At 52.4% G+C, this 461,373-nt stretch carries 423 protein-coding genes, 3 pseudogenes and 1 other annotated feature (1 of these 427 running past the window's edge); of the genes and pseudogenes, 257 read left to right on the forward strand and 169 right to left on the reverse strand.

Translation table 11 applies throughout. The annotated features are described in order from the left end of the window. Nucleotides 1–86: 86 nt before the first annotated feature. The 4 genes from JOE25_RS00585 to ssuD (JOE25_RS00600) form a co-directional block, all read right to left on the reverse strand. Entirely contained in the window at nucleotides 87–1,733 is a 1,647-nt protein-coding gene (locus tag JOE25_RS00585) for a methyl-accepting chemotaxis protein (RefSeq protein ID WP_209632283.1), read from the reverse strand. A 352-nt stretch (nucleotides 1,734–2,085) separates the two neighbouring features. Further along, nucleotides 2,086–3,486 (reverse strand): FAD/NAD(P)-binding protein, encoded by a 1,401-nt coding sequence (locus tag JOE25_RS00590; protein WP_209632284.1) that lies wholly within the window; start codon nucleotides 3,484–3,486, stop codon nucleotides 2,086–2,088. Beyond that, entirely contained in the window at nucleotides 3,479–4,570 is a 1,092-nt protein-coding gene (sfnG, locus tag JOE25_RS00595) for a dimethylsulfone monooxygenase SfnG (RefSeq protein ID WP_209632285.1), read from the reverse strand. The genes JOE25_RS00590 and sfnG overlap by 8 nt, the downstream gene beginning before the upstream one ends. 16 nt (nucleotides 4,571–4,586) lie before the next feature. Further along, nucleotides 4,587–5,747, reverse strand: a complete 1,161-nt coding sequence (gene ssuD, locus JOE25_RS00600; RefSeq protein ID WP_209632286.1) for an FMNH2-dependent alkanesulfonate monooxygenase — start codon at nucleotides 5,745–5,747, stop codon at nucleotides 4,587–4,589. Nucleotides 5,748–6,020: 273 nt separating this feature from the next. Here ssuD (JOE25_RS00600) and JOE25_RS00605 point away from each other — a divergent pair, with 273 nt between their 5' ends. Both JOE25_RS00605 and JOE25_RS00610 read left to right on the forward strand, forming a co-directional pair. Then, nucleotides 6,021–7,907, forward strand: coding sequence for a sigma-54-dependent Fis family transcriptional regulator (locus tag JOE25_RS00605; protein ID WP_209632287.1), 1,887 nt, complete (start codon nucleotides 6,021–6,023; stop codon nucleotides 7,905–7,907). Between the two features lie 239 nt (nucleotides 7,908–8,146). Next, on the forward strand, nucleotides 8,147–10,714 hold the full coding sequence (locus JOE25_RS00610) for a putative mucin/carbohydrate-binding domain-containing protein (protein WP_209632288.1): 2,568 nt from the start codon (nucleotides 8,147–8,149) through the stop codon (nucleotides 10,712–10,714). A 41-nt stretch (nucleotides 10,715–10,755) separates the two neighbouring features. Here the strand turns inward: JOE25_RS00610 and JOE25_RS00615 are convergent, their stop codons facing one another. After that, nucleotides 10,756–10,953 carry a hypothetical protein gene (locus JOE25_RS00615; protein WP_209632289.1) on the reverse strand — a complete coding sequence of 66 codons (198 nt, stop codon included), beginning with the start codon at nucleotides 10,951–10,953 and terminating at the stop codon, nucleotides 10,756–10,758. A gap of 334 nt (nucleotides 10,954–11,287) precedes the next feature. Between JOE25_RS00615 and atzF the strand changes: the two genes are divergently transcribed. The 8 genes from atzF to urtE all read left to right on the forward strand — a co-directional run bounded on the left by atzF (nucleotide 11,288) and on the right by urtE (nucleotide 23,220). Beyond that, nucleotides 11,288–13,156, forward strand: a complete 1,869-nt coding sequence (gene atzF, locus JOE25_RS00620; protein WP_209632290.1) for an allophanate hydrolase — start codon at nucleotides 11,288–11,290, stop codon at nucleotides 13,154–13,156. Nucleotides 13,157–13,243: 87 nt separating this feature from the next. Continuing rightward, on the forward strand, nucleotides 13,244–16,867 hold the full coding sequence (gene uca / locus JOE25_RS00625; protein WP_209632291.1) for an urea carboxylase: 3,624 nt from the start codon (nucleotides 13,244–13,246) through the stop codon (nucleotides 16,865–16,867). A gap of 53 nt (nucleotides 16,868–16,920) precedes the next feature. Further along, nucleotides 16,921–17,616 carry a GntR family transcriptional regulator gene (locus tag JOE25_RS00630; protein WP_209632292.1) on the forward strand — a complete coding sequence of 232 codons (696 nt, stop codon included), beginning with the start codon at nucleotides 16,921–16,923 and terminating at the stop codon, nucleotides 17,614–17,616. Nucleotides 17,617–17,721: 105 nt separating this feature from the next. Beyond that, nucleotides 17,722–18,990, forward strand: coding sequence for an urea ABC transporter substrate-binding protein (gene urtA, locus JOE25_RS00635; RefSeq protein ID WP_209632293.1), 1,269 nt, complete (start codon nucleotides 17,722–17,724; stop codon nucleotides 18,988–18,990). A 63-nt stretch (nucleotides 18,991–19,053) separates the two neighbouring features. Further along, nucleotides 19,054–20,634, forward strand: a complete 1,581-nt coding sequence (gene urtB, locus JOE25_RS00640) for an urea ABC transporter permease subunit UrtB (protein ID WP_209632294.1) — start codon at nucleotides 19,054–19,056, stop codon at nucleotides 20,632–20,634. Then, complete coding sequence (urtC, locus tag JOE25_RS00645) at nucleotides 20,634–21,710, forward strand: urea ABC transporter permease subunit UrtC (RefSeq protein WP_209632295.1); 1,077 nt, start codon at nucleotides 20,634–20,636, stop codon at nucleotides 21,708–21,710. Before urtB ends, urtC begins: the two co-directional genes overlap by 1 nt. Next, nucleotides 21,707–22,513, forward strand: a complete 807-nt coding sequence (gene urtD, locus JOE25_RS00650) for an urea ABC transporter ATP-binding protein UrtD (RefSeq protein WP_209632296.1) — start codon at nucleotides 21,707–21,709, stop codon at nucleotides 22,511–22,513. The genes urtC and urtD overlap by 4 nt, the downstream gene beginning before the upstream one ends. An 8-nt stretch (nucleotides 22,514–22,521) precedes the next feature. Then, nucleotides 22,522–23,220 carry an urea ABC transporter ATP-binding subunit UrtE gene (gene urtE, locus JOE25_RS00655; RefSeq protein ID WP_209632297.1) on the forward strand — a complete coding sequence of 233 codons (699 nt, stop codon included), beginning with the start codon at nucleotides 22,522–22,524 and terminating at the stop codon, nucleotides 23,218–23,220. Nucleotides 23,221–23,489: 269 nt separating this feature from the next. Here urtE and JOE25_RS00660 read toward each other — a convergent pair whose 3' ends face one another. Then, complete coding sequence (locus JOE25_RS00660) at nucleotides 23,490–23,753, reverse strand: type II toxin-antitoxin system ParD family antitoxin (RefSeq protein ID WP_209632298.1); 264 nt, start codon at nucleotides 23,751–23,753, stop codon at nucleotides 23,490–23,492. Between the two features lie 131 nt (nucleotides 23,754–23,884). On the opposite strand from JOE25_RS00660, the gene JOE25_RS00665 reads away from it, so the two are divergent. Both JOE25_RS00665 and acpA read left to right on the forward strand, forming a co-directional pair. Further along, entirely contained in the window at nucleotides 23,885–24,397 is a 513-nt protein-coding gene (locus JOE25_RS00665; RefSeq protein WP_209632299.1) for a DUF2165 family protein, read from the forward strand. 158 nt (nucleotides 24,398–24,555) lie between these two features. Continuing rightward, nucleotides 24,556–26,268 (forward strand): acid phosphatase, encoded by a 1,713-nt coding sequence (gene acpA, locus JOE25_RS00670; RefSeq protein WP_209632300.1) that lies wholly within the window; start codon nucleotides 24,556–24,558, stop codon nucleotides 26,266–26,268. 3 nt (nucleotides 26,269–26,271) lie between these two features. On the opposite strand, the gene JOE25_RS00675 is transcribed toward acpA, so the two are convergent. Together JOE25_RS00675 and JOE25_RS00680 are read right to left on the reverse strand one after the other, a co-directional pair. After that, on the reverse strand, nucleotides 26,272–26,784 hold the full coding sequence (locus tag JOE25_RS00675) for a GNAT family N-acetyltransferase (protein ID WP_209632301.1): 513 nt from the start codon (nucleotides 26,782–26,784) through the stop codon (nucleotides 26,272–26,274). Between the two features lie 216 nt (nucleotides 26,785–27,000). After that, entirely contained in the window at nucleotides 27,001–28,218 is a 1,218-nt protein-coding gene (locus JOE25_RS00680) for an FAD-dependent oxidoreductase (protein WP_209632302.1), read from the reverse strand. Between the two features lie 230 nt (nucleotides 28,219–28,448). On the opposite strand from JOE25_RS00680, the gene JOE25_RS00685 reads away from it, so the two are divergent. Further along, nucleotides 28,449–29,318 carry a LysR substrate-binding domain-containing protein gene (locus JOE25_RS00685; RefSeq protein WP_209634125.1) on the forward strand — a complete coding sequence of 290 codons (870 nt, stop codon included), beginning with the start codon at nucleotides 28,449–28,451 and terminating at the stop codon, nucleotides 29,316–29,318. Here JOE25_RS00685 and sseA read toward each other — a convergent pair. From sseA to JOE25_RS00705, 4 genes are all read right to left on the reverse strand, one after another. Further along, complete coding sequence (gene sseA, locus JOE25_RS00690; protein ID WP_209632303.1) at nucleotides 29,315–30,160, reverse strand: 3-mercaptopyruvate sulfurtransferase; 846 nt, start codon at nucleotides 30,158–30,160, stop codon at nucleotides 29,315–29,317. The two genes, JOE25_RS00685 and sseA, sit on opposite strands and share 4 nt — an antisense overlap. Before the next feature lie 145 nt (nucleotides 30,161–30,305). Continuing rightward, nucleotides 30,306–32,528, reverse strand: coding sequence for a virulence factor SrfC family protein (locus JOE25_RS00695; RefSeq protein ID WP_209632304.1), 2,223 nt, complete (start codon nucleotides 32,526–32,528; stop codon nucleotides 30,306–30,308). Next, entirely contained in the window at nucleotides 32,525–35,470 is a 2,946-nt protein-coding gene (locus JOE25_RS00700; protein WP_209634128.1) for a virulence factor SrfB, read from the reverse strand. Before JOE25_RS00700 ends, JOE25_RS00695 begins: the two co-directional genes overlap by 4 nt. After that, a complete protein-coding gene (locus tag JOE25_RS00705) occupies nucleotides 35,470–36,690 on the reverse strand; it encodes an SrfA family protein (protein ID WP_209632305.1) in 1,221 nt (406 codons plus the stop codon). The genes JOE25_RS00700 and JOE25_RS00705 overlap by 1 nt, the downstream gene beginning before the upstream one ends. Nucleotides 36,691–36,954: 264 nt before the next feature. On the opposite strand from JOE25_RS00705, the gene JOE25_RS00710 reads away from it, so the two are divergent. Beyond that, nucleotides 36,955–37,383, forward strand: coding sequence for an NUDIX hydrolase (locus JOE25_RS00710; RefSeq protein ID WP_209632306.1), 429 nt, complete (start codon nucleotides 36,955–36,957; stop codon nucleotides 37,381–37,383). Here JOE25_RS00710 and JOE25_RS00715 read toward each other — a convergent pair. From JOE25_RS00715 to JOE25_RS00725, 3 genes are all read right to left on the reverse strand, one after another. After that, the gene (locus JOE25_RS00715) at nucleotides 37,380–37,880 is read right to left on the reverse strand and encodes a DUF523 domain-containing protein (RefSeq protein WP_209632307.1); all 501 of its coding nucleotides are present in this window, start codon (nucleotides 37,878–37,880) and stop codon (nucleotides 37,380–37,382) included. The genes JOE25_RS00710 and JOE25_RS00715 overlap by 4 nt on opposite strands. A gap of 162 nt (nucleotides 37,881–38,042) precedes the next feature. Next, the gene (locus JOE25_RS00720; protein ID WP_209632308.1) at nucleotides 38,043–39,068 is read right to left on the reverse strand and encodes an AraC family transcriptional regulator; all 1,026 of its coding nucleotides are present in this window, start codon (nucleotides 39,066–39,068) and stop codon (nucleotides 38,043–38,045) included. 80 nt (nucleotides 39,069–39,148) lie between these two features. Then, nucleotides 39,149–40,603 carry a PLP-dependent aminotransferase family protein gene (locus tag JOE25_RS00725; RefSeq protein ID WP_209632309.1) on the reverse strand — a complete coding sequence of 485 codons (1,455 nt, stop codon included), beginning with the start codon at nucleotides 40,601–40,603 and terminating at the stop codon, nucleotides 39,149–39,151. A 174-nt stretch (nucleotides 40,604–40,777) separates the two neighbouring features. Between JOE25_RS00725 and JOE25_RS00730 the strand changes: the two genes are divergently transcribed. The 3 genes from JOE25_RS00730 to JOE25_RS00740 all read left to right on the forward strand — a co-directional run bounded on the left by JOE25_RS00730 (nucleotide 40,778) and on the right by JOE25_RS00740 (nucleotide 42,945). Beyond that, nucleotides 40,778–40,966 (forward strand): DUF1127 domain-containing protein, encoded by a 189-nt coding sequence (locus JOE25_RS00730; protein ID WP_209632310.1) that lies wholly within the window; start codon nucleotides 40,778–40,780, stop codon nucleotides 40,964–40,966. Beyond that, nucleotides 40,967–41,590, forward strand: a complete 624-nt coding sequence (locus JOE25_RS00735) for a glutathione S-transferase (RefSeq protein ID WP_209632311.1) — start codon at nucleotides 40,967–40,969, stop codon at nucleotides 41,588–41,590. 224 nt (nucleotides 41,591–41,814) lie between these two features. After that, nucleotides 41,815–42,945, forward strand: coding sequence for a Gfo/Idh/MocA family oxidoreductase (locus tag JOE25_RS00740; RefSeq protein ID WP_209632312.1), 1,131 nt, complete (start codon nucleotides 41,815–41,817; stop codon nucleotides 42,943–42,945). A gap of 104 nt (nucleotides 42,946–43,049) precedes the next feature. On the opposite strand, the gene JOE25_RS00745 is transcribed toward JOE25_RS00740, so the two are convergent. The 3 genes from JOE25_RS00745 to JOE25_RS00755 are packed head-to-tail and all read right to left on the reverse strand — an operon-like array spanning nucleotide 43,050 to nucleotide 46,177. Then, nucleotides 43,050–44,921: an amidohydrolase gene (locus JOE25_RS00745; protein WP_209632313.1), complete on the reverse strand. Its 1,872-nt coding sequence runs from the start codon at nucleotides 44,919–44,921 to the stop codon at nucleotides 43,050–43,052. Between the two features lie 21 nt (nucleotides 44,922–44,942). After that, nucleotides 44,943–45,488, reverse strand: a complete 546-nt coding sequence (locus tag JOE25_RS00750; protein WP_209632314.1) for an antibiotic biosynthesis monooxygenase — start codon at nucleotides 45,486–45,488, stop codon at nucleotides 44,943–44,945. A 44-nt stretch (nucleotides 45,489–45,532) separates the two neighbouring features. Beyond that, nucleotides 45,533–46,177 (reverse strand): hydrolase, encoded by a 645-nt coding sequence (locus JOE25_RS00755; RefSeq protein ID WP_037422649.1) that lies wholly within the window; start codon nucleotides 46,175–46,177, stop codon nucleotides 45,533–45,535. A 141-nt stretch (nucleotides 46,178–46,318) separates the two neighbouring features. Here JOE25_RS00755 and JOE25_RS00760 point away from each other — a divergent pair, with 141 nt between their 5' ends. Together JOE25_RS00760 and JOE25_RS00765 are read left to right on the forward strand one after the other, a co-directional pair. Continuing rightward, nucleotides 46,319–47,227 (forward strand): LysR family transcriptional regulator, encoded by a 909-nt coding sequence (locus JOE25_RS00760; protein ID WP_209632315.1) that lies wholly within the window; start codon nucleotides 46,319–46,321, stop codon nucleotides 47,225–47,227. A gap of 38 nt (nucleotides 47,228–47,265) precedes the next feature. Further along, nucleotides 47,266–47,646: a cell envelope integrity TolA C-terminal domain-containing protein gene (locus tag JOE25_RS00765; RefSeq protein WP_209632316.1), complete on the forward strand. Its 381-nt coding sequence runs from the start codon at nucleotides 47,266–47,268 to the stop codon at nucleotides 47,644–47,646. Nucleotides 47,647–47,679: 33 nt separating this feature from the next. On the opposite strand, the gene nudI is transcribed toward JOE25_RS00765, so the two are convergent. Beyond that, entirely contained in the window at nucleotides 47,680–48,105 is a 426-nt protein-coding gene (nudI, locus tag JOE25_RS00770; protein WP_209632317.1) for a nucleoside triphosphatase NudI, read from the reverse strand. A gap of 210 nt (nucleotides 48,106–48,315) precedes the next feature. Between nudI and JOE25_RS00775 the strand changes: the two genes are divergently transcribed. From JOE25_RS00775 to JOE25_RS00800, 6 genes are read left to right on the forward strand one after another with little or no spacing between them, the layout of a single operon-like run. Beyond that, nucleotides 48,316–49,383, forward strand: coding sequence for a fatty acid desaturase (locus JOE25_RS00775; RefSeq protein ID WP_209632318.1), 1,068 nt, complete (start codon nucleotides 48,316–48,318; stop codon nucleotides 49,381–49,383). A 29-nt stretch (nucleotides 49,384–49,412) separates the two neighbouring features. Continuing rightward, entirely contained in the window at nucleotides 49,413–50,345 is a 933-nt protein-coding gene (locus JOE25_RS00780; protein ID WP_209632319.1) for an ABC transporter substrate-binding protein, read from the forward strand. A 47-nt stretch (nucleotides 50,346–50,392) separates the two neighbouring features. Continuing rightward, a complete protein-coding gene (locus JOE25_RS00785) occupies nucleotides 50,393–51,553 on the forward strand; it encodes an ABC transporter permease (protein WP_209632320.1) in 1,161 nt (386 codons plus the stop codon). After that, complete coding sequence (locus JOE25_RS00790) at nucleotides 51,550–52,485, forward strand: ABC transporter ATP-binding protein (protein ID WP_209632321.1); 936 nt, start codon at nucleotides 51,550–51,552, stop codon at nucleotides 52,483–52,485. Before JOE25_RS00785 ends, JOE25_RS00790 begins: the two co-directional genes overlap by 4 nt. Further along, a complete protein-coding gene (locus JOE25_RS00795) occupies nucleotides 52,482–53,258 on the forward strand; it encodes an ABC transporter permease (RefSeq protein WP_245209668.1) in 777 nt (258 codons plus the stop codon). The genes JOE25_RS00790 and JOE25_RS00795 overlap by 4 nt, the downstream gene beginning before the upstream one ends. A gap of 11 nt (nucleotides 53,259–53,269) precedes the next feature. Next, entirely contained in the window at nucleotides 53,270–54,049 is a 780-nt protein-coding gene (locus JOE25_RS00800; RefSeq protein WP_245209726.1) for a PhnD/SsuA/transferrin family substrate-binding protein, read from the forward strand. Between the two features lie 10 nt (nucleotides 54,050–54,059). Here the strand turns inward: JOE25_RS00800 and JOE25_RS00805 are convergent, their stop codons facing one another. The 5 genes from JOE25_RS00805 to JOE25_RS00825 all read right to left on the reverse strand — a co-directional run bounded on the left by JOE25_RS00805 (nucleotide 54,060) and on the right by JOE25_RS00825 (nucleotide 57,063). Further along, nucleotides 54,060–54,437, reverse strand: coding sequence for a transcriptional regulator (locus tag JOE25_RS00805; RefSeq protein ID WP_209632322.1), 378 nt, complete (start codon nucleotides 54,435–54,437; stop codon nucleotides 54,060–54,062). Nucleotides 54,438–54,439: 2 nt separating this feature from the next. After that, entirely contained in the window at nucleotides 54,440–54,805 is a 366-nt protein-coding gene (locus tag JOE25_RS00810; RefSeq protein ID WP_209632323.1) for a DUF6516 family protein, read from the reverse strand. Nucleotides 54,806–55,042: 237 nt separating this feature from the next. After that, nucleotides 55,043–55,216, reverse strand: a complete 174-nt coding sequence (locus tag JOE25_RS00815) for a hypothetical protein (RefSeq protein WP_209632324.1) — start codon at nucleotides 55,214–55,216, stop codon at nucleotides 55,043–55,045. Nucleotides 55,217–55,318: 102 nt separating this feature from the next. Beyond that, a complete protein-coding gene (gene yedA / locus JOE25_RS00820; RefSeq protein WP_209632325.1) occupies nucleotides 55,319–56,242 on the reverse strand; it encodes a drug/metabolite exporter YedA in 924 nt (307 codons plus the stop codon). Nucleotides 56,243–56,409: 167 nt separating this feature from the next. Continuing rightward, nucleotides 56,410–57,063, reverse strand: a complete 654-nt coding sequence (locus JOE25_RS00825) for a metalloregulator ArsR/SmtB family transcription factor (RefSeq protein WP_209632326.1) — start codon at nucleotides 57,061–57,063, stop codon at nucleotides 56,410–56,412. Between the two features lie 104 nt (nucleotides 57,064–57,167). Here JOE25_RS00825 and JOE25_RS00830 point away from each other — a divergent pair, with 104 nt between their 5' ends. The 3 genes from JOE25_RS00830 to JOE25_RS00840 all read left to right on the forward strand — a co-directional run bounded on the left by JOE25_RS00830 (nucleotide 57,168) and on the right by JOE25_RS00840 (nucleotide 59,857). Then, the gene (locus JOE25_RS00830) at nucleotides 57,168–58,646 is read left to right on the forward strand and encodes an MFS transporter (RefSeq protein WP_314586700.1); all 1,479 of its coding nucleotides are present in this window, start codon (nucleotides 57,168–57,170) and stop codon (nucleotides 58,644–58,646) included. A gap of 120 nt (nucleotides 58,647–58,766) precedes the next feature. Further along, nucleotides 58,767–59,336: an XRE family transcriptional regulator gene (locus JOE25_RS00835; protein WP_209632327.1), complete on the forward strand. Its 570-nt coding sequence runs from the start codon at nucleotides 58,767–58,769 to the stop codon at nucleotides 59,334–59,336. A gap of 2 nt (nucleotides 59,337–59,338) precedes the next feature. Further along, nucleotides 59,339–59,857 (forward strand): GNAT family N-acetyltransferase, encoded by a 519-nt coding sequence (locus tag JOE25_RS00840; RefSeq protein WP_209632328.1) that lies wholly within the window; start codon nucleotides 59,339–59,341, stop codon nucleotides 59,855–59,857. Between the two features lie 68 nt (nucleotides 59,858–59,925). Here the strand turns inward: JOE25_RS00840 and JOE25_RS00845 are convergent, their stop codons facing one another. The 3 genes from JOE25_RS00845 to ompC (JOE25_RS00855) all read right to left on the reverse strand — a co-directional run bounded on the left by JOE25_RS00845 (nucleotide 59,926) and on the right by ompC (JOE25_RS00855) (nucleotide 63,059). After that, nucleotides 59,926–60,756: a 5'-nucleotidase, lipoprotein e(P4) family gene (locus JOE25_RS00845; RefSeq protein WP_209632329.1), complete on the reverse strand. Its 831-nt coding sequence runs from the start codon at nucleotides 60,754–60,756 to the stop codon at nucleotides 59,926–59,928. 21 nt (nucleotides 60,757–60,777) lie between these two features. Continuing rightward, complete coding sequence (locus tag JOE25_RS00850; protein WP_209632330.1) at nucleotides 60,778–61,629, reverse strand: GNAT family N-acetyltransferase; 852 nt, start codon at nucleotides 61,627–61,629, stop codon at nucleotides 60,778–60,780. 332 nt (nucleotides 61,630–61,961) lie between these two features. Then, complete coding sequence (gene ompC / locus JOE25_RS00855) at nucleotides 61,962–63,059, reverse strand: porin OmpC (protein ID WP_209632331.1); 1,098 nt, start codon at nucleotides 63,057–63,059, stop codon at nucleotides 61,962–61,964. 241 nt (nucleotides 63,060–63,300) lie between these two features. Between ompC (JOE25_RS00855) and JOE25_RS00860 the strand changes: the two genes are divergently transcribed. The 4 genes and pseudogenes from JOE25_RS00860 to dinG form a co-directional block, all read left to right on the forward strand. Next, entirely contained in the window at nucleotides 63,301–63,951 is a 651-nt protein-coding gene (locus JOE25_RS00860; RefSeq protein ID WP_209632332.1) for a glutathione S-transferase family protein, read from the forward strand. Between the two features lie 135 nt (nucleotides 63,952–64,086). Next, complete coding sequence (locus JOE25_RS00865; RefSeq protein ID WP_209632333.1) at nucleotides 64,087–64,419, forward strand: carboxymuconolactone decarboxylase family protein; 333 nt, start codon at nucleotides 64,087–64,089, stop codon at nucleotides 64,417–64,419. Then, the gene (locus tag JOE25_RS00870) at nucleotides 64,409–64,795 is read left to right on the forward strand and encodes a tautomerase family protein (RefSeq protein WP_209632334.1); all 387 of its coding nucleotides are present in this window, start codon (nucleotides 64,409–64,411) and stop codon (nucleotides 64,793–64,795) included. Before JOE25_RS00865 ends, JOE25_RS00870 begins: the two co-directional genes overlap by 11 nt. A gap of 62 nt (nucleotides 64,796–64,857) precedes the next feature. Beyond that, nucleotides 64,858–66,957 (forward strand): annotated as a pseudogene (gene dinG, locus JOE25_RS00875) (ATP-dependent DNA helicase DinG); the annotation flags it as partial. Nucleotides 66,958–67,056: 99 nt separating this feature from the next. Here the strand turns inward: dinG and JOE25_RS00880 are convergent. Then, nucleotides 67,057–67,491: an Lrp/AsnC family transcriptional regulator gene (locus JOE25_RS00880; RefSeq protein WP_209632336.1), complete on the reverse strand. Its 435-nt coding sequence runs from the start codon at nucleotides 67,489–67,491 to the stop codon at nucleotides 67,057–67,059. 135 nt (nucleotides 67,492–67,626) lie between these two features. On the opposite strand from JOE25_RS00880, the gene JOE25_RS00885 reads away from it, so the two are divergent. Continuing rightward, nucleotides 67,627–68,541: a DMT family transporter gene (locus JOE25_RS00885; RefSeq protein ID WP_209632337.1), complete on the forward strand. Its 915-nt coding sequence runs from the start codon at nucleotides 67,627–67,629 to the stop codon at nucleotides 68,539–68,541. Here JOE25_RS00885 and JOE25_RS00890 read toward each other — a convergent pair. After that, on the reverse strand, nucleotides 68,500–69,852 hold the full coding sequence (locus JOE25_RS00890; RefSeq protein ID WP_209632338.1) for a DHA2 family efflux MFS transporter permease subunit: 1,353 nt from the start codon (nucleotides 69,850–69,852) through the stop codon (nucleotides 68,500–68,502). The genes JOE25_RS00885 and JOE25_RS00890 overlap by 42 nt on opposite strands. A gap of 113 nt (nucleotides 69,853–69,965) precedes the next feature. Here JOE25_RS00890 and JOE25_RS00895 point away from each other — a divergent pair, with 113 nt between their 5' ends. Both JOE25_RS00895 and JOE25_RS00900 read left to right on the forward strand, forming a co-directional pair. After that, nucleotides 69,966–70,880: a LysR family transcriptional regulator gene (locus tag JOE25_RS00895; protein WP_209632339.1), complete on the forward strand. Its 915-nt coding sequence runs from the start codon at nucleotides 69,966–69,968 to the stop codon at nucleotides 70,878–70,880. Between the two features lie 56 nt (nucleotides 70,881–70,936). Next, nucleotides 70,937–71,566, forward strand: a complete 630-nt coding sequence (locus JOE25_RS00900) for a LysE family translocator (RefSeq protein WP_209632340.1) — start codon at nucleotides 70,937–70,939, stop codon at nucleotides 71,564–71,566. A gap of 2 nt (nucleotides 71,567–71,568) precedes the next feature. Here the strand turns inward: JOE25_RS00900 and JOE25_RS00905 are convergent, their stop codons facing one another. After that, nucleotides 71,569–72,405 carry a helix-turn-helix transcriptional regulator gene (locus JOE25_RS00905; protein WP_209632341.1) on the reverse strand — a complete coding sequence of 279 codons (837 nt, stop codon included), beginning with the start codon at nucleotides 72,403–72,405 and terminating at the stop codon, nucleotides 71,569–71,571. A gap of 100 nt (nucleotides 72,406–72,505) precedes the next feature. On the opposite strand from JOE25_RS00905, the gene JOE25_RS00910 reads away from it, so the two are divergent. The 4 genes from JOE25_RS00910 (at nucleotide 72,506) to JOE25_RS00925 (ending at nucleotide 77,529) form a co-directional block, all read left to right on the forward strand. Then, the gene (locus tag JOE25_RS00910; RefSeq protein ID WP_209632342.1) at nucleotides 72,506–73,927 is read left to right on the forward strand and encodes an MFS transporter; all 1,422 of its coding nucleotides are present in this window, start codon (nucleotides 72,506–72,508) and stop codon (nucleotides 73,925–73,927) included. 63 nt (nucleotides 73,928–73,990) lie between these two features. After that, nucleotides 73,991–74,623 (forward strand): FMN-binding negative transcriptional regulator, encoded by a 633-nt coding sequence (locus JOE25_RS00915; RefSeq protein WP_209632343.1) that lies wholly within the window; start codon nucleotides 73,991–73,993, stop codon nucleotides 74,621–74,623. A gap of 38 nt (nucleotides 74,624–74,661) precedes the next feature. Then, entirely contained in the window at nucleotides 74,662–75,621 is a 960-nt protein-coding gene (gene ybiB / locus JOE25_RS00920; RefSeq protein ID WP_209632344.1) for a DNA-binding protein YbiB, read from the forward strand. A 51-nt stretch (nucleotides 75,622–75,672) separates the two neighbouring features. Beyond that, complete coding sequence (locus tag JOE25_RS00925; RefSeq protein WP_209632345.1) at nucleotides 75,673–77,529, forward strand: M3 family metallopeptidase; 1,857 nt, start codon at nucleotides 75,673–75,675, stop codon at nucleotides 77,527–77,529. A 63-nt stretch (nucleotides 77,530–77,592) separates the two neighbouring features. Here JOE25_RS00925 and JOE25_RS00930 read toward each other — a convergent pair whose 3' ends face one another. Continuing rightward, nucleotides 77,593–77,853 carry a YdgH/BhsA/McbA-like domain containing protein gene (locus JOE25_RS00930; RefSeq protein ID WP_209632346.1) on the reverse strand — a complete coding sequence of 87 codons (261 nt, stop codon included), beginning with the start codon at nucleotides 77,851–77,853 and terminating at the stop codon, nucleotides 77,593–77,595. A 165-nt stretch (nucleotides 77,854–78,018) separates the two neighbouring features. Then, a complete protein-coding gene (locus JOE25_RS00935; RefSeq protein WP_209632347.1) occupies nucleotides 78,019–78,657 on the reverse strand; it encodes a flavin reductase family protein in 639 nt (212 codons plus the stop codon). 119 nt (nucleotides 78,658–78,776) lie between these two features. On the opposite strand from JOE25_RS00935, the gene rlmF reads away from it, so the two are divergent. The 5 genes from rlmF (at nucleotide 78,777) to JOE25_RS00960 (ending at nucleotide 83,750) form a co-directional block, all read left to right on the forward strand. Then, on the forward strand, nucleotides 78,777–79,742 hold the full coding sequence (rlmF, locus tag JOE25_RS00940) for a 23S rRNA (adenine(1618)-N(6))-methyltransferase RlmF (RefSeq protein ID WP_209632348.1): 966 nt from the start codon (nucleotides 78,777–78,779) through the stop codon (nucleotides 79,740–79,742). Nucleotides 79,743–80,046: 304 nt separating this feature from the next. Further along, on the forward strand, nucleotides 80,047–81,351 hold the full coding sequence (locus tag JOE25_RS00945) for a PAS domain-containing methyl-accepting chemotaxis protein (protein ID WP_209632349.1): 1,305 nt from the start codon (nucleotides 80,047–80,049) through the stop codon (nucleotides 81,349–81,351). A gap of 190 nt (nucleotides 81,352–81,541) precedes the next feature. After that, nucleotides 81,542–82,105, forward strand: a complete 564-nt coding sequence (locus JOE25_RS00950; protein WP_209632350.1) for a TetR/AcrR family transcriptional regulator — start codon at nucleotides 81,542–81,544, stop codon at nucleotides 82,103–82,105. A gap of 11 nt (nucleotides 82,106–82,116) precedes the next feature. Continuing rightward, nucleotides 82,117–82,746 carry a GNAT family N-acetyltransferase gene (locus tag JOE25_RS00955; protein ID WP_209632351.1) on the forward strand — a complete coding sequence of 210 codons (630 nt, stop codon included), beginning with the start codon at nucleotides 82,117–82,119 and terminating at the stop codon, nucleotides 82,744–82,746. Next, nucleotides 82,743–83,750: an alpha/beta fold hydrolase gene (locus JOE25_RS00960; RefSeq protein ID WP_209632352.1), complete on the forward strand. Its 1,008-nt coding sequence runs from the start codon at nucleotides 82,743–82,745 to the stop codon at nucleotides 83,748–83,750. The genes JOE25_RS00955 and JOE25_RS00960 overlap by 4 nt, the downstream gene beginning before the upstream one ends. Nucleotides 83,751–83,756: 6 nt before the next feature. Here the strand turns inward: JOE25_RS00960 and ybiO are convergent, their stop codons facing one another. The 6 genes from ybiO to dps form a co-directional block, all read right to left on the reverse strand. Further along, nucleotides 83,757–85,976, reverse strand: a complete 2,220-nt coding sequence (gene ybiO, locus JOE25_RS00965) for a mechanosensitive channel protein (protein ID WP_209632353.1) — start codon at nucleotides 85,974–85,976, stop codon at nucleotides 83,757–83,759. Nucleotides 85,977–86,130: 154 nt separating this feature from the next. Beyond that, on the reverse strand, nucleotides 86,131–86,853 hold the full coding sequence (gene glnQ, locus JOE25_RS00970; protein ID WP_209632354.1) for a glutamine ABC transporter ATP-binding protein GlnQ: 723 nt from the start codon (nucleotides 86,851–86,853) through the stop codon (nucleotides 86,131–86,133). Then, complete coding sequence (gene glnP / locus JOE25_RS00975) at nucleotides 86,850–87,509, reverse strand: glutamine ABC transporter permease GlnP (RefSeq protein WP_037425367.1); 660 nt, start codon at nucleotides 87,507–87,509, stop codon at nucleotides 86,850–86,852. Before glnP ends, glnQ begins: the two co-directional genes overlap by 4 nt. A 105-nt stretch (nucleotides 87,510–87,614) precedes the next feature. Next, entirely contained in the window at nucleotides 87,615–88,358 is a 744-nt protein-coding gene (gene glnH, locus JOE25_RS00980; RefSeq protein WP_209632355.1) for a glutamine ABC transporter substrate-binding protein GlnH, read from the reverse strand. A gap of 349 nt (nucleotides 88,359–88,707) precedes the next feature. Further along, nucleotides 88,708–88,974, reverse strand: a complete 267-nt coding sequence (locus tag JOE25_RS00985) for a DksA/TraR family C4-type zinc finger protein (protein ID WP_209632356.1) — start codon at nucleotides 88,972–88,974, stop codon at nucleotides 88,708–88,710. Between the two features lie 162 nt (nucleotides 88,975–89,136). After that, the gene (gene dps, locus JOE25_RS00990) at nucleotides 89,137–89,640 is read right to left on the reverse strand and encodes a DNA starvation/stationary phase protection protein Dps (protein WP_209632357.1); all 504 of its coding nucleotides are present in this window, start codon (nucleotides 89,638–89,640) and stop codon (nucleotides 89,137–89,139) included. Between the two features lie 394 nt (nucleotides 89,641–90,034). On the opposite strand from dps, the gene JOE25_RS00995 reads away from it, so the two are divergent. Continuing rightward, nucleotides 90,035–90,571 (forward strand): shikimate kinase, encoded by a 537-nt coding sequence (locus tag JOE25_RS00995; protein ID WP_209632358.1) that lies wholly within the window; start codon nucleotides 90,035–90,037, stop codon nucleotides 90,569–90,571. 81 nt (nucleotides 90,572–90,652) lie between these two features. Here JOE25_RS00995 and JOE25_RS01000 read toward each other — a convergent pair whose 3' ends face one another. Further along, the gene (locus tag JOE25_RS01000; RefSeq protein ID WP_209632359.1) at nucleotides 90,653–91,120 is read right to left on the reverse strand and encodes a YhcH/YjgK/YiaL family protein; all 468 of its coding nucleotides are present in this window, start codon (nucleotides 91,118–91,120) and stop codon (nucleotides 90,653–90,655) included. A gap of 146 nt (nucleotides 91,121–91,266) precedes the next feature. Further along, nucleotides 91,267–92,154, reverse strand: coding sequence for a threonine/homoserine exporter RhtA (rhtA, locus tag JOE25_RS01005; RefSeq protein WP_209632360.1), 888 nt, complete (start codon nucleotides 92,152–92,154; stop codon nucleotides 91,267–91,269). Nucleotides 92,155–92,552: 398 nt separating this feature from the next. Here rhtA and ompX point away from each other — a divergent pair, with 398 nt between their 5' ends. After that, entirely contained in the window at nucleotides 92,553–93,071 is a 519-nt protein-coding gene (gene ompX / locus JOE25_RS01010) for an outer membrane protein OmpX (protein ID WP_209632361.1), read from the forward strand. 101 nt (nucleotides 93,072–93,172) lie between these two features. On the opposite strand, the gene JOE25_RS01015 is transcribed toward ompX, so the two are convergent. Continuing rightward, nucleotides 93,173–94,156 carry a nitrilase family protein gene (locus JOE25_RS01015; RefSeq protein ID WP_209632362.1) on the reverse strand — a complete coding sequence of 328 codons (984 nt, stop codon included), beginning with the start codon at nucleotides 94,154–94,156 and terminating at the stop codon, nucleotides 93,173–93,175. Between the two features lie 94 nt (nucleotides 94,157–94,250). Between JOE25_RS01015 and JOE25_RS01020 the strand changes: the two genes are divergently transcribed. Beyond that, nucleotides 94,251–95,126, forward strand: a complete 876-nt coding sequence (locus JOE25_RS01020) for a LysR family transcriptional regulator (protein ID WP_209632363.1) — start codon at nucleotides 94,251–94,253, stop codon at nucleotides 95,124–95,126. Between the two features lie 9 nt (nucleotides 95,127–95,135). Here the strand turns inward: JOE25_RS01020 and JOE25_RS01025 are convergent, their stop codons facing one another. The 6 genes from JOE25_RS01025 to ltnD all read right to left on the reverse strand — a co-directional run bounded on the left by JOE25_RS01025 (nucleotide 95,136) and on the right by ltnD (nucleotide 100,780). Next, nucleotides 95,136–95,666, reverse strand: a complete 531-nt coding sequence (locus JOE25_RS01025) for a GNAT family N-acetyltransferase (protein ID WP_209632364.1) — start codon at nucleotides 95,664–95,666, stop codon at nucleotides 95,136–95,138. A 51-nt stretch (nucleotides 95,667–95,717) separates the two neighbouring features. After that, nucleotides 95,718–97,088 (reverse strand): GntP family transporter, encoded by a 1,371-nt coding sequence (locus JOE25_RS01030; RefSeq protein ID WP_209632365.1) that lies wholly within the window; start codon nucleotides 97,086–97,088, stop codon nucleotides 95,718–95,720. 106 nt (nucleotides 97,089–97,194) lie between these two features. Further along, a complete protein-coding gene (locus JOE25_RS01035; protein ID WP_209632366.1) occupies nucleotides 97,195–97,971 on the reverse strand; it encodes an HPr family phosphocarrier protein in 777 nt (258 codons plus the stop codon). 3 nt (nucleotides 97,972–97,974) lie between these two features. Continuing rightward, nucleotides 97,975–98,607, reverse strand: a complete 633-nt coding sequence (locus JOE25_RS01040; protein WP_209632367.1) for an aldolase — start codon at nucleotides 98,605–98,607, stop codon at nucleotides 97,975–97,977. Then, complete coding sequence (gene otnK, locus JOE25_RS01045; RefSeq protein ID WP_245209671.1) at nucleotides 98,604–99,866, reverse strand: 3-oxo-tetronate kinase; 1,263 nt, start codon at nucleotides 99,864–99,866, stop codon at nucleotides 98,604–98,606. Before otnK ends, JOE25_RS01040 begins: the two co-directional genes overlap by 4 nt. Then, nucleotides 99,866–100,780: an L-threonate dehydrogenase gene (gene ltnD / locus JOE25_RS01050; protein WP_209632368.1), complete on the reverse strand. Its 915-nt coding sequence runs from the start codon at nucleotides 100,778–100,780 to the stop codon at nucleotides 99,866–99,868. The genes otnK and ltnD overlap by 1 nt, the downstream gene beginning before the upstream one ends. 280 nt (nucleotides 100,781–101,060) lie before the next feature. On the opposite strand from ltnD, the gene ygbI reads away from it, so the two are divergent. Then, on the forward strand, nucleotides 101,061–101,825 hold the full coding sequence (ygbI, locus tag JOE25_RS01055; RefSeq protein WP_209632369.1) for a DNA-binding transcriptional repressor YgbI: 765 nt from the start codon (nucleotides 101,061–101,063) through the stop codon (nucleotides 101,823–101,825). A 26-nt stretch (nucleotides 101,826–101,851) separates the two neighbouring features. Here the strand turns inward: ygbI and JOE25_RS01060 are convergent, their stop codons facing one another. The 4 genes from JOE25_RS01060 to JOE25_RS01075 form a co-directional block, all read right to left on the reverse strand. Next, nucleotides 101,852–102,052, reverse strand: a complete 201-nt coding sequence (locus tag JOE25_RS01060) for a hypothetical protein (protein WP_209632370.1) — start codon at nucleotides 102,050–102,052, stop codon at nucleotides 101,852–101,854. A 262-nt stretch (nucleotides 102,053–102,314) separates the two neighbouring features. Next, nucleotides 102,315–103,082 (reverse strand): molybdopterin-dependent oxidoreductase, encoded by a 768-nt coding sequence (locus JOE25_RS01065; protein ID WP_209632371.1) that lies wholly within the window; start codon nucleotides 103,080–103,082, stop codon nucleotides 102,315–102,317. Further along, the gene (locus JOE25_RS01070) at nucleotides 103,075–103,680 is read right to left on the reverse strand and encodes a cytochrome b/b6 domain-containing protein (RefSeq protein WP_209632372.1); all 606 of its coding nucleotides are present in this window, start codon (nucleotides 103,678–103,680) and stop codon (nucleotides 103,075–103,077) included. Before JOE25_RS01070 ends, JOE25_RS01065 begins: the two co-directional genes overlap by 8 nt. 58 nt (nucleotides 103,681–103,738) lie before the next feature. Continuing rightward, the gene (locus JOE25_RS01075) at nucleotides 103,739–104,365 is read right to left on the reverse strand and encodes a hypothetical protein (RefSeq protein WP_209632373.1); all 627 of its coding nucleotides are present in this window, start codon (nucleotides 104,363–104,365) and stop codon (nucleotides 103,739–103,741) included. A 140-nt stretch (nucleotides 104,366–104,505) separates the two neighbouring features. On the opposite strand from JOE25_RS01075, the gene JOE25_RS01080 reads away from it, so the two are divergent. The 9 genes from JOE25_RS01080 (at nucleotide 104,506) to JOE25_RS01120 (ending at nucleotide 115,517) form a co-directional block, all read left to right on the forward strand. Further along, a complete protein-coding gene (locus JOE25_RS01080; protein WP_209632374.1) occupies nucleotides 104,506–105,177 on the forward strand; it encodes a heavy metal response regulator transcription factor in 672 nt (223 codons plus the stop codon). Further along, complete coding sequence (locus JOE25_RS01085) at nucleotides 105,174–106,598, forward strand: heavy metal sensor histidine kinase (RefSeq protein ID WP_209632375.1); 1,425 nt, start codon at nucleotides 105,174–105,176, stop codon at nucleotides 106,596–106,598. The genes JOE25_RS01080 and JOE25_RS01085 overlap by 4 nt, the downstream gene beginning before the upstream one ends. Nucleotides 106,599–107,145: 547 nt before the next feature. Next, nucleotides 107,146–107,985 carry a winged helix-turn-helix domain-containing protein gene (locus JOE25_RS01090; protein WP_209632376.1) on the forward strand — a complete coding sequence of 280 codons (840 nt, stop codon included), beginning with the start codon at nucleotides 107,146–107,148 and terminating at the stop codon, nucleotides 107,983–107,985. Nucleotides 107,986–108,189: 204 nt separating this feature from the next. Next, entirely contained in the window at nucleotides 108,190–108,819 is a 630-nt protein-coding gene (locus JOE25_RS01095) for a LuxR C-terminal-related transcriptional regulator (RefSeq protein ID WP_209632377.1), read from the forward strand. A gap of 461 nt (nucleotides 108,820–109,280) precedes the next feature. Further along, complete coding sequence (locus JOE25_RS01100; protein ID WP_209632378.1) at nucleotides 109,281–109,868, forward strand: common pilus major fimbrillin subunit EcpA; 588 nt, start codon at nucleotides 109,281–109,283, stop codon at nucleotides 109,866–109,868. An 80-nt stretch (nucleotides 109,869–109,948) separates the two neighbouring features. After that, nucleotides 109,949–110,617 carry a hypothetical protein gene (locus JOE25_RS01105; RefSeq protein WP_209634136.1) on the forward strand — a complete coding sequence of 223 codons (669 nt, stop codon included), beginning with the start codon at nucleotides 109,949–109,951 and terminating at the stop codon, nucleotides 110,615–110,617. Between the two features lie 80 nt (nucleotides 110,618–110,697). After that, nucleotides 110,698–113,220, forward strand: coding sequence for a fimbrial biogenesis outer membrane usher protein (locus JOE25_RS01110; RefSeq protein ID WP_209634139.1), 2,523 nt, complete (start codon nucleotides 110,698–110,700; stop codon nucleotides 113,218–113,220). After that, nucleotides 113,210–114,844, forward strand: coding sequence for a hypothetical protein (locus tag JOE25_RS01115; RefSeq protein WP_209632379.1), 1,635 nt, complete (start codon nucleotides 113,210–113,212; stop codon nucleotides 114,842–114,844). Before JOE25_RS01110 ends, JOE25_RS01115 begins: the two co-directional genes overlap by 11 nt. Nucleotides 114,845–114,854: 10 nt before the next feature. Beyond that, complete coding sequence (locus tag JOE25_RS01120) at nucleotides 114,855–115,517, forward strand: fimbria/pilus periplasmic chaperone (protein WP_209632380.1); 663 nt, start codon at nucleotides 114,855–114,857, stop codon at nucleotides 115,515–115,517. A gap of 10 nt (nucleotides 115,518–115,527) precedes the next feature. Here JOE25_RS01120 and JOE25_RS01125 read toward each other — a convergent pair whose 3' ends face one another. Both JOE25_RS01125 and JOE25_RS01130 read right to left on the reverse strand, forming a co-directional pair. Continuing rightward, nucleotides 115,528–116,994, reverse strand: coding sequence for a HAMP domain-containing sensor histidine kinase (locus JOE25_RS01125; RefSeq protein ID WP_209632381.1), 1,467 nt, complete (start codon nucleotides 116,992–116,994; stop codon nucleotides 115,528–115,530). A 3-nt stretch (nucleotides 116,995–116,997) separates the two neighbouring features. Further along, nucleotides 116,998–117,711 (reverse strand): response regulator transcription factor, encoded by a 714-nt coding sequence (locus JOE25_RS01130; protein ID WP_209632382.1) that lies wholly within the window; start codon nucleotides 117,709–117,711, stop codon nucleotides 116,998–117,000. Between the two features lie 150 nt (nucleotides 117,712–117,861). Here JOE25_RS01130 and JOE25_RS01135 point away from each other — a divergent pair, with 150 nt between their 5' ends. The 4 genes from JOE25_RS01135 to JOE25_RS01150 all read left to right on the forward strand — a co-directional run bounded on the left by JOE25_RS01135 (nucleotide 117,862) and on the right by JOE25_RS01150 (nucleotide 120,178). Next, nucleotides 117,862–118,473 (forward strand): cytochrome b/b6 domain-containing protein, encoded by a 612-nt coding sequence (locus JOE25_RS01135; RefSeq protein ID WP_209632383.1) that lies wholly within the window; start codon nucleotides 117,862–117,864, stop codon nucleotides 118,471–118,473. Nucleotides 118,474–118,483: 10 nt separating this feature from the next. Continuing rightward, complete coding sequence (locus JOE25_RS01140; RefSeq protein ID WP_209632384.1) at nucleotides 118,484–119,272, forward strand: molybdopterin-dependent oxidoreductase; 789 nt, start codon at nucleotides 118,484–118,486, stop codon at nucleotides 119,270–119,272. Between the two features lie 61 nt (nucleotides 119,273–119,333). Next, nucleotides 119,334–119,639, forward strand: a complete 306-nt coding sequence (locus tag JOE25_RS01145) for a pentapeptide MXKDX repeat protein (RefSeq protein WP_209632385.1) — start codon at nucleotides 119,334–119,336, stop codon at nucleotides 119,637–119,639. A gap of 68 nt (nucleotides 119,640–119,707) precedes the next feature. Beyond that, nucleotides 119,708–120,178, forward strand: a complete 471-nt coding sequence (locus tag JOE25_RS01150) for a DUF417 family protein (RefSeq protein ID WP_209632386.1) — start codon at nucleotides 119,708–119,710, stop codon at nucleotides 120,176–120,178. A gap of 48 nt (nucleotides 120,179–120,226) precedes the next feature. Here JOE25_RS01150 and JOE25_RS01155 read toward each other — a convergent pair whose 3' ends face one another. Continuing rightward, entirely contained in the window at nucleotides 120,227–122,266 is a 2,040-nt protein-coding gene (locus tag JOE25_RS01155) for a choline transporter (protein ID WP_209632387.1), read from the reverse strand. 414 nt (nucleotides 122,267–122,680) lie between these two features. On the opposite strand from JOE25_RS01155, the gene betI reads away from it, so the two are divergent. The 3 genes from betI to betA all read left to right on the forward strand — a co-directional run bounded on the left by betI (nucleotide 122,681) and on the right by betA (nucleotide 126,636). After that, nucleotides 122,681–123,277 (forward strand): transcriptional regulator BetI, encoded by a 597-nt coding sequence (gene betI / locus JOE25_RS01160; protein ID WP_209632388.1) that lies wholly within the window; start codon nucleotides 122,681–122,683, stop codon nucleotides 123,275–123,277. Between the two features lie 20 nt (nucleotides 123,278–123,297). Next, nucleotides 123,298–124,770 carry a betaine-aldehyde dehydrogenase gene (gene betB, locus JOE25_RS01165; RefSeq protein ID WP_209632389.1) on the forward strand — a complete coding sequence of 491 codons (1,473 nt, stop codon included), beginning with the start codon at nucleotides 123,298–123,300 and terminating at the stop codon, nucleotides 124,768–124,770. A 198-nt stretch (nucleotides 124,771–124,968) separates the two neighbouring features. Then, nucleotides 124,969–126,636, forward strand: a complete 1,668-nt coding sequence (betA, locus tag JOE25_RS01170; RefSeq protein WP_209632390.1) for a choline dehydrogenase — start codon at nucleotides 124,969–124,971, stop codon at nucleotides 126,634–126,636. Between the two features lie 140 nt (nucleotides 126,637–126,776). Here the strand turns inward: betA and JOE25_RS01175 are convergent, their stop codons facing one another. The 3 genes from JOE25_RS01175 to JOE25_RS01185 form a co-directional block, all read right to left on the reverse strand. Next, nucleotides 126,777–128,399 carry an FMN-binding glutamate synthase family protein gene (locus tag JOE25_RS01175; protein ID WP_209632391.1) on the reverse strand — a complete coding sequence of 541 codons (1,623 nt, stop codon included), beginning with the start codon at nucleotides 128,397–128,399 and terminating at the stop codon, nucleotides 126,777–126,779. Between the two features lie 170 nt (nucleotides 128,400–128,569). Next, nucleotides 128,570–129,160: a LuxR family transcriptional regulator gene (locus JOE25_RS01180; protein ID WP_209632392.1), complete on the reverse strand. Its 591-nt coding sequence runs from the start codon at nucleotides 129,158–129,160 to the stop codon at nucleotides 128,570–128,572. A gap of 22 nt (nucleotides 129,161–129,182) precedes the next feature. Continuing rightward, nucleotides 129,183–129,899 (reverse strand): EAL domain-containing protein, encoded by a 717-nt coding sequence (locus tag JOE25_RS01185; protein ID WP_209632393.1) that lies wholly within the window; start codon nucleotides 129,897–129,899, stop codon nucleotides 129,183–129,185. A gap of 516 nt (nucleotides 129,900–130,415) precedes the next feature. On the opposite strand from JOE25_RS01185, the gene JOE25_RS01190 reads away from it, so the two are divergent. The 4 genes from JOE25_RS01190 to JOE25_RS01205 are packed head-to-tail and all read left to right on the forward strand — an operon-like array spanning nucleotide 130,416 to nucleotide 135,380. After that, nucleotides 130,416–130,955, forward strand: coding sequence for a fimbrial protein (locus tag JOE25_RS01190; RefSeq protein ID WP_209632394.1), 540 nt, complete (start codon nucleotides 130,416–130,418; stop codon nucleotides 130,953–130,955). A gap of 49 nt (nucleotides 130,956–131,004) precedes the next feature. Continuing rightward, a complete protein-coding gene (locus tag JOE25_RS01195; RefSeq protein ID WP_209632395.1) occupies nucleotides 131,005–131,691 on the forward strand; it encodes a molecular chaperone in 687 nt (228 codons plus the stop codon). Between the two features lie 12 nt (nucleotides 131,692–131,703). Then, nucleotides 131,704–134,298 carry a fimbria/pilus outer membrane usher protein gene (locus JOE25_RS01200; RefSeq protein WP_209632396.1) on the forward strand — a complete coding sequence of 865 codons (2,595 nt, stop codon included), beginning with the start codon at nucleotides 131,704–131,706 and terminating at the stop codon, nucleotides 134,296–134,298. Nucleotides 134,299–134,306: 8 nt separating this feature from the next. Beyond that, complete coding sequence (locus JOE25_RS01205; protein ID WP_209632397.1) at nucleotides 134,307–135,380, forward strand: fimbrial protein; 1,074 nt, start codon at nucleotides 134,307–134,309, stop codon at nucleotides 135,378–135,380. A gap of 83 nt (nucleotides 135,381–135,463) precedes the next feature. Here JOE25_RS01205 and JOE25_RS01210 read toward each other — a convergent pair whose 3' ends face one another. The 3 genes from JOE25_RS01210 to JOE25_RS01220 form a co-directional block, all read right to left on the reverse strand. Beyond that, on the reverse strand, nucleotides 135,464–135,919 hold the full coding sequence (locus JOE25_RS01210) for a helix-turn-helix domain-containing protein (protein ID WP_209632398.1): 456 nt from the start codon (nucleotides 135,917–135,919) through the stop codon (nucleotides 135,464–135,466). Nucleotides 135,920–136,120: 201 nt separating this feature from the next. After that, nucleotides 136,121–137,698 (reverse strand): malate dehydrogenase (quinone), encoded by a 1,578-nt coding sequence (mqo, locus tag JOE25_RS01215; RefSeq protein WP_209632399.1) that lies wholly within the window; start codon nucleotides 137,696–137,698, stop codon nucleotides 136,121–136,123. A 468-nt stretch (nucleotides 137,699–138,166) separates the two neighbouring features. After that, nucleotides 138,167–139,006 (reverse strand): NAD(P)H-binding protein, encoded by an 840-nt coding sequence (locus JOE25_RS01220; RefSeq protein ID WP_209632400.1) that lies wholly within the window; start codon nucleotides 139,004–139,006, stop codon nucleotides 138,167–138,169. Between the two features lie 97 nt (nucleotides 139,007–139,103). Here JOE25_RS01220 and JOE25_RS01225 point away from each other — a divergent pair, with 97 nt between their 5' ends. Beyond that, nucleotides 139,104–139,727, forward strand: coding sequence for a TetR/AcrR family transcriptional regulator (locus JOE25_RS01225; RefSeq protein ID WP_209634140.1), 624 nt, complete (start codon nucleotides 139,104–139,106; stop codon nucleotides 139,725–139,727). Here the strand turns inward: JOE25_RS01225 and JOE25_RS01230 are convergent. From JOE25_RS01230 to JOE25_RS01245, 4 genes are all read right to left on the reverse strand, one after another. Beyond that, nucleotides 139,724–140,290, reverse strand: coding sequence for a GNAT family protein (locus tag JOE25_RS01230; protein WP_265557161.1), 567 nt, complete (start codon nucleotides 140,288–140,290; stop codon nucleotides 139,724–139,726). The two genes, JOE25_RS01225 and JOE25_RS01230, sit on opposite strands and share 4 nt — an antisense overlap. Before the next feature lie 383 nt (nucleotides 140,291–140,673). Further along, a complete protein-coding gene (gene phoA, locus JOE25_RS01235) occupies nucleotides 140,674–142,101 on the reverse strand; it encodes an alkaline phosphatase (RefSeq protein WP_209632402.1) in 1,428 nt (475 codons plus the stop codon). A 135-nt stretch (nucleotides 142,102–142,236) separates the two neighbouring features. Beyond that, a complete protein-coding gene (locus JOE25_RS01240) occupies nucleotides 142,237–142,944 on the reverse strand; it encodes a glutathione S-transferase N-terminal domain-containing protein (RefSeq protein WP_209632403.1) in 708 nt (235 codons plus the stop codon). Between the two features lie 63 nt (nucleotides 142,945–143,007). Further along, a complete protein-coding gene (locus tag JOE25_RS01245) occupies nucleotides 143,008–143,691 on the reverse strand; it encodes a metalloregulator ArsR/SmtB family transcription factor (RefSeq protein ID WP_209632404.1) in 684 nt (227 codons plus the stop codon). Between the two features lie 122 nt (nucleotides 143,692–143,813). On the opposite strand from JOE25_RS01245, the gene JOE25_RS01250 reads away from it, so the two are divergent. Next, complete coding sequence (locus JOE25_RS01250; RefSeq protein ID WP_209632405.1) at nucleotides 143,814–144,161, forward strand: antibiotic biosynthesis monooxygenase; 348 nt, start codon at nucleotides 143,814–143,816, stop codon at nucleotides 144,159–144,161. A gap of 31 nt (nucleotides 144,162–144,192) precedes the next feature. On the opposite strand, the gene JOE25_RS01255 is transcribed toward JOE25_RS01250, so the two are convergent. Continuing rightward, the gene (locus tag JOE25_RS01255; protein WP_209632406.1) at nucleotides 144,193–144,927 is read right to left on the reverse strand and encodes an isochorismatase family protein; all 735 of its coding nucleotides are present in this window, start codon (nucleotides 144,925–144,927) and stop codon (nucleotides 144,193–144,195) included. 131 nt (nucleotides 144,928–145,058) lie between these two features. On the opposite strand from JOE25_RS01255, the gene JOE25_RS01260 reads away from it, so the two are divergent. Together JOE25_RS01260 and JOE25_RS01265 are read left to right on the forward strand one after the other, a co-directional pair. Further along, complete coding sequence (locus JOE25_RS01260; protein WP_209632407.1) at nucleotides 145,059–145,946, forward strand: LysR family transcriptional regulator; 888 nt, start codon at nucleotides 145,059–145,061, stop codon at nucleotides 145,944–145,946. Between the two features lie 199 nt (nucleotides 145,947–146,145). Beyond that, nucleotides 146,146–146,646 carry an ATP-binding protein gene (locus JOE25_RS01265; RefSeq protein ID WP_209632408.1) on the forward strand — a complete coding sequence of 167 codons (501 nt, stop codon included), beginning with the start codon at nucleotides 146,146–146,148 and terminating at the stop codon, nucleotides 146,644–146,646. 49 nt (nucleotides 146,647–146,695) lie between these two features. On the opposite strand, the gene JOE25_RS01270 is transcribed toward JOE25_RS01265, so the two are convergent. The 4 genes from JOE25_RS01270 to JOE25_RS01285 form a co-directional block, all read right to left on the reverse strand. After that, nucleotides 146,696–147,202 carry an N-acetyltransferase gene (locus JOE25_RS01270; protein ID WP_209632409.1) on the reverse strand — a complete coding sequence of 169 codons (507 nt, stop codon included), beginning with the start codon at nucleotides 147,200–147,202 and terminating at the stop codon, nucleotides 146,696–146,698. Nucleotides 147,203–147,260: 58 nt separating this feature from the next. Beyond that, on the reverse strand, nucleotides 147,261–147,518 hold the full coding sequence (locus tag JOE25_RS01275) for a YjhX family toxin (protein ID WP_209632410.1): 258 nt from the start codon (nucleotides 147,516–147,518) through the stop codon (nucleotides 147,261–147,263). A 230-nt stretch (nucleotides 147,519–147,748) separates the two neighbouring features. Then, nucleotides 147,749–148,219, reverse strand: coding sequence for a cyanase (cynS, locus tag JOE25_RS01280; RefSeq protein ID WP_209632411.1), 471 nt, complete (start codon nucleotides 148,217–148,219; stop codon nucleotides 147,749–147,751). 23 nt (nucleotides 148,220–148,242) lie between these two features. Continuing rightward, nucleotides 148,243–148,896 (reverse strand): carbonic anhydrase, encoded by a 654-nt coding sequence (locus JOE25_RS01285; protein ID WP_209632412.1) that lies wholly within the window; start codon nucleotides 148,894–148,896, stop codon nucleotides 148,243–148,245. Between the two features lie 114 nt (nucleotides 148,897–149,010). Here JOE25_RS01285 and cynR point away from each other — a divergent pair, with 114 nt between their 5' ends. Continuing rightward, nucleotides 149,011–149,892 (forward strand): transcriptional regulator CynR, encoded by an 882-nt coding sequence (cynR, locus tag JOE25_RS01290; protein WP_209632413.1) that lies wholly within the window; start codon nucleotides 149,011–149,013, stop codon nucleotides 149,890–149,892. Nucleotides 149,893–149,930: 38 nt separating this feature from the next. On the opposite strand, the gene JOE25_RS01295 is transcribed toward cynR, so the two are convergent. Next, the gene (locus JOE25_RS01295) at nucleotides 149,931–150,848 is read right to left on the reverse strand and encodes a LysR family transcriptional regulator (protein ID WP_209632414.1); all 918 of its coding nucleotides are present in this window, start codon (nucleotides 150,846–150,848) and stop codon (nucleotides 149,931–149,933) included. Nucleotides 150,849–150,937: 89 nt separating this feature from the next. Between JOE25_RS01295 and JOE25_RS01300 the strand changes: the two genes are divergently transcribed. Both JOE25_RS01300 and JOE25_RS01305 read left to right on the forward strand, forming a co-directional pair. Further along, a complete protein-coding gene (locus tag JOE25_RS01300; protein WP_209632415.1) occupies nucleotides 150,938–151,747 on the forward strand; it encodes an isocitrate lyase/phosphoenolpyruvate mutase family protein in 810 nt (269 codons plus the stop codon). Between the two features lie 395 nt (nucleotides 151,748–152,142). Next, nucleotides 152,143–152,904, forward strand: a complete 762-nt coding sequence (locus JOE25_RS01305) for a hypothetical protein (protein WP_209632416.1) — start codon at nucleotides 152,143–152,145, stop codon at nucleotides 152,902–152,904. A gap of 109 nt (nucleotides 152,905–153,013) precedes the next feature. Here JOE25_RS01305 and JOE25_RS01310 read toward each other — a convergent pair whose 3' ends face one another. After that, nucleotides 153,014–154,321 carry an MFS transporter gene (locus JOE25_RS01310; protein ID WP_209632417.1) on the reverse strand — a complete coding sequence of 436 codons (1,308 nt, stop codon included), beginning with the start codon at nucleotides 154,319–154,321 and terminating at the stop codon, nucleotides 153,014–153,016. Nucleotides 154,322–155,071: 750 nt separating this feature from the next. Here JOE25_RS01310 and JOE25_RS01315 point away from each other — a divergent pair. Further along, on the forward strand, nucleotides 155,072–155,764 hold the full coding sequence (locus JOE25_RS01315) for a hypothetical protein (protein WP_209632418.1): 693 nt from the start codon (nucleotides 155,072–155,074) through the stop codon (nucleotides 155,762–155,764). A 239-nt stretch (nucleotides 155,765–156,003) separates the two neighbouring features. Then, nucleotides 156,004–156,483: a type VI secretion system tube protein TssD gene (gene tssD / locus JOE25_RS01320; protein WP_209632419.1), complete on the forward strand. Its 480-nt coding sequence runs from the start codon at nucleotides 156,004–156,006 to the stop codon at nucleotides 156,481–156,483. Between the two features lie 500 nt (nucleotides 156,484–156,983). On the opposite strand, the gene JOE25_RS01325 is transcribed toward tssD, so the two are convergent. Continuing rightward, nucleotides 156,984–157,913 (reverse strand): lysozyme inhibitor LprI family protein, encoded by a 930-nt coding sequence (locus JOE25_RS01325; RefSeq protein WP_209632420.1) that lies wholly within the window; start codon nucleotides 157,911–157,913, stop codon nucleotides 156,984–156,986. 460 nt (nucleotides 157,914–158,373) lie between these two features. On the opposite strand from JOE25_RS01325, the gene JOE25_RS01330 reads away from it, so the two are divergent. Then, a complete protein-coding gene (locus tag JOE25_RS01330) occupies nucleotides 158,374–159,966 on the forward strand; it encodes an ABC-F family ATPase (RefSeq protein WP_209632421.1) in 1,593 nt (530 codons plus the stop codon). A 71-nt stretch (nucleotides 159,967–160,037) separates the two neighbouring features. On the opposite strand, the gene moeB is transcribed toward JOE25_RS01330, so the two are convergent. Both moeB and moeA read right to left on the reverse strand, forming a co-directional pair. Next, the gene (moeB, locus tag JOE25_RS01335) at nucleotides 160,038–160,793 is read right to left on the reverse strand and encodes a molybdopterin-synthase adenylyltransferase MoeB (RefSeq protein ID WP_209632422.1); all 756 of its coding nucleotides are present in this window, start codon (nucleotides 160,791–160,793) and stop codon (nucleotides 160,038–160,040) included. A gap of 2 nt (nucleotides 160,794–160,795) precedes the next feature. Continuing rightward, nucleotides 160,796–162,034, reverse strand: a complete 1,239-nt coding sequence (gene moeA / locus JOE25_RS01340; RefSeq protein ID WP_209632423.1) for a molybdopterin molybdotransferase MoeA — start codon at nucleotides 162,032–162,034, stop codon at nucleotides 160,796–160,798. 217 nt (nucleotides 162,035–162,251) lie between these two features. On the opposite strand from moeA, the gene JOE25_RS01345 reads away from it, so the two are divergent. From JOE25_RS01345 to JOE25_RS01380, 8 genes are all read left to right on the forward strand, one after another. Beyond that, nucleotides 162,252–162,788, forward strand: a complete 537-nt coding sequence (locus JOE25_RS01345) for a DUF924 family protein (RefSeq protein WP_209632424.1) — start codon at nucleotides 162,252–162,254, stop codon at nucleotides 162,786–162,788. A gap of 346 nt (nucleotides 162,789–163,134) precedes the next feature. Next, nucleotides 163,135–164,091, forward strand: a complete 957-nt coding sequence (locus tag JOE25_RS01350; protein WP_209632425.1) for an isoaspartyl peptidase/L-asparaginase — start codon at nucleotides 163,135–163,137, stop codon at nucleotides 164,089–164,091. Nucleotides 164,092–164,110: 19 nt separating this feature from the next. After that, nucleotides 164,111–165,988, forward strand: a complete 1,878-nt coding sequence (locus tag JOE25_RS01355) for a dipeptide ABC transporter ATP-binding protein (protein ID WP_209632426.1) — start codon at nucleotides 164,111–164,113, stop codon at nucleotides 165,986–165,988. A 23-nt stretch (nucleotides 165,989–166,011) separates the two neighbouring features. Beyond that, on the forward strand, nucleotides 166,012–167,550 hold the full coding sequence (gene gsiB / locus JOE25_RS01360; protein ID WP_209632427.1) for a glutathione ABC transporter substrate-binding protein GsiB: 1,539 nt from the start codon (nucleotides 166,012–166,014) through the stop codon (nucleotides 167,548–167,550). A 50-nt stretch (nucleotides 167,551–167,600) separates the two neighbouring features. Continuing rightward, complete coding sequence (gene gsiC / locus JOE25_RS01365) at nucleotides 167,601–168,521, forward strand: glutathione ABC transporter permease GsiC (RefSeq protein ID WP_209632428.1); 921 nt, start codon at nucleotides 167,601–167,603, stop codon at nucleotides 168,519–168,521. 9 nt (nucleotides 168,522–168,530) lie between these two features. Beyond that, on the forward strand, nucleotides 168,531–169,439 hold the full coding sequence (gene gsiD / locus JOE25_RS01370; protein WP_209632429.1) for a glutathione ABC transporter permease GsiD: 909 nt from the start codon (nucleotides 168,531–168,533) through the stop codon (nucleotides 169,437–169,439). A 107-nt stretch (nucleotides 169,440–169,546) separates the two neighbouring features. Beyond that, nucleotides 169,547–169,789, forward strand: coding sequence for a type II toxin-antitoxin system CcdA family antitoxin (locus JOE25_RS01375; RefSeq protein ID WP_209632430.1), 243 nt, complete (start codon nucleotides 169,547–169,549; stop codon nucleotides 169,787–169,789). A 100-nt stretch (nucleotides 169,790–169,889) separates the two neighbouring features. After that, on the forward strand, nucleotides 169,890–170,099 hold the full coding sequence (locus tag JOE25_RS01380; protein ID WP_314586822.1) for a CcdB family protein: 210 nt from the start codon (nucleotides 169,890–169,892) through the stop codon (nucleotides 170,097–170,099). A gap of 201 nt (nucleotides 170,100–170,300) precedes the next feature. Here the strand turns inward: JOE25_RS01380 and fghA are convergent, their stop codons facing one another. Genes fghA through JOE25_RS01395 form a run of 3 tightly spaced genes read right to left on the reverse strand, consistent with a single transcriptional unit; the run spans nucleotide 170,301 to nucleotide 173,231 of the window. Continuing rightward, entirely contained in the window at nucleotides 170,301–171,143 is an 843-nt protein-coding gene (fghA, locus tag JOE25_RS01385; protein WP_209632431.1) for an S-formylglutathione hydrolase, read from the reverse strand. Between the two features lie 14 nt (nucleotides 171,144–171,157). After that, entirely contained in the window at nucleotides 171,158–172,285 is a 1,128-nt protein-coding gene (locus JOE25_RS01390; RefSeq protein ID WP_012005990.1) for an S-(hydroxymethyl)glutathione dehydrogenase/class III alcohol dehydrogenase, read from the reverse strand. Between the two features lie 28 nt (nucleotides 172,286–172,313). Beyond that, nucleotides 172,314–173,231: a LysR family transcriptional regulator gene (locus JOE25_RS01395; protein WP_209632432.1), complete on the reverse strand. Its 918-nt coding sequence runs from the start codon at nucleotides 173,229–173,231 to the stop codon at nucleotides 172,314–172,316. 107 nt (nucleotides 173,232–173,338) lie between these two features. Here JOE25_RS01395 and JOE25_RS01400 point away from each other — a divergent pair, with 107 nt between their 5' ends. The 7 genes from JOE25_RS01400 to mglC all read left to right on the forward strand — a co-directional run bounded on the left by JOE25_RS01400 (nucleotide 173,339) and on the right by mglC (nucleotide 181,719). Next, nucleotides 173,339–174,496: a YbfB/YjiJ family MFS transporter gene (locus JOE25_RS01400; protein WP_209632433.1), complete on the forward strand. Its 1,158-nt coding sequence runs from the start codon at nucleotides 173,339–173,341 to the stop codon at nucleotides 174,494–174,496. 247 nt (nucleotides 174,497–174,743) lie between these two features. Further along, complete coding sequence (gene folE / locus JOE25_RS01405; RefSeq protein ID WP_004942347.1) at nucleotides 174,744–175,409, forward strand: GTP cyclohydrolase I FolE; 666 nt, start codon at nucleotides 174,744–174,746, stop codon at nucleotides 175,407–175,409. 71 nt (nucleotides 175,410–175,480) lie between these two features. After that, on the forward strand, nucleotides 175,481–176,662 hold the full coding sequence (gene yeiB / locus JOE25_RS01410; protein ID WP_280921259.1) for a DUF418 domain-containing protein YeiB: 1,182 nt from the start codon (nucleotides 175,481–175,483) through the stop codon (nucleotides 176,660–176,662). Nucleotides 176,663–176,791: 129 nt separating this feature from the next. Beyond that, a complete protein-coding gene (galS, locus tag JOE25_RS01415) occupies nucleotides 176,792–177,829 on the forward strand; it encodes an HTH-type transcriptional regulator GalS (RefSeq protein ID WP_209632434.1) in 1,038 nt (345 codons plus the stop codon). Between the two features lie 254 nt (nucleotides 177,830–178,083). Beyond that, entirely contained in the window at nucleotides 178,084–179,076 is a 993-nt protein-coding gene (mglB, locus tag JOE25_RS01420) for a galactose/glucose ABC transporter substrate-binding protein MglB (RefSeq protein WP_037420206.1), read from the forward strand. A gap of 112 nt (nucleotides 179,077–179,188) precedes the next feature. Beyond that, nucleotides 179,189–180,697, forward strand: a complete 1,509-nt coding sequence (mglA, locus tag JOE25_RS01425) for a galactose/methyl galactoside ABC transporter ATP-binding protein MglA (RefSeq protein WP_209632435.1) — start codon at nucleotides 179,189–179,191, stop codon at nucleotides 180,695–180,697. A gap of 11 nt (nucleotides 180,698–180,708) precedes the next feature. Next, on the forward strand, nucleotides 180,709–181,719 hold the full coding sequence (gene mglC, locus JOE25_RS01430; RefSeq protein ID WP_012005998.1) for a galactose/methyl galactoside ABC transporter permease MglC: 1,011 nt from the start codon (nucleotides 180,709–180,711) through the stop codon (nucleotides 181,717–181,719). 67 nt (nucleotides 181,720–181,786) lie between these two features. Here the strand turns inward: mglC and sanA are convergent, their stop codons facing one another. The 8 genes from sanA to metG form a co-directional block, all read right to left on the reverse strand. Continuing rightward, on the reverse strand, nucleotides 181,787–182,524 hold the full coding sequence (sanA, locus tag JOE25_RS01435) for an outer membrane permeability protein SanA (protein WP_209632436.1): 738 nt from the start codon (nucleotides 182,522–182,524) through the stop codon (nucleotides 181,787–181,789). 171 nt (nucleotides 182,525–182,695) lie between these two features. After that, on the reverse strand, nucleotides 182,696–184,393 hold the full coding sequence (locus tag JOE25_RS01440) for an NAD-dependent malic enzyme (RefSeq protein ID WP_209632437.1): 1,698 nt from the start codon (nucleotides 184,391–184,393) through the stop codon (nucleotides 182,696–182,698). Nucleotides 184,394–184,615: 222 nt separating this feature from the next. Continuing rightward, nucleotides 184,616–185,500 carry a cytidine deaminase gene (cdd, locus tag JOE25_RS01445; RefSeq protein WP_209632438.1) on the reverse strand — a complete coding sequence of 295 codons (885 nt, stop codon included), beginning with the start codon at nucleotides 185,498–185,500 and terminating at the stop codon, nucleotides 184,616–184,618. 137 nt (nucleotides 185,501–185,637) lie between these two features. Then, nucleotides 185,638–186,333, reverse strand: a complete 696-nt coding sequence (locus tag JOE25_RS01450) for a CidB/LrgB family autolysis modulator (protein ID WP_209632439.1) — start codon at nucleotides 186,331–186,333, stop codon at nucleotides 185,638–185,640. Further along, complete coding sequence (locus JOE25_RS01455) at nucleotides 186,330–186,737, reverse strand: CidA/LrgA family protein (RefSeq protein ID WP_209632440.1); 408 nt, start codon at nucleotides 186,735–186,737, stop codon at nucleotides 186,330–186,332. The genes JOE25_RS01450 and JOE25_RS01455 overlap by 4 nt, the downstream gene beginning before the upstream one ends. A 132-nt stretch (nucleotides 186,738–186,869) precedes the next feature. Beyond that, nucleotides 186,870–188,096 carry an MFS transporter gene (locus JOE25_RS01460; protein ID WP_209632441.1) on the reverse strand — a complete coding sequence of 409 codons (1,227 nt, stop codon included), beginning with the start codon at nucleotides 188,094–188,096 and terminating at the stop codon, nucleotides 186,870–186,872. A gap of 130 nt (nucleotides 188,097–188,226) precedes the next feature. Further along, nucleotides 188,227–189,297, reverse strand: coding sequence for a sugar ABC transporter substrate-binding protein (locus tag JOE25_RS01465; RefSeq protein ID WP_209632442.1), 1,071 nt, complete (start codon nucleotides 189,295–189,297; stop codon nucleotides 188,227–188,229). 229 nt (nucleotides 189,298–189,526) lie between these two features. Continuing rightward, on the reverse strand, nucleotides 189,527–191,554 hold the full coding sequence (metG, locus tag JOE25_RS01470) for a methionine--tRNA ligase (RefSeq protein WP_209632443.1): 2,028 nt from the start codon (nucleotides 191,552–191,554) through the stop codon (nucleotides 189,527–189,529). 160 nt (nucleotides 191,555–191,714) lie between these two features. Here metG and apbC point away from each other — a divergent pair, with 160 nt between their 5' ends. Next, on the forward strand, nucleotides 191,715–192,827 hold the full coding sequence (gene apbC / locus JOE25_RS01475) for an iron-sulfur cluster carrier protein ApbC (RefSeq protein ID WP_209632444.1): 1,113 nt from the start codon (nucleotides 191,715–191,717) through the stop codon (nucleotides 192,825–192,827). Between the two features lie 50 nt (nucleotides 192,828–192,877). Here the strand turns inward: apbC and JOE25_RS01480 are convergent, their stop codons facing one another. After that, on the reverse strand, nucleotides 192,878–193,507 hold the full coding sequence (locus tag JOE25_RS01480) for a phosphatase PAP2 family protein (RefSeq protein ID WP_209632445.1): 630 nt from the start codon (nucleotides 193,505–193,507) through the stop codon (nucleotides 192,878–192,880). 245 nt (nucleotides 193,508–193,752) lie between these two features. Here JOE25_RS01480 and udk point away from each other — a divergent pair, with 245 nt between their 5' ends. The 4 genes from udk to dcuC all read left to right on the forward strand — a co-directional run bounded on the left by udk (nucleotide 193,753) and on the right by dcuC (nucleotide 198,532). Further along, a complete protein-coding gene (gene udk / locus JOE25_RS01485) occupies nucleotides 193,753–194,394 on the forward strand; it encodes a uridine kinase (RefSeq protein ID WP_004942376.1) in 642 nt (213 codons plus the stop codon). Nucleotides 194,395–194,520: 126 nt separating this feature from the next. Next, a complete protein-coding gene (gene dcd, locus JOE25_RS01490) occupies nucleotides 194,521–195,102 on the forward strand; it encodes a dCTP deaminase (RefSeq protein ID WP_012006010.1) in 582 nt (193 codons plus the stop codon). A gap of 44 nt (nucleotides 195,103–195,146) precedes the next feature. Beyond that, entirely contained in the window at nucleotides 195,147–196,985 is a 1,839-nt protein-coding gene (gene asmA, locus JOE25_RS01495) for an outer membrane assembly protein AsmA (RefSeq protein ID WP_209632446.1), read from the forward strand. Nucleotides 196,986–197,173: 188 nt separating this feature from the next. Beyond that, complete coding sequence (gene dcuC, locus JOE25_RS01500) at nucleotides 197,174–198,532, forward strand: anaerobic C4-dicarboxylate transporter DcuC (protein ID WP_209632447.1); 1,359 nt, start codon at nucleotides 197,174–197,176, stop codon at nucleotides 198,530–198,532. Between the two features lie 29 nt (nucleotides 198,533–198,561). Here dcuC and JOE25_RS01505 read toward each other — a convergent pair whose 3' ends face one another. After that, a complete protein-coding gene (locus JOE25_RS01505) occupies nucleotides 198,562–200,148 on the reverse strand; it encodes a TerC family protein (protein ID WP_209632448.1) in 1,587 nt (528 codons plus the stop codon). Nucleotides 200,149–200,830: 682 nt separating this feature from the next. Here JOE25_RS01505 and galU (JOE25_RS01510) point away from each other — a divergent pair. The 9 genes from galU (JOE25_RS01510) to JOE25_RS01550 all read left to right on the forward strand — a co-directional run bounded on the left by galU (JOE25_RS01510) (nucleotide 200,831) and on the right by JOE25_RS01550 (nucleotide 211,967). Further along, nucleotides 200,831–201,730, forward strand: coding sequence for a UTP--glucose-1-phosphate uridylyltransferase GalU (gene galU, locus JOE25_RS01510; RefSeq protein ID WP_209632449.1), 900 nt, complete (start codon nucleotides 200,831–200,833; stop codon nucleotides 201,728–201,730). 45 nt (nucleotides 201,731–201,775) lie between these two features. Further along, the gene (locus tag JOE25_RS01515; protein WP_209632450.1) at nucleotides 201,776–202,669 is read left to right on the forward strand and encodes a sugar phosphate nucleotidyltransferase; all 894 of its coding nucleotides are present in this window, start codon (nucleotides 201,776–201,778) and stop codon (nucleotides 202,667–202,669) included. Between the two features lie 294 nt (nucleotides 202,670–202,963). Next, nucleotides 202,964–204,100, forward strand: coding sequence for a polysaccharide export protein (locus tag JOE25_RS01520; protein ID WP_209632451.1), 1,137 nt, complete (start codon nucleotides 202,964–202,966; stop codon nucleotides 204,098–204,100). 3 nt (nucleotides 204,101–204,103) lie between these two features. Then, nucleotides 204,104–204,538: a protein tyrosine phosphatase gene (locus JOE25_RS01525; RefSeq protein WP_209632452.1), complete on the forward strand. Its 435-nt coding sequence runs from the start codon at nucleotides 204,104–204,106 to the stop codon at nucleotides 204,536–204,538. A gap of 16 nt (nucleotides 204,539–204,554) precedes the next feature. Beyond that, entirely contained in the window at nucleotides 204,555–206,744 is a 2,190-nt protein-coding gene (gene wzc, locus JOE25_RS01530; RefSeq protein ID WP_209632453.1) for a tyrosine-protein kinase Wzc, read from the forward strand. Between the two features lie 159 nt (nucleotides 206,745–206,903). Further along, a complete protein-coding gene (gene wbaP / locus JOE25_RS01535) occupies nucleotides 206,904–208,337 on the forward strand; it encodes an undecaprenyl-phosphate galactose phosphotransferase WbaP (protein WP_209632454.1) in 1,434 nt (477 codons plus the stop codon). Between the two features lie 120 nt (nucleotides 208,338–208,457). After that, nucleotides 208,458–209,660 carry an EpsG family protein gene (locus JOE25_RS01540; protein ID WP_209632455.1) on the forward strand — a complete coding sequence of 401 codons (1,203 nt, stop codon included), beginning with the start codon at nucleotides 208,458–208,460 and terminating at the stop codon, nucleotides 209,658–209,660. Nucleotides 209,661–209,721: 61 nt separating this feature from the next. Next, nucleotides 209,722–210,936, forward strand: a complete 1,215-nt coding sequence (locus JOE25_RS01545; protein WP_209632456.1) for a glycosyltransferase family 4 protein — start codon at nucleotides 209,722–209,724, stop codon at nucleotides 210,934–210,936. A gap of 38 nt (nucleotides 210,937–210,974) precedes the next feature. After that, on the forward strand, nucleotides 210,975–211,967 hold the full coding sequence (locus JOE25_RS01550; protein ID WP_209632457.1) for a glycosyltransferase family 1 protein: 993 nt from the start codon (nucleotides 210,975–210,977) through the stop codon (nucleotides 211,965–211,967). Between the two features lie 75 nt (nucleotides 211,968–212,042). Here the strand turns inward: JOE25_RS01550 and JOE25_RS01555 are convergent, their stop codons facing one another. Continuing rightward, nucleotides 212,043–213,227 carry a cellulase family glycosylhydrolase gene (locus JOE25_RS01555; protein ID WP_209632458.1) on the reverse strand — a complete coding sequence of 395 codons (1,185 nt, stop codon included), beginning with the start codon at nucleotides 213,225–213,227 and terminating at the stop codon, nucleotides 212,043–212,045. A 325-nt stretch (nucleotides 213,228–213,552) separates the two neighbouring features. Between JOE25_RS01555 and JOE25_RS01560 the strand changes: the two genes are divergently transcribed. From JOE25_RS01560 to gndA, 20 genes are all read left to right on the forward strand, one after another. After that, nucleotides 213,553–214,638 (forward strand): glycosyltransferase family 1 protein, encoded by a 1,086-nt coding sequence (locus JOE25_RS01560; RefSeq protein ID WP_209632459.1) that lies wholly within the window; start codon nucleotides 213,553–213,555, stop codon nucleotides 214,636–214,638. Nucleotides 214,639–214,688: 50 nt separating this feature from the next. Beyond that, nucleotides 214,689–215,843, forward strand: a complete 1,155-nt coding sequence (locus JOE25_RS01565; protein WP_209632460.1) for a glycosyltransferase family 4 protein — start codon at nucleotides 214,689–214,691, stop codon at nucleotides 215,841–215,843. Nucleotides 215,844–215,876: 33 nt separating this feature from the next. Further along, on the forward strand, nucleotides 215,877–216,710 hold the full coding sequence (locus tag JOE25_RS01570) for a glycosyltransferase (protein WP_209632461.1): 834 nt from the start codon (nucleotides 215,877–215,879) through the stop codon (nucleotides 216,708–216,710). A gap of 66 nt (nucleotides 216,711–216,776) precedes the next feature. Beyond that, entirely contained in the window at nucleotides 216,777–218,216 is a 1,440-nt protein-coding gene (locus tag JOE25_RS01575) for an MOP flippase family protein (RefSeq protein WP_209632462.1), read from the forward strand. Nucleotides 218,217–218,674: 458 nt separating this feature from the next. After that, the gene (locus tag JOE25_RS01580; protein WP_209632463.1) at nucleotides 218,675–221,665 is read left to right on the forward strand and encodes a DUF4214 domain-containing protein; all 2,991 of its coding nucleotides are present in this window, start codon (nucleotides 218,675–218,677) and stop codon (nucleotides 221,663–221,665) included. A 388-nt stretch (nucleotides 221,666–222,053) separates the two neighbouring features. Then, nucleotides 222,054–223,820 (forward strand): type I secretion system permease/ATPase, encoded by a 1,767-nt coding sequence (locus JOE25_RS01585; RefSeq protein ID WP_209632464.1) that lies wholly within the window; start codon nucleotides 222,054–222,056, stop codon nucleotides 223,818–223,820. Between the two features lie 53 nt (nucleotides 223,821–223,873). Beyond that, nucleotides 223,874–225,205 carry an HlyD family type I secretion periplasmic adaptor subunit gene (locus tag JOE25_RS01590; protein WP_209632465.1) on the forward strand — a complete coding sequence of 444 codons (1,332 nt, stop codon included), beginning with the start codon at nucleotides 223,874–223,876 and terminating at the stop codon, nucleotides 225,203–225,205. A 2-nt stretch (nucleotides 225,206–225,207) separates the two neighbouring features. Then, nucleotides 225,208–226,584, forward strand: a complete 1,377-nt coding sequence (locus tag JOE25_RS01595) for a TolC family outer membrane protein (RefSeq protein ID WP_209632466.1) — start codon at nucleotides 225,208–225,210, stop codon at nucleotides 226,582–226,584. Nucleotides 226,585–226,890: 306 nt separating this feature from the next. Further along, entirely contained in the window at nucleotides 226,891–228,315 is a 1,425-nt protein-coding gene (locus JOE25_RS01600) for a mannose-1-phosphate guanylyltransferase/mannose-6-phosphate isomerase (protein ID WP_209632467.1), read from the forward strand. Between the two features lie 15 nt (nucleotides 228,316–228,330). Beyond that, entirely contained in the window at nucleotides 228,331–229,698 is a 1,368-nt protein-coding gene (cpsG, locus tag JOE25_RS01605) for a phosphomannomutase CpsG (protein WP_209632468.1), read from the forward strand. Between the two features lie 274 nt (nucleotides 229,699–229,972). Then, nucleotides 229,973–230,995, forward strand: a complete 1,023-nt coding sequence (gene galE, locus JOE25_RS01610) for a UDP-glucose 4-epimerase GalE (RefSeq protein ID WP_209632469.1) — start codon at nucleotides 229,973–229,975, stop codon at nucleotides 230,993–230,995. A gap of 485 nt (nucleotides 230,996–231,480) precedes the next feature. Beyond that, complete coding sequence (gene galU, locus JOE25_RS01615; RefSeq protein WP_209632470.1) at nucleotides 231,481–232,368, forward strand: UTP--glucose-1-phosphate uridylyltransferase GalU; 888 nt, start codon at nucleotides 231,481–231,483, stop codon at nucleotides 232,366–232,368. Nucleotides 232,369–232,707: 339 nt separating this feature from the next. Then, nucleotides 232,708–233,475 (forward strand): ABC transporter permease, encoded by a 768-nt coding sequence (locus tag JOE25_RS01620; RefSeq protein ID WP_209632471.1) that lies wholly within the window; start codon nucleotides 232,708–232,710, stop codon nucleotides 233,473–233,475. Beyond that, on the forward strand, nucleotides 233,475–234,215 hold the full coding sequence (locus JOE25_RS01625) for an ABC transporter ATP-binding protein (RefSeq protein WP_209632472.1): 741 nt from the start codon (nucleotides 233,475–233,477) through the stop codon (nucleotides 234,213–234,215). The genes JOE25_RS01620 and JOE25_RS01625 overlap by 1 nt, the downstream gene beginning before the upstream one ends. Before the next feature lie 31 nt (nucleotides 234,216–234,246). Further along, nucleotides 234,247–236,142: a DUF4422 domain-containing protein gene (locus tag JOE25_RS01630; protein ID WP_209632473.1), complete on the forward strand. Its 1,896-nt coding sequence runs from the start codon at nucleotides 234,247–234,249 to the stop codon at nucleotides 236,140–236,142. A 7-nt stretch (nucleotides 236,143–236,149) separates the two neighbouring features. Next, a complete protein-coding gene (gene glf / locus JOE25_RS01635; protein ID WP_209634144.1) occupies nucleotides 236,150–237,304 on the forward strand; it encodes a UDP-galactopyranose mutase in 1,155 nt (384 codons plus the stop codon). Then, entirely contained in the window at nucleotides 237,301–238,197 is an 897-nt protein-coding gene (locus tag JOE25_RS01640; RefSeq protein ID WP_209632474.1) for a glycosyltransferase, read from the forward strand. The genes glf and JOE25_RS01640 overlap by 4 nt, the downstream gene beginning before the upstream one ends. Nucleotides 238,198–238,211: 14 nt before the next feature. Beyond that, nucleotides 238,212–239,357 carry a glycosyltransferase family 4 protein gene (locus tag JOE25_RS01645; protein ID WP_209632475.1) on the forward strand — a complete coding sequence of 382 codons (1,146 nt, stop codon included), beginning with the start codon at nucleotides 238,212–238,214 and terminating at the stop codon, nucleotides 239,355–239,357. 13 nt (nucleotides 239,358–239,370) lie between these two features. After that, a complete protein-coding gene (locus tag JOE25_RS01650; RefSeq protein WP_209632476.1) occupies nucleotides 239,371–240,561 on the forward strand; it encodes a polysaccharide pyruvyl transferase family protein in 1,191 nt (396 codons plus the stop codon). Nucleotides 240,562–240,698: 137 nt separating this feature from the next. Further along, nucleotides 240,699–242,105 carry an NADP-dependent phosphogluconate dehydrogenase gene (gene gndA / locus JOE25_RS01655; RefSeq protein ID WP_209632477.1) on the forward strand — a complete coding sequence of 469 codons (1,407 nt, stop codon included), beginning with the start codon at nucleotides 240,699–240,701 and terminating at the stop codon, nucleotides 242,103–242,105. 74 nt (nucleotides 242,106–242,179) lie between these two features. On the opposite strand, the gene JOE25_RS01660 is transcribed toward gndA, so the two are convergent. Next, nucleotides 242,180–242,986, reverse strand: a complete 807-nt coding sequence (locus tag JOE25_RS01660; protein ID WP_209632478.1) for a polysaccharide pyruvyl transferase family protein — start codon at nucleotides 242,984–242,986, stop codon at nucleotides 242,180–242,182. A 169-nt stretch (nucleotides 242,987–243,155) separates the two neighbouring features. Between JOE25_RS01660 and JOE25_RS01665 the strand changes: the two genes are divergently transcribed. Then, the gene (locus JOE25_RS01665; RefSeq protein ID WP_209632479.1) at nucleotides 243,156–245,369 is read left to right on the forward strand and encodes a glycosyltransferase; all 2,214 of its coding nucleotides are present in this window, start codon (nucleotides 243,156–243,158) and stop codon (nucleotides 245,367–245,369) included. 83 nt (nucleotides 245,370–245,452) lie between these two features. On the opposite strand, the gene JOE25_RS01670 is transcribed toward JOE25_RS01665, so the two are convergent. The 10 genes from JOE25_RS01670 to hisL form a co-directional block, all read right to left on the reverse strand. Further along, nucleotides 245,453–246,094 carry a hypothetical protein gene (locus JOE25_RS01670; RefSeq protein ID WP_209632480.1) on the reverse strand — a complete coding sequence of 214 codons (642 nt, stop codon included), beginning with the start codon at nucleotides 246,092–246,094 and terminating at the stop codon, nucleotides 245,453–245,455. Nucleotides 246,095–246,251: 157 nt separating this feature from the next. Continuing rightward, nucleotides 246,252–246,866 carry a bifunctional phosphoribosyl-AMP cyclohydrolase/phosphoribosyl-ATP diphosphatase HisIE gene (gene hisIE, locus JOE25_RS01675; protein WP_209632481.1) on the reverse strand — a complete coding sequence of 205 codons (615 nt, stop codon included), beginning with the start codon at nucleotides 246,864–246,866 and terminating at the stop codon, nucleotides 246,252–246,254. After that, nucleotides 246,860–247,636 carry an imidazole glycerol phosphate synthase subunit HisF gene (gene hisF / locus JOE25_RS01680; RefSeq protein ID WP_209632482.1) on the reverse strand — a complete coding sequence of 259 codons (777 nt, stop codon included), beginning with the start codon at nucleotides 247,634–247,636 and terminating at the stop codon, nucleotides 246,860–246,862. Before hisF ends, hisIE begins: the two co-directional genes overlap by 7 nt. Further along, a complete protein-coding gene (gene hisA, locus JOE25_RS01685; RefSeq protein ID WP_209632483.1) occupies nucleotides 247,618–248,355 on the reverse strand; it encodes a 1-(5-phosphoribosyl)-5-[(5-phosphoribosylamino)methylideneamino]imidazole-4-carboxamide isomerase in 738 nt (245 codons plus the stop codon). The genes hisF and hisA overlap by 19 nt, the downstream gene beginning before the upstream one ends. Nucleotides 248,356–248,360: 5 nt before the next feature. Beyond that, nucleotides 248,361–248,951, reverse strand: a complete 591-nt coding sequence (gene hisH / locus JOE25_RS01690; RefSeq protein ID WP_209632484.1) for an imidazole glycerol phosphate synthase subunit HisH — start codon at nucleotides 248,949–248,951, stop codon at nucleotides 248,361–248,363. Beyond that, nucleotides 248,951–250,018 carry a bifunctional histidinol-phosphatase/imidazoleglycerol-phosphate dehydratase HisB gene (hisB, locus tag JOE25_RS01695; protein ID WP_209632485.1) on the reverse strand — a complete coding sequence of 356 codons (1,068 nt, stop codon included), beginning with the start codon at nucleotides 250,016–250,018 and terminating at the stop codon, nucleotides 248,951–248,953. The genes hisH and hisB overlap by 1 nt, the downstream gene beginning before the upstream one ends. After that, the gene (gene hisC, locus JOE25_RS01700) at nucleotides 250,015–251,103 is read right to left on the reverse strand and encodes a histidinol-phosphate transaminase (RefSeq protein WP_209632486.1); all 1,089 of its coding nucleotides are present in this window, start codon (nucleotides 251,101–251,103) and stop codon (nucleotides 250,015–250,017) included. The genes hisB and hisC overlap by 4 nt, the downstream gene beginning before the upstream one ends. Next, nucleotides 251,100–252,407, reverse strand: coding sequence for a histidinol dehydrogenase (hisD, locus tag JOE25_RS01705; protein ID WP_209632487.1), 1,308 nt, complete (start codon nucleotides 252,405–252,407; stop codon nucleotides 251,100–251,102). Before hisD ends, hisC begins: the two co-directional genes overlap by 4 nt. Before the next feature lie 4 nt (nucleotides 252,408–252,411). Further along, nucleotides 252,412–253,311, reverse strand: coding sequence for an ATP phosphoribosyltransferase (gene hisG / locus JOE25_RS01710; RefSeq protein WP_012006049.1), 900 nt, complete (start codon nucleotides 253,309–253,311; stop codon nucleotides 252,412–252,414). 70 nt (nucleotides 253,312–253,381) lie between these two features. Further along, nucleotides 253,382–253,508 (reverse strand) — a sequence feature (His leader region). Next, nucleotides 253,484–253,531: a his operon leader peptide gene (gene hisL / locus JOE25_RS01715; protein ID WP_101495319.1), complete on the reverse strand. Its 48-nt coding sequence runs from the start codon at nucleotides 253,529–253,531 to the stop codon at nucleotides 253,484–253,486. It overlaps the preceding feature by 25 nt. 229 nt (nucleotides 253,532–253,760) lie before the next feature. Here hisL and JOE25_RS01720 point away from each other — a divergent pair, with 229 nt between their 5' ends. The 4 genes from JOE25_RS01720 to JOE25_RS01735 all read left to right on the forward strand — a co-directional run bounded on the left by JOE25_RS01720 (nucleotide 253,761) and on the right by JOE25_RS01735 (nucleotide 258,232). After that, nucleotides 253,761–254,585 (forward strand): SDR family oxidoreductase, encoded by an 825-nt coding sequence (locus tag JOE25_RS01720; RefSeq protein ID WP_209632488.1) that lies wholly within the window; start codon nucleotides 253,761–253,763, stop codon nucleotides 254,583–254,585. Between the two features lie 276 nt (nucleotides 254,586–254,861). Continuing rightward, the gene (locus tag JOE25_RS01725; RefSeq protein ID WP_209632489.1) at nucleotides 254,862–255,551 is read left to right on the forward strand and encodes an ABC transporter ATP-binding protein; all 690 of its coding nucleotides are present in this window, start codon (nucleotides 254,862–254,864) and stop codon (nucleotides 255,549–255,551) included. A gap of 19 nt (nucleotides 255,552–255,570) precedes the next feature. Next, complete coding sequence (locus JOE25_RS01730; RefSeq protein ID WP_209632490.1) at nucleotides 255,571–256,560, forward strand: ABC transporter substrate-binding protein; 990 nt, start codon at nucleotides 255,571–255,573, stop codon at nucleotides 256,558–256,560. Nucleotides 256,561–256,579: 19 nt separating this feature from the next. Beyond that, entirely contained in the window at nucleotides 256,580–258,232 is a 1,653-nt protein-coding gene (locus JOE25_RS01735) for an iron ABC transporter permease (RefSeq protein ID WP_245209736.1), read from the forward strand. A 67-nt stretch (nucleotides 258,233–258,299) separates the two neighbouring features. Here JOE25_RS01735 and corA read toward each other — a convergent pair whose 3' ends face one another. After that, entirely contained in the window at nucleotides 258,300–259,280 is a 981-nt protein-coding gene (gene corA / locus JOE25_RS01740) for a magnesium/cobalt transporter CorA (RefSeq protein WP_209632492.1), read from the reverse strand. 11 nt (nucleotides 259,281–259,291) lie between these two features. Then, nucleotides 259,292–259,711 carry a GNAT family N-acetyltransferase gene (locus JOE25_RS01745; RefSeq protein WP_209632493.1) on the reverse strand — a complete coding sequence of 140 codons (420 nt, stop codon included), beginning with the start codon at nucleotides 259,709–259,711 and terminating at the stop codon, nucleotides 259,292–259,294. A 131-nt stretch (nucleotides 259,712–259,842) separates the two neighbouring features. Here JOE25_RS01745 and JOE25_RS01750 point away from each other — a divergent pair, with 131 nt between their 5' ends. After that, a complete protein-coding gene (locus JOE25_RS01750; RefSeq protein WP_209632494.1) occupies nucleotides 259,843–260,940 on the forward strand; it encodes a PQQ-dependent sugar dehydrogenase in 1,098 nt (365 codons plus the stop codon). Nucleotides 260,941–260,980: 40 nt separating this feature from the next. On the opposite strand, the gene JOE25_RS01755 is transcribed toward JOE25_RS01750, so the two are convergent. Both JOE25_RS01755 and JOE25_RS01760 read right to left on the reverse strand, forming a co-directional pair. Then, nucleotides 260,981–261,601: a glutathione S-transferase gene (locus JOE25_RS01755; RefSeq protein WP_209632495.1), complete on the reverse strand. Its 621-nt coding sequence runs from the start codon at nucleotides 261,599–261,601 to the stop codon at nucleotides 260,981–260,983. A gap of 106 nt (nucleotides 261,602–261,707) precedes the next feature. After that, nucleotides 261,708–262,364, reverse strand: a complete 657-nt coding sequence (locus JOE25_RS01760; protein ID WP_209632496.1) for an HAD family hydrolase — start codon at nucleotides 262,362–262,364, stop codon at nucleotides 261,708–261,710. A 293-nt stretch (nucleotides 262,365–262,657) separates the two neighbouring features. Here JOE25_RS01760 and JOE25_RS01765 point away from each other — a divergent pair, with 293 nt between their 5' ends. Continuing rightward, nucleotides 262,658–263,680, forward strand: coding sequence for an isopenicillin N synthase family oxygenase (locus JOE25_RS01765; protein ID WP_209632497.1), 1,023 nt, complete (start codon nucleotides 262,658–262,660; stop codon nucleotides 263,678–263,680). Between the two features lie 85 nt (nucleotides 263,681–263,765). On the opposite strand, the gene JOE25_RS01770 is transcribed toward JOE25_RS01765, so the two are convergent. Together JOE25_RS01770 and JOE25_RS01775 are read right to left on the reverse strand one after the other, a co-directional pair. Continuing rightward, nucleotides 263,766–264,911, reverse strand: a complete 1,146-nt coding sequence (locus tag JOE25_RS01770) for a PLP-dependent aspartate aminotransferase family protein (RefSeq protein WP_209632498.1) — start codon at nucleotides 264,909–264,911, stop codon at nucleotides 263,766–263,768. 13 nt (nucleotides 264,912–264,924) lie between these two features. Next, complete coding sequence (locus tag JOE25_RS01775; protein ID WP_209632499.1) at nucleotides 264,925–266,292, reverse strand: cystathionine beta-synthase; 1,368 nt, start codon at nucleotides 266,290–266,292, stop codon at nucleotides 264,925–264,927. A 463-nt stretch (nucleotides 266,293–266,755) separates the two neighbouring features. Here JOE25_RS01775 and JOE25_RS01780 point away from each other — a divergent pair, with 463 nt between their 5' ends. Beyond that, nucleotides 266,756–267,961, forward strand: coding sequence for a serine hydrolase (locus JOE25_RS01780; protein ID WP_209632500.1), 1,206 nt, complete (start codon nucleotides 266,756–266,758; stop codon nucleotides 267,959–267,961). 42 nt (nucleotides 267,962–268,003) lie between these two features. Here the strand turns inward: JOE25_RS01780 and JOE25_RS01785 are convergent, their stop codons facing one another. The 4 genes from JOE25_RS01785 to deoC all read right to left on the reverse strand — a co-directional run bounded on the left by JOE25_RS01785 (nucleotide 268,004) and on the right by deoC (nucleotide 273,460). Then, nucleotides 268,004–269,371, reverse strand: a complete 1,368-nt coding sequence (locus JOE25_RS01785) for an L-serine ammonia-lyase (protein ID WP_209632501.1) — start codon at nucleotides 269,369–269,371, stop codon at nucleotides 268,004–268,006. Between the two features lie 90 nt (nucleotides 269,372–269,461). Further along, entirely contained in the window at nucleotides 269,462–270,757 is a 1,296-nt protein-coding gene (locus tag JOE25_RS01790) for an HAAAP family serine/threonine permease (protein WP_209632502.1), read from the reverse strand. A gap of 969 nt (nucleotides 270,758–271,726) precedes the next feature. Beyond that, nucleotides 271,727–272,491 carry a DNA-binding transcriptional repressor DeoR gene (gene deoR / locus JOE25_RS01795; RefSeq protein WP_209632503.1) on the reverse strand — a complete coding sequence of 255 codons (765 nt, stop codon included), beginning with the start codon at nucleotides 272,489–272,491 and terminating at the stop codon, nucleotides 271,727–271,729. A gap of 288 nt (nucleotides 272,492–272,779) precedes the next feature. Beyond that, nucleotides 272,780–273,460, reverse strand: coding sequence for a deoxyribose-phosphate aldolase (gene deoC / locus JOE25_RS01800; protein ID WP_209632504.1), 681 nt, complete (start codon nucleotides 273,458–273,460; stop codon nucleotides 272,780–272,782). Nucleotides 273,461–273,683: 223 nt separating this feature from the next. On the opposite strand from deoC, the gene JOE25_RS01805 reads away from it, so the two are divergent. Beyond that, a complete protein-coding gene (locus tag JOE25_RS01805) occupies nucleotides 273,684–274,517 on the forward strand; it encodes a hypothetical protein (RefSeq protein WP_209634147.1) in 834 nt (277 codons plus the stop codon). 40 nt (nucleotides 274,518–274,557) lie between these two features. Here the strand turns inward: JOE25_RS01805 and ybjG are convergent, their stop codons facing one another. Both ybjG and JOE25_RS01815 read right to left on the reverse strand, forming a co-directional pair. Next, entirely contained in the window at nucleotides 274,558–275,163 is a 606-nt protein-coding gene (gene ybjG, locus JOE25_RS01810; RefSeq protein ID WP_209632505.1) for an undecaprenyl-diphosphate phosphatase, read from the reverse strand. 5 nt (nucleotides 275,164–275,168) lie between these two features. Further along, a complete protein-coding gene (locus tag JOE25_RS01815; protein WP_209632506.1) occupies nucleotides 275,169–275,903 on the reverse strand; it encodes a phosphatase PAP2 family protein in 735 nt (244 codons plus the stop codon). Between the two features lie 156 nt (nucleotides 275,904–276,059). Between JOE25_RS01815 and JOE25_RS01820 the strand changes: the two genes are divergently transcribed. From JOE25_RS01820 to JOE25_RS01830, 3 genes are all read left to right on the forward strand, one after another. Then, nucleotides 276,060–276,908 (forward strand): 5'-methylthioadenosine/S-adenosylhomocysteine nucleosidase, encoded by an 849-nt coding sequence (locus tag JOE25_RS01820; protein ID WP_209632507.1) that lies wholly within the window; start codon nucleotides 276,060–276,062, stop codon nucleotides 276,906–276,908. 140 nt (nucleotides 276,909–277,048) lie between these two features. Further along, nucleotides 277,049–277,561, forward strand: coding sequence for a serine protease inhibitor ecotin (gene eco, locus JOE25_RS01825; RefSeq protein WP_209632508.1), 513 nt, complete (start codon nucleotides 277,049–277,051; stop codon nucleotides 277,559–277,561). Between the two features lie 262 nt (nucleotides 277,562–277,823). After that, nucleotides 277,824–278,792 carry a pyridoxal-phosphate dependent enzyme gene (locus JOE25_RS01830; protein ID WP_209632509.1) on the forward strand — a complete coding sequence of 323 codons (969 nt, stop codon included), beginning with the start codon at nucleotides 277,824–277,826 and terminating at the stop codon, nucleotides 278,790–278,792. A 228-nt stretch (nucleotides 278,793–279,020) separates the two neighbouring features. On the opposite strand, the gene JOE25_RS01835 is transcribed toward JOE25_RS01830, so the two are convergent. Continuing rightward, a complete protein-coding gene (locus JOE25_RS01835; RefSeq protein WP_209632510.1) occupies nucleotides 279,021–280,709 on the reverse strand; it encodes an aspartate:alanine antiporter in 1,689 nt (562 codons plus the stop codon). 314 nt (nucleotides 280,710–281,023) lie between these two features. Here JOE25_RS01835 and JOE25_RS01840 point away from each other — a divergent pair, with 314 nt between their 5' ends. Beyond that, on the forward strand, nucleotides 281,024–281,413 hold the full coding sequence (locus JOE25_RS01840) for an inner membrane protein YbjM (RefSeq protein ID WP_209632511.1): 390 nt from the start codon (nucleotides 281,024–281,026) through the stop codon (nucleotides 281,411–281,413). A gap of 42 nt (nucleotides 281,414–281,455) precedes the next feature. Here JOE25_RS01840 and JOE25_RS01845 read toward each other — a convergent pair whose 3' ends face one another. Further along, a complete protein-coding gene (locus JOE25_RS01845; protein WP_012006074.1) occupies nucleotides 281,456–281,719 on the reverse strand; it encodes a GrxA family glutaredoxin in 264 nt (87 codons plus the stop codon). A gap of 241 nt (nucleotides 281,720–281,960) precedes the next feature. Between JOE25_RS01845 and JOE25_RS01850 the strand changes: the two genes are divergently transcribed. From JOE25_RS01850 to rlmC, 9 genes are all read left to right on the forward strand, one after another. Continuing rightward, a complete protein-coding gene (locus JOE25_RS01850) occupies nucleotides 281,961–282,275 on the forward strand; it encodes a YbjC family protein (RefSeq protein WP_209632512.1) in 315 nt (104 codons plus the stop codon). 57 nt (nucleotides 282,276–282,332) lie between these two features. Continuing rightward, nucleotides 282,333–283,235, forward strand: coding sequence for a 30S ribosomal protein S6--L-glutamate ligase (gene rimK, locus JOE25_RS01855; RefSeq protein WP_209632513.1), 903 nt, complete (start codon nucleotides 282,333–282,335; stop codon nucleotides 283,233–283,235). A gap of 160 nt (nucleotides 283,236–283,395) precedes the next feature. Further along, nucleotides 283,396–283,875: a YbjN domain-containing protein gene (locus JOE25_RS01860; RefSeq protein ID WP_209632514.1), complete on the forward strand. Its 480-nt coding sequence runs from the start codon at nucleotides 283,396–283,398 to the stop codon at nucleotides 283,873–283,875. A gap of 407 nt (nucleotides 283,876–284,282) precedes the next feature. Further along, nucleotides 284,283–285,392, forward strand: coding sequence for a spermidine/putrescine ABC transporter substrate-binding protein PotF (potF, locus tag JOE25_RS01865; RefSeq protein ID WP_209632515.1), 1,110 nt, complete (start codon nucleotides 284,283–284,285; stop codon nucleotides 285,390–285,392). Nucleotides 285,393–285,530: 138 nt separating this feature from the next. Continuing rightward, nucleotides 285,531–286,664, forward strand: a complete 1,134-nt coding sequence (potG, locus tag JOE25_RS01870; protein ID WP_209632516.1) for a putrescine ABC transporter ATP-binding subunit PotG — start codon at nucleotides 285,531–285,533, stop codon at nucleotides 286,662–286,664. 19 nt (nucleotides 286,665–286,683) lie between these two features. Continuing rightward, complete coding sequence (potH, locus tag JOE25_RS01875; RefSeq protein WP_209632517.1) at nucleotides 286,684–287,649, forward strand: putrescine ABC transporter permease PotH; 966 nt, start codon at nucleotides 286,684–286,686, stop codon at nucleotides 287,647–287,649. Further along, on the forward strand, nucleotides 287,646–288,491 hold the full coding sequence (gene potI / locus JOE25_RS01880) for a putrescine ABC transporter permease PotI (protein WP_209632518.1): 846 nt from the start codon (nucleotides 287,646–287,648) through the stop codon (nucleotides 288,489–288,491). Before potH ends, potI begins: the two co-directional genes overlap by 4 nt. A gap of 153 nt (nucleotides 288,492–288,644) precedes the next feature. Continuing rightward, nucleotides 288,645–289,124 carry a YbjO family protein gene (locus tag JOE25_RS01885; RefSeq protein ID WP_209632519.1) on the forward strand — a complete coding sequence of 160 codons (480 nt, stop codon included), beginning with the start codon at nucleotides 288,645–288,647 and terminating at the stop codon, nucleotides 289,122–289,124. A 127-nt stretch (nucleotides 289,125–289,251) separates the two neighbouring features. Then, nucleotides 289,252–290,379 carry a 23S rRNA (uracil(747)-C(5))-methyltransferase RlmC gene (gene rlmC, locus JOE25_RS01890; RefSeq protein WP_209632520.1) on the forward strand — a complete coding sequence of 376 codons (1,128 nt, stop codon included), beginning with the start codon at nucleotides 289,252–289,254 and terminating at the stop codon, nucleotides 290,377–290,379. Nucleotides 290,380–290,426: 47 nt separating this feature from the next. On the opposite strand, the gene artJ (JOE25_RS01895) is transcribed toward rlmC, so the two are convergent. The 6 genes from artJ (JOE25_RS01895) to JOE25_RS01920 all read right to left on the reverse strand — a co-directional run bounded on the left by artJ (JOE25_RS01895) (nucleotide 290,427) and on the right by JOE25_RS01920 (nucleotide 295,067). After that, a complete protein-coding gene (gene artJ / locus JOE25_RS01895) occupies nucleotides 290,427–291,161 on the reverse strand; it encodes an arginine ABC transporter substrate-binding protein (RefSeq protein WP_209632521.1) in 735 nt (244 codons plus the stop codon). A gap of 209 nt (nucleotides 291,162–291,370) precedes the next feature. Then, entirely contained in the window at nucleotides 291,371–292,039 is a 669-nt protein-coding gene (gene artM, locus JOE25_RS01900; RefSeq protein WP_209632522.1) for an arginine ABC transporter permease ArtM, read from the reverse strand. Beyond that, on the reverse strand, nucleotides 292,039–292,755 hold the full coding sequence (artQ, locus tag JOE25_RS01905) for an arginine ABC transporter permease ArtQ (RefSeq protein ID WP_209632523.1): 717 nt from the start codon (nucleotides 292,753–292,755) through the stop codon (nucleotides 292,039–292,041). Before artQ ends, artM begins: the two co-directional genes overlap by 1 nt. A 9-nt stretch (nucleotides 292,756–292,764) precedes the next feature. Beyond that, a complete protein-coding gene (gene artJ / locus JOE25_RS01910; RefSeq protein WP_209632524.1) occupies nucleotides 292,765–293,496 on the reverse strand; it encodes an arginine ABC transporter substrate-binding protein in 732 nt (243 codons plus the stop codon). A gap of 33 nt (nucleotides 293,497–293,529) precedes the next feature. Further along, entirely contained in the window at nucleotides 293,530–294,258 is a 729-nt protein-coding gene (gene artP / locus JOE25_RS01915; protein WP_209632525.1) for an arginine ABC transporter ATP-binding protein ArtP, read from the reverse strand. 260 nt (nucleotides 294,259–294,518) lie between these two features. Then, entirely contained in the window at nucleotides 294,519–295,067 is a 549-nt protein-coding gene (locus JOE25_RS01920) for a lipoprotein (RefSeq protein WP_209632526.1), read from the reverse strand. 161 nt (nucleotides 295,068–295,228) lie between these two features. Between JOE25_RS01920 and JOE25_RS01925 the strand changes: the two genes are divergently transcribed. Beyond that, nucleotides 295,229–295,552: a heavy metal-binding domain-containing protein gene (locus tag JOE25_RS01925; protein ID WP_209632527.1), complete on the forward strand. Its 324-nt coding sequence runs from the start codon at nucleotides 295,229–295,231 to the stop codon at nucleotides 295,550–295,552. A gap of 43 nt (nucleotides 295,553–295,595) precedes the next feature. On the opposite strand, the gene JOE25_RS01930 is transcribed toward JOE25_RS01925, so the two are convergent. After that, nucleotides 295,596–297,131: a DUF3300 domain-containing protein gene (locus JOE25_RS01930; RefSeq protein WP_209632528.1), complete on the reverse strand. Its 1,536-nt coding sequence runs from the start codon at nucleotides 297,129–297,131 to the stop codon at nucleotides 295,596–295,598. 180 nt (nucleotides 297,132–297,311) lie between these two features. Between JOE25_RS01930 and JOE25_RS01935 the strand changes: the two genes are divergently transcribed. Continuing rightward, complete coding sequence (locus tag JOE25_RS01935) at nucleotides 297,312–298,148, forward strand: N-acetylmuramoyl-L-alanine amidase (protein WP_209632529.1); 837 nt, start codon at nucleotides 297,312–297,314, stop codon at nucleotides 298,146–298,148. Here the strand turns inward: JOE25_RS01935 and JOE25_RS01940 are convergent, their stop codons facing one another. Both JOE25_RS01940 and JOE25_RS01945 read right to left on the reverse strand, forming a co-directional pair. Then, the gene (locus JOE25_RS01940) at nucleotides 298,149–299,159 is read right to left on the reverse strand and encodes an NAD(P)-dependent oxidoreductase (protein WP_209632530.1); all 1,011 of its coding nucleotides are present in this window, start codon (nucleotides 299,157–299,159) and stop codon (nucleotides 298,149–298,151) included. It lies immediately after the preceding gene. 153 nt (nucleotides 299,160–299,312) lie between these two features. Beyond that, complete coding sequence (locus tag JOE25_RS01945) at nucleotides 299,313–300,743, reverse strand: DUF2867 domain-containing protein (RefSeq protein WP_209632531.1); 1,431 nt, start codon at nucleotides 300,741–300,743, stop codon at nucleotides 299,313–299,315. 145 nt (nucleotides 300,744–300,888) lie between these two features. Between JOE25_RS01945 and JOE25_RS01950 the strand changes: the two genes are divergently transcribed. Beyond that, complete coding sequence (locus tag JOE25_RS01950; protein ID WP_209634149.1) at nucleotides 300,889–301,236, forward strand: DUF1294 domain-containing protein; 348 nt, start codon at nucleotides 300,889–300,891, stop codon at nucleotides 301,234–301,236. 34 nt (nucleotides 301,237–301,270) lie between these two features. Here JOE25_RS01950 and ltaE read toward each other — a convergent pair whose 3' ends face one another. The 5 genes from ltaE to JOE25_RS01975 form a co-directional block, all read right to left on the reverse strand. Further along, the gene (gene ltaE / locus JOE25_RS01955; RefSeq protein WP_209632532.1) at nucleotides 301,271–302,287 is read right to left on the reverse strand and encodes a low-specificity L-threonine aldolase; all 1,017 of its coding nucleotides are present in this window, start codon (nucleotides 302,285–302,287) and stop codon (nucleotides 301,271–301,273) included. A 116-nt stretch (nucleotides 302,288–302,403) separates the two neighbouring features. Then, a complete protein-coding gene (gene poxB, locus JOE25_RS01960; protein ID WP_209632533.1) occupies nucleotides 302,404–304,125 on the reverse strand; it encodes a ubiquinone-dependent pyruvate dehydrogenase in 1,722 nt (573 codons plus the stop codon). A gap of 178 nt (nucleotides 304,126–304,303) precedes the next feature. After that, entirely contained in the window at nucleotides 304,304–305,308 is a 1,005-nt protein-coding gene (gene hcr / locus JOE25_RS01965) for an NADH oxidoreductase (RefSeq protein ID WP_209632534.1), read from the reverse strand. 50 nt (nucleotides 305,309–305,358) lie between these two features. Continuing rightward, a complete protein-coding gene (gene hcp, locus JOE25_RS01970) occupies nucleotides 305,359–307,008 on the reverse strand; it encodes a hydroxylamine reductase (protein ID WP_209632535.1) in 1,650 nt (549 codons plus the stop codon). Between the two features lie 172 nt (nucleotides 307,009–307,180). After that, a complete protein-coding gene (locus JOE25_RS01975; RefSeq protein WP_209632536.1) occupies nucleotides 307,181–308,077 on the reverse strand; it encodes a lysine exporter LysO family protein in 897 nt (298 codons plus the stop codon). A 191-nt stretch (nucleotides 308,078–308,268) separates the two neighbouring features. Between JOE25_RS01975 and JOE25_RS01980 the strand changes: the two genes are divergently transcribed. Next, the gene (locus JOE25_RS01980) at nucleotides 308,269–309,933 is read left to right on the forward strand and encodes an ATP-dependent endonuclease (protein ID WP_209632537.1); all 1,665 of its coding nucleotides are present in this window, start codon (nucleotides 308,269–308,271) and stop codon (nucleotides 309,931–309,933) included. Here JOE25_RS01980 and JOE25_RS01985 read toward each other — a convergent pair. Then, nucleotides 309,930–310,898: a VirK/YbjX family protein gene (locus JOE25_RS01985; protein ID WP_209632538.1), complete on the reverse strand. Its 969-nt coding sequence runs from the start codon at nucleotides 310,896–310,898 to the stop codon at nucleotides 309,930–309,932. The two genes, JOE25_RS01980 and JOE25_RS01985, sit on opposite strands and share 4 nt — an antisense overlap. Nucleotides 310,899–311,089: 191 nt before the next feature. On the opposite strand from JOE25_RS01985, the gene macA reads away from it, so the two are divergent. Beyond that, on the forward strand, nucleotides 311,090–312,205 hold the full coding sequence (gene macA, locus JOE25_RS01990) for a macrolide transporter subunit MacA (RefSeq protein ID WP_209632539.1): 1,116 nt from the start codon (nucleotides 311,090–311,092) through the stop codon (nucleotides 312,203–312,205). Then, the gene (gene macB, locus JOE25_RS01995) at nucleotides 312,205–314,151 is read left to right on the forward strand and encodes a macrolide ABC transporter ATP-binding protein/permease MacB (protein WP_209632540.1); all 1,947 of its coding nucleotides are present in this window, start codon (nucleotides 312,205–312,207) and stop codon (nucleotides 314,149–314,151) included. The genes macA and macB overlap by 1 nt, the downstream gene beginning before the upstream one ends. A 77-nt stretch (nucleotides 314,152–314,228) precedes the next feature. On the opposite strand, the gene cspD is transcribed toward macB, so the two are convergent. After that, the gene (gene cspD / locus JOE25_RS02000) at nucleotides 314,229–314,450 is read right to left on the reverse strand and encodes a cold shock-like protein CspD (protein WP_004942590.1); all 222 of its coding nucleotides are present in this window, start codon (nucleotides 314,448–314,450) and stop codon (nucleotides 314,229–314,231) included. 359 nt (nucleotides 314,451–314,809) lie between these two features. On the opposite strand from cspD, the gene clpS reads away from it, so the two are divergent. Beyond that, complete coding sequence (gene clpS / locus JOE25_RS02005) at nucleotides 314,810–315,130, forward strand: ATP-dependent Clp protease adapter ClpS (RefSeq protein ID WP_004928347.1); 321 nt, start codon at nucleotides 314,810–314,812, stop codon at nucleotides 315,128–315,130. 27 nt (nucleotides 315,131–315,157) lie between these two features. Beyond that, nucleotides 315,158–317,437: an ATP-dependent Clp protease ATP-binding subunit ClpA gene (gene clpA, locus JOE25_RS02010; RefSeq protein WP_209632541.1), complete on the forward strand. Its 2,280-nt coding sequence runs from the start codon at nucleotides 315,158–315,160 to the stop codon at nucleotides 317,435–317,437. Between the two features lie 204 nt (nucleotides 317,438–317,641). Here clpA and infA read toward each other — a convergent pair whose 3' ends face one another. From infA to trxB, 7 genes are all read right to left on the reverse strand, one after another. Then, nucleotides 317,642–317,860, reverse strand: a complete 219-nt coding sequence (gene infA / locus JOE25_RS02015; protein ID WP_002211347.1) for a translation initiation factor IF-1 — start codon at nucleotides 317,858–317,860, stop codon at nucleotides 317,642–317,644. Nucleotides 317,861–317,966: 106 nt separating this feature from the next. Next, on the reverse strand, nucleotides 317,967–318,692 hold the full coding sequence (gene aat, locus JOE25_RS02020; protein ID WP_209632542.1) for a leucyl/phenylalanyl-tRNA--protein transferase: 726 nt from the start codon (nucleotides 318,690–318,692) through the stop codon (nucleotides 317,967–317,969). A gap of 30 nt (nucleotides 318,693–318,722) precedes the next feature. Then, nucleotides 318,723–320,459 carry a cysteine/glutathione ABC transporter ATP-binding protein/permease CydC gene (cydC, locus tag JOE25_RS02025; RefSeq protein WP_209632543.1) on the reverse strand — a complete coding sequence of 579 codons (1,737 nt, stop codon included), beginning with the start codon at nucleotides 320,457–320,459 and terminating at the stop codon, nucleotides 318,723–318,725. A 2-nt stretch (nucleotides 320,460–320,461) separates the two neighbouring features. Further along, on the reverse strand, nucleotides 320,462–322,228 hold the full coding sequence (cydD, locus tag JOE25_RS02030; protein ID WP_209632544.1) for a cysteine/glutathione ABC transporter permease/ATP-binding protein CydD: 1,767 nt from the start codon (nucleotides 322,226–322,228) through the stop codon (nucleotides 320,462–320,464). Nucleotides 322,229–322,404: 176 nt separating this feature from the next. Continuing rightward, a complete protein-coding gene (gstA, locus tag JOE25_RS02035; RefSeq protein WP_209632545.1) occupies nucleotides 322,405–323,022 on the reverse strand; it encodes a glutathione transferase GstA in 618 nt (205 codons plus the stop codon). Between the two features lie 98 nt (nucleotides 323,023–323,120). Beyond that, nucleotides 323,121–324,008, reverse strand: a complete 888-nt coding sequence (locus JOE25_RS02040; RefSeq protein WP_209632546.1) for a LysR family transcriptional regulator — start codon at nucleotides 324,006–324,008, stop codon at nucleotides 323,121–323,123. Nucleotides 324,009–324,086: 78 nt separating this feature from the next. Continuing rightward, the gene (trxB, locus tag JOE25_RS02045) at nucleotides 324,087–325,058 is read right to left on the reverse strand and encodes a thioredoxin-disulfide reductase (RefSeq protein ID WP_209632547.1); all 972 of its coding nucleotides are present in this window, start codon (nucleotides 325,056–325,058) and stop codon (nucleotides 324,087–324,089) included. Nucleotides 325,059–325,730: 672 nt separating this feature from the next. On the opposite strand from trxB, the gene lrp reads away from it, so the two are divergent. The 6 genes and pseudogenes from lrp to JOE25_RS02075 form a co-directional block, all read left to right on the forward strand. Next, a complete protein-coding gene (lrp, locus tag JOE25_RS02050) occupies nucleotides 325,731–326,225 on the forward strand; it encodes a leucine-responsive transcriptional regulator Lrp (RefSeq protein WP_004928318.1) in 495 nt (164 codons plus the stop codon). Between the two features lie 120 nt (nucleotides 326,226–326,345). Then, nucleotides 326,346–329,933 carry a DNA translocase FtsK 4TM domain-containing protein gene (locus JOE25_RS02055; RefSeq protein WP_209632548.1) on the forward strand — a complete coding sequence of 1,196 codons (3,588 nt, stop codon included), beginning with the start codon at nucleotides 326,346–326,348 and terminating at the stop codon, nucleotides 329,931–329,933. A gap of 197 nt (nucleotides 329,934–330,130) precedes the next feature. After that, the gene (gene lolA, locus JOE25_RS02060) at nucleotides 330,131–330,742 is read left to right on the forward strand and encodes an outer membrane lipoprotein chaperone LolA (protein ID WP_209632549.1); all 612 of its coding nucleotides are present in this window, start codon (nucleotides 330,131–330,133) and stop codon (nucleotides 330,740–330,742) included. 7 nt (nucleotides 330,743–330,749) lie between these two features. Further along, entirely contained in the window at nucleotides 330,750–332,093 is a 1,344-nt protein-coding gene (locus tag JOE25_RS02065; RefSeq protein WP_209632550.1) for a replication-associated recombination protein A, read from the forward strand. A 109-nt stretch (nucleotides 332,094–332,202) separates the two neighbouring features. Then, the gene (gene serS / locus JOE25_RS02070) at nucleotides 332,203–333,495 is read left to right on the forward strand and encodes a serine--tRNA ligase (protein WP_209632551.1); all 1,293 of its coding nucleotides are present in this window, start codon (nucleotides 332,203–332,205) and stop codon (nucleotides 333,493–333,495) included. 296 nt (nucleotides 333,496–333,791) lie between these two features. After that, nucleotides 333,792–335,852 (forward strand): annotated as a pseudogene (locus JOE25_RS02075) (DMSO/selenate family reductase complex A subunit); the annotation flags it as partial. A gap of 248 nt (nucleotides 335,853–336,100) precedes the next feature. Here JOE25_RS02075 and JOE25_RS02080 read toward each other — a convergent pair. Further along, a complete protein-coding gene (locus tag JOE25_RS02080; RefSeq protein WP_174575192.1) occupies nucleotides 336,101–336,649 on the reverse strand; it encodes a hypothetical protein in 549 nt (182 codons plus the stop codon). A gap of 180 nt (nucleotides 336,650–336,829) precedes the next feature. Between JOE25_RS02080 and JOE25_RS02085 the strand changes: the two genes are divergently transcribed. The 50 genes and pseudogenes from JOE25_RS02085 to dmsD all read left to right on the forward strand — a co-directional run bounded on the left by JOE25_RS02085 (nucleotide 336,830) and on the right by dmsD (nucleotide 373,814). Beyond that, nucleotides 336,830–337,075, forward strand: coding sequence for a helix-turn-helix domain-containing protein (locus JOE25_RS02085; RefSeq protein ID WP_174575234.1), 246 nt, complete (start codon nucleotides 336,830–336,832; stop codon nucleotides 337,073–337,075). After that, the gene (locus JOE25_RS02090; RefSeq protein ID WP_245209676.1) at nucleotides 337,030–339,117 is read left to right on the forward strand and encodes a Mu transposase C-terminal domain-containing protein; all 2,088 of its coding nucleotides are present in this window, start codon (nucleotides 337,030–337,032) and stop codon (nucleotides 339,115–339,117) included. Before JOE25_RS02085 ends, JOE25_RS02090 begins: the two co-directional genes overlap by 46 nt. A 40-nt stretch (nucleotides 339,118–339,157) precedes the next feature. Further along, the gene (locus JOE25_RS02095; RefSeq protein WP_174575193.1) at nucleotides 339,158–340,051 is read left to right on the forward strand and encodes an AAA family ATPase; all 894 of its coding nucleotides are present in this window, start codon (nucleotides 339,158–339,160) and stop codon (nucleotides 340,049–340,051) included. A 9-nt stretch (nucleotides 340,052–340,060) separates the two neighbouring features. After that, a complete protein-coding gene (locus JOE25_RS02100) occupies nucleotides 340,061–340,318 on the forward strand; it encodes a hypothetical protein (protein WP_174575194.1) in 258 nt (85 codons plus the stop codon). 179 nt (nucleotides 340,319–340,497) lie between these two features. Continuing rightward, a complete protein-coding gene (locus JOE25_RS02105; protein WP_174575195.1) occupies nucleotides 340,498–341,136 on the forward strand; it encodes a DUF3164 family protein in 639 nt (212 codons plus the stop codon). A gap of 1 nt (nucleotide 341,137) precedes the next feature. Next, complete coding sequence (locus tag JOE25_RS26510; protein ID WP_245209677.1) at nucleotides 341,138–341,335, forward strand: hypothetical protein; 198 nt, start codon at nucleotides 341,138–341,140, stop codon at nucleotides 341,333–341,335. A gap of 194 nt (nucleotides 341,336–341,529) precedes the next feature. Next, nucleotides 341,530–342,051, forward strand: coding sequence for a hypothetical protein (locus JOE25_RS02110; protein ID WP_174575196.1), 522 nt, complete (start codon nucleotides 341,530–341,532; stop codon nucleotides 342,049–342,051). Then, entirely contained in the window at nucleotides 342,041–342,550 is a 510-nt protein-coding gene (locus tag JOE25_RS02115) for an ANR family transcriptional regulator (RefSeq protein ID WP_174575197.1), read from the forward strand. Before JOE25_RS02110 ends, JOE25_RS02115 begins: the two co-directional genes overlap by 11 nt. Continuing rightward, a complete protein-coding gene (locus JOE25_RS26710; RefSeq protein WP_174575198.1) occupies nucleotides 342,547–342,981 on the forward strand; it encodes a hypothetical protein in 435 nt (144 codons plus the stop codon). Before JOE25_RS02115 ends, JOE25_RS26710 begins: the two co-directional genes overlap by 4 nt. Further along, nucleotides 342,982–343,206 carry a hypothetical protein gene (locus JOE25_RS02125; RefSeq protein ID WP_174575199.1) on the forward strand — a complete coding sequence of 75 codons (225 nt, stop codon included), beginning with the start codon at nucleotides 342,982–342,984 and terminating at the stop codon, nucleotides 343,204–343,206. Continuing rightward, nucleotides 343,203–343,547: a hypothetical protein gene (locus JOE25_RS02130; RefSeq protein ID WP_174575200.1), complete on the forward strand. Its 345-nt coding sequence runs from the start codon at nucleotides 343,203–343,205 to the stop codon at nucleotides 343,545–343,547. Before JOE25_RS02125 ends, JOE25_RS02130 begins: the two co-directional genes overlap by 4 nt. After that, the gene (locus JOE25_RS02135; protein ID WP_174575201.1) at nucleotides 343,544–343,837 is read left to right on the forward strand and encodes a hypothetical protein; all 294 of its coding nucleotides are present in this window, start codon (nucleotides 343,544–343,546) and stop codon (nucleotides 343,835–343,837) included. Before JOE25_RS02130 ends, JOE25_RS02135 begins: the two co-directional genes overlap by 4 nt. 71 nt (nucleotides 343,838–343,908) lie before the next feature. Further along, a complete protein-coding gene (locus JOE25_RS02140) occupies nucleotides 343,909–344,334 on the forward strand; it encodes a regulatory protein GemA (protein ID WP_174575202.1) in 426 nt (141 codons plus the stop codon). A gap of 2 nt (nucleotides 344,335–344,336) precedes the next feature. Next, nucleotides 344,337–344,771 carry a Mor transcription activator family protein gene (locus JOE25_RS02145; protein ID WP_174575203.1) on the forward strand — a complete coding sequence of 145 codons (435 nt, stop codon included), beginning with the start codon at nucleotides 344,337–344,339 and terminating at the stop codon, nucleotides 344,769–344,771. Nucleotides 344,772–344,782: 11 nt separating this feature from the next. Beyond that, on the forward strand, nucleotides 344,783–345,310 hold the full coding sequence (locus JOE25_RS02150) for a hypothetical protein (RefSeq protein WP_174575204.1): 528 nt from the start codon (nucleotides 344,783–344,785) through the stop codon (nucleotides 345,308–345,310). A gap of 85 nt (nucleotides 345,311–345,395) precedes the next feature. Then, nucleotides 345,396–346,034 (forward strand): glycoside hydrolase family 19 protein, encoded by a 639-nt coding sequence (locus JOE25_RS02155; protein WP_209632552.1) that lies wholly within the window; start codon nucleotides 345,396–345,398, stop codon nucleotides 346,032–346,034. 32 nt (nucleotides 346,035–346,066) lie between these two features. Continuing rightward, nucleotides 346,067–346,291, forward strand: coding sequence for a hypothetical protein (locus tag JOE25_RS02160; RefSeq protein ID WP_314587028.1), 225 nt, complete (start codon nucleotides 346,067–346,069; stop codon nucleotides 346,289–346,291). Then, a complete protein-coding gene (locus JOE25_RS02165) occupies nucleotides 346,281–346,880 on the forward strand; it encodes a hypothetical protein (protein WP_174575206.1) in 600 nt (199 codons plus the stop codon). Before JOE25_RS02160 ends, JOE25_RS02165 begins: the two co-directional genes overlap by 11 nt. Beyond that, nucleotides 346,877–347,134 (forward strand): hypothetical protein, encoded by a 258-nt coding sequence (locus tag JOE25_RS02170; RefSeq protein WP_174575207.1) that lies wholly within the window; start codon nucleotides 346,877–346,879, stop codon nucleotides 347,132–347,134. Before JOE25_RS02165 ends, JOE25_RS02170 begins: the two co-directional genes overlap by 4 nt. Then, entirely contained in the window at nucleotides 347,127–347,351 is a 225-nt protein-coding gene (locus tag JOE25_RS02175) for a hypothetical protein (protein WP_174575208.1), read from the forward strand. Before JOE25_RS02170 ends, JOE25_RS02175 begins: the two co-directional genes overlap by 8 nt. 2 nt (nucleotides 347,352–347,353) lie before the next feature. Then, nucleotides 347,354–347,854 (forward strand): DUF1804 family protein, encoded by a 501-nt coding sequence (locus JOE25_RS02180; protein ID WP_174575209.1) that lies wholly within the window; start codon nucleotides 347,354–347,356, stop codon nucleotides 347,852–347,854. Then, nucleotides 347,847–348,062 (forward strand): hypothetical protein, encoded by a 216-nt coding sequence (locus tag JOE25_RS02185; protein WP_174575210.1) that lies wholly within the window; start codon nucleotides 347,847–347,849, stop codon nucleotides 348,060–348,062. The genes JOE25_RS02180 and JOE25_RS02185 overlap by 8 nt, the downstream gene beginning before the upstream one ends. 24 nt (nucleotides 348,063–348,086) lie before the next feature. Next, nucleotides 348,087–349,733, forward strand: a complete 1,647-nt coding sequence (terL, locus tag JOE25_RS02190) for a phage terminase large subunit (protein WP_174575211.1) — start codon at nucleotides 348,087–348,089, stop codon at nucleotides 349,731–349,733. Continuing rightward, on the forward strand, nucleotides 349,733–351,313 hold the full coding sequence (locus JOE25_RS02195) for a DUF935 domain-containing protein (RefSeq protein ID WP_174575212.1): 1,581 nt from the start codon (nucleotides 349,733–349,735) through the stop codon (nucleotides 351,311–351,313). Before terL ends, JOE25_RS02195 begins: the two co-directional genes overlap by 1 nt. After that, complete coding sequence (locus JOE25_RS02200) at nucleotides 351,300–352,562, forward strand: phage minor head protein (RefSeq protein WP_174575213.1); 1,263 nt, start codon at nucleotides 351,300–351,302, stop codon at nucleotides 352,560–352,562. Before JOE25_RS02195 ends, JOE25_RS02200 begins: the two co-directional genes overlap by 14 nt. After that, nucleotides 352,562–353,113 carry a phage virion morphogenesis protein gene (locus tag JOE25_RS02205; protein WP_174575214.1) on the forward strand — a complete coding sequence of 184 codons (552 nt, stop codon included), beginning with the start codon at nucleotides 352,562–352,564 and terminating at the stop codon, nucleotides 353,111–353,113. Before JOE25_RS02200 ends, JOE25_RS02205 begins: the two co-directional genes overlap by 1 nt. 223 nt (nucleotides 353,114–353,336) lie before the next feature. After that, a complete protein-coding gene (locus JOE25_RS02210; RefSeq protein ID WP_174575237.1) occupies nucleotides 353,337–354,473 on the forward strand; it encodes a phage protease in 1,137 nt (378 codons plus the stop codon). Next, on the forward strand, nucleotides 354,470–354,865 hold the full coding sequence (locus JOE25_RS02215) for a hypothetical protein (RefSeq protein ID WP_174575215.1): 396 nt from the start codon (nucleotides 354,470–354,472) through the stop codon (nucleotides 354,863–354,865). The genes JOE25_RS02210 and JOE25_RS02215 overlap by 4 nt, the downstream gene beginning before the upstream one ends. Before the next feature lie 12 nt (nucleotides 354,866–354,877). Continuing rightward, nucleotides 354,878–355,786 carry a Mu-like prophage major head subunit gpT family protein gene (locus tag JOE25_RS02220; RefSeq protein ID WP_174575216.1) on the forward strand — a complete coding sequence of 303 codons (909 nt, stop codon included), beginning with the start codon at nucleotides 354,878–354,880 and terminating at the stop codon, nucleotides 355,784–355,786. After that, the gene (locus JOE25_RS02225; protein ID WP_174575217.1) at nucleotides 355,786–356,184 is read left to right on the forward strand and encodes an HI1506-related protein; all 399 of its coding nucleotides are present in this window, start codon (nucleotides 355,786–355,788) and stop codon (nucleotides 356,182–356,184) included. Before JOE25_RS02220 ends, JOE25_RS02225 begins: the two co-directional genes overlap by 1 nt. A gap of 9 nt (nucleotides 356,185–356,193) precedes the next feature. After that, nucleotides 356,194–356,622 carry a DUF1320 domain-containing protein gene (locus JOE25_RS02230; RefSeq protein ID WP_060423562.1) on the forward strand — a complete coding sequence of 143 codons (429 nt, stop codon included), beginning with the start codon at nucleotides 356,194–356,196 and terminating at the stop codon, nucleotides 356,620–356,622. Beyond that, a complete protein-coding gene (locus JOE25_RS02235; protein WP_174575218.1) occupies nucleotides 356,619–357,263 on the forward strand; it encodes a DUF1834 family protein in 645 nt (214 codons plus the stop codon). The genes JOE25_RS02230 and JOE25_RS02235 overlap by 4 nt, the downstream gene beginning before the upstream one ends. Beyond that, on the forward strand, nucleotides 357,256–357,483 hold the full coding sequence (locus JOE25_RS02240; protein ID WP_174575219.1) for a hypothetical protein: 228 nt from the start codon (nucleotides 357,256–357,258) through the stop codon (nucleotides 357,481–357,483). The genes JOE25_RS02235 and JOE25_RS02240 overlap by 8 nt, the downstream gene beginning before the upstream one ends. Beyond that, nucleotides 357,470–358,891 carry a phage tail sheath C-terminal domain-containing protein gene (locus tag JOE25_RS02245; protein ID WP_174575220.1) on the forward strand — a complete coding sequence of 474 codons (1,422 nt, stop codon included), beginning with the start codon at nucleotides 357,470–357,472 and terminating at the stop codon, nucleotides 358,889–358,891. Before JOE25_RS02240 ends, JOE25_RS02245 begins: the two co-directional genes overlap by 14 nt. A 13-nt stretch (nucleotides 358,892–358,904) precedes the next feature. Next, on the forward strand, nucleotides 358,905–359,282 hold the full coding sequence (locus JOE25_RS02250) for a phage tail protein (protein WP_174575221.1): 378 nt from the start codon (nucleotides 358,905–358,907) through the stop codon (nucleotides 359,280–359,282). Further along, a complete protein-coding gene (locus JOE25_RS02255) occupies nucleotides 359,282–359,668 on the forward strand; it encodes a hypothetical protein (RefSeq protein WP_174575222.1) in 387 nt (128 codons plus the stop codon). Before JOE25_RS02250 ends, JOE25_RS02255 begins: the two co-directional genes overlap by 1 nt. A gap of 133 nt (nucleotides 359,669–359,801) precedes the next feature. Beyond that, nucleotides 359,802–361,934 carry a phage tail tape measure protein gene (locus tag JOE25_RS02260; RefSeq protein WP_245209678.1) on the forward strand — a complete coding sequence of 711 codons (2,133 nt, stop codon included), beginning with the start codon at nucleotides 359,802–359,804 and terminating at the stop codon, nucleotides 361,932–361,934. After that, entirely contained in the window at nucleotides 361,931–363,250 is a 1,320-nt protein-coding gene (locus JOE25_RS02265) for a DNA circularization N-terminal domain-containing protein (protein WP_174575223.1), read from the forward strand. The genes JOE25_RS02260 and JOE25_RS02265 overlap by 4 nt, the downstream gene beginning before the upstream one ends. Then, complete coding sequence (locus tag JOE25_RS02270) at nucleotides 363,234–364,436, forward strand: phage baseplate assembly protein (RefSeq protein ID WP_174575224.1); 1,203 nt, start codon at nucleotides 363,234–363,236, stop codon at nucleotides 364,434–364,436. Before JOE25_RS02265 ends, JOE25_RS02270 begins: the two co-directional genes overlap by 17 nt. Beyond that, nucleotides 364,426–365,079 (forward strand): phage baseplate assembly protein V, encoded by a 654-nt coding sequence (locus JOE25_RS02275; protein ID WP_174575239.1) that lies wholly within the window; start codon nucleotides 364,426–364,428, stop codon nucleotides 365,077–365,079. The genes JOE25_RS02270 and JOE25_RS02275 overlap by 11 nt, the downstream gene beginning before the upstream one ends. Before the next feature lie 54 nt (nucleotides 365,080–365,133). Beyond that, complete coding sequence (locus tag JOE25_RS02280) at nucleotides 365,134–365,484, forward strand: phage GP46 family protein (protein WP_174575225.1); 351 nt, start codon at nucleotides 365,134–365,136, stop codon at nucleotides 365,482–365,484. Further along, nucleotides 365,484–366,548, forward strand: coding sequence for a baseplate J/gp47 family protein (locus JOE25_RS02285; protein WP_209632553.1), 1,065 nt, complete (start codon nucleotides 365,484–365,486; stop codon nucleotides 366,546–366,548). The genes JOE25_RS02280 and JOE25_RS02285 overlap by 1 nt, the downstream gene beginning before the upstream one ends. Further along, nucleotides 366,545–367,168 (forward strand): putative phage tail protein, encoded by a 624-nt coding sequence (locus tag JOE25_RS02290; protein WP_174575227.1) that lies wholly within the window; start codon nucleotides 366,545–366,547, stop codon nucleotides 367,166–367,168. Before JOE25_RS02285 ends, JOE25_RS02290 begins: the two co-directional genes overlap by 4 nt. A gap of 14 nt (nucleotides 367,169–367,182) precedes the next feature. Continuing rightward, nucleotides 367,183–367,989, forward strand: a complete 807-nt coding sequence (locus JOE25_RS02295; RefSeq protein WP_174575228.1) for a phage tail protein — start codon at nucleotides 367,183–367,185, stop codon at nucleotides 367,987–367,989. Then, nucleotides 367,989–368,561 carry a tail fiber assembly protein gene (locus JOE25_RS02300; protein ID WP_174575229.1) on the forward strand — a complete coding sequence of 191 codons (573 nt, stop codon included), beginning with the start codon at nucleotides 367,989–367,991 and terminating at the stop codon, nucleotides 368,559–368,561. The genes JOE25_RS02295 and JOE25_RS02300 overlap by 1 nt, the downstream gene beginning before the upstream one ends. 12 nt (nucleotides 368,562–368,573) lie before the next feature. Then, nucleotides 368,574–370,913, forward strand: coding sequence for a hypothetical protein (locus JOE25_RS02305; protein WP_174575230.1), 2,340 nt, complete (start codon nucleotides 368,574–368,576; stop codon nucleotides 370,911–370,913). Between the two features lie 351 nt (nucleotides 370,914–371,264). Further along, nucleotides 371,265–371,657: pseudogene (locus tag JOE25_RS02310) on the forward strand (molybdopterin dinucleotide binding domain-containing protein); the annotation flags it as partial. Nucleotides 371,658–371,667: 10 nt separating this feature from the next. Continuing rightward, the gene (locus JOE25_RS02315; protein ID WP_209632554.1) at nucleotides 371,668–372,285 is read left to right on the forward strand and encodes a DMSO/selenate family reductase complex B subunit; all 618 of its coding nucleotides are present in this window, start codon (nucleotides 371,668–371,670) and stop codon (nucleotides 372,283–372,285) included. Between the two features lies 1 nt (nucleotide 372,286). Next, nucleotides 372,287–373,147 (forward strand): DmsC/YnfH family molybdoenzyme membrane anchor subunit, encoded by an 861-nt coding sequence (locus tag JOE25_RS02320; RefSeq protein WP_209632555.1) that lies wholly within the window; start codon nucleotides 372,287–372,289, stop codon nucleotides 373,145–373,147. Between the two features lie 49 nt (nucleotides 373,148–373,196). Continuing rightward, nucleotides 373,197–373,814 carry a Tat proofreading chaperone DmsD gene (gene dmsD, locus JOE25_RS02325; protein WP_209632556.1) on the forward strand — a complete coding sequence of 206 codons (618 nt, stop codon included), beginning with the start codon at nucleotides 373,197–373,199 and terminating at the stop codon, nucleotides 373,812–373,814. A 72-nt stretch (nucleotides 373,815–373,886) separates the two neighbouring features. Here dmsD and JOE25_RS02330 read toward each other — a convergent pair whose 3' ends face one another. After that, nucleotides 373,887–374,255: a DUF1801 domain-containing protein gene (locus JOE25_RS02330; protein ID WP_209634151.1), complete on the reverse strand. Its 369-nt coding sequence runs from the start codon at nucleotides 374,253–374,255 to the stop codon at nucleotides 373,887–373,889. Between the two features lie 179 nt (nucleotides 374,256–374,434). Here JOE25_RS02330 and JOE25_RS02335 point away from each other — a divergent pair, with 179 nt between their 5' ends. Next, complete coding sequence (locus JOE25_RS02335) at nucleotides 374,435–375,586, forward strand: MFS transporter (RefSeq protein ID WP_209632557.1); 1,152 nt, start codon at nucleotides 374,435–374,437, stop codon at nucleotides 375,584–375,586. A gap of 48 nt (nucleotides 375,587–375,634) precedes the next feature. On the opposite strand, the gene pflA is transcribed toward JOE25_RS02335, so the two are convergent. The 4 genes from pflA to ycaO form a co-directional block, all read right to left on the reverse strand. Next, nucleotides 375,635–376,375 carry a pyruvate formate lyase 1-activating protein gene (gene pflA, locus JOE25_RS02340; RefSeq protein ID WP_209632558.1) on the reverse strand — a complete coding sequence of 247 codons (741 nt, stop codon included), beginning with the start codon at nucleotides 376,373–376,375 and terminating at the stop codon, nucleotides 375,635–375,637. 295 nt (nucleotides 376,376–376,670) lie between these two features. Continuing rightward, on the reverse strand, nucleotides 376,671–378,953 hold the full coding sequence (gene pflB, locus JOE25_RS02345; RefSeq protein WP_209632559.1) for a formate C-acetyltransferase: 2,283 nt from the start codon (nucleotides 378,951–378,953) through the stop codon (nucleotides 376,671–376,673). 54 nt (nucleotides 378,954–379,007) lie between these two features. Next, a complete protein-coding gene (focA, locus tag JOE25_RS02350) occupies nucleotides 379,008–379,868 on the reverse strand; it encodes a formate transporter FocA (RefSeq protein WP_209632560.1) in 861 nt (286 codons plus the stop codon). Nucleotides 379,869–380,351: 483 nt separating this feature from the next. Beyond that, nucleotides 380,352–382,115: a 30S ribosomal protein S12 methylthiotransferase accessory factor YcaO gene (gene ycaO / locus JOE25_RS02355; protein WP_209632561.1), complete on the reverse strand. Its 1,764-nt coding sequence runs from the start codon at nucleotides 382,113–382,115 to the stop codon at nucleotides 380,352–380,354. A gap of 148 nt (nucleotides 382,116–382,263) precedes the next feature. Here ycaO and ansB point away from each other — a divergent pair, with 148 nt between their 5' ends. The 9 genes from ansB (at nucleotide 382,264) to lpxK (ending at nucleotide 394,572) form a co-directional block, all read left to right on the forward strand. Next, nucleotides 382,264–383,310 (forward strand): L-asparaginase 2, encoded by a 1,047-nt coding sequence (ansB, locus tag JOE25_RS02360; RefSeq protein WP_209632562.1) that lies wholly within the window; start codon nucleotides 382,264–382,266, stop codon nucleotides 383,308–383,310. Between the two features lie 287 nt (nucleotides 383,311–383,597). Further along, on the forward strand, nucleotides 383,598–384,686 hold the full coding sequence (gene serC / locus JOE25_RS02365) for a 3-phosphoserine/phosphohydroxythreonine transaminase (protein ID WP_209632563.1): 1,089 nt from the start codon (nucleotides 383,598–383,600) through the stop codon (nucleotides 384,684–384,686). A gap of 115 nt (nucleotides 384,687–384,801) precedes the next feature. Continuing rightward, nucleotides 384,802–386,088: a 3-phosphoshikimate 1-carboxyvinyltransferase gene (gene aroA, locus JOE25_RS02370; protein ID WP_209632564.1), complete on the forward strand. Its 1,287-nt coding sequence runs from the start codon at nucleotides 384,802–384,804 to the stop codon at nucleotides 386,086–386,088. Nucleotides 386,089–386,366: 278 nt separating this feature from the next. Continuing rightward, the gene (cmk, locus tag JOE25_RS02375; protein WP_209632565.1) at nucleotides 386,367–387,056 is read left to right on the forward strand and encodes a (d)CMP kinase; all 690 of its coding nucleotides are present in this window, start codon (nucleotides 386,367–386,369) and stop codon (nucleotides 387,054–387,056) included. A gap of 181 nt (nucleotides 387,057–387,237) precedes the next feature. Further along, on the forward strand, nucleotides 387,238–388,911 hold the full coding sequence (gene rpsA, locus JOE25_RS02380; protein WP_020826130.1) for a 30S ribosomal protein S1: 1,674 nt from the start codon (nucleotides 387,238–387,240) through the stop codon (nucleotides 388,909–388,911). 63 nt (nucleotides 388,912–388,974) lie between these two features. Beyond that, the gene (ihfB, locus tag JOE25_RS02385) at nucleotides 388,975–389,259 is read left to right on the forward strand and encodes an integration host factor subunit beta (protein WP_004942652.1); all 285 of its coding nucleotides are present in this window, start codon (nucleotides 388,975–388,977) and stop codon (nucleotides 389,257–389,259) included. 272 nt (nucleotides 389,260–389,531) lie between these two features. Next, a complete protein-coding gene (locus JOE25_RS02390) occupies nucleotides 389,532–391,808 on the forward strand; it encodes a ComEC family protein (protein WP_314587358.1) in 2,277 nt (758 codons plus the stop codon). A gap of 35 nt (nucleotides 391,809–391,843) precedes the next feature. Beyond that, entirely contained in the window at nucleotides 391,844–393,592 is a 1,749-nt protein-coding gene (gene msbA, locus JOE25_RS02395) for a lipid A ABC transporter ATP-binding protein/permease MsbA (protein ID WP_209632566.1), read from the forward strand. Next, nucleotides 393,592–394,572: a tetraacyldisaccharide 4'-kinase gene (gene lpxK / locus JOE25_RS02400; protein ID WP_209632567.1), complete on the forward strand. Its 981-nt coding sequence runs from the start codon at nucleotides 393,592–393,594 to the stop codon at nucleotides 394,570–394,572. The genes msbA and lpxK overlap by 1 nt, the downstream gene beginning before the upstream one ends. 1 nt (nucleotide 394,573) lies before the next feature. Here the strand turns inward: lpxK and JOE25_RS02405 are convergent, their stop codons facing one another. Further along, nucleotides 394,574–395,980: a VOC family protein gene (locus JOE25_RS02405; RefSeq protein WP_209632568.1), complete on the reverse strand. Its 1,407-nt coding sequence runs from the start codon at nucleotides 395,978–395,980 to the stop codon at nucleotides 394,574–394,576. A gap of 526 nt (nucleotides 395,981–396,506) precedes the next feature. On the opposite strand from JOE25_RS02405, the gene JOE25_RS02410 reads away from it, so the two are divergent. The 6 genes from JOE25_RS02410 to JOE25_RS02435 all read left to right on the forward strand — a co-directional run bounded on the left by JOE25_RS02410 (nucleotide 396,507) and on the right by JOE25_RS02435 (nucleotide 400,757). Continuing rightward, a complete protein-coding gene (locus JOE25_RS02410) occupies nucleotides 396,507–396,716 on the forward strand; it encodes a cold-shock protein (RefSeq protein ID WP_209632569.1) in 210 nt (69 codons plus the stop codon). Between the two features lie 220 nt (nucleotides 396,717–396,936). After that, entirely contained in the window at nucleotides 396,937–397,158 is a 222-nt protein-coding gene (locus tag JOE25_RS02415) for a cold-shock protein (protein ID WP_209632570.1), read from the forward strand. A 110-nt stretch (nucleotides 397,159–397,268) separates the two neighbouring features. Continuing rightward, nucleotides 397,269–398,495, forward strand: coding sequence for a winged helix-turn-helix domain-containing protein (locus JOE25_RS02420; RefSeq protein WP_209632571.1), 1,227 nt, complete (start codon nucleotides 397,269–397,271; stop codon nucleotides 398,493–398,495). Nucleotides 398,496–398,784: 289 nt separating this feature from the next. After that, nucleotides 398,785–398,967, forward strand: coding sequence for a Trm112 family protein (locus tag JOE25_RS02425; RefSeq protein WP_006320791.1), 183 nt, complete (start codon nucleotides 398,785–398,787; stop codon nucleotides 398,965–398,967). Continuing rightward, complete coding sequence (gene kdsB, locus JOE25_RS02430) at nucleotides 398,964–399,713, forward strand: 3-deoxy-manno-octulosonate cytidylyltransferase (RefSeq protein ID WP_209632572.1); 750 nt, start codon at nucleotides 398,964–398,966, stop codon at nucleotides 399,711–399,713. The genes JOE25_RS02425 and kdsB overlap by 4 nt, the downstream gene beginning before the upstream one ends. 147 nt (nucleotides 399,714–399,860) lie before the next feature. Next, nucleotides 399,861–400,757, forward strand: a complete 897-nt coding sequence (locus JOE25_RS02435) for a YcbJ family phosphotransferase (protein ID WP_209632573.1) — start codon at nucleotides 399,861–399,863, stop codon at nucleotides 400,755–400,757. A gap of 6 nt (nucleotides 400,758–400,763) precedes the next feature. Here JOE25_RS02435 and elyC read toward each other — a convergent pair whose 3' ends face one another. After that, nucleotides 400,764–401,537: an envelope biogenesis factor ElyC gene (elyC, locus tag JOE25_RS02440; RefSeq protein ID WP_209634155.1), complete on the reverse strand. Its 774-nt coding sequence runs from the start codon at nucleotides 401,535–401,537 to the stop codon at nucleotides 400,764–400,766. Between the two features lie 151 nt (nucleotides 401,538–401,688). Here elyC and cmoM point away from each other — a divergent pair, with 151 nt between their 5' ends. From cmoM to JOE25_RS02475, 7 genes are all read left to right on the forward strand, one after another. Next, a complete protein-coding gene (cmoM, locus tag JOE25_RS02445) occupies nucleotides 401,689–402,474 on the forward strand; it encodes a tRNA uridine 5-oxyacetic acid(34) methyltransferase CmoM (protein ID WP_037421971.1) in 786 nt (261 codons plus the stop codon). Then, nucleotides 402,471–403,793: a chromosome partition protein MukF gene (mukF, locus tag JOE25_RS02450; RefSeq protein ID WP_209632574.1), complete on the forward strand. Its 1,323-nt coding sequence runs from the start codon at nucleotides 402,471–402,473 to the stop codon at nucleotides 403,791–403,793. The genes cmoM and mukF overlap by 4 nt, the downstream gene beginning before the upstream one ends. Further along, the gene (gene mukE, locus JOE25_RS02455) at nucleotides 403,774–404,502 is read left to right on the forward strand and encodes a chromosome partition protein MukE (RefSeq protein ID WP_209632575.1); all 729 of its coding nucleotides are present in this window, start codon (nucleotides 403,774–403,776) and stop codon (nucleotides 404,500–404,502) included. The genes mukF and mukE overlap by 20 nt, the downstream gene beginning before the upstream one ends. After that, a complete protein-coding gene (gene mukB / locus JOE25_RS02460; RefSeq protein WP_209632576.1) occupies nucleotides 404,499–408,947 on the forward strand; it encodes a chromosome partition protein MukB in 4,449 nt (1,482 codons plus the stop codon). Before mukE ends, mukB begins: the two co-directional genes overlap by 4 nt. A gap of 346 nt (nucleotides 408,948–409,293) precedes the next feature. Further along, entirely contained in the window at nucleotides 409,294–411,018 is a 1,725-nt protein-coding gene (gene ldtD, locus JOE25_RS02465) for a L,D-transpeptidase (protein ID WP_245209748.1), read from the forward strand. Nucleotides 411,019–411,199: 181 nt separating this feature from the next. Continuing rightward, on the forward strand, nucleotides 411,200–411,748 hold the full coding sequence (locus JOE25_RS02470) for a YcbK family protein (protein ID WP_209632578.1): 549 nt from the start codon (nucleotides 411,200–411,202) through the stop codon (nucleotides 411,746–411,748). Nucleotides 411,749–411,816: 68 nt separating this feature from the next. Continuing rightward, nucleotides 411,817–412,464 carry an MBL fold metallo-hydrolase gene (locus JOE25_RS02475; RefSeq protein ID WP_209632579.1) on the forward strand — a complete coding sequence of 216 codons (648 nt, stop codon included), beginning with the start codon at nucleotides 411,817–411,819 and terminating at the stop codon, nucleotides 412,462–412,464. A 70-nt stretch (nucleotides 412,465–412,534) separates the two neighbouring features. On the opposite strand, the gene JOE25_RS02480 is transcribed toward JOE25_RS02475, so the two are convergent. The 5 genes from JOE25_RS02480 to JOE25_RS02500 all read right to left on the reverse strand — a co-directional run bounded on the left by JOE25_RS02480 (nucleotide 412,535) and on the right by JOE25_RS02500 (nucleotide 420,186). Beyond that, the gene (locus JOE25_RS02480; RefSeq protein ID WP_209632580.1) at nucleotides 412,535–413,725 is read right to left on the reverse strand and encodes an amino acid aminotransferase; all 1,191 of its coding nucleotides are present in this window, start codon (nucleotides 413,723–413,725) and stop codon (nucleotides 412,535–412,537) included. A 247-nt stretch (nucleotides 413,726–413,972) separates the two neighbouring features. Beyond that, entirely contained in the window at nucleotides 413,973–415,097 is a 1,125-nt protein-coding gene (ompC, locus tag JOE25_RS02485) for a porin OmpC (RefSeq protein WP_280921260.1), read from the reverse strand. A gap of 302 nt (nucleotides 415,098–415,399) precedes the next feature. After that, on the reverse strand, nucleotides 415,400–416,800 hold the full coding sequence (gene asnS, locus JOE25_RS02490; RefSeq protein WP_209632581.1) for an asparagine--tRNA ligase: 1,401 nt from the start codon (nucleotides 416,798–416,800) through the stop codon (nucleotides 415,400–415,402). A 224-nt stretch (nucleotides 416,801–417,024) separates the two neighbouring features. Further along, entirely contained in the window at nucleotides 417,025–418,230 is a 1,206-nt protein-coding gene (pncB, locus tag JOE25_RS02495) for a nicotinate phosphoribosyltransferase (RefSeq protein WP_209632582.1), read from the reverse strand. A gap of 255 nt (nucleotides 418,231–418,485) precedes the next feature. Continuing rightward, complete coding sequence (locus JOE25_RS02500; RefSeq protein ID WP_209632583.1) at nucleotides 418,486–420,186, reverse strand: diguanylate cyclase; 1,701 nt, start codon at nucleotides 420,184–420,186, stop codon at nucleotides 418,486–418,488. A 445-nt stretch (nucleotides 420,187–420,631) separates the two neighbouring features. Between JOE25_RS02500 and pepN the strand changes: the two genes are divergently transcribed. Beyond that, nucleotides 420,632–423,247, forward strand: coding sequence for an aminopeptidase N (pepN, locus tag JOE25_RS02505; protein WP_209632584.1), 2,616 nt, complete (start codon nucleotides 420,632–420,634; stop codon nucleotides 423,245–423,247). Nucleotides 423,248–423,292: 45 nt separating this feature from the next. Here pepN and ssuB read toward each other — a convergent pair whose 3' ends face one another. The 5 genes from ssuB to ssuE are packed head-to-tail and all read right to left on the reverse strand — an operon-like array spanning nucleotide 423,293 to nucleotide 427,606. Continuing rightward, nucleotides 423,293–424,069 (reverse strand): aliphatic sulfonates ABC transporter ATP-binding protein, encoded by a 777-nt coding sequence (ssuB, locus tag JOE25_RS02510; RefSeq protein ID WP_209632585.1) that lies wholly within the window; start codon nucleotides 424,067–424,069, stop codon nucleotides 423,293–423,295. Then, nucleotides 424,066–424,860, reverse strand: a complete 795-nt coding sequence (gene ssuC / locus JOE25_RS02515; RefSeq protein WP_209632586.1) for an aliphatic sulfonate ABC transporter permease SsuC — start codon at nucleotides 424,858–424,860, stop codon at nucleotides 424,066–424,068. Before ssuC ends, ssuB begins: the two co-directional genes overlap by 4 nt. A gap of 11 nt (nucleotides 424,861–424,871) precedes the next feature. After that, nucleotides 424,872–426,020, reverse strand: a complete 1,149-nt coding sequence (ssuD, locus tag JOE25_RS02520) for an FMNH2-dependent alkanesulfonate monooxygenase (RefSeq protein WP_209632587.1) — start codon at nucleotides 426,018–426,020, stop codon at nucleotides 424,872–424,874. A 16-nt stretch (nucleotides 426,021–426,036) separates the two neighbouring features. Continuing rightward, on the reverse strand, nucleotides 426,037–427,002 hold the full coding sequence (locus JOE25_RS02525; protein ID WP_209632588.1) for a sulfonate ABC transporter substrate-binding protein: 966 nt from the start codon (nucleotides 427,000–427,002) through the stop codon (nucleotides 426,037–426,039). Between the two features lie 25 nt (nucleotides 427,003–427,027). Continuing rightward, on the reverse strand, nucleotides 427,028–427,606 hold the full coding sequence (gene ssuE / locus JOE25_RS02530; RefSeq protein ID WP_209632589.1) for an NADPH-dependent FMN reductase: 579 nt from the start codon (nucleotides 427,604–427,606) through the stop codon (nucleotides 427,028–427,030). Between the two features lie 259 nt (nucleotides 427,607–427,865). On the opposite strand from ssuE, the gene pyrD reads away from it, so the two are divergent. Together pyrD and JOE25_RS02540 are read left to right on the forward strand one after the other, a co-directional pair. Beyond that, a complete protein-coding gene (pyrD, locus tag JOE25_RS02535) occupies nucleotides 427,866–428,876 on the forward strand; it encodes a quinone-dependent dihydroorotate dehydrogenase (RefSeq protein WP_209632590.1) in 1,011 nt (336 codons plus the stop codon). Nucleotides 428,877–429,049: 173 nt separating this feature from the next. Beyond that, the gene (locus JOE25_RS02540) at nucleotides 429,050–429,598 is read left to right on the forward strand and encodes a cell division protein ZapC (RefSeq protein WP_044549587.1); all 549 of its coding nucleotides are present in this window, start codon (nucleotides 429,050–429,052) and stop codon (nucleotides 429,596–429,598) included. Between the two features lie 6 nt (nucleotides 429,599–429,604). On the opposite strand, the gene JOE25_RS02545 is transcribed toward JOE25_RS02540, so the two are convergent. Further along, nucleotides 429,605–430,708, reverse strand: coding sequence for a YcbX family protein (locus JOE25_RS02545; RefSeq protein WP_209632591.1), 1,104 nt, complete (start codon nucleotides 430,706–430,708; stop codon nucleotides 429,605–429,607). A gap of 103 nt (nucleotides 430,709–430,811) precedes the next feature. On the opposite strand from JOE25_RS02545, the gene rlmKL reads away from it, so the two are divergent. From rlmKL to rmf, 6 genes are all read left to right on the forward strand, one after another. Further along, on the forward strand, nucleotides 430,812–432,932 hold the full coding sequence (gene rlmKL, locus JOE25_RS02550; RefSeq protein ID WP_209634159.1) for a bifunctional 23S rRNA (guanine(2069)-N(7))-methyltransferase RlmK/23S rRNA (guanine(2445)-N(2))-methyltransferase RlmL: 2,121 nt from the start codon (nucleotides 430,812–430,814) through the stop codon (nucleotides 432,930–432,932). A 5-nt stretch (nucleotides 432,933–432,937) separates the two neighbouring features. Continuing rightward, nucleotides 432,938–434,842 (forward strand): ABC transporter ATP-binding protein, encoded by a 1,905-nt coding sequence (locus JOE25_RS02555; protein WP_209632592.1) that lies wholly within the window; start codon nucleotides 432,938–432,940, stop codon nucleotides 434,840–434,842. 74 nt (nucleotides 434,843–434,916) lie between these two features. Then, nucleotides 434,917–436,233: a membrane integrity-associated transporter subunit PqiA gene (pqiA, locus tag JOE25_RS02560; protein WP_209632593.1), complete on the forward strand. Its 1,317-nt coding sequence runs from the start codon at nucleotides 434,917–434,919 to the stop codon at nucleotides 436,231–436,233. Then, nucleotides 436,220–437,866 carry an intermembrane transport protein PqiB gene (gene pqiB, locus JOE25_RS02565; RefSeq protein WP_209632594.1) on the forward strand — a complete coding sequence of 549 codons (1,647 nt, stop codon included), beginning with the start codon at nucleotides 436,220–436,222 and terminating at the stop codon, nucleotides 437,864–437,866. The genes pqiA and pqiB overlap by 14 nt, the downstream gene beginning before the upstream one ends. Next, complete coding sequence (pqiC, locus tag JOE25_RS02570; protein ID WP_209632595.1) at nucleotides 437,863–438,420, forward strand: membrane integrity-associated transporter subunit PqiC; 558 nt, start codon at nucleotides 437,863–437,865, stop codon at nucleotides 438,418–438,420. Before pqiB ends, pqiC begins: the two co-directional genes overlap by 4 nt. Nucleotides 438,421–438,691: 271 nt before the next feature. Continuing rightward, nucleotides 438,692–438,862 (forward strand): ribosome modulation factor, encoded by a 171-nt coding sequence (gene rmf / locus JOE25_RS02575; RefSeq protein WP_071827009.1) that lies wholly within the window; start codon nucleotides 438,692–438,694, stop codon nucleotides 438,860–438,862. Between the two features lie 64 nt (nucleotides 438,863–438,926). Here the strand turns inward: rmf and fabF are convergent, their stop codons facing one another. From fabF to JOE25_RS02595, 4 genes are all read right to left on the reverse strand, one after another. Next, on the reverse strand, nucleotides 438,927–440,201 hold the full coding sequence (gene fabF / locus JOE25_RS02580) for a beta-ketoacyl-ACP synthase II (RefSeq protein WP_209632596.1): 1,275 nt from the start codon (nucleotides 440,199–440,201) through the stop codon (nucleotides 438,927–438,929). Then, the gene (locus JOE25_RS02585; RefSeq protein WP_209632597.1) at nucleotides 440,198–440,725 is read right to left on the reverse strand and encodes a helix-turn-helix domain-containing protein; all 528 of its coding nucleotides are present in this window, start codon (nucleotides 440,723–440,725) and stop codon (nucleotides 440,198–440,200) included. Before JOE25_RS02585 ends, fabF begins: the two co-directional genes overlap by 4 nt. 128 nt (nucleotides 440,726–440,853) lie before the next feature. Beyond that, nucleotides 440,854–441,372, reverse strand: coding sequence for a bifunctional 3-hydroxydecanoyl-ACP dehydratase/trans-2-decenoyl-ACP isomerase (fabA, locus tag JOE25_RS02590; RefSeq protein WP_012006178.1), 519 nt, complete (start codon nucleotides 441,370–441,372; stop codon nucleotides 440,854–440,856). A 68-nt stretch (nucleotides 441,373–441,440) separates the two neighbouring features. Beyond that, nucleotides 441,441–443,192, reverse strand: a complete 1,752-nt coding sequence (locus tag JOE25_RS02595; RefSeq protein WP_209632598.1) for a Lon protease family protein — start codon at nucleotides 443,190–443,192, stop codon at nucleotides 441,441–441,443. Between the two features lie 209 nt (nucleotides 443,193–443,401). On the opposite strand from JOE25_RS02595, the gene matP reads away from it, so the two are divergent. Next, nucleotides 443,402–443,860: a macrodomain Ter protein MatP gene (gene matP, locus JOE25_RS02600; protein WP_209632599.1), complete on the forward strand. Its 459-nt coding sequence runs from the start codon at nucleotides 443,402–443,404 to the stop codon at nucleotides 443,858–443,860. Between the two features lie 95 nt (nucleotides 443,861–443,955). Here the strand turns inward: matP and ompA are convergent, their stop codons facing one another. Further along, nucleotides 443,956–445,038, reverse strand: a complete 1,083-nt coding sequence (ompA, locus tag JOE25_RS02605) for a porin OmpA (protein ID WP_209632600.1) — start codon at nucleotides 445,036–445,038, stop codon at nucleotides 443,956–443,958. A 358-nt stretch (nucleotides 445,039–445,396) separates the two neighbouring features. Next, nucleotides 445,397–445,903 (reverse strand): SOS-induced cell division inhibitor SulA, encoded by a 507-nt coding sequence (gene sulA / locus JOE25_RS02610; protein ID WP_209632601.1) that lies wholly within the window; start codon nucleotides 445,901–445,903, stop codon nucleotides 445,397–445,399. A gap of 232 nt (nucleotides 445,904–446,135) precedes the next feature. On the opposite strand from sulA, the gene JOE25_RS02615 reads away from it, so the two are divergent. Beyond that, the gene (locus JOE25_RS02615) at nucleotides 446,136–446,795 is read left to right on the forward strand and encodes a TfoX/Sxy family DNA transformation protein (protein ID WP_209632602.1); all 660 of its coding nucleotides are present in this window, start codon (nucleotides 446,136–446,138) and stop codon (nucleotides 446,793–446,795) included. On the opposite strand, the gene yccS is transcribed toward JOE25_RS02615, so the two are convergent. Both yccS and JOE25_RS02625 read right to left on the reverse strand, forming a co-directional pair. Continuing rightward, nucleotides 446,796–448,931: a YccS family putative transporter gene (gene yccS / locus JOE25_RS02620; protein WP_209632603.1), complete on the reverse strand. Its 2,136-nt coding sequence runs from the start codon at nucleotides 448,929–448,931 to the stop codon at nucleotides 446,796–446,798. It lies immediately after the preceding gene. A gap of 27 nt (nucleotides 448,932–448,958) precedes the next feature. After that, nucleotides 448,959–449,411 carry a YccF domain-containing protein gene (locus tag JOE25_RS02625; RefSeq protein ID WP_209632604.1) on the reverse strand — a complete coding sequence of 151 codons (453 nt, stop codon included), beginning with the start codon at nucleotides 449,409–449,411 and terminating at the stop codon, nucleotides 448,959–448,961. Nucleotides 449,412–449,577: 166 nt separating this feature from the next. Between JOE25_RS02625 and helD the strand changes: the two genes are divergently transcribed. Continuing rightward, complete coding sequence (helD, locus tag JOE25_RS02630; RefSeq protein WP_209632605.1) at nucleotides 449,578–451,632, forward strand: DNA helicase IV; 2,055 nt, start codon at nucleotides 449,578–449,580, stop codon at nucleotides 451,630–451,632. Between the two features lie 33 nt (nucleotides 451,633–451,665). Here helD and JOE25_RS02635 read toward each other — a convergent pair whose 3' ends face one another. Both JOE25_RS02635 and JOE25_RS02640 read right to left on the reverse strand, forming a co-directional pair. Then, nucleotides 451,666–452,124 carry a methylglyoxal synthase gene (locus tag JOE25_RS02635; protein ID WP_209632606.1) on the reverse strand — a complete coding sequence of 153 codons (459 nt, stop codon included), beginning with the start codon at nucleotides 452,122–452,124 and terminating at the stop codon, nucleotides 451,666–451,668. A gap of 120 nt (nucleotides 452,125–452,244) precedes the next feature. After that, on the reverse strand, nucleotides 452,245–452,916 hold the full coding sequence (locus JOE25_RS02640; protein WP_209632607.1) for a DUF2057 family protein: 672 nt from the start codon (nucleotides 452,914–452,916) through the stop codon (nucleotides 452,245–452,247). A 261-nt stretch (nucleotides 452,917–453,177) separates the two neighbouring features. Here JOE25_RS02640 and JOE25_RS02645 point away from each other — a divergent pair, with 261 nt between their 5' ends. Next, entirely contained in the window at nucleotides 453,178–453,591 is a 414-nt protein-coding gene (locus tag JOE25_RS02645) for a CoA-binding protein (RefSeq protein WP_209632608.1), read from the forward strand. 60 nt (nucleotides 453,592–453,651) lie between these two features. Here JOE25_RS02645 and hspQ read toward each other — a convergent pair whose 3' ends face one another. The 3 genes from hspQ to JOE25_RS02660 all read right to left on the reverse strand — a co-directional run bounded on the left by hspQ (nucleotide 453,652) and on the right by JOE25_RS02660 (nucleotide 456,197). Next, nucleotides 453,652–453,969 carry a heat shock protein HspQ gene (gene hspQ / locus JOE25_RS02650; RefSeq protein WP_020826181.1) on the reverse strand — a complete coding sequence of 106 codons (318 nt, stop codon included), beginning with the start codon at nucleotides 453,967–453,969 and terminating at the stop codon, nucleotides 453,652–453,654. Between the two features lie 61 nt (nucleotides 453,970–454,030). Then, complete coding sequence (gene rlmI, locus JOE25_RS02655) at nucleotides 454,031–455,215, reverse strand: 23S rRNA (cytosine(1962)-C(5))-methyltransferase RlmI (protein ID WP_209632609.1); 1,185 nt, start codon at nucleotides 455,213–455,215, stop codon at nucleotides 454,031–454,033. A 67-nt stretch (nucleotides 455,216–455,282) separates the two neighbouring features. After that, nucleotides 455,283–456,197, reverse strand: coding sequence for a tyrosine-type recombinase/integrase (locus JOE25_RS02660; protein ID WP_245209680.1), 915 nt, complete (start codon nucleotides 456,195–456,197; stop codon nucleotides 455,283–455,285). A gap of 26 nt (nucleotides 456,198–456,223) precedes the next feature. Here JOE25_RS02660 and JOE25_RS02665 point away from each other — a divergent pair, with 26 nt between their 5' ends. Beyond that, nucleotides 456,224–456,469 (forward strand): hypothetical protein, encoded by a 246-nt coding sequence (locus JOE25_RS02665; RefSeq protein WP_209632611.1) that lies wholly within the window; start codon nucleotides 456,224–456,226, stop codon nucleotides 456,467–456,469. A gap of 471 nt (nucleotides 456,470–456,940) precedes the next feature. Here the strand turns inward: JOE25_RS02665 and JOE25_RS02670 are convergent, their stop codons facing one another. Next, nucleotides 456,941–457,840: a hypothetical protein gene (locus JOE25_RS02670; RefSeq protein WP_209632612.1), complete on the reverse strand. Its 900-nt coding sequence runs from the start codon at nucleotides 457,838–457,840 to the stop codon at nucleotides 456,941–456,943. 236 nt (nucleotides 457,841–458,076) lie between these two features. On the opposite strand from JOE25_RS02670, the gene JOE25_RS02675 reads away from it, so the two are divergent. The 7 genes from JOE25_RS02675 to JOE25_RS02705 form a co-directional block, all read left to right on the forward strand. Further along, nucleotides 458,077–458,268: a hypothetical protein gene (locus JOE25_RS02675; protein WP_209632613.1), complete on the forward strand. Its 192-nt coding sequence runs from the start codon at nucleotides 458,077–458,079 to the stop codon at nucleotides 458,266–458,268. Nucleotides 458,269–458,336: 68 nt separating this feature from the next. Then, nucleotides 458,337–458,933: a DUF1367 family protein gene (locus JOE25_RS02680; RefSeq protein ID WP_070559388.1), complete on the forward strand. Its 597-nt coding sequence runs from the start codon at nucleotides 458,337–458,339 to the stop codon at nucleotides 458,931–458,933. Between the two features lie 8 nt (nucleotides 458,934–458,941). Next, entirely contained in the window at nucleotides 458,942–459,247 is a 306-nt protein-coding gene (locus JOE25_RS02685; RefSeq protein ID WP_209632614.1) for a Ref family recombination enhancement nuclease, read from the forward strand. A gap of 154 nt (nucleotides 459,248–459,401) precedes the next feature. Further along, the gene (locus tag JOE25_RS02690) at nucleotides 459,402–459,698 is read left to right on the forward strand and encodes a hypothetical protein (protein ID WP_112363992.1); all 297 of its coding nucleotides are present in this window, start codon (nucleotides 459,402–459,404) and stop codon (nucleotides 459,696–459,698) included. 28 nt (nucleotides 459,699–459,726) lie between these two features. Then, nucleotides 459,727–460,218: a hypothetical protein gene (locus JOE25_RS02695; protein WP_209632615.1), complete on the forward strand. Its 492-nt coding sequence runs from the start codon at nucleotides 459,727–459,729 to the stop codon at nucleotides 460,216–460,218. Nucleotides 460,219–460,228: 10 nt separating this feature from the next. Then, nucleotides 460,229–460,498 carry a hypothetical protein gene (locus tag JOE25_RS02700; RefSeq protein WP_245209681.1) on the forward strand — a complete coding sequence of 90 codons (270 nt, stop codon included), beginning with the start codon at nucleotides 460,229–460,231 and terminating at the stop codon, nucleotides 460,496–460,498. A gap of 3 nt (nucleotides 460,499–460,501) precedes the next feature. Continuing rightward, on the forward strand, nucleotides 460,502–461,373 hold the 5' portion of the coding sequence (locus JOE25_RS02705) for a portal protein (RefSeq protein ID WP_209632616.1). Its footprint extends 751 nt past the window's final position; the window shows 872 of its 1,623 coding nt (coding positions 1–872); its start codon is at nucleotides 460,502–460,504; the stop codon falls past the right edge of the window.

Genomic DNA, 461,373 nt, shown 5'->3' on the forward strand with positions numbered 1-461,373 from the left:
GGCGCTGCCTATCGCGCCCGCATTCCAACGCCAACAATCTGTTGGCGTTGTGGTTTTAAACAGACACTTAAATGCGCTTTAGTGCCTTAAAAGCTGCTCCAATTTTCATCATTATCCTCAGCAATCGCTTTTACCTTAGGTGCGACAATCGCCTGTGGCTGAATGCGAGTCACTGAAGGGGTAGGCGTAGAGAGTTTGAAAAGAGACACGGTTTGGTTTAATTGATTGGCTTGATCTTCCAGTGCGCTGGCAGCGGATGCCGATTGTTCAACCAGCGCGGCGTTCTGTTGAGTCACCTTATCCATTTCGTTAACTGCCTGCGCAATTTGCGCGATTCCACGGCTCTGCTCCTCAGACGCATTTGAGATTTCCTGCATGGTTTCTGTCACTTGACCAATGGCAGTAACAATTTCCGTCATGGCGCCACTGACGTTCTCCACCAGATCGTTGCCTTGATCGACGCGTAGCACGGAGGTGTCAATCAGTGTTTTAATCTCTTTGGCAGCCTGGGCACTGCGTTGTGCAAGGTTACGAACTTCGCCGGCAACAACGGCAAAACCGCGGCCTTGTTCACCCGCACGAGCCGCTTCGACTGCCGCATTGAGTGCCAAAATATTGGTTTGGAAGGCGATGCCGTCGATGACGCTGGTGATATCGCCAATTTTGCGTGAGCTGTCGGCAATATCGCTCATGGTGACCACCATTTTACGGGTGATCTCGCCGCCATTGACCGCACTTTGCGAAGCGCGTTTCACTAGCGAGGTGGCAGCGCCGGCACTCTCTGCGTTGTTCTTCACCGTAGCAGAGAGTTGTTCCATGCTGGCTGCCGTTTCTTCCAGTGAACTTGCCTGTTCTTCAGTACGGCTTGAAAGATCGTTGTTACCGGCGGCAATTTCTTGCACACCGGTATAAATGTTTTGCGTTCCTGCACGGACGGCACTGACCGTATTTGCCAGCTCGTTACGCATATTGACAAGACCCTGCATCAGAGTGCCAATTTCGTTATTTCCACTGGCATTGATTTTAATTGCCAAATTACCCCGTGCAATTTCGGCCTGGTAATCGATAATCTGATTAATTTTGTTCAGTACATATTTTCTGATCCAGACCAATACAGCCCCGGTCAGCAGAATAAAAATTAAAATAAACGTAAGCGATAAAGGCACCATTTGGCGGTAGCTGGCCTGTGCCGCCGCAGCTGCCGGCGTAATAATATCGTTGGCCACGTAGGCAGACGTATCGTCAAGTGCGGACATAAAGTGCGTCGCCGAGCTATTGTGCATAACGGACTGGAAACGGGTGAGATCACCGGCTTCCAGACTGATAATTAATTGAAGCAGATCGTCGCGCGCTTTGTCATACAGTGTCTTTACGTTTTTGGTCCGCTCGCGATCGCTCTGGTCAGAAAGGGGGAGCTGATAAAACTGCTCCATCAGTTTATCAACGTCTGTAAGACGTTGACGCAGTTGGCCAAGGGATTTTTTTGCATTGCTGTTTTGCGGTTGCATACTGAGCATCAGTGCGTCTTTAAGCACCTCTTCGCGGATCTCGGTAACGGATGCGTAGACATTATCCATTGCCATAATTTGATTAAAGCCAGAAGATATTTGCGTAAGGCGATTATTTGTACCTGAAGCATCCAGAATGCTCCACACGCCGGAAAATATCTGAATAATACAGAATAGGGTTAAAATTCCCATTAATCCGTGGGAGATTTTTAATCGTTCAAACATAGCACAACCTGAAAATTTCAATTTAATGTCAGTGCAGAAAATAGCGTTCTTTTGCCGCGGAAAGTGCTGTTTGTTTTCGGCAGGCTGAGATAAAACTTTAACGATTAATCATATTCTGATTCTGGCAATGTTTTTAACTTTCCGTTTTTAATTGAAACATAAATATAACACCTCTTGGCGTGAGACCTATTATCCAAAAAAATATGTGCAAGTGGCAGTGATATCACGTAGAAAACGGCACTGAAATGCGGCGAAAGCGCGTGTCCCTTGATCCTTCACCGTTATTAATCCTGTTTCTATTTCTGTACGGGTCATTCGGGGAAAGCGTCAGACATTTTCCCCTTATAACAGGCTAGTCAGGGGCGGTGGGGGGCGCTGTAGACACCCCCAGCAACTGCTGCGCCAGCGCTTGTGCATGTTGTGCCACTTGGGGTAACCCCATCAGCTCACCGAAACGGCCACGGGCGGCGGGGCCGACGACGTAAAGACGATCGTTGCTCTGATGCTGGCGGTTAATCGGCCGGGAGCAGGCATCGACCCAAATGCCTAATGCCAGCGGATCGGGCTGGATGACCCCTTCAGTGGTGAGCTGCTTTAGCAAAGCATCACTTTGCAACAGCGCGCCGTGCGCCGGGCCGGTTGTGACAATCAGCTTATCCACCACGCGCGTTTGTGTTGTTGCATGGCCACGCGCTTTTAGGGTCAGGGCAAGGGCAGCGTTATCCACGGAGACGTGTTTTAGGTTGGCGGCCAGCACCTCGAGTTGCCCTTTTTGCTGCATGTCTGTCAGCACATCGCTGACCTGTGGCGCGATGCGATAACGATGCACGTCCCACCATGGGCGCAGATGGCGCAGAAAACGCCGTTGCTCTTGCAGTGACCACTGCTGCCAAATCTGCTGACCGTTAAGGCGAATGTCATCCAGCACCAATTGCCAGGGCTGATGGTCTGCATTGGCCAGCATGACTTCCTGCCGGACTCGTCGCAACCACCCACGGGCCGTCGCTGCTTGCGGACGCCGGTAATCAAGTTGGCGAGCGGCATAGTCACCGCTCAGGTTTGGACGGGGGAGCTGACCGCGGCGTGCGAAAGCCAGAATCGGTCCACGATGCCCCTGCCGATGCAGCGAGGCAACCACATCGGACATGGTCAAACCGGTGCCGATGATCGCGACCCGGTCATTGTCTTTCACCTCCGCCAGGGCTTCCGTCAACCACGGATTGGCGATCAATCCTGGATGATCTTTCAGCGCCTGTTGAAGCTGTTTCGGTACGGCAGGTGGTGGGTGGCTGATGGCCAGCACCACGTCATCCGCAGGATAGGTATTCCCGGAAGCCGTCAGCACGACACCATGACGCAATGCCACCGCGTACTCCTGGACGTGGACGATCTCTACCGCAGAGCGGGTTAGCGCACTGGCCAGCTTTTCGGCGATGTAACGGCCAAACTGCCCCCGCTGCGGATAGACGCTGCCGTCCGGTCTGAGCGCCTTTACATCCTGCGTGAAGGCCTCAGAAGCACGGAACCAGCGATCGAAATCGCCTTCTTCCTCGGCGGAAAGCTGCATGCGCGCGGCGGGGACGTTGATGCGGTGTGCCGGATCGCGGGTGCCGTAAGCAACCCCCTGTGCCAACTGGGCGCGAGGCTCAATAATCACCACCTTTAGCCCGGCCGTCCCCTGGCGCACCAGATGGATCGCCAGCGCGGTACCGCTAAAACCGCCACCGATGATAACGATGTGTCGATCAGCCATGACTGGGCACCGGATGCTGTTGGCGCTCCAACTCACGCACCAGCGGGATCACTTCACGGCCAAAGAACGCCACCTCTTCCTGGAAGTGCAAAAACCCCAGTAGCATCAGATCTACACCCGACTGTTTCAGTTCGATGATCCGTTCTGCTATTTGCTGTGGTGTGCCAATCAGGTTGGTTTTGAATCCATCGTTATACTGCACCAGATCCTCCAGCGTTGATTTAGCCCAGTTACCTTCTCCCTCTGGCGAGGCGCTACCGGCATTTTTAACCTCGGATTGAAAGCCTTTCACCGCTTCGGGATTGGCATGATCCAGGATGTCGCGCAGTACGCTGTGTGCTTCCTGCTCAGTTTGGCGGGCAATAACAAACCCATTCACGCCGATCCTCACCTTGTGGTGGTTTTCTGCGGCCTTGAGCTGAATATCCTCGACCTGCAGGCGGATAGCCTCTGGCGTATTGCCATTGGTAAAATACCAGTCAGAGACCCGTGCCGCCATATCGCGCGCGGCTCTTGAGCTACCACCCTGGAAAATTTCCGGTTGTGGGTCAAGCGGTTTCGGTTTCAATGAATAGTCGCGAAAGCGGTAAAAGTCGCCGGCAAAGGTGAAGCTCTCTTCCTGCCAGATGCCCTGCAGGCAACGGATAAACTCCTCAGAACGCAGATAGCGTTCTTCATGATCCAGCCAGGGTTCACCAATGGCTTTGAATTCGCCGCGGAACCATCCACTCACAACATTAATCGCAATACGCGCGTTGGACAGGTGGCTGATGGTCGCGATCTGCTTGGCCGCCAGCGTCGGATTCCACGGCCCTGGCAGCAGCGCGGCAATCACCTTGAGCTTCTCGGTCGCGGCCAGCAAATCTTGGGAAAACGTCACCGACTCATGTTGGTTATCGGCGCCATAACCGGCGGTAAAACGGATCTGCGTCAGGGCATAGTCAAACCCGGCGTGCTCGGCAATTTGTGCAAGCTTACGGTTATAGGCGGCATCCCAGTGGGTGCGCTGAGGGATCTGGCTGATCACCAGCCCGCCTGACACGTTAGGTACCCAGTAGGCGAACTTAATTGGCTCATTACTCATAGTTTGCTCCTCAGTTTCACTGTTTCACCGGACGACGATCGCCACCGATGGTCTCGCCAAATGGCCCGGTGTTGACCCTGCGCTGACGTTTCGCGCTGTTGCCTGCCAGGGGTAATAGCGGCATCACCAGTTCGGCAAATCGATGCGCTTCTTCCAGATGCGGGTAGCCCGAGAAAATAAAATGGGTGATGCCCAATGCCTGATATTCACGGATGCGCTCTGCAACCTGTTGTGGATTACCGACCAGTGCTGTACCAGCGCCGCCCCTTACCAGTCCTACACCAGCCCACAAATTGGGCGCGATACGTAAACTCTCTTTCGAACCGCCGTGCAGAGCACTCATTCTGGCCTGCCCGGTAGAATCCATGCGTGAGAAGATTTTCTGTGCGGCTGCGATGGTGTCATCATCCAAATGGGCAATCAGTTTGTCGGCCGCTGCCCAAGCTTCCTCTTCGGTTTCCCGTACAATGACGTGCAGACGAATGCCATACTCCAGCGTACGGCCCCGCGCTTGTGCCCGTTGACGGACCACGGCAATTTTCTCTGCCACTTGCTCAACCGGCTCTCCCCAGGTCAGATAGGTATCAATCTGGTTCGCCGCGACTTCCAGTGCGTCTTCAGAAGAACCGCCAAAAAACAGCGGCGGCCCGTTTTCTTGCACCGGTGGGAACAATACCTCAGCACCTTCTACCCGCAGATGCTCACCCTGGAAATCGACTTTTTCTCCCTTTAGCAGGCGGGAGTAAACCGACAAAAACTCACGGGTAACCTGATAACGTTCGGTGTGGCTCAGGAAGATGCCATCGCCTTTGTTCTCCACGGGATCGCCGCCGGTGACCACATTGATCAACAGACGGCCTTCTGAAAGGCGATCCAGCGTGGCGGCCATGCGTGCGGCCAGGCTCGGGGGTTGCAACCCAGGGCGCACGGCGACCAGATAGCGTAGGCGTTTGGTTAGAGGGGCGAGTGCGGCAGCGACCAGCCAGGCATCCTCGCAGCTTTTGCCGGTGGGGATCAGCACGCCGTAATAGCCCAGACTGTCGGCGGCCAGCGCAACCTGCTGTAAATAAGGTAAATCTACTGCTCTTCCGCCTTCTGTTGTTCCCAGATAGCGGCCGTCACCGTGGGTGGGTAAAAACCAGAATACGTTGATGTTGTTCGCCAGCTCTTCGCGCATTATCCATTTCCTATATAACGATATCTTAATTTATTTCATAGAATATTTAATCTTGGTTATAAATGGATAAGCAGGAAGCATGCCAAAAACAGATTCCTATTTTTGTTTTATTTATCAGATTGTTAATTTTTTTATTGGGCCGGAATTATGCTGCAAATGCAGCAGTGGCTGGCCCTTTGCTGCTGCATTTGCAGCAAAGCGGGTATTTCACCCCTCGTTATCCCTGGCGTCTGAGGGTATGGTTTCCATTCAACTTCCTTAAAGGTCACCAGCATGCAAGCCTCCGGCCCGCGGTTAATCGATCCTGCTTCTATCGCCTTCCAAAATGTTTTGGATCGATTGGCTCCGACAGATGCCACAGTGCTTATCGTTGGCGAAACCGGTACGGGCAAAGAGGGGGGGGCGCGTTATCTTCATCATCACAGCTCAAGACGTGATGGCCCCTTTCTGGCGGTGAACTGTGGGGCTCTGACCGAGAGCCTTGCCGAGTCGGAACTGTTTGGCCATGAGAAAGGGGCTTTTACAGGGGCCGTTGACCGCCATCAAGGGTGGTTTGAGGCGGCGGAAGGCGGCACGCTGCTGCTGGATGAAATCGGTGAATTGAGTCTGCCGTTGCAGGTAAAACTGCTGCGTGTTTTGCAAGAACGGGAGGTGACCCGTGTCGGCTCTCGCCGGCCGGTAAAGGTCAATGTCCGGGTCGTGGCCGCCACGCATGTGGATCTGACAAACGCCATCCGCGAACGCCGCTTTCGTGAAGATCTCTATTATCGGCTGAATGTGGCTGCGGTTGCTCTGCCGCCATTACGCCAGCGGCGCGGGGATATTCCACTGTTGGCTGAGCATTTCCTGACGCTATACGCACGGCGGCTGGGGCGGCTTCAATTGCGGCTCAGTGAAGAGGCACTGACAGCCTTAATGAACTATTCATGGCCAGGGAATATCCGCGAGCTGGAAAACACTCTGCACAATGCGGTCCTGCTAAGCAAAGAGCCACTGATTACGCCACAGCAGCTAAGGCTGAGTGCTGAAAACGTCGGTTCACAGATTTATGGTGATGATTCACTGGATGTGTTTCTTCGCCAGAAGCTTGAGGGCAATGACAGCTCTCTCTATCAGAAGGTGCTGGATTCGCTGGTGCGCAATGCTTTTGAACTGAGCCAGGGCAATCAGTTGCAAGCGGCGACGCTGTTGGGGATAAGTCGTAATACGTTGCGTACCCATTTAGGGCATCTTGGTCTGATTAAGGCCAGGCGTAGTGCAAAAGGCGGGCGACCAAGCCCCAGCCCGCGTGCCGGTAGCAATGAACGCGAGCTGCGCATTGGCTATCAGAAATTTGGAAACCTGGGGATCCTCAAAGCACGCCAGTCGTTGGAGGCCCAGTTTGCTGACAGTGGAGTGAGTGTGTTGTGGAGTGAGTTTCCTGCCGGCCCTCAGTTGCTGCATGCCCTGGCTAACCGCGACATCGACTTTGGCACCACCGGTGAGGTTCCGCCGTTATTTGCGCAGGCCGGCAACAACCCGTTGTTATATGTTGCCTGGGAACCCGCAGCGCCACAAAGCGTGGCATTGCTGGTGGCTCACGATAGCCCGATCCAGACTCTGGCCGATCTGCGCGGGAAGCGGATTGCGGTCAACAAAGGCTCCAACGTCCATTATCTTTTGCTGCAACTGCTTGATGAGGCAGGGTTGACGCTGGAAGACGTGCGGGTGGTCTACGCACCGCCTAAATACCCGCTAACCCCCAGCGATCATCATGCTGTGGATGCCTGGATGATGTGGGATCCCTTGTTGAGTGATGCCGAGCATGGTGGCCAGCTTAGGGTTATCGCCAATGGCGTTGGGCGGGTGAGCAACTATCAGTTTTATCTCGCGCACCGTGACTTTGTCAGGCACTCTGCCGATCTACTGCATGGGCTGATGGCCGCGTTGGAACACACGGGCCACTATATTGACGCCCACCGTGATGAGGCGGCGGCACTGTTATCGGTTGAATTGGGGTTGGCGACGTCTTCGCTCACCCATGCTTTGGCCCGTCGTAGCCATCAAACCCGTCGGATGGATTTGAATATTATTCGCCAGCAGCAGGCCATCGCCGACCGTTTTTATGCTCTGGGGTTGCTGCCACGGGCAATTAACGTTCGTGAGGCCGTCTGGCAATGATGTGGTCATGCTTATCAGAAGAAAAGACGCAAAATGACGTTCAGTTTTACACTGTCTCTCTCTGGTTTTATTGAGGCTAATGTTATTCATTTATAATGAAGCGCAGGGATATATTATCAACAATACGTCTGTTTTTGTTGTGTGGTGGCTCAGCCACGCCTCGCCGTTCGTTCTTACGATGATTTCCGGTTAATTTCTCATGGTCAGTTATATGAAAAACCATTGTGAGGAATTAAAAAATGCCAACTATCACGCAATCAAAATCACTTTATACGTTGCCAAGACCGGAATGGCTAGATGCAGCGGGAATGAGTAAAGGGATTGGTCACGATCGTCAACATCTGGGGATTATTCTCCCTGCGGGGCAGGTGTTGCGCGTACGCCAGACTAATACTGCATTTACCGCGAAGCTAAAGCTGCGTTTGTTAAATGATGATAATAAAACGGAGGCCGAATTCAACGTGGGTAGCGAGTGGGTTGAGGCACGTGTCAATGCCGTCTCGGTGCCTTTTATTGATACGCCTTATGTCGCGGGCGCGCCTGCCGTGGAGTTTGACTCCCCAGAGACGGCCAAAGCCTTACCGGTCTACCGCAAAGGTGAAAATGAAGCGGCATTTTTTGCGCGTTGGGATGCGCAGGATGCCGAATTTTCGCTCGTTGATTCCGAATATGCCACGCTCTTGGTCCCTAAAGTCAGTAAAAATGATTTGAAGTCGTTGGGAGAAGCAAAAAATATTGATGGCCTGATCGCCTATTACGAACGTATCTTCACATTTTATAATGCGCTGGCAGGCATTTCTTTTGAGGCTGAGGAAGATTCGAGTCGTAATATAAAAAACAGATATTTTATCAAGGCTGATAAAAATGGAGCAGGTGCGGCGTATTATGGGGGCAGTTGGACGGCAGAAAGTACCCCGTCAGTCAGCAGCTTCTGGTTGACGGCGAAAGATAATAACTGGGGGAGCCTGCATGAAATTGCCCACGGCTACCAGGGGCACTTTATGGGCGATAAGTCTTTTTCCACCGGTGAAGTGTGGAACAATATTTATGCCGCCTGTTTTCAAAGTGTGATGTTGGGTGACCGTAAATACCAAGAAGGCTGGCTGTATAATTACGGCAATATCCTTTCTGTTGAAAAACAAATTACCGACTATGTCATTCAGGCTAAACCGCTCAATCAGTGGGATCTGCGTTCTAAACTGTATTTTATCGTATTGATGGTTGAGAAGGCCGGGCGCAACGCGTTCACGCATTTTAATCAACAGTATCGCAAGGATTGCAATACGACGGGCTTTGTCCCTGGCGAACATGCTCTGCTGGATATGCTGTCGGAAAGTTTCGCCGTGGCTGGCGACAAGGTGGACGTTACGCCATTTATTCAATGGGTCGGCGGCTATGTGACCGAGACGCAGTACAATCGAAACACCTTTAGCCACGCGAAAGCGGTTTATCCGCTGTGCCAATTGGTCGGTGCACAAGATCTTGAGGCCGTGAAATTGCAGTTGAAGCTGAGTTCCACATTGCAGTTGGTTGACTCAAGCCAGTTGAAAGCCACCGGTCTGAAAGGTAATGCGACGCTGCATTTCAATATTGACGATTTTGCACAGATTTATGGCGAAGACCTGATCCTGATGGAAGGGGCGCGTTACGCTTATAAAACGCGGATCAACAGCCCAACAATGGTGTTGAGCGAGTTACCCATTGGCGTATATACCCTGCGTTTGCCCACCGGAAAAGACCATAAGTATCAGCCGACTCCCGGCTATCTGGTGCTGAAACAGGGGGACAATGCGGTGGAGATTAACTTTGTTAAAAAAGTCTCTTCGCCGATTGTTTCGCAGGACATCAACCTGTTGGGATTGGGGGATGCCGTTTTCGCCACCGTGGTCACCGATCACGGTAAGGGCAAGGTGGTGATTGACGTGACCAGCACCACGCCACATTCCTATTTCCCTGATATGACCTACGCCAAAGTTATCGTGCGTAATCAGCAAAATACGGTGGTTTTCAGCAAGGATATTCCTGGCACCAAAGCGACGTTGAGCCATGATGAATTGCCGTTCGCCGCAGGTGACAAAATTGAAATTTATCATGAGGAACCGGGGCGAGTGCGGGTAAGCCCGGCGTATCCAAACATTATTGATAGCAAAAACAAAACTAACGTTTTACTTATCACCAAAAGCGGGCTGAAAAATGACGCCTTGATGGGCGATCCAGAACAGGCGTTATTGGTGCGTCTTGAGAGCGCGGTGCAGCGTTTGCGCAGTTACCGTCAGGCCTATTATGCCCCGTTCTCTGTGTTTAAAGACGATATCTATCTGGCGATCAACACGTTTGGCAGCCCCCAACGTGAACAGCTATTGGAAACCTATAAAGACTGCATTTCTGCCAGCAATACCCGCCCGGACAGTGATGTGGGCAATCTCTTTACCCTGGCTTGCAAAGGCATTAGCGATTGGCAGTTCCTGACCGCCACGGTTGATCTGGTGAAAAAAACCGTAACGGTGAACATTGAAGGCGGCATTGCGCACCACTACTTCCCAGAGGTGTATGCCGCCATGCGTTATGACGACGCAGACGGTAATACCCTGTTTCACTATGAAGTGATTGGCAGTGAAGCACGGCAAGCCAGTTCGGTCGTACTGCCGATCTCAGGTTATGGCGGTGAGGTGATCCACTTGCATCATGAAGAACCGAACAACCGGTTAGTGATCACCAATGAGATGCAACAGGTGCGGTTGGGGGCTGCGGGCAAGCAACAGACCTATTGCATTACCCCGGTGGGGCTGGCGCGGATCGCGGATTAACCTGCCCATGAGGTTCAGACGCCGATGAGAAAGGTGCCGGGCTATTTGCCCGGTGCCGTTTGGCAAAGGGTATCCCGTTGGCTTTTGGCATGATCGGGAGAAACGGCGTGATGTGACAATGAAACCGAGCCTGTTTTTTGGCCATTATCCGCTGCCGCATTCAGTTTGACGGCGCTATAGCTAAAGGTTGAAAACAGTACCAGCAGGGGAATGGCGAGAAAGAGGTTACGTATAGTCATCGGTAGCTCCTGTGAATGGGTAGCCTAATGGCGGTACCGATAATAAGCAGGGGCTGTGTAAAGCTTTCAGCGGCGGAGGTAAATCTGGTCGAAAATGATGTAATCAAGCTTGTCAGGTAACCGAGTCACAACGCGCTCAAGGGTGCGACACAACAAACACTAAAATAGAAGCGTTGCTGCACCTTTTTTGCTCGCCCGTTGTGCGTCGTTGGTGCAGGTTTTTTAATCTTTAGCCATAAGTTTCAATTATAACTTATTGGAATCAGACAATTAAAAATTGGCACGCCAGTTGCTCTGGTGAATCCCATCTTGTGTACTAGATGGAATTCAGCCAATGACCCAGTCTGTTAACCTGCGCGGTTTCACCCTTACTGAATGGCAGCATCATTATCACACCCACTCGGCTGGCGAGCGGATGGCTTGCGTGCGAGACACGTTGGCCGCATTGGTTGCGAGCCTGCCGACAGAGGATAACGCTTGGCTGTATCTTGCCGATGCGGCACAACGCGAGGCGCAATGCCAACGATTGGCGCAGCAGCTTGAAGCCGTTGCCGGCGATATCAGCCGCCTGCCGCTGTTTGGTGTGCCGTTTGCTGTCAAAGACAATATCGACGTTGGCGGCTGGCCGACGACCGCAGCCTGCCCGGAGTTCGCTTATCAGGCGGCAGCTGACGCTACCGTCGTCGCCAATCTGTGCGCAGCGGGTGCCATTGTTATCGGCAAAACCAATCTTGATCAGTTTGCTACAGGCCTGGTAGGCACCCGCTCACCGCATGGCGCGGTGGTTAACAGTTTCGATAGCCGCTATGTCAGCGGTGGCTCCAGTTCCGGGTCGGCCTCGGTGGTGGCTCGCGGTTTGCTGCCGTTCTCACTGGGTACCGACACGGCGGGTTCCGGGCGTGTGCCGGCAGGGTTCAACAATATTGTTGGCCTAAAACCCACCAAGGGATGGTTGTCGAACCGTGGCGTCGTCCCCGCGTGTCGGTTGAATGACACCGTCTCGGTATTTGCCCTGACAGTGGCGGACGCCGCGCTGGTGGCTGAACTGGCGGGGGGTTATGACCCTGCCGATGCTTACTCTTGCACTCATCCCCAGACCGCCCCGGCGGATCTTCCCGCTGCCCCCCGTTTTGCGGTGCCTGCCCAGCTTGAGTTTTTCGGCGATGTACAAGCCGAGCAGGCATTTCAACGGGCGTTGGTGCAGTTGCAACGCTGCGGTGTAACGCTGGAAAGGCTCGATTTTACGCCGTTTCGTGTCCTGGCAGAGCAGCTGTATTACGGCCCCTGGGTGGCGGAACGTACCGTCGCGGTCGAAGCCATGCTGAGCGCTAACCCGCAGGCCATCAACCCGGTGGTTCGCGGTATCGTCAATAACGGCCTGAAGTACAGCGCCTGTGATGCTTACAAAGCGGAGTATCTCCGTGCTGAATTGGCACGGCAGATCGGGCAACGGCTTGCCGCCTTCGACGCGCTAGTGGTGCCGACTTCACCGACCATCCGCACCTTAGCGGAAATGGAACAAGAACCGGTGTTGTTCAATTCGCAATTCGGGACCTACACCAATTTCACCAACCTGGCCGATCTGAGCGCACTGGCACTGCCAGCACCGATGCGTGATGACGGTTTGCCTGCGGGAATCACACTGGTCGCGCCTGCCTGGCACGACCGGGCGCTGGCAGCGTTCGGCCTGCGCTGGCAGCAGGCACAGGATCTGCCGCTTGGTGCGACAGATCGCTTGTTGTCTCCTTCTCAACCTTTGGCGTCATCGAGCCAGCATGTGCGTGTGGCGGTGGTCGGTGCGCACCTTAGCGATATGCCCCTGAATTTCCAGCTCACGCAGCGATCGGCGACCTTCGTAGAGCACACCACCACCGCACCTTGCTACCGCCTCTACGCGCTGGCCAATACTCAGCCGCCCAAACCGGGGTTGGTTAAGGCTGAGCAGGGGGCGGCCATCCGCGTCGAGCTGTGGGATATCCCGTTGGCACGCTTTGGCGAGTTCGTGGCGGAGATCCCCGCACCGCTGGGCATTGGCACGCTACTGCTGGCGGACGGACGTCGGGTAAAAGGCTTTATCTGCGAACCCTGGGCGCTGCAGGGTGCCATGGATATCACTGAATTCGGCGGTTGGCGCAACTATACCCTTCATCTTTCAAACCGTGGCGTTGTTGGCTGCGCAGACACACCCCAGTCACTTCCCTGAGTGAGCGTCTGGGGATGTCCCTGTTTGCGTCTGGCCACAGCCTGAAAGCTATTGGGTATCGCTCTTTGGTCCTATGAGGAATACATCATGTTTACTACCGTATTAATCGCCAACCGCGGTGAAATTGCCTGCCGCGCGATCCGCACCCTGAAGCGTTTGGGGGTCATCAGCGTAGCGGTATACTCCGACGCCGATCGCAATGCGCCGCACGTAACAGAAGCCGATCTGGCGGTGCCACTCGGCGGCGAAAAGGCGAGTGACAGTTACCTGTGCATCGACAAGATCCTGACGGCGGCGAGAGAAACTGGCGCGCAGGCGATCTACCCCGGCTACGGCTTTCTGTCTGAAAGCGCGGAGTTTGCCGAGGCTTGCGAAGCGGCGGGCATCGCGTTCATTGGCCCAACTGCGGCGCAAATTCGCGAGTTTGGCCTGAAACACCGGGCGCGTGAATTGGCGGCGGTGGCACAGGTGCCGATGACGCCAGGTACCGGTTTGTTGGGCAGTATTGAAGAGGCGATTAACGCCGCCAGAGATATTGGCTATCCGGTGATGCTGAAAAGCACCGCGGGAGGGGGCGGTATCGGCTTGACGCGCTGCGATGATGAAACTGCGTTGCGTGAAGCCTACGACAGTGTGAAGCGGCTGGGCGAGCAATTCTTCCGTGACTCTGGGGCGTTTATCGAACGCTTTGTCGATCAGGCACGCCATGTCGAAGTACAGATCTTTGGCGACGGCCAGGGCTGGGTGGTGGCACTTGGCGAGCGCGACTGTTCTTTGCAGCGACGCAACCAGAAGGTGGTGGAGGAAACCCCCGCACCGAACCTGCCGGCGGCGACCCGTCAGGCGTTACATCAGGCGGCGGTGGCACTGGGGGCCTCGGTCAATTACCGCAGCGCAGGCACCGTAGAGTTTATCTACGACGGTGCGCGCGACGAGTTTTATTTCCTTGAGGTGAACACCCGTTTGCAGGTGGAGCATCCCGTCACCGAGATGGTGACCGGGCTGGATCTGATTGAGTGCATGTTGCAGGTGGCAGCGGGTGACGCGCTGGATTGGGCGGCGCTGCAACGACCACCGCAGGGCGCGTCTATTGAGGTCCGTATTTATGCGGAAGATCCGCTGAAGAACTTCCAGCCTAGCCCAGGGGTTTTGACCGACGTGTATTTCCCGGCGTCTGTGCGGGTTGACGGCTGGGTGGCTACCGGCAGTGAGGTGTCAGCCTTTTACGATCCGATGATCGCCAAGTTGATTGTTCATGGGGACGATCGCCAACAGGCGCTGGAGAAAATGCGGGTAGCGCTGGATGCCACCCGGTTGCACGGCATTGCCACCAATTTGGATTACCTGCGGCAGGTGATCGCGACGGCCGAATTCCAAACCGGCAGCATGTGGACCCGAATGCTGGACAGCTTCCGCTTCCAGCCCAGCAGTATTGAAGTGTTGCAACCGGGCACCTACAGCAGCGTGCAGGATTACCCAGGACGCCTCGGTTATTGGGATATCGGCGTACCGCCATCGGGGCCGATGGACGATTTTGCCTTCCGGTTGGCGAACCGCATCGTTGGCAACCACCCCAGTGCTGCCGGGTTGGAGTTTACCCTGCAGGGCCCAACCCTACGCTTCCATTGTGACGCCACCATTGCCTTGACCGGTGCCGACTGCCCGGCAGATTTGGACGGTGAAGCCTTGCCCTATTGGCAGCCGATAACCGTTAGGGCGGGGCAAGTGTTACGGCTTGGTCGTGCTCAGCACGGATGCCGCAGTTATCTGGCGGTACGCAACGGCTTTGACGTGCCGGTGTATTTAGGGAGCCGTTCGACATTCGCACTGGGGCAGTTTGGTGGGCACGCCGGGCGCACCTTGCGCGTGGCAGATATGCTGACGGTATCTCAGCCGGCGCTGGCGGCCTCTACCACTCCGGCACCGATCGCCGCACCGCAGGCAATGGATGACAGCCTGATCCCGCAGTACGGCAACGTGTGGAACATTGGCGTGCTGTATGGTCCTCACGGCGCACCGGACTTCTTTACCCCAGAATCTATCGACAACTTCTTTGCTGCCGAATGGCAGGTGCATTACAACTCCAACCGACTGGGTGTGCGCCTGTCTGGGCCGAAACCTGACTGGGCACGGCAAGACGGCGGCGAAGCCGGGTTACACCCGTCCAACGTACACGACTGCGAATACGCTATTGGCGCGATTAACTTCACCGGCGATTTTCCAGTGATCCTGACCCGTGACGGGCCCAGCCTCGGGGGATTTGTCTGTCCGGTGACTATTGCCAAGGCTGAGTTGTGGAAGGTCGGTCAGGTGAAGCCGGGCGACCGCATCCGTTTTCATCCGATCGGTTTCAAACAGGCGCAATCACTGGAGCAGGCACAGCTCGGCAGTATCGAAGCGTTGGCCGCAGTGAAGGCCATTACTCTGGCACCGCCGGATCTGACACCGGGTATCACCGCGTCCGCCACGATTCTGGCGGCGTTACCGTCCACCGACAGCCGTCCCGCAGTGGTTTATCGTCAAGCCGGGGATGGCTACATTTTGCTGGAGTACGGTGACAACGTGCTCGATCTGGCACTGAGGCTGCGCATTCATCTGCTGATGCAGTCGCTTAAGCAGGACACGATCCCCGGCGTCGAGGAACTGTCACCCGGCGTACGATCGCTGCAAATTCGTTACGACAGCCGCACCCTTGGCCAGGCCGATTTACTCCAGCGCTTGTTGGCGCGTGAAGAGACTCTGGGTGATATCAGCCAGTTGAAGGTACCGACGCGCACGGTTTATCTGCCGATGGCGTTTGAAGATTCTGCCACGCTGGGGGCGGTGGAGCGCTATCAGCAGACGGTGCGTTCATCCGCGCCCTGGCTACCCAACAACGTCGATTTCATTCAGCGCATTAATGGGCTTGGCACCCGTGAACAGGTGCGCGACATCATCTTTGACGCCAGCTACCTGATCCTCGGGCTGGGTGACGTTTACCTCGGTGCGCCGTGCGCGGTCCCGATCGACCCGCGCCACCGCTTGCTCAGTTCCAAGTACAACCCCGCGCGTACCCATACCGCCGAGGGCACGGTCGGCATCGGCGGCATGTACATGTGCATCTATGGCATGGACTCACCGGGCGGCTATCAACTGGTTGGCCGCACGCTGCCGATCTGGAACAAATTCCTCAAAAACCCTCAGTTCAACCCTGGTGAACCCTGGCTGCTGCACTTCTTCGACCAGGTGCGCTTTTACCCGGTCAGCGAACAGCAACTGGATGAACAACGCGAGGCTTTCCGTGAAGGGCGCGCACAGATCCGCATCGAAGACAGCGTGTTTGATTTTGCCGAGTATCGCCGTTTCCTGGCGGATAACGCCGCGGATATCAGCGCCTTCCAACAGCGCCAGCAGCAGGCGTTTAACCACGAGGTGACGCGGTGGCAGGCTGAAGAAGGGGAAGCCGAGGCACAGCTGCTGCCGCCACAGGACGATGAAGAAGAGGTCGATGGGTATCTGGTAAGCGCCGATCTGAACGGCAACGTGTGGAAAATTCTGGTGGAGCCGGGCCAAACCGTGGAAGCCGGCCAGCCGCTGATTGTGGTTGAGGCAATGAAGATGGAGCTGGCGGTCACTGCGCCGCGTGCCGGCGTCATTAAGCGCATCAGTTGCCGGCAGGGACGGCCGGTGGGGCCGGGTGATGCACTGCTGTGGTTGGAGCATGCCAGCTAGCCATCTTTATTGATTGCGGGGCGTGGCACGCTGCGTCCGCAGAGAGGAATGCGATGCAAATCATTAATAGCCGCAGTAAGGCGCGACCAGAAGGGTTGGCGGAGCGCATCTATCTCCAGCTCAAGGACGATATTTTCGATTTCCACCTGCTGCCGGGGGACCGCTTTAGCGAAAACGAGGTTGCACAACGGATGGACGTCAGCCGTACGCCGGTGCGGCAGGCCCTGTTTTGGCTGGAGCGTGAGGGGTATGTCGAGGTGCATTTCCGCAGTGGTTGGCAGGTGCGGCCGTTCGATTTTGCTTACTTCGAAGAGCTGTATGACCTGCGCATTGTGCTGGAGTGTGAGGCAGTCAAACGCCTGTGCGCGAGACCTGCGGGGACAATGCCGCTGCAACTGGAGGGGCTCACCCGCTTCTGGATCGACGAGCCGCGGCTGGAAGACGGCAAGACGGTTTCGTTGCACGACGAGCAATTTCATATGGCGCTGGTGGACGCGGCGGGCAATGGCGAAATGGCGCGTATTCATCGCGACCTGACCGAGAAGATCCGCATTATCCGCCGGCTGGACTTCACCCAGACAAGCCGGGTTGAAGCGACCTACAACGAACATGCCGCCATTTTACGGGCGATCCTGCAACACCATACCGGGGAGGCGCAAATGCGGCTCACTGATCATATCGCCGTCAGCAAGGCTGAGGTACGAAAAATAACGCTGCACATGCTGCATCAGGCAAGGCTTCAGCAATAACCCCTCAGTCCTTCGTGCTGCGGCGGGTCATGCTGCAACTCGACATCAAGAGGGGGGGTTTTCTTAAAGAAGGTTGGTTTTCTAACATTCACCGGGAGTTTGAATATGAAACGTCGTCACTTTATAAAAGCGTTTGCGCTGTCTGCCACCATGGTCGGAATGGGAATGGCCTGGAGTGCACAAGCCGCCGACACCATTAAGGTCGGTATCCTGAGTTCGCTGTCCGGCACCATGGCCATTTCTGAAACGCCGCTCAAGGACGTGGCACTGATGACCATTGATGACATCAATGCCAAGGGCGGCGTTTTGGGTAAAAAACTGGAAGCGGTGGTGGTTGACCCGGCCTCCAATTGGCCGTTGTTTGCCGAAAAGGCACGTCAGTTGCTGAGCCAGGATAAGGTGGCGGCGGTGTTTGGTTGTTGGACCTCGGTGTCGCGCAAATCCGTGCTGCCGGTATTCGAAGAGCTCAATGGCCTGCTGTTCTACCCGGTGCAGTACGAAGGGGAAGAGATGTCGCCCAACGTGTTCTACACCGGTGCGGCGCCTAACCAGCAGGCGATTCCGGCGGTGGAATACCTGCTGAGTGAGGATGGCGGCTCAGCCAAACGCTTCTTCTTGTTGGGTACCGACTATGTGTATCCGCGTACCACCAATAAGATCCTGCGTGCCTTCCTGCATTCGAAAGGCATTCAAGATAAAGATATCGAAGAGGTTTATACGCCGTTCGGCTATAGCGACTACCAAACCATTGTCGCCAACATCAAGAAATTCTCTGCCGGTGGCAAAACGGCGGTGATCTCCACCATCAACGGGGACTCCAACGTCCCGTTCTACAAAGAATTGGCTAATCAGGGGATTAAGGCCACCGATGTGCCGGTGATTGCATTCTCGGTCGGGGAGGAAGAGCTGCGCGGTATCGACACCAAACCGCTGGTCGGCAACCTGGCAGCCTGGAACTACTTTGAATCAGTGGATAACCCGACCAACAAGCAATTCGTCAGCGAATGGCGTGCCTATGCCAAGGCACACAATCTGCCGAACTACGCGACCGCGGTGACCAACGATCCGATGGAAGCCACCTATGTCGGCATCCATATGTGGGCACAGGCGGTTGAGAAGGCCGGCACGACTGACGTTGACAAGGTGCGAGCCGCCATGGCCGGACAGACTTTCGCCGCGCCGTCGGGCTTTACCCTGACCATGGATGCCACCAACCACCATCTGCACAAGCCGGTGATGATCGGTGAGATCGAGGGCAACGGTCAGTTCAACGTGGTATGGCAGACCGATGCTCCGGTACGTGCCCAGCCGTGGAGCCCGTACATTCCCGGCAATGACAAAAAACCGGATTACCCCGTAAAAGGCGGTAAGTAATGCCTGGCCCCCCGTGATGGCGGGGGGCTGACTGAGCTATGCCCCATTGCGACGAGACATCTGATGAAACCTTTATCTTCAAACCCACTCAGGCATCTGTGGTTATTGCTGTGCTGCCTGCCCATGTTCGCGCAGGCGGGCCCAGCCGATGATTTTGTTGCGGCCAGCCGCACGCAGCAGGCCAAATTATTGCAGGCCTGGGCGATCGCGCCGGACGCTTCGCGCTTGCCGTTACTGCAGGCGCTGAAGCAGGAAAACGTGGTGGTCGACGAGGCTAAACATGCCTTTGCTCAGCAGGGCGATCGTTATCAGCCGTTGGACGGCTCCGCGGCCCCGACCGGTGTGCCAAAGAAAGTGTGGCTGAATAACCGCCTGCGCATTCTGATCGCCAACGCGCTGTCGGCCCACCGGTTGGTCAGTGAGGATCCTGCGCTGCGTTTGCAGGCGGCCCAGGCCTTGCAGCGTGAAGCGCAAAACGATCAGCTGCCGTTGCTGAGCCAGAGACTGGCACAGGAGAAAGACAGCCGGGTGCACGAGGCGTTAAGCATTGCGTTGGCTAATCTGCAACTTGCCGATAGCGATGCCGGGGTGCGCCTTAATGCGGTTCGGTTGCTCGGCAGTTCGGGCGATCCGGAAACCCAGACGCGGTTACAGGTAATGACTGACGCCACCCATGAGCCGGATGCCGCCGTGCGTGCCGAAGCGCTGAAAAGCCTGAGCAGCGTGAAACATCGGCTGATGTTAGGCGATCTGATCGGCCAGGCGTTTACCGGGCTGTCACTGGGGTCGATCCTGTTGCTGGCGGCGCTCGGATTGGCGATCACCTATGGCTTGCTGGGGGTGATCAACATGGCGCACGGCGAAATGCTGATGCTCGGCGCTTACTCGGCTTATCTGGTACAGGGGGCGTTTCAACAGTTCGCACCGCAGTGGCTGGCGCTGTATCCGCTGGTGGCCTTGCCGGTGGCGTTCGCTATCACCGCTGGCATAGGTATGGTGCTGGAACGCACGGTGATCCGCCATCTTTATGGTCGGCCGTTGGAAACCCTGCTGGCGACCTGGGGGATCAGCCTGGTGTTGATCCAAGGGGTGCGGGTGTTGTTTGGCGCACAGAACGTAGAGGTTGCCAACCCGGCCTGGCTGTCGGGGGGCATTCAGCTGTTGCCGAATCTGGTGCTGCCCTGGAATCGCATTGCCGTGATCCTGTTCGTGGTACTGGTGTTGGTACTCACCTGGCTATTACTGAATAAAACTCGCCTTGGCATGAACGTGCGCGCCGTGACGCAAAATCGCGCGATGGCGGCTTGCTGCGGCGTGCCCACCGGTCGTGTCGATATGTTGGCATTCGGTTTGGGTTCCGGTATCGCCGGATTGGGGGGCGTCGCACTGTCGCAGCTGGGCAATGTCGGGCCCGAGCTGGGGCAGGGTTACATCATCGACTCGTTCCTGGTGGTGGTGCTCGGTGGCGTCGGCCAACTGGCGGGTACCGTGGTGGCGGCCTTTGGTCTCGGTATCGTCAACAAAATTCTTGAACCGGAGATTGGCGCCGTGCTGGGTAAAATCCTGATCCTGGTGCTGATTATTCTGTTTATTCAAAAACGTCCTCAGGGGCTATTCGCCTTCAAAGGCAGGGTGATCGACTGATGAGCCAACCATTGACTGTAACCGGCGTGCAAAAGGCACCCCGGCTGGCGCTGGGCATCGGCGGGCTGGTATTACTGGCGCTGTTAATCATGCCGTTTCTTGCGCTACTGCCGGCGGATAATCCGCTGGCAATGTCCACCTATACCCTGACCCTGGTGGGCAAAATTCTGTGCTATGCCGTGGTGGCCGTGGCGCTTGACCTGGTGTGGGGTTATGCCGGGCTACTGTCGCTAGGGCATGGGCTGTTTTTTGCCCTCGGCGGTTATGCCATGGGCATGTACCTGATGCGTCAGGCTGCGGGCGATGGCCTGCCGGGGTTTATGGCGTTCTTATCATGGAATGAGCTGCCGTGGTTTTGGAGCGGTACGCAGTATTTCGCCTGGGCATTGTGCCTGGTCGTGCTGGTGCCTGGAGTACTCGCCTTCGTTTTTGGTTATTTCGCTTTTCGTTCAAAAATTAAAGGGGTGTATTTCTCCATCATGACCCAGGCGTTGACCTACGCCGGTATGTTGCTGTTTTTCCGTAACGAAACCGGCTTTGGCGGCAACAACGGCTTTACCGGGTTTACTACGTTATTGGGCTTTCCGATCACGGCGACCGGCACGCGGGTGGCGCTGTTTCTGACGACGGTGGTGCTGCTGGTGGCCAGTCTGGCGATCGGCTTCGCCCTGGCGCGCAGTAAGTTTGGCCGGGTATTGACGGCGGTGCGCGATGCGGAAAACCGCCTGACGTTTTGTGGTTACGATCCAAAGGGCTTCAAGCTGTTTGTCTGGACGCTGTCGGCGGTGTTGTGCGGGTTGGCCGGGGCATTGTACGTACCGCAGGTGGGGATTATCAATCCGGGCGAAATGTCGCCGACCAACTCAATCGAAGCCGCCATCTGGGTGGCGCTCGGCGGGCGCGGTACCTTGGTGGGACCCTTGCTGGGGGCCGGTATTGTCAACGGCGCCAAGAGCTGGTTCACCATGGCGATTCCCGAGTATTGGCAGTTCTTCCTTGGCCTGATGTTTATCGTCGTCACATTGTTCCTGCCCAAAGGGGTTATCGGGTTACTGCGCAGAGGTAAGTCACAATGAATTCACTGCAAATGACTGACGAACTCTTTACCCAAGCGCTACCGGCAGATAAATACCGCCAGCAAACCGACCCGGTGCTGCTGCTCGACAAGATCAACGTCAGCTTTGATGGTTTTCGTGCGCTGAGCGACCTGTCGTTGCAGATTGGCGTGGGGGAATTGCGTTGCGTGATCGGGCCTAACGGTGCGGGGAAAACTACGCTGATGGACGTGATCACCGGCAAGACCCGCCCGGACAGCGGTAAGGTATTTTATGATCAAACCGTCGATCTGACCGCGCTGGATCCGATGCAGATCGCTCAGGCAGGCATCGGTCGCAAGTTCCAAAAACCCACGGTGTTTGAGGCGCTGACGGTGTTTGAAAATCTGGAAATTGCGCAGAAAACCCAAAAGTCGGTATGGGCCTGCCTGCGTGCCAGACTGAGCAGCGAACAGCGCGATCGTATCGACGACATGCTGAAAACCCTGCGGCTGGACCACGAGCGGCACCGTCTCGCCGGGCTCTTGTCCCACGGGCAAAAGCAGTTTCTCGAGATCGGCATGTTGTTGGTACAGGAGCCGCATCTGCTGCTGCTCGACGAGCCGGCGGCGGGCATGACCGATGCGGAAACCGAGTATACCGCCGAACTGTTCCGCACGTTGGCGGGCAAGCATTCGCTGATGGTGGTGGAACACGACATGGGGTTTGTCGAAACCATTGCCGACCACGTGACGGTGCTGCATCAGGGCAGGGTCTTGGCGGAAGGTTCATTGGCGCAGGTACAGGCCGACGAGCAAGTGATCGACGTCTATTTGGGGCGCTAGGAGCAGCTATGTTGCAAGTAAACGAACTGAATCAATATTACGGCGGCAGCCACATTTTGCGTGGCCTGTCGTTTGACGCTCATGTCGGCGAAGTCACCTGCTTACTCGGGCGTAATGGCGTGGGTAAAACCACGCTGTTGAAGTGCCTGATGGGCTTGATCCCAGCCAAGAACGGCAGCATAAGCTGGCAGGGCGAGAACCTCAACGGCAAGAAGCCGCATCAACGGGTGCAGGCCGGCATCGCCTATGTCCCGCAAGGTCGGGAGATCTTTGGCCGTCTTACGGTGGAGGAAAATCTGTTGATGGGCTTAGCGCGTTTTTCTGGCGCTGAGGCGCGCAAGGTGCCGGATCACATCTATGAACTGTTTCCGGTGTTGTTGCAGATGAAAGATCGGCGCGGTGGCGATCTCTCTGGCGGGCAACAACAGCAGTTGGCGATTGGCCGCGCGTTGGCCTGTCGGCCACAGCTATTGATCCTCGATGAACCGACGGAGGGGATCCAGCCTTCGGTGATCAAAGAGATCGGCGCGGTGATAAAGCAGTTGGCGGCGCGGGGCGATATGGCGATCCTGTTGGTAGAACAGTTTTATGATTTTGCCGCCGAGCTGGCGGACCGCTATTTGGTGATGTCACGCGGCAGCATCGTACAACGTGGCACAGGCAGCGCGATGGAACATGACGGCGTACGCGGGCTGGTGGCGATCTGAACGTCGGGGTTATTCGGGTTGGGTCACGGGAATGATGCAATATCCTGATGATCCTTACCGGCTGAGCATTATCCCGGAAATAGATAACATGTTTTCCTGTCGGTAGAGCGCAGAGGTCACTCGCTATTGATTCTATGCGCCTGCCAATTTCAGGTTATCGAATACATCGTGAATATGACTTAGGTCGTCTTCGGCGGCGGCTAACCCGTACCGGGTCAAACCATACACATAAATATCTTCCATATCGGCCAATGCTTTTGGCCTGATCGTTATTTTTCTGCACATCCTTTTGCTTTGCTTCGTATTCTTTCCATGAACACATCAGGATCCCATTCCACTGCGTTCCCGCTGTTTTCACCTTCGGCGATTAAACGACGCAGCTCTTCCAGCGTTGAGGCGGCGGTACGTTCACGCAGGGTGCGTACCGATTCACGGATAACTTCGCTGGGGGTACGGTAGTCGCCGCTAGCGACCAGACCTTCAACAAAATTACGCAGCTCTTCGCCCAGGTCCACTGTTAATGTTCTGCCCATGTTTTTCCCTCCGTTATTCTCTCAATCATTGCAAGATTAGTTCTTACAATATGCACGTTAAACCTGGAGAGCCTAAACTGCGGCAATACAAGGAACTCTTGGTTTTATAACCTCAGAAATTAAGGATAATGATGAACGAAATCACTGTGTCACGCCTGTCTTGCATCCTTCTGTCACTGTTCCCGGCCCTGTGGGGCATCTTCAGCCTGCTGAATAATACTGCGGGTTTCGCCGATACGGCCCGCCATGCCGTGGGGCCGTTGCTTACCATGCAGGATACCTACCAGGTGCCCGGCCTGATGTGGCGTGCCGTCACTGCTCCCTGGGCCGGAATGCTCGGGTTGGTGTTTATCACGTTGCTCGAATCCCTGGCCGGGATAACGGCAACCTTGGGCATTGTGTTGATGGTGAAACATCTGGGCCATTCTTATGCCGCTTTCGCCAAGGGTAAAGCCTGGGCGATGCTGGGCGCGTTGTGTGCCATTGCGGTGTGGGGGATCGGTTTTATGGTGGTCGCCGGCGACTGGTTTATGGCCTGGCAGGCTAAAGACAGCCCGCTGGCGGTGCAACTGGGTGCCTTGCTGTATATGGTGCCCAATACGTTGGCGTTGATGCTGCTGATGCTGCAACGTGATGCGCGTTAACCAGCGGGGGTGATTAAAACTGCGGCGAAATGCGCGAAAGTGTTGCCAAATGCTAACCTGCCGCAGGTTGTCACATTTCGTTCATAATTCTGTCCTAGCATAATAAACCTTAAATAAATTTATAATAAATCAACAAGTTAATTTTTAAGGGGTTACACATGAGCGATAAACCGCATAACGATCTGCCGCCGTCGGCAGAAGAGCAGGAGCAGCAACCGAGCAACCCGGCGCGTCGCCGTTTTCTTGCTGGCGCCACGGCGTTAGGGGTGGGGGCTTCTATTGCGCCGCTCGCCAGAGCGGCGGCTGACGGCAACAAAAACGTGCTGTTAAACACGCTACCCACCAATGCGCAAAACGCGCTGCTGCGACGACATGTGAAAAATGTGGTGGTGATCTACGCCGAAAACCGCAGCTTCAATAATCTGTTCGCCAATTTTCCTGGGGTAGAAAAACCGTTGTCGGCGCTCAAGCCTGAAGACTACCAGCAGCGTGATCGCGATGGTCGCCTGTTGGATTCGCTGCCGCCAATTTGGAAAGGATTGGTGCCAAAAGCGCAGGAGGTTGGGCATGTTAACTACAAAATCGACGAAAATGCGGTATTTACAACGCAATTGCCGAATCAGCCGTTTGTGCTGATCGGGCCGCAGGGCGAAAACCTGCCGCACGGTGTGGTGACGCGCGACCTGTGGCATGTGTTTTATCAGAACCAGATGCAAATCAACGGGGGCAAAAACGACAAGTTTGTCGCTTGGGCCGATTCTGGCGCCTTAACCATGGGCTATTACGGAGACGGTGCATACAACCTGCGGCTGTGGACCTTGGCTCAGGAATTTACCCTGTGTGATAACTTTTTCCAGGGCGCGTTTGGCGGCTCGTTCCTTAATCATCAGTATCTGATCTGCGCTCGCCCGCCGTTTTACCCCGAAGTGCAAAACTCGGTCGCCAAAGGGGGGGTTGCCCAGCTCGAAAGTGATGATGTGACGGACCCGCGTCTGAAACCGCTGAGTGATTCACCGGTCAGCGCCTCGTTTGGTATCCCCCTGTTTGGCAAGAGCCTGCTGACGCCGGACGGTTATGCGGTCAATACCATGGCGCCGCCGTACTGGCCATCCTGGACTCAAGACGAGAAAGACCCGACGCTGGCGGATGCCACGATGCCGAACGTCATGCCACCGCAGAAACACCCCCATATTGGCGACTTGCTGAGCCAAAAAGGGATCGACTGGGCATGGTATGCCGGCGGCTGGCAGTACGCGTTGGATAACCGCAAGGATCAGGGCGATTTCCCTGGCGCACCGGATTTTCAGTATCACCATCAGCCGTTCAACTATTTTGAAAACCTGGGGCCAGCTAACCCGCAGGCTCGCGAAGCGCATCTGCGTGACGGTGGTATTGGCGATTCTGTTGCCAGCAATAAATTTTTAGCCGCGGTGGAAGCGGGTACGTTACCGCCAGTGGCGTTCTACAAGCCCCAGGGCAACCTGAATATGCACGCCGGTTATTCTGACGTGGAAGCAGGCGATCGCCATATTGCCCATATCATCAACAGCTTGCGTAATGGCCCGCAGTGGGACAACAGCGTGGTGGTGATTACCTTTGATGAGAATGGTGGCTGGTGGGATCATGTGGCACCGCCGCAGGGCGATCGCTGGGGGCCTGGATCACGTATCCCGGCATTGGTGGTCTCACCGTTTTCCCGCAAGGGGTATGTCGATCATGAGGTGTACGATACCGGATCTATCCTGCGTTTAATCAGCCGGGTGTTCGATTTGCCGTCGCTCGATGGGCTGACCGAACGCGATAAGGCGATGGCAGCGCGCAGCCAAAAACCCTTGGGGGATCTGACCGGCGCGCTGGCGTTTCCTGGCTAGTCGTTACAGCGCTTTCGACATATACCAGATGCCAATGGAACCTTGGGCGCTGGTGTAACAGGTCTCGCCGCAAATGCTCAGCCCCTGGCGTTGGTAAAAACGCTGGGCGCTGGTATTGCGCTTTAGCACTTCCAGCCAGAACGTTTCTTGCTTACGTTCTCGCGCCCGTTGCTGAACCTGTTCAAAAAAACGCTGGCCATAACCCCGCCCGGCATATTCCGGCAAGAAATAGATCTTCTGTAGCTCTGCGCCAAGGGCTTGGGTAGGGGTCAGCAGGCTGTCGAAATTCAACCGCGCATAGCCCACCAGGTTTTCGCCTTCATACCCCAGCAGCCAGCACACATCCGGATCCTGTAGCGTTTTTTCGAGGGCTTCAACCGCAAAATCCTGCGCCAGAAAAGCGTCTAACTCCTCTTTGTGGTGCCAAAGTTCGCCAAAGTGGGCCTGATAAGTGCGGATACCCACGTCGCGAACCTGTGCTAAATCACCGCTCAACGCCTGGCGGATGCTGAACATGTAGACCTCTTTTGGGGAAATGAGTAACGGTTGCTGCCCTGAAGGGAACGGACTGCTCCTGATGAATATTTTGCCAACGTAAAACACGGGAGATATTTTTATCCCGCAGCGAGTATGACGTGAAAGGTCAAACACAACAAAAATTATTCAAGGTTAAGCGGGCGTTGCGAGCGTCAGACGCCATGTCCAACCGCAGCACGCCCGATGGGAAGACAATCACTCAGCAAGATGTTTCGGTGTTTCCCGCCTGAACCCCAGACCAATAATCCGCCCAAATAACCGCGGCAACCAGCGGCTGTTACCGACGCGCATCATCAGGTTTTTCCCACCCTGCGCGCGGCGTTTTTTGGGTCTGCGCTGGCTCATTTTAATTTGCAGGAACTGTGTGGCTTTGGTGGGGAAATTGCGGCGGCGTTGCACACGCAGCAGGTGTTTTAACTGCAAGTTCTGATTGCGTAGCGGAGGAATAATGGCGTTGGCGGTAGCGACCGCATCCTGAATCGCTAAATTCACCCCGACACCGCCAATGGGGGACATGGCATGTGCGGCGTCACCAATACACAGTACGCCCGGTTTGGCCCACCGATCCAGCCGATCAATACGGATGCTCAAGAGTTTCACCTGATCCCAACTGAGGATCTCTTGCAAACGAAGGTCCTGGAAAGGGGCAACTTCGGCGATATGCAGCAAAAACTTGTCCAGCCCGTCCTGCTGGATCGCCTCAAAACTGTCTTTGTCGATCGAATAACCGCACTGCCAGTAGTCGCCTCGGTCGATCATGATGAAGTTTTGTTTTGGCCCGGTATGGCCCATCGACCAGGCGGGGTCACCGGGTTTTTTATCAAGCTTCATCCACAAGACGTCGCGCGGCGAGCCAAAAGAACGGCTGCTGAGAGCCGCCTGTTCGCGCACCACTGAATTGCGCCCGTCGGTACCTACCACTAACTGGCAACGCACACGGATCGGGCCATCCGGCGTCTCTGCCAGTACGCCGCAGACCTGGCCACGGTCGTACAACAGTTGGTGTACCTGAGCCGATGTGATCAGCGTGAACGTCGGAAACGCGGCGGCCTTTTCGGCCAGAAAGTTGAGAAACTCCCATTGCGGCATAAAGGCGATAAATTTGCAGCGCGTCGGCAGGCGCGTGAAGTCCGCAAGTCGAATATCACGCCCGGCGATTTCGGCGTGCAATGTTTCTGCACGTTGGTGAGGCAGTGCCAGCAGTTCTTCCAGCAGGCCGAGCTGGTGCATGATTTCTAACGTTGAGGGGTGAATGGTGTCACCGCGAAAATCACGCAAGAAGTCGGGGTGCTTTTCCAGCACCATCACGTTTATCCCCGCCCGTGCCAACAGATAGCCAAGCATCAGCCCAGCGGGGCCGCCGCCAACGATACAGCAGCGGGTGACATAAGGTGTAATCAGTGATGATGACATAGTGGCTGACCTCAAGGGCGGCATCGGGCAGGCCCTCATTGAAAACTTATCATTGATAATGATTATCAATATCAAATCTGGCTGTCAACCCGTGGCACAGTGTGGTCAAAGGGCATGGCAAGTATCACGATTCTCCTCAAAGCGGTTGACCGGGCGAGTATCCCACGCCATCTTTATCAGTGAAATCGGCATTACTTTGATTCATGTTTCTGAAAAACGGGATGGTCATGATGGGACGAGTCACCTTCGATCTCGAGGATCTGCGCAGTTACGTCACGGGCATTGAGCTGGGCAGTTTCGCTAAGGCGGCGGAGCGGCTGGGGCGTTCAACCTCTGCGGTCAGCGCACATCTGAAAAAGCTGGAGCAGCAGATCGGCACGCCGATCCTGACAAAGGCCGGGCGCGGTATGGTAATGACGGAAGCCGGTGAAACATTACTGGGCTACGCCCGCCGATTGCTGGAGCTTAACGATGAAGCCGCCGCTGCGGTACGCGGGCTGGACCTGCAGGGGACGGTACGCCTGGGGCTGCAGGAGGACTTCGGCGAAACCTTTTTGCCCCAGGTTTTGGGCAGTTTTGCCCGGGCGCATCCACGAGTGCGTATCGAAGCGCGCATTGCCCGCAATGCCGAGCTGATCGACTGGGTGCTGAAAGGGCAGTTAGATTTGTCGCTGGCCTGGGACGGGGGGATCAGCACGCCGTACCATCAGATGCTGGGGCAGCGGCAGATGCATTGGATAACGTCGCCCCATTTCGAACTGGCATCCTGGCGTCAGGGAGACGAGCCATTGCCGTTGGTGATGTTTGATGCCCCTTGTCTGCTGCGCAGCGCGGCGACGCAGGCCTTGGATCGCGCCGGCATTGCGTGGCGTATTGTCTTTACCAGCCGTAGCCTGAACGGTATCTGGGCGGCAGTCAGCGCAGGATTGGGGGTGACGGTACGCACCGATGCCGGGCTGCCGTCGGGTTTATCCCGTTTGCCAGCCGGTACGTTACCGTCATTAAACGCGCTAGGTGTGGTACTGCACCGTGCGGAAGATCACCCCTCGGGGGCAATCCAGCGCTTAGCGCAGATCGTGGCCGATCGGATCCAGAATTAGTCCTGTTCGATCGGCTGTTTGCCACTCAGTGCGCCCCATTCACTCCAGGCGCCGTCATACAGCTTCACCTGCGGTGCATTGAGCGATAACAAGCCGAAAGCCAGCACCGCCGCAGTGACGCCGGAACCGCAGCTGGTGATGATTGGGCCATTGATATTCACCCCTTTGTCGGTGAAGGTCTTGTTGAGGGCTTCCAGCGATTTGAAACGGCCATTTTCCAGCAGTTCCCCGTAAGGGATGTTGATGCTGCCGGGAATATGACCGCGGTGCAGACCAGGGCGGGGTTCTGGCGCTTCGGCGTAAAAACGGGGGGCGGCGCGTGCATCAAGGATTTGCACTTCCGTGTTCAGCGCTTGCTCCACCTGCTGCATATTGACGACCGCATCGGCATTAAAACGGGCGTTGAACGTGTGCGGCGAACGCTGTGCAGCGCCGGTTTCCAGTGGCTGGCCTTGCGCTATCCAACCGTTTAAGCCTTCGTCCATCACATAAACCTGTTGTGCGCCAAAGTTGCGGAAAGTCCACCAACCGCGCGGAGCAGAAAATTGATTGCCCTCGTCATAAAACACAATGGTCTGTTGTTCGTTGATGCCCAACTTGCCGACGGCTGCGCCGAATTCATCGGCTGTCGGCAGCATATGCGGTAAGTCGGTATGTTTGTCCGCGACGTTATCAATATCAAAATACACCGCGCCCGGTATATGGCCGCGTTCAAACTCGGCGAGCATGTCTTTTTTCGGCACCAGACCGACAGGAGACATTCTGACATCAACGACGATCAGATTTTCATCGTTGATGTGCTGCGCAAGCCATTGTGGAGTAACCAGAAACGGAGAGTTCATCGTTATTGTTCGCCTGTGGTGAAAACGGTTTTTCACTATACCCTAAATCATTGGCGTTGCATTGCGGCGCACAAACGCAGCCAACAAGCATGCAGCGGGGATAGACACCAGCCGCTTTGACGATGTGATCTATCAGTAAAAATTATCAGGCTGCCTCAGTGCGTAACGCGGCGACAATGGTGGCCAGCGTTGCATGGGAAGTCTCGCCGAGTGGGCCCTTCGCTTCGGCAACCCCATTCTCAGCCAGCAGCGTCTGGAGGCCGATCAGCCAATCGTAAATATAAAATGCCGTATTTCTTGCCGGCGTGGGCGCCAGCTTGGCTAGCCGCTGTTGGCTACCCCAGTTAACCGCCGGCTGCGGCGGCGGGGAAAAGATCGGCTGGCCGTGATTAATCCGGCTGACAGGGCGTAAAGCGGCCTCGCGCTGCTGGAAACCCAACCAGGTGACGAAATCCCCCAATATTGCTAACGCCTGGCTCACCTGCCGATCTTCGCCTTGTTCGGGTAGGGACCCGGCAGACAGCGCGCGTTCCAGCGATTCAGCAATCCCCAGCCGACAAGCGGCGGTGATCAATGCATCAACCAGTATCTCCAGATGCTGTTTCCCGACGCCCAGCAATATCCGCAATTGAGGATTATCGGGCAGGGTGCGCAGGTGGTTGACCCAATCGGCAAACACCCGTTGGGCAAAGGGGGAACCGCTAAGTTCTGTTGGCGCGGCGGGGGGGATATTCCCGTCGCCAAACAGATCGATCTCCTCATCGAACGGCGAAGCTGAGGTCACGGGTGCAGGTAAGATATGCTGTTGTTGCACGTACAGCTGACGCAGCGTGTTGGACTGCGGCAGCAGCCATTCGAGTAACTCGCCGTGAACCCCGGCTTGTGCCTGTAGCGCACGCAGTAGGTGTTGGGCGCGCTGATGCGTTAACTGCGGGTCTGTCTTGCGCAGCCAGTTGCCCAGCAAACTTTCCGTGAGTTCGCGTTGCAGCTCCTGCCGTTGTTCCAGGGCGCGGTCATGCTTCAATGTCGGACGTGCCTGTGCGGCCAGATAGGCCACCATGCGATGGCAGTCGCTCTCATCCACCGCCAGCAATGTGGCCCAGCTTTCGCCCGGCTCACCGACATAGCGTTGAACGGCATCATCTGGGCGTGGTTTTCCCTCTTGGCGTGAGTCGAAGGCTGTGATCGCCCAGATTAAGCCCGGCTTTCTGCGGGTGCGGACCTCTGTGTTTTCACCCTGGGTTTGTCTGACCCAGTAGGCCAGCGCGTTGCCCGCACGGCTGGCATCTTGCGGCGTGCTGGCGGCATCGGTAACCAGCAGCAGGTTGGCGTGCAGGCTATCGGCAGCGAGAATCAGCAGGCTGGCACGCTTTGCCTGCTGCATGCGTTCAGTCACCCCAGCACCAGGGCATCGGCTGCTGGTCGGCAGGTCAAGCAGTTCTACGTCGTCTGGCAACCCGGCGCCTTTCCTCAGCGGTAATGTTGTTGTCACTTCTGCTGCCAACCAGGCCAGACTCTTGAGTGCAATGCCCACGGTGTCACCCTTCTCCGTCAGTACGGTAAGTTTGTCCTCCGTGGGGGCTGTCATCATACCGGCATGCAGAATGCCGCTGTCTGGATCCAATACCTGACGAGATGCCTGTACTCGCTGACAGTGACCCAGATCGTGCAACGCATGCGCCAACTGCCGATAGTTGGCAGTCAGAACCGGATCCTCACCCCAAAGCGGCGCAAACAGCCTGGCACGTTCATCCACACTCAGATAGGGCGCCAGCAAGATGGCCTGTGGCCAGAAGTGTCTTTCCAGCGCCTGTTGCGCTTTGCCACCCTGGTGACGCAGGCTGTCCCACAGCGCAACCACCGCGTTGCTGTCCAGACCGTCGATAGCCATAGGCTGGCGGTGGCGCTCCAATGCAGCAAGGTGCGCGGCCATTGCACGCGTGTCCCCGTCTGCATGAAAACCGCCCATCACGGCGGTGCCGATCATCATGGCAATCAACTGCGCTTCATCAAGTAAGGAGATGGCAACAGGATAAGCAGGGGGCGTCTGGGTGCCGGAAGCGCTGTAACGCACCGTCAACGTAGCAGCGTCGGTCAAGGGACTGGCGCCGGGAGCCAACGCCGCCAATAAATGGGCTTTGGCTGCGGCGTTGTGGCCATAAAGGCCGATGGCAACGCGATGATGCATAGCGCTGTCCAGTTGTCTGGCCCGGTTGTAACTGCGGCGTAGACGAACCGTCAGATTATCGGCTTCTCTGCTCAGCCGCGTGGATTGCTGCCGCGTGCTGGCAACCCAGTCAATCGCCTGAATGATGCTGTTACCCAGGCTGTTTATCGGCTCTGCTGCGCCGGAGGTGATAGGTTTCATCGTTGATAAATGCTCCCGCTGTCGATCCAATAATGGGTTGCGCCAGAGGCGCTGGCAGCCAAGGTATTAAGTTTTAATTGCAGATGATGAGCGGGAATAGGCGTTCCATCGGCTAAATGCGCCTGGGCGATGCTGACCCCTTCAGCGCCCTGTTCATCGCTGCCGGTAATCGCCAAGCGTAGGCTGATGACGGCATCGCCCGCCAGTTTACGCGCCAGCTGAGGGTCGGTGATGGTGAGGGTATACAGTGGCGACGCGGGCCAGCGTTCGTTATCCAACTGGCGGAACCCCAGGCGCAGGGGGCCACGAAGCTGGAAATACGTGTCGGGATCCAGCGAAAAGTCCGCGCAATCGAGATCGATATCGCGATAGTAAAGGTTATCGTCCGCCAGCATGTTATTGCTATCCAGCATGCCCAGATGGCGAATGGTGGAATAGGGCTGGAAGTCCCCGACGTTAAAATAAAAACTCTCCAGACGCAGATCGATCGCAAGCAGGCACAGCATGGCCCCCACGGCGGCGGTTGATTTTGGGTTATCGATACGCCCACCCTTATTAAAGGGGTACCAACTGCGTGTGTGATATCCCTCGAGCGGCAAGATTCGGCTGGCAGGTAGCGGCTGCAGGTGACGCAATAATGTCTGAACCCCAGGGAAACGCGCCGGCCGGCCGGTCAGCAGCAACACATCGCAGGTGTATAACGCCACAACTTCGGCAAGCAGGCGCAGGCAGTGATTTATGCCGATCCTGTCAGACAGGAAGGCCGCGTGCAGGGCTCCCAGACGAATGACCAGTGGGGTGTGCAGAATATCGAAGTCAGTGGCCGAGGACTCGCGCTGAATCTCACCGTTGATAAAGGCCAGCACCTGTGGCGTCGGCATCTGTGGCAGCAACTCACCCAAACTGGTGGCGATTTCCGCATGGGCATCCAGGGGATCGTAATCCTCGTACGCACTAAGCAATGCACGCCCGGCAGGCATGAAAATTTGTAGCGTGGCCTGCTGACGCAGCGTGGAAAACCCATCTATACGGCCTTCATTGCCAAACAGCTTGTCCATTATTGCCGGTGTTGCGACGACGCCGGCATTTTCGACGGCCTGCTGTACAGCAGGCAAAATAAACAGCTGAATGATATCCAGCAAAATATCGTCACCGGCGATTTTAAATCCTTCGCGGAACAACAAACGCGGATTGATTTTAATGTTGTTGCCAACGCCATCATCCAGCGCGTATTGGGTGATGGCCAAATCGGTCGTGCCGCCACCGATATCAATGGAGGCGATACGCAGCATTTTTCCCGGTTGTGTTCCGGGTTCTGTTGGCCGGTCAGGCCTGGCCATTGCGGCAAAAAAGGCGTCGGTACGGCCGGCAAAATTCACCTGGGTTTCGTTATACAGATAAACCATCTGGCCACAGGTCGCCTCATCCCATTCCATGTGCACCTGAGGCACGGGGACACGGGTGTTGCCACCGTCGAATGGCGCATCCAACAGGTGCCAACCCATGGCTTTCCATACCAGACCAATGGCTTCCTGCATGCGGCGACGGAAAATTTCACGCTCTGGTTTGGGCATCGCCGAAGGCAATGTCAGGATGATGCTACGCAACCGACGCGGTGCAGAGGTGTTCGGCATTTTAAGCCGCTGAGCGACGCTGTTGATTTGCATCAGCACCTGCGCCAGCAGTTCGGTCAGCATCAGGGTCATGACTGCACTGCGGCTATAATGGGCGGCAAATACCGGCAGCCGTGCCTCTACGGGCAACCCGGACAGCGGCAAACCTTCGTCGTTGATCAGTGACGTCAATGGCGCTGCGGCGGCCATGGGCTCTTGTTTGCCGTTAAAACGCCAGCCGGGCGCATAGCGTTCTTCGTCCCACAGATAACGGCGCGGGCTGGATATTCCGGTGGTGCCTTCGGTACCTTCCCGTTGCTGCGCCAGTTGCATGGCTTCGTGGCCGACACGGGTAATCGAAGGCCAGATAAAGGCATCATCGCGTCCGCTTTGGAACGAGAGATGCTGTTTGCCAAATGAGGCTTGGGCAAACTCGACCCGGCTTTCAAACAACGCGCTGTAAACGCAATGCGGCATGGACAATGAGCGCAATTGCAATTCATTGGTCTGCTTCAAACCGTTATTTTCTTGTGGATGTTCTTCGACCAGCACCCCGCAGGTGTGGGAGTTCCCGACATCTAAAATCACGTCCACGTTAATCGCGGGCTGCTGTGGCGTTTCCCCGATGATTTTTATCCGTGGAACCGTTAGCTGGTTGCCCAGCATATTCAACACGTTGAGATAATGCGCCTGGTATTCGAAGGTTTTCAGCCCGGCGTATATCTCTGTTTCGGTGCGCGCCTCCAGGCTGGACGCGCATTGCGTAAAGACCTCGCGCAACCAACTGTCTACCCAGGTCAGATCGAGAAACTCGCCTAACTCATGGTTACGGTGGGCCAGTGAGAAGCAGAGCCCCGTATTGAGATCGCTTTCGCTTGGGCCAAGAGCCTCCTGTCCCGCCGGGACCAGTCGGGTATCAAAGGCAAACACGACCCGCAGCAGATTGCCGTCCTGATCGGGCGCATCCAGCAAGACGATCTGCATCCGCGCCCAATTATCCGGCCCGGATAGAAATGCACCGGATGACGTGCAACGAGAGAAAGGCAGCGGCAGCCAGGTGTTATTCAGCAGTTGCAGCGATTGCTGCAGGGAAAAACTGAACTCTGGACGTACCACCTCGGGGGCCTGCCCTGGCTGGGCAGGTAACAGGTATTTGCCCGTGTCGGCATCCCATTGCAGGCGCAGAAGCGGGCCGCTTGCCGTCTGACGGACAAATTTGCCCGGAAAATCGGCATCCAATACCGGCGTCAGGGCAAAATCCATAAATTGGATGCCACTGTCCTGAATCAGCGTAATGGCTTGTTTGTAATCCACCAGGGGTGCCAACATCATTTACTCTCGCGCTTTAACGTCATGGGATAGACCGTGTCCGCATCGTAGCGGCCGGTGCACTCTGCAGGCCCGGTTTCGTTTTGCTTGCAGACGATTTCCGGTATTTGGTAGCGGCTGCCGTCGCTGCAGCGCGCTTTGGTGCGGCTATTGATCACCAGATTGCCAGACTGCATTAGCCCGGCTTCCACCGGTGTTCGGCAGGTGATGGTATCACCGTAGGTAATTCTCGCTGTCCCTTTGCCACCGTTCAGACGGTATTGCAGGCTAGGGCGTTTGCCTGTGAGGGGATCTTTCAATGCCACGGTGGCGCGCCACTGGCCATTGAGAAAACGCGTCGATCCGGCTTTGACGGCGTCAGCGGGCAGCACTAACGAATTCTTGTCTGCCGGCGGCAGGGCTACCGGCTCAGGCGGTGGCGGCATCAGCGTTGCATGGGCTAATGGGAGTTGCAGTTTGAACGGCGGGACGGCAGCGCGGACCGGCGATGCCGGTTGCTGCGCCACGGGAACGGGGCCGGGCAGGGCGCTCGGTGAGGTCATCCGATGGGCCAGCAGAGCAACCAGCATCAGCACAGGTAAAATCCACCCATAGCGTCGCCACTGGCGGCGTGGCTGTGCGGGTGTGACGGCCACCGATGGCACGACTTCTGGTGCAGGCACCGGCGTAGGTTTGGTTAGAGGTATCACTGTGGGCCGCGGTGTGGGGGCGATTGGCGTCGGTTTTTCTTCTGTCACGTCAACCGGGCGCAAGCACGCCAGAGGATCGTCCTGACACTGCGCGTGCGGCTTGATAAACCCCCAAAAGGTCAGCACCGGTTTACCCTCTACCAGATAGACATGCTGTGAGTCGGGGATTTGCATTGCTTTGGTCAGCAGTGCGCCAAACAAACGGTGGCTTGGGTGCTCGGTGGCCTGTGTCTGGGCGATCAAGGTACGGAATGCTTCCAGGCTCTGTTCCAGTAGACGCACGGCCTGCGTACGTTGGGCATCACTCGCGGCCAGCCAAGACGTCACTTTCCCCGGAAAAGGAGAATACCAGTCAATGCGGGTGCCCGTGTCGTTCGGCTGCGGGATTGCCAGGCAATCGGCTGCTTGCTGCTGTTGGCGAATGCGCAATGTTTCTCGCAACTGCAATGCGCAGGCATAAACCGGTTGCCCATTCTCGCCCAATGCAAGCACATCATCTAAACTGCCACTGCGTAAAAAGGGTTTCACCACGGCAAAAAACCTTGTCCTGTTCTGCTAAAACGTGCAAACAGGCATGGTAACCCGCGGCGTGAGCGGTCAAACGGCTGAAGACAGGCGTAAAACTACGTTTCTTTTTCCTCTATCGCGCGAGTTCGCCGGTATTTACAGTGGTGGCCCCTTTTTTCTGCGGATCCGTTACGTCGACGATGATGGCACGGATCGTGGTTTTGCCTTGATTCACCACTGACCCCGGGGGAGACCGCGCTGAGGCTTATCCAGACAGAGGGAGAAATAATGTCACTGACTACCGACAACCACGACTTTGGCGGCGCCAAAATCGCGCTGCTATGCGGTGATAAGTTGCTCACTTACCAACGTGATGACAACGCGAATATTCCCTGGCCTGGCTGTTGGGATTTGCCCGGGGGTGGGCGTGAAGGCGATGAAACGCCATTGCAATGCGTGCAGCGGGAAACTCAGGAGGAATTTGGCCTACAGATTGATGCGCGGCAGGTGAAATGCCAGCAGTATTACGACGGCATTTTGGCTGGCTACCCTCCGACCTGGTTTATGTTGGGCGAAATTACCCCAGAAGACATTGCCGCCATTCGTTTTGGCGATGAAGGGCAACGTTGGCAGATGATGTGTATCGACACCTTCATCCATCACCCGCAGGGCATTTCGCATTTGCAGCAGCGATTAGCGCGGCATCTTCGGCGTTAAACCTGTTCCACCGCCTCAACGCGGGCGATCAATGCGTCGAGCTGATGCTCGGAAAACACCTCGATGCCATGTTGGCGTAGCAACTCGGCGGTGACGCCGCTACCGGGTTTGGTTTGCCCGCTGAAAGAGCCGTCGTAGATAAACTGACTGCCGCAGGATGGGCTGCCGTCCGTGAGTAAGGCAAAACGACAGCCGTGTCGCCGCGCCGTTTCCAACGCCAGATGCGCGCCAAGCAGATAGCTGTCGGTGACGTCCCCGCCGCTGACTTCCATGACCCGTGCTTGCTGAGCCAGCACCGTGGCACCTTCGGCAGCCGCCGTAATTTCTGCCGAGGGGCGCGGGGTCGAAAATCCCGCGGCCAGCTCTGGGCAGCAAACTACCAAGCGCCCTTCGCGCTGCCAGCGTTGCAGCGTGGAGTCGAATAAGGGTTTATTGGAACCGTTGTAGCGAACGTGAAAACCGGCCAGGCAGGCGCTGAATAAAATCTTTGACGGCATGCGATTTGTCTCTGTCACAGGGGCGAAAGCGCGGCACTGGCGGCCCACGCGCGCGGCTTTAACATAGCAGAATCTTCTCTCCGATGGCAGCGCCAACAAGACGTTCTCGGTTGCGCTTTTGACGCTGGCCGATCGTGCCACTGGCGCCCACGATGTTCAGGCTCATTGCCTGTTCTCTTTGGCGTCGGCAACCCGTCGAGTGCGCCAGCGGTTGGGCGTTTGCTCTTCCCACTGCATAAAAGCGCGGCTGAACGAATTCAATTCTTCAAACCCCAGCACAAAGGCGATTTCACCCGGCTCCAGATCGGTCTCCGCCAGCAGTTGGCAGGCGGTACGGTGGCGGGTTTTGTCCAGCAGCTGTTGGTAGCTGTAACCCTGCTGTTGCAAGCGGCGCTGTAGCGTGCGCGCGCTGACATAGAGCTCCGCCGCCACACTGTTGACGCTGGGGCGCTGGCCACGCATGCTGCGGCCGAGTATCGCCATCACCTGTGTCGGCAAATCCTGCGCTTGCTGTGCCTGTCTCAGTTCGGCCTCGAGTCCGGGCAGCAATGTCGCCAGCATGTCCTGGTTATAGGTGATGAACGGCTGCTGCATGAGTGCACGATCAAACACCAACACATCCCGCGGCGCGTCGAAGTGAATGGGGCAGCCAAAGTAACGCGGCAGCGGTGAGGCCGCGTTGTGTCGCCGCGTCAGCTCGATGGATCGCGGGCGTATCAGCAGGCCGGTACCGCGGCGGCATAGGGTGATGATGGAGGCAAAGATGGCGTCAATCAACAGCGCCGGTGCGTGACCTTCGGCCATGATCCAGCGGATGTGCATACGCACACCGTCGCCATCTTCCGTCAACGTCAGTTCCTCCGGGCACAGGAGTCGCTTGTAACGGGCGATTTTTTGTAATGCTTCCCCCAGCGTGGCGGAGTGCAGTGCAGCGGCAGAAGCAATATCATAATGCTCTGGCGCTACGTCGCCGCCGAGGCGCAGGCCGAATGTGTTGTCATCGGCCAACTGAGCGAGGGCGCGCCAAATATCAAAGAACTGTCGGGTGGACAGCTTTACCTTGTCACGTCGTTCGTTGAGCAGCCCAACCGGCAGGCGGGCCAGTTGGCACACCCTTTCGATATCGACGCCAAGAACCGCCAGACGGGCGAATAGCACGCTGGATAGGGGGATCTGATCGCTACTCATCGTTGCGGATGCCTTTTCGTTTTGGATGGTGCCACTTTAGAATAGGGTGGCACCGGGCGATAATCCGATGACGACATGGTTTAATCCGATCGCGCCAATGCAGTTTCAAGCATTGGAGAAGGTGCCAGCATCAGTTTTTGGATGGTGGCACCTACCCGTTGTACGGCCTGCTCAATTTCTGCCGTCAGCTTGGGCGCATAGTTGAGACGTAGACAGTTACGGTATTTGCCGGAGGCAGAAAAAATACTGCCGACGGCGATCTGCACGCCCTGTTGCTCCAGATAGCGGTTCAGGCGCAGGGTATCAAAGTCTTCATCCAATTCGATCCACAACATAAAGCCACCGCGCGGTTGGCTGACGCGAGTACCGGGGGGGAAATACGCCATAATCCACGCGGTCATTACGTCGCGGTTTTGCTGATAACGCACGCGCATACGCCGCATGTGCTGCAAGTAGTGTCCATGACGGATAAAGTCGGCAATCGCCAACTGGGGCTGAGTGGCGGTGGAGCCGGTGCCGATGTATTTCAAGTGCAGCACGCGTTCCAGGTAGCGTCCGGGGGCAATCCAGCCAATGCGCAAACCCGGAGCCAAGGTTTTTGAGAACGAGCTGCACAGTAGCACCCGCTCGTCTTCATCGAAGGATTTCAGAGACGGCGGGCGCGGGTACTGATAGGCGAGATCGCCGTATACGTCGTCTTCAATAATCGTCACGTCATAACGCTGCGCTAACGTCAGTAAACGTTGCTTGCGTGCCTCAGGCATGATGTAGCCCAACGGGTTATTGCAGTTCGGTGTTAATAGAATGGCTTTCACCGGCCATTGTTCCAGCGCCAGTTCCAACGCCTCCAGACTGATGCCGGTGAGGGGGTCGGTAGGGATTTCCAGCGCCTTCATGCCTAACCCTTTCAGCGTTTGCATGGTGCCATGGAAGCAGGGGGAATCCACCGCCACAATCTCACCTGGCTGACACACGGCGCGTAAACCGGTGGAAAGGGCCTCATGGCAACCGGTGGTGATGACCAATTGGTCGGGGCTGATCTGACAGCCGGAATCCAGTAGCAGGCGGGCAATTTGTTCGCGCAGCTCCAGCACACCCTGAATGCTGTCGTAGAGCAGGCTGCGCAAATCGCCGTGGCGGCCCATGTGCCCCAAGGCTTTCATCAGCGGTTTCAGCGTCGGCTCACTGATATCCGGCATGCCGCGTCCGAGTTGTATCAAATCTTCGCGGGGCTTGTGACGGATCATTTCCAGCACCTGCTCCCATTGCGAAATATCCACGGGGCGTTGCACCGGGCGAGTGACGGCGGGCAATTCAGCTAATGTGCGGCGCCGGCGTACAAAATAGCCCGACTTGGGCCGCGCCTCCACCAGTTGGCTCTCTTCCAACAGGCGGTAGGCCTGTTGCACTGTACTGATGCTGACGCCGTGTTCCTGGCTCAGCGTGCGGACAGAGGGCAAGCGGTCGCCCGCCGGATAAAGACCCTGTTCAATGCGTTGGCTAAGGATCGCAGCCAGTGTGGCGTAGCGTGTCATACAGATGCCTAAAATAAGAATGAATGAGAAAAAACCGGTACAGATGACGTTAAATTAGACCATTCAGACAGACAGAGACAGCTTTTGTATGGAAAAAATACCGCGGACTTGAATCTGTATTGTTTTCTCCATGCCCAGCATCATGACTCCAGAGCAAACACGAAGGAGAATATGATGACGAGCTTGTCTGTTGACAGTATGCCAACCCACTCCCAGCCCCCTTTTTCCCGCTGGCGTCTGTATCTGCAACGCTATCGCACACGTCAGGCGCTATTGCTGTTGGACGACGTGCAGCTGGCGGACATCGGCCTGACACGTGCTGCGGCATGGCGAGAAGGCAGCAAGCCTTTCTGGCGGCGTTAAGTGCTGAAACTGCTCGGTAAGGCCTCATCGATTAACGTTCGCAAGGTGCTGTGGACCTGCCATGAACTGGCGTTACCTTTAACCCGGGAAGAGTGGGGAAGTGGTTTTCGCTCCACTCAGGAACCGGAATTTCTCGCACTAAACCCTAATGGGCTGGTGCCCGTGCTGATCGACGGTGAACAGGTGTTATGGGAGTCCAACACGGTTTGCCGTTATCTGGTGGGGCGAGAAGGGCGTCAGGATTTGCTGCCAGAGGCTCCTGGTGCGCGTGCGGCTGTCGAAATGTGGATGGATTGGCAGGCGACGGATCTCAACAATGCATGGCGCTATGTGTTTATGTCACGGGTGCGCCAAGATCCCGGGTATCAGGATGCGGGTAGCCTTGCCGCCGCCGAACGGGAATGGAACCGGCTGATGGGCCTGCTGGATCAGCACCTGTCACGTGGTCGCCTTTATGCCGCCGGAGACGTTTTCACCCTGGCGGACATTGTGCTGGGGCTCTCTTTGAACCGGTGGTTAATGACGCCGTTTTCACGGCCGAGCTACCCGGCGTTGAACCGCTATTTTCAACGTTTGCAGCAGCGGCCTGGTTTTCTGCTGCACGGGGCCAACGGGCTGCCCTGATTCGGAATAAAAAGTTCATTTCAATCGGCCGGGTGAGTTTATGCTCACCCGGCTTTTCGTTGTTTCATCCCAGTCTGCAGCGTTTTATGAACGACATCACGATTATCATTTTTATTTTACCTCTCGCTTGTGATTGAAATTTATATTCCATATAAACAATTATCAGATGGTGTATTTCATTGTGTGCGCCGTCATATTATGGCTATGGATCATGGGAGAGGGCGATGAAACAGGTACGCGTTGGGTTAATTGGCACCGGCTACATTGGCCGCTGTCACGCTATTGCTTATGCGCAGGCTGCGACGGTATTTCCACTGAAAGGCGAATTGGTGCTGGAAATGCTGGCTGAGGTCACGCCGGCGCTGGCGCAGCAGCGCGCTGCGGAGTTTGGTTTCTCGCGTTCGACCGGCGACTGGCGGCAACTGGTGGCGGATCCGTCGATTGATGTGGTGGATATTTGCGCCCCTAACTTCCTGCACAAAGAGATGGCGCTGGAGGCCATCCGCCATGGCAAGCACGTCTATTCTGAAAAGCCGCTGGCACTGGATGCCGATGATGCCGCCGAAATGGTGCAGGCTGCCCGCGCCAAAGGCGTAAAAACGTTAGTGGGCTTTAACTACATGAAGAACCCGACCAGCCAACTGGCCCGGGAAATTATCGCCAGCGGTGAAATCGGTGAAGTGGTGCATTTTTATGGCACCCACAACGAAGATTATCTGGCCGATCCGCGTACGCCGATCGACTGGCATTGCCGCAAGGCCACTGCCGGGTTAGGGGCGCTGGGGGATTTGGCCGCGCATATCGTCAATATGGCGCATTATCTGGTGGGCGACATTGTGGCGGTTTCCGGTGATATGCAAACCATTATCAAGCAGCGTCCGGATGCGAAAGACCCTTCGCTGATGCATGCGGTAGAAAATGAGGATCAGGCCAGTGCGTTGGTGCGTTTTGCCAGTGGTGCCATGGGCACGATCGAAACCTCACGTATAGCCTGCGGGCGTAAGATGGGGCTGACCTATGTGGTTACCGGCACCCAGGGGACGCTGAGTTACACTCAGGAACGCATGGCGGAATTAAAGCTGTATCGTCACGATGAACCAGCAGAACGCCAGGGGTTTAAAACATTGCTGGTCGGGCCCAAGCACCCGGATTATGCCGCCTTCTGTATTAGTGCCGGACACGGCATTGGGTTTAACGATCAAAAAACGGTAGAGATCCGCGATTTGGTTAATGGCATTGCTGCGGGTGATCCTATGTGGCCAGACTTTGAAGAGGGCTGGAAAGTCTCCTGCGTTTTAGATGCGATAGCCGCTTCTGCGGAACAGCGCCGTTGGCTGGACATTAACCGCGACTGATTGCCAGGCTCTGACGCTCACAGGTTGAGAGCGTCAGAGTTTATGAGGTTACTCAGTTAATTTGCTATCAACTTAATAAGCTATTAAGTTGATAGCTTATTGGCTTAGAAAGCAAAGCATGAGCAGCCAAGCGCCCCCCAGAAGGCATTCTCGTCTGAAATTGGAATGCTGGAACGGCGAGCCACGTCATGCTGATGTGCGTGCACACCGCATGGGCCACAGCATTGGTGCGCCTGGCTCAACACGCCGACTCGGCTTGCAGCGGACGGTGGCGCAGAACGATAATGCCCTGGCACCTGCGTTACCGGTGACCAGTCCGGCAACACCGGTATTGCCGGTGGCGCTAACGGCGAGAAGCTCCCGGCGGCATAAACCACTTTGCCGTCTACCACGGTCATGACCGATTCAATCCCTTTGATCAGCTCTTCCGGCACGCTGAAATAGTCTTGTGACAGCACGGCCAAGTCCGCCAATTGACCTACCTTAATCTGGCCTTTTTTACCCTGTTCAGTCGAGAACCAGGCGCTGCCTTGAGTCCACAGCATCAGTGCCGTCTCGCGATCCAGTCGTGCGTTGTCGTCGTACATCGCCATACCGCCGACAGTACGGCCAGATACCAACCAGTACAGTGCGGTCCACGGGTTATAGCTGGCTACGCGGGTGGCGTCGGTGCCCAGCCCTACTGGCAGCTCGGCTGCCAGCATTTTCGCTACGGGTGGCGTCTGTTTGGTCGCCTCTTTGCCGTAACGTTCGGCAAAATATTCCCCCTGGAACGCCATGCGATGCTGCACGGCGATGCCGCCACCCAGCGCTTTTACCCGCTCAATGTTGCGTTCGGAGATGGTTTCCGCGTGGTCGAAGAACCAGTGCAGACCGTTGAACGGAATATCGCGGTTCACTTTTTCGAACACATCCAGCATGCGGCTGATGGACTCGTCATAAGTGGCGTGCAGGCGGAACGGCCAGCGGTGTTCCGCCAGGTGCCGCACTACGCGCTCCAGTTCATCTTCGGTGCCTTCCGGCAGATCGGGGCGCGGCTGCAAGAAGTCTTCGAAGTCGGCAGCGGAAAACACCAGCATCTCCCCGGCACCGTTATGGCGGTAAAAGTCAGTGCCCTGGCCCGGCTTCAGCATGTCGGTCCACAGCTCAAAGTCTTCCAGCTCCTGTTTTGGCCGTTGGGTGAACAGGTTGTAAGCAATACGGATGGTTAGCTGCTTCTTCTCATGCAGTTCGGCGATCACCTCATAGTCATCCGGGTAGTTCTGGAAACCGCCGCCGGCGTCAATTGCGCTGGTCAGGCCGAGCCGATTCAGCTCGCGCATAAACTGGCGGGTCGAGTTAACCTGTTGCTCCAGCGGCAGTTTCGGCCCTTTCGCCAAGGTGGCGTACAAAATCATCGCATTGGGTTTGGCAATCAGCATGCCGGTTGGGTTGCCGTTACTGTCACGCTGAATCTCGCCGCCCGGCGGATTCGGTGTGTCCTTGGTATAACCGACGACTTTCAATGCGGCACGGTTGAGCAGGGCACGGTCATACAGGTGCAAGATAAACACCGGCGTGTCCGGCGCCGCCTGATTGATTTCGTCCAGTGTCGGCATGCGGCGTTCGGCGAATTGGAATTCAGTCCAACCGCCGACCACCCGCACCCACTGTGGGCTTGGAGTACGCAGTGCCTGTTCTTTCAGCATGCGCAATGCATCGGCCAGCGAAGGCACGCCTTCCCAGCGCAGCTCCAGGTTATAGTTCAGGCCGCCACGAATCAGGTGCAAATGCGAGTCGTTGAGGCCGGGCACAGCCGTATGGCCGTGCAGGTCAATCACTTGTGTCTCCGGCCCTGCATGCTGCATGACCTCATTTTCACTGCCGACGGCGAGGAACTTACCGTCGCGGATAGCTACCGCGTGGGCGGTGGGCGCCTCACGATCGACAGTGTGAAATTTACCGTTGGTGATAATCAGGGAAGCACTGTTATTCATAACGTTCTCCGGGCAAGCCGCCTAACGACGGGTGAGCCATTGATGAAATACGCGAGTCACGATCGGCATCCAAAGGAAAACAACCAGGGCGACTACCGTGGCGTCATTGAGAAAATGGCCGGTCAGCGTGCCGTTTAATTGGGGGAGCAGCTTGCCCCAAAACCAAGGCACCAGATTGGTGGACGGGAAGATCACCAGCAGGGTGATTAAAAATTGCTTCCATTTGGCAGGTTGGCGCGTGTTGGCGCTCGGCGGTGTAAACCAAAACTCTGCACCAGGTCGAATTTCGATGTGGTCGTTTTCCAACAGCAGCGGCGACACTTCCTCGATATAGCGTTTGCGCAGCGGTGAGTTAACCCATAGCGATAAATTGTCGAGGTTGTCAAAACGGACTAAAACGGTATAGGCCTGTTCGCTACCGGTGGGGCGGATCACATTGACGCCGAGGTGGCCGGTGAAGGCGGCGGCCTCTGGCATAATGCGTTTCAGCCATGCCTCGTAGGCCTGTTCTTGCCCTGGCGCCAAACGATGAGTGATGACTAACGTGACATGCTGCGGGTGAGCCATAACAACCAACTCCAGAAAACCCCGGCGCAGGGCCGGGGTAGGATTTATTTCGCCACGCGCGCCGGGGCGTGATGCACCATGGTGTAAGCATAATCAACGCCCATACCGTAAGCGCCGCTGTGTTCGCGCACCAGCGCCATGACGGCGTCGTAAGTCTCTTTGCGCGCCCAGTCACGTTGATATTCCAACAGCACTTGCTGCCAGGTTACCGGGATGGCACCGGCCTGCACCATGCGGTCGATAGAACGCTCATGCGCATCGACGGATGTCCCGCCGGACGTGTCGGTGACGACATACACCTCATAACCGGCTTCGAGTGCCATCAGCGCGGGGAAAGTCAGGCACACCTCGGTCCAGAGCGCAGAAATAACCAGCTTTTTACGGCCGGTAGCCTCTACGGCTTTCACGAAAGCGGCATCTTCCCAAGAGTTCATGGAGGTACGCTCGATCGGGGTGATTTCAGGATGTACCGCTAAAAGCTCGGGCCAGATATAGCCACTGAAGCTTTCGGTTTCGACAGAGGTAAAAAGGGTGGGAACATTAAAAATCTTGCCGGCTTTGGCTAAACCGACCACGTTGTTTTTCAGTTGCTGACGATCAATATTAGCCACGCCAAAAGCCATTTGTGGTTGATGGTCGATGAAAATTAGAGCGGAATTATCTTTATCAAGTAATTGAAACTTAGACATGATTTACCTTCCCAGTGATATTAGGGTTCAACAAAGGATGAATACAACGCCGATGAACCGCATGGTAGGCAGGGGCTGATTTCAAAGATAGCGCAGAATTTTTGCCGTCTTGTTAAGTTTTTTTATACACGGAGGGAAGCGGTGAGATTAAACCTGGAAGCGTTACTGATTTTGGATGCACTTGACCGGCATGGTTCCTTTGCGGCAGCGGCAGCAGTGCTGTTCAAAACGCCGTCAGCGTTGAGCTACATGGTGCAAAAACTGGAGAACGATCTTGAGGTCACCTTGCTTGATCGTTCAGGCCATCGGGCAAAGTTTACCGATACCGGCAAACTGATGCTGGAAAAGGGACGGGTGCTGTTGCGTGCGGCGCAGGATTTGGAGCAACAGGCGCGTTATGTGGAAAACGGCTGGGAAAGCGAGATTACGCTCGGTATTGACGCGTCTTTTCCATTTGAACGTATGTTGCCGCTGATCGAGGAGTTTTATCAGCAGCACCACCATACGCGCCTGCGCTTTAGCCATGAAGTGCTGGCGGGGTCCTGGGAGTCGTTGGTTTATGGGTGCGCAGATATTATTGTTGGCGCGATTTGTGAACCCCCATCGCGCGTAGGCTATGCTTTTAGTCAGCTGGGGAGATTGGATTACGTATTTGCCGTGGCGGCACAGCACCCGCTAGCGTTAATGGCAGAGCCTTTGCCGAAGGCTGAAATTCGTCAACACAGAGCCGTTGTGGTTCGTGATACCTCGCGTGTGAATGCGCCGCAGAATTTGAACATTCTTGAGGAGCAGGATCAGCTGACGGTCTTCGGTTTCGATGCCAAATTGCGGGCACAGCTTAGCGGCCTGGGTTGCGGCTATCTACCGCGATATCTGGCGGAACCCTACCTGAAAAGCGGTGAATTGGTAGCGAAACGCGTCGAATCTGAACACTGTAGCGACGTTTCTTATTTTGGCTGGCGTGAAAGTGCCACCGGCCTGGCGGTAAAATGGTGGCGTGAGCGCTTACAGCGATATGCCGATGCTGGGGGCGCATACCCGGAATACTGATTATTCACCTGTGGGTGACAGGACAAGGATGCAGAGACATGAAAACAGGGATGTGGCTATGGGTGGTGTTGCTGACGGGCTGTGGTGCCGATCAGGGCACCCGCACTGCCGGTGTCATGCTGGAAACACCGGCTGTTGCAACGTTATCGACATCTTCGCCCCGCAGCAGTTATCCGGAAAGGATGCGCGTTGCTATCACCCAGGAAATGCAGTTACCCGGCAAATATAAATCCCAAACCTGTTCGATCAGCCTCCATCTGTTGCCAGATGGCTCACTGAAAGATTTTAAGGTGCTGAGGGGTGACGACGCGCTTTGCGCAGCGGCCAGTCAGGCGGTGCAACGCGCCAAACTGCCGAAAATGGCCAATGAGACCGAGTATGCACTGTTCAACCTTGTGGTACTGGATTTTATGCCCTGATGCGGTGAGCAAAGTGCGCGCAGAAAAGCCGGGTTATAAAATGCCTTTTTGCGCAAACGTGATACGCGTGGCCTCATTGAGATCGAGCTCAGGTATCTTGTCGGGGCTGACCCAGGCGATTGCCTGAAACTCTTCATTAAAGCTGATCTGCCGGTTGGCACTCACACAGTCGAAAATCAAATACAGCATGTAGATTTCCTCTGTTGTGCCATCTGAGTAGGTCTTGGTACGGACGTCATCCCTGAAGGTCCAGGGAGTAATCTGGGTGATATGCAGTGCTTCTCCCAGTTCTTCTTTTATCTCACGGCGGAGGGCCTGCTCGAGGGTCTCCCCTGGCTCCATACCGCCACCGGACAGTGCCCACTGACCGGGGAATACGCCCCGGTCGTCGGCCATTTTGCACAGTAAATACTCGCCCTTATTTTCTATAATTGGGCAGACGATGATCCGCTGACGCATGTCACCTCCTGATGTCACCATTTTTCATTAACTTATCAGATAGTGGCTTTTATTGAGCCATGATTCTTTCAGCAATGCCTGTGGGATCATGAAATTGCATTGAATGCGTAATAACGTGCTGATTTTTCACTTTGCTTTGCCGCTTTCGTTATTTTGAGCGTCCAGGCAGCTCGCTGATACTGAGCAAAATCTTATACAGCGAGCCCATGCATGTCCTCAGATAAACGTCATAGTCACTATTTGCATCCTGCCCAACGCGATTGGATCCAACAGCTTAATCAGCGCTGGTTTTGGCGTTTGGAGCTGCCAACCTGGGGGATTATGGCGGCGGTTTACGGCGGCTGGTTTGGCGTCGTGCAATACTGGCAGACAATGGGCCCCTGGCTTGGCACGCCGTTGCTGATTTTGCTGACAACCTGGTATATGTCGCTACAGCATGAGCTTATTCACGGTCATCCGACGCGCTGGCCGCGGCTCAATCAGCTTTTCGGCTTGCTGCCACTGGCGGTATGGTATCCCTATGGTCTGTATCGTGATTCGCATATTCAGCATCACCGTAATGAACATCTCACCGATCCACATGAAGATCCTGAAAGCTATTACGTTAGCCAAGCGCAATGGCAACGCTACCCACGGATTTTTCCGCTGTTGGCCAAGGTGCGTAATACGCTGGTCGGGCGCATTGTGCTTGGCCCTGCGCTGGACATTGCGGCTACCGGAATCACGGCGATAAAAACGATCGCTGCCGGTGAAATGCGCACATTGGTGATGTGGTTGGTGCATATGTTATTGCTGGTGGCGGTATTGGGGTGGTTGCAACAGCATGGCATTGGCACGGTATTTTACCTGATGGCGATCAGCTACCCGGCGCTGGCGATGACCAAGGTGAGATCATTTTTTGAACATCGCGCCGTGGACGCACCGCAGGCACGTTCTATTATTAATGAGGCGGCTTGGCCGTGGCGGCTGCTGTTTCTCAATCTGAACTATCATTTAGTTCACCATGATCTCCCCGGCTTACCGTGGTACGGTTTAAGGCAGGTGTATTTGGCGGAGCGCAGTGCATACCAGCAGCGTAGCCAAGGGTTTGTGGTTCAGGGCTATGGTCAGTGGGTGAGTGACTACGCGTTCACCCCGATCGACGTTGAAGTGCATCCGTTTTCCGTCGGCGAGCCGCCAAGGGAATCCCAGGGCGAAAACCTTGTTTGGTCGACGGAGACATTTATTGTGCGATGGACGCGCGTTTCTCAAGATTTTCCAATCGATCTGGCCAAATAGCCGGACACTACACAACAAGAGGAAAAAGTATGGCAATCACTCCATCACGTGGTCGTGTCTTTGCGCTGGCGCTGAGTTTGCTTGCGGCGAGCGTCGGTGTGGCGCAAGCGGCCGATACGGTACGCGTCGGCTCTAAAATTGATACCGAAGGCTCATTGCTCGGGAACATCATCGTACAGGTGCTGGAATCTAACGGCATCAAAACCACCAATAAGTTGCAGCTTGGCACCACCAAAGTGCTGCGCGGGGCGATCACCTCCGGCGAAATTGACGTTTACCCGGAATACACCGGCAACGGTGCGTTTTTCTTTTCTGATGAAAAAGACCCTGCATGGAAAAATGCTCAGGCCGGGTTTGAAAAAGTGAAAAAGCTGGATTATGACAAGAACAAAATTGTCTGGTTGGACGCCGCCCCGGCCAACAATACCTGGACCATTGCTATCCGTCAGGACGTGGCGGATGCCAACCATCTGAAAACGCTTGCCGATCTGGGCAAGTGGATCAACGGAGGGGGCAAGTTCAAACTGGCGGCGTCGGCGGAATTTATCGAACGCCCAGATGCTTTGCCGGCATTTCAAAGTGCCTATGGCTTTACGCTGAATCAGGATCAGTTGCTGTCGCTGGCCGGGGGGGACACGGCGGTGACCATCAAGGCTGCGGCGGAACAGACATCCGGTGTGAACGCGGCCATGGCCTACGGGACCGACGGCCCGGTGGCGGCGCTGGGGCTGCAAACGCTGGATGATCCAAAGGGTGTGCAGCCGATTTACGCGCCAGCACCGATTATTCGCGAAGCCACGCTAAAACAGCATGCCAACATCGCTGAATTACTGAAACCGGTATTTGCTTCACTGGATGGCCCGACGCTGCAAAAGCTCAATGCACAGATCGCGGTGGAAGGTCAGGACGCCAAACAGGTGGCTGCGGCTTACCTGAAAGAGAAAGGGTTGGTGAAGGGGTAACACTACTGGCCCCCAGTTGGGGGCCAACATGGAGCCGGAGAGTTTCTTTGATTATTGCCGTAAAAAACCGTGTATTACTGACGCTGCTTATTCTGTTACTGCTGGCTGCATTTGGCCTGCCGTTTCTCAGTTATGCCCCCAATCGCCTGTTATCGGGCAAGAGTATTTCCCTGATTTCCCTGTTGCACGGCCCCGCGTTGTGGCTGCTGGCACCCATGCTGGTATTGGCCATACTCAGCCTGTTGGCCCCACGGAGGCGTCATGCGCTGCTGATTGCGTTGTCGGCTTCGGCATTGCTGGCGCTCACCTTTTGGCTAAGCGGCCATGCAGCTCAGCAATTGGCATTGGATGGCTCAAGGCTGGCCCGCACCTCCTGGGGAAGCGGTTGTTGGCTGATACTGGCACTAAGTCTATTGATTGCCGCCGATGCCGTGAGCCGCATAACCGCTTCGCACGTGTGGCGCATGTTCGGCAATCTGATGGTGATGTTACCGACGCTGTTGCTGCTGTTTAATCACCAGTTGGATCAGCTTTCACTGTTGAAAGAGTACTACAACCGGCAGGACGTGTTTGATGCAGCGCTGTTGCAGCACCTGACGATCCTGTTGGCGACGCTGGTGCCGACGCTGTTAATTGGCTTGCCGCTCGGGGTGCTGTGTTTTCGCTCCGCACGTTGGCAGACACCGATATTCTCCACGCTGAATATTATTCAGACCGTACCCTCGATTGCCTTGTTTGGCCTGTTGATCGCGCCCTTGGCCGGTTTGGCGAAGGCATTGCCCTGGTTGGCAGAGCATGGCGTCAGTGGCATTGGTATGGCTCCGGCCATTGTTGCGTTGGTGCTGTATGCCCTGTTGCCGTTGGTACGCAGCGTCGTGGCGGGGTTGCAAAGTGTGCCGGCCAGCGTGATCGAATCTGCCAGTGGCATGGGGATGACGCGTGGGCAGGTGTTTTTCCGCGTACAGCTGCCGCTGGCATTGCCGCTGTTCCTGACCGGTGTGCGTATTCTTGCGGTACAAACCGTGGGCATGGCGGTCGTGGCGGCACTGATTGGCGCCGGAGGGTTTGGTGCCATTGTCTTCCAGGGGCTGCTCAGCAGCGCACTGGATCTGGTGTTGCTGGGGGTCATTCCGGTGATCGTGATGGCGGTTATCGTCGATTCACTGTTTAAGTTCATGGTTTCAATTTTGGAAGTGTCACGCCGATGATTCAGTTTAATCAGGTCAGCAAGATTTTTCAGGGCAAGCCCGCGGTGGACGATCTGACGCTACAGATTGCCAAGGGTGAATTTACCGTATTGATCGGCACCTCTGGCTCAGGCAAGTCCACAACGTTGAAAATGATCAACCGACTGATCGAACACGACCAGGGGAAAATCTACTTTGCCGGTGAAGAGATCCAGAGATTCAAACCGCAGGATCTGCGCCGCCGGATGGGGTATGCGATCCAGTCGATCGGCCTGTTTCCGCACTGGACGGTGGAGGAGAATATCGCCACTGTGCCACAGCTGCTGAAATGGCCACGGGCACGTATTCGCGATCGGGTGACGGAATTACTGGAGCTGTTGCATTTGGAACCGGATGTGTTCCGTCATCGTTACCCGCACCAGCTTTCCGGCGGGCAGCAGCAACGGGTAGGCGTGGCGCGCGCATTGGCTGCCGATCCCGAGGTGTTGCTGATGGATGAACCCTTTGGCGCACTCGATCCGGTGACGCGTGCGGCGTTGCAAACGGAGATCGCGCGTATTCATCATCTCTCCGGACGTACCATTGTACTGGTGACGCACGACATTGACGAAGCACTGGCACTGGCGGACCGTATTGTGTTGCTCGATCAGGGGCGCATCGTACAGCAGGGCACGCCGCTGGCGTTATTGACGGCCCCGGCCAACGATTTTGTCCGCGATTTCTTTGGCCGCAGCGATCGCGGTATCAAACTGCTGTCGTTGGGCACCGTGGCTGAGCGGGTACGCCCTGGTCATGCTGAAGGGGACCCTATCGCTGCCGCTATGAGCCTGCGTGAAGCGCTATCAGTGTTTGTGGCACGTGGCACGGAATGTTTACCGGTGATGGGTGAACAAGGTGAGGCGCTTGGCGTGCTGCATTTCAGCGATCTGATTACCCAAAAGGCGCTGTCATGAGTGCGCCTCAAGCCCTGCGCTGGCTGCGCGATCCGCTGCCGTGGACTTTTGCCCTGTTGCTGGCATTGGTGTTTGGCATGAATCATTTGCATGGCCTGTTTGCCGCCTGGTTTCCCGATCTGGATCGGCCAGTGTATCAGCAGGACAGTTTTATCTCACTGGTATGGGCGCATCTGCTGCTGGTAGCGGTTTCCAGCCTGATTGCGGTCGTGATTGGCGTGGCGGCCGGGATTGGGGTGACGCGGCGTGCCGGTAAAGAGTTCCGTTCGCTGGTGGAAACCGTCGTGGCGGTGGGACAGACTTTTCCGCCGGTTGCGGTGTTGGCGGTTGCGGTACCGGTGATGGGGTTTAGCGAACAGCCGGCAATTATCGCGCTGGTCCTCTACGGTTTGTTGCCCATCCTACAGGGCACGCTGGCGGGTATTGAATCAGTGCCCAGTGCCACCCGTGAGATTGCGCAAGGGGTGGGGATGAATGCTCGGCAGATCCTGTGGCGCGTCGAACTGCCGCTGGCGGCGCCGGTGATTGTTGCCGGTATCCGCACCTCGGTAATCATTAATATTGGCACGGCGGCGATCGCCTCCACGGTCGGCACAAAAACACTCGGCTCGCCGATTATCATTGGCCTTAGCGGCTTTAATACCGCCTATGTGATCCAGGGAGCCGTGGTCGTCGCCCTATTGGCGATCATCACCGACATGCTGTTTGAGCGCTGGGTGCGCCATCTCACTGCCTGGCGTCAGCAGACGCTAATGGCCTCTTCTGCGGAATAAGGGGAAACATGATGCAGGTATCCTTACCCATGTACGGCGTCACTCATCACATGGCTGAGTCTTTCTGGCACGTGCTGCGCGGAAAATTGTTGCAACTGGGGTTGCCGCAAGCGCCGGAACAGCTTATTTGGCCACAAGACCTGGCGCAGCACTGGCAGCGGGATGACTTATTGCTTAGCCAAACCTGCGGTTATCCGCTGGTCAGCAGCCTGCCGCAGGTTCAGTTGATTGGGACTTATCACTACCGTGTTGAGGGTTGCGAAGGGCCGGATTACAGCAGTTGGTTAGTGGTGCGTGAGGATGAGCCCGGCGACCGGCTGGCGGACTTTCGTGGACGGATCGCCGCCTATAACAGCACTGACTCTCAATCAGGTCATAACAGCCTGCGGGCACTGATCGCACCATTGGCACAGGAGGGAAAATTCTTCCGCGCCGCCGTGGCGTCCGGTGCACATTACCAGTCAATAGCGTTGATCAAAGCGGGGCAGGCGGATATTGCCGCCGTTGATTGTGTCAGCCTGGAACTGCTGAAGCGGGCACAGCCGCAGGCGCTAGCAGGGTTGAAAATTATTGGACGAACCGCCACCGTGCCGGGGTTGCCGCTCATTACCTCAGCACGAACGCCAGCGGCACAGCTGGAAATACTGCGTGCCGGTGCGAAGGCGATGGTGGGCGAAGCGGTCAGCGACGGCCTGTTGATCGGTGATTTTAGCGTGGTACCGCGTTCGGCATACCAAAAAATCACGGAACTGGAACAACAGGCCGCAGCGCTTGGGGTGACGACGCTGTAGTAACCGACAGTCAAGCGGCACTAAAACGTGCGTTCAATTTCTGGTCAACAATGATCTCAAAGTCGGTAAACAAGGCCTTGGGTTTGACCGTTCGGCCACTTTTTTCCAGAGATACCAGACCGTGGCCGCTGAGCGTTTTCAGCGTGGCAGAAAGATTGCTTATTTGCCGGCCGGAGAGTTCCGCCAAGCGGCTCATGGTTTCCGGTTTTTCTGTATCAATCAGCCGCAACAAGGCGATATTCTCATTACTGAGCACCTGGGCCAAAGCAATCATTGAAGTGAACCAGACCAGTGGTTCGCGCTCTTGCGGCTGGTATTCGCCTTTTGCGATCGCGAGTATCCGTTTGCGGATCAATTCTTCAGGCATTACGCCAATCAGTGCTTTCATCTTCAACCTCGGTTTTCTCTCTTGCTGATGACTTCGTCGATTTTAGTGAAGAAATCTTCCACCAACTGAAAAGCGGAATGAAACTCATAGGGAGAGCCTTTATCCGTGGGCGTCTGATGTTGGTGGTCGTAAAGTATTCGGCCTGAAAATCGCCCTTTACGTGGTGCCTTGATGGCATGGGCATTGTCGATGCCAAATACCCGGGTGTTGTATTTATCATGTAGCGTCATGTTATAGCGTATGCCATGCGGGATGAATGCCGTTTTGATGACCTTCCATGCTTCAATTTTCCACCAGTAGCCATCTTCACGATTTACCCGGGTACCATGAAGGCTAAGGATGTAGTCCAGTCCATTGTTTGCATCCATTCTCAGTGCTCCATAAAGTTATGATCTAACCATAACTTTAAGTCCTGTTAGGGTCAATGCCATTTCATGGCGGAGGAGCGGCAAAGCGTGCTGAAAATTACGTCAGAGGTGCCGAAAGAAGAGGGGGAGTTATTTTATTACTGGAATGACGTACTACCGTGCCACCTTGCAGGAATGGGAGGTGGCCAGGCTGCCGCAGCGTTTTTTACTACAACGCTGCCGGAGCCGGATGAGTTATTACTTGGCCTGAATGCTTTCTGCCGGTGTGGCGGTAGGGGCAGCCTCATTAGAGGGGGCTTCTTCTTGTGGCGTAGTAGAGCGGGTGTACATATTCAGCCCAGCCAGGAATACGCCGCCGAGTGAGCCAAAGGCGCACAGAAAGATAACGATAATGAACGATTTTTTCAGCATTGGGATGATTTCGCAGGTTGCTCGGAACAGCGGGAATTATAGTCTCTTCAACGGGCGAAACAAGAATCGTTTTAAATGGCGGCCCGCAGACCGCCCTTTTGGTCACTCTTTGATGCTGCCGACAGGTTGAATTTTGACCGGGCGCGCAAACAGGAATTTGCCCAAGGTCACCAGCACCACCGCCGCGACAATAATCACCAGCGCGACCCATTCACGCGGTGCCAGTGATTCGCCGGCGAAGCCGATACCAAGCAGCACGGCCACTACCGGATTGACGTAGGCATAACTGGTCGCAACTGCCGGGCGCACGTTTTTCAGCAAAAACATATAGGCGCTGATCGCCAGCATTGAACCAAAGACAATCAGGTAGCCTAGTGCGAAGAAGCCTTTGGCGCTGGGCATCTGCGTGAGGTGTTCGCCACTCAGCTGGCTAACGACCAATAGCACTACGCCTGCGACCAGCATTTCTGCGGCTCCGGCCATTGGTCCAGCCGGTAACGAAATACGCGAACCGAGCACAGAGCCAAAGGCCCAACTGGCGGACGCCAGCAGGATCAACAGTGCACCTGTTGGGTTGCCAACCAGGTTATTGCCGGTATTTAGCAGCACGATCCCAACGAGCCCCAGCCCGATGCCTGCCCACTCCAGTTTGGTATTACGCATGCCCCAAAACAGACTAAAGCACAGCGTGAACAGGGGAACGGTTGCCACCATCACGGCGGCGATACCGGAAGGTACGTGTTGATGCTCTGCCACAGTCACCAGGCCATTACCCACCGCCAGGAGCAAAATACCGATGGTGCCCGCGGCCAACCATTGCTTTGGGGTGGGCAGCGCGTGGCCGCGCAGCGCCAAAAAGCTGAAGAGCACAATGCCGGCGACCAGGAAGCGAATGCCCGCCATCATCAACGGCGGCCAGCTTTCTACACCCAGGCGAATCACGAAGTAGGTCGAACCCCAGACAATATATAACGTGAACAGCGCCCCGATTAACGGCAGGACGTTACGGCTATTTTGGCTCAGCATGGATTTTTATTCTGTAGGGAAAGTTATTATTAGAACGCTCAGTAAACCCGATCGGGCAGAGGATAAGCAACGCTTTTCCGTACTTTTTAATGGAATGAGAGGCTGGTGAATCCGGGATGATTCACCGGACGACACCAGCCAGTAGGCGGCTTGATTCCGCGTGCCAGTTACAGCAACGAAATACGATAAGCACAACGGCGTGCGCCGGCCAGAATGTGTTCGGAACGTTCAACCTGTGCCTGCAGCACTTCGGTGAAAATGCTCAGCTCTGCACGGCAGAACCCTTGGCAAACCGTGGCGGCAGCGCAAATAGGGCAATGGTTTTCCACCAGCAGAAAGGAACCGTCCTCCTGTGCGCGCCATTCGGCCATATAGCCCTCACGAGAACGGATTGCGGTCAGGCGTTCAATGCGTTCCTGTAAATCTGCCGCGCCGATCATCGCCTGCTTGTAGTTAATGCGCGTTTCTTGTTCCCGCGTGTCGATCAAAAGTTCGATCGCCTGTTCGCCCAATTTGTCGCGTACGGTACGCAGCAGTTGGACGGTCAGTTCGGAATGGGTATCCGGAAAGCGCGCATTGCCTGCGGCAGTCAGGTGCCAAAGTTGCACCGGGCGGCCGACGCCACGGGTTTCCGCAACGGCCTCCACCAACCCCTCTTTTGCCAGTTTAACGAACTGCTGGCGTGCTGCCTCGCCGGTTGTGCCAAGGACCTTTCCTGCATCAGACGCTTGCTGTGGGCCGCGGGTTTTTAGAAGTGTCAGCAAACGGTCACTGACCGATTGTGCGGAACCACCGCTATTTTCCAAGTTTATTCTTGACATATTTCTCCGCCTCGCCCTACCATTATTCCAAGTTAACTCTTGTTAAATTTAACGCAATATCACTATTAACTCAATGCCATTCCTCTGAAAACAGGACGACAACCGTGATAACCCATGATGATAGCCGCTGGGCCGATCTCTTTTCCGGCAAAAATGGTGCCAGTGCGATCGCGCTCTCACTCGGCGTAGCGCTGCATGCAATCAATATTCTGGTCGCCACCACCATTCTGCCCTCGGTGGTGCAGGACATCGGTGGTCTGAACCTGTATGCCTGGAACACCACGTTGTTTGTGGTGGCGTCTATTCTGGGGTCGGCATTATCGGCACGATTACTCAGTGGCTATGGTGCGCGCAGTGCCTATCTGGTGGCGTCGCTGTTCTTTATCGCCGGGGCGATGTTATGCGCACTGGCACCCTCGATGCCGATAATGCTCATAGGCCGAACCGTGCAGGGTTTCGGTGGCGGGCTGATTTTCGCGCTTTCGTACGCCATGATCAATCTGGTGTTTGAGCAAAAGCTGTGGCCGCGCGCAATGGCGCTGATTTCCGCGATGTGGGGTATCGCAACCCTGGTCGGACCGGCCGTAGGGGGCATTTTTGCCGAGCTAAACGCCTGGCGATGGGCCTTTGGCATTCTGTTGCCGATCATGGTGTTGTACGCCGGGTTTACCTTCCTGATCCTGCCGAAAGGCAAGCCACAACAGCAGGCGGCGCCGTTGCCGGTAGCCCAGTTATTGTTGCTGGCGACTGCGGTGTTGGTGGTTTCCGCCGGTAGCCTGGCAGATAGCGCGTGGATCAATCTGGGCGGTATTGCGTTGGCCGTGTTGATGATGGCCTGGCTGATACAGCGTGAAGCGCACTCCCAGGCTCGTCTGTTGCCACAGGGCGCTTTACGTCGTGGATCCTCCTTGGCCTCGCTGTATATCACCGTCTCTTTGCTGGTGGTGGGCATGACCAGTGAAATCTTCGTGCCTTATTTCCTGCAAACGCTGCATGGCCAGTCGCCGCTGATTTCTGGCTATATTGCCGCAACCATGGCGGCAGGCTGGACACTTTCAGAGATCCTCAGTTCCGGTTGGCGTAGTGCGGGTATCCGCCGGGCAATCATCAGCGGGCCAGTGTTTGTCCTGGTCGGTTTGCTGGCGTTGGCCGTGCTGATGCCGACGCCTTCTGGCGGCCATTGGGTAGCGCTGACGCCAATTGTGATTGCCCTGACGTTGGTGGGGTTTGGCATCGGGTTTGGTTGGCCGCACCTGCTGACGCGAATTCTGCAGGTCTCGCCTGAGGCGGACAAAGATATTGCCGGGGCGTCGATCACCACGGTGCAACTGTTTGCGACCGCGTTCGGTGCCGCCTTGGCGGGGATGATTGCCAACCTGGCGGGGCTGAATGTGCCGGGTGGCGCGCCGGGGGCAGCTTCCGCAGCGCGTTGGCTGTTCCTGCTGTTCGCCTTGGCACCGTTGCTGGCGGTATTTAGCGCCTGGCGCTGTGCGGCGATTACACCGCCATCCGCTGCAGAAGCGTCTGTGGAATCAGACCCGTTATCCGCGGAATGCCCGGCGATACCCCGTAACAGTGCGTAAGTGTTGCTGACAGTCTGCTGATTCTCGCGTTTTTGTTCGGCCAGTATAAAACGTGATTGACTAATCCCGTATTTGAGATTATTTCTCTTATATGGGATTTTTTGTATCAGAGACGCAATAATGGATAACGGATTGGAAAGTGCCGATCTCCGGCTGGCACAACGGCTGTCTGATTTACGCCAACAGCAGGGCTGGTCACTGGAAGAACTGGCACAACAAACCGGTATTAGCCGGGCGACGCTGTCGCGTGTGGAACGTGCAGAAACCAGCCCGACGGCCTCGTTGCTCAATAAGCTGTGTTCGGCGTATGGATTGACCATGTCACGGTTGCTCAGTGAGGTTGAGGACGAGCCGCCGGAGTTACTGCACCGCGAAGCGCAAACGGTGTGGGTTGACCCGGCCAGCGGTTTTCATCGTCGCTCGGTATCCCCGCCCGCCGCGTTGTACAAGGCTGAATTTGTCGAGTGCCGGCTTGAGGCCGGCGCGGTAATTGCCTATGACGGGCCATCGATACATGCACTCGAGCACCATTTGTGGCTGCTGGAAGGCCAACTCGAACTGACGTTAGAAACGCGCACTTTCCTGCTTAAGCCGGGCGATTGTCTGCGTTATCGGCTGTTTGGCGCGTCAAAATTTCATGCACCCGGCCCCGAGCCGGCCCATTACACCCTCGTTATCTGCAGGCCTTAATCATGATTGAGATACAGCAACTGAATGCCGATGCAGCACAAAGCGCAATTCCCGAACTGGCGGCCATGCTGCAAGCCAGTGTGTCTCAGGGGGCGAGCATTGGTTTTATCATGCCGTTCAGCCTTGAACAGGCGCAGGCGTTCTGGTGTCGCCTGTTGCCGGCGATTGAGCGTGGGGAAAGGGTGTTATTGGTGGCCCGTGATGCCGGGCGCGTTGTCGGCACGGTGCAGTTGCTGTTGGATATGCCTGACAATGGCCGTCACCGCGCAGAGGTGGTGAAACTGATGGTGCATCCGGATGCCCGTCGTCAGGGCATTGCCCGTAATCTGATGCTGCAAGTGCAGCAAAAAGCGATTGAGCTTCAGCGGCACTTATTGGTGCTCGATACCCTGACCGGCGATACAGCAGAGGGCATGTATCGCCAGTTGGGGTTTCAACTGGCGGGCAGCATTCCGCAATACGCCCGTGCCAGCAAGGGGAATGCGTTAGAGGCCACCAGCTATATGTATAAATTACTTTGAGTAGACCCGTCGTCTTTTAAGCGTTGTCACCGCAGTGGGGCGAATACATTCGCCCCACTCAATCAGGGTTACTGCTCGTTCCAGGCCTTAATGGCCTGTTGGCGGATCTGCAGCTTTTGCTCTGGTGTCAGTTTGTTATAGTCCTTCGCCATGCCGCTTTCCCAGTCGCCATACAGCGGGTTCGGCAGCACGATAAACTCGGTGCCAAATTTGCTTTGGTTTTCGCTGACAAAGGCCCGACGTTGGGCGTTATCCTTGTGATAGGTCGCCGCGCCGAAATCGTTCAGGTTGTCACCGGCATACACCACGACGTCGTAACCGGCGTTTTTGATGGCGTCGAAACGCGGCTGCTTGTTGGAGGTATCACCGCTAAGCAGCACGGTTTTTTCCGACATGCCGGTAAAGCCCAGCTTCTGCATGTTGGCGACGGTGGCAGCGTATTCAGACTGTTTACGGTTTGAAACGTAGAACATGGTGCCCTGATGGCTATTGACATACCGGGCAAATTGCACGGCACCCGGCACGGCACCGGCTTGTTCTGCCTGTGACCATTTTGCCCAGGTTGCCGCTGCAAAAGGTTGGCCCTGCCGCGCTTGCCAGCCAGAATAGGGGCTATTGTCCAGCATGGTTTCGTCCAGATCCACAACCACGGCTTTCTTCTTGCCTGGCGTGACCTTGGCGTGATCAAACGCCAGTCGGGCGCTGTTGAACGCCTGGTGCGCCAGTGCCTGATATTCCCCGGACTGCTGGAACCAGTTCAGTGCCAGCACGGATTGATCCGCCAGGCGCTGTTGGGCTTGCAGATCCGTTTTCGGTGGCTGCGCGCAGCCAGCCAGGGTCAGTAGCGCAATACCGATTGCTGCGCCAAGGGTCACTTTTTGTCTATGTATTCCTGCCATAAAGGGATAGCTCTCTGTTTGTTATTGTGGCGTTTCTAAGGTCATGGTCATTTCAAACTGGCGTAACGGATCTTGCTGCCAGCCGAGTCGATCAAAGAAGGGGGCTGCCACCTCGGGAACGTAAACGTTAGCCGCTAAGGGTAAGGGTGAAAACCGTGCTTGCAGCGCCGCCAGCATCGTTCGGGCATGGCCTTGGTTGCGGTGCTCCGGCGGCACGTAAATCATGCGCAGAAAGCACTTATCGGCACCCACCTGCACCACGGCATAGGCAAGGTGTTGCCCAAGGCTGAATGCGCGGGGTTTACCGGGCAGTTTAAACAGCGATTCTGGGGCGATCAGCCAGGGCAAACTGGTGGCACCCTCGGCGACCAGGCGGTGAGAAACGAAGAGCGGATCGATCTCCTGCAGTGGTGCAACCTCGGCCTGGCTTTGTTCTGCGGCCAAGTGGCCGGTCAGCGTCCGGACGATGCGCAATCCTGCCTGGTGGTATAGCGCAATGGCGGGATCGTTACCTTCTATCACCTCCAGCGACAGCTGACGATCGCCGCGCTTATGCGCATCGGCGACAATCCGTTGCATCAGCGCTTTCCCCAACCCTTTGCCACGCATTTCCGGTCGGATAGACAGCGCCGACACCCGGCTGTGTAAGCCACGTCGGCTAATCAACGCCAGTGCTACCGGTTGTTGCTGATGGGTGACGATAATGCTGTCGTTCAAGCTGAGATCTTCCGCGCCAAAGCGGCGGGCGAAGGTGTCGCCGTCAATCACAAAACGTACAATGTAGTTTTCAAAACAATGGCAGAGGATCTGCGCCAACGCGTCGCTGCTGTAGCGCAGGGCGCTTTGATACTCAAAGAGTTCCTCGGTGTGCATGATGTGTTCCGGTTTAAAGTGGACGCGATATACCCATCATCTTTCAAATTGCAGACCTGTCACCCCAGTGACTGTAGGGGCGCAGCATGCGGTGCCTCTACGATAGCTGGGGATGAGCGAGCCGGCCGCCCGGCTGCAACGTGAAAGCTGTAGGGTATACATCTAGACCTGATTGTTTTACAAGGCAAGTTTCGGCGTGCGGTTACGGGATGCAGAACGGCGATCGGGCGGGAAAGAGGGGAAAAGCACCAATGAAAAAAACCGGGCGTAGCCGCCCGGCGAAGTAACATATCAAGTGAAGCTAAGGTTTGCAGTGGTGGTTATTCATCACATCAGAACTGGTAAGTCAGGGCGACGGCGATGACGTTGTCATCTTTCAGACCCAACTTATTGTTGCTGTCGAGTTGGTTGATTTTATAATCAACATAGGTCGACATGTTCTTGTTGAAATAGTAGTAAGTACCTACGTCGATATATTTAACCAGGTCGGCGTCGCCGATGCCTTCAATATCTTTACCCTTCTGCTGAACATAACCCAGTGATGGGCGCAGGCCGAAGTCGAACTGATATTGTGCAACCAGCTCCAGACCTTCTGCTTTATTGGCAAAGCCGCTGACGGAGGTAGACGTATTATTAATGGTCGCTGTGCCAGAAATAGGCGCGATATTGCGGCTTTGTGAATAAGTTGCTGCCAGGTAAACGGCATTATTGTCGTATTTCAGACCGCCAGCCCAGATATCGGCTTTGTCGCCTTTGCCGAAGGTGCCCGCTTTTTGGCCGGCAGTACGGTTAGAAGAAGCATAGGCTGCGCCCACGCTCAGGCCGTCGATAATTTCATAGCTGGAAGACAAGCCCCAACCGTCACCGTTCGCTTTGCTGCCGGCGCGGCCGTCATTTTCGTTCTTGCCTTGGTACTGAATGGCAAACTTCAGACCGTCAACCAGACCGAAGAAGTCGTTGTTACGGTAGGTTGCAACGCCGTTGGTACGGCCATTCATAAAGTTGTCGGTTTTGACGTAAGCATCATCACCGAACTCAGGCAGCATATCCGTCCAGGCGCCGACGTCATAAATAATGCCGTAGTTGCGACCGTAGTCGAATGAACCGAGGTTTTTGTATTTCAAACCGGCGAAGCCCAAACGCGTTTTGGTGTCTTTCGCGCTGTCGGATTCAGAATGGTTCGCTGAAATCTGATATTCCCACTGGCCATAACCAGTCAGCATATCGTTAATTTGAGTAGCGCCTTTAAAACCGATACGCACATAGGTTTTGTCGCCATCATTGCCGGTATCGTCAGAGAAATAGTGCAGTGCTTTTACGCGGCCGTAAAAATCAAGTTTGTTGCCGTCTTTATTGTAGATTTCTGCTGCCTGTGCTGTCTGCGCAATTAAAAGTGCCGGAATAATAACGGCCAGAAGATTACGTTTCATGATTTACCCTGCTTTATTCGATTGAAAGACGCTTATCATCAGTTGTACTGCTGTTTCACTGTGCCGCTTGATTGTTTGCAGCGCAGGTTTTTTACCGCAGTTATGTGATCTATTTATGACAAAATATTCATTTTCATATCGAACGATTAAAAAAGTTGCGGAAAGTGTGAATTTCTTCCTCGAGCAAGTGTCAGCGACTGGTCTACAGTTAGCGATACTGTTCCTGATTTTAGGAAAAATCATGCGTGAAACTTATACGTTATTGGGTACCCGCGGTTGCGGCTCCACGATTGTTGCCGCTGCTCTGGAGCTAACGGGGTTTCCCTGGGGCTACGAGGAAGTGGACTATCAGTTGGACAGCCCCGAGCGCGATCGGCTGCTGGAACTGAACCCGTTGGGGCAGGTTCCGACACTGATTCTGCCCAATGGGGAAGTGATGACGGAAAGCGCGGCAATTATTCTTTTGCTGCACGATCGTGCCCCGCACGCCGAGCTGGTGCCGCATGCGGGGTCTGCATTGCTGCCACAATTTTTGCGGTGGTTGCTGTTCATCAACGCTGAAATTTATCCTACTTTTACCTACGCTGACCATCCTGAAAGATGGCTGCCAAAAGCGCCGGAGCCAGAACAATTAGCGGCCGAAATTTTGCGCTATCGCCAGCGGCTGCTGTTGCAATTGGCCAGTGCCTGTGGCGATGGCCCCTGGTTTCTCGGCAGGAGTTTCAGTGCGCTGGACCTTTATGTGGCGGTAATGTGTCATTGGCGGCCGGGGCAGCGTTGGTTCCAACAGCATTGCCCGACGCTGAGTGCCATCGCCAAGAAGGTTGAGCAGCGCGCCGAATTTAACGCCTTGTTCCAGGCGCATTTCGATAATGTGGCCCCGCTCGAATAGGTGTTGCCTCTCAGGCTGAGTTGGGGGGCATTAACCATCCTGTTTTGATGAACCTTCAATACTAAAAATCCCGATTTTCACCCCTGCGGTTAAGCGGTAGCGTAACGCTATCCCTTAAAACAGCAGGAGTATGTGATGCAACCTTCCCAACAGACGGCCCAGCAAGCATTCGGTGACATTGCCCCCAAACTGGCACAGCTCAGTGACAGCGTATTATTCGACGACGTTTGGCAGCGACCGGACCTCACTCCGCGTGAACGCAGCCTGATCACGGTCGCGGCACTGGTGGCACTTAACCGTGTGGAGCAATTGCCTTTTCACCTGCGCTTGGCCGAACGCCATGGTGTGAGGATTGAACAGCTTGCCGAGTTGATCACCCATCTGGCTTTCTATGCCGGCTGGCCTGCGGCAGCCTCCGCCGTGGCGCGCCTGCGTGAACTGAAACAGGCGTCGTCCCATGCCATTTAGCCGCATCGCGTTGCATCAGGGCAAATCGGAACACTACCTGAAAACCCTGTCCGATAGCCTTCATCAGGCATTGGTCGAAACCTTCCATGTGCCGCCAGCCGATAAGTTTCAGGCTATCGACCAATACCGCCCTGGCGAGCTGATTTACGATCGTGACTATCTGGGCGGCCCACGGTCGGAAGATTATGTACTGTTTTACATCACCATCGGACGTCCGCGAGATACCGCCACCAAACAGCGCTTTTACCAGCGGTTGGCGCAACTGCTGGCGGAAAACATAGGGTTACGTCCGCAAGATGTGATGGTGGTGATCACCACGACGCAATTGGATGAGTGGTCGTTCAGTGCGGGGCGCGCTTCAATGATCGAAGGCTAGGCTGACGCGGCAGTCGGTCTGTGGGACAATAGCGCCATCATTTCGTAGAGATATAGAGTTGAATGGCGCTCTCCCCCGCAGTTAAAGATCAGATTGGCCAGTGGTACAAAGCCCTGCAGCAACAAATACCGGATTTTATTTCCCGTGCACCGCAACGGCAGATGATCGCTGAAGTCGCGAAAACGTTGGCGGGGGATTATTCGCGCCACCTGGCGATTGAAGCGCCCACCGGTGTAGGCAAAACCTTGTCCTACCTGATCCCGGGGATCGCCGTGGGTCGCGCAGAAAGCAAACCCTTGGTGGTCAGTACGGCTAACGTGGCGTTGCAGGATCAGATCTACAGTAAAGATTTACCGCTGCTTAAGAAGATCATTCCCGATCTGAAGTTTACCGGCGCCTTTGGTCGTGGCCGCTATGTTTGTCCGCGTAATTTAGCGGCGCTGAGCACAGACGTCAGTGAGCAGGGCGATCTGACACTGTTTTTGGATGACGAACTGGCACCTTCGAGCGGTGAAGAGCAAGCGTTATGCCAAAAACTGAGTAAAGCGCTCAGCCGCCATGAGTGGGACGGGTTGCGCGACCATTATCAACTGTCGATTGATGATCCGCTGTGGATCAAGCTGAGTACCGATAAAGCCAACTGCCTGGGGCGCAATTGCCACTATATTCGTGAATGCCCGTTTTATATTGCCCGCAAAGAGATTGAAACTGCCGATGTGGTTGTGGCTAACCATGCGCTGGTGATGGCGGCGCTGGAAACCGAATCGGTACTGCCGAATCCCAAGGAGCTGCTGCTGGTGCTCGATGAAGGCCACCACCTGCCGGACGTTGCGCGTGATGCGTTGGAGATTGACGGTGAAATTACCGCGCTGTCGACCAATCTGCAATTGGACATGATCGTGCGCCATGTTGAACAGTGCATGACGCAATATCGGCCAAAGAACCCGCCGGGCCTGACGAACGACGAACGCTTGAAGAACCACTGTGAAGAGATGCGCGAACTGATCCAGATTTTTGAACATCAGGTCAGCGCCTTTCTGCCGACAGATACGGTGATCGCCGAACACCGCTTTGAAATGGGTGAACTGCCGGTAGAGATGGTGGAAACCAGTGCACGGTTATTCAAACTGACGGATGCCTTACGCGGGGTGGCAGAGTTCATACTCAACGATCTCAGTGAACAGACCGGCAAGCACGATATTGTGCGTCTGCATCGTTCGATTATTCAGATGAGCCGCACCTTGGGGTATCTGGAGGCCATGAGTAAGCTCTGGCGACTCGCGGCGCTAGACAAGTCTTCTAATGCCCCCATCTCAAAATGGGTGACGCGTGATCTGCGGGATAACGTGACGCATCTGTACCTGCACTGCGTGGGCATTCGCGTCAGCGATCAGCTGGAAAAACTGCTGTGGCGCAAGGTGCCGCACGTGGTGATCACCTCGGCAACGCTGCGTTCATTGAACAGTTTTGCGCGCCTGCAAGAAATGAGCGGGTTGAGCGAAAAAGCCGGCGATCGTTTCGAAGCGCTGTCTTCACCCTTTAATCACGTGGAGCAGGGCAAAATTGTTATCCCGAACATGCGTTTTGAACCGGCGATGGCCAATGAGGCCGAACATCTGGAAGAGATGGCGCGCTTTTTCCGCGCCGAACAGGCCGGTGGCAAGCACAAAGGCATGTTGATTTTGTTCAGTAGCCACCGGGCAATGCAAACTTTTCTCAGCTATGTCACGGATCTGCGCTTGATGTTGCTGGTACAGGGCGATCAGCCGCGTTACCGGCTGGTGGAAGAACACCGCAAACGGGTTGAGAAGGGCACTGCCAGTGTGCTGGTTGGCCTGCAGTCGTTTGCCGAAGGGTTGGATCTGAAGGGCGAACTGCTGACCCAGGTGCATATCCACAAGATTGCTTTCCCGCCGATCGACAGCCCGGTGATCCTGACCGAAGGCGAGTGGCTAAAATCGCTGAAGCGCTATCCGTTTGAAGTGCAGAGCCTGCCGAGCGCCTCCTTCAACCTGATCCAACAGGTGGGCCGGCTGATCCGCAGCAATGAGTGCCATGGCGAGATCGTGATTTACGATCGCCGCTTGTTGACCAAAAGCTACGGTTCGCGCTTGTTGGCGTCACTGCCGGTGTTTCCCATTGAACAGCGGGAGGTGCCGGACGCTGACAAGGCGCACAAGGCTGCGCTCAAATCCGCCGCAGCGGCGGAGAAAAAAGACAAAAAACGCAAGAGCCCGTACGCCCGCCGGCGCACGCGCTAATCAAAGCAGGGGCGGCAGACGACGCTTCACCGGCGTGGTTTTGACGATGGCGGTGTTGCTCTGTGCCCGCTCGGCCAGTTGATCGAGGATCTGGTCGAGCTGCTCCATCGAATGTGCCACCAGTCGCACGATAAAGCAGTCCTCGCCCGTCACCTTGTCACACTCAATCACCTCCGGGATATCCTGAATCATCTGCTCGACCTTCTTCAGCATGCCCGGCAGCGGCTTGATGCGTACCAGTGACTGAAAAGCGTAACCCAACGCCTGCAAATTGACGTTCAGCGTATAGCCCTGGATGACGGCGTTCTCTTCCAACCGTCGCAGACGCTCCGAAGTGCTGGGCGACGAAAGCCCAACGCTGGCGCTGAGGGTTTTGAGTGAGACTCTTGCATCCTCAGCAAGCAGCGTCAGGATCTGGCGATCAATATCATCCATATAGCCTCCATTAGGTTATTTCTATTTTATGCCTTCAATAAAAAGGCAGTTAAGCATGTTGGCCTTTTTTATGCCATGGAAAGCTGCAGGGTAAAGTCGCAAGCTAAGTCTATTGGCTGATTAGAGGAAACAACGATGAATGCAGAGATAAAACGCGGCTCGCTGGAGATGATTGCCGCAATGCTGATTTCCGGCACCATTGGCTGGTTTGTGCTGATGTCGGGTCAACCGGTGATTAATGTGGTGTTCTGGCGCTGTGCCGTGGGGGCACTGGTACTGCTGGCCATCTGTGCGGCACTCGGCCAGTTGCGGCGTGATGTCCTGACGCGGGCCACGCTGCTGTTGGCGATTGCCGGCGGTGTCGCGTTGGTGGTCAACTGGTTATTGCTGTTTGCCGCTTATTCCTATGCATCCATCTCCATCGCTACCGCGGTGTATAACACCCAGCCTTTTATGTTGGTGGCCCTGGGAGCACTGTTCCTCGGAGAGAAACTGACTGCCCGCAAGCTGTTGTGGTTGGTGTTGGCGTTTGTCGGCATGATGCTGGTGGTGCTGGCGCAGCCTAAGCAGGCGGGCGGTCAGAATAACTACCTGCTGGGAATTCTGCTGTCGTTGGGGGCGGCCTTTTTTTATGCGCTGATGGCGCTGGCCGCCAAGCGGCTGAAGGGCACGCCGCCGTACCTGATCGCGCTGATCCAGGTTACGGTCGGCGTGGTGATGTTGTTGCCGTGGGTTGATTTCCACGCGCCAGCCAATGTTGGGCAGTGGGGAATGCTGGCGACACTCGGTGTATTACACACCGGGCTGATGTACGTGCTGCTGTATGGCGCGATCCAAAAGCTGCCAACCAACCTGATCGGTTCGCTGTCATTTATTTATCCGATTGCTGCCATGCTGGTCGATCGGTTGGCGTTTGGTCATCGGTTGGTCGCCCTCCAATTTGCCGGTGCTGCGATCATCTTGCTGGCGGCCGCTGGCATGAACCTGTTAGGCGAACGTCGTATCCGCTCAACGGCGATGCCAGACAGCAAGCAGGCCTCCGAACAATGAGAGCAGCAACAGCAGCAGCATCACGGCCTGGTAGCCGTAGGTCGGATAAATCAATGCTGCCAGGGCTAACCCAACCGCGCCGCCAAGATTGTGCAGCGTCCAGGTAATCCCCAATGCGCTGCCGCTTTGCACCTCGCTGACGGTGCTCAGCGTTGCCAACACCAAGGGGCCGAGGATGCATCCCCATCCCAGGCCCATGAGGGCAAAGGCGCCAAGTAATAAGGGGAGCGGGCTGCCGGCGTTAAACTGGCTTTGCAGTGCGGCAGAAGCGGCCAACGCGGCAAAACCAAGGACCAGCGCCGGCTGCGGGCCGGACTTATCCACCCACCTGCCGACCCAGGGCGAAATCAATGCCATTACGGCGGTGGTCGGCAACAGCAGCAGCCCCAGCATCACGCCCTCATAATGGCGGGTGTTTTCCAGATAAATGGGCATCAGGAAGAAGGCGGCACAGTAAAAGAAGGCTAACAGCGCGCTTAACAGACAGACACGCAATAACGCCGGACGCCGCAACAGCGCTAAGGGTACCAAGGGAGAGTGCGCTCTACGCTCGACCGGCACCAGCAGGATCAGTGTGGCCACCGCCACTGACGCCGTGAGCCACGTTTTCAGGCTCAGCCACCCCCAATGGCCACCTTGGCTAATGGCCAACAGCAATCCGGCAACGCCAATCACCAGCAATATCAGACCGGTAATATCCAACGTTGCACCTTGCTGTGCGCGGGATTCCTGCACGGTGCCCAGGCAGAAGGCAAAACTCAGCGCGATCAGCGGTACGTTCAACAAAAATACCCAGCGCCAGCCAAGCGTGCCGACCAGCAAGCCTCCGGCGACCGGACCGATGGCCAACCCCAGACCGTTAACGGCCAATAAAATGCCAATTGCGCGACCGCGCTGCTGGGAGGGCCAGGCATCGGCGACAATGGCGGTGGTGGCGGTATACAACACTGCGCAAGCTGCGCCCTGCACAAAGCGCCAAACATTGAGCAGCTCAATACTGCCCGCCAGCCCCGCCCCCAGTGACGCGCCGGCGAACACCAACATCCCGCAATACAATACCCGGCGGCGGCCGTACAGGTCTGCCAGTCGCCCGGCGCTGACCATAAAGGCGCACAATGCCATGACGAACAGCGTCATGACCCATTGCACCTGACTCAAGGGCGCGGCCAATTCGCGCTGAACGGCGGGAATGGTGGTATTGACGATAGTGAAATCGATGCAGCCCAAAAAGCTGGCGATACTGATGCCAATCAGCAGCCGCCACAGGCGCGGGGTACTGACGTCGGTCAGAATTTCGCTGCGTTCACTCATCGGGTATGTCCTCGGTTAAAAAGCCTGCCTTCAGTGTACTCAGTGCTTGTTATAGCCAGTGGCGGTGTTTCATCGTTTAATAGGCGAATTAATATCGTCAATAAGAGGCCAGCATGATTTCCAGTGAACGGCTCCATGCGATCCGCGCTTTTGTGCAGGCGGTGCAGGCGGGGGGATTTAGTCGCGCAGCAGAGCAGTTGGGGCTCTCCCGTTCAACCGTGGGGAAAGCCGTGGCGCGACTGGAACAGCGGTTACAGGTGCGGCTATTTCAACGCACCACCCGCAGTCTGTCTTTGACTGACGAAGGGCAACTGTTTTATGACGATTGCCTGAAAGCATTGGCAGCGCTGGAAGCGGCGGAAAACCAGCTCGCGGCCCGTGCCCATACGCCAGAAGGGCGATTGCGGGTATCGCTACCGGTATTGTTTGGCCAAAAGTGGGTGATACCGCCGCTATTGTCGCTGGCGGATCGTTACCCTCTGTTGCAGATCGACGCGTTGTTTTCCAACCGTAGGGTTGATCTGGCGGAAGAGGGGATCGATCTGGCGGTGCGTATCGGTTCGCCAGGCGATGCGGCGGCGATCACCGCACGCCAATTGGGTGAACAACAGCAAATACTCTGTGCCGCCCCGGCCTATCTGGCGCGGCAAGGCGAGCCAGATCGGGTCGCTGAGTTATCGCGGTATCAGGCGGTGGGCCTGCTACGCGATGGCCATAGCCCGCCCTGGCAGTTAATGGATGAACAAGGAAAAGTACAGCGCGTGACCCTGCCGACCCGTTTGCGGCTGAGCAATATGGAGGCGGCACTCAGCGCAGTTTGCGCAGGACAGGGGATTGCCATGTTGCCGCATTGGCTGGCGCACGACGCACTCGCTGCGGGGACATTGCAAGAGATTTTGCCAGGCAGTTGTGGCGCGGGGCTGGCGATTAACGTGGTGTGGCTGAAAGGCACCACCATGCCGCTACGGGTGCGGGTGGCCATTGAGGCGCTGCTGTCGGCCTTCACGCCCAAAGCACCTTGGCAGTGATTTAGCGCTGGCATATGATAACGCCTGCTTCCCACCATGCTGCGTACGGGTGACTTATGATTGACGCTTCCACCATTTTGCTGTTTTCCGGCGCCTGTCTGGCGCTCGCGGTCACCCCAGGGCCAGATATGTTGCTGATTGCTTCACGCAGCGTTAGCCAGGGGCGTCGAGCCGGTTTCGCCTCTCTGGCGGGCATCCAACTGGGCACCTACTGCCATGCTCTGGCGGCGGCCCTGGGCTTATCACAACTGTTTGTCGCGGTACCCTTGGCCTACGATACGGTGCGGCTACTGGGGGCGGCGTATTTACTGTATTTAGCATGGAAAACGTTACGTTCTGGCAGCCATTTGCAGGCATCTGCCGGATTAACGGCAGTGCCAACCGTCCGAATTTTCCGGCAAGGGTTGTTCACCAATATCCTCAATCCCAAAATGGCGCTGTTCGTTTTGGCACTGTTCCCGCAGTTTATCGATCCGCATGCCGGTTCACTGGTGGCGCAAATGTTGCTGCTCGCGACAGTGCTAAATCTGGTGGGTTTGGTGATTAACGGCGGGCTTATCATGGCTGTCAGCAGCATGAAAAGCCGCTTTGTCGGCCGCCAGTTCAGTGCCCGTTGGCCGAACTACCTGCTGAGCAGCGTGTTCGCCGGGTTGGCCTGCAAGTTGATTTTTGACAGCCGTAAATAGCCTTACGCCTGTAATAACGCCTCAAACGCCGCGCTGGTCGGGCATTGCGCCAGCGCGCTGTACATCACCAACCGCAAATGATTTTCCTCATCGACAATGAACGACGCATGTTCAAACGTCACCTGACCGGCTCCGGGCACATTGAACGTGCGCTCTCCCTGACAACGGCCGTGAATGTCATGCTGTTGCCACAGCTGGCGAAACTGTGGTGAGACCTGTTCCAGTGCCTGTACTCGTTGCTGCATGGTGGCATCTTCCGGGGCGCGGGCGTAGTCACGACGGAAGCTGGCAAGGATTTGCGGCGCTTGCGCCTGCCATTCCACCAGACGCTGGTTGAGGTGGGGATCGGCGAACAGCATCCATAACATGTTGCGCTGTTCTGCCGGGCGGTCGCCAATGGCGAACAGCCGTTCCGCAGCAGGGTTCCAGGCGATGATGTCCCAACTCAGGTTCATGACGTAAGCCGGACGAAGGTACAGATCGTCCAGCAGACGACGCACCAGCGGCGAGACCTGGCACCATTGATGGCCAACCGGCACGGGGGGACGTTGATGTGCCAGCAAAAACAGATGGTAACGGGCGGTTGCATCCAGCTTCAGCACACGTGCCAGGTTCTCCAAAAAATCCACCGAGACGTTGATTTCCCGCCCTTGTTCCAGCCAGGTGTACCAGGTGAGGCCGACCCCTGCCAGCGCGGCGACTTCTTCACGCCGCAGTCCGGGCGTACGGCGTCGGGTGCCGCTTGGCAGACCGACAGCCTGCGGTGACAATTTTTCGCGCTTTTGACGCAGAAAATCCGCCAGATCCTGACGGGTTCGGTTGAGGGTACGCGGTGGCATAGTGACTGTCCTGTTGCTCTCAGTAATAGTATAACTGGCTATATAGTAACAGTTTAGGACATGTTCCATACTGCTGCCATCTCAATATTTGGAGGCATTTATGGAACAGTCATTAGCGGAGGGTGATCGTCGCCTGGTGGGGTTGCCCGTGTTGCTGTTGGGGGGCTTTGTCACCGTATTCGACCTGTTCGTAGTGAACGTGGCTGCGCCCGTCATTCAGCAGCAGTTCGCCGCTGATTTTGCCGGTGTCGGGCTGATTATTGCCGGCTATGAGCTGGCATTTGGCGTGTTATTGATTGCAGGCGGGCGTTTGGGGGATCGTTTCGGGCGACGCCGGATGTTCAGTCTGGGCATGCTGGGGTTTACGCTGGCGTCGGCACTGTGTGGCTTGGCGACGTCTCTGGCCATGTTGATCGCAGCGCGTTTTTTGCAAGGGGCGATGGCGGCACTGTTGTTTCCGCAGATCTATGCGCTGCTGCGTGTGCTGTACGGCCCACATCAACGGCGGCGCGCTTTTGCCTGGTTAGGAATGACGCTGGGGCTGGCGGCCATTTTGGGGCAGATCTTCGGTGGATTTATCATTGAAGCCAATATTTTCGGTAGCGGCTGGCGCATGATCTTTCTGATTAATTTGCCGATCGGTGCATTGGCGATCTTGGCGGCGCGGCGTCTCCCGGAATCACGTCTCGAACAGGCTCAGCGGTTGGATGGCATGGGATTACTGCTGGCCGCGACAGGGTTGTTATTGCTGTTAGTTCCGCTGTTGGAGGGACCATCGCGTGGTTGGCCCTGGTGGATATTGCCGGTATTGGCACTGGGTTTGGGGGTGCTATGGACCTTTATACGCTGGGAACGTCGACTGTCGATGCGTTCCGCCGATGCGGTACTGGATCCGGCGCTGCTTCGCCAGGGGAGTTTTACCCCGGGTGTGGTGGTGGTGCTGGCGATTTACTCTACGGCTTCCTCCTTCTTTTTGTGTTTTGCCCTGTTGTTGCAATCGGGAATGGGCCTGACGCCGTTTCAGGCGGGAAGCCTGTTTGCACCCGCCAGCGTGGCATTTATGCTGGCCTCATTCCTCGCACCGACGTTTGTGCAGCGCTGGGGGAATGGTGTTCTGGCGTTTGGCGTGGTGATCTATGCAACCGGAATGGCGCTGTTGGTGGTGCAAGTGGTGTGGGGAGCGGCGTTGGCGCAACCATTGTGGCTCCTGCCGGGGCTGCTGATCCTGGGTTTTGGTCAGGCGATGAGTATGACGCCATTACTTAATCTGGTTCTGGGGCTGGCCAAAGAAGAGCAGGCCGGCATGGCTGCGGGGGTGATTTCCACCGTGCAGCAGGTTGGTGGTGCAATGGGGATTGCCGCCAGCGGCGCGTTTTTTGTCCCCTTGTTGGTGGGTGACGCTGGTGCAGAACGCTATGGGCAGGCGTTTGCCGGAGCGATGATCTACAACCTGTTGGCCATGCTTGTCGCCTTTGTGCTGTTAAGGTGGATCATTCAACAACAGCGCAAAGTGGCTCTTTAATCAACGGTCGTCGGGTGCTATTGCTATCTCATCATTCCATTGCGCTGAAGGAAGCCTGACACCATGTATCAACCCGCCTCATTCCGTGACGACTGTCTGGAGAGCCACATTGCGCTGGTGCGTGCCAACCCGCTGGGGATGCTCATTAGCCATGGAGACCAGGGCCTGGTGGTGGACCCGTTGCCGTTCTTGATTGATGCGGATGAACAGGGCCACGTGCATCTGCGGGCGCACCTGTCCCGCGCCAACCCTCACTGGCCATTGTTGCAGGCCGTGCAGGAATGTCTGGTGGTATTTCAGGGGCTACAGGGCTATATCTCGCCGGGTTGGTATGAAACCAAACGGCAAACCGGTAAAGCCGTGCCGACCTGGAATTACAGCGTGGTGCAACTGCGAGGTGTGCCGCGAGTGACAGAGGACGCAGGCTGGCTGCGGCAACAGTTGGACGGATTAACGGCGCTGCAAGAGGGCCGTCAACCTGAGCCCTGGCATAGGGAAGATGCGCCTGCCAATTATATTGCTGCGCAGATGAAGGGCATTGTCGGTATTGAAATCACAGTGACCCACCGGGAAGGTAAATGGAAGATGAGCCAGAACCGCAGCGCCGAAGACGTTGACGGGGTTGTCGCTGCATTGCGTGCCGGTGACGTTGCCCAACAGCAACTGGCGGATGAGGTTGAGCGGCGGCGTGGATAAGGTATGCTAATCCCAGACTGAATTAGGGGATGCAGGCGATGGATTACACCAAAATTATCAAAGAAATAGGCCGTGGCAAGAACCACGCACGCGATCTCGACCGGGAAACTGCCTTTCAGCTCTATCAAAAGATGCTGGCCGGTGAAGTGGACGAACTGGAGCTGGGCGGTATCTTGATCGCCCTGCGCATTAAAGGGGAAGCCGAAGAGGAAATGATCGGCTTTTACCAGGCCATGCAGCAACAGGTGATGCGTTTGCAGGCACCGCAAGGGCGACCGATGCCAGTGGTGTTGCCCAGCTATAATGGTGCGCGCAAACAGGCGAACCTGACGCCACTATTGGCGCTGCTGCTGACGCGCGTTGGCCTGCCGGTGGTGGTACATGGCGTGTTGGATGACAGCACCCGCGTGACCAGCGCCGACACCTTTACGTTGCTGGGCCTACCCTGGTCGCAAGAGGCTGCCCATGCCCAACACCGCCTCGATAAGGGGGAAACGGTATTTATCCCGGTATCTGCCTTGTCAGCGCCCCTGGAACGTCAACTGGGTATGCGCTGGCGCATGGGGGTGCGCAACAGCGCCCATACGCTAGCCAAACTGGCGACGCCGTTTGCCGAGCAGGACGTGTTGCGTATCGCCAGTGTGTCGCACCCTGAGTACGTTGGCCGTGTGGCGTCATTCTTCCGCCAGATTGGGGCGCGTGGGTTACTGATGCACGGCACCGAAGGTGAAGCCTATGCCAACCCGCAGCGTTGCCCGCAGATTCATTACATTGTCGACGGTGAGCAGCAGGTGCTGCTAGAGCGTCCGGTGCAGGATGAAACGCCTGATTTACCGGCAGCGAAAGATGCAGAGACCACGGCACGTTGGACAGAACGTTGCCTGGCGGGTGACATTGCGATCCCGTTGGCGATCCAGCGCCAAATTGCCTGTTGCCTGGTAGCAACCGGTGAAGCAGACACCCTGGAACAGGGATTGGAACGTTTACGCGACGCGTAAATCCATTGGCTATACTGGAACATTTCGCAAATCGGCTCTGAAAGGATGGTTATGCAACAGGCTCTCGATTACTTCAATCAATTGAATCAGGATTACCTTGACGTTCACCGCACCAAAGAAGATCTGTTCTGGCAGAATTATATGGGCATGGGCGGTGATGACGTTTCCGCGCGTTTCTCTGCAGCGGAGAGCGCCTACAAGCGCTTTATCGCCGAGCCGCGTCGGTTGGCTGAAATTCGCCAGTTGCTGGCCGGGCTGGAGATTTTGCCGCAGGATGCGCAGCGAGATGCTCTGCAACATGGGCTGAACGGTTGGCTGCGGTTTTTTGATTGCAACGCGATTGAAGACGCCGACGCCCAGACACTGTTGGACCAAATTATCAGCGCCGAGGCGGATCTTTATACCCGACGCAAGAGCAATCCGGTTAGCCATCTGAATGCGGCTGGGCAGCGGGTGAACGCCTCGCTCGGTGAACTGCTGACCAACCAGGCCACCAATGAAAACGAAGAATACCGCCGCAGTTCACAAAACGCGTTGCGCGAGCTGGAGCAATGGCTACTGCATAATGGTTTGCCGGAGCTGATTAGCCTGCGCAATCGCTTTGCGCGCCAGATGGGTTTTCGTAACTACTTTGACTACAAGGTGAATAAAACCGAGCGTATGACGCCGGAGCAGTTGTTCGCCATTTTGGATCGTTTCGAACAGCAAACCCGCGAAGCGAACTCACGCAGCTTGCAGCAGTTGGCCGCGGAAAAAGGCGAGCAAGCGTTAGAACCCTGGAATGTGCGCTTTGCCAGCGCGGGTGATGTGACCCGCCAACTGGATCCATACTTTCCGTTTGCGCAGTCGCTTGAGCGTTGGATCAACAGTTTTAAACGTCTGCATATTGGGTTCCGCGGTGCGCAAATGGATCTCGATCTGTTGGTACGCCAGGGCAAATATGAAAATGGTTTTATGCATGGCCCGGTGCCGCCGTTCATTCAAGAGGGGAAATGGCTACCGGCACGCATTAACTTCACCAGCCTGGCGCAGCCGGACCAGGTGGGTAGCGGTGCTCATGGTTTGAACACGTTGTTCCACGAAGGCGGCCACGCGGCGCACTTTGCCAATATTTGCCAGAATGCCCCCTGTTTCTCACAAGAGTTTCCGCCGACCTCGATGGCCTATGCTGAAACCCAGTCGATGTTTTGCGACAGCCTGCTGGACGACGCCGACTGGTTGAAGCGCTATGCGAAAAATGCCGCCGGTGAACCGGTGCCGGATGCATTAATTGAGGCCAGCATCGCCGCACGTCAACCGATGCGCGCGTTCAATGAACGCCATATTCTGCTGGTGCCTTACTTTGAGTGGGCGTTGTATCAGTGGGATGACGAACAGCGCACGCCAGAAGCGATCACCGCGTTGGCACGTGAAGTTGAACGTAAGATTCTGGGCATTAGCGGTAGCCCGCGCCCAACGTTGGCCATCCCACACTTGTTGTCTCTGGAGTCGGCGTGTTCCTATCAAGGTTATCTGCTGGCGCTAATGGCCGTTGAACAGACGCGCCAATTTTTCCTGCAGCGTGACGGCTATCTTACTGACAACCCGGCCATTGGACCGGATCTGGCGCGTCACTATTGGCTACCGGGAAACAGCGTGAGCCATGACGATACGTTGCGCAGCCTGACCGGGGAAGGCTTTAACCCCGATTATCTGGCGCAGTCTTGTAACCAGACGGTGGCTCAGGCATGGCAGGATGCGCGCCAGACGATTGCCGATGCTGCTACGCGGCCTCAACCCGCAGCGGATTTTGATCTGGCGGCGCATATCCGCGTGGTGGATGGTGAGCAAGTACTGGCGGACAACGCGGAAGGCGATGAGAAGATGTGTCGTGATTTTGCCGCGGCGATAAACGCACGCCTGGCCTGACGACCATGAAAAAAGCCCGCCGATAGCGCGTATCGGCGGGCTTTTTTATTTCTAATCGGTCGATCAGTTATAGATGACAGCCGTGGCATGCATCAGGTTGTTGCCGCTGGTGGAGGTAATGGTGAAGGCCTTGGCACCTGCTGCATCGGCTTTGGCGGAGAGCTGGGCTTTCAAGCTGCTCAGATCGGTAGCACCACTGGCGGTGATCACACCGGCTTTTTCAAACTGGACGGCGTCCTGTGCGCTAACGTGTTCTGCAGCAAAAGATGTGAAAGAAACCGCAGTAAGAGCGATGGCAGCAGCAAAAGTTTTGATGTTTTTCATGATGGTCATTCCTGTCAATTTTATAAGGGTGAAAGGGGGTTGCCTTTCGATGGAATGATTATTGCGCAGTGGCAGGCAGGATGAAATCGGAGAGTATTGATAATCTTTTTCAGATTTTTTGATTGTTAATTGACCCTCTCTCCAAACGGAGAAAGGGTGGCTTGCTCAGCGCTTTTGCGCGTCCGGGCGAATCATATCGAAACGGTGTTGTTCCGAGATACCATAGTAAGCCGTGGGGCCTCCCGCACGCAGGATCGGTTCGGCAGCCGCGGTTTGATAGATGCCGTGCTCGTCCAGCAAGCCAGGATCGATATGCACGGCAACCACTTCCCCCAGTACCAACCAGGTGTCTACCTTTTCCCCGGCAGCATTTTGCAATTGAATACATTGTGACAGACGGCATTCAAAGTTGACCGGGCTTTCCGCTACACGTTCAGCCTTTACCCGGCGGCTGGCTAACGGCGTCACGCCGGCAAAGGCAAATTCGTCTTCACCCCGTGCCAGGCTGGCAGAGCTGTTATTCATGGCATCGGCAAGTGGGCGTGTCGCCAGATTCCAGACAAACTCGCCTGTTTCGACAATATTTGCGACGCTGTCTTTCCAGCCACTGCTGGCAAAGCCAACGATCGGCGGGCGGTAGTTGAAACAGTTAAAAAAGCTATAGGGCGCCAGATTGCGTTGGCCGGCAGCGCTGATTGATGAGATCCAGCCGATCGGACGTGGGCCGATGATGGCGTTCAGCGGATCGTGTGGCAGCCCGTGGCCTGCGGCGGGTTCATAATAATAACGAGACTCACTGCTCATAAGTGACCTGTCATGAGATAAGAGAGCTTTTATTCTGACGTGTTTCCCGCCAGCTGCAAGTTTAGCGGCGCTTTATGGTATCTTACGCGCCAGAAATACCTTTAAGAGAGCCCGTCACGGTGGAAAAAAAGAAAACCTTCCCGCAGCAGAAAAGCGGCCTGCACCCGCGTAACCGTCATCGCTCACGCTATGATTTCCCTGCACTGATCGCCAGTTGCCCGGCATTGGAGCCGTTCGTCAAGCCGAACGCCTGGGGGGATGTCTCAGTGGATTTTGCCGATCCGGCAGCGGTTAAAATGCTCAACCGTGCGTTGCTGCAACATTTTTATGGTATTGAGCATTGGGATATTCCAGCCGACTACCTTTGCCCTCCGATCCCTGGTCGCGCAGATTACCTGCACCACTTGGCGGACTTGCTGGCAACCAGTAACGGTGGCGAAATCCCGCGCGGTAAAGGTGTGGCGATCCTTGACGTAGGTATTGGTGCCAACTGTATCTATCCGATCGTTGGCCTGCGCGAGTACGGCTGGCGCTTTACCGGATCTGAGATCGACCCCGTGTCACTTAATTCGGCCAAAATGATCGTCGAGATGAACCCAACGCTGAGAAACAGCGTGCGCCTGCGTTTGCAAAAACAGCCGGAATTCATCTTTAACGGTATTATCGGTGTGGCAGAGAAGTTTGACGCTACGCTGTGTAACCCACCGTTCCACGGTTCTGAACAAGAAGCGCATGCGAGTACCCGCCGCAAGCTGCACAAGCTGGGCAAAGGCGAGGTGGCGGACAAGCCGGTGCAGAACTTTGGCGGTAAAAATAATGAGCTGTGGTGTGAAGGGGGCGAAGAAGCCTTTGTGCGTAAAATGGTCGAGGAAAGCGTCAGCAAGGCGCAGAATTGCCTGTGGTTTACGTCGTTGATTTCTAAAAACACGACGCTGCCGTCGATTTACCATGCGTTAAAATTGGCGGGTGCCGCCGAAGTCCGCACCATTGAGATGGCGCAGGGACAAAAGATCAGCCGTTTTGTGGCCTGGACCTTCCATGACGCAGAACAACAAGCCGCGTGGGCGGCAGAACGCTGGCGTTAATTCCCCGGGTGCCGGTTTTGTCGCCGGCGCCAATAAAACTTCGCGTTTCCCTTTCAATTTCTTCAACTTGCGTTATTCTGAATACAGTTCTTTGTAACAAAAATCCTAATTTAATTATTTATTCAAAAAATAATAATCACATAACTAAATTGATGTTTTTAACTCGGTTACTATCGTCTATCCGGGGAAATTAGGCTCGCCTGTTTCTCAGGGTGTTGCACGTCTGTGTGTGGGCGCAGCGTGCAAGAAAATAAAATGAAAAGCGTTTTCTCGCTAAATCATCTGCCAGAAGGACACCCACATTATGCTGTTACGATTCAGTCAGTTAAATACCCACAGCCGCGCTGAGTTGAGTGCGATAGAAAATGCCGTTGCCATGATTGTATTTAAACCAGATGGCACTGTGCTGCGCGCCAATGATTTATTTTTACAGACCATGGGATTCCAGCGGCAGGAGGTGATTGGCCAGCATCACCGTATTTTTTGTGACCCGCAATATGTCGTAAGTTCTGCCTATCTCAAACATTGGGATATGTTAAATAATGGTAAGCCGATCACGGATAATATAAAACGCATTCGCAAAGACGGCGAAACAGTGTGGTTGCAGGGCACCTATGCACCGGTCTTAAACAAGAAAGGCCAGGTGGTGGAGATCGTCAAGATCGCCAGCGTAGTGACGGAACGCATTACTCAGGCGCAGGAACATCAGAGTTTATTGGCGGCGTTAAATCGTTCCATGGCGATGATCACGTTCAACGCGCAGGGAACGATCCTCGACGCCAACGACAATATGTTGAAGGTCATTGGCTATCGGCTGGAAGAAGCGCGCGGGCAGTCACACGCGGTGCTTTGCACGCCGGAGTTTGCTGCCTCCGATGATTACCGCCAACACTGGCAGCGACTGTCTCGCGGTGAGTTTATCACCGGGCGCTTTGAACGCGTCAACCGCCGTGGGGACAGGGTATGGCTGGAAGCCAGTTATAATCCGATCCTCGACGGAAATGGGCGGTTGGTAAAGGTTGTAAAAATCGCTCAAGACATCACCCGACTCATGATGCAACAGCAGCATGAAGAGGAGATGGTACGCAACGTGCACCATTTGTCGTTGGATACTGACCGGCAGGCATCGCAGGGCGCGCTCATCGTTCAGCAGGCGGTGGAAGGCATGCGGCAGGTTGAGGCGGCAGCGCGTCAAACGTCTGATGTGATCAGTGAATTGGGCCAGTGCTCACAGCAAATTGGTACCATTGTTGAGGCTATCCGTAAAATCGCTTCCCAAACAAACCTGTTGGCGATCAACGCGTCGATTGAGGCCGCACATGCGGGCGAGCACGGGCGGGGTTTCGCCGTGGTGGCCAATGAAGTGCGCACGCTGGCAGAGCAATCGCGTAAGGCGGCGACGGAGATAGAGCGAATGACCAAATCCATTCAGCACGGCGTGGCAGCGGCGATTGCCGGCATGGCAACCTGCGTGGATCAGGCTGGTGGTGGGGTGACTCTGACGCACGACGCCGGGGAAGTGATCAATCAGGTGAACGTTGGCATGCAGGACGTGGTGAAACTGATGCAGGCCTTCACCTCGGTTAAACAAGAGGGTGCACTGCACTGATCGTCTCTACGCTAACCCTGGGCAACGGGGTTAGCGCCTTTCTCGCTTTACCCTTCTGCGGGTTGTTTATCTTTGGTTCAAACTCGTCGGTTTGACATTCTGTATGCTGCCATTAAAAGTGAACGAACGTTCGTTCACTTGCGTAATAAATTGAATGTCGCTAGCCACCTTTCAACCGCGAGACAGGCTCATGGGAAACCGAGAAAAAATTGTTGATGCCGCATTGCACAGCTTTACCCATAAGGGTTTTCACCAGACCAGTATGCGAGATATCGCACAGGCTGCGGGTGTTAGCGTGGGCAACCTTTACAACCATTTTGCCGGTAAGGACGCCTTGATCGGTGAAATAGCGCTTCTGGAGAATGCGTTCTTCACGGAGTTCGCCGCACGGTTGGTTGAGGGTAAACACCGGCCCCGGCAGGCGCTGTCCGACTTTTTCACCGCTTATCATGTTTTTGTCTCATCACCGGACAGCGTTCAGTTGGCGACGGAAATCGTGGCGGAGGTTGCCCGCAATGCCACTTTGGCGGAGAAGTTTGATGCCAACCAGCAGCAACTGACGGAGGCGCTGGTGCAGGTTATCGTCCTGGCGCAGCGAGCTGGCGAAATAGCGGCGGCGTTAAATCCGCACGAGCTTGCCCAACTGATTCTGGACGTAATTGAAAGCCAGGCCCTGCGGCAGGCGATTTTCCCGCGCAAGGCGCCGACGGTGGCGAATCACTTGCTGGAACAGTTGATTTTCACGCAAGCGTAATGGGGCGAAAAATGCTTGATATACAACCTTACCGTGAATCCTGTCGGTTGCAGACGGCGGCGCTGATTTACGCTGCCTTTGACGACAAATTCCAACGCCAGTGCGGGTTGAGCGCACGCCAACAATGGCGGTTGTTTTACTGGCTGTGGAGCTGGAATCAAAGCAACAGTCAGGAGCACAGCTTTGTCGTTCGGCGAGCGGGTAAGGTGGTGGCAGCATTTGGGCTCAAGTCTGCGGGGCGGTTGGGCAATTGTGCCTTGAGGGCGCGCCCGTTACCGATACTGGGGTTGTGCCGCCGTTATGGCATGCTGAACTTTTGGCGTATGTACCTGCAAATCGCGTTCTTACAGCACGCGCCTGCCGCCGGCGAACTCTACCTCTCCTACCTGGCGGTAGATGAAAAGCAACGGGGCAAAGGCGTGGGCAAAATGTTGATCGAATGGATAACGGACTATGCAGCGGCACAGCAGCCTAACCGTTGGTTGCGTTTGCACGTGAGCCAACAAAATATCGGCGCACGGCGTCTGTATCAACAATGTGGTTTCAACATGGGCCGGCGGGAGAGGCACGCTTCACTGTGGTGGCTGTTTCGCCAGGCAAACTGGTTGCTAATGGAAAAGCGCATCGGGGAAATGCGGTGAAAAAAATAGCCGTTTGTTTACTGGTGTTGTTTGTCGTGGCGTCAGGCTGGGTCCTCTACGCCAACGACTATCAATATGTCATCGAGCCGCTTCGGTTGACCGCCGGTGGCAACGCCCTTGCCGGTACGCTGGTGCTGCCGAAAAACGTGCACGGAAAGCCGGGCGTGATTGTCTTTGTTCATGGTGATGGCCCTGCCAATGCCAGCCGTGACGAAGGTTACTACGGCATTTGGGAGACCATGGCCGAACAGGGTTATGCCGTTTTATCTTTTGATAAACCGGGCATCGGCGGCTCTTCCGGCAACTGGTTGCACCAAACCATGGACGACCGGGCAAAAGAAACGGCGGACATTATTGACTGGGCCAGAAAAGACGGGCGCTTTAACCCGCAATGCGTCGGGTTATGGGGGGCAAGCCAGGCGGGGTGGGTGATGCCGGACGTTGCACGGCGGCGACCCGATATTGCTTTTACGCTGGTGATGTCTCCGGCGATCAACTGGCTAACACAGGGGCGATACAACACCCGAGCGGAAATGGAGGCGGCGGGTGATGATGAGCAACGCATTCAGGAGCGCGAAGCTCAAGAGAGGCACGTATTATCCCTGCTGAAACAGCCGGACGGCTACACGCAATACCTCCGTGAATATGGTGAGGCGGCGACGTTAAGTGCGGATCGTTGGCAGTTTATTCGTGCCAACATGGCCAGTGACGCCAGGGTGGGGCTGAGAAATTACAAAACACCGGTACACCTGATGGTGGGCGGTCGCGACATCAATGTTGATGCGAACGAGACTGAACGCGTCTACCGGCAAGTCGTCCCCGCCGACCTGCTGACGGTGACGCGAATCGAACAGGCTGACCATGCCATGGTCAAACCGCTGTTTGTCCGTTACCCGTCGTTGATCAACATCATCGGCCTGTTTGCGCCGCGATCGATACAATTTAACGCTTATCAGCAGGATGTGGCGGCCTTCCTGGCCGCCCATCCCTGCACGACGCGGTGATGCTTGTCAGGGCGCTGCCGGTTGTGGTCCCGCGTTCGGTGCATAGGACAGCTGCATCGCCTGCTGTGGCATGGTGATGCCCGCCCGTTCGAAATGCATCTTCACCAACCGATCGAGGGCGTATTGCACGACCCACTGTTTCAGCGCCTGAGTGCGTAGGGTGACCCGGGTAGTGAAAGAGCGATCGCCCAGCGCCACCACGCCGTTGAACACCGGTTCGCCAATCAGAAAGTGCTTCATCTGTTCATCCTGTTTCAGCGCGGCGACTGCCTGATGCAGCACGTCGTGGACACGATCAATATCTTCATCACGGCTCACGGTGTAATTGGCTCGGTAGACGCCAAACTCGCGGGCGTAGTTCGCCAGTGTGGTGATCGAAGAGAAGGGGACGATGTGGTAAACACCATAATCGTCCCGCAGGCCAATTGAGCGGATAGTCATGCGCTCCACCGTGCCGGTAATGCCGCTGACGGTGACATATTCACCGGTATTCATGCCGTTCTCAAACTGGATGAAGACACCGGTAATCACGTCTTTCACCAGCGTTTGTGCACCAAAACTGATGGCGAGGCCGAGCGCCCCGGCGCCTGCCAGCAGGGGCGCAATGTTAATGCCGACCTGCGACAGCACAATCATGATGGTAATGGTGCTGATCACGATCGCCAGAACGTTACGAAACAGCGTCAACAGGGTGCGCTCGCGTGCGCTTGGGCGAATGCCATTGCTCAACTCCAGCGCCAGCCGGTGCTCGATGACGCTGGCCATCAACGTCCAACTGAAGACGGCAATGACCAGAATCAGCAGAATATGCATCAGCCCGCCAATCACCTTTCCACCGTTGTCGCTGCTCGCCCATTGATACAGGTTGATCAGGTGCCAGGCGTCGAACAGGAACAGCGTCACGGCCAAAACCACCATGACCCGCAGGATTTTCAATCCGTTTGGGATGTAGGCGTTAATGCGTCTTTCCAGCATGGGGTAACGCAGATTAACGTCGGCCGGCAGTGAGATGCGGCGAAAAATCCAGCGAGTTAACATGCCTGAAAGTAAGGCCCCTAAGCCGATCACCAGCAGGCTTTTCACCGTTGCCGTCATCATAAAGCGCAGGCTGTTGCCGATATCAAATTGTGAAAGCACGAACAGCACCAGGAAATAGGCGATCGCCAACAGGTGCCAGACGTGCCCAAGGCCGCGAAGAATTACGCTAAAGAACGCCATCGAACGTTCTGCCAGCAGGTTAATTTGGTGCTGTATCGGTTTGCGGTTGTGCAAGATCAACGCGACGGCATACAGCGTCAAAGCCAGCATCACCGCCAGATTGACCGCGGCGGCGGCCGGGTAGCTGATTTGTACCGCCACGACGGGCACCACAACCATCAGGCCGTAGCCGATCAGACCGCTGAGCCAGGCGAGGCGCGTATTCCAGTAGTGGGCCGAGGTGTCGCTGAACGGGAAAGGGCGCAGGTAATCAAAGTTGGGGGCAAAGATCAGCCGGAGTACCGCTTTGAAGAATTCAATCACCGCAAAGGCACTCAGAAACAGCGTTTGCAGACGCATGATGGTGGCGCTGTCGGCATTAACATGGCGAGCGAACAGGTTGCCCGCTGCAAGCGCCAGCAGTAATACCAGCAGATCGACGGCAAAGGCACCGAGGATGGCGACGGGGCGTTTATACCAAGGACCGTGTTGCACCCTGGCGTTGTGGCCCCAGTTGCCCATGTGCTTATACAGGGGGGCGATCAGACGGCGGATCAGATGGAACAGGGCAAAAGTGACCGCCACTGTCAGCAGGAAATAGCCCAGGGCGCGAAAAAAATTGTCGGCATTAAACGTGCGTTTGGGGCCGGAGTCGATCAGCTTTTGTAGCGAATTCAACCTTTGGTTGAGGGTACTGATGCCAGACTGCGCCAAATTGCTCAGGTTATCGCTCAGCGTGTCGGCGGCTTCCGGCGTGTCGGTTTGCGGCTGGGTTGCGGGGGATTCACCGGCCTGCTGTCTCAGGTGACTGATCAGCCCAGCACGGGCTTTGTCATCTTGCAGAATATCCGCCAGCGCGGCGTAAGACGCTTTCTGTTGTTCAGTTTGGTCACCAGGAGCGGCATTTTGTGGGGGTTGCGCTATCGCTCGTGGAGAGGCTACGGCGACTGTCAGCAGCAATAACAACGGGAATAAACGTAAATGTTCTCGCAGATGAGAACCGAATCGGGAGTATGCGGTTGTGGGCATTGATCCTCTCTTGGGGCTCTGTAAATCGGCGGATTAAATACAAATGCTATAAAAAACAAACAACATAGTAGGAAATGAAGAGAGATGAAGAGTGGGAACGCGTGCTAAATAGAAACGGCGGGCGCAGAGTGCGCCCGCCGCTGAGCAGGGTAAATCAGGAAACGTGTTGCAGGAACTCGCGTAGGCGAGGGCTTGGCGGATGGTTAATCAACGCGTGCGGATTGCCGTCTTCTGCAATCCGGCCTTTGTCGATAAAGATCAGGCGCGACGCCACTTTTTCGGCAAAGCCGACTTCGTGGGTGACGATCACCATGGTCATGCCTTCTTCTGCCAAATCCTGCATGACTTTCAGCACTTCATGGCGCAGTTCTGGATCGAGCGCCGAGGTAGGCTCATCAAACAGCATCATTTTCGGCTTCACGGCCAGCGCGCGGGCGATCGCTACGCGCTGTTGCTGGCCACCGGACAGCTCGGAAGGATAATGATGTGCGCGCTCGGCCAGACCAACCTTGGCCAGCAGTTCACGTGCCAGCTTTTCTGCGTCTGATTTTTTCAAACCGCGTACGCGGATTGGGCCAAAGGCAACGTTTTCCAATGCCGTCAGGTGCGGGAACAGGTAAAACTGCTGGAACACCATGCCGGCTTCCTGACGGATCAGGCGATCGTCAACTTTAGGATCGTTGGCTTTCAGGCCGTCGACGAAGAGATCGCCACTGGTGATCTCTTCGAGCTTGTTGATGCAACGCAGCAGGGTCGACTTACCGGAGCCAGAAGGGCCGATAATCACCACGACCTCACCTTTTTCGATCTTCAAATCGATATTATGCAGCACTTGGGTTTGGCCAAAATGCTTGGAGACGTTTTTAAATTCAATCACAGGATTTTCATCCTTCTTTCCAGACGACGCAGAACGAAGCTCAGCACCAGGGTAATAATCAGATAAATAACCGCTACGGCGCTCCAGATTTCTAGCGCACGGAAGTTACCGGCAATAATTTCCTGCCCTTGACGGGTCAGTTCCGCCACGCCGATCACGATGAACAGCGAGGTGTCTTTGATGCTGATGATCCACTGGTTACCCAGCGGCGGCAGCATACGCCGCAGCGCCAGCGGCATGATGACATAGCGGATGGTTTCACGCCGTGACAGGCCGAGCGCCAGGCCTGCCTCACGGAAGCCGTTATGAATCGACAGCACCGCACCGCGGGTAATTTCCGCAATATAGGCGCCGGAGTTGATCATAATGGTGACCACTGCCGCACTGAAGGGATCGATACGTAAATCATTGAACGCCATCGGCAGGGCGAAGTAGATGAACATGACCTGCACCACGATCGGCGTGCCGCGGATAACTTCAATGAATACCAAGGCGACGTGATTGGCAATCCAACCGCCATAGGTACGAGCAAAACCGGCAACAAGGCCGATGATCAGGCCGCCAACAAGACCGAGGACCGAAATCCACAGGGTCATTTTGGCACCTTCTAACAGGATAGGGATGGCGGGCCAGATGGCGCTCCAGTCGAACTGCATGGTTTTTTCTCCCGGTGATCCCAAACGAGGGAATCAGATACAACAAAGCGCAGGGGCTAAGACACCACCCCTGTGCTTAAGTGAATCAGTGACTGACTTCATCCGTTATTTAGGTTCGGTACCGAACCATTTCTTGTAGATTTCGTTGTAAGTGCCGTTTTCGCGCAGGGTTTTCAGTGCGCCATTGACCTTCACGCGCAGCTCGTCACTGCCTTTAGGGAAGGCGATGCCGTATTGTTGAGCTTCCAGTGAGTCGCCAACGGTTTTGAACTTACCGGCACCGGCAGTCTTAATGAAGTACAGGATGTTTGGTGTGTCGTGCAGTACGGCATCAGCGCGCTTGGTGCCCAGTTCCATATAGGCGTTATCGATGTTCGGGAACTGACGCAGATCTTTGGTTTTGATGTGTTGTTTGGCGTAATCCACGGAGCCGGTGCCGCTCTTCACCGCTACCACTTTACCGTTCAGATCATCGATGCCTTTGATGCTGTTGTCGTTGGCATTCACCATCACCAGCAGACCGCTTTTGTAGTAGCCGTCAGAGAATTCGATGGCTTTTTTACGCTCGTCGGTAATGGTGATACCGGCCAGCGCCAGGTCGATATTTTTGGTTTGCAGAGCAGGGATGATGCCGCTGAAATCCATAGGTTTCAGGGTGTAGTCCAGTTTCAGCTCTTTGGCGATAGCGGCCCACAGGTCGATATCGAAACCAACGTATTGATCACCTTGCTTGAACTCAAATGGAACGAATGCGGTGTCGGTGGCGACGACCAGTTTGTCTGCTGCGTGGGAGCTTACGGCAAAGGCCAACGAAAGTGCGGCCAGGGAGACTTTAAAAATTGACTTCATGAGAGGAATTTCCTGTACAGGTTGCGGATTACCCATTTTTTATATTGCAGTTGGTGCCATGAAAAAATCGTGCCATGTTTACAACTACTATAAAAACAAAGAGTTGTGGTGTGATGTTGTGTCTGAAGGTCGAATTATTATTTGTATGCACCAAATAGAGGCACCAAAATGGTGCTGATGGCTGTCTGTTGGTGCATTGGTCTATCATTAACCAAATAATGGGGGTGAAACAACCGATAGTTAACGGTTTAGCTTCAATATTGATAACTAACTCTAACTTTTATGCCGCAAAGTGGTTTCATCTGGTGCAAGAGTGTTCAGTAAGAGCGATCGGTGGACACAATTGGCGTTACCGCAGCTGGCTGTCTTTACTGCCGCGGCGGTTATACAGGCTGCTGGCTGCCTGTTTTTTATCCATCTCGGTTTGGCAGGCAAGACAATAGCGCACGCCTTTTAGCGCTTGCTGGCGTGCCAATGGAATTTCTTCTCCGCATTCCTGACAATAATGCGCACTTTCGCCATGACCCAGTGCCTGCCTTGCACGCTGCACTGCATCATCTAGGGTGGAATCAATTTGATCCTGTACGGCGCCGTCTGACGCCCATCCGCTTGCCATGATGGCCTCACATTGACAGAGCCGCTACGCCCTCAATGTATTTACTATGGGCGATTTTTTGAGCAATTCAAGCGGCGTAAATAAAAGAAAAACAGGCTGGGGCAAAGCCCGCAGCCTGTTCAGGCCCGCTACGCGGGCCGTAATTGTCGATTTTTAAGTGGCTTATTCTATGTTGGATTCGATAAACCACAGGAACTTGTCCAGATCTCGGGATGCTGCAGTAAACATATCGGCAGTATCTTCGTCTTCGACCTCTGTGATGGCTTTGCGAATGTCATTTGCGACGTCGCCGTAACGATCGGCCAGCGCTTTCAGGTGTTCCTGTACGCTATGAATGTTGGTTGGATAGCTTTTCAGTGGGGTTTTATCGTTTACCACCTGGACTGTACCCAAGGCTACGCCGCCCAATTGCACGATACGTTCGGCAAAAGTGTCCTGGTGATCGATGATCGCAGTGCGGAACCCGTCGAGCATTTCATGCACGGCAATAAAGTTAGCACCACGCATGTTCCAGTGGGCCTGTTTGGTGATCAACGACAGGTCAATAAACTGGATAACCTGACGGTTCAACGCCTTGATGGCCTCCAGCTTGGTTTTTTCGTCCATATCATTACGTGTATAAAGCAGGTCAGAAGATTTCGTTTTAACCAGTTTAGCGGTACTCATATCAGATATCCTCTTGATGGGTTATTGTCCTATTTTTTCCACGAGAGAAATTATAGCAGTGATGACGTATTTTGCAGGGGGAAAATAACGATGGAATAAATAGGTTTTAACGAATTGAATATTAACCTTAAGCGGGGTAGACTTAATTTGTTAATGTGTTTTTTATTTTAATGCGTTGTAATGTATGTGAAATATTTTTACTCGCTTCTGTTTTTAGTTACGCCATGCAATTATTTTAAAATCGGTTGTATCTCCGCGATAATTTTCATTCTCAATGTCGACGTTTTCGGGTTAATGAGCCAGTTTGCTATCAATAAAATGGCCGTTAATTCATATTGATAGGCTAATTGTATCTGGCTAAAATATTCTGCCTTAATTACAGAGCTGCACGCGTATGAAAATCAATGTCGTTGGAACCAGTGGCAGTGGCAAAAGCACGCTAGCACGTCAGTTGGCTGAAAAGCTTGTGCTGCCTTACATCGAGCTTGATACGCTGTTTTGGCGTTCTGACTGGCAAGGTACACCCGATGACGTGTTTATCGCGCGAGTAACGCAGGCGTTGGCTGTGGCGGAAAGCGGGTGGGTACTCGACGGCAATTATAGTCGAACGAAAGCGGTAAAATGGGATAGCGTTGATTGGGTCGTGTGGGTGGACTACGGGTTCTGCCGTACCCTGTACCAGGCCGTTCGTCGTGCCGTCACCCGCGCATGGCTAGGCACCGAGCTGTGGCCAGGTACGGGAAACCGCGAAAGCTTTCGTCGGTCTTTTTTCAGTCGAGAGTCAATCGTTCTGTGGACCATTAAAACTTACCGTAAAAACCGTCGCGGCTACCTTGCCGACATGAACAATAGCCAGTACCAACATATCCGCTTTATCCGTTTGCGTTCGCCGGGGCAGACCAAAAGCTTTATTCGCAACTTGCCCCTTTAAATGCCGCCATTGCAGCAAACGAATGCGCGGCTTTTCGCGAATAGAACATGGTCAGAACCAACGCAGTCGGCCAGCCCTTGATTAGATCAGCAGCGTGTAATGCACCCTCACCACCGCTTTTTTGATCGGTGTTGGTGCGTACAACTGACAGCCGGTCTTATGCGGTTCATGGGGAAAGAATAGCGCATACGCGCCGGGGAACATGGCGAGTGTTTGGCGGTGGCGTTTGATACTCACACGATGGGTATCCTGAGCATCGTCATAGGGTAACTCGCTTTGCCAATCGCCGGGCATACCATAATCAATGCGCTCTTCACCGCTGATGAGTAAATGAATGTCGGCATAGTTATGGTGAAGCTTTGCATGCTGAGTTTCCGCTAATCCTGTGGTTAACGTCATTACGTCCATAAAGATCTTGTCACCCTCTATGTCATGCCGTCCCAATGTCAGGGCAGGCAAGTCATATTGACGAAGCGCGGTGAGGGTCTTGATCAAAACAGGTGACAGCCCACGCCCGTAGCGTGGGTTAAACAGCGTGTTATAAATCACTTTAATTCTCCATGTGGTAAACCCTGCTGGGTTTGGTTCCATAAACGCGTGGGGGGACTGCGGGGAAAAGTATGCCTGCTTACCTGTGCGAAAACAGTTAACCCGCCTGCATTCCGCTGTTGGAAAATGCAGGCGGTTGTTGATTTTTAAGACAAGCTCTCGATCTGTGGTTTTGGCTTGATGGTCAGGGTCGCCCCCATTGAGGCCGCAATGATTGCACCTAACGCCAACCACTGCACCGTAGTCAGGTGTTCGTTGAGGAACAACATCCCCGACAGTGCTGCCAGCGCGGGCTCAAGACTCATCAAGGTGCCGAAGGTGCGAGCCGGGAGCCTGGGTAACGCGATAATCTCCAACGAATAAGGCAGCGCGGTGGATAAGATTGCCACGGCCAATGCAATGGGCAGAATATCGATGTTCAGCAGCGCGCTGCCCGCTTGCCAGGCCCCTATTGGGCAGAATACCGCCGCAGCGATCAGCGACCCGACCGCCACGGTCCCTGGGCCGTGGTCACCCCCCGCTTTCTGGCCGCAGATAATGTAGACCGCCCAGCAGGCGCCTGCGCCTAATGCGCAGGCGGCACCTAAGGGATCGATACTCTCTATGTTATGGCCCAGTGGCAGCAAGAACCAGAGCCCGGCCACCGCCAGTATGACCCATAAAAAATCGATCGCGCGGCGTGAGGAGAACATGGCGACCGCCAAGGGGCCGGTGAACTCCAACGCGACGGCGATACCCAGTGGCAGGGTGCGCAAAGAAAGATAAAACAGATAATTCATCGCCCCCAATGTCAGGCCATAGATGAACAAGGGCAGGCGGCTACCGGCGGCAAAGCGCATGCGCCATGGGCGGAAGATAATAAACAGGATCAGTGTGCCAATACTCAAGCGCAACGTGGTGATGCCTTCTGCACCGACCAATGGAAACAGGCTTTTGGCCAACGACGCACCGGTCTGGATAGACACCATGGCGATGATGAGCAAGCAGATAGGCAGCAGCGTGGAAGACGCTTTAGCAGTTGCAGACGAGGACATCCTTTAGAGCCTTTTATGCGTTTCCCACCAGGTGGGAAGACTATCGATATTCGGATGACGGCAGTGTAAATGAAATGAGGTAAATGTGTCTGAGAAATGCGTATGCAACGGAGAAAAGTGCCAGCTCTGGGGTTAGATGCTGGTTCTTTTGCGCATAAAATGCGCATTTTTTAGGAATCGTCTGGATATTAAATAGGTGATTGTTGTCACAGAAACGAGTAGAATACGGCCCGAAAATAGAGCGAAAAGAAGAAGATACACTGTTCTTGAAATCTAATGTTACACGATATAAAGCATTAGACACTCATTTTAAGGCAGAGTTTCACGCTAATTTTTGCTATATTTTCAATGCATGAACAAATGGATTTACTTAAAAATATAACGCGTTTGAGGTGGTTATGAAAAAAATTGCATGTCTTTCCGCAGTAGCAGCCTGTGTATTAGCAGTAACCGCAGGTACCGCATTCGCTGGTCAGAGCACCGTATCCGCTGGCTATGCGCAGGGTGATCTCCAAGGCGTTGCTAACAAAGCCGACGGTTTCAACCTGAAGTATCGTTACGAGTTCGATAACAACCCACTGGGTGTGATCGGTTCCTTTACCCACGTGGAAAAGAACGGTTCTGAGAACGGTTACTACGGTAAATCACAGTACGATTCTATCACTGCCGGTCCAGCTTACCGCTTCAACGACTGGGCAAGCATCTACGGTGTGATCGGTGTTGGCTACGGCAAAAACATCGACAACGCTCAGAACGGCACTGACCGTAACGGCAACAGCGACTACGGCTTCACCTACGGTGCTGGCCTGCAGTTCAACCCAATCCAGGACGTTGCTCTGGATGTAGGTTACGAGCAGAGCCGTATCCGCAGTGTTGACGTTGGTATCTGGAGCGTTGGCGTAGGCTACCGTTTCTAAGACTTCTCCATGCCTACGGGCATGAGCATGTGGCGCAATTAGCCGCATCAGATAAAAATCCGCCTTCGGGCGGATTTTTTTTACCTGGTGTTCGGGGTGGGTTACTTACCCAGTTTCTGCCCCGGCTCTGATGAAAAGCGCGCGGTGCGGGCATCACGTTCGTAACCTTGGGGTTGCGTGAGTATTTCATACAGTGCAGGCCGGCGGCCATGGATCCAACGGCGTCCGGTGCTGAGCGGGATAAGGGAAAGATCGAGTTCGGCTATAACCATTTTATTTTCGGCTACCCAGGTTTCTGCCAGAATACGGCCGTACGGGTCGAGAATCATCGCGTTGCCAGTGCGCACTTCGTCATCATCACGCCCCACACCGTTGCTAAATAAAACAAACAGGCCATTGTCATGCGCGCGCGCCGGTAACCAGCGTAGCAACCAACCACGGCCATGTTCACCACGGAAAGCCGCTTCTATCGCCGCTGGGTTTTCCAGCCGCTGTTGCCAAAGCTCCAGTGGGATCGGCTTCATACCGTGCGGACTGCGTGAATGGGTACCGCCCGTTTGGTGCGGCGCCAATAATACCTCTGCGCCTAACAGTGCCGTCGCACGTACGTTTTCCACCAGGTTATTGTCCCAGCAGATGAGTACCCCCATCCGCACACCCCATGGCGTATCAAAAACGGTAAAACTGTCGCCGCTGGCTATGGCTGGATGCTCAAAGGCATGCAGTTTGCGGTGAACGTGAAGTGTGCCGTCAGGCAAGCAGACGGCGTAAGCGTTGTAATACTTACCCTCTTCGCCCTGTTCAATCAGCCCGACGCCGATTGCCATGTTGTAGCGTTCTGCCAGTGGACGGATTCGCGCCAGGGAAGGGCTGGTGGCTATCGGTTCCGCCAGTGCGGCGATTTCGCCGTCACTGAGGTGACGTACATGCCAATAGCCGGTAATGCACATTTCTGGAAAGACCAGTACCTGAATGTGTTCGGTAGCGGCTTGGGCGATAAAGCCTTCAATCACTGACAGGTTGTAGTTTTTATCGTTGGCACGATGGTGGAATTGCACCGTGGCGGCGCGCAGAGAGGTGGTCATAGGGTTACCTTTTCGCTGTTGTCTTGCGTTGATTACAGCAAAGTGATTGATTACGGTATAATCAATTAAATTCTTTATTTGATAACCTAGTGGAATGGATATTCGACAATTACGTGCCTTTGTGGTGCTGGCAGAGCAAGGCAACTATCGCCTGGCGGCGGAGTTGCTCTGCATTACCCAACCGGCACTGAGCAAACAGATTCAGGCATTGGAGGCGTTGCTCGGTGCCCGCCTGTTTAACCGGGGGCGTCAAGGGGCGCAGCTGACTGCCAGCGGGCAACGGCTTTATCCTGAAGCGCAGACGCTGGTTGGGCAGCATATGCACTTTCAACAGCGTGCATTACGCGTGGTGAAGGGAGAGGCAGGGCGCCTGGCCATTGGGTTTGGCTTGTCCAGCTTTCATCTGGCACCGCAACTGGTCGCGTCTTTCCGCGGGCGCTTTCCAGAGGTTGCCGTAGGGTTGGAAGACTTGCCTTCTGAACGGCAATATCAGCTGTTATTGCACGGCGAGTTGCAGATCGGGTTTGTGCGGTTGCCTGTCAGTGCGCCATTGCAGGCAAGCGCATTGCTGCGCGATCGGCTGGTGTTGGCAGCACCGACGGCCCTGGGGCTACGGACAGAGACGCTGATGAAGCAGTTCAATACGTTGCCATTATTGCAGCTAACGCCAAAACGTGGGCGGGGTTTGAGCGATCAGTCGCTCCGTTTTATTGCCGCTAATCAACTGGCCCCGAACGTAGTACAGCAGGCAGGTGATATCCAGACGTTGCTGGCCCTGGTGGCTGCCGGTATCGGTGTTGCCCTATTGCCGCACAGTGTCACGCATATTGCACCGGCAGGTATCGATATCCTGCCGTTAAGCGGCGAACAAACCGAATGGCAAGTCGGCATTGCCTGGAATCCGCAGCAGCCTGATGCGCTGCGGGACAACTTTATCCAGGTTGCGTTGGCGGCTGCGCCGGTGGAATAACCGCTGGCGTCATAACGGGCAGTGCATCACCAGTATCGGGTTCTGATGGTATTCACTGCGGTGACTTTCGCTAAAGCCAACCTTCTTTGCCAGTGCCACTGAGGGTTGGTTTTCCGGTGAGATAATGCACACCGCCTTATCCCCCGGTAAATGCGTTTTCCCCCAGGCCAGTGCGGCCCGCAGTGCTTCGGTCGCATAGCCTTTGCCGTGGGCTGCCGTCACCAGTGTCCAGCCCATTTCGGGGGCGTCGAGCGCCGGAGTGATATCACGTTGGAAGTCGGAGAAACCGATACCGCCCAGGTAGGTGCCGCTGATTTTATCTCGCACCGCCCAGTAGCCATAACCCAGCAGAGCCCAGTGGCCGGCGTAGCGCATCAGACGTCCCCAGGAGTCTTCCCTGTCCCTCGGTGTACCACCGATATAACGCACGACATCAGGATCGGCCCACATGGCAGCCAGCGAGTCAAAGTCGGCTAGCGTATGTGCATCAAGGCATAAGCGTTCGGTGAGTAACTGGGGTGCGGTCGTAATAAGGGTCATTATTTTTTCCTGCACAGAGCCAAAGGCGGTCTGTGCAGTATGCCAGAGAAATTACACGACCAGCCACAGTAACCAGGTGAACAGGAAACCGCTAAGACCGAGAATCGTGGTTAGCACTGTCCAGGTTTTCAGTCCGTCGGCGACGGAGAGACCAAGGTATTTGGTGACAATCCAGAAGCCGGAGTCATTCACATGCGATAACCCCAACCCGCCGAAACAGGTCGCCAGCGTCACCAGGACCAGCTGCAGTGGGTTCAAGCCGCTCACTGCTTCTGACAGCAAACCGCCGGTGGTCAGGATAGCGACAGTGGCGGACCCCTGCGAGGCGCGCAGGGCGAGAGAGATGATGAATGCGGCGGGGATCAGCGGCAGCCCGATCGTGGTCAAAACGTCCGCCAATGCCTTGCCCACGCCGGATTCCACTAAAACCTTGCCGAACACGCCGCCAGCGCCGGTCACCAGAATCACCACGGCAGCGGTCGGCAGTGCTCCTCCCATGACGTCGCTGGTGTGTTGCAGGCTCCAGCCACGGCGTATCGCCAGAAAATAGAATGCCAGTAGCAGGGCGATCATCAGCGCGACCGCGGGAGAACCGATCAGCGACAGAGTGTCGCGCAGTGCCAAGCCCGGTTCGAGCAGCGTGGCGGAAACGGTACCCAGCATGATAATGGCAATGGGGATGACGATCAGCGCGGCGACCAGCCCGGCACTGGGCGGGTTAATGCGATCGCTTAACGGTACTTTGCCTTCCGGTGCGGGTTCCGGGGCTGCTAACTGCAACTGTTCCAGTACCTCAATCGACAACGGATAGCTTTTGCGATTCAGCCGGTTGGCGGTGAAGTAGCCGATAATGCCCACCGGAATACAAATGGCGAGGCCAAGGATAGTCAGCCAGCCGATGTCTGCATTCAATAACCCGGCAGCAGCCACCGGACCGGGATGTGGCGGCAAGGCAACGTGTACTGTCAGCATCACGCCGGCCATGGGCAGGCCGAATTTCAACGGGGAAACTTTAGCGACCTTGGCAAAACCGTAGATGATAGGGGCCAGGATAATAAAGCCGACGTCGAAAAAGACCGGGATGCCAAGAATAAACGCAGCAATGGTCAGTGCGGCAATCGTACGCTTCGGTCCCAACGCTTTACTGAATCGTTGGGCCAGCGACTCAGCGCCACCGGAGTGTTCGATCATTCTGCCGAGCATGGCGCCAAGGCCAATAATGATGGTCACCGACCCCAGCACGCCGCCCATTCCGGCGGTCATGACTTTCATCACTTCACCGGTCGGGATGCCACTGGCCAGTGCCACCAGCAAGCTTACGACCAGCAGGGCGACAAACGGCTGGATCTTGGCTTTGATCACCATTAACAAGAGCAGCACGACACCGAATACGGCAATCATCAAAAGCATAGAGGTAGACATGGGATAGCCTTTAATTGGGTAAGCGTCAGGCACCGCGATCGCCGGTAGCGATACGGGTGCGTTTAATTTTTATGTTGTTGCTGTGCAGGTGTGGAGGAGCGGCCTGTTACAGGTAAGGCCTTATCCAACCCAGTCCGGCGCGGGTATCGCCGCGCGGCTTGTATTCGCAGCCAATCCAGCCGGCATAACCGATGCGGTCCAGCTGTGCGAACAACCAGGGATAATTCAGCTCTCCGTCGTCCGGCTCATGGCGATCGGGTACCGATGCAATCTGAATATGGGCGTAGCGGCCAGCCAATGAACGCATGAGGCCGCTGATATTGCCGTCCACTAACTGAGCATGGAAAAAATCAAACTGAATGAAAACGTTTGGGCGGTCGATGGCGTCGACCAGTTCTGCCGCCTGATGCTGGCTGGAGAACAGATAGTTGGGTTTAACCTGTGGGCTAAGCGCTTCGATCAACACCTTGATCCCCTGTTTCGCGAAGCTATCGGCGGCGTAGCGGATATTCCCTATGAAGGTATCGCGATAGCGCTGCCAATCTTCTCCCGGGGGAACCACGCCGGCCATGACGTGTACGCTGGGGCAACCCAGCGCGATGGCGTAGGCCAGTGCGCGATCGATATCCGCGCGTGCCGCCTGTTCACGACCGGGTACCGCGGCTAGCCCCCATTCACCGGCATCGACGTTGCCAGGGGCGGTATTGAACAGGACTTGTTGTAGGCCGTGCTGATGCAGTTTTTCCGCCAGCAACGCCGCCGGATATTCATAAGGGAACAGAAACTCCACAGCATGGAATCCCTCGTCTGCAGCGGCCTCGAACCGTTCAAGGAACGGCAGCTCGTTAAACATCATTGATAAATTGGCAGCAAATTTAGGCATGGTTCAGCTCCGTAACTCGGCAATTTCATCATCGGTCAAATAACGAATGGGACGGTTGCCGAGGGTAAAAATCAGCTTCGCCGCATCCTCCATTTCTTCAGTATTATCTGCCGCGGCCCGCAGATCCTTACCTGTCACCACCGGGCCGTGATTGGCCAATAAAAAGGCGCGGTGTGTCGGTGCCAGTTTGGCCAGGTCTGCCGCCAGTCGGAGATCGCCTGGGCGATAATAGGGTACCACCGGCACCTTACCGACCCGCATCACCACATAGGGCGTGAAAGGTTTAATGGCGTTCTCTGTGTCCAGCCCCTGCAGGCAGGACAGAGCGGTGAGATAGGTGCAATGCAGGTGAACCACGGCTTTACACTCCGGGTTATTCAAATACAGCGCACGGTGGAAACTGATCTCTTTTGACGGTTTATCACCAGACAGCCATTCGCCGCTCAGGCTGACCTTCGACAAGCGTTCGGCCTGCAATTCACCCAGGCAGGAACCGGTGGGGGTTGCCAGTAGCGTGCCGTCTGCCAACAACAGTGAAAGGTTGCCGGCGGAACCGGTGGCGTAGCCTCGCTGGAAAAATGAAGCGCCCAGACGCACCATTTCTTCACGCGCTTGCTGTTCAGTCGTCTGCATCATAATGGGAACTCCGTTTGCGCGCGGGCGAAAAAGTTTTCATCGCCAAAATTGCCCGATTTCAGGGCCAGTGAGACAGGTTGATCAATGGCGCGTACCCAGGGGACGCCAGGAGAAATACAGGGGCCAATATGGAAACCACGAATGCCCAGCGCCTGCGTCACAACGCCGGAAGTCTCACCGCCGGCAACGATAAATCGACAGACGCCGTGCTGCTGGAGCTGTTTAACCACGGTGGCGAACAGCGATTCGACCGCGTGGCTGGCGGCGGCCATGCCGTATTGCTGCTGTATCTGTTGCAGTGTTTCCGGTTCGGCGGTGGCGTAGAGTAACGGAGCCAGTGGATCATCGACATGCTGCTGTGCCCAGTCAGCCAGCTCTGTTGCGTAGGCCATACGGTCAGATTCGGTGAGACAACGGGCGACATCGATAGCCCTGGCTGCCGCTTGCTGACGGTAGCGTGCGACCTGCCGATTGGTCATGGTGGAGCAGGATCCGGACAATACCGCCGCTTTTTTCCCTTGCGGAGCACCTGCAATCTGAGGGTTACCTTGCCCCGGTTGCGCCCATTGACGTGCCAGCCCGATCGCCAGACCAGACCCCCCGGTGACCAGCTTCATGTTTTTTAACGCCGCACCCTGAGTTAGCAAATGTTGTTCATTCAGCGTATCCAGAACGGCGTATCGCACACCCTGCTGCGCTAACTGCTGCAATTTCTCCGTGATGATTCCGACACCGCGGTCCATTTCTGCGGCTGTCACCAGCCCACAGCGGCCCTGAGCCTGCGCTTCCATCAGTCGTAACAGGTTACTGTCGGTCATCGGCGTCACTGGGTGATGACGCATACCGGATTCCGACAGCAACTGATCCAAGACGAACAGATACCCTTGATACACAGTACGGCCGTTGACCGGCAGCGCCGGGGATATCACCGTTTGGGTTTCGCCCAGGGCATCAAGCAGGGCATCCGTCACTGGGCCGATATTGCCCTGAGCGGTGCTGTCGAAGGTCGAACAATACTTGAAGTAAAACTGTTGGCATCCCTGGCGTTGTAACCAAGCCAGCGCCTGTAATGACTGTTCAATCGCCTGTGCTGCAGGGCAGGAGCGAGATTTCAGGCTGATGACCACGGCCTGCGACGCAACGGGGAAATCATCCTGTGGAACCCCGTTCAACTGGACGGTGGATAGGCCGTTTTCAACCAGAAAACTGGCAATATCGGTGGCCCCGGTAAAATCGTCTGCGATGACGCCGAGCAGCATTATGCGTTCTCCTTTTTCTGCGGCAGATCTATACCAGCGAAAATCTTGATCACGGCGCTGTCGTCCTCTTTACCAAAACCGGCGTTGCTGGCAGCGGTGAACATAGTAAAGGCGGTGGAAGCCAGGGGCAGCGGGAAATGCAATTCTTTGGCGGTATCCGTCACCAGCCCCAGATCTTTCACGAAAATATCCACCGCTGATTTAGGTGCATAGTCACCATCGACCACGTGCTGCATGCGGTTCTCGAACATCCATGAATTGCCGGCGGCATGAGTGACGACATCGTACATCACGTCCAGAGGGATGCCTGCGCGGGCCGCAAGCGCCATGGCCTCCGCACCGGCGGCGATATGCACACCGGCCAGCAACTGGTGGATGATTTTCACCGTGGCTCCCAGGCCAATGTCTTCGCCAATGCGATAAACTTTGCCGGCAATCGCATCAAGAACCGGTTGTAGCTGGCGGAACGTCGTTTCCGCGCCAGATGCCATCACGGTCATTTGACCCTCAGCGGCCTTCGTCGCACCACCGGAAACGGGGGCGTCCAGCATGTTCAGGCCCTGTGCCCGTAGCTGTTGTTCGATCTCTTTGGCGTCGGTGGCCGAAATGGTGGAGGACACCATGACCGGCGTATTGGGCTTCAGCTTCGCTGCCAGGCCGTTATCACCAAACAAGATCTGTTTCACCTGCACGGCATTTACCACCAGCAGTAATACCGCGTCCAAATCCGCCGCGAAACCGTCAGCGTTGTTAGCGGCTTGCTTGGCGCCGGCTTGCTGTAATGCAGTCAGCGCCTGTGGGTTAAGATCGACACCGTACGTCGTTAGCCCCGCGTTAATGCACGACTTTGCTGCGCCCATTCCCATAGAACCCAATCCAACGATGCAAACTGCAAAATCACGTGGCTGTGTCATGCCATACCTCATGTTAATTTTAGTGATAATTTGTTTTGTTGTGTTAAATATAAGCGCTTATCTGGACAGCGTCAGCGATCGGTATCACAATTATTAACAGATTATCAATCAGGCTCACCGGCAAAGTAAAATGAAAGTGAGGGTTATCCAACTGTTTTAACTATTAAAAATATATTATTGATAGCATGACCAGCCTCACGACCTGAAAAGAGGACGCTTTCGTAGAACGAAAATTGACGTAAAATCACAATTATTATCACTGCGGCAAAGAGAGGGAACCGTGATACCTGTAGAACGCCACCAGCAAATATTAGCGCTGGTATCTGAACGCGGGGTAGTCAGCATTGCTGAATTGACCGAACGGTTGGGTGTGTCGCATATGACCATTCGCCGCGATCTGCAAAAGCTTGAGGAGCAGGGCGCAGTTCTGGCGGTTTCAGGCGGCGTGCAGTCCGCAGAACGGGTAGCGATAGAGCCGTCGCATCAGGACAAAGAAGGGATGTACAGCCAGCAGAAAGCGGCTATCGGTCAATTGGCGGCCCGGCAGATCCCCCCCAATAGTTGTATCTATCTGGATGCAGGCACCACGACGCTGGCGCTGGCGAAACATATCAGCGATCGCGACGATCTAACGGTCGTCACCAATGATTTTGTGATTGCGGGTTACCTGATCGAGCACAGCCAGTGCAAGATCATTCATACCGGCGGTACCGTCTGTCGCGAGAACCGTTCATGTGTCGGTGAAGCTGCGGCGCAGGCACTACGCGGGTTGTTTATCGATCTGGCATTTATTTCCGCTTCGTCATGGAGCATGCGTGGCCTGTCGACGCCGAATGAAGACAAGGTGATGGTGAAAAAAGCCATTGTTGACGCCAGCCGGCGCTGCATCCTGCTCAGTGACACCTCCAAATACGGCAAGATAGCCACCTACCTGGCGCTGCCGATCGCGGCGTTTGACGCCATTATTACCGATGACAATCTCCCCACCACGGCGCGGGAGGCAATCCTGCAGGCGGATATCACGCTGATGACGACGGGAGAGTGAAGCTAAACAGAGCCCCCTGGCGGGGGTTATGGCATCTTGGCGGTATCGTAATGATGGATGACCGGTCCTGGCTCACCGAGTTGGCCTCGTTCACGCCATTCCTGACATCGTTGTTCCCACCAGGCTTCATGGAAGGCTTGCATGGCTTTCAGGCGCTGTTCTTTAATACTTGGAGAGGTAAAATCCGGCTCCAACGCGTGCTCCAAGGCGTTAAATTTCGATGACATAGAGTCCGTCCTTTATGAATTCCATTTTGTACCAATACCGTACTCTTTGAGCGTGTTTTTTCAATAGTTGATCATAGATTTTGGCCAAAGCCGGTCTCAAGGGGACGCTAAAAACAAGCCTGGCTTGATATTGGATACCGAAGTCGATAATAGTTTTACCTACCCCGTCGACGAATAGGTACTCACGTTCAGAAAAGGTATAATTCATGCGGCTAATCGGCTAATCGGCTAATCGGCTTTCTGCGCGGCGCCGCGCAGAACACTAAATTCCGCTAAACCAGTTATAACCCTGATCTTCCCAGTAGCCACCGGGGTTGGTATCACTGACAAAAATGGCGGCGATATGTTTGGCGTTCTTGAATCCCAACTTGGTTGGCACTCGCAGCCGTAGCGGGTAGCCGTAATCGGCCGGCAGTGCTTTACCCGCGAAATCCAACGCCAGAATGGTTTGTGGATGCAGCGCTGTGGCCATGTCGATACTGGAGTAATAACGGTCCGCGCATTTGAAACCCACATAGCGGGCGTTCAGATCGGCGCCGACATGCTGCAGAAAGTTGCGCAGCGGCACGCCGCCCCATTGACCGATGGCGCTCCACCCCTCGATGCAAATCAAGCGGGTTATTTGGCTCTGCTGCGGCAAGCGTTGCAACTGTTCGAGTGTCCAGGAGGCGGTTTTCTCGACTTTGCCGGAGACTTCCAGACGATAACTGGCAAGATCTACCTCTGGGACGTTGTACTCGGGGTAAAACGCGTTAAACGGGAACGGATGGGTAATTTGCTCCGGGCTATAGGTTTGCGCCAGCTTTTGGCCGTTAAACAGCCAGGCCTGCACCCGATCGTTCCAGCGCGACATGGCCCACAACACGTTATCCACCTGGTCCCCGTCTTGGAGGTTGCAACCGGTCAGCATGGCGATGCCGCCCAGCGTCAGACCCGAACGTAGCATCAGACGGCGTTGCAGATTGACCAGCTGTTTCTTTTGGTCCGGTTCCAGCGTCGGTGCTAAAGGCCGTTGTTTTTTATCATTCATGTTTGCCACCCGTAATCATTGCCCACAACGTGCGCGGCACGATAATCACCATCAACAGGTGAATGATCACAAATAAGCCAATACCGGACATGGCAAAAAAGTGAACGTAACGTGCCGTGTCAAAGCCACCAAACAGACTCACTAATCCTTGTAATTGCACCGGCTTCCAGATTGCCAGGCCGGACAGCACCAGTAGCAGTCCCAGAACCAGCACCCCGAGATACATCAGTTTTTGAATGGCGTTATAACGACCATGCTGATGCGTTAGCCGTAGCGTCAGCGCCTGCCAGATATCCTGTCGCAGTGCGCCGGCGCTGAGCGGCAACAGGTCATGACGGAAATGGCCACTGAACAGGCTCCACAGCAAATAGCACAGCGCATTGCCGGCCAAAAGCCACATGACCGCCAGATGCCAGCCAATCGCGCCGCCCAGCCAACCGCCAAGTGTGACCAGCGGCGGGAAGCGGAAACCGAACAGGGGTGAGGCGTTGTAGATCTCCCAGCCGCTCATAAACATGCAAACCATGGCGAACAGGTTAACCCAATGGGTGATGCGGACTGGCCAGCGGTGCACCGGCCGCCGTACGGGGGTTTTCATTATGCACTCCTTAGACGGTGCCCCGTCATGACATTGCCAATGGCGGGGCACAACCTAATTACATCGGCGGAACGGTGCCGTCTTTCCCGGCGGAAATACGGGTGGCGACGCGTTCGCCTTTGTCGTCCGTGGCAGAAAACAGCACGATGTGTGCACCGGGTTTTAGCAGGCTGCGGTCGCCGGGATCCAGGGTGACGATCGGCACATCTTCCGGCACGTTAACGGTCTTCTGCTGGTTACCGTAGGTCACGGTCAGCGTGCGGCCATTGGATTTAACCAGCTTGCCAACGGTGCCGTTGGTCATGGTATCGACTTTGCCGTCGGCAGACTCCCAGGCGGAGTGCCCTTCACCGGTACCGCGCAGGCTGGCGGCGAAGACGTGGACTTCCAGCGCCTTCAGTGATCCGTCCGGTTGTGGTACTGCCGCAGTGCCGATAAAGCTATCCGGTTTAATGTCATCCAGGGTGCCTTTCGAGACGCTGAGCACCCGGGTTTGATCGTTGAGTTTAACGCTGACCTTCTCCCCTTTACGGTCGGTGACCTGTAGGCTGCTGTCGGTAACCTGGTCGATAGTGCCACGCAGTGGGGCAATGACCTTGCCTGTTGCTTGAGCCGCGCCTGCGGCCCCACTACACAGCATGAGGGTGGACAGCAGCAAACCGGCAAAACGATGACGGGTAATCATAAAGTTTTCCTCTGTTAAGGTTGCCGATTAAGCATGGTTGAACAATAGGGACAGCACCATGTCTGTTTGATGACATTAATGTCATCAAGAATGTCCGCCGAAACTGCTAGTATTTCCGCTGGTGTAATGAGGCGATGACAATGCGAATACTGGTGGTTGAAGACGACATCAGCACGGGCGATTACCTGAAGAAAGGGCTGACGGAGGCGGGATACAGCGTCGATTTGGCACGTAACGGTACCGATGGCCTGTTTCAGGCGTTGGAACAGGCTTACGACGCCATTGTGCTCGACGTGATGCTGCCGGGGTTGGACGGTTGGCAGATCATTGAGGTTCTACGCAAGAAAAGCGACGTGCCAATCCTGTTTCTGACCGCGCGCGATGGGGTGCAGGATCGCATCCATGGCCTGGAGTTGGGCGCTGACGACTATTTGATTAAACCCTTTTCTTTCACCGAGCTGGTGCTGCGCCTGCGGACGTTGCTGCGCCGCGGTACGGTGCGAGAAGCCGACCACTACGCAATTGCCGATTTACAGCTGGACGTTCTGCGGCGTAAGGCCGTGCGGCAAGATGTGGTGATTCCACTGACCAACAAAGAATTTATGCTGTTGCACCTGCTGGTACGGCGGGAAGGCGAGGTATTGTCACGTACCATGATCGCGTCCCAGGTGTGGGACATGAATTTTGACAGTGATACCAACGTCGTGGACGTGGCGATCAAGCGGCTGCGCGCAAAGATTGATCGGCCGTTTGACGTCAAATTGATCCACAGCGTGCGCGGTATTGGTTACGTTTGCGAGCCGCGCTCATGAAAATACGCATCCAACGCTGGCGTGCGCTGTCGCTGACGCTTCGTAGTGCCATGTTGTTTGCGCTGGTCGCGGCGTTGGTTGTCAGCGGAGCGGGTTGGTACCTGTACGGTGCGATGCGTCAGGAGATGATCACCCGCAGCGATTTACAGGTCACCGGACGGGTCGAGTATTACCGCAATTTGCTCAGCCAGCGTTTCCCTATCGAGCGGCTGACGGCGAATACCGGCTTGTTCGAAAATATGTTGGGCAACGAGCAGGACGTGCTAATTTTTCAACAGCCGGGAAAGAAGCCGTTAATCAATGTGAACCCCGCCAAACTGACTCTGCCGCCGATCACTCCAACGCCCCTTGATACACCCCAGCGTGTGAGTGCGGTGCAGAGTGGGCAGACGGCGCAAGGTGTGCCATTACGCGTCGCATCGGCGCTGATCAAACTGGAAGACGGTAATTTGCTGCAAATCTCGGCAGCCCACGTGATGATAAACGAACAGAAGATGCTGGCCCGTTATCTTTGGCGGATAGTGGCGGCCGTTGTTGTGGCATTTATCTTGATCGCGCTGCTGGGATATTGGGTGATGCGTCGCGGATTACAACCGCTCTGGCGTATGGCGGCTCAGGCGGCAGTGATAACGCCAAATACGCTGTCGACCCGTCTGAGTGAGCAAGGGGCACCAAAGGAATTGCAACAGTTGACCCGTTCGTTCAATGCCATGCTCGATCGCCTGAACGAAGGTTATCAGCGCCTGACGCAGTTTTCTGCCGACTTGGCGCATGAGATTCGAACCCCGGTGGGGGCATTGATGGGGCATTGCCAGGTGGCGTTGTATCAGTCACGCAGTGTGGAAGAGTATGAAACGCTACTGTCGAATAACATGGACGAACTGGAACGCATTTCCCGTATGGTGGAGAACATTCTGTTCCTGGCGCGTGCCGGTGAGGGGCAGGCGGTGCTGAACTATAGCCGTCTCGACGTGGCGAAAGAGTTGCAGCGGGTGGCAGACTATTTCGAAGGCTTGGCGGAGGAGCGCGGGATTACGTTGGTTTGTCAGGGACAAGGGGACTTGCTGGCAGACGCCATGCTGTTTCAGCGTGCCTTGAGCAATCTGGTGTCTAATGCTGTGCGTTATGCCGACGAAAACAGCCAAATAGGGTTGCGGGTTAGCGCTCAAACAACGGGGGAATGCGTGATTGAAGTGACTAACCAGGGGCCACCGATTGCACCGGCACACCGGGATAAGCTGTTTGATCGTTTCTACCGTGTTGATGCTGCGCGCAGCGCCGGTAACCATGCCAGTGGTTTGGGGCTGGCTATCGTCAGGGCAATCATGACGCTGCATGGCGGTAAGGCGACCGTTCGCTGCACCGAATATGGTATGTCTGCCCACATTGTTTTTAGTTTGGTATTTCCTGCCTCAGAGTAATGTACACCTGCTATTCATGCGTTCAGGTGTGATTCATGTGGCGTGGTTGGACGGGGCTGGCATCGCATTTTATTCGTAACTGTTTACTTTCATTTCCCTTGTGGTTTGCCCAATGACCCTCGAATCAAAAGATTAATTCCGCCTTTAATCGCATAGATTTCGCGTTATAACGCTGATTTTTTGACTAAATCCAAAGTTGTCAAAATTCACCTTTCATTACCTTCCTATTAAAAGTGCTTGCATTAAATGAATGATTAGGATTTTCAGCTTAAAGGAAAAGATTTACAAAACAAAAAACTAACTTTAAGTTACTTTACATATAAATATATCAATGACTGTGATGTTTGTATAATCTTTGTTTAAGGCTTATGAGAAAAATCTTATATCGAATGCGATAAGGTGGAGAAGCATCTAATTTTGGCGTTAATTGATAATCATTATAGTTGATAGCCACGCTTAGAAAATCAACCTGATTAAATATTGATTAATGTTCTATTAACATTTAGCGCCAGGCGATAAATAATCCCCAAAGTGAAACCTGTGAAAAATGAAATATAGATTAAACGATCACATAATTTTTGATGCGGATACGGGTACCCTGAGCCTGACGGAGTTATCTGAGGATCCCATCTCTATTTCCAACCCTTCAAAGCGACTGCTGTTGCTATTGCTTACCCATCACGGTGAGGCTGTTAGCCGTGATGTGATATTCAAGAAGGTTTGGGATGATTACGGGATGATTTCAGGTAACAATAATCTTAATCAATGCGTGAGTAAGTTACGACGGGTAATTAAAAACCTGGGTATTGAGGATGAGGTCATCGCGACCGTCCCCAAAGTTGGTTTTATGTTGCGCTATGAAATTCTGGTTGAGTCCTGCGAAGGACCAGAAAACAGGCCACCAAACATAGCAATACCGGACACGCCAGACATACCCGATAAGCCGGAAATAACGCACGCAGCAACAGAAATTGAAAGGGGGGGGCCAGTGTATGCGGGTTTTTCTCTGCGTTGGTGGGCGATAGCCAGTGTCGTTGCGTTAGGGGTGATCATGCTGGTGGCCGGTATTACGACCTACCTTTCTGGCTCCATTGCACGGCAGGAAATTTATCTGGGTAAGGCCAGCAGCTGTAAGGTGTTTATGTCTATCCCCGGTGCTTCTGGCATCGTCGGTGCGGGCCTGAGCCGCGATATTCTGGCGTATGCGGGTATGCAGGCAGCAGAATGCAACGGTGACGAATTTTTGCTGGTAGTGCGTAGCAATCAGGTGCGCTCATACATTTCCGGTATTTCTCGGCTATTTGTTCTGCGCTGCCGTATTTTGCGTGAGCACAGGGTGGAAATTTGTTCAGGTCTTGAAAGCGACAACGCAGAAATTATCAATTGATCACTCATTGGTGTCAGGATGAACACCGCCCCGGGGGAAAGGAATATGCCACCAATGCTATTACCGTGATATTAAATACTTAACTTTTGTCACTTGGCGGATAATGCAGCATTTATCCGACGGAAGTTTTATATTTGGTTAACCAACAATGTCCAGCGTCTTCGCTTAAATCGCTATTTTATACCTAATTTATGGTAATGGATTATGAAGAATGCCACTTCCAAGGCGGCTATTCTCTTTTTTGAGCCCAATCCCTGGGCGAGAGAAGGATTACGGTCACTTATTGAACGCGAGCCTATACGCCACCAATTTGTCTACAGCATCAGGGGAATAGAGACTTCATTACAGGAAAATGAGAGGCAAATCCTCATTATGGAATTGTATAATGAAAATGAGAGTTTGTATGATGTATTACGTTACATACTGACGATAAATGATATTTGGCCGAAAACGCCCGTGATAATATTTACTGACGTGACCAATGCCAGCATATTGGCCATCCTGGCTAAGGAACAACATGTCACCCTGGTGGCAAAAAGCGAGCCGTTGGAATGCCTGCTTGAAGCTATCATCGCTACCGGCAGGGGGGAGATATACCGTAGTCCTGGTATTCAGGCCGTGCTGACATCGTCGATAGCGCCGCTTTCCCGCAGCGAATGGCAAATATTGGCGATGATGATTACCGATGCCAACCCCCGACGTATCGCCAACGTAACGCATCGTAGTTGCAAAACGGTCAGTAGCCATAAGCTGAATATTATGCGCAAACTCAGCCTTAATCAGGCCGGATTTATGCGTCTGATCCTGGCTTTCAGAATTCAACATCCTGCCTGAATATTTACCGCCGCTCTGCCTGGGGACAAGGTACACCGGCGGTATAACCCCCGCCTGTCTGACATCTTATTTACGGCCTGACGGTCGTTCCAATGAATTTGATTTACATCAAATTAAACATCCTACAAAACCCGCTTGCGCAGCCTTATTTTTGACTTGTCATAATTGGGCACTTTATGTGCTTTTGCGGCGGTTTAATTGGCCAGAAAAACGTCAGGCATTTTGTCCTTGTCGAATCCATTGCTTGGTTTATTAATGTTAATTATGGTGATGTAAAGGTTAATGTAAGAATTAAAATCTAAATATTTGCGCGTTGACAGTTAATGATTCTTTTTTGATCTGATGCGGTTACTCTTTTCTCCGTCAAGCAGACTGGCTAAAAGCACTTATGCAAGCGACAGGCTAAAGCACGTCACGCTAATGGACGCACAATCATATTTACAGTTGAAGGGAGTTTTACCATGAAGAAAATTACACTGGCTTTGGCAATCATTTCAGCCTTCGCTGCGGTCAGCACTGCACAAGCCGCCGATGTCACCGCTCAGGCGCTGGCTACCTGGTCTGCTACCGCGAAGAAAGACACCACCAGCAAACTGGTTGTTACCCCAATTGGCAGCTTGTCTTTTAACTACGCGGAAGGCATCAAGGGTTTTAACAGCCAGAAAGGTCTGTTTGACGTGACAGTGGAAGGGGATGCTACGGCAACGGCCTTCAAACTGACATCCAAACTGGTTTCCAACACCCTGACTCAGCTTGATACCTCGGGTTCAACTCTGGATGTCGGTGTGAACTACAACGGTGCAGCCGTAGAGAAAACCGCTGAAACCACCATGATCGACACCTCTGCCGGCATCCTGGGCGGCAACCTCAGCGCGTTGTCCAATGCGTACAACCAGGCGGTTCGCACCAGCGCCCAAGATCAGTTCACCTTCACCATCATTGGTGCCACTTCTGACGGCACCACCGCCGTGACCGACTTCAGCACCCTGCCGGAAGGTATCTGGAGCGGCGACGTGAGCGTTGAATTCAACGCCACCTGGACGGCTTAATTCCTGAGTTATCGGTTTAATGCAGGGGGGATACCCCCTGTTTATTCATGCTTATTGAAGAACGTTACGGGAATACCCGCATGAAAGGCTTCTCTTCTGCAGCTCTCCTGCTGCTATCGCTGTCTCAACCTGTTTTGGCGCTCGACGTCGGTGAGATCAGCGCGTTCATGCACAGCGATAGCGCACGTCTGAGCAAAGAAATCAAAAACACCACCGACAGTGGTCGTCTGGTGAACATCAGTATTGAGCGTATTTCCAACCCGCTGGAGTCCGGGACGGTGATCCCGATGGGCAGCAAAGATGAAATGTTGCTGTCGCCAGCCAGCCTGATATTGCCGGCCAATGCCAGCGACGTGATCCGCTTCTATTACAAAGGCCCCAACGACAATCAGGAACGCTATTACCGCATTGTCTGGTTCGATCAGGCGTTGAGCGACGTGGGGCAAAACTCGGCCAAACGTAACGCGGTTGCGACGACATCAGCACGTATCGGCACCATTTTGGTGGTGGCCCCAAGACAGGACCAATTCAACTATCAGTTTGCCAACGGCCAGATTAAAAACACCGGCAACGCCACCTTTAAGGTGGTGGCCTACGGAAACTGCCGCAACAAGAAAGACGGCAATGACTGCAAGGAAAACTATTTTGTCATGCCAGGCAAGGCACGCGCTTTCAGCAAGGTGGACGTCGGTGACAAGAAAGGTCGCGTAGCGCTGTGGCATGGCGAACAGTTTATCCCGGTGAAATAGCACGCTGCGGAACCCAGGGTAAAGCCTATGCGGAATGGAACTCATAACAAGAATTCAAGGAGGGGGATGTGAAAGGTGCGCTGGATGATGTGCTGTTGAAAACGTTGTTTGCCACCGGCGCGATCGTACTTCCTGCCGTCCTGCTGCCGGGTCAGTCGACGATGGCTGCCGGGCTGACTCAAATTGATGGCGTATTGATCCCACAGACGTTCAGTCTGGCGCTGCGCGAAGGTATGAGCATTCCCCTGTCGTTGCACTTTGAAAAAAACAGCGGCGTAAAAGACGACATCCGCATCGGCCATGCTTTCTTGTACCTGGATAACGGCCAACTGAAAATTCGTCAGATTACGCTGGAGGACGGTGACGAAAGTACGCCGTTGACCGCGGAAACCCTGGCACAGCTACAGGCGTTGCAGGAAGCCACTTTTGATCGGCAGCAGCGTATTGCGCTGACGCCGGACGCCTGGTTGGCATTGGATTTCCGTCAGCTTAATTTGCAACTGGTGGTGAAAGAGTCTGCGATGGGGACAATGCTGCGTGCGCGTTCCAGCGACATTGGGGCTTCAAGCGTCAATGCCGTCAGTAGCACGCTGGACTATAACCTGGGCATTTACGACAACCGCACGCGGGCCAGCGAGGGCAATACCTCCAGCTATCTGTCGCTCAATAGCGTTACGGCCTTGCGTGAGCACCACGTGGAAGTGAACGGTTCGGTTTATGGCATCGGTAGCGGCGACGAAAACGCGACGTTGTATAAAGCGATGTACGAACGCGATTTTGCCGGTCGCCGTTTTGCCGCCGGGATGCTCGACAGCTGGAATTTGCAGTCGCTGGGGCCGGTCACTACCGTCAATTCCAGCAAGATCTATGGCATGTCCTACGGCAACCGAGCCAACTCTACCGTCTTTGATAATACCCAGTCACTGACGCCGATCGTGGCGTTTTTTCCCTCGGCGGGGGAAGTTCATTTATCCCGTGACGGGCGGTTGCTGAGCGTACAGAACTTTGCCATGGGGAACCATGAAGTAGACACCGGCAATTTGCCTTACGGTATTTATGACGTTGAAGTTGAAGTGGTGGTCAATGGCAGGGTGATAGACAAGCGGATACAGCGGGTCAATAAATTATTCAGCCCCAACCGTGGTGCCAATGCGCCCCTGGCATGGCAGTTTTGGGGGGGGATGATCCGCATGGATGATTGGCGTGGAGATGGCCAGCGTCACCGGCCAGCCAAAGACTCTTATCTGATCGGTGCTTCCGCTACCGGTAACCTGCATACGCTGAATTGGGCGCTGTCCGGTTATTCGTTTGACAGCAATGCCGTGGGTGAAAGCCGCCTCAGCGTGCCGCTGAGCGAGTCTATTCAGTTCAATGTGCAGAACATGGCGGCGTCCGACAGCTCCTGGAGCATGGTCAATAGCGTCAGCGCCGCGCTACCCGGTGGTTTTAGCAGCCTGTGGGTCAATCAGGAAAAAACGGTGATTGGCGACAAATTGCTGCAAAACGATGCGCACAATCGCGCCATCGGCGGCACGATGAACTTTGGCGCGCTGTGGTCGCCGCTGGGGAGCTTAAGCCTCAGTTATAACGACGATAAAAAGAACGATAGCCATTATTACAACGCAGATTATTACCAGAATATCTTCACCGGCCGTTTTGGCACGCTTGGCGTGCGTGCCGGGGTGCAGCGTTATAACAACGGCGGTAACCGTTCCAATACGGGCAAATACGTCGCACTGGATTTCTCGCTGCCGATGGGCAACTGGCTCAGCGCTGGAGTTTCGAACCAGAACGGCTATACCACGGCCAATTTGGCAGCACGTAAAGATATGCAAAACGGACCGATCCGTACCGTCGGGGCCAACCTGTCGCGTGCAATTTCCGGCGACACGCACGGCGACAACAGCGTCAACGGCGGTGCCTATGCGCGCTTTGACACCAAGTATTCTACCGGTACGGTCAATGTCAGCAGCTCTGCCGACGGTTACGTTAACTCAAGCTTGAGCGCCAACGGCAGCGTGGGTTGGCAGGGGCGTGATATTGCGGCCAGCGGCAGGAATGAGGGCAATGCGGGCATCATCTTTAATACCGGTATTGAAAACGACGGCATGCTGACTGCCCGGGTAGATGGGCGGACGGTGAAGCTGACCGGCAACAAGAACTATGTCCCCTTGTCGCCGTATGGCCAGTACGACGTCGAACTGATGAACAACAAAAACTCGGCGGAAAGCTTTGATATAGTCACCAAGCGCAAGAGCAAGCTGACGTTATATCCGGGCAACGTAGCGGTGATCTCGCCGGAAATTAAACAGATGGTCACGGTGTTCGGTCGCATTAAGGCTGAAGACGGCACGCTGCTGGCCAATGCCTATATCAAAAACCATATCGGCCGCACCCGTACGGACGAGAAAGGTGAATTCATCATGGACGTCGACAAGAAATTCCCGGTCATCGACTTTACCCACAGCGGCAACCAGAGCTGTGAAGTGGATTTGGATCTGAGTAAGGCGCAGGGCGCCGTGTGGGTCGGTGATGTGGTCTGCACCGGGCTGAAAACCTATGCCGGCAACACACAGGCAGGAGACATGATTAATGAAGGCTAATATTGCGCTGCTGCTCATGCTGTGGGTTGTTTTGCCGTTGCGGGCTGCGGTTACCGTCACCAACTGGCCGAATGCCGCGACGGTGAAATATGTCTTCGTCGAAAACAATGCAGACGATAACTTCTTTGTCACGCCCGCAGGGGCATTGGATCCGCGCATGACCGGTGCCAATAAATGGACCGGGCTAAAATACGGCGGATCCGGCACCATCTATCAGCAAAGCCTGGGTTATGTGGATAACGGCTACAACACGGGGCTGTCGACGAATTACCGCTTTGACATGTGGCTGGAAGATGCCCCGATCAAGAATCCGTTTCTCGGGTTACGCTGCATTAACTGGTATGCCGGCTGCAACATGGATACCAGCCTGATTTTGCCGCAAACTACCGATGAAAAGGGGTTTTATGGTGCGGTGGTGACGGCGGGAGGAGCAAAATGGATGCACGGCATGATGTCCCCGAGCTTCTATCAATACTTGAAGCAACTGGCCGCAGGTGATGCGTTTAGCATGCAGATCAATAGCTGCCAGTCTCCCGATGTTTACGATGCCAGTAACGGGGAGCGTTGCCAGAATCAAGCCAGGGGCAACTGGTACAAGCGCACTGTGACCCACAGCAAGGCCGCTCATCTGCGGTTTATCAACACCAACGCGGTGTCGGAAGTGTTCGTCAACAGCGACGGCGTGCCGATCATTGGCGAGGGGAATGCCGACTGCAAAAACCAGACGATAGGTGCGCGTTCCGGCATCATGTGCAAAATGGTCAGTTACGATCTGCAAACCGACGGCAGCGTCAGTAATACCTCCATTCATGTGTTTCCGGCGATCAACAATGCCGCGCTGACGTCGGCAGTTAACGCGGCTGACTTGCAGTTCAGCCTGAACGGCAACAACTGGAAAAACACCTCAGGCACTGGCAGCTACTACACCTTTAACGAGCTCAAGAGCAGCAACGCGATTTACGTCTTTTTCGGCAGCAATTTCTTTAAACAGATGGTGAAACTGGGTATTTCCGACAGCGGCACCCGCGAATTGATTAATTTCCGTTTCCAAAATACCACCTCGCCGGAATCCGGTTGGTATGAGTTTTCCACGTCTAATCAGCTCATCATCAAACCCCGTGATTTCAGCATTAGCATCATCGCTGACGACTTCGACAATCGGCCCTATCGAGAAGGCTACGTTGGCCCGGCAGAGCCGCCGCTGGAGTTCGGGTATATCGTTACGACCAGCGGGAAGACGGCGGCCGATCGGGTCAGCGTGATGGCTACCGGCCCGACGCAGGTCATTAATGGGATAAGTTACTGCGTGTTTTCCTCGGCGGATAGCCAAACCCAGGTGCCGTTCCCTGCGACGCTCAGCATAACCACCAGCACCAACAGCCAGCAACACTATGACGCTGGTTGCGATGGACAGTGGCATGACATGACCAATGCGCTATGGAGCAGCACACCCTGGAATGACATTTCCGGCGAGGTCGGGGTGTTAAACAAAACCCGGGTGAAATTCAGTATCCCGATGAATAACCCGATTTCGCTTAAGACGATTGCCGGTAATGGTTGGTACGGTGACGTCAGCGCAGCTGGGGAGATCCACGTTGAAGCCACTTGGCGCAACATTAACTAGGGGCGGCATCGTGAGACTCTGGCTGTTTTGGCTGCTGTACCTGCCACTTAGCGTGGCGGCGATGAATGTCGGTACTTTGACGTTCACCATGGATCAAGACCAATCGTTCACCGCCAAACGGGTGTTGAACAATAATCGCAGTGCACGTATTTATCAGGTGACTCTGCGTGCTATCGACCGACCGGGCGAAAATGAAGCCCGCAGCCGCCCGGCAGACGGAGAGCTGCTGTTTGCGCCCCGCCAGCTCCAACTGCAGGCGGGGCAGGGTGAGTATTACAAGTTCTTCTATCGTGGCCCACAGGATAACCGCGAGCGTTATTACCGGGTGTCATTCCGCGAAATTCCGACGCGTTTTATCGACCCGGCGGCGCGCCAGAGCAACGGGGTCAATCTGGAGCCGATAGTGGTGATGGACACCATTCTGGTGGTGCGTCCACGCCAAACTAACTTCGCCTATCGGCTTGATTTGCAGCGCGGGACGCTGACGAATACCGGTAACACCTACTTTAAATTTCTGCTTAAGCCCGGCTGTGACAGCACAGATGAAGAAGGCACCACCGAATACCTGCGCCCCGGTGATACGCTGACCCATGCCGGTATTCGGCTGAAAGGGCAGAAATTTATTATCTACAATGACAAATTTATCAGCGTCGATAAAAGCTGCCTTAACTGACAATAAAGGGCTAGCGCAGCGGGATCGAAAAACGGAAACAGGCTCCGGTTTGTGGTCGCTCGACCAGTTGGATATCGCTGTCGTGCAGTAGCAAAATACGTCGAACGATCATCAATCCCAGGCCACTGGCATGCCGACGGGCGCTGCTCAGAATGGAAGGGCGCATAAACAAGTCGGCGCGTAATTCTTGTGGGATACCCGGGCCGCTGTCATTGACCTGCACCAGTACTTTGCCTGCCTGTTGCCACAAACGCACCTCGATCTCGCCGCCTTGGGGGGTATGACGAATGGCGTTATCCAAAAGATTGGTCAGCACCCGTTCAATCATGCTGACATCGGCAAACACCAACGGAATACCGGGGGTGATATCCGCCAGTAATCTTTGTTGGCGAGCCTCGGCCGCCAACTCGAACTTCTGGAATACGTCCTGTACTAGCTCACTCAGAGAGAAGGGTTCTTTCTGCGGTTTTACCACGCCATATTCCAGCCGTGCCAGCTCAAACAGTTCCTGTGCAAGCCGGCCCACTTTGCGGCTTTGTGCCAAGGCGATCTCCAGATAACGCTGGCGATCGTTTTCACTCAGGCTGGCGGATTTTACCGACAATGTCTCCAGATAGCCGTGCAATGAGGTTAGCGGGGTACGCAGGTCGTGTGAAATATTAGCGATAAACTCGCGGCGCTGTTGATCCTGTTGCGAAAGCGACTGCCACTGCTCGGCGATACGCCGCGACATGCGATTAAATGCCTGTTGTAATCGGCTGACCTCATCACGCCCGTCGCTGTCAACGGGCAGTGAAGCATAGGCTTGTACCGCGGCAATCCCGCCGCTATCGAGTTCACTGACCTGGCGGGTAAGACGGCGGATAGGCCGAGTCACCCAATAGAAAGCGCAACCGCCAGCCACCAGGCTAAATAGCACCATCAGGCCTGATGACCACAGCGCCATGGTCACCGCCGAGTTAAACGACGCATTGCTGGCCAGGGCGTCGTAATCTTCGCCGAGCAGCACCACATATAAATAGCCTTCAACCTGACCATTGACCTTCAATGGCGCGGCGCTGAAGACTTTTTTGGCATCAGGGTTACGTGGGTCATCGCCGTAAACCGGCATGTTGGCGCCATTGAGTAGCGCCTGTATCGGCAGTAAATCCACTTTCTGCCGTTTCAGATGGCCCGCCGGCGCTGCGTTACCAATGATGTCGCCCTGTTTGTCGAGCAGGTAGACCTCAACGCTGGGGTTTACTGCCATCAGTTGATTGAACAAGCCATGCACCGAATCTGCATTTAGCCCATTTTGCCCAAGCAGTGGGTTACTGTCGGCAATGTGCTGCGCCAGATTACCGGACAATCGTTGGATCACGGCCTGGCTGTACTGGGTGCTGCTACGTACCTGCATCCAGCCGGAAATAGCACAGCTGACCACCATCAGCAGCGCGAAAATCAAGGTCAGACGTTGCGTTAGCGTAAGATTTTTCATGGTTCACTCTTGCGGCGCTGCCGCGAATTTATAGCCCATACCCCACACGGTGAGGATGCGCTCGGGTTCCGCCGGGTTAGATTCGATCTTGATACGCAGCCGGTTGATATGTGTATTTACGGTGTGCTCATAGCCTTCATGCTGATAGCCCCACACCTGATTGAGCAGGCTGAGGCGGGAAAAGACCTTTCCAGGGTGTTTGGCAAAAAAATACAACAGGTCAAATTCACGTGGGGTCAGATCGATCGTCTGTTGATTCAAATGCACCTCACGCGCAATCGGATCGATGATTAACCCGTCAAAACTCAGGGTTCCGGCGTCCATCTTCAAGTTGCGGCTCATCGCTTCCTGGCGGCGAAACAGCGCTTTGACCCTGGCCACCAGCTCCAACATTGAAAAGGGTTTGGCGAGGTAGTCGTCAGCACCCAGTTCCAACCCGAGTACGCGGTGTACTTCGCTCGATCGCGCGCTGGTGATGATGATCGGTGTGTAACGCGTCATGTTGCGGGCACGGCGGCAGATCTCCAGCCCATCAATTCCTGGCAGCATCAGATCGAGGATTAGCGCATCCCAGCCGCCTTGTTCCAGCATCGCCATACCGACGTTACCATCGGCGGCGTGGCTGATGTCATAACCCTCGTCACGCAGATGTAATTGCAGCAGCTCCGCGATATTACCGTCATCCTCGACGATTAAAATTTTCTTTGGCTTTTCCATTCTTCTCACCGCTGATTGCCAGACCTTCTTGAAGTCTACACAACCCCCGTAGTCGGAGTTATCACATTTTATTTAACTTTGCGTGAGGTCTTGGGGAACAAATCAGTTGGATACTCAGCCCATCGAAATCACGCCGTCTGGAGAAACACCATGGCCATATCCATTACGCCGGATAAAACCGAGTTGATCCATCCGCTGTGGCTGCGTTTGACACACTGGCTGAATGCGTTGGCGATGCTGATCATGGTGACCAGCGGCTGGCGCATCTACAACGCTTCACCCTTATTTAACTTCAGCTTTATGAACGAGCTGACGCTGGGCGGTTGGTTGGGGGGCGCGTTGCAGTGGCACTTTGCCGGCATGTGGCTGTTTGGGATTAATGGCTTGTGTTATCTGCTGATAAATCTGTTCAGTGGCCGCCTGAAACGCAAATTTTGGCCGCTGAGCCCAAAAGCCTTGCTGAGCGATCTGTTTGCCGCGTTGAGGGGCAAGCTCGGGCACAGCGATTTACGGCATTACAACATGGTGCAACGCGCGGCTTATCTGTTCGTGATGGTTGCCGGTGTGGTGATGGTGCTCTCTGGCCTGGTGTTGTGGAAGTCGGTGCAATTTCCGTTGCTGCGTGAGTTGCTCGGTGGCTATGACGCGGCACGCTATATCCACTTTTATGCCATGTCGGCGCTGGTGGGTTTTGTTCTGGTGCATTTGGTGATGGTGGCGTTAGTGCCACGCACGCTGTTGGCCATGTTGCGTGGACGTTAAGGAGAACCCGATGAAATCGGATAAAAACCCCATTAGCCTGAGTGAAGGGCGGGAGATTGTCAGAGAAGCGCAGCAGTTACTGGCGCGCCAACTGGCGTCTTCCTCACGCCGCCGCTTCCTGCGCAACGGATTGACACTGGGCGGTATTGCGATGCTCACCGGCTGTGACATCAGTGATAACACGCATGTGGAACAGGCGTTGAGTCGTATCTCGCGGTTTAACGATCGGGTACAAGGCTGGTTGTTCAACGCCGACCATTTGGCCCCGGTATATGCTGAGTCGATGATCACCCGTCCGTTTCCGTTCAACGCGTTTTACGCCGAGGAGGAGGCACCGGATATCAAGGGTGACGACTACCGGCTTGAGGTCAGCGGTCTGGTGCTGAATAAACAGCCCTGGACACTGCCGCAATTGCACAGCATGACGCAAATCAGCCAGGTAACGCGCCATATCTGCGTTGAAGGCTGGAGCGCCATCGGCAAGTGGGGTGGGGTGCCGTTCTCGCAATTTCTCCAGGCGATCGGTGCAGACTTGAGCGCCAAATATGTCAGCTTCAAATGTGCCGACGACTATTACACCAGCATTGATATGGCCACGGCGCTGCATCCACAAACCATTATGGCGCTGACCTACGACGGCCAGATCCTGCCGCGTAAATATGGCTACCCGATGAAGCTGCGTATGCCGACCAAACTCGGCTACAAGAATCCGAAACATATTCAGGTGATTGAAGTCACCAATCGTTTCCCCGGTGGTTACTGGGAAGATCAAGGTTACAACTGGTTTGGCGGCAGCTAACGGCTGCCCTGAACACTCCCCCTGCACGACACGTGCTTTTTAAATGAGAGAAGGAAATACCATGAAAAAGTTATTCGCAATGATGATGTGTAGCGCATTGATGTTGGGTGTTGCAGGTGCAAATGCTGCAGACAGCATGAGCAAAGACGCAATGAAAAAGGACAGTATGAGTGCAATGTCCCATGACGGGATGGCCAAAGACAGTATGAAGAAAGACTGTATGGGCAAGGACTGCATGAAAAAAGATTCCATGAGTAAGGATGCGATGAAACATGACGGCATGAAGAAAGACAGTATGAAAAAAGACAGCATGGCCAAAGACGGCATGAAAAAAGATGAAATGAAAAAAGACGCGATGGGGCAGTAAACCGCCGTGCCCCGCAGCCGGACAGCAGGCTGTTTTAGCTCGGCTGCGGGCAGAATAAGGGAGGAACGATGATGCAGGCAATATGGCTGCAGCGCTTTAGGCGCTCAAACTGGGATGTGGCCTTTATGCGGTTGGCGTTGGTGGTGATCTTCGCCGCCTTCGGCTATGCCAAGTGGTTTGACTATGAAGCGCAGGGGCTGGTGCCACTGATTGGCAACAGCCCACTGTTGGCCTGGATGCACGATGTGTTTGGCATTCGCGGTGCCAGTTATGTATTGGGGGTCGCCGAGTGGAGCTTTGGCCTCTTGCTGTTGGCGGGTTTCTGGTCACGACGTTTGGGATTGTTGGGGGCCGCGGGATCGACGCTGACCTACCTGACCACCCTAACGCTGATCTTCTCTACGCCGGGCGCTTGGGAAGCCTCGGCCGGTGGGTTTCCGGCGATGGGCGGTGCCACCGGCTTTCTGCTAAAGGATCTGGTGCTGTTGGCGGGTTCGATACTGTTGCTAAAATCCGATTTGCCTGACGAGATATCGTAAAAAAGGGCGCAGCTTAAAAAACTGCGCCCTTTGGCCGTTTTGAACGGATCACATATCCGGGAAGGTCAGGGTATTGCCCGGAGCCTCGCGGTGGATGTGCACGAAGTTCAGGTGTTTCTCGTACTGATCGAGGATATCGCCGATCACCTGCTCTTTGCTGTAATCCATCAGGTCGTTACCTTGGGTACCTTCCATCAGGAAGGTTTCCAACCGGTAATAATGCGACTTGCCGGAGCGGGCGCGATAGGTAAAGCCCGGTACGGAGTAACGCTGTGGCCAGATCTGATAGGTAAAGTTTTGTTCATCTCCCAGATGCACCAGCAGTTCCAGATGGCTCAAGCGCTCATCTTCGGCTGGTGGCACCTCACTGAATTCCACTTTGGCACCGCGCAGTTCCAGTTCACGCGCCACTTCTTGCATCGCCGGTCGGCAGCGGGTATCCAGCATTTTCTGCGTGTATTGAGTGCCAGGGTAATTCATCACCCGCGACAGTCGCTGCTTCCAGTTCAGCACGTCGTTGCTGGATACCGGCATCGGTGCGGAGGTGTTCAGCGCGCTGGCTTTGCGGTAATCCTCTACCCGCAGCGATTTATACAGCCCGGCCATCACGAAGAAGATCACAAAGCTGAACGGCAGGCCCATGATCACCGTGGTTTTTTGCAGTGCAGGTACGCCGTCGGTCATCAGCATGCCGATGGTCAGCAGGCCAATCGTTATAGACCAGAAAATACGCAGCCAGTTGGGCGCATCGCTGTTGATGTCGCTCAGACGCGAGGTGAAATTGCCCAGAACCAGCGAACCGGAGTCTGCCGAGGTGACATAGAACAGCAAACCGGTAATGGTTGCGACGGAAGCGCTGAAGGTAAAGCCCGGATACTGTGCCAGCAGGCTGTAGAAGCCGCGTTCAGGGTACTGCATCACTTCCTGCGCGAACGCCGCGTTGCCATGAATAATCTGGTAAAGCGCGCTGTTTCCGAAGATCGACAGCCAGAGCAGGGTAAACACGAAAGGAATAATCAACGTACCGAGCACAAACTGGCGAATGGTGCGTCCGCGAGAGATTCGTGCCAGGAACAAGCCGACAAACGGCGCCCAGGCAACCCACCAGGCCCAGAAGAACAGCGTCCAGTTGTTCATCCATTCTACAGGGCGATCGAAGGCGAAGCTGTTGAGCGTCATCCCCATAAAGCGGTTGATGTAGTCGCCGACATTGAGCACCAGGGCATTGAGCAGGAACTCGGTATCACCGAAGAACAACACAAACAGGATCAGCCCCAACGCCAACAGCACATTGAGTTCGGACAAAATACGGATGCCTTTATTGACGCCAGAGGTTACCGAGATGGTGGCCATGATCACCGACAGCAGGATCAATGCACCCTGTACCGTCAGGTTTTCCGGCACGTGGAACAGGACCTTCAACCCGTAGTTCAGCTGTACTACGCCAATGCCAAGCGTTGTGGCGATACCGAAGATGGTACCCAGCACGGCCGCAATGTCTACACTGTGGCCGATCGGTCCGTTGATGCGTTTGCCGAAAATCGGGTAGAGCGCCGAACGGATGGTCAACGGCAGGTTATAGCGGTAACTGAAGTAACCGAGTGCGATGCCCATCAGCGCGTACATCGACCAACCGGTCAGTCCGTAGTGGAACAGCGTCCACACCATGGCCTGGCGGGCGGCTTCCATTGTCTGGCCCTGGCCCTCCGGTGGCATCATATATTGCGTCACAGGTTCGGCAACGGAGAAGAACATCAGGTCGATGCCGATGCCTGCGGCGAACAGCATCGCCGCCCAGCTCATCAGGCTGAATTCGGGTTTCGACTGTTCTGGCCCAAGCTTGATCGAACCGAAGCGCGATGCCGCAATAAACACCACAAATACGATGTACAAGGTGGCGGCCAGCAAGTAGTACCAGCCGAAGGTGGTTGACACCCAATTCAGGGTGCGGGTGATCCATCGCCCGGAGAAATCGGTAAAAAAGATGGTCATCAGTGAGAAGGCCAGTATCAGCCCTGCCGAGGTAAAGAAAACCACAGGGTTAAGCCCATCCTGTTGTGGTTTTGAGGAGGTTTCGCGTGTTGTCATCGTCTTCCTCTGTTTTTTTAACAACTGAGTAAAATCGTGCCCACACACCAGCCTGAACAACACGCAGGTGCCGTCCGGGAAACAGTGCGGATAAAAGCTGCGGCAATCGCTATTTTGCTTGCCAAAGATTGCCGCTTTGCTTGCTAACGGAACAGAAAATCGTTCCGTGCTGGGAACCGCTTACAGACACTGATTTTGGTCAGATTCGTTAAATACCTCACAAAAATCAGCCAGTTCCACAACCGAAAAGTACATTTTTGTAACCAAGCGGTAATAAAATATATTCAATTTTTATTGAACGTTCAATCAAAAAAAAGTTTAATGGTTGGCATGAAGACCACGTTCGGCAGGTGAAAATAGCGTGAAATTTCGCCGCTGAGATGAGGCCGAAGTCGGTTTTGTGAGAGTCGAATTATGCCAAAGGTAGGAATGCAGCCAATCAGAAGGCAGCAGTTGATAGATGCCACGCTGGCCGCGGTAAACGAAGTGGGAATGCATGACGCTACCATCGCGCAAATAGCGCGGCGGGCCGGGGTTTCCAACGGCATCATCAGCCATTATTTCAAGGATAAGAATGGCCTGCTGGAGGCCACCATGCGTTATTTGATTCGCCATTTGGGTGAGGCGGTAAAGCTGCGGTTGCAGGCGTTGAGCGATCACGCTCCGGCGTCACGGCTGCAGGCAATCGTCGCCGGTAATTTTGACGACAGCCAAATCAACAGTGCGGCGATGAAAACCTGGTTGGCCTTTTGGGCGAGCAGTCTGCACCAGCCGCAACTTAACCGGCTGCAACAGGTAAACGGCCGCCGTCTGTATTCCAACCTGTGTGCTGAATTTAGCCGTGTATTGCCGAAGGCAGAGGCACGATTGGCAGCGAAAGGGCTGGCGGCGTTGATCGACGGCCTGTGGCTACGCAGCGCATTACGTGGGGCTGCGTTCAATCAGACACAGGCGATCGCACTCACGACCGATTACATTACGTTCCAACTCAGGGGGCACACGCCACCTTGAGGACAACCTAAGGAGAACCTATGTCCCGTTTTGGCTTACAGAAGCTCTATATTAATGGTGCCTATGTAGACAGTACCGATGGAAAAACTTTCAACGCGGTGAACCCGGCGAATGGTGAAGTGCTTGCCGAGATCCAGTCCGCCAGCGCTGAAGACGTCAACCGTGCGGTGGCCAGTGCAGCCAGCGGACAGAAGGTATGGGCGGCGATGACGGCGATGGCTCGTTCTCGTATCTTGCGCCGTGCGGTGGACATTCTGCGCGAACGCAACGACGAGCTGGCCGCGCTGGAAACCTTGGATACCGGCAAGGCAATGTCAGAAACCACGGCGGTGGATATCGTTACCGGCGCCGACGTGTTGGAATATTACGCGGGGCTGATCCCGGCGATCGAAGGCCAGCAGATCCCGCTGCGCGAGAGCGCTTTTGTGTATACCCGTCGTGAACCGCTGGGCGTGGTTGCCGGTATCGGCGCATGGAACTACCCGATCCAGATCGCCTTGTGGAAGTCTGCGCCAGCCCTGGCGGCAGGCAATGCGATGATCTTCAAACCGAGTGAAGTGACCTCGCTGACGGCGTTGAAACTGGCGGAGATCTACACTGAAGCCGGTTTACCTGACGGTGTATTCAACGTGCTCACCGGCAGCGGCGCAGACGTCGGCCAGTACCTGACCGATCACCCGGGTATCGCTAAGGTGTCGTTCACCGGTGGGGTGAAAACCGGTAAAAAAGTGATGGCCAACGCGTCAAGTTCAACGTTGAAAGAAGTCACTATGGAACTGGGGGGCAAATCACCGCTGATCATCTTTGATGATGCCGATCTGGACCGTGCGGCTGATATCGCCATGATGGCCAACTTCTACAGTTCCGGTCAGGTCTGCACCAACGGTACGCGCGTATTTGTGCCGGCAGCGCTGCAGGTACAGTTTGAAGCCAAAATCCTCGAGCGCGTAAAACGCATTCGTCTGGGTGACCCAACTGATCCACAAACCAACTTTGGCCCATTGGTCAGTTTCGCGCATATGGAATCCGTGCTGCGTTATATAGAAAGCGGCAAGAACAGCGGCGCACGCCTGTTGTGTGGCGGTGAGCGTGTGACTGACGGTGATTTCGCCAAAGGGGCTTATGTGGCGCCGACGGTATTTACCGACTGCAGTGACGAAATGGACATCGTGCGTGAAGAGATCTTCGGGCCGGTAATGAGCATTCTTAGCTATCACAGCGAAGAAGAAGTGGTGCGCCGTGCCAATGACACGACTTTCGGCTTGGCAGCAGGTCTTGTGACGAATGATCTCACCCGCGCCCACCGGGTGATCCACCAATTGGAAGCCGGTATCTGTTGGATTAACACCTGGGGCGAATCGGCGGCTGAAATGCCCGTCGGCGGTTATAAGCAATCTGGCGTCGGCCGTGAAAATGGCCTGACAACGCTGGAGCACTACACCCAGATCAAGTCCATTCAGGTAGAGCTTGGCGAGTATACCTCCATATTTTAAGTATCCCATCATCGATTAAATGCTTGTTTGGGAATCCCTAAGCTATTAATCATAAAAATATATACCCAATGGATTTCAAGTCACAGCTAGGCGGCAAGTGCGAGAGTCCCCAGGAGCTTACTTAAGTAAGTGACTGGGGGGAGCGCATGCAGCCAACAACGCTGTGGCTTGAAAGACGAAGGGTATAAGGAGATATCGATGGAATTCGATTACATCATCATCGGTGCCGGCTCGGCCGGTAACGTATTAGCCACCCGTTTAACCGAAGACGCCGACGTCAGTGTGCTGCTGTTGGAAGCCGGTGGTCCGGATTATCGGATGGATTTTCGTACCCAGATGCCGGCCGCGCTGGCATTCCCGCTGCAAGGCCGTCGCTACAACTGGGCGTATGAAACTGACCCTGAGCCACACATGAACAATCGCCGCATGGAGTGTGGCCGTGGCAAGGGGTTGGGTGGTTCGTCACTGATTAACGGCATGTGCTACATCCGCGGCAACGCCATGGATTTTGATAATTGGGCGAAGGCACCGGGTCTGGAAGACTGGACTTATTTAGACTGCTTGCCCTATTTCCGCAAGGCGGAAACACGCGATATTGGACCCAATGATTTTCACGGCGGCGATGGCCCGGTGAGTGTCACGACACCGAAAGCCGGTAACAACGCGTTGTTCCACGCGATGGTGGAAGCCGGTGTCCAGGCGGGTTATCCACGTACCGACGATCTGAACGGTTTTCAGCAAGAAGGTTTTGGGCCGATGGACCGCACCGTCACGCCGAAAGGGCGTCGTGCCAGTACCGCCCGGGGCTATCTGGATCAGGCGCGCTCCCGTTCTAATCTGAAGATTGTGACCCACGCGTTGACCGACCGCATTCGTTTCGAAGGCAAGCGTGCCGTGGGCGTTGATTATTTGCAGGGCGAGAGCAACTCTCTCACCCGCGCGCGCGCGCGTCGAGAAGTTCTGCTGTGCGCAGGTGCAATAGCTTCGCCGCAGATTTTACAGCGTTCCGGCGTTGGTCCTGCGTCATTACTGAACCGTCTGGACATTGATCTGGTGCACGATCTGCCCGGCGTGGGTGAGAACTTGCAGGATCATCTGGAAATGTACCTGCAATACGCCTGCAAAAAACCGGTGTCGTTGTACCCGGCGCTACAGTGGTTTAACCAACCGAAAATTGGCGCGGAATGGCTGTTTAACGGCACCGGCATTGGCGCCAGCAACCAATTTGAAGCGGGTGGCTTTATCCGCAGCCGCGAAGAGTTTGCCTGGCCAAACATTCAGTACCATTTCTTGCCGGTAGCGATTAACTACAACGGCAGCAACGCGGTGAAAGAGCACGGTTTCCAGGCGCATGTGGGTTCTATGCGTTCTCCAAGCCGTGGCCGTGTGCAGGTGAAATCAAAAGATCCGCGCCAGCATCCGAGCATCTTGTTTAACTATATGGCGACAGAGCAGGACTGGCAGGAATTCCGAGACGCTATTCGCATCACGCGCGAAATCATGGCGCAGCCGGCACTGGATGAATACCGTGGCCGTGAAATCAGCCCAGGCCCGGAAGTCCAGACCGACGAACAGTTGGACGCCTTTGTACGCGAGCATGCTGAGACCGCTTTCCATCCTTCCTGCTCCTGTAAAATGGGTGAGGACGAGATGGCGGTGGTGGATGGGCAAGGGCGGGTGCACGGTATGGAAGGCCTGCGGGTTGTTGATGCGTCAATTATGCCGCTGATCATTACCGGCAACCTGAATGCCACCACCATCATGATTGCTGAGAAAATTGCCGATCGTATCCGCCAGCGTACGCCGCTGCCACGAAGTACTGCCGAGTATTACGTGGCTGGCGATGCTCCGGCACGCAAACTGTAACCCAACATGTCCTCTCGCCGCTGAAGGGAAGGGCTGCTGTAGCAAGCAACCCCCTCTCCAAAGTTCTTCCCCGAGGCGGGGGGCACTTCATCTCTGTCATTCTTCTCGCTGCACCTTGAAACTGCTACGTCTAAATCGGCTTAAGCCGGCAGGGCGATCGCCTGATCGAAACTGTTTGGCGTCGCCATGCGCCACATGCGCGCATAGAAATCACTTTCTATTTCTTTCTGCAGCAGTGCGCCGGGTTCCAGGTAATAATAGATGTCGGCATAAACCTTGATTTCAGTTGAAGTAATGCGGCGTAGCATATGATGAGAAGTGAGCTGTTCCGGTCGACTGACCCCAGCAGCGGCCAGCATTTCTGCCAGTGCTTTCACGGTATTCTGGTGGAAATGATAAACGCGCTCTGCTTTGTTGGGCACCACCAAGGCTTTCTGCCGCAGTGGATCTTGGGTAGCAACGCCGGTTGGGCAATGGTTGGTGTGGCAACTCTGAGATTGAATACAGCCGACAGCGAACATAAAGCCGCGTGCTGAATTCACCCAATCGGCACCTAATACCAATACGCTGGCGATATCAAAGGCGCTGATGATTTTACCGCTGGCACCAATCTTGATGTGGTCACGTAATCCGCAGCCTACCAGGGTATTGTGCACGAACAATAACCCCTCGCGTAACGGCATCCCCATGTAGTTGGATAACTCGAGCGGCGCAGCGCCGGTCCCGCCTTCTTTGCCATCCACCACGATAAAGTCCGGCAATATTTGGGTTTGCAGCATTGCTTTGGCGATGGCGACAAATTCCCACGGGTGACCGATGCACAGTTTAAAGCCCACGGGTTTGCCCCCAGACAATTCACGTAACTGCTGAATGAAATGCATCATTTCCACGGGCGTGGTGAAGGCGCTGTGTGAGGCTGGCGAAATGCAGTCCACCCCTTCAGGTACCCCACGCGTTGCCGCAATTTCCGCATCCACTTTTTTAGCCGGCAGAATACCGCCATGACCGGGTTTCGCCCCTTGGCTCAGTTTGATTTCAATCATTTTCACCTGTGGGGTTTTAGCCTGCTCGGCAAAGCGCTGCGGATCAAAATGGCCGTCTGCGGTGCGGCAGCCGAAATAGCCACTGCCCAGCTCCCACACCAGATCGCCACCGTTTTCACGGTGATAGCGGCTGATACTGCCTTCGCCGGTGTCATGATAGAAATTTCCTTTTGCCGCCCCCAGATTGAGCGCACGAATCGCGTTGGCCGACAGTGCGCCGAAACTCATGGCCGAGATATTAAAAATTGAGGCGGAGTAAGGCTGGCTGCAATCCGGGCCGCCTATTGCGACACGGAAACTGGTTGGATCGGATACGGCAACCGGCCGCATGGAGTGGCCAATACATTCGTAGCCGGTTTGATAAACGTCTAACTGGGTCCCAAAGGGTTTGTCGCCCATCTCATTTTTGGCACGACGGTAGACCAGCGTGCGCTGGGTGCGTGAGAACGGGATCTGCGCGTTATCTTCTTCCAACAGGTACTGGCGTATTTCCGGACGGATAAATTCGAAGAAAAAGCGTAAACGGCCGATGATGGGGTAGTTACGGCAGATGGCATGGCGTTGCTGGGTGAGGTCGTAAACCCCCAGTACACTCAGTGCGCCAAAAATGATTACCGGCAGCCAAAACCAGGGCTGGTGGGGCAATAGCGTCAATGACGCCAGCGTCAGCAAGAGGCTTAAGACAAAGCAGGTATAACGGCTGAATAACGATGACTTCATAACATCTCCTGATGTTTTTTTAATCCAGACGACATGACTCTCGGGATAATCCCGTGAGTGAATCGTAACCAATAGGCAGGAGTGTTATGTGGCTGTTGCTGCTTTGTCGTTCGTTGTTACATAAATTTAACGAGGGGCGTTACTCAGGCCGCCGGGGGGCGGCCTGGCAATCACTTGTTGGCGACAAAAATCGTGCTCATGCTACGTAGCCGCAGTTTTTTCATCGCACTGTATTTCTGCGAAAAAATCGTTTTGGGGTGAGTACCGCGCTTTTGGGCAATATGCAGTAGGCTGTCGCCGCGCAGTAAATTGAAGATAACGTCACTTTCTGCCGGGCTAAGCTCCCGGGTTTTCTGCATTTTTATCCCGCCAGGCTCTTTGCTTTCCAACAGGTTTTGTATTTTTTCCTGCAGCGAATAAAGTGGAATACGCGTAGAGACCAATTCAACAGAAATCCCCAGGATCGACAACAGCTTTACTACGCGCTCATCATCATAAAAAACCAGCAGCCGCGTTTTAGAATTGTATTGCTGATGGAGAGATACAAGGCTTTCGATGACGTTGACGCTTTGTTCCAGATTTTGTGAGGTGAAGATCAGCGCGATATCGTGCTTAATTATTTTCTCCGCCTTAGCGCCACCATGCATAAAATCTGAAAACAGCCTGATATCGTACTTGCCGTAATGTTTTTTCAGTAACACCGAAAGGCCGACATAGCTGTACTTACACTCACTAATAACAAGGACATTGTTTTTAGACATAATGGAGAACACCCATAATGAGTTAAAAGTATTCAGCTGTAAGAAGCGAGTTCAAATCCTTGATGTCGGATTCCTTCCACAGCTTTCCCTGCAGTGCGTAATATGGCATTTCGTCCAGCCATTTTTTATGTTCGGGAGTTTCTACTCCTTCGATAATTACCTTGTAATGATTAAGGTAAAAAAAGCGCAATAAAGCGCGCATTAAACCCTCGCCACCGGACTTCTTCATAAAGTCCCATAATAAAAAGCGATCGAGTTTAACGAAGCGGAACTGGCTGTTATACAACGCGGAAAACCCCGCATAGCCTGAACCAAAATCATCGAGCCAAAATGAATAGCTCTTCAGTGAGGGATCGCCATGAACACGGTCTTTAACTAACCGAGTCGAGTTTTCACTGATTTCGAAATGAATACATCGGGTGGCGCTAATTCTTTCTGCAAAATGGCTATTGGCCAGAGAACGAAGAGAATGGTCGTCTACATTTAGTGTTGCGATAACCTGGTTTTCACGAAACCAGTGGTTATATTTTTCTATCAGACTGACCTGATCCAACAAAATCTCAATTCGCGTGGCGCTATCAGCTGTACGAAAGAACTGTTCAGGAGAGAAATGGGCATATTCACTATTAAAAGTGAATCTTGATAGACACTCAACGGCCAGCAATTGTCCCGATTTTGCGAACATAGGCTGGAAAACATAATTAATTCCGTTATTTTTCTCTCTAAAAGAACTGCGCATTCCTCAATCCCTTGATTGATGTATAACTGTTTGTTTTTTAAAACATAATTTAATGAAATTTGGCTGTTTATGGGTAAATGTCTTATTTAAAGCAGCCAAGATGTGCAATGCCGCTTACAGACCATCAAAGGGGCTTTTTGTCGCGAATTCTAAAGTGCTCAAAAGGTAACAAAATGTAAATATACGGAATAATGTACTGATAATTAGGTCTTAAGACAAAATGTCCGACTGCATGGCTTTCCAAAACACAGATTATTCCTATTCGATTGAATCGTCAACATCGATCGATAGGTATTTGTTGATAGTTTATTCCTATCAAGAGGGGGGTTATGAATGTTTTAAACGATTTAACAATAAGAATGCCGTTGGTCTATATTTCGTCCGGCAATGGGTTCATCGAGGCAACACTCCTTTTAAGCAAGGAGTGCTATCGCTGAGTGTATGCTCAGTGCCGGGGATTAATATATTCGTCTGTCACTGAATCGATTATTTTATTGTTTTTCTATGGAGCTGGAAATGAAAAAAGTATTATTGCCTTTGGCTGCGCTGGTATTGTCCGTAACTGCTTCTAACGCAATGGCTGCGAATGGCACTGTTAAATTCACCGGTGAAATCAAACAGTCTACTTGCCAGGTAACTAGCGATACTCAAAATAAAGAAGTTTATTTGGGTACTTATCCTACTTCTGCATTCCAAAATGTTGGCGATAAGTCTGCATCTAAAGCTTTCCAGATCTCTCTGGAAAAATGTGATGCTGGCGACTACAGCCTGCGTTTTGATGGCAACACCGTTGCTGGCAACCCTGACCTGCTGTCTGTAAGCAACGTTGGCGGCACTGGCACAGCAGCTACCGGTGTTGGTATCGAAATTACCGACAACAACGGCAAACCTTTCGCTATCGGCGATGGTAGCAACATCAAAGACGACGTAGCTAAAGTGAGCGTTGATGCTGCCGGTACCGCGACCTTCAACCTGCAGGCTCGCTACCGTTCATTCGCTGGTGTGACCGCTGGTCTGGCAAATGCCACCAGCCCGTTCACCATCGAATACAAATAATTGATCTTTTAGGACACAAACGGCCAAGGATGGCCCGTAGAGGAAACCGATGAAAAAGTTCTTTGCTGCTCTGCTGATGCTGGGCACTTTTAGCAGCTACGCCGGGATCCAGGTAGATGCCACCCGGGTAATCTATAAAGGCTCAGATAAATCAGCCTCGCTGCCGATTCATAATGATGCTGCTGAAGCTTATATGGTGCAAACCTGGTTGGATACCGGTGACAGAAATCAGGTGCCGAAAAATCTGCCGATTGTAGTGGTTCCACCGATCCTGAAATTGGATGCGACAAAGACCGCTATTTTACGCTTTATTTATTCCGGTACTGGTCTTCCACAAGATAAAGAAACTCTGCTGTGGATTAACGTGCAGGAAATACCACCCGCACCGAAGCAGGAGAATGTGCTTCAGGTTGCAGTGCGTACCCGAATTAAACTTTTTTATCGACCGGTGGCGTTGAAAACGACGCTGGACGAGCAAGTGCAAAAATTACGCTGGCAGCGTGAAGGTTCACGTTTGCAGGTGATTAACGATGGCCCTCTGCATATTACCTTTGGGGCGCTGCATTTGAAAAATAGCGCGGGTAAGACCGTAGATGTCGATGCCAACATGGTGAATCCAGGCGAGCGCCTTGCGATCAACATCCCAGCAGGCGTCAGCGCGAGTAACAAAATTTCGTTCAGTTATATCAATGATTTTGGCGGTAGAACGGAAGTCAAGGACGTTCCAGTACAATAAGAGAGACAGGGAATGGCACATCAACGAAAAGTAGCATGCGGAACGACACGGCTGACACAGTTGATCCGGATTGCAATCATTGCCGCCGCCGCGCCGATTTTATGGAGTGAAGCAGCGCTGGCAGAATTTAACATGTCGTTTGTACACGGCAATGAAAACTTGAGTAACGCCGAAGCCGTGGCTCAGGGTGATGCGTTGCAACCTGGCGTCTATCCATTTGATATCTACGTCAACTTGACCCAGGTCGATCATAAAGATGTTACTTTTCGTCAGGTAAAAGGGCAGGCTGCATCTCAGCCTTGCCTTAAAGTTGAAGATCTGTTGAATTACGGTATTAAACTGCCGGAAACCCTGCCGGCAGGCAGCTGTGTTGATTTACCTGCTGTGATTAAAGACGCCGCTGTCAGCTATGACGCAGCAGTGCAGCAAATTAATATTTCTGTACCACAGACCATGATGGATTTGAGCGCTGTAGGTGCAATCCCATCAAGCATGTACGATGAAGGCATTAACGCCCTGTTCGCCAACTATACCTTCAATTACAACAAGAACAGTTATCGTCGCGATGATGCAGATGACAGCGAATATACTTTCCTGTCGCTGAACAGTGGCCTCAACGTGGGAAGATGGCGCTTGCGCAATAACTCCACGCTGGATAAGCAAAGCGGCAGCAGTGCAAACTGGACTAACCTCTCATCTTGGGCGGAAACTGACATTGCGCCATGGCGTAGCCGTTTGATCATGGGTCAGGCCAGTACCAACAACAACGTATTTAACAGTTTCCAGTTCCGTGGTGTTCAGCTTTCCAGCGTAGACGACATGCTGCCTGACAGCTTGCGCGGCTATGCACCTGTGGTTCGTGGCATCGCGGCAACCAATGCCCGGGTAGAGATCCGCCAGAACGGTTACATTATTTACAGCACTAACGTGGCGCCGGGTCCTTTTGAGATCCATGATGTTTACCCACATACCAACAACGGCGACCTGATTGTCACCGTTAATGAAGCCGATGGTTCCCATAAAACCTTCAGCGTAGCCTATTCATCCGTGGCAAATATGCTGCGTGAAGGCATTTGGAACTTCCAACTGACAGCCGGTAAATATCACAATGGCAATGGCGGTTATCAGCCTAATCTGATCCAGGGTACGCTGGCGCGTGGCATGAACTATGGCCTGACGCCTTTTGGTGGGGTGGTTATGGCTGAGCACTATCGCTCCGCGGCTTTGGGTGTAGGTAAAAGCCTGGGGTCATGGGGGGCAGTGTCGGTTGACGGTTCTATTTCAGATACTGAACTGGCTAATGGCGATCGTAAACAAGGCCAGAGCTTCCGTTTCCTGTATTCCAAATCGCTTAACCAGATGGGAACCAACTTCCAACTGGCGGGCTATCGCTATGCTACTTCGGGCTATTACGATCTCAGCGACGCAGTCGAAGAGCGTAATCGCTGGCGCAATGGTGTTTACGCGAATGATTACTGGGATCCGAATGATTTGCAGCCGGGCCAGCCATCCTGGAGCAATAACCAGAAGCGTACGCGTTACACCGCTCGCTATGGTAACAAACGCGAACGCGTTGAATTGTCGCTCAGCCAGCAATTGTGGGCAGGTGCCAATTTATATGCCAACGTTAGCCATCAGAACTATTGGGGCGTTTCCGGTAACGATCGTACCATTCAGGTGGGCTATAACGATGGTTACAAGCGTATTTCCTACGGTGTTTATCTGCAAGATACCCGTGGCCAATATGGTTATTCCGATCGCAGCGTAAACTTCACCGTTTCGGTACCGCTGGATTGGGGTCAGAACAATAATTCGACCACTGCCAACTTCAGTGCAGCACACAGTAAACAGAGTGGGGACAGCTATTCCACCGGTATCAGTGGAACCATGCTGGACGATCGTCGTATGAACTACTCGGTGTCTACTGGGCATACGCAGTCTTCGGGCCAGAACAGCAACCTGAATGTGGGTTACAGCAGCAGCATCGGTAACATCGACGGTAGTTACGCGTATAGCAATAACTACCGCCAGGCTGGGCTTGGCCTGTCCGGTGGCCTGTTGGTGCACTCGGGTGGTGCCACCTTAACGCAGCCGTTGCAGAACACAATTTTGCTGGTGGAAGCCAAAGACGCTAAAGGTGTGCGCCTGGAAAACCAACCGGGTGTGACGATCGACCGCTTTGGTTATGCAGTGGTGCCATCGGCTAACCCGTATCGCTACAACTATGTTGCTTTGCGTACCGAGGACTTCGGGCCAGGGCTGGATGTACCTATAGCCAGTAAGCAAGTGGTTCCGACAGAAAAATCAGTGGTGAAAGTCACCTTCGATACCTTCAAAGGTGTCAGCCTGTTGATTCATGCCCGCCTCGGGAACGATAACTTCCCCGCGATTGGCGCCAGCGTGTTCAACGAAGATGGTCGCAACAGCGGCACTGTGGGCCTCAATGGCGACACCTATGTTTCCGGTGTAAAACCGGGTGAAAAACTGACGATTAAATGGGGCCCGAAAGCCGATCAGCAGTGCGTACTGCCAATCCCGGCCAGCGTGGGTAACCAACAAGCGGGTATGGGATATCAGGAACTGACCCTGCAATGCCAAAAACTCTAAGGTGCACCATGAAATTTAATACATTTGGACGTAAAACACTTTTGTCACTAGTGGCGCTGACGGGGTTGATGGCGGCACAGCAGGCGGCGGCAATGCAGTGCCGCTTCGGTAACTCGACCAGTTCGGCCAACCCAACCGGCACCGTAACCCAGGATATCGACGTTGGACGGCCTATCGTGCTGGCCGCCAGCGACTTTGTTGCGGGTAATTTGATATGGCGTTCGCAGAACTTTACCTCCACCTTTACTTGCTGGGATACCGATAATTATCCGAGGGGGGAGAACGCCTATATCTATTGGAACCCGCAGAACTCGTTCGGTGCTCTGGACAAATCACTGTCTATCGGCGTGTCGATCAACGGTGTTGATTATGATTCGATTAACCTCAAGCAGAGTTCCAATAGCCCGACGGGGCCGAATTTAGGTCCGGGTACCAAACCGGGTAGCAACAGAAGGAAGGCTGACCCTCAAGCGGTCACTGCCACCTATTCGGTCTACATCAAAGCCACCGGGGTGAAACCGCCAGCGGGCAATTTCCCGGCATTGGGACGTGCTTCGTTGTTCCAGATTGATGGTGTGCTCGGTCTGAATGCCACCAAAGACAGCAACTTTAACGCCTATATAAAAGGGCTGGACAAGATCCGCGTGATTCAGTGTAACCCGCAGATCAGCGTGCTGGCGAATAATGGCGCCAGCGTTGATTTTGGTGTGTTGAGCACCACCAGCGCAAAAACGGGGACGGTTGCTAAGCAGGTCCCGTTTGATATCAAAGCGACGTTGTCGGGCGGTGAGTGTGCAGGGCAATCATTACAGGCGAGTTTTAGCAGCAACAATTCGGATCCTTCAAATAACACGCAGATTTTGCCTACAACCAAACCAGGTGTAGCCATCTTCTTGACCCAGCAGCGTGATACTAATAAGAAGCCGATCCCATTACAGACCAACGTAGACTTTGGTGGTGTATTACAGGATAAGCAGAACGAAGTGTCTGAAACCTTTATCGCTAACCTGAAATGGCTGACGAATACGCCGACTCCAGGGGTATTCAACGCGACAGCTAACGTAGACGTCACCTTCAAGTAATAGCATGCAGTAAAAATGCCGCCCCTTTTAAAACACCAGCACGGTGCTTAAAAGGGGCGGCATTTTGCTATTCTGTGGGTGCCTTATTGCCCCATCCAGTTGCCACATTTACCTTCCAGATATTTCCCCGCATACCACAGATGTACGCCCGGTGACTCATGGCGATGCCCGTTCAGGGGTTCTATGGGCTGTGGAGACATCTCTGCGACATCCCAGCGGGTAGTGCGGCGATACACCGCCGGTGTTTTGCCAAACTGTTTTTTAAACGCGCGCGAAAAAGACGGCTGGGAATCGAAATGATATTGCAGGGCGATGTCGAGAATGGGGCGAGGGCTTGAACGCAGCGCCTGCGCGGCCTGCGACAGACGCCGCTCGCGGATATAGCTGCCCAGCGCATGCCCGGTGGTGGTGCGGAACATCCTTTGTAAGTGCCACTTGGAGTAGCCTGACTTGGCCGCCACGTTGTCTAACAGCAGTGGCTGATCAAGATGAGTTTCAATCCAGTCCAGCAAATCATGAATGATATTAACGCGATCCATTGTTTAAGTTCTCCCGCGGGTACGACATTCAGGTCACAGTAGGTAATGGTAATTATCCAAGTTAGTTCTTTGATAATAGGCTGCGTAACCGGGTTACGCAAGTGTTAACTGGGGTGTAAAAGGTAGCGAAAAGTGCTCTTGCTGTGGCGGGAAATAAAAAAGGCCGCACGAGGCGGCCTTGAGAGAAGGGGGAAACGGGTATCAGTTTGTTTCCGGCTTCACTTCGATATAGTCCAACTGCAACACGCTGCTGGTGTAGCCGCGGATCTTGTTCGTCATTTCAATATCCCCATTCAGCTTGTGGCCGTAAGACGGGATAATTTCTTTCAGTTTGCTCTGCCATTCTGGCGTCGCCACTTTGTCTTTGAAGACTTTTTCCATCATGTGCAACATGATTGGTGCAGCGGTGGAAGCACCCGGTGATGCGCCCAATAGAGCGGCAATGCTGCCGTCCTCAGAACTGACCACTTCGGTACCGAACTGCAGCAAGCCGCCTTTTTCATCATCTTTCTTGATGATCTGCACACGTTGGCCGGCAGTCCACAGTTTCCAGTCGGCCTGTTTGGCTTCAGGGAAGTACTCTTTCAGCGCTGCGAAACGGTCGTCGTCGTTCATCATCAACTGACCAACCAGGTATTTCACCAGGTCGAAGTTATCCAGCCCGACGTGGGTCATCGGCATCAGGTTGGACGTGCTCAGGGAATGCAGCAGATCGAACAGCGAGCCGTTTTTCAGGAACTTGCCGGAGAACGTAGCGAACGGGCCAAACAGCAAGACACGCTTGCCATCCAGCATGCGGGTATCCAGGTGTGGAACCGACATCGGTGGTGAACCTACGCTGGCCAGGCCATAAACCTTGGCCAGGTGTTGGTTAGCGATGTCCGGGTTAGTGGTCACCAGGAACTGACCGCCGACCGGGAAAGCACCATAGCCGTCTGCTTCAGGAATGCCGGTTTTTTGCAGAAGGGTCAGGGACGCACCGCCTGCGCCGATAAACACGAACTTGGCATTCACGGTGGTTTCTTTACCGTCACGGTTCAGATCGGCCACGGTCACGCGCCAGGTGTTGTCGGCGTTGCGCTTAATGTCGCGGACTTCATGGCTCAGGTTCAGCTTGAAGTTTGGATTTTTGGTCAGCGTATCCACCAGTTGATGGGTGATCACGCCAAAGTTCACGTCGGTGCCCAGCGGCATACGGGTCGCAGCAATTTTTTGCTTCGGATCGCGACCGTCCATCACCAGTGGGGCCCACTGTTTAATTTGGTTGGCGTCTTCTGAGTACTCCATACCACGGAACAGGGTGCTGTGTTGCAGCGCTGCATAGCGTTTGCGCAGGAAGTTGACGTTATCGTCACCCCAAACAAAGCTCATATGTGGCACGCTGTTAATAAAAGATTTTGGATCTTTCAGGACATTATTTTTCACCTGATAAGACCAGAATTGACGAGAGATTTCAAAAGACTCGTTTACCACCACGGCTTTGCTGATATCAATGGTGCCGTCTTTTTTCTCTGGGGTGTAGTTCATTTCAGCGAAGGCTGAATGGCCTGTCCCGGCGTTATTCCAACCGTTGGAGCTTTCTTCTGCCACACCGTTCATGCGTTCGTACATGTCGATGGACCAGTTTGGTTCCAGCTCATGCAGGTAAGTCCCCAGCGTGGCGCTCATGATGCCGCCACCGATCAGTACCACATCAACGGTCTTATTCTCTTCTGCTGCGGCCTGTTGCGTAACGCCAAACAGGTTCAGACAGAAAATCAGGACGAGTAATTTTCTCATTAAATTAAATCTCTTGTGTGTAAATTCTACTCATTGCAGGTGAAAGAATTTATCGGGAGCTACCCTGGAAATAAGTAAAACTAACCCGCCCGGCAAAGCCGAGTCGCAGTGATAATGTCTTTTTGTTAATCGTTTTTTTTAACGAAAAGTGGATTATTACAGGCTGTCTGGGGACAGGTTGTTCAACTCTGGTTACTGAGGGGATATTATTGTTTGCAATATTGTTAAAAACTACTTTTGTAATTAAAAAAAGCGGATTAAAGGCAGGAATAATTCATTTGGTATTTTTATTTAAATATAACCGCTATATTTGCAGGGTTTAATTGTCGCTGATTTAAACGATATTTCGTTATCATCGCATATCGATGGAATACCCGCGATATATTTGCAGTTATACCGGATTGGGGGGGCGCATGAATTAATCGGGGCGAATATATTCGCCCCCTGCGGCTGCCTGGGTGATGAATGTTAACGCGGTTGCCAAACGCCGCTGGCAGCCGTGTCGGCGATGTAGGCGCTAAAATCACGCGGCGCACGCCCCAGACTGCGCTGAATGCCGTCGGTCACTGAAGCGTTGCGCCCGTCCAGTACGGTGCTAAATAGATATTCCAACAGTGCGATCATTTCCGCCGGTAGTTGCGCTTCCCGCAGGTAGCCGACGTAATCGGCGACAGGCACCTGCTGGTAGTGGATCTCGCGTCCGCTGGCAAGGGCGATTTCGCCAACCGCTTGCGCAAAGGTCATCAAACGCGGACCGCTCAGTTCATACAACGTATTGCTGTGGCCAGGCTGGGTGAGGGCCGTGACCGCAGCGTCGGCAATATCTTCTGCATCAATAAAAGGTTCGGGGATCTCACCCGGCGGCAAGTAAACCTGGCCATTTAGCAGATCGTCGAGGATAAAACTCTCGCTGAAATTTTGCATAAACCAACTGGCACGCAACACCGTCCAATCTGCACCGCTGTTTTTAACCACGTCCTCCGCTTGGCGAGCCTCGTCTTCACCCCGGCCACTGAGCAGCACAATTTTTTGCACGCCACGATTTACTGCCTGTTGGCAAAAGTGCTCCAGGGTATCGATGGCGCCCGGCACGGCGAGATCGGGTTGGAAACTGAGGTACAGCTTTTTGACACCTTGTAAGGCCGTGTGCCAGGTGGTGCTATTTTGCCAGTCGAAAGGAATGGCTGCACGACGATGCGCTGCGCGTACGGGTATCTCCAGCTGTTGTAACCGTGCTGCTACGCGGCTGCCAGTTTTACCGGTCGCGCCTAAAACCAGAATAGGTGACCCGTTTTGGTTGGTGTTCATGGTGTTGCTCCAAATGTGAGTATTACTCATGTTTTGTAAATATGATAAACCCTCGTATTATTGTCAAGGCAGTTTTTTGTTCAAAGGACGATGCATGATGAATGATAAGCAAAAAAAATCGCCCGCATTGCGGCGTAAACCCAGCCAAACGCGTAGCCGGGAAAAGGTAAAATTGATTCTGGATTGTGCGACTGCACTGATCGCCGCGCAGGGCAGCGATGCAATGCGCATGAGTGAAGTGGCGCAGAATGCCGGTATTTCTATCGGGGCGTTGTATCAGTATTTCCCGGATAAAACGGCGATCGTCCGCGTGTTGGCACAAGGTTATAACCAGGAAGCGCGTGAATGTATTGAACAGGGGCTCGTCCAAGTCCAGTCGTTACCCCAGCTAATTGAAGCGTTTAACTGCCTGATCGATGAATATTATGCGTTGTTTCTGGCTGAACCTGTCATGCGGGATATCTGGGCAGCGACACAGGCCAACAAGACTCTGCGCGAAGAGGAAGTGGCGGAAAGCCGGCTGAACGGGGCATTGCTGGCAGCGGCGATACGTCGACTGCGGCCGCAAGCGGATCCTGCATCGGTTGAGCATGCTGCCTTCTTGTTGATGCATTTGGGGGAAGCCACGATGCGGCTCGCGGTGAGTACCGGCCCGGATGAGGGCCGCGAGTTGGTGGCGAGTTATAAACAGATGGCGGCAAAGATGCTGGCAGATGCCTAAAGCTTGTCTTGCACCAATGCCTGATTCCACTCTTCAGCCAGCAGAGCGTAAATCAGCTCATCACCCCACTCACCGTTGAAGCGATCATTTTGTCGTAGGTGCGCTTCTTTACGCATTCCCAAACGTTCAACCACGCCGATCGAGCCACGATTGGCGGCATCGAGACGGGCAAAAATACGGTGAAAACCCACTTGGTTAAACCCGCGCTCCAGGACTGCCCGTACGGCCTCAATGGCATAGCCCTTACCCGCATAGGCCGGGTTGAAGATATAGCCAATCTCTCCTTGTAACGCGGCGCGATTGGCCAGCTTTAACAGGACTTCACCGATCAGATCGCCGCTGTCTTTCACCGTGACGGCACAATAAAAAACGTCGCCGTCTTTGCTAAAGCGCGAAGCCACTGCATCGGCAAGCAGGTCGGCCAGTTGCGCGTCGTTGGGTGTTGGCGCGTACAGGTACCGATAAACCTCTGGCAAGCGATGGTAAGTTGCATAGGCATCGAGATCGGCAGGCGTAAAGCGGCGCAGTTGCAGACGTTCTGTGGCGAAGGGCAAGGTGATCACATTCAAAAATAGCTCCTTATTGTTGGGCAGGCTGACACCGGTTTTTCAACAAGCGGGGTAACAGTTTTTGCAGGGTTGGACCAGCGGTCATGATACTCAGAGCAGTCACTTGCAGCTCAACGTTGCCGGGAGTGATCAGGCCTTCGAGAATGAGGCTTAGCCTGCCTGATATCACAGACAGAATCAAAACCGATTTTCACCGAGAGACGGCATGAAAGCAAACAAGGAACCAGCCCAACGGAGTAACGCCATAAAGAGTTCTTCTCATAAGCGAAAATGGCGCTTCAATATAGCAGCCGCAGGGGGGGGTTAAAGGGTAAAGGCCCCATTCACCGCCTGAAAGACAAAGGATGAATGGGGGGCAGATTTAGCCAGCCACGGGCTTACTTAATCGCCATGGCGTCACGCATGGTATAGAACAGATCGGTTTGATCGGTTAGCCCAACCACGTTGGCGGCATGTGGGCCGTAGGCGGCGACCCGCAATTGTGTGCCGGTGTGCCCCTGAGAATCTTCTTCTGAATTCCCGTAGCTGATGGTCATTGGCGCACCATCTTTGGTGGTCAGCATTTGCGTCAGGCCGGGGGCCTTGGCATCGGCAGCGATAATCTGGCTGGAGTGGGCATGGTCAGCGGTGACGATCACCAGGGTATTGCCATCGGCACGGGCGAATTCCAGCGCTTTTTGTACGGCCTCATCCAAATCGACAGTTTCACCAAATTGACCGCATGGGTTAGCGGCATGATCTTGCTTGTCGATCGACGCCCCTTCAACCTGCAAGAAGAAACCGTTTTGATTGGTTTTCAGCAGATCGATAGCTTTTTCTGTCATGGCTGCCAGCGTTGGGATATCCGCAGTGCGTGCCGGGTTGTTTTCGCAGGTTACCGCCGGTTTGTCGATATTGCCGTGATAGGTGGCTTTCGGCCCTTGCCAGCGAACGGGCATATTACCGCCGGAAAACAGCCCCAACAGCGGTTTTTGCTGATTAGCCACGCTCACGGCGTTCAGGGCATCGAGGTTCTCAACCCATTGATAACCAAGTGCCGTTGCTTGGTCTTTCAGTGATTTTCCTTTCCACTCGCCGCTTTTCGCGAGCTGATTAAAGGATTTGGCACCTCCGCCGAGCGTGACGTCGGCGCGGGCTTTGAGTAACTGCTCACTGATGGAACCACGGCCACCGTTTTCCAGCGCGTTGGTTGCGCATTTTTCGCTGGTCTCTTCCGGGCCGTAGCATTTACGCGAGGTAACGTGAGAAATTTGTGCTGCCGGCGTAGCGTCTTGCAGTTCGGCAGTAGAGACGTTGCCCGTGGCTTTACCCGCAGCTTTGGCAATCTCTAACAGCGTCGGCTGATCTTTACCGTTGACGTCGACGCCGAGAGCCCCGTTATAGGTTTTAACGCCACTCGACCATGCGGTCGCTGAGGCGGCGGAGTCGGTGACATAGTCAGGTTTGTGGGTTTTTTTATCGAGTGAGTAATGGGTATATTGGCCGGTCAGCGGCAGGGCATCTATGCCTTTAAAATAGCCGCCTGCACCTTCGGCATAGTTACGTGCCGAGGTAATTTCAGAATCACCCATGCCATCGCCGATCAGCAAAATCACGTTTTTGGCCGTGGTGTTGGACAGTGACGCTTTCAGTGCCGCGGTTTGGTCGCCGCTCAGTCGGCGTGCGCCACCAGGCTCGACGATGTCGCCGCGTGCTGCACGCTCGGAAAGGCTTGCGGTATTGACGGTGGTGTCATCGGCGAAGGCGGTGGCACACAGTAAGGCGGATAACACGGCACCGGCGATCAGGGAAACGGAATGTTGCATGGGGGAAAGCTCCTTGTCGTAATATAACAACATAATTAGCATCAATTTGTTACGTAAGGAGGGTAGAGCAGGTGCGTGACACTTTTATGACGGGAGTGAGAATGGGATAGCCGGGCGGCTATCCCAGGCAATAAATTATGCGTTGCGGGCGGGGATATTCAAACCGCGCTGCACTGCCGGGCGTGCCAGACCACGCTCCAGCCATTGTCCCACGCGTGGGAAACTGTCGAATTCAACCAGCTCGCGGGCTTCATAGAAGCCGATCAGATTACGCACCCAACCCAGCAGTGAAATGTCGGCGATGCTGTAATCCTGGCCCATGATCCAATCACGGCCTTCCAGTCGGCTTTCCAGCACTCCGAGCAGGCGCTTGGATTCATTTGTATAGCGTTCTAATGGGCGTTTATCCTCATATTCGCGGCCGGCGAATTTGTGGAAGAAACCAAGTTGACCGAACATGGGGCCGACCGCCGCCATCTGGAAGAATACCCACTGAATAGTTTCATAACGCAGGGCAGGATCCTGCGGCAGAAACTTCCCGCTTTTCTCCGCCAGATATAACAGGATGGCGCCGGATTCAAACAGGGCCAGTGGTTTGCCATCAGGACCATCGGGATCGATGATCGACGGGATTTTACCGTTCGGATTCAGCGACAGAAATTCCGGTGTCCATGTTTCGTTCTTGCCGATATCAATCAGGTGCGGTTCATAAGGTAGACCTATCTCTTCCAACATGATGGAAACCTTGACGCCGTTGGGCGTAGGCAGAGAGTAAAGTTGTAGCCTTTCAGGATGCTGGGCGGGCCAGCGTTTGACGATCGGGAATTGGGTTTGATCGATCATGAAGAGTCCTCGGGTTGACGTTGTGCTTTCTCAGTATTGCAGCAAAGCTAACGCGGCGCAGGGTTAGAGCGTGATATCAAAATGTGCTTTCAGCACTTTTTTACCGGCGGGGGTGAGTTGCAATTCGCGGCTATCGAGTTGGCGTCGGATCCAACTGCGTTCGATAAATGTATTGAGCAACGCGGCACCCAGTGCGCCACCAAGATGGGCTTTACGTTCGCTCCAGTCCAGACAGCCGCAGGCGAAACGCCGCCGGGAAAGTGCCGCAGAACAGTCAACGCCCAACTGAGTTAAAGCCGTCCGGCCCATATCACTCAACCGGTAATGTTCGTCGCCTTCCAGCCAGCATAGCTGGTGCAAACGATCGTGCAATTTTACCGCGATTTCACCGGCCATATGGTCATAACAGGTACGGGCGAACTGCAGGGACGTTGGGGTACTGCTTTTTACGATGGGTTTTTCGACACCGGCCAGCGCCATCAGCGTTTCCAGCGCGGCTGCGACCGCCGGCCCGGCCAGACGGAAATAGCGATAGCGCCCCTGCTTGATACACAGGATCAATCGCTGCTCCAGCAGGCGCGCCAGATGGCCGCTGGCGGTAGAGGCCGCCACTTCAACCGCCGCACTGAGCTCCGTTGCGGTGTAGGCACGCCCATCCATCAGCAGGCACAGCATACGTGCCCGGGTTCGGTCGGCAATGGCGGCAGTCAGCGCTGCCAAACGGTCTTCAATATGGATGTCATTCATATTTCGAGCTTAGGCGAAGTATTGCAATCAGTCTAGCGCTAGGATGTGTCTTCACACCGGCCTGGCGTGAGGGAGAACCTCATGGCAGTTTGCCCTGAATTTACCTCTGACAGGAGCACATTATGATTGCCGTTATTTTTGAATTGCAGGCTGCCGACGGGCAACGTGAAACCTACCTTAATTTGGCTGCCGAACTGAAACCGCTGTTGGCGGAAATTGACGGGTTTATTTCCATTGAACGTTTTCAAAGCCTGGCCGATCCGCAGCGGTTGCTGTCGCTTTCCTTTTGGCGTGATGAGGCGGCAGTTCAACAGTGGCGCAACATCGAACAGCATCGGGCTGCGCAGGCGCGTGGGCGCCATGACGTGTTGGCGTACTATCGCCTGCGGGTAGCAGAAGTGGTACGCGATTATGGCCTGGATCAGCGGGAACAGGCCCCTCAGGACAGTCGCGGCTATCACGTTGGTTAAAAGCCCGCCAGAGCGGGCTATCAGGGCGCGATTATTTGGCTTCGCTGCCGACGTTCATTGCGCCAGCGTAGTTTGCCCCCATGCCCCAACTGGCGCCATGTTCACTGGCAATCTTTAAAACTCCGCCGGCCGTGTTTTTGTGGCTCCAATCCTGCTGCCATTCCAGCATCAGCGCCACCCAGTTTACCGGTGTGGCTCCGGCCTGAATCAGTCGCTGCATCGCATTGTGTTGAGTATCTGCGGTGATATCCCCGGTGACGTCCGACAAAATGTAGACTTCGTAACCTTCTCCCAGTGCAGACAGCGCCGGCAACATGACGCAACTGGCCGTCCACAGGCCGCCAATAATGATCTTCTTGCGACCAGACTGCTTGATTTGTTCCACCACCCGAGGATCTTGCCAGACGTTAATCGCGGTGCGGTCATACACCTTCAAATCAGGGCGGGCTTGGGTTACCTGCTGAAAAAACGGGCCAGCAAAGCTTTTGGCATTAGCTGAGGCCAAAATGGTGGGCACATTAAATACCTTGGCTGCTTTGGCGATGCCCGTGGCGTTGTTCACCAGGTTGGTCTGATCAATAGAGGAGATGGTCATGCCGAACATGTCTTGCAGATCGACCATCAATAACAGACTGTTTTCGGCAGTAAGGGGTTGAACGTAGCCAGCTTGACGCGTTGCGGTGTTCGCTGTCGGTTGCGCCAACGAGGCGAGCGGTGTTGCTGCGCTGCTCAGGCCGAGCAGCAGGGCGATGAGGGTCTTTTTCATTTTGAACTCCTTGATGATCAACTTATTGATTTCACTTCACGTTATGAAGTGGCTGATCTGGAGTTTACTGATGTTGTTTAGGTTAATAATCTGTGGTTTATTTAATTTATAATTAACTTTTTGGAAATTATATGGACGTTTTACTGGCGATGCGGGCATTCCGCCGAGTGGTTGAACGCAACAGTTTTTACAAGGCAGCCGAGGACTTGTCGGTAACACCCGCGGCCCTCAGCAAGCAGATCAAGCAGTTGGAAACTCGGTTGGGCACGGTGTTGATCGCGCGCACCACGCGTACCATGAGCCTGACCGAGGCGGGACAGCTGTATTATCAGGAGGCGTGTCGGTTATTAGCAGAGTTTGATGCGCTGGAGCAGTCGGTTGCTGATACGACTCAACGGGTGGCCGGCACGTTACGTGTCAATGCGCCGCTGTCATTTGGCCTGATGGTGTTATCACCCTTGTTGCCGCAGTTTATGCAACGCTATCCTGAACTTCAGGTTGAACTGACCCTGGATGACCGAGTGTTGGATGTGGTAGCGGCGGGTTTTGATATTTCTCTGCGTATTCGCCGCCATTTACCGGATTCTTCTCTGAGTGCCCGCGCCCTTGCCGAGGTACAGCAACGGATTTGTGCTGCACCGGCTTATCTGGCGCAATACGGCACTCCGCAGTCGTTGGTGCAGTTGCAGCAGCATCATTGTCTGGCATATTCATTAGCTGAAAAGCCTGGGCATTGGCATTTTACGTTGGGTGAAGAAGATATGAGCGTGGTGGTCAAACCGCGGTTCACTGCAAATAACAGCCTGATGCTGCGTGACATGATTGGCGCAGGGTTAGGCATTGGTTCGTTGCCATCATTTGTCGCCGATCCCGAGATTGCTGCAGGTCGGTTGGTGCGATTATTCCCGGATAGTGTTAGCCACACCCATCAACTGTTCGCGGTGTACCCGACGCGTCGCCATGTTCAGCAAAAAGTTCGGCTGTTTGCCGATTTTATCCGTGACACCTGGTGCGCTTAGCGCGTTTCTTTGATCGTTGACAGCCTGGTCCTTTTGTCTTATTCATAACTGATGAACAGAAGCCTTTTTTCATTCGCGCAGATTATTATCACCATTCTCAGAGTGGTGGGATAGCGCGTCTGTTATAAGCGAAACCCCGCCAGTCAGGCGGGGCAAAAAGGTCCTCCGACTGGCAATATAATATCCCCAGGAGGCACTTATGAAGAATCATCCCCCCGCCGTTTTACACCTGATGTGCGGTAAAGCCGGCTCCGGCAAGTCAACATTGGCGAATAGCCTGGCACAGCAAGCCGATACATTGTTGCTGGTTGAAGACAGTTGGTTGGCGACGTTGTATGAACAACAGATGGCGACCCTGCAAGACTACGCCCGTTATTCAGCTCGCTTACGCCAGGCGTTGAGTGAGCACATTGTGCAACTGCTGGCTAATGGGCTGTCTGTGGTACTGGATTTCCCGATGAATACGCCGGATCGCCGGCTGTGGGCCAGGCAATTAGCCGATCGGGCTGGCGTTGACCATTGCCTGCATTTTTTGGAAGTGAGCGATGCGCAGTGCAAGAGCCGGATAAGAATCAGAAACGAGCGCGGCGATCATCCCTTCGTGTTAACCGAAGAGGCATTTGATTTACTCACTCAATACTTTGTGGGGCCTTCGGAAGAAGAACGATTGACCATTGTCCGTTATGGCGATCAAGCGTAAACACCCTGTGTTAAGGCAGGCCCTGATTCGGGCACTGCCTTATGTAGCGTTATACCGTAGCGTCAAATGCACAATGGAAAGTGACCGTGCCCTGCGGGAATGGGCCACTGAATGACAGAGCCTGGAAATACTCAGCTGGAATGCCCGGCAGTGTCAGACCTGCCTGTGCCATGAAACCAAAGCGGCCGTAGTAACCTGGATTGCCCAGCACCACACAACCCGCTCCGCTGCTTTCTTGCAGTTCGGTCAACAGTTGGCGGATCAATTGGCTGCCTATCCCCTGATTCTGGTAAGCCGGCAGCACCGAAACCGGCGCCAGTCCGTACCAGCCTTTCTCGCCGTTGCTGATCGTTACCGGTGATAAGGCGGCGTGCCCAATCAGTATGCCATCCCGCTCGGCAACCAAAGATAAGGATAAGGCACCGGCACGTCGCAGCGCGTTGACAATAAACTGCTCCGTATGGCTGCTGTGCTCCTCACTCAAAAATGCGGCAGCGGTCAGGGCTTCGATGGCGCAGATGTCGCCCGATTCTTCATGACGAATAATAAAAGTCATAACAGTCTCCAAATAAGAGTGAAACCGGCCAAAGCCTAGGCCTGACCGGTAAAAATGATTAGCGATTATCCAATTGCGCACGTACGGCTTTCAGCCCGGTGATAGTTACGCGATAAGGGCGTCCCTGGCGGGAAAGGATCATGCGTTTGGTTTTGAGTTTGGTAAAGATGGGTAGAGAGCAATCGGCCAGGCCTAGCCCTTCGCGGGTAAAGCATTGAACGTGGGTCACACGACCCGCGTTATCACGGGTGAACGCGATATAACCACCTTTAGCCAACACGTGCAGCACGCGTTGTTCCGCTTTGGAAATGTTCATGTTGAGAAATCCTGCAGTAAACCCAGATACACGCATCCCCACGCAAATGCGTGTCGGATACGTCAGAACCTCCTGCCAAAACGGCAAGGAAGTGACTATCGGGTCGCTACAATCTCCAACATACAGGCCTCGGGTAGTGAAAAACGCCAGAAAGGCGTTAGAACGCAGTTAATTTAGCCAAGGATTGTCGGGTTGTCAATTTGCCGGTGGGGGCCACCGGCAATGGGCTATCAGAAAGGTTTAGTGGGAAGGTATTTGCCGTCCAGGGTGATCACGGCACGTTCGCCACCGTCCGGGTCCGGCACTTTTTTGATGTCCAGTTTGAAGTTGATCGCGCTGATAATGCCGTCGCCAAACTGTTCATGCACCAGGGCTTTCAGCGTGGAACCATAAATCTGCACCATTTCGTAGAAGCGATAAATGGTCGGATCGGTCGGTACACCGCCAGGGATGCTGCCGCGTAGCGGGATGGTTTGCAGCAGACGTACGGCGTCTTCGTCCAGATCGAGCTTAGCGGCAACGGCGCGGGCAGCCTGTTCTGGTAGCGGGTGCTGTCCCAGCAGCGCCGCGGTGACAAACGCCAGGCTCAGGCCGGTACCTTCATTAATCGCTTCGAAGGTCAGGTTTTTGCGGATCTTGGCGTCCATAATGATGTCGGTTAAGGCTTCGCGTGAAGATGAGTGATGCAGTGACTGTGTCATATTGTCTCCTTTAATAAATGAAATTAAAAACGGGCTACGGCAGGGGTTGCCGTGACTTCAGGATTAGTGGCTAACGGAATAAAGCGTCGGGTTTCACCATCCAGCGCTTCGATGCAGCCGCTGGCGATGTCGTAAACCCAGCCGTGCAGCTTCAGTCGCCCCTGTTCAAGCGCCAGGGCAACGGAAGGGTGGGTTTTAATATTGGTCAGTTGCGCGATGACGTTCTCACGGACCATAGCACTGACGCGTTCCCCTTCGGAGGCATGCGGATAAGCCTGATTGACCACCTTGGCGGAATCGGCGTAGCGCAGCCAGTTTGCTACGGTCGGCATATGATCCAGGCACTGGCAAGTGGCAATCGCCGTCATCGCGCCACAGTCGGAATGCCCGCAGATCACGATATCTTCCACGCCGAGCGCAGAGACGGCATATTCCACTGATGCGGAGACGCCACCCGGCTCGGGGCCGAACGAAGGCACAATATTGCCGGCATTGCGGATCACAAACAGGTCGCCAGGTTCACGCTGGGTAATCAGTTCCGGCACCAGACGGCTGTCAGAACATGAGATAAACAGGGTGCGCGGGCTTTGTTGGGTAGCCAATTGCTGGAACAATGCCGTACGTTCGACGAATGCTTCGCGCTGGAACTTCAGAAAACCCTCGATCACTTCTTTCATATTTTCTCCATCGGGTTGCTGTTAAGCGATGGATGCATCATGCGCCGTACTGGCTATAGGGTCTAAGACCCATTTATAATGATGGCCATAGGAATTACCAATAGTAGGTGCGCTATGCTGTTACGACACATCCGTTATTTTCTCGCCGTTGCCGAGCAGGGTAATTTCACCCGCGCGGCCGAAGTGCTGCATGTCTCCCAACCCACGTTATCGCAGCAAATCAAGCAGTTGGAAGAGCAACTAGGCACCCCCCTGTTTGATCGCACCGGACGCGCGGTACGTTTGACCGACGCCGGCGCGGCCTGGATGCGCTATGCCCGGCTGGCATTGCAAGATCTGGAGGCAGGAACGCGGGCAATTCATGATGTGGCGACATTGGAACGCGGTAGCCTGCGGTTAGCCATGACACCCACGTTTACCGCCTATCTGATTGGGCCGGTTATCGACGCTTTTTATCGGCGTTATCCGGGCGTTTCGGTGAGTATTCATGAAATGACGCAGGACAGGATTGAGGCGCAGTTGGCGGAAGATCGGTTGGATTTGGGCATTGCTTTCGGCCAGGCGCAATCGGCGGATATTGAAGCAGAGGATTTGTTTAGCGAGTCACTGAATATGATGGTTGGGACTCATCATCCGCTGGCTCAACAGCGCGAACCTTTGTCTGCGCAAGCGTTCGAACAGCAGCCGTTGGTGTTGCTCAGTGAGGACTTCGCGACTCGTCAGTTTATCGACGATTATTGCCAGCGGCTGGGCATTCGTCCCCGAGTGGCGATGGAGGCCAATGCGATTGGCGCCATCATTGACATTGTGCGCCGTAGCCAACTGGCGACCTTGCTGCCGGCGGCGATTGCCTTAGAAAACCCACAGTTGCACCCGGTATCACTTATTGACGCCATGCCTGTGCGCCAGGTGGTATTGCTGCAACGCAAGGGTGCCTACCGTAGCGCAGCGTCGCAGGCGTTTATCGAGGTTTTGCATCGGCAAAATTTTATGTAGGGATGTCCGGGTATGCTGGCTAACCTGGCGGTCGCAAATCACGGGATCCTGGCGGTTTGCAGACAGAGTTCCTGCTGCCATCGCAGAGTCAAGAAATCAACCAGAGCTCGCGCTGCTGGCCCCACGGGCCCCGGCGGATAAACGGAATATACCCCGGTCTCTCTGCCAGCCCATTTCGGCAATACCTGCACCAACGCCCCCAAATGTATGGCATCGGCCATGGTCACTGCGGAATGAAAGGCGATGCCTTGTCCGTCGAGGCAAAATTGCTTAACAGCATCACCATTGTCCGCACGCATTCGGCCCTTGGGGCGAAAAACGGTTTCACCCGCAGGACCAAACAGGCGCCAGTTATCGCCGTCGTGGCTTGCCGTCGATACCAGACAAGCGTGCTGTTGCAGTTCTTCCAGATCGGTGGGTTCGCCAAATTGTTGCAGATAGCGCGGTGAGGCAACCAGAATACGACGATTATTGAGAAGCTTACGCGCGACCAAACTCGAATCCGGCAAACGACCGATGCGGATAGCCACCGCCACGCGTTCCGCGACGATATCGACATAACGGTCGGTCATCAGCAGGTCTACGCGTAATTGGGGATATTGCACCATAAAGGACGACAGATGCGGTGCCACATGGAGGCGTCCAAAAGACAACGAAGTGCTGAGCCGTAGCGTTCCCCTTGGCTGGCTTTTTTCATCGCGCATGCGCTCATAAGCGATACGTAATTGCTCAAGGGCGTTACTGCAATCAATGAAATAACGTTGTCCGGCGTCGGTGAGTGACATTGCGCGGGTGGTGCGATTGATCAGCAACATATCAACCTGCTGCTCAAGTTTCTTGACCAAGCGGCTAACTGCGGAAGGGGTCATGCTCAGCGCTTGCGCCGCCTTAGCGAAGCTTTGGTGTTCCGCCACTGCGACAAAGGCTTTCACCAGGTGTAAGGAAGGCTCTTCCATTCGTTCTCCTAAGGAATGAATGTCTGAAATTCGTGGCTATTATCATCCATATTGGCGGTGGTTAGAATGCGTTTTTTCGGGAGAATTTTATGGACCTCAATAATAACGCCACCGTTTTTGCCCATTTACACCGTCAACCTCATCCATTGCGGCTACCCAATGCCTGTGATGCCGGTAGCGCATTACTGATTGAAAGCCTTGGCGCCGCGGCGATTGCGACAACCAGCGCCGGCGTTGCGTGGTCATTGGGCTATCGCGATGGAGATAAATTGCCGTTGGAGCTGCATCTTGCAAGTATCGCTTCGATAGCACGCGTGATTAACGTACCGCTCAGTGTCGACATTGAAGGTGGCTATGCCACGGCGGAACACAGCCTTGAACGTGTAGTAGCACGTTTTATTGATGTCGGCGCGGTCGGTATCAATATTCAGGATGGCGTGGACCAGCCGCAAACGCTATGTGAAAAAATTGGCCTGGCGCGCAAAGTCGCGGAACGGATGGGCGTCAAACTTTACATCAATGCCCGTACGGATGTTTACGCGCGCAATTTGGTACCTGCCGCCATGCAGGTGGATGAAACGTTGGCGCGTGCCAAATTGTACCGCGACGCAGGGGCGGACGGCCTGTTTGTTTTGGGGGTGACCGATCCGCAGGCCATCCGTGAAATTTCCGACAATACGGAACTGCTGCTAAACGTGATCGCCTGGCCCGGTCTTTTGCCTGCCGATCAGCTTGCCGCCCTGGGAGTAAGACGGGTCAGCGTCGGCTCATGGATCCCGCAAACGTTATGGTCGCACACCGCAAAATTGACCACGGATTTTCTTACGGATGGCGGTTCCGAACCCTTGTTTAGTGACGCGGCACCCTATGCACGCATCAATGGCTGTTTTCCTGATTGAGCCATCGCTCTATTGAGAATAGAAACGGGATACGCCTGTGATTTCCAGCGTCACGTTAACCCCAAAAGATGAACCAAGCCGACGCCAAGGCAAATTAATTAGCTGAGGATAATAAAACGGTTGATCCTGCCGGTCCGCGTAAGGCGAAAGGGCCGGCAGCCTAACCCGAGGCGCTTAGCATATGGAAATAACATTAATCTTAGGGTGTGATATGACACCTTAATAGCAGAAAGGAAAATAGAAAATAAGTGACAGCTTGAGGTTATTAACTTACTCATCATGGGTTCGATACAGAATAATAATATTATCTTTTGTAATCAGGTTGACGAGTTTATTTTGTGCAATTATTACTAATAAATATTGATGAATCAATAACTCAGCAACGAGGCGAGCATATGGAGCAAATTCTCCGGCATCCTCTGTTTTTGTTTTTAGCGCTTTTTGCCCTGATGTCGCTGGGGTCTTTGGGAAGTATTTTTCTGCTCAGAAGGAAAAAACGCCTTGATGGTGCAGAGTTGGATGATTTTAACCTTGTGCAAGGAGCGACCTTGACGCTGTTGGCGTTGCTGATTGGTTTTAGTTTTTCTATGGCCATCAGCAGATACGATCAGCGGAAAAACTATGAAGAAGAGGAAGCCAACGCCATAGGTACCGAATTTCTGCGGGCCGATTTGGTTTCGAGCGACAGGCGCGAAAAGATCCGCAGTTTGCTAAAACACTATGTCCAGCTGCGAATAGACTACTACCAGACACGCGACGTCAAAGCTCTGGCGGCGCTTGCCGAACAGACCAATGGGCAACAGGCGCAGCTGTGGTCGGAAATCCAGCAGGCGGCAAAAGAGCAGGCGACACCCATTGTCGCGCTGGCGGTGTCAGGCATGAACGACGTGATCAATACACAGGGTTATACCCAGGCCGCATGGTTGAATCGTATACCGGTTTCCGCCTGGATCTTGCTGATCGTGATTGCGCTGATTTGTTGCATGTTGGTGGGATACAGCGCTCGGAGCCAGGTAGGGAAAAGCATTTTCCCGCTGGTGCTACCGGCGATGGTGGCTTTATCGATGGCGATGATCGCCGATATTGACACCCCCCGGGGAGGATTAATCAGAGTGGTACCGCAGAATCTGCTTAGCCTGCAGCAAAGCTTGCCTTAGTGATATCGACGGTACTGTTGCTGCGCTGCGCCAGCCCGAATCGATGATTCAGGCCGGCGCCACGGTAAGCCAGCGTGTGATGGCTAGGGTCAGGTCGTGAACTTTCCCCTCAGTCTTTGTGCCTTTCTCTGAACAGGGTGGTTGCAATCAGGCTAATCGTCAGCATACCGGTGACGTACCACGCTGGAGCCAGTGGATTGCCGCTCACATCCAGCAGCCAAGTGACGATAAGCTGTGCCGAGCCGCCAAACAGCGTCACGCCAAAAGCGTATATCATCGAGGTGCCGGTGGCGCGGACGTGGCGCGGTAGCGCTGAGACGATCAGCATGGTACTCGTTAACATGTTGATGCCCAGAGCGCCGATCAGCAGGATGCGGATAACGATGGCTAACCATAGATACTCGGCGGAACCCAAAAACCAAAAGGTCGGGTAAATCAGCACCAATGAGGCAAAAATCGAGAGAATCAGCGGTTTTTTGTAGTTTTGCACGCGATCCACATAGCGGCCAGCGTAATACACGGCGATGATTTGCACTATGGAAGCGATACAGCTGAACAGGTAGGCGACAGGACCTGCGATGTGATAGGTCTGCATCATATAGGTTGGCATATACAGCAGCACAATATAAACCATCACCGTGCCGGACATGATAATCAGCACGCCCAGCAGCAGGTCTTTGACGTGGTTACGCAGCAAATCCAGCACCGGGTTTGTCGAGGGGTGTTTTTTATCTTGTGCTTCCCCACTGTAGGTTTCTTCCAGGTGTTTACGGATATACACGCCGGCAGGAATGATCAGCAGGCCGATAATAAAGGGCACGCGCCAGCCCCAGGAGTAGAGCGCTTCTTCTGAGAGAAAATAGGTTAACAACAACCCGAAAGAGGCACCCAGCAGGGCGCTGATACCTTGGCTAATCGCCTGCCAACTGACAAAGAAACCGCGCTGATTGGCGCCGGCAGACTCCAACAACAACGTCGTGGCCGAACCGACTTCACCACCGGCAGCAAAGCCCTGAATGAGTCGCCCGACCACAATCAGTATGGGGGCGAAGACGCCAATCTGCGCATGGGTGGGGGCAAAGGCAATCAAAGCGGTACCGACGCCCATCAGGACGATGGTCATCAACATGGCCGCCTTGCGCCCGACGCGGTCAGCATAAGCGCCCAAGACCATGCTGCCCAGCGGACGCATAATAAAACCGACGCCGAAGACCGCCACCGACATTAATAAAGACCCGTAGGCGCTGTCGCTAGGGAAATACAGCTTACCGATAATAGCGGCAAAGAAGCTGTAGACGGTGAAGTCAAAGATCTCCAACCCGTTGCCCAGGCTGGCACCGAAGATGACCTTATAATTAACCGCCTTCTTTTCGGCGGTTTGATTCTCGGATAACGCGTTTTCTGCAGTGTTCATCATTATCTCTCGTGATAGGTTTTGAGTTTGTTATTCATTATTTTTATTGGTAATGCCGCATGTTTCCGCCATGTCTGTAATCGGTACTGCGATCGGCGCTGACGGCACTCGCGTCATCACAAAACTGCAACCTTACATTTACATATACTTGTATGTACAAGCATGTGCAATACGCGTTCAGATAACCTGGTTACAGTTGTATTGAATGTGATAATTATTTATTTATCAGTGTCTTATTATTATTTTTCGAGATAATTGGCGAAAGGTTATGAATCGATTTAGTGAGCTATTACGCATAACCAGCCTAAATCAACGCAGGTTTTAAGAGTCCAATCACAAAACCAATTTTAGAGAGGGAAATAAGGTAATCAGGTGGTTAAAACAGAATAAAATAAAGTTATTTCGTTTTAGGAAAGCCAAAGTGACAGGGATATAACCTTATACAGGATTCGAATATTTCATTCTAACATCTCTACCGCTAAATATCTGCCATATCCCAATAAACGCGTCGTTTCTGTTTTTAGACGTGGGAGCTTGACTTGTACTACTAATAGGGGCTTGGTGCTTCCTTTTTGTTAATTTAAGGGGGGGTATGGAGCTAATACAACGTCCTTCTGAATCTGCTTATATTGATGAAGAATCAGAATTGACTGGTAAATTATAAGTCTGATGATTGAATTTCACCCTATTGGTTATTTGTGTTATAAGTAAATTTGTATTATTGCACGACAATGAAATGATCAAGGAGCGATTATGTATAGCAATAATGAAGTTATCAGTTATTTACAGGCTAATAAAATTCTTGCGCTGAAGCTCGATCATGCTGTCTCTGCCGTAGGTCAGCAGATCACAAATCAAATTGATATCTTAGGGAAAGGTACTACCCGTCTTCTTTATTATACGTCCTGTTTCACAGATGAATATAACGATGTTTGTCAGCGACAAAAGACGGAAGACCTGCGATTCAGAAATGGTGTTATTCGCATTGTTCAGCATGGTGATGTGGTCTATGACATGCTTCGTATTTATTTTGAAAAAATACTCAAATACAAAAATAATGACCAATTAGAGTACATTAAAAAATCTCTAATGGCCGTGAATATCCATATCGCCGCCAGCACTCTTACCGGTGCCGGATATGCTTTAGCGGTCGCTACCAGTGTCCGTATTGGAATGAATCTACGTATACAACTCAGCGCCCTTACGGGACGTGCAGCTGGTACGGCTGCCGGGGTAGTCGCTACATATGGTTTAATTCAGAAAGCGGCGGATAGTGCCTATCGCCTACACATCCAATACCCTGCCTACTACTCGGCGCTTTACACGCAACAACTGGAAATGATGTATTTCCTGATTGAACCGGTATTCGAGCGGGCGGGTGCGCTTGAAGCACAATGGGCGTCTGATTTAGGCATAGCAAGCATCATTACTCGAATGGTTCGATAACCATGCTTAAATCGCTAAAGAAATTTCTACTGTGGCAGCTTAGATTTTTATCATCACTATATGGTCCTATCATTCTCACGTTTATTTTCACACTGCTTCAAGGTTATTTTTTCCCTAACAGCCCTGTCTGGCCGGCAGGAGTATTTGCCATAATTATGATTATTATATTTACACGCTATTGTAAATGGTAAGGTCAGAAACAGTAGCTTTATTTAAAATCTCACCGATAAGGAAATTGTATGTCTACCCCTGCACATTTATGGCTTGAAGACGAAAATGGCTCCCCGATTGTCGGTAGCTGTATGATGCCGATGCGTTTAGGTTCTATCGAGCTTAAATCATTCTCCCATGCAGTCACTATTCCGGTTGATCCTGGCTGGGGAAAGCTTACTGGAACGCGTGTTCACAATCCGATCACGATAGTGAAAGAATTCGATAAGACTACGCCGCTCTTGTATCGCGCAGTGTGTGAAGGCCGACCAATGAAGAAAGCGACGATCAAGATGTATCGTATTATGGAATCGGGTATCGAAGCTGAATATTTCAATATCATTCTGGAAAATGTCAAAGTCACGACGGTTTCTCCTTATCTTGCTCCTAACGGTATGAGCAGCACTCACTTGGAAACTCTAGAGCTGCGTTATGAAGCAATCACATGGAAGTGCACAGATGGAAACATAATCTACCGAGATTCATGGAACAGTCGAGTCTGCGCTTGATTCGCGTGGTAAGGAAAGAAGGAAGGGGGAATAGGCTCCCTTCTCTTATTGATTCTATATGACTTGCTCCCAGTATTAGATACAACGCTCAGCCATCTCTGTCTGACGTATTACTCTCGCCACGTAGGATTTTTTTCATTGCACGATGTGCCATCTCGTTATTCTATAGCGCCATTCTTCCGTGGACTGTTCGTACTGAGGTAGCCTTTATACTTGTTTGCCGGCACGAAGACCTACCTGACTGTTTTGATGCCAGGCTGGCCGCAGGGTGCTCTTTGTTTTTCTGCGCTTGCTGTCTGCTCAAATTGTCACCAAAACTTCCCGCGATCTCTTATCCCCGTTATGGCATAATGCGCGCCAAATCACATTCCCAATGATATGAAGAGCGAGCGCTGTGTTAAGCACTAACAACATCACAGTGTTGTTTCATATGTAAAAGATAAACCGAATACTATGCATGCAACGTAGTATTCGGTTAATGACTATTTGTATCTATATAGTTACTCAACCATCAATTCCGAAATTCTATTTTTTGTCATATCATATTGACACTGAAACATTTTATTGACCTCTTGGTCTGTACCCTTCATCGATATTTTTCCGCAGATTGCTTCTTTGTTTTTTATCCATTGACGCTGTGCAGTGATAAGTCTTTTTTGTTTTTCTTGCCCAAGTGAATGCCAAACGTCACTAAGTTTTTTATCAATCGCCATAAAGTTATCACGAGAATCTGTAAGTGATGGATTGGATAATTGATTGCTACGTTGCAGTGCTGGGTCTTGAGGTTCTATTTTATGCTGTGCTTGTGCTTGTGCTTGTGCTTGTGCTTGTGCTTGTGCTTGTGTCTGTATTTTTTCTTGGTTTTTCTTTTCTAGTAGTAATTTTTCCTGCTCTCTGTATGGTTTTACTATCGCTAACGTGGAAATAAAGGCTGAACCAGAAGAAATGCTATTATTAATAGATGTTTCAACAAAAATTGTTTTATTATCATCTGTAGGTTGTATCGTGTAGTCGACTCTAGTTGAGAAGATGTTTGCATTTCGTTCTAAGTTGAATCGCTCCATAACCTTATCTAAATTTTTGTTATAATTTAATCTGTAAAAATCAGAAAGTTCACTGTATTGTTCTGGTTCTATTTTTATGCCGACAGTTGCTGAACATGTTCGCATCGAGCTATTTGGATCTTTACTTGTTGTAGTTATGTCTTTGATGTCAAAAATTATCTTATCAAGAGTTGAACGTTTGATGGCATTGGTGACATCTTCATATTTTGATGTTTGTTCTGAAATCTGTTCGAGTGCTGATTTTTTTAGGGATTCAGTGAGTGTTTGAGAACTTATATCACTAGAGCATTCTATTGTGTTTGTATTTTTAGAATCACAGCTTGCTAATAATAACGCAAGTGAAATTATAGTTAGTTTATTATTCACTCTCACTCCTCTGACTCTGATGGTTAATGTGTGAACTAATTATCATCTAATATCTTATCATATGATAATTCTAGTTTCATTGTAGCCCTCAGTCGGTGGTACCTAAATTTTCTCTACTGCTAACGATAGAATCACTGTTATATCTCTTTATTTCTATAGCGAGGAGGTTTTATGAGGCTACGCATATTTAAATAGGGAGAGAACGGTTGTAAGCAAGTTGTTTTAGTTTTGATAGTTCTGGTTTTCGGCCCTAGCCTTCTAGGCTGCAGTCATCTAGCACACTGGAAGTGTCTGGTACATATTACTAACGCGTAGACTTTTTGCACGGAATCCATTGCCTGCCTGGTGTGAGCTTTACCTTGATGCTCAAATTGTCACCAAAACTTCCCGCGATCTCTTATCCCCGTTATGGCATAATGCGCGCCAAATCACATTCCCAATGATATGAAGAGCGAGCGCTGTGTTAAGCACTAACAACATCACTATGCAGTTTGGCAGTAAGCCGCTGTTTGAAAACATCTCTGTTAAATTTGGTGGCGGTAACCGCTATGGTTTGATCGGGGCCAACGGCTGCGGCAAATCCACCTTTATGAAAATCCTGGGTGGCGATCTGGTACCGAGCGGCGGCAACGTGTTCCTCGACCCGAACGAACGCCTGGGTAAACTGCGTCAGGATCAGTTCGCTTTTGAGCAATACAGCGTGCTGGACACTGTCATCATGGGCCACCATGAACTGTGGGCAGTGAAGGAAGAGCGCGACCGCATTTACGCGATGGCCGAAATGAGCGAAGAAGACGGCTATAAAGTGGCCGATCTGGAAGTGGCTTATGGCGAGATGGACGGTTACACCGCTGAAGCGCGTGCCGGCGAACTGCTGCTCGGCGTAGGTATTCCGGTTGAACAGCACTACGGCCCAATGAGCGAAATTGCGCCGGGCTTCAAGCTGCGCGTATTGCTGGCACAGGCGTTGTTCTCCGATCCAGAAATCCTGCTGCTCGATGAACCGACGAACAACCTGGACATCGATACTATTCGTTGGCTGGAGCAGGTGCTGAACGAACGTAACAGCACCATGGTTATCATCTCGCATGACCGTCACTTCCTGAACATGGTGTGTACTCACATGGCGGATCTGGACTACGGCGAGCTGCGTGTCTATCCGGGCAACTACGACGAATACATGACGGCGGCCACTCAGGCGCGTGAGCGTCTGGTTGCGGATAATGCGAAGAAGAAGGCACAGATTAACGAACTGCAGTCGTTCGTGAGCCGCTTCAGCGCCAACGCGTCCAAATCCAAGCAGGCAACTTCGCGTGCACGCCAGATCGACAAGATCCAGCTGGAAGAAGTGAAGGCTTCAAGCCGCCAGAACCCGTTCATTCGTTTCGAACAGGACAAGAAACTGTTCCGTAACGCGCTGGAAGTAGAAGCACTGACCAAAGGCTTCGATAACGGCCCACTGTTCAGCAAGTTTAACCTGATGGTTGAAGTCGGCGAGAAAGTCGCGGTGCTGGGCCCGAACGGTATTGGTAAGTCTACCTTGCTGAAAACGCTGGTGGGCGACTCTCAGCCGGACAGCGGCAGCGTGAAATGGTCTGAAAACGCCAAGATTGGTTACTACGCGCAGGATCACGAATACGAGTTCGATGACACCCTGACGGTATTCGACTGGATGAGCCAGTGGAAACAGGAAAAAGACGACGAGCAGGCGGTGCGTAGCGTACTGGGTCGTTTGCTGTTCAGCCAGGACGACATCAAGAAGAAAGTGAAGGTGTTGTCGGGGGGGGAGAAGGGCCGCATGTTGTTCGGCAAGCTGATGATGCAGCGCCCTAACATCCTGATTATGGATGAACCAACCAACCACCTGGACATGGAATCCATCGAGTCGCTGAACATGGCGTTGGAAATGTACGAGGGCACCTTGATCTTCGTTTCCCATGACCGTGAGTTCGTTAGCTCGCTGGCAACCCGCGTACTGGAAATGACACCGACCAAGGTTGTCGACTTTACCGGCAACTACGAAGACTATCTGCGTAGCCAGGGTATCGTATAACGCTTCGGTAGGGGCGCGCCCCTAACCAGTGACACGCTAAGGCGGGAGCAATCCCGCCTTTTTTGTTGCTGTTATTCCCCGCCACACACCTCACACTGCGGGTTCTTCGGCAGTTTCATTTCGCGGAACTGCAGGGTCATTGCATCAAACATCAGCAGTTTACCGGTGAGTGGCTGGCCATACTGCGCCAGCAGCTTGATGGCCTCCATGGCCTGCAAGGTGCCAATCGTGCCGACCAGCGGTGCCATTACCCCGGCTTCAACGCAGGTCAGCGCATTGTCACCGAATAACCGGCTCAGGCAGCGGTAACAAGGCTCGTCAGGTTGATAGGTGAAGACACTGAGCTGCCCCTCCATACGGATCGCCGCACCGGATACCAAGGGTTTGCGTTGTGCGTGACACAGGCGGTTCAGCAGGTCGCGCGTCGCCACGTTGTCTGTGCAATCGAGCACCAGATCGCAGGCGGCAATCTGCGCCGCCATCTGTTCGTCATTCAGTTGGCCATCAAGGGTATCAATGTGAACATGGGGATTGATCGCGCTTAATTCGATGCGGGCAGACTCCACTTTTGCCATGCCGATGCGCGCGTCGCGATGCAGAACCTGGCGCTGCAGGTTGGAGAGCGAAACGGTGTCGAAATCAACCAGCGTCAGGTGACCCACGCCCGCCGCGACCAGATAGGGGGCGGCGGCGCAGCCCAACCCGCCGAGGCCGACAATCAGCACCCGTGCGGCTTTCAGTTTTTCCTGGCCGTCAAAGTCGAAGCCGCGCAGGATAATTTGGCGGTTATAGCGAAGCGCTTCGGCATCGGTTAATTCCGGCAGCATGCTCAGTTCCTCAGCAGGGCGTTGAAGGGCTCAACTTCGACCATTTCGCCTGCGGCAACAAAGCCGCGTTCGCGCTCCAATACGATAAAGCAGTTACCCTGACTGAATGAACTGAATATGTGCGACCCTTGATGCCCGGTAGTGCTCACTTCCAACTCACCCTGAGCATTGCTGGTAAACACGCCGCGCTGGAAATCGAGGCGACCAGGTGCCTTCTTCAATGGCGTCAATGTGCGGGCTTTTAGGCGCGGTGGCAGATGCCAGTCGCTGTGCCCGGCCAGTTTCGCCAAGAGCGGTTGTACCAGTTGGTAGAAGGTCAGGGCTGCGGAAACCGGGTTGCCCGGCAGGCCACAGAACCAAGCATGCTTTAATTTACCGAAAGCAAAAGGTTTACCCGGTTTGATTGCCAGCTTCCAGAAACTGACTTCGCCCAACTCATCGAGCATTTGCTTGGTGTAGTCGGCTTCACCCACCGAGACCCCACCGCTGCTGATCACCACATCTGCCTGACTGTCCGCCTGTTCAAAGGCCGCGCGCAACGCATGTTGATCATCACGGATAATGCCCAGATCCAGCGTCTCACAGCCGAGTTGTTCCAGCATCAGGCGCACAGCAAAACGGTTGGTATCATAAATTTGACCGGCCTGCAGGGGCTGGCCGACCGGTTGCAGTTCATCACCGGTAGAAAATACGGCTACCTTCAGTTTACGCATGACCTGTACGTCGGCGACGCCGAGCGAAGCCAACAAGGGCAACTGTGCGGCACCCAATCTCACACCTGCGGGCAACACCTCTGCGCCCTGGCGGATGTCTTCCCCGGCCAAGCGGATATTTTGCCCGGTTTGCACTTCAACGGTGAAGCGTACGCCAGCCTCACTCACCTCTGCTTGTTCCTGCATGATCACGGCTTCTGTACCCGCAGGGATAGGCGCGCCGGTCATGATGCGGATGCAGGAATTTGCCGGCCACTCACCGTTGAATGGCGCACCGGCAAAGGCTTTTCCGGCCACAGGCAGTGGCGTGTTGGCCTGCAAGTCGGCGAGGCGCACGGCGTAACCGTCCATGGCCGAGTTGGCGAACGGCGGGACATCAATAGGGGATATCACCGGTGCGGCAGTAATGCGGCCCGCAGCGGCGGTCAGGGCAATGGATTCGGTCTGTTGCAGGGGAGAAAGCTGGCTGAGCATCTTCTCTAATGCCTGCTCCAGGGAAATGAGATCGGAAGTATGGCAATGATCCATCGGGGGAGCTCCGTAATCAGGGTGCGCGAAATTTTCGGCAAAGTAGGGGTATTATGAAGGATGCTATGCTGATGTATACCCAAAATAATTGGAGTTGCATCACGGCGACAAGAGCATTCATCCCCGGGAGCTTACTCAAGTAAGTGACAGGGGGGATGCTCGCAGTTAACACAGATGCAGCTTCAAGTATGAAGGGTATAAACAACAGGAGGCAGTGATGCACACACAGGTATTAGACTTCTGGTTCGACGAGATCGAACCGGCATTGTGGTTCAAAAAGGATGATGATTTTGATCGCCTGCTGCATACGCGTTTTAGCGAGATTTGGCATGCCGCCGCTGCCGGAGAGTTGGCTCACTGGCGAGAAACCATTGAAGGGCGGCTGGCGGAGGTGATTGTCCTTGATCAGTTCAGCCGCAATTTGTTCCGGGGTACGCCACGTTCATTTGCCAGCGACTGTATGGCATTGGTGTTAGCGCAAGAGGCGATCCGCACCGGGCAGTGTGAACAGCTCAGCCCGGTGCAACGTGGTTTTCTCTATTTGCCTTTTATGCATTCGGAGTCGGCACTGATTCATCAGCAAGCGCTGGCGCTTTACCGAGAACTTGATAATGGCGATCAGTTGGATTTTGAATTGCGGCATAAAGCCATTATCGACCGTTTCGGCCGTTACCCGCACCGGAATGCGATATTAGGCCGTGTCTCTACGCCGGAAGAAGAAGCATTTTTGTTGTTACCGGGATCGGGGTTCTGAATATTGATTTTCTGCGTTCAGCCTGCGTAAAAACAGCAGGTTGAACCTGTGGTTTCGAAATGTTCAGAGATATCGGTTATTTCTTTAGATAATAGTTCTCCTTCCGTCAGGTGTTTTTACCAAAAATCCCAGCCGTTATTTATGACGTTTTGAGTGCGTTATAACCCACTGTTTTTATTCCATTAAGCTATTTCAATGTGCGAAATAATCTAAGCGGGCTACGCTAAAGGCTGAGCCATGACTTAATGCTTTACATAGAATGCCGGGCTAAATATAGTCGGGAAAAGATAAAATAAATAATTATCAGCCCGGAAACGGTGCGGGATTAACACAGGGTGTCAGGCAAATGAGCAAACCAGTGATTGCTATTCATGGCGGTGCGGGTGCAATTACCCGTGCGGCGCTGAGTGTTGAAAAGGAACAAGAGTATATTTTGGCGTTATCCAGCATTGTTGGCGCGGGTCAGGCGATTCTGGCCAGAGGCGGCAGCGCATTGGATGCGGTTACCGAAGCCGTAAGGTTACTGGAAGAGTGCCCGTTGTTTAACGCAGGCAAAGGTTCCGTGTTTACCCATCAGGGCACGCATGAATTGGATGCTTGTGTGATGGATGGCCGAACCTGTGATGCTGGCGCCGTGGCGTGCGTGAGCCGGATACGCAATCCGGTGCTGGCTGCGCGCGCGGTACTGGAAAACAGCCAACACGTCTTGTTCGCCGCAGAGGGCGCTGAGAAATTCGCCGCCGCCCATGGCCTGGAAATGGTCTCCCCCGACTTCTTCTTTACCCAACAGCGTTTTGACCAATTGCACCGTGCTCAGGCGGAGCAGGGGCGCGTGTTGCTCGATCATGACGGTGCCGCACAGACCGGTGAGCCGATTGATCCCGATCGTAAATTCGGCACCGTGGGTGCGGTGGCGCTGGACGTCATGGGCAACCTGGCGGCAGCGACCTCGACCGGCGGAATGACGAACAAACAAGCGGGTCGGGTCGGTGATACGCCCATTATCGGCGCCGGTTGCTATGCCAATAACGCCACCGTGGCGGTGTCTAGTACCGGCACGGGTGAGATATTCATGCGCGGCGTGTCGGCCTATGACGTTTCCGCCTTGATGGAGTATGCCGGTCTCAGCTTGCAACAGGCCAGCGACCGGGTGGTAATGGAAAAGCTGCTGGCGATGGGTGGCAGCGGCGGCATGATCGCCATCGACAGCCAGGGTAACGTGGCGCTGCCTTTTAATAGTGAAGGTATGTACCGCGGTTTTGGTTATGTCGGCGATGCGCCGTCGGTAGGGATTTATCGCTAATCGATCGCCAGGAGGGTGCATGACTGAGACCTTAATGCCACCCGCGGCCGACAGTGGGTTAGTGCTGCCACCGCAGCGCGTACTGTCGGTGCGTGATCTGAGTATTCAATTTCATCAACAGAGCGAAACCGTCAACGCGGTGCGTAACCTGTCATTTGATGTCGATCGCGGTGAAACGCTGGCGATCGTGGGCGAGTCCGGTTCAGGAAAGTCCGTCACTTCGCTGGCATTGATGCGTTTAGTCGAGCAGGGGGGCGGGGAAATCGTCAGTGGTGCCATGCCGTTTCGGCGGCGTAGCGGTGACGTGCTGGATCTGGCCCAGGCGCCTCAGGGCATGCTGCGCAGGGTTCGCGGTGCCGATATGGCGATGATTTTTCAGGAACCCATGACCTCGCTGAATCCGGTCTTCCCGGTAGGTGAGCAGATCGCCGAATCCTTACGCCTGCATCAGGCAATGGATCACCGCACGGCGAAGCAAGCCGCTTTACAGATGCTCGACCTGGTACGGATCCCTGAAGCCAAAGACGTGCTCAAGCGCTATCCGCATCAGCTTTCCGGCGGTATGCGTCAGCGGGTGATGATCGCCATGGCGCTCTCTTGCAAACCTGCTTTATTGATCGCTGACGAACCGACTACCGCGCTGGACGTGACCATTCAGGCGCAGATCCTGCAGCTTATCCGTGTGCTTCAGCAGGAAATGCAGATGGGGGTGATTTTCATTACTCACGACATGGGCGTAGTGGCGGAGATTGCCGACCGGGTACTGGTGATGCGCCAGGGGGAGAGCGTCGAACAGGGGACAGTGAGAGACGTGTTCACCGCCCCGCAACAGCCGTATACCCAGGCATTGCTGGCCGCGGTACCGAAGCTCGGTTCGATGGCGACGCAAGACTTTCCGGCCAAGTTTCCGTTGCCGGACGGTACGGACAATGGTGGGCCGCAGGACACCGTGCCGTCAGGCGCCTCGCCGATCCTACGGGTAGAAAACCTGGTTACTCGCTTTGATCTGCGCAGCGGCATTCTGAACCGTGTCACCCGTCAGGTACATGCGGTGGAAAATGTCAGCTTTGATCTTTACCCCGGAGAAACGCTGGGTTTGGTGGGGGAGTCAGGTTGCGGAAAATCGACCACCGGCCGTTCGTTGCTGAAGCTGGTGGACAGCCAGCGCGGTACCATTACTTTTGATGGTCGTCAGATTAATCAATTGAAAGGGTCGGCATTACAGCATGTGCGGCGAGACATTCAGTTTATTTTCCAGGACCCCTACGCCTCACTTGACCCACGTTTGACCGTCGGTTTCTCGATTATGGAACCCTTGCTGATACATAACGTGATGCGCGGCAAGGCGGCGCAAGAGAGGGTCGCCTGGCTGCTGGAGCGTGTCGGATTGAAACCGGAACACGCTCGGCGCTACCCACATGAATTCTCCGGCGGGCAGCGGCAGCGCATCTGCATTGCACGTGCGTTGGCACTCAATCCTAAAGTCGTGATCGCCGACGAGTCGGTGTCGGCTCTCGATGTGTCGATTCAGGCGCAGATCGTCAACCTGCTGCTCGATTTACAGCGTGAGTTTGGCATCGCCTTTTTATTTATCTCCCATGATATGGCCGTGGTGGAGCGTATTAGCCACCGCGTCGCCGTGATGTTCCTCGGGCAGATCGTTGAGATCGGCCCACGTCGTGCGGTGTTTGATAACCCCCAGCATGCCTATACGCGCAAGCTGATGGCGGCCGTGCCGGTGGCCGATCCGACCCATGATCACAAACGCCAGCCGCTGCTGGTAGATGAAATCCCCAGCCCGATCCGCGCATTGGGTGATGAACCCGTTACCGCACCGCTGGTGCAGGTTGGCCCCGGGCACTTTGTTGCCCGTCACCCGATCGCCGGTGCCTTTTAGTGACCTCAGGAGAAGCAAGCACCATGAAGCACACATTCAAACGTAAGGCATTAGCGGCCGTCGTGCTGCTGGCGGCGGTGGGCGCAGGCCCAGCTTGGGCAGCAAAGGATGCGGTGATCGCCGTCGCGTCCAACTTCACCACGCTTGATCCCTATGATGCCAATGACACGTTGTCACAGGCGGTGGCCAAATCCTTCTATCAGGGCCTGTTTGGTTTTGATAAGGATATGAAACTGGTGAACGTATTGGCTGATAGCTACGAGGTGAGCCCAGACGGTTTGACCTACACCGTCAAGCTGCACCCGGGGGTGAAATTCCACGACGGTACCGAGTTTAATGCCGAGGCGGTGAAGGTTAACCTGGATCGCGCCAGCAACCCGGACAACCACCTCAAACGCTACAACCTGTTCAAGATGATCGACAAAACCGAGGTGGTGGACGCCACCACGGTGAAGATTGTGCTGAAGGCGCCGTTCTCGGCGTTTATCAACAACCTGGCACACCCGGCAGCGGTGATCATATCCCCGGCGGCGCTGAAGCAGTACGGCAAAGAGATCGGTTTCCATCCTGTCGGCACCGGCCCGTATCAATTCGTGACCTGGAACCAAACCGACTTCGTCAAGGTGAAAAAGTTTGATGGGTATTGGAAACCGGGGCTACCTAAGCTCGACAGCATCACCTGGCGACCGATAGTGGACAACAATACCCGAGCGGCGATGTTGCAAACCGGCGAGGCGACCTTTGCCTTCCCGATCCCTTATGAGCAAGCCAAGGTGTTGGAAGGCAATGCCAAGCTTGATCTGGTGGCCGCTCCCTCGATTCTGCAGCGTTATATCAGCCTGAACGTGACCCAAAAGCCCTTTGACAACCTGAAGGTCCGTCAGGCGCTAAACTACGCCATCAACAAAGATGCGTTGATCAAGGTGGCGTTCTCCGGCTATGCGGTACCGGCAGAAGGGCCGGTGCCACCGGCCATCGATTTTGCTACCCGTTATAAGCCGTGGCCGTACGATCCGGCCAAGGCCCGCGAACTGCTGAAAGAGGCTGGCTATCCTAACGGTTTCACGACCACGCTGTGGTCCTCTCATAACCACAGTACTGCGCAAAAAGTACTGCAATTTGCCCAGCAGCAGTTGGCGCAGGTTGGGGTGAAAGTGACGGTCACTGCCATGGATGCCGGCCAGCGTGCGGCGCAGGTGGAAAGCGTTGGAGTGAAGGACACCGGGGTACGGATGTTCTATACCGGCTGGTCTGCGTCAACCGGTGAGGCAGATTGGGCACTGTCGCCGTTGTTCTCTACCCAGGCCGCACCGCCGAAGCAGTTCAACACGGCGTTTTACAGCAATCCGCAGGTGGATCAGGATCTGACCAGTGCTCTGGCGACGACCGATCGTGCCGAAAAGCAAAAACTGTACAAGGATGCACAGGATCGTATTTGGGCTGACGCACCCTGGATCTTCCTGGCGACAGAACGCCTGTTGTCCGCCAATAACAAGCAGTTGAGTGGTTTCTATGTAATGCCGGATACCTCGTTCAACTTTGACAATGCCGACCTTAAATAAGGCACCCATCCCCGCTCTCTTCGAGGGCGGGGTGAGGGGACTCGCGCGAGATGCTTAATTATTTTCTGAAACGACTGTTAGGCCTAATCCCGACGTTATTGATTGTCGCGGTGCTGGTGTTTCTGTTCGTCCATATGTTGCCTGGTGATCCGGCCCGGCTGGCGGCAGGCCCGGAAGCCGACGAGGCGGTGGTGCAACTGGTCCGTAAGGATTTGGGGTTGGACAAGCCGCTACCGCAGCAGTTTGTGCACTTTTTTGTCAATGCGCTGCAGGGGGATTTTGGCACCTCGATGGTATCCAAACGCCCAGTGAGCGAAGAAATCGGCTCGCGTTTCCTGCCGACGTTGTGGCTGACTCTGACCAGCATGCTGTGGGCGACGATCTTCGGTATGGGGATCGGCATGGTGTCTGCTGTATGGCGCAATAAGTGGCCCGATCGCCTCGGTATGACGCTGGCCGTTTCTGGGATTTCATTCCCCGCGTTTGCACTTGGTATGCTGCTGATGCAGGTGTTTTCCGTCAATCTGGGTTGGCTGCCGACGGTGGGCGCGGACAGCTGGCGGCACTATATCTTGCCCTCCATCACGCTGGGAGCAGCGGTGGCGGCGGTGATGGCGCGTTTTACCCGTGCTTCATTCGTGGAAGTGCTGCAAGAGGACTATATGCGCACTGCGCGGGCCAAGGGGGTACGGGAAACCATGGTGGTGGTGAAACATGGGATGCGCAATGCGATGATCCCGGTGGTCACCATGATGGGGTTACAGTTTGGCTTTTTGCTCGGCGGTTCGATCGTCGTGGAGAAAGTGTTCAACTGGCCGGGGCTGGGCAGGCTGTTGGTCGACTCGGTGGAGATGCGTGATTATCCGGTGATCCAGGCTGAAGTCTTGCTGTTTTCGTTGGAGTTTATTTTGATTAACTTGTTGGTGGACCTGCTGTATGCGGCAATTAACCCGGCGATACGCTACAAATGAGGACGCGGGATGATTAAGCATTGGCGACGTAATGCCGTACTGAAAGCGCTACCGACGATGGATTCTCACGCAGTGCGTACGCCATGGCATGAGTTCTGGCGGCGTTTCCGCCAACAACGCGTGGCGCTGTTGGCCGGGGCGCTGGTGGTGGTGTTGGCGGTAGCCGCATTGCTGGCGCCCTATCTGGTGCCCTTTGATGCGGAAAACTACTTTGATTATGACCGACTGAACGAAGGCCCTTCGTTAATGCATTGGCTGGGGGTGGATTCACTGGGGCGGGATATTTTTAGCCGCATTCTGATGGGGGCGCGTATCTCACTGGCTGCCGGGGTGTTTTCGGTGCTGGTCGGCGGCGTGATTGGGACGTTGCTGGGCCTGTTGGCGGGTTACTACGAAGGCTGGTGGGATCGCATCACCATGCGTATTTGCGACGTGCTGTTTGCCTTCCCCGGCATTTTGCTGGCAATCGGTGTGGTGGCGATAATGGGCAGCGGCATGGCCAATGTGATCATTGCGGTGGCCATTTTCAGCATCCCGGCATTTGCCCGGCTGGTACGAGGCAACACGCTGGTGTTGAAGCACCTGACCTATATCGAGTCGGCACGCAGCCTGGGGGCGTCGGACTGGACCATTATCATGCGGCATATATTCCCTGGGACGATTTCGTCGATCGTGGTCTATTTTACTATGCGTATCGGCACATCCATCATCACCGCCGCCAGCCTGTCATTCCTCGGTTTGGGCGCGCAACCCCCCACGCCGGAATGGGGGGCGATGCTTAATGAAGCGCGAGCGGATATGGTGATTGCACCACACGTGGCGATTTTCCCCAGCCTGGCGATATTCATTACCGTATTGGCATTTAACCTGTTGGGGGATGGGCTGCGAGATGCCTTGGATCCGAAATTGAAGGGATGATTTTCTGTGAGGCAGGGGCGGAGTGCGGCATAGTTTGATTGGTATACCCCTGCTTCATGAGTATAATTGATGATTATTTAATCCATGCGTCAAGCAGGGGTGAAAGTATGTCTGCAGTCAATAATAGCTCGACAAAAAAAACGGTAAACGTGACTGTTGATCGCGAACTTTTCCAGAAGGCAAAGGCTCTCGGCGTCAATGTATCCTCAGTATTGGCTGATGCTTTAAATGCTCGGGTACGCGATATTGAAATTCAACAATGGCGTGAGGAAAATCGACATGCATTGGAAGAGCTCAACCGTATTTCTGAAGAGAATGGTTTGCTTTCTGATGAATACAAGGTGTTCTGACTATGCAGTTCACGGTTTATCATAATACGCATCCTGCCTCCGCTTACCCTATCTACTGGATGTTCAAAGCGATCTTATTGATGTCCTTTCGACAAAATTAGTGATTCCTCTCTACCCTCTGGACAAAATCAGAACGAAAATTCCTCCGCGTTTGTGTCCGGAAATTGAGGTTAATGGGGCGCGCTATTTGGCCATGACGCACGAAATGGCCAGCGTGCGGCGGACGCAGATTGGGGATGTTGCTGGTAATGCGAGTGAACAGAGAAATCAAATTAAGGCCGCCATTGATTTTCTGATTGATGGTTTCTGATTAAATCCTGTCGTCAGCCCCCGTTGAATATTCTATTACCGGAGCCGAAATGCGGTGTGCTGGCTTATTTCGCCATCTGAAAAGTGTGCAATCTGGCGCAAGCCTTTTACCCTTGGTACAAAGGTATAGAGACAGTTTCTTCGCGTTCTGAGTAAGGGATTTGGCAGTCATACGCCGCCAAACCCCTTTATTTGGCTTTATTTATCGGAACAGATGCTCGGCGTGGAAACGCAGATGGTCTTCAATAAAACTGGCGATGGTAAAATAGCTGTGATCGTAACCCGGCTGGATGCGCAAGGTCAGCGGCCAGTCGCGTTGGCGTGCCAGTTCGGCCAGCTTGGCAGGTTGCAGTTGATCGGCCAGGAATTGATCGTCATCCCCCTGATCCACCAACACCGGCATTTTTTCCGCACCATTGGCCAGCAGATGACAACTGTCATATTGCAGCCACTGACTTTCGTCATCCCCCAAATAGGTGCTGAAGGCTTTACGCCCCCAGGGTACCTGGCAGGGGTTCACGATCGGCGCGAACGCCGAGACAGAACGGAAACGCTGAGGATTGCGGAATGCCATCATCAATGCACCGTGACCGCCCATAGAGTGACCGAAAATCGACTGACGGTCGCTTACGCTGAAATGCTGATTAATTAACGCCGGCAACTCATCGCTGATGTAGTCGTACATCCGGAAGTGTTTGTCCCAGGGAGCCTGGGTGGCATTCAAATAGAAACCGGCACCCTGGCCCAGATCGTACCCTTCATCATTGGGGACATCCTCGCCGCGTGGGCTGGTATCAGCCATAACCAGTATCAGTCCCAGTTCAGCAGCGATGCGCTGTGCGCCGGCCTTCAACGTGAAGTTTTCATCATTGCAGGTCAGCCCCGACAGCCAGTACAGCACCGGCGGCGGGTTATCGTCGCGCGGTGGTGGCAGATAGATGCTGAAAGTCATGTTGCAATTCAGGCTCTGCGCCGCATGGCGGTAGCGCTGTTGCCAGCCGCCGAACATACGGTGCTCTTCGAGAAGTTCTAATGACAAAGTCATCTCTGCCTCCTGGCTTATTTTTTATCGAAGTGAATAACGGAACGGATAGATTTGCCTTCGTGCATCAAATCGAACGCCTCGTTAATCTGTTCGAGTCCCATGGTATGCGTAATAAAGTCGTTCAGAGCGAACTCGCCGTCCATGTAGCGTTGGACAATACCTGGCAGTTGCGAACGGCCCTTCACGCCACCAAAGGCGGAGCCACGCCACACACGGCCGGTCACCAGTTGGAACGGACGGGTAGAGATCTCTTGACCGGCACCGGCTACACCGATAATGACGGATTCACCCCAGCCTTTATGACAACATTCCAGCGCCGAGCGCATTACGTTGACGTTACCGATACACTCGAAGGAGAAATCAACGCCGCCGTCGGTCAGTTCGACGATCACATCCTGAATCGGCTTATCGTAATCTTTCGGGTTGATCAGATCGGTCGCGCCCAGTTTGCGTGCCAAATCGAATTTGCTGGTGTTGATATCAATGCCGATGATGCGGCCTGCACCGGCCATCTGTGCACCGATGATGGCCGACAAACCAATGCCCCCGAGGCCGAAGATAGCGACGGTATCGCCTTTTTGCACCTTGGCCGTGTTGATCACCGCACCCATGCCGGTGGTGACGCCGCAACCCAGCAGGCAGACTTCTTCCAGCGGGGCTTCTTTACTGATTTTTGCCAGTGAAATTTCCGGTACCACGGTGTATTCGGAGAAGGTTGAAGTACCCATGTAGTGGAAGATGGGCTTGCCGTCTTTGAAGAAGCGGGTGGTGCCGTCCGGCATCAGACCTTTGCCCTGGGTGGCACGGATCGCCTGGCACAGGTTGGTTTTGCCGGATTTACAGAATTTGCACTCGCCGCATTCTGGGGTGTATAGCGGGATCACATGATCGCCGACTGCGACGCTGGTGACGCCTTCACCGATAGCCTCAACCACGCCACCGCCTTCATGCCCGAGGATCGCCGGGAATACGCCTTCTGGATCTGCACCAGACAGGGTGTAGGCATCCGTGTGGCAGACGCCGGTGGCGACGATCCGCACCAGCACTTCGCCTTTTTGTGGTGGCATCAGATCGACTTCTTCAATCTTCAGTGGCTGGTTCGGGCCCCAGGCAACGGCGGCACGGGTTTTGATCATTTCCATCATAGTCTCCAGTGGTCTATTTTTTAAATCAGGCTATATCGATAGCATTTGGTAAGTCGTAGGCAGTATTTTCAACCGTGGCGGTTTCTGCCTGTTCAATGATTAATTCTTTCAGGGCGCGTACGTTTGGCCCAAAGGCGTCGCGTCGCCACAACAGCCAGGTGGCGGTTTGGGCGATATCATCCGGCAGGGTATGCACTTTTACTCGTTCATGACCCGGTAGCAGGCTGAGGACAGAATGCGGGATCATCGCCAACCCCGCACCGCTGGCAACGCAGGCCAACATCGCGTGGTAGGACTGTATTTCCATCACTTGGCCTGGAAGCACACCTTCACGCTTGAACCAGGATTCCAGCCGCAGTCGGTAAGAGCAACTGGCGCGGAAGGCGAACAAGGTTTCACCCTTGGCGTCTTTGGCGTTATGGATCGGCAGGTGGTCGAGACAGGAGATCACCACCATATGTTCGGGGAAGGCGATGCAACCGTTGAGTTCATCGTACTGGACCGGCCCGTCGACCAAGGCGGCCGCCAGTGTGCCGGCACGCACACGTTCCGTGATTTCGCCGGAAGTGCCGGTGCTCAGCGACAGCGAAACCTGCGAGAAGCGCTGGTGATACGCCGCCAGCAATGTGGGCAAACGGGTGGCGGCAGTGCTTTCCATTGAACCAATGGCGAAGTTGCCTGCGGGCTCACCGGCATGAGTGATGCTCATGGCCTCTTCGCTCAGTGCCAGGATGCGATGGGCGTAACAGAGAAAATTATGGCCCATCGGTGAAAGCCGCAGGCGCTGTTTTTCGCGGATAAATAGATCGGTACCCAGTTCCACTTCGAGCTGGCGCAGGCGTGTGGTCAGGTTCGACGGCACGCGGTGCAATTGCTCGGCGGCACGGGCGACAGAGCCCGTTTCGGCAACGCTGCAGAACATTCGGAGCTGGGTCAGATCCATAGTATTCTCTTTTCGTGATGAACTTGATGAGTATTATTCAGTTTTTGTAAGTGTAATGCTACGGCATGATACTGGCAACTTTCTTTTAACAGTTTGGATAACACTACATGGCCATAAGAATTGCCCTGAGCGGTTTTATTGCGTTGATCGTCGCCATGGGGATTGGCCGTTTTGCCTTCACCCCGCAGGTGCCGCTGATGATTGCCGAACACCAGTTCACCCTGACCGGGGCTGGATTGGTGGCAGCCATCAATTATTTGGGGTACCTGTGCGGTGCTTACGACGCTATGCGTGCCAGCCGACATGTCGAGCGTCGACTGTGGCTAGGCGTGTGGGGAGCCGTGCTCTTGACGCTGCTTTCCGCCTGGGTTCAGGGCGAGTGGTGGCATGGTACCGTGCGCTTTTTCATCGGTTGGGCCAGCGGCTGGTCGATGGTATTGGTCGCGGCCTGGACCAACGAGCGGTTGGCACACTATGGCCGGCCGGCACTCAGTGCCGCGGTGTTTGCTGGCCCAGGGGCCGGGATTTTTATCAGCGGCATGTTGGCGGTCGGCATTCACAGTATGGCGCTGACAGCGTCACAAGCCTGGATGGTGTACGGTACGTTGGCGCTGGTGCTGATCGGCGCAATCAGCATTAACCTGCCGAAGGCCGGCGAGTTACACCGGCCAAATGTTGCCCCAGAGCCGCTGCTGCTCACCCCGGCGCTTAAGCGCCTGGTATGGAGCTACAGTTTGGCAGGCTTTGGTTATATTCTGCCGGCCACCTTCCTGTCGCAGATGGCGGCCGCACGTTTTCCTGGCAGTGTCTTTGCGCAATTTGTCTGGCCGATCTTCGGTGGGGCGGCAGTATTGGGGATTATTCTCGGCATTCTGACTCGACACCGGCTGACGACCCAGACGCGTTTGGCTATCACCCTGTGGGTACAGGCGTTAGGGGTTTTAAGTGCGGAAATTGTGCCGGGGGTTGCCGGGCTGGCGTTGGGGGCGCTGCTGACCGGCGGTGGTTTCCTCAGTGTGGTGCAGTTATCTATCCAGCACGGCCGCGAGTTGGCGCCCAACCATGCACGATATATGGCGGGTTTATTGACCACCGGTTACGCGATTGGTCAGTTAGTCGGCCCTACGCTGTCGGCCTTATCAACCGCACTGACCCATAGGTTGGAGCCTGCATTATACATTGCCGTCGTGGCGTTGATCGTGGCCGGTCTGCTGGTGGTCAATACGCCGGCACGCGAGCTGGCGCGAAAACCGATGCCGCAATGATTAAATTCCGTACAAAAAACGTGGAATAGCCGCAGCTGGCCTGATTGTGCTAAATGCGAATATTTCACCTGCGGATGAAACACAATCACTGGATAATCCCCTCACTCTCATCTAGAGTGGGGGCAAAATCTTGACTGGGTTCACGTTATTAACTGCGGAAACTTCTGTCGTCAGGAGAGTATGCAATTCACTCATCTGCTCGGTAAAACAGCCGGATGAGCGAGTTCAAGTCCGTTGGAGAGAAGAAATGACATCATTAAGTAAAGAAGCTGCATTGGTTCATGCAGCGCTCGAAGAGCGCGGTCTGGAAACTCCGTTACGCGGCGAAGTGCTGGATCGCGAGACGCGTAAACGTCGTATTAAAGAGCACATGACGGAAATCATGCAGCTGCTTAATCTCGATCTGTCCGACGACAGCCTGGCGGAAACCCCACACCGCATCGCCAAAATGTATGTCGATGAGATTTTCTCCGGCCTGGACTACGCCAACTTCCCGAAAATCACCGTCATCGAAAACAAGATGAAGGTGGATGAAATGGTGACGGTGCGTGATATCACCCTGACCAGTACGTGCGAACACCACTTCGTGACGATCGACGGTAAGGCGACTGTGGCCTATATCCCGAAAGATGCCGTTATCGGTTTGTCTAAAATCAACCGTATCGTGCAGTTCTTCTCCCAGCGACCGCAGGTGCAAGAACGTTTGACTCAGCAGATCCTGGTGGCTTTGCAAACCCTACTGGGGACCAATAACGTGGCGGTATCGATCGATGCGGTCCATTATTGTGTTAAGGCGCGCGGTATCCGTGACGCGACCAGCGCCACCACCACCACCTCGCTGGGTGGGCTATTCAAGTCCAGTCAGAACACTCGCCAGGAATTCCTGCGCGCGGTGCGCCATCATCAGGGGTGATGTGGGTTCACCGAACAAGAACAGGCGCCTGCGGGCGCCTTTTTTAATGACCGGAATACAGCGGTAAAATAATGAACAATGCTCCGATAACACCGCTGCCGCGCATCGCCACGCTGGACTGCGTGCGCGGTATCGCCATCCTTGGCATTCTGCTGCTGAACATCAGCGCCTTTGGATTGCCGAAAGCGGCCTATCTTAACCCTGCCTACCTGGGGCTGCCGTCGTCGCGCGATGCCTGGACCTGGGCGCTGTTGGATATTTTCGCTCAGGCCAAATTTCTGGCGATGTTCGCACTGTTATTTGGTGCCGGTTTGCAGATGTTGCTTCGCCGCGGCAAAGGCTGGATACGTGCACGGTTGTCTTGGCTGGTGCTCTTTGGCTTGGCCCATGCCATCTTCTTCTGGGACGGTGACATTCTGTTGGCCTATGGGTTGATTGGCCTTGTGTGCTGGCGGATGATCCGCGATGCCAAAGAAACCTATCAACTGCTGAAAACGGGCGTGGTGCTGTACCTGATCGGCGTAGGGGTACTGCTGCTGCTGGGCTTTATCTCGCACGGTGAACCGGGCGGTTTTTGGCAACCGGGCGTGGCAGAGCTGCAGTATGAGAAATTCTGGAAGTTGCAGGGGGGAATGGAAGCCTGGCGCAGCCGCACCGATCTGCTCTCTTCGAGCCTGTTGGCGATTGGCGCGCAATACGGCTGGGAACTGGCGGGCCTAATGCTGTTCGGTGCCGGGTTGATGCGCAGTGGCTGGCTGCGTGGGACTTATTCTCCGGGTTACTATCGTCGTCAGGCGGCCTGGCTGATACCGCTTTCATTGTTAATTCAATTACCGGCAGTGGCATTGCAATGGCATCTTCACTGGGACTACCGCTGGAGCGGTTTTTTATTGCAGGTGCCGCGTGAACTGGGCGCCCCCTTGCAGGCCATGGGGTATCTGGCCTTGTGCTACGGTTTCTGGCCAACGCTGTCGCGCCTACGTATCGGCCATTGGCTGACGCAGGTCGGGCGTATGGCGTTGAGCAATTACCTGCTGCAAACGCTGATTTGCACCACGTTGTTCTACCGCTTTGGCTTGTATCAGCAATTTGACCGTCTGCAATTATTGGCGTTTGTTCCCGCAGTTTGGTTGGCTAACCTGTTGTTTTCAAACTTGTGGTTGCATTATTTTGCTCAGGGCCCGGTTGAGTGGCTATGGCGCAAGTTGACTCGTCTGGCTGCCGGCAAAACGGAGGCCAAGGTACTGAACTGAGATCTGGCGCAGGTAGGTTAAAAAAATGTATGTAAACGTTTTCTTTCCTGTGACGTAATTCACGCAGAGGAGGAGGACAAACGGGGTAGGATAGCGCCACTGTCAACTACCCCGACCTCAGGATCTTTCATGACCTCTGTTCACCCAACCACCATTCGCGACGTGGCGAAGCGTGCGGGCGTGTCCGTGGCGACCGTCTCCCGCGTGCTCAACCACAGTGCCCTGACCAGCAAAGAAACGCGTGAACAGGTGCTCAAAGCGGTGGCCGAACTGGGTTATCGGCCCAATGCCAATGCGCAAGCACTGGCGACGCAGAGCAGCGATACCCTCGGAGTCGTGGTGATGGACGTCTCCGATCCCTTCTTCGGCGCATTGGTGAAAGCGGTAGACACTGTCGCGCAGCAACATCATAAATATCTGTTGATTGGCAACAGTTACCATCAGGCGGATAAAGAGCGCCACGCTATCGAGGTACTGCTCCGGCAGCGGTGTAATGCATTGATTGTTCATGCAAAAACCCTGTGTGATGCAGAATTGATCGGCTTTCTTGATCAGGTGCCGGGTATGGTATTGATCAACAGAATTATTGCGGGTTATGAACATCGCTGCGTCGGCCTGGACAATATCAGCGGCGCAGAGATGGCAATGCGTTTGCTTTTATCACAGGGCCATCAGCGTATCGGCTATTTGGGCTCCAACCACCCCATTGAAGATGGTCCGTTACGTCAGCAGGGCTATGCGCAGGCGATGGGCACTGCCGGCCTCGCGACGCCAGACAATTGGCGTGCCTATGGTTCGCCGGACTTGCAGGGCGGGGAGTCTGCAATGATCGAGTTGCTGAGCCGTAACCTGCACTTGAGCGCCGTGTTCGCCTACAATGACGCCATGGCTGCCGGTGCCATGGCGGTGTTGAAAGAAAACGGTATCACAGTACCGCAAAATTTCTCGCTGGTGGGGTTCGATGACATTCCTATCGCGCGCTATACCAGCCCGAAACTCACCACGGTACGCTATCCCATTGTTACCATGGCGACTTTGGCGACTGAACTGGCCCTGCAGGGAGCAGCAGGCCAGCTGGAGACTCAGGCCCGTCATTTGTTCATGCCTACCCTGGTGCGCCGCCATTCTGTTGCCCCTTGGCAAAGTGAGGCGACGGTCACTCTCTGAACATTTAATCTTGTGTAACCGTTTTCAATTTGTGAGAAAATTCACAGATTATTAACATCACGCCGTCTATGCTCTAGGCGTTTTCCAGCGTAAAGGCACTTGCCGCTGCTGTTTTATCTCACGCTGGCGTCCTATTTTTCAGGAATAACATGATTCACGGATGACAGGGAAACTCCCAGGCCCGGTCGTGCACTCACCACCGGTGACCCTTGGCCAAATACTGAGCAAGACCCTACATAAACCGGAGACACACAATGAATAAGAAGGTTTTCACCCTGGCCGCGACGGCCGCAGCCATGATGTTTGGCGCCGCAGCACACGCAGATACCCGTATTGGCGTCACTATTTATAAATACGACGACAACTTTATGTCGGTGGTTCGCAAGGCAATCGAGAAAGACGCCAAGGCCTCTCCGGATGTCACTTTGCTGATGAATGACTCACAGAACGACCAATCCAAACAGAACGACCAGATCGATGTGCTGATTGCCAAAGGCGTAAAAGCGCTGGCGATCAACCTGGTTGACCCGGCAGCTGCCCCGGTGGTTATTGATAAAGCACGCGCAAACGATATCCCGATCGTGTTCTACAACAAAGAGCCTTCACGTAAAGCGCTGGACAGCTATGACAAAGCGTATTACGTGGGAACCGACTCTAAAGAATCCGGCGTGATCCAGGGTCAATTGATTGAGAAGCACTGGAAAGCGAATCCGAACTGGGATCTGAACAAAGATGGTCAGATTCAGTATGTGTTGCTGAAAGGCGAACCAGGCCATCCGGACGCTGAAGCACGTACCACCTACGTGGTGAAAACACTGAATGACGACGGCATTAAGACTCAGCAGCTGCAAATGGATACCGCAATGTGGGACACCGCACAGGCGAAAGACAAGATGGATGCCTGGCTGTCTGGCCCTAACGCCAACAAAATTGAAGTGGTTATCGCCAACAACGATGCAATGGCGATGGGTGCGGTAGAAGCGCTGAAGGCACATAACAAATCCAGCATTCCGGTCTTCGGTGTGGATGCGTTGCCTGAAGCACTGGCGATGGTGAAGTCCGGAGCGATGGCGGGGACAGTATTGAACGATGCCGACAATCAGGCTAAAGCCACTTTCGAATTGGCGAAAAACCTGGCTGCGGGCAAACCGGCTGCCGATGGCACCAAATATAAGATCGAAAATAAAGTGGTTCGTATTCCTTACGTTGGTGTAGATAAAGACAACCTGTCTCAGTTTGTCAAATAAGTGCTGAGATAACACACAATGAACCCGTTTGCGGTGCGCTAACCCGCGCCAACACCAGGAAAGCCGCAAACGGGGCATTTATTATTAAAAGACCGACAAGCCAGGTGTATTTATGGCCGACAGCCCACGCGAATTTTTACTGGAAATGACCGATATCAGTAAGTCATTTCCCGGCGTCAAGGCATTGGATAATGTGAATCTGCGTGTTCGTCCGCACTCCATTCATGCGTTAATGGGGGAGAACGGCGCGGGGAAATCGACATTATTAAAATGCCTGTTTGGCATTTATAAAAAAGATGCCGGCAGTATTATTTTTCAGGGCCAGGAAGTTGATTTCAAAAGCTCTAAAGAGGCATTGGAACACGGCGTTTCAATGGTTCATCAAGAGTTAAACCTGGTCTTGCAGCGCACCGTGATGGACAACATGTGGTTGGGGCGTTACCCGACCAAGGGCATGTTTGTCGATCAGGACAAGATGCTTAAAGACACTCAGGCGATATTTGACGAGTTGGATATTGATATTAACCCACGGGATAAAGTGGGGACGTTATCGGTATCGCAAATGCAGATGATCGAAATTGCCAAGGCTTTCTCCTACGACGCTAAAATTGTCATTATGGATGAGCCGACATCGTCACTGACGGAAAAAGAGGTGAATCATTTATTCACCATTATCCGCAAGTTGAAAGAGCGCGGCTGCGGCATTGTTTATATCTCGCACAAGATGGAAGAAATCTTCCAACTGTGCGACGAAATCACCATTCTGCGCGATGGTCAGTGGATCGCCACCCAGCCGCTGGAAGGGCTGGATATGGACAAGATCATCTCAATGATGGTGGGGCGTTCGCTCAGCCAGCGCTTCCCAGACAGGCAGAATACGCCGGGCGAGGTGATCCTGGAGGTGAAGAACCTGACGTCGTTGCGTCAGCCTTCGATTCGCGATGTTTCCTTCGATCTGCATCAGGGGGAAATCCTCGGCATTGCCGGGCTGGTGGGGGCCAAACGTACCGACATAGTGGAAACCCTGTTCGGCATTCGTGAGAAAATCGCTGGTACCATCAAGCTGCACGGCAAAGTCATCAACAACCACAGCGCGAATGAAGCGATAAACCACGGTTTTGCCTTGGTGACGGAAGAGCGTCGTTCCACCGGGATTTACGCCTATCTGGACGTTGGCTTCAACTCGCTGATCTCCAATATCCGCAACTATAAAAATAAAATCGGCCTGCTGGACAACGCGCGAATGAAAAGCGATACCCAGTGGGTGATCGATGCTATGCGGGTTAAAACACCCGGTCATCATACCAATATTGGTTCGCTGTCCGGCGGTAACCAGCAGAAGGTGATCATCGGCCGCTGGCTGCTGACTCAGCCGGAAATATTAATGCTGGATGAACCGACGCGCGGCATCGACGTTGGTGCCAAATTCGAAATTTATCAATTGATGACCGAACTGGCGAAGAAGGGCAAGGGGATCATTATTGTCTCGTCTGAAATGCCGGAGCTTTTGGGAATTACCGACAGAATATTGGTGATGAGTAATGGTCAGGTTGCGGGCATCGTTAATACCAAACAGACCTCGCAAAATGAAATTTTACGTCTCGCATCCCTGCACCTTTAAGGATCAGAATTATGAACGCGCTGAATAAGAAAACTTTGTTCACCTATTTTAAGGAAGGTGGCATTTACGTGGTATTGCTGGTGCTGCTGGCAATTATTATTATCCAGGATCCGACATTCCTCAGTTTAATGAACCTGAGTAACATCCTGACTCAGTCTTCGGTGCGCATCATTATTGCACTGGGCGTAGCGGGGCTGATTGTCACGCAGGGGACTGACCTGTCAGCCGGACGTCAGGTTGGGTTGGCGGCGGTGATCGCGGCGACGTTATTGCAGTCAATGGATAACGTCAATAAAGTGTTCCCGCACATGGAAACCTGGTCGATTCCGCTGGTGATCCTGCTGGTGTGTGCCGTTGGCGCCGTGATCGGCTTGGTTAACGGGTTGATTATTGCTTATCTCAATGTGACACCCTTTATTACTACGCTGGGTACCATGATTATCGTGTACGGCATTAACTCGCTGTATTACGACTCTGTCGGCGCGTCCCCAGTGGCGGGGTTTGATCCCAAGTTCTCGACCTTTGCTCAAGGATTCCTGCGTTTCGGGGACTTCAAGCTGTCGTACATTACCTTCTACGCCATCATTGCGATTATTTTTGTCTGGATCCTGTGGAACAAGACCCGCTTCGGTAAAAATATCTTCGCTATTGGCGGTAACCCAGAGGCGGCAAAGGTGTCAGGCGTGAACGTGCCGCTGAACCTGATCATGATTTATGCGCTGTCCGGCGTATTCTATGCCTTCGGGGGGTTATTGGAAGCGGGCCGTATCGGTAGTGCCACCAACAACCTTGGCTTTATGTATGAGCTGGATGCGATTGCCGCGTGTGTGGTGGGGGGCGTGTCCTTTGCCGGCGGGGTGGGGACGGTGCTGGGGGTGGTGACCGGGGTGATCATCTTCACCGTCATCAACTATGGACTCACCTATATCGGTGTTAACCCTTACTGGCAGTACATCATCAAGGGTGGCATTATTATCTTTGCCGTGGCCTTGGATTCACTGAAGTACGCCAAGAAAAAATAGTCGCGGTTCAGGGATGGAAACGGCCAGCACCTGCTGGCCGTTATTGTTTTGACCGAAGGGATTAAGACTATTTGGCCTTCTGCTTTTCCGCTGCCAGCTTGTGTTCCAGTTCAACCAACTGTTCAGGCGACACCGCCGGATAACCTTGAGCATCTTCAGGTACGGTATGCATGGCGGAAATGGGGATCAGCGGGCCAAGGAAACGGGGTTCGCGTTTGAGAATGTACAGATCGGTCAGCGCGCCAAGACGGGCGAAGATCTCGCGAGCACGCACCGTCATCATATCTTTCGGTGAAGGTACCGCATAACACTGTGCCTGGATCCCCATATGCAACGCAATAAACAGCGCACGTTCGCAGTGGAAGCGTTGCGTGATGATAATAAAGTCGTTGGTATCAAACACTTTTCGGGTACGTACGATGGAATCCAGCGTGCGGAACCCTGCATAATCCAACACGATGTCGCTGGGCGCCACGCCTGCTGCAATCAAATCGCGGCGCATGGTCATAGGTTCGTTGTAGCTTTGCTGGGCATTGTCACCGCTCAACAGCAGGTATTTTACCTTACCGCTGTTGTAGGCGTTGAGCGCTCCCTGAATGCGGTAGCGGTAATATTGGTTGATTACGCCGGTACGGTAATACTTGGCGGTGCCGAGTACCACACCCACTTGCCGATGGGGCAGACCTTGTAGCTCGTCATAGATGTAAGGCGCGGTTTTCCAGCTGATCCAGCGATCAAGCGCGAGAGCTGAAGCCATCACCAGTGCAGTAATGATGAACAGGCTGATGATCAGGCGTTTCCACATGTTATTGCCTTACGCGCACAGGGGCCAAAAAAGATGGCTCAAGGCTACTTTACCTGACTGGTTGAAGCAAGCTTGTCCCTCTCTCAAGCGCGCATTACGCGGCATTTTTAGGCAATGTTACCCATAAAAAAAGCCCGGTTAACCGGGCTTTATCTGCTTCATCTTTATCAATCAGAATGAGGTGCGCTTGTAGCTGCGATATTGCGGACGCCAGAAGTTGTGTTCGATGGCTTTTGACAGCGCCTCTTCAGAGGTGACGACGGCCATTCCCTGCAGTTGAGCTGCTTTACCGACTTCCATTGCGATGCATTTCGACACGCCCTGAATATCATCGATATCCGGCAATAAGGCACCATGTCCATCGGTCGCTAACGGCGAACATTCAGCCAATGCTCGGCTCGCGGCCATCAACATGGCATCGGTAACGCGGGTGGCGCCGGAGGCCAGAACGCCCAAACCAATCCCCGGGAAGATATAGGAGTTGTTGCACTGGGCGATAGGGAACAGCTGGTCTTTATAGCTCACGGGGGCGAATGGGCTGCCGGTTGCCACTAACGCTGCGCCATCGGTCCAGTTGATGATGTCTTCCGGGCGCGCTTCCACGCGGGAAGTCGGGTTGGACAATGGCATCACGATCGGACGCGAACAATGCTTGTGCATTTCGCGGATCAGCTCTTCGGTGAACAGGCCCGGCTGACCAGACACGCCAATCAGAATGGTTGGCTTGGCGTTACGTACGACATCCAGCAGTGAAATGGCATCGCTTTCTGTCTGCCATTCGACCAGATTTTCGCTTTTTTGCACCAGCTTGCTTTGGAAATCGAGCAGGTTAGGCAGCTTGTCGGTCAGCAGGCCAAAACGGTCGACCATAAAGACGCGCGCGCGGGCTTCATCTTCGCTCAGGCCTTCGGATTTCATCTGCGCGATAATTTGCTCGGCAATACCACAACCGGCGGAACCTGCACCAAGGAAGGTTACGGTTTGATCACGCAGTTGCCTGCCCGCCGCACGGCTGGCGGCGATAAGGCTGCCAAGCGTGACGGCTGCGGTACCCTGAATATCGTCGTTAAAGCAGCAGATTTCGTTGCGGTAGCGGTTCAACAGCGGGGTGGCGTTATTCTGCGCAAAGTCTTCGAACTGCAACAACACATTCGGCCAGCGACGTTTTACGGCCTGAATAAATTCTTCTACGAAAGCGTGGTATTCATCACCAGAAATACGCGGGTGGCGCCAACCCATGTACAGCGGATCATTCAGGCGTTGTGGGTTGTTGGTCCCGACATCCAGCACTACCGGCAGGGTATAGGCGGGGCTGATACCGCCGCAGGCGGTGTACAGAGACAGCTTACCAATAGGAATACCCATGCCGCCGATGCCCTGGTCGCCCAGGCCGAGAATGCGTTCACCGTCGGTGACGACGATCACTTTGACGTTTTGCTTGGTGGCGTTTTGCAGCATGTCATCAATGCGATCGCGGTTCGGGTAGGAAATAAACAGCCCACGCGCACGGCGATAAATATCGGAGAAATGCTCACAAGCTTCACCCACCGTCGGTGTGTAGATGATTGGCATCATCTCACTCAGGTGTGAGTCAAGCAGACGGTAGAACAGGGTTTCGTTGGTGTCCTGAATGTTACGCAGGTAAATGTGCTTATCGCTGTCGTTTTTGAAATCCTGATACTGGCGATAGGCACGTTCTGCTTGTTCTTCAATGGTTTCTACGGCATCAGGCAGTAAGCCTTGCAGGTTAAAATGGCTACGTTCTTCTTCAGTGAAGGCGCTGCCTTTATTCAGCAGCGGGAATTCCAGCAGAATAGGGCCAGCATAAGGGATGTAGAGGGGGCGTTTGCTTTCGTATTCAAGTTCCATGGCTTTTGCTCTTCAACGTATCGGATAACTTTATGGGGTAGATCCTAAAAGATCGGGAAAATATGTACAGCAATTGTTATCGGATCATGAGGTAAATTGGCGCAATTATCGACGATCACGCCCTAATTTAACTAAAGAAAGTGTTTTAAGACGTGAATGCCATTGTAATCGGCTTGCGGGGCTGTTAACAGCGGTGCCAGGCAGCACCGCCAGGAGGCAGGATTAGAACGTGATGCGGCTGACGTCTTGGCAGCCGAGGGCGGCCAGCGTTGCGCGCGTAGCATCCCATTGCGTGAGAATGGCACTTTCCGGTTCAGCCAGCACTGCTCGGCTCACTTTTTGGCAATCGCGGCCGGAGACATTCATCAGAATTAACGCGGCTTGCAGGGGAGGCAGACTTGGGTTGAACGCGGCGTTTTCAGCATAGCGGCCAGTGTAAATGGTACCGTCTTCGGCTTCTAGCGCAACCCCGCTGTGCGCATTGCTGTAGGGCGCATGGCTCTGATTGGCTGCTGCCAGTGCGGCTTTTTCCAGTTCGTGGGTTAGCGTCAGTTGGAAGCCGTGATCGACCCGATCCATCAGCAGTGTGGTGATATCCAGGTCTTTGGGGCCGAAGGCATCTGGCAGATAATCGCCAAGAGTTGCAGGTTCACGGCCAGGCAGGCGGATTTTCAGAGCGGTACCGCTGTTGAGCTCGTTCATAAACTGGCGGCAGTGGCCACAAGGCGTGTAGTTCACCGTGATGGAGACCAGGGCGGTTTCGCCGCGCAGCCAGGCATGGGTTACGGCACACTGTTCGGCATGAATGGTCTGCTGCATCGGCGCGCCACTGAACTCCATATTGGCGCCAAAATAGAGATTGCCGCTCTGTCCGCGGGCAATGGCACCGACATAGAACTTGGAGATCGGGGCTAACGAGCAGGCCGCCGCCAGGGGCAGCAGAGCAAATGCCAGAGCATCATCATCCAGCCCGCAGCGCTGCTTGATTGCATCCACCTGTTCTGCCTTAAGCATGGCCGGAAAATCAGGCGCATCAATATAAGGTAATAGGGCGGATTGCAATGTGGCGGGCAGTTCACCGAAAGCGGTTTGAAAACGCGGGTGCATAGAAACTCTCTCTACAGGTTAACGGGATAACATTCTAGGCAGCTCAGCGTGAATAAAGTGTGATGAAAATCTCTTTATTGATGAAATCAATGCAATGAAATGCATAATTGCGGGACGTATCGCAAGTTTTAAGCCTTTCAACCGAACAGGTGCAGCAACACCGGGAACAGAAACGGCGCCAATAGCGAGGTAATGATCCCGCAGATGACTAACGCAAGTGAGCCGAATGCACCTTCCTGATAGTCCATTTCCGCACAGCGCGCCGTGCCCAGCGCATGTGATGCTGTCCCCATTGCCAACCCACGTGCCGAACGGGTCGTGATGCCTAATATTTTGAACAAGGTATGCCCGAATACGGCGCCGAGAATACCGACGAAGATAACGCAGACGGCGCTGATCGCCGGAATGCCGCCAAGCGATTCTGCGACCGCCATCGCGATGGGCGTCGTGACCGATTTAGGCATGATGGACGCGGCAATCTCCGGTGTGGCCCCCATCCATAATGCGATAGCGCCACCGCTGATCATGGCCGTCATGCTGCCGATAAAACAGACGGCGATGATGGACTTCCAGCGAGCGCGAATCTGGTGCAATTGCTCATAAAGCGGGTAAGCCAGTGCCACTACGGCCGGTTGTAGCAAGTCATTGAGGATTTTACTGCCCTGAAAATAACGCTCATAAGGAATGCCCGTCAGCAATAGCAGGGGAATAATCACCGCCATTGACACCAGTAATGGGTTGAGCAATGGCATATTCAGCCATTGGGCCAGCTTGCGTGCTGCGAAGTAGACCGCTAGCGTCAGCGGCAATGACCACCAGATTTCATGGATCATTTTTCTCCCTCCGCTGCATCAGACTTGCCGACGATGCGGCGTTCTCGATGGAAATAATGTGAGGTATAGCCGACAACGACTAACACCATCAGAGTACTTACGGCGCAAGAGATCACCAGTGGGCCGAGGTGTTCGATAATCTGGTCATAGTATTTCATCACGCCAACACCGATGGGCACGAACAAGAGCACCATATAGCGGATCAACAGATGACAGCCTGGTTTGACCCACTTGGCGGGCATAATCTGTGTGGAAAGCAGGGCGAACAGTAGCAACATACCGATAATGCTGCCGGGAATGGCGATCGGCAACACTGCCGCGAGCGCATTGCCAATAAACAAACAAAGGTAGATAAGGGCGATTGCCCTCAGGTATTTCCAGCACAGAGTGAGTAGCTTGGTCATAACTTAATCCTGTTTAACCGATGCATTCATCATACAATTAAACTGTGACCTTAGCCACAAATCACACCATGAATTCGCTCTATGACGACTATGCCGATTGAGCCGGTTGACAGTCGTCATTAAGCCGCATGCTCATTCTGCACTGACAGCATTATGGGTGTCCAACTGCTGTTTTTGCGCCAGGCGGTGCCCGAGGAAAAAGAATAACAGGCTAAATAACGCGGCGGCTATTAACATCATAAACATCATGTATGGTGCCGTGTAGCTGAGAATAAACCCGCACAGCACCGGATTGATGGCGCCGCCCAATGCACTGAGGTTTTGCACGCCGTAGTAGCTGCCTTTGAGATGCGGCGGCGCGATAAAATCGATAAACATATACTCCACAGGGATCACAATGATTTCCCCCAATGTGAATACCGCCATGGCCGCGATCCAGAGCCAGAGCGATTGCCCTGCCAACCAAAACCCCAGCAGCCCCAGAATGAAAAATAGCGTGCCCAGCGCCAGCCAGCGCAGCATGTTTTCCTGACGCATTCCTCGGCTCAGCACATATTGCAGGGCAATAACGATACAGGCGTTGACGATCATCACTGCGCCAATCACCTGATAGGCGAACTCTGCATTCGAGACGGTAATCAGGTATTGCGACAAATAGCCGGTGAACTGGCCGAAAACGACCGCCCCGAGTGTACTGCCAAGGGTAAAGTAAATCAGCCGACGATCGTTACGCAGGATTTTCAGCGTCTGGCGGAAATTCGGCGGTGCGGTAGGTATCACATCGCTTGCTGGTGGGGAGGGAACGCGCTGTCGGCGCAGGCTAAAATTCAAGGTTGTCACCGTGAGTAAAGCCAACCCGCCGGAAAGGTAGAAAGGTAACAATGGGTTCAGCCCTGCCACCATCACGCCCAGTGATGAACCTACCGCCCAACCCACGTTCACCAGCGTGTAGTTGATGGAAAAGGCTTTGATACGCTGTGCAACCGGCAGCCAGTCGGCAAAACAGGCTTTGATAGTAATGCCCAGTACGGAATAGGCAGTATGCAGGATAGCCAACACCACAATGATGCCACCCGGACGCGGGATCCAAGGGATAGCGAAAAAGCTCAGGGCAAACAGCAGAATGGACGTCAGAATGAGCGTGTTCTTGTTGAATTTATCCACCAGGTAACCGCCGTACAAACTGGCGAAAATACCGATTGCCAGACTGATGCCCAGAATAATCCCGACACTTTTCGGCAGCAGGTGAAAATGCCCGGTAAGATAAATGGTAATGAATGGCAGAGTCACGCCGCGGCCGATGGTTAAGACCAGCGAACTCGCCAGCAGTGCGTTAATCAGTGGTGGGAATCCCTTCATGTCAGACCTGTTCATGCATACAGTTATTAACCCAATAGGGATAACATAGCGTATTTTAACCAACAAAGAAGGGGGGAATAGGCAATTGTGTGAAAAAAGAGGCTACCGGAATAGCCTCAGAGGAATGGGCTCATTGGCCTGTTTTGGCCTGCAACGTGGCGAACCAAGGCTGGATGAAAGCATCGCTGCTGCCCCAGCCCGGAATAATTTTAGCCAAACTGGCGACATTGACAGGACCAGGCTGACTGACCAGGAGTGCCTGCGGGATAGATGCGGCTTTAAATTCGTAGGTTGCCGGCGTCGGTTCGCCGGCAATTTTGTTCGCCACCAAACGTAAGTTGACTGCACCAATGAGCTTGGTATCCACTGCCACGCTGACTTTCCATGGGCTGTTGGCCTCGCGCATCAGTTGCAGATCCTGATTGGATATGTCGATGCTGTAGAGTTTGATTTCGGTGCGGCCGTTTTCTTTCAGCGCTTTATAAGCCCCTTGGCTGAAGGCGTCCCAGGTGCCCCAGATAGCGTCAATCTTGCCTTTCGGGTATTTGGCCAGTACAGCACCCACTTTATTGGCGGTATCCCCTTGTACGTCGGATGAGACAGCACCAATCGATTCCAGCTCATGAATGCCCGGATTTTGTTTCAGCAACTGTTGATAGGCTGCCTGACGGCGCTCCATCGGCGGGAAGCCAGCGACCCAGAGCTTGATAATATTGGCTTTGCCGTTGAAGTCCTTGATCAACTGTCCGAAGGACTCATTCGCCAGCGAGGCGTCATCTTGCTGTGAAACTGTGACGCCAGGAATACTGCCGCTGATATCGGTATCAAATGCGGATACGGCAATGCCTGCTGCGGCAATGCGTTTGACCAGCTCGGTCGAATAAGGCGCGCGCCCCTGCGAGAGGATAATACCGTCATATTTCTGGCTGATGGCTTGGTTTACGAAATCTTGGAAACGTGCATCATCACCATTGCTGAGAAAGGTATCGACCTTAAAGCCCAGCTTCCGACCCTCCTGAAGCGTACCGGCGAGAAACTGGGTGGTGTTGTCGTCAGACCCCAAATTACGGATTACCGCAATACGGATCGGTCCCTGATGTTGCGCGATGGCCGCAGGTACTGGCGTGGGTGTTTCTGCCGCGAACAGCGGCAAAACGGTCAGCAGGCCAATGGCCAGCAGCGGGGTCTTTAAGGTTTTCATTATTATTGGCTCCGAAAGCAGGTGAGATCTATCCCGGTAAGACGCTATTTATAGCAGTCTTTCCTTCTGGACGTCTACTTGTAATATCGGAGTCCCGTAACGGGCACTGGCCTTACGGGCAATGGATCTGGCGTTGCCCTTCGCCGAACGAGACGGTGAGGCGTTAACGTGAGGGAATGCAAATAAAAAGGGCCGAGCAAGCTCGACCCTTATGGCAGGAGAAAAGGTGTTATTTCACCTGCATCCCTGGTTGTGCGCCGCTGTCCGGGCTAAGCAGGAAGATCTCTTCTCCACCTGGGCCGGCAGCCATCACCATACCTTCGGAAATACCAAAGCGCATTTTGCGTGGTGCAAGATTGGCAACCATGATGGTCAGGCGGCCTTCAAGCGCTTTGGGTTCTGGGTAAGCGGAGCGAATGCCTGAGAAAATCTGACGCATTTCACCGCCCAGATCCAACTGCAGCTTAAGCAGCTTATCCGAGCCTTCAACAAAGTCGGCACTTTTGATCAGTGCGATACGCATATCAACCTTGGCGAAATCGTCAAAAGTGATCGTATCCTGAATGGGATCGTCAGCCAGCGGACCGGTGACAACTTTAGCCGCCGCCATGTCTTCTTTCGACGCGCTTACCATTTCATTGACTTTGTCCAGATCGATACGGTTGAACAGCGCTTTGAATGGATTGACCTGATGGCTCAGTAACGGCTGCTGAATGCTATCCCAGCTAAGCTCACAGTTGAGGAAAGCTTCGGTACGTTCGCTCAGCGACGGCAGCACTGGCTTCAGGTAGGTCATCAATACACGGAACAGGTTGATGCCCATTGAACAGATGGCTTGTAAGTCGGCATCGCGGCCTTCTTGTTTCGCCACAACCCAGGGTGCCTGCTCATCCACATAACGGTTAGCCAGATCGGCCAACGCCATGATTTCGCGGATTGCCCGGCCAGACTCACGGCTGGCATAGGCGTCGGCAATACTTTGCGCCGCGTCAACGAAGGTTTGGTACAGCGCAGGGTCAGCCAGTTTGTCGGCCAGTTGGCCGCCAAAGCGTTTATTGATAAAGCCAGCGTTGCGAGAAGCCAGGTTCACCACTTTATTGACGATGTCGGCGTTCACGCGCTGCACGAAATCTTCCAGATTCAGGTCGATATCGTCAATGCGTGAAGACAGCTTGGCGGCATAGTAGTAACGCAGGCAATCGGCATCCAGGTGTTGCAGATAGGTACCGGCCTTGATAAAGGTGCCGCGAGACTTGGACATCTTGGCGCCGTTCACCGTCACGTAACCGTGTACGAACAGGTTGGTCGGTTTGCGGAAGTTACTGCCTTCCAGCATTGCTGGCCAGAACAGGCTGTGGAAATAAACGATGTCCTTACCGATAAAGTGGTACAGCTCGGTGGTGGAGTCTTTGCGCCAGAATTCGTCAAAGTCCAGATCGCCACGCTTGTCGCACAGGTTTTTGAATGAGCCCATGTAGCCGATTGGCGCATCCAGCCAGACGTAGAAGTATTTGCCAGGTGCGTCTGGGATCTCAAAGCCGAAATACGGCGCATCGCGTGAAATATCCCACTGTTGCAGACCAGATTCAAACCACTCCTGCATCTTGTTGGCAACCTGTTCTTGCAGCGCACCTGAACGGGTCCAGGCTTGCAGCATGGCGCTGAACTCAGGCAGATCAAAGAAGAAGTGCTCGGAATCGCGTAATACCGGCGTAGCGCCAGAGACCACGGATTTCGGATCGATCAGCTCGGTCGGGCTGTAGGTTGCACCGCAAACTTCACAGTTATCACCGTATTGATCCGGTGATTTGCATTTTGGGCAGGTGCCTTTTACGAAGCGGTCAGGCAGGAACATGCCTTTCTCCGGATCGTACAGCTGAGAAATTGTCCGGTTTTTAATAAAGCCGTTTTCTTTCAGGCGACCATAAATCAGGCTCGACAGCTCACGGTTCTCATCGCTATGGGTTGAATGATAGTTATCATAGCTGATGCCAAAACCGGAGAAATCCTGTTGGTGCTCCTGGCTCATTTCCGCAATCATTTCTTCTGGCTGAATGCCTAACTGCTGAGCTTTCAGCATGATCGGCGTGCCGTGCGCGTCGTCCGCACAGATGAAATGAACCTCGTGGCCGCGCATTCGTTGGTAACGAACCCAGATATCTGCCTGGATGTGCTCGAGCATGTGGCCGAGATGGATGGAACCATTTGCGTACGGTAGCGCGCACGTCACCAATAATTTTTTCGCGACTTGAGCCATAGTGAGAACTTGGTTTCTGTAATGAATAAAAAGGGTCTTCGATGTTACCCGATCGTGTCCGCTACGGCTAGGGCGGTTTCTTTATGCAGAGATGCGTCGGCGGGCGCGCAGTTCTGATATGCTAGACGGGAAGCTATCCATTCAAAATCAAGGAGCCGGGATGAGCGCAAAATCCCCTGAGCAGACTAACCCCGAAGTTCTGCGTGCCCTGGTGACCGGAGTATTGGCCGCCTTTGAACACCCGACGTTAAAAAACAATCTGACTGCGCTGAAGGCCATTCACCATTGCGCGCTGCTGGACAATGTACTGCATATTGAATTGACCATGCCATTCGCCTGGCAGAGCGGTTTCGAGGTGCTGAAGGACACCGTCAGTGCAGAGTTACTGCGCGTGACCGGCGCTGAGGCTGTCGACTGGAAACTGAAGCACGATATCACCACGTTGAAACGTGCGAACGATCAGGCCGGCATCAAAGGCGTGCGTAATATTATTGCTATCAGTTCCGGTAAAGGCGGGGTGGGTAAATCCACTACGGCGGTTAACCTGGCATTAGCGCTGGCAGCGGAAGGGGCCAAAGTCGGTATTTTGGACGCTGACATCTATGGCCCGTCGATCCCGAATATGCTGGGTACTGAAAATGAACGCCCAACGTCACCAGACGGTCAGCACATGGCGCCGATAGTGGCGCATGGCCTGGCAACCAATTCGATTGGTTATCTGGTGACTGACGATAACGCCATGGTCTGGCGTGGGCCTATGGCCAGTAAAGCGCTGATGCAACTGTTGCAGGATACGCTTTGGCCGGATCTGGACTATTTAGTGCTGGATATGCCACCAGGCACCGGCGATATCCAGTTGACGTTGTCGCAGAATATCCCGGTTACCGGGGCTTTAGTGGTGACCACACCGCAGGACATCGCGTTGCTTGACGCTGCTAAAGGTATTGTCATGTTCGAAAAAGTTCACGTGCCGGTTTTGGGCATCGTGGAAAACATGAGCGTGCATATTTGCAGCAATTGCGGTCATCACGAGCCCATCTTTGGGACCGGTGGGGCTGAGAAGCTGGTGAAGAAATATAACAGTCGGCTGTTGGGGCAATTACCGCTGCATATTTCACTGCGCGAGGATTTGGATCGCGGCGAGCCGACGGTGATCAGCCGCCCGGACAGTGAGTTTGCCGAACTGTACCGTCAACTTGCCGGTCGTGTTGCCGCACAAATGTACTGGCAGGGTGAAGCAATCCCGACGGAGATCTCTTTCCGCGCGCTGTAATCACACCGCTGGCTTAAAAACAAAACCCCGGACAAGTTCCGGGGTTTTGTTTATGGGGCTATAGCCTGTTTGTGCAAATCCGCCCGCGTATACGGGCGCTCTACCTGCGCCAAGACAGTAGCAATATGTTCCAGCAATCCTTGCGTTGGTGCAGGTTGCCGTACTCCCATCAGTGCCATTGGCAAGGCCAATGCCACGACAATCTGCGGTGTAGAGAGCTGAGGGCGAGGCTTGCCGCGTTGCAACCACAAAAATAGCGTACTGGCCAGATAGCCAAGTATCAGGCCGCTCACCACCTCTGAAGGAGAATGTACGTGGATAGCTAACCGTGATAGCCCTATGGTGACAGGCAATACCAGCCCCACAACCAGCGCCATGCTGCGTACTGCATGTGAAAAACGCCCGGTCAGCGTCCAGAGCAGAACCGGCCAGATACTGGCCGCCAACGCGGAGTGGCCGCTAAAGCCAGTAAAGTCATAACTTTTTATCCCAATGCCCCACCCCATGAAAGCGAGCTTGGATACGCACACTACAGCACCGGCGCAGCCGAAGATCAGCGCCCATTGCCAGCCAGCGGTACGGGTCGCACGTGAGGCAACAAGTACGGCAAAAAGAATCAGCGAGCAGGGCAACAGCAACATGCTGTCGCCAAAAAATGTCAAAAAATGCCAGTCCAGCACGTTAGTCTCCGGTGAAATGCAAAATCCTATTTCAAGGATAATCATCAAGCCACGGAGTTTACCCTGTGACGCTGGATTGCCCTAGACGCAATAATCTTAAAACCGATGAATGCCACTTATGGCGAAATAACCAGAGATAGCGCTCCGTTGCCAACAATATAGTCTGGCGCAATGCCCGCTAACTCCCTATAATTGTCGCGTTTTAGTTCCCCTCCTTCACACTACGAAATCAGGTCTTTAATTTTATGACTGACAAGCCGCATCAGTGCGTCATTATTGGTATAGCTGGCGCATCTGCCTCCGGAAAAAGCCTTATCGCCAGTACGTTATATCGTGAACTTCGCGATCAGGTTGGCGATGAACACATCGGCGTGATTCCTGAAGACAGTTACTACAAAGACCAGACTCATCTAACCATGGAAGAACGGGTCAAAACAAACTATGACCACCCGAGTGCCATGGATCACAACCTGCTGTTCCAGCATTTGCAAATGCTGAAATCGGGCAAGGCGATAGAGTTACCGCTGTACAGTTACACTGAACATACACGTAAGAAAGAGACCATTCACCTGGAACCTAAAAAGGTGATTATTCTTGAGGGGATCCTGCTGTTGACGGATATCCGTCTGCGTCAGGAAATGAATTTCTCGATTTTTGTCGATACGCCGCTGGACATTTGCTTGATGCGTCGAATGAAGCGTGACGTGAATGAACGTGGCCGTTCGATGGATTCGGTGATGGCGCAATACCAGAAAACCGTCCGCCCTATGTTCCTGCAGTTTATCGAGCCTTCCAAACAATACGCCGACATTATCGTTCCACGCGGTGGGAAAAACCGTATTGCGATCGACATTCTAAAAGCCAAAATTAGCCAATTCTTTGAGTAATGCTGCTCAATGGCCGGAAACCCCTGGTTTCCGGCCTGCGGGCAACTATTTACGCTGCGGCGTAGACCTTTCGCCCGTTGTGTGGCAATTTTTGTTTTAGTGACACGCCTTGATGGAGATGAAGAGATGAGACTGTGCGACCGTGATATAGAAGCCTGGCTGGATTGTGAAAAACTGGTGATTTCACCGCGTCCGCCGATTGAGCGTATTAACGGGGCCACAGTGGATGTCCGTTTAGGCAATCAGTTCCGTGTGTTCCGCGGTCATACTGCGGCATTTATCGATCTGAGTGGCCCGAAAGACGAGGTCAGCGCTGCGTTGGACCGCGTGATGAGTGATGAGATCGTTCTGCCAGAAGGAGAGGCCTTCTTCCTGCACCCGGGTGAGCTGGCACTGGCAGTGACTTTGGAGTCGGTAACGTTGCCGAACGATCTGGTGGGTTGGCTGGACGGCCGCTCCTCCTTGGCGCGTTTGGGGTTGATGGTTCACGTAACCGCACACCGTATCGATCCGGGCTGGCAGGGCCGCATTGTTCTGGAGTTCTATAATTCGGGTAAGCTGCCGCTGGCATTGCGTCCGGGTATGCTGATCGGTGCGTTAAGCTTTGAACCGTTGTCCGGACCGGCAGCACGTCCTTACAATAGCCGCCAGGATGCAAAATACCGCGATCAACAGGGTGCAGTAGCCAGTCGAATTGACAAGGACTAACCGCGCTGGTGGTCGGGTTAGTGTGGCGCTGACAAGAGGATGGCATGAGAAGATTACTGACGACTTTGGCGATTTTACTGGTGGTGCTGGTGGCCGGAATATCCGCGCTGGTGCTTTTGGTTAATCCGAATGATTTTCGTGCCTATATGGTTACGAAGGTCGAACAAAAGAGCGGTTATCATCTGACATTGGATGGCGATCTGCGCTGGCATATTTGGCCGCAGCTCAGCATTCTTGCAGGGCGCATGACGCTGACCGTACCTGGGGCCAACGCGCCAGTGGTGAGCGCGGATAATATGCGCCTTGACGTTAAATTGCTGCCGTTGTTGTCGCATCAGCTGTTTGTGAAACAGGTAATGCTGAAAAATGCCGTCATCCGCCTTACGCCCGACAGCGAAGAACAAAATCAACCCAATGCACCTATCGCGCCTGCGGGCAATTCTGCAGAGTCGGTAGATACGCCATGGAAGTTTGACATTGATAATCTGAAGGTTGTGGACAGTCTGCTGATCTGGCAGCGCGCCAACAACGAACAAATCAACGTTCGCGATATTAATCTCACCTTGAAGCAAAATGCCAAACGCCAGGCGCAAATGGAACTTTCCAGCCGGGTGAATCGTGATCAACGCGATCTGACTTTCAACATGGTGGCGGATATCGATCTGCAGCAATATCCGCGACGCATTGCGGCCAATATCAGCCAATTCAATTACCAACTTGAAGGTGCGGATATTTTGGCCGGTGGCATCAAGGGTGATGGCAGCGCTCAGATGGTGTACCAACAAATGCCGCAGCAAGTCGCGTTAAGCCAGCTGACCCTCAGCGCCAATGACAGCCAATTCTCGGGCGGGGCCAGCGTGCAGATGGGCGATGTGCCTGCCTATGTGTTGAATTTGACATCCACGGCAGTAGATTTGGACGCACTTTCTGGTTGGCAGTCCAAGTCCAGTTCACAAGAACAGCAAGCACCAGGCACGACATCTGCGCCGGTGATTGCCAATCAAATGGACGATCCACAGCAAAATCTTGAAGTACTGCGTGACTTTAACGCACAGCTTAATTTGAGCGTTGATCAACTCACCTATCGCGGCATGAATATTGTTCATTTATCAACGCAAGCGGAAAACCAGCAGGGTTTGCTGACGGTACATTCACTCTCGGGGCAGCTGGCCGGGGGCGATTTCGCGTTGCCTGGCTCGCTGGATGCACGCCACAGCCGGCCAGTGATCGCCGTGAAGCCGGTAGTGCGGCAGGTTGAGTTGGGCACTGTACTGAAAGCGTTCGACATGCCACAGGTATTAACCGGCAAACTCAGTATGCAAGGGGATTTGACGGGCGATCGCTTGACATCACAGTCGTTTGAGCGGCGTTGGCAAGGAACCGCTCAATTGACAATGCAAGATGCGCAACTGCATGGCCTGAATATTCAGCAGTTGATTCAGCAAGCGGTGGCACGCAACGACAGCAGCGTGAGTGGGCAGAAAGATTACCAACGTTATACCGAAGTGAAGCAACTGTCGGCAAAAGCGAGTTTGAATAGCGGTACGGTAAAATTCACCGAGTTGGGTGCAGATTCGCCATTGTTGAATCTGAGTGGTAGCGGTACGGTGGATATGCCAGGTAAGCAGTGTGATATGGCGCTGAATGTACGAGTAACGGGTGGTTGGCAAGGGCGTAGCGATCTGATCGAACAGCTGCAGAAAACGCCTATCCCGCTGCGTGTTTACGGCCCGTGGAGCCAGCTCAACTACCAGTTACAGGTTGATCAGATACTGCGTAAAACGCTGCAGGACAGGGCGAAAGAGGCGCTGAATAAGTGGGCTGATAAGAACAAGGATTCGCGCGAAGGCCAGGATCTGAAAAAACTGCTTGATAAGCTTTAATCAAGAAATGTACGGGTCGGTTAGCGGCCCGTACATTCTGTGACACCCTCAGAGTATTCCCCTTTCCCAATAATTTCCTCCTGTAACTTTGACGGATATCATTACGCCTTTAACTGAGTTTGTGCAGAGTGTGCCCAGTTAAGTGATTTCTACATTTCAGCATGGTCAAAACAATAAGTTGAGGGAATATGATAGAACTTCTGATCGGGGCGGTCGTTGCGGCGGGCGTTGGGCGCTATATCATTAAAGGCTACTCTGCGACGGGAGTTCTGATGGTGGGTGGCCTGCTCCTCTTGGCCATCAGTGCCTTGATGGGCAAGAGCCTGTTGCCTGCCAGCGCAGTATCTACGGGGTGGCGCACGACGGATATCATCGAGTATGTCAAGATCCTGCTGATGAGTCGCGGTGGCGATCTTGGCATGATGATCATGATGCTGTGCGGGTTTGCGGCTTATATGACACACATTGGTGCTAATGATGTGGTCGTAAAGCTGGCCTCACGTCCCTTGCAGATGATCAACTCCCCCTATCTTCTGATGGTGGCAGCGTATTTTGTCGCTTGCCTGATGTCACTGGCTGTCTCCTCTGCAACTGGTTTGGGTGTGCTGTTGATGGCCACATTATTCCCGCTGATGGTCAACGTGGGTATTAGCCGCGGCGCAGCGGCGGCTATCTGTGCTTCACCGGCAGCCATTATCCTTGCACCTACCTCTGGTGACGTGGTGCTGGCTGCCAAGGCAGCGGAAATGCCGTTGGTCGATTTCGCGTTTAAAACTACCTTACCGATATCCATTGCGGCGATTGTCTGCATGGCCATTGCGCACTTCTTCTGGCAACGCCACCTCGACAAGAAGAACAACGAACAGCACCACATTATGGATGTGAGTGAAATAACTACGCATGCACCGGGGTTTTACGCTGTTTTACCTTTTACACCGATTCTCGGCGTGCTGGTGTTTGACGGCAAGTGGGGGCCGGAACTGCATATCATCACTGTATTGGTGGGGTGCATGTTATTGGCGGCAGTGATTGAGTTCTTGCGCAGCTTCAGTGCCAAACAGGTATTTACCGGTCTTGAAGTGGCCTATCGGGGAATGGCGGACGCTTTTGCCAGTGTGGTGATGCTGTTGGTCGCTGCGGGCGTATTCGCTCAAGGGTTGAGTACCGTTGGATTTATCAGCGGGTTAATCAGTTTGGCACAGTCGTTTGGTACTGGCGGGATTATCATGATGCTGGTGCTGGTGGTGATTACCATGCTGGCGGCAATGACTACCGGTTCGGGAAATGCGCCGTTCTATGCTTTTGTTGAACTGATTCCTAAACTGGCGGCTCAGATGGGGGTAAATCCCGCGTATTTGGTGATCCCCATGCTGCAGGCGTCGAATCTGGGTCGTACGTTGTCACCGGTTTCCGGTGTGGTGGTGGCGGTATCTGGCATGGCGAAAATCTCCCCGTTCGACGTCGTGAAACGTACGTCGGTACCGGTGATTGTCGGGTTGATCGTGGTGATTGTGGCGACGGAGCTGCTGGTTCCTCAGCATTTGTAACAGGTGGCCGGGCGATGCCCGGCCCCTAGTTACACCTCGTAGTCAGGCTCTGGTACTGACAGTGGAGTGATCTTCACTTTCAAAATACGGTGGCTACTGACTTCCAGTGGTTCAAACAGATAGTCACCAATGCGTAACTGTTCGCCTTCTTGAGGAATACGTTGGCTGTGTTCCATCAGCAAGCCGGCCAACGTGTGGTATTCACGTCTCTCTTCCAGCGGAAGTGGCAGATATAACACCAAATCCTCCAGTGGCATATAACCATTGGCGGTCCAACTGCCGTCAGCATTTTGCTGAATATCATGCCGCGCATCGACCTCTTCACCGGCTTCCGGAAGGTTACCGGCAATGGTTTCCATCACGTCCGTTAGCGTCACAATGCCTTCAACTGAACCGAACTCATCGACGACAAAGGCAAAATGCGTCTGTGCCTGGCGGAATTGCTCCAGCGCGCTCAGCAGGGTTAACTGCTCTGGGAAAATCAGCGGCTGAAGGATTAACGCACGTAAATCGAGCGGAGCCTGAGCCAGTTGCTGTTTCAGTACATCAATAGTATGGATTACCCCGAGCGGTTCATCGCTGGCACTGTTCTCCACCACGACAATGCGCGTATGCTGATTTCTTTCAAGTAGCTGTGTCAGCTTTTCTTGTGGATCATTCAGCTCAAGATATTCCACATCGTGGCGTGAAGTCATGATGCTGCTTACCGTACGCTGCGCCATGCCTAACACCCGTTCTATCATATGCCGTTCCTGCCGATTGAAAATCTCACCGTTTTCGCTGGTGCTATCGGCCAACAGGTTGGCGGAGTGACTGTCCACTTCCGCTTCCTCGTGTTTACCACTCAGCATACGCAATACCGCTTCCGCAGTTCGTTCTCGCAGCGGCCGTACCGTTGACAGAAAACGACGCCGATTGAACTGAGACAGTTGGTTCAAGGCCTCAATCATCACCGAGAAACCAATGGCGGCATACAGATAACCTTTCGGGATATGGTAGCCAAATCCTTCAGCAACCAGGCTGAAACCAATCATCAACAAGAAGCTTAGGCACAGGATGACAATCGTCGGGTGGGCGTTGACAAAGCGCGTTAGCGGCTTGCTGGCCAGCAACATCAGCCCGATAGCGATACAGACGGCAATCATCATTACCGCCAGATGATCGACCATGCCGACGGCGGTGATCACCGAATCGAGAGAGAATACGGCATCCAGTACCACGATTTGTGCCACAACCGGCCAGAAACGGGCGCCTTTGCGCGGGCCATGCTGTTCTTCATCTTTACCCTCCAGCCGTTCGTTCAACTCCATGGTGGCTTTGAACAGCAGGAAGATGCCCCCGACCAACATAATCAGATCGCGGCCACTGAAAGGGTGCCCAGAAGCAAAGAACAGCGGTTGGGTCAGCGTGGCCAGCCATGAGATGGACGCTAACAGCACCAAGCGCATCAACAGCGCCAGCAACAGGCCGACGACGCGGGCTTTATCCCTCTGATGTTTCGGTAGTTTTTCCGCCAGAATGGCGATAAAGATAAGGTTGTCTATACCCAGAACGATTTCCAGCACGACCAAAGTGGCCAGGCCGGCCCAAATTGTTGGATCTGCGATCCATTCCATACGCCCAATTTCACCTGTAAGTTCGACGGCTTATGCCGCAAGGGAATGATGGGTGCTGAGGCGGGAAAATTCAACTTTAAAACAGGGATTAGGGGTGACCTGTTTGAAGTATGATGAGATTAAGCAAAATAATGCATAAAAAATCACTCATTTCGAAAGTGTTCAGGTTGTGATGCTGTAAGGAAAGGGGCGTTATTCTTAATAAGGAGCCTATACGCCCAGACAGGGGACCTGATGCCTGTTGATAAAAGCAGCGTAAATATAATTTTTAAAAATCAAGTCGTTATAGATGCTATCGGCTGCTACACTTTGTTCACTTTAACCCTGTAGGTAGTCTTATTCTGAAAAGGATAACCAATAAGTATCTTAGGCTTGTATCGATCGGTTAATAGTATAAGAATCTTAGCCATACAAACATTTACAAGTATCACTATTTGGTTATAAACACGTATTTTTTTGCTTTTATGTGACATCTGCGTCACTTAGCAAAGAGCATGGCCTTGATTTACATTGCAAAGCGATTGGGCAATTCCTGATTGCTTCATAGAAAATGATGACAGTGCATTGGTAGCTGAGAGCCAGGGGCGGTAGCGTGTCTGCACCACTCCGTTCCCGTTTTCATAAGCGTCCCGGATAAGGCTTAGTTCGGCTACGTTAAAATTATTGATTGTGGATGAAAAACATGCAAAAGAGACTGAAGGCTGTGATCCCCGTAGCTGGCCTGGGAACCCGTATGTTGCCTGCGACAAAAGCCATTCCTAAAGAAATGCTGCCGGTGGTCGATAAACCATTGATTCAGTATATTGTTAACGAGTGTGTGGCTGCTGGGATTAAAGATATTGTATTGGTTACCCATTCCTCTAAGAATGCAATTGAAAACCACTTCGATACCTCTTTTGAACTCGAGGCAGTTCTGGAGTCACGTGTTAAGCGCCAACTTCTCGAAGAAGTACAGACTATCTGCCCAGACGATGTCACGGTGATGCAAGTGCGCCAAGGTCAGGCAAAAGGCTTGGGCCATGCTGTTCTATGCGCTAAACCTATGGTCGGTGATGATCCTTTTGTGGTGTTGTTACCGGATGTCCTGTTGGATGATTCGACAGCCGATCTGCGTAAAGAGAACCTGGCCAAAATGATCCAACGTTTCACTGAAACTGGCTATAGCCAGATTATGGTGGAACCGGTACCGGAACAGGATGTTTCGAAATACGGCGTGGTGGACTGTGGTGGTGCGGCGCTGTCGGCAGGAGAGAGTACTCCGATGACTGCGGTAGTCGAAAAACCTGCTCGTGAGGACGCGCCATCCAATCTGGCTGTAGTGGGCCGTTATGTTCTGTCCGCCGATATCTGGCCGCTGTTGGAAAAAACGTTGCCGGGTGCGGGTGATGAAATCCAGCTGACCGATGCGATCGCCATGTTGATGGATGCTCAAACCGTAGAGGCTTTCCACATGAGCGGCAAGTCGCATGACTGTGGGGATAAGCTGGGTTATATGAAAGCGTTTGTGCAATATGGCTTGCGTCATGCCTCCGAAGGTGAAGATTTTACCCAATGGTTGAAGCAGACACTAAATAGCAAGTAATGGTTGCGGCTGAATATACGATCATAATATTGAAAGAGGATTATCATGACCAAGTTGAAAGCTGTCATTCCTGTTGCAGGCCTGGGTATGCGTATGTTGCCGGCAACCAAGGCCATCCCAAAAGAAATGTTGCCGATCGTCGATAGGCCGTTGATTCAATATATCGTTAATGAGTGCGTTGCTGCAGGGATCAAAGAAATCATCCTGGTGACGCATTCTTCGAAAAACGCGATTGAAAACCACTTTGATACCTCATTCGAATTGGAAGCGATGCTTGAAGCGCGCGTGAAGCGTCAGTTGCTGGAAGAGGTACAGTCAATTACGCCAAAAGGCGTCACGCTGATGCATATTCGTCAAGGGCAGCCAAAAGGTTTGGGACATGCGGTGCTTTGTGCCAAACCCCTGGTAGGGGATTCACCCTTTGTGGTTTTGTTGCCGGATGTCTTGCTTGACGACGCAAAAGCAGACTTGAAGAAAGATAATTTGCCACACATGATTTCTCGCTTTGAACAGACGGGATTGAGCCAGGTGTTGGTTCAGGCTGCTGATGAGCATGTGCTGTATGATTACTCGGTAGTTGAATGCGAAACCAGCAAGCTGCAACCGGGGGAAAGTTCTCGCATGACTGCGATTATCGAAAAGCCGGGTCGTGACGTTCAGTTGAAGTCCAATTACTCCGCGGTAGGGCGCTATGTGCTCTCGGCTGATATTTGGCCGATCTTGGAAAAAACAGAGCCTGGAGCTTGGGGGCGTATTCAACTGACAGATGCCATTTCTGAATTACTGAAACACAAAACGGTCGAGGCGACAGAGCTGGTGGGTGAGTCGTTCAACTGTGGCGAAAAAATGGGCTACCTGCGGGCGTTTGTGACCTATGGTTTACGCCACCCTACGCAGGGTAAAGCGTTTCGCGAGTGGGTTGAACAGCTTTCCTTATAAATAAAACTACTGAATTTCTTGAGGGCTGACTAAGTACATACTTAGCCGGTCTTAAGCTACGTTTGATTGATGCGCATATAGACTGGCATACTCTTTTGTTTGAGTATTATGCAATAATGCTTTCATCATAAAGCTCATACTAGCAGACCAGAATTCAATGCTTGCTCAATGAATGCGAATTGTCATATGTACCTGAGCAGATAACACACAATTTTCTGAGTGCCCGATAAGCGCGCTGGTCGGCTTGGGACTTAGCACCGCAAACATTTTTACTTTGATAGTGATGATAACTCGATGGCAAAAAAACAATGGAAACTGGTACCACTTTTGGTATCAATTAGTGTGATTAGCGGTTGTACAATCGTCCCAGGATCTCATCTTTCAACCAGTGGAAAAGACGTTGTCAAGCAACAGGATAGCGACTTTGACATTGATAAATTGGTGAACATTTATCCAATGACGCCAAGTTTAGTTGAAAAAATGCGGCCAAAACCTGTGGTTGCGCAATCCAATTCATCGTTAGAGCGCGAGCTGCAGAATTACGAGTATCGTATTGGTGTTGGCGATGTGCTTATGGTGACCGTTTGGGATCATCCAGAGTTGACTACGCCAGCGGGCCAGTATCGGAGCGCAAGCGATACGGGGAACTGGGTGAATTCTGATGGAACAATTTTTTATCCCTATATTGGTAAAGTAAAAGTTTCGGGGAAGACCGTCAGTCAGGTACGCAGTGATATCGCAGGTAGGTTGGCACAATATATCGAAAGCCCGCAGGTAGACGTGAGCATTGCTGCATTCCGTTCACAAAAGGTCTATGTCACTGGCGAAGTCGAAAAGTCAGGCCAGCAACCTATCACCAATGTTCCTTTGACGATTATGGATGCCGTAAATAACGCAGGTGGGTTGAGTGCTAATGCGGACTGGCGAAATGTCGTATTGACGCATAACGGTAAAGAACATCGGATTTCACTTCAGGCTTTGATGCAGAAGGGGGATTTGATGCAGAATCACTTGCTCTATCCTGGCGATATTCTTTATATCCCGCGCAATGATGACTTGAAAGTATTCGTTATGGGAGAGGTCAAGAAACAATCTACATTGCGTATGGATCGCAGTGGCATGACTTTAACGGAAGCGTTGGGTAATGCCGAAGGTATGGACCAAGCAATGTCTGATGCAACTGGCGTATTTGTGATTCGTCCGTTACGGGGTAGTGAAGGGCAGAAAATTGCCAATATTTATCAGTTGAACGCTTCAGATGCTTCAGCACTTGTCATGGGAACTGAATTCCAATTGCAGCCATACGATATTGTGTACGTGACTACTGCACCAGTGGTGCGTTGGAATCGTGTTATTTCACAGTTGGTGCCGACAATTACAGGTGTTCATGACATGACTGAGACTGTGCGTTTCATTAAACAATGGAACTAGCATATGTTTGATTCAATTCTAGTGGTTTGTATCGGTAATATTTGCCGTTCCCCGACAGGGGAGCGCCTGCTAAAACAATTATTACCAGATAAAAAAGTCGCTTCTGCAGGGTTAGGAGCGCTTGTAGGAAAACCTGCTGATGCTTCAGCGACAGATGTTGCATTGAGACATCATCTATCTCTTGAAGGACATGTAGCAAAGCAGTTAACAGCGTCGTTATGCCGCGAGCATGATCTTATCCTCGTAATGGAGAAGACACATATTGATGCAGTCTGTCGTTTGGCACCAGAGGTTAGAGGAAAAACGATGCTTTTTGGCCATTGGCTAATGCAACGTGAAATTGCCGACCCTTACCGCCAAAGTCGCGAGGCTTTTGAGTTTGTTTACCGACTTCTTGATGAGTCCGCTAAAAAGTGGGCTCATGCTTTAAGCCGATAGCCATTCAGGATATCCAATGTCAGAGAAAACGAAAGTAAGTAATACGAGTATTGATAAATCCGATGGAATAGATTTAACTCGTATTGTGGGAGAAGCCATAGATAATCGCTGGCTTATTATTGGGACGACTGCTATTTTCCTCACGTTAGGGATCTTATACAGTCTATTTTCAACTCCAATTTATAAAGCAGATGCCCTGATTCAAGTTGAGCAAAGCGTTGGGAATTCTTTGCTGAATAATATAAGCCAGATGTTGCCAAGTAGTCAGCCAGAATCGGCTCCCGAAATTGAGCTTCTTAAATCCAGGATGGTCTTGAGCAAGACCATTGATGAATTAAATTTGCAAACTGTTATCAAGGAGAAGTATTTTCCTATTTTTGGGAAAGGATTTTCCCGTTTAACTGGGGAAAAATCAGGTGAGTTGGCGATATCCACATTTGTAGTCCCAGACTCTTGGGATGATACGGATTACATCACTTTAACTGTTGGCGACAAGTCAACCTTTACCCTCAGCAAAGATGGTGAGGAGTTTGCAACTGGAAAAGTTGGGCAATTAGTAAAAAACTCCGATGGTCTATCTATCATTGTTAATGATATCCAAGCTGATGCAGGAACTAAGTTTAAAGTCTATAGAATTAGCGAGCTTGAAGCTGTTAATAATTTATTAGAACAGTTCGATGTGGCTGATAAAGGAAAAGATACGGGGATTTTGGCACTCTCACTTACAGGTGAAAATAAAGTTCTAATCCAAAAAATTCTCGAATCTATTGCACAGAACTATTTAGAGCAAAACGTTGCCCGAAAATCTGAAGAAGATGCAAGAAGTTTGGACTTCTTAAAGGAGCAGTTGCCAAAAATTCGTATGGGGCTGGATGAGGCGGAAGAGAAACTTAATCAATACAGACAGAAAAAAGACTCGGTTGATCTCTCTCTAGAGGCTAAGTCAGTTTTGGATACTATTGTATCAGTTGATTCCCAATTGAACGAATTGACCTTCAAAGAGGCCGAAATATCAAAACTGTATACTAAGGAGCATCCATCATATAAGGCTCTTTTAGAAAAGAGAAATACTCTAGAAAAGGAAAGGGATAAGTTGAATAAACGAGTGAACTCAATGCCGGAAACCCAGCAAGAGATCCTTCGTTTAAGTCGTGATGTCCAATCTGGCCAAGCAGTTTATATGCAACTTTTAAATAAAGACCAAGAGCTGCGTATATCTAAGGCAAGTACAGTAGGCAACGTTCGTATCATTGACCAATCTATGGTGCAACCAAAACCTGTTGAACCAAAAAAGATAGTCATTATATTGGTCAGTATGTTGTTGGGAGCGTTTATTTCATTTGCATATATTCTTTTACGCTCTTTCCTACACCGTGGCATCGAAAGCCCGGAGCAGCTAGAAGAGTTAGGTATCAACGTTTATGCAAGTGTACCTCTTTCGGAATGGCAGCGTAAGAAAGATATAGATTTCTCAAATAAGCTAAAAAACAAAAAGGGAAATACGGATGCCAATACTTTGCTGGCATTTGGTAATCCTGCTGATTTAGCCATTGAAGCCATTCGTAGTCTCCGGACGAGTTTGCACTTTGCAATGATGGAAGCAAAAAATAATGTGCTGATGATATCGGGTGCAAGCCCAGGGATTGGTAAGACATTCATCAGTGCTAACCTCGCTGCTGTAGTTGCTCAATCAGGTCAACGTGTTCTGTTCATCGATAGTGACATGCGCAAAGGCTATGCACATGAGTTGATAGGACTTACTGGAAATAATGGTCTTTCTGATATTCTTTCTGGTCGCGTTGATTATAGGTCTGCAATTAAAAACGTCAAAGAGGGTGGTTTTGATTTTATTTCTAGAGGGCAAGTTCCACCAAATCCATCAGAACTTTTGATGCATTCTAGGTTTGCCGAGCTGATTACTAATATTTCAAAAGAGTATGATTTAATCTTGGTAGATACACCACCTATTCTTGCTGTGACTGACGCAGCAATTATTGGTAAACATGCAGGGACATCATTAGTTGTTGCAAGGTTTGAGGTGAATACACCGAAAGAAATCGATATCAGTATCCGACGCTTTGAGCAAAATGGAATAGAAATTAAAGGTGTGATTTTGAACGCCGTAATGAGAAAAGCGGTGAACTACTATAACTATGGTTATGATTATTATGACTATAGTTACGGTGACAAAAAAAATCGAGATTAATAATTAAATCTCAGGCGGTGGCATTAAAAAAATGCTACCGCCTAATTTCATAACCAATTGATTTTTCCTGTGATTTTTAAATTAATATCTTATTAAAGATAACAAGAAAAGCTTGTTAGAGTATCCGCTTGTTTGGTGATTTAGGTAAAGGAAAAATTTATGAGTGCCATGAGTTACTCAAAGAAAACTAATTTAGTAAAACTATTTTTGGCATTATCAGATTTTTTATTTTTTAACATCTCGCTTTTTATTGGTGTTTTTCTTGTGGGCCTTTTTGGCGGGAATGTTACAGATTTTTTACCAGAAACGGAAATGCCTGCGCGGCTTTTTACTCATGTTATGCTCTCTTTATTATGTGTAATATGGTTCTGGGTGAGATTACGTCATTATACATATAGAAAACCATTCTGGTTCGAGCTCAAAGAGATTCTAAGAACATTACTTATTTTTTCAATTTGCGATCTGGCATTAGTCGCATTCTCTAAATGGCAGTTCTCACGCTATGTATGGGTCTTTACTTGGACACTTGCTTTGTTACTGGTTCCTTTAGCAAGAGCCTGCACAAAACACATGCTCAACAAGTTTGGATTATGGAAGAAACATACTGTAATTATTGGTGCTGGGAAAAATGCTTGTGATGCATACGCAGCCTTACAAAGTGAAGAGGTAATGGGTTTTGCCATTACTACATTTTTTTCACCGATTGCAGGTTCAAAAACGGAACTGCTAGGAATACCGATTGTCTACGACGAAAAAGAGTTGTGGTCGCAGTGCGACCCAGGTACAACACAATTCATCGTAGCACTCGAGTTCGAAGAGAATCTAATTCGTGACGAATGGTTGAAAAAATTAACAACGCATGATTGCCGCTCTATATCTGTAATCCCAACTCTTCGCGGCGTACCTCTCTATGGAACTGATATGTCATTTATTTTTAGCCATGAGGTGATGATTTTAAGGGTAAATAACAATTTGGCTAAAAGAACATCACGTCTGTGTAAAAGAGTGTTCGATATTATTGGCGCAGCGGCAATCATAATTTTACTTTCACCGGTTCTCGCTATACTAGCCTACCTCGTTTCGAAAGATGGAGGCAAAGCCATCTATGGACATGAAAGGATAGGACATAACGGAAAGAAATTCAAATGCCTGAAATTCCGCTCTATGGTTGTAAACTCGCAAGAAGTACTTAATGATCTTTTAGAAAGTAATCCTGGAGCCTTTGCCGAATGGTCAAAAGATTTTAAACTTAAAGATGATCCTCGGATAACGAAAATTGGTAAATTCATTCGTAAAACCAGTCTTGATGAATTACCTCAACTCTTTAATGTAATAAAAGGCGAGATGAGTTTAGTAGGACCTCGACCTATCATCGAAGAGGAGTTAGAACGTTATGCAGGTGATGTAGACTATTATCTAATGGCTAAGCCTGGAATGACAGGATTATGGCAAGTTAGTGGACGTAATGATGTTGACTATGAAACGCGAGTTTATTTCGATGCTTGGTATGTAAAAAATTGGTCAATGTGGAATGATATTGCGATCTTATTCAAAACCATTGGTGTTGTTGTAAGAAGGGACGGAGCATATTAGTAATCTCTATGAACTTACTAACAACAATGGTGAGCAGATTAAGTGATATCTATTGAAGTCACTAGATCATAGGAGATAATGTGCCATTCTATTTTTTCAATGATAATTTAGGACTGTATGATGAATGAAAATCATATTAAAAGATCCGAGTTTTTGTTTTATTCATTCTTTTTGGTCTCTTTTTCTCTTCTTGCGGCCATCTCACCTGTACTAGGGTTTTATGTTCCGATAATTTTCTTAGCATTGAACTTTGGAAGTAACAGAACATATAGAGTGCTCATTTCCATTATAATACTTTATAGTAGTATGTTTGTGTTTGCCTCCAGAAATATTGCATCTGGCTCCATAAAAGATGATTTTGCAAATATATATTTTCCTGTGTTCAATATGTTAACCCACGGGAGTACTATATTCTATTATCAATTTACGAATGGTATTGAGTTTCTACTCCCGCTCTACTTTAAAGTTATTTATAATGTTTTTGGTATATCCCAACCTGTGCCAATAATGGCTGCAGTAACAGCATTGTGCCTTGGGGTTTTTTATATTTGGTTGGAGAAATATGGCCTGAGAAATATTAGTGAGGATAAACGCTCATTGTGTGTAGCTTCATCATTGGCTCTTTTGGTATTTGCGGTAACGACACAGAATATGAGGCAGGCAATATCTTGTGTCTTCTTATTATACGTGATAACTTATTTTTTTGAGAGGAAGTGGCTACTATTTTTTATATTTTTATTTTTATCCACCATAGCACATATAACCGCACTTTTCATCTTTCCTTTATTTGTGATACTGATGGGGGAAAATGAAAAAAGAAAGAAAGTAATTGCTGTTGCAGCATTGTTTATATCATTATCCTTCAGTGTTGTTATAGGAATTATAATATCAAAAGGTTTACTTGGCACTGCGACATATAAAGTGCTTTTTTATTCGGATGTTGATGCCGGTGATTTAGAAATTGGATATTTAAAATATCTATTTATAACATGTTTTTTTGGTTTTTTTTACTTTTCGCCTAACCATAAGAATTATAAAAGTCTTCTTTTCTACGGTACATTTATATATTTCGTTCTTGCTCCAATTCCAGTGATTTCACATAGGTTACTGTTGTTGATGGTTTCGTTCATGAACGGTTTTCTCATGTACTTGGCTTTTTATAGAGCATTAGGAATTTATCGAGTCATATTAATAGGGTATTGTGTCTATAGGATATTTAAAATAGGGCCCTATTTTTCGCCAGTTACAGGTGATGATAGCTTTATGAATTTATGGTTTAGCTACCCTTGGGTGGGGGATACATTCCTATATTATCTCCAATAGATACAATAATAATTGGGATCACTATTAGATATAAATATCAATGGTTCTGGAAACTCACAGTATGAAAGTGCTTATATTTAACACGCTCTATTATCCATACCAGATCGGCGGAGCTGAACGTTCTGTACAACTTCTCGCAGAGAGTTTGAAAAATGGCGGATGTGAAGTTACAGTGGTGACTCTGCATGAAGGCAATAAAATAGAGAAAATGATTCATAATGGTGTAAATGTAATAAAGTTACCATTATCTAATTTTTATTGGCCATGGGGAGAGTCGCAAAATGGGCTCACTAAGTTATTGTGGCACCTGTATGACATATATAACGTAAAAATGCGGAAGGTAATTGAAGCAGTTTTAAAAGACAAAACCTATGATGTGGTACATACCAATAACCTTTGTGGGTTCTCTGTGGCAGTCTGGAATTGGGCAGAAAAACAAGGGCTACCTATTGTACATACAGCTAGAGATTACTATCTTCTAAATCCAAATGCTAAACTTTTCCGGAAGGGAAAAAATCATTCGCCAAGAACGGTTGATTCTATTTTATTTTCATTTTTAAAGAAAATAAATTCATCGAAAGTGACTCAATTTGTTGGTATTAGTCACTATATTAAAGACTTACATGTGGAGAATGAATTTTTTAAAGATGATATCTCCAGTGTTATCTATAATAGTATAGCTGTACGAGAAGTTGCTATGCAAAGAAACAAGATATACCGCAAAGGTGAAGAAGTTGTTTTGGGATATCTTGGAAGAATAGAAGACAATAAAGGAATAGAGTTTCTTTTGAGTTCATTGGAGAGGATTGGAATTGGCATTTTTACTTTACTAGTTGCTGGAAAAGGAGACGCCAAATATATTTCATTTTTGAAAGAGAGATACTCAAAAGTTAGTTTTGAATTTGTTGGTACCGTCAATGTTGTTGATTTCTTCCCTGATATAGACTTTCTGATTGTGCCTTCCCTGTGGCATGAGCCATTTGGAAGAGTTGTTGTGGAAGCTAATTCTTGTGGTATTCCTGTTATTGCTAGTAATCGAGGGGGTATACCAGAGATTATCGTAGAAGGGGAAACAGGTTTCGTTTTTGATGCCGAAAATGATAGTTCACTCGTTGAATTACTTCAGGAAATTGCACTTTTAGAACGCCAAAAATATGAATTAATATCAATGAATGCCTTTGTTTTTTCTCGGCGTTTTAATAGTGAAAAAGTCATGAATGAATACATGGAAATCTATAGAAAAGCAATTAAAGTAAACAATAGTGCAACTTTTTAGCGTTAATTTAAATGATGTTTGCTAATGAGTGAAATAATATGAGTGAAAAAAAATTTATCTTTGACAATCGTTGGATTGGTGAGCATGGAATTGGACGGTTTGCAAAAGAGATAAGAAAATGTGATTTGGATTTCGAAAATATTAGTTTGACGGGAAATCCGGCAGGAAAATTAGATGTATTAAAGCTTACTCTTTTTTTATCGTTGAGAAGGAGTAAATATTATTTCTCACCAGGCTATAATGCACCTTACTTTTTCATTAATCGGTCTGTGATTACCATTCATGACTTGAATCATATTGATATAAATTCGAATAGTTCTTTTTTGAAGCGAGTTTATTATAATTATGTGCTAAAGCGTGCATGCAAAAGAGCATTGATAATATTTACTGTTTCAAGCTTTTCAAAACAAAGAATTGTTGAATGGTCAGGTGCCGATGATAGCAAAGTTATCGTGGTAGGAAACGGCGTTTCTGAAGAGTTTAATGAAAATGTTGCTGCATATCAGAATGAAAATCCCTATTTATTTATTGTCGGTAATAGAAAGGAACACAAAAATGAAGAGAGAGCATTACTGGCTTTTTTAAACGCAAGAATCCCTCATAACTTTCAATTGATAATGACTGGTGATGCATCACAGAAGTTAACTGATGTTCTGGTGAAAAATAATGCCGTCAATAGAGTTAAATTTTTAGGTAAGGTGACGAATAAAGAATTAGCTTCATTATATAAAGGTGCTACTTGTTTACTTTTCCCTTCTCTATATGAAGGTTTTGGACTACCAGTCATTGAATCTATGGCCTGTGGTACACCAGTTATTACTTCTAATACAACCTCACTTCCAGAGGTCTCACAGGGGGCGGCACTGCTAGTGGATCCTAAAAGTTTGAGTGATATAACAGAGGCTATAGAAACGATAGTTAACAACGAGGATGTTTGTATATCAATGGTCGAGAAAGGATATAGACAGGCTGCTAAGTTTCAATGGTCGAAAACACGAAAAATAATTGAGAGTACTATTAAACTCCTTTAGATGTTAGAGTTTGTTGCATTGCAGTTGACAACCCTACATTCTTCCTTCGCAGGGTTGTCTTAATATTAGTTAAAATCACATGGTTTTAAGTGTACTTAGGAATTCGTTTAGCTGATTTATGTCTATAGGATGATAACGTTTCCAAGATATTTGTGCTTTTTTCCCGCTAGATGACGTAATTTGTACTTTAATGATATTATCGCTATTTTCATTCTCTTGGAAATGGTAAGAGTCATCTTTTATTATCCGTGCAAGTTCTTTTACTGAGCTTGCTGATTTTTTTGGTGAATTTGTTGTGCTAAAGAAGCCATAGTTATTTTCCGGTTCATCTATGTTTATACCATCATCAATTAAATCATACCACCATAGGCCTTTCACATAAGGTTTACTTCTGGCCAGTATAGTAAATTTAATGATTTTTTGCGCTACGCTATCTTGTGATAGATCATGCACGTTGTGCATTGTAGGATAGCCAATTTCCGTAATGTAGATGTTTTTGGGTTTTCCAGTCTTACTGATTATTAAATCTTGCAGTTTCTCTATTTCATCTATTCCACTTTCAGGCGGTTTTGTTCCTGGTGACGATATTCTTGTCGAGTATGCATGGACTGATATTGCGTCGGAATAGTCTAAAATTCCATTGTCAATTAATCCGCTTAACCAAGTCATATATTTAGGTATTGTTGGGTTTATAGAACCAACCATAACAATTGCATTGGGATCATTGTCTTTTATCTTTTTATAAGTCTCTTTTACTAGGGCAGTATATATTTTGGGGTCTGTTGGTGGCAGTGTTTTTTTCTTTATTCCTGTACCCTGCAACCATTCGTTCCATATCTCATAATATTTAACTTTATCTTTAAATTGACTGGATACCCAGTTAGAATAATTAGCAAAAGCATTTATTTCATCTTGCGATATTGGATAATCGGAAGGGGTATAGAGATCGTTACCATAGTCTAGTATTAGTAGTGCAGATGTTAATTTGTCATTATTAATAATTTTTACAAGCTCATTTGTGTTCTTTAAAGGTGGTTGAATTGAGTATATTCCCTTTTCTTTCTCGACATTTCCCCAATTCAAATCCGTGCGAAATGAGTTAAAACCATATTGTTTTGCCAAGTTTACGTAATTCTCAGTTGGAGCTTTAAACTCGGCTGGATGAACGCCAATACCTAATTCGAATGCGTTTGCAGTGTTATGCATGCAGGCAAGTCCAAGTACGACAAGAATATTTATTTGAAGTGACGATCTTTTCATAGCTGACTCCGATTTTGATAACAGGTAGTGTCTGTTACCTCAGTATATTGGTATGGAATACACAAGGCAAATTACACAGTTGAATTATTATACTAAAATTGTAAGTGTGTTTGTTTTTATGTGAAAAATTCAATATTGAGAATTTTATATTTTGCTTTCGAAGCCTGTCATCAATTGTTGGATTGCTTTAGACTAGCATCATAATATGATAGGTGATGTGTCGGGTGGTATCTATCTACTATAAGTCTTGGTGGATAAAAGATAATTTTTAAAAGTAAATTTAACAATAGTAAAGTAAAACTTACATGGTGTCAGAGGTGGTTAGATGCTATATGTTAATGCCCGATTTTTAACACAAGAGATGACAGGGGTGCAGCGTTTTGCGGAGATGATATCTTTAGAGCTTGCTGAGCTAAAAAAAGATATATGTTTTTTATGTCCACCTGGGATTTTAAGGGCGTCAGTGGCTGAGCAGTTGGGTGTTTGTATTATTGGCTATTATTCTGGACATTTTTGGGAGCAAATAGAGCTCCCTGTTTTTTTGAAAAATAAAAATAATCCACTACTATTAAATCTAGGTAGTACGGGGCCGGTTTTCTATAAAAATAAAATAGTCACTCACCATGATGTTTCTTATCTTAGGTATCCAGAAAGTTATTCTAAGTCATTCGTTTTTTTTTATAAAACCATCGTCCCTTTAATGGTTAAAAGATCTAGGCATCTAATCACCGTTAGTGAGTTCTCCAAAGATGAGATAAATTTAGAGTACAAAACGGAATTAGATAAAATATCTGTAATATACAATGCTGCGAATGTTATTTTTGGGCCAAAACACAATTATATAAACAATAAAAATAACAATGATGAGATCTATCTGCTTGCTGTTTCATCACCAAATCTCCACAAAAATTTTCATGGAATGCTCAGTGCTTTCATTGAGGCGATGAATAAATCAAAATCTAGTTTTCCAGTAAAGCTAAAAATTATTGGTGCAACATCATCTGTATTTTCAAAAACAATATATAAAAAAGAAATGTACTCTAACAACATAGAGTTCATTGGGCGGGTAACTGATGAAGAGTTAGTTGATCTCTATCAGAATGCATTAGCCTTTATTTTCCCTTCTTTATACGAGGGATTTGGCATCCCTCCACTCGAGGCGCAGGCATCGGGCTGTCCGGTAGTTTCCTCGAATAGGGCAGCAATGCCTGAAGTTCTTGGCGATAGTGTTCTTTATTTTGATCCTAACGATGGCGAGGCTTTCAGTAATGCAATCGTGAATATTATTGAGAACCACGACTTACGAAATTCGCTTATTACTCGTGGATTTGAAAATGTAGGTAGATTTTCCTGGGAAAACTCGGCCCGTAAAATAATCGAGCTTGTGAATAAAATAGAAGTGTCTTCCTAGATATTTCATTTTTTAACATCTAATTTTATTTATCGATTTTAAGGTTTTTTATGTCGAAAGATTTAAACGTTGGTATCGTTGCTGACTGGCTAGTAAGCTATGCCGGTGCTGAAAAAGTAATTTCACAATTCATTGACATATTTCCTGATTCGGAATTATATTCTGTCGTTGATTTTCTTTCTGATAACTCTAGGGAGCTTTTCAATAATAAGACGGCTCATACTACTTTTATTCAAAATCTACCATTTTCGAAGAAAAAGTATCAGAGTTATCTCCCGCTTATGCCATTGGCAATCGAACAATTAGATGTTTCCTCGCATGATGTAATATTATCCAGCAGCCATGCTGTTTCCAAGGGCGTTCTCACTGGGCCTGACCAATTACATATTAGTTATGTTCACTCTCCTATTCGCTACGCTTGGGATCTCCAGCATCAGTATCTGAATGAATCTGGTTTACGAAGCGGTGCCAAAAGCATGATTGCTCGATTCTTATTACATAAAATAAGAATGTGGGATTATCGAACAGCAAACGGTGTTGACCATTTTATTGCTAACTCACAATTTATTGCAAGAAGAATTAAAAAGGTCTACGGTCGTGAAGCAGATGTAATATATCCTCCTGTTGATGTTGATAGATTCTCGCTAGTAAACAAAAAAGACGATTATTACTTTACAGCTTCACGAATGGTTCCTTATAAACGTATGGATCTCATCGTTGAGGCTTTTAGTCATATGCCGGATAAAAAACTTGTTGTTATTGGGGACGGTTCGGAAATGAAAAAGATAAAGTCTAAAGCTGGGAGTAATGTGGATATATTAGGCTATCAAAGTAATGATATTATGCAAAAGTATATGCAAAATGCCAAAGCATTCATTTTCGCTGCTGAAGAAGACTTTGGAATAACTCCCGTTGAGTCACAAGCCTGTGGTACTCCAGTTATAGCCTTTGGGAAAGGAGGTTCATTGGAAACTGTAAGACCTTATGGGGAGGATAATGCTACAGGATTCTTCTTTGAAGAACAAACTGTCGCTTCACTTGTCGGTGCGGTTTCGTTATTTGAAGAGAATTCAGAAAAAATAGATTCTGATGATTGTAGAAAAAATGCAATGAGGTTTTCTACCCATAGATTTAGAGATGAGATAGAAGATTATATTAATGATAAGCATGATCTTTTCACTGATAAAAAACGTATAATATATTAATTTTTTAAAACGACATTGCAAGCTGAGGAATTTATGCTGGTAGTTAATTTAACAACAACATCTGGAAGACTAGATTTATGTGCTGTTACGCTTTGGTCTCTTATCCATCAGAAATTATTACCAGATCGGATTGATCTCTATATCTCTACTGATGCTTATATGGCTGATAAGGGAATAACTATCCTTCCTGATTGGTATGAGCAATTAAATAGCATAAGAAATATTATATCTATAAAATATGTTGACAATATAGGTCCGTATAGAAAGATATTTCCTGCGCTTGATAGTTGTAATCAAGAGGATGTGTTAGTTTATGCGGATGATGATGTGGTTTATGGTGAGAACTGGCTTGACGAGTTAATCACATCTTTTAATGAATTCGGAGGAAAAGCTGTAATTGCGGCTAGAGTGAGAATAAAGAAGAAGAATTTTTTTGGTCGATATCAAAGCTATAGTCGCTACAGTGTCTGCTCTTCAAAAAGAGAGGTTTCTCGTGACTTTATAATTACCGGGGTAGGTGGATGTGTACTTAGGAAAGATCATGTGAAAGACATCTTTATAAAAAACCGTGATTTTCTAGATATAGCACCTAGAACAGATGATCTTTGGATCAGCAAGTTACTTGAAATATCTAAAAGTAAAGTGGTTACTTGTCCTAAGGCGCTAGGTTATGTGATGGAAATTCAACATTCTAATGATGCTTTGAGTCAAACAAATAACATCATATTTAAGAATAAAGGCTTCTATAAGTTTTTAATAAAAGTGAAGAACTTAATTTTAGGATACATGGGAGTTTCTCTATCCAACAATGATGATGTGATGAGAAAGGTTGATGATTATTTTGTAATGAAGGTTAAAAGGCTGTGATGAGAACTGAGTTGAAATTTTACTCGATAAATCTTAAAAAAATTGTATGTAACTCGAGAGGATTTTATGGGGTTCTTTAACAATGTAAAGTGGGTAACACTATCCCAATTAATAAAAGTTTCTTGCCAATTATTAGGAATGGTGATTTTCTCTCGCTATTTGACTCCTGGAGAAATTGGCGTGATGTCTATGACGCTGATTGTCGTTAACTTTGTTAATGTTCTTAGAGATATGGGGTCGTCTGCTGCTATTATTCAACGAGATGTGCTTACTGACAGCCTAAAATGTAGTGTTTTTTTTCTTAATCTCTCATTAGGAATTGCTCTCTTTATTGTGGCATTTTCACTTTCAGGTGTAATAGCTGATTTCTTCAAAGAGCCTGAACTGGTTAATACCATCAAGATAGTAGCGATCGCTTTTCCTATAAATAGCGCTACTGCTGTACATTTAGCTCTACTTGAAAGAGAGTCTAAGTTTAGTAAGACGGCAAAAGTAGAGGTTTTAGCATCAATACTAGCTCTTATAATTGCTGTTGTTTTTGTTATGCGCGGTGCAGGAGTCTATAGCTTAGTTATTCAAACTGTTTTATATGCTGTTATTAGCTCGATTGGATTCTGGGTCTACTCTTCGTGGTTGCCAAGGTTAAAATTTCAGCTTAGTGATGTGAAATCAATATTTAAATTCAGTTCTAACCTTGTTGGTTTCAACTTTATAAATTACTTTTCGCGTAACTCAGACCAAATAATTATTGGCCGATCCTTCAGTGTGTCTATATTAGGACAGTATTCTTTAGCATACAGAATAATGCTCTTCCCTATACAAAATATTACATTCGTGTTAACACGCTCTCTTTATCCAGTGTTAAGTCGGCTTCAGGATAATAATAATGAAGCCGTTAGTGTTTATTTTAAGGTTATTAAAACCATTGCGATTATTATCCCACCATTAATGCTTGGGATGGCAGTGGTGAGCCGTGAACTCGTGCACGTTATTTTCGGTGAGCAATGGACCATGGTGGCAAGCATGTTAATCTGGTTAGCTCCGATTGCAATAATGCAATCTATGGTGAGCACAACTGGATCTGTTTTTATGTCTAGAGGGAGAACGGATATCCTTCTTAAGATTTCAATATATAATTCTATTTTGCAGGTTGGGGCTTTTATTATTGGTGGTTTTTTTAGCATAAGTATATTGATAAAACTTTATCTTATTTCTAATGTGCTAATGTTTTTCCCAAATATGTTTCTAGCTGTCAGGATAATAGGTGGGAGCTTTTTGGATTTCTTATATGTGATATTTAAACCTTTAGTTTCCGCTATTATAATGACTGCTGTTATTATTTTGGTATCAAATTACATTATTGACTTTCCCCTTGGGAATACGCTTTCTCTTCTATTGAAGATTTCTCTAGGCATAATGATTTATACAATGATAGTTTCCGTTTTAGAATGGAAACTGTTATCAAACTGGTTTCGCTCTAAGAAAATAAAGTCATTAATTGGTTGATTTAATTGGGTTAACTTGGTTTTTAGTATTTGGTGTTTATTATATTATATAAACACCAATTTCCTTCTTAAATCTGTTGCAGGGATCGAGTGACTGTAATGGATAATCCTTCCCCAATACTTTTGCAATGAAAATGAAATTCTTACTCTATTGCAAGAGCCTCTCCGAGCTTTTTATTTTACTTATATCCTTATTTAAATGAATCACTTTTGAAGCTACCAATTTTAAAATCGTACGTTCTGAGTCCTTTGGATCGAAAGATATTGTTGGGTTTTATTTCTATCTTACAGTCTGTAACTAATTGTATTTTATATTTATTTTTATTTTTATTTGCTCGCATTGACAATGATAAACCTATGAACTTTACTCAGTTTGGTTGCCTTGATATTTTTGATGGCACCATTTTTATATATTTATGGCTTCTTAACAGCATTACCTATATCTCGTAGGGGGATTCTATGTCGGGGTTAGCTTATCAGCAACAAGCCGCAGCTATTCTTTATGCCGTATTGGGAACTAAAGCCTCAGTTTCGGCTTTTGATCAGGTCGGGGCTCAACTTGAGAGTGGTACTCTTACTGCCAATGCATATGTTCAAAATCTGTTATCTTCCTCGCAGGGACTATCATTATTCCAGGGGAAATCTACTTCGGACGTTGTTCAGACTATTTATTCTAATGTTTATGGTCAACCGCCTTCATCTTCGGAGTTATCAAGCCTTTTAGCGTTAGGTTCACTCCCTACTATTTTGTCATCAATCGTTACTAATCTTCTTGATTACAGTGGTTTTGATTCAGTTCAAGTTGCAGCCCAAAATACGTTTACGAATACTATCAATACTATTCTTTACCCATCAGTAAATTCTGCAGCAGCTCCTGGTGCTGCTGATGTGCAGGGGCTTTTCTACGTTTTCGGCATGGGTACAACGACAGATGCTTTAAATACTTATGGTGCTGCTATTGCATCGGGGGCACAGACGGTTACTGATGTTGCTACCGCAATCATAAATTCAAGAGCCTATCTCTCAGGTATTAATAACTCTGATTTTGTAGCGCGACTTTTCACTAGTGGTTATCAACGTTCTCCTACACAGACTGAATTAAATCAATATGTTAATGAATTGTTATCAGGTGCATCGAGGGCTCAAGTTGCTTTAGAAGTCATTGCGACATTGAAAGGAACAGTTGCTCCTGCTGATGCAGCTGCACAGTCTCATTTTAACGGGGCTATTACCGTATATAATCCAGGCCAGCTCGCTGGATTAGTGTATCAAGAACAGGTTACATCTATTTATTTAGCTGTTCCGGATCGTGCTATTGATGCTTCTGGTGTTGATCCTTACTCAAAAAGTCTTGCGGCAGGACAGACATTTAATAGTTTAATTAGCACGTTGTTAGCTTCGTCAGAATTTCAGCGTAAAGGTGCCCAGCTTAATGGTAATGACTTTATACAACATGTATATACAGCTGTACATGGTACCGCAGCTACCGATGCACAATTAGCTATTTACAATGGCCTCTCATCAAAGTCATTGATTGTTAGCGCCATTATTAATGATCTCCGTACTTCTGTTGCTACAGATAATACGTCTTTGACACAACAGCATGCTTTTGAGTATGACATCGGTACAACTCTACTCTACAAAACGGCAGCGACACTTTCAGTCACTGCTGGCGGTGGTAATGCCACGGGAACTGTTAATACCGGCAACAGCCATGTACTGAGCAATGCGGAAACTGCGGTACTTAGTAACGCTGTGCTTAATGCTGGCGCAGTTGCGGCTGTAAACCTGCAGTTTGCCGATCATCTGGCGAACCTGACCATCAACGGCACTAGTGCCGCAACGGTTAACTTATCGAGTAATGGTGTTAACCCGGGTGTAGATATTACCGTAAACAACGGTAATGTCATTCTGAACGCCAGCTCCGGTTCAGATGATGTGGTTGTTACTTCGACCGCCAATATTGCCACCGGTACCGGTCAGTTTAACCTTGGTGCGGGTAACGATAGCCTGTCGTGGGCGGGTAATGGGGTGGCGAACGCTGCTAACACGGTAGCGAACACCATCAAAGCCGATGGCGGGTCAGGTATTGACTCCATTTCCGCCAACTTTATCACCAAATCTGTGGTGACTAACCAAAACGCTTTGGGTATTCGTACCAGTGCTGTAACCAGTAACGCTAATAACTTCTCGAATTTCGAGCAGATTGACCTGACGGGTTACATTGGTAAATCTGTTGGTACCCTGATTACCACGCCATTGATTGGTTCACCGACTACGACCAGTGTAACGACGCCGATACATGTCTTCGATTTTGGTTTAACCAATGGGACAGCTACGGTTGAAGGGACAACTGGAGGGACCGTGACTCAAGGTGCTGCGGCGACCAACCTGGGCGCACAGGGCTTTGTTATTTCCGGTTTGGCCAATGCCAGTGTGATTAACGCTGCTGGCGGCACTGCTGCACAATTGGAAGTAAAAGGGGACGCAACCTCTGCGAGTACCTTGAGCTTCACTTTTGTCCAGAATGCGACTGACCATTTCAATATTAACTTTGATGCGGTGAGTTCTGCGAACGTGAATGCGGGTGCTATCAGCTTGAACAGCAGCAGTAGCGTATTGCTGGGTACTGCGTTGGGTACGGTAAATATTGCTTCTGGCGGTACGGGTTCGTTTAGCAACATTATGTCTCTGGCGGGTACCAACGCACAGGTTCAGACGATCAATGTCACAGGTGACCATGCTCTGAATTTAGCGGTAGGTAGCGGTTTCAGTAATGTGCGTGATATCAATGCGTCCACCAATACCGGTGGCCTGAATCTTGATTCAAGCCATGCGGGTACCGGTGATGGTATCATCGTGCAACTGCTGAATGCTCTGCCATTGAGTGCAGTAACTACTGCGCTGTTAACCCCACTGCTGAATACTCTGGGCTTGAATGGTTACCAACTTACGGTTGAAGGTTCGACAACTGCGGATAGTTTCAACATATTGGGCAATACTACGTTGACTGGCGGTGCAGGTGCAAATACGTACGACCTCAAGTCCAGTAATACCCAGGCAGGCGTTACCATTACTGACTTCAGCACCGCGAAGGATAAGATTGTCGATGCCGCATCTGGTTTGACTCTGTCCAATACCGGGACTGCTGTTGGGGACTATGGTACTCGTTCGGCCGATACTTTAGATGCCTTGTTAGGGTCATTAGTCGGTGGTTTGACTACCGGTGTTGTAGGGCTGCTGGGCGGTATTCTCGGCCTGAGCAACCCGAATTCACTGACCTCTAAAGTTGGTGTGGCGTCGGTGGTGTTCAGCGGTACGGGCAATAATGCTGATTCCTATGTGATTATTGATAACAACAATAACCACACATTGGATGCTAACGACACTGTTGTCTATTTGACAGGTCAAAACCATCAGCAACTGGTAGACAACCTGCATTACGCATGAGTGTAAGCACTGCAGGGTAATAGTTTCTAAAGAAACTGTTATTTATTAAATAATACGGGGAGGATATTCTCCCCGTTTTTTTTAATTTGTGATCAGCATCATTATCTATACGTTATTCCTTTCCTTCGTAATTCCCCTTGTGTTCCTCATGTCTTTTATCTTGTTGTTTTTTCTTATTTTAGTTGGCATCACTTCGCTGGTTTTTTTTCGTGTTCTACCTTGCTGATATGTGCTTTCTCTACCTATAGTTAAAAAAAGTATCTGCAGTCTCGAGCATGTTTGGGGAGTCTTCTTTAGGATTTTCTTTATTTTCATTATTTTTTAAGAATTTCCTTAGAGGTAATTGATGCGGATTGGGCTGACAGTGCACATGATGTAAGGGCAGAAAGTGAATCAATTTATACCGCGTAATGAAATTGCGGATGTTATACGGACACGTACCAAAGTCTTTTGGACCGTTGGCATATTCACCGCATTTATTAATTTGTTAATGCTTGTTCCTTCAATCTATATGCTCCAGGTGTATGACCGGGTGCTCCCATCACGCAATGAGATCACGTTGCTGATGTTGACGCTGATTATGCTGGGAATGTTCGGCATGATGGCGTTGCTGGAGTATGTGCGCAGCATGGTGGTGATTCGCATCGGCAGCCAATTGGATATGCGATTAAATACACGGGTTTACACCGCTGCGTATGAGTCTAATCTCAAAAATGGTTCCTCTGACGCAGGGCAAATGCTCGGTGATTTGACCACCGTACGGCAGTTTCTGACGGGCAGCGCGTTATTTGCTTTTTTCGATGCACCCTGGTTCCCGATTTATCTGCTGGTGATTTTCCTGTTTAACCCTTGGTTGGGTCTGTTCGCGCTGGTTGGTTCACTGCTGCTGATCGCGCTCGCCGTGGTCAACGAGATGGTATCGAAAAAGCCCCTGGCTGAAGCTAGCAAGCTCTCGATCATGTCCTCAAGCTTGGCTAGCACCAATCTGCGTAATGCCGAAGTGATCGAAGCATTAGGCATGTTGCCGAACTTAAAAGGCCGATGGTTTAACCTGCATCAGCGTTTCTTGAATAGTCAGCGTATAGCCAGTGAGCGCGCTACTACCGTAACCTCAATCACTAAGTTCGTTCGCCTTTCTCTACAGTCTCTCGTGCTGGGGTTGGGCGGCTGGTTGGCGATTGACGGCCACATCACTCCGGGCATGATGATTGCCGGCTCGATTCTGATGGGGCGTACGCTTGCTCCTATCGAGCAGGTCATTAACGTCTGGAAAAGCTGGAGCTCGGCCAAATTATCTTATCAGCGATTGGTAAAATTGCTGGATAAGCACCCACCGCGCGGTATGGGCATGTCCTTGCCACGGCCGGAAGGGATTGTCTCTGTAGAAGGGGTGACGGCCACACCTCCGGGATCGAAGGCGGATGCGGTATTACATAATGTCAGCTTTGCCATTCAACCGGGTGATGTGTTGGGGATTATCGGCCCAAGTGCTTCCGGTAAGTCAACGCTGGCGCGTTTGCTCGTCGGTATCTGGCCGGTTAGCGAGGGTATCGTGCGGCTCGATAATGCCGACATATACCAATGGAACAAAGACGAACTGGGGCCCTATATCGGTTATTTACCGCAGGATATTGAGTTGTTCGGTGGCACTATCGCCGAAAATATCGCGCGGTTTAACGAACTGGACGCAGAAAAGGTCATCGAGGCCGCTAAACTGGCCGGCGTGCATGAGCTGATACTCCGTTTTCCAAACGGTTATGACACGATCATCGGCAGCGGTGGGGCGGGATTATCCGGCGGGCAAAAACAACGTATTGGTTTGGCGCGCGCACTGTATGGCGATCCGTCCCTGGTCGTACTGGACGAGCCTAATTCCAATCTTGATGATGCCGGTGAAAAAGCGCTGAATCAGGCAATACTGTTCCTTAAACAGCGTAATAAAACGGTGATTCTGATTACTCACCGTACCAACTTGCTGTCGATGACCAGCAAGCTATTGCTGTTAGTGAACGGCACCGTCAATGCATTTGGCCCTACGCAGCAGGTATTGCAAGCGCTGAGCAATGCGCAAAAGGCGCAAACCCCGCAGCAAGCGGTGCGTGCAGTCAATTCCGAGCCGGACGAAGGCAATATCCCAAAAACTCAAATTAATTAAGCTGTGAACTTGCCGGCGGCGCTGAGGCGCTGCCTGCAGTCAAAGGAGTTGGTATGTCTACGCACATTGGCGAGCCGCAAGACTCGTATTCAGAACAAATCCCACAGGATGAGCGGCGCTTTACCCGCATGGGGTGGTTAGTGGTTGGTCTTGGTCTGTTTGGTTTTTTCGCATGGGCAGCATTTGCGCCACTGGATAAAGGGGTCGCGTCACCCGGCTCGGTCACCGTTTCTGGCAATCGCAAAACGGTACAGGCACCGGCCAGCGGTATCATCAAAAACATTGCAGTTAAAGAAGGCGACAAGGTTAAAGCGGGCGAGGTGTTGGTGCAATTGAGTCAGGTACAGGCTCAGGCACAGGTTGATTCTCTTCGCGATCAGTATTACACCACATTGGCCACTGAAGGCCGTCTGCTTGCTGAACGCGACGGTTTAAGTAAGGTCACTTTTTCCCCCGTTTTCGAACAAATCCAGGCTCAGCCACGCGTAGCCGAAATCATCGCATTACAAACGCAGTTATTTTCGTCTCGTCGCCAAGGGCTACAAAGCGAAGTTGATGGCTATAAACAGTCTATGGACGGTATGCGCTTTCAACTGAAAGGCTTGCAGGATTCTCGGGTTAACAAACAGATCCAGCTTTCCAGCCTCCGTGAGCAGATGAACAGCATGAAGCAATTAGCCGCGGACGGTTATTTACCGCGTAACCGCTATCTGGAAGTGCAGCGTCAATTTGCGGAAGTGAACAGCAGCATTGATGAAACCGTCGGACGAATTGGTCAGGTACAAAAACAGCTGCAGGAGTCTCAGCAACGGATCGATCAGCGGTTTGCCGACTATCAGCGTGAGGTCAGAACCCAACTGGCACAGACTCAGATGGACACCAGCGAGTTCAGAAACAAGCTGGAAATGGCGAATTTTGATCTTGGTAATACGGCTATCACTTCGCCGGTGGATGGCACCGTCGTCGGATTGAATATCTTTACTCAGGGGGGCGTCGTGGGAGCGGGTGACCACCTGATGGACGTTGTACCCAGCCAGGCTACTCTGGTGGTTGATTCTCGCCTTAAGGTAGAGCTGATTGACAAAGTGTACAACGGGTTGCCGGTGGATTTGATGTTTACCGCTTTCAACCAGAACAAGACCCCGAAAATCCCGGGGACGGTGACATTGGTTTCTGCCGACCGATTGGTGGACAAAACCAATGGCGAACCCTATTACCAAATGCAGGTTACCGTTTCCCCAGAGGGCATGAAATTGCTCAGTGGGGAAGACATTAAACCCGGTATGCCTGTTGAGGTCTTTGTGAAGACCGGTTCGCGTTCACTGTTAAGTTATCTGTTTAAACCTATTTTGGATCGCGCTCATACTTCATTAACCGAGGAATAATTTTGATTCAATTTAAACGACAGGTTGCTGGCCTTACTATCAGTACCCTCTTGTTTGCGATATCTGCGCCGGTTCATTCGATAGGGATAATAGACGCATATTCGCTGGCACTTGAGAAAGATCCGACCTTCCGGGCGGCAATAAAAGAGAAAGAAGCGGGAGACGAAAACGAAAACATCGGCAGGGCAGGGCTGCTGCCGAAGGTATCACTTAATTATCAGAACTCACCGAGAAACTGGCAGACGCAGAAGTATCCGGCGAGTGACTTTTTTGGCAATGTGAGCGAAGTGACTCAACGGCAGCAGTACCGCAGTTATTCCAGTTCGGTAACGCTGACGCAGCCGCTGTTCGACTATGAGGCTTATGCGCGTTATAAGGCTGGTGTGGCGCAGACCTTGATGTCTGACGAACGCTACCGCGGCAAGTTTCTGGACTTGGCGGTACGGGTGATCTCTGCCTATGTTGAAGTGGCTTATTCCAAAGACCAAATCGCTTTGGCTTCAGCGCAAAAGGCGGCTTATAAAGAGCAGTTGGCACTGAACGACCGTTTAATGAGTGCAGGGGAAGGCACCATTACTGACGTTTCTGAAACTCAGGCTCGCTATAGCTTGGCAGAAGCCCAGGAGATTGAAGCGCGCGATGCGTTAGATTCGGCTCAGCGTGAGCTCGAGGTCATTATTGGCGTGCCGCTCAACCAACTGGATGAGGTACAGGTCTTGCGTCCTGGGAAATTCCAGGTAGCCCCATTGATTCCTTCAAAGTTTGAAGAGTGGCAAAAAATCGCTCTCGAAAATAACCCTATGCTGGCTGCATCGCGTCACGGCGTTGATGCAGCGAAGTATGAAGTAGAGCGTAACCGTGCAGGCTTCATGCCGCAGGTGCAGCTTTATGCTTCACACTCGGAAAACGACTCCAGTAGCGATAATACGGTCAACCAGAAGTACCGCACCGACAGTATCGGTGTGCAGGTAAGTATGCCGATCTATGCCGGCGGCGGCGTTTCCGCCTCGACTCGCCAGGCGGCGGCACGATATGGCCAAGCGATGTATGAAATGGATACGCAAGTCGGCAGTACGCTGAACGATCTGCGTAAACAATTCAATCTGTGCATCAGCAGTCGAGCAAAGTTGGCTGCATACGAACTGGCGGTTAAATCAGCGACCACGCAGGTAACGGCAACACGTCAAAGTGTCTTGGCGGGGCAGCGCGTTAACGTTGATGTGCTCAATGCAGAACAACAACTCTACAGCGCCCAGCGTGACCTGGCTTCGGCCAAGTACACCTACATAAAATCCTGGATCACATTGTTGAGCGATTCGGGAACGCTGGATGAAAAGGATGTTAAGCGCGTAGCGCAGTATTTTGCTGCAAATCGCTGAACAGATTGGCTGAAATAGGTTGAATGCTTTGCATGAGTATTTATCTGAAAGAGCAGCTCTGAGCTGCTCTTTTTTGTCCCAATACGTTATGTTAGCAACAAGTAGTGCTCTTCCCATTGCCTTCAACACTGATTTTTCAGTATAGGTTACCAATATATGTATGGGCATGTGTCGGCTTAGGGAAGAGTGCGTTTTAACGCGATTGTAACTTTTTGTGTGTAATTGTATGACTTTTATAATGGTGGGTCAGCAGTCTCTAAGCAGTACTCTCATTTATAAGACAGATGACTGGGTAAAGGGTTAACAATGTCAAAACTAATTCCTGTGGTTATGGCCGGTGGTACTGGCAGTCGCTTATGGCCACTTTCACGTGAGTCATTCCCCAAACAATTTTTATCTATCGACGACAGCGGATTTAGCTTGTTGCAGCAGACCCTACAGCGTTTGTCTGGGCTGGAGGGTGTACAGGTTGCAGCGCCTTTGGTGATCTGCAATGAAAATCATCGGTTTTTGGTTGCGGAACAACTGCGTGAAATTGATCAACTGGCGACCAACATTATTCTAGAGCCTGTGGGACGCAATACTGCTCCTGCTGTAGCGTTGGCTGCACATCTGGCCGCAGAGGAAGACGATGACAGCATACTGCTGGTATTGGCCGCCGATCATTTGATTAAAAAGGTGGAAAACTTCCACTCGGCAATAAAAACGGCTGTTCAGCATGCCACCGAAAACAGCTTGGTGACCTTTGGTATTATTCCTGGGCATCCAGAAACGGGTTATGGCTATATCAAGCGTGGCAGTGAGCTTTCTGGCGAATGCTTTAAAGTCGACGCTTTTGTGGAGAAGCCTTGTCTGGAAAAAGCCATTGAATATCTGGCGAGCGGTGAATTCAGTTGGAACAGTGGCATGTTCATGTTTAAAACGGCCAAGTTCCTGCAAGAGTTGGAGCAGTTCAGCCCCGAAATTTTCGCTACAACGCAGCAGTCTGTGGTCGACAGCCAACGTGATATGAACTTTATCCGTGTTGATCAGGAGATATTTAAGCATTGCCCAAGTGATTCTATCGATTACGCAGTGATGGAAAAAACGCGAGATGCTGTGGTGATCCCGATTGATGCCGGCTGGAGCGATGTAGGTTCATGGTCATCTCTGTGGGAAGTCTCTGAAAAAGATGAGTTAGGGAATGTGAACGTCGGTGAGATTATTTCCATTGATTCAAACAATAACTATATTTCATCCGATGCTGCGTTAGTTGCTACCATCGGTTTAGACGACCTGATAGTGATCAACACCAATGATGCGTTGCTGATCTCGACTAAGGACAGAGTTCAGGACGTTAAGAAAGTGGTTGATGAGCTAAAAAAACGTAATCTTCATCACTTCCGGCAACATTCCTCCTCCTATCGCCCCTGGGGTAAGATTTGTGATATCGACAGCGGTGAGCACTTCCAGGTAAAAAAAATCATTGTTCGCCCTGGAGAAGGGCTTTCTGTCCAACGTCATCTTCATCGTGCTGAACACTGGGTGGTCGTTAGCGGTACAGCAAAAGTGAATGTTGATGATAAAGCGTTCTTTTTATCAGAAAATCAATCCACCTTCATACCTGCAGGCAGTGTCCATACACTGGAAAATCCAGGGAAAATCGATCTCGAGATCATCGAGGTCAGATCAGGGTTTTACCTGGAAGAAGATGATATTGAGCGTTTGCACGATCGGTACGGCAGAGTCTAATTAAAGGGTTCGGTGATGGAAAAGTTAACGTGTTTTAAAGCTTATGATGTTCGCGGTAAATTAGGTGAAGAATTGAATGATGATATTGCCTACCGTATCGGTCGTGCTTATGGCGAGTTCCTAAAGCCAAAGAGCATTGTGCTGGGTAGCGATGTGCGCCTGACCAGTGAAAGCCTGAAGTTATCCTTGGCAAAAGGGTTACAAGATGCGGGTACCGACGTTATCGACATTGGCATGACTGGGACTGAAGAGGTGTACTTTGCCACTTCACATCTGAAGGCCGATGGCGGCGTTGAAGTCACTGCCAGTCATAACCCGATCGACTACAACGGAATGAAATTGGTTCGCGAAGGTTCGCGCCCTATCAGTGGCGATACTGGTCTGCGCGCTATACAAGAGTTAGCGGAAAACAACCAATTCCCGGCCCCTTCTGCAGTGCGTGGCAGCTATATTCGCCAGGACGTGCTTGGTGCATATGTAGAACACATACTTTCATACGTTGATGTAAAAAACTTCAAACCGTTGAAACTGGTGATCAACTCAGGTAATGGTGCAGCCGGTCATGTGATCGACGCCATTGAAACATCTCTCAAGGCTCTGAATGCCCCGTTGGAGTTTATCAAAGTTCATCATCAACCCGACGGTAGATTCCCCAATGGTATTCCCAATCCATTGCTGCCTGAGTGCCGTGCAGATACCGCCAATGCGGTGCGCGAACACGGTGCGGATATGGGGATCGCTTTTGATGGTGACTTTGACCGTTGTTTCCTGTTTGACGAAAAAGGCGATTTTATCGAGGGATACTATATCGTCGGCCTGCTGGCGGAAGCTTTCCTGCAAAAACAACCAGGCGCAAAAATCATTCACGATCCGCGCCTGAGCTGGAACACGATTGATGTGGTGAGCGAGGCTGGCGGTGTGCCGGTAATGTCAAAAACTGGCCATGCTTTTATTAAAGAGCGTATGCGTGCGGAAGACGCTATCTATGGTGGTGAGATGAGCGCCCACCACTATTTCCGCGATTTTGCTTATTGCGATAGCGGCATGATCCCATGGTTGCTGGTGGCTGAATTGGTCAGTGTGAAAGGCCAAACGTTGGGGCAATTGGTGCAAGATCGTATAGCTGCTTATCCGTCCTCAGGTGAAATCAACATCAAGTTGACTCACCCAGCTGTCTCTATTGAAAGCGTCAAACAGCATTATTTGGCGCAGGGTGGTGAGGCAGATTATACCGATGGTATCAGCATGGAGTTTGCCGACTGGCGTTTCAACCTGCGTTCATCCAACACTGAACCGGTAGTTCGCCTTAATGTTGAGTCGCGTGCCGACGTCGCTTTAATGAAAGAAAAAACAGAAGAAATCCTGGCTTTGTTGTCTCGTTAACAGGGCGCGCTCTTTTTACTTCAAACAGGGCTGCTTGGCAGCCCTGTTTGCTGTGGTGAGGAAATCAAATGTCCAGACGATTTCACTTAGTGTTGGCATTGCTATCTTACTCATTTGATTTATCCTAACTCCCTGCGGTTGCATGGCTCTTAATAGTGTTTTTTGTTTGTTTTTGATACGTAATTTTCTTGAACTCAATGTTTTAGGGCGTTTTTAATAAAGAAGATTAAAGATTTATAACTTTAGCGCATTAGGTGCGCGTGAGGAGTTGTTGATGGCAGTTCTAGTCACCGGCGGTGCCGGATATATTGGTTCTCACACAGTCTTGACCTTACTCGAGCGTGGCGAAGATGTCGTTGTGCTGGATAACCTGTCGAACTCGTCAGAGGAATCATTGCATCGTGTAGAACAGCTGGTGGGTAAAGCCGCCATTTTCTACCAAGGTGACATCCTGGATGGAGAATGTTTGCGTTATATCTTTGAGACGCATGATATCTCTTCGGTGATCCATTTCGCTGGGTTGAAAGCCGTTGGTGAGTCAACCCGCAAACCGTTGGAGTATTATCAAAACAACGTTGCCGGGACTTTGGTATTGCTGGAAGCAATGCGACGGGCCGGCGTACATCAGTTTATCTTCAGCTCTTCAGCGACGGTATATGGTGCTAACTCCCCAGTTCCTTATGTAGAAACCACGCCGATAGGCGGTACCACGAGTCCCTATGGCACGTCGAAGTTGATGGTTGAGCAAATTCTGCAGGATTTCGCCAAAGCGGAGCCGGAGTTTTCCATCATCGCCTTGCGTTACTTCAATCCGGTAGGTGCACACGAATCTGGTTTGATTGGTGAAGATCCCAACGGTATTCCAAACAACTTGTTGCCTTATATCTCTCAGGTAGCGATTGGCAAGCTTGAGAAGCTGGGCATTTTTGGTGGGGATTATCCAACGGAAGATGGCACCGGGGAGCGTGATTACATCCACGTGATGGATCTGGCAGAAGGCCACCTGATGGCCATGGATTCCCTGAAGAAAGTCGAGGGTTTTAAAGCTTACAACCTGGGCGCAGGGATAGGGCACTCGGTATTGGCGATGGTGCATGCTTTTGAAAAAGCATCTGGCAAGGAAATACCTTATCAGATATTACCGCGCCGTGACGGCGACCTACCTGCATTTTGGGCTGATGCGAATCTTGCACGCCGTGAACTGGGGTGGGAAGTTCGGCGTGGCATCGATGAAATGATGCGCGATACCTGGAATTGGCAAAAGAACAACCCACAGGGTTACCGCAGCAAGGATTAGCGAAAATCTAAGGATAATTCTAAAAAGCCCATATTTTATGGGCTTTCTTTATTGGTTTGGTTAGTGGCTTCCATTGAGACTAATTCTTTTGAATTAATAATCATTCTCAATAAAGCGGATTGTAATAACCATTATCATTATAATCACGCTATCTATTAAGTTGTGATGTACTCAAGACGGTGTATTGTACAAGGTTGTTCGTATTACTAATGTTTTATGCAGACCGGTGTCGTTATTTTGTTGTTAATTTTTAATGTGTTATCTGTTTTTTTTTTTGACTCGTGGATAACGGTTAGACAGATAGCTTTTTGTCTATGTGGTGTTAATGTATTAACGCTCAACATCGGTGTATACTTCAGGCCGAAGAAAACTAATATCGTTTTGGCAGCACGCTTAAGAGCAGCTAATGGCCATAAAACGTCATTGTAATGATTTTCTGACGTGTTGCATTAATGAAACTGAAGTTGTTGGGAGTCCCCACAGAAATGCTAAAAGCTGTCATTCCAGTCGCAGGTCTCGGTACCCGCATGTTACCGGCTACAAAGGCTATCCCGAAGGAAATGTTGCCGGTCGTTGACAAACCCCTCATCCAATACATTGTGAATGAATGTGTCGCTGCCGGCATTAAAGAAATCATTCTTGTCACGCATTCGTCAAAAAACGCTATTGAGAACCACTTTGACACATCGTTTGAACTGGAAAGCATGCTGGAATCACGCGTTAAGCGCCAGTTGCTGGAAGAGGTGCAATCGATCTGCCCGAAAGGGGTCACGTTGATGCATGTGCGTCAGGGGCAATCCAAAGGATTAGGCCATGCAATTTTGTGTGCTCGTCCACTGATTGGCGATGAGCCTTTTGCTGTGCTGCTGCCAGATGTTTTAATGGATGATGTCGCATGTGATCTGGCAAAAGATAATCTGGCTAGCATGATCGCCAGATTTGGCGAAAATGGCCGTAGCCAGGTCATGGTAGAACCTGTGCCTGAAAAAGACGTATCTAAATACGGTGTAGTGGACTGCAGCGGTACGCCTGTGGCACCAGGGCAGAGCGTGCCGATGCGCGCAATTGTCGAGAAGCCACCAATGGATGAAGCGCCTTCGAACCTGGCGGTGGTTGGCCGCTACGTGTTGGCTGCAGATATTTGGCCATTGCTTGAGAAAACACCTTACGGTGCGGGTGGCGAAATTCAGTTAACAGATGCCATTGCAATGCTGATGGAACAACACCCCGTAGATGCTTTTGCCTTGGTAGGACGTTCCCATGACTGTGGCGACAAACTGGGCTACATGAAAGCCTTCGTTGAGTACGGTCTCCGTCATCCTGCGCAGGGCAAGGAATTTGCAGCATGGCTGAAAGACCAACTGGAAGCTTGAACTGACACTGCCTGATGAATCCAGTCGATTCCTAAAGTAAAATGAAACGGTTGGATGTAACGTAAAGCTGCACTCCCCCATGAAAGATGCATTGGTGTTATGGGGGAGTAAGATATGAGCTGTTTAATTTTTCAATAAAATTAATGGGTTATGATTAGAGTGCTCTGGTTGCCGTAATGCCAGGGGCGGTAGCGTGGTTACAAAAACTCTTAAAAATTATCCTGAAGTTCACTCAGTCGATCCTGCGGTTTGGCAGTGTTGCTAATTATTATCGATGCCAGTTGAAATAATATTAGGTTTCAATTGTTAGGGAATTTCAATCTTAAATCGAGTTTCAATATGAAGTATAGTCTAGGTTATCTCTGGGATTTGGCTGCGGTCATTACAGAGAAAGAATTAAAAGTCAGATATAAAAGCAGTTTCTTTGGTTATTTATGGTCAATTGCTAACCCATTACTCTTTGCGATGATCTACTACTTCATCTTTAAGTTGGTCATGCGGGTTCAAATACCAAACTATACAATATTTATTATTACCGGGCTTTTCCCGTGGCAGTGGTTCGCGAGTTCTACAACCAATTCACTATTTTCTTTTATTGCGAACGCCCAAATTATAAAGAAAACCGTTTTCCCACGCTCTGTTATTCCATTTAGCAATGTATTAATGGAGTGCTTGCATTTCCTATGTACCATACCAGTAATTATCGTATTTCTTTACATATACGATATGCGGCCCTCCATTGACTGGCTGTGGGGTATTCCTCTTATTGGCATTGCACAAATGCTTATGACTTTCGGCATTGCAATGATGTTGTCGACATTGAATCTGTTCTTCCGTGATCTAGAAAGATTCGTAACATTGGGTATTATGCTTATGTTTTATTGCACACCCATACTTTACTCTGGGGATATGATTCCACAAGAGTATCGGTTTCTAATCGATTACAATCCGTTGGCAAACATGATTCTCAGTTGGCGTGATCTCTTTATGAATGGTGTTCTTGACTATCATCAGATCGGCATGCTCTATGGATATGCGCTGTTGTTTATCATCATTGGTGTTAGCATTTTCAATAAGTTGAAATACAGATTTGCAGAGATATTATAATGAGCGTAGCTATAGAGTTTAAAGATGTCACTAAGCGCTATCCGTTATACCATCATATTGGCTCTGGCATTAAGGAGTTGATATTCAATCCGCGCCGCGCGTTAAGTTTGTTGAGTGGTCGTAGTTATTTAGCGATTGAAGACATCAGCTTCCAAGTGCAGAAAGGCGAGTCGGTTGCACTTATTGGCCGCAATGGTGCGGGAAAGAGCACATCACTTGGCTTAGTTGCCGGCGTGATGAAACCTTCATCCGGTACTGTAAGTGTCGTTGGGCGCGTTGCGTCAATGTTAGAATTGGGCGGTGGCTTTCATCCCGAGCTTACTGGAAGAGAGAATATTCGGCTTAACGCTACGCTGTTGGGTTTACGTCGCAAAGAGTTAAAACAGCGGCTGGATAAAATCATCGAGTTTTCCGAGTTGGGTGAGTTTATCGATGAACCCATTCGTGTATATTCAAGCGGCATGCTAGCGAAGCTTGGGTTTTCCGTTATCACGCAGGTTGATCCTGATATTTTAATTATCGATGAAGTCTTGGCAGTCGGTGATATTTCATTTCAGCGTAAATGTATTGATACCATCAACGAATTTAAGAAAAAAGGTGTGACAATTCTATTTGTTAGCCATAATCTTTCAGATGTCGAAAAGATTTGTGATAAAGTTATTTGGATTGAAAACCATAAAATGAAGGATATGGGGGATGCCCATTCTATTATTTCCCAATACAGGGAAGCAATGTCATGATTTTTATGATTTTAATCACTAGGTAATCTGAATGAACAATATCAAAATATATACTTGCCACCATAAACCAAGTGAATTTCTTGACTCAACCTTGATTCAGCCAATCCATGTTGGAAAGGTTAATAGTTTAAGCGAAATTGGCTGTTCAGGTGATGACACTGGCGATAATATCTCGTTTAAGAACCCTTTTTACTGTGAATTGACAGCTCATTATTGGGTGTGGAAAAATGCAAAACCTGCAGATTATGTTGGGTTTATGCATTATCGCCGCCATTTCAATTTCTCAGAAAATCAAAATGCCTCTGAAGATAACTGGGGTGTAGTCAATCATGAGAGGGTTGATAGTGTATATCATAAAAAATTTGGCTTAAACGATAAAAGCATCACTCAGTGCTTGGCCGATGTTGATATAATACTACCAAAAAAATGGGACGTAAGCGCGGCAGGCAGTAAAAACAACTATCAACACTATAAAGTTTCTAATTATCTGCATATCGAAGATTACGATACAGCATTGGAAATTCTTGAGCAGCTATACCCTGAGTATAAGTCAACAGCCGATAAGTTCAATAGTGATTCAAAAGGCTATTACACGAATATGTTCGTCATGAGAAAAGATATATTTGATGATTATTCGACATGGCTTTTTTCTATCTTAAATAAACTAGAAGATAAAATTCGGTTTAAAAATTATAATTCTCAAGAAAAACGAGTCGTTGGCCATATTTCAGAACGCCTGCTGAATATTTATGTTAATTATCAAATTGAGCTGCATGGTTTCAAAATCAAGGAATTGCAAAGAACTTTTGTTCAGCAAGAGACCTCCAATGCTAAATTGAACCCGGCATTCCCTATTAATAATGTTCCGATCGTTATTTGCTTTGATAATAACTACGCCATTAGCGGTGCTGCACTACTTAACTCGATTATCAAAAATGCCAATCCGAAAGTAAACTATGATGTGGTTGTCCTGGAGAATGGTGTTTCTTTAACTAACAAAAAACGTTTCTTTTCGTTGATTTCTGGATTCGATAATGTCAGTTTGCGTTTCTTCGACGTTAATGCTTTCTCTGAAATAAAAAGCGTCTTTACGCGTGCACACTTCAGCGCGGCAACTTATGCACGTTTGTTTATCCCTAAACTCTTCGCTGATTTTGAGAAGGTTATCTTTATCGATTCGGACACTGTGGTTGAAAGTGACTTGGCAGCCCTGATGGATGTGCCGATGGATAATAACCTGGTGGCGGCGGTAAAAGATATCGTGATGGAAGGATTCGTTCTATTCGGGGCAATGTCACAATCTAGCGATGGCGTGATGCCTGCGAAAGAGTACTTGTCGACCTCATTGGGTATGACGGACACTGACGGATATTTTCAGGCCGGAATTTTAGTATTCAACATTGTGCAGATGAATCGTGAGAATACGCATGCCTGTCTAATGGATGCGATGAAAAGTAAGTCTTATTGGTTCCTGGACCAAGATATCATGAATAAGGTATTCCATGGTCGCGTGTATTATTTACCGCTTGAGTGGAATGTTTATCATGGTAACGGCAATACCGAGGATTTCTTCCCCAACTTGCCTTTCGCCACCTATATGCGGTTTCTTGAGGCGCGCAGTAATCCGAAGATGATACATTTTGCCGGGGAGAATAAGCCTTGGAATACACGTCACGTGGATTTTTTCGATAACTATCATAAAAATATCGTTAATACGCCTTGGGCTCTCGAGGCTTACGAGCGTCTTATCAGTTCTGCTGCCATTTTGCCTGCAGGACAGAAAAAAGCAGCAGTGCCAGTGCTGTTGCAGACAAAGTTGAAGAACACTTTGATGCCAATGCTTAATCGCTTGGCGCCAAAGGGAACGTCGCGTCGGAATATTATGACAAAATATTTCTATAAAATTAGGCGCGTAATTATTGGATAATATAATGATGAATAGCAAAAGAATATTAATCGTAGGTGCCGGATTCTCTGGTGCGATAATCGGTCGTCAATTGGCCGAACAAGGGCATTTGATCCAGATTATTGATAGCCGCGATCATATTGCCGGGAACTGCTACGATGCCCGGGATGCGAAAACTGATGTTATGGTGCACACCTATGGCCCCCATATCTTCCATACTGACAATGAGCAGGTATGGAATTTTGTTAATCAGTATTCGACGATGATGCCTTATGTTAATCGTGTTAAGGCGACTGTTAATGGCCAAGTTTTCTCGTTACCAATAAATTTGCATACGATTAACCAGTTCTTTAAAAAGACCTGTTCACCGACGGAAGCCAAAGCCCTGATCGCGGAAAAAGGCGATAGCAGCATTACGGAACCTCAGTCATTTGAAGATCAAGCGTTGCGTTTTGTTGGCCGAGAGCTCTACGAAGCATTTTTTAAAGGTTACACCATCAAGCAGTGGGGAATGTCACCCGCTCAGCTGCCAGCCTCGATTCTCAAGCGTTTACCTATTCGCTTTAACTATGATGATAATTACTTTAATCATAAGTTTCAGGGGATGCCGAAAGACGGCTATACCAAGATGGTAGAAGGTATTCTGGATCATCCTAATATCTCTGTGTCGCTTGGTACTCATTTCCAGGCGGAAGAGCGCGGAAACTATGCTCATGTATTTTATAGCGGCCCGCTGGATGCGTTTTACGGTTTCCAATTCGGTCGTTTAGGCTACCGCACACTGGACTTTGAGAAATTCTCTGTGGAAGGAGATTATCAAGGCTGTGCCGTAATGAACTATTGTGAGCAATCGGTGCCTTATACCCGCATAACTGAGCACAAATATTTCTCTCCGTGGGAGCAACATGAAGGGTCTGTTTGCTATAAAGAGTACAGCCGCGCATGTGATGACGACGATATCCCTTACTATCCGATTCGGCAGGTTGGTGAAATGAGCCTGTTGGAAAAATACGTCGATTTGGCTGAGAAAGAACAAAATATAACCTTTATTGGTCGCCTGGGTACCTACCGCTACTTGGATATGGATGTGACTATCGCCGAAGCGTTGAAAACTGCTGAACTCTATCTTGCCAGTTTAGATCAGACGACTGCTATGCCGGTGTTTACGGTCAGCATCAGATGAAAACCGCGGCGTTAATTGTTACTTTCAACCGCCTGGAAAAATTGAAACAATGTTGGACGGCAACCGCTGCGTTGCCGTTTGATCACATTGTTATTGTTGATAACGCTTCAACTGACGATACAGAAATTTGGCTGAAGAATATCGAAGATCCACGTCTGCATGTGGTAAGTGCCGATCAGAACAACGGCGGTGCGGGAGGCTTTAAGCTGGGTTCCAAGTTCGTTGCGGAAAAAATAGACGCCGATTGGGTGTTTATGTTTGATGATGATGCTTACCCGGATACAGATTTGCTGAGACGTTTTGTTAGTGTGGCAAAGTCTAAACATGATGCGTACTGTTGTCGGGTAGTGGATATGCAGGGGGCGCTTTGCAAAATGAACGTGCCTTTCAGTAAAATGCCGACCTCGTTGCTAAAGACGTTAGATTATATTGTCCGGCCATCTCGCTATACTCCTGCAGAGTCGACGGCGTCGGAGGTGGTGACTCTTTCATTTGTTGGTGCAATAATTCGCAAAGACGTTTTAGCTGCCAATATTGAGTCTATCTGGTCAGAACTCTTTATTTATTATGATGATCTTTACTTCTCTTACAGGTTGAATCAACAGGGATATCGATTCCGGTACTCGCCAGAGCTGCTGTTCTTGCATGATGTAGCATCGGCTAATGGGGGGATCAACCCTCCGTGGAAGGTATACTATCTGGTCAGGAATTTGTTGCTCTCCAGAATGTTGTTCAAAAAAAATGAGAGGCCTTACTCATTCGGAGCCATCGTGTTACGTATTGCTAAATATTTACTTTCTTTTACCTTCCAAGGTAACAAAATCGAATATATTAGATATGTAATGCGCGGTATTGTTGACGGTATATCACGTAAAAATGGTAAACGACATTAGCCGGTAAGAGTTAAATGAAAAAGATTTGTTATTTTATCAACTCAGATTGGTACTTTGAACTTCACTGGGTTGAGAGAGCACTGGCAGCTAAAACTGCTGGTTATGAGATTCATGTTGTCAGCCACTTTGTTGGGGACGACATTCAGCAAAAGCTGACCGAAAAAGGTTTCATTTGTCATGACTCTTCTATCTCAGAACAGTCTATTAACCCAATCAACTTCTTTAGTTCGTTGATTAAGGTATGGCAATTACTCAAAAGAATTAACCCGGATGTCTTACATTGCATCACCATCAAGCCTTGCCTGATGGGGGGGTTTTTCGCCCGCTTTTATAACAAGCCCATCATTCTCGGCTTCGTTGGATTGGGGCGCGTGTTTATGGAAGATAAGCTGTCGATGAACGTCATTCGTTTCCTGACATTGCGTTCCTATAACCATATTTTCAAGAATGAGAAATGTCTGCTTGCGTTTGAGCATGAGCATGACCGCGATCGGCTCACCACACTGACTAAAGCAAAAAAAAGCCAAACGGTTGTGATCGATGGTGCCGGGATAGACCCGCATATTTACCATTATTCACTTGAAGTCAACCGTGAAAAGCCGGTTGTGCTATTCGCAAGCCGCCTGCTGTGGAGCAAAGGGTTGGGCGATCTGGTTGAGGTGAAAAAACGCCTTGCGCTCAAAGGTGTTGATTTTGTGCTTAACGTTGCGGGGATCTCTATCGTTGACGATTCTGACGCGATCCCCTTATCGAAAATTGAAGAGTGGCACCGTCAGGGACTAATAAATTGGCTTGGGCGCTGCAGTGATGTTTATAGCCTAATTAAGGCGTCTAACGTTGTTGCATTACCGTCCACGTATTCTGAAGGTATTCCCCGTATTTTGCTGGAAGCTTCATCAGTAGGTCGTGCTTGCATTGCCTACGATGTCGGTGGCTGCCAGAGTCTGATCATCGATGAGTATACTGGTAGTTTGGTAGAGAAACGTAATATCAATCTTTTGGCAGAAAAGTTAGAGAAGTTGCTCACCAGTCCCAAGAAACGCGTAGAGATGGGCGTTCGCAGCCGCGAACGTATTGAGAGTAAGTTCGCATCATCGTTGGTGATTGACGATACATTAAAACTCTATCGGCGCGCTATTGCTACTGGAAGTTATTCATAACAGGAGCATTATTTTGGCTTTTTTCGAGAAATTAAGGACGAAAAAGCACAATAAAGACATTCAGAACTCGTCTATTCCAAATAAAATTTTTTATCTAGTTTCCGCGTCAGGCATGCCAAATTTCGGTGACGATATGCTGACACGATATTGGATAAATGAATTACAACGAAAATTTCCTGGCTGTACTCTTTATCTGGATGCGGTTGACGCGGTCGTTGCAGCAGAACTTTTCCCCTCTGTGAAGTGTGTAGATTATCTCTGGCGTTTGGCTCAGGCATTGGGAGATAAAGGTTCAGTCGCCGGGAAATTCGGTGATCCTCACATTTTGCCGTTACGTGAGCGCTTAATGTCAGAGGTATTTGCCTCTGCACAAAGTATTCATTTACTAGGTGGGGGGTATATCAATGAGCTTTGGGGGGCCAACGCGCGTTTAATCGAATTGGCTGCTTATTTCGCCAAAAATCATCAACTTTCTTGTTATGCAACTGGATTGGGACTTCAACCACTTTCGCCCGAAAATGCCGCAAAGTTTGCGCCGTTTATTCGTCAGTTTGAGCATTTTGATGTGAGGGACTCGGCCAGTTATGAAGTATTAGCCCCCTTTGAGCTTCCTGCATTGGGTTTTACTGGTGATGATTATTTTGCTTTCCCTCATTGCCCTGCAGGACGTATCGTGGAACGTGAACACTTTACTCTGCACATGTGTGTCCACACGGAACTGTTCGAAGACAGTAGCCTGACTGAGGGGCTGTTGTCGTTATTACAACAGGTGATCACAAAATTTAGTCAAGATCATCCTTCTGCTGAAATCAAATTTTATGAATTCCGTCCCGGCTCTGACGGTGTGTTCTTTCGCCAAATACAAGAGCGATTTCCGCAGGTCGACTTCGTGCGTTTTGAACGAGTTTGGCAAGAGGGACTGGTATTCGCCGCCCATGATTTTTGCGTCAGTTCCCGCTTCCACTTTCAGGTGATTGCTGCCAGTCTCGGTGTCGGTGGGATAGCACTATCCTGGTCAGATTATTATGATAATAAATTTTCAAGTTTGCGAGTAATCTCTGATTGGCCGATGGTCAGGCCGGATATCTCCCTAGAGGCGTTGCTTCCTTTACTCTCAACGGCAACTGACTGCGATCATTGGGAAGGGAGGACGTTTATTCGCAAGGCTAAACAGAAATTATTGTCTCAACTGTATAATTTTTGACAAGTTGCAAGCAGCAGCAAAGCCTATCGCACCAATCACTACCCACGCGGCTCAATCCTGAGTTAACATGTGTGCCACATCACAAAACCTGTTGGCCAAAGTTGTTAACAGGGTCATCCTCAGACAGGAGTTCTTCAATGTCCAAGCAACAAATCGGCGTTGTCGGCATGGCGGTAATGGGCCGCAATCTGGCACTGAACATCGAAAGCCGTGGTTACACCGTTTCGATCTTTAACCGTTCAGGCGATAAAACTGATGAAGTTATTGCTGAGAATCCAGGTAAAAACCTGGTGCCGCACTACACCGTCGAAGAGTTTGTAGAATCTCTGGAAAAGCCACGCCGTATTTTGCTGATGGTGAAAGCGGGTGAAGCGACAGACAAGACGATTGCTTCTCTGACGCCACACCTGGATAAAGGTGACATTCTGATCGATGGTGGTAACACCTATTATCAAGACACTATCCGTCGTAACCGCGAACTGTCTGATCAGGGCTTCAATTTCATCGGTACCGGCGTGTCCGGTGGTGAAGAGGGTGCACTAAAAGGGCCTTCAATCATGCCAGGCGGCCAGAAAGAAGCTTACGAGCTGGTGGCGCCAATCCTGAAGAAAATCGCCGCGGTAGCGGAAGGTGAGCCTTGCGTGACCTATATCGGTGCTGATGGTGCCGGTCACTATGTGAAGATGGTACACAATGGTATCGAATACGGCGACATGCAGCTGATTGCTGAAGCCTATTCCCTATTGAAACAGGCGCTGAACCTGAGCAATGAGCAGTTGGCTGAGACCTTCGCAGAGTGGAACGAAGGTGAACTGAACAGCTACCTGATCGACATCACCAAAGATATCTTCACCAAGAAAGATGATGAAGGTAAATACCTGGTTGATGTGATTCTGGACGAAGCCGCCAACAAGGGCACTGGGAAATGGACCAGCCAAAGCTCTCTGGATCTGGGCGAGCCGTTGTCACTGATCACCGAATCGGTATTCGCGCGTTACCTTTCTTCACTGAAAGACCAGCGCGTTGCTGCGTCTAAAGTGCTGACGGGTCCTAAAGCGACGCCAGTCAGTGGCGACAAAGCTGAATTCATCGAGAAAGTACGCCGCGCACTGTATCTGGGCAAAATCGTTTCTTATGCACAGGGCTTCTCACAGCTGAAAGCCGCTTCCAAAGAAAACAACTGGGATCTGCACTACGGCGACATTGCCAAGATCTTCCGTGCCGGTTGTATCATCCGCGCCCAGTTCCTGCAGAAGATTACCGACGCTTACGCACAGGATGCGGATATTGCTAACCTATTGTTGGCGCCGTACTTCAAGCAGATCGCTGATGAATACCAGCAGGCACTGCGTGACGTGGTGTCCTACGCAGTACAAAACGGCATTCCTACGCCGACCTTCTCTGCGGCTATTGCGTACTACGACAGCTACCGTTCAGCAGTACTGCCAGCTAACCTGATCCAGGCGCAGCGTGACTATTTCGGTGCTCATACCTATAAACGCATCGACAAAGAAGGCGTGTTCCACACCGAATGGATGGAATAATTTTAATCTCTATTTTTTGAACGATAATAAAACCGCCTAGCTGATGCTTGGCGGTTTTCTCGTATAAATTACTATCATTTGATGAAATAAGTATTCGGATAATAGTTTATAAGTGAATGCTCATAGACAGATTCATTCTTATAATATGAGTTAGGATAGAAGTTTACTTCCATACCTAATAGTGAGCCTAAGATTGCAACATGTAGCCTATCGGTATCTACAGCTTTGTATTCTTGTAAAAAACTGATAAGCGAACGCGTTGAGTTCCTCGCCAGATCGACGTTATCCCAATAATCTCCGTTCCATGTCAGAGAAATGTCGTGATTATTTTCGTGCTGCTGCTTGGTCAACGATTCTGAGTCGGTGCGGTAGCAATATGCCTTACTTTTAGTGGGCCTGGCGTTATTGATGTATTTCCCTTTATCCAGATAAAAGGCCATATCCTGCGTCAGGATAACAGACTCTCCAGGAATATATCCCAGTTTCAATAAACGTTCGTAAGAAGTTTTTTCACGGCAACATACAAAAAGGTGTGCTATATTTTCTTTAAAGAAATCCATATAGCCGAAAACTGTCGAAGGAAATATAATTACTTTTGCGAATTTTTCTAGATTATTTTTTATAAAATCACGCCCTTCGGCGTAATAACCCTCGATCAAATTCCCACCGCCACCAAAAAGAAGCACGTCTCTTTCTGGCGTATAGACTTCTGAAGCACAGAATGGTGAGTAATCAAAACCATTAGCGTCGAGGTAATCATAGGTCGCGGCAGCGATGACGCCATCACCTGCATTTCCTGGGTTTGCTTTATAGATGAAACGGTATTTTCTATAGAGTTCTCGTAACGTTGAGGTAAATTGATTTTCATTTTGATGGGACATTTTTAACCTCGTAAAATTCGATGATAGGTAAACAGAGAAACTATGCCTCATAGGCTCTCTCTCGTCACCTTACAGAAGTATCTGTTGTTCGACAAGACTATAGCAGTGTAAATATTTTGATAAAAATAATCAGCGCAAGTTATTAGAATGGTAAAAGGATGAGTTTTTAATGAAAAAGGTTCTTATAGTTACTCCTGATATTGAAGGTCCAATCCGTAATGGAGGAATTGGAACAGCTTTTACCTCACTAGCTGTGAATATGGCGAAATCAGGCTTTGATGTTGAGGTGCTGTATACCTGCGGTGATTATTCAGAATCTGGCGAAAGAAAAATAGATCATTGGGTTGAAATCTATGAAGGACATAATGTTAAATTGATGGTTCTTCCCCCATTGAAAGAAATAAATATTGATGCGCCGTATTTCAGAAGGAAAAGCTATAACATTTACGAATGGATGAAGGGCTGCGAAAGCGCTCATTATGACGTAGTGATAGCTTGTGAATGGCAAGCCGACCTTTATTATACGCTTTTAGCTAAAGAACAGGGGCTGTTCTTTGCCGATACTAAATTCATCATTAATACACACAGTTCGACACTGTGGGCTGATGAAGGAAACTATCAACTTCCTTACGACCAAAATCACATGGAACTTTATTTCATGGAGCAAAAGGTCGTTGAAATGGCAGATGAGATTATTAGCCCTTCGCACTATCTTTTGGATTGGATGCGCGATAAGAAATGGGTGCTTCCTGCCTCGAGTCAGGTTATTCTCAACTGTGAACCATTTTCTATCAGCCCAACTGATGACGAGATCGTTCCCAAAAACGCAAGGAAATCGGCTTCAGGCATTGAGCTAATCTTCTTTGGTCGCCTGGAAACGCGTAAAGGGTTAGATATTTTCCTCCGAGCTTTGCATAACCTAAAAGAAGATGAAGTGGCTAAAATATCTGCCATTACATTCATGGGAAAAGGGGTTGTGGCTGAAGGTTTCAACTCTATTGAGCATATTAGAAACAAAACAGATTCGCTTGATACTAAAGTAAATATCATTACCGACTATGATCGTAGTCAAGCAGATGCCTATATTAAAAAAGACAATGCTCTTGTCATTATCCCTTCTTTGGTGGAAAACTCACCCTACACGGTCTATGAGTGCTTGATCGGAGGAGTGAACTTTATTTCCTCGTCTGTAGGAGGAATTAAAGAGCTTATTCCTGAAGAAAATCATTCTGATATTATATTTGACCCGACACCGAGTTCACTTTATCAGAAGATTATTTTCAGGTTATTAAACCTCACGATTAAATCGAATTTGGTACAGGATGTTGAGGAAATTAAAACATCGTGGGTTAGTAAATTTAATGAGTCTTTCGAAAGAAGTGGGCCTTCTGTTGATGTAAATCAGGAGCCACTAGTCAGTGTATGTCTGGTGCACCACGATCGAAGTCACCTGCTGCAACAAGCTATTGCATCTTTAAAAACACAAACGTACTCGAATTTTGAAGTTATTCTCGTCGATGATGGTAGTATTAAAGATGAATCCCGACGCTACCTTGATCTATTAAATAAAGAGTTTATGGCTAAGGGATGGAAGATTATAAAAAGCTCCAATAATTACTTGGGAGCAGCAAGAAATCTGGCGGCGAAACATGCATCTGGTGAGTATTTAATCTTCATGGATGACGATAATGTGGCTAAACCGTATGAGATTGAAACATTCGTACGCGCAGCCATTCACTCAGGTTGCGATTTGCTGACTACGCCAAGCGATTTGATTTATGGCGATGAATTCCCATCACCATTCCGTAAGATGAAAGATTGTTGGCTTCCGCTAGGTGCGGATCTAAATGTGGCTAGCTTCGCAAACTGTTTTGGTGATGCGAATGCAATGATTAGAAAGAGCGTCTTCGACAACGTTGGTGGTTTTACTGAAGATTATGGTATTGGTCACGAAGATTGGGAATTCTTCTGCCGTGTAGCTTTGGCAGGGCATAAAATTCAGTTGGTGCCTGAAGCCTTATTCTGGTACCGCGTCGCTAACAGCGGTATGTTGATCAGTGGGAATAAGGGTAAGAATAACTTCCGTAGTTATCGCCCATTCATGTCTCCTGATAATCAGATCCAATATACGATGGGGTTGATTCCATCCTTTATGGATAAGATCAATCGGTTGGAACGTGATTTGGCTTTCTACCGCAGTAACCCGAATGTTAATGGTTCAGCAGAAATTGGTGTGATCAATGAGAAACTCGATTACCTAATCTCCCAGCAGAGAGATGGTTGGGCTCACGATCGCTTCAATGCCCTGTTTTCTGCTGTGAATAAGAAAGGTTTTTTCTATCGAGTTGGCCGTAAAATTTTTAATACTCTTCGGAGACGTTAAATCTAAAAGGAAACGCCGCATATTGCGGCGTTTTTTATTTACAGTCTTAAACACATTCTCAGAAACCGTTCTTTTATTCTTTCCTAAAGAATGCCGATAGCATTATTAATTATTTTATCCCATCCCTCGATAGAAATATTATCTGCTTGGCTATAGTCGGCAAATCGGTCAATATAGGAAACTAGCACGTTATCATCATTATGTTCTATCGTGCCTTGCTTGTTGACATCATCGCTTTGAAACACTACCAGTATTTTGTTTTTCCCGAACTGATTAAGTTTATCTGCTAGTTGCCTGATAACAGACATGTCAACCTGATTGTTATTTTTTTTGATAACGAAAACACGATTTCCTTCTTTTAGTGATGTTCTGAACTTGTTGACTAAATAATCTATTTTCTCTTTTTCTATCAAGTATTTTTCTTTTATTTCTTTATTGTCACCTTCAAAAAACCAATTCCCTTCTATTTGATGACTGTATAGTTCTGTGTGGAAAATAACGCCGTTCGCATTGTCAACCAACATATTTCTCCAGGTGGGTTGAAGGTTGTCTAGTCTATAAAATCCATCAAAATCACCGACGATTAAATTTAAAACATCCTGGTGATCCTTTATTAGCGACCAACGGAATAAACTACCACTTTCAATGCCTTTTGACCGAAGATAAAAACCGAACTCACAATTGTCACCCATGCTTTCAAAGCATGAAATTTTTTCGTTTTCCATATCATCAATCCTAACGTGTTATTTAAATGTCAGCTTAAATATAGGATCAAAACGGTTTTTTTGAAAAAAAAGGTGTTAAAATGTGACGGTAAACGGCGTAGTCAAATATTGGAAGCGTTGAGGCACGAAAAAATCGTGCCTCGAAGACGATAGGTAATTACTTTTGGTGCCGCTCGCGCAGCCGGCCAATCACTTTGCTCAAGTCCAAATCCTGATCCTGCAACAGCACCAACAGGTGATAAATCAGATCAGAAGCTTCGTTGGTCAACTCTTCACGATCGTTTACCATGGCGGCCAGCGCGGTTTCCACGCCTTCTTCGCCCACTTTCTGCGCGATGCGTTTGGTGCCGCTGGCGTACAGACTTGCCGTGTAAGAGCTGTCTGGGCTGGCGGTCTTGCGTTCAGCCAAGAGTTGTTCCAATTGATAGAGGAAACCCCAATCGCTGTTGGCTGGGTAGAAACAACTGGTGTTACCCAGGTGGCAGGTGGGGCCGATCGGGTTCACCAAAATCAGCAGCGTATCGTTGTCACAGTCCGGGGTGATACTGACCACATTGAGGAAGTGCCCGGAACTTTCCCCTTTAGTCCACAGCCGTTGTTTGGTGCGAGAGAAGAAAGTGACTTTGCCGCTTTGCTCCGTCGTGCTCAGGGCTTCCTGGTTCATATAACCGAGCATCAACACTTCGCCGGAGACGGCGTGCTGCACGATAGCGGGCATCAGGTTGTCGGTTTTTTCCCAGTCCAGCTGGTTTCTCTGTTGTTCTGTTAACACACGCGAATCTCCACGCCTTGTTCGACCAGGAACCTTTTCAGGTCGCCAATATTAATGATTTGTTTGTGGAATACTGACGCAGCCAGCGCGCCATCAACGTCCGCATCACGGAACGCTTCCAGGAAGTGCTCCACGGTGCCCGCGCCGCCAGAGGCGATCAACGGCACCTTACAGACTTCCCGTACCTGTCGCAGCTGTTCCAAATCGTAACCGTTGCGCACGCCATCCTGATTCATCATATTCAGTACAATTTCGCCGGCACCGCGTTTTTGCACTTCTTTAACCCAATCCAGGGTTTCCCACTGGGTGACGCGGGTACGGCTTTCATCGCCAGTGTACTGGTTGACGTGATACTTGCCGGTTTCGCTGTCAAACCAGGTATCAATACCCACAACAATGCATTGCACGCCAAAACGATCCGCCAGACGGCTAATCAATGTCGGGTCAGCCAACGCCGGAGAGTTGATAGAAATCTTGTCGGCGCCGAAAGAGAGGATCTGACTAGCATCTTCCGGACTTTTGATGCCACCCGCGACGCAGAACGGGATATCGATCACTTCTGCTACCCGTGATACCCAGCTTTTATCCACAACCCGGCCGTCGGAGGACGCGGTAATGTCGTAAAACACCAGTTCATCTGCGCCTTCTTGCGCATAGCGCTGCGCCAGCGGTACGATGTCACCGATGATTTCGTGGTTGCGGAACTGCACGCCTTTTACGACTTGCCCGTCTTTAACATCCAGGCAGGGGATTATCCGTTTTGCCAGCATGCGATAGCCTCCTCAACGCTAAACTTACCTTCCAGTAGGGCACGCCCTACAATCACACCCTCAACGCCACTGCCACGTAGCTGGGCAATGTCGTCCAGATTGCCGATGCCGCCGGACGCCTGGAAGGCGATCTGCGGATACCGCTGGCTGATTTCCTGGTACAGTGCGACGTTGGAGCCGGCCAGTGTACCGTCACGGGAAATATCGGTGCACAGTACATGCTTCAGGCCATAAGGCAGGAATTGTTCAACCACCTGTTCCAGCGTGGCATCAGAGTTTTCTTGCCAGCCACTGATGGCTACGCGTTTGGTGCCGTCGGCATCGATGCGTACATCCAGCGCAAGCACCATGGCATCAGCGCCGTAACGTTCAAACCAGCCTTGCACCAATTGCGGTTGTTTTACCGCGGTAGAGCCGATCACTACGCGAGAGGCACCGGCCTCCAATAAAGCAGAAACGTCTTGTTCATTACGAATGCCGCCGCCAACTTGCACCGGCACATTAACGCCTGCCAGCAGTTTGCGCAGCAGAGGGATCTGGCGTGCAGTAGGATCTTTGGCACCGGTCAGATCGACCAAATGCAATACCTGCGCACCTTGTTGTTGGTAGTCCTGCAAACGCAGCAGCGGATCGTTGCCATAGTCGCGTTGCTGGCCGTAATCGCCCTGATGCAAACGCACCACGTTGCCGTCGATCAAGTCCAAAGCCGGAATAATCATGCTGCCTACATCTCCAGAAAGTTTTTCAACAGTTGCGCACCGGCCGCGCCAGATCGCTCTGGATGAAACTGCACGCCGAAGAAATTGTCTTTTTGCACGGCGGCGGTGAAGGGCTCGCCGTAGTTCGCCTGGGCGATGGTGCTTGGGCATATCGGCATCGCATAGCTGTGAACGAAGTAGAAGTAAGCACCGTCTTCGATGCCGCGGAACAGATGATGGCCTGCCTGAGCAGAAACCTGGTTCCAGCCCATGTGCGGCAGCGGCAGGCCGAAGTCGGTCATCTGTACCACCGGGGTATCGATAATGCCCAGCGTATTGATGCCACCGTTCTCTTCGCTGCTTTTTGCCAGCAACTGCATACCGAGGCAAATGCCTAACACCGGCTGGGTACAGGCCTTAATCAGTTCAATCAACTCGCGCTGTTTCAACTGATCCATGGCAGCCTGCGCGGTGCCGACGCCGGGTAGAAAAAGCTTGTCGGCACGCAATACGATCTCCGGGTCACGGCTCACCTCTGGCTGGTAACCCAACCGCTGCACCGCGTAGGTGACCGAAGACAGGTTGGCGCAGCCGGTGTCCAAAATCACCACGTTCATCACAGCACTCCTTTCGAGCTCGGGAGGGTGTTGCCCTCTACGCGGATTGCCTGGCGCAGCGTACGACCAAACACTTTAAACAGGCTTTCGACGCGATGATGGTCGTTTTTGCCTTTGGTTTTCAGGTGCAGCGTGCAGCCCATGGTGTAGGACAATGAGCGGAAGAAATGCTCGACCATTTCGGTGCTGAGATCGCCAACACGCTGGTAGTTGAACTCGGCCTTATATTCCAGGTGCGGACGCCCGGAGATATCCAGTGCGCAGCGCGCCAGACATTCATCCATCGGCAATACAAAGCCGAAGCGTGCGATACCGCGTTTGTCGCCCAGCGCCTTGTTTAATGCTTCGCCGAGTGCCAGCCCGGTATCCTCTACCGTGTGGTGGTCGTCAATATACAGATCGCCTTTCACATCGATATCCATGCGGAAACCGCCGTGGGTGGCTATCTGATCCAGCATGTGGTCGAAGAAGCCAACGCCCGTTTTGATCTTGCTGCCACCTTCACGATCCAGCCAGACATTGACGTCTATTTGGGTTTCTTTCGTTACACGGTTAACTCGCGCGTGACGATCACGCTGGGTCAACTGGCGAACGATCTCCTTCCAACCCAGCGTTTCACGTTGATAACGCAATCCCTGAATACCCATGTTTTCGGCCAACTGCACGTCGGTTGGCCGATCGCCGATCACATAGCAATGGGCCGTTTCCATCACGCCAGGCTCGAGGTAGCCCTTCACTAGCGCGGTTTTCGGCTTGCGGCAGTCGCAATTGTCCGCAGGGAGGTGCGGGCAAATCAAAATATCGTCAAAGTGAATGCCTTGCGAACTGAGGATCTGCATCATCAGGTTGTGCGGCGGGTCGAAGGTTTCCTGCGGGAAACTGGCGGTGCCGAGCCCATCCTGATTGGTGATCATCACCAGCTGATAACCGGCCTGCTGCAAAGCCAGCAGTGAAGGGATCACGTCCGGCTCCAGCGCAAGCTTATCCAGACGATCAACCTGGAAGTCTTCTGGTGGTTCGGCAATCAACGTACCGTCACGGTCAATAAAGAGGATTTTTTGGCTCACATTGGCTCCTGGCGAGTCTTGTTGGCGCCGGGCAGGGCAGACAGCGCGTCAACCACGCGTTGGCATTCATCACGGGTGCCTATCGTAATACGCAGGCAGCCGGATAACCCGGGCTGTTTATTTTGGTCTCTTAAGATAATGCCCTGATCCCACAAGGTTTTAAACACATTACTTGAAGCGGTGAAACGTACCAGCAGGTAATTACTGTCGCTGGTGAAAACCTGCTCGACGCAGGCGCAGTTTTGCAGCGCCTGCTGTAGCACACTGCGATTTGCGGCGATCTCTGTAACCCGTTGACGCATCACGCGGATGCCTTCGGTGCTGAGCGCTTGCGCAGCGATATCTGCGACCGGGGTAGACAGCGGATAAGGGGCGATCACTTTCAGCAGCAGGGCGATCAGATCTTCATTACCCAAGGTAAAACCACAGCGTAAACCGGCCAACGCAAAGGCTTTGGATAAGGTACGCAGAATAGCCAGGTGCGGGTAGTCGCTCAGCCAGCCAGCCACACTGGCCTGCGGGCAGAATTCGATATAGGCTTCGTCAACCGCGACGATTGCCTTGCCTTTGGCCATTTCCAACAGAGTGCGCAAATCGTTCGGGTCGATCAGGTTGCCGGTCGGGTTATTAGGGCTGCAGACGTAAATCAGTTTAACGTTGTCCAGGCTGTCGGCGATGGCGGGCAAATCCAGTTGCCAATCCTGCTTGGCCGCCACGGTGCGACGCTCCACGCCAAAGGTTTCAGCGCTGACGGCGTACATCCCGTAGGTCGGTGGGCAGAACAGGATGGCGTCTTTACCCGGCTCGCAAAATGCGCGTATCAACAGCTCAATGCCTTCATCGGCGCCGCGGCTGACCAGCACCTGTTCCTTTTTAACCCCGGCGTAATCGGCGTAGCGCTCGATTACCCGCGCCGGTTGACACTCCGGGTAGCGGTTAAAGGTCTGCGCGGTCAGTTGAAATTCCGGGGCGATCGGGTATTCGTTGGCGTTCAACCACACGTCGCCGTTCCCCCCCAAGCGGCGGGCTGATTGATACGGGATCAGCTCGCGAACGTTGGCGCGTGCCAGATTTTCAATGCTCATGCTTGCTCCTTCAGTGCGGCAACGCGCAGGGTTACGGCGTTTTTGTGGGCAATCAACTGTTCGGCGGCGGCCAGCGTTTCAATGGTGGCAGCCAGATTCATGAAGCCCTGCGGCGTAAGCTCCTGCACCGTCATGCGCTTCTGGAAATCCGCCAAGCCCAAGCTCGAACAGGTGGCGGTGTAACCATAGGTCGGCAATACGTGGTTAGTGCCGGACGCATAATCACCGGCAGACTCCGGTGACCAGTCACCGAGAAACACCGAACCGGCGCTGGTGATGCTGTCGACCAGGGCGCGGGCGTTGCGAGTCTGAATAATCAGGTGTTCCGGGCCATACTGATTGCTGATTGTCACGCATTCGGCCAAATCTTTAGCGACGATCAATCGGCTGCTGGCCAGCGCTTGCCGTGCTGTTTCAGCCCGCGGCAATTGCGCCAGTTGTTGTTCTACTGCTTCAGCCACGGCCTGCGCCATTGCGGCATCGGGTGTTAACAGGATCACCTGTGAGTCCGGGCCGTGTTCCGCTTGTGACAGCAGATCAGAGGCAACGAATGCCGGGGTCGCACCAGCATCGGCGATCACCAGTACTTCAGAAGGGCCGGCTGGCATATCGATGGCTGCCCCGTCCAGACGTTGGCTGATTTGGCGCTTGGCCTCGGTGACAAAAGCATTGCCCGGGCCAAAGATTTTCGCCACACGCGGCACCGAATCGGTGCCGAATGCCATGGCAGCAATTGCCTGTGCGCCACCGACCTGAAACACTTCCGTCACGCCGCAAAGTTGTGCGGCATACAAAATTTCATCGGCAATCGGTGGTGGGGAACATAACACCACGCGACGGCAGCCGGCGATGCGTGCCGGTGTCGCCAGCATCAAGACGGTAGAAAACAGCGGGGCAGAGCCGCCGGGAATATACAGACCAACCGAATCGATCGGGCGGGTTACCTGCTGGCAACGCACACCTGGCTGGGTTTCTACATCAACCGGCGGCAGCTTTTGCGCATTGTGGAAGGTTTCCACGTTGGCAACGGCTATTGCCATTGCCTGCTTGATCTCGTCCCCCAGACGCGCGCTTGCTGCGGCGATCTGCTCGGCAGTGACGCGTAACGCACCGACTTCTGTTTTATCAAATTTGGCGCTGTATTCACGCAGCGCCTGATCGCCATTGGCCTTCACGTTGTCGAGAATGTCGCTCACCGTGCGGGTGATGCTGTCCGAGGCGGACATCGCCGGGCGCATCAACAGCGCTGTGCGCTGTTCGGCGCTGCAGTCTGCCCATTTGACCAGAGTATTGAAGTTCGGCATGGCGTTACTCCATCATCTTCTCAATAGGTAACACCAGAATCGAACTGGCACCGAGCGCTTTCAGTTTTTCCATGGTTTCCCAGAACAGAGTTTCACTGCTCACCATGTGCATTGCGACGCGGTTTTGCGCACCGGCCAGTGGCAGGATGGTAGGGCGTTCGGCACCCGGCAGCAGCGCGACGATTTCGTCCAGACGCTCGCTCGGGGCGTGCAACATGATGTACTTGGATTCGCGCGCCTGAATCACACCCTGAATACGGGTCATCAGGCGGTCGATCAATTGCTGTTTGGCTTCGGGCATTTCGCCGTCGCGTTGAATCAGGCAGGCTTTCGAGCGATAGATGACTTCAACTTCACGCAGGCCGTTGGCTTCCAGCGTAGCCCCTGTGGAAACCAGGTCACAGATCGCATCGGCCAAGCCAGCACGCGGTGCGACCTCGACTGAACCGTTCAACAGGCAGGACTTGAAACGCACGCCTTGCTTGTCGAGGTACTGTTTCAACAAGTGCGGGTAAGAGGTGGCGATACGAGCATCTTGCAGGCTCTGTGGGCCGGTGTATTCACTGTCGAGTGAGGTAGCCAGCGACAGGCGGCAACCCCCGAAGTCCAGGCGACGCAGAGTGAAATAGCGCGGGTCTTCACCCTGGGCGCGGCGAGTGAGCAGCTCTTCTTCCAGCACGTTCTCACCAATAATGCCCAGATCAACCACGCCGTCCATCACCAGGCCCGGGATGTCGTCGTCACGTACGCGCAGGATATCAATCGGCATATTCTCCGCGAAGGCAATCAGACGCTGTTGCTGCAGGTTAATTTTGATCCCACAGCGCGCCAGCAACTCCTGGGATTCATCACTCAGGCGGCCCGATTTCTGCATTGCTATCCGTAAACGTGTTTTGTCCAGCATGGTAACCTCTGTTTAATCTGTAAATTTATGAATTTATTTTAAAAATTATTTTTTCTGTCTGTCCGGAGCCAAAAAAAAACCCTCGGAAGAAATCTTCCGAGGGCTCTCTCTTGCATTCTGCGCGCCACTGGAAGATTAAAAAACCGTCTTCCAGCACTCATCGCCTGAAAGACTAGTCAGGGTGATGGTGATGATGGTGGCTGAACTGAATGCGTGTCATGGTGTTTTCTCTGTATAAAGTCGCTACAAACTCAATTGCTAATTAACCTAAACTATCCGCTGTCTGTCGCGCAACCCTTTTTTATCGTCATAAATTTAATTTATTGAAACAGGTTGAGTTATTAGCCAGACGCGACTTTACCTAAGCTTAAGCAGAGTAGATTGTATCACCCTACGGAGTGGCGTAGCCTTAACGGGCAAAGCGCTGCAATCTTCAAGAGAGGAAGATAATGAAAAAGGTCGCCATTATTGGTTTGGGCTGGCTGGGGATGCCGTTGGCCTTGTCGCTGATGAGCCGTGGTTTTGACGTTGTTGGCAGTAAAACGACGCCAGACGGCGTTGAAGCCGCGCGGATGAGCGGCATTGAATGCTATCAGTTGGAAATGACGCCAGAGCTGATTTGCGAACCGGACGATTTGGAGCCGCTGCTGCGCGTTGACGCGCTGGTAATAACGTTGCCAGCCCGTCGCACGGTTGAAGGCAGCGAGAACTACTTTAATGCGGTGCGCATGCTGGTGGACAGCGCAATGGCATTCGGTGTGCCACGCATCCTGTTTACCAGTTCAACCTCGGTGTACGGTGAAACCACGGGTACGGTACGTGAGGATTCTCCGCTGAAACCGGTGTCACCGTCGGGGCAAGTGTTGGCCGAGTTGGAGCGCTGGCTGCATGAATTACCCAATACCTCAGTGGATATTTTGCGTTTGGCGGGGTTGGTGGGGGTTGATCGCCATCCAGGGCGTTTTCTCGCTGGCAAAGTCGATGTCAAGGGGGGCTCACAAGGGGTCAATCTGGTGCATCAGGACGATGTGATCGCTGCCATCCAACTGTTACTGAAATTACCGAAGGGTGGCCACGTGTATAACTTATGTGCGCCGGGCCACCCGACAAAACGCGAGTTTTACCCGGCATTGGCTGAACAGTTACACCTGACGCCGCCGCAGTTCGCCGCCGAAGCTGAGCAAGACGGGCGATTGGTCGACGGTAGCCGCATCAGCAATGAACTCGGATTTGAGTATCAATATCCCGACCCTGCGCGTATGCCGCTAAATTAATCGTTTGAACATGCCCTGCCGATCGCGGGGCATTTTTTTATGTTGTCATCTGAGCGTCTTCATACTGTAACTCAATCGTCTTACCTCCTGCCTACAATCGCTTTTCCGATATAAAGTCCCAAAGAGGATGACCCATGTTATTAATGCATTTCCTGCCAATGGTGCGGGCGGTTGCCCCATGCCGGTATCTCTCTCAAACTGAAGTTTGGGGTCCGCTATCTACGTTATTTATCCAGCCACGTTGTTCTCTGCGGCCCGAGCATTGCGGCGGTTGTCATGAGCAATGACGCACGCGGGCCGGTATCCATTACCACATCAGGGTTGTGTTATCGCATAGCGGGCCAACCGATCCTGCAACAAATCGATTTGACCATTCCCGCCGGGTACACGCTGGCGCTATTGGGGCCTTCCGGCTGTGGAAAAAGCACCTTACTGAAGCTGCTAGCCGGATTGTTGCAGCCGGAACAGGGCAGCATTTCGTTTGGTGAGCAGAAGGTGGCCGACGCGCGCTACAACCTGCCACCGGAACAACGCAATTTGGGCATGGTGTTCCAGGATTACGCCCTGTGGCCGCATATGAGCGTGATGCAGAATGTGGCATTCCCCCTGAAAATGCGTGCTATTGAACGGTCGCAGTGTCAGCAACGGGTGCTGGCCGCACTGGATCGCGTCGGTTTAGTGGATTTGGCCGATCGACGCCCAGCCGAATTATCAGGGGGGCAGCAGCAGCGCGTCGCGCTGGCGCGGGCAATTGTCGCAGAACCGAAGGTACTGCTGTTTGACGAGCCGCTTTCAAATCTGGATCGCGACCTGCGTGAATCTTTGTCCCATGAAATGGCCTCTCTTCTACGCCAGCTGCGCACCACTGCGGTGTACGTCACTCACGATCGCAATGAAGCGGCGGTGTTGGCGAATCGCGTGGTGCATATGGCTGGCGGGCGCATTGCTGAAATTACCTCCCTCTAATGGCTTAAGGATAAATAACATGTTCTTTCAACAACGTATTTCAGGCCGTATTGCAAACACAGGAGTCGCCCTAGCTATGGCATTGTCCTTCGCCATGATGAGCAACAGCGCACAAGCGTTGACGCTATATACCGCAGGACCCGGATCGTTGGCCAAGAAACTGGCTACCGGTTATGAAAAGCAAAGTGGGGTCAAGGTTGATATTTTCCAGGCCACCACAGGAAAGGTGATGGCGCGCCTAGAAGCCGAACAGGCGAATCCGCGGGCGGATGTACTGATTTCTGCCTCCTGGGATACCGCGACGGATCTGCAACAACGGGGGTGGTTATTGGATTATCAGAGCCCTAATGCAGCGGAAGTTCCGGCGCAGTTTAAAACGCCGTCCTACGTGGCGCAGGGGATCTCGGCCCTGGGGATTGTCTGGAACAGTAACAGTGGTACGCCGGAGCCAAAAGACTGGCGCGATCTGGCGCAGCCAGCGTTTAAAGACAAGGTCACTACGCCCGATCCTGCGCTTTCTGGTGCTTCCCTTGATCTGCTGTTGGGGTTGCAACACGCCCAAGGCGAACAGGCCTGGCAACTGTTTGAAAGCTTGAAATCCAACGGTGCCATCATTGCTGGGCCGAATGCGCAAGCGCTGACACCGGTATTACAGGGTGCTAAAGCGGCAGTGTTCGGTGCGGTGGACTACGTCTCTTATAACAGCATGGCGGAAGGTGAAGCGATCAAAGTTATCTTCCCATCGAGCGGTACGGTTATTGCGCCAAGACCGATGATGATCCTGAAGTCGACTCAACATGCCGATCAGGCGCGGGCGTTTATCGACTATGTTCTGTCTCCGGAGGGGCAACGGGCGGTAGCGGATGCGTGGTTAATGCCTGCACGACAAGATATTGATGCCAAACGTCCGCTGTTTAAAACACTCACGTTGTTACCACAAGGGGACACTCCAGCGGGCTCACGTTCAGCCGTGCTCGATCGTTTCGCCACGCTTTTTGGGCAACGATAAATTGCGTGCAGGTGGAATGATGAAGCGTGCGCTGCTGCCTGGCACCACGGTGGTCGTTTTGTTGTTGTTGGTCGCCATGCCAATGTTATTTGTGCTGTTGCAAGCCGTATTTCCAGCATTAGCGCAGGGATCGTTGGCGAAGCCTTTCAGTGCTTTTCCCGCGTTATTGGCGGACTCGACGTTGTTCAGGCAACTGAGCGACACGCTGTGTGTTGGCGGAGGCGTAGCCTTGGTCAGCGCTGCACTGGGTATACTGCTTGGCGCGCTGCGGGGGCTGTTTGCATTGCCCTATGCGCGATTGTGGGATCTGCTGTTTCTGATCCCTTTTTTGCTCCCGCCTTACATTGCGGCGTTGTCATGGATGTTGGCATTGCAACCCAGTGGTTATCTGGAGCAATTACTGCCAATACGCTTAAGTGGACTGTTGTTCTCACTCCCGGGGGTGATCCTGGTGATGTCGCTGAATATCTTCCCGGTGGTGTATTTTGCCGTTTCCCGCAGCATGGCGGCAGCGGGAACCAGGCTGGCGGAAGTCGCGCGTGTGCATGGTGCCGGGCCGTGGCGTGCATTTTGGCGTATTAGCTTGCCACTGGCTGCTCCGGCTATTGCGGCCAGCGTGCTGCTGGCCTTTACGTTAGCGATAGAGGAATACGGCGTACCGGCAGCATTGGGCGCGCGAGCGGGTGTCCTGGTGCTGACGTCGGGTATCGAACAACGTCTGGCTGATTGGCCTATCGACCTGACGGGTGCGGCAATATTATCGTTGATTTTGGTCGGGTTAGCATTGAGCGCGTTTTGGTTACAACGCGCCATTGCTGGGTCGATGCAAGTAGAAACCACCACGGGAAAACCGATCACGATATCGGTACGATCGCTCGGACGCTGGCGTTGGTCGGTTGTCATGTTGTTTAGCATAGTGGCATTACTGGCGGTGGGGTTACCGTTGGCGTCAATGTTGGTTACGGCTTTTTCCGCCACGCTTTCTGGTGGGGTATCGTGGAGCAACCTTACGCTAGGGCATTTCACCCCATTGTTTGAGCCGGACAACGATGCCTTTTCAGCGTTAAGTACCAGCTTGTCACTGGCGTTAGGGGCGGCATTGCTGACCGGGGTTGTCGGTTTTCTGGCCGCATGGTTGGTGGTCGGCAAACGCGTACGCGGCGCCGTGCTGATTGATGTACTGTCATTATTGCCGGCGGCATTGCCAGGTATCGTTGTTGGAGTGGGGTTGATTCTGGCCTGGAATCGCAGTTTTTGGCCGTTGTCACCTTATAACACTTGGGGCATCTTGCTGCTTGCTTACAGCTGTGTGCTGTTGCCTTATCCGGTGCGCTATGCCAGTGCGGCACTGCGTCAGATTGGTGGCAACGTTGAGGCCGCGGCTCGTGTGCATGGCGCTTCGCCGCTGCAAGCGTTGCGATGGGTCATGTTACCTTTGGTGTTTCCCAGCCTGTTGGCGGCAGCGATGTTGGTGTTTGCCGTCTCGGTGCGGGAGTTGGTGACCTCGTTGCTGCTGTCTCCGGCTGGCGTACAGACAGTGTCTGTTTTTGTTTGGCGTCAATTTGAACAAGGCTCGGTAGGGGATGGTATGGCGATGGCGAGTGTCGCGGTGGTGCTGAGCTTAACGGTGATGTTGCTGGCCATGAGGCTGCATCAACGGCATAGCGGCTGACCGGCGGTGGTGAACTGACCCGATGACGCTGTGAAAGCGGGGCTGTGTACAACAGCCCCGTTATTGGCTAGAGCCAGCCGGATTTTTTCAGCTTCTGATACAGGAAGAAGCAGCCGACGGCGGTCACCCCGAGAATCGTGTGATAGGCCCAGGGGAACTTCAGTTCCGGCATATTGGCGAAGTTCATCCCATACAAACTGAATATTACCGTTGGAATTGCCAGAATTGCCCCCCAGCCGGCGAGCCGTTTCACGACTTCATTCTGTTTCACGGTGACGAGGGCCAGATTGACGTGCATCGCGTTGGTCAGCATTTCGCGCATGTCGTCGATGTTACTGACAACCTGGCGCGCGTGGTCCTGTACGTCACGCACATAGGCGCGCAGTTCTTTCGGGATCACCTCTTCATGCAGGCGAATAAGCTGGTTGCAGATCTCCTCCATTGGCATTGCCGCATTGCGCAGGGCCAGCAGGTGTCGCCTCAGCGTATAAACGTTCTCAATGGCAGCCTCGTCAAACTCTGACTTGAACATGTTGGCTTCGATGGCTTCGATATTTGCCTCGAACCTTGCCACGACGCTGCGGTAGTTATCCACCACAAAGTCCATCACTGAGTACAATGCAAAACCCGGCCCGCGGCACATTTGTTTATGGTTTTCTTCAGCCTTGGCACGAATTGGCGCGTAGCTGGGGGATGCACCATGGCGTACCGTGATCAGGAAATTCTTGCCCACGAAAAAGTGTGTTTCACCGTACTCGACTTCGTCTTTACCCCACTGTGCGGTTTTAACCACGATAAACAATGAATCACCGTAGGTTTCAAGTTTCGGGCGCTGGTGGGCGCACAACGCATCCTCAATAGCCAGGTCATGCAGCCCAAACTCTTCCTGCACCTTGCGCATGAAGGCGTCTTCCGGCTGCCATAAGCCGAGCCAGACAAAGGTATCCGGTTGTTTCACTACCTCACTGATGTCGTCAATGGTCACTTCACCTAGCCGTTTACCGGCTTTGTATGCCACGCAGTTCACAACCATGGTTGTGGTTTCCATCAGGTCACCTGTTATTCAGTCAATGTTTTGGTAAGAAAGTAGCATTCATGCTCTGTCGGGTAATTTTGCAGCGTCATCCGCAGTTGATAGCCGAGCTTCTCGTAGAAAGGGCGCGCCTGGAAACTGAACGTATCTAAACGGACATAACGACAGCCACGTGCAAGCGCTTCTTGCTCCGCCGCCAACAGAACTTTACGGCCCAACCCGCTACCCCGTTGCGAATCCGCCACCCACAACCAGTCAACGCTTAACCAGTTACCCCACGTTTCCGCCGTCACGCCGGCGATAACCTGGCCGGCCTCATCTTGGCTGTAGACAGCAAGCGGCTTGCGCTGAGTGGGATCAATGTACGGGCTATTGTGGGCGCGTAGCCCCTGTCTGATGGCGTCGAGGACTTCTTCGCTGAGTGAATCGGTTACGGTAATGTGCATACATCCTCCTTGTTTACCCGTTAACTTAAGCACAGTCTGGCTAAAAGACAACATATTGAAAATTAAAACAAACGTTGCAAGTGGTCTGCTGGACTACACTGAATGGACCCGTTTCTATTCAGGAGGATGCCATGCGGAGAGTCACGACGATGATGGCACTGCTGTTATTCAGCGGTTTGCTGCATGCTGCGCTGAAGGTCACGCCATTACAGGATAAATTGGAGCACCCTTGGTCGCTGGCATTTTTGCCCGGTGAGCAGGGCATGTTAATCACAGAACGACCGGGCCGCCTGCGGCTGTGGCAACAGGATAAAGGTTTGTCCGCGCCAATTACCGGTGTGCCTCAGGTGTATGCCGAAGGCCAGGGTGGGCTGCTGGAAGTGCTGTTAGCGCCTGATTTTGCCGATAGCAGACGAATCTACCTCAGCTTTGCCGAAGTGGGTGAAGACGGTAAGGCAGGGACCGCGGTGGGTTATGGGCAGTTAAGCATCGATCGCCAACGATTGGAGAACTTCACGGTGATTTTCCGCCAGCAACCTAAATTGTCGATCGGTAATCACTTTGGCGGCAAGTTGGCATTTGATCGCCAGGGCTATCTGTTTATTGCGTTGGGTGAGAATAATCAGCGGCCGACGGCACAGGATTTGGACAAGCTACAGGGCAAGGTGGTGCGGTTAACTGCCGACGGGGCTGTACCGCCAGATAATCCGTTTGTTGGTCAGGTGGGCAAACGGCCGGAAATCTGGTCCTATGGCCACCGTAATCCGCAGGGGCTGGCGTTGAATCCATGGAGCGGGGTGATGTGGGAGAGTGAACACGGCCCACGGGGTGGCGATGAGATCAATATTCCGCAGGCGGGGAAAAACTACGGCTGGCCGATAGCCACCTATGGCATCAATTACTCTGGGTTGGCTATTCCAGAGGCTAAAGGACAGAAGATCGCGGGTACTGAACAGCCCTTGCATTACTGGCGGGTGTCGCCGGGCGTCAGCGGCATGGCATTCTACGACTCACCTCGTTTCCCTGCCTGGCAGCATTCGCTGTTCATGGGTGCGCTGGCTCAGAAAGCCCTGATCAGGCTGACGCTACAGGGGAACAACGTGATCGCTGAAGAAAGGTTGCTGGAAGATCGCGGCGAGCGCATTCGTGAGGTGCGGGTTGGGCCTGACGGCGACCTTTACCTGCTAACCGATTCGAGCGACGGCAAGTTGTTGCGGGTCGGGCTGTAGGCGTAATGATGGCGCCCTGCAGTTGCAGGGCGGGGGAAACTCAGGTTAACTCGCTCATGACACCGCGCTGATAGGCCGGGCGTTCTGTGAGTTGCTGATACCAGCGCTCCATGTTTGGACGAGATTGTCGCTTAATCGGCATGGAGAACCAGGCGTAAGCAAAGCTACCCAGCGGGATGTCGCCGATGCCGAAGGACTCACCGGAAAGGTAAGGCTGGCGACCAAGGGTTTCTTCCACAATGTCGAAATGCTTTTCCAATGTGGCGATTGCCGCTTCTATCTTCGCCATGTCACGCAGTTCCGCCTTGGTGCGAACCATTCCCCAGAACACAACGCTAAAGTGGCTGACAATGGTGGCTGTGGTCCAGTCCATCCATTTTTCTGCACTGGCGCGCGCTTGCAGATCCTGCGGGTAAAAAGGTTCATTGCCAAACTTCGCTGCCAGATAGCGAACGATAGTGTTGGATTCCCACAGCACGAAGTCATCGTCCTGCAGCAGCGGCACCAGGCCATTCGGGTTCAATGAACGGTAGAGTTCATCGTTTACCTTACCGAATGCGCCGCCGGCATTGATATGGCTGTAATTCAGCTCCAGCTCTGCGGCGCACCACAGCACTTTCCTGACGTTATTTGAATTTTCACGACCCCAAATGGTCAGCATAGAACGCCTCTTTTACGTGGGTTAATCAACCTAAGTAGTTATTCGTACGCCACAATTCAGCGTTTGTCACACCAGAAGGCATTTTTTGCCAGCGTGGTCGACACATTCAGCGCTCCCAGCGACAAACTTCCCAGCCATGCTCCAGCGCCAGTGCGTTGAGCTCACTGTCCGGGTTGATCACCGTAGCACTGTCGACATATTGCAACATGGCTTTGTCGTTAAGTGAGTCGCTGTAACCGTGGCTGTGCTCAAAGATCAATTCCGGGTGTTCTGCCAGCCACTGTTTCAAACGGGTCACTTTGCCCTGTTGGTAAGTCATGGTGCCGTAGGTGTTGCCGGTGAAGCGGTCGTCTTGCACTTCGACACCAATCGCCAGTGCGCCATCAGCACCGAGCTGTGCGGCAATCGGTGCCACCAGATGTTCACCGGTGGCGGAAATGACCAGAATGCAGTCACCGCGTTCACGGTGCCACAACATCCGTTCACGGGCTGCTGGATAGACGCGAGGCAGAATATCGCGACGGATATAACGCTGTACCCAACCGGCTACCGTTTGGGTACTCAGGCCGGTCAGTGGTGCCAGGGTGGCTTGCATGTAGTCTTCCATGGATAGCTTTCCCTGGTAATAGAGCTGCATGAGCTGCTGTTCCTGCTGTTCCAGTTCTGCCGGCGCAAACCCCTCGGCGACCAGCCAGCGGATCCACAGGCTGGCGCTGTCATCATCAATCAGGGTTTCGTCCAGGTCGAATAAGGCTAAATCCATCAGTATTTCTCCGGCAGGCAGGGAGGGAAAGAGGTGTATACAGAATAGCGGATACCGTTGGCCGCCAGCCAGTGGCGACAATGAAATTGCGCAGAGCATAAGAAACATTGATGACGGTTTTGCGACACTTTGTTGAACGTTTGCATAACTTAGAACGCAACAATATTGGCTCGCATCTTTGGCCGGGTGGTAACTATAGGGTAATGCACTGGCCATCCAGGAGTTAAAGATGCTGATAATTCGCCTTTATACCGGCCCGATCTTTGTCGGGAACGATGATGAGGAACAAGATAATGATACGACCACCACTGACGTTGAAGACGCTGCCGCTGCTGGATCTTTCGCAGCTTGACGGTGATGCGCGTCAGCGGCAGGCATTTCTTGACAATCTGCGTGTTGCGGCACGCGACGTAGGTTTTTTTTATCTGCGTGGGCATGGCATTGATAGCGCGCTAAATGTGCAGCTGCAACAGCGTGCCAGGCAGTTTTTTGCCTTGCCGGACGCCGACAAATTGGCGGTTCAGATGGTGCGTTCGCCGCACTTTCGCGGCTATAACCGCGCTGCGGACGAACTGACGCGGGGGCAACCGGATTGGCGTGAACAGTTCGACATCGGTGCGGAGCGTCCTGCGCTGGAATTGGCGTATGAAACGCCGCGTTGGGCGCGTTTACAAGGGCCGAATCAATGGCCTGAAGCCTTGCCTGAACTGAAGCCGTTACTGTTGCAATGGCAGCAGGTGATGACGGTAATGTCGCTGCGATTATTGCGCGCCTTCGCGTTAGCCCTGTCGTTACCGGAGCACGCATTTGATTCGCTTTACGGCGACAAACCCAATGAACATATCAAATTGATACGGTATCCGGGGCGTGAGGCCACCACCAGCGGGCAGGGAGTCGGTGCCCATAAGGACTCTGGCTTTTTGAGTTTTTTACTGCAGGACCGGCAGAAAGGCCTGCAGGTTGAAATTGAAGAAGGGCGCTGGGTGGACGCGGAACCGCGTGAAGACACCTTTGTGGTCAACATCGGCGAACTGTTGGAGCTGGCGACCAATGGTTATCTACGCGCCACGGTACATCGCGTGGAAACGCCGCCGGCGGGGAGCGATCGTCTGTCGATCGCTTTCTTCCTGGGGGCGCGACTTGACGCTGTGGTGCCACTGTATCAACTGCCTGCGCATCTGGCCGCCGAGGCACGCGGCCCGGTCAGCGATCCGCATAATCCGCTATTGCGCGATGTGGGGTTTAACTACCTGAAGGGACGAATTCGCTCTCACCCCGATGTAGCGCAGCGCTATTATCAGGACGTTGTAACCTAGTAGTCGGTGGGCCACATGCTGCGCCCAACGGATTAAAGGGGGGCGAACAGGTGTTCGCCCCCCTATGACGTGTATGGAACGGAGATTACTCGGCCAGAGCCTGTTTCAGGTCGGCAATCAGATCTTCCGCATCTTCAATCCCTACCGACAGGCGCAACAACTGCGGGGTGATGCCCGTTTTCAGCCGCTGTTCCAACGGAATCGACGCGTGGGTCATGCTGAATGGTTGACTGATCAGGCTTTCCACGCCGCCCAGGCTTTCTGCCAGCGTGAACAGATGTGAGCGTTTGATCACCCGGCGCGCATAGGCGTCGTCGCCTTTCAACCGTACTGAAATCATGCCGCCAAAGCTGTTCATCTGCTTTGTCGCCAGTGCGTGCTGCGGGTGGCTCGGCAGACCCGGATAGTAAACGTCTTCTACCTGGGGCTGGCTTTCCAGCCACTGGGCGATGCGTAAGGCGCTATTGCTGTGGCGCTCCATGCGCAGTGCCAGCGTACGGATGCCGCGCAACGTCAGGAAACTGCTGAACGGATCGAGAATACCGCCCACCGCGTTTTGCAGGAATCCGAGCTGTTCGGCCAGCTCAGGATTGTTCCCCACTGCAGCGACCCCGGCTACCACATCGGAGTGGCCGTTGAGGTATTTGGTGGCGGAATGCACGACGACATCAAAGCCAAGATCCAGCGGACGCTGAATGTAAGGTGAGGCAAAGGTGTTGTCCGCCACGCTGATCAAACCGTGTTTTTTAGCGATCGTGGCGATGGCGCTCAGATCGGCCAGCTTCAGCAGAGGGTTAGTCGGCGTTTCTACCCAGATCATTTTGGTATCCGGTTCGATTGCCTGCTCCAACGCGGAAAGATCCGCCGGGGAAACATAGGTGACGCGCAGGCCGGCTGTCCGGCTACGCACCTTCTCCAGTAAGCGGTAGGTACCGCCATATAAGTCGTCAACCGCCACCAAATGGCTACCCTGATCGAGCAATTCCAACACCGTCGAGCAGGCTGCCAGGCCAGAAGCAAAGGCATAACCGCGGCTGCCGCCTTCCAGTTCAGCAATGGCGTTCTCCAATGCGGTACGCGTTGGGTTGGCGCTGCGTGAATATTCATAACCTGTATGCTCGCCCGGTGCAGGCTGGGCATAGGTGGACGTGGCATAAATGGCAGGCATTACTGCACCGGTAGCGTCCGGCGTGTAGCCGGCATGAACGGTCAACGTATCAAACTTGGCCATACAATCATCCTTATTAACGTAATTTTTGGCGCCAGGCGTTAAGTACGTCTGTGCGGGTAATCAAACCGAGGAAGCGCTCACCATCAAGCACCACAGCCACGTGCCCGTGATTGAACGTGGCGAGTAAATCCTGATAACTGGCTTCTTTTTGCAGCGTCTTGACGGAATGAGTCATGGCGCGGGTGGCGGGGAGGCTAAAGTGGTTGGCATCCGCCTGTACGGTATTAAGCAGGTCCCATTCGTCGATGAGACCCACAACGCGATCGCCTTCCAGCACGGGTAACTGTGAGATGTCATACAGACGCATACGGGCATGAACGATCGCCAGAGTGTCTTCGGGGGCTACCGATACCGCAGCCCCTTCGTCATGACGATAGGCGATCAGGTCGCGCAGATCGCCATGCTGTGGTTTGCTTAACAGACCTTGTTCCAGCATCCAATGGTCGTTATACATTTTAGACAGGTATTTATTACCGCTGTCGCAGACGAACGTGACCACGCGTTTGGGTTCGGTTTGCGCCTGGCAATAGCGCAATGCGGCTGCCAGCAGCGTGCCGGTGGATGAACCCGCCAGTACACCCTCTTTGCGTAGCAGGTCGCGTGCTGTAGTAAATGCCTCGGCGTCTCCGATACGGTAGGCGTTACGTACTTGATTGAAGTCGCTGAGTGGCGGGACGAAATCTTCGCCGATGCCTTCAACCAGCCAACTGCCCGCCTCACCGATCTGGCCGTTATCGAGATAGTCCGCCAGGATTGAACCTGCCGGGTCGGCTAACACAAATTCGGTTTGCGGCGATACCTCGGCGAAATAGTGGCTCAGCCCACCCAGCGTGCCGCCGGAACCGACACCGACGACGATGGCATCGACCTGGTGGTCCATCTGCTGCCAAAGCTCCGGTGCGGTGGTATGGGTATGAGCCGCCGGATTGGCTGGGTTATTAAACTGATCGATATAGAACGCCCCGGGGATCTCGCTCGCCAGACGTTTTGCGTAATCCTGATAGTAAGCCGGATGGCCTTTACCTACATCGGAGCGGGTTAACACGACGTCCACACCCAGTGCACGCAGATGGAAAATCTTTTCCCGGCTCATTTTGTCCGGCACAACCAACACCAGCTTATACCCCTTCAGTGCTGCCACCAGGGCCAGCCCCAAACCTGTATTTCCCGCAGTGGCTTCAATGATGGTGCCGCTGGGTTGTAGGCTTCCATCACGTTCTGCCTGTTCGATCATTGATAAGGCAACGCGGTCTTTGATTGAGCCACCTGGGTTTTGGTTCTCCAGCTTGATGAAAAGCCGACAGGGGCCGGTATCGAACTGGGTCAGTTCCAACATTGGGGTGTTGCCGATCATGTCGATGACGGAGTGGGGTATTGCCATGGGATCTCCAGAATAATTCGGTTTAATGGCCGTTATTTGGATGATAGCGCTGCAAATAAGCGTATTAAAAAGAACAAATAACCCCTCAATATGCATTTTTGGAATATATTAATTCAATTTGGCCGTGTGGAGGCATAGATGTGCAGCGGTGCAGATGTTCAGCCGTGTAGCCGTGGGTTGTTTAAAAAAACGGCGTGCAGCAGGCTTTTCATCCAATTTACGCGTAACAGCGTACAGTTATGTAAAAATGCTGAAAATTCACGCTAAACCCTGCAAAAATAAGATGAATCTAATAAACTCACAGCAAGGGCATTTTTGGTGCGCCGTTCACCCGTCATGGGGCCGCAGGGAGTCTGCGGTTGGCAAACGCGTGCCGGGCTACTCTCGCTGGTTGGCTGAAAACGTGAATATGTTTGAAAGTTAACGCTATTTCAATGATTTGAATGGACACTCTGGCGACGTCATGATGAAAAGAAACTTATCCACCACCCTGAAGAAATTAACGTTTAGCGTCAGCATACTGTTGTTGGCGGCTCCTGTTGTACAGGCGGCCGACGCGCCGGCTGCCCCGCAGATTGATGCCAAGGCCTATGTGCTGATGGATTACAACAGCGGCAAAATCCTGACGGAGGGTAACGCCGATACCCGCTTGGATCCCGCCAGTCTGACCAAGATCATGTCCAGCTATGTGATCGGGCAGGCGATCAAGGCCGGCAAGATCAAGCCGGAAGATATGGTGACCGTAGGCAAAGACGCATGGGCAACCGGTAACCCGGCACTGCGTGGGTCTTCACTGATGTTTATTAAACCGGGCGATCAGGTACCGGTGATGGAGCTGAACAAGGGCATTGTCATTCAGTCGGGTAACGACGCCAGTATTGCGTTGGCCGATTATGTCGCAGGCAGTCAGGATTCGTTTGTTGGGTTGATGAACAACTACGCCAAATCTCTGGGCCTGCAGAATACCCATTTCCTGACGGTACATGGCCTGGATGCGGAAGGTCAGTACAGCACAGCACGCGATATGGCATTGCTGAGCCAGGCGCTGATCCGCGATGTGCCTGATGAGTACGCGCTGCATAAAGAAAAAGAATTCACCTTCAACAAGATCCGCCAGATTAACCGCAACCGCCTGTTGTGGAGCTCCAATCTGAACGTGGATGGCATCAAAACCGGTTATACCGGTGGTGCCGGGCATAACCTGGTTGCATCGGCCACTGACGGCCCTATGCGTCTGATCTCGGTAGTGCTGGGCGCACCGAGCGATCGTATCCGCTTTAGCGAAAGTGAAAAATTGCTGACCTGGGGCTTCCGCTTCTACGAAACCGCCACGCCGATCAAAACCGACAAACCCTTTGTTACTCAGAAAGTGTGGTTTGGCGACGTCAATGAAGTACCGTTGGGCGTAGCGAAAGATGCAGCCGTGACTATCCCGAAAGGGCAAATGAAAAACCTGAAGGCCAGTTACAAACTGAATCAGGCGACGCTGGAAGCGCCATTGGCGAAAAATCAGGTCGTCGGCACCATTGATTTCCAGCTCGACGGCAAAACCATTGAGCAATACCCGCTGGTGGCGATGCAGGAAGTGAAAGAAGGTAACTTCTTCAGCCGTATCTGGGACATGGTGATGATGAAGCTGACCCAGTGGTTCGGCAGCGTATTCGGTTAACCATAAAAGGGCGCAATGATAAATTGCGCCCTTATTTTTTTATCAGTTACAGGCGACCACCTTGATCGCCAATCCGCCCTGCGACGTCTCGCGGTATTTGGCGTTCATGTCTTTACCCGTCTCATACATGGTCTCTATGACCTTATCCAGGCACACCCGCGGCTCACTGGTGCGACGTAGCGCCATACGTGCGGCATTGACCGCTTTCACCGCGGAAATCGCGTTACGTTCGATACAAGGCACCTGAACCTGACCGGCCAGTGGGTCACACGTCAACCCCAGGTGGTGCTCCATGGCGATCTCCGCCGCGATGCAAACCTGTGCCGGGCTACCGCCCATCAATTCTGCCAATCCCGCAGCCGCCATTGAGCAGGCAACGCCCACTTCCCCCTGGCAGCCCACTTCGGCCCCGGAAATAGACGCGTTCATTTTGTACAACGCGCCGATCACACCGGATGTCAGGAAGTAACGGCTGTAGGAATTTGGATTAACCGGGCGAATAAATTGGTCGTAATAGGCCAGCACCGCCGGGATGATGCCACAGGCACCGTTGGTCGGGGCCGTCACCACGCGGCCACCGGCGGCGTTTTCTTCGTTGACGGCAAAGGCGAACATATTGATCCAATCAACCACGTTCATCGGATCGATATTGTTTTTGTCGCCGGTGACCAGCATGCGGCGCAAAGCGGCGGCGCGGCGCTGGACCTTCATCGGGCCAGGCAATAGGCCTTCGGTGTTCATGCCACGTTCGATACCGTCGCGCATCACCTGCCAGACGTCGGCGAAGTGCGCGTCAATCTCGGCCTTGCTGTGCAATGCCAATTCGTTTTGCATCACCAGGCCGGACAGCGACAGGCCGGCGTCTTTGCAGTGTTGTTGCAAGTCTCGTGCGGAGGCGAACGGGAAGGGCACCTGTACCGGGTTTGCCGCGGCCAGGCCGAAATGCTCTTCATCGACGATAAACCCCCCGCCGGTCGAGTAATAGGTTTTGCTGTGAAGCAACTGCTCATTGGCGAACGCGCGGATACGCATGCCGTTTTCATGCAGCGGTAAATTATCACTGTGGAAGTTCATGCTGGTTTGCAGCGGGAAATCCACTTCGTGATGGCCATTGGCCAGCAACAGGCGACCGCGTTGCCCAACGTCGTGGATAAAACCGGCAATACTGTCGATATCCACGTCGTGCGGCAAGTTGCCCGCCAGTCCCATGATGATGGCAATATCTGTGTGATGACCTTTACCGGTCAGAGATAACGAACCATAGACGTCGACCACTACACGGGTGGTATCCATCAACTGCTGGCTGGCAATCAACTCATCGGTGAACAGCTTGCCGGCTTTCATCGGGCCGACGGTGTGGGAGCTGGATGGACCAATACCAATTTTGAAAATATCGAAAACGCTGACCATGGTTTCGCCTCCTTCTTCAGGTGTTAGGCGTTAGTACAGGAAAGGGGGCCGTGCAGAGAAGCCGGCGCAGGGAGCGCCGGCTGGTCTTGATTAGAGGCTGTACAGGATTGCGGAGATGGCGATCAGGCCCATCACAACGACGAACACGTTGCTGATGTGGCCGCTGTACTTGCGCATGGCAGGTACTTTACGGATAGCGTACATCGGCATCAGGAACAGCAGCATGGCGATGATTGGACCACCCAGGTTCTCGATCATGCCGAGAATGCTTGGGTTCAGGGTCGCAACAATCCAGGTGGTCACCAGCATAAAAATAGCGGTGATACGGTTCAGCTTGTTGGTGCTGATGGTTTTGCCGCGGCTCTTCATCGATTTGGCAATCAGGCCGTTAAAGCCTTCACGTGCGCCCAGGTAGTGACCCAGGAACGACTTGGTGATCGCGATAAAGGCGATAACCGGCGCGATGTAGGCAATCATCGGGTTGTTAAAGTGGTTGGCCAGGTAGGACAGAATGGAGATGTTCTGTGCCTTGGCTTCGGCCAGGTTTTCCGGTGACAGGCTCAGCACGCAGCTGAACACGAAGAACATTACGGTCAACACCATCATGATGTGAGCGAAGCCCAGAATGCGGGAGCATTTTTTCTCAGCCTCTTCCTGGCCGTATTCTTCACGTTTGGCCACCGCAAAAGCGGAGATGATAGGCGAATGGTTGAAGGAGAACACCATAACCGGGATCGCCAACCACAGGGTGATAATCAGGCCGTGCCCCATGCCGGTGCCTGCGCCGGACAAAGAGACGTTGTCGAAGATGGCGGTGGTCCAGTTAGGGATCAGGTACAGAGCCAGCAACATCAGCACGCCAACAAACGGGAATACCAGGATGCTCATGGTCTTCACGATAGCTTGCTCACCGAAACGCACGATAGTCATCAGGCCAACGATCAGGATCAGTGACAGGATAGCGCGCGGTGGCGAAGTCATTCCCAATTGGTGAGTAATGAAGCTGTCGACGGTGTTGGTGATGGCGACGCTATAAACCAACAGGATTGGGTAGATAGCGAAGAAGTAGAGCAGGGTAATGAGTTTACCTGCGCCAATACCAAAGTGCTCTTCAACGACTTCGGTGATGTCTTCACCGGCATTTTTGCCAGAGAGAACGAAACGGCACAGGCCACGGTGGGCGAAGAAGGTCATCGGGAAAGCGATGATGGCCATGATGATCAGGGGAATCAGCCCACCGATACCGGCGTTGATTGGCAGGAACAATACGCCCGCGCCGATCGCGGTGCCGTACAGGCCCAACATCCACATGGTGTCGGTTTTACGCCAGGTACTGGTAGAGCCAGAAGCCGCAGAGGCAATGGTGCCGGTCTGTGTAGTGTCCATAAATATCTCCGAAGTGAACACGATAATTTAAAATTAAAGGCAAAACTTAAGGTTAAGACCGAATGACGCAATATGAGATCGCGGCATCGGTAAGAATCAGGTGCTGCTTGCGGGGATAGCTGGCCTCCCCCTGGTTGTTTATTATGCTAATTACCCTGGGCACGTATGCCGGATAACTAATCAAAGGATATTTAGCCTGTTGAAGGCATCCTATCGGTACCGCTGCCGGGAGGTCATTGCCTGCCGATTTTCGTTGGCGGCAAGATAACGATTTACAGTAGAAACAACCGTGATCATGCTCTCAAATGCGTAATGTGTGCGGCTAACTGCTTTTTTATTGGTTTTTCATGCATATGTTGCGCGCTTGTGTAAGGTTTCATGCTGAGAACGCTCTCATAAATCTTTCAGGGTTTATCGGGTATCGCTAATCTGTAACCAGATAAAACACTGCCGTTGTCAGCAAGCCGAGCAATATATTTTAAGCGTGGGTTTGGATCTAGCTAAAAACCCGGATTAAGCGGTTTTAGTGACGTAGATCACATTAATATTCTAAGTGGAATTTCAATTAACGCATTGTTATATAATGATTAATTTTCAATATCCAGCTAATAACGCAGGTAAACTAATTGATCGATTAACGGGGCGAAATGCTTAACCATTCATCATATAAATAAAATAACTTGGTTATATTTAAAGCGACAAGGTTACGAAATTGTTGATATTTATCTTGTAGAAGTTATCGCTATTTATCATATAAAAGGGTTGTTAGACGTAGAGAGAAAGTATTATCACTTCAGATTCTTCCCTGTTAGAGGAATAAGTCTGACAAACTGTTGCAATTTATTAACCTGACATTGGGTGCGGATAAAGAAATTAGCGAATCAGTTGCACGTTATTTGTTCGTCTTTGAAGGATGATGAAGAGCAGAATGAAGCCTACCGTCGGCAAATACCGACGGTGAAGTGCAGATTAAAAACGAATGGCTATCGCATTTTCGGTGAAAAATTCCGCAAACTGTGGGTCAGGTTGGCGATCGGTGATCACGCGGTCGAAATGGGTCAGTGGACCGATACAGGCAGGTTTGGTTTTGCCGAATTTGCTGTGATCCGCCACCAGGATCTTTTGTTGCGACATCTTAAGGGCCCGGTGCTTCATTTCTAACTCATCAAAGTTAAAACAGGTTGCGCCATGCTGCAGGCTCAGGCCGGCGGCGGAAATGAAGGCGATATTAGGGCAGATATGATCCAGCTCGTTGTGGCGGCCAACAGCCGTGAAAATGTAGTTGTTCGGTCGGAATTCACCACCGCACAAGATCACTTTACAGTTGGGTTTGTCCTGCAAGGCCAGGAAGGTGTTGAGCGAGTGGCACACTGCGGTAAAGACCAATTCATCAGCGATGGCATCTATGATCGCCGGGGTGGTGGTGCCGCAATCGAAGAATACCGTGTCATTTTCGCCGATCAGCGCTGCAGCGAGCAAACCGATACGGCGTTTTTCGGTGACTTGCTTGGCTTTTTGATCGGATACAAAGTAGTTGGTCACGCCGTTACTGCGTGGATCTGCCACCACATAACCACCCAGTAATACCACGGCAGCGGGTTCCGCGCTGAGATCGCGGCGGATGGTCATTTCAGAAACGCCCAACAGCACGGCGGCTTCTTTTAAATGGATCTTGTCAGAGCGCTTTAACGCTTGCACTAACCGGTTGATACGTTCTTCGCGCCGTGTTTCCATTTGTCTGTCTTCCCGCAGGGTTAAGAGCCAATATAGTAGGCCGTGTCCCATCATTGCCCGCAACGCGAAGGCGTTGACCCTTTGAAGGCACGTTTACGTTTCGAGCGGCTTTATGTTTCACGCGTTACTCTACGATCAGTGCCCACATGCAGTGACGGGGTACAGCCTCGGTTTTCTCTAGGGCCAAACACACAAATGCGGGGTAATAAGTGGCCAGCTATTGGCTGGACATATTACCCCGCATCAGATTATCACGGCGCGCGCCCGATATTGGGGCGCCTCAGGTTATCAGTAGCTGCCTGCGGCAGCCTGATCACCGGAAACGATTGCTACGCCAGAGCTGGTGCCGATACGAGTAGCGCCTGCTTTAATCATCTTCTCGGCGGTTGCGCGATCGCGCACGGCGCCGGATGCTTTAACACCCATCTCACTGCCTACTGTGGCACGCATCAATTTGACATGCTCTTCACGAGCACCACCGGTGCTGAAGCCAGTAGAGGTTTTAACGAAAGCCACATCGAGTTCGCGACACATTTCACAAACCTGAACGATCTGTTCATCGCTGAGCAGGCAGGTTTCCAATATTACCTTCAACGGGATCGCCGCGCAAACCTCGCGCACTGCGGCGATGTCAGCTTTGACTTCTTCCAGCAGGCCGCTTTTCAACCAACCCACGTTGATCACCATGTCAATTTCTTGCGCGCCAGCGGCAATAGCCGCTTTGGCTTCGAAGGCTTTGGCTACGGTCAGGCCGGCACCCAGAGGGAAGCCAATGACAGAGCAAATTTTCACTTGGCTTTCTTGCAGCAGATGTGCAGCCAACGGCACATAGCCTGAGTTTACGCAGACGGCGTAGAAATTGTGCTGTTGTGCTTCTTCACACAATTTGGCGATTTGCGCTTCAGTGGCATCCATTGCCAGCAGGGTATGGTCGACGTAACGGGCGTAATCGATGTTTTCGGTAGTCATCTTGATTCCTTATTGACGTTTAAACAAAGCATGATGTGAGTAATGTTATAATAGTAACATTGTAATGCCGTTAAACATAGTGGTGTTTTAAAAATGAAGCACAGATCATCGTTTTTAGGCTGTTTGGTGTGTAACATACGGAGTGTTTAATGTTACTTAAATAACATTCAATGCTGAGAACAGGGTTACCCACGTGAAAAACCAGGGGGAAAGAATGAATATAATGATAAATCTGGCGCCAGAGCAGTTTAGGGCACAACCGGATGAGATTTTCCGCAATACGGATTTTGTTGTTACAGCGTTCAGCACCGAAGAAACAGGGGAAGTGCTGATGCTGGCAAACAGCCGTGGTGTGTTAAGCGTGCTTCCTTTCCGTGATCTGACGATTTGGGATGCCGATTTTGATGGCTACTCATTAAAGTCAGGTCGCCGTAGCACCAGATTTGTCAGGAGAAAACTGGAGGGCCGTTCTGCTTTTCATTCACCCTGGCCGTATCAGGAAGGTTCAGTAGTAAGTAAACAGAAGGTGTGGCTGCAGATAGACGGCAAGACTCTGTCCCTTTATGCGTCGGGAGAACCCGCAGATCAGCGATATCGGCTGCGCCCGGCCGTGCGGTTGGCGGCTGACAGCGCACAGTTCACCCTTGAAATGCATATCACCAACCTTGCGGATGAACCCTTGCCGATCCGTTACGTATGCCAGCTTAACTATGGCTGTATTCCTACTGCGATTTTTCGGCAGAATTTGCCAGTGCTGGCCCTGGCACCACCGGGCCATATTGCTGAACAAGGGGTCTTGTGTTCAGACGATCTGTCACTGTATGTCGATCAGGCCGAGTTCTTTATGTTGGCTTCAAAAGGCCGGCGTTATGTCACGCGCTTTTCCACAGCGCAGTTCAACTATGGTTTACGCCCTGTAACGCAACAGGGGAGTCTTCACGCATTCAGGTTTATTCAACCTGCGACGTGCTGCCCGCACGGAGAGAGTCAATTGCCGGGGATGATGTTAGCCGTGGGAAAAACGCGAGAGTTTTGTGTGACGACCGGGGTGGTGTGATAGCAGGGGCTACGTTGCCCCTGCCGGAATGCGCAAGGGCTTATTCTTTCACCCAGCCCTTACGGATAGGGAAGGCAAACAGGAAACGGTACAGGCGTGCCAGTTTGGTGGCGATGATGTCACCAAACAGGTTCCATACCAGCTGGGCAAACAAGCAACCGACCAGGCCAAGCAGGAAGCCGCCTACCATGTCCAGCGGCCAGTGCACGCCAAGATAAACCCGGGACCAGGCAATACCCCCTGCGACGATCAGCAACAAAATACCTGACCAGACCCGATGCCAGAACAAGAAGGCCAGGGCGAAGGTAAAGATAGCGGTTCCGTGATCGCTGGGGAATGAACTGTCCGGGGCATGCGCCAGGAAGGTGTAGCCGACACCTGCAACAAAGGGTCGTTCATGTGGCAGCAGCATGCCGATAGTGGCGGCGGCAAGCATGGCAAATAACAGAGCTATCGTCGTTTTTGCAACCACTTCACGCTGTGATACCAGCTGGCTCTGCGGCCCCCACAGCCATAACCCGATGATCAGCGCTGGCACGATAATGATCAGATCGCGCGCCAAAAAGGTGGCAACATCAATTAACCACTCGGGGGACGCCGGGGTCGCATTGATCCAGGCGAAAAGTAGATGATTCAACTGCTCCATAATATTTACCTCGTCTTGCGGCGGATAAAACCGCTTACCGTCCAATAAACAGCCAATTGGCTGAACCAAACCCACCAACCTGCCCATAGGTTATGGGTAAGAAAATGTGCACCGCGCATCACCTGACCAAAACCCATCAGCATGCCGAGCGTAATACCGCCAAACCAGCACCAGTAAGCCAGGCGCGGGCGTTGTGGATAAAACAGGAAAAACAGTGCCATTACGGCAAAGCCACTGGAGGCGTGACCACCGGGGAAGCAGCGTCCCGGTCCAGGTTCTGCAGGTACCGTGCCGAAGAGTGGGAAGGACATTGCTTTGCCACCGTACTCGATCAAATCCCACGGGCAGGAATGCGCGCTGGTGGCTTTCAGGATCCCAACGACCAATGGCCCTATACCGATCAACACCATAGTGACGATCATGCGCGGGTTACGGCGGTAGATTCCCCAAAATAGCGCCAATACTGCACCGGTAATGACACTGATTTTCAGCAAGCGGTGGTTAATCAAATCCAGCCAGTGATTGTTCTGCCAAGGGAAATGCCCACTGGCAGGATCGTACCAGTCATTGCTGATTGCCCAGTCAAGTTGTTCGTTGCGTGAAAGCCACAGGAACAACAAACCACTGACGATCAATCCCAAAACCTGCCAACGGTAAAAGGATGCTGGCAGTGAGTAAAGGGCGTTAGTCTTAATTTGGGATGTTGTTGAGGATTGATTTAATGAAGGTTTTGGGTTCACACGCTGACTCAGTGACATCAATAGATAGTCGTACTGTAATAATTCTGTCTTAAGAAAACCTTAAATGCAGCAGAGAGTTGGCGTCAGAAAGCGGTAGGCGAGAGCACCGCTTTCGGCTAAGGTAATCGTTTGCTTTTTTATTGGGATGATGTGGTGATGACAAGAAAAATAAATCTTGCGCTGTTGGTTGCGTGTAACACGTTTTTTTCACCGTTGGCTATGGCGCAGCAGAGCGTTGCTGCTGCGCCTATTGTCGTGCAGGGCGCAATGCCAGTGGAGGCGGAGCGTTTTGCCCAGCGTCTGGACAACCCGCGTGAAGAGCAGATTGGCGGCTGGCGTTTTTGGCAGGGTACGGTAGACGGCTATCCTGTGGTGGTGTCGGAAACCCTGAAAGGCATGTCTAATGCCGCGGCGGCTACAGCGATTGCAGCGACTCATTTTCATCCGGTGGCGATCATCAATCAGGGGACCGCGGGGGGGCACGACCCGGCACTGAAGGTGTATGACATTGTGTTGGGCAAGTATTCGGTTAGCCTGGGTGCGTTTAAGACCCCGAAGAAAGCGGCCGGCGAAGGCAGCGACTCACGACAGTGGCAGCCGATGGATCTGTTGGCGTCAAAAGGCAGTGCGGGTGAAGATAAAAATGCCCACACGATCCGTCAATTCCCGGCAGATGGCAAACTGTTGGCTGTTGCTGAGGGAGTTAAAGACAGCTATACCCAAGGCAAGGTGGTTGAAGGCGTGATTGGCTCCGCCGATGTGTGGAACAGCGAGCTGGACCGCATCAGTTTTTTCCACGCCAATTATCATACCTCGGTTGAAGAGATGGAAACGGCCTCCGCCGCACAGATTGCTGCCGCCTTTAACATTCCGTTTATTGGTATTCGCGTACTGTCGAACAATATCACTAATCAGGGTAAATACGACCCGCAGACGGGCCTTGCGTGCCAGGATTATGTCTATCAGGTCGTTAAGGCTTATATAGCCAAAAACGCACCTCAATAATGATTTATCCCAGACAATGGTCACTGATGGGTTTTTGTCACTGACCATTGCACATTGTAAAGAATATTAAACTACTGGCGGGCTTGTCGGTAGTGTATTAGTTTATGAGCGGTGAGTTTAATAAATTGTAGGGATAAAACATGAACAAGGTATCTGTCGTATTTTCCGGCCTGCTGATGGCCGTTTCTGCCAGCGCCATTGCTGCCACCTCTCCCGAAGACACCGATATCAGCAAACAGCCGCTCGAGAAGGTCGCGCCATATCCGAAGGCTGAGAAAGGCATGAACCGTCAGGTCATTTACCTGCCGAAGCAGGAACATGAAGAAAATTTCAAAGTGGAACTGCTGATCGGAAAAACGCTGGAAGTGGACTGTAACCACCACATGATCGGCGGCACGCTGGAAAGCAAAACGCTTTCTGGTTGGGGCTACGACTACCTGGTATTGGAAAAACTGTCTGAGCCAGCGTCAACCATGATGGGTTGCCCAGATAACACCAAACAGCAGAAATTTATCGCCGCCAACCTTGGTGACGCTGCCATGCAACGCTACAACAGCCGCTTGCCAATCGTGGTCTACGTGCCGAAAGATGTGGAAGTGAAATACCGCGTATGGAAAGCGGAAGACACCGTGAGCAAAGCAGAGCAGAAGTAATATCGATACGAGCTAATCATTAGCTCGGCTAAGTAATTTCCAGAAAAAGGCCCGTCTTGGGAGTGCATTGTGCCGTTGGCAATGGCCCCCCTGGCGGGCTTTTTTTTTGCTTATCGCACCCTGGTGCGAAGCCATAGAAAACGGCAGTAAAAGCCTGTAGTTTGGTGTCGATAAAAAAGGCAGGAGTCTACCGTAAGGCACAGAAAAACACGGTTAGCTTTATGCCTACTTACAACAGTAACATCCACCTGACTGGGCAAACATGACAAAATTAATTGAATTTAACGCCATCGTTGAAGCAGCAGAACGTTTATCTGGGAAGGTTATTCGGACGCCAGCCATACCCGGTTCGAAACTGGCCGAAAAAGTCCAAAGGCCAGTTTTTCTGAAACTGGAAAACACCCAGCTTGGTGGTTCTTTTAAGGCGCGGGGGGTGCTAAATAAGTTTTTGAAGCTGGCAGACAATTTCGAAAATAACCGGTTTGTTGCCGTGAGTGGCGGTAATTTTGGTATCGCAATAGCCGAGGCAGCGAAAATTTTTGCCGCTGACGTTACTATCATTATGCCGCCAAGCGCCCCCGCAACGGCTATCGACAGGATTCGTGAGCTGGGCAGCGTCGTCATTATAGAAACCGATGTTCAGGCTGCGTTTGAGCGGGCTAAAGCATTGGCCAATGAAGGATATGTCGTCATCGATGATTGTAACGATTCGTTGATAGCTGAAGGGCATGGAACGCTCGCGCTTGAATTTATTGCCGATTGTCCTGAGTTGACCGATGTTTTTATTGCCGTTGGTGGTGGCGGCATGCTGGCGGGAGCGGCCACGGTATTGAAAGCGATTAAGCCCGATATCCGAATTTGGGGTGTTGAAACGTCCGGCGCCAGTTCAATGCATCAGGCACTTCGCGCGGGTAAGCCTGTTAACGTTGAGATTACGTCGATTATTTCTACTCTCGGTGTACCCGTCATTGACGAAATGATGCTTGCCCATGCTCACGCTTATGTTGAGGACATCATTGTGGTATCGGATAAGGCCGCCGTGGAAGGTATGGTTGCGTTTGGCGAAGAGGCGAAGTTATGGGTTGAACTGGCATCTGGAACGCTCATACCTGCCGCTATGTCAATTGCCCCCACGCTGCCCGATAATGCCGTGATTGGGCTTGTCGTATGCGGTGGAAATATATCCCATCAAGATATGAGTAAATGGGTGAGCTACTCGCAAAGTCTCTGATTGATCGCATAAGCGTTTGGGCGATTATTTCAGCCGGTGATTCTCTACAGGCAACAAAAAACCCGATAGTCTTGAACCTAAAAAGGCGGGACTAACGGGCTCCACAAAATGGGGACATCAAAGAAAAGCAGTGGCACTAATTCAGACTACCCCCGGAAAGGAAAGTTCTCACCGGGGATAAAAATTTCAAAATATTTTTGCCACTGATTCATCTTCGTTGCTTATCAGTTAGCCGAAGATCCCCGGCCACAACACCACGATCAGCGAGCCTGCAAGGGTTAACAATACGTTAGCGATAGCGTAGGTCCCTGCATAGCCCAGTGCCGGGATATTGCTGCGCGCGGTGTCGCTGATGATTTCCATTGCCGGTGCGCAGGTACGGGCACCCATAATCGCACCGAACAGCAGGGCGCGGTTCATGCGCAGTACATAGGCACCGAACAGGAAACAGATCACCACGGGCACCAAACTGACGATGAGCCCTGCGATCAGCATCTGGCCACCGACCGCGCCCAGGCTATGGCCGATACCCGCGCCGGCGCTCAGGCCTACGCCGGCCATAAACACCATCAGGCCAAACTCTTTCACCATGTTCAGCGCACCCTGTGGGATATAACCAAAGGTTGGGTGGTTGGCTCGCAGGAACCCGAGCATGATGCCGGACATCAGCAGGCCGGCAGCATTGCCGATGCCGAACGAGAAGTTGCTGAACTGAATGGTAATCTGGCCAATCAAGAGACCAATGATAAAGAACGCGCAGAATGCCAAAAGGTCGGTCACCTGGCTGTGGATGGAGATAAAGCCAATCTTCTCCGCCACGCTTTTCACCCGGCGTGCGTCGCCGCTGACTTGCAGCACGTCACCTTTATTGAGCACGATGCTGTCATCAATAGGCATTTCAATCTGGCTGCGGATCACGCGGTTAAGGAAGCAGCCGTGATCGGTCAGTTTCAACTGGCTCAGGCGCTTATTTACCGCATTGCTGTTCTTGACCACGATCTCTTCGGTGACGATACGCATGTCCAGCAAATCCCGGTCGAAGACCTCTTTGCCGTTGCGGAAGCTAGGATCCAGCCGTGCATGTGCGTCAGGATAGCCGACCAGCGAAATCTCATCGCCGACTTGAAGCACGGCGTCGCCATCGGGGTTAGCCAAAATGCCGTTACGGCGAATACGTTCGATATAGCAACCGGTCTGGCGATAGATACCCAGCTCGCGCAGGTTTTTGCCATCCGCCCAGGCGACCAATTCCGGCCCAACGCGGTAAGCGCGGATGACCGGCAGGTACACCTTACGTTGGCTGTCCGTGTCCAGGCCGCGTTCACGGGCAATCTGCTGAGCGGAGGTGGAGAGGTCTTGATGTTGTAGCTTGGGCAGGTAACGCGCGCCGAAAATCAGGCTGACCAGACCAATCAGGTAGGTCAGGGCGTAACCGAGGCTCAGATGATCTTGCGCCGCCAGAAGTGCCGGGCCGTTGGTAATGGTATTGCGTAGCGTATCGCCCGCGCCCACCAGTACCGGGGTTGAGGTCATAGAACCGGCTAACATACCGGCGGTCAGGCCAATATCCCAATGGAACAGTTTGCCAAGACCAATGGCGATCACCATTGCGGAACCGACCATCACCAGTGCCAACATCAGGTAATTTTTGCCGTCACGGAAAAAAATTGAGAAAAAGTTCGGCCCGGCTTCCACGCCAACACAGAAAATAAACAGCATAAAGCCGAGGTTGAGTGCTTCTGTGTTAATGGCGAAGTGTTGTTGCCCAAGCAGTAACGAAACCACTAAAACGCCAATGGAATTACCGAGTTGAACGGAGCCCAAACGGACTTTACCGAGGCACAGCCCCAGTGCGAGTACCACGAACAGTAACAGGATGTAGTTACCGTTTAACAAACTAGCGACGTTTATGTTCACGTAGGATAACTTATTGTTTACCAGTAAGTGCTTGATATAAATAACTATAAGATATAAATTCAGTCAAAAAGCGACGTCATAAATAACTAACCAGCGGAAGGCGATTCGAACCATCGATCGGCGGCGTTTATTCTAGTCGCAATGGCGCGTGACAGCCAGCATAAAGCTGACTTCCTGCGCCGCCGTACGCATTTAACCCTCTTTAAGCCAAGGAAAAAGTTCAGTTCAGCGTTGCCGGTTTACGGCAAGGCGTCACGGGTTTTGTGGCACTGTTGATTTTTACGGCGTGGTAACGAGGTTAAACGGGAGGCGATGTGGCGAGTGAACGGTATTGGTGGGGGATTTTAAGCTGTTTTCTGCTGTTCAGCCTGGTGTATCTCGGCCAGCAGAGCGGGGCATTCGGCAGTACGGATCATGAACACCAGGGCGAAACGGGCCTGCTGCTGTTCGTGATACCCGGCGTTATCGCCAGCTATTTGTCGAGTAAAAAACGTATTCTCTGCCCGCTGCTGGGAGCGCTATATGCGTTGCCGCTGTGTCTCATCATTCGTCATCTTTGGCTAACGCCGTCCTCTTCGTTCTGGCAGGAACTGGCTTATGCCACCAGCGCGGTATTCTGGTGCGTATTCGGTGCGCTGCTGGCTTTGTTTGTACGCAGTTTGTTGCAAGCCTATCGGCACTGTCATTCCGGTGAACGGCAATAAAAAAAGGCGCTATCCGCGCCTTTTTGTCGTTCTGTCTGAAGCTTACTGGAACAGATTCAGGTTTTCTTTAGCGTAGGCCTCGAAATCGGTGCAGCCGCCGATGTGTTTCTCATCGAGGAAGATCTGCGGTACGGTTTCTACTGGCTTGCCAACGGTTTTTTCCAGATCGGCCTTGGTGATGCCTTCAGCGTGGATATCAACATAACGGAAGTTGAAATCGTCACGTTCTTCAGTCAGTTTTTCCGCCAACTCTTTCGCACGGACACAATAAGGACAGCCTGGGCGCCCGAAGATAACTGCAAACATGCAACACTCCTTAGATTGATATTTAAATATGTAATCGCAACTGCAATGACATTCTGTCAGTCCAAAAAGACCAAAGCCAAGCATTACCTGCGTTAATGACGGTTACTATGCCCGTTGAGACGGCGAAAAAAAAGCAGGAATTACCTGTTAATCCAATTCATGTAACCGATTAAGCTGTCGGGGCTGTCGCCGCTGGTTGGAATTCACTACACTGGAGGCAGAGCTTTGGGAGAAGAAAAATATGCGTTCATTCGGTGACTTACCGCGTCCCGTGCTGGTGTTGGAAGGTCTGGGGATGCTGTTGTTGGTGCTGGCTTATCTGAGCATTCACAATCATGTCCAACTTCCGGGGTGGTTGGCGTCGCCACAGGCGGCGGTAGGCATGATCTTTCTCGGTATAGCGCTGATGGTACCTGCCGCCGCATTTCTGGTCTGGCGCGTGGTGCAAGGCTTTGGCCCATTGATGCGCGGTGACGAACCACCGCAAAACGATCGCCGCAAACCCGAAGTGAAACCTATGCCAGATGATAAAAACGATCGTGAGCCGCGTGTCTGAGTGACCGCAGTCGGTGATATGCCTGCCTGACAGGTGATTGTCTTTTTGGGGTGACGAGTGAAAATTGCCATTCTTTCGCGCGATGGAACGCTGTATTCGTGTAAGCGCTTGGTGGAGGCGGCTGAACAGCGCGGCCACTGCATTGATATTATCGATCCGCTCTCCTGTTACATGAACATTAATCCGGCTGCGCCCACTATCCATTATCGTGGTCGTCAGTTAGAGCGTTATGACGCCGTCATCCCCCGCATCGGATCCGCCATGACCTTCTACGGCACTGCGGTACTGCGTCAGTTTGAACTGTTGGGCAGCTACCCGCTGAATGAGTCGGTGGCCATTACCCGTGCGCGCGACAAGCTGCGTTCTTTGCAATTGCTGGCACGCCAAGGCATAGACCTGCCGATCACCGGTTTTGCGCATTCGCCGGACGATACCGGTGATTTGATTGAACTGGTCGGCGGCGCCCCGTTAGTGGTCAAACTGGTAGAAGGTACGCAGGGTATCGGTGTGGTGCTGGCGGAAACACGCCAAGCCGCGGAAAGCGTTATTGATGCATTCCGCGGCCTTAACGCTCATATCCTGGTGCAAGAATATATCCGCGAAGCGCAGGGCTGCGACGTGCGCTGTTTGGTCGTCGGCGGCAAGGTGGTAGCCGCCATTGAGCGGCAGGCAAAGCCCGGCGAGTTCCGTTCTAATCTGCATCGAGGCGGCACGGCCCGCAAAGTGGTTATCACAGCCAAAGAGAGGGCGATGGCGGTGAAGGCGGCTACCACGCTGGGATTGGATGTTGCCGGGGTTGATATCTTGCGCGCGGACCGTGGACCATTGGTAATGGAGGTCAACGCTTCACCGGGTCTGGAAGGGGTTGAAAGCACGACGGGGTTGGATATTGCAGGCATGATGATCGAGTATATCGAACAGCGTGGCAGACCGGGTTTCCGCCTGAAGTCGGGGGGGTAGGACACCGAACAGAATAGGCTTCTCTGCACGCGGTAACACGCCTTTTTCTCTGCCATATTTGCCCTAATAGCGAATTAAGCCGCATTGATCGTGGCATAGCTGGGCAATATTCCGTAAGCTATGCGCCTTTTCGTGTTTTGAATATTGTGAGGCTGGTATTATGGATTCACTCATTGTCCCTGATTTGGCGTTGTTGCGACGCTGGCTGGATCAATCGGGCATTTCATTCTTTGAGTGCGATTCTTGCCAGGCGCTGCACCTGCCGCACATGCAAAACTTCGACGGCGTTTTCGACGCCAAACTCGATCTGGTTGATAACGTGCTCCTGTTCTCCGCGCTGGCCGAAGTGAAGCCGACGGCGCTGATCCCGCTGGTGGCGGATCTGAGCCAAATCAACGCCAGTTCGCTGACCATCAAAGCTTTTGTTGATATCCAGGACGATAACCTGCCGAAGCTGATCGTTTGTCAGGCGCTGAGCATCGCCGTTGGCGTCACGCTGGAACAGTTCACCCACTTTATGCAGCAGGGTGAAGAGCAAATCTCAATGGTCATCCTCGAAGCGCGGGCGAACGATCTGCTGTTTATGGGTGACGAAGAAGAGAACCCGGCTGCGGCTGACCGCCACCCAATGCTGCACTGATCCCCACTGTACATTATGTGTGCCGCCTCCCTGGCGGCATGCTGCCGTTATTCCTTCCTGCAATAATATATTCTGCGTTTTACCCTCTGTTGCCAGATATTCCTCGCCGTTTATGCCATTAATGGCGTATCACATAGAGAGAAACTGCATAAAAAATCGATAAAAACCGGTTTTAACCCCGGAGGCTGGTGCGTTTTGGCAACAGGGGTTATGCTGCTGATTCTGCTAAGGGCTTGCGATTCTCCAGGTGACCATGCGGGCGGGGCAGTTGAAAAAGGTACATGCAATCAACTGCATAGCCATTCAATCCGCGGTTGCAACTATTGCGCTCGATCAGGAAAGGTTTTGTATCGATTCCGATACAAGTTCAATTCTATGATTCACCCCTGTTTTGGAGGTAGTTACGGATGGTCACCCAACGTAAAAAGTGGTTATCGGGTGTTGTTGCTGGCCTGCTGATGGCCGCGTCCGTCACAGCGTCAGCCGAGGAAAAAACGCTGCACGTCTATAACTGGTCCGACTATATTGCGCCGGACACCTTAGCTAAATTCCAAAAAGAAACCGGTATTAAGGTCGTGTATGACGTCTTTGACTCCAACGAAGTGTTGGAAGGCAAGCTGATGGCAGGCAGCACCGGTTATGATTTGGTCGTACCTTCATCCAACTTCCTCGAACGTCAGTCGCAAGCAGGCATTTTTGAGCCGCTCGACAAGAGCAAAATACCGAACTACAAAAACCTTGATCCAGAGATGCTGAAGCTGGTGGCGCATAACGATAAGGATAACAAGTACGGCATCCCTTACATGATGGTGACCACCGGTATCGGCTATAACGTTGATAAGGTCAAAGCGGTGTTGGGCAAAGATGCACCGGTCAACAGTTGGGATCTGATCCTTAAACCGGAAAATCTCGAGAAGCTAAAAAGTTGTGGGGTTTCCTTCCTGGATGCGCCAAGCGAAGTTTACGCTACCGTACTGCATTATCTGGGCAAAGATCCTAACAGCACCAACGCTGCGGATTACACCGGTGCGGCAAACGATCTGCTGCTCAAGCTGCGCCCGAACATCCGCTATTTCCATTCTTCCCAGTACATCAACGATCTGGCGAACGGGGATATCTGTGTCGCGATCGGCTGGTCCGGTGACGTCATGCAAGCCGCCAACCGTGCCAAAGAGGCGAAGAACGGCGTGAACATTGCTTACGCCATTCCGAAAGAAGGCGCGCTGACCTACTTTGATATGTTTGCCATGCCGGCAGATGCCAAAAGTAAAGATGCTGCTTATCAGTTCCTGAATTTCTTGCTGAAACCGGACATCATGGCGGATATCAGCAACCACGTTTACTACGCCAATGCGGTCAAGGACTCTACGCCGCTGGTGAACGCCGAGGTGCGTGATAACCCGAACGTGTATCCGCCAGCGGATATTCGCGCCAAGCTGTTCACGTTGAACGTACAGTCGCCGAAACTGGACCGCGTCATTACCCGTGCCTGGACTAAAGTTAAAAGCGGGAAGTAATACTCAGGGCCCAGTATATCGGGCCCGGTTTTCCCTGTTGTTTTGACCAGCAGGCGGGTGTTTCCCGCCTCGTTGCCATTTTGGGCCATGGCAATCGCCGTGGTTTTTTGTCCTGTTTTGCACCGGAGAGCACCCCGATTGAACGACGTCATCCCTCGTCCTCAAGCCAAGTCGCAGAAGGTTTTCACCCCTCTGCTGGAAATCCGTAACCTCACCAAAACCTTTGATGGCCAAAACGCGGTCGAAGACGTCAGCCTGACCATCTATAAAGGCGAAATATTTGCATTATTGGGCCCTTCGGGCTGCGGCAAGTCGACGCTGCTACGTATGCTGGCCGGCTTTGAACAGCCGACGGAAGGGCAAATAGTGCTCGATGGGCAGGATATGTCGCACGTGCCACCTTACCAGCGGCCGATCAACATGATGTTCCAGTCCTACGCGCTGTTCCCGCACATGACGGTAGAGCAAAACATCGCCTTTGGCCTGAAGCAGGACAAAATGCCTCGTGCGGAAATCGCCGGCCGGGTCGCCGAAATGTTGTCGTTGGTGCATATGCAGGAGTTCGCCAAACGTAAGCCTCACCAACTCTCCGGTGGTCAACGTCAACGCGTGGCCCTGGCACGTAGCCTGGCGAAACGACCAAAGCTGCTGCTACTCGACGAACCTATGGGGGCGCTGGATAAAAAGCTGCGCGATCGGATGCAGCTGGAAGTGACGGACATTCTTGAGCGTGTCGGAGTGACCTGCGTAATGGTGACGCACGATCAAGAAGAAGCCATGACCATGGCAGGCCGTATAGCCATTATGAACCGCGGTAAATTTGTGCAGATTGGCGAGCCGGAAGAGATCTACGAGCACCCGAACAGCCGCTTTAGCGCGGAGTTCATCGGCTCGGTCAACGTATTTGACTGTGTGCTGCAAGAGCGCCATGACGATGCCTTGATCCTGCAAAGCCCCGGCTTGCGTCACGCGATCAAGGTTGACTCTGATGCCTCGGTGGTAGACGGCGTACCGATCCAGGTCGCGCTGAGACCAGAAAAAATTATGCTGTGCGAAGACGTACCGCAAGATGGCTGCAACTTTGCCGTAGGTGAGGTTGTGCACATCGCCTATCTCGGTGATTTGTCTATCTATCACGTGAAATTACTCAGCGGCCAGATGATCAGCGCCCAGTTGCAGAACGGCCATCGTTTCCGCAAAGGGATGCCGACCTGGGGTGATGAAGTGCGTCTGTGCTGGGAAGCCGACAGCTGTGTCGTGTTGACGGTGTAGAAGGTGGGGAATAATCATTATGACAATGCTTGCTGAACGCACGCCGCCGGAACCGCCGGCGAAAACGCCCGGTCCATTGAAAGCGCTGTTCCAGCGCCTGCAGATGGCCCATGGCCGCAAGCTGGTAATTGCGGTGCCGCTGCTGTGGCTGACGTTATTATTCCTGCTGCCGTTCCTGATTGTGTTCAAGATAAGCCTGGCAGAACTGGCGCTTGCCGTTCCACCCTATACTGACTTGATGAGTTGGGCAGAGGGTAAGCTGGATATTGCACTCAACTTTGCCAATTACCTGCAACTGACCGACGACCCGCTGTATGTGGATGCTTATTTGCAATCGTTGCAGGTAGCGGCGGTGTCGACCCTGTGCTGCTTAATCATCGGCTATCCGTTGGCGTGGGCAGTGGCACACAGCAAATCGTCAACCCGCAATATATTGCTGCTGCTGGTGATCTTGCCGTCGTGGACCTCGTTTTTAATCCGGGTTTATGCCTGGATGGGCATCTTGAAAAACAACGGTATTCTTAACAACTTCCTGTTGTGGTTGGGTGTCATTGATCATCCACTGGTGATTTTGCACACCAATTTGGCGGTGTATATCGGCGTTGTGTATTCCTATCTGCCGTTTATGGTGTTGCCGATTTATACCGCGCTGACAAGGTTGGATTACTCGTTGGTGGAGGCTTCCCTCGATCTGGGGGCCAAACCGTTGAAAACCTTTTTCAGCGTGATTATGCCGTTGACGCGTGGCGGCATTATTGCCGGCTCGATGCTGGTGTTTATCCCTGCGGTCGGCGAATTTGTCATTCCTGAACTGCTGGGCGGACCCGACAGTATTATGATTGGCCGGGTACTGTGGCAGGAGTTCTTTAATAACCGCGACTGGCCGGTGGCCTCGGCGGTTGCTACCGTTATGCTGTTGCTGTTGATCGTGCCAATTCTCTGGTTCCACAAGCACCAGAACAAGGAAATGGGGGGGCAGGGATGAACAATTTGCCGGTAGTTCGTTCACCATGGCGCATTGCTATTTTGGTCATTGGTTTTACATTTTTGTATGCACCGATGCTGATGCTGGTGGTTTACTCGTTCAACAGTTCCAAGCTGGTGACGGTGTGGGCAGGCTGGTCGACGCGGTGGTATGTTGAGCTGTTCCATGATTCAGCGATGATCAGTGCCGTCGGGCTAAGCTTGACGATTGCTGCTGCCTCGGCGACCGCCGCCGTGGTGCTTGGCGCTCTGGCGGCCGTGGTTATGGTGCGTTTTGGCCGTTTCCGCGGTTCAACCGGTTTTGCCTTTATGCTGACAGCCCCTTTGGTTATGCCGGACGTGATCACAGGCCTGTCGTTACTGCTGCTGTTTGTGGCGATGGGGCATGCGTTTGGCTGGCCGTCGGAGCGGGGCATGTTTACCATTTGGCTGGCCCATGTCACTTTCTGTACTGCTTATGTATCCGTGGTGATCAGTTCGCGCCTGCGTGAGTTGGATCGCTCTATCGAAGAAGCCGCCATGGATTTGGGCGCGACGCCGCTGAAAGTGTTCTTTGTGATCACCTTGCCGATGATTGCCCCTGCACTGATCGCCGGTTGGATGTTGGCTTTCACCCTGTCATTGGACGATCTGGTTATCGCCAGCTTTGTCGCCGGGCCGGGTGCCACCACCTTGCCGATGTTGGTGTTCTCCAGCGTACGCATGGGCGTTAACCCAGAAATTAACGCGTTGGCAAGTTTGATTCTGCTGGTGGTTGGGGTTATTGGCTTGATTGCATGGTGGTTTATGGCGCGCTCGGAAAAACAGCGATCGCGCGAATTACAAAAGGCTGCCCGTAGCTGAGTCTGAGCAAACCTGCTATTTTTGCAATAATTGGTATTGCAATTGATTACCTGACTTTATATACGCCGTTTGAATAGCCCCAATCAAGGTTAATTGCCGCGTTATGAGCGGCAGTTTGAAAGGGGCAGTGGCGTTTCGTTACGGAACATGGACATGTCAGACATGCTGAACAGCAGGCAGGGAATGGGAACGACTTCAGATGCGCCAGTACCGGTGATGGTTGCAGGTACCGCGATGGTCGCTATCAAATGCGTCAGCGTGCTGTTGCTGTTAGGTGAGCTCGGCGTCGACGGCGCGCAGGAGTTTGTCAGCACCAGTGCGCAGGCCTGGGATTCCACCTTGATCTTTCTGGCGGGTTTGTTACTGCTGTGTCTGCAAATCAGTTGTGGTTTCGCAGTGATGCGTGGCCGCAATTGGGGACGTTGGATCTATGTCATCTGTCAGTGTGTTGTGGTCGGCTATTTGCTGCTCGCCACCATTGGCAGCTTTCTGCCGGAAGTATTTACCGTTGAGGGTGAAAGCAGTGGGCAGATCCTGCACGAACTGATCCTGCAAAAAATCCCAGATGTTGTCATTCTGGCATTGCTGTTTATCCCTGCGGCCAGCCGCCGGTTTTTCGCTGCACGTCATTGAGATTTCATACCCGGCGCTTTCCAAACCGTCACGTTGCTGGCGGCAACTTGAAAGCTATAGGGTATAGCGGCGCAGAGTGCTAAACTCTGCGCCCTTAATTCTTCATCCTGAACCTAGAGTACTTTTCATGCATTGCGCTTTGTATACGGCGGGCACTTGCCGTTCCTGTCAGTGGCTGGAAAAGCCTTACCCGCAGCAACTGACAGACAAACAGCACCATCTGCAATCACTGCTGACTGGCCGTGATGTCGCCCAGTGGCTGGAGCCGATTGCCGGCAAGCAGAGCGCATTTCGCAACAAAGCCAAAATGGTGGTCAGTGGCAGCGTAGAACGCCCGTTGCTCGGCATGTTGCATCGTGATGGCACTCCGGTTGATCTCAGCGCTTGTCCGCTTTACCCCGCCAGTTTTGCCCCAATGTTTGACGTGCTGAAAAGCTTTATCGCTCGGGCCGGTCTGACGCCTTACAACGTGGCACGTAAACGCGGCGAGCTAAAATATTTGTTGTTAACTGAAAGCACCCATAGCGGAGGCGTGATGCTGCGCTTTGTGCTGCGTTCAGAGACGAAACTGGCGCAGTTACGTGCTGCCCTGCCGTGGTTAAGGCAACAGCTGCCGCAACTCAGGGTGATCTCTGCCAATATTCAGCCGGTGCATATGGCGATTATGGAGGGGGAGCGTGAAATCCCGCTGACAGAGTTGCAGGCGTTGGAAGAGCAGTTTAATCAGGTGCCGTTGTATATTCGCCCGCAAAGTTTCTTCCAGACCAATCCGCAGGTGGCTGCCGACCTGTATGCCACAGCCCGCGACTGGGTGCGCGCATTAGGCATCAACAGCATGTGGGATCTGTTCTGCGGTGTGGGGGGCTTTGGTCTGCACTGCGCGCAGCCGGAAACACGTTTGACGGGGATCGAGATCAGCGCAGAAGCGATTGCCTGTGCGCGCCAGTCGGCGAACGCCCTGGGTTTGCAACATGTTGATTTTCAGGCACTGGATTCAACGCAGTTCGCCACCGCTGAAGGCCGTGTACCGCAACTGGTGTTGGTCAATCCGCCGCGACGTGGCATTGGCAAGGCATTGTGTGACTATTTAAACCTGATGGCGCCGGGCTATATTTTGTATTCGAGCTGCAACGCCGAGACGATGGCGAAAGACATTGAGATGTTACCGGATTACCGCATTGAACGCGTGCAACTGTTCGATATGTTCCCCCATACCGCCCATTACGAAGTGCTGACGCTGCTGGTACGCCATTAAAGAACGTTGTGGGGACAGGGCGTGGTATGCCACGCCCTGGAAAGATCTTACTGCGGGAACCACTTATCGTTGATGGCTTTGTAAGTGCCGTCAGCCTTGATGGCGTCCAGTGCGGCATTCAGCTTGGCCAACAACGCCTGGTTGTCCGGGCGTACGGCAATGCCCAGACCGGTACCGAAGTATTGTGCATCGGTAACGTGCTCACCGACCGGTGCCAATTGCGGGCTGTTCTTCAACCATTCATTCACTACCGCAGTATCACCAAATACGCCGTCGATACGGCCGTTTTTGAGTTCGAGAATGGCATTCTGGTAGCTGTCGTAAGAGACGGTGTTAATCTCTGGGTGCTTATCCTGCATGTATTTCTGATGGGTAGTGCCGTTCTCCATGCCGATCTTTTTGCCTTTCAAATCGGCCAGCGAGCTGAATTTGCCTTTTTGGGCAATCACAATTGCTGAGTTGGCATAATAGGGTTGAGTGAAGGCAACTTGCTTGCTGCGTTCTGGCGTGATGTCCATACCGGAGATCACCGCATCGTATTTTTTGAATTTCAGCGCAGCGATCAGGCTATCGAACGCCTGGTTGGTGAAGGTGCATTCAGCCTTCATTTGTTTGCATAATGCGTTAGCCAGGTCGATATCAAAACCCACAATTTTGTTGCTGGCATCCAGCGATTCGAACGGGGGATAGGTGGCTGAAGAGGCAAAGCGAATGGTCTCTGCGGCACTGGCGTTAAAGGCAATACCAGCGAGTACTGTGGCGGCCAGTAATAGTTTTTTCATGCGTAAAGCTCCTGTCTGTAAGCCTGCGTTTTTTTATGTCGTCGCCGCTTGATTTTACTGACAATAACCCAAAGGTTTTGGCGGCTGTTGGTTGGCATTTACCCTGCCATTTTATGAATTAATATGCAATATAAATGATTAAAAAATTATCGAGAGGCATAAAAAAGCCCTGCGCAATGGCAGGGCGTTGAGACGGCCTTTCAGCATGCTCAGTTGCGGCGCTCAAAGGCCAGCGCCCGGCGCTCGACCAAACGCATCAGTAACGTCAACAGACCATTAACGCACAGATACACCAGCCCGGCAGCACCAAACACCATCACATCGTAGGTACGGCCATACATCAGTTGGCTGTAGCCCATCACTTCCATCAGGGTGATGGTATAGGCCAGTGAGGTACTCTTGAATACCAGCACGACTTCGTTGGAATAAGAGGACAACGCACGTTTAAAGGCAAATGGCAGCAGGATACGCAGCGACTGCGTACGCGACATGCCAAGCGCTTCACAGGATTGCCATTGACCGGCAGGGATTGCGCGTACTGCCCCGTAAAACAGCTGCGTGGTGTAAGCCGCGCTGTTCAACGCCAGCGCGACCATCGCACAGAGCCACGGTTGTGACAGTAAGTCCCACAACCAGGGATATTCGCGGATAGCCGGGAACTGCCCTGGGCCGTAGTAGATCAGAAATATCTGCACCAGCAATGGTGTGCCAGTAAACAGCGTGATGTAGATCTTTACCAATGGCGTCAGGATCGGTGTTTTCAGCGTCAGGATCACCGTCAGTAACAGTGACAAAATAAGCGCCACGATCAGTGCAGTGATAGTCAATGTCAGACTGGTGTGCAGCCCTTTGATGATTTCTGGTAAGAACTCAAACATCAGGCTGGCCCCCGCTCAAAACGCGTGGTGCGCAGTTCGATGCGTTTGATGATGTACTGGCTTAACAGGGTAACCACCAAATAGATTGCCGCTGCAATGACGTACCAGGTGAAAGGTTCCTGTGTGCGCGTGGCGATGCTTTTAGTTTGCAGCATCAGATCGTTAACGCTGATCAACGATACCAATGCCGTATCTTTCAGCAACACCAGCCATTGGTTGCCCAAGCCCGGCAACGCGTGGCGCCACATCTGCGGCATGATCAAGCGAAAGAAAATCGCTGTGGTGCTCATCCCCAATGCCTGACCGGATTCCCATTGCCCTTGTGGTACGGCTTTCAGCGCCCCACGCAACGTTTGCGATGCATAGGCGGAATAGAGCAGGGCGAGTGCAATCACACCACACAGGAACGGGCTGACTTCGAAGTTATCAATCGCCAGCTGGACGGGCAGTTGGAACAGGCCAAAATTCAGGGTGAAGCCATCGGACAGCATCAAGAGCAGCTGCGATGAACCGAAATAGATGAACAGCACCACCAGAATTTCCGGCAGGCCGCGCAGCAGGGTGACCCAGGCAGTGCCGAGCCAGCTAACCACTTTCCAGCGTGATGACTCCCAGACGGCAAACAGCATCGCCAGGATCAGCCCAAGGATAAGGGCACAAACGGCAAGGCCGACGGTCATACCGGCGGCGCTTGCTAAAGGTTGAATTTCATTCATCGGGGTTGATTACTGCTGGAACCATTTTTTGTAGATGGTTTCGTAAGTCCCATCCTGTTTGATCTTGTCCAGAGCGGCGTTGAATTTGCCCTGAAGATCGGTGTTTTTCTGGCGAACGGCAATGCCCAGACCGGTGCCGAAGTAATCTTTGTCGGTCACTTTATCGCCCACTGCGCCCAGCGCCGCATTTTGCTTCAGCCATTCATTGACGACGGCAGTATCACCGAATACCGCATCAACGCGGCCGTTTTTCAGATCCAGAATGGCGTTCTGATAGCTGTCATAAGGCACGGTGGTGATTTCCGGGTGTTTGTCGGTCAGGTATTTCTGGTGAGTGGTGCCATTCTGCACGCCCACTTTTTTACCTTTCAGTGCAGCCACGTCGGCAACTTTGCCTTTCTGGGCGACAAACAGCGCAGAGTTATCGTAATAGGGTTTGGTAAACAGGACCTGTTTTTCACGTTCTGGCGTGATGTCCATACCGGCCATGACTGCGTCAAAACGCTTGAATTTCAGGCTTGGGATCAGGCTGTCAAAGGCTTGATTCGTGAAGGTACACTCAGCCTGGATCTCTTTACACAATGCATTGGCCAGGTCGACGTCAAAACCCTGGATTTTGTTGCCGGCGTCAATAAATTCAAATGGAGGATAAGACGCTTCGGTAGCGAAACGGATCGTTTCGGCTGCAGAGGCGGAAACGCTGATGCCAGCCAATACGGCGGCGATTATTAGTTTTTTCATCGCAAACTCCCCAAATTACAGCAAGTAAAATTGTTAGTGTGATAAGTAATTAGCAAACTCGGTGGTCTGTGGCTGCGTGAAGTGACTGGCATCGCCTTGTTCCACCACGTGGCCGTTTTCCATGTAAACCACGCGGCTGGCGGTTTTACGCGCCACTTCGACTTCATGGGTAACGATCACCTGGGTGATACCGGTGCCGGCCAACTCACGAATGATGCTGACGATCTGGGCGGTAATTTCAGGATCCAGCGCGGCAGTCGGTTCATCAAACAGCAGCACCTGTGGTTCCATCATCAGCGCACGGGCGATCGCTACACGCTGCTGTTGGCCACCGGAAAGGTGCAGTGGGAAACGATCGGCAAAGTCGGTCAGGCGCAAGCGTTTCAGCAGTTTTTCGGCACGTTCCATCGCCTGAGCTTTGGTCAGACCCAGCACGCGGCACGGCGCTTCGATCAAGTTTTGCACTACGGTTAGGTGAGGCCAGAGATTATATTGCTGGAAAACCATACCGACGTTCTGACGTAGCTCGCGAATGGCTTTTTCACCAGGAGCCTGTTTGAAGTCGAATTGATTACCGGCGATCTGCAATTGGCCTGAGCGTGGCATTTCCAACAGGTTCAACACCCGTAATAACGAGCTTTTCCCTGCGCCGCTTGGACCAAGCAGCACTAAGGTTTCCCCTGCTGGGCAATCCAGCGTGATGTCAAACAGCGCCTGATGTGCGCCGTAATAGCAGTTGATACCGTTAAGTTGAATGCTCATGCGCCAGAATTGAATAGATATTGATGCCGCAAATGTTAACTTCCACAGAATACTTATGCAATCTTTGTGCGTTAAAATTTATTACTGCGCGGCAGGATAGTGAAAGAATAGCACAAGATACCGCGTGTCAGGTTCGAAGGGGGGATTTGTCGTGCATGCTGTGAGGTAGGTAGCGAAATTTCTCAAACTGAGCAAATATTGAGCGCAATCAAGGCATTTTTCTGACGACCGGCCCGGAGAGGGCCGGTAAGCGAGTGAGGTTACTGGTTTTCCAGCACTTGGCGCAGCGTACCGCTGGTGGCATGCGGTGGCACATTCAGATAGCGGATGTCATCCACGACCCAACAAGTGCCTTCACGTACCATCAACACTTCATCCTGCCAGTTGATCGTATTGCTGCCCTCTTTTTGGCGGCTGAGCTGAACGCGTAACGGGATATTCTTGGCATCCGTATTTGGAATGGTCGAGGCGCTGGCGACGGTTGCACTGGTCGGCCCCTGAGCATTGCCGGTAAACAGATCGCCTGTGATCTGATATTTACCCGGGTTCTGGTTGGCGCTTACCAGGTCCTGATACAGCACCTTACTCAGGTAAGGCTGCAGCTGCGCCAGACGGTTGCTGTCCGGCAATGTGTTGCTGGCGCCCTGTTGCAGGCGCAGATCGTAAAATTTCTGTGCGACCGTATCCGGGCCGCCTTCCACACAACCGCCAGTACGGGTGCCGATATCCTTGAATGCCGGTTCGACGGTGGTACAGGCACTCAGTAACAGCGCTAAGGGAAAAACAGCCGCAATCGTTTTTGTTTTCATCTCATTACCTTATGTGAAAGTCTCTACCATGAAGATCATTAGCCTACAGTATAAATGCGATTTCAGGCCTTGCATTCGTACTGCGTGCCATTTCATAACAGAACATAATTCCAAATTGATGGTCAGATAAATGCGATGAATCAATCAAGCTAGGAGTTTTGATGCAGCTTTCCACTACCCCGACCCTGGAAGGGTTTACCATTACCGAATATTGCGGTGTTGTCACCGGCGAGGCCATTTTGGGGGCCAATATTTTCCGCGATTTCTTTGCTGGCGTGCGTGACATCGTAGGCGGGCGTTCCGGTGCCTATGAGAAAGAGCTGCGCAAAGCGCGGTTGATTGCCTTCAAGGAGCTGGAAGAACAAGCGCAAGAGTTGGGCGCAAATGCGGTTGTCGGTATCGATATTGATTACGAGACTGTGGGTAAAGACAGCAGCATGCTGATGGTCACCGTCAGCGGCACAGCAGTGAAAATCAGTCGTTAATCCTTTTCTCTGACGCCCCGGCTTTCGCCGGGGCGTCCTCGTATTATCCGGCTTTATGTTCTTCAATTTTGACTGGACGGTGTTCCTGCGGTTTGGCTTCCGCGGCAGGGCGATGTTGCACCTGTTGAACTTGTTGTGGGTGGAACGGCTGCGGCGCGTTATGCGGCGTCGGGATATTTGGCCGTTGTTGAACCTGCTGTGGACGGAAAACGTTGGCCTCAGGTGCCGTATGGACGACCGGTTTAGCCGCCGGTATATGGACGGCCTGCTGTACGGCCGGCGGCGCCACTGTACGCTGTTCCGGCTGGCGCATTGGCCGACTATCAGTCTGATGAACGGGAACGGGCGCTGCTTGTACTCTTGGCGGTTGTTTCACTGCTGCCGGCGCCGTATGGCTGAAATTCGGCATGGTCATCGGTTGCTGACCCTGTGCTGAACGTACCGTTACATGCGGTGTAGTGACAGTCCCTGTATGAGTAAAGTTCGGGGCTGCCATGGGCTGACGACCGGCTGCTGCCACCGGTGCCTGCGGGGCAAAGTGAGGTTGTTGCACAGGAGCAACGTTAATTGCTGGATGAGCCGTTGGTGCGGCAAAACGCGGCGCCGGATTCACCGGTGTATTGTTGAAGTTGTTTACAGTGCTGCTGCGGTTCACATTATTGTATTGGTTAATATTGGTCACACGGTTAATCACCGTGGTGGAATGCGAAATATAGGGAGCATTGTTGTAGACCACCGGTTGCCGCCGATTATTCCAGTGAACATCCCAGCTATGCCAGCCGTCATGATGATTCTGATTAATCAATGCCCCGACCACGATACCTACGCCAAAACTGATCACACCGGTTGCCAGCATATCGCCGCTGCTATAGCTGGAGGCGTTTTGATAACTGTAATTGGGGTAGGCGGGGATGGGCTGGCCATAGGCTACCCAAGGGTCGTATCGCGGCACATAAACCACATCCGGCTGGCTGGGTTCAATAACAATGGTCTGGGCAGGGGCAGCCACTATGCTTTGTGCATAAGGTTGTTGCTCAACATACTGCGTAGTCGGTGCCACAATCACTCTTTGCTGGGGGGATGTTTTGAGCGTACCTTTAGCCGACGCACGTTGACGGAGCACCTGAATGGCATTCATCACATCAGTGGGGTCGTTGAGATAAGCACTGCCCAACGCAGTAGTCCAGGGGATATTTTTCGCCATCTGGTCTAACACATCAGGAAATTGAACCAAACTACGTACGCTAGGATCCCAAGGCTGGCTGTCTGCGGCCGTGGTGAGTGCAGCCGGTTGCAGGCCGCGGTTTTGCCCCAGCCAGTTATCGGCAGCGCTGATTTGATCAGGATAACCCGCACCGGCGAGGACCTGAGCCAGCAGCTTGTCAGGGAAAAGTGCCACCGGACTCACTAATTGATACAGTTGGTCGGCACTCAAGGGCGTATAGGCCGGCGCGGGGGCCGGGGAGGCTGCGGTTGGAGAACCGCCCCCCATGGTATTGGCTATTGTTTTTTGATCGCATCCACTGAGCGGCAGCATGGCGATACACATCAGCCATGTTAAATAGCTTGGCTTGAACATGAGCGACTCACTTTTATCAGCGCAGGTAATAGTATGAGCGTAACAGCTGCACTGCACTCTGTTAGCCAGGTGTAACACTCGCTTGCACATCTGGCTGCTCTGTCATCATTACGTGATTATTGGATACAGGTTAATCAATCTGAGTTACAAATTCGGGCATCGAAAACGCAGGAGGGAGTCTTGAAAATTTGGCCTGGGATATGCGTTGCGGTCCTGCTCGCAGGTTGCCAAAGTGAACAGCAGCGTACGACTGTTGATCGCGGCGATTACCAGCTTGAAACTCTGCATCAGGCGCAGGGAGCGGACCAACGTATTCGTTTTTTGGTGATGCATTACACTGCGGAGGATTTCCATTCCTCGTTAAAAACCCTGACGGACGAACACGTCAGTGCGCATTATCTGTTGCCCGCGCATCCGCCGTTGGTGGAGGGCAAGCCGGTTGCTTTCCAACTGGTGCCGGAAGCTCTGCGTGCCTGGCATGCGGGGGCCAGCAGTTGGCGTGGCAGAACCAACCTGAATGACACCTCGATCGGCATCGAAATAGTCAATCGCGGGTTCAACCGCACGCTGCTGTTTACCCATTGGCAGCCCTATACGCCGCAGCAAATTGCGCTGTTGGTTTCACTGAGCCGCGATGTTATACAGCGCTACGGTATTCAACCGATGGACGTGGTAGGGCACAGCGATATCGCGCCGCAGCGCAAGCAGGATCCTGGTCCATTATTCCCCTGGCAACAACTGGCACAGGCGGGGATTGGCGCCTGGCCGGATCCGGCGAAGGTGCAGGCGTTGTTGGCGGGGCGTGATAAACATGCCGCTGTGCCGTTGGCGCCGTTAATGGAAAAGCTGGCGCGCTACGGTTATGGCATTGATGCGAAGTGGGACGTCAGGCAGCAAAAAAATGTGTTGGCAGCGTTTCAAATGCATTTCCGGCCCAGCGATTATCGCGGTGAGCCGGATGTCGAGAGTGAGGCCATCATCGACGCGCTGCTGTTGAAGTACGACGCAGCGCGTTAATTACAGACCGTGCAGTTTGCCGTGCTCTTTTAGCCAGCGGGCGGTGCGGTAAATGCCTTCATCCAACGAAACAACGGGGTGATAGTCTAGCTCTTGCTGGGCGCGTGTGATGTCCAGCGTCAGATCGAAATTCAGCTTGGCGACGCCATAATGGGTTAGCACCGGCTCTTTTTCGCTTTTGCTGCCGAGTTTTTCCATCCCGCGGGCCATCATATCGAGCATCGGATAGGGTACAGAACGGATCCGGCATTTCATGCCCAGTTCGTCGATCAACTGTTGCACTACGCTACGTAGCTGGCGTGGTTGTTCGTTGGTGATGTTATAAGCACGCCCGGAGGGGGTATTCTCTTTCTGGGTTGCCAGCCACATGGCATGGACCGCATTCTCCAGGTAAGTCATGTCCACCAACGCCGCGCCGCCGCGCGGCAACAGCAAATTGCCATAGCGTTTGATCATCTGCAGCAGACGCGGCAGCATCACTTTATCGTGTGGTCCAAATAGCCCCTGAGGGCGCAGGATAGTAAAGTGCGTTTGCGGGTTGGACAACGCCAACTGCTGGATCACGTGCTCACCGGCAGCCTTGCTGCGAGCGAACTCGTTAGCATAACGTACGGGGCGGAAGTCTTCAGTGATGTTGCGGTGGTGGTGGTAATCGAAGTAAACCGCCGGCGAGGAGATATGGATAAACTGCGACACCCCGTAGGCCGCCGCCCATTCGCCTAAGCGACGGGTCGCACGCACATTGGCCAGTTCAAAGGCTTCTTCAGTGCCCCAAGGGGACGTAAAGCTTGAGCAGTGCCACAGAACGTCCACGTCGGCCAGCATAGCTTTGGCCTGCGATGAGATCAGGTTGGTGAGATCGGCATGAATGAATTCTGCGCCCATTTTTTCCAGCAAACTGCCCATGGCCTGGTTGCGGCCGGTGGCGCGCACTTTTATGCCCTGACGACGGAGATATTCAACGGCGTTACGGCCTAATCCACTGGTTGCACCGGTGACCAATACCTTCATAACGAACTCTATTCTCACCAAAAATCAGAATGCTGACGGCCTTCAGCGGCGCTACAGCAAATAAGATGCCATTCTTCCGTTATTTCGTGCGCTATGCAATCGGAAAGGGCCTAACCGCAGCAGCAAACTGTGCGGTTGATCGACAATTAAGCATTAACGCTTATCCTCTTCGGCCAGTCTGGCAATTCGGCGCGCCATGCCGCGAAAAATAAACAGATGAGCAGGCATCATGGCGAACCAATACAGCAATCCACTGAACCCTGCCGGGTGCCACCAGGCGCGCACATCCAGAGTACGGTGATCACCGTGGTCTTTGATCGTGAAGGCCAGGCGGCCCAACCCAGGGGCTTTCATGCCGAACAATAACGCCAGTAATCGCTGTGGCTTGATGGTGATGACTTTCCAGCCGTCGACCAGATCGCCAACGGCCAGCGTGTCACGCTCTGGTCGGCCATAAACCACGCGGTTGCCGATCATATCGTCCATGCGGGCGCGGATCTGCCAAAGGATGTTGGCATAGAAATAGCCTTCTTTACCGCCCAGCTGTTGCACCCTATGCCACAGTGCCTGGCTAGATGCCGAGGTTTTCAGCGAATAACCCGCTTGCTTCGGGTAGAAGCCATAGCCCGGTCGCCAACGTGCTCGCGCTTCGGGATCGTAGCCCCAATCGGCGGAATCAACCACCTCTTCCTCTCGCTTCAGCGTCGCGGTCACAGCCTGATCAAAGGTTTGCAGCGTTTGCGGTATCAGCGCCTGCAAGGGTTTACCGTCAGCGGGCAGATCGTGGTTCAATCCCTGAATGAGTGCGCGGGCAATAGAGGTCGGCACCGAGGTAATCATGCTGATGAACCACACCGAGATAAAGCGCGTCGGCAGCGGGATAGGGATCAGCCAGCGTTTTTTGCCGCTGATGGTGATGAAGCGCTCAAACAGGGTTTGATAGCTGATGTACTCCGGGCCGGCGACGTCAAAAATACGGTTTTCTTCTGCCGGATGCTCCAGCAGATCGGCCAGATATACCAGCAGGTTTTCTAACGCGACCGGCGACGATTTGGACCGCACCCAGCGCGGTGGCGTCAGTATTGGCAGGTTGTAGACCATGTCACGCATGATTTCGAAGGCGGCGGAACCGGGGCCGACGATGATACTGGCGCGCAGTTCGGTAATAGGGATGCCACTTTGGCGCAAGATCTCACCGGTCAGCTTGCGCGCGACCAAGTGCGGTGAGCTGTCACCGTCCGGTTGCAGCGCGCCAAGAAAAATAACCTGTTTAACGCTGGAGCTGCGCAACGCATCACGCAGGTGTTCCGCTGCCTGACGCTCTTTTTCAATAAAGTCATCGCCGTCACCCATACCGTGGATCAGGTAATAAACGGCATCGATGTCCCACAGTGCGGCGGCCAGCGTTTCTGGCTGGTAGACGTCGACATACTGGCAGTTAACCTGCGGCCAGTTTTGTTCTTGCAGCCATTCGATACGGCGCGCGGCGGCGGTAATGTCATGCCCCTGTTCAATCAGGTGGGGAATCAGGTTTTGGCCGATGTAGCCGCTGGCTCCAAGAACCAGAATGCGTTGAGGTGTCATTAGCGCCGCCTTATGCGGTGAAGTTCATTGTCACAGGATGCCAAATCCACCGTTTAAATGCACTTTTTGTGTGGTTATGAGGGCGTTGCATCCGTCGTCGAGCGGCGTCACACTACGCACCGTTTGTCTGAGCTAAGCCGGAATGATGAAACTTAATGCCGTTTGTTATGCCCTGTTGGGACTGGCGCTGATCGCCAGTGTGTTTTTCCTGCATCCTGTCTGGATGTGGTGGTTGTTGGTTAACCTGCTGACGTTAGTGGTATACGGTGCGGATAAGCTTGCTGCGCGCAAAGGGTGGCAACGGGTGCCGGAAAGCACGCTGCTGGTATTCGGTTTGGTGGGGGGCTGGATTGGGGCTATCGTGGCCCAGCAGTGGTTTCGCCACAAAACCCAGAAGCAGCCGTTCAAGAGCGGGTTTATCGTCAGTGTGATTCTGAATGTGGTAGCGACCCTGGCGATTTGGTATTGGGTTTATGGCCGCTGGATATTATGAAGACGGGGCGTTGTCGCCCCGTCCAGGTAAAGGCTTAGGCATGCTGTTTGAGGAATTGTTGCCACAAGTCGACTACGCGTTGCAAATCCTGACGGTTGACGTCGAGGTGCGTCAGAATACGCGTTAGCGGCCCGCTGCTGATCAATACGCCATGCTCGCGCATCCAGGGGCCCAGCTTTGCGGCCAGCTCTGGCGATTGACGTAGGTACAGCACGTTGGTTTGTGCCCCCGGCTCTGCTATCTCCACGCCAATCTCTTGCAGCTGTTGTTCCAGCCATTTGGCGTTGTCATGATCTTCACGCAGCCGTTCAACATTGTGCTCCAGTGCATATAACCCGGCCGCGGCCAAAATACCGGCCTGGCGCAGGCCACCGCCGGTCATTTTACGCCAGCGCAAGGCGTGTTGGATAAACGCCTTGCTGCCGCACAGCAGCGAACCCACCGGAGCACCCAGCCCTTTCGACAGGCAAATGGTAAAGGTATCGCAGTACTGCACAATGTCTTTCAATGGCACATTCAGTGCGACGGCGGCGTTAAAGATACGTGCGCCGTCAATGTGCAATGCCAGTTGATGTTCACGGCTGAACTGCCAGGCTTGTTGCAGGTATGCTAGCGGTAATACACGGCCGCTGATGGTGTTTTCCAGGCTCAGCAAACGCGTCTTGGCGAAATGAATGTCATCGGGTTTGATCGCTGCGGCGACCTTATCGAGCGGCAAAGTACCGTCTGGGTTTGCTTCGATAGGCTGTGGCTGGATGCTACCGAGGACTGCCGCGCCGCCGGCTTCATATTTATAGTTATGCGCCTGCTGGCCGACAATGTACTCGTCACCGCGCTGGCAATGGCTGAGTAGCGCCACCAGATTGGCCTGAGTGCCGCTTGGCAAGAATAGCGCCGCTTCTTTACCGGACAGGCGGACCGCTTCCGCCTCAAGTGCGTTAACCGTGGGGTCATCGCCGTAAACGTCATCACCAACTTCGGCACGGGCCATGGCCTCGCGCATGGCGGCACTTGGACGGGTCACGGTGTCACTGCGTAAATCAATAAGCATAGTTAACCTTGGGGATGGCTGATGGGAAAGGGAATATGACCTCCATCATAGCGGGATTCTTTTATGACAAAAGAGAAAAATACCGGGAACAGCAACCGCTGAACCCGGAAGGTGTTTTAACGTAACCAGTTGGTTTTTGCCAGCTCGACCACTTCGTCACCGCGGCCGTTGATAATGGCGCGCAGCATGTACAGGCTAAAGCCCTTGGCCTGTTCGAATTTGATCTGCGGCGGCATCGCCAACTCTTGTTTTGCGGTGACAACGTCCAACAACGCCGGGCCGGGATGCGCCAACATTTCCTGCAGCGCGGCGTCCAGTTCCGACGCTTTTTCCACGCGAATGCCTTTCACACCCGCGGCGTTGGCAATCGCTGCGAAATCGGGGTTGTGCAGATCGGTCCCATCGGTCAGATAGCCGCCGGCTTTCATTTCCATCGCCACAAATCCCAGTACGCTGTTGTTGAATATCACAATCTTGACCGGCAGTTTCAACTGGGCCAATGAAAGGAAATCCCCCATCAGCATGGTGAAGCCGCCGTCGCCGCACATGGCGATCACCTGTTTGTTCGGTTCGGTGGCCTGTGCGCCAATCGCCTGTGGCATGGCGTTAGCCATCGAGCCATGGTTGAACGAACCGAGCAGGCGACGTTTGCCGTTCATCTTCACATAGCGTGCAGCCCACACTGTGGGTGTACCAACGTCACAGGTGAAAATGGCATCGTCGCTGGCGTATTGGCTGAGCTGTTGCGCCAGATACTGCGGGTGAATCGGCTGATCGTCGTTGGCCGTCGCCAGCCCGTCGAGATCCTTGCGTGCAGTGCGATAGTGCTCCAGCGCCTTGTCGAGAAATGCGTGGTCACTCTTGGGCTCCAACTGCGGCAGCAGGGCAGTGAGGGTGGTATGAATATCACCCACCAGTGCCATATTGACCGGGCAGTGTGCGCCGATACTGCCGGGGTTGATATCGATCTGAATGATATTGGCATTGGTTGGGTAGAAGGCGCGGTACGGGAACTGGGTGCCAAGCAACACCAGCGTATCGGCGTTCATCATCGCGTGGTAGCCGGAGGAGAAACCGATCAAACCGGTCATGCCGACGCTGTAAGGGTTATCCCACTCGATATATTCTTTGCCACGCAGTGCATGTACAACCGGGGCTTGCAGCAATTCTGCCAGTTTAACCACTTCGTCATGCGAACCGGCGCAGCCGCTGCCGCACATTAACGTAATGTTTTTCGCCTTGTTCAGGGTCTCCGCCAGCGTGTTCAATTCGCTCATTGGCGGTTGTACCAGTGGCAGTGCCGGGGTATGCCACACCATGCTGGCATCTTCGGGGGCCATACGCAGCGCCACGTCGCCCGGGAGTACGATCACTGACACACCGCGATTGAGGATCGCCTTGCGCATGGCGATTTCCAGTACCCGCGGTAGCTGTTCCGGGTTGGAAACGAGTTCGCAATAATGGCTGCATTCGCGGAACAGTTCTTGTGGATGAGTTTCTTGAAAATAACCACTGCCGATTTCGCTGGAGGGAATGTGCGCGGCAATCGCCAATACGGGGACGTGGTTACGGTGGCAATCGAACAGACCATTAATCAGATGCAGGTTACCGGGGCCGCAGGAGCCGGCGCAGACCGCCAATTCACCGGTAAGTTGGGCTTCCGCACCGGCAGCGAAGGCGGCGACCTCTTCGTGGCGCGTGCCCAGCCAGTCGATGGTACCCATGCGATGCAGGCTGTCGCTCAGACCGTTGAGCGAATCGCCGGTAACGCCCCAAATACGTTTCACACCTGCCTGTTCCAGTGTTTTGGCGATCAGTGTGGCTACGGTTTGCTTCATAGTTCCCCCAAATATGATAAAAACACCCAAATTTCAATGTATTGAAATTTCCAAGTGTGACTTATTGGATATTGAGCAGATGAACCTGATAAAAGCGCAGAACGGAGAAAGTGTAGAAGGGGAAGGTAAAGCATGCTTGCCGATAAATGCCCCATCGTGCTCGACGGGGCAGCAAGCGTCATGCCAGGACAACGTCACCTTGTAGTTGGCAACTGCAGGCCAGCACGTAACCCTGGGCGATTTCCTCAGGGGTCAGCGTCATATTACTGCTGGTGGTGTAGTTGCCTTCGAGGATACGGGTTTTGCACGAACCGCACACGCCAGCCCGGCAGGCGGCATTGACCGGTAATGCGTTGGCTTCCATCGCGGCCAGCAGCGTACTGCCGACCGGGACGCGGAATTCGCGCAGTGGTCTGGCGGTGCGCAGCGTTAATCCTTCACCTTGCCCAGTATCGGCTTCTGTCGGCGTATGGAACTGCTCTTTATGGAAACGGGCTGCTGAAACGCCAAGTTGCAGACACAGTTGTTCCACTTGGGTCATATAAGGGGCGGGACCGCAGGTCATCACCGTGCGTTCGATGAGGTCAGGCACGGTTTGGCGCAGTACTTCAGCACTAATTCGCCCGCTGAGATAACCGGGTTGAACATCCTGTTCAGCCATCAGCGTTAACCGCAACTGCGGATGCTTGGCGCACAACGCGTGCCATTGTTTGGCGAAAAGGGTGTCGGCCGGAGTACGCACGTTAAAGATCACTGCGATATCACAGGTTGGGCGGTTTGCCACCAGCCAACGGCACATGGAGATGATTGGCGTGACGCCGCAGCCAGCCGCCAACATCAGATAACGATCGGACGGGTGTTGTTCACAACTGAATTCACCCTGGGCATCGGACAGCCACAGCGTATTGCCGGGTTTGACCTCGCGCGTTAACCAGCGGGAACCGATGCCGTCCGGCAGACAGCGCACGCTGATGCTGAGAAAACGGCTCTGACCGGGCGAAGAAGATAACGTATAGGCACGCAGCGTATCTTCACTATTGCGTATGCTGACCAGCGCAAACTGGCCGGGTTGATAAGGGTAAAAAACGTCGCAGATCAGGTTTAACGTCCAGACGTCGGCGGTTTCTTGCTGGATCGAATGTACCTGCATACGGTTGGGGCAAAGCGGGCTGGGTTGGGTCATAGGGCACCTCAAAAGCAACGGGGCCAGCATGTGTGGCCCCAAAAAGGGTATTAACCAAGCAAGGCGTTCAGATCCTGCTCAACGGTGGTGATCGGGCGCATGCCGAACTTATCGTTGAGGATCGCCATCAGGTTGTCAGTCAAGAAGCCGGGTGCGGTTGGCCCAGTGACAATGTTTTTGACACCCAGTGACAGCAGCGTCAGCAGGATAACGATCGCCTTTTGCTCAAACCACGACAGTACCAGGCTGAGTGGCAACGCGTTGACCGAGCAGCCGAGGGTATCAGCCAGTTTGACTGCCAGCATAATGGCCGAATAGGCATCGTTACATTGACCGACATCCAGCAGACGCGGCAGCCCTTCAAGGGTGCCGAAATCCAGCTTGTTGAAGCGATATTTGCCACAGGCTAACGTCATAATCAGGCAGTCTTGCGGAACGCTGCGCGCAAAGTCGGTGAAGTAGCTGCGTTCGTCGCGGCTACCGTCACAGCCGCCAACCAGAAATACGTGGCGCAATTTCTTTTGTGCGACTAAATCAATCACCGTATCAGCGGCGTTGAGCAGCGTCTGACGGCCAAAACCGACGGTGATCATATGTTCGATTTCGGTATACGGGAAACCATTCATCCCCTGTGCCTGCGCGATCACTTGGGTGAAGTCGTCCCCTTCCAAATGATTAACGCCCGGCCAGCCGACGATGCTACGCGTCCAAATACGATCGCCGTAGTGACCAACGTTGGGATCGATAATACAGTTAGAGGTCATCACTATCGGACCCGGGAATTTGGCGAACTCGATCTGCTGGTTTTGCCAACCGCTGCCGTAATTGCCCACCAGATGTTTGAATTTTTTCAGTTCCGGGTAACCGTGTGCCGGCAGCATTTCGCCGTGGGTATAGACGTTCACGCCCTGGCCTTCGGTTTGTTCCAGCAGCATGCGCAGATCTTTCAGATCGTGGCCGGAGATCAGAATGGCTTTCCCGGCCACCGGACGAACGTTTACCGCGCTAGGCAGAGGATCGCCGTAGGCTTGCGTTTCGCCGTGATCGAGGATCGCCATCACATTGAAATTCATTTTGCCAATGCCCATGGCGTTGTTCAGCAGGGTATCGACGTCGCGCGGCTGGGTGCCGAGCCAGGCCATAAAAGCGTGGTAATCGGCGTAGATCTGTTCGTCGAACTGACCCAGTACGTGAGCGTGTTCCATATAGGCTGCTGCACCTTTCAGGCCATACAGGCACAGCATTCGCAGGCCGTGCACGTCGTCACCGACCTCAGCCTTGTCGGTATTCAAGGCAAACTGAGCGGCTTGTTGCAACAGTGTCGCGATGTCGTCACCGGCCAATTGCAGCGTAGCCAGCGGATGGTCGACACGAACGTCAGCGTCCAGTAACCGGCAACGAGTGGCCAGCGATTCGCGCAGGGCGATGGTTTCCCGTGCGTAACCGATGATGCGCTCTGAATCGAAGTTGACATTGGTCAGGGTAGAGAAGAAGGCGCGTGGGGCAAAACTGTCGATATCGTGATCGACGATACCAAGTGCTCTGGCCTGCAACGCCCAGGCGGATAGGCCTTGTAATGCCGCGACCAACAGGTCTTGCAGATCGGAGGTTTCTGCCGTTTTGCCGCACATACCTTGGGCATAGGAGCAGCCGTTACCCGCAGGGGTACGGATGGTTTGTTCACATTGCACACAGAACATAATCGCTTCCTTTTTAAAGTTGCATTTTTAATGCTTGTTTAAAAGCATAGATCGGCAACCGGGGCTTAAAAAGGCTTTTGTGATGCAACCACGGACAAGTTTGATTTAGCGCAATTTTGCTGTGAGGATGGGAATTATTCCGATTTCCGGGGGCGGTGCCCCCGGAGAGATCTTAAGAGAACAGGGCGATAAGTACCGGTGCCAGCAGGCTCAACAGGAAGCCATGCACGATGGCCGGCGGCACTATCTCCAGTCCGCCGCTGCGTTGCAGCACCGGTAGGGTGAAGTCCATCGAGGTTGCGCCACACAGGCCCAGGGCGGAGGAGCGGCTGCGGCGTACCAGCGTTGGGATCAGCATGATGGCTATCAGCTCGCGAGCCAGATCGTTAAAGAAGGCCGCGCTGCCCAGTACTGGACCGTAAGCGTCAGTGATCAAGATACCGGAGAGCGAATACCAGCCAAAACCGGATGCCATGGCTAACCCCGCTTTGATCGGCAGCCCCAGCAGTTGTGCGGCCAATGCGCCGCCCGCCAGTGCGCTAACCACGACAACGACTGCGACTATCATGCCGCGTCGGTTAAGCACGATTTGGCGTAACGTCATGCCGCTGTTACGCAGTTGGATGCCGACCAGCAGCAGCAAGAAAATCAATGCGTATTCGCTGCCTTTATTGGCGAACTGCAACCACTGCCACTGCGTCAGACCAAGCAGGAAACCGCCGAGCACTACGCCACACAGCTTGAGTGATTCCAGCGCCATGTGCAGACGTGAGGGCAGTTTTTCCTGTTTATGGGTGTTGCGCCACGGCATTTTGCGTTCCAACAACGCCAGCATCAGCAAGCTGATGGCGAGAATGCACAGGAAAAAGACGGCAGCATACTGGAATATCAGCACCAAATTGCTGCTCAGATCCTCCAGGAAGGCCAGGCTGATGCCCATGAAAAACAGGATCACGTACACCATCCAGCTCAGCAGACGGTTGATGGTTTGCAGTAGCGTTCGACTGCGCAACGGAACGAGGTAACCGGCAATCAGCGGTAACAGAATAATCAGCAGTCCTGAATACATGGTGAAGCTTGCGTCCTTTGTTCGGAGGGGGCGCCTGGATGAACGGCGAGGCACCACACGCTAACCAAAACAGCGGCTAGAGTAAAGCGGCAGATTTGACGTTGTCCGCTTGACCTGAAAGGGGTTTTTTGACCATGCTCTGAAGAGGTCACCCCATTAAGGACGGTGGCAGTGCGCACGGGAGGCGACAGATGTTCTTAGAGCGTATCGAGATTGTAGGTTTCCGCGGCATTAACCGGCTGTCATTGATGCTGGACGACAACACGCTGCTGATCGGCGAAAATGCCTGGGGCAAATCCAGTCTGCTGGACGCACTGACGCTGCTGCTGGCACCGGAGCCAAAGTTGTACCGTTTTGAAGCGCATGATTTTCACTTTCCGCCTGGAGAAGAAGATGCCAAAGATCGGCATTTACAGGTGGTATTTACCTTCTGTGAAAAAGACATCGGCCATGCGCATTTGCCCCGTTACCGCCATCTGTCACCGCTATGGGTCAAGGGTGACGATAACCTCAACCGCATTTATTACCGTTGCGAAGGCGAACTGGCCGACGACGACACGGTGTGTACCTGGCGCTGTTTTCTGGATGCCGACGGCAACGCGATGCCGTTACATCATATTGAGCAATTGGCTCATGCCATTATTCGTATCCATCCCGTGTTACGCCTACGGGATGCGCGGTTTATCCGTCGCCTGCGGCCCAGCACGCTCAATGATGAGCATCCGGCCGACAACCAGGCGCTGGCTCAGCAATTGGATCAACTGACGCGTGAGCTGGTGCGTAACCCACAAAAATTAACGAATGCCGAACTGCGTCAAGGGCTGGCTGCAATGCAACAGCTGTTGGAACACTACTTTGCCGAACAGGGTTCGCAGGTGACGCGACCGCGTAGACAGCGACCGGGGCAAGATCAGGATCAACAGGCATGGCGCTCGCTGGACAGCATCAACCGCATGGTCGCTGAGCCAAACAGCCGCAGTATGCGGCTTATTCTTCTGGGGATGTTTTCTACGTTGCTGCAGGCCAAAGGCAGCATCAAGCTGGATCCGCACGCTCGACCGCTATTGCTGGTTGAGGATCCGGAAACCCGCTTGCATCCGATCATGTTGTCGGTCGCCTGGGGTTTGCTTAACCAACTGCCGCTGCAACGCATCACCACCACCAATTCCAGCGAATTGGTGTCGTTGGTCCCGGTAGAGCACGTTTGCCGGTTGGTGCGTGAATCTGGGAGAGTTGCCACTTACCGCCTTGGGCCGCGTGGGCTGGGCCCGGAGGACGGGCGACGTATTTCTTTCCATATTCGTTTTAACCGGCCCTCATCACTGTTTGCCCGCTGCTGGTTGTTGGTGGAGGGGGAAACGGAAGTGTGGTTGCTGAACGAATTGGCGCGTCAGTGCGGTTACCATTTCGAGGCGGAAGGGGTGCGCGTGATTGAGTTCGCCCAGTGCGGTCTGAAGCCACTGTTGCGGTTTGCCCGACGTATGGGCATTGAGTGGCATGCATTGGTGGACGGTGATGAAGCGGGGCGAAAATACGCCGCCACCGTACGCGGCATGCTGGATAACCATGAAGACAACGAGCGTGATCGGCTCACCGCGTTGCCTGCGCCGGATATGGAACATTTCATGTTCCGCGAGGGCTTCAGTGCAGTTTATTATCGAGTGGCGTCGGTGCCGAGCAATGCCCAAATGCCAATACGCAAGGTGATTCTGAAGGCAGTACATCATTCATCAAAACCGGATTTGGCGATCGAGGTTGCGATGCAAGCCGGTGAGCGCGGCACCGATTCGGTGCCGCCATTGCTCAAGAAAATGTTCTCACGCGTGATTTGGCTGGCGCGCGGCCGGGCCGATTAGACCCCGGCAAAGCGGGATGGGGAGCTGAAGTGTTCCGCCATTCCCTGTTCCAGTTCGTCTAACAGTTGATAGCGTCGGCGGTATTCGGCGCGCTTTTTGCTGACCACTTCATCGATCGGTTTACGGGCGATGTGTTCCGGCAGCAGGAAATAGCCGCTTTCAAGCATTTTACCGCCCATTGATGTCCAGAATTGATCGTAATCGGCATGGAGCTTATCTTTCTTTTTACTGCGATAGCGCCAGTTTTGGTAGATATGCGTAGCATTGCCAACCGCGACAATTTGCTGAATACCCAGATGGCGTGCCAAAGTACAAAGGCCTTCCAGTACCAGCCGTTTTGGGAACAATCCGTGACACTCTTTGGTGGTCAACTGGATTTCAGCGTGTGGTACCTGATGATTGGCCCCCTGCAACCCACCGATAAAGAGCGTGGGCTGTTGCTGGTAGTGCATCAGTGCAAAGGTGATCTCCGCCAGCATAATGCCGCTGGCATTACGCAGCAGCAGGGTCGTTTCCCCTTCCTTATTCAGATTATCGATGGCAGCCAACTCCAATGAAACGGCTGTACCGCTCTTGCCGGTGGCACTGGCCAGCACAAAAGGCTTGTTCAGATGACCGAGCAGCATTTTCCGTGGCATGCGTTGCAGGCTGAGATCGTAGTGATCGCGCAGGGCGAACAGGCATTCGATTTTGCTCATGTTCGCCGCCAGATACGGTCGATGCAATTTGCACGGTAGATTGGGCTGCGCGTTCAGAATCTCATTGAGCAGCGGGTTAGATGCCAGCGTGCTGAGCAAACCGCTGGTGGTTCGCCAGCAAAATAAAGAACGGGCGATAAACTTCAGGCGGAATGATGTTTTTTTCCACGCTTTGCTCGGCGCCTTGTCGCCATTGGCCAGCGCCGTCATCAATTGCAAGCCATTAAGCGGGCGTGCAGATGCGAGTGGATAGTTGAGCTGAGACATGATGAAATCCTTGGCTGTATTGAATAACGCTATTTCACCAAGCCTTCACTAAACGGGAGTTCAATGCTGAATGTAACAAAGGATGTCTCCACATTGTGTTGAGCTAAGGTTTAGTTATTCATTACTGTGCGTGATAATTTAGCCTCGCTGCCGCTATTGGCAGTCTGAATTTCAACAGGCAGGAACCTATTTTGACGTGGTTTAAAGGACATAAGCGACGGTTGGTCATGGTGCTGATTGTGGTGGTAGCGATCGCCGCAATGCTGGCCTGGCACTTTGGTCATCCGGCGCCAACGCCGTTTAAAACGGTTAAGGTCGTCAAGGGCGACCTGCAACAAAACGTGCTCGCGACCGGGCAACTTGATGCGGTGCGTAAGGTTGACGTTGGTGCGCAGGTTAGCGGGCAATTAGAAAGCCTCTTTGTCGAAATTGGCGACCGGGTGAAAAAAGGCCAGTTACTGGGCGTGATTGATCCGCAACAAGCGCAGAACAGCATCCGCGAGGGTGAGGCGACCCTGCGAGATTTGCATGCCCAGTTACAGCAGGCACAGGCGGAGCAAAAGTTGGCTGCGGTCACGCTGCAGCGCAATCAGGCGTTGGCGAAGTTGCAAGCGGTTTCACGCCAGGACTTGGATCAGGCCGCCACGCAGTTGGCGGTGAAGAAAGCGCAGGTGGGCACTATCCATGCGCAAATCGCCAAGAATCAGGCAAGCCTGGACACCGCAAAAATTAATCTGGCATTTACCCGTATTGAAGCACCGATGGACGGTGACGTGGTACAGATCACCACGCTACAGGGCCAGACGGTGATTGCCGCTCAGCAGGCACCGAACATTCTGACCCTGGCGGATCTCAGCACTATGCTGGTAAAGGCGCAGGTGTCGGAGGCGGATATAATCAGCCTCAAGCCAGGCCAAAAAGCCTGGTTTACCGTACTGGGCGATCCTAACCGGCGCTTTGACGGCGTGCTGAAAGACATTCAGCCCACTCCAGAGAAGGTCAATAACGCCATTTTCTATTATGCGCGTTTTGAAGTGCCGAACCCTGAGGGGCTGTTGCGGCTGCAAATGACTGCACAGGTACATATTCAACTGGCGGGCGTTAGCCAGGCTCTGGTGATCCCGTTGGCGGCGTTGGGCGATCAAATCGCCGATAATCGCTACCACGTTTCGGTCATGAAGCAGGGCAAGGAAGAAAAGCGCGAGGTTGCCATTGGCCTGCGTAATAACATTGACGTACAAATTCTTAGTGGGCTGGATATCGGCGATGAAGTGATTGTCAGCCGTGGCGGCGTGGAGGCCATCTGATGGCGGCGCTGTTGGAGCTGAGCGGCATTTGCCGCAGCTATCAGTCGGGCGATCAGACGGTAGCCGTACTGAAGAACGTGAGCCTTAGCATTGACGCCGGTGAAATGGTGGCCATCATGGGCGCTTCTGGCTCCGGTAAATCAACCCTGATGAATATTCTCGGTTGCCTGGATAAACCCAGTGCTGGCGTGTATCGCGTGGCTGGACAAGACGTGGCGACGCTCAATGGTGATGCGCTGGCTCGGCTGAGGCGTGAGCATTTTGGCTTTATCTTCCAGCGTTATCATCTATTACCCCATTTGAGCGCAGCGCACAACGTCGAGGTGCCGGCGGTGTACGCAGGGTTGGGTAAGGCCGCGCGGCGTGAGAGAGCCGTGGCATTACTGCAACGTCTTGGGCTGAGTGAACGTGTGGGTTATCGACCAAGCCAGCTTTCAGGCGGTCAGCAACAGCGTGTCAGTATCGCTCGAGCGTTGATGAACGGTGGTCAGGTGATCTTGGCGGATGAACCGACCGGTGCCCTTGATAGCCATTCCGGTGAAGAGGTGATGACGATCCTCAAGCAACTGCGCGAGCAGGGGCATACGGTGATTATCGTCACCCACGATCCGGCGGTGGCTCAGCAGGCTGAACGGGTCATTGAAATCCGGGACGGGGAGATCATTGCTGATTCACGTCCGGATCAGCGAGGCAATCCGAACGCCAAGGCATTGGAGATGGTGGCGCCTGAGCCATCCTGGCGGCAAACGGCGGGTCGTTTCCGTGAGGCATTGGTGATGGCCTGGCGAGCGATGGCGGCGAGTAAAATGCGTACGGCGTTGACCATGCTGGGCATTATCATCGGTATTGCTTCTGTGGTGTCGATTCTGGTGATCGGCGACGCCGCCAAACAGATGGTACTGGCGGATATCAAATCGATCGGCACCAATACGATCGATATCTATCCCGGCAAGGATTTTGGGGATGACGACCCGACCTTCCGCCAGGCACTAAAGTACGATGACCTTGCTGCACTGCGTGAGCAACCCTACATCAGTGCGCTATCGCCCACCATTGCCAGCAGTATGCGGCTGCGGTTAGGCAACGTCGACGTGGCAGCCAATGTCACCGGGGTCAGTGAACAGTTTTTCCGCGTGTATGGCATGACCTTTACCCAAGGTTCCGGTATTGATCAACTGCAGGTGCAATCGCAGTCTCAGACGGTAGTGATTGATGCCAATACCCAGCGCCGGTTGTTCCCGCACCAGAAGGATGTCGTAGGGAAGGTGATTTTGGTCGGTAATATGCCGGCGACGGTAGTCGGGGTGGCGAAAGAAAAGCAGTCAATGTTTGGTAGCAGCAAGACGCTCAATGTCTGGGTACCTTATAGCACCATGGCAAACCGGTTAATGGGCAATGCCTATTTTGATTCGATCACGGTGCGTATCCGCGAAGGCTACAACAGTCAGGAGGCGGAGCAGCAGCTTACCCGTTTGTTAACGCTGCGCCACGGCAAGAAAGACATCTTCACCTATAACATGGACAGTTTGGTGCAGACGGCAGAGAAAACCACGCGTACGTTACAGTTGTTCCTGACGTTAGTGGCGGTAATTTCACTGGTGGTCGGTGGGATCGGCGTGATGAATATCATGCTGGTGTCAGTGACAGAGCGCACGCGTGAAATCGGGATTCGTATGGCCGTGGGGGCGCGTTCCGGCGATGTGTTACAGCAATTCTTGATTGAGGCTGTGCTGGTGTGTTTGGTTGGCGGCGCGCTGGGGATCACGCTGTCCTTCGCCATCGGTTTGCTGGTTCAGGTGGTACTGCCGGGGTGGCAAATCAGTTTCCCACCGGCGGCGTTGCTCAGTGCGTTTGTGTGTTCCACCGCAATTGGCGTGGTATTCGGTTATCTGCCTGCACGCAGCGCTGCGCGGCTTAACCCGATTGACGCGCTGGCCCGCGAATAGCATGATAATAAAAAATGCCAGTCATACGGCGGCTGGCATTTTTAGCGGAGTATTTCGGTCTGACTCTGGGGGCGCGTTTAGGCCAGCGCCTCGCTTTCCAATGGCACAATGAGACTCGCATGGTTCCCTTTTGGCCCTTGGTGCACGTCAAAGCTGACCTGCTGGCCAGCCTTCAGCGTCCGGTACCCATCCATTTTAATCGTAGAATAATGGGCGAAAATGTCTTCGCCGCCGCCTTCAGGACAGATAAACCCAAACCCTTTGGCGTTGTTGAACCATTTAACAGTACCCGTCTCCATGCTTTTACATCCCTCGCAACGCTATTTTTAGGTGAGATGAATAACTGAATTCGTACCCGCCAGCAGCAGGTAGCAGATGAGCCTGAAAGTGGTTAAAACACCACCAGGTCACGAATTTACACTCTAGAGCAAATGATCATCACGTCAAGGGATCGGCTTTTGTCGGCAAGGGGCAGTTCATCAAAGTTTGAAGCAGGTAACGATATTGACATTGTTTGGTAACAATTTGTCAGAGATTTTTGCGCACGTTCCAGTGCGGCGGGATGATGGCGAAGATGGTAAAATAGTCACGATACCCCACTTTGAATAACCGGAACCTGTCCCCATATTAAAGGACAGAGCAGAGAAGATGAGCAGCGATGGGCAATAACAACGATTGGCTAAATTTTGAACACTTGGCCGAAGAAAAACAAATCGATGCGGTAAAACCGCCGTCTATGTATAAAGTTATACTTAACAACGACGATTACACACCGATGGAATTTGTGATTGACGTTCTGCAAAAGTTCTTTTCTTATGATATTGAACGCGCAACGCAACTGATGCTCACGGTCCACTATCAAGGCAAGGCGATTTGTGGTGTTTTTACCGCCGAGGTGGCGGAAACCAAAGTCGTACATGTGAACCGTTATGCAAGGGAGAACGAGCATCCGTTGCTTTGTACGCTGGAAAAAGCCTGATTAAGGCAATCTATTGGGGAGGTGCTTATGCTCAATCAAGAACTGGAACTCAGTCTCAACATGGCTTTCGCCAGAGCGCGTGAGCACAGACACGAGTTTATGACCGTGGAGCACCTGTTGCTGGCGTTACTCAGCAACCCTGCCGCGCGGGAAGCGCTTGAGGCATGCACAGTGGACCTGGCTGCACTACGCCAGGAACTGGAAGCCTTTATCGAACAAACCACGCCGACGTTACCTGCCAGTGAAGAAGAGCGCGACACACAGCCGACGCTCAGCTTCCAGCGCGTGTTACAGCGTGCGGTATTCCATGTGCAATCTTCCGGCCGCAGCGAAGTCAGCGGCGCCAACGTGCTGGTGGCAATTTTCAGCGAGCAGGAGTCGCAGGCGGCTTACCTGCTGCGCAAACACGACGTCAGTCGTCTTGACGTAGTGAATTTCATTTCACATGGCACACGTAAAGACGAGCCGGGCCAAGCGCCGAATGCGGAAAACCCGGTGAATGAAGAGCAGTCCGGAGGGGAAGACCGTATGGAAAACTTCACCACCAACCTCAATCAACTGGCCCGGGTGGGCGGCATTGATCCATTGATTGGCCGTGATCCTGAGCTGGAACGTGCTATCCAGGTGCTGTGCCGTCGTCGCAAGAACAACCCGCTGTTGGTAGGGGAGTCTGGCGTTGGCAAAACCGCGATCGCTGAAGGGCTGGCTTGGCGCATTGTGCAGGGCGACGTCCCGGAAGTGATGGCGGACTGCACGTTGTATTCGCTGGACATCGGTTCGCTGCTGGCGGGTACGAAATACCGCGGTGACTTTGAGAAACGTTTTAAAGCGTTACTGAAGCAACTGGAGCAGGACAAGAACAGCATCCTGTTTATCGATGAGATCCACACCATCATCGGTGCCGGCGCGGCGTCCGGTGGGCAAGTCGATGCCGCCAACCTGATCAAACCGCTGCTGTCCAGCGGCAAGATCCGAGTTATCGGTTCGACCACTTACCAGGAATTCAGCAATATCTTTGAAAAAGATCGTGCCTTGGCCCGTCGCTTCCAGAAAATCGACATTACTGAACCGACGCCGGAAGAAACCATTCAGATCATCAATGGCCTGAAGACCAAGTACGAAGCGCACCACGATGTGCGTTATACCGCGAAAGCGGTGCGTGCTGCGGTTGAGCTGTCGGTAAAATACATCAACGACCGCCATTTGCCGGATAAGGCCATTGACGTGATCGACGAGGCGGGGGCTCGCAGCCGCTTATTGCCGATCAGCAAGCGTAAGAAAACCGTCAACGTTGCTGATATTGAATCGGTGGTAGCGCGTATTGCGCGCATCCCGGAAAAAACCGTATCGGCGAGCGATCGTGATGTATTGAGAAGCCTGGGTGATCGTCTGAAAATGCTGGTGTTCGGGCAGGATCAGGCCATTGAAGCCCTGACCGAAGCGATCAAAATGAGTCGTGCAGGCCTGGGCCACGATCGCAAGCCTGTCGGTTCATTCCTGTTTGCCGGGCCAACCGGCGTCGGGAAAACCGAGGTAACGGTGCAGTTGGCGAAGGCGATGGATATCAAGCTGCTGCGTTTTGATATGTCCGAGTATATGGAACGCCATACGGTGAGCCGCCTGATTGGTGCGCCTCCGGGCTATGTTGGTTACGATCAGGGTGGTTTGCTGACTGATGCGGTGCTCAAGCATCCTCACTCAGTGGTGCTGCTGGATGAAATCGAGAAGGCCCATCCGGATGTCTTCAACCTGCTGTTGCAGGTGATGGACAACGGGACGCTGACCGACAATAACGGCCGTAAGGCGGATTTCCGCAACGTGATCCTGGTGATGACCACCAACGCCGGGGTGCGTGAAACAGAGCGTAAATCGATTGGTCTGGTTCAGCAGGACAACAGCACCGACGCGATGGAAGAGATCAAAAAAGTGTTCACGCCGGAATTCCGTAACCGTCTGGACAACATTCTTTGGTTTAACCATCTGTCGACCGAGGTGATTCAGCAGGTTGTCGACAAGTTTATCGTCGAACTGCAAGCGCAGCTGGATGCGAAGGGCGTGTCGCTGGAAGTGAGCGACGAAGCGCGTGACTGGCTGTCAGTGAAAGGCTACGACCGTGCGATGGGTGCGCGTCCGATGGCGCGTGTCATGCAGGAAAACCTGAAGAAACCGCTGGCTAACGAACTGCTGTTCGGTTCGCTGGTGGACGGTGGTTCGGTCAAGGTTGAGCTGGACAAGGATAACCAGAAACTGACTTACCACTTCCTCAGCGCATCGATGCGTAAAGCGGATGAAGGTGCAGTGCACTAAGCCTGAGTCAAATAACGAAAAAGCGATGCTTCGGCATCGCTTTTTTTATGGGTGCAATCATCACCACAACAGAAATGATTGAGCCCTCTCAGTTTACCTGCGCTCCTGCAACTCGATGTTGAACGTTGCTACGGGGGTAAACGGAAAGGGCTCCGGAGGCATTACATCCTCGGTGCCGCCATCGGCTGGCGACGAGTGAGCCGATTAACGGCTACGGAAGACAATGCGGCCTTTGCTCAGGTCGTACGGGGTCAGCTCTACAGTGACTTTGTCGCCCGTCAGGATGCGGATGTAGTTCTTACGCATTTTACCGGAGATATGTGCGGTTACCACGTGCCCGTTTTCTAATTCAACGCGGAACATGGTGTTCGGCAGCGTATCAAGAACGGTGCCCTGCATTTCAATATTGTCTTCTTTGGCCATCGAATCCTCTAGGTCTAACTACCTTAGTTTTTAACCGGCAAGATAATGCCGAAAAACCCACATTATGTAAAGAAGTGTCGGTGAACATTGCACCGTTTCCGCAAAATTAGTTTGTTGGGGAGGGTGGTTCAACCTGCTGTGGGGGTAATACTTGCGGTGCCCAGCACTCTGGCGCTAACGGCTTGCGCTGAAGTTGACTGAGCTGCTGCAAAAATTGTCGTCGGGGGATCTCTCTCGCTCCCAGCGTGGCAGTGTGAGCGTTAAGCACCTGACAGTCAATCAATTCTCCGCCATAAGCGGCAAAATGCTGACAAAAAGCCATCAGTGCACACTTGGACGCGTTGGTTGTACGGCTGAACATCGATTCACCGCAAAACAGTGCGCCCTGAGCCACGCCGTACATGCCGCCTACCAGTGCGTCATCCTGCCACACTTCGATCGAATGAGCTAAACCGAGGCGATGCAGGTGCAGATAAGCGCGCTGAACCTCAGGGCCAATCCAGGTGCCTTCCTGCGGACGATCGGCGCAGGCGGCGATGACCGCCGCGAAGTCGTGATTCAGCGTAACGCGGAAAGGATTGCTGCGCAGAAAGCGTTTCAAACTCCGGCTGATATGGCGTTCGGCAGGGAACAACACGGCTCGCGGGTCAGGTGACCACCACAAAATGGCTTCCCCCGGCGAAAACCAGGGGAAGATGCCGCGTTCATAGGCGGCCAGCAAACGCGGTGCGGTCAGATCGCCGCCAATGGCCAGCAGGCCATTAGGATCGCGCAGAGCGCCCTCAGGAGAGGGAAATGCCAGTGACTGCGGTGACAGCTTAACAATGCGCATATAAGTTCTCAGCGTGCTCTACAGGCCATTTTACAGAGGTATATCACTGATACGTTGGCGAAAGCGAGCATAACGCCCCTGCAAGCCCATCAACATGGCATGATCGCCTTGCTCGACAATTCTGCCGCCGTCCATCACGCAGATGCGGTCAAGGTGTTCTAAGCCGTAGAGACGGTGAGTAACCAGAATCAGCGTTTTACCCTGACAGTGTTGGCGCAGCAACGCCAGGATCTGCTGTTCGGTCTCTGCGTCCAGGCCTTCGGTAGGTTCATCGAGCAACAGGAGAGGAGCTTGGTGTAACAATGCACGGGCAATGCCCAGGCGGCGCTGTTCACCGCCAGAAAGTTGGCGACCGCCATCCCCAAGCCAGGCATTCAGCCCCTCGTTCTCCAGCAACTTATCCAGACCCACCTGCTGTAGCACTTCGCGCAACTGTTCATCAGCTGCTGCGGGCGCAGCAATGCGCAGGTTTTCACGCAGCGTATCGCTGAAGATATGAACGCGCTGGCTGACGACGGTTGTCATCTGGCGTAGCGTCGCCTCATCGTAAGAGCCCAATGGGTGTCCATTGAGCAGCACCTGACCGCTATTGGCATTCCAGGCGCGTGTCAGCAATTGCAGCAAGGTCGATTTACCGCATCCGGTACGCCCAAGTAGCGCAATGTGCTCACCGGCGGCAATCTCCAGCGTGACGTCCTGCAACACCGGTAACGGTTGGTCGGGGTAGGTAAACGTAAGCTGCTGTAAGTTCAAGGTCGCGTCGCTTTCGGCCGCCGGGCCGTGGGCTGGGAATGTGACTTCGGGTTTTCGGTCGATCACTTGCTTTACGCGTGTGGCGGAAGCGATCACCTGCCCCAGATGCTGGAAGGCCCCCGCGACCGGCATCAGTGCTTCAAACGAGGCCAGTGCGGCAAAAACAAACAGCGCAATCAAGGCTCCGGGTTGGCTGTCACCACCGACGCCTGCGGCTGTAAGCCACAGCAACAGCGCGACTGTTAAACCGCTGGCCAGGATCATCAACGCCTGTGCCATACCGCCGAGCGAAGCCTGTTGCCATTGGCGACGCTGCCAGTGTTGTTCTGTGGTATCCAGGGCTGTACGGAAGCTATCAACTGCGCCGAACACCACCAGTTCAGCCTGGCCTTGCAGCCACGCGGTCAGATCGGTGCGGTATTGACCACGCAAAGCGGTTAACTGACCGCCAATGGGTTTACCAGCACGGTAAAATACCGGGGGCACCAGTAACAGCAGCAGCAGCAGAATACCGCCCAGCGTCAGCGCCAGGGACGTATCTAACCAGCTCAGGCCGTATGTAACGACGGCAATCACCACGGCGGCACTGACCAGCGGCGAGATGACCCGCAGATATAAATGGTCCAGCGTATCGACATCGGCGACCAACCGGTTAAGCAGATCGGCCTGACGGAAGCGGGCAATGCCGCCCGGTGACAGCGGCAGGATCTTTTCAAAGGTAAACACCCGCAGATGGGACAACACGCGGAAGGTCGCGTCATGGCTGACAACACGTTCGGCATAGCGCCCGGCCGTGCGGAAAATTGCGGCACCACGTACGCCGGCAGCCGGCAGCATGTAGTTGAAGGTGAATAGACCCGCCAACCCAGCCAAGGCTGACGCCGCGAGGAACCAGCCCGATAGCGCCAATAGACCGATGCTGGCCAATAGGGTGACGATGGCTAAAACAATGCCCAGGCAGATCAATAGGCTGTGACGACGGTACAGTGCCAGGAACGGCAGCAAAACACGCATGATTAGAGATCCCCGCGGCGGTGTGCGATCAGGTTGGCAAACAGGCCCGGCTGTGCGCTCAGCGTGGCGTAATCGCCTTGCTGGACAATTTGCCCGCCTTCCATGACCCAAATCTGGTCGTAATCTTCGGTATCTTCCAACTGGTGCGTAACCAGCAGGGTGGTTTGCTGATACGAAGCGGCATTCAGAGCCTGCATGACTCGACGCTCGCTGTGGGCATCAAGGCTGGCAGCCGGTTCATCCAGCAGCAGCAAACGACGAGGGCTGATGAGCGCCCGGGCCACCGCGACGCGTTGAGCCTGGCCGACGGAAAGACGTGCCGCGTTATCGCCGACGTCGGTATCTAATCCCTGTGGCAGATACGGCAGAATTTCGCCGACGTAGGCTTGCTCTACCGCTTGCTGCAATTGCGCCTCGCTGGCCTGCGGATTCCCTAGCAGGATATTGGCCCGCAGTGTCAGTGCCGGAAGGTGTGGGTTCTGTCCTACCCAGCCAAGCTGCTGGCGCCAGCTTTCGGCGGCCAGGTCGCGCAACTCAATACCGTTGACTGTCAGCGAGCCGCGATAGGGCAGGAAGCCGAGCAGCAGATTCAACAACGAACTTTTACCGGCACCGCTCAACCCTACCAACGCAATGCGCTGGTGTGGAGCAAGCGTAAAGCTCAGTGGGCCAGCCAGCAGGACGCCATTCGGCGACAGGATCTCCAGACTCTGGGCGTGCAGTTCCAGTGGCGCATCGGTGTTTAGCGTTTGCGTACCCTTGCCCATTTGTTCGCCTTCTGCACTGAGGAAGGTTTCAAGGGCTTCAGCAGCGCCCACGGCCTGCGCCTTGGCATGGTAAAAGGCGCCGAGGTCACGCAGCGGTTGGAAAAATTCCGGCGCAAGGATCAGCACCAGGAAGCCTGCAAACAAGGTGACACCGGTGCCGTAACTGCCGAAGTTCAGTTCACCAAGGAACGAAAAACCAAAATACACTGCGACCACCGCGATGGAGATGGAGGCAAAGAACTCCAGCACGGCTGAAGACAGGAATGCCAACCGCAGCACTTCCATGGTGCGGCTACGGAAATCTTCGGACGATTTGGCGATGTGTGCAGTTTCCGCTTCAGCGCGGTTAAATAAACGCAGCGTGTCCAAACCCCGAAGGCGATCAAGGAAATTGCCGCTCAGCCGTGCCAGCGCGACAAAGTTGCGGCGATTGGCGTCGGCGGCCCCCATACCAACCAGCGCCATAAACATGGGGATCAGCGGGGCGGTGGTCAGTAGGATCAGGCCCGCGGCCCAGTTAATCGGGAATACGGTAATCAGAATCAGCAATGGGATAAACACCGCCAGATACATCTGCGGCAGATAGCGGGAGTAATAATCCTGCATGTCCTCAATCTGTTCGACGATGATGCTGGCCCAGCTACCTGCAGGCTTGCCCTGGACCCAGGCAGGGCCGAGTTGTTGCAGTTTATCCAGTACCTGACGACGCATCCGCTGGCGGATCACCTGTCCGCAGATAAAACCAACGCGCTCTCGCAGCCAGCTTAATATCGCCCGCAACGCGAAGGTGGCGGCAAGCCAAATAAACGAAGGGATCAACTGTTCACGCGGGGTGTGTTCGATAATCAGGGCGTGGAGCAGGGCGGCTAAGAGCCATGCTTGCGCGACAATCAGCATGCCGCTTATCAGCCCTAATACCATGGAAAGGCGCAGCCAACGCTGCGCCAGGGTGCTCTGCGTTTTGAGCCAACGGGTTAACTGTTGCTGTCTGGTTTTTTTCATCAGATAAGAGTCTGCGTCGCCGGCGCCTGTTGTTACAGACAAGGTTAACGTACTGTTAAAAAAAGTGTTTGCCCCAACCTGAAGCGAACAAGTGAGGGGCAATGTTACCTCTTCACCCGGCAGACTGAAAATAATAAAGCGGTCAAATATCGGTATAACAGACGACAACAGCAGGATTATGGCACCGCTTGACTGGCCGCCTCCGCCGCCAGGGCGGTTTGCACGGATCTGCGCTGGCTAATCAGCGACATATAACGGGTTATCGATGGCCAGTATTTGAGGTCGATGGAAAACTGATCCATCCAGCGCAACACGGTGAACAGATAGGCATCCGCAACGCTGAAAGCTTCTCCCAGTAGAAAAGCCTGTTCGTCCAGCGTCTGAGCAACAAAATCGAGGCGGCGTCGCAGCGTGTCGCAAAACCGTGTTTTAACCTCTTCCGGCAGGCTTGAGTTGAACAGCGGACTTGATCCTGCGTGGATCTCGCTGGTAATGAAGTTCAGCCACTCCTGCAAACGCACCCGTTCGAAGGTCGCGTTTGGCGGGGCCAGCGCGGCCTCAGGGCGCAAATCCGCCAGGTACTGCACGATGGCAGCACCTTCGGTGATCACCTTTCCGTCGTCCAGCATCAATGCGGCGACGTAACCTTTGGGATTAACCTGATAAAAATCTCCGCCGTCGGCGCTGCGTTTGGTGCGGTTATTAACGCGGATGAGCTCGAACGGCAAATCTAATTCCCGCAGAACGATATGGGGCGAGAGGGAACAGGCATCGGGCGCAAAATAGAGTTTCATGGGGATATTCCTGAGGCAAAAAGCGACATCGCTTGCCCGTCAGAATGCCGTCGGCGCTGTCGACAGAAAAATTAGAATCTCAGAAACCCGATATCAGCTCAGCTACTGACGGGCAGCGGCAGATGATCTTGTAGATAGTGCAACAAGGTTTGCACTGGCGCAGAGCTTGCGCCGGTGAATGAGCAAACCAGGCCAAAATGGCGATAAAGTGGCGCGCTGAGCGGCAGGGCGCAAATGCCTGGCGTATCGGCAGGTATTACCGATGCCGGCACCAGCGATATGCCAATTCCTTCACGCACCAGCGTCAGTGCCGTGTTCCAGTCACTGACGGTGACGCGAACATCCGTCAGGGCCAAACCTGCCTGCTGCGCCAGCAACTGGGCATTGAGCTGGCAACCGCCGGTGGCTAATACAAACGGCTGTTTAACCAGTTCGCTGAAATCTACTGGCTGGCGGCTTCTGGCCAGCGGATGAGCCGTGGCCGTCACGGCAAGCCATAGGTCTTTTCCCAGCGGAAAGCTTAGCCGTTCCGTTTTCGGATTCAACACGACGCCAATATCGGCAGCTTCCAACGCCAGCCAATTTTCGACTTCCAGATCGGTGCCTTCCAACTGAATCAGTTCAATGGCGGGAAAGCGGCGATTAAATTTGCGCAGCAGCGGGGGTAACAACAGAGCAAATGCTGAAGGGAAACTGGCCAGGCGTATTTTGCCGGCGAACGCACTTTGCGCCTGCAGTGCGTAGTGCTGGATAGCATTGAGTTCGGCCAGCATGGCGCGGGCATGGCTGACGATTTGCTCACCGCTTTGCGTTAGCGTAACGCTATGCGGTAGTCGGACCAACAACGGAGTATTCAACGCCTCTTCCAACTGAGCGATGGCCTGGCTGGCACCGGACTGAGTCATGCCACATTGATTTGCCGCCAAGGTGATTTTGCCGCTATCGGCCACGGCGACCAACAGACGCCAGTGGAGAAGATTTTGCATCGAACACCCGCCTGATTTTGTTTTAAATACAAAAAAAGCGGCTAAGGTAGCCGCTTTTCAAGCTGACACGCTGTGCCGTTACAGCACTTCTGCGTTGGCGATGCCGTCCAGGTAACGCTCAGCATCCAATGCCGCCATACAACCGGTACCGGCGGAAGTGATCGCCTGGCGGTAGATGTGGTCCATCACGTCGCCAGCGGCGAATACGCCAGGAATGGTTGTCTGGGTAGCATTGCCGTGAATACCGGACTGCACTTTGATATACCCGTTCTCCAACTCCAGCTGACCACCGAAAATGCTGGTGTTCGGGCTGTGACCGATGGCGATAAACACGCCGGCCAACGCCAGTTCCCGTGTTTCGTTCTCTTCTTTGGTGCTGCGGATACGTACACCGGTAACGCCCATTTCATCGCCCAGCACTTCGTCCAGAGTATGGTCGGTATGCAGTACGATATTGCCGCTTTTCACTTTTTCCATCAGTCGGTTGATCAGGATCTTCTCTGAACGGAAGCTGTCACGACGGTGAATCAGGTGAACTTCGGCTGCAATGTTGGACAGATACAGCGCTTCTTCAACGGCGGTGTTACCGCCGCCGACGACCGCGACTTTCTGATTGCGGTAGAAGAACCCGTCGCAGGTTGCGCAGGCGGAAACGCCTTTGCCTTTAAAGGCCTCTTCAGTCGGCAGGCCAAGGTAACGGGCCGATGCGCCAGTGGCGATGATCAGTGCATCACAGGTGTATTCAGCACTGTCACCAAACAGACGGAACGGACGGTTTTGCAGATCAACGCTGTTGATGTGGTCAAACACAATCTCGGTCTGGAATTTTTCTGCATGCTCGCGCATACGCTCCATGAGCGCAGGGCCAGTCAGACCTTCGGCATCACCTGGCCAGTTTTCCACTTCAGTAGTGGTGGTCAGTTGACCGCCTTGTTCCATACCGGTAATCAGTACCGGGCTCAGGTTGGCGCGCGCTGCATAAACTGCGGCGGTGTAGCCAGCCGGGCCGGAGCCCAGAATCAATAATTTGCTGTGTTTAGCCGTGCCCATGAATAACCTCTTTTCCCACAATGGCGGACAATGGATCCGATTGTAGGGAAAATGCCGCATTAAAAAAAGCGTCAGGGGATGTTGTTAACGATTTGTTTGATAGTCATTGCCTATTAATTATTGTTTTGCTGCTAAATCGAGCGTAAAACGCAGCAATTTAACTTATGGAAAGGGCTTACTGCGATATTGGGTGCACATAACGGGAAACAGCACGTTAAGCGGGTTTAGGTGCCTTCTCTGCGGGGTTTTTAAGCCAGCGATTCATAACTAAAAACGGGGTGCTAACTTTTCATGACGGTACGTTCTTCTGATTTTGCTTCTTTTACTTTGACAATCCGCTGCGCATTTGCGAAAACATCATAGGAAGAAGAAATTATCCCCACACCTGCAGTAAATCGTACGTATTTACGGCGTTGGCGCAGAGTTTTGCGCCGTAGCTGAAACCTTGTACAGCAGGTGAGAGGATATCGCGCAGGTGAATTGCAAATTTCTTCTTGCGATTAACGTCATTTAAACACCCTGTGCAGGGTTTGACAGACAGACTGCACAACGGTGGATGATGGTAGTGAAGCATATGACAGGCATCGGGTCTTCGCTTGGAACGAACCCTTACACATTGACGTTGGCTAGGGTGTGGCAAGTGCAGGGAAGAAAATAAGAGAGACAATAATAATGGCAGACAATAAGAAACGCCCGGGTAAAGATCTCGACCGTATCGACCGCAATATCCTGAACGAGCTGCAGAAGGATGGGCGTATTTCGAACGTTGAGCTTTCGAAGCGCGTGGGGTTATCTCCAACACCATGTTTAGAACGCGTGCGCCGCCTCGAGCGCCAGGGTTTTATTCATGGCTATACCGCTTTGCTCAACCCGCATTATCTGGATGCGTCACTGTTGGTCTTCGTGGAAATCACGTTGAACCGCGGCGCGCCAGATGTGTTTGAGCAATTCAACTCAGCAGTGCAGAAGCTTGAAGAAATTCAGGAGTGTCATCTGGTGTCTGGTGATTTCGACTATCTGTTGAAAACCCGTGTACCGGATATGTCTGCTTACCGTAAATTGCTCGGTGAAACCTTGCTGCGTTTGCCGGGGGTTAACGACACCCGTACCTACGTAGTCATGGAAGAAGTGAAACAGAGTAACCGTCTGGTTATCAAAACACGGTAGGGTGCAGGTGCAAAACCTGATTAAATTGGTTACACTCCTGTTTATTCATACAGTTTCGGCGCCGGGGAAGCTTCTCGGCGCTGTTGCTATGTCAGCTAACAGGAACCTGGAGAGCCTTTCTTGAGCCAGGAATATACAGAAGATAAAGAAGTTACCTTGAGAAAACTCAGCAGCGGTCGCCGTTTGCTCGAAGCTGTGTTGATCGTGGTGGCCATTTTTGCCATTTACCTCATGGCTGCCTTGGTCAGTTTTAATCCATCTGACCCAAGCTGGTCGCAGACCGCGTGGCATGAGCCGATTCATAACCTGGGCGGTGGCGTCGGGGCCTGGATGGCCGACACGCTGTTCTTCACCTTCGGGGTACTCGCCTATGCGATACCACCGATCATGCTCATGTTGTGCTGGGCGGCTTACCGTCAGCGCGGCAACGGCGAATACATCGACTATTTTGCGCTTTCATTGCGCCTGATCGGCACGTTGGCGCTGGTGCTCACCTCGTGTGGCCTGGCGGCATTGAATGTCGACGATCTCTATTACTTCGCTTCCGGCGGCGTTATCGGCAGTTTGCTGAGCAATGCCATGCTGCCGTGGTTCAACGGCATCGGTGCAACCTTAGGGCTGCTGTGCGTCTGGGCTGCGGGGCTTACGTTGTTTACCGGTTGGTCTTGGCTGGTGATCGCCGAAAGAATCGGCGGCGCGGTGCTGGGTACGGCGACCTTTATGACTAACCGATCACGCCGTGAAGACCGTTATCACGACGACGATGATCGTTATGTCGAAGAACTTGCCGAACCTGCACAGAAAGAAGCCGCGCTTGCTGTGGGCGCGACTGCGGCGGCGGCCAATGCGGCGGAAGACGACGTGTTGTTCTCTGCGCCTTCCGTAGCGGAAACCGCCAAGTTGGCGGCAGAAGCAGAAGATGCACAGGATCCCTTACTCAGCGGCTTGCGGGCTAATGATGACGATCCTGCTGATGCCGTACCCGTTGCACCAGCGGTAGCCAGTACGCCGGTTACTGCGGCTCCTGTCGTAGCACAGGCACCGTCGGTTACCGTGGCACCGGCTGCACCCGCATCGGTGAATCAACACCCAATGAGCAGGGTAGAGGAAAACGCGCCACCGCCATTGTATTCGTTCGAGATCCCTGAAGAGACACCGGCGCCGACGTTGACGCGTTCGGCGGATCCTTACCAGGACGAGGATAATGAACCGCGCTTGGGCAACTGGGATGTTCCGGCTGCATCACCGGCGCACGAACGTTCCCCGTTCGATTTTTCTGCCGCCCAGCGTGATAGCGCAGACATCAGTGCTCCGGCTGGTTTCAGTGCCGTTGAACCTGCCGTTACGCCGTTTGGTAGCGTGAAACCTCAGGCTCCTGTCGCTGCAACTGCGGTAGCGGGTGCTGTCGCCGCCAATACGTTTATGCCGGCATTTACCGCTACCAGTGAGGCTAACTCGCAGGTGAAACAAGGCCTTGGCCCTGAATTGCCACGCCCGAACCCTGTACGCATTCCTACCCGGCGTGAACTGGCCTCTTACGGTATCAAGCTGCCTTCACAGCGCATTGCCGAACAGGAACAGCGTAGCCGAGGGGATGACGAGCCATTGCCGAACGCCGAGAGTCTTGCGCCAGAGCAGGATGATGAAGCCTTGCAGGAAGCCGCGTTGCGCCAGGCGTTTGCCGAACAGCAAAATCAGCGTTATGGCGAGGAATACGCGCAAGATAACCAGGACGATGAGGCGGCTCTGCAGGAGGCCGCACTGCGTCAGGCCTTTGCTGAACAGCAAAGCCAGCGCTATGGGCAACAAGAAGCTACACCGTCAGCACAGGCAACCACGCCGGTAGACACGCGCAATGCGTTTGGTTTCTCGCCGATGGATGATTTGGTTGATGATGGCCCCGTTGAACCCTTGTTCACCTTGTCGCCACAGCTTGAAGACCGTATTGAGCAGCAAAGCGAACGTGAAGATGATGTGCCGTTCGGCCAGTTTGAGCCTGCAGCGCCGGTTTATCAGCCGCAAGCTCAGCCGCAGACACCGCCGGTACAACCGTACCAACAGGCTTACCAACAACCGCAGCAGCAATCGGCCACTCAGCAACAGCAACCGGCTTATCAGCAACCTGTCGCGCAACCGGCACCAGCCGCACCGCAGCAGCCAGCGATGGATAGCCTGATCCACCCGTTCCTGATGCGTAATGATATGCCGCTGCAAAAACCAACCACGCCGTTGCCGACGTTGGATCTGCTGACGGAAGCCCCGAAAGAGGTTGAGCCGGTAGATACCTTTGCGTTGGAACAAAAAGCGCGCTTGGTCGAAGCCAGCCTCGCCGATTACCGTGTGAAGGCCGACGTGGTTGATATCCTGCCAGGGCCGGTCATTACACGCTTTGAGTTGGATCTGGCTCCGGGTGTCAAGGCTGCACGTATTTCAAATCTGTCTCGCGATTTGGCGCGTTCATTGTCGACCTCAGCGGTGCGTGTGGTTGAGGTGATCCCCGGTAAACCTTACGTTGGGTTGGAACTGCCTAACGTCAAACGCCAAACCGTCTATCTGCGTGAAGTGCTGGATTGCCCCGCGTTCCGTGATAATCCATCGCCGCTGGCCATCGTATTGGGTAAAGACATTTCCGGTGAACCTGTGGTGGCAGATCTTGCGAAAATGCCACACTTACTGGTCGCAGGGACGACGGGTTCCGGTAAATCGGTAGGGGTCAATGCCATGATCCTGAGCATCTTGTATAAAGCCACGCCGAAAGAAGTGCGCTTTATCATGATCGACCCGAAAATGCTGGAACTGTCTGTCTATGAAGGTATTCCACACCTGCTGACAGACGTGGTAACTGACATGAAAGACGCTGCCAACGCATTGCGTTGGTGCGTCGCCGAGATGGAACGCCGTTACAAGCTGATGTCTGCGCTCGGCGTGCGTAATTTGGCCGGTTATAACGAACGTGTTGACCAGGCAGAGGCGATGGGACGCCCAATCCCAGATCCGTTCTGGAAACCAACAGACAGCATGGACATCACCCCACCGGTATTGGAAAAAGAGCCTTATATCGTAGTGATGGTGGACGAGTTTGCTGACTTGATCATGACGGTCGGTAAAAAGGTTGAGGAGTTGATTGCTCGTCTGGCGCAAAAAGCGCGAGCTGCGGGGATCCACCTGGTGCTGGCAACTCAGCGTCCGTCGGTGGATGTGATCACCGGTCTGATCAAGGCCAACATCCCAACCCGTATCGCCTTTACCGTGTCCAGCAAGATTGACTCGCGTACCATCCTCGATCAGGGCGGTGCTGAATCATTGCTGGGTATGGGTGACATGCTCTATCTGGCGCCTAACTCGTCTATTCCTGTCCGTGTACACGGTGCATTTGTGCGCGATCAGGAAGTTCATGCCGTGGTTAAGGATTGGAAAGCGCGTGAGCGACCTCAATATAAAGAGGGTATTCTTAGCAGCAGTGACGACGGTGAGGGCGGTGCTGGTGGCGGTCTGGACGGTGATGAGGAGTTGGATCCGTTGTTTGATCAGGCGGTAGAGTTTGTGGTGGATAAACGCCGCGCCTCTATTTCCGGTGTACAGCGCCAGTTCCGTATCGGCTATAACCGCGCCGCGCGCATTATCGAACAGATGGAAGCGCAGGGCATCGTCAGTGAGCAAGGGCACAATGGCAACCGCGAGGTGCTGGCACCGCCACGGCATGACTGATGACGCTTTAATCGTTGTTATTAAATAATAAAGGGCCGCTTAGCGGCCCTTGTGCAAAGAAGCGTAAACCCCTGGCTTCTCGGAACATTGGCCTATCTGCCTGCCGATAGCTTCGGGTAGAGTAAAGGGGTTAAGGGTTAATTTGACCCGCACGGCAACGCCTTGCGGTTAACGCATTTCATAAGGTATCTGGAATAATGAAAAAACTGTTAGTTGCCTGTTGTCTGCTTTCGGGATTCGCTTCCACCTCTGTGTTGGCCGACGCCGCGCAGGATCTGCAAAGTCGCCTGGCGAAAGTGAACAGTTTCCACGCTAGCTTCTCCCAAACTGTGACCAGCAGCGATGGCGCTGCCGTACAGCAGGGAGAAGGTGAACTTTGGGTGAAGCGCCCAAATCTGTTTAATTGGCACATGACCTCGCCAGACGAGAGCGTGTTGGTATCAGACGGGCAAACCCTGTGGTTCTACAACCCCTTTGTTGAACAAGTGACGGCAACCTGGTTGAAAAACGCCACGGGTAATACGCCGTTTATGCTGATCACCCGCAACAACGCCAATGACTGGAAACAGTACAACGTTAAGCAGAAAGGTGATGATTTTGAACTTACGCCAAAAACCAGCAATGGCAACCTGAAACAGTTCGCTATTACCGTCACGAACAGCGGTACTATTCGCAGTTTTGCTGCGGTTGAGCAGGACGGCCAGCGTAGTTCTTATGCACTGAAAAGCCAGCAGAATGTTGCTGCTGATGCCAGCAAATTTAAATTTACCCCGCCGAAGGGGGTGACGCTGGACGACCAGCGCCAGTGAGGTCAGCGTGAGTAATATGTCGCTCGATTTTTCCCAGAACGAGTTCCAGCCGTTGGCCGCCCGCATGCGGCCGACAACGCTGGCACAGTATATCGGCCAACAGCACCTGTTGGCTGCCGGCAAGCCTTTGCCACGCGCTATCGAGGCAGGGCAACTGCATTCGATGATTCTGTGGGGGCCGCCGGGCACCGGGAAAACGACGCTGGCGGAATTGATTGGTCGTTACGGTCAAGCGGACGTCGAGCGGATTTCGGCCGTGACGTCCGGCATTAAAGAGATCCGTGAGGCGATCGAGCGTGCGCGCCAGAACCGTGACGCCGGTCGTCGCACTATCTTGTTTGTAGATGAAGTGCATCGTTTCAATAAAAGCCAACAGGACGCCTTCCTGCCGCATATTGAAGACGGCACCATAACCTTTATCGGCGCAACCACCGAAAACCCGTCCTTTGAGCTGAACTCGGCGCTGTTGTCACGTGCTCGTGTGTATCTGTTGAAAGCACTAACTGCCGACGATATCAGCCAGGTGCTGGATCAGGCGATGCAAGACAACGGCCGGGGTTTTGGCGGCCAGAATATCGAACTGCCTGAAGAGACCCGCCGTATGCTGTCCGAGCTGGTGGGGGGGGACGCACGCCGGGCGTTGAACAGCCTGGAAATGATGGCTGATATGGCGGAAATTAACGCCAAAGGCATACGCGTGCTGACGCCGGAATTACTGAAAGAAGTCTCCGGCGAACGCAGTGCGCGTTTCGATAATAAAGGTGACCGTTATTACGATTTGATCTCGGCGCTGCATAAATCGGTACGCGGCTCGGCACCAGATGCTGCACTGTATTGGTATGCGCGTATTATTACAGCCGGGGGCGATCCGCTGTATGTGGCGCGCCGGCTTCTGGCGATTGCCTCAGAAGATGTCGGCAATGCCGATCCGCGGGGTATGCAGGTGGCGATCGCCGCCTGGGACTGTTTCACCCGCGTCGGGCCGGCAGAAGGCGAGCGCGCTATTGCTCAGGCTATCGTCTATCTGGCTTGTGCACCAAAAAGCAATGCAGTTTATACCGCTTTTAAAGCGGCCATGCGTGACGCCAAAGAGATGGCCGACTACGACGTGCCGGAACATCTGCGCAATGCACCAACCAAATTGATGAAAGAAATGGGGTTGGGCGCGGAGTACCGCTACGCTCACGATGAGCCCAATGCTTATGCGGCGGGTGAAGACTATTTCCCACCCGAAATGGCCAAGACGCGTTACTATCATCCAACCTCACGGGGCCTGGAAGGTAAAATCGGCGAAAAGCTGGCATGGCTGGCTGAGCAGGATCAAAATAGCCAGACAAAACGCTACCGCTAGCGTTGCCGTTGCGGTAAGGTTAGCGGGTATCACTCTCCTTTATACGGCTTCAAATTCAGCCGAATAAAACAACAAATTTTCTTTCAATAACAATAAGCACAGGATTAGCATGCTCGATCCCAATCTGCTGCGTAATGAGCTAGACGCAGTCGCCGTCAAACTGGCTCGCCGAGGCTTTAAACTCGATCTGGATCTGCTGCGTTCTCAAGAAGAGCGCCGCAAAGTTCTGCAGGTAGAAACTGAAACACTGCAGGCCGAACGTAACTCCCGATCGAAATCCATCGGCGCGGCTAAAGCGCGCGGGGAAGACATTGAGCCGCTGCGTCGCGAAGTGAACGAACTGGGTGACAAGCTGGATTCTGCCAAGGCCGCACTGGATCAGCTGCAGGCTGAAATCCGTGACTATGCGTTGGCGATCCCGAACTTGCCGGACGATGCTGTGCCAGTGGGTAAAGACGACAGCGATAACCAGGAAGTCAGCCGCTGGGGCGAACCGCGTCAGTACGATTTCCCGGTGCGCGATCATGTCGATCTTGGCGAAATGGCCGGTGGCCTGGACTTTGCCGCCGCAGTTAAATTGACGGGTTCCCGTTTTGTGGTGATGAAAGGGCAAATCGCCCGCATGCACCGTGCGTTATCCCAATTCATGCTGGATCTGCACACTGAACAGCACGGCTACCTGGAAACTTACGTACCTTACTTGGTGAACCACGCAACCTTGTACGGTACCGGCCAGTTGCCGAAGTTTGGTGAAGACCTGTTCCACACCAAACCCCTGGAAGAAGAATCGGACAGCAGCAACTATGCGTTGATCCCAACAGCAGAAGTGCCGTTGACCAACCTGGTACGTGACGAGATCCTGGAAGAGGAATCTCTGCCGCTGAAGATGACCGCGCATACGCCATGTTTCCGTGCTGAAGCCGGTTCTTATGGCCGTGACACGCGTGGTTTGATCCGTATGCACCAGTTCGATAAGGTCGAGATGGTGCAGATCGTACGTCCAGAAGATTCAATGGCTACGCTGGAAGAACTGACCGGCCATGCAGAGAAAGTGCTGCAGTTGTTGAACCTGCCTTACCGTAAAATGTTGCTGTGTACCGGTGACATGGGCGCAGGTTCATGCAAAACCTACGATCTGGAAGTATGGCTGCCGGCGCAAAATACGTACCGTGAGATCTCCTCCTGCTCCAACATGTGGGATTATCAGGCGCGCCGTATGCAAGCGCGCTGCCGCAGCAAAACCGAGAAAAAGCCGCGTCTGGTGCACACGCTGAACGGTTCTGGTTTGGCTGTGGGTCGCACGCTGGTGGCGGTGCTGGAGAACTACCAGCAAGCTGATGGCCGCATTCAGGTGCCAGAAGTATTACGCCCATACATGGGTGGCCTGGAATATATCGGTTAATTAATTAGCCGCTGCATAAAAAGCGCCTACGGGCGCTTTTTTTATAAGAAAATTATTATCCCTTTGTTCGAAAGTCCTTTTTCTTTCATCTACTTCCCCCGCTTTATTGATAGCAGACAAAGTTCACTAACCACTTCTGAGTAATATCCACTCCTGGAGAAGGGTTTTTATACAAGCCTATTAACAGACATCGGATCTGTCTCCCTGCCCGTTGCCTTGAGTCAAAGGCATGACGTTTATCAATACCTGGGTAAAACGTGGAGTGAGTTATGTTGGAAAACAAAGTAAACGACCCAATGTCCGAAGGTGTCAGCCGTCGTACCTTGGTGAAGTCTGGCGGTATCCTTGGCTTGGCAATGGCAGTCGGGAGCATAGTATTACCTTTTAGCCGCCGTGCAATCGCCGACTCAATCAGTGAAAGCGTGCAAGAAGCCGCGCGCGACAAAGTGGTATGGGGGGCTTGTTCCGTTAACTGTGGCAGCCGCTGTGCCTTACGTTTGCATGTCCGCGATGATGAGGTGTACTGGGTCGAGACGGATAATACCGGCCTGGATGACTATGGAGACCATCAGGTTCGAGCCTGCTTGCGCGGACGATCTATTCGCCGTCGCATGAACCACCCGGATCGTTTGAATTATCCGATGAAACGCGTCGGAAAGCGTGGTGAAGGCAAGTTCAAACGCATCAGCTGGGACGAGGCGTATGATGCCATCGCTAACAACCTGAAGCGGATCGTCGAGCAATACGGTAACGAAGCGGTATACATCAATTACACCTCAGGCATTGTCGGCGGCAATATTACCCGTTCGTCACCCAATGCTTCGCTGGTTGCCCGCCTGATGAATTGTTATGGCGGTTACCTTGAGCAGTATGGGACTTACAGCACTGCGCAAATCGCCTGTGCGATGCCTTATACCTACGGCAGTAATGAAGGTAACAGCACTTCTGATATCGAAAACAGCAAGCTGGTGGTGATGTTCGGTAATAACCCGGCTGAAACGCGGATGAGCGGCGGCGGCATTACCTATTATCTGGAGCAGGCGCGTGAACGTTCTAATGCGCGAATGATCGTTATCGATCCACGTTATACCGATACGGCCGCCGGGCGTGAGGATGAGTGGATACCCATCCGGCCAGGTACGGATGCGGCATTGGTGGCTGGGCTGGCGCATGTCTTGATCGGCGAAGACTTGGTCGATCAACCCTTTCTTGATCGGTATTGCATTGGTTACGATGAGAAAACCTTACCCGCTGGCGCGCCAGTGAATGGGCACTATAAAGCCTATATTTTTGGTCAAGGCGAGGATGGCGTTGAAAAAACGCCGCAGTGGGCGGCAAAAATCACCGGTATTCCGGCAGATCGCATTATCAAACTGGCGCGGGAAATAGGCACCGCGAAACCGGCCTATATCTGTCAGGGATGGGGGCCGCAACGTCAGGCCAACGGTGAACTGAGTGCGCGGGCTATCGCGATGCTGCCAATATTGACCGGCAATGTCGGTATTAATGGCGGTAACAGTGGTGCACGTGAGTCGACCTATACCATCACCATTGAACGTATGCCGGTGTTGGCAAACCCGGTCAAAGCAAAAATTTCCTGCTTTAGCTGGACCGATGCCATAGTGCGTGGCCCTGAGATGACAGCCAAACGCGATGGGGTGCGTGGCCAGGACAAGTTGAACGTGCCGATCAAGTTTATCTGGAACTATGCCGGTAATACCATCACCAACCAGCATTCTGACATTAATAAAACCCACGATATTTTGCAGGACGACACCCAATGCGAAATGATTGTGGTGCTGGAAAACTTTATGACCTCGTCGGCCAAATATGCCGACATTCTGCTGCCCGATCTGATGACCGTCGAACAGGAAGACATTATTCCCAACGACTATGCCGGTAACATGGGGTATCTGATCTTTATTCAGCCTGCAACCACCGCCAAATTTGAGCGTAAGGGTATTTATGAGGTGCTGAGTGAGGTGGCACGCCGCTTGGGGCCAGAGGTACATCAGAGGTTCACTGAAGGGCGAACTCAGGCGCAATGGCTCCAACATTTGTACGCTAAAATGCAGGACCGGGATCCGCTGCTGCCGGGCTATGAAGCGTTGCGTGGTATGGGGATCTATAAGCGCAAAGATCCTAACGGCCATTTCGTGGCGTATAAAGAGTTCCGCCAGGACCCCGAAGCTAACCCATTAAAAACGCCGTCCGGCAAAATTGAAATCTACTCCGCCAGGCTAGCTGATATCGCCAGTAGCTGGCAGTTGGAAGAAGACGAAACCATCAGCCCATTGCCAATTTACGCTTCTACCTTTGAAGGTTGGGATGACCCTTTGCGTAAAACTTATCCCTTGCATGTGGGGGAGTGATCAATTTTACATAGGTGAGGCTGCAAGGAAAATCGGCGCGAGGCCGCATGAGGACTGGCTTAGGAAGGAAATTCTTGATTTTGCATAAGCGGCGCAAAAATGATTGAAACGGTCAAATATTGCGTTTTCTTTTGCACAACTTAGATCATCGAGTAGATCTGATTTGAACAGCTTTTAATACATTTTGATTTGTAGTGAGAACCTTGAGCAATAAATTCTTAAAGCTCAAGGTATTAGCCTTTTGAATTCGCTATATTCACAGTGGGGGCTGTTGTGCTTTGCGCATCCCCTTGCAAAATCTCTCTGACCTTTTCCTCGCTCAAATGTTCGAGCATCAGCGCTGCCTTTTTCTGCTTCTGATTCAGGTTTATCAGATGCAAGTTATCCTCTTCGGTCAGTGCCAACAAGGTCTTAATCCCCTCCCGAATAAGCACAATTCTCAGAGACTCGGTTTCGCTCTCACTAAGAACTGACATCATGTCGCAAATGAACTGGACGTTAGCATTCAGAGGGGTGCCGCTAGTGGTCTCTTTATCTGAGTTCGACGCCCCATAGAGAATCCAGTTTGAATCCACACCTTCTGCATCTGCAATCTGCTTAACAACATTTGGGCGCGGCAGCGATTCCCGAGCTGTCAAATAGTTGTTTAGCGTAGCGTACTTGATCCCCCAATCCTCCGCAGCTTGCCTTCTAGAGCGCGTACCTATCAGCTGTAACAGGCGATCTTTCATGGTTTCTTTGCTCTCACTTAGAAAAGAAATTTCATCCGAAGAGTTACTCATAACTTACTTTCCCTATAACAGTATGATTTTAAATGATTATTGTTAATTCTTTTTGGATTCAATTTGAAATCAAAAGAAAATTAAATAATTGACATGGTTTCTTTTGGACTCTATTCTTTCATCTGAACGGATAACCCGCAGGGATTATCTGCGCGGATAACTTTTTAGGGTAATCGAATGATGAAAAGAAATGAAGTGGCGTGTGCTGATTGGCACCGTGTCGACATCGTTGCCGCCCTGCATAAGAACGGCACCACAATGCGTGATTTGTCCCGTAAAGCGGGCCTAGCAGCCGATACATTGAAGAATGCTTTGACCCGCCCTTACCCAAAAGCGGAGCGGATTATTGCCGCCGCGATTGGTCAGGAGCCTGCAATCATTTGGCCAAGTCGTTATTCCGATCAACAGCAACAGAAGGTGGCGTAGTTATGTTTCTCTGCGTGAATGAGCTGATCGGTTTACCTGGGATGCCTGGGACTGCGCCAGGGGTGAGAGCTGCTTTGAATAAGCGTGCTGGCACTTCACCTGATCTGAAACAAAAACGCGCTGGCACCAAGGCTTTCGAATATCACATTGACTGCTTGCCGACAGAAACACAGGCAGCAGTACGTGAACAACATTTTAATAGCCTTTTAAAGGTCGATGAAAAGCCCGTTACGGTTGCCCGCCAGGCGTCTATCAGCGCCAATGACCAGTTGCAGATCCTGCGCAGTTGCCCAGCTATTCTGCAGCGGAAAACAGCGGAGTTAACAGCTGAGCAACGTGCCGCCGCTGATGCCCGTTCCCAGATAGTGGATCAAGTGCTTCGTCTGGAGCGCGACGGTTTGTCACGGATTAAGGCCATCAATTTCATTTGTGACCGGTCACGTAAAAAAGAGCTGCCTAACCATCTGCAATCTGCTGTTGATATAGCCAATGCCCGTAAAGGCAATCGTATTGGGATTGGTTCTCGTACCCTCAATGGCTGGGTGGTTGATTATCTGCGAGCTGCTGATGGCGCTGAACGGTTGGCCCTGCTGGCTCCTGGCTACCATCGGCCAAAGCCTGTTGAGTCGATCAACTGGATGCCGCTTTTCATGGCCAACTATCGGACTACTAACGGGGTTTCGATGGCTGAGGCGTATGAGGGCTTTTGCGCTGACTGGAGAACTCAATATGCAGATCAACCGGCCATGCTCGCGGCAATACCGTCAATTTTTGCAGTGCGCCGCGCTATGGACAAAATGCCGTTGGTTGTTAAACAACGCGGGCGAGTAACCGGTTCGGCTTATCGTGCGTTGCAAACATATGTTAAGCGTGACTGGTCACAGATGCCGGTTAATGGCGTGTGGATCGGTGATGGCCATAGCATGAAAATGAAGGTGGCCCATCCTGATCACGGTAGACCGTTCACACCGGAGATTACCCTGGTGATTGATGGCCGCACCCGTTATGTGGTTGGCTGGAGCCTGAGTCTTGCGGAGAACGTGATAGCTGTTGCTGATGCGCTGCGTCATGGCATGGAAAGGCACGGCATTCCATTACTGTATTACTCGGATAATGGCTCAGGCCAAACAGCAAAACTATTGGATGCTGATATCACCGGTATTCTCCCCCGCCTTGGGGTCGATCATCCTACTGGTATTCCTGGGAACCCACAGGCTCGCGGCATCATCGAACGTTTGAACAAAGAGATACCGGCAAGAATTGCCAGGAAATTTGCCACATATAACGGCAAATCTGCCGATCGGGAAACCGTCCGTTTAACCAGTGTCGGCATTAACTCTGCGTTCACCGCGCTGGGGAATAATAAAGAGCTCAATGATGTCCAGAAACGCGCTATCAGCAAGTTGCCATCGTGGAATCAGCTGATTGATGAAATCGAACAGGAAATTGAGCGCTATAACACTCAGCACCGCCACAGCGAATTGCCGCGCAAAAGCGATGGCCGTCACTATACGGCTGCGGAATATCGGGCCGAACTGTTGGTTGAAGAACCTATTGAGCGTCTGTCTGAGTTGGAGCTGCGTGACATGTTCCGCCCAAGTGTGGTGCGTGTAGCACAGCGTGGATGGATAAGCCTCTATAACAATAACTATTTTTCGGAAGAACTGATTTATGTCGACGGCGAAAGTGTTCGCGTCGAATTCGATATTCATAATGCTGAAAGCGTAATTATTCGTCGTCTGGATGGTTCTTATGTTTGCACGGCTATATGGAACGGCAACACCCATGCGGCATTCCCTGTTGAATATATCGAGAAAGTGAAGAAAGACCGTCATAGCCGCCGTATGGCGCTGGTAATGAACAAAGCCGATGAAATCAATGCCGAACTGAATCCACTTCTCACAGCGGATGCAGCGCCTGATTACAGCGCTTTATTGAATGGTTTTCAGCCTGTTGGCAATGAACCGGAACCGATGTTCTTTTTTGAGTCAGATAAAGAAGAGTATTTGCAGAAGCAATTAAATAAAAAAGCGGCTATTTGACGCCCATCAAAAGCCGCTAATTCATTAACCGGAGAAGATTATGACTATTCAAAACGAACTTGTCGAGTTGATGGAACGTAAAGGCCTGAGTCAAACCCAGGTCGCCCGCGCCATTGGCATGAGTCCAGCCACTGTCAGTACGTGGTTACGGGGTAATTATGCCGGGCGTTCGGACGAGGTCGCAGAACTCGTTTCCGCACTCATTGCCCGTATGGCTGAAAAAGATAAACAGCAACGCATTAAAGCGGAGTTTGTCGCGACATCGACCAGTAAAAAAGCGATGGAGCTGATTACCCTGGCCCATGTGGATGGTGAGATCAACGTGCTTTATGGCGAAGCCGGTCTGGGTAAGACAATGACGGTAAAAGCTTATGTGGCAAAGCATCGCGATGCCATCCTTATCGAAGCCGATCCAGGTTATACCGCGCGTGTCGTTCTGGAAGAACTGTCAAACAAGCTAGGGCTGACTGTTCGCGGCAATATGCATGAACTGAGTGAAGCATGTATCAACAAGCTGATGGACTCAGGGCGAGTACTGATAATTGATGAGGCAGAAAACCTGCCCTATCGGGCGCTGGAGTCCATTCGCCGTATCCATGATAAAACCGGTATTGGCGTTGTGCTGGTCGGAATGCCGCGCCTTATTATTAACCTTAAAGGTAAACGCGGTGAGTTTGTTCAACTCTACAGCCGTGTGGCTTTTGCACTCAATATCGGCAATGCATTACCCGCTGGTGATATTGACACCATTGCCGGTAGTTTATTGCCAGAAGATAAACGAGATGAACTGAGCGAAGTGCTTTATCAAGAGTCGAAAGGCAATGCCCGTCGTTTGTTCAAATTGTTGCGCGGCGTTATTCGTACCAGTGCGATCAATGAAATGCCTGTCAATGCCAAAGCTGTGCATCAGTTTGCACAAATGCTGATTAACTAAGGGGGGATTATGTGCCAGTTACCTATCAACAATCCTAAGCTGATGGCTCCTATTAATTGCCTGATGCGTGCAGGACTAACTGTCGTTGAGTATAACGGTAAATATCGTTTGCCGATTATCAAGGTCAATAGACCTCTATCATCTTGGGTTAATGACGCTTTCGAAATGACCGAGTGTAAAAACGGTATTAATCGTACCGTCAACATGTACATCTGGCGGGGTGCCCGCATTGTCTGGGAGAACAGCAATGGCAAAGGTAATCATTGAAATAACGGGGAAAGGCAGCGGATTTAGAGTCAGATGTAAGACAGATTGTAATGACGATGATAATGCCAGGGTGAAGGCCGTAGCGCATTATCTTTCACGAGGCTTGATTGGTTATGTATTCATAAAACTGAGAAAGTCAATATATAAGCCAGTGCGTAGAACAGTTAAGGTGAAATCAAATGTCCACTAAAAACAAGCAATTTACCGAAGCCACTGCCCCGGAGGGGTATTGGATTGACGCAAAAGGTGTGTTAACCCCCGAAGGTCTGATTAAGGATATCGATAAATCCCGTGATGCCCTAGTGGGTGAAATTATCCTTAAAGCCATTTCGTTAAATAAAGTAATGGCAGAGTTCAAACAATCCATTTTCGCAGACATTGCTGCATTCGTTGATTTATCTGCCAATGAATATAACGTCAAACTAGGCGGTAAGAAAGGCAATGTCACGCTATATGCGTTCGATGGCCGCTACAAGATCCAGCGTGCGATAGCAGACCGACTGGCTTTTGATGAGCGCCTGCAAGCGGCAAAGGCATTAATTGATGAATGTCTCACTGACTGGACAGAGGGTGCCAAGCCAGAGCTGCAGGTATTGATTAACCGTGCGTTCTCGACGGATAAAGAAGGCGAAGTCAGTACCAGCGCCGTTCTGGCTCTACGACGGTATGATATTGCAGATACCCGCTGGCAGTTAGCGATGAAAGCGATCGGCGAAGCGTTACAGGTCATTGGTAGCAGCGCCTATGTTCGTTTTTATGAGCGGATTGGCGACAGTGACCAATACAAGCCTATTTCCCTTGATATGTCGGCGGTGTGATATGGGGTCTAAAGCCAAGTTATTTAACCAACAACACGCTGTAGGTAGTGCCTTTATTCATCAACCTAACCGAACATTACGCGGTGGCCCAGCAGTGAGAACGGTTGATGTTGCCAGGGATTTAAAATCGGAAACGGTAGTGGAAATCAACGTTGCCCCATATTTCGTTAATATTGAGTCATTAACACCTGCTGGCTGAATTTAAACATAAGTAACCAATCATTTAATTATGGCGTAAAACCGCAGGGGCGCGCTTACGCCTAAATCATGAGGTTCTGAAATGGAAAAAGAATTTTATGTTTCACGTCGTTCTGTTTGGTGTGGCGTCTTAATTATTGGTGTGGTGTGGGTGAGCAGCCTGATTTGGCTTGGTTCAATTATCTGGAGGTGATTATGAGTTTTTATAAAATTGAAAAGAAAACGGCTATTCAGGCATGGGACTTTGAGTGCCTCAAGCGTAAAGAGCTGAACGAAAAAGCCAACGAGTTTGCGGCTAAGTTCGGTGCAACGGCCGTCTTTACCACAGACGCAACCCGGCATCGATTCTATGCTGTTGCGTTTCCTGATGGTGTGCCAACGTTTGGCCACCCGTCATTGTGGACGGCAGCAACAGCAGCAAACCGCTACACCACCACACCCAAGCGCAAAGCTCCAACGGGGCTGAGTAAAGAGCATCGGGAACTCTGGGCATTGTGGGATGAGGGCTATCCAAGTGAAGCCGTATCTCGCGAGTTTTTATGGTCATCGCTCGGTTTAGATTGGGGAGTGTTATTTATCTGTGGGCTGTCGATTTTCCGATTTAAAAATACGATTTATTTCAACACCAGCGCCAAACCAAATTTGGAATTTGGTGCCATCGAAATAACTGGCACTGAATATTCCACTGCTGCGGAGGATTTTAAAAATGGAAAATAAATCAAAAAGCGAATTAATTCGTCTGGCTCTGGCTGAACGTGGCCCTTCAACAGCGGCAGAACTGGCAGAAGGTATAGACGTTGAAGTTAATCAAGTTGGTGCGCTGTTAGCGTGGGATGTTAATCACGGCCGTATTGTCCGAGGCTGGAGAGGCAATAGGCGGATTTTTGGTTTACCAGGTTCTATCGACAATGTATCGCCGTTAGTTATTCAACCCGTCAAATCCCGAGCACACCGGACACTTGCGCCAAAACCGCGTGCGTCTCGTCAAAACCACGGGCCAGATGTATTACAAATGCCTGATGTTGCGCCAGGCGATAATTTCCGAACGCTTTCAGAAAAGGCCCGCCAGTGCGAACAGGTGAATAACTTTACGGACGCGGCCCCGCTTTGGTTAATTGCCGCTGACTTTGCCGCAAAAGAAGTCAATCAACTTTGGTGCCGGAGCCGTTCTGACTTCTGCGTGCGGGGCTGGAAATATCCGGAGGTCATCCAATGAAACGTTATACCCCGGACTGCTCAATGCATATGTCACATGAAATCGCCTATATGCGTGAAACCCCAGAGGGTGGATATGTGGAATACCAAGACCACCTCGCCGTAAAAACTCAGCGGGATAATTTGGCTACACGGGTTACCAAGTTGGAATTGGTGCTCCAAGGGCTGCCACAGGAAGCTCTTGATGGCGGCTGGACGGCGAAGGGAATCTGTTGTGAATATGCCTCAAAACTTGAGACGCAAGTAAAGGAGCTGGATGTCAGTGAAACGAAACTAATTCTGGAGCGGGATGAGGCTGAAATAGCACTAGCGGATATGTATGAAGCCGCAACCGGCCACCGCCCAGAGTGGAGTAACTTCTTTGGTTTTACTGAGGCCATAGATGAAGTGGCGGAAATCGCTGCTGGCTGGGGTCGTGGGGAGGATGAATAGATGACTAATTTCCTGTCTGTCACCGGGTGCCAGCATCTGGATGAAGGTGCAAAGCGCGTTTACCACCTCACCAACAAGACCTCAGTGATCGAGTATCCGCGTTTGCCTGCGCGTTCACGCTTTCAGTTCTACGACCCACGCGGCAACAAGGTTCACACCAACGCCGAACGCGTCGCGATGAAACAGGCCGTTGAGCGCCATAAAAAGCTCTGGAGGTTCGAATGATTAACGACAACAGCATTGAAATCATTGGTCGCTTCACCAGTGGCACTTACGTTGCCCGCTACAAAGGTAAGCAGGCCTCAAATACTGCCAGCGCCAAATGGGCTGTCGAGTTGCTGGCACGTAAGCTTTTCGGCCCTCTGCAGCGGGTAACAGTAACCCGCATTAGCGAAGGCCGGGACGACCAGGACGGGACATTTCGGGTCACGGTGGATGAAACCCAAAAATGCAGCCGCTGTGGGTGTACCTGGCGCAATGCCTGCGCCGGTGGTTGCCACTGGGTCAGCGCGGAGTTATGCAGCGCGTGTGTCGATGAGTCCAATTCTCAGGATGGTGCTTTATGAATATCAATCAACGAATCATCGAACTGAAAGAACAATTACCGGCAGCTCTGGAAACGTGGAAGCAATCAAATGGTGGAAAAACTACTGTTGGTTTTCTTCATGCGGCAAATCCCGAAGTCGTGGCGGCTATCTTGGATGAATTAGAGAGCTGCGGTACCAGTGAAGAAACGCGAATTCCATCAGCCTGGGAAAATCGCCTCAGTGGGCGTTTTATTTCCTGTGAAGAATATGAGCGTAGCTATGCCGGTACACTCAACGTTGAGCAGGTTTACTTCCCCCTTTATCGATAATTTCGCAGTCATTACAGCAGGTACTTTGCGGAGTGCCTGCGATAATGTCATTAAAATATCGGAGTGAAACTATGGCTTTAACACCATCACAGCGCGGCCTGATCAGTGCGATTAAAGCCGGTCAGGCTTTTCTTGGTTGGGACGATACAACTTATCGTCAGGCACTGGCTCGGCTTTGTAATGGTAAAACCTCATCAACAAAATGCAGTCTTGAAGAATTGCAGATCGTAAGAGAATATATGCATGAACAAGGCTTCCCTCGGCAGGTCGCTAAACATGGGCGTAGGCCGCGAGTTGCCAGCTCACGCAAGGCTTCATTGTCAAAAATTGAAGCTATGCTTGCAGATGCGAAACGACCGTGGAATTATGCCGAGGAAATGTGCGATCATATGTTCCAGGTTAAACGCATCGAATGGTTAACTACTGATCAATTAAGTAAACTCATGCAAGCACTTATTATCGACGCTAAAAGGCGTGCGAAACGAGAAGGAAAATAGCTATGGAACTTGAGCAGGTAAAGAAATTGCTGCCGGAGTCAGTCTTACAGATCGCTGAATTGATCGGCTACCCCGCAACCCAACGCCTGCTTGAGCTCTTTGGTGGTACAACTTTCCCCGTTGGTAAAGGGCTGCGTGCTTTAGGTGCTACACGAGCTTCTATGCTACGCGAAGCTATCGGCACTGATAATGCAAGACTTTTGGTTAAGCACTTTGGCGGTGAGGTTCTTTACCTGCCCCGGTGTGATCGGGCTCTACGTGAGTTGCGTAACCGCTCATTCCTGCACGAATTTACCGAACTCCGCGATAGCGGAGTTTCGTCGTTAATGGTTATGACTAGGCTCTGCCCAAAGTATGGATTTAGTGATCGTTTTGCTTGGGGGTTATTGGCTGAAAACAAAGCAAACACATTATCACAACAAGACTCTTTATTTTAAGGATGGATATCATGAAATTAAAATCAATTGCTCTCGGGATGTTTTTATTTGTAGCGTCATCTTCTGCTATGGCGGTTGATGGTTATAAGGGGGTGAAATTTGGCTCGAGCCTTAATGAGCTAAACGCCGGAAAATTATGCACATGGAATAAATACCAAAAGAACAAAACAGACGGAATGGATTATTATTCATGTGAGAACTTCAAGTTTTCAGGTAAGAATACATTAGCAATGGCATTTTTTATTGATAAGAAGTTTGAAAGAATTGCCATATCTGTTGATAGCAATCAAATGGCTCTTATTGAAGGTTTAAAGAAAAAGTATGGTGAGCCTTCATCTACCTTCACTGCTGACGAGTTTGAAAAAGCCCAAAAATTTGGTGGTTCTATTAGTGTTAAGTTTGATTCTGATACAGTAATTGTTAATGTGACCAGAGATGCACAGACCATGCAGGACACAACTTACTTAATCTATACATCGAATGATTACGATGGTATGTATAAAAAACTAAATGAAAAAAATATGGAAAGTGACATTTAGGTTTCCACTGAACCCTTTCAACTGAATTCATAATCCCCCACTCGTAATACTGGCACCATCTAAATCAATTGGATGGTGCTTTTTTATGTTCACTCCCGACTCTTTTTGCCGTGCTGTCAGCATCACCCCGGCACTATCACAACGGTGGTTTGATCTGCTTGTTTCCACGATGGCGGAATTCGGTATTGATACCCCACAGCGGCAAGCGGCGTTTCTCTCGCAAATCCGCGTTGAGTCTGCAGGACTCAAGCGTACCGTCGAAAACCTCAATTATTCCGTGCCAGGCCTGTTGAACACGTTCCCGCGCAAACGCATCAGCCGTGTCGATGCTGAACGTCTGGGGCGTAAAGCCAGTGAGGTTATCGTTCCAACCGCACGCCAGGTGGATATTGCCAATCTGGTCTACGGCGGTCGCTATGGCAATGTGCATGCGGGGGATGGCTGGCGCTACCGGGGCCGAGGCCTCAAGCAGATCACCTTTTACGATAACTACCTGCGCTGTGGTCATGCCCTGGAGCTGGACTTGATTGCGCACCCCGAGTTGCTGGAGCTGGATGTTCATGCGGCTAGCTCTGCCGGCTGGTTCTGGTTTGACAATGGCTGTAATGCCTATGCTGACCGCGCCGACATTGCCGGACTCACCCGTGTAATCAATGGTGGCGATAACGCCCTGGCGGAGCGCCATAACTACTTTACCCAGGCGAAGGGTATCCTATGCCGCTGAGAACTCTCTTCCTGAATCGCCTCGCTGAGCTCGTGACCAATCCAGCCACAGGCCGTCTGTCTACATCTGATACGACCCTGGTCGGCGCTTTCCTGGTGGCTTCCATCGTGCTGATTTGGGTGACGGCCGCTGGCCATCTTGAAGAATGGTTGTATGTCGCGTATCTGGGCGCATTCGTATTCCAGTCCCAGGCATCCAAGCACGTGGCCATCAAGCGCGATAAAGCCAACGCCGGAGGGACTCCCGATGCCAACTGAGTTCTTCATTCTCCCTTACATCTGGCAGCACGTTAAAACCTACTGGCTTGCCTACCTGTTTGCTCTGGGCAGCACGGCGATCGCTTACAAGGTAGGTGCAGGAACCCGCGCTAATGAGCTGCAGGCATCGCAGACCACCATCAGCCAACTGCAGGCGCAGCGAGCCAACACCGCCGAACAGCAGGCAATGGCATTGGCAGACGCCGTGGCCAAATACCAGCAGGCAGAGCTGAAAACCCAATTACTCGCCAGGCAGTTGCAACAGCGTGAACAACAGTTGCTGCAGACCTCAACCAAGCTGAAAAAGGCAATTAAAGATGCGATTAAAAATGATGTGGGCTTTACCGGTATTGGCCCTCGCGGGCTGTGTCTCTACACCTCCGCCCTCGGCTATTCCGATTGTGACGAACGTCTGTCCGATGCCGCCCCCGGAGCTACTGGCCATTCCACCGAAACCGCCAGCGCCGGTGGCGGACTCTCTGCCGGCGGCATCATCAATCACGCCACCGACTACGGCGAATGGTGCCAAACGCTAGAGGCCAGGCTGCAAGGGCTCAACGCCTGGTACAAACGGGAGGGGCATCAGTGAACACTGAGGACATCGTTAACACCGTGTTGGGACTGGCAACGACCGGTCTCATTGGATTTGTTCGTTCATTGTTTAACGAGATCAAAGAGCTCCGCCGCTCTATCGAGTCCATTCGAGCCGATTATCAGCGTCGTGATGATGCCATGCGCTCGGAGAACTCATTTTTTGAATTACTGAAAGACGTTAAACGCACAGTAGAGCATATCGACCAAAAATTAGACCGCAAAGCGGATAAAGGAAACCATCATGGTTAAACGCACGACGCGTCATCGTCGGGGGCCGGCAACTACAACAGAGCTGGCGCTGCTGTCCGAAATCAATCAACGCCTTGAACGGATTGAGAACAACATCGACGAAGTGAAATCCGTTGCGACACGCCAGGGCGCGATTGCCGGTGGTGTCGCCGGGACGATTGGCGGTGGTGTTGTCACTACCGGCATCCTCTTTATTAAAGCGCGATTGGGGCTGTAAGTATGGCGTACTCGCCGGAAATAAGGGACAAGCTGCGCAGGGCTTACATCTTCGGCCAGATGTCGCTGGAGATTGCCGCGTCGCAGATCGGCGTGTCTTTCGTCTCCGCCCGCCGTTGGAAGAAAGAGGCGCAGGATAAAGGCGATGATTGGGATGCACTACGCTCAGCGCATGTGCTTGCCGGCGGTACCGTGGAAGAAACCGGCCGCGCCATTTTAACCAGCATGCTCGTCCAGTATCAGACCACGATGGAGCTGCTGACCAATGACAGCGAGCTGAAAGCCCCTCAGCGTGTCGAGCTGCTGGCCAGCCTGGGCGATTCGTTCAACAAGGCCATTTCGGCCAGTAAGAAAATCCTGCCGGAAACGAACCAGTTGGCGATTGCCCTGGATGTGATCAACAAGCTCAGCGCCTTCATTGCCGAAAAGCACCCTCAGCATCTTGCAGCGTTCGTGGAAGTGTTAGAGCCCTTTGGTGAAGAGGTTGAGAAACTGTATGGCTGACAAACTCATTAAAGTCTCGGATGGCCAATACGTGATGGCCAGCCAGGTCATCCGCGTAGAACGCCGTGAGCTCAGTGATAATTGCACGGTCGTAACAAGCGACGGCGAGCGGCTTTCTCTAATGCCAGGGTATGGCGAACGCATCTACCAGGCGCAAGAGCGTTTTATCAATGCCGTTAACGAGGCATTGGCCGGCAATGAAGATTAATGCCTCTTTAACAGGCTTTTAAATATGGCTAAAAAATTCTCTGCGCGTGACTTCAAGCTAGAGCTCGCCGAACTTGCCGCCAGCCTGCGCCGTACTATTGAGGCGGAGGATGTCGGCTTTGATCCTTCGGCGACCGCCATCGCCCAACGTCGAGATCATGTTAATGACCCGATTGGTGGGTATGCGTATTTCGTTGAAAACTATTTCCCGCATTACGTCCGCCACCAGGACAAAAGCGAACTGCATAAATACCTATTTAAGCGTCTGCCCGAGATTGTGGCCAGCGACAAAGGCGAGAACGACGCCATCGCGGCCCCACGCGGCGAAGCCAAATCGACCCTGGTCAGTCAGCTGTTCGTGCTGTGGTGCATCATTCGCGCCATCAAACATTACCCGGTCATCGTAATGGACTCTATCGATCAGGCGTATCCGATGCTGGAAGCCATCAAGGCCGAGCTGGAGTTTAACCCCCGTTTATTGATGGACTTCCCAGAGGTGTGCGGTCAGGGCCGCGTGTGGCAGATGGGGACTATCCTCACCCGCAACGATATCAAAGTGCAGGTGGCTGGCTCTGGCAAAAAACTGCGTGGCTTGCGGCATGGGCCATACCGTCCCGATCTGTGTGTGCTGGACGATATTGAGAACGATGAGCAGGTACGTAATCCGGATCAGCGCGACAAGGTTGAGAACTGGCTCAAAAAGACTGTGCTGCCGTTAGGCGGTGCCGGCGCGAAGTTCGATGTGGTCTACATCGGCACCATCTTGCACTATGACTCGGTGTTATCGCGCACGCTGCGCAATCCGCTATGGCGGTCTGCCCGTTTCAAGGCGTTGATCGCCTGGCCCCACAATATGGAGCTCTGGGACAAGTGGGAAGAAATCCTGCGTAATAACGATCAGGACGGTGAAGCGTTGGCCAATGCCTTCTATTTGCTGCACCAGTTGGAGATGGAAGCCGGCGCGGTAGTGTCCTGGCTGGCCCGTCCTCTGCTTACCCTAATGTTGATCCGTGCCAGGGATGGTCACAGCACCTTTGATGCTGAGTATCAAAATGACCCGGTCAGCGGCGAAGATGCACCCTTTACCGGCTGCATCAATTTCTGGGTGAACCGTCTGAATGAATGGTTGTTTTACGGTTCCTGCGACCCATCGCTTGGTAAAGCCGGGGCCAGTCGTGACCCCTCAGCGTTACTCGTCGGCGGCTTTAATCGGCACACCGGCATTCTGGATGTGGTTGAGGCGCGTATCCGCAAGCGTGTTCCCGATCGGATTATTTCCGACATCATCGAACTGCAGCGCGAATATGCCTGCCTGGTCTGGGCGATTGAAACCGTCCAGTTTCAGGAGTTTCTGCGCACGGAGCTGGTGAAGCGTTCGGCCATTGCTGGTGTTCCCGTTCCTGCCCGTGCCGTTCAGCCCCATACGGATAAATTGCTGCGCATCGAGTCGCTGCAGCCCCATATGGCCAACGGTCTGATCCGCCTGCACCCAAGCCAAAATACCTTGATTGACCAACTGCGTCATTTCCCTAAAGCCGATCACGATGATGGCCCGGATGCCCTACACATGCTCTGGGCGCTTGCAGTGTCGGGTGCCGGCAATTTTAATTTTACCCGCGTTCCGCGCCGTGGCGACAGCCGTGGTAGCCGGTTCGGTTCTGGAGGTTGGTAATGGTACAAATCCTCGACCAGTTTGGTCGCCCGATTAATCGCGAAGTGTTGAAGACGCCCCAGACGACCAAGATGGCAAGCCTCAACCGCATGTGGCCGGAGCATCCTTCAAAGGGGATGACCATCCGCCGGCTACCGCGCATCCTGGAAGCGGCTGAGCGCGGTGATTTGGCCGCACAGGCTGACCTGTTCGAGGACATGATCGAGCGTGATGGTCACATATTTTCTGAGATGGCCAAGCGCAAAAACGCCTTGCTTACCCTGGACTGGAGCATTGAGCCCCCAGAGAACGCCACGGATGAAGAGAAGAAGATAGCTGAAATGGTGTCCGCCTGGATGAAGGATATCCCGGAGTTTGAGGATATTACCCTCAATGCTGCCGACGCGATCGGGCACGGCTTTGCCGCACAGGAGATTGAAAAGTGGGAGCTTGAAGACAAAATTTGGCTCCCGAGCAAAATCAAGCTACGCCCACACCGCTGGTTCTGTACCAATCCAGAAGCCGGCGATGAAATCCGCCTCAGTGATGGCAGCATGAACGGTGCCGAACTCTGGCCGTTCGGCTGGCTGGTGCATACGCATAACGCCAAATCCGGGTATGTGGCACAGTCTGGGCTCTATCGCGTGCTGGTGTGGCCATACCTGTTCAAGAACTACGGCATTCGTGATCTGGCTGAGTTCCTAGAGATCTACGGTTTACCTGCACGCGTCGGCACCTACCTCGCCGGCGCGACAGACGACGATAAAGACCGGTTGTTAGAAGCTCTTGTGACGTTGGGCCATGATGCCGCCGGTATTATCCCCGAAGGCACCAAGATTGAATTCCTGACAGCGGCCAGCGGTCAGGCAGATCCGTTTGTTGCTATGGTCGATTGGGCCGAACGTACCGAATCAAAAGTGATTCTGGGCGCAACGCTCACCAGTCAGGCCGACGGCAAAAGCTCGACTAACGCCCTCGGCAAAGTGCATAACGATGTTCGCCACGACATTTTGATCGCTGATGCACGTCAAATCGAGGGCTTCTATCGCGGTTTCATCCGTATGTTATTGGCCATCAATGGCTATCAGGTGAGCTCTCGCCGTCAGCCACGACTCGTCTTCGATACCCGCGAACTGGAGAACATCAAGGAGTTTGCCGAGGGGGTGTCTACCCTGGTGACGGCAGGCATGAAATCTATTCCAGCCTCCTGGGTACATAAGAAAATTGGCATACCGCTCCCCCAAGAAGGTGAAGAGGTATTGTCGCCGCCCGCTACTACGCCGGTATTGCCTAGTGCGAAATTGTCACAGCAACACTCCCGGTTCCGTTCATTTGCCGCGCTGAGCACGGAAACAGATATTGACGACCCGGCGCAGGTGGCGCTGGATAATGCACAGACGGTGCCAGACGCCATCAACAATGCCATGCAACAACTGATAGCCCCGCTGGTTGCTGCGCTTAGCCAGGGTAATACCCCGGATGATGCACTGGACATCATCGCGGCCAGCTATCCCGATTTGGATGATAGCCAGCTGCAGCAATTGCTGACCCAGGCTCTCTTTGTTGCTGATATCTGGGGGCGTCTGAATGCCGACAGCTGATGTGGATCTGGCCTATGCCATCGGGTTGAAACCGGCCGAGGCCATCCGCTATTTCGAGAGCAAGGGTTATACCCTCGGTTTCAACTGGCATGACGTTGAAGCGCGAGCGCACGCAACGGCATTCACCGTAGCCGGTGTACTCAAAGTGGACGTGCTGGAGGACATTCGCAACGGGTTAACGAGCAGCCTTAAGGAAGGCAAGACGCTCGCTCAGTTTGAAAAGCAACTGATGCCTTACCTGGTGCAAAAAGGCTGGCTGGGTAAAGGCCTGGTGGCCGATGAAGATGGTGTGTTGGAAGGGAAGCAACTGACGCCGCGCCGGCTACGCACCATCTTTGAAACCAATATGCAGTCCAGCTACAACGCTGGCCGCTATGAAGAACAGTTGGCCAACGTGGAGTTTCGGCCGTTCTGGGAGCGCGTTGCCGTCATGGACAGGCGCACACGCCCACGCCATGCGGCCCTCAATGGGTTTACTGCCCGCCATGATGATCCTGTGTGGCAGTTTATGTATCCGCCTGACGGGTATGGATGCCGTTGTCGTGTCCGGGCGCGTTCGGCCGCCGACATCGAGCGGTATGGCATCCAGGTTCAATCCGGCGAGGGCCGCATTGTTACGGTGCAGCAAGCCTGGGGGCCAAGCGATACACGGGAAGTCCAGGCCTTGCGCATCAACAATGAGCTCTATACCCCGGATGCCGGTTTTGGTCACAATCCTGGCCAGGGAAACCTTGCCGCGCTGGGGCAGCGGCTCATGGATAAATCTGCTACTGCCGCACCCCGGTTGGCAGCAACGGCCGTCAATGAAACACTGGCTGATAACACCGTGTTAAACGCCGTTTCAGGGGGCGTTAAACGATGGGTTGATCAGGTGCTTATCCGCCAGAAGCCCAGCGGTGACTTGCGTCACTTGGGTGCAGTTTCGCCCGAGACACTCACCGCGCTGGAAATGCGCGGCCGTGCGCCAGCATCGGCGATTTTGTCCGCCCGCGATCATGATGTTGTTTCTTCTCCTGGGCCACTGTGGCAAGAATTGCCGGCAATGCTGCGATCGGCAGAGGCCACCCTGTTGGATGGGGATAACCTGGTGTATGTCTGCCGCCAGGGTAAGCAGCAATTCGGCGTAATTGCGACGCCGAATACTGATGTTTCGGGACTCGCCATCACGCTGATGCATCAGGGGGCCGCACTCACGCCGGCGCAGCTGCAGGAGCTTGGCCAACTCCCTGTCGTTACTGGAGGGCTCTGATGTCTACGGTCTATCACATCACATACAATGTCACCGACTTTGAGAATGCCCTGGGCGAGCTCATCAAGAAGCTGGAGCACCGCGAGCCGCTGATGCGTGAGCTGGCGGCCGCAATGGGTGATGCCGTCGAGGAGAACTTCAAGAATCAGGGCCGTCCGGCCTGGATGGGATGGAGTCCGGCTTATGCCAGGAAACGCGCTGGCGGTAAAATTCTGCAACGTTCCGGGCGATTGGCCAGCAGCATTAGCCAGCAGAGCAGCAATGATGAGGCATTGGTCGGCACCAATGTTGTTTACGCCCGCATTCACCAGGAAGGCGGCAGCATTAACATCCCGGCCCGCAGTCAGCGGGCATACTACCATCAGCGCAAGGACGGCTCGCTCAACAACCGGTTTGCCAGGAAATCGAAAGCCAACTACAGCGAATGGAATACCATACCGGGCTATCAAATCAAGATGCCGGCGCGGCCATTCCTGCACCTGACCGAAAGCGACGTTGATGGTATGGAAGAGACGGCAAAAGCCTACCTTCAACGCGTTATTGATTCATAAGCTAAAACGCCCTGTAACGTCCGTGGCGCACTTTTCTTTCCTCCGGCTACACACGTTCGTCTCTACACCCGTTTGGCGTTTTTAAAAACGGTTTAAAAACGATGGGGCGTCTTGTCATTGCCTACAGGGTAGTGGCAAGATGATCGCCGACCATTTCCCCCTGATTACCCCACTGAACCCCTTCACCTGAATCCAGTTTTCGCCGATGCGTATTCTCGGCGGCATGAAACTAAAAATCGCCGCACTGGCCATCGAAATCACCAAAGCGAATCACGGCACTATCCAGCTTTTCCCTGCTGGTGAATTCCGTGCTCGTGATGGTCGCCCAACGGAATGCGATCACTGGCTGATGACGGCCGAGATTGCCAAGCCGCTTATTGCGACTGCAGTGGAACGCGCCACGCCGTATGTCATTGACTACGAACACCAGACTTTGCGTGCAGCGACCAACGGCCAGCCTGCGCCAGCAGCCGGCTGGTTCCACACACTGGAATGGCGTGAAGAAGGTCTGTTTGCTGTCGATGTGCAGTGGACGGACGCTGCAGCAGAAATGATCGCCAAGGGCGAATACCTCTTTATCTCTCCTGTTTTTACCTACAACGAATCTGGCCACGTGGTGCAAATCATCAATGCCGCGCTGACCAATACACCGGCCCTGGATGGGATGGAGGAAGTGATGCTTGCTGCCGCCTCTCTCCTGGCCGCTGGCTCAACCTCAAAAGGTACTTCCACAATGGATGAACTACTCGAACGCCTTCGCTGGATGTTGAATCTGCCGATCACCGCCACGAAGGAAGACATTGTTGCCGAGCTCAACAAGTTGATTGATCAACTGCTCGGCGCTGATGCCGGCACGGCTGCAGCATCGTTTCAGACGCTGTCGGCTAATCCCTTCAACCTGATTGACAAGTTAACCCAGGACGCCGCCCAAACGGCTGCACTGAGCGCCCAGGTGGAAAATCCTGATCCGTCCAAATGGGTAGCGGTGGCTGTCATGCAGGAGTCCATCAGCCAGGCAGTGACCCATGCAGGCGTAACGTCTGCAGCAGATTTGGCTACGCGTGAATGTGACACCTTGATCACTGCTGCACTTTCCGATGGCCGCTTGCTGCCAGCACAAGAGCCCTGGGCGAAGGGACTGGCGAAAGCCAACCCGGACAGCCTCAAGACTTTCCTGGACAAGGCTCCGAAAATCGCGGCCCTCACGACTACCCAGACCGGTGGCCAACCACCTGCAGGGGCGAAACCGGCACCATCGTTGGACGATTCGGATGATGAATTGGCCGCTGCGGTGGCGCTCAGCGCCATGATGGGTACTGACCCGGCAGACATTGCCAAATATGTGGGAGACAAGAAATGACCGATCGCAATACCCCTTATAAAGATGGCGAGCTGTTCCCGGTTCCTATCGCAGCCGCCACCGAAATCTTCGGTGGCCATATTGTCGCAGGCAATGCTGCCGGCTTTGCCGTACTGGCCACCGCTGTGGCTGCGCAGGTGACGCTGGGTGTTTCCGATGGCTATGCCGACAACCGCGCCGGCACAGCAGGCGACGCTGTCGCCCTGGTGCGCCGGGGCAAGTCCTGGTTCTTTGCCAACCTGGGGGGCGATGCCGTCACACAGGCGGATATTGGCAAAGAGTGTTTTGTTGCCGACAGCCAGACTGTGGCGAAAACCAGCAACAGCGACGTGCGTCCTGTTGCCGGTAAAGTGCTGGGCGTGGAAAGCGCCGGCGTTTGGGTTCTGATTTAAAGGAGTAGGCCCGTGATTGTTAACGTAAAAAATATTAAAGCGATCTTCATCAACCTGAAAACCACGTTCCAGAAGGCGTTTGACCAGACACCGAGTGACTGGCAGAAAGTGGCGATGAAGGTGCCTTCCACAAGCAAGCAGAACGATTACAGCTGGCTTGGGCGTTTCCCCAAAATGCGTAAGTGGATTGGCGACAAGGCGGTAAAAGCCCTGGAAGCCTTCAACTATTCGATCGTCAACGATGACTTTGAAGCTACGGTTGAGGTTGATCGTAATGATATCGAAGACGATCAAATTTTGGGGTTGGCTCAGCAAGCCCAGGCGGCTGGCCAATCGGCTGCAGAGTTACCGTCGGATATTGTGTTTGCTTTGCTGAGCCAGGGGTTCACCAACCTGTGCTACGACGGCCAGCCGTTCTTTGATATCGACCACCCGGTGAACGGTGTATCTGTTTCCAACAAAGGCACCAAGAAGCTGTCAGCGGCAACTCAGGCAGCGGCGAAAGCCAGTTATGGCGTGGCGCGTGCTGCCATGCGCAGCTTCAAGGATGAGGAAGGCGCGTCATTGAAAGTTCGCCCGACCATTCTTGTCGTGCCGCCAGCGCTGGAAGATGAAGCCAATTTCCTGATGACTGCCGACCGCTTCCCGGACAACACCCCGAATATCTATAAAGGTACTGCAGAGGTGTTGGTTGTGCCGGAGCTGACCTCTGACACGCAATGGTTCCTGCTGGATACAACGCGTCCGGTGAAACCGCTCATCTATCAGGAGCGTAAAAAACCGGAGTTCGTTGAGCAAACCGACTACAACGCGGACAACGTCTTTATGCGCAAGAAGTTCCTGTTTGGCGCTGAGGCACGTGCTGCAGGTGGGTATGGCTTCTGGCAGATGGCGTATGGCTCGACCGGGGAGACCGCATAATGCCGATTCAAATCACTGCACGCCGTGAGGGTTTCCGCCGCTGTGGCATCGCCCACAGTGCCAAGACCACCACCTACGAAGATGGTCACTTTACGCCGAAACAGTTGGCTGAGCTGGGGAACGATCCGCAATTGGTTGTGGTACGCATTGCAGCTGGCGTAGCAACCGATGATCAAGACCTGGACAAGCAGTTGCCCCTGGCCAGGGAAACCATCACCCGCCAGGAGCACGAGTTGGTCACGCTGAAATCGCAGTTAGATGATGCTCAAAAGGCTATCGCTTCTCAGCAGGAAAGTATCGCGGCGTTAACCACTGCACGCGATGACGCGATTGCAAACAGCACGGCTCTGGCGGCTGAACTGGCCGCGTTGAAAGAACCGCCTCCGGCGAAGAAATAAGGCGGCGCTATGTATGCCACTCAAGCAGATATGGTGCTGGCGTTCGGTGATAAGGAATGCATCTCTCTTACCGATCGCAAGTACACCGGCCAGATTGATGCTGAGGTGATGGCACAGGCGCTGGAGCAGTCCAGCGCCGAGATCGACGGTTATCTCGCGGGCCGCTATCCAACACCCTGGCCTGATACACCGCGTGTTCTGGTCGGTCGTTGCTGCGACATCGCTCGCTATAAATTGTGCGGCAGTGGTACGCAGTGTACCGACCTCATTCGGGAACGGTATGAGGATGCGATCCGCTATCTGGAGCGTGTGGCAGATGGGCGCATTACCCTGGGCCGCCAACCGGATGGCAGCGTGATCCAGGGCGGAACCAGTGCCCGCTTTGTCTCCGCCGGCAGGGCTTTTAGCCGAAAATCGACCAATGGAGGTGCATTTTGATTATCGCCAACACTGAGCTGGCCATTGTGGAACGCCTCCGCCAGGGGCTCGGCAAGATGGTTCACAGCGTGGAGTCCTACGGTGGCGAGATGGACGGCGAGCCGGCGGAGATTATCCGCCAACTGCCCGCAACCTGGGTAACGTTCGGCGGAGTACAAAAGACCGAGAACACCAATCTCACCAAGAGAAAATACACCGTGCATGGCCGCTTTGTGGTGATAGTCGGAGATCGCAACCTGCGCAATGAAAACGCCGCTCGGCTCGGTGGGCCGGGATTCGATGAGGTGGGTACGTATCGCCTGGTGATGGCCGTGCGTCGCCTGTTGTCCGGGCAAGATATGTCGCTGCCCATCAAGCACCTTATTCCTGGTCGGGTTCGGACGTTGTTCAATACGCAGGTGGAGGCGGCAGCAATGTCTGTTTTTGCCTGTGAGTTCGATACAGCCTGGATTGAGTCCGCTCTGGAGGAAGGCAAATTCCCTCTGGTTAACGCGCCGGCAGACCATCCTGACAACCTCTTTAATGGGTTCGACGGTGTGTCCAGCGAGCCCGACGCTGAGTGGTTACGCACCCATTTGAACTATGACATACCGCAGACGGCGCAAAAGCCGGATGCCGTGGACATTATCAATCATGAATGAGATCAGCATTAAAGCAGTGGCCGGTGTGCGTGTTCCCAGGGAAGACAATCCGCGTCGCTACATCACAGCAGATGAAGCTGTGACGGTTCCAGACTCAGCGTATTACCAGCGGCAGATTGCCGCCGGCGATCTGCTGATTATTGAGGGCGAAGCCAACGCGGCCGCGCCAGTTAATCAGGGTAAGGCCGTAAAAACGGAGGTTAACCGTGGCGAGTCCTAACATTGCATTCGACAGTATCCCGAGCAGCATCCGCGTTCCTGGCCAGTATCTGGAGTTTAATACCCGGTTGGCCGTTCGCACCTTGCCAGGCAACCCACAGAAAGTGTTGCTGATTGGTCAGATGCTCGCTAGCGGTACTGCAGCACCACTGCAAGCCATTGATGTTTTCTCAGACGAACAAGCGGCCGTCTACTTTGGGCGTGGTTCTATCGCACACCTGATGGCCACCGCAGCCATCACCAGCAATAGCTATTTGCAACTGCAGATGATTGGCGTCTCCGATGCTACAGCAGGTAAAGCGGCGACAGGGACAGTTACAGTAGCCGGCTCGGCAACGGGCAGCGGTACCGTTTCTGTCTGGGTTGGTGCCACGCGTGTGGATGTTGTTATTGACGCCGGCGATACAGCGGTCGCAATTGCTACCGCGCTTGCGACCGCGATCACCCAACAATCTACCCTGCCGGTCACAGCAACTGCCGCCGCTGCCGTCGTGACGCTGACCGCCCGCAATAAGGGTGACGCCGGTAACGAGATCGTCCTGCAGGCGCAGTCAACAGCATCAGGGGCAACAGTGGCCGTGGTGGCCATGACAGGCGGTGAAATTGACCCGGATATCGCGCCGGCACTGGCGGCTGTATTTGCGGCCGGTCATAACATCGTGGCGACACCGTTCTCGACCGCTACTGCGCTGACGGCACTGCGCACGCATCTGGATGAAACCGGCGGCCCGCTGGAAAAACGCGGCGCAATAGGCGTTGCCGGCTGGCGCAAATCGTTATCGACCGGCACCACGTTGGCCAGTCAGATTAACGCCGGCCGCATCACCCTGGGATGGCATAACGGTTCGGCCAAGCTGCCGGCAGAAATCGCGGCCTCCTACGCGGCCGTTATGGCCAGCGAAGAAGACCCGGCCCGTCCGCTCAATACGCTGCAGCTGAAAGCGCTGGATGTCACAGCGCTGGCCAGCCGTCCTGGCCGCAATGAGCAGGAGAATGCACTGCATAATGGTTTAACGCCGTTCGTTGTGGGTGCAGGTGACAAAGTGCAGATTGTTCGTGCCATCAGCACTTACACCAAAAACGCCCAGGGCGTGGACGATGTAGCGTTGCTGGATATAACCACCATCCGCACCCTGGACTATGTGCGCAAGGCCTGCGGCGATCGCATCGCGTTGCGTTTCCCGCGTGACAAGTTGAGTAGCCGAACCCCGGCAAAGGTACGCAGCGAACTGCTGGACGTGCTTATCAAGCTGGAGGAGCTGGAGATTGTGGAAAGCGTCACGGAGAACCAGGCCGCACTGCTTGTGGAGCGCGATTCCCAAGACGTTAACCGGCTGAATGCGGCGATCCCTACTGATATTGTGAATGGTCTGCATGTATTTGCCGGCCGTATCGACCTGCTGTTGTAAGGAGTAATTGGCGATGGCACTTGAAGAATACGTTGGCTCGATCATCCTCGAGATGGACGGCCAGGAAATTGAGGTGACAGACCTCAAAGAAGACGTGACCACAGGCCGTAAGCTGGTCAAGACCATGAACAAGACCGGCCGGGCCAAAGGCTTTAGCCGTGGGATTGCCGAGTACCAATTGACAATCTCAGTCGTGGTTCCGCTGAGCGGAGACCTCAATTGGGAAGGCATGGAAGGCGCGAAAATCACGCAATACCCACTCAGCGGCAGTGGCGGTAAGCGCGTTTCGTTCCTGGACTGCTTCTCTACCCAGGTAGGCGCCAGCTACACCGTGGATAACGAAGCGAAACGTGACATTACTGTGAGCGCACTGCGCCGGGTGGAAGAATAATGACGGAATCAGGCTCTCTGCTGTACGGCGTGCCGTTCGGCGACACCTACCATTTTACCTTTACGGTAAAGCTGCCGGTAGTGCGGGACACAATGAACGGCTTGGAAGCGACGATGGAAGAGTGCGGCACGACGGAAGGCCCAGTTGCTGGCATGTTCTACCGTGCGGCAGTGATGGCATCGGCATTGGTTTCCCTGGGGAATATTCCTGCCGATCAGATCACCCCACAATTGCTATGTGATGGGTTGAGCGATGATGATTTTGACCTCATCGACGCCCAGATTTCTGCCATTAAAAAAAAGCGGATGGAATTGAATCCCGACTTGCCGGATACCGAACCACCGTCCTCGCCCTCGGAAAGTACGGATTCACCGAGTCCAAAATAGGCGCAATGACCCGCGTAGAACTCGACGGCTATATCAATGCGCTATACCGGCTGCACGGCAAAAAGCCTCCTGCAGCCGGTACCTCAACCCAATCCCGCCGCGTTAAGTCCAAACGCCAGAAACGGAGGAAATAATGCGTAATCTTGCCCTGGCGCTAACCTTATCTGCCAAGGATGCCGCCTCTAAAGTCTTGCGCCAGGCGATGCAGGACTCAATCAAACAGACCAAAGCGGCCGAGAAAGCCGGCGATGACCTGACCAAGTCTCAACAGCAGAATGCCACTGCTGGCATCCGGGCTTCGCGTTCCTTGTCGGATGAATATCGCCGGGCATCAAGCGCCCGCTCAACGTTGGGGATTCGTTCCGAACGTGAGGTGCAACGCGAGATCCAGCAGACACAAGCGGCATACATGCAGCTTACCCGAAGTGGTGTGATGTCAGCCCGCGAGCAGGAACGCGCCTTCCGTTCAATGAAACGGCAAGTCAGAGAACTGCGCCAGGAGTTACGCGGATTTAGCCGGATGGAGCTTGCTCGCAACTGGGGGGCGAATGCAATGGCAGTGACAGGTGGTATCGCAGCCGGTGCGGCTGTCGTGGGCCAGCCTGTCAAGAACCAGATGACCTATGAACAGCGACTCGCCATGATGGCCAACACCGCTTACGCAGAGCAAGGTGTTGCTGGGCGTAAGTCTGGGATGGCGAGCATGGATCAGCTCATTCGTCAGGCCGTCACAAAAGGTGGCGGGATGAAAGAAGGTGCTGCAGATACGTTGGATGCCTTGCTGGCATCGGGTGCAGTAGACATGAACTCGGCGAAAACTTTGTTGCCAATCATCCAACGCTATTCGACGGCTACCGGTGCAGCACCAACCGATTTAGCGCAGATTGCAATCCGGGCGAAACAAACCTTTGGCATTCAGGATAACGAGATGGTCAAGGCGTTCAACATGGCCATTTCAGCAGGACAAGATGGCTCATTTGAACTGGCGGATATGGCCAAGTGGTTGCCTCAACAACTTGCGGCAGCCAGCAACAACGGTATGCGGGGGCTCAATGACTTTGGCGTTCTGCTGGGGGCGAACCAAGCAGCAGCGATCACTGCCGGTACTAGCGATGAAGCAGGTAATAACCTGGTCAACCTATTAGCGAAAATAGGTAGTGCTGATGCTGCAACTGCGGCCGCAAAAATCAAGGTTAATGGCAAAGGTATCGACTTGCCTGGTAGCCTAGCGGCAGCCAGAGGGAAAGGTATTAACTCACTGGATGCTTTTGTAGGGATCGTGGATAAAGTCGTTGGCAACAACCCTGCTTATAAGAAACTGGAGGGTAAGCTAGCCACAGCCAAGGGAGGCGAACGCCAGGAAACCGTCGAGTCGATGGCGAAAATTTTGGAGGGTTCAGCAGTTGGCCAAATGATTGCCGATCGGCAGGCGTTGATGGCATTGATCGGCTATCGCAGCAACAGGAAATATGCCCAGGACGTTGTTCAAAATGCGAATGCGCAGCGCAACTTGCCTGACGGCCAGACTGCCGGCGACCTTAACTATGAGCTGATATCGGATACGAACGCCTTTAAAGTCCAACAGTTGGACAACGCACGTGATTTTGGTCAGATGGATTCTGTTAAGCCGCTATCCGATGTGATTGGCGGCCTCTCTGGCGAACTGGCGGAATACTCCAAGCAGTATCCGGGACTCACCAAGTCACTGGCCGGCGCGGAAGTGGCAATCAAAGCGATGACTGCCGCTGCCGTTGTTTTTGCGGGCATCAAATTCTTCACTGGCGGCGGTTTCGGTGGAGTCAAAGCTCCGCCAACGTCTGGCGGTTCTGCAGATGGGCTCGGTCGCGCCGCAGGCACCGTTGGCCGTTGGGCCGGCCGTATTGCTGCACCGTTCATGTTGTACCAGGCAACGCAAGATGCGCCCCTGGTGCAAGTTGAGCGCGGTGACGGCGAGGCTCGCAAACGTGTCCAGGCTGGTCAATACTCCGACGACCTTAGCCGGCTGAAAGATTCAGCCCGAGCACAACCCGGCCTGCTGGATGCCTGGGATGAGGTTAAGTCCTGGTGGAGCCCGCCAACGTCGATCGGCAAGGGTGATATGGCCACTGCCGGTGCACCGTCCTACTTGTTCCCACAACAGAACCAAAAGCCTCAGCCTATCCAGGTGACGACCAAGCTTGAACTTGATGGCCGCACCATCGCGGAATCCGTCAATGAATACAATGGTAATCAGGCTGAGCGTGGCCCAACAGGAATGCCTCAATGAGCTGGAATGACAGTATGTTAGATGCCTCATTCAGGGGCATTAAATTCGACGTTATCAACACCCGTGACACCTTCTCCAGGGACGTGGCGCAGTATGAATATCCGTTCGTGGATGGTGGCGATGTAGACGACCTGGGGCGCAAGCCACGTAACCTGCGTATCACCGGGTTACTCTGGGGTGACGACTACGAAAGCCGGCTACAGACGTTGCTGGCCGAATTTGACAAACGCGGCAACGGCGAGTTGATCCATCCTGTGTTCGGCTCTATGCCGAAGATGCAGCTCATCGAGTGCCAGGTTTATCACGAGGCGGAAAACGTCGATTATTGCGTTGTTGAGCTGGTATTCCTGGAAGCCGGGACCAACATCCCATTCTTTACCAGCGAGTATCCCACGGCAAAAGCGGACATCATTTTTAACCAGGTGCAGTCCGTGCTTGACGATGCTCAGACGCTGATTGATAACGCCCTGGCACCACTGCGCAACGCACAACGCCTGATGGCCAAAGCCAAGGCGATGGCCTCCACAGCCGCCAACATGGTGACCATTTTCCGCAGCGATATCACCGGTTTTATCAGCAGCACCACTGACTTTGTCAATTATCCTGGTGCGTTTATGTCTGACCTGCAGAGTGCGCTTAGCCTAACCTCCAGCCAGTCCAAGTCGAGCGTCAGCAATAATACCGGCACTTATGCGACGGTTGGGGCAACCAATATCGTGATGGCAGATTGGGGTGAGAGCCGCAATCAGCTTGACGCAGTGGCCGCGCTGCCGGCAGCGTTGGCATCAGGCGAACGAACCGCGCCGTTACCCATGCCGATCATCGTTACCGACAGCGATATTGCCGAGCTCGTAGTGTTGACCTATCTGCAGATGTCACTGCAGTTGGCACTGGACGCCGCCGACTTGCTTAGCGACGACGGTTTAATTACCACATTGTCGCCCGCCGAGATTGAGCTTGTCACCAATGACACCCGCAAGACGCTGCAGAACGCTATCGACAAGCATCGGGCGCTCTATGAAGCAACGACGCAGGACGTCAGCGCCAGCACTACCGATGTCGGTATTACCTGGCAACCGGTGGTTGATGGTCTGAAAGATATTGCGCTATCGGTGCAGCAGCTGGCGGCCAATATCATCACCACACGCCCGCCGCTGGTGCAGCGCCGGGTGGAGAGTGCCGGTAACCTGCATCTGATCGCGCATCTGTGGTATGCCGACTACACCCGAGCGACCGAACTGGCACGCCTAAACCCTCAAATTCGTAACCCGAACCGGCTGCAGCCTGGAGACGTGCTCTATGCCTATGCCCAATAACGATACCGTTAGCGTGCTGATTGCTGGCCGTGTGCATAGCACCTGGAACCGCTACCAGATTGATAGCGATTTTCTGATCCCATCGGATGCCTGGTCTGTGACACTCGGCCTGCCGGGTGGGACTTTCCCGGCCTACGTCGAGCGCGGCGCACCTGTGCAGGTAAAAATCGGTGACGATACCGTGATGGTCGGCCGAGTGGCCAAGGTACAGCGTCGTGTGTCCCGCCAGCAGATGAGCCTCAGTATCACAGGGTTCGACGGTGCAAAAGTCCTGGTGGACTGTGCATCGCCCATCTTCACATCCCGAATGTTGAGCCTTGAAGAAGTGATCGCCAAGGTTGTACGGCCGCTCGGCGTGACCAACATCCGAATTGAGGCCGAGAGTTCGATACGCAGCGATAAGGTTTCTGTCGAGCCTGGCGAACGTGCCTGGGATACGCTGGTGCGTGCGGCTTCTGCTCGCGGATTATGGCCTTGGTTCACACCTGATGGCACGCTGGCTATCGGTGGGCCTGACTATACCGCAGAGCCGGTGGCCACTCTTGTTTTGAACCTAGACGGACGGGGTAACAACATCCTCGACCTCAGCGACGCATCATCCATTGATGGCACCTATTCGGAGCTCACCGTTCTTGCCCAGGGCCATGCGCAAGGCTCCAAGTCGTCTGCAGACCTTGGCATTATCGACGTTGACTCGTTCTCTGCAGCTGTTGCTGATGAAACTCAGGACGATGATACGCCAGCGGCCGGCACACCAGAAACCGGGTTCCACGGTCTAAAAGCCGTGGTACGCGATCCAACGGTGCCGTACTACCGGCCACAAATCATGGTTGTAGGTGATGCCGATAATCTGGAACAGGTACGTTATCGTGCCCGTAAGGCGATGGCGGATGCCCGTCTTAATGCCTATGAACTGACGGCCGTTGTCAAAGGGCATCGCAACGATGCCGGCGAGCTTTGGCAGCCAGGCCAACGGATTCGCGTCAGGAGCGAACCCCACGGCATTGATGATGTGTATTTCCTGATGGGCCGTGAGTTCTCTGGCGGTCGGCCAGATAACACTGTGACTACGCTGCGGCTGAAAGAAGACGGTATTTGGATACCGGACGCTTACCCGAAAAAACGCAAAGCCAGGAAGCGTAAAGCCAAGGTGAACAAGGAGCTCGCAATTGTCGATGTGGAATAATGTTGACCAGCGTATTAGTCGTGCTTTAAACGGTATTCGAATGGCCTTTAGAGGGGTATTAACACGCGTGAACAGTGCTGGCCAGGTGCAGACTATCCAGGGTAAAGGGTTAGCTGGCGAACAGCTGCAGGACAACGAGTTGTTCCAGCATTATGGGTTTACCTCTAACCCGCTGCCAGGAACGGCGGCAATTGTACTTCCCCTGAATGGCAAAACATCCCACGGAATTATAATTGCCACCGAACATGGCAATTATCGACTTAAGGAGCTCCAGCCTGGAGAAGTCGCCTTATATACCGATGAGGGAGCGAAAATAGTTTTAAAGCGTGGTCGTATTATTGATGTTGACTGCGATATATATCGTGTGAATTGCAAAATCTATGAAGTCAATGCGGAAAGTAATGCCGACTTTAATACGCCGATGGTTAATGCCAGCGAACAAATTACCAGCCAGGATAAAATTACCGGTAATGGTGGTATGTCGATTAAGGGTGGCAATGGCGCGACGTTTGAAGGTAATATCAACCAGACCAGTGGTAGCTTTGAAACTGATGGTGATGTTAAAGCTGGTACTGTTTCCTTAAAAGACCATGAACATCCGAACGGCGATGGTGGCAGTCCAACGGGTAAACCCACTCAATAACCCACTGAACCTCTTCACCTGATTTATTCCCCGCCATGCCGTCACTATTGCGGCATGGAAATGCTCATTGATCCACTCACCGGCGATTATTCAGGCCAGCGCACTACGACGCTGGCCAATGCCGTTTATTTTCGACTGATTACGCCGCTCGGCTCTTGGTGGGCGGACATTATGCTGGGCTCACGCTTGCACGAACTGCAAAGAGAGAAAGACGTTCCCCGCGTGAATATTTTGGCAGTGCAATACTGCGAGCAGGCACTGCAGCCACTTCTGGATGATGGCCGTGCTACAAAAATTCAAGTTAGCGCTACCCGGCCGAAACCAGGCTGGTTGCTCCTGATTATTATTGTTACGACTGCTGCAGATCAGACGGAAACCTTTAAACATCCAGTGAGGGTTATCTGATGCCATTTATTATTCCGACATTTCATGAAGTGCGTGATGCTCTACTTCGAGACATTAAAAACCAGTTGCCATCAGCTAATACGGGGACAGATAGCGATTACTTTATTCGAGCTTCAGCGGTGGCCAGCGCAGTTCAAGGCATCTATCAGTACCAGGGGTGGATAGTTCGTCAAATATTTCCTGATACTGCTGACACTGAGTATCTTGAGTGGCATGCTCGTTTACGTGACATCATCCGCAAACCAGCCACCTATGCAAGCGGCACTGTTACGTTGACTGGAGAGCCCGGCTCTAGCGCTGAGGCAGGATTGAGCATCAGTCGGGATAGTCTTTCCGTCGTGACTACATCAACTGCGACTATTGGGAACAACGGCAAGACTACTTGTCCAGCTCAAAGCACTATTGCTGGCAGTGTCGGCAACACCTTGGTCGAAATGTCAGGGATGCTGACAACAACGCCGGCTGGTTTTGATAGTAAGGTGATGATCGGCCTTTTATCGGGGGGAACAGCCCGTGAATCGGACGCCGCTTTATTAGCCCGTTTGTTAGATATTATCCGACGCCCACCGGCTGGCGGGAATAAATATGACTATAAACGTTGGGCGCTAGAAGTACCTGGAGTAACAGATGCCTTTGTCTATCCGCTGCGTCGTGGCCTGGGAACGGTGGATACAGTTATCATTTCTGATATCGGCCTTCCCTCGCAGGAAATTATAAATGCAGCCCAGGCTCATATTGATGATGTACGCCCGGTAACAGCTAAACATTCCCTAGTACTCGCACCCAGCCTTAAAGTACTCAACCTGCATATAAAAGTAGCCGTTGCCGCCGGTGCAGTCTGGGTGGCGATTGAAGCGGCCGTCAAGGCAGCTGTTAAGGATTATATTGACCGTTTGTCACCAGGTGAGTCATTTATTCGTAGCCAGGTTGAAACAATGGTCTCCCTTGTAGATGGGGTAACAGACCGTCAACTTGTTTCACCGTCAACCAATATTTCGCCCATTGTGAATGCGAACGTAGTGGAATGGTTTCGTTGTGGACGTATTGAGGTCAGCCTCTTATGACCCATCAGCAATTACTGGCGGCACTGCTTCCCGAGGCATATGGTGTTTCTGAGCAAGTATTAAGTGTAGAGCTATCTGCCGAAGGCCAAGCTCTGGATAAGTCCTACGCTTACTCTGGAGATGTCATTAACGGTATTACTCCTTTTTACGCCAAAAATTTACTGGCTGACTGGGAGCGTGTATTAGGTTTAACACCATTACCGGATACCACTTACCAACAGCGGATTGAAAATGTACTCAGTAAAATTCGTGCCGTGGGTGGGTTAAGTATTAATTACTTTATCAGTCTGGCGAAGAAAATGGGGTATACCATCACTATTGATGAGTATGAACCATTTAGAGCTGGCATCAATCGTGTTGGTGACACGATTTACAGTAAAGACATTCTATGGGTATGGCGGATTAACTTAAAAGACTTGGTTATTCCAGCTTATAAATTTATGGCGGGAGTTTCTGTCGCCGGTGAGCGGCTAACAATGTTTGGTGATGCGGTCATAGAAAGTATGTTTAATGAGTTAAAACCAGCTCATACCTATGTTTACTTCACCTATTCAAATACGGAAATTGGCCTATTGTACTATGACGGGATAATTGCAGCTGATGGCTCGTACTCGTTCTAATTTTAGAGGTAATTATGCAAAACGTCATTCCCCCTATTGATTCAGAAGATAAAAAGTTCCATGACGGTGATCCTATGTCGGGAGTGCTGGGAACCATCGTTACAGCTGCGTTCCTGAATAATGTCCAGGGGGCCACCATTGGAACTCAGGAAGAAATAATTTCAGTTCTGAGTGCGTCCGGGATAGCTGTTGACCCAACGCTAAAGAATCAATTACTCACAGCGTTGAATCTGATGATTTCAAATGGAGGGAAATCAGTTTATCCAACAGGCGCACCAATACCATGGCCCAGTGATATCATTCCTGCTGGATATTCACTAATGGCGGGTCAGGTATTCGATAAAACTCAATTTCCATTATTGGCTTCAGTTTATCCTAGTGGCGTGCTTCCCGATATGCGCGGGTGGACAATCAAAGGGAAACCGGCAAGTAGTCGTGGGATTTTGTCTCAAGAGCTGGACGGTAATAAATCTCATACTCACACTGCATCTGCTGAAACGGTAAATTTGGGTTCCAGAACAACGAGCACTTTTGATTATGGCACGAAATCGACTAACGCGACCGGTGATCATACTCATGGTGGTGTACCTGCCCGAGACTGGACTTATGAACTTGGGGGTAACAATAGGGTAAAGTTCAGCCCATCGAATGACGGTTCCACTGATGGCGCAGGTTCCCATAGTCATACTGTCGCAATTGGTGCTCACAACCACACAATCGATATTGGTTCGCACGGCCACGGCATAACGGTTTATGCCAATGGTAATAGTGAGACCACGGTTAAAAACGTTGCATATAATTATATCGTGAGGTTAGCGTAATGAACAAATTTCACAGTGATGATAAAATCATCCATGTTTATAACTATTCTGCTGATACAGGTGAATTTATCGGTGAGGGCGATGCCTTTATCCCTGCAGGAACAGGCCTGCCTGCTTATTGCACCGATATCACCCCACCGACAAGAACACCAGGGTTTGCAAGTGTTTTTGGTGGGGTCCATTGGTCAGTTATGGAAGACCATCGAAATAAAAACGCCTACAACATTATCAACCAAAACGAAATCAGTATTTATGAACTTGGAACAGTTCCTGATGGGTTTACGCTGTTAAAACCTGACAGTAAATTTGATGAGTGGAATGGAAATGCTTGGTTGAAAAACGGTAAGAAAGAATATGAATTTCATGTTTCCGAGTCTGAACGCAGATTGAAAAGTCTTTTGGTAGATGCATCATTGAAGACTAACCATTTACAGACAAAATTGTTTATGGGTGTTATCACGGAAGAAGAGAAACTAACGTTGTCCAAATGGATTGATTATGTTGATGCACTTAACGCATTGGATTTGACTACATCCCCGGATATCTCATGGCCTGCGTTACCATTTAGTTAAGCGAGTTAAAATATGACTGCAAAAAATCCTCCTGGCTGGATTGATGACATTTACTTAGTAAAACCCACAGACCGAGTTAAGGGTGGGCCTGATGGCGTTATTAACCTGGCGCCGCGTCAATTAGCACAGCGCACGGAATCACTCAGAGATGGTGTGAGCTTTTCTGCATCCCTTTCAGGTGAGGGATTGCAACATGTTGGCTCTTTTTCGGAAGGCTATACTCTAACTGATGTCAGCCAAGCATTAATATACTCGGATGGGAAGTTTTATGTTTGGCGTGGGCTTTTTGAAAAGATTGTGCCTCCAGGTTCATCTCCAGAAAAAACTGGGGGTATTGCAAGCAACGCATGGGTAGATATCAATAATCTAACATTGCGATCAGAATTAAAATCGCCTATGCCTGGAAATGGTGGTGATCTGGTGGCCCTCCAGCAAGGTGGAACTACCGGTGATGCGATTAAATATATCAATATATTCGCTGAGGGGGCCAAAGGAGACTATAACCCGGAGACAGGGATAGGGACTAACGACTTGCCGGCTATTATTAATTCGGTTGAGAAGGCCAAGCAAAATGGCTATCTCGAAGTTCAGGTTCCTGCAGGTTATGACTATTTCCTCGACAGAACCCAATCCGGCCCCATAAACCTCGGTGGCATTGGTTTTGAAGGCGACAACTCACAGGCTGGTGCAAGGGGTGTCAAGTTAGTGTCGGTGGGGCAAGGTCTGGCGCGATTTTTCGTTAAATCTCCCGAGGCAGATACTGTCTGCATCATTAATACCGGCGGTTCCGGCTCCTTCACGTCTCGCGGTGTAGATGGCATTACGTTCATCGCTCACCCCTCAACACGCGGTAAGGGGATTGCTTATGAGAACCGAGACTCCTGCGGGACACTGAGTTATAACTGCATTGCGACAGATATGTATGCTGCCGTCATGCTGCATAATAAACGGCAAACCAGTTTTACGGAGTTCAACCGGTTTATTGGTTGGCGATTACATAACTGCAAAAACTCAGTGATATTCAAAATAACGGACGGTGATAATTCATTCCATGGCACTGAGTTTATTTCGTGCCAAATGCAGATGTATATTGACCCAGCCAATCCAATCAATAGTGGCTCGGGTATCAAAACGGATATCCCTGCTGGTCGCCGTGGACATATTTATCACAGCCGTTTCGATATTCGCGCGTTCGGTGGTTCGGGTTGCAAGTTATTGGATATAGAGAATGTCACCTGTGATAACTCATTCGGAACCATAACGTGTGAAGGAGACTTCATACTGAAATGCGCCGACGACAGTTGGTGGCACGTTCACGGAGATTTAATTTACTACAACGGCGTTATGAGTATTGATGCGCCTGTACCGCCACGCCTGGGTGTTCCGGCAACGTTTATTTTCAGTAACCGTGGTGGCCCATTTGGTAATTTTACAGACACCACATTGGCTGATTGCAAGCCGTCACTGTATGACCCTAATGCGGCCGACAGAATGCTGGGTGGTTCCTACCCCTATATAGGGCGTATGCGTGGCAATGGTGTTGACTCGCTGTTTGTTGCAATACCCGATGATGACAGGAAGGGATTCAACTTCGTCACTATTCCTCCGGGAGGTCGGTTGGAGGATGCAGTACGCCGTTGGGGATGGAGCAGTAACGGCGCATCGTTCAAAGGGTACGCTGACACCGTTTACGTGAATAACAACACAACAGGGGTGATGTTGACTGAGGATGGATTTACTAACCGTAATTCAAAACAACTTTACTGTGGTACTGCCGCATATCCATGGCTGGGTGGGTACTTCCAAAACGCACCGAATGTAACATCAGACGAACGACTTAAGTCACGCCCTCGATCCTTTACGGAAAATGAAATATTGGCCTTCTATTTTATCGGGAAATTGCCGGGTTTTTGGCAGTGGATACAGCGCCTGCAAGAAGAGGGTAATGATGCCAGGTTGCACTCTGGCCCGACAGTCCAAGCCTGTATTGCCATTATGGAGAAACATGGGCTGGTATGGAGCGAATATGGGGCGTTTGGTTATGACGAATGGCCAGAACAACCAGAAGTGTTTCGTGAATGGGAAGCGGAACCTGCTGTTTATGAAACGGTTCCCGGTCGCGCGGCAGTCATTGAAAATGGTGTCGTTGTTACTGAAGCTATCCCTGATAGCCAGGTCATTGTCAAAAAAGCTATCGAAGCAGGTCGTGAACTTGTGCAGCAGTACAAGCCTGCAGGAAACGAGTACAAGCTCAGGAAAGATGAGTTGATGTGGGCAGTTCACTACGCAACTACAGCGATCCATGAGCGAGCCTTGGAAAAACTAGGTGCAGTGCTCCCGGTGATGGATTAACCCGTGGGCAAGGATGCCCAAAATAGAATGTAAAAATGAGGGTTTATTCTTTGATTAAAACGATTATTCACCAGTTGATTTGTTCAACATGTCAAAATCAACTTACAGATGGAAGTGCCGTTTATCTTTGTAGCCCATCGGCTTATGAGTGCATATTCTATAACAATGTATATTCGGTTAAATCGCAGCACCTGTACCCGCATATCGTCTTAGACCCGCACGTTAACGCGGTTTCAGATGACAGAAAAATGGAATGACCCAATACTTGATACATTCTATCTATGACTTAGCGATATATTTTGCATTGTGCATAATTTTATTTTTCAGCAATGCAAAAACAATCGCTAATCTATGCAAAACAAATCGCCGCGCTACATGCAAATGTTTGGCTTCCATTACAAAGCCCGCACCCACTCTTCCTACGGCAATATCGATGTTTTGCAGGCGGCCTGTCGTCAGGAAGTGTGGATCAATCCCCTAGATGCCCGATCGCGCGGGATAGCCGGTGGCGATAAGGTCCGGGTGTTCAACGGGCGTGGCGAGGTGCGTGTTGAAGCCAAGGTCACGCCACGAATCATGCCTGGTGTGGTTGCTATGGGGCAGGGAGCCTGGCATCAGGCCGATATGCTGGGCGATCGTATCGATCACGGCGCCTGTATGAACACCTTGACCACCCACCGGCCTTCACCTTTGGCCAAGGGTAATCCGCAGCATACCAATCTGATTGAAATCGAAAAAGTGTAAGGGGTAGCCAATGACTCAGCAATATGGATTCTTTATCGATTCAAGTCGTTGTACTGGCTGCAAAACCTGCGAACTGGCCTGCAAGGACTTTAAAAATCTGACGCCGGACGTCAGTTTCCGCCGCATCTATGAGTACGCCGGAGGGGAATGGCAGCAGGAGGGTGATGGCTGGCACCAGAACGTGTTTGCCTATTATCTGTCGATTGCCTGCAACCATTGTGAAGATCCCGCCTGTACCAAAGTGTGCCCTACGGGGGCAATGCACAAGCGGGAAGACGGTTTTGTGGTAGTGAATGAAGAGGTATGCATTGGTTGTCGTTATTGCCATATGGCCTGTCCGTACGGTGCGCCGCAGTACAATGCCACCAAGGGCCATATGACCAAGTGCGATGGCTGTTATGAGCGGGTGGCCGAAGGCCATAAACCTGTCTGCGTAGAGTCTTGTCCGTTGCGGGCCCTGGATTTTGGCCCGATTGAACAACTCAGGCAACAGCATGGCACCCTGGCCCAGGTGGCACCACTGCCGGCGGCGTATTTTACCCGCCCCTGCCTGGTGTTAAAACCTAATGCCAACAGTCGCCCAAGCGGTGACACCACGGGCTATCTGGCCAATCCAAAGGAGGTTTGATATGGGTATGGGATGGCATGAATGGCCGCTGATGTTGTTTACCGTATTGGGGCAATGTGTGGTGGGGGCGATTATCGTTATGGGGCTTGCCGTGATTGGCGGCAATCTGAATGAACAGCAGAGCAGGGCGGTTCATCGTTCCCTGTTTTTCTTGTGGTTGCTGATGGGTATCGCTTTTGCCGCTTCCACACTGCATCTTGGTTCGCCGTTACGGGCATTTAACGCATTGAACCGCGTCGGTGCATCGGCGTTGAGTAACGAAATAGCCGCTGGCGCAGTGTTCTTCGCTGTTGGTGGTTGCTATTGGCTGTTGGCGATATTAGGTAAAATGCCGCCGGCATTGGGCAGACTGTGGTTGTGGGTGACCATGGCGCTGGGGATTGTCTTTGTTTACGCTATGACAAAGGTGTATCAAATCGATACTGTGCCAACCTGGCATAACGGTTACACTACGCTGAACTTTTTCCTGACGTTGCTGATCGGGGGGCCGCTGCTGGGGGTCTTGTTACTGCGTGCGGCTGGGTTAGCGGTATCGGCCCGCTATTCATTGGCTATCCTTAGCGTGGTTGCGCTGCTGGTCAGCCTGAGTGCGGCGATGATGCAAGGCTATGAGCTGGCCAGCATCAATAGCTCGGTGCAGCAAGCATCAGCGCTGATCCCCCAATACGGTCAATTAATGGTTGGGCGTTTGGTCTTGGTGGTGCTGGGTTTAGGCTGCTGGATTTGCCCACTGTTACGCCGTGGCAACGCGAGCGTGATGGGAATGGCTATAGGTTTGATTTTGGTTATCGCCGGTGAGCTTCTCGGGCGGGGCGTGTTCTACGGCCTGCATATGACCGTTGGCATGGCGGTAGCCGGTTAATAGTGTAGTGAGGCGCAGTTCGCTGCGCCCTTAAAAGGATCCTTGATTTATGACGCTAGAAAATATCGCTTTAACGGGTCGGGTGCTGGGTGTGTTGTTGTATGCGCCGCCAGAAAGTGAAGACGGCCAGCAGTTGTTGGCAACCCTGTCTGAATCTGAGTGGGTCAAAGAATGGCCGTATGGCGACGCTGAGCAGTTACAGAGCGCGGCTGCTCTGATAGCTACCGGGATTGAAGATCAGCAGGACGAGTCTTTGGCAGAGGCTTACCAACGCCTGTTTGTTGGCCCAGACACCTTACCCGCACCTTTATGGGGCTCGGTCTATCTGGACAAAGAAAACGTACTGTTTGGGAATTCAACTTTGCGTCTGCGTCGCTGGTTGCGGTCGAATGGTATTGAAGCACAGCATGATCGTAATGAACCCGAAGATCATATTGGCACCTTGTTGATGATGGTGGCCTGGTTGGCTGAAGAACGGCAGGGTGGTTTGGTCGAGCAGTTGCTGACAAAGCATGTGCTGCCTTGGGCGCCACGCTACCTGGAATTGCTGCAAGCCAATGCAGGACATCCATTCTACTTAGGGTTGGCGCAGTTGGCGCAAATTACCCTGAGTGGCTGGGGTAAAGAATGTTCAGCCGAAGTTGAGCCATTAGAGCTGCATTTCTGATAGAAAATGAGCAGCCGGCAGGTGCGCGATGTCGGCTGTTCATCGCAGGATATAGGGTGAGTTCCTGTCAGTTTAGTGTGATAGTGCTAGCTCATAGGCCTGCCTGACATACTCTGCCAGCGGTTTCTCATCGATATCGGCAACCGAGTAAAGCTTGATATGACGGCGATACTTGCCATTGCCTTCGAGCATGCGGTGGGGATCCTCGAGCAGATAGCCATTGCCGAACTCTACCGAGACATGGCTACTATAGGTAAATACGCCGCAGAAAAACGCCGTATTAGAAAACATAATGCCACCGTATTTGACGGATTCGCAGACGTTGTCGCCCATAGCCGTGACAACCTGGCGAACGCGTTCAACAATGGCCAAAAGCTCGCCGTGAGTGCTGCCAATATCGCTCAGCAATGCGGTAACGGCCGCTTCTGTTTTACCTTCCATCATAAACCTTCCTTGCAGCGAATTTTATCCGTAACCAGCATAGCGTTTTTTGCACTGTGTTGCGCCTGTCTGTCCGACAAACACAAATTGTGCGGTGGATACATAAGTGCCGATTGACTTTTTTATCGCCAGTGTCATGATGCGCGCACTCTCATTGCGCGTTCGGTTTCAATCTCACTATGTCCGCATATTCTCGCCCAGTGCTCCTGCTGCTCTGTGGTCTGTTGTTGCTTACGGTTTCTATTGCCGTTTTGAATACGTTAGTTCCTCTTTGGTTAACTCATGCTCAATTGTCAACCTGGCAGGTGGGAATGGTGAGTTCCTCTTATTTTACCGGCAACCTGGTTGGCACATTGATTGCGGGTAAACTGATCCAGCGCATTGGTTTTACTCGCAGTTATCATCTTGCCTGTGTGGTGTTCGCTGTGGCGACTGCCGGTATGGCATTATCTCTCGATTTCTGGAGCTGGATGGGCTGGCGTTTCTTCGCGGGTGTCGGCTGCGCCTGGATTTGGGTGATTGTGGAAAGTGCACTGTTGCGCAGCGGTAATCTGTCCAACCGTGGCCAACTGCTGGCGGCCTATATGATGGTTTATTACCTGGGTACGGTGGTAGGCCAATTGCTCTTGAGTATGGTGTCGACGGAATTGCTGAACGTGGTACCGTGGGTGGTTGCGATTGTGATCAGCGCCATGTTGCCGATGTTGTTTGCCAGAGTGAACAGCCAACATGACGAACCGCAGCAGGCAGCGGTATGGCCGATGTTGAAACGCCGTAGTGCGCGGCTGGGCATCAATGGGTGCATTATTTCCGGTATTGTACTTGGTTCGTTGTACGGTTTGATGCCGTTGTATTTATCTCATCAGGGCATGAGCGACGCGAATGTCGGCTATTGGATGGCATTGCTGGTCAGTTCCGGCATCGTCGGTCAATGGCCGGTCGGTCGGTTGGCCGATCGCTATGGCCGTCTGCTGGTCCTGCGTATCCAGGTGTTTGTTGTGATCCTCGCGAGTATGGCGATGTTGGGTAACTATGCCATGGCACCGGCATTGTTCATCCTCGGCTGTGCTGGGTTCACTCTGTATCCGGTGGCCATGTCCTGGGCATGTGAGAAAGCGATGCCGCATGAGTTGGTCGCGATGAATCAGGCCTTGTTGATGAGCTACACCATCGGCAGCCTGTTGGGGCCGTCCATGACGGCACTGCTAATGCAGAACTATTCTGATCGGGTGTTGTTCGTGATGATTGCCGCCGTGGCGTTGGTGTATCTGGTGATGCTGTTGAGAAAGCAAAAGCCGGATCGTCATCACACGCCGTTCGCCGCTGCCTGAGGACAAAAAAACCGGCGAGTACGCCGGTTTTTTTCGAGTGAAAGCGGATCAGTAAATGACTTTATGGCCGTAGCTTTCAAGAATGCCTTTCACGCGCTCCATGGTTTCCGCTTTTGGCGGATGGACGCCATCCAGCTTGTACTCTTCACCCATTGCAACCCACTTGTGCTTGCCCAGTTCGTGGTAAGGCAGAAGCTCAATTTTCTCGATATTCGTCATGTCTTTGGTGAATTCACCCAGCAGATGTGAAGACTTATCATCATCTGACCAGCCCGGCACGACCACATAGCGGATCCAGGTGCGTTGATTACGCTTCGCCAGATAGCGGGCGAATTCCAGCGTGCGGTGGTTGGAAACGCCTACCAGATTTTGGTGAATGTCGTCGTTCATTTGTTTGAGATCCAACATCACCAGATCGGTAGCATCCAGCAGTTCGTCAATCACCGGATCATAACGACGTACAAAACCGTTGGTGTCCAGACAGGTATTGATCCCTTCTTTATGGCAGGCACGGAACCAGTCGCGGACGAACTCGGCTTGTAGAATGGCCTCACCGCCGGAAGCCGTGACGCCGCCGCCGGAGGCGTTCATAAAGTGGCGGTAAGAGACGGCATCTTTCATCAGCTCTTCCACTGTCACTTCTTTTCCGCCGTGGGTATCCCAGGTGTCGCGGTTATGGCAATACAGGCAGCGCATCAGGCAGCCCTGGAAGAAAACGATAAATCGGATCCCTGGACCGTCTACGGTGCCACAGGATTCGAAGGAGTGGATGCGACCTGTCACTGACATTGCGGGGTTTTCTCCAATATTGACTGTCAAACGCAGTCTAAAAATAGGCTCATAACCGCCAGCCAGGGATCAGCGATGCAGCAAGCGGGCAGGGCCCGACGACTGGGGTGGAACGATTCCTGTTGGCCGGTTCTTATGCCGGATAACTGTTTTGCCGGATATCCATCGAGTATAGCTATCTGGCAAAACAGACTCATGCTGAGTCAGGGAAAGGTATTTGCTAAAAAGGCCGGAAAGATCCGGCCCCGGGTTTCAGCTTAACCACCGAGCGGGAAACCCCGCCCGGATGGGGCAATTACATCGACTGAGTGAAAGTACGGGTAATTACGTCTTGCTGTTGTTCTTTGGTCAGCGAGTTGAAGCGAACGGCATAACCGGATACGCGAATGGTCAGCTGAGGATACTTCTCAGGGTTTTCCATTGCGTCCAGCAGCATTTCACGGTTCATCACGTTAACGTTCAGGTGCTGGCCGCCTTCAATAGACGCTTCGTGATGGAAGTAACCGTCCATCAGACCTGCCAGGTTAGCTTTACGTACATCGTCGTCTTTGCCCAGCGCGTTTGGCACGATGGAGAAGGTGTAGGAGATCCCGTCCTTCGCATAGGCAAACGGCAGTTTGGCTACGGAGGTCAAGGAGGCTACAGCACCTTTTTGGTCACGGCCGTGCATTGGGTTAGCACCTGGACCGAATGGAGCGCCAGCGCGGCGACCATCTGGGGTGTTACCGGTTTTCTTGCCGTAAACCACGTTAGACGTGATGGTCAGTACTGACTGAGTCGCTACTGCATTACGGTAGGTGCGCAGTTTCTGAATTTTCTTCATGAAACGTTCCACCAGGTCACAAGCGATGTCATCAACGCGGGCATCGTTGTTACCGAACTGCGGGTATTCACCTTCAATTTTGAAGTCTACGGCCAGGCCGTCTTCATCACGGATGGTAGAGACTTTAGCGTACTTGATAGCAGACAGGGAGTCAGCTGCAACCGACAGACCGGCGATGCCACAGGCCATGGTGCGATATACGTCACGGTCATGCAGCGCCATCAGTGCAGCTTCATAGCTGTACTTGTCGTGCATGTAGTGAATGATGTTCAGCGCGGTCACGTACTGCTTAGCCAGCCAATCCATAAAGTGGTCCATGCGTTCCATGACTTTGTCATAGTCCAGCACGGTATCCATCATTGGTGCTTCTTTCGGGCCTACCTGCATTTTCAGTTTTTCATCAACGCCGCCGTTGATCGCGTACAACATGGTTTTCGCCAGGTTGGCACGTGCGCCGAAGAACTGCATTTGTTTGCCGACGATCATCGGGCTAACGCAACAGGCGATGGCATAGTCATCGTTGTTGAAGTCAGGACGCATCAGGTCGTCATTTTCATACTGTACGGAAGAGGTGTCGATAGACACTTTCGCCGCGTATTTTTTGAAGTTCAGTGGCAGCTTTTCAGACCACAGGATGGTCATGTTCGGTTCCGGAGACGGCCCCATGGTGTACAGGGTGTTCAGGAAGCGGAAGCTGTTCTTGGTTACCAGAGTACGGCCGTCAACGCCCATACCTGCCAAGGATTCGGTCGCCCAGATTGGGTCGCCAGAGAACAGTTCATCATATTCAGGGGTACGCAGGAAACGCACCATACGCAGTTTCATCACCAGATGGTCAATCAGTTCCTGCGCTTGTTCTTCGTTCAGTTTGCCCGCGTCGATGTCGCGTTGGATGAACACGTCAAGGAAGGTAGACACACGGCCGAAGGACATTGCGGCACCGTTCTGGGATTTTACTGCGGCCAGGTAGCCGAAGTAGGTCCACTGTACGGCTTCTTGTGCGTTGGTCGCAGGGCCTGAGATATCGTAGCCATATTTAGCAGCCATTTCTTTAATCTGGCCCAGAGCGCGGTGCTGTTCAGCAATTTCTTCACGCAGCTGGATGGTCATTTCCAGATCTTCGCCGTTTTCCAGTTTAGCCTGCAGTGATTTGAACTGGTTCAGCTTGTCGGCCATCAGGAAATCGATGCCGTACAGCGCTACGCGGCGATAGTCACCGATGATACGGCCACGGCCGTAAGCATCTGGCAGACCGGTCAGAACGCCAGATTTACGGCAGTTCAGAATGTCTTTGGTGTAAACGTCGAACACACCCTGGTTATGGGTTTTACGGTATTCGGTAAAGACTTTTTTCAGCTGTGGGTCCAGTTCGCGGCCATAAACCTTACAAGAACCTTCCACCATTTTGATGCCGCCAAATGGGATCAGCGCGCGTTTCAGAGGGGCGTCAGTCTGCAAACCTACGATGGTTTCCAGTTCTTTCGCGATGTAGCCAGCGTCGTGGGAAGTGATTGTCGCTGCAACATTGGTGTCGAAATCAACTGGCGCATGGGTGCGGTTTTCCAGTTTGATCCCTTCCATAACCTTTTCCCACAAGGTGGAGGTGGCCTGAGTTGCGCCAGCCAGGAAGGATTCATCACCCTCGTAAGGAGTGTAGTTTTTCTGGATGAAGTCACGCACGTTGACTTCATTCTGCCAGTCACCTTTGCTGAAACCTTCCCAAGCTTTGGCTAACTTCTCGTTAAGTTCGGTCATTATACACCTACCTTTAATTGTGGATTTCTAACTCGGCACGCGGTAACTAACAGCTTAGTGCTGTTGTTCACCACCGCGCAGATAAATTACCCAGTAAGTCAACCCAACCAGTAAGCCGCCGCCAATGATGTTGCCTATGGTGACAGGGATCAGATTGTCGATGATAAAGTTGCTTACGGTCAGATGAGCGAATTGCTCGGGTGTTGCCCCTACGGCTTGCCAGAACTCTGGCGTGGCGAAGTTTTTAACCACGATACCCATAGGGATCATAAACATGTTTGCGATGCTGTGTTCGAAGCCGCTGGCGACAAACATACCCACCGGCAGGATCATGGCGAACATTTTGTCCATCAGGCTGCGGCCGGAGTAGCTCATCCACACCGCCAGGCAGACCATCAGGTTAGCCAGAATGCCCAGGCAAACGGCTTCAACAAAAGTGTGGTGCAGCTTGTGATCGGCGGTTTGCAGGACGTTCAGGCCCCATTGGCCATTGGCGACCATGTGTTCGCCAGAGAACCAGATGAGCGCGACAAAGAACAGTGCGCCAATCAGGTTACCGATATAGACGTTCAGCCAATTTGCACCCAGTTGGTACCAGTTGATGCGGCCGCTGGCCTTGGCGATAACAATCAGCACGGTGGACGTGAACAGGTCTGCGCCTGAAACCACCACCAGCATTAACCCCAGAGAGAAACAGATGCCGCCGACCAGTTTTGCCAAGCCGAAAGGCACACCGGCAGTGCCGGTAGTCGCAGTGATATAAAATACGAATGCGATAGAAATAAAGACACCGGCAGTGATCGCCAAATAAAATGTTTTCAGCGGATGTTTGGTGGCTTTATACACACCTGCATCCTCAGCGATTTTCGCTGTTGCTGCAGGTAATATCAGATCGAAGGGGTTGTCAGCTTTCACACTAACTCTCGCTTTTAAGGGTTAAAACAACGCAATGAGATACTAGCAAAGCAGTATAGGGTAAAAATTGATTTGGATCATAAGGCGAGAAACTAAAGCGGTCAAAAACCGGATAATTCGCAGGGTTTATTTGGATATGTAATTGATTTTAAACAAAAAACATTTTTTTAATGTTTATAAAAAATTTTGAATTCTAGGTTGGAACAGCACCGTTGAGGTTAAATTTTCATGCGTTTTGTCACTTTATGGCGGCGAAGGTTTAATTATCGGTTAATTATTATTTCACCGACGCGTAACAATTGCCGTTTTATTTATCTTGTTTGCCGATAAGTGCGTAATGGGTTGAAAAAAATAAAAGGAAAAGCCGGCTATTTAACCGTCAAAATAAGGTTTTACTCTTTTTTGAAAGGGCATCGATAGAGTGGGAAAGAACGCGGTTTTGTGTCGCGCCGGCAAGGGAGTGCCGGCGCGCAGAAACTGAGATTATGCCTGAGCCCAATAACGGCGTTTGGCGTTCTGCAGTTTTTCGTAGGCCGCCAACAGCGCCTGATGAGCAGGTAAGGCTTTCAAATCGCTGTCGACAGCGAACAGACCGTTACAGCGCTCTTCGCCGCTGATAGCTGCTGAGGCAGCATCTACCGCCTCCTGACCATACATCTTCACGAAGGCCGTGTAATACTGTGCAGGATCGCGGTCAGGTTCTTGCGTCAGTAGCAGCAAGGTTTGCAGGCAACGGTAGTAGTTGCTGCGTTCCGGGCTCAATACAGAAGCGTTGAAATCCTGCGTCCACTCGGCCCAAATCAGTGCCTGGTCCATGTCGCCGCCCGCCAGAGCCAGCATTGACTTCAGCTCGCCAACGCGCAGGGTATACCAGGCGTTATCTTTACCAGAGGCAATCCCAAGCAACTCACGCACGCGCGTGAAGTCGTCCAAACCTTCATCGTCCAGGCGTTCAATCAGCGCCAGGTATTCCTGTGGCTCCCACTCACTGCCTGGCAGTGCCAGTAAGGTATCGCGCAGGTGTGCCCCCATGCTGTTGTTGGCCAGCAGAAGGTCTTCCGCAGGATAGATGTCGGACATGCCCGGCACGATGATACGGCAGGCGTAAACATCCAGGTGCTCGTAGTCAGCGATGTACACTTCAGCACCTTCTTTGTCGAAGATACTCATCAGGGTTGCGAACTCTTCCTGCGTGCTGCCGCTGAAGCTCCAGTCGACAAACGGATAATCTGCATCCTGTTTGAACATGTCCCAAGAGATTAAACCGCTGGAATCGATAAAGTGGGTTTCCAGATTGGTGTGTTCTGCCACTTCTTCGTCGTCGAAGGTTGGCGCGGTGAACACATCCAGATCTTTCAGGCTGCGGCCTTGCAGCAGTTCCGTGACGGTACGTTCAAGTGCCACGCCAAAATCAGGGTGGGCACCGAATGACGCAAAACAGGTACCGTTAGCTGGGTTGAACAGCACGACGCAAATTACCGGGTAGTTACCGCCCAGAGAGGCATCATAAGACAGGATAGGGAATCCTTCTTCTTCCAGCTTGGCAATGGCTTCCACCACGCCCGGATAGCGGTTCAGGACCTCGGCCGGGATCTCCGGCAGGCTGATGGATTCGGCGATAATGCGGTTTTTCACATAGCGTTCGAACACTTCAGACAAGCCCTGTACCCGGGCTTCGTTAGCGGTGTTGCCGGCTGACATGCCATTGGACACGTACAGGTTACCGATGATGTTCATCGGGATATAAACGGTTTGCTGATCTGATTGACGTGCGAAAGGCAGCGCACAGATGCCGCGATCGCCGTTGCCAGATTGCAGATCGATCAGATCGCTGGCGTTAACATCTTGATCCGGGTTATAGAACGCATGCAGGCGCTCGTCGAGAATGCCGGCTGGCAGCGAGTCATCGGCTGGGATCGGGAACCATTTCTCGTTCGGGTAATGCACGAAATCGCCTTCGGCAATCTGTTTGCCCAGGTAGAAGTCGGCAAAGAAGTAATTGGTAGAGAGGCGTTCAAAGTATTCGCCCAAAGCCGAAGCCAACGCCGCTTTTTTGCTGGCGCCTTTACCGTTGGTGAAGCACAACGGGCAATCACGATCGCGGATGTGAACGGACCATACGTGTGGAACCGGGTTCAGCCATGAGGCTTCTTCGATGTTAAAACCCAGATCGCTTAATTTTTGTTGGAAACGGGCGATAGAGTCTTCCAGCGCAGCGTCTTTGCCAGGGATAAAAGTTTGCGTCATTGTCTTCACTTTTTGAGCGTACTAAAAACGCGCAATGATACGGGGTTTTGCGCTCAAGCTCCATGTATTCCTAAAGCGATGGCAAAGTCACAGTTTTTTTGTGGATAAGGACCATAATTCAGCGGGTTATCTATCATGGAGAAACCCAATGAAATCAGTGAAACTCAGTGTTGTGGCGCTACTGTTGGCAGGCGCAAGCGGTTCTGCGCTGGCATTGCCAAATATCACCCTGCTGGCGACCGGCGGTACCATTGCCGGCGGTGGCGAGTCTGCCACCAAATCGAATTACACGGCGGGTAAGCTGGGTGTGGATGCTTTGGTGAATGCCGTGCCGGAGCTGAAAAACCTCGCCAATGTGCAGGGGGAGCAGGTAGTGAATATCGGTTCACAGGACATGAATGATGAGGTGTGGTTGAAGCTGGCGAAGAAAATCAACGCCGACTGTGCCAAGACCGATGGCTTTGTCATTACTCATGGCACAGACACGCTGGAAGAAACTGCCTATTTTCTGGATCTGACCGTCAAATGCGATAAGCCCGTCGTGATTGTTGGCGCAATGCGCCCTGCAACGGCAATGAGTGCCGACGGCCCGTTCAATTTGTATAACGCAGTAGTCACAGCGGCAGATCCGCAATCTGCTAAACGTGGTGTGCTGGTAGCGATGAACGACAGCGTGCTGGATGCCCGCGATGTGACCAAAACCAATACCACTTCGGTACAGACTTTCCAGTCACCTAACTATGGTCCGCTTGGCTATATCCATAACGGCAAGGTCGACTACCAGCGTTCACCGCAGCGTAAGCACACGACAGAAACCCCGTTTGACGTGTCCAGCCTGACCACTCTGCCTAAAGTCGGCATTATCTATAATTACGCCAATGCTTCTGATGCACCCGCCAAGGCGTTGATTGCCGAAGGCTATCAGGGGATCGTCAGCGCAGGGGTGGGCAACGGTAACCTGTACAAGACGGTGTTCGACACGTTGGCAACGGCTGCACATAACGGCGTTGCGGTGGTACGTTCTTCGAGAGTGCCTACGGGCTCCACGACGGAAGACGCCGAAGTGGATGACACCAAGTTTGGCTTTGTCGCCGCTGGCACGTTGAACCCGCAGAAAGCGCGGATCCTGCTGCAATTGGCACTGACGCAGACGAAAGACCCAAAACAGATCCAGCAGATGTTCAATCAATATTGAGTTGAATGCATTTTCTTCATTCGGGGGCCTGTGTGCCCCCTAGCTATGTCGGCTGAATACAGCATAAAAAACCGCGTTAACCCACTGAATTAGCCACTGTCGCAGCGTTTTATTGCAGAAAACGCCGGTCATTTGGCAGAGCCTGTTATTGCCGAGAGGGAGGGTTTCCCCGCGTCGGGCGAATAACCATTGCAGGCGGGGGGCGCGAGTGATAAAACCGATGGGATAGTTCGGGCGTATTTCGGTAGGCCAGTATCATTGGCGAATAGTGAATGTGGTGAGGGGAAATGACTCAGGTTTATAATTTTAGCTCTGGTCCGGCCATGCTGCCGGTTGAAGTATTGCGTCGTGCGGAACAGGAATTGTGCAACTGGCATGGTCTTGGCACCTCCGTGATGGAAATCAGCCATCGCAGCAAAGAGTTTATCGAAGTTGCCCAGCAGTCCGAGCAGGACCTGCGCGATCTGCTGAAAATCCCCTCCAACTATAAAGTGCTGTTCTGCCACGGCGGTGCCCGTGCGCAATTTGCCGCGCTGCCGATGAACCTGTTGGGTGATAAAACCACTGCCGATTATATTGACGGTGGCTACTGGGCACACAGTGCCATTACCGAAGCGCAAAAATACTGCACACCAAACACCATTGACGTAAAAACGTCTGTTGACGGCCTGCTCGGCATCAAACCGATGAAAGAGTGGCAGTTAAGCGACGATGCGGCCTATGTGCACTATTGCCCGAATGAAACCATCGACGGCGTGGCGATCGATGAGGTTCCTGACTTCGGTGCTGATAAAGTGGTGATCGGTGATTACTCATCCACCATTTTATCTGGTCCACTGGACGTTAGCCGTTTTGGCGTGATTTACGCCGGCGCGCAAAAAAATATCGGCCCAGCAGGCCTGACGCTGGTGATCGTGCGTGAAGATCTACTGGGTAAGGCGCGCCGTGAAGTGCCATCGATTCTCGACTACACCGTGCTGGCCGAGAACGACTCCATGTTTAATACTCCGCCGACCTTTGCCTGGTACCTGTCTGGCTTGGTGTTCAAATGGCTAAAAGAGCAGGGCGGTTTGGTGGAAATGCACAAACGCAACCAGGCCAAAGCCGAGTTGCTGTATGCAACCATTGATAACTCCGATTTCTACCGCAGTCGCGTGGCTCTCGCCAACCGTTCCTGGATGAACGTGCCGTTCCAGTTGGCTGACTCTGCGTTGGATAAAGTGTTCCTCAGTGAAGCTGAGGCCATTGGCCTGCAGGCGCTGAAAGGGCACCGAGTGGTTGGCGGTATGCGTGCTTCCATTTACAATGCAATGCCGCTGGCCGGCGTGCAGACATTAACCGACTTTATGGCTGACTTCGAACGTCGTCACGGTTAAGCTCGGTTGCCCGCTATGAGTGGGTAGCCTTCGCTGTTGTCCTTTTGCGTTAAAGCGGCTCCGGCATTATTCCCGGGGCCGTTTCGTTTATCAGATTTTGGAGATTTTTGTTCACATGGTGGATTCCCTGACGTTACAACCGGTCGCTCTGGTCAATGGCACCGTCAACTTACCCGGCTCCAAGAGCGTATCCAATCGTGCTCTGCTGCTGGCTGCACTGGCTGAGGGGACGACGACGTTGACCAACTTGCTGGACAGCGACGACGTGCGCCATATGTTGAATGCGCTACAGGCGCTGGGCGTGAGCTATCAGCTGTCTGACAATCGCACCACCTGTAAAGTTGAGGGTGTTGCCGGCCCGCTGGTGGCCAGCCAGCCGCTTGAACTCTTCCTTGGCAATGCGGGTACGGCAATGCGTCCATTGGCGGCGGCACTGTGCCTGGGCAACAATGATGTGGTGCTGACCGGCGAACCACGCATGAAAGAACGCCCAATCGGTCATCTGGTTGATGCCCTGCGCCAGGGCGGCGCACAGATTGATTATTTAGAGCAAACGGATTATCCCCCATTGCGTCTGCGCGGCGGTTTCCACGGTGGTGATGTGACCGTTGACGGCAGCGTATCCAGCCAGTTCTTGACCGCATTGCTGATGACAGCGCCACTGGCTGAACAAGATACCCACATCCATATCAAAGGTGAGTTGGTTTCCAAGCCTTATATTGATATCACGCTGCACCTGATGCGTACTTTCGGTGTTGAGGTCAGCCACGACAACTATCGCGTATTCCACATTAATGGCCGCCAAAACTACCGTTCACCTGGCGACTATCTGGTGGAAGGTGATGCCTCTTCTGCTTCCTACTTCCTGGCGGCGGCGGCAATTAAGGGCGGAACCGTGCGCGTAACGGGCATTGGCAAAAAAAGCGTGCAAGGGGACACCAAGTTTGCCGACGTGCTGGAGAAAATGGGCGCGCGTATTACCTGGGGGGATGACTATATCGAATGTACCCGCGGTGAACTGCAGGGTATCGACATGGATATGAATCATATCCCGGATGCAGCGATGACCATCGCAACTGCGGCTTTATTTGCCAAAGGCCCGACGACTATCCGTAATATCTATAACTGGCGAGTGAAAGAGACCGACCGCTTGGCAGCAATGGCGACAGAGCTGCGTAAAGTGGGTGCCGAAGTGGATGAAGGGGAAGATTACATTCACGTGGTACCGCCAGCTAAGCTGACGTTTGCCGATATCGGTACCTACAATGATCACCGTATGGCTATGTGTTTCTCACTGGTGGCCCTATCGGATACGCCAGTCACCATTCTGGATCCGAAATGCACCGCGAAAACGTTCCCGGATTATTTCGAACAGCTGGCGCGCATCAGTCAATTAGCCTAACTGCAGTCAGATGCTTTCTTTTAAGGCCCTTCATTGGGCCTTTGTCGTTTTTTAATCCTCGTTGCCTGGGGCGTCCGCTATACTTTTGCGCGGTCATACGCTTATTTTCAACAACCAGACAGTTCCAGGGTAACAGTTCGCCGCTTGGCAGCGTATAATGCGCCACCGTGACTGACTGCCCGACTGGGCGGACGGCAGGGACGCGTTTAATTATGCTTTCGCATTGTGCTGATGGCAGGTTATGTCCCTGCGAGGTTTTCTACCTGAAGGAGAGAGAAATGACGGCTACAGCTCCGGTGATAACCGTTGATGGACCAAGTGGCGCAGGCAAAGGCACGTTGTGTAAAGCGTTGGCCGAGTCTCTTGGTTGGCGTTTGCTTGATTCCGGCGCGATCTATCGCGTGCTGGCGTTAGCGGCGCTGCATCATCAGGTCGATATCACGTCTGAGGAGGCGCTGGTTCCACTGGCCGCACATCTCGATGTTCGCTTTATTGCCCAGGACGGCAAACTGCAGGTTATTTTGGAAGGTGAGGATGTCAGCAATGAAATTCGCACTGAAACTGTCGGCAATACCGCTTCGCAGGCCGCTGCTTTCCCACGTGTACGTGAAGCGTTATTACGTCGTCAGCGGGCTTTCCGTGAGTTCCCGGGCCTGATTGCCGATGGTCGCGACATGGGCACCGTGGTGTTCCCTGATGCGCCAGTCAAGATTTTCCTGGACGCTAGCTCTGAGGAGCGTGCGCACCGCCGCATGCTACAGTTGCAGGAAAAGGGCTTTAATGTTAACTTTGAACGTCTTTTAGCCGAGATAAAGGAACGGGATGACCGTGACCGTAATCGGCCTATCGCGCCTCTGGTGCCGGCTTCTGACGCCCTCGTGCTGGATTCAACCAGCATGTCGATCGACGAAGTCATCCAGCGTGCGCTGACTTATGCACATGAAGTTTTAGCGTTGCCGCAGCAGTAAGCGCGGCGGCGTTATTGGCTTTTTGTCATATTTGTCATGGTAGTATCGAACGATATCGGGTAAAATTTTACCCCTGCAACCTAAACCCTGTCGGCATGGAGCCAATGGCGGGGTATGTGAAACAACCCCATTCGGCGGGATGCTAAATGGACGTTAAACTATAGAACCCTGAAGATTAAACATGACTGAATCTTTCGCTCAACTCTTTGAAGAATCCCTGAAAACAATCGAAACCCGTCCGGGTTCCATCGTTCGTGGCGTTGTAGTTGCTATCGACAAAGACGTAGTACTGGTTGACGCCGGTCTGAAATCTGAGTCTGCCATCCCGGCTGAGCAATTCAAAAACGCACAGGGCGAGCTGGAAATCCAGGTAGGCGACGAAGTTGATGTTGCGCTGGACGCTGTTGAAGATGGCTTCGGTGAAACTCTGCTGTCCCGTGAGAAAGCTAAGCGTCACGAAGCTTGGATCACGCTGGAAAAAGCTTACGAAGAAGCTGAAACTGTCGTCGGTGTTATCAACGGCAAAGTTAAGGGTGGCTTCACTGTAGAGCTGAACGGTATTCGTGCGTTCCTGCCAGGCTCCCTGGTAGACGTGCGTCCAGTACGTGACACTCTGCACCTGGAAGGCAAAGAGCTTGAGTTCAAAGTCATCAAGCTGGACCAGAAACGCAACAACGTTGTAGTTTCTCGCCGTGCGGTTATCGAATCAGAGAACAGCGCAGAACGTGATCAACTGCTGGAAAACCTGCAGGAAGGCATGGAAGTTAAAGGTATCGTTAAGAACCTGACTGACTACGGTGCATTCGTTGATCTGGGCGGCGTTGATGGCCTGCTGCACATCACTGATATGGCTTGGAAACGCGTTAAGCATCCGAGCGAAATCGTCAATGTTGGCGACGAAATCACTGTTAAAGTGCTGAAGTTCGACCGCGAGCGTACTCGTGTATCCCTGGGCCTGAAGCAACTGGGCGAAGATCCATGGGTTGCTATCGCGAAACGTTACCCAGAAGGCACCAAGCTGACTGGTCGTGTAACCAACCTGACTGATTACGGCTGCTTCGTAGAAATCGAAGAAGGCGTTGAAGGTCTGGTACACGTTTCTGAAATGGATTGGACCAACAAAAACATCCATCCGTCCAAAGTTGTTAACGTGGGCGATGTAGTGGAAGTTATGGTTCTGGACATCGATGAAGAACGTCGTCGTATCTCCCTGGGTCTGAAGCAGTGCAAAAACAACCCATGGCAGCAGTTTGCAGAAACCCACAACAAGGGCGACCGCGTTGAAGGTAAAATCAAGTCTATCACTGACTTCGGTATCTTCATCGGCCTGGACGGCGGCATCGACGGCCTGGTTCACCTGTCTGACATCTCCTGGAACGTTGCAGGCGAAGAAGCAGTACGTGAATACAAGAAAGGCGACGAAATCGCAGCGGTTGTTCTGCAAGTTGACGCAGAGCGCGAGCGTATCTCCCTGGGCGTGAAGCAACTGGCTGAAGACCCGTTCAATAACTACCTGTCTATGAACAAGAAAGGTACTATTGTTACTGGTAAAGTCACTGCAGTTGATGCCAAAGGTGCTACAGTTGAATTAGCAGGCGGCGTAGAAGGTTACCTGCGTGCTTCTGAAGCCTCTCGCGACCGCATTGAAGATGCAACTCTGGTTCTGAATGTGGGTGACGACGTTGAAGCTAAATTCACCGGCGTTGACCGTAAGAACCGCGTAGTAAGCCTGTCCGTACGTGCTAAGGACGAAGCTGACGAGAAAGATGCAATCGCTACTGTTAACAACAAACAGGAAGAAAGCAACTTCTCTAACGCTATGGCTGAAGCTTTCAAAGCGGCTAAAGGCGAGTAATGACGGGGGGCGGTTTGTTAACCGCCCCGATACGGTAGTTTAGCTGCAAAGCTTGGAGGAACTATGACCAAGTCTGAACTTATTGAAAGACTTGCTGGCCAGCAATCTCATGTACCGGCGAAAGCCGTTGAGGATGCAGTGAAAGAGATGCTAGAACATATGGCTGCTACGCTAGCCGATGGTGAGCGCATCGAGATCCGCGGATTCGGCAGTTTTTCTCTTCACTACCGTGCTCCGCGTGTGGGTCGCAACCCGAAAACTGGTGATAAGGTTGAGCTGGACGGCAAGTACGTTCCTCACTTTAAGCCAGGTAAAGAGCTGCGTGACCGTGCCAATATCTATGGTTAGTCGCTGACTACCATAGAGTTGTTGCTTGTGAAAAAATATAAAACGGTGCCTTTGGGCGCCGTTTTTTTTTGACTATCAGTTGGCGAACTCGCTGCTTTTTGTATTTTCTTGCGCGTGATGCCGCAAGTTTCAGGCTGGAGCAGCAACAGCGACGGTTATTGTGCGGCATCAGCCGTGAATCCTTTGATTACAACTGTTACACATTGATCTATATGTGAACAATCCCGTGATACCGGCGGCTGGATTGCCGCCTTATTCCGGGAGAAAGACCTATCAAGACTTCGCTGGATCTGGCAGCTATCGCTGTTGTCTGTGGCATTCTGCCGTTATTGGTATTGCCACAATTGCCCGATGGATTAACAACTCTGGGGGCTGTTTTACCTGCCAGCCTGATGCTGCGTTTCCGCTGGGCGATATGTCAATTTATTGGCTGGTGGGCCCTGAGCTTTCTGTGGGCGGTCTTCTGCGCCGGGCAGTTGGTAGCGCAAGTGGAATGGTTGAGTCGTGGGTCGGAAGTGACGGCGGTGGTACAGGTTGGCAGTGTAACTTTGGTACCTGCAGCAAGTAAACAAACGGTGATGAACATCGAACAGGTTAATGGACGCTGGCTAATGCCATCTATTGCCTTTACTACCCTCTGGCAGCCTGAAGAGCCAAGACTGTGCGCCGGACAACGTTGGGAACTTCAGCTGCGTCTGAGGCCTATGCACGGCACGCTCAATGAGGGGGGATTCGACAGTCAACGCTGGGCGATGGCGCAACGTCAACCGCTGACAGCGAAGGTAAGACGCGCGAGGCTGCTTGAGGGAAGTTGCAACTGGCGGCAGCGTATTATCAGCCATGCCGAGAGCAACATCGGTGACCTGCGCTATAAATCGGTGTTGCTGGCTCTGGCTTTTGGCGAAAGAACCTCGCTGGACCCGGCATTACGCACTCTGATGCTGAAAACCGGCATTGCACACCTCATGGCCATTTCAGGCCTTCATGTGGCTATGGCGGCGATATTGATCTGGGCGACGCTACGAGCGGTTCAACGGCTATTACCTGCGCATCTCATCGGCTACCGTTTCCCACTGTTAGCAGGTTGGCTAGGCACCTTGATGTATGTTTGGTTGGCTGGTGCACAACCTCCGGCGGTGCGCACTGCCCTGGCGCTGACGTTATGGATGCTGCTGCGTTTACGCGGTGTCCACTGTAGTTCCTGGCAGGTGTGGCTGTGGTGCGTGGCCCTTATTCTGATTTGCGATCCGCTATCGGTGTTGTCAGACAGTTTCTGGCTCTCGGTGCTGGCGGTTGCCTGCCTTATTTTCTGGTTCGAATGGGTGCCGTTAAGTGCCCGTTTTCGTTCCGCCTGGTACTGGGCGCCTGTGCGCTGGCTGCATATCCAGTTCGGTATCACCTTATTACTGGTGCCTATGCAGGCCGCTTTGTTTCTCGGCCTGACGTTAACTTCTATGCCAGCCAATCTGTGGGCGGTACCCGTCGTTTCACTGGTGACGGTTCCTGTTATTTTGGTCGCGGTTCTTTGCGGCACCTGGCCGATATTGAGCGGTGGGTTATGGTGGTTAGCGAATTTGACGCTGCTTGCGGTATTTATGCCGTTGCATTATTTGCAGCGGGGTTGGGTTGATCTCGGTTCGGCATCCTTGGCTGTCAGTATCGCCGGTTGGCTACTGGTGGTTTTTTGGCGTTTTCACTGGTGGTTGCACTATGCATCGGGGCTGGCAACGTTGGCGGTGTGTTGCCTGCTGTGGCGTGAAAGAGAACCGCCATACCGCTGGCGTGTCGATATGCTTGATGTTGGACATGGATTAGCGACAGTGATTGAAAAAAACGGGCAGGCAATCGTGTATGATACCGGACCCCGTTGGGGGGCAGGCAGTGCCGCAGGACGGAATATCTTGCCATTTCTTAACTGGCGAGGACTGTCTGTGGAGCAAATCATTCTTAGTCATGATCATCTGGATCACACAGGTGGTCTTGACGAGATACAACGTGCATTTCCACAAGCGACGGTAAGGAGCCCAGGGTTTGGTGCGGGGCATTTACCTTGCGTCGCGGGGGAGCGCTGGGAGTGGCAAGCGCTTCAGTTTCACGTATTGTGGCCGCCGAAGGCGGTAAAAATGGCGGGAAATGACGATTCATGTGTTATCCGCATCGATGATGGGAAATACAGCCTATTGTTGACGGGAGATGCAGAAAAAAGGGCGGAGACACAGTTGGTTCGAGAGCAACGCCATTCGTTGCCCGCTACGGTGCTGCAGGTGCCGCACCATGGCAGCAAAACGTCATCCACAGCGCCGTTTTTACGTGCGGTGGCACCGGTGGCGGCAATCGCGTCGGCATCTCGCTACAATAAATGGCGATTACCTGCTGCTAAGGTCGTCACCCGATATCGGGAAAATGGCATCGCATGGCACGATACTTCACGCTCAGGTCAGTTATCCGTACTTTTTTTCGACAACAATTGGCAAATTAAAGGCTTTCGTGAACAATTAATGCCCCGTTGGTACCATCAGCGGTTTGGCGTAGAGGGTGATAATGAGTAAAATAGGCCGCTATTTCTTCCGATGCTGGTATTTGCATGATGAATGATAAAGATCTCTCCACCTGGCAGACTTTCCGTCGCCTCTGGCCGATGATCACACCTTTTAAGACCGGGCTGATTGTGGCCGCCATTGCGTTAGTACTGAACGCGGCTAGCGACGCCTTTATGTTGTCTTTGCTTAAACCTTTATTGGATGACGGTTTTGGGAAAACAGAAAGCAGCATCCTGCTGTGGATGCCGCTGGCTGTTATTGGTTTGATGGTTTTGCGCGGGGCAACGGGCTTTGTTTCCAGCTACTGTATTTCATGGGTTTCCGGCATGGTGGTGATGCACATGCGTCGCCGATTGTTCGGTCACATGATGCGGATGCCGGTTTCCTTCTTTGATCAGCAGTCTACGGGGACCTTGTTGTCGCGAATCACCTATGATTCCGAGCAGGTGGCGTCATCATCTTCCAGTGCGTTGGTGACCGTGGTGCGTGAAGGGGCGTCGATCATCGCGCTGTTCACCATGATGTTCTACTACAGCTGGCAACTGTCGGTGATCCTGATCGTACTGGCGCCGATTGTTTCTATTGCAATCCGCATCGTTTCCAAACGCTTCCGTAATATCAGCAAAAACATGCAGAATACGATGGGGCAGGTAACGACCAGTGCCGAGCAGATGCTTAAGGGGCATAAAGAAGTCCTGATCTTTGGCGGCCAGCAGGTTGAAACCGACCGCTTTAACTCCGTCAGTAACCGCATGCGCCAACAGGGCATGAAGCTGGTTTCCGCTTCCTCGATTTCTGACCCGATTATTCAGCTTATCGCCTCTTTGGCATTGGCCTTCGTGCTGTATGCCGCCAGCTTCCCAAGCGTGATGGAAACCCTGACGGCCGGTACTATCACTGTGGTGTTTTCTTCAATGATCGCCCTGATGCGCCCGTTGAAATCACTGACTAACGTCAATGCCCAGTTCCAGCGTGGGATGGCAGCCTGCCAAACGCTCTTCTCTATTCTGGATATGGAGCAGGAAAAAGATACCGGTACCCGAGAAGTTGCGCGGGCGAAAGGCGATATCGAATTCCGTAACGTGACTTTCTTCTACCCAGGTAAAGAAACACCGGCGCTGCGTGATATCAATCTGAGCATTTCAGAAGGTAAAACAGTGGCGTTGGTCGGCCGTTCTGGTTCGGGTAAATCGACCATTGCCAATCTGTTGACGCGTTTTTATGACGTGCAGGAAGGCGAGATCCTGATGGATGGCCACGATCTGCGTGAGTATACATTGGCATCGCTGCGCGACCAGGTTGCACTGGTTTCGCAAAACGTACATTTGTTTAATGACACTATCGCCAACAACATCGCTTACGCGCGTGAAGATCGCTATAGCCGCGAAGAGATTGAAAAGGCCGCCCGCATGGCCTACGCCATGGATTTCATTGAGAAAATGGAAAATGGTCTGGATACGGTTATCGGCGAGAATGGCGTGATGCTGTCTGGCGGCCAACGCCAGCGTATTGCTATCGCCCGTGCTTTGCTGCGTGACTGCCCGATCCTGATTCTTGATGAAGCCACCTCGGCACTGGATACCGAATCGGAACGTGCTATTCAGGCTGCGTTGGATGAATTACAGAAGAACCGCACTTCGTTGGTCATTGCCCACCGCCTGTCAACCATTGAGAAGGCCGATGAAATCCTGGTCGTAGAGGATGGTCGTATCGTGGAGCGTGGTGAGCATGCCGCATTGCTCGAAAAGCAGGGTGCTTATGCCCAGCTTCATCGCATGCAGTTTGGTCAATAATGATTGAGCGCATCTGGTCAGGAAGTTCACTGATCTATCTGCTGCTGTTGCCGCTGTCTTGGTTGTATGGCTTGGTCAGTAGCCTGATTCGACTCAGTTACCGGTGTGGCCTGCGTAAAAGTTGGCGCGCACCGGTGCCGGTCGTGGTGGTGGGGAATCTCACCGCCGGTGGCAATGGCAAAACGCCAATGGTGATCTGGCTGGTGGAGCAATTGCAGCAGCGTGGATACCGGGCGGGTGTGGTTTCGCGCGGCTACGGCGGTAAAGCAGAGGCTTATCCGCTGTTACTTAATGCAGATACCACCACTCAACAGGCAGGTGATGAACCGGTGTTGATTTATCAACGCACCGGTGCGCCAGTCGCTATCTCACCTAAGCGTGCTGAAGCGGTGCAGGCACTCCTTGAGCAGCAACCGCTTGATGTGATCATTACCGATGACGGTTTACAGCATTATGCGTTGCAGCGTGACTTTGAATTGGTTGTCATTGACGGTGTGCGTCGTTTTGGCAACGGTTGGTGGTTGCCTGCGGGCCCGATGCGAGAACGTGCTTCACGCTTGAACAGCGTGGATGCGTTGATTGCCAACGGCGGTGTGGCGCAGCCGGGCGAAATTGCTATGCAGTTGCAGGCGCGTGATGCGGTGAACATCGCCAGCGGTGAGCGCAGGCCAGCCGTTGAACTACCGCATGTGGTGGCAATGGCAGGTATTGGTCATCCACCGCGCTTCTTTGCCACGTTGGAAAAGCTGGGCGTAGATGTCGAAAAAGAAGTGGCGTTTGCCGATCATCAGGAATATCAGCACGCGCCATTGGCGGCACTGATCTCCTCTGGGCAAACATTATTGATGACTGAAAAAGACGCGGTCAAATGCCGTGCTTTTGCCCAGCCCAACTGGTGGTATTTACCGGTCGACGCGGTACTTCCCCCCGAGCAGGCTAAGCAACTGCTGCATCGCGTTGAAAAACTGCTGAAAAAGTAAATCAAACGGCCAGCGCGTGAAGCCCCAGAGCTTGCGCGCAGGTTTCTATCGAGCGCTGCTGCGTTTGTTCATACAACGATAACTCATCGATCACCGCTGCACCCAACGCCGATTCAAACGCCGCTCGGCTTGAGCTCGCGTTGTATTGCGCGTGCCGACTGTCGCCCAGGTTCGACTGGAAAATACCCGCCGCACTGACAGGCAGAAAATCCTCATAGACCAAGGGTTGGAAACGAATGTATTCCTGTGCGATCAGCTGTTCTAACGTGCTGTGGGGATCCAGCGCGTCTTTTGCCGCCAGCCCGCACTCTGTCGGGAAGTAGCGGAACCAAGCCAGCTGTTGTTCACGCAAGGTTGCATAGTCATCGGGAAATGCCTTGAAGTGTTCCACCAGTAACTGATTGTAGCGGTCCGCATTTTTTTCACTGGGGGGGGCCTGTAAAGCATCATTGGTTGCTTGTAACAGGCGATCGTACAGCGCCCGGCCTTTCGTTGTCAGTGCTACACCGCGCTGTTCAATTTCACCGAACCGTGCAGTGTGGTGTCCTGAAACGGCGCGACCATCATGTTCAACAAAGTCGACGTTTTCCTCCAGCGCTTTAAAACTGGTCTGACGCAGAAGAATGGGGCGACGGCGCGGTGGTGGGCCTTCAATGACGGCTTTAGGGGTAATGCCCCGGCTTGGCATAGACTGTTGAACAAGATCTATATCGAGTGTGCGTGGCGTCAAATGGTTAATGTGCGGGCCTTTGAACGCCACTACATCAGCAATCAGGCGGTGCTGGTCGTGCAACTGCTGATATTCGGCTGCGCTGACCGTTGCGCGGCTGTGCCAGCGGAAGGTTTCCAGTGCCTGCTCGACAAATTCATCTGCCTGACTGTTGTCCAATCCGCCCTGAGCTTCTTGTAATACGATCAGTTCCAGCGCCCGTTCAGTAAAGATGCGGCGACGTGCCAACAGCTGTTGCGCCAGTTCGCGCAGCTCTGGGTTTTCAATCAGCTCAAGGCGTAATAATGAGGTGAAAACACGAAAGGGGCTTATCTGCAACGCGTCTTCATGTACCGCACGAAACGCGGTGGAGTGTACCGGGACACCGGCCACGGCCAGATCGTAGTAACCGACAGGTGACATACCCATAACGTTGAACAGCCGCCGCAAGGTGGCTAATTCCTCTGCGGTGCCCACTCGAATAGCACCATGGCGTTCCATAGCCAACCGTTCGATTTCGCCGGTAATTTGTAATTGGTGAGCCAGTGCGGCATCTTCGCGCAGAACCTGTCGGTTAGTTTCCGCCACCAGTTCGAGCAAATCACCATACAGAGGCACCTCTTTCTGGTACATATCTGACATGGCATGGGAGAATCTGGCGCGGATTTCATTCGGTGAGACGAACTGCTGGGCGGTCATGCGCATAGCTCCTTCATTCAGTATAATCTGAAAAATATTATTTTTGACGGTAAAAGTACTGGCTAAACGGCCATCCGCCTTGTTTTCACCTCAAGTTTAGCTATGTGAATTAGCTTTTGTTATAGCTTGGGCAAGCATATTAGATTTTTATGCGTTAGCTCTCATTTGAACAAAGAATAGCGGGCGAAATAGACATCCAGAAGGCAATGAGGCCACGAGTTTTACGTAAAAAAAGATAAATTAATCCATGCACAATCATAGACATAAAAAATTAACCGCAGGAATGATTAAAATAGGGCAATAAACCTCTTGTGCAAATGACGGATTTGTGAGTAAATGCAAGTCGGCCTGTGATGCAGACCTATTTATGTTCGAGTATAGAGTTAAGTAGTTCCTCCCAAAACGTTATCATCTGATTCCGCTTCAAAGACGAACCTTCTAAGTACCTCCCATAAGTAATGTTTCTAAAAACGGCCTAAATTGCCTTATGGCAGGTTTTGTATATATATTTAAAAGGTAAATGTTAATGTCTAAGAAGACTGGTCAGGTTAAGTGGTTCAACGAAAGCAAAGGTTTTGGTTTTATTGAACAGAACGACGGTGGTAAAGATGTATTCGTACACTTCTCCGCAATCGCGACCGACGGTTTCAAAACTCTGGCTGAAGGCCAGCGTGTTGAGTACATCATCCAGGACAGCCCGCGCGGGCCGGCTGCCGCTAACGTTGTTGCTCTGTAAGTAAACAGGGAATAACGTAAAGAGATCTTAATACAACCATGATGAGGCGTTTAGCTGATTCATTGCGGAAGATATTAAGTCCAACAAGCCCGCCATTGTGCGGGTTTTTTAATTTTTGCTCACGAGAGGTTTCTTACGAAAAACTTTAGGATGGGCTGGTAGCGTCCAACAATAATAAAAATGACGTTGTTAAGGATGCTCAAGTAAAAGGATATAAGTTATGTTTAAAAATACTGTGTTACAAATGGGCCGTGTGAAATGGTTTGATCAGGCTGCAGGCTATGGCTTTATTTCACCGGTAGATGGCAGCAACGAAATTTATGTAAGCCGTCGTTCTATCGCCAATACTAAAAATAAATCACTAAACGAAGGTCAGAACGTCGAGTTCTCGATCTATCGCAGCTCTCATGGGCTGTCTGCGGCAGACGTTATCGCGTTCTGACCCATCCCCTTCCTCGCCAGTGCCGGTGCCGCCACCCCAAGCACTGGCGAAGATAAATTTCCCGATATCCACTATTATCAAACGATTGTTTAATCGTTTCGGATTTCAGGATGATTACCCCGGTTATTTCTCTGACTGCCGCCCGCGCACTCCATCTTGCTGCGCAAGGGCTGTTATCCCCAATGAAACGCAAAGCCAAACCCGACGATGTGGTTGCCGCTATTGAGCGTATGGGACTCCTGCAAATCGATACCATCAGTGTGGTCGCGCGTAGCCCTTACCTAGTACTCTTCAGTCGCCTGGGCGACTATCAGCCAGAATGGTTGGAGCAGGCCCTGGCGGGCCGCCGCTTGTTTGAGTATTGGGCGCATGAAGCCTGTTTCTTACCCATTGAAGATTTTGGCCTGTTGCGCCACCGCATGTTGCAGCCGCAGGAGATGGGGTGGAAGTATTCCGAAGAATGGATGCAGGAACACCAGTCGGCAATTGCGTCGCTCTTACGGCATATTGAAACCGTTGGCCCGGTTCGTTCGGCGGATTTCAGTGCAGAGAAAAAAGGAAATAGCGGCTGGTGGGACTGGAAACCGGAAAAGCGCCACCTCGAAATTTTATTCACTGCGGGTAAGTTGATGGTTGCTGAACGGCGCAACTTCCACCGTGTTTACGATTTGACGGAAAGGCTATTGCCGCATTGGGATGATAGCCGACACACGTTATCCACCGAGCATGCGCGGCATGAGATGCTCAGCCGCACCTGTCGCTTCCTGGGGCTCTTCAAGGCCGAATGGTTGGCAGATTACTACCGTTTGAAACGTGTTGCCCCGAAAGCACTGCTGGCGTCGCTACTACAAAAGGGCGATGTGTTACCCGTGTTGATCGACGGCTTGGACGGCGAGTTTTACGTGCACCATTCACTGGCGAAGGAGCTACAACAGGCGGAGCAGGGAACCTTAAAATCCAGCGTGACCACATTACTTTCCCCTTTTGATCCCGTGGTCTGGGACCGTCGCCGTGCGCTGGAACTGTTCAATTTTGACTATCGGCTGGAATGTTATACACCCAAAGAAAAGCGGCAATATGGTTACTTCACGCTGCCTGTATTGCAGCGGGGTGAGTTGATAGGCCGTATTGATGCAAAAATGCATCGTCGGCAAGGTGTCTTTGAAATTATCAGTTTCCATCCGCAGGCCAAGGTTCGTTTTGGTAAACAGCGTGTGCAGGATATCCGACAGGCGATAACGCGCAGTGCAAAATGGCACGGGGCGAAACAGGTTCTGGTGGGTAATATTCCGGCGCAATTGGCCGCTGAGTGGGGAGAAGGCTGGGAGGTGGTATAACGAACGGCACTTTGGGCGTGGGTAAAACGAATTCCAGCACCGCTCGTTACAATGGGGTGCCTCAGTTGCTGAAGTTGGCAAACAGGGCGATGATCTTATGAATACGTTTGACCATGATAAATTTATTTTTGTGATTCAGGTCACAAAATTCTACGCCTGCGTTGAAGGCAATTCAATCCCCTTTGCAGATTAAAAGTGCCCTGGTAAACAGCCGATGATTAACCTGGCGCTTAGCGTTATGCTATCCTCATCCACTTTCCGTACGTTAGATCTCCACCCTGGAGGAAGCATGGACCACCGTTTACTCGAAATCGTTGCCTGCCCGGTCTGCAACGGTAAGCTCTATTTCAATAAAGAAAACCAGGAATTGGTGTGTAAAGTGGATGGCCTGGCCTATCCGCTGCGCGATGGCATTCCCGTCCTGCTGGAAAATGAAGCGCGGGCGCTGTCATTGGATGAGAAACACGCATGAGTTTTATCGCTATTATTCCAGCCCGTTATGCATCAACCCGTTTGCCGGGGAAACCTTTGGCCGACATTCACGGTAAGCCAATGGTGGTGCACGTAATGGAACGTGCACGTGAGTCAGGTGCTAGCCGCGTGATTGTTGCGACCGATCACCCAGCGGTAGCTGATGCGGTTAAAGCGGCAGGTGGTGAAGTTTGCATGACCCGGCCCGACCATAATTCCGGTACCGAACGTCTTGCAGAAGTGATTGAGCACTATGGTTTTAGCGATGACGAAATCATTGTTAATGTCCAGGGTGACGAACCACTGATTCCACCGGTCATTGTACGTCAGGTCGCTGAAAACCTGGCGGGTAGCCAAGCGGGTATGGCGACCCTTGCGGTGCCAATCGACAGCGCAGAAGAAGCGTTTAACCCCAATGCAGTCAAAGTGGTTATGGATGCGCAGGGTTATGCACTCTATTTTTCACGTGCCACTATTCCTTGGGATCGTGAGCGTTTTGCGCAATCCAAAGAAAGCATTGGTGACAGCCTGTTACGCCATATCGGCATTTACGCTTATCGTGCCGGTTTTGTGCGCCGTTATGTCACCTGGGCACCAAGCCAACTTGAGCAGATAGAGTTGCTGGAACAGTTGCGGGTGCTTTGGTATGGTGAAAAAATCCACGTAGCGGTTGCCAAAGCAGTGCCAACAGTGGGTGTTGATACACCGGAAGATCTGCAGCGCGTGCGCGACAGTATCAAAGGCTGAGCATTGAACGTCGGCGCGTCACACAGCGCGTCGGCGGTATAATTTACCTTCTTATATCCCCATTTTGTTGATCTGCGTTGAAGAATTTTTCTGCTCACCGTTCGATGATATCAGCGTCTCTTCTTTTCCTCTTGAGGCCATTTTCATATGGAGCAGTTACGCGCCGAACTGAGTATTGTGCTGGGTGAACCGATCAGCCGACTGGAACGCGTTAGCGAACAGCCTTATGCACACATGTATTCGCTGTATGACCAACAAGGCCATGCGATCCCGCTAATGGCAAAAAGCTTTGTCTGTCAGGGTGTCGCCCAACAAGAGTCTTACAAGTTATCGATGCTGTCCCGGGAAGGGGATATTCGCCTGCCGACGGTGTATGGCGTGGTCTATACCCATCAAGCGCCCTATAAAGAAATCTTGTTGATCGAACGGTTACGTGGCGTATCTGCAGAAGCACCAACGCGTACGCCGAACCGGTGGAATACGTTAATGGAACAGATTGTCGATGGTGTGTTGGCCTGGCACCGTATCGACAGTCATGGCTGCGTCGGTACGGTTGACAGCACCCAGGAAAATGATTGGTTTTGCTGGTATCAACAGCGGATAGAGGTGTTGTGGTCGACAGTCTGCAATCTTAACTCGCCACAGTTGACCATGGCCGATCGCCGTTTGTTGTACCGTACGCGCGAAGCACTGACCCATTTTTTTGTCGGATTCGACGATCCCTGCGTGCTGGTGCACGGTAACCTGTCGTTGCGCAGCATGCTGAAAGATCCGAAAAGTGACCAGCTGTTGGCAATGCTGAACCCGGGAATGATGCTGTGGGCTCCACGTGAATATGAGTTATTCCGGCTGTGTGAGGCAGGGATGCCAAGTCAGCTCTTGTTCTATTATTTGCAACGGGCACCGGTTGCGGAGTCCTTCCTGGCACGGCGTTGGTTGTATGTCGTGTGGGAAGCGATTGGGCGGTTAGTCCATACCGGCAAGCTTGAGCGACAACCCTTCGATTATGCCTCAAAACAGCTGTTGCCCTGGCTTGCCGGTTAAGGCCCGTTAGTCGACAGAAACCTCATCGGCTCCTTTCAGCCACTGCCACAGGCTGCCCAGCGTTTCATACCAGGCACGCTCGCTGTGGCCGAGGAACATCGCCGACGGCACGACGCGATCCCAAATGTTCAAACGCGAGCTGATGGCCAACTGATTGGCCGGTGCCGGAATCGGGTGAAGCCCCTTGGCTTCAAAGAAACGCATGGCCCTTGGCAAATGGTTAGCCGATGTCACTAAAATAAACGGCTGCTGACCCACCAGTTTAGATACCTGTGATGCCTCCTGCTCTGTATCCATCGGACGATCCAACAACACAATGTCGCTGTTCGGCACACCCAGACTTTCCGCGACGCGCGCTGCCGTCGCCGCGTTGCTCAAGGTATGCGGGCCACCGGCCCCGGTGAACACCATTTTCGCTCCAGGGTGCGCGAGGTATAAACGCACACCTTCTGTTACCCTCGGCAGGCTATTGCCGATCAGATTGGAGCTTGGTGCCCAGTCCGGGTTAAAGGTATAGCCACCCCCCAGTACCACGATATAGTTTACCGGGTCAGTGCCGCGATAGGTGACATACTCTGACTCTATGGGCCGTAACAGCCTATCGGCCACGGGCTGCAGGCTGAAAAGCAATAAAAACAGCCAGCTCAGCGTCAAAATGACCCTGCCGCTTTTTTGCCAACGAGTGAACCAGAGCAGTAACAGCGCCAGTCCCATGAGCAGCAGCAGCGCAGGTAACGGCATTAAAATGGCGCCAATGAACTTTTTCAGGTTAAAGAGCATCAAAAATCAGGTCCTTTTGGGCGAAAAAACGACATCTGGGCACAATCAGGCCGCAAGAAGATTCATTCTAAGCCAGTCTGTGCCAAAATAGCAGGTTTGAATGGGCTGGCACTTTGCCCCCAGAAGAATAAGAACAGCGGAGCCGTAGTCCATGCAGGATCGCAATTTTGACGATATTGCTGAAAAGTTTGCGCGTAATATTTACGGCACCACTAAAGGTAAAATCCGCCAGGCCGTGGTCTGGCAGGATCTGACCACGCTGCTGGCCCAGTTGCCGCAGCGGCCGCTGCGCATTCTGGATGCCGGCGGTGGCGAAGGCCATATGGCCTGCCAACTGGCAGAATTAGGACATCAGGTGTTGTTGTGCGATCTTTCTGGTGAGATGATCCAACGCGCCGCGTCGCTGGCTGAGCAGAAAGGTGTGAGCCAGAACATGCAATTCATACAAAGTTCTGCGCAGGACATTGGCCAACACTTGGAACAGCCGGTTGATCTGATATTGTTTCATGCGGTGCTTGAATGGATCGCTGAACCTGAGGCAGCTTTACAGGCATTGTCTGACTGCTTGTTACCAGGCGGTGCGCTGTCATTGATGTTCTTTAATGCTAATGGCCTCTTGATGCGTAACGTGGTGTTGGGTAATTTCCAACTGGTGAACCCAGAGGTCAGAAGGCGCAGAAAGCGTTCGTTGTCACCACAGTATCCGCATAGCCCGCCACAGGTGTATGGCTGGCTGGAACAGTTGGGCATGCGCATCAGCGGCAAAACCGGGGTGCGGGTGTTCCACGATTATCTGCAGAGTAGGCAGCTTCAGACACAAAAATTTGAAGAGCTATTGGCGCTTGAACAGCACTATTGCCGGCAGGAGCCGTACGTGAGTTTGGGGCGCTATATTCACGTCATGGCGCATAAACCAAACCTGAAGGACGAACTATGAGTGAATTTTCCCAGACAGTACCCGAACTGGTCGCCTGGGCACGGAAAAATGATTTCTCTATTTCGCTCCCTACGGAGCGTCTCGCGTTTTTGCTCGCTATTGCCACATTAAATGGCGAGCGGCTGGACGGCGAGATGAGCGAAGGTGAGCTGGTTGATGCATTTCGCCATGTCAGCAAAGGTTTCGAACAGACGCATGAAACGGTGGCAGTCCGTGCCAACAATGCGATTAACGACATGGTGCGCCAGCGCCTGTTAAACCGCTTTACCAGCGAACTGGCAGACGGCAATGCGATTTACCGTCTGACGCCGCTGGGCATAGGTATTACTGATTACTATATCCGTCAGCGCGAATTCTCTACGCTGCGTTTGTCGATGCAGCTATCGATCGTCGCGCAGGAACTGAAACGTGCTGCCGATGCCGCCGAAGAGGGTGGCGATGATTTCCACTGGCACCGCAACGTGTTTGCACCGTTAAAATATTCAGTGGCAGAAATATTCGACAGCATCGACATGACCCAGCGGGTGATGGATGAGCAACAGCAAGGCGTGAAAGAGGATATCGCAGCCTTGCTGAATCAGGATTGGCGTGCAGCGATCTCCAGCTGTGAAATGCTACTGTCCGAGACCTCGGGCACCTTACGTGAACTGCAAGATACGCTGGAAGCGGCGGGCGACAAGCTGCAAGCCAACCTGCTGCGCATTCAGGATGCAACGCTCGGTGGGGCTGAGCTAGGTTTTGTCGACAAACTGGTGTTTGATCTGCAAAGCAAGCTCGACCGCATTATCAGTTGGGGGCAACAGGCAATTGACCTGTGGATCGGCTACGACCGCCACGTGCATAAATTTATCCGTACCGCTATCGATATGGATAAAAACCGTGTGTTCGCACAGCGCCTGCGTCAGTCGGTACAAAATTATTTCGATAATCCATGGACGCTGACCCATGCCAACGCCGATCGCCTGCTGGATATGCGTGACGAAGAACTGGCGTTGCGCAGTGAGGAAGTGACCGGAGAATTGCCGCCGGATCTGGAATTTGAAGAATTCAGCGAAATCCGCGAACAGCTGGCGGCGATGATCGAACAAGCGTTGAAAATTTATCAGGAACAACAGATGCCGCTCAATTTAGGGGCGGTAATGCGCGATTATCTGGCGCAATATCCGCGAGCTCGTCACTTTGACGTGGCTCGTTTAGTGGTCGACCAGGCAGTGCGCCTTGGTGTGGCTGAAGCAGATTTTTCAGGGTTGCCGGCGCAATGGCAGGCAATCAATGATTACGGAGCCAAGGTCCAGGCCCATGTCATCGACAAATATTGAACAAGTAATGCCAGTTAAGCTGGCCAAGGCATTGTCTAACTCGCTGTTCCCGGCGCTGGACAGCCAACTGCGTGCGGGTCGTCACATCGGTATCGATGAACTGGACAACCACGCTTTCTTAATGGATTTCCAGGATGAACTGGAAGAGTTTTATGCCCGCTACAGCGTGGAGTTGATCCGGGCGCCGGAAGGGTTCTTCTACCTACGCCCACGTTCCACGACGTTGATCCCGCGTTCGGTGTTGTCTGAGCTGGATATGATGGTGGGCAAAATCCTGTGCTATCTCTACCTCAGCCCGGAACGTTTGGCGCATGAAGGGATATTCAGCCATCAGGAACTGTACGACGAGTTATTGAGCCTGGCCGACGAAACCAAATTGCTGAAATTCGTTAACCAACGTTCCACGGGGTCGGATCTCGATCGTCAGAAACTGCACGAGAAAGTGCGTACGTCACTGAACCGCCTGCGTCGCCTGGGCATGATCTATTTTATGGGCAGCGACAGCAACAAGTTCCGCATCACGGAGGCGGTATTCCGCTTTGGTGCAGACGTGCGTAGTGGTGACGATCCGCGTGAAGCGCAGTTGCGTATGATTCGTGACGGCGAAGCTATGCCGGTTGAGAACAGCCTGTCGCTGAATGATGAAAGCGATGCTGAAGACTCGCAGCTTGATAACACTCCGGACAGTGCAGAGGATGAACAGGAATGATTGAACGCGGTAAATTTCGCTCGCTGACGCTGGTCAACTGGAACGGTTTTTTCGCCCGCACCTTTGATCTCGATGAGTTGGTGACCACGCTGTCTGGCGGTAACGGGGCAGGGAAATCCACCACCATGGCGGCTTTCGTCACTGCGTTGATTCCTGATTTGACGCTGTTGCACTTCCGTAATACCACCGAAGCCGGTGCTACTAGCGGGTCACGCGATAAAGGCTTGCACGGTAAGCTACGCGCGGGGGTGTGTTATTCCACCCTCGACGTGATCAACTCGCGTCATCAACGCGTTGTGGTTGGTGTGCGTCTGCAGCAGGTAGCAGGGCGCGATCGCAAGGTGGATATCAAGCCGTTCACCATCCAGGGGCTGCCAACGGCGGTACAGCCTACGGAGCTGCTGACCCAAACGGTTGGCGAACGCCAGGCTCGTGTGTTGACGCTGCAGGAACTGAAAGAGCGCGTTGAAGAGATGGAAGGCGTGCAGTTCAAGCAGTTCAACTCCATTACCGACTATCACTCATTAATGTTCGATTTGGGCGTGATCCCCAAACGTCTGCGTTCATCGTCAGATCGCAGTAAGTTTTATCGCCTGATCGAGGCCTCACTGTATGGCGGTATTTCCAGCGCCATCACCCGCTCGTTACGTGACTATTTGTTGCCGGAAAACAGCGGCGTGCGCAAGGCATTCCAGGACATGGAAGCGGCGTTGCGTGAAAACCGCATGACGCTGGAAGCAATCCGCGTTACCCAGACTGACCGTGATCTTTTCAAACACCTGATTTCCGAAGCCACATCCTACGTGGCGGCTGACTATATGCGTCATGCCAATGAACGCCGCATCCATTTGGACGGCGCGTTGGCGTTGCGCAGCGATCTGCTGGGCAGCCGCAAACAGCTGGCAGCCGAGCAATATCGCCATGTGGAAATGGCGCGTGAACTGGCGGAGCAGAGCGGTGCGGAATCCGATCTGGAAACCGATTACCAGGCCGCCAGCGATCACTTGAATCTGGTGCAGACGGCGATGCGTCAGCAGGAAAAGATCGAGCGCTATGAAGGCGATCTGGAAGAGCTGACCTACCGACTGGAAGAACAGAACGAAGTGGTGGCAGAGGCCAGTGAGCAGCAGGCCGAAAACGAAGCGCGTGCCGAGGCCGCCGAACTGGAGGTGGATGAGCTGAAAAGCCAGCTCGCTGACTACCAGCAGGCGTTGGACGTGCAGCAGACCCGCGCCATTCAATACCAGCAGGCGTTGCAGGCGCTGGAACGTGCTCGTGCCCTGTGCCAACTGCCGGAACTGAGTGCCGAGAATGCGGAAGAGTGGCTCGATACTTTCCAGGCTCGTGAGCAGGAAGCGACGGAAGCGTTGCTGATGCTGGAGCAGAAACTGAGCGTAGCCGACGCCGCACACGGCCAGTTTGAACAAGCCTATCAGCTGGTAGGCAAAATTGCCGGTCAGGTCAGCCGTAGCGAAGCCTGGCAGTGTGCGCGTGAGTTACTGCGCGACTGGCCTTCACAGCAACACCTTGCCGAGCGCGTGCAGCCGTTGCGCATGCGTTTGAGTGAGCTGGAACAGCGTTTACGTTCTCAGCAGGACGCCGAACGTCTGTTGCAAGAATTCTGCAAGCGTCATGGCCAGCAGTATCAACCGGACGATCTTGAGGCACTGCAGCAAGAACTGGAAGAGCGTCTGGAATCCTTGTCGCAAAGCGTCAGTGATGCTGGCGAACGCCGGATGGAAATGCGCCAGGAACTGGAGCAAATCCAACAGCGTATCCGCGAACTCACTGCCCGTGCCCCAATCTGGTTGGCAGCGCAGGATTCACTGAGTCAACTCAGTGAGCAAAGTGGCGAAGCGCTTGAAAGCAGCCAGCAAGTCACCGAGTACATGCAGCAATTGCTGGAGCGCGAGCGTGAAACCACGGTAGAGCGTGACGAGGTCGCGGCAGGCAAGCGTGCCGTTGAAGCGCAGATCGAACGTCTCAGCCAGCCAGGCGGTGCCGAAGATCAGCGTCTGGTTACGTTGGCCGAACGTTTTGGCGGCGTATTGCTCTCTGAAATCTATGACGATGTCACCATCGATGATGCACCTTACTTCTCCGCGCTGTATGGTCCGTCACGCCATGCGATCGTGGTGCCGGATTTGTCGCTGGTGCGCGAGATGTTGGAAGGTCTGGAAGACTGCCCGGAAGATCTCTACTTGATCGAAGGGGATCCTCAGTCATTTGATGACAGCGTCTTTGCGGTCGAAGAGCAAGACAGGGCGGTGTTGGTGAAAACCGCTGAGCGCCAGTGGCGCTACTCGCGTTATCCGGACGTGCCGTTGTTTGGCCGCGCCGCACGTGAGAACCGCCTGGAAGTGCTGCATGGTGAACGGGAAAAACTGGCAGAGCGTTACGCGACGTTGTCTTTCGACGTGCAGAAGACCCAGCGTTCACATCAGGCCTTCAGCCGTTTCATTGGTTCCCATCTGGCAGTGGCATTTGACGCCGATCCAGAGGCGGAAATCCGTGGCCTCACGACACGCCGTGGGGAAATCGAACGCGCTCTGAATAACCATGAGGCACAGAATCAACAACAACGTCAGCAATATGATCAGGCGAAAGAGGGCATCTCTGCGCTGAATCGCCTGATGCCGCTGGTTTCATTGTTAAACGATGAAACCTTGCAGGATCGCGTTGAGGAAATCCGTGAAGAATTGGAAGAGGCGCAGGATGCTGCACGCCATATCCAGCAGCACGGTGTTTCACTGACCAAGCTGGAACCGCTGTTGTCGGTGTTGCAGAGCGATCCGCAACAGCACGAACAGTTGCAGCAGGATTACACTCAGGCACAGAGCGTACAGCGCCAGGCCAAACAGCAGGCGTTTGCCCTGACTGAAGTGGTACAGCGTCGTGCACACTTCAGCTATACCGATTCTGCCGGTATGCAAAATGCCAACAACGATTTGAATGACAAGCTGCGCCAACGTTTGGAACACGCGGAAGCGGAACGTACCCGCGCCCGTGAACAGCTGCGTCAGTATCAGACTCAATTTACCCAGTACAGCCAGGTGTTGGCGTCGCTTAAAAGCTCGTATGACGCTAAGCGCGATATGCTCAAAGAATTGAGCCAGGAGCTGGTGGACATTGGCGTGCAGGCGGATGCCAATGCCGAAGCGCGCGCACGTGCGCGTCGTGATGAATTACATGCCGGTCTGAGCAACAACCGTGCGCGGCGTAATCAGTTGGAAAAGCAACTGACCTTCTGCGAAGCGGAAATGGACAGCCTGCAGAAGAAACTGCGCAAGCTTGAGCGGGATTATTATCAGCTGCGTGAGCAGGTCGTCACTGCCAAAGCGGGCTGGTGCGCGGTCATGCGCATGGTGAAAGACAACGGGGTTGAACGTCGTCTGCATCGTCGTGAACTGGCCTATATGGACGGCGACGAGCTGCGTTCAATGTCGGATAAGGCTCTTGGTGCATTGCGTCTGGCGGTGTCGGATAACGAACACCTGCGTGATGTACTGCGTCTTTCTGAAGATCCTAAGCGCCCAGAACGCAAGATTCAGTTCTATATCGCGGTATACCAACATCTGCGTGAGCGTATTCGTCAGGACATCATCCGTACCGACGACCCGGTTGAAGCCATCGAACAGATGGAGATTGAACTGGGCCGCCTGACGGAAGAATTGACGGCACGTGAGCAGAAGCTGGCGATCAGTTCCAAGAGCGTGGCGAACATCATTCGCAAAACGATCCAGCGTGAACAAAACCGTATCCGCATGCTCAACCAGGGTTTGCAGGCGGTATCCTTCGGGCAGGTGAAAAGCGTACGACTGAACGTCAACGTGCGTGAGGCGCATGCGACTCTTTTGGATGTGCTTTCCGAACAGCAGGAACAACATCAGGATCTGTTCAACAGCAACCGCCTGACCTTCTCCGAAGCGTTGGCCAAGTTGTATCAACGTCTGAATCCACAGATTGATATGGGGCAACGCACGCCGCAAACTATTGGCGAAGAGTTGCTGGATTACCGTAACTACCTGGAACTGGAAGTGGAAGTCTTCCGCGGCTCCGATGGTTGGTTGCGTGCTGAGAGTGGTGCGCTGTCAACCGGGGAAGCGATCGGTACCGGGATGTCGATTTTGGTGATGGTCGTGCAGAGCTGGGAAGAAGAGTCCCGTCGCCTGCGCGGTAAAGATATTTCCCCATGTCGCCTGCTGTTCCTCGACGAAGCTGCGCGACTGGATGCCAAATCCATCGCGACGTTGTTTGAGTTGTGCGATCGTCTGGAAATGCAGCTGATCATCGCGGCACCGGAAAACATCAGCCCGGAAAAAGGCACGACGTATAAGTTGGTGCGTAAGGTGTTCCAGAACCATGAACACGTACATGTCGTGGGGCTGCGCGGTTTCGCTAACGAGCCGCCTGCGTTAGGCGTCACTGCGGCAGAAACGCCGTAAACGGAGAAAAGCCCACTAATAATCTGAAAATAGCCGCCTTGGGGTGGCTATTTTTTTGTGCGCATGGATGATGGTCCTGCTTTTTTATCCGTTTAAAACCGGGTAGCTTAATGAAATAACAGTTATTCATAAGCGCCCAAGGGCAAAATGGCTTTTCTGTTCGTATACTGAAACTAATAAGCTGTCTTGGTTGTATTTTTTGTGAGCATACAGGGGGCAATGGATGTTGCTTAGAAATGGAAACACGGTACGGCGTCTGGCGTTGAGTTGCGCAATTGCATGTGGTCTGGCGTCGTCATTACCCGTATGGGCAACCGTTCCTGCCTTTCCGGTAGCGTCATCTGGCATGTCAGTCGCGCAAAGTCGTTCGGAATTGCTTGCTGCTTTGCCAAAAGGCATTACACCACATTATCTCTCAACGCTTGCTCCTCTGTACGCGGCGAACCGGATGCAATTGATGTGGCAGGATCGCGAAGCGGTTCAGCAGTTCCAGCAACAGCTTGCCGAATTGGCGATGTCCGGTGTGCAGCCGCAGTTTACCCAATGGGTAAAACAGTTGACCGATCCAGCCATTACCGATGTGGCGCGCGACGTCGTACTGTCTGACGCGATGTTGGGTTATTTGCAGTTTGTTTCGTCGATCGGTGCCAATGGCAATAGCTGGTTGTACAGCAATATTCCTTACAAACTCGGTCTGCCGCCTAATACGGTGATAAACCAATGGCAACTGGCGGTGCGCCAGGGCAAGACCCTGGCGTATGTGACCTCGCTAGCACCTCAGCACCCGCAATACGCCAAGATGCATCAGGCATTACGCGATATGCTGGCCGACAATCGTCCCTGGCCGCAAATGGCGAATGGGCCGAGCTTACGCCCAGACCAACTGAGCAATGATATTCCTGCCCTGCGTGAGATATTGGCGCGCAACGGCATGTTAACCACGACGGCCACTGCTGCGCCGGATGAAACACAGGATCCGCCTGCGGTATTAACGGGTTCGCGTAATGAACCCGATGACGGTGGTCTCTCTGTCGATGAAGAGAAAAATCGCGAGGCCAAGATTGCTGTCGTAAGTCCAGCGGCTGCACCGGTAAAAGATATCGTACCTACACCACAATCTCCGTTTTCACAGCAGTCTGAAAGCCCGGTGACGGTCACGGATAATCGCTATACCAACGATCTGGTTGAGGGCGTTAAACGCTTCCAGAAATGGCAAGGCTTGAGTGCGGATGGCGTGATAGGCCCGCGTACGCGTGAATGGCTTAATGTGACGCCACAAATGCGTGCCTCACTGTTGGCGCTGAATATCCAACGTTTACGCATTCTTCCCGGCCATGTGGGCACCGGGATCATGGTGAATATTCCAAACTACTCATTGACGTATTATCAGAACGGCAATGAAGTGCTTTCTTCGCGAGTGATCGTCGGCAGACCAAGCCGTAAGACGCCGTTGATGAACAGTGCGCTGAATAACGTGGTGGTTAACCCACCTTGGAACGTGCCGACTACGCTGGTGCGCGAGGATATCGTGCCGAAGGCGATGCGTGACGGCAGCTACTTCCAGAAACACGGTTATACCGTGCTTTCCGGCTGGAGCAACGATGCTGAGGTGATTAACCCCGCAATGATCGACTGGAACATGGTTTCTGCCCGCAACTTCCCGTACCGGATTCGTCAGGCGCCAGGTGCCACCAACTCGTTGGGTCGCTTTAAATTCAACATGCCAAGCTCGGATGCCATCTACCTGCACGATACGCCTAACCATAACCTGTTCCAGAAAGACATTCGCGCTTTGAGCTCCGGCTGTGTGCGGGTCAATAAGGCATCGGATTTGGCAAACATGTTGTTGCAGGATGCGGGTTGGAATAACACACGTGTGTCGTCCACCTTGAAAGAGGGGAATACCACCTACGTGAATATCCGTCAGCATATCCCGGTTAAATTGTATTATTTAACCGCCTGGGTTTCTGATGATGGAAAACCACAATTCCGCACAGATATTTACAATTATGATGATACGGTGAGATCGGGTGCACAAATTTTGGCTCAGGCCGAAAAATTAATGCAATAAATGCAATAATTATAAATAAATAACGGTCAGAATATCGGGCCATGATGCAGGCACTCATCACGTGAGTGCCTGCAAGCCGCGGGACATCACGGGTTGACTCAGCCAGTGTGGGCGGTTATGGTTCAGGCAGTGCGCTGTTTTGTGCATATATTTTGATATTCTTGCCGGGTTTAACAGAAACATGGACAAAATTGATCATAATCGCCGTAAATGGCTGGCGCTAGGTAGCGCTGCCGTGGGCATAGCGCTGCTCCCTGGGCAAGCCTTTGCCAGCCTTTCTACTTCGCGCCCGCGTATTCTGGTTGTAAATAACATGCATACGGGCGAATCTCTGAAAGCCGAATTCTTCGACGGCAAGGGATATAATAAAGACGAATTAGTTCGTCTTAATCATCTCTTCCGTGACTATCGCGCGAACAAGGTTAAATCGATCGACCCTCGTTTGTTTGATCATCTCTATCGTCTGCAAGGTCTGCTGGGTACCAACAAACCGGTACAGTTGGTTTCAGGTTATCGTTCGTTGGACACCAACAATGAGCTGCGCGAGCGCAGCCGCGGTGTGGCCAAACACAGCTACCACACCAAGGGACAGGCGATGGACTTCCATATCGAAGGCATCCAGTTGAGTAATATCCGCAAAGCGGCGTTAAAAATGAGCGCCGGTGGTGTAGGATATTACCCACGTAGCAACTTTGTACACATCGATACCGGCCCGGTGCGGACCTGGTAATCGCTGTGCACCATAAGTATAAATAGCGCCAGCCCGTCAGGGTATGGCGTTGTTGTGGTTGGAGCCTTATGAAATACCAAATTATCCCCGTAACTGCTTTTAGTCAGAACTGCAGCCTGATCTGGTGTGAGAGCACCCAGCAGGCGGCGCTGGTCGATCCAGGCGGCGAGCCGGAAAAGTTAAAAGCCGAAATTGCCAAACAGGGCGTGACCATCACGCAAATTCTGCTGACGCATGGTCATCTTGACCACGTAGGCGCAGCGGCGGAGCTGGCTGAACACTATCAGGTGCCGATCTACGGCCCGGATAAGGAAGACGCATTCTGGTTAGACGGCCTGCCTGCACAGAGCCAAATGTTTGGACTGGAAGAATGTGCGTCACTGACGCCAACCCAATGGCTGGAAGAAGGGGACAGCGTGCAGGTGGGCGAAATGACGCTTAATGTGCTGCATTGCCCGGGGCATACTCCAGGCCATATCGTTTTTATTAACCAGCAGGCGCGGTTGGCGCTGGTGGGGGATGTACTGTTTAACGGTGGTGTCGGCCGCAGCGACTTCCCACGTGGCGATCATCAGGCACTGATCAACTCCATCCGCACCAAACTGTTGCCCCAGGGCGATGACATGGCGTTTATTCCAGGGCATGGGCCTATGTCTACTTTCGGCCAGGAGCGTGAAACCAATCCGTTCCTGCGAGAGGAACCGGCCATCTGGTAAGATTATTTCCCGGCAGAAATAACAAAGGGGCGCTTTTAGCGCCCCTTTTGCTTATGAGATCCCGCAATCTTTAGAGTACGGCAACGATGGCTTCGCACAGCGGTGCCATATTGTCCGGCGTCATGCCGGCAACGTTAACACGGCCGGAGTTAACGGCGTAAACGCCAAACTCGTCACGCAGGCGCAGAACCTGTTCTTTCGTCAATCCACTGAACGAGAACATGCCGTTCTGATTGATGATAAAGCTGAAGTCCTGCTCCGCGCCTTTCTCCTGCAGGGTATTGACGAACAGCTGACGCATGCGGTGAATACGTTGACGCATATCGGTCAGCTCCTGTTCCCACAGCGCACGCAGCGCATCATCACCCAAAATGGTCGCAACAATAGCAGCGCCGTGTGACGGTGGGTTGGAGTAGTTGGCGCGAATGGCGGCTTTCACCTGGCTGAAGGCACGATCGGCGGTATCCGTGTCAGCGGCAACGACGGTGCAAGCACCAACGCGTTCGTTGTAAAGGCCGAAATTCTTGGAATAAGAACTGGCGACGATCAGTTCCTGATGCTTGGCAGCAAAAATACGCAGGCCCTGGGCATCTTCTTCCAGACCTTTGGCAAAGCCCTGATAGGCGAAGTCGAACAGTGGCAGCCAGCCGTTAGCGGCAGACAGTTCTGCCAACTGGGACCACTGTTCTGGCGTTGGATCTATGCCGGTCGGGTTATGGCAGCAGCCATGGAACAGGACGACATCACCGGCCTGAGCCTGTTTCAGGCTATTGAGCAGGCCATCAAAGTCCAGCGCATGATTAGCGGCATCGTAGTAGGCGTATTCCAATACTTCCAGACCGACGGCACCAAACACGTTTTTATGGTTTGGCCAGCTTGGGTTACTGATCCAGATACGCTTCGCGCTGGTTTGGTTGGCGATGAAGTCAGCTGCCACACGCAGGCCGCCGGTGCCACCTGGCGTTTGCGCAGTGCGTGCACGCTTGTCGGCAATGATTGGGCTTTGCTTGCCGAACAGCAATTCTTGCGTGCAGTTGGCGAACGCAGGGATGCCTTCAATACCGAGATAGTTTTTGGTGGTTTCATTTTCCAGCAGATACTGCTCAGCTTTTTTAACGCTGGTCAGCACCGGGGTTTTACCGGTTTCATCTTTGTATACACCAATCCCCAGGTTGATTTTGTTAGGGCGGGCATCAGCGCGGAAAATGTCGGTCAGACCCAGGATAGGATCGGCAGGTGCAGCAGTGATTTTTTCAAACATGTCAGGTGCTTCCATGGCTCGGAGTTAAGCAGACAGAAGCATCAGGGTAACGCCAGTTATACGCTTTGCCAACCGTTTGCGAGAAAAACACCGCGATCTTGTGAAGGAGGCAAATTCGGCATAAAAAATGAGGGGGAAAGGGGCGTTGGCAGGATAAAAAATTAGCTGCGATACACAAAACAAAAACAGGGCCGAAGCCCTGTTTTTTTAACTTATTCGACGGTGAACCGCCGCTAAGTGAGACAACTTAGAACTGGTAAACCAGACCAACAGCTACGATATCGTCGGTAGCAGTGCCAGTGGCTTTAGTGAACTCGTTGTCGTCCAGCAGGTTGATTTTGTAATCAACGTAGGTGGACATGTTTTTGTTGAAGTAGTAAGTGGTACCAACAGAAACATATTTAACCAGATCTTGGTCAGTACCTGCGCCTGGGACGTTCAGGTTTTTACCTTTAGATTGCAGGTAAGAAACTTCTGGACGCAGACCGAAGTCGAACTGGTACTGTGCAGTCACTTCGAAGTTCTGAGTTTTGCTAGCGAAACCGCCACAGCTTTCAGAAGCAGCACAGGTTGTGCTGAAGCTGCTGCCACCGAACGGAGTCATGTTGCGGGTTTCGGAGTACATGGTTGCCAGGTAAACGTTGTTCGCGTCGTATTTAGCACCAACAGTCCATGCATCAGCCTTGTCGCCACGTTCGTTAGAACGCAGTTTCTGATCATCGGTACGGTTAGAAGAAGCATATGCAGCACCTACGCTGATGCCTTCGCCGATGTCATAAGTAGATGACAGGCCCCAACCGTCGCCGTTTTGTTTCTTAACGTCACGACCGTCGTTCTGGTTTTTACCTTGGTACTGAACAGCGAAGTTCAGGCCGTCAACCAGACCGAAGAAGTTGTTGTTACGGTAAGTAGCAACGCCGTTGGTACGGCCGGTCATGAAGTTGTCGGTAACGGTGTAAGTATCGCCACCGAACTCTGGCAGCATATCTGTCCAGCCTTCTACGTCGTACAGTACGCCGTAGTTACGGCCGTAGTCGAATGAACCGTAGTCAGCAAATTTCAGACCTGCGAAGCCCAGACGAGTCTTGGTGCCTTCGGTGCCTTGAGATTCAGAGTGGTTAGCTTGAACGTTGTATTCCCACTGGCCGTAACCGGTCAGTTGGTCAGTAATCTGGGTTTCACCTTTGAAGCCGAAACGAACATAGGTCTGATCGCCATCATTACCTTTGTCGTCTGAGAAGTAGTGCAGACCGTCAACTTTGCCGTACAGATCCAGCTTGTTGCCGTCTTTGTTGTAGATTTCAGCAGCGTTTGCTGCACCAGCTGCTAACAGAGCTGGGATTACCACTGCAAGAATGTTGCGCTTCATCATTATATTACCCTCATTGGTGTTATTCGGACACCTTTGCCACTGCCGCCAATAATTCTTTTGAACTATTGTTGATAGATTGGTGTCGTCCTGTGTCTGCACGCAGTGTTCCATTCACAGCCGGGTTAATCTAGAACGAAAATGCTACCAATGTCCCAATGAGGTTTCAAAAAGAAAGTATTTGTAACTAAATGTAATATTCAGGGAACTTTGTGACGTGGGTCAATATTAAAAAATGCGAAAGGCCAGCAAAGCTGGCCTTGGTTTTGTAACTAAATTAATTAAAAAATGGATTATCTGATTAATTAAAAGCTTGCATTACGTGGCGTACGTGGGAATGGAATAACATCACGCACGTTTTGTACACCGGTCACATAGGCGATTAAACGTTCAAAGCCCAAACCGAAGCCAGCATGCGGTACGGTGCCGTAACGACGCAGGTCACGATACCACCAGTAATCTTCTTTATTCAGGCCCATAGCTTCCAGACGTTGATCCAGCACGTCCAAACGTTCTTCACGCTGTGCGCCGCCAATGATTTCACCAATGCCTGGGGCCAGCACGTCCATTGCTGCAACGGTTTTGCCATCTTCGTTCATGCGCATGTAGAACGCTTTGATGTCTTTCGGGTAGTTTTTCACCACAACCGGTGCTTTGAAGTGTTTCTCTGCCAGGTAACGTTCATGCTCGGAAGACAGGTCGATACCCCAGGAAACCGGGTTTTCGAACGTCTGGCCTGATGCGATCAGGATTTCCACGGCTTCGGTGTAATCTACCTGAGCGAAATCGGAAGAAACAAAACGCTGCAGGCGATCAATTGCATCTTTGTCTACGCGCTCGGCGAAGAACTGCATGTCATCCATGCGTTCGTTTAACACCGCCTGGAACACATACTTCAGCATTTTTTCTGCCAGCTCGGCGATGTCTTCCAAGTCTGCAAACGCCACTTCTGGTTCGATCATCCAAAACTCTGCCAGATGGCGGCTGGTGTTGGAGTTCTCAGCGCGGAAGGTTGGGCCGAACGTGTAAATCTTGGACAGCGCACAGGCGTAGGTTTCGCCGTTCAACTGGCCGGACACGGTCAGGAACGCTTCTTTACCGAAAAAGTCCTGGCTGAAATCGACAGCCCCTTTGTCAGTACGCGGCAGGTTTTCCAGATCCAACGTTGAAACGCGGAACATTTCGCCGGCGCCTTCGGTATCGGACGCGGTGATCAGCGGTGTGGAAACCCAGAAAAAGCCATTCTCATGATAGAAACGGTGAATGGCCTGTGCCAGTGTGTGGCGCACACGGGCAACGGCACCAATCAGGTTGGTACGTGGACGAAGGTGAGCGACCTCGCGCAGGTATTCGATGCTGTGGCGTTTAGCCGCCATCGGATAGGTGTCCGGATCGTCAACCCAGCCAACGACGTTAATCGCGGTGGCCTGCAGCTCGAAACTCTGGCCTTCACCCGGAGAGGCCACCACTTTACCTGTGACTTCAATCGAACAGCCCGTGGTCAGATGCAGCACTTCATCCTGATAATTCGGCAGAGAATTATTAACGACGGCCTGTAACGGATCAAAGCAGGAACCGTCATAGACGGCCAGGAAGGAGATACCAGCTTTAGAATCTCTCCGGGTACGCACCCAACCGCGCACGGTGACTTCACTGTCAACCGCAGCACGGCCTTGCAGTACGTCGACTACAGGCACTACGCTCATAGATTTCTCTCTTTAATTATTTGGTTTAGAAATAGCTTACAACCCAAGAATATGGGGATGTTGCTATGTTACTTGCCGCGGTGCAGAGCACAAGCAGAAATCGCCGGATTGGTGCAACATTTCTTGGGGAAGCGCGAAAAGGGAGCAAGGAAAAGTGTCTTATAAAGAAGAAAAAGCCGGCGAAGGAAATTCAGCCGGCTTTTTAGCGTTCGCAGAAGGGGCGCTTAGCTCGCTTTTTTCACCAGCGGCAGGTCGAACGCCTTACGTAAGGCTTTCACAAAGGCTTGATCCTGGCAGATGGTTTTGCCTGGGCTATCGGAAAGTTTCGCCACCGGCTTGCCTTTACATTCTACGAGCTTAATCACGATGTTCAGCGGTTTTACACCGGGAATATCGCAGGTCAGGCGCGTGCCGATGCCGAACACCAGGTTGACGCGTTGGTAAAAATGCCGGTAGAGCGCCAATGCTTTGTCCAAATCCAGGTTATCAGAGAACACCAGCGTTTTGCTCATCGGGTCAATACCCAGTGTCTGGTAATGCGCGATGGCTTTCTCACCCCATTCGAACGGGTCACCTGAGTCGTGACGCAGTCCCTGATAGCGTTGGGCGAATTGCAGACCGAAATCACGCAGGAAGGCATCCATAGTAATACAGTCGGTCAGTGCGATGCCGAGTTGGTCCGGATATTCATCCAACCAGGCTTGCAATGCCGCTCGCTGGCTGTTCGCCAACACCGGGCTGATCTGCTGGTGCGCCTGGAACCACTCATGGGCTTGAGTACCCACAGGTGCCAGATCAAGCTGGTGTGCAAGATCGTAATTGCTGGTGCCGACCAGATACGGGAATTCGTCTTTGAGTGTACTGACGATGGATTGCTGCACGGCCTGCGAGAAGCGGCGGCGGGTACCGAAGTCCATCAGTTTGAAGCGTGAAATATCCACGTCAGCACTCATGGCTTTAAACTGCGCCAGTTTGCTGCGCAAATGGGCGACCGCCATGTCCGGTGTGACATCTGGCGAGCGATGACGGTGCACCACTTCGCTGATGACGGCCAGTAACGGAACTTCCCACATGATCACTTCGCGCCAAGGACCGGCAATGCGAATATGCAGCTTTCCGGCGCGATTCTCGATCTGAACTTGTTGCGGATCGTAACGGAACTCGCGCAACCAGCTCAGGTAATCCTCACGGAAGAATGGGAGCCCTGATAGATAGGTGAATTCAGCGTCTGTCAGTGCCAACTGACTCATCAGTGCGACCTGCGCACGGATTTCGTCGGCATATTCGCCAAGCAGCTCATCACCACGGCAGCGGAATTCCGCCGCCACGCTGATAGCGGGATAGCGGTGAAACACTGCTTGCTGCATATGAAGCTTGTAGGCATCAGTATCAAGCAGTGATGTCAAAATCGGGGAGGCGTATTGAGTCATAGCGCGTTACTGCATCCTCGTCAGGCGCGTGTCCAAATCCGGATAATCATAAAAAAGTGGGGGGAGTATACCCGGATTATCCTGTTATTGAAGCTGCATCACACCACAATTCATTGGAGCGGGTCGAGGATTAAACGTGCCTTTATGCTGCCTTGCCGTCAGGACACAGGCAGAAAAGCCAGATTCACCTGTAAGGTGAATGACTTAGCCTAATTAGTCATAAAAATTATAATGTTAATTATTTTAAACAACAATTCAGATAAAACCGGTTGGTGTATGAATGCCAACCCGGTCTTTGCCGTTATTCTTGCAGAAATAGAGGGCTTCATCTGCCTGTTTGATCGCCGTCGGCAACAGCCGAATGTCACACACCTGAGCAATGCCGCAACTGGTGGTGAAACGGACTTCTTGCCCATTGGCTAATGTCAGGGTGAGTTGGTGAGTCAGCTCGCGTAGCGTTGACATGACTTCACGCGCATTTTCCAGCGTACAATTACTCAAGATTACGGCGAATTCTTCACCGCCATAACGGCAGAAAATGTCGCTGGAGCGGAAAGTCTTTTGTAATAACTTGCCGAACGCCACCAGTACAAGGTCGCCAACGTGATGGCCAAAATTGTCGTTGAGGTTTTTGAAGTTATCAATATCAATCAGACAGAAGGCCAGTGGGTAACTATTGGCCGCCAGAGACTCACACTCGAGAAAAAACTTACGGCGATTATAAATATTGGTTAACGGATCAAGATATGAGGAAGCTTCCAGCTCCTTGATCAGCAGGTGCTTTTCATTTTCCAGTGTCACCTTTTCCATCTGATACTGTTTAAGCTGTTTAATGGCATCGCTGATGGCCATCAGCTCTTGACCGTAAAACACCTCATTGCGATCGATATTCATATTACCGCGTGATAAGCGCAAAATATTGTTATGTGTTTTCGTCAGCCAGCGGCTGATATTTGAACAATAAACCAGCGTCGGTAGAAAAATAAACAGGGTGATCAGCCCACCTAAGGAAATCATGCCGTAAATCGCCGTCTGGCTGTCATAGATCTTATGCAGTGATGCGGCGATTTCCATTTCGAAACTACGCTGATAAAGCTGTTGTGAGAGATCGCTCAGGTTATTAACGTACTGGTAGATATCATCGGCGGGGTAGTTCGTGTTCGTATCCACGGCGGTATACAGCCCTTCGGTGATACGGCTGATTCGTTTTACTGACAATTGTTCAAGGATCGCATTCACTAAAAATGTGGTTTGCAGGTCGTTATAGGTCAGCTTGACAAAAATTAGCCGGGTACTTAACGCATTCAATACCCCGGTGAGCTGAATGGCTTTCAGATAAGCGTCTTTACGTGCGAGTTGGTTGGTATTGACGTCAATAACCTGGTCGATCAATTCAGTCACGGACATATTTAGCCGATTATTCAGGCGTACGGCTTCCAGAAAGAGGAAGGCGTCGGCATCAACCATGCGGGTGTCGTAGGTGTAGCGGTAATAGCTCTTACTGGCTTGGGAAATATAGTAGGCGCTATTGATGTTGAACAGATTGGCGTTGGCATCGGTAACCTGCGAAAGCTGCAGGTTGTCATTATTCAACAATTGCTCCATCAGATTGAGCATGGAAAGTGCCGCGATTTTCTGCCGTATACCAAGCTGCTGTGATATCTCGCTGTTCAGGTGTGGTTGAAAACGGGCGATTTTTTCACGCGCCACGCGATCGGCGTTCATCCACTGCGCTGGGGTAATGTGCGGGTTTATCAGACTTAAACGCTTTAAACGGTGCGCTAACAGCGTGGCCTGAAAAGCCTCTGAAATCTCTTTGGTGCGGGTAATCTTGTACAGGTTCAGTTGGTTGTCGTGATAACCGGTCTCAGCCTCAACCAGTTCATCGGAAATAAACAGGGCGAATGAGGACATCAGGGCAAAGGTAAAAAAATAGATCAGATATTTTACTTTCATGTGCGCCGCGCGTCCTTGAGCCAGTTGGGGCAATTATACCATTGTGGCTCGCAGGCTGTCTTATCTATACCCGGCGGGAATGGCTGTCGAGTAGGGGCCACAGGGGAGTGGCTGGTTGCCCTACTCGCTGAGACAAATGAACTTTTTAATCAAAGAACAGAACCTGAGCGCGTGATGAACACCACACGGGCTTTTAGCATTAAATGCTGATTTTGATGTTCCATTAGGTGCAGGAGCCTGACTGGCAGGGGGATTCGTCGATAATACCAGGATCCACCTCCGATTTCTCTGCTCTGGTGCCTTGGCATGTCTGGGTTTTTTTTGTAGCTGTGATACAGTTTATTTACAATCAGGCTCATCGAAATTTCTGCTTTTTCCCCATGGCGAAATAAACGCATGATGAAAGCCTGGCACCTGTAACTCACTGAGACGTCAAAGGGTTTTTATGACACAACAGCCACAGGCGAAGTATCGCCACGATTATCGCGCGCCAGATTATACCATCACTGATATTGACCTGGATTTTGAGCTGGATGCAGAGACAACTCGCGTAACCGCAGTCAGCAAGATTAAGCGCCAAGGTGCTGCTGACGCGCCATTGGCACTCAACGGTGAAGATCTGACGCTGGTGAGTATTGAGATCGACGGTCAGCCGTGGACTGCCTATCAGTTACAGGATAACAAACTGGTTATCGAGAATCTGCCAGCACAATTTACCATGACCATCGTCAACGATATCCACCCGGCGAAAAACACCGCGCTGGAAGGGCTGTATCTGTCTGGTGACGCGCTGTGTACGCAATGCGAGGCAGAAGGTTTCCGCCACATTACGTATTACCTCGATCGCCCAGACGTGCTTGCCCGCTTTACCACGCGTATCGTGGCCGACAAGGCGCGTTATCCGTTCCTGTTGTCAAACGGTAACCGCGTTGGGCAGGGTGAACTGGAAGATGGCCGTCACTGGGTGCAGTGGCAAGATCCGTTCCCAAAACCTTGTTATCTGTTTGCATTGGTTGCCGGTGATTTTGACGTACTGCGGGACAGCTTCACGACCCGTTCGGGACGTGAAGTTGCGTTGGAGCTGTTTGTTGATCGTGGCAACCTGGATCGCGCCGATTGGGCGATGACCTCCTTGAAGAACTCGATGAAATGGGATGAAACCCGTTTTGGGCTGGAATACGATCTCGACATTTATATGATCGTTGCCGTCGACTTCTTCAACATGGGGGCGATGGAGAACAAAGGGTTAAATATTTTTAACTCCAAATATGTGCTGGCGAAAGCGGAAACCGCGACCGACAAAGATTACTTGAATATCGAAGCGGTGATTGGCCACGAATACTTCCATAACTGGACTGGCAACCGCGTGACCTGCCGCGATTGGTTCCAGCTCAGCTTGAAAGAAGGGCTGACGGTATTCCGCGATCAGGAGTTCAGTTCAGATTTGGGGTCACGTCCGGTAAACCGTATCGATAACGTGCGTGTTATGCGCGGCGCGCAATTTGCGGAAGACGCCAGTCCGATGGCGCACGCCATTCGCCCGGACAAAGTTATCGAAATGAACAACTTCTACACCTTAACCGTGTATGAGAAAGGATCTGAAGTGATCCGCATGATGCATACGCTGTTGGGTGAAGAGCAATTCCAGAAAGGCATCCAGCTGTATTTCGAACGTCATGATGGCAGTGCGGCTACCTGTGATGATTTTGTTCAGGCAATGGAAGACGCGTCCAACGTTGATCTGTCGTTGTTCCGACGTTGGTACAGCCAGTCCGGTACGCCGCAGCTGACCGTGCGCGACGAATACGATGCCGAACATCAGCAGTACCGCCTGCATGTCAGCCAAAAAACGGAACCGACTGCGGATCAACCAGAGAAGTTGCCGCTGCATATTCCACTGGATATCGAATTGTACGATGCAGAAGGCAATGTCATTGCTCTGCAGAAAGACGGTTCGGCGATCAATAACGTATTGAACATCACCGAAGCCGAACAAACCTTTGTGTTTGACGGTGTCGCACACCAACCTGTACCGTCTTTATTGCGTGAGTTCTCGGCGCCGGTGAAGCTGGATTACCCGTACAGCGATCAGCAACTGACCTTCCTGATGCAGCACGCCCGTAATGACTTTGCGCGTTGGGATGCGGCACAGAGCTTGCTGGCTACCTACATCAAGCTGAATGTGGCGAGACACCAGCAGAAACAGCCGTTGTCGCTGCCGCTGCACGTTGCTGATGCTTTCCGCGCGGTGTTGCTGGATGAGGCTCTGGATCCGGCGCTGGCCGCGCAGATCCTGACATTGCCTTCTGAAAGCGAAATGGCCGAACTGTTCGCTACTATCGATCCTGAAGCCATTGCCGCGGTACATGAAGCGATCGTCCGTTGCCTGGCGAAGGAAATGGCCGATGAGTGGCTGGCGGTGTATAACGCCAACAAAACCGACGGTTATCGGGTGGAACACGCGGATATTGCCAAACGCTCCCTGCGCAATGTGTGCCTGGGGTACCTGGCCTTTGGCGACGAAGTGCTAGCCGATCGTTTGGTGTCGGAGCAATACCGTCAGGCGGACAACATGACCGATTCTCTGGCGGCGTTGGCTGCCGCGGTGGCCGCGCAGTTGCCGTGCCGTGATGCGTTGTTAACGGCATTTGATGAGCGTTGGCACCAGGATGGTCTGGTGATGGACAAATGGTTTGTTCTGCAGGCAACCAGCCCTGCGGCAGACGTGCTGTCCAACGTGCGCAGCTTGCTGAAACACCGCTCATTTAGCCTGAGCAACCCAAACCGCACTCGCTCGTTGATCGGCGGATTTGCATCAGCGAATCCGGCGGCATTCCATGCCGCAGACGGCAGCGGTTATCAGTTCCTGGCCGAGATCCTCAGTGATTTGAACCAGCGTAACCCACAAATTGCTGCCCGCTTGATCGAGCCGCTGATCCGTCTGAAGCGCTATGATGCTTCGCGTCAGGCGCTGATGCGTAAAGCGCTTGAACAGTTGAAAGGGCTCGAGAACCTGTCCGGCGACCTGTTCGAGAAGATCAGTAAGGCACTCGACGCGTAACGGTAAAAGGACAAAGGGACGGCATGATCTAATGCCGTCCCTTGTCTAATTCGCGATACGTCGTGAAGTTTCAGCCAGCGGTGAGGGCGGAGACAGCACTCTGTCCAACACTTCGGCCTCCAGTTCTGCCAATTTACGCGATCCTTTTCGGCGTGGTCGCGGCAGATCAATGGTCAAATCCAACCCGATGCGTCCTTCCTCAATTAAAATCACCCGATCTGCCAGCGCAATGGCCTCACTGACATCATGCGTCACCAATAACACGGTGAAACCATGCTGTTGCCATAGCCCTTCGAGCAGCCCCTGCATTTCAATCCGCGTTAACGCATCCAAGGCCCCCAAAGGTTCATCCAACAGCAACAGGCGTGGACGGTGGATCAGCGCACGTGCTAAAGCCACCCGCTGTTTTTGGCCGCCGGACAGTGCCGCGGGCCACTCATTGGCGCGATCGGCTAATCCCACTGCGTTCAATGCGTGTAACGCGTCTTCTCGCCACTGGCCCCGTAACCCGAGTCCGACGTTGTCGATCACTTTTTTCCAAGGCAGCAGGCGCGCATCCTGAAACATCAGACGTGTATCCTCTCTGGCGCTGGCGAGCGGTGCATTACCGCTCAGCAATGCGCCGCTGGTGGCTTTCTCCAGCCCGGCCATCAGACGTAGCAGCGTGCTTTTTCCGCAGCCACTGCGACCGACGACGGCGACAAACTGGCCAGCGCTGATGCGCAACTGAATATTCTCTAGCACCGTGCGGTTACCGTAGCGCTTGGCAATGGACTCCAGCGTGACTGGGGTACCTTGGGGAATACGGGCGGGAGCCGTCATAGCGCTTCTCCTTGTTTCAGTTGGTAGGCCGGATGCCAGCGTAACCAGATGCGTTCCAGCAGTTGTGCACTGACGTCAGCCAACTTGCCGAGTAAGGCATACAGCACAATGGCGACCACCACGACATCTGTCTGTAAGAATTCACGGGCATTCATCGCCAGATAGCCGATCCCCGAGTTGGCTGAAATGGTTTCCGCCACGATCAGCGTGAGCCACATAAAACCTAAGGCGAAACGAACGCCGACCATGATCGAAGGCAGAGCACCCGGTAAAACCACCTGGGTAAATAACTGGAAACCGCTCAGGCCATAGCTGCGCGCCATTTCAAGCAGGCCGCGATCGATATTCTTGATGCCGTGATAAGTGTTGAGATAGATAGGGAAGAGGGTGCCCAACGCGACCAGAAAGATCTTGGCTGACTCATCGATGCCAAACCACAAAATCACCAGCGGGATCAGCGCCAAATGCGGCACGTTGCGGATCATCTGCACGGAACTGTCTAGCAGGCGTTCGCCCCAGCGTGACAGGCCGGTAATAAAACCCAGCACAAGCCCAATGCTGCCACCGATGCTAAAGCCGATCAGTGCACGCCAGCTGCTGATTGTCAGGTGTTGCCACAGCTCACCGCTTTTGGTCAGCGTCCAAAAGGCGGTAACGACGGCGCTTGGTGCCGGCAGAATGCGGTTCGACAGCCAGCCCGCCTCAACGGAGATTTGCCAGATAACCACCAGCGCTATCGGCAATGCCCAAGGGGCGAGACGATGCAAGATACGTTGTGTGCCGTTTGCCATAGTGCGGCTCCTCAGCTTTGCGACGCTTTTTGCGGAATATAGATATTGGCCACCACTTCTCCCTGCGCTTTGACCGGTCGGCGTTGAGTGGGCGCTTCGTTTTCAACCAGGTCAAGATGGGGGAACAGCAGTTCACCTACGCGGTAGGCTTCTTCCAAATGTGGATAACCGGACAAGATAAAGGTATCGATACCCAGGTCAGCATATTCCTGCATACGTGCCGCCACCGTCGGACCATCACCAACCAGTGCGGTACCGGCTCCGCCGCGCACCAGGCCAACGCCGGCCCACAGATTGGGACTGATCTCCAGATGGTCTTTCTTGCCGCCGTGCAATGCCGCCATGCGTTGTTGTCCAACGGAGTCAAATCGGGCAAAAGCCTTCTGTGCGTCGGCAATCGTCTTCTCATCGAGATTGGCGATTAACCGATCGGCGGCCCGCCAGGCTTCTTCTGTGGTTTCACGTACGATCACGTGCAGGCGTATACCAAAACGGACCTTGCGGCCTTTGGCTGCCGCTTTGGCACGCACCTCGGCGATCTTTTCTTTAACCTGCGCCGGAGGCTCACCCCAGGTGAGGTACATTTCAACCTGCTCGGCTGCCAGATCCTGCGCGGCGGCGGAAGAACCGCCAAAATAGAGCGGTGGGCGTGGCTGTTGTACCGGTGGGTACAGCAGTTTTGCGCCCTTCACCTGAATATGTTTACCGTTGAAATCGACGATTTCGCCTTCCAGCACCTTGCGCCAGACGTGGGTGAACTCTGCGGAGGCCTCATAACGCTCTTCGTGATTTAAATGCAGGCCCTCCGCCGCCAATTCCTCAGGATCGCCGCCGGTAACCAGGTTAAAGAGTGCACGGCCATTGGAGAGGCGATCCAGCGTCGCAGCCTGACGCGCTGCCAGCGTGGGTGAAATGATGCCGGGTCGTAACGCCACCAGGAACTTCAACCGTTGAGTGACCGGGATCAGTGACGCTGCCACCAGCCAAGAGTCCTCGCATGAACGGCCGGTCGGGATCAATACACCGCCGAAACCCAGTCGGTCAGCTGCTTGGGCGATTTGCTGTAAATAGCCGTAATCGACACTGCGGGCACCTTCAGTACTGCCCAGATAGTGGCCGTCACCATGAGTGGGTAAAAACCAGAATACGTTCAGGCTCATTGTAGGTTCTCCTAAATTATTGTGCGCTTGGGTGCCAGATGCGCTGAGAAATGTCGACTTTCACGGGCACCAAATGATTGGCATAAAACAGATCGGCAGTTTGCTGCTGAGCGGCAATGGTGTGTGCGTCCAAAGGCTTAATCGACGTTGGCGGGCGGTGATCCAGATAGGCGGAGATCACTTTCTCCGGCAGGCCCATCGCGTTTGCCAACAGTGTGACGCTTTGCGCCCGATCGCTGCGGGTCAGTGCATCGGCCTGTGTCAGTACATCGAGCACGTGTTGAATGAACGGCCCGTTAGCTTCGGCATAAGGGCGCACGGCAAGGTAGAACGATCCGGTTTGATTAAGGTCGGTACCGTCACCCAGTACTCGCACGCCACCCTGCAACAAGGCAGCGGAATAGTACGGATCCCAAATGGTCCAGGCATCGACGTTACCTTGTTGGAAGGCGGCGCGGGCATCAGCAGGGGTCAGATAGATAGGCTGAATATCGGTGAATTTCAGCCCTGCTTTTTGTAGTGAGCGCAACAGCAAATTGTGGGAGCTGGAACCCTTCTGAAAAGCGACTTTGCGGCCCTTCAGATCCGCGACGGTTTTGATTGGGCTGTTTTCCGGCACCAGGATCACCTCCGCCTTGGGCTTTGGTGGTTCCACACCGACATACAGCAGGTCTGCACCGGCGGCCTGGGCGAATATCGGCGGAATATCCCCCGTACTGCCTAAATCGATGCTGCCCACGTTCAGCGCTTCGAGCATTTGCGGACCGGCGGGGAATTCGATCCAACTGATTTTGGTATGGGGAAACCGTTGTTCCAACAGGTTGTGGGACTTAGCCAATACCAGGCTAATCGATCCTTTTTGGTAGCCGATGCGGAACTGCGCCGGATCCTGAGCGTTGGCCGTATTGATCCACGCCAGTGAGATGATGCCTGCCAATGCGCTGGTACCCAGCCAACGTCCCAGAGAAGAAAGTCGTTTCATGCGTATTTCCTTATATACTGTGCTGTCAGGCGGTTTGGCGTGTAAGCAGGGTCGGGGAGATCTTTACCCTTGGGGGTTTACGGCGACCGAGGGCCAGATAAAAGCTTTCCAAGGCCTCCTCCAACCGGGCTGCCAGGTTCTCGGACAGGGTGACCTTTTCACCGTCCAGCACGATCTGGCTGTCATCGGCAAACACCCCGTGCAACACCTCCTGAGCTTTCAATGCCGCCAGCACGGGTTTTAAGGCGTAATCCACTGCCAACATATGGCCAATGGAACCGCCGGTGGCTAGGGGCAATACCACCTTATGGTCCAGCGCGCGTTCGGGCAGCAGGTCCAGCAGTGTTTTCAGTGCACCGGAAAATGATGCTTTATACACTGGCGTAGAGACCAACAGGCCGTCAGCCTGCGCCAGTTGCTCAGTGAAGGCTTTGATTGCGGGGCTGTTAAAGTTGGCATACAGCAAATCCTCGGCGTCAAAGTCGTGCAGGGTGTAGGGGATCACTTCCACGCCTTGCTGTTGTAACCAACTTTTACTCAGGGAAAGCAGTGCCGCTGATCGTGATGGGATACGAGGACTGCCGGCCAGTGATATAACGCGCATTGCCACTCCTTATAACTAAAAGTTAGGTTTAATGAGTAAATTATCGAGAAGTGTTTTAAACCTATCAGCAAAAGGGCGGGTTACTTAAATCTCATTTTTTGATTTTGATATGCGCAAATACGGATTGGCGGTGGTTTGAACCCTGGCGAGGGAAAACGGTTGCGTAAAAAACGCTTTTTTTGCTTTTAATCAATTCCAATTGGGCAGGGGATACCGGATAATATGCCCCCGGTTTGCAACCGGGAAATCAGGAGAGTACATGTACTACCCCCTCATCAGAAAAGCGCTGTTCCAGCTCGATCCCGAGCGTGCGCATGAATTGACTTTTCAACAGCTTCGCCGCGTTACCGGCACCCCGTTAGAATTCCTTATTCGTCAGGCAGTGCCGACCAAGCCGGTAAGCTGCATGGGGCTCTCTTTTAAAAACCCATTGGGTTTGGCCGCCGGTCTGGATAAAGACGGTGAATGTATCGATGCCTTCGGTGCTATGGGTTTTGGCTTTGTCGAAGTCGGGACTGTGACGCCGCGCCCGCAGTCGGGGAATGATAAACCGCGTCTGTTCCGCGTTGTGGAAGCTGAAGGGTTGATCAACCGCATGGGCTTTAATAACCAGGGTGTTGATAATCTGGTTGAAAACGTTAAGAAATCTCATTTCGGCGGTATTCTGGGGATTAATATTGGCAAGAATAAAGATACCCCGGTTGAGCAAGGAAAAGACGATTATCTGATCTGTATGGATAAAGTGTATCCGTATGCCGGTTATATCGCGATCAACATTTCGTCACCCAATACTCCGGGATTACGTTCTTTACAGTACGGAGACGCGTTGGACGATCTTCTGGCCGCGATTAAAAATAAGCAGCAGGAATTGCATGCGCGCCATCACAAATATGTGCCAGTCGCTGTTAAGATCGCACCGGATCTTTCTGAAGAAGAATTGATCCAAATAGCCGACAGTTTGGTTCGCCATAATATCGATGGTGTGATCGCGACCAATACCACCTTGGATCGAAAATTGATCCAGGGGCTGAATTATTGCGAGCAAATGGGGGGCCTAAGTGGTCGTCCATTACAAGCGAGCAGCACCGACGTGATCCGCCGTTTGTCACACGAACTGCAAGGGCGTTTGCCGATCATTGGTGTTGGCGGAATTGATTCCCTGATGGCGGCACGTGAAAAAATGGCAGCTGGGGCTTCCTTGGTGCAAATTTATTCCGGATTTATCTTCAAAGGTCCGCGCCTGATTAAAGATATCGTTAACTACATCTAATATTTTTCCTTTCATTTTCGGCCGGGGGTTTATTTCTTCTCCCGGCTCGTCTATATTTTGTCCACTAGCATAAATATCGTTCGCGGAATTATCCGATGTTTAAGCGATTTTAGCGGTGATAAAATCACCTTTTAGGTAAATACAGCGTGGCATGGGCAGCAGAAGGATAAGAGATGAAGATAAAACCTGACGATAATTGGCGTTGGTATTTTGACGCCGAGCACGATCGGCTAATGCTGGATTTAGCTAATGGTATGATCTTTCGTTCGCGTTTCCCTGCCAAAATGTTAACGCCTGATGCTTTCGATGAATGCTCTTTTTGCGTGGATGATGCGGCGCTTTATTTTAATTATGAAGAGCAGTGTAAACAGATAAAACTCAGCCACGAGCAACGTGCAGAACTGGTATTAAATGCCCTGGTGGCTTATCGGTTCTTGAAACCCTTGATGCCGAAAAGCTGGCATTTTTCTCAGCAACATTATCCGTTGCAACCCAAGAATGGTGAGCTTGCGGCGGTGAAGGTGATGGAAAGCGGCGTTGAAGCCCGCCTGCTGGTGGTAGAAGCCGGCGATAACGCCAGCCTGTGCTTGCTGGCACAAAACCAACTTTCAGTTGCAGGTCGTACCATGGTCCTGGGCGATGCCATCAAAGTCATGCACGATAGACTTAAACCCTGTGCGCAGGATGAGGCCTCAGCCCCGGCTTACGACAGGGCGGTATAAGGCCGATTACGCCAGCGTCAGATCGCTTTTTGGAATACAGCTGCAGCAGAGAATGGTGCCATTGTTGGCTACTGCGCTTTTCTTCAGCGGTGCCACTTCCCCACTGACCAAGGTGATGCGACAGCTCCCGCAAATACCCGCACGGCATGAATAAGGCACGCGGAGCCCTTGCTGTTCCAACTGCTCCAACAAAATCTGCTGATTATTGCCGGTAAACACCTTTCCTTCGTATTCAATGGTAACGCTGTGCGCACTGTCCTGCGGTGCCTGAAGGCTTTCAACGACTTTACCCGCGCCATAAGGGCGTGCAGGTTTAGTGGACAGGACTTCCACCGTATCGCCAACGCGGATAATACCGCTGTTGCGCGCCACCATATTTTGGCCAAAATCAACATCGCCGTTGTCAGCAGTGCGGAATTTCTGCAGGGTGCTGAGTGGTTCACCGCTCGGATGTTTACGGCCGCGTTCGGTGCTCACGGTAGTCAGTACGCAGCGGCTGCAGGGTTTTACCAGATCAAACATGACGTCACCGACGCGGATCACCTGCCAACCATCTTCTGCCCACGCACTGGCACCCGTCACCACGAGATTGGGGCGGAATTGCTCCAGTTTGATACTACCTGGGCAGCGCTGTTGCAAATCGTTGAATGAGGCTTCGTTAATCAGCAGATAAGGGTAACCGTCGGCGAAGGAAAGGGGGATTTCCGGGTGCTTTTTAACGCGACGGGTGAGTTCTGGGCCGAGCCAGCGCAGCTGCACGTCGCGCTGAAAGTAACCGCTTAGCCAATCGTTAATGGGCTGCGGTGCAATCAAGGCGGTGAAATGGTTGCCCCAGACCTCTGTCGGCTGTGCCTCGGGGGCGAAATCACTGAAGCGGATGGCGGCGCTTTCGCCGTCCGGCGCGGTCAGGAACAGCCCATCGGGGAGCAGTGCTGGAGTGAACATCACCATCTGCGGATATTGGCGCGCCGTAATAAAGGTGCCATCCGGTTCGGTGATCATAAAAGTGCGATCAAAAGCCAGACCGCTACTGGAAACTTGCGCGTGAGAAAGCTGCAAACCACGAAGCGATTTCACCGGATGAACGTAGAGTTTCGAAAGCGTAATCACCCTTATCCCCGTGCGATTATTAAATAGAAGGGAGCAACTTTATGACAAGCGGTCTGGATTAGCTATAATGCGCAACAATTTTCTTTTTGGTGATAAGTACGATATGAACTCTCTGTTTGCCAGCACGGCGCGTGGACTGGAAGAACTGTTAAAAAGCGAACTGGAAGCGCTGGGCGCTCACGCCTGTAAAGTAGTGCAGGGTGGGGTACATTTTCAGGGTGACGATCGTCTTCTGTACCAAAGCTTGCTGTGGAGCCGTCTGGCCTCACGTATTTTGCTGCCGCTGAATGAATTCCGTGTGCACAGCGATCTGGATCTGTATCTGGGCGTACAGGCGATTGACTGGACGAACATTTTTGGCGTGGATAAAACCTTTGCCGTTCACTTCAGTGGCGTTAACGAAGAGATCCGCAACAGTCAGTACGGCGCGTTGAAAGTTAAAGACGCCATTGTCGACAGCTTTACCCGCAAGATGGATCAGCGTCCAACGGTTGCCAAGCAACAGCCGGATATCCGCGTCAACGTGTTCCTGCAGCGCGATATGGCCAGCGTAGCGCTCGATCTGAGTGGTGAGGGCCTGCATCAGCGTGGTTACCGCGACCTTACCGGCCAGGCACCGCTAAAAGAAAGCCTGGCGGCGGCGATTGTCCAGCGTTCCGGCTGGCAGCCAGGTACCCCGATGCTGGATCCCATGTGCGGTTCAGGCACGTTGTTGATCGAAGCGGCCATGATAGCTTCGGATCGTGCACCAGGCCTACACCGCCAGCACTGGGGCTTTACCGCCTGGAATGGCCACAACGCCGATCTGTGGCGTGAAGTGATCACCGAAGCGCAGGTGCGTGCACGTCGCGGTTTGCAGGAAACCACTTCGCGTTTCTTTGGTTCTGACATTGATCGCCGGGTGATAGAAATGGCCCGCGGAAATGCCCGTCGTGCCGGCGTTGCTGAACTGATCACCTTTAACGTCAACGACGTTGCCAAACTGACCAACCCGTTGCCGGAAGGCCCGACGGGCACCGTGATTTGCAACCCGCCTTACGGTGAGCGCCTGGAAAGCGAACCGGCACTGATCGCCTTGCATAATATGCTGGGTCGGATCATGAAGAGCGCGTTCGGTGGCTGGCAGTTATCGCTGTTCAGCGCTTCGCCAGAGCTGCTGAGCTGTTTGCAGTTGCGTGCTGAGCGCCAGTTCAAGGCTAAAAACGGCCCGTTGGACTGCGTACAGAAAAATTACCAACTGGCGGAAAATCCACAGGGTACTGGTGGTGTGCAGGTAGCGGAAGATTTTGCTAACCGTCTGCGCAAGAACTTGAAGAAGCTCGATAAGTGGGCCAAACAGCAGGGTATTGAGTGTTATCGCTTGTATGATGCTGACTTGCCGGACTATAACGTGGCCGTGGATCGCTACGGCAGCAAGGTCGTGGTGCAGGAGTACGCACCGCCAAAAACGATCGATGCGCAGAAAGCTCGTCAGCGTCTGTTCGATGTGATCAACGCCACGCTGGCAGTGCTGGAGCTGCCTTCCAATCAGCTGATCCTCAAAACCCGTGAACGTCAGAAGGGCAAGAATCAGTACGAAAAACTGGCGCAGAAGGGCGAGTTCCTGCTGGTGGAAGAGTTTAACGCCAAACTGTGGGTTAATTTGACTGACTATCTCGATACCGGGTTGTTCCTTGACCACCGTATCGCCCGCCGCATGCTGGGTGAAATGAGCAAAGGCAAAGACTTCCTCAACCTGTTTGCTTATACCGGCACTGCCAGTGTGCATGCCGGTCTGGGCGGTGCGCGCAGCACCACCACGGTGGATATGTCGCGTACCTATCTGGAATGGGCCGAGAAAAACCTGCGGGTTAACGGTCTGATTGGCAAACAGCACAGATTGATCCATGCAGACTGCCTGTCATGGCTACAAAATGCCGACGAACAATTCGACGTGATCTTTATCGATCCGCCGACCTTCTCCAACTCCAAGCGGATGGAGAATACCTTTGACGTTCAGCGCGACCACCTGGTGCTGATGCAAGATTTGAAACGGTTACTGCGTCGTAACGGGACCATTATGTTCTCGAATAACAAACGCGGTTTCCAGATGGATATGGCCGGCCTGAGCGCATTGGGTCTGGAGGCGAAAGAAATTACCGCCCAGACCCAGTCACAGGATTTTGCCCGTAACCGTCAAATTCATAACTGCTGGCTGGTTACCCATGCCAGCGAAGGAAAATAATTACTATGTCGTTAATTAGCATGTCCGGTGCCTGGTTGTCCTTCAGCGATGCACCGCTTTTAGATAACACCGAAATTCATATTGAAGACAACGAACGTGTTTGTCTGGTTGGGCGCAATGGCGCCGGTAAGTCCACGCTGCTGAAGATCCTCGGTAAAGAAATTCCGTTGGATGACGGCCGGGTGATTTATGAGCAAGATCTGATTGTGGCGCGTCTGCAGCAGGATCCACCGCGCAATATCGGTGGCACAGTCTTCGACTTTGTGGCGGAAGGCGTGGCCGAACAGGCGGAACACCTGAAAGCGTATCATGCGATCTCGCATTTGGTGGAAACCGATCCAAGCGAAAAGAACCTGACGCGCATGGCGCAGATTATGGAGATCCTCGATCACCAGGGTCTGTGGCAGCTCGACAGCCGTATCAGCGAAGTGCTGTTGCAGTTGGGTCTGAACGGCGATGCAGAGCTTTCTTCTCTCTCCGGCGGTTGGTTGCGTAAAGCGGCGCTGGGCCGCGCACTGGTGAGCTCCCCGCGCGTGCTGTTGCTTGATGAACCGACCAACCACCTGGATATTACAACGATTGACTGGCTGGAAGGGTTCTTGAAGGAATTCCAGGGCAGCATCGTGTTCATTTCCCACGACCGTTCCTTTATCCGTAATATGGCAACGCGCATTGTCGATCTCGATCGCGGCAAGCTGGTGTCCTGGCCGGGTAACTACGATTTATACCTGCTGAGCAAAGAAGAAGCGCTGCGAGTGGAAGAGCTGCAAAACGCAGAATTCGACCGTAAGCTGGCGCAGGAAGAGGTGTGGATTCGTCAAGGCATCAAAGCGCGCCGCACCCGTAACGAAGGCCGTGTACGTGCACTGAAGGCATTGCGTAACGAGCGTTCGGAACGCCGTGAAGTCATGGGCACCGCCAAGATGCAGGTGGAAGAGGCTGTACGCTCTGGCAAGATCGTGTTTGAGATGGAAAACGTTAACTATCAGGTTGGCGGTAAAGTGCTGGTGCGTGATTTCTCAGCGCAGGTACAGCGTGGTGACAAAATTGCGTTAGTCGGCCCAAATGGCTGCGGTAAAACGACGCTGCTGAAACTGATGCTGGGCCAGTTGAAAGCCGACAGTGGTCGCGTGCATTGCGGGACCAAGCTGGAAGTCGCTTACTTCGACCAACACCGTGCCGAACTGGATCCGGAACGTACGGTGATGGACAACCTGGCAGAAGGCAAGCAGGAAGTGATGGTCAACGGCCGTTCCCGTCACGTGCTGGGCTATTTACAGGACTTCTTGTTCCACCCGAAACGCGCGATGACACCGGTGAAAGCCTTGTCAGGTGGGGAGCGTAATCGCCTGTTGCTGGCCAAGTTGTTCCTGAAACCAAGTAACTTATTGATTCTCGATGAACCAACCAATGATCTTGACGTCGAAACGCTGGAGTTGCTGGAAGAGCTGATCGACGGTTATCAAGGCACCGTGCTGTTGGTGAGCCACGATCGTCAATTCGTTGATAACTCCGTGACCGAGTGCTGGATCTTTGAAGGCAACGGTGTGATCAGCACCTTTGTCGGCGGTTACTACGACGCACACCACCAACGTGCGACGGCAAAACCGATCCGTCAGGTAGCGGCCGAGCAGAACAAGCCGGCGGCGGAAAAAAAGGCTGAACAGTCGAAGAAACCTGCCGTTAAACTGAGCTATAACTTGTTACGTGAGCTGGAACAGTTACCGCAGCGCCTTGAACAGTTGGAAACGGAAATTACAGCGTTGCAAGCGCAAATGAGCGATGCGGACTTCTTCACGCGTCCCCACAGTGAAACACAGCAGGTACTGACGGCACTGGCCGCAGCCGAAGGGGCGCTGGAAGAGGCGTTTGCCCGCTGGGAAGAGCTGGAAGCGATGAAAAACGGCTAACCGCTGAGAATACCGCCCGCGCGCTGCTGCGGGCGGTATTGCCGTACCGGTGAGCTACGTTGTTAAGGAGGATTATGGTGTGTTCCCACGAGAATCACGAGCAGCACAGCCACGCAACGCACGTACAACAGCAACAGGACAACCTGATGCTGTGTCCGCAGTGCGACATGCTGGTGGCATTGCCGCCGCTGGCCTATGGTTCAAAAGCGGTATGCCCGCGTTGTAAAACGACGCTCAGCTCCCGCTGGGATGAACCGCGTAAGCGGCCGATCGGCTACGCCCTCAGTGCATTGTTCATGCTGTTGCTGGCGAATATTTTCCCTTTTATTAATATGCGTGTTGCCGGTCTCGGTAACGAAATCAAACTGATCCAGATCCCGCAGGTGATGGTGGCGGAAGACTACGCCAGCATGGCCACGCTGTTTATGGTGTTCGTTCAACTGATCCCGGCATTTTGCATGGTGGCGATCATTCTTTTGTGTGCCAGGGTACCTATTCCTATCGGCCTGAAAGAGTGGATGGCCAAACTGCTGTTCCAGTTTAAAACCTGGTGCATGGTGGAGATTTTTCTGGCCGGGGTGCTGGTCAGCTTCGTTAAGCTGATGGCTTACGGTGATATTGGCGTAGGCAGCAGCTTTGTGCCTTATTGCCTGTTTTGCCTGTTGCAGGTGCGAGCTTTCCAGTGCGTCGACCGCCGCTGGTTATGGAATGATATTGAACCGGCGCCGCGACACGATCGTCCCATGACGGTAGGCCGTATCGGATTGCGCCAGGGCTTGCGTTCGTGCCAATGCTGCACGGCGATCTTGCCGGCTGAACTGACCCGCTGCCCACGGTGCCATACCAAGGGCTACGTTCGCCGCCGTCACAGCCTACAATGGACGTTGGCACTGCTTGTCACCTCGATCATGCTGTATCTTCCGGCGAATTTGCTGCCTATCATGGTCACTGAGGCGCTGGGTAATAAAATTACCTCAACCATCATGGCTGGGGTGATCCTGCTGTGGGGAGAAGGCTCTTATCCGGTGGCGATGGTGATCTTCATTGCCAGCATCATGGTACCCTCATTGAAAATGTTGGCGATTGGCTGGCTATGTTGGGATGCCAACGGCAGGCATAAACCCCGGGCCGATAGCGAACGGATGCACCTGATTTATGAAGTGGTTGAGTTCGTTGGCCGCTGGTCAATGATCGATGTGTTTGTGATTGCCGTACTCTCGGCATTGGTACGGATGGGACAATTGATGAGTATTTACCCGGCTACTGGCGCGCTGTTGTTCGCCATGGTGGTGATCCTCACTATGTTTGCTGCCATGACGTTTGATCCCCGCCTGACGTGGGATCGCGTAAATGAAACGATAAAAAAGGAGCCGCAAGGTGACGGAAAATAATCATAACGTCGCGGACGTTGAAAAGATCAAGCGCTGGTCGCCGGTGTGGATTATCCCCATCGTCACTGCGCTGATCGGCGCCTGGATCCTGTTCTACCATTTTAGCCACCAAGGCCCGGTCGTGACATTGGTCACCACCACCGCAGAAGGGCTGGAGGCAGGGAAAACGAAAATAAAAAGCCGCAGTGTCGACGTCGGTATTGTGGAGACGGTCACGCTGAGCGAAGACTTGAGCAAGGTTGTGGTCGAGGCGCGCCTTAATTCCGGTATGGAAAAACTGTTGCGCCAGGACTCGGCTTTCTGGGTCGTGAAGCCACAGATTGGCCGCGGGGGGGTTTCCGGTCTGGGCACGTTGCTTTCCGGTGCCTATATCGAGCTGCAACCGGGCAATAAAGGCAAAGCAGGCAAGAGTGACTATCAACTGCTGGATGCACCGCCATTGGCGTCTCCAGATGCCAAAGGGTTGCGCATCATACTGGACAGCGAAAAATCGGGTCAGTTGAATGCCGGTGACCCCGTGCTGTTCCGCGGTTACCGTGTCGGCTCGGTAGAGACCAGCTATTTTGATCCGAAAATGCGTGCCATGCGTTATCAGCTGTTTGTCTCCGCACCTTATGATCAACTTGTGACCAGCAATGTTCGCTTCTGGAAAGACAGCGGCGTGGCCTTTGATATGTCCGCGCAGGGCATGCGAGTAGAAATGGGCTCATTGGCGACCTTGTTCAGCGGCGGCGTCAGCTTTGACGTGCCGGACGGCTGGGATCGCGGTGAGCAGGCGAAAGAGAAGACGGAATATCAGCTGTTCGATAACCAACGCAGCATCCAGGATTCGCTGTACACCGTACACAAAGATTACCTGATGTTCTTCTCCGATTCGATTCGCGGCCTGCAGCCGGGTGCGCCAGTCGAGTTCCGCGGCATCCGTTTGGGTACCGTGGCGCAGGTGCCATTCTATAAAGAAGGCATGATGCAACGACTGGATAACGATTATCGTATTCCGGTCCTGATCAGGATCGAACCGGATCGCTTCCAGAAACAGCTGGGTGGCAATTTCGATATTGAAGGGCATCTGAAAGATGCTGAAGCTCGTGGGATGCGCGCCGCGTTGAAGTCAGCCAACCTGCTGACCGGTTCACTGTATATCGATCTTGATTTCTACCCGCAAGAAAAAGCCTGGAAAGGGCCGCGCGAGCTGTTCGGTTACCCACTGATGCCGACCACCAGCGGCGGTCTGGCGCAGATCCAACAGAAACTGATGCAGACGTTGGATAAGATCAACGCGATGCCGTTAAATCCGATGATCAATGAGGCGACCAAAACGCTGGCGGAAAGCCAGAAGACCATGAAGTCGACACAGCAGACCATGCAATCGCTGAACGACATCATTGCCAGCAAAGAAATGAAGGCGCTGCCGCAGGATATGCAGAAAACGCTGCAGGAACTGAATCGCAGCATGAAAGGCTTCCAGCCAGGTTCACCGGCCTACAACAAGATGGTCGGCGATATGCAGCGTCTCGATCAGGTGTTGCGCGAACTGCAACCCGTGCTGCGTACCCTGAACGAAAAGAGCAACGCGCTGGTATTTGAAGCCGCGGGCAGTAATGATCCTCAGCCGAAGAAGGCCAATAAATGATGAAATGGATTCCGGTAGCCCTGGCGCTGTTGCTCAGCGCCTGTAGCAGTACGCCACAGAAAACCTACTATCAACTGCCGGCATTGGGTACGCCGGCGCAGGTCAGCGGGGGAGCTACGTCGCGCCAACTGTGGCTGGAGCATGTAAGCGTAGCGGACTATTTGGCACAAAGTGGTGTGGTTTACCAAACTAATGATGTGCAGTACGTGATCGCCCAGAACAACCTCTGGGCCAGTCCGCTTGACCAACAGTTGCAGCAGACATTGGTGACTAACTTGAGCGGCGCGATGCCAGGCTGGGTCGTATCTTCTCAGCCGATGAGCAGCGATCAGGACGTACTTAACGTCAACGTTAGCGGTTTCCATGGGCGTTTTGATGGCAAGGCGATTATTCGCGGCGAGTGGGTGCTGAACCATCAAGGTCAACTGACCAAACGACCGTTCAACCTGGAACTGAAGCAGGGTGAAGACGGCTACGATGCACTTGTGCGAACGCTGGCACAAGGGTGGCAGCAAGAAGCACAGGACATTGCTGCCCAGGCCGGTCGTTTTTAGTCATAATTTGTACTAAAAGAGTCTAATCCCTCCCAACGTGAAATTTTACATTTACAGGTTGGGAGGGATTTTTGTTTTATTTCAATGCATTAACTTATTTTTGGCATATCAGCCACTTAGCAAATTCTACGTGTGTAGTTCACAAATATGACATTGGCGTGAATTTTGCGCATTGATCTTCCCGTCATTTAGCGCTATTGGTTAAACGTGGCTGCGCAAAAAGCAGCCATTGTTTTCTTTCCACCAGACCAAAAAATGAGGGAAACGAGGCATGAAGAGACAGAAACGCGATCGTCTGGAAAGGGCGCATTCGAGAGGTTATCAAGCAGGTATTTTAGGGCGTTCCAGGGAATATTGTCCCTACCAATCATCGGTGGACGCCCGGTCTCAGTGGCTGGGAGGTTGGCGAGAAGCCATGGAAGACAGGGCTGTGACCGCTTAAGCGGCTCCCTGTCAAAAAAAGGAACAACCTCCGCCAAGCGCGGAGGTTTTTGTTTCAGGTACTATTACCCTTGCCAACGTTTCAGCAAAATACTGGCATTCACACCGCCAAAACCAAAGCCGTTCGACAGCGCGTAGGTCATGGCCATTGGTTCCGCTTTCTTCGCTACCAGGTGTAACCCTGCAGCAGCCGGGTCTGGGTTGTCCAAATTCAGCGTGGCCGGTGCAATCTGATCGCGGAGTGCCAGCGCGGTAAAAATAGTCTCTAATCCACCAGCAGCACCCAATAAATGACCCGTTGCAGATTTGGTCGAGGTGACGGCTATACCGCCATCTGTACCGAACAGGTGTTTAATGGCGTTAATTTCCCCTAAATCCCCCACCGGCGTGGATGTTGCGTGCGCGTTCAGGTGTTGTACCTGTTGTGGCGTTACGCCTGCTTGCTTGAGGGCAATCTTCATGGCGCGGTAGGCACCGTCGCCGTCTTCGGCTCCAGAGGTCATGTGATAGGCGTCTGCACTGGTGCCGTAGCCAACAATTTCCGCCAACGGGGTCGCTCCTCGAGCCAGCGCATGTTCCAGTGTTTCAATCACCAGCATGCCGGCACCTTCCCCCATAACAAAACCGTTACGTTCGCTATCAAAAGGTCGTGAAGCCGTCACTGCAGTATCTGCCGGCGCTGTAGACATGGCACGCGCTGCCGCAAAGCCCCCCAGACTTACCGTGTCGATTGCGGCTTCTGTACCGCCACACAGCGCGATATCGGCTTCATCGTTACGAATCATACGGACGGCATCGCCGATGGCTTGTACGCCCGCTGCACAGGCTGTCACAGGGGCACCGATCGGGCCTTTGAACTGGTGTTTAATTGAAACGTGACCCGCTGCCAGGTTCACCAGGAAAGAAGGAATGGTGAAAGGCGACAAGCGTTTGGCACCTCGGCTGTCGGTGGTGCGTACCGCCTGGGCGATGGCTGGGAAACCACCAATGCCGGAGGCGATCACCGTTGCAGTGCGTTCCTGCTTATCTTCGGTGTCTGCTACCCAGCTTGCTTGTTGAATAGCCTCATCTGCGGCTGCCATGGCGAGGAGAATGAAGCGATCCATTTTCTTTTGATCTTTTGGCGCAACAGAACGATCGGGATCGAAGCCAGCCTCGGCATCTTGTTCTAACGAAGGTACCTGGCCACCGACTTTCACTTGCAGGTCAGCAACGATTTCTTCCGGTAATGGGCGAATGCCAGACTGACCCTTCAGCAGACGCTGCCAGATAGCCTCTACGCCGCATCCCAATGGCGAAACGGCACCCATGCCGGTAATGACTATACGACGAGTGTTCATAGTGACTCCTTGGATGATTCTGGGGGGAATGCAGAAAGGTTCTGCTGCATCAGGGCTGCGCGTTGGCGCATACCTTCTGTCGCCGCAGGCCCTGGTGCCAAAGTAATATTATGCAGCGCAACAGGCTGCTGGGTGATGCTGTCGATCAGTTGTACACGTATCGGTTGTCCTGTACGGCGATCGACCAATTCTGCGCTAATACCGTCTTCGGCCAAGTGGGTGTTACCCCAGTGAAACAGCGCAGCAAGCACGGGAAAAAAATCGTTGCCACGCTCGGTGAGCAGATACTCATAGCGAACGGGCCGTGTTTGATAGCGCTGTTTATACAAAATACCGCTTTCCACCAGGCCCTTTAGACGGCGAGTCAATATGGTGGGCGAAAGCCCAAGGCTCTGTTGGAATTCATCAAAGCGGGATAAGCCATGAAACGCATCGCGAAGTATCAGGATACTCCACCATTCGCCGACACGATCCAGAGAGCGGGCTACCGGGCATGGCATGTTATCAAAACGGGTCTTTTGCATGGCACACCTCTCAGTAACTACAATAATTGTAGTCACTATTTGGCCGTTATAAATGTGCGTATATGAAGGCACAACATAATCACGGCGGGAAAATAAACGGCGACCGGGAAGGGCCGCCGTGACTGCGGTTAGAACGCAGCAGTGTCCTTGAACAGGCCCACTTTCAGATCGCTTGCGGTGTAAATGACCTGGCCGTCGACCAGAACTTCACCATCAGCAACACCCATAATCAGTTTACGGATGATCACGCGTTTGAAGTTAATGCGGTAGGTCACTTTCTTCGCGGTTGGCAGCACCTGGCCGGTGAATTTAACTTCACCCACGCCCAGTGCACGGCCTTTACCTTCGCCACCCAACCAGCCGAGGTAGAAGCCGACCAATTGCCACATGGCATCCAGACCCAGGCAGCCCGGCATCACCGGATCGCCGATAAAGTGGCAACCAAAGAACCATAGGTCCGGATTGATATCCAGTTCCGCTTCCACATAACCCTTGTTGTGCGTACCGCCGTCTTCGGTCATTTTGACCACGCGGTCCATCATCAACATGTTACCTGCCGGCAACGGTGGGCCACCAGCGCCAAACAGCTCGCCACGGCCGGATGCTTCGAGGTCTTCTTTCGTATAGGAGTCGCGTTTTTCTACCATGTTCTCAGTAAACCTTATTTTATTGAAGGGCGCAGATTAGCTTACACGTGTACGCTGAACAAGTCCGATCAGCCGTGGTTGAACCAGTTAAGCCAGCGAAGCGGCCATGGCCAGCGCCGACGCTCCTGCGGATTCACCTGTGCAATCCGTTCCTGAATGGCAGCTAATAGATTCGGCTGCTGTTCATCAGAGTAGGGGTAACCGGTGAGTAATGGCAAGGCCTCCGCGGCGCTATCGACAGCCCACAGATGGAATTGGCCTTCGCGTACCGCATCGACCACATCCTGGCGTAGACACAGATGGCGCACGTTGGTTGCGGGCAGGATTATGCCCTGTTTGCCCGTCAAACCACGACGTTGGCAAACTTCAAAAAAGCCTTCGATCTTCTCGTTGACGCCGCCGATGGGCTGCACATTACCGAATTGGTCTACAGAACCGGTAACCGCAATTTGCTGTGTGATCGGCTGCAGTGACAGTGCACTGATCAGTGCACTCAATTCAGCGAGTGATGCGCTGTCGCCATCGACTTCACCGTAAGATTGCTCAAAGACGATTGACGCGGAGAAGGGCAGCGGTTGGTCTAGTTCAAGTTCTGAAATCAGAAACGCCTGCATAATCATCATGCCTTTGGCATGAAGATTACCGCCAAGCTCAGCCTTACGCTCGACGTCGGTGAATTCGCCATCGCCAAGGTGGACGACACAGCTGATACGAGAGGGCTCACCGAAACTGCGTGGATGACCTGGATACTCTAATACCGACAGGCCATTGATCTGACCGATGACTTCGCCTTCCGTCTCAATCAGGATTTGGCCCAGCTCAATTTCATCCTGCATGCGTTCGGCAAGGTAGCTTTCACGCCACTCACGCGCATTTAACGCGGCTTCAAACGCTTTGGCGGTGATGCTTTCTTCTTCGGCATACAGTGCCGCTTCAGAAAGCTGCTGGACGAGCCACAGCGGGGATAGTGGCAAGTTACCCTGATCGCCACTGTAACGTACCGCCTGTATCATCAGAGGGTACCAGGCATCGGCTGCCAAAGGCGGTAGTTGCTTTTCATCAATCAGTGCATTGACGTAGCCACACCATTGAACCATGTCATCAACTTCGGTGAGTTGCAGATCTTCTTCGTATTCACCGTAGACTGCCTGTTCGCTCAGTTCCGGCTCAATATCATGGAAATCGGCAAGACCGTGACGATCTCCGACCACGATCAACCGCAACTCCAGCGGCATCGCTGGAATAGTGATTGGTAAAGGACGCGTTTCATCTGGGGAAACCCAGTGGAACTGACGTTGGGTGATCATCTGCTTCAAACGCAACCACAGCAGCGGCTGGGCTAGCAGGGCACGTGCCGACAGGATCAGTACACCGCCATTGGCCTGATGCACCAGACCGGGTTGCAGGCTGATTTCGCCATTGTGGATCCTGACGCAGCCAAACAACTGTTCTGGTTCAACCCACTCCTGAAATACGCAGGCGCCCCCGGCGGAAAATGGCTCATCACCGCGGCTGGCAGGTTCTACACTTACCTTGCTACCTTGGATCACATAGTGACTGCCCTTGAACGCCATATTGTTAGGTTGCAGTTGCTCAACCGCATGGGCGATCAGCGCCAAATACTCACGCGTCTCCTGCGCTTTCAACAGCATGAAACGCGGTGGCGATTGTGGGTGGCAAAACAGCGTCAGTGCATTTTCCAGACGTGGCTGAATAGAGGCAAAGGACACGGGAGCCAACTGCGCGGCGGTATCAAATATCGCTTGATAAGGCGTAACGTCCGGCAACAGTGATTGCCATTCAAGTCGGTTATTGGTCAAAGTGTTAGATGCAATCGTCAAAAAGGGAAAGGGCGATTATACAAGAATAACGGCAGCTTGATACATGCAGAGTAGAAGTTGGTGTCAGGGAGTTTGACATCACGAGGCGACTGTGCAAAAAACAGTCTAAAAGAGGGCTCAATTGCCAGGGAAATTCGGCGCAAAGCTGTTATGCTTAATAAAGTTACGCGGTCACTGAAGAGTTCACGATGAAATATCAGCAACTGGAAAATCTGGAGAGCGGTTGGAAATGGAAGTACCTGGTGAAAAAGCACCGGGAAGGGGAAGCTATTACCCGTCACATTGAAAACAGCGTTGCTCAGGAAGCCATTGACGAGCTGCTTAAACTGGAAAATGAGCCGGTAAAAGTGCTTACGTGGATTAGCCGCCACATGAATCCGGAATTGGATAACCGGATGAAGCAAACAATCCGCGCACGACGTAAACGTCATTTTAACGCAGAACATCAACACACGCGTAAAAAATCCATCGATCTGGAATTTTTAGTTTGGCAACGTCTTGCCGCACTTGCCCGTCGCAGAGGGGTAACATTGTCAGAGACAGTGGTACAGCTCATTGAAGATGCGGAACGTAAAGAGAAATATGCGAGCCAGATGTCGCTTTTGAAGCAGGATCTAAAAGCGATTCTTGGTAAAGACGACGAATAACTTGATAACCTGCGAGAGCATTGTTATTGCTAATCTCACGTGTTCTGGACGAAAAAAAACCCCGCAATGCGGGGTTTTTTACTAAGAGCGGTAGCTTAGCCTTGTGGCTGAGTTACAACGTCTTTGATACCTTTAACTTCGATCTCTACGCGACGATCTGGTGCCAGGCAATCGATCTGTGCTTTGGTAGCACGGCCAGATTTGTAGCCACAGGTGTTACCAGTGACGGAATCAGCTTTGCCCATACCACGTGCAGAGATTTTGTCTGAAGGAATACCTTTAGATACCAGGTAATCAACAACGCTTTGTGCGCGTTTTTCAGACAGTTTCTGGTTGTATTGCTCTGAACCAACTGCGTCGGTGTAACCCAGAACTACAACAGAGCCATCTTTAGGATCCATAGAGCTCAGCTGAGTGTACAGCTGGTCCAGAGCCTGTTGGCCTTGTGCTTTCAGAGTAGATTTGTTGAAGTTGAACAGCACGTCAGACTTCAGAGTGAAACGCTTGGTTTCAACAACTGGAGCTGGAGCTGGTGCTGGAGCAACTGGAGCAACAACATCATCCTGACCGAAACGGTAAGAAACACCCAGGCTCAGCATGGTGTTGTCTGGACGAGCGCCGACAGTACCTGCATCACCGATGTTGCTAACGAATTGGTAGTCCAGGCGGGTAGCCCAGTTTTTGGTCAGTGCGTATTCAACACCAACAGCTGCCAACGGAGAAACGCCAGTGTCGTGATCGCTCAGACGTTGGCCAGTTGCACCGTAGTTAGCTTTGGAGTCTGCACGCCATACCATGCCGCCCAGACGAGTGTAGATGTCCAGATCGTCCATGATTGGGTAGCTCAGTTTAGCGGCCAGTTGAACGCCCTGCGCTTTGAAAGCACCGTTGTTCACGCTGCCTTTGTAAGGCATACGGCCAAGCCAGTCATAGCCCAGCTCGAAGCCCAGGTATTGGTTCGCCTGGTAACCCAGGAACGCGCCAGCACCCAGTTGATCTTTATGGGTCGGACCATTGCCGATACCATTCTGGTAACCGTTGCCGTAGAAACCAGTGTCATGGTACTGGGACCAGCCCAGTTTAGCACCAGTGTACCAGGTATTATCTTTTGGGGCGGCTTGCGCTACGGTAGCGAAACCAGCCAGTGCCACTGCTAATGCGATAGCTGTCTTTTTCATTTTGCGCCTCGTTATCATCCAAATAGGCAATGAGCTTTAAAGCTGTTTTAAGCCCTTGGTTAAATTCCTTCGCCAAGGTTTGAGCCCTCGTTTGTTACTCGGCCAGTTTATCTGGCGTTATAGAGCAACCTTGGCGATGTAAAGTCTACAACGTGGCGCGAAAGTTACAAGTGTGATGTGATAAAGCTCTAAAAAAAAACGCAGAATTGTACATATTTGCTAACATTAACCGACCAAAAAACGAGCAAATCTACGCTCGTTTTTTGGTGCGGAACCGCAGCCGCACTCGCTTTGTCCCTGATCCCTGAAAGGTTCCCTTAGAGGGTGATGAAAATGATGGGAAAAATCCTAAATTTACTTAATGATACAAAGAAGAGTGAATTTTTAGGGTAGAACAGTGTCCGTGAACCGGGTTTATGTCACGTTGAGGACGCATAATGAACCCATAAGCGTTACCTAATTCTGCCGCACGCCTTAATTTTAGACGATCTTCTTCTGTAAGGTCGGGTAGCCATCCAAGTACGACACTATAGTTACCTGTCAGCAACGCCTTTTCCATTGCTTCAACCGTATCTAGCGAACTGATTTGGCTAAGCTGCACCACTTTTTCGACCGGCAGCCCAGACTGCTGTAACCATAATCTGCTCAGCTTTTGTTGCGGAGTCAGCCATAACAGCCAGCGAGATTGCAGACCCAGTTGCTGCAACAGGGGCAATAACAATTGTGCCACAGCGGGCTGATGCTCGTTGTAAACAAGTTCACTGATAAGGCCATTCTTTTTGCCGGCATCTGTGTTTTCTGCAGCATTGTTCACCGCAAAAGAGGTGTGGCTGAAATGGGGTTTGTAGAGTGATTGAGTACGCATAAAGTATCCCGCCCGTAGTGTCACTGTATGTTTATACAGTACATCCTGTTGTGAATAAGATCAACCCAAATATTCGTAGTAGGTCTCATAATTGCGATTGTTTTTTAGACGATGAACTTTAGTGATTGGCATCGCTGCGGATAGTGCGTATTTTTCTAATTACTTGTTCACGTTACCTTTATTTCATTGATGAGGGGAATGATAGGACGGTAACTCACACCAGGAGAACATTATGAAAGGGACATCATCGGGAATGGTCGCACAGGCCAAAGCCTGTTTTTACGCATTAGGGGTTATCACTACACGCTCGCAATTCGGTGGTTACGGGCTACTGGCCGACGGCGTCATGTTCGCCTTGATCGCTGAAGGAGAACTGTACCTTCGGGCGACGGATTCCTTGGAACCCGCCTTTCGTGCACGCGGGATGGTCAATATGGTTTACTCCAAGCGAGGGGTGCCAATTACCATGCGTTATTACTGGGTGGATGAGGCTTTGTGGCGGGATCGCGATGAACTCGTTGGGCTCGCCTGGCAGGCTATTCGCGAAGCTCGCAGAGAGCTCCAAGTCAAAACAGATAACCAGAGTCGGCTTAAAACCTTGCCAAACATCGATATCAATATGGAGCGTTTACTCTGGCGAGCGGGTATTCGTAATGTCTATGACTTGCGGTTGAACGGTGCTAAACGTAGCTATCTTCGCTTATTGCAGCAGCAACATAACCTGGGTCTACGGGTGCTGCTTTCCTTGGGTGGGGCTATTGCCGGCTATCACCATGCGGCTTTACCTTCTGAATTGCGTAGCGAGTTGACCTGTTGGTTTGAGCGAACCGTGTCGTTGCTTCGTCATGGCCATCATCCAGACGTTCGGGGCCTCATAAAAGACCCCGAATAATCATGCCGATTTGCCTATTTGTGCATTAAGCATCGTGAGTTCTGGCAACAGTTCAATTACCAGCCCAATTTGCTGCAATACCAATTGATCTTTGCTTTCCGGTTCTGGTGCCGCGTGTTGGATACGTTCAGCCAGGCTTTCCAAAGCCTGGGTAATGCGCAGATTGTCTTGTTCTTCCAGATGCAGCGCACCATCGACATAACATACTGCGTCGTTCAGCAGATCCAGCGTTGCGGAATTATTCAGTCGTTCACGGTGTGCACCCAGCGCAGAGATATAGCTCAGTAATGTGTGGTTCAAACACAGCAGCCGGAAGGCTGCATCCTGAACCTCTTTATTGGCTTTGGGATCGGCAGACATATTCGAAATCACCGAGGCCAACTCTGCGTCACTGTTGTGCGCATCCCGGCGGGCGATGCGGTATGGAAGGCCGTTATCTTTACCCTGATGGTACTGCACCAAAATTGCGTCCAGATAACGGCAGTTTGCGTTCATTGTTTTACTGACGATTGCCGGTAATTGGCGGAATTTCCAGTCTGGCCAAATGAAACTGACCGCTGCCCAAGCGATAGCACACCCCAAAATGGTGTCGTAAACGCGGGGGGCGGCCACTTCAAAGCCTTCACCCAGCAGGTTAAAGCACAGCAACACCAGTAAGGTAATAAACATGGTGGCATGCGCATACTGCACGGTTCGAAAAGCGAAAAACAGGACGCCGCTAATAACAATCAGCACCATTTGTCCTTCAATCGAAGGCACGAAATAGAGAATTGGCAGGCCGATAAGAATACCGGCTAGCGTGCCGATAATACGCAGAGCAAGCCTGCGACGCGTGGCATTGTAATTGGGTTGGCAGACAAACAGGCTGGTGAGCAGGATCCAATAACCGTGCTGCATACCGGTAAACTGAATAAAGGCGTAACCGATGCACAGCACCACTGACATGCGAATGGCGTGGCGGAACAGGGCCGACTGAGGTGTCAAATGGCGACTAATACGTAAGCGAATATCGCTCCAGCCGGTGAGACGATCATCTGACAAGCTGTTTTCTTCCGCCTGGCCGTTGGCCAGTGCTTGTTCAGACTCGATATTCGCCAACTGCGCGTCAATCGCACGTAAATTTTTCAACAGGTGCGTCAATGCTTTCGTTAACTCACGGTTCTCTGGGGTAACGGTAATCTGCGCTAACGCTTCATCGATACGCCCAAATGCCGGTTCAAAACGTGGGTTATGTTGGTACTTTTGCCGCAGCAAAATCGATTGTGCCAACTGTTGGCATGCGCGCGCCTGCATACTGAGCAAACGCTGAAAACGAAACAGGATATCGCTATGACGGAATTGTCGACTGAGCTCCCGATACTGAACGTGGGCGGAACTGGCACGCTCATGTATGTCTTGTGCAACAAAATAGTAGTGCAATGTGCGGCGGGTCCCACGCTGGCCGCGGTCGCCTTTTAATCGGGTCAGTAATGAAACCTTGGCCTGGTTAAGCGTCGTCATCAGCGCACTGTTGGCCATGGCAACGTCCATCCACGGCAAGTCTGCATCATGTTCGACGTCGGGATCAAACAGGTTGGCCTTGGCATCCAGATAATTCGCTAACTGATTATAACAACGCGCCAAATTCTCCTGCAAAGGGCGGATGGGGAAAATCAGGTGACCAATCAATGTCAGCAGGTTGTACCAAAGAGCGCCAAGGATCAGCAACGTCGGTTGTTGATACCACGCGTCATACATCGAGGCGCCGAGCATGGTATACACTGCGATCAGTAAAGCTCCAAACGCAATGGTGGCGTAACGTTGCCCCAACGCGCCCAGCAAAATAAAGCCACAGGTTGACGTGGTCAGGCCAAGAGCAAACAACCAGGGATAAGGGAACAGCAGTTCAATGGAGGCGGACGCAACAAAGAAGCACACCAGCGTGATCACCAGATTGCGCAGTCTGCCAGTCAAACGGTCATCCAGATCGGTCAATGCCGCTGCCACGACACCCAGCGTCAGCGGAATGGTGAGCTTGGGGATGGCGAGCCACCAAGGTACGGCGGCTGCGCCGGCCAGCGCGATAAAAATGCGCAGGTCATAAAGCAGGTTGCTGTTGTAGGCATAACGGCGTATTGCTGGTGCAAAAGAAAGCACGAAAAACTCCTCAGACGGAGAAAAAAATTAACGCTGTTGATACTGACGCCGTGCATTTTCAGTTCTGGCTTGTTGTGCCATTTCAACTGATACCACGCGACGACCCACTGGCCACAGGGCAATAGCGGCAATTTTGAAATTGGCAATTCCCACCGGAATACCAATAATTGTCACGCACTGCACAATACCTGCGGCGATATGTGACAGGCACAACCACCAGCCGAACAGGATCAGCCAGATAATATTAAGTAGCGAACCGCTGGCGGAAAGTAGCACGTTGCTTTTTTCCGGATACAGTTCATTTACGTGAATGGCTTCGTTGCCGAAAGGCACTAAAGACAGTTTGGTGATTTCCCAGCAGGAACGGGTCAGTGGCAGGGTGATGATCAGCACAACGCTAAATACCGTTGCGACCAGCCAGCCAAGGGTGGTGAAAAAACCGCCCAACACAAAATTAAGAATATTCAGTACAGTACGCATAGTCGTCATTCTGCTCTAATGATGGCCAAACCGCGATGCGGTTGCGCTTGGTATCAAAACGCAAATTCTATTCTACCCTTTTTTTAGCGCTAGAGTGCCACTGCTTATCACAGGTAAACTGGCAGGTATCCGTTATTTAAACTCAACATGGTTATGGCGCGACGATATGGAACTTAAAGCGACATCGCTGGGGAAACACCTGGCTCAGCATCCTTACAATCGTGTGCGGTTGTTGCACGCCGGTGTTGAGGTGAGCGGTGAAAAGCATGAATACCTTATTCCTTTCAATCAATTAATTCAGGTCAGATGCAAACGCGGTATCGTCTGGGGCGAGCTGGAATTTGAGCTGCCAGATGAGAAAGTCGTGCGCTTGCATGGTACTGAATGGCAGGAAACTCAGCGCTTCTATCATTACTTGCAACAGGCCTGGCAGCAGTGGAGCGCGGAGATGAGCGAGGTCAGCGCGGGGGTGTTGCAAGAACAGGTTGAGCATATCCAACGTATCGAGCAACAGGATAAGTGGTTTAAAAAATCCGAACTGGGCAAATTACAGCAACAAATCCGTCAGTCATTTGGCGCCCTGCCAATGCCGGTGGCACGTCTTGAGGCGTTCGACAACTGTCGGGATGATTATCAGCTTTGCCAACAATGGTTGCAGCACGGCTTACGCAGCGTTGCACATCGCAATCAACAGTGGACAGAACGCATGTTGGAGACGCATCACGATTTCTTCCAAAACATCGAAAGTTCACCGCTGAATGATTCGCAAAGCCGCGCCGTGGTCAATGGAGAAGACTCCGTATTGGTACTGGCGGGGGCCGGGAGCGGCAAAACCTCGGTGCTGGTGGCTCGCGCAGGTTGGTTGCTGCGCCGTCAGGAGGCTGAGCCCGGGCAGATATTGCTGCTGGCGTTTGGTCGTCAGGCGGCAGAAGAGATGAACGAACGTATTCAGGCGCGTTTGGGTAAGGTGGCTATTCAGGCCAAAACGTTCCATGCCCTGGCGCTGCAGATCATCCAACAGGGTAATCGCAAAGTGCCGGCGATCAGTAAGCTGGAAACCGACAGCAAGGCTCGGCGCGCTTTGCTGATGACGCATTGGCAACAGCAATGTGCAGAGAAAAAAGCGCAGGCCAAAGGGTGGCGTCAATGGTTAACGGAAGAACTTGAGTGGGAGGTGCCTGAAGGCGACTTTTGGCATGACAAACGCCTGGCTGAACGCCTGGCGGGGCGGCTCGAGCGCTGGTTGGGGCTGATGCGCATGCACGGGGGTAGCCAGGCAGAGATGATAGAGCAGGCAGATGAAGAGGTCCGTGACCTGTTTTCAAAACGCATCCGGTTGATGGCACCCTTGCTGAAAACCTGGAAGGGGGCGCTAAAAGAGGAAGGTGCGGTCGATTTCTCTGGCCTGATCCATCAGGCGGTCAATGTTTTGGAAAAAGGGCGCTTTGTCAGCCCGTGGAAGCATATCCTGGTGGATGAATTCCAGGATATCTCACCGCAACGTGCGCAATTACTGGCTGCACTGCGTAAACAGAATAAACAAACTTGTCTGTTTGCCGTGGGAGATGACTGGCAGGCGATTTACCGCTTCAGCGGTGCCGAACTGACGCTCACCACCGCATTTGCCGAGAACTTTGGTGAAGGTGCCCAGTGCGCGCTTGATACCACTTATCGTTTTAATGAACGTATCGGTGAGGTGGCGAATCGCTTTGTGCAGCAGAACCCTCATCAGCTGAAAAAACCGTTGAATAGCCTGAGTAAAGGCAATAAGAAATCGGTGGCCCTTTTACCGCATGAACAGCTTGAGAACTTATTGGATAAGCTGAGTGGTTACGCTAAGCCTGAAGAGCGCATTTTGGTATTAGCCCGTTACCATCATTTGAAACCGCAAGTGTTGTCCAAAGCCGCAACCCGTTGGCCCAAACTGACTATTGAGTTTATGACTATCCATGCCAGTAAAGGACAGCAGGCTGAATATGTAATTATTGCCGGTTTGCACGAGGGCAACGATGGCTTCCCTGCTGTCGCACGTGAGTCCGTTCTGGAAGATGTGTTGTTACCTCAACCGGAAGACTTCCCAGATGCGGAGGAGCGGCGGTTGCTGTATGTGGCGTTGACTCGCGCCAAACACCAAGTGTGGCTGTTGCAGGATCCTGAGCGTCCGTCAGTGTTTGTTGAACAACTGCAAGATCTAGGTGTGCCGTCGCAGAAGAAACCTTAAACCTGAGGCCTGGCGGTGGCCAGGCCTTCATCGTTACTTCAGACGATCCTGCAAATAGCGTTGATAGTCAGGGATCGCGACTTCAACTTCACTTTTGAACAGCGATGAGTCGATGAGGAAGTCGGCTGTAGAGCGGTTGGTCGCGACGGGGATATTCCAGACGGTGGCTAGGCGCAGCAGCGCTTTCACATCGGGATCATGTGGAACCGCATTCAACGGGTCCCAGAAGAAAATCAGCATATCAATTTTGCCTTCGGCAATCAGCGCACCGACCTGTTGATCACCGCCCATTGGCCCACTCAGCATGCTTTGTACAGGAATACCGCTGGCACGTTGGATCAGGTTGCCCGTGGTGCCGGTGGCATACAGTTGATGCTGTTCCAGCACGGACTTATTGTCTTCAACCCATGCAAGCAGGGCTTGTTTACGGTGATCGTGTGCCACCAGCGCAATATGTTTGCGCGCGGCGATAGTGCGGGTAGTAAATTCCATCTTGGTGTCCTTCGCGAGTCAGGTGATGTGCGACAGATTACTGAAACTGCTTTTCACTGCCTAGCGTTTACACCTGAAAATGCGAAGAAAGCGCGCCTTTAGATAAAAGGCGCCAGAAGCTTAATGCACAGGCTGCTTGTTTGCCCAATGGAGAAAACGCTTCTGCGTCTCTTTGTCTGCTTGTAAGAACCAGTATTGCAGCATCTGCTCAGAAACGTTTTCACCTTTCAGCGTCACCGTCGGGGCGTTTAACGCTGCACTGGCCAGAGGGGAGGTTGGCGCGGTGGCGCGAACCTGTGAAAAGGCCGGCACTGAGGCTGGGCGATTCTGGCTATTGTAATCGGCCATCACTTTTTCCAGGTCGGCACTGAGCGTAGCGCCATCAGGGTGCAGTACGTCGTGCCTCATGGCCAGCGCGTTGCCATTTTTATCAATAACCTGATAGTTAAGTGTTTTATCGAATCTCTGGCCATCCCGAACATTTTCAATACGTGGCAGCTCAATGGCAACGGAACTCACATTCTGCGTATTGAAGGTCGCAATCAGCGGCAGAGAGGTGTAAGCCGTGCGATCGCTCTGCCCTGTACGTACTGACTTAGCCACTTTAAACAGCAACTGATGCTGCCCACCATCCAGTTCTAAACTGTCGGCACCTTTTAACAACGATCCTGTCATTTTCTTGCCGTCGACCACCAACAGGTCGATGTCGGGGGAGAGTTTCAGGGTCGTAGCTACGGCAGGCATGCTAATACTGATGCTGAGCAGCCCCGCAACCATCAGACCAAATTTCATCGTTATCTCCTTATAAGTGGCATCGCTATTAGTGTTGAACAGGCTACAGACTGTGTCAAAGTTTTTCAGCATTACCATTTAATTTACAAATGTACACATTTATATTTATTTTGACATTTATTGGGCGCAGCACATGCTGGCAGTGACAGCATCAGACCGCAAAAATGGCTGGGAGTTTCCATGCGTGTGCGTTTAGCCGATCCCAGATCAATGGGTTACACTCGAGGTAGGAAAATACCCGTGAATAATTGGGAGCGGAGAATGCAAGATCATGACATTGCCGGCCTGCTACAGCAGGTGAAAACCATTGCACTGGTTGGCGCCAGTGATAAACCCAACCGGCCTAGCTTTGGTGTGATGGCCTATCTACTTTCGCAGGGATATCAGGTTATACCGGTCAGCCCAAAGTTGGCGGGGCAAACACTGCTCGGTCAACAGGTCTATGCCACGCTAAATGATGTCCCACAGCCGGTAGATATGGTCGATGTATTCCGAAATTCAGAAGCGGCCTATGAGGTGGCGCAAGACGCCATTGCGATCGGTGCCAAGGCATTGTGGTTGCAAATAGGCGTCATTAATGAGCAGGCTGCTGCATTGGCGGCCGAGGCAGGGCTGAAAGTGGTGATGGATCGTTGCCCTAAAATCGAGATCCCGCGTTTGGGGCTAGAGCGCTAAATAAAATAAAAGGCCTGGCATCGTGCCAGGCCCTTATGGGTGTTTCTCAGGCCTGGCACATCAATTGCGCAGGCGGGGGGCTTGTAACTGGTGACGGATAGATTCCGCCAATTCATCCAGCGATGGCTGTTCAGGATGAGCGTCCTGCGCTTCCCCATCTAACTGTGCTTCCGCCAGATAGGTATGCACGGGTTGGCCTTCTTCGTCTTCCATCACCACGTGGTACCAAGGGGCAAAACGCAGGTCAGTATTCGCTGCTATTTCATCAGCTTTAGGCTGCTCCATAGAGTATTCAGGATCGATATCAATCACGACCCCCAAATACCCCAGCAGCTTATGCCGAACTTGTTGTCCGATACCGAATTTGCTGGCAATCATGATGACCTCCTGAGAAACAGTGCCTTACTCTCTATATGAGGGCAAAACAGCGTATTTCAAGTTACATCACCCGACACGCAAACCCTTTCAAATACAGCCCTTCAGGATAAGTCGCGATAACCGGGTGATCGGCAGCCTGACGATACTGCTCTATAAATTGTACATCACGCCCGGCGTCTACAGCGGCATCGGCCAAAATTTTCTGGAATAGTTCGGTTGGCATCAGACCGGAACACGAGAAGCTGAGCAAAATGCCGCCCGGATTCAGCAACTGCAGCGCCAACATGTTGATATCTTTGTACCCGCGGCATGCACTGGCCAATTGATTCTTGTTTTCGACGAACTTCGGCGGATCCATAATGATCAGATCGAATTTCTCACCCTGGGTACGGTAGGCGCGCAACAGCTGGAATACGTCATCACGCACAAATTCGGCTTTGCTCAGATCAAGCTGGTTCAGTTCGACGTTCTGTTTGGCAATATCCAGTGCCGCTTGCGATGTGTCGACACTGATCACCTGAGTACAACCGCCCATCAGTGCCGATACGGCGAAGGCGCCGGTATAGGAGAAGCAGTTAAGTACACGTCGGCCGGCAGAATAATTGCGGGCAGCCAGGCGACTGTCACGTTGGTCAAGGTAAAAACCGGTTTTATGGCCTTGCTGGATATCGACCAGCAGTTTCATGCCATGTTCGGTGATTGGCAGCAAATCAGGGGGCAGATCGCCCACAACCAAGCCTTGCGCCAACGGCAAACCTTCTTTTTTACGCACCGCGACATCTGAACGATCGTAGATGGCACATTCCGGGTAGCAGTGTTGCAAAGCGGTAATCAGCGGAGCACGCTGATATTCGGCCCCTGCGGACAGCAATTGCAGTACCAGGAAGTTCTGGAAGCGATCGATAGTGATACCCGGCATGCCGTCGGACTCACCGGCGATCAGGCGATAGCCATCTAGCCCGTCACGTTCTGCAACCCAGTCGCGCCAGCTTTGCGCCTGTTGTAAGCGGCGGATAAAGAATTCGATGTTAATCTCTTCATCATGCTGGAAAGTCCAGACACGGGCGCGGATTTGCGATTCTGGCGAGTAGGCGCCGCGCGCTAACCATTTTCCCTGGGCGTCATGAATATCAATGGTTTCACCGGAAAGGGCTTTACCTTCAATACGTTGAACAGCGCCAGAGAATACCCATGGGTGGCGACGGAGTAAGGACTTTTCACGTCCTTTGGCGAGAAATAAGCGCATTTTTAAACTTCTTTATAATCAGTGTGTTAAATGACAAAGGTCATTATCGGTCGAAATAAGTTCATAATCATATCTGAATATCATCCCATTCACTACCGCGCGAGTCCTGGTAACGGGCCGTCATCTCCGCTGATTTATGGCCGAGAAGATGTTGCGCAAACTCACCGCCGCGTGCATCGGTATGGAGGCGGGCCGATAGGCTACGGATCTCATGGAATGATGGTGGCTCTTTGTCGGAGTCCCACGAAAGGGACGTAAGTCGGCGCGATTTCGTGAAGTAGTCTGTCATTGTTCGCTGTGCGATTTTCTCACCTTTTCGGCTCACAAGAATAAACTCACGCCCGGCGGACAACTGCCGACATTCTTCGATCAGTCTTTTCAGCGAAACGTCAGCGATTGACAACTCAACCGGGATCGTTATTTTTGCGCCGGTCTTTTCCTGCTCAATGCGCAGTCTAAAATCAACCAGGTCAGCCCATTTCATATTGCAGATATCGCTAATACGTTGACCGGTCACCAAAGCGATATCCATCGCAACTCGGAACCAGCCAGGGAATTTTACTGATGCATTCCTGATTGTCAGGTACTCATCCAATAGCAGGCGGGATCTCTTCACCTCAACTTTTGGGTTTCTCGACGCTTCAACAGGGTTATTCTGGATAATTCCATCAGCGACAGCCTCTCTGAAAATATCCAGTAATGCCCCCCGCATAAGCTTGGCGCTAGCAGCCATTCCCTGGCTGACGTAACCATTCAAAAATTCAGCTATATCCTTGGTCGTGAAATCGCCTACAGGTTTATCCGGTAGGGCTTCACGAAACGCTTTCATTCTACTGCGGTGGTTGGCCATGGTTTTTTCTTTAAGTTCCCGACGCAGTACAATCTCATCGTAACGAGTGAGCCACGCATGGAATGTCATGTGGTTTTCATCCCGCAACCGTTGAGCCAGTGGCTTGATTTCCTCACTTCCGAAAAACGCCATGTTGGCTGCGATCGCTTCGGTAGGCGATGGCCGGGCAATCGGATTATCTTCCGCCCAGCCTGCCATTCAATCGAGGCCAATGGCCGCAGGAATACCGCGATTTAGAGCAGTACGACCTGCGCGCCAGCGGCCTGATCCGCGATTTATTCGAGCGAAGGATCACCCGCAATGCGGTACTGGTGGCGATTGAAGCGGCACCGGAGCAATACCGGGAACATTTCAGAGCACGCCTGAATTACTGGCGTGATCGCAGAGAGGGGAAGGGGCGGTGAAAAAATTTAAAGAGTGGGGAGCGCGTAAACCATGGGTGGCACTGTTCTGGGCGTGCGCGATTTTCTGGATAGCACTTGCGGTGGTTGTCGCGTTAGCGATGCTGGCATGACAGATATCATAGATAGGGTGATGTTGGATAAAAACATAGAACCAATTTAATCTAATGTTTTTTAATTAATTGCCACGATAGATTATATCATGGCAATCTATCTATCTTACGGTGCTGCCTTTAAATATTGTCTTTTTCTCTCCGGGAATGTAATTTTGAACTATTCCTAAAATTTGCTCTGAGTAGTCTATTACAGATTTTTATTCTATAGGTTTATTGTGTATGAAGTTTGCTTTGTAACCATTTATTTTCATTTTTAAATTTGCTGACTTCACCTCCATGAATGCATTATCGAATTTCTTCTCAAACTCACCTAAATCTAACCGCCTCATGGGCGGCTTTCTGCTTCATACCTAATCAACTATCGGATGATTCTTTTTATATCAACCATGGCGTCAGAAAACCCTTTCTTTATATGGTATGCGTTTTTTTTATTTACGCCATCCCTCCATTCTAATATTCCGTTTGAAATAGGGTCTATGTGATAGATTGTTCCTTTGCATTTCGCTAGGTTTCCCCATATGTGTTCATCAGCTTTATTTATGCTTAAACCAATTATGATTATGTTTTTTGCCTTTTCTATCTCTAGACAAAAATGAGCCTTTTGCCTCTCAATGTCTTCTGGGCAGAATAGAACTTCTTTTTTAGGGTGGTAAATGGCTAGTGCGGGGGCGAATTTTTTATGTTTATCCATGAAGGTAATTACTTCCTCCTTCGATGTGGCAGGTTTTATTGGGGAATCAACTAATATTGCACCAGAGTTAGGCTCAAAGTCAAAGCTAATATCAAATAAACAGTCAGGTACAATTGGTAAGAAATGACAAGACCCGTGTATTTTCAAAAGGGGTATATTTTTTGAAATTGATGGAGGTCCAGCGTATTGGAATTGTAGTCCTAGCCCGGAAATTGCTTGCTCTATTAATAAGTCGTAGTTTGTGCTTGCAATTACACATTGCTTGTTTTTTATTTTATTTATAAGGTCTAGGTATACATTTCCTTCCTTTATTTCGAAATTTAAAAAATAATAAGCCATGTCTCTTAAAAATTCGACTATGTTAACCTCCTTGTTTCTATATATCTCGTCCATTCCCATTTCAAAATTCCGCTCGAAAACTTCAATCGTGCTAGGTTTTAATTTTGATGCCTCACCTTTGGCTTTGATTAATTCAGATAAAAGTTTATTTCCCATTGCAGGGTTGTTGGGGTGGCATGGACCGCTACCGTAGCTCGCCCCAGCGCCAATTATAAAGAGTGTGCTCATAGTTGTCCTTGTATTAATTGCATGTTGTAGCTGTGTGTTAATTAAAAATCATCTGATTATCAAAATTTAATCTATCAGCAGTGTATCATAAATAAAAGACTATCGATGACGGTATCACGCTAAGAGTGGGGTTGTGATGTCATTTTTGTTTGATGAATGGCACAAAGTATTTGCCTGTTTATTTGTACAGTATTTTGATTTGATAAACTCGAAGTACGCAATAAAGAGATAGTTAATTGATTGATGTTGAAGATTTACTTAAATCATTGCCCAGCACAGGAAGAATGGTTATCACCTGCGAGAATGGAGCAATAGCCGGCACTCGCATTGTTAAGGAAAACGAGTACATAGTATCATTTAACGCGTTGATTGGTCTGGCAAAATCCGCCGGTTATTCGATTGTAAGACCCGATGGAAACGCGCTATAATTAACGGGCTGGATTGAACACCCAGCCCGTTCGAATTCTGAGCAGCTGCTGCGCCACCGGAGAACCCAATGGCGCAGTATTCGTTTGTAAAATCCGCAGGAAATTTGTTAGTGCCGGCCACACCGGACGCGATCGAATTCCTGAAAACCAAAGTGAAGATCGGCGCCGTCCTGTATGCCGACTTCAGCCAGGCACGTAACCCGGCTTTCCACCGTAAATATTTCTCGCTGCTGAATCTCGGCTTCCAGTATTGGGAACCGACTGGCGGCGCCATATCGCCGACCGACAAAGAGCTGATAACAGGCTACGTGAAATTTCTCGCGTATTACGCAGGGAACGAAAGCACGCTGCAGGCAGCTGCCGACGAGTATCTGCAGGATGTGGCAGAAAAGCGCGCCGGAAATATCAGCGCAGCAAAATCGTTCGAGGCATTCCGCGCCTGGGTAACGATCCAATCCGGCCACTACACCGCATACCAGATGCCTGATGGCAGCGAGCGCAAAGAACCTCGCAGCGTATCGTTCGCTAAAATGGACGATATCGAGTTTGCCCAGCTCTACAAAGCCACAATCGACGTGCTCTGGAATTTCATTCTGTTCCGCTCGTTCCCAAATCAGCAGGCTGCAGAAAATGCCGCCTCCCAATTGCTCAGCTACACGGCATAGGGGGAACCATGGCGACCAAAGACGAAAAACAATGGTTATCCGACGCGGCAGAACTTGGCTGCGTCGTCTGCCGCAATCTGGGTTACGGCCCATCCCCTGCAGAAATACACCATATCCGCACAGGACAGGGAACAGCGCAGCGCGCCACCCATAAGCAAACTCTCCCGTTATGCCCGCCGCATCACCGCACTGGCGGCCACGGTTTAGCCGTACACGCCGGAAGAAAAACATGGGAGAAGAATTACGGCTCTGAGCTGGAATTGCTGGAACAAGTCACAAGGGAAGTGGAGGAATTGCGCGAATGCAGAATTTAATCCTATCTCTAAGGCCAGCAGGAAATAGCGAAAAGTCACAGGGCGCCCAGCGGTGGAAAAGAACAAAATCCTGTTTGGCCCATCTTCTTGCAATGGCCGGCGGCGTGTTTACCCCTCTCTATGTTCGCGCACGCGCGCGTTTAGGGGGCTGACAATGCCACTCGTCGCCACATTCCGAACAGATTGGTTTCGCGTCATTACCGATATCAACCGCACCCGCATGGCCACGCAAAGCATCGCCGAGGAATTGGGTGTGTCGAAATCTGCTGTGCTCGGCTGGAAATCTGGATCGGAACCACGGCACGGCGATGGTGAAGCGCTGATCGCTCTCTGGTGCCAAGCGACCGGCTCAGAACGTGGCAGCTTGCCGACGGTGCTTTATCGCCAGTGGTGGACGTTCAAGCGCCCTGTAATTGGTCGGGAATCCGACCGCAAGCCGGGCAGACAATGACCGCTCACTAACCCACGGAGTAATCGCAATGGCTCGACCACGTAAGGCTATCGAAGTGCCAGGGCAGGAAGCTGCGCCACAGAACGACGGTAACGAGAACGCCACCGACGCTCTTCTGCTGAATTCTGTTGCAGGAAACATCGACCAACAACCCGCAAACACGCCGGAGCAACTGAATGCCGCCACCGCTGGCGCAACAGTGCTGAACGTCACGGAGGGCAACGACAGCACAGCAGGGCAGGAAGCTGCACCGCTTGTTGATTTGGCTGCCCGCAACGCGGCGTTGTCCGGGTTGAACGTGCAGGGCTTCGCTGTAATCAGCATGTTTGAAGCGCTGAACTATACCGATGAGCACGATCACCCGCTGACCAACAGCCTCGAATTTATCGCTCTGGTGAAGAAGGCCACCGACGTGACCGCTGGCAGCACCGGCCCGATGGTGACGAATGAAGAGGGCAATAAGCAGCCCGCACCGGGTAAACCCGTTTTAACTGAACACGGCTGGCACGTACCAGGCTAAGGAATCCGTTATGTGTGGAGGTATCGACCCGGGAAAAGTCCTGGACCCAGCAGGATTATTCACCAAGGACAAAACGCCCAGCGTTAACCAAACCGACCCGCAGGCAGAAGCCGATGCAGCAGCAGATGCTGCTGCAAAAGCATCGAACGCAGACGCAGCGGCTCGTAAAAAACGCAAGCAAGGCTCTTCACTGCTTGCCACTGGCACGCAAGGGGCTTCTGATTCCGGTAGCTCTTTGCTGGCCAGCGGTGCAAGTGGCAAACCAACGTTAGGGGCGTAATTGATGGACGAAACCGCCGCAAGGCTGATTAAGCGCGTGAATACACTCAAGGCCGCCCGCCAGCAGCATGAAACTGTATGGCGGGAATGCTACGACTTCACGTACCCGCTGCGCGGTGCTGGCTTCTCCTCTGAGGTGTTGGACGCGCAAAGTGCTAAATCTAGGGTGGCCAAGCTGTTGGATGGTACCGCTACTGATAGCGCACGCATGCTGGCGTCTGCGCTTATGTCTGGTATGACGCCCGCTAACGCCCAATGGTTGAATCTCAACAGCGAATCTCTGCCGGATGATGCGAAGGCGTGGCTATCGGTCTGCGCCACATTGGTGTGGGAAAACATTCATGCGGCCAACTTCGACGCCGAAGGCTACGAGGCCAATCTCGATGTGGTGTGCGCTGGCTGGTTTGTACTGTACATCGATGAGGACCGGGAAGAGGGCGGCTATACATTTCAGCAATGGCCACTGGCGCAGTGCTACGTCACATCGACGCGCAAAGACGGCATTGTCGATACGATTTACCGCTGTTACCAACTGACCGCTGAACAGGCGATTGCTGAATTTGGCCCCGATGCTGTCAGCGAGAAGATCCGCCAGGCAGCCAAGGATAAACCAGACGACAAATTTGATTTTCTGCACTGTATCTCACCACGCACCAATTACATTGCGAGCGCGCGCCTGGCTAAAAACCTGCGCTTTGCCTCGTTCAATGTCGAGGTGTCGGGAAAGAAAGTGGTGCGCGAGTCTGGCTATCACGAATTCCCTGTATGCGTACCGCGCTGGATGAAAATTCCCGGTGGCCCATACGGCATTGGTCCAGTGTATGACGCACTGCCAGATTGCAAGGAGCTGAACGAAACTAAGCGCATGGAGAAGGC

Origin of the sequence: Serratia sp. PL17 (genome assembly GCF_017832355.1) — a bacterium.
Taxonomy (GTDB): domain Bacteria; phylum Pseudomonadota; class Gammaproteobacteria; order Enterobacterales; family Enterobacteriaceae; genus Serratia.

Coding starts and splice junctions, on each gene's coding strand:
- JOE25_RS02230 (WP_060423562.1), top strand. CDS start 356,194: ATGTATGCCACTCAAGCAGATATGGTGCTGGCGTTCGGTGATAAGGAA.
- JOE25_RS00665 (WP_209632299.1), top strand. CDS start 23,885: ATGAACGAAATCACTGTGTCACGCCTGTCTTGCATCCTTCTGTCACTG.
- JOE25_RS01175 (WP_209632391.1), bottom strand. CDS start 128,399: ATGAAGTCATCGTTATTCAGCCGTTATACCTGCTTTGTCTTAAGCCTC.
- JOE25_RS02695 (WP_209632615.1), top strand. CDS start 459,727: ATGGCTCGACCACGTAAGGCTATCGAAGTGCCAGGGCAGGAAGCTGCG.
- JOE25_RS02250 (WP_174575221.1), top strand. CDS start 358,905: ATGGCACTTGAAGAATACGTTGGCTCGATCATCCTCGAGATGGACGGC.
- JOE25_RS01125 (WP_209632381.1), bottom strand. CDS start 116,994: ATGAAAAATCTTACGCTAACGCAACGTCTGACCTTGATTTTCGCGCTG.
- JOE25_RS01920 (WP_209632526.1), bottom strand. CDS start 295,067: ATGAAAACAAAAACGATTGCGGCTGTTTTTCCCTTAGCGCTGTTACTG.
- JOE25_RS02135 (WP_174575201.1), top strand. CDS start 343,544: ATGAATATCAATCAACGAATCATCGAACTGAAAGAACAATTACCGGCA.
- JOE25_RS00955 (WP_209632351.1), top strand. CDS start 82,117: ATGCTTGATATACAACCTTACCGTGAATCCTGTCGGTTGCAGACGGCG.
- JOE25_RS00765 (WP_209632316.1), top strand. CDS start 47,266: ATGAAAACAGGGATGTGGCTATGGGTGGTGTTGCTGACGGGCTGTGGT.
- JOE25_RS01570 (WP_209632461.1), top strand. CDS start 215,877: ATGCTGGTAGTTAATTTAACAACAACATCTGGAAGACTAGATTTATGT.
- cynR (WP_209632413.1), top strand. CDS start 149,011: ATGCTGTTACGACACATCCGTTATTTTCTCGCCGTTGCCGAGCAGGGT.
- JOE25_RS02420 (WP_209632571.1), top strand. CDS start 397,269: ATGATTACCCCGGTTATTTCTCTGACTGCCGCCCGCGCACTCCATCTT.
- otnK (WP_245209671.1), bottom strand. CDS start 99,866: ATGCTGCTCGGCGTCATCGCAGACGATTTTACCGGGGCCACCGATATT.
- hcp (WP_209632535.1), bottom strand. CDS start 307,008: ATGTTCTGTGTGCAATGTGAACAAACCATCCGTACCCCTGCGGGTAAC.
- JOE25_RS01735 (WP_245209736.1), top strand. CDS start 256,580: ATGAAGCGTGCGCTGCTGCCTGGCACCACGGTGGTCGTTTTGTTGTTG.
- mglC (WP_012005998.1), top strand. CDS start 180,709: ATGAACGCGCTGAATAAGAAAACTTTGTTCACCTATTTTAAGGAAGGT.
- JOE25_RS01220 (WP_209632400.1), bottom strand. CDS start 139,006: ATGAACACCAACCAAAACGGGTCACCTATTCTGGTTTTAGGCGCGACC.
- urtC (WP_209632295.1), top strand. CDS start 20,634: ATGAGCCAACCATTGACTGTAACCGGCGTGCAAAAGGCACCCCGGCTG.
- JOE25_RS01150 (WP_209632386.1), top strand. CDS start 119,708: ATGATGCAGGCAATATGGCTGCAGCGCTTTAGGCGCTCAAACTGGGAT.
- JOE25_RS01180 (WP_209632392.1), bottom strand. CDS start 129,160: ATGTCTAAAAACAATGTCCTTGTTATTAGTGAGTGTAAGTACAGCTAT.
- hisF (WP_209632482.1), bottom strand. CDS start 247,636: ATGCTGGCAAAACGGATAATCCCCTGCCTGGATGTTAAAGACGGGCAA.
- hisA (WP_209632483.1), bottom strand. CDS start 248,355: ATGATTATTCCGGCTTTGGACTTGATCGACGGCAACGTGGTGCGTTTG.
- JOE25_RS01085 (WP_209632375.1), top strand. CDS start 105,174: ATGAAAATACGCATCCAACGCTGGCGTGCGCTGTCGCTGACGCTTCGT.
- JOE25_RS01725 (WP_209632489.1), top strand. CDS start 254,862: ATGAGCAATGACGCACGCGGGCCGGTATCCATTACCACATCAGGGTTG.
- JOE25_RS02255 (WP_174575222.1), top strand. CDS start 359,282: ATGACGGAATCAGGCTCTCTGCTGTACGGCGTGCCGTTCGGCGACACC.
- JOE25_RS01745 (WP_209632493.1), bottom strand. CDS start 259,711: ATGCACATTACCGTAACCGATTCACTCAGCGAAGAAGTCCTCGACGCC.
- rpsA (WP_020826130.1), top strand. CDS start 387,238: ATGACTGAATCTTTCGCTCAACTCTTTGAAGAATCCCTGAAAACAATC.
- hisH (WP_209632484.1), bottom strand. CDS start 248,951: ATGAACGTGGTGATTTTGGACACCGGCTGCGCCAACCTGTCTTCGGTC.
- JOE25_RS01090 (WP_209632376.1), top strand. CDS start 107,146: ATGAAATATAGATTAAACGATCACATAATTTTTGATGCGGATACGGGT.
- JOE25_RS02435 (WP_209632573.1), top strand. CDS start 399,861: ATGGAGCAGTTACGCGCCGAACTGAGTATTGTGCTGGGTGAACCGATC.
- asnS (WP_209632581.1), bottom strand. CDS start 416,800: ATGAGCGTAGTGCCTGTAGTCGACGTACTGCAAGGCCGTGCTGCGGTT.
- JOE25_RS01130 (WP_209632382.1), bottom strand. CDS start 117,711: ATGGAAAAGCCAAAGAAAATTTTAATCGTCGAGGATGACGGTAATATC.
- rlmC (WP_209632520.1), top strand. CDS start 289,252: ATGCATTGCGCTTTGTATACGGCGGGCACTTGCCGTTCCTGTCAGTGG.
- JOE25_RS00585 (WP_209632283.1), bottom strand. CDS start 1,733: ATGTTTGAACGATTAAAAATCTCCCACGGATTAATGGGAATTTTAACC.
- JOE25_RS02670 (WP_209632612.1), bottom strand. CDS start 457,840: ATGAGCACACTCTTTATAATTGGCGCTGGGGCGAGCTACGGTAGCGGT.
- JOE25_RS02685 (WP_209632614.1), top strand. CDS start 458,942: ATGGCGACCAAAGACGAAAAACAATGGTTATCCGACGCGGCAGAACTT.
- sseA (WP_209632303.1), bottom strand. CDS start 30,160: ATGAACTCTCCGTTTCTGGTTACTCCACAATGGCTTGCGCAGCACATC.
- JOE25_RS00805 (WP_209632322.1), bottom strand. CDS start 54,437: ATGAAAGCACTGATTGGCGTAATGCCTGAAGAATTGATCCGCAAACGG.
- JOE25_RS02525 (WP_209632588.1), bottom strand. CDS start 427,002: ATGAAACGACTTTCTTCTCTGGGACGTTGGCTGGGTACCAGCGCATTG.
- JOE25_RS00840 (WP_209632328.1), top strand. CDS start 59,339: ATGATTGAGATACAGCAACTGAATGCCGATGCAGCACAAAGCGCAATT.
- aroA (WP_209632564.1), top strand. CDS start 384,802: ATGGTGGATTCCCTGACGTTACAACCGGTCGCTCTGGTCAATGGCACC.
- JOE25_RS01465 (WP_209632442.1), bottom strand. CDS start 189,297: ATGAAAACCTTAAAGACCCCGCTGCTGGCCATTGGCCTGCTGACCGTT.
- JOE25_RS02085 (WP_174575234.1), top strand. CDS start 336,830: ATGAAAAGAAATGAAGTGGCGTGTGCTGATTGGCACCGTGTCGACATC.
- JOE25_RS00685 (WP_209634125.1), top strand. CDS start 28,449: ATGGGACGAGTCACCTTCGATCTCGAGGATCTGCGCAGTTACGTCACG.
- ompC (WP_209632331.1), bottom strand. CDS start 63,059: ATGAAACGTAATCTTCTGGCCGTTATTATTCCGGCACTTTTAATTGCG.
- JOE25_RS01540 (WP_209632455.1), top strand. CDS start 208,458: ATGAATGAAAATCATATTAAAAGATCCGAGTTTTTGTTTTATTCATTC.
- JOE25_RS01015 (WP_209632362.1), bottom strand. CDS start 94,156: ATGACCACCTCTCTGCGCGCCGCCACGGTGCAATTCCACCATCGTGCC.
- JOE25_RS00795 (WP_245209668.1), top strand. CDS start 52,482: ATGAGTGCGCCTCAAGCCCTGCGCTGGCTGCGCGATCCGCTGCCGTGG.
- serC (WP_209632563.1), top strand. CDS start 383,598: ATGACTCAGGTTTATAATTTTAGCTCTGGTCCGGCCATGCTGCCGGTT.
- JOE25_RS01820 (WP_209632507.1), top strand. CDS start 276,060: ATGACAAGAAAAATAAATCTTGCGCTGTTGGTTGCGTGTAACACGTTT.
- betI (WP_209632388.1), top strand. CDS start 122,681: ATGCCAAAGGTAGGAATGCAGCCAATCAGAAGGCAGCAGTTGATAGAT.
- JOE25_RS02040 (WP_209632546.1), bottom strand. CDS start 324,008: ATGCAAAATCTTCTCCACTGGCGTCTGTTGGTCGCCGTGGCCGATAGC.
- JOE25_RS01755 (WP_209632495.1), bottom strand. CDS start 261,601: ATGCTGACCATTTGGGGTCGTGAAAATTCAAATAACGTCAGGAAAGTG.
- JOE25_RS00675 (WP_209632301.1), bottom strand. CDS start 26,784: ATGTTCAGCATCCGCCAGGCGTTGAGCGGTGATTTAGCACAGGTTCGC.
- JOE25_RS01645 (WP_209632475.1), top strand. CDS start 238,212: ATGAAAAAGATTTGTTATTTTATCAACTCAGATTGGTACTTTGAACTT.
- JOE25_RS26510 (WP_245209677.1), top strand. CDS start 341,138: ATGGGGTCTAAAGCCAAGTTATTTAACCAACAACACGCTGTAGGTAGT.
- tssD (WP_209632419.1), top strand. CDS start 156,004: ATGTCTACCCCTGCACATTTATGGCTTGAAGACGAAAATGGCTCCCCG.
- pqiC (WP_209632595.1), top strand. CDS start 437,863: ATGATGAAATGGATTCCGGTAGCCCTGGCGCTGTTGCTCAGCGCCTGT.
- JOE25_RS01185 (WP_209632393.1), bottom strand. CDS start 129,899: ATGCGCAGTTCTTTTAGAGAGAAAAATAACGGAATTAATTATGTTTTC.
- JOE25_RS01375 (WP_209632430.1), top strand. CDS start 169,547: ATGTCTGCAGTCAATAATAGCTCGACAAAAAAAACGGTAAACGTGACT.
- JOE25_RS01310 (WP_209632417.1), bottom strand. CDS start 154,321: ATGATGAACACTGCAGAAAACGCGTTATCCGAGAATCAAACCGCCGAA.
- ansB (WP_209632562.1), top strand. CDS start 382,264: ATGAAATCAGTGAAACTCAGTGTTGTGGCGCTACTGTTGGCAGGCGCA.
- JOE25_RS01060 (WP_209632370.1), bottom strand. CDS start 102,052: ATGTCATCGAAATTTAACGCCTTGGAGCACGCGTTGGAGCCGGATTTT.
- JOE25_RS01805 (WP_209634147.1), top strand. CDS start 273,684: ATGATAAATCTGGCGCCAGAGCAGTTTAGGGCACAACCGGATGAGATT.
- deoR (WP_209632503.1), bottom strand. CDS start 272,491: ATGGAAACACGGCGCGAAGAACGTATCAACCGGTTAGTGCAAGCGTTA.
- JOE25_RS02185 (WP_174575210.1), top strand. CDS start 347,847: ATGGCTGACAAACTCATTAAAGTCTCGGATGGCCAATACGTGATGGCC.
- urtD (WP_209632296.1), top strand. CDS start 21,707: ATGAATTCACTGCAAATGACTGACGAACTCTTTACCCAAGCGCTACCG.
- mukF (WP_209632574.1), top strand. CDS start 402,471: ATGAGTGAATTTTCCCAGACAGTACCCGAACTGGTCGCCTGGGCACGG.
- JOE25_RS02295 (WP_174575228.1), top strand. CDS start 367,183: ATGCAAAACGTCATTCCCCCTATTGATTCAGAAGATAAAAAGTTCCAT.
- JOE25_RS01860 (WP_209632514.1), top strand. CDS start 283,396: ATGGATTCACTCATTGTCCCTGATTTGGCGTTGTTGCGACGCTGGCTG.
- JOE25_RS01620 (WP_209632471.1), top strand. CDS start 232,708: ATGAAGTATAGTCTAGGTTATCTCTGGGATTTGGCTGCGGTCATTACA.
- JOE25_RS01450 (WP_209632439.1), bottom strand. CDS start 186,333: ATGATCCATGAAATCTGGTGGTCATTGCCGCTGACGCTAGCGGTCTAC.
- JOE25_RS00725 (WP_209632309.1), bottom strand. CDS start 40,603: ATGACACGCTACGCCACACTGGCTGCGATCCTTAGCCAACGCATTGAA.
- JOE25_RS01190 (WP_209632394.1), top strand. CDS start 130,416: ATGAAAAAAGTATTATTGCCTTTGGCTGCGCTGGTATTGTCCGTAACT.
- uca (WP_209632291.1), top strand. CDS start 13,244: ATGTTTACTACCGTATTAATCGCCAACCGCGGTGAAATTGCCTGCCGC.
- JOE25_RS01315 (WP_209632418.1), top strand. CDS start 155,072: ATGTATAGCAATAATGAAGTTATCAGTTATTTACAGGCTAATAAAATT.
- JOE25_RS02425 (WP_006320791.1), top strand. CDS start 398,785: ATGGACCACCGTTTACTCGAAATCGTTGCCTGCCCGGTCTGCAACGGT.
- galU (WP_209632470.1), top strand. CDS start 231,481: ATGCTAAAAGCTGTCATTCCAGTCGCAGGTCTCGGTACCCGCATGTTA.
- JOE25_RS01980 (WP_209632537.1), top strand. CDS start 308,269: ATGTTCTTAGAGCGTATCGAGATTGTAGGTTTCCGCGGCATTAACCGG.
- moeB (WP_209632422.1), bottom strand. CDS start 160,793: ATGCTGCCGGAATTAACCGATGCCGAAGCGCTTCGCTATAACCGCCAA.
- JOE25_RS01520 (WP_209632451.1), top strand. CDS start 202,964: ATGGCAAAAAAACAATGGAAACTGGTACCACTTTTGGTATCAATTAGT.
- dcd (WP_012006010.1), top strand. CDS start 194,521: ATGAGACTGTGCGACCGTGATATAGAAGCCTGGCTGGATTGTGAAAAA.
- JOE25_RS01040 (WP_209632367.1), bottom strand. CDS start 98,607: ATGATGCAGACGACTGAACAGCAAGCGCGTGAAGAAATGGTGCGTCTG.
- macB (WP_209632540.1), top strand. CDS start 312,205: ATGGCGGCGCTGTTGGAGCTGAGCGGCATTTGCCGCAGCTATCAGTCG.
- rhtA (WP_209632360.1), bottom strand. CDS start 92,154: ATGTCCTCGTCTGCAACTGCTAAAGCGTCTTCCACGCTGCTGCCTATC.
- JOE25_RS00730 (WP_209632310.1), top strand. CDS start 40,778: ATGACGAGCTTGTCTGTTGACAGTATGCCAACCCACTCCCAGCCCCCT.
- pflB (WP_209632559.1), bottom strand. CDS start 378,953: ATGACCGAACTTAACGAGAAGTTAGCCAAAGCTTGGGAAGGTTTCAGC.
- JOE25_RS01020 (WP_209632363.1), top strand. CDS start 94,251: ATGGATATTCGACAATTACGTGCCTTTGTGGTGCTGGCAGAGCAAGGC.
- JOE25_RS01035 (WP_209632366.1), bottom strand. CDS start 97,971: ATGCCTAAATTTGCTGCCAATTTATCAATGATGTTTAACGAGCTGCCG.
- ssuE (WP_209632589.1), bottom strand. CDS start 427,606: ATGCGCGTTATATCACTGGCCGGCAGTCCTCGTATCCCATCACGATCA.
- JOE25_RS02480 (WP_209632580.1), bottom strand. CDS start 413,725: ATGTTTGAAAAAATCACTGCTGCACCTGCCGATCCTATCCTGGGTCTG.
- JOE25_RS01545 (WP_209632456.1), top strand. CDS start 209,722: ATGAAAGTGCTTATATTTAACACGCTCTATTATCCATACCAGATCGGC.
- JOE25_RS01195 (WP_209632395.1), top strand. CDS start 131,005: ATGAAAAAGTTCTTTGCTGCTCTGCTGATGCTGGGCACTTTTAGCAGC.
- clpA (WP_209632541.1), top strand. CDS start 315,158: ATGCTCAATCAAGAACTGGAACTCAGTCTCAACATGGCTTTCGCCAGA.
- betA (WP_209632390.1), top strand. CDS start 124,969: ATGGAATTCGATTACATCATCATCGGTGCCGGCTCGGCCGGTAACGTA.
- ycaO (WP_209632561.1), bottom strand. CDS start 382,115: ATGACGCAAACTTTTATCCCTGGCAAAGACGCTGCGCTGGAAGACTCT.
- JOE25_RS01350 (WP_209632425.1), top strand. CDS start 163,135: ATGAGCAAACCAGTGATTGCTATTCATGGCGGTGCGGGTGCAATTACC.
- ltnD (WP_209632368.1), bottom strand. CDS start 100,780: ATGACACAGCCACGTGATTTTGCAGTTTGCATCGTTGGATTGGGTTCT.
- JOE25_RS00995 (WP_209632358.1), top strand. CDS start 90,035: ATGAAAATCAATGTCGTTGGAACCAGTGGCAGTGGCAAAAGCACGCTA.
- JOE25_RS02225 (WP_174575217.1), top strand. CDS start 355,786: ATGCCGATTCAAATCACTGCACGCCGTGAGGGTTTCCGCCGCTGTGGC.
- cmk (WP_209632565.1), top strand. CDS start 386,367: ATGACGGCTACAGCTCCGGTGATAACCGTTGATGGACCAAGTGGCGCA.
- artJ (WP_209632524.1), bottom strand. CDS start 293,496: ATGAAAAAACTAATAATCGCCGCCGTATTGGCTGGCATCAGCGTTTCC.
- glf (WP_209634144.1), top strand. CDS start 236,150: ATGAATAGCAAAAGAATATTAATCGTAGGTGCCGGATTCTCTGGTGCG.
- JOE25_RS00835 (WP_209632327.1), top strand. CDS start 58,767: ATGGATAACGGATTGGAAAGTGCCGATCTCCGGCTGGCACAACGGCTG.
- JOE25_RS00900 (WP_209632340.1), top strand. CDS start 70,937: ATGATTGACGCTTCCACCATTTTGCTGTTTTCCGGCGCCTGTCTGGCG.
- JOE25_RS01625 (WP_209632472.1), top strand. CDS start 233,475: ATGAGCGTAGCTATAGAGTTTAAAGATGTCACTAAGCGCTATCCGTTA.
- JOE25_RS02140 (WP_174575202.1), top strand. CDS start 343,909: ATGGCTTTAACACCATCACAGCGCGGCCTGATCAGTGCGATTAAAGCC.
- JOE25_RS01770 (WP_209632498.1), bottom strand. CDS start 264,911: ATGGCCAAGTTTGATACGTTGACCGTTCATGCCGGCTACACGCCGGAC.
- JOE25_RS01765 (WP_209632497.1), top strand. CDS start 262,658: ATGATACGACCACCACTGACGTTGAAGACGCTGCCGCTGCTGGATCTT.
- JOE25_RS00695 (WP_209632304.1), bottom strand. CDS start 32,528: ATGAAACCTATCACCTCCGGCGCAGCAGAGCCGATAAACAGCCTGGGT.
- JOE25_RS02110 (WP_174575196.1), top strand. CDS start 341,530: ATGAGTTTTTATAAAATTGAAAAGAAAACGGCTATTCAGGCATGGGAC.
- artJ (WP_209632521.1), bottom strand. CDS start 291,161: ATGAAAAAACTATTACTGGCCGCCACAGTACTCGCTGGTATTGCCTTT.
- JOE25_RS00860 (WP_209632332.1), top strand. CDS start 63,301: ATGCGTGAAACTTATACGTTATTGGGTACCCGCGGTTGCGGCTCCACG.
- JOE25_RS01390 (WP_012005990.1), bottom strand. CDS start 172,285: ATGGAAATGATCAAAACCCGTGCCGCCGTTGCCTGGGGCCCGAACCAG.
- JOE25_RS02665 (WP_209632611.1), top strand. CDS start 456,224: ATGGCCGGGCAATCGGATTATCTTCCGCCCAGCCTGCCATTCAATCGA.
- JOE25_RS01240 (WP_209632403.1), bottom strand. CDS start 142,944: ATGATCGATCAAACCCAATTCCCGATCGTCAAACGCTGGCCCGCCCAG.
- JOE25_RS00885 (WP_209632337.1), top strand. CDS start 67,627: ATGAATGCAGAGATAAAACGCGGCTCGCTGGAGATGATTGCCGCAATG.
- cydC (WP_209632543.1), bottom strand. CDS start 320,459: ATGCGTGTTTTGCTGCCGTTCCTGGCACTGTACCGTCGTCACAGCCTA.
- phoA (WP_209632402.1), bottom strand. CDS start 142,101: ATGCAACATTCCGTTTCCCTGATCGCCGGTGCCGTGTTATCCGCCTTA.
- JOE25_RS02320 (WP_209632555.1), top strand. CDS start 372,287: ATGGGTATGGGATGGCATGAATGGCCGCTGATGTTGTTTACCGTATTG.
- mglB (WP_037420206.1), top strand. CDS start 178,084: ATGAATAAGAAGGTTTTCACCCTGGCCGCGACGGCCGCAGCCATGATG.
- JOE25_RS01030 (WP_209632365.1), bottom strand. CDS start 97,088: ATGTCTACCTCTATGCTTTTGATGATTGCCGTATTCGGTGTCGTGCTG.
- JOE25_RS00850 (WP_209632330.1), bottom strand. CDS start 61,629: ATGCACACCGAGGAACTCTTTGAGTATCAAAGCGCCCTGCGCTACAGC.
- JOE25_RS02500 (WP_209632583.1), bottom strand. CDS start 420,186: ATGAAAGTAAAATATCTGATCTATTTTTTTACCTTTGCCCTGATGTCC.
- cmoM (WP_037421971.1), top strand. CDS start 401,689: ATGCAGGATCGCAATTTTGACGATATTGCTGAAAAGTTTGCGCGTAAT.
- JOE25_RS00700 (WP_209634128.1), bottom strand. CDS start 35,470: ATGTTGGCACCCCTGGTGGATTACAAACAAGCCATTACGCTGATTCAG.
- JOE25_RS00780 (WP_209632319.1), top strand. CDS start 49,413: ATGGCAATCACTCCATCACGTGGTCGTGTCTTTGCGCTGGCGCTGAGT.
- JOE25_RS00720 (WP_209632308.1), bottom strand. CDS start 39,068: ATGAGTAGCGATCAGATCCCCCTATCCAGCGTGCTATTCGCCCGTCTG.
- lrp (WP_004928318.1), top strand. CDS start 325,731: ATGGCAGACAATAAGAAACGCCCGGGTAAAGATCTCGACCGTATCGAC.
- gstA (WP_209632545.1), bottom strand. CDS start 323,022: ATGAAACTCTATTTTGCGCCCGATGCCTGTTCCCTCTCGCCCCATATC.
- JOE25_RS00745 (WP_209632313.1), bottom strand. CDS start 44,921: ATGAATAACAGTGCTTCCCTGATTATCACCAACGGTAAATTTCACACT.
- artP (WP_209632525.1), bottom strand. CDS start 294,258: ATGAGCATTCAACTTAACGGTATCAACTGCTATTACGGCGCACATCAG.
- JOE25_RS00930 (WP_209632346.1), bottom strand. CDS start 77,853: ATGAAAAACATCAAAACTTTTGCTGCTGCCATCGCTCTTACTGCGGTT.
- pncB (WP_209632582.1), bottom strand. CDS start 418,230: ATGACTCAATACGCCTCCCCGATTTTGACATCACTGCTTGATACTGAT.
- JOE25_RS01985 (WP_209632538.1), bottom strand. CDS start 310,898: ATGTCTCAGCTCAACTATCCACTCGCATCTGCACGCCCGCTTAATGGC.
- ompA (WP_209632600.1), bottom strand. CDS start 445,038: ATGAAAAAGACAGCTATCGCATTAGCAGTGGCACTGGCTGGTTTCGCT.
- folE (WP_004942347.1), top strand. CDS start 174,744: ATGACATCATTAAGTAAAGAAGCTGCATTGGTTCATGCAGCGCTCGAA.
- JOE25_RS01565 (WP_209632460.1), top strand. CDS start 214,689: ATGTCGAAAGATTTAAACGTTGGTATCGTTGCTGACTGGCTAGTAAGC.
- JOE25_RS01345 (WP_209632424.1), top strand. CDS start 162,252: ATGCACACACAGGTATTAGACTTCTGGTTCGACGAGATCGAACCGGCA.
- JOE25_RS02690 (WP_112363992.1), top strand. CDS start 459,402: ATGCCACTCGTCGCCACATTCCGAACAGATTGGTTTCGCGTCATTACC.
- JOE25_RS02270 (WP_174575224.1), top strand. CDS start 363,234: ATGCCTATGCCCAATAACGATACCGTTAGCGTGCTGATTGCTGGCCGT.
- JOE25_RS02125 (WP_174575199.1), top strand. CDS start 342,982: ATGACTAATTTCCTGTCTGTCACCGGGTGCCAGCATCTGGATGAAGGT.
- JOE25_RS01785 (WP_209632501.1), bottom strand. CDS start 269,371: ATGGTCAGCGTTTTCGATATTTTCAAAATTGGTATTGGTCCATCCAGC.
- JOE25_RS02195 (WP_174575212.1), top strand. CDS start 349,733: ATGGTACAAATCCTCGACCAGTTTGGTCGCCCGATTAATCGCGAAGTG.
- fghA (WP_209632431.1), bottom strand. CDS start 171,143: ATGACTTTGTCATTAGAACTTCTCGAAGAGCACCGTATGTTCGGCGGC.
- JOE25_RS01260 (WP_209632407.1), top strand. CDS start 145,059: ATGGACGTTTTACTGGCGATGCGGGCATTCCGCCGAGTGGTTGAACGC.
- JOE25_RS02105 (WP_174575195.1), top strand. CDS start 340,498: ATGTCCACTAAAAACAAGCAATTTACCGAAGCCACTGCCCCGGAGGGG.
- JOE25_RS00790 (WP_209632321.1), top strand. CDS start 51,550: ATGATTCAGTTTAATCAGGTCAGCAAGATTTTTCAGGGCAAGCCCGCG.
- cspD (WP_004942590.1), bottom strand. CDS start 314,450: ATGGAGACGGGTACTGTTAAATGGTTCAACAACGCCAAAGGGTTTGGG.
- JOE25_RS00985 (WP_209632356.1), bottom strand. CDS start 88,974: ATGGCAAGCGGATGGGCGTCAGACGGCGCCGTACAGGATCAAATTGAT.
- pqiA (WP_209632593.1), top strand. CDS start 434,917: ATGGTGTGTTCCCACGAGAATCACGAGCAGCACAGCCACGCAACGCAC.
- asmA (WP_209632446.1), top strand. CDS start 195,147: ATGAGAAGATTACTGACGACTTTGGCGATTTTACTGGTGGTGCTGGTG.
- JOE25_RS01515 (WP_209632450.1), top strand. CDS start 201,776: ATGACCAAGTTGAAAGCTGTCATTCCTGTTGCAGGCCTGGGTATGCGT.
- JOE25_RS01640 (WP_209632474.1), top strand. CDS start 237,301: ATGAAAACCGCGGCGTTAATTGTTACTTTCAACCGCCTGGAAAAATTG.
- JOE25_RS01135 (WP_209632383.1), top strand. CDS start 117,862: ATGGCCATATCCATTACGCCGGATAAAACCGAGTTGATCCATCCGCTG.
- JOE25_RS02275 (WP_174575239.1), top strand. CDS start 364,426: ATGTGGAATAATGTTGACCAGCGTATTAGTCGTGCTTTAAACGGTATT.
- JOE25_RS02210 (WP_174575237.1), top strand. CDS start 353,337: ATGAAACTAAAAATCGCCGCACTGGCCATCGAAATCACCAAAGCGAAT.
- JOE25_RS02175 (WP_174575208.1), top strand. CDS start 347,127: ATGGTTAAACGCACGACGCGTCATCGTCGGGGGCCGGCAACTACAACA.
- JOE25_RS01250 (WP_209632405.1), top strand. CDS start 143,814: ATGATTGCCGTTATTTTTGAATTGCAGGCTGCCGACGGGCAACGTGAA.
- JOE25_RS02660 (WP_245209680.1), bottom strand. CDS start 456,197: ATGGCGTTTTTCGGAAGTGAGGAAATCAAGCCACTGGCTCAACGGTTG.
- lolA (WP_209632549.1), top strand. CDS start 330,131: ATGAAAAAACTGTTAGTTGCCTGTTGTCTGCTTTCGGGATTCGCTTCC.
- JOE25_RS01140 (WP_209632384.1), top strand. CDS start 118,484: ATGAAATCGGATAAAAACCCCATTAGCCTGAGTGAAGGGCGGGAGATT.
- JOE25_RS00660 (WP_209632298.1), bottom strand. CDS start 23,753: ATGGGCAGAACATTAACAGTGGACCTGGGCGAAGAGCTGCGTAATTTT.
- JOE25_RS00890 (WP_209632338.1), bottom strand. CDS start 69,852: ATGAGTGAACGCAGCGAAATTCTGACCGACGTCAGTACCCCGCGCCTG.
- JOE25_RS00680 (WP_209632302.1), bottom strand. CDS start 28,218: ATGTCATCATCACTGATTACACCTTATGTCACCCGCTGCTGTATCGTT.
- urtB (WP_209632294.1), top strand. CDS start 19,054: ATGAAACCTTTATCTTCAAACCCACTCAGGCATCTGTGGTTATTGCTG.
- JOE25_RS00740 (WP_209632312.1), top strand. CDS start 41,815: ATGAAACAGGTACGCGTTGGGTTAATTGGCACCGGCTACATTGGCCGC.
- sulA (WP_209632601.1), bottom strand. CDS start 445,903: ATGCGTACTCAATCACTCTACAAACCCCATTTCAGCCACACCTCTTTT.
- JOE25_RS01850 (WP_209632512.1), top strand. CDS start 281,961: ATGCGTTCATTCGGTGACTTACCGCGTCCCGTGCTGGTGTTGGAAGGT.
- JOE25_RS02585 (WP_209632597.1), bottom strand. CDS start 440,725: ATGCAAAAGACCCGTTTTGATAACATGCCATGCCCGGTAGCCCGCTCT.
- JOE25_RS01155 (WP_209632387.1), bottom strand. CDS start 122,266: ATGACAACACGCGAAACCTCCTCAAAACCACAACAGGATGGGCTTAAC.
- apbC (WP_209632444.1), top strand. CDS start 191,715: ATGAGCGCAAAATCCCCTGAGCAGACTAACCCCGAAGTTCTGCGTGCC.
- JOE25_RS01830 (WP_209632509.1), top strand. CDS start 277,824: ATGACAAAATTAATTGAATTTAACGCCATCGTTGAAGCAGCAGAACGT.
- clpS (WP_004928347.1), top strand. CDS start 314,810: ATGGGCAATAACAACGATTGGCTAAATTTTGAACACTTGGCCGAAGAA.
- JOE25_RS02145 (WP_174575203.1), top strand. CDS start 344,337: ATGGAACTTGAGCAGGTAAAGAAATTGCTGCCGGAGTCAGTCTTACAG.
- ihfB (WP_004942652.1), top strand. CDS start 388,975: ATGACCAAGTCTGAACTTATTGAAAGACTTGCTGGCCAGCAATCTCAT.
- JOE25_RS01940 (WP_209632530.1), bottom strand. CDS start 299,159: ATGAAGGTATTGGTCACCGGTGCAACCAGTGGATTAGGCCGTAACGCC.
- JOE25_RS00905 (WP_209632341.1), bottom strand. CDS start 72,405: ATGCCACCGCGTACCCTCAACCGAACCCGTCAGGATCTGGCGGATTTT.
- ssuC (WP_209632586.1), bottom strand. CDS start 424,860: ATGGCAAACGGCACACAACGTATCTTGCATCGTCTCGCCCCTTGGGCA.
- ompC (WP_280921260.1), bottom strand. CDS start 415,097: ATGATGAAGCGCAACATTCTTGCAGTGGTAATCCCAGCTCTGTTAGCA.
- JOE25_RS01460 (WP_209632441.1), bottom strand. CDS start 188,096: ATGAAGGGATTCCCACCACTGATTAACGCACTGCTGGCGAGTTCGCTG.
- JOE25_RS01780 (WP_209632500.1), top strand. CDS start 266,756: ATGATGAAAAGAAACTTATCCACCACCCTGAAGAAATTAACGTTTAGC.
- JOE25_RS00710 (WP_209632306.1), top strand. CDS start 36,955: ATGTCACTGACTACCGACAACCACGACTTTGGCGGCGCCAAAATCGCG.
- JOE25_RS01630 (WP_209632473.1), top strand. CDS start 234,247: ATGAACAATATCAAAATATATACTTGCCACCATAAACCAAGTGAATTT.
- JOE25_RS00800 (WP_245209726.1), top strand. CDS start 53,270: ATGCAGGTATCCTTACCCATGTACGGCGTCACTCATCACATGGCTGAG.
- JOE25_RS02415 (WP_209632570.1), top strand. CDS start 396,937: ATGTTTAAAAATACTGTGTTACAAATGGGCCGTGTGAAATGGTTTGAT.
- terL (WP_174575211.1), top strand. CDS start 348,087: ATGGCTAAAAAATTCTCTGCGCGTGACTTCAAGCTAGAGCTCGCCGAA.
- JOE25_RS00845 (WP_209632329.1), bottom strand. CDS start 60,756: ATGGCAGGAATACATAGACAAAAAGTGACCCTTGGCGCAGCAATCGGT.
- mukB (WP_209632576.1), top strand. CDS start 404,499: ATGATTGAACGCGGTAAATTTCGCTCGCTGACGCTGGTCAACTGGAAC.
- JOE25_RS00925 (WP_209632345.1), top strand. CDS start 75,673: ATGCAACAGGCTCTCGATTACTTCAATCAATTGAATCAGGATTACCTT.
- rmf (WP_071827009.1), top strand. CDS start 438,692: ATGAAGAGACAGAAACGCGATCGTCTGGAAAGGGCGCATTCGAGAGGT.
- JOE25_RS01105 (WP_209634136.1), top strand. CDS start 109,949: ATGAAAGGCTTCTCTTCTGCAGCTCTCCTGCTGCTATCGCTGTCTCAA.
- artM (WP_209632522.1), bottom strand. CDS start 292,039: ATGTTTGAGTTCTTACCAGAAATCATCAAAGGGCTGCACACCAGTCTG.
- JOE25_RS01095 (WP_209632377.1), top strand. CDS start 108,190: ATGAAGAATGCCACTTCCAAGGCGGCTATTCTCTTTTTTGAGCCCAAT.
- ssuD (WP_209632286.1), bottom strand. CDS start 5,747: ATGCGCGAAGAGCTGGCGAACAACATCAACGTATTCTGGTTTTTACCC.
- mglA (WP_209632435.1), top strand. CDS start 179,189: ATGGCCGACAGCCCACGCGAATTTTTACTGGAAATGACCGATATCAGT.
- JOE25_RS01210 (WP_209632398.1), bottom strand. CDS start 135,919: ATGGATCGCGTTAATATCATTCATGATTTGCTGGACTGGATTGAAACT.
- JOE25_RS01975 (WP_209632536.1), bottom strand. CDS start 308,077: ATGTATTCAGGACTGCTGATTATTCTGTTACCGCTGATTGCCGGTTAC.
- JOE25_RS01285 (WP_209632412.1), bottom strand. CDS start 148,896: ATGAAAGAAGTGATCGAGGGTTTTCTGAAGTTCCAGCGCGAAGCATTC.
- JOE25_RS00935 (WP_209632347.1), bottom strand. CDS start 78,657: ATGAGCAGTGAGTCTCGTTATTATTATGAACCCGCCGCAGGCCACGGG.
- dmsD (WP_209632556.1), top strand. CDS start 373,197: ATGACGCTAGAAAATATCGCTTTAACGGGTCGGGTGCTGGGTGTGTTG.
- pepN (WP_209632584.1), top strand. CDS start 420,632: ATGACACAACAGCCACAGGCGAAGTATCGCCACGATTATCGCGCGCCA.
- JOE25_RS01750 (WP_209632494.1), top strand. CDS start 259,843: ATGCGGAGAGTCACGACGATGATGGCACTGCTGTTATTCAGCGGTTTG.
- JOE25_RS01305 (WP_209632416.1), top strand. CDS start 152,143: ATGGAGCAAATTCTCCGGCATCCTCTGTTTTTGTTTTTAGCGCTTTTT.
- JOE25_RS02410 (WP_209632569.1), top strand. CDS start 396,507: ATGTCTAAGAAGACTGGTCAGGTTAAGTGGTTCAACGAAAGCAAAGGT.
- urtA (WP_209632293.1), top strand. CDS start 17,722: ATGAAACGTCGTCACTTTATAAAAGCGTTTGCGCTGTCTGCCACCATG.
- JOE25_RS00915 (WP_209632343.1), top strand. CDS start 73,991: ATGTATCAACCCGCCTCATTCCGTGACGACTGTCTGGAGAGCCACATT.
- JOE25_RS01245 (WP_209632404.1), bottom strand. CDS start 143,691: ATGAATGACATCCATATTGAAGACCGTTTGGCAGCGCTGACTGCCGCC.
- urtE (WP_209632297.1), top strand. CDS start 22,522: ATGTTGCAAGTAAACGAACTGAATCAATATTACGGCGGCAGCCACATT.
- cynS (WP_209632411.1), bottom strand. CDS start 148,219: ATGACACAGTCACTGCATCACTCATCTTCACGCGAAGCCTTAACCGAC.
- JOE25_RS00610 (WP_209632288.1), top strand. CDS start 8,147: ATGCCAACTATCACGCAATCAAAATCACTTTATACGTTGCCAAGACCG.
- rlmI (WP_209632609.1), bottom strand. CDS start 455,215: ATGCGCTTATTTCTCGCCAAAGGACGTGAAAAGTCCTTACTCCGTCGC.
- JOE25_RS02475 (WP_209632579.1), top strand. CDS start 411,817: ATGAAATACCAAATTATCCCCGTAACTGCTTTTAGTCAGAACTGCAGC.
- JOE25_RS00865 (WP_209632333.1), top strand. CDS start 64,087: ATGCAACCTTCCCAACAGACGGCCCAGCAAGCATTCGGTGACATTGCC.
- JOE25_RS02115 (WP_174575197.1), top strand. CDS start 342,041: ATGGAAAATAAATCAAAAAGCGAATTAATTCGTCTGGCTCTGGCTGAA.
- atzF (WP_209632290.1), top strand. CDS start 11,288: ATGACCCAGTCTGTTAACCTGCGCGGTTTCACCCTTACTGAATGGCAG.
- JOE25_RS02470 (WP_209632578.1), top strand. CDS start 411,200: ATGGACAAAATTGATCATAATCGCCGTAAATGGCTGGCGCTAGGTAGC.
- JOE25_RS02540 (WP_044549587.1), top strand. CDS start 429,050: ATGAAGATAAAACCTGACGATAATTGGCGTTGGTATTTTGACGCCGAG.
- galU (WP_209632449.1), top strand. CDS start 200,831: ATGCAAAAGAGACTGAAGGCTGTGATCCCCGTAGCTGGCCTGGGAACC.
- JOE25_RS01560 (WP_209632459.1), top strand. CDS start 213,553: ATGCTATATGTTAATGCCCGATTTTTAACACAAGAGATGACAGGGGTG.
- fabF (WP_209632596.1), bottom strand. CDS start 440,201: ATGAACACTCGTCGTATAGTCATTACCGGCATGGGTGCCGTTTCGCCA.
- JOE25_RS02330 (WP_209634151.1), bottom strand. CDS start 374,255: ATGGAAGGTAAAACAGAAGCGGCCGTTACCGCATTGCTGAGCGATATT.
- hisD (WP_209632487.1), bottom strand. CDS start 252,407: ATGCCGAACTTCAATACTCTGGTCAAATGGGCAGACTGCAGCGCCGAA.
- JOE25_RS01885 (WP_209632519.1), top strand. CDS start 288,645: ATGTCAGACATGCTGAACAGCAGGCAGGGAATGGGAACGACTTCAGAT.
- lpxK (WP_209632567.1), top strand. CDS start 393,592: ATGATTGAGCGCATCTGGTCAGGAAGTTCACTGATCTATCTGCTGCTG.
- JOE25_RS01295 (WP_209632414.1), bottom strand. CDS start 150,848: ATGGAAGAGCCTTCCTTACACCTGGTGAAAGCCTTTGTCGCAGTGGCG.
- dcuC (WP_209632447.1), top strand. CDS start 197,174: ATGATAGAACTTCTGATCGGGGCGGTCGTTGCGGCGGGCGTTGGGCGC.
- cdd (WP_209632438.1), bottom strand. CDS start 185,500: ATGCACCCGCGTTTTCAAACCGCTTTCGGTGAACTGCCCGCCACATTG.
- ssuB (WP_209632585.1), bottom strand. CDS start 424,069: ATGACGGCTCCCGCCCGTATTCCCCAAGGTACCCCAGTCACGCTGGAG.
- JOE25_RS26710 (WP_174575198.1), top strand. CDS start 342,547: ATGAAACGTTATACCCCGGACTGCTCAATGCATATGTCACATGAAATC.
- ldtD (WP_245209748.1), top strand. CDS start 409,294: ATGTCAGTCGCGCAAAGTCGTTCGGAATTGCTTGCTGCTTTGCCAAAA.
- JOE25_RS01665 (WP_209632479.1), top strand. CDS start 243,156: ATGAAAAAGGTTCTTATAGTTACTCCTGATATTGAAGGTCCAATCCGT.
- poxB (WP_209632533.1), bottom strand. CDS start 304,125: ATGAAGCAAACCGTAGCCACACTGATCGCCAAAACACTGGAACAGGCA.
- JOE25_RS01205 (WP_209632397.1), top strand. CDS start 134,307: ATGAAATTTAATACATTTGGACGTAAAACACTTTTGTCACTAGTGGCG.
- cydD (WP_209632544.1), bottom strand. CDS start 322,228: ATGAAAAAAACCAGACAGCAACAGTTAACCCGTTGGCTCAAAACGCAG.
- JOE25_RS00755 (WP_037422649.1), bottom strand. CDS start 46,177: ATGTCTAAGTTTCAATTACTTGATAAAGATAATTCCGCTCTAATTTTC.
- JOE25_RS01930 (WP_209632528.1), bottom strand. CDS start 297,131: ATGTTCAAGCCAAGCTATTTAACATGGCTGATGTGTATCGCCATGCTG.
- JOE25_RS01115 (WP_209632379.1), top strand. CDS start 113,210: ATGAAGGCTAATATTGCGCTGCTGCTCATGCTGTGGGTTGTTTTGCCG.
- metG (WP_209632443.1), bottom strand. CDS start 191,554: ATGGCTCAAGTCGCGAAAAAATTATTGGTGACGTGCGCGCTACCGTAC.
- potH (WP_209632517.1), top strand. CDS start 286,684: ATGACAATGCTTGCTGAACGCACGCCGCCGGAACCGCCGGCGAAAACG.
- ssuD (WP_209632587.1), bottom strand. CDS start 426,020: ATGAGCCTGAACGTATTCTGGTTTTTACCCACTCATGGTGACGGCCAC.
- serS (WP_209632551.1), top strand. CDS start 332,203: ATGCTCGATCCCAATCTGCTGCGTAATGAGCTAGACGCAGTCGCCGTC.
- JOE25_RS01225 (WP_209634140.1), top strand. CDS start 139,104: ATGAATGATAAGCAAAAAAAATCGCCCGCATTGCGGCGTAAACCCAGC.
- JOE25_RS01275 (WP_209632410.1), bottom strand. CDS start 147,518: ATGAACATTTCCAAAGCGGAACAACGCGTGCTGCACGTGTTGGCTAAA.
- wzc (WP_209632453.1), top strand. CDS start 204,555: ATGTCAGAGAAAACGAAAGTAAGTAATACGAGTATTGATAAATCCGAT.
- ybiO (WP_209632353.1), bottom strand. CDS start 85,976: ATGCCCACAACCGCATACTCCCGATTCGGTTCTCATCTGCGAGAACAT.
- JOE25_RS01660 (WP_209632478.1), bottom strand. CDS start 242,986: ATGTCCCATCAAAATGAAAATCAATTTACCTCAACGTTACGAGAACTC.
- JOE25_RS02265 (WP_174575223.1), top strand. CDS start 361,931: ATGAGCTGGAATGACAGTATGTTAGATGCCTCATTCAGGGGCATTAAA.
- JOE25_RS02635 (WP_209632606.1), bottom strand. CDS start 452,124: ATGGAATTTACTACCCGCACTATCGCCGCGCGCAAACATATTGCGCTG.
- JOE25_RS01395 (WP_209632432.1), bottom strand. CDS start 173,231: ATGGATCTGACCCAGCTCCGAATGTTCTGCAGCGTTGCCGAAACGGGC.
- glnP (WP_037425367.1), bottom strand. CDS start 87,509: ATGCAGTTCGACTGGAGCGCCATCTGGCCCGCCATCCCTATCCTGTTA.
- JOE25_RS02315 (WP_209632554.1), top strand. CDS start 371,668: ATGACTCAGCAATATGGATTCTTTATCGATTCAAGTCGTTGTACTGGC.
- JOE25_RS02285 (WP_209632553.1), top strand. CDS start 365,484: ATGCCATTTATTATTCCGACATTTCATGAAGTGCGTGATGCTCTACTT.
- JOE25_RS00945 (WP_209632349.1), top strand. CDS start 80,047: ATGCTGTTACGATTCAGTCAGTTAAATACCCACAGCCGCGCTGAGTTG.
- JOE25_RS01575 (WP_209632462.1), top strand. CDS start 216,777: ATGGGGTTCTTTAACAATGTAAAGTGGGTAACACTATCCCAATTAATA.
- JOE25_RS01730 (WP_209632490.1), top strand. CDS start 255,571: ATGTTCTTTCAACAACGTATTTCAGGCCGTATTGCAAACACAGGAGTC.
- JOE25_RS01440 (WP_209632437.1), bottom strand. CDS start 184,393: ATGGAACTTGAATACGAAAGCAAACGCCCCCTCTACATCCCTTATGCT.
- JOE25_RS01075 (WP_209632373.1), bottom strand. CDS start 104,365: ATGATTACCCGTCATCGTTTTGCCGGTTTGCTGCTGTCCACCCTCATG.
- JOE25_RS00825 (WP_209632326.1), bottom strand. CDS start 57,063: ATGTCAAGAATAAACTTGGAAAATAGCGGTGGTTCCGCACAATCGGTC.
- dps (WP_209632357.1), bottom strand. CDS start 89,640: ATGAGTACCGCTAAACTGGTTAAAACGAAATCTTCTGACCTGCTTTAT.
- JOE25_RS00910 (WP_209632342.1), top strand. CDS start 72,506: ATGGAACAGTCATTAGCGGAGGGTGATCGTCGCCTGGTGGGGTTGCCC.
- JOE25_RS00810 (WP_209632323.1), bottom strand. CDS start 54,805: ATGGATGCAAACAATGGACTGGACTACATCCTTAGCCTTCATGGTACC.
- JOE25_RS01080 (WP_209632374.1), top strand. CDS start 104,506: ATGCGAATACTGGTGGTTGAAGACGACATCAGCACGGGCGATTACCTG.
- JOE25_RS02215 (WP_174575215.1), top strand. CDS start 354,470: ATGACCGATCGCAATACCCCTTATAAAGATGGCGAGCTGTTCCCGGTT.
- eco (WP_209632508.1), top strand. CDS start 277,049: ATGAACAAGGTATCTGTCGTATTTTCCGGCCTGCTGATGGCCGTTTCT.
- JOE25_RS01945 (WP_209632531.1), bottom strand. CDS start 300,743: ATGACACCTCAACGCATTCTGGTTCTTGGAGCCAGCGGCTACATCGGC.
- JOE25_RS00615 (WP_209632289.1), bottom strand. CDS start 10,953: ATGACTATACGTAACCTCTTTCTCGCCATTCCCCTGCTGGTACTGTTT.
- JOE25_RS01255 (WP_209632406.1), bottom strand. CDS start 144,927: ATGAAAAAGACCCTCATCGCCCTGCTGCTCGGCCTGAGCAGCGCAGCA.
- matP (WP_209632599.1), top strand. CDS start 443,402: ATGAAATATCAGCAACTGGAAAATCTGGAGAGCGGTTGGAAATGGAAG.
- udk (WP_004942376.1), top strand. CDS start 193,753: ATGACTGACAAGCCGCATCAGTGCGTCATTATTGGTATAGCTGGCGCA.
- JOE25_RS02555 (WP_209632592.1), top strand. CDS start 432,938: ATGTCGTTAATTAGCATGTCCGGTGCCTGGTTGTCCTTCAGCGATGCA.
- ybiB (WP_209632344.1), top strand. CDS start 74,662: ATGGATTACACCAAAATTATCAAAGAAATAGGCCGTGGCAAGAACCAC.
- JOE25_RS00870 (WP_209632334.1), top strand. CDS start 64,409: ATGCCATTTAGCCGCATCGCGTTGCATCAGGGCAAATCGGAACACTAC.
- JOE25_RS02200 (WP_174575213.1), top strand. CDS start 351,300: ATGCCGACAGCTGATGTGGATCTGGCCTATGCCATCGGGTTGAAACCG.
- JOE25_RS02080 (WP_174575192.1), bottom strand. CDS start 336,649: ATGAGTAACTCTTCGGATGAAATTTCTTTTCTAAGTGAGAGCAAAGAA.
- JOE25_RS01580 (WP_209632463.1), top strand. CDS start 218,675: ATGTCGGGGTTAGCTTATCAGCAACAAGCCGCAGCTATTCTTTATGCC.
- galE (WP_209632469.1), top strand. CDS start 229,973: ATGGCAGTTCTAGTCACCGGCGGTGCCGGATATATTGGTTCTCACACA.
- JOE25_RS02625 (WP_209632604.1), bottom strand. CDS start 449,411: ATGCGTACTGTACTGAATATTCTTAATTTTGTGTTGGGCGGTTTTTTC.
- ybjG (WP_209632505.1), bottom strand. CDS start 275,163: ATGGAGCAGTTGAATCATCTACTTTTCGCCTGGATCAATGCGACCCCG.
- JOE25_RS01065 (WP_209632371.1), bottom strand. CDS start 103,082: ATGAATGATAAAAAACAACGGCCTTTAGCACCGACGCTGGAACCGGAC.
- JOE25_RS01505 (WP_209632448.1), bottom strand. CDS start 200,148: ATGGAATGGATCGCAGATCCAACAATTTGGGCCGGCCTGGCCACTTTG.
- JOE25_RS01845 (WP_012006074.1), bottom strand. CDS start 281,719: ATGTTTGCAGTTATCTTCGGGCGCCCAGGCTGTCCTTATTGTGTCCGT.
- JOE25_RS01590 (WP_209632465.1), top strand. CDS start 223,874: ATGTCTACGCACATTGGCGAGCCGCAAGACTCGTATTCAGAACAAATC.
- JOE25_RS02305 (WP_174575230.1), top strand. CDS start 368,574: ATGACTGCAAAAAATCCTCCTGGCTGGATTGATGACATTTACTTAGTA.
- JOE25_RS01790 (WP_209632502.1), bottom strand. CDS start 270,757: ATGGACACTACACAGACCGGCACCATTGCCTCTGCGGCTTCTGGCTCT.
- JOE25_RS02300 (WP_174575229.1), top strand. CDS start 367,989: ATGAACAAATTTCACAGTGATGATAAAATCATCCATGTTTATAACTAT.
- hcr (WP_209632534.1), bottom strand. CDS start 305,308: ATGACCCAACCCAGCCCGCTTTGCCCCAACCGTATGCAGGTACATTCG.
- JOE25_RS02280 (WP_174575225.1), top strand. CDS start 365,134: ATGGAAATGCTCATTGATCCACTCACCGGCGATTATTCAGGCCAGCGC.
- elyC (WP_209634155.1), bottom strand. CDS start 401,537: ATGCTCTTTAACCTGAAAAAGTTCATTGGCGCCATTTTAATGCCGTTA.
- betB (WP_209632389.1), top strand. CDS start 123,298: ATGTCCCGTTTTGGCTTACAGAAGCTCTATATTAATGGTGCCTATGTA.
- pflA (WP_209632558.1), bottom strand. CDS start 376,375: ATGTCAGTGACAGGTCGCATCCACTCCTTCGAATCCTGTGGCACCGTA.
- JOE25_RS02290 (WP_174575227.1), top strand. CDS start 366,545: ATGACCCATCAGCAATTACTGGCGGCACTGCTTCCCGAGGCATATGGT.
- hspQ (WP_020826181.1), bottom strand. CDS start 453,969: ATGATTGCCAGCAAATTCGGTATCGGACAACAAGTTCGGCATAAGCTG.
- wbaP (WP_209632454.1), top strand. CDS start 206,904: ATGAGTGCCATGAGTTACTCAAAGAAAACTAATTTAGTAAAACTATTT.
- mqo (WP_209632399.1), bottom strand. CDS start 137,698: ATGAGAAAATTACTCGTCCTGATTTTCTGTCTGAACCTGTTTGGCGTT.
- JOE25_RS00715 (WP_209632307.1), bottom strand. CDS start 37,880: ATGCCGTCAAAGATTTTATTCAGCGCCTGCCTGGCCGGTTTTCACGTT.
- JOE25_RS02645 (WP_209632608.1), top strand. CDS start 453,178: ATGCAAGATCATGACATTGCCGGCCTGCTACAGCAGGTGAAAACCATT.
- JOE25_RS02240 (WP_174575219.1), top strand. CDS start 357,256: ATGAATGAGATCAGCATTAAAGCAGTGGCCGGTGTGCGTGTTCCCAGG.
- kdsB (WP_209632572.1), top strand. CDS start 398,964: ATGAGTTTTATCGCTATTATTCCAGCCCGTTATGCATCAACCCGTTTG.
- sfnG (WP_209632285.1), bottom strand. CDS start 4,570: ATGAGTAATGAGCCAATTAAGTTCGCCTACTGGGTACCTAACGTGTCA.
- JOE25_RS01025 (WP_209632364.1), bottom strand. CDS start 95,666: ATGACCCTTATTACGACCGCACCCCAGTTACTCACCGAACGCTTATGC.
- msbA (WP_209632566.1), top strand. CDS start 391,844: ATGATGAATGATAAAGATCTCTCCACCTGGCAGACTTTCCGTCGCCTC.
- deoC (WP_209632504.1), bottom strand. CDS start 273,460: ATGACTACCGAAAACATCGATTACGCCCGTTACGTCGACCATACCCTG.
- sanA (WP_209632436.1), bottom strand. CDS start 182,524: ATGTGGAAACGCCTGATCATCAGCCTGTTCATCATTACTGCACTGGTG.
- aat (WP_209632542.1), bottom strand. CDS start 318,692: ATGCGCATTGTTAAGCTGTCACCGCAGTCACTGGCATTTCCCTCTCCT.
- infA (WP_002211347.1), bottom strand. CDS start 317,860: ATGGCCAAAGAAGACAATATTGAAATGCAGGGCACCGTTCTTGATACG.
- JOE25_RS02150 (WP_174575204.1), top strand. CDS start 344,783: ATGAAATTAAAATCAATTGCTCTCGGGATGTTTTTATTTGTAGCGTCA.
- glnH (WP_209632355.1), bottom strand. CDS start 88,358: ATGAAGTCAATTTTTAAAGTCTCCCTGGCCGCACTTTCGTTGGCCTTT.
- corA (WP_209632492.1), bottom strand. CDS start 259,280: ATGGAAACCACAACCATGGTTGTGAACTGCGTGGCATACAAAGCCGGT.
- JOE25_RS01100 (WP_209632378.1), top strand. CDS start 109,281: ATGAAGAAAATTACACTGGCTTTGGCAATCATTTCAGCCTTCGCTGCG.
- JOE25_RS00950 (WP_209632350.1), top strand. CDS start 81,542: ATGGGAAACCGAGAAAAAATTGTTGATGCCGCATTGCACAGCTTTACC.
- JOE25_RS02615 (WP_209632602.1), top strand. CDS start 446,136: ATGAAAGGGACATCATCGGGAATGGTCGCACAGGCCAAAGCCTGTTTT.
- JOE25_RS01775 (WP_209632499.1), bottom strand. CDS start 266,292: ATGGCAATACCCCACTCCGTCATCGACATGATCGGCAACACCCCAATG.
- hisG (WP_012006049.1), bottom strand. CDS start 253,311: ATGCTGGACAAAACACGTTTACGGATAGCAATGCAGAAATCGGGCCGC.
- hisC (WP_209632486.1), bottom strand. CDS start 251,103: ATGAGCATTGAAAATCTGGCACGCGCCAACGTTCGCGAGCTGATCCCG.
- JOE25_RS00815 (WP_209632324.1), bottom strand. CDS start 55,216: ATGCTGAAAAAATCGTTCATTATCGTTATCTTTCTGTGCGCCTTTGGC.
- JOE25_RS01270 (WP_209632409.1), bottom strand. CDS start 147,202: ATGACTTTTATTATTCGTCATGAAGAATCGGGCGACATCTGCGCCATC.
- JOE25_RS02405 (WP_209632568.1), bottom strand. CDS start 395,980: ATGACCGCCCAGCAGTTCGTCTCACCGAATGAAATCCGCGCCAGATTC.
- yedA (WP_209632325.1), bottom strand. CDS start 56,242: ATGCTGAGCCAAAATAGCCGTAACGTCCTGCCGTTAATCGGGGCGCTG.
- trxB (WP_209632547.1), bottom strand. CDS start 325,058: ATGGGCACGGCTAAACACAGCAAATTATTGATTCTGGGCTCCGGCCCG.
- gsiC (WP_209632428.1), top strand. CDS start 167,601: ATGCTTAATTATTTTCTGAAACGACTGTTAGGCCTAATCCCGACGTTA.
- JOE25_RS01400 (WP_209632433.1), top strand. CDS start 173,339: ATGGCCATAAGAATTGCCCTGAGCGGTTTTATTGCGTTGATCGTCGCC.
- ompX (WP_209632361.1), top strand. CDS start 92,553: ATGAAAAAAATTGCATGTCTTTCCGCAGTAGCAGCCTGTGTATTAGCA.
- JOE25_RS02640 (WP_209632607.1), bottom strand. CDS start 452,916: ATGAAATTTGGTCTGATGGTTGCGGGGCTGCTCAGCATCAGTATTAGC.
- JOE25_RS02180 (WP_174575209.1), top strand. CDS start 347,354: ATGGCGTACTCGCCGGAAATAAGGGACAAGCTGCGCAGGGCTTACATC.
- JOE25_RS01720 (WP_209632488.1), top strand. CDS start 253,761: ATGAAAAAGGTCGCCATTATTGGTTTGGGCTGGCTGGGGATGCCGTTG.
- JOE25_RS01525 (WP_209632452.1), top strand. CDS start 204,104: ATGTTTGATTCAATTCTAGTGGTTTGTATCGGTAATATTTGCCGTTCC.
- moeA (WP_209632423.1), bottom strand. CDS start 162,034: ATGGATCATTGCCATACTTCCGATCTCATTTCCCTGGAGCAGGCATTA.
- JOE25_RS02165 (WP_174575206.1), top strand. CDS start 346,281: ATGCCAACTGAGTTCTTCATTCTCCCTTACATCTGGCAGCACGTTAAA.
- helD (WP_209632605.1), top strand. CDS start 449,578: ATGGAACTTAAAGCGACATCGCTGGGGAAACACCTGGCTCAGCATCCT.
- nudI (WP_209632317.1), bottom strand. CDS start 48,105: ATGCGTCAGCGGATCATCGTCTGCCCAATTATAGAAAATAAGGGCGAG.
- mukE (WP_209632575.1), top strand. CDS start 403,774: ATGTCATCGACAAATATTGAACAAGTAATGCCAGTTAAGCTGGCCAAG.
- JOE25_RS00630 (WP_209632292.1), top strand. CDS start 16,921: ATGCAAATCATTAATAGCCGCAGTAAGGCGCGACCAGAAGGGTTGGCG.
- galS (WP_209632434.1), top strand. CDS start 176,792: ATGACCTCTGTTCACCCAACCACCATTCGCGACGTGGCGAAGCGTGCG.
- JOE25_RS01600 (WP_209632467.1), top strand. CDS start 226,891: ATGTCAAAACTAATTCCTGTGGTTATGGCCGGTGGTACTGGCAGTCGC.
- JOE25_RS00750 (WP_209632314.1), bottom strand. CDS start 45,488: ATGGCTCACCCGCAGCATGTCACGTTAGTCATCACTCATCGTTTGGCG.
- JOE25_RS02155 (WP_209632552.1), top strand. CDS start 345,396: ATGTTCACTCCCGACTCTTTTTGCCGTGCTGTCAGCATCACCCCGGCA.
- JOE25_RS01555 (WP_209632458.1), bottom strand. CDS start 213,227: ATGAAAAGATCGTCACTTCAAATAAATATTCTTGTCGTACTTGGACTT.
- JOE25_RS01760 (WP_209632496.1), bottom strand. CDS start 262,364: ATGGATTTAGCCTTATTCGACCTGGACGAAACCCTGATTGATGATGAC.
- fabA (WP_012006178.1), bottom strand. CDS start 441,372: ATGGTAGAAAAACGCGACTCCTATACGAAAGAAGACCTCGAAGCATCC.
- JOE25_RS01950 (WP_209634149.1), top strand. CDS start 300,889: ATGAAACTTAATGCCGTTTGTTATGCCCTGTTGGGACTGGCGCTGATC.
- gsiB (WP_209632427.1), top strand. CDS start 166,012: ATGAAGCACACATTCAAACGTAAGGCATTAGCGGCCGTCGTGCTGCTG.
- JOE25_RS02335 (WP_209632557.1), top strand. CDS start 374,435: ATGTCCGCATATTCTCGCCCAGTGCTCCTGCTGCTCTGTGGTCTGTTG.
- JOE25_RS02205 (WP_174575214.1), top strand. CDS start 352,562: ATGTCTACGGTCTATCACATCACATACAATGTCACCGACTTTGAGAAT.
- JOE25_RS00605 (WP_209632287.1), top strand. CDS start 6,021: ATGCAAGCCTCCGGCCCGCGGTTAATCGATCCTGCTTCTATCGCCTTC.
- JOE25_RS00895 (WP_209632339.1), top strand. CDS start 69,966: ATGATTTCCAGTGAACGGCTCCATGCGATCCGCGCTTTTGTGCAGGCG.
- JOE25_RS01265 (WP_209632408.1), top strand. CDS start 146,146: ATGAAGAATCATCCCCCCGCCGTTTTACACCTGATGTGCGGTAAAGCC.
- JOE25_RS01145 (WP_209632385.1), top strand. CDS start 119,334: ATGAAAAAGTTATTCGCAATGATGATGTGTAGCGCATTGATGTTGGGT.
- JOE25_RS00590 (WP_209632284.1), bottom strand. CDS start 3,486: ATGGCTGATCGACACATCGTTATCATCGGTGGCGGTTTTAGCGGTACC.
- JOE25_RS02260 (WP_245209678.1), top strand. CDS start 359,802: ATGCGTAATCTTGCCCTGGCGCTAACCTTATCTGCCAAGGATGCCGCC.
- JOE25_RS00775 (WP_209632318.1), top strand. CDS start 48,316: ATGTCCTCAGATAAACGTCATAGTCACTATTTGCATCCTGCCCAACGC.
- JOE25_RS01670 (WP_209632480.1), bottom strand. CDS start 246,094: ATGGAAAACGAAAAAATTTCATGCTTTGAAAGCATGGGTGACAATTGT.
- JOE25_RS01070 (WP_209632372.1), bottom strand. CDS start 103,680: ATGAAAACCCCCGTACGGCGGCCGGTGCACCGCTGGCCAGTCCGCATC.
- rlmKL (WP_209634159.1), top strand. CDS start 430,812: ATGAACTCTCTGTTTGCCAGCACGGCGCGTGGACTGGAAGAACTGTTA.
- JOE25_RS01925 (WP_209632527.1), top strand. CDS start 295,229: ATGCAGCTTTCCACTACCCCGACCCTGGAAGGGTTTACCATTACCGAA.
- JOE25_RS02130 (WP_174575200.1), top strand. CDS start 343,203: ATGATTAACGACAACAGCATTGAAATCATTGGTCGCTTCACCAGTGGC.
- JOE25_RS01455 (WP_209632440.1), bottom strand. CDS start 186,737: ATGACCAAGCTACTCACTCTGTGCTGGAAATACCTGAGGGCAATCGCC.
- JOE25_RS01550 (WP_209632457.1), top strand. CDS start 210,975: ATGAGTGAAAAAAAATTTATCTTTGACAATCGTTGGATTGGTGAGCAT.
- JOE25_RS01355 (WP_209632426.1), top strand. CDS start 164,111: ATGACTGAGACCTTAATGCCACCCGCGGCCGACAGTGGGTTAGTGCTG.
- pyrD (WP_209632590.1), top strand. CDS start 427,866: ATGTACTACCCCCTCATCAGAAAAGCGCTGTTCCAGCTCGATCCCGAG.
- gsiD (WP_209632429.1), top strand. CDS start 168,531: ATGATTAAGCATTGGCGACGTAATGCCGTACTGAAAGCGCTACCGACG.
- potF (WP_209632515.1), top strand. CDS start 284,283: ATGGTCACCCAACGTAAAAAGTGGTTATCGGGTGTTGTTGCTGGCCTG.
- gndA (WP_209632477.1), top strand. CDS start 240,699: ATGTCCAAGCAACAAATCGGCGTTGTCGGCATGGCGGTAATGGGCCGC.
- JOE25_RS02100 (WP_174575194.1), top strand. CDS start 340,061: ATGTGCCAGTTACCTATCAACAATCCTAAGCTGATGGCTCCTATTAAT.
- JOE25_RS02700 (WP_245209681.1), top strand. CDS start 460,229: ATGTGTGGAGGTATCGACCCGGGAAAAGTCCTGGACCCAGCAGGATTA.
- yeiB (WP_280921259.1), top strand. CDS start 175,481: ATGAACAATGCTCCGATAACACCGCTGCCGCGCATCGCCACGCTGGAC.
- JOE25_RS02680 (WP_070559388.1), top strand. CDS start 458,337: ATGGCGCAGTATTCGTTTGTAAAATCCGCAGGAAATTTGTTAGTGCCG.
- JOE25_RS00880 (WP_209632336.1), bottom strand. CDS start 67,491: ATGGATGATATTGATCGCCAGATCCTGACGCTGCTTGCTGAGGATGCA.
- cpsG (WP_209632468.1), top strand. CDS start 228,331: ATGGAAAAGTTAACGTGTTTTAAAGCTTATGATGTTCGCGGTAAATTA.
- JOE25_RS02095 (WP_174575193.1), top strand. CDS start 339,158: ATGACTATTCAAAACGAACTTGTCGAGTTGATGGAACGTAAAGGCCTG.
- JOE25_RS01200 (WP_209632396.1), top strand. CDS start 131,704: ATGGCACATCAACGAAAAGTAGCATGCGGAACGACACGGCTGACACAG.
- potI (WP_209632518.1), top strand. CDS start 287,646: ATGAACAATTTGCCGGTAGTTCGTTCACCATGGCGCATTGCTATTTTG.
- acpA (WP_209632300.1), top strand. CDS start 24,556: ATGAGCGATAAACCGCATAACGATCTGCCGCCGTCGGCAGAAGAGCAG.
- artQ (WP_209632523.1), bottom strand. CDS start 292,755: ATGAATGAAATTCAACCTTTAGCAAGCGCCGCCGGTATGACCGTCGGC.
- ltaE (WP_209632532.1), bottom strand. CDS start 302,287: ATGCTTATTGATTTACGCAGTGACACCGTGACCCGTCCAAGTGCCGCC.
- JOE25_RS01300 (WP_209632415.1), top strand. CDS start 150,938: ATGGACCTCAATAATAACGCCACCGTTTTTGCCCATTTACACCGTCAA.